We start from the raw sequence: 453605 nt of genomic DNA on the forward strand, positions 1-453605 counted from the left end.
ATTCGGTCTGTTTGGGCTGTTCAAACGTCAGCTGCTGCGGGTGGCAGCCTGGCGCAAGCCGCTGATGCGCGCGCCCAACAGCCGCGCGCAGATGCGCATCTGGGCGGTGAAGTCCGCGGCGTTGGCGGCGCAGAACTTGATGCTGGCTTTCCAGAGCCATGGCTATGCCACCTGCCCAATGGAAGGCTTTGATGAAGTACGCCTGCGCAAAACCCTGAGCATCCCGCGCCAGGCGTTACCGATCATGCTGCTGGCGGTAGGTAAGCAGGATGAGAAGGGCGTGTACAACCCGCGCCTGCGCTTTCCGCTTGAACAGCACGTAACCTGGCTATAGCCGTAGGTTGGGTTGAGGAGCAAAGCGACGAAGCCCAACGAGACATGCCAATGCCTGTTGGGCTTCGCTGCGCTCAACGCCAACCTACGTCGGCACCCGCATTAGCCAGTGTTAGAGAACACCTGCCTTTTTCCAGGCCAGATAACTGCTCACCAACTGCGGTCCCAGCTCGCTAGGCCGTGCATCGAGCACCGGCACCTTGTTGGCAATCAGGCGTTCGTGCAGGCCGGCGCGGGCGTTCAGGTAGTCCAGGGTGCCGCAGTAATCCAGGGCGCTGGAGAGGTCCTGCACCGGGGTGTGGCGCAGAGTATCCAGCACTTCCTCACGCAGGCTGGCGACCAGCACGCGGTGCTGGCGGCTCAGCCGTTTGACCGCGCCGAGTAGGGCCTGATCATCTTCATCACGCAGGTTGGTCACCAGTACCACCAGGGCGCGGCGGCGCTGATGGCTGAGCAGGTTTTCCACGGCGGCAGTGAAGTCGGCCGGTTGCTGAGTGCTGCGCAGGTCGTAGAGGGCATTGAGCAGCACATTCAGCTGCGCCTGGCCTTTGACCGGGGCGAGGAAGCGGTTCTGCTCGCCAGCAAAGGTCGACAGGCCGACCGCATCGCCCTGGCGCAGTGCCACGTAGCTCAGCAGCAGGCAAGCGTTGAGGGCGTGATCGAAGTGCGACAGCTCGCCGTCCTGGCTGCGCATGCGCCGGCCGCAGTCGAGCAGGAAGACGATCTGCTGGTCACGCTCGTCCTGATACTCGCGGGCAATCGGTGTGCGTTTGCGCGCGGTGGCCTTCCAGTCGATCTGCCGCAGGGTGTCGCCGTCGCGGAATTCGCGCAGCTGGTGGAATTCCTGACCCAGGCCGCGACGTTGCTGCTGGCGCACACCAAGCTGGCTGAGCCAGTCATCCACCGCCATCAGTTGCGCGCCGTACAGACGGGCGAAATCCGGGTAGACGCGGGTTTCACCGGCCACTGGCAGATAACGCCGGGCACGCCACAAACCCATGGGGCTGGGCAGGCTGACTTCGCATTGGGGAAAGTGAAAGTGCCCACGCAGCAGCGGGCGCACCCGGTAGCTGATCTGCGTCTGTTCGCCGGGGTGTAGGTCGACCTTGAGCGGCAGGTGCTCGAAGGCCATATCACCTGGCAGATGGTCGAACACTTCCACCTGCAGCGCACGGGTGTAGCTGTGGTGCAGATTCAGCCGCACGTCGCTCCAGCGCCCCAGCGGCAGGTTGCCGGGTAGCTGGCGCTCGATGCGCGGCGAGGGCACTTGGCGCAGCAGCAGGGCGTCGATCAGTGTCAGGCCGAGCAGCACCAGCAGCAGGCCCCAGTAAATCGGGGTGAAGCTGCGCGGCACGGCAACGCCCAGGGCGCTGCAGATACCCAGCACAATGCCGAGCACGAACAGACCGGCGAGCAGCGCTAGCAGCGCGCGCGAGGGCTTCATGCGGAGGCACCTTTCAATGCGGGCTTTTGCCAGGTACGGGTCATAGACGCGGTGCCGGAACCTGGTCGAGCAGTTGTTGCAGCACCTGATCCACCGACAGGCCTTCGATATCCAGCTCCGGCGACAGGCGCACGCGGTGGCGCAGTACCGCCAGAGCGCAGCCCTTGATGTCATCCGGCAGCACAAAATCGCCGCCGCGCAGCAGTGCACGGGCGCGGCCGCAGCGTACCAGGGCAATCGAGGCGCGCGGCCCGGCGCCAATGGCCAGGCCTGGCCAGGTGCGGGTGGCGCGGGCGATGCGCACGGCGTAGTCGAGCACTTGTTCGTCAATCGGCAGGTCGCTGGCAATTTTCTGCAGCGCGAGTACATCGCGGGCCTGCAGCAGGGTGCGCAGCGGGGTGACTTCGAGCATGTCGGCTTTGCTCGAACGCGCCACCTGGCGAACCATGTTCAGCTCTTCGCTCTGCTCGGGGTAATCCATGCGCAGCTTGAGCATAAAGCGGTCAAGCTCGGCTTCCGGCAGCGGGTAGGTGCCTTCCTGCTCAATCGGGTTCTGTGTGGCCAGCACCATAAACGGCAGCGGCACATTCAGGGCGCGACCTTCCAGGGTGACTTGGCGTTCCTGCATCACTTCCAGCAACGCGGCCTGGGTCTTGGCCGGGGCGCGGTTGATTTCGTCCGCCAGCAGCAGGTTGGTAAACACCGGGCCCTTGCGCAGTTTGAACTGCTCGCTCTGCAGGTCGTACACGGCGTGGCCGGTGACGTCGCTGGGCATCAGGTCCGGGGTGAACTGGATGCGCGCGAACTCGCCGCCAAAGCAGCGCGCCAGGGCGCGTACCAGCAGGGTCTTGCCGAGGCCGGGAACGCCTTCGACCAGCACATGGCCGCCGGCGATCAGGGCGCTGAGCACGTCATCAATCACCGCCGTCTGGCCGATCAGGGCTTTCTGCAACTCCGCGCGCAGCGCCTGAGCCAACTGGCTGGCGCGCTGGCGCTGGGCATTCGGATTGGCCGCAGCTGGTGCTGGTGCCGCAACGGGTGCCGCAGCCGGGGCCTCGGTGACGGGCTCAGTGGTTACGGCAGCGGGTTCGATTGCGCTGTCCGGCTGTTCGGGGGTGTGTTCGCTCGTCATAGGGCATTCCTGAGGGTTTGCAGGTTGGCGACCTGGCGGGTGAAGTCGGCTGCGGCCAGACGCTGCTTGGGCAGCGGCCGCATGGCTTGGCTGATAACGCTGGAAGGCTGGCGGGTCAGGCGGCTAAGCACCTGCCACTGCTCGGCCACGGCGAGGCGTTCGAAACCGGGGTGACGGTGGCGCGCGCGGCGCTGAATATCCTGCTGCAGGCCTTGTAACAGGCTGTGCTGGCCGTTGTGGCGCAACAGAAAATCGGCACTGCCGCGCAGGTGTTCCTGCAATTGGCGGCGATTGCGGCTGGCGGGCAGCAGCAGCGGGCCCTGGCGCATGCCCAGGTGCCATAAACCAAATGCCAGCAACAGCGCCAGCGCGACCAGCGCCTGGGGGAAGTGTTCGAGCAGCAGGCTGAACAGGTCATCGCGGTCGGCGCGGTAGAGCAGGGTGACCTGGCTGTCCTGGGTCATGTACCAGAGCAGCCAGGCGTTGTCGTATTCGCCGATGCCCTGGTTCTGCCAGATCCAGCTGTCGCTGACTACGCTGATCAAACCATCGCCATGGTAGAGCTGCAGCAGGTGGGTGGCGGCATCGCTGTTGGCCCAGGCGTGGGCGCGGTTTTCGGCATCGTAAAGGTGGAAATCGGTGTCGAAGTTGAAGTAGGCCGGCGCCTCTTCATTTTCCAGATACAGCTGGGTCAGTTCCGGGTAGGCGTTGCCTGAGCCTGAGCCTGAGCCTGCGCTTGCCTCTGCCGCAGCTTCCGCTTCAGCCTGCGGTTCAGCGTCGGCCGTGTCCTCAACCGAGGCATCTTCTTCCGCTGCTTCGCTGGTATCTTCGTCAAGCTCTTCGCTCTCGTATTGCTGGATGCCCAGGCTGTCGAGCAGCAGATCGCCGCTTTTGCCTTCCTCTTCATCCCACAGCCGTTCGGCGACAAATAGCAGGTGGCCGCCCTTGGCGGTCCAGGCCAGCAGGCGTTCGGCCTGTTTGGGTGTCATGCGGTTGCGATCACCGAGCAGCAGCAGGGTCTGGCCGGCGCTCGGCAGGTCCTTCATGACTTCCAGACCATCGGCGCGCTGCACCTGCAGGCCTTGCTTGCGCAGGAAGTGCTCGGCGGCGAGATAAGGGTTGGCCCGGGCCTCGGGATCGGGGCCGTGTTTGAGGGTTTCCTGATAGGGCGTGAGTTTGCCCAGCAGGTAGATACCGAGCAGGCCGAGTACCAGCAGCAGGCCCGCGCCGAGGAAAAACTGGATGCGCCGGTTCATGCCTGCGCCCCTTGTTCGAACAGGCGCCGCCAGGCCGTGCACAGGCCCTGCTTGAGCGCAGCAGGCGGTAGGCGATGGCCGTAGGCGAGGTTCTGCCAGTGGCGAGTCAGGGCCTGGCTGAAGTGGCTGAGGTCTTTCTGCTGCAGTGCCTGCACCAGTTGCAGCACTTCGGCTTCGGTGTGCGAGCTTTTCAGCGGCAGGCGCTGTTCATGCAGCATGCGGCTAAGCAGGGCACGGTAGAGCAGACCGAGGGCGGCGCGCGGCTGTTCATCCCAAAGCCGCTCAACCTCGCCGGGAATATCGGCAGGTAGGCTTTGCGGCGCCACTTCCAGGCCGAACAGCTGTTCTGGTGGTTGGTATTTGCGCGCTTGCGGCAAACGCAGGCGCCCGGCAAAGGTGCTCAACCAGTCGCGGTAACGCCACAGCAGCCAAGCGATCAGGCTGAACAGCGCGGCCCACAGCAGCACTTCGAAGAACAGCGCCACGCCATCGACGCTTTTCCAGAATTCGGTAAGTTTGAAGAATTTTTCCAGCAGTTCGATCAGCGCCTTGGCGTCTTCCTCGCTTGGTTCCTTGGGCTCTTCGCCGAGGCGCCAGCGGGTAACGGTTTCGCGGTGTTCGAAGGGCGGTTGGTCGAGCAGTTGGCCGATGCTTTCCTGCGCCTCCAGGCTGGTCAGCGGTTGTTTGAGCAGGCGTTCGGCCTCTGGCCCCATAGGGTCTTCAATCGGCAACGGGCAGCTGTTTGCGGTTGTGGCGGCCATGGCGCTGCTTGGCACTTGCATCAACAGCAGGCCGCAGCCCAGCAGCAGGGCATACGCCACGCCGGTCAGGCGCTGGCGCAAGCGGCGGAATACCAGTTCGATATCCCAGGCTTCTAGGGCGGTGCGGCGGTTCAGGTAGAGGGTGAAGCCGCAGGCGACGTAGATCGGCTCCCAGAGAATTAGCAGCAGGACGTAGGTCAGGTTGGACAGGTGCTCCAGCCACAGCCACTCGCCCGAGGCGGCATTGACCAGGCTTTCCCAGGTCCAGTTCAGCTCTATCTGCGCCGGCAGGAGCATGTAGAGCAGGCTGATGATGCCGAACCACAGCGCCATTTCCAGGTGCACGCCGACGATGGTGAGCCAGCTGGCGCCGCCGGCATCGCGCTGGCCGAGGACGATCAGGCGCTGGCTACGGGCCTTGCCGGACAGCCCTTCGAGCTGCATCACGGGCAGGTCGAAACTGCGCGTAGGGCTTAGACGGCGCCAGGTCAGGCTGGCCAGCAGTTGTGGTTTGAGCAAGCCGGGCAGGGCTTTCAGCGCTTGCTTGAGGCTCGGTGTGGCGCCGAACAGGGCGTGCGAGAGGATATACAGCGGCAGGCGCTCGTAAGCCGGTTTCAGCCACCAGAAAATCAGCAGGGCGATGCTGGGGTAATCCCACAGCAGCAGGCACAGCAGGGCAAAAATTGGCACGGTCACCAGTGCCCAGCTGGCCATTAGCAGGCCGGCGTGCTGCTTGGCCAATAACACGCCGAGGTCGACGGCCTCCCAGGCGCTGCGCGGGCGAATGGCGACGCTGGCATCAGTCAGGCGCATGCACACCTCGGCCAGCCAGCAGCAGATAGCTCAGCACCAACAGCCAGAGTGCGCCGCCGACTGCGTATTTGATCGCGGGGCTGGCCAGGTCCATGGATGACCAGTAGGCCTCGATAAAGGCCGCCAGCAGCAGAAACACGATCACCCCGCCGACCAGCCGCACGCTGCTGCCAGCCGCTACGCGCAGGGCTTCGCCGCGCGGCAGGCGCCCTGGTACCAGCAGCGCCCAGCCGAGTTTCAGGCCAGCCGCACCGGCCAGGGCAATGGCGGTGAGCTCGAATGAGCCGTGGCTGATGACGAATGACCAGAATGTTTCGCCATAGCCAATCTGCGTCAGGTGGCCGGCTACTGCGCCAATCATCAGGCCGTTGAACAGCAGGAAGAACAGGCTGCCCAGACCAAACAGCAGGCCGCTGGCAAAGGTCTGAAAGGCGATGCCGATGTTGTTCATGATGTAGTAGCCGAACATCATCCAGTCATCGCCGGAGTCGCGTTCGCTGAAGCGGCCGATGCGTCTGGCGTCGGGGTCGTACATCTTTTCCATCTCGGCCACTTGGTCGGGCGCCATCACCCCGTAGACCAGGTCGGGGAAGTAATACACCAGCGTGCCCATCAGCAGCAGGCTGCCGAAGAACAGCAGGCTGGCGGCGACGACAAAGCGCCATTCGGCGCGGACCAAGCGCGGAAAGCCGGCGAGGATAAAGCCAAGCAATTGGCCGCCCAGCGGGCTGCGGTGGCGATAGAACTGCTGATGGCCGCGCATGGCCAGCAGCTGCAACTGCTCGATCAGGTGGCTGCTGTAGCCGCGGCTCTGTGCCAGGGCCAGGTGCTGGCACAGGCTGCGGTAGTCGGCGGCAAAGGCCTTGCACTGCTGGCTGTCGGCCTTGCCGCGCTCAAGCGCTTCGAGCTGCGTATGAAAGGCTTGCCAGTCGGCCTGGTGCTGGTTTTCAAACTGGCTCTGTTTCATGTCGGCCCCAACAAACCACGGGCAATACCGTGGATCTGCTGCTCGGCCTGCTCGGCAGGTACCTGCAAAGGTTCGGCAAGAATGCTCGCCAGCTCCTGACGCCGTGCGCTGGACAGGCTCTGCGCACGCTCGGCAAAGCTGAGCAGGGCGCGTTGCTCATTCAGGCTCATGCTGAACGGTGCACGCAGGGCTTCAGCTTGCGGCAGTTCTGGGGTTGTTGGGGCGTTATCGCGATAGACCACCAGCGTGCCGGCGGCAATGTCGCCCAGGCGTTTGAACGCCGGGTGATTAAGGCAGCTGAGAATGCCCAGGGTGTAGCCAAACGGCAGGATGTCGACGAAGCGCAGCAGATTGCGCGTCAGTGAGGCGGCCCAGCCAATCGGTGTGCCGTCGTCATGGATCACCCGCAGGCCCATCATCTGCTTGCCGGGCGAGCGGCCCTGGTTGAGCACTTCAAACAGCACCATGTACCACCAGGTGACAAGAAACAGCAGGATGGTGCCCAGGCCCATGCCGAACTGGCCGAGCAACGCCAGCACAGCAAACATCGCGCCGAGCAGTGCACCGCGAATCAGCAGATCAATACTGAATGCCAGCGCGCGCGGCACTACACCCGCCGGGCGCAGGATCAGGTCGATGCCTTCCGGTGTTTCCACCTTATAGCGGGTATCCAGCAGCTGGCGAGCGGCGACTGAAGCAGGGGTTGGCGTGGGCGACATCGGCAGACTGCGTCGAGGAAAGCCCGATGCTAGCCAGCAGCAGGCAGGGAAGCAACCGGCTCAGTGATCTGAACCGGCGCAACGGGGCTATTTAGTGAGGATTATTGCGGCGCGGGCAATACGCCGAAGATGGTGCGATAGAGCACGCCCATGGCAATGACAAACAGCGGAATGGTCCAGACCAGGCCAACCCCCAGCGGGATTGCGCTGACGAGTGTGATCAGGCCGAGCAACAGGAACAGGCCAAAAACCTTGAACCAGCGCTGGGTAATCGCCTTACGCGAGGCCTCCAGGGCTTGCCATGGCGTCAGGCCGCGTTCAACCACCAGCGGAATGGCCAACATATAGGCGATGGCCAGGTACAGGCCGGGAATGATCAGCAGGAACATGCCGAGATAAATCAGCAGCATGCTGATAATCGCGGTAATCACCAGCGGTACGGTGCGGCCGAAGTGGCTGAAGATGTCATTGAAGCTGATCGGTTGGTCGGCGGCGCGACGGATACCGATCATGTTGATCCCGGCCATAAAGGGGTAGGCCAGGGCCGAGGCCAGAATGCCGATGACCAGTTCGGCCACGACCGCGAGCATCGGGCTGTCGCTGACCACGCCCAGCAGGCCGAAGAATCCGCCAATCAGGAAGGATGCCGTCAGTAGCACGGCGTAGAACACCAGAAAGCCGCCGATGATGATGCCTTTGGTGCCTTTTACTCGCTGCCAGGCTTCGCTGAGCAGGTCGCTGATGTTGAAGTCGTAGCCCCGGCTCAAGGCTTCTTCGATGCTTGGCACCTGGCTGTCGCGTGGCGCTTCCTGCAGTGCGCTGGCAGGGGCTGCGTAGGGATTGCTGGGGTTGATATCACTCATGGGGCGTCCTTGTGCAGAGTGGTTATTCGAGTTTCCCACTTTAGTCGTCGCCAGGACGCCCTACAAGGCACGGACCCCACGTGGGGCGTGCGCTGGCGCAAGGTTTGGCGCTTATCTGCGTGATGCTTGCCGGGTGGTAGACTGCCTGCGCCTCAACATCAGGACATGATAGTGACTTCCAGCCTCTTTTGGTACGACTACGAAACCACCGGTATTGACCCACGGCGCGACCGGCCGCTGCAGGTCGCGGGGATTCGCACCGATGAAGACCTCAATGAAATCGGCGAACCGCTGAATATCTACTGCCATCCCAGCGACGATATCTTGCCGCATCCGGCGGCTTGCCTGGTCACCGGGATTACCCCGAGCACGCTGGCGCAGCATGGCCTGGATGAGGCTGAATTTATGAGCCGCGTGCATGCCGAGCTGTCGCAGCCCGGCACGTGCGGGGTGGGCTACAACAGCCTGCGTTTCGATGATGAGGTGACGCGCTACAGCCTGTATCGCAACTTCTTCGATCCCTATGCCCGTGAATGGCAGGGTGGCAACAGCCGTTGGGATCTGATCGACTTGGTGCGTACGGCCTATGCACTGCGCCCGGAAGGCATCGTCTGGCCGGAAGAAGAGGGGCGGGTGACGCTCAAGCTGGAGCGCCTGACGGCTGCCAACGGCATTGAGCATGGCCAGGCCCACGATGCGCTGTCCGATGTGCGGGCCACCATCGCCCTGGCGCGATTGCTACGCAGCAAGCAGCGCAAACTCTATGACTACCTGTATCAGCTGCGCAGCAAACAGCGCGTGCAGGATCAAATACGCCTGTTGCAGCCTTTGGTGCATATCTCCGGGCGTTACGCCGGGGCGCGGCATTATCTGGCGGTGGTATTGCCGCTGGCCTGGCATCCGCGTAACCGCAATGCGTTGATCGTCTGTGACCTGCAGTCCGATATTTCGCCGCTGCTCAATGAATCCGCTGAGACATTGCGCACGCGCCTGTACACACGGCGCGATCAATTGGCTGAGGGTGAGTTGCCGGTGCCGCTGAAGTTGCTGCATATCAACCGTTGCCCGGTTGTTGCGCCGATGAATGTATTGCGCGCGGAAGATATTCAACGCCTGCAACTCGATGTGCCGGCTTATCAGGCGCAGGCCGAACAATTGCGCGTAAATCCTGGGCTGTGGCAGGACAAACTTGCCCAGGTGTATGCCGAGGAGCAGTTCGCTGCCACTCAAGATCCTGAGCAACAGTTATATGACGGTTTTATTGGTGATCGTGATCGTCGGCTGTGCGAGCAGGTGCGACGTGCCGAGCCGCAGCGTTTGGCCGAGGCAGTTTGGCCATTTGATGATGGGCGTTTACCGGAGCTGTTGTTTCGTTACCGGGCGCGCAACTTTGCCGCGAGCCTGAATGCGGAAGAGCAACAACGTTGGTGGACATTCTGCCAGCAGCGTTTGAGCCGGCCTGAATATGGTGCGCCGAACACGCTCGAACAGTTCAGTCAGGCACTTGCCGCGGCACTTCCAAATATTGGTGCGGAGCAGCAAGCGGTTTTGCTGGAATGGCGGGAATATGCAGAGCAGTTACGCCAGCGTTACGCCCTGTAATTTGTGGGGACAAATACTGAATGCGCTGCTGAAACAGCGCCCATAAAAAACGCCAGCAGCGCTGGCGTTTTTATTTAGAGCGTGTTGCTTGCGCGGCAGGCTTAGCCCAGCAGGGTGGCCCAGCCTTCAACGACGTCACCGCCCCACTTGGCTTTCCACTCTTTCAGAGTCTTGTGGTTGCCGCCTTTGGTTTCGATAACTTCACCGGTGTTCGGGTTTTTGTACTGCTTAACTTTACGTGCACGCTTGGTGCCAGTGGTTTTGGTGGCGCGGGTGGCTTTGCTGCCTTTGGCGTCCGGGTCGAGCATGGCAATGATGTCGCGCAGCGACTTCTGGTATTCACCCATCAGGGCGCGCAGTTTGCCTTCAAATTCCAGTTCTTTTTTCAGTTTGTCGTCTTGCGACAGGTTCTTCAGGCGGTCTTGCAGTTCTTTGATGGCTTCTTCGGTGGCGCGATATTCATTGATCAACGACATGTTGGGGTACCTGTATTCGGGATTGGCGATTAAGTGATAGCAATAGTAGTCAGGCACTTTTCACAAGTAAACCGCTTTATCGGTATTTTTTATGAATTGTATTGTTAAGTAACTTGTAGCAGGGCTTGTCTGTTGTACATGCCTAGTTATTCACCAGTTATCGCGGTGGTGTTTGCGCTATTTGCCTGGCAGGCACTGTTCGATCTTGCGCTATTGCTGTGCTGGCAAGCGCTGTTTGAGTACTGCAGTTTTTTCTGGCTGTGACTAGAATGGCCGACTTTATTTGAGCGCTGGAGCCGTTGATGCGTACTTTTCGATTGGTCATTGCCTGTCCGGACCGGGTCGGCATTGTGGCCAAGGTCAGTAACTTTCTGGCCACCTATAACGGTTGGATTACCGAAGCGAGCCACCACTCGGATAACCAGAGTGGTTGGTTCTTTATGCGTCACGAGATTCGCGCCGATTCGCTGCCGTTTGATCTGGATGGTTTCCGCCAGGCTTTTGCGCCGATTGCCCGTGAGTTCTCCATGGAGTGGCGGGTGACCGATTCGGCGGTGAAAAAACGCGTGGTGCTGATGGCCAGTCGCGAATCGCACTGCCTGGCCGATCTGCTGCATCGCTGGCACAGCGATGAGCTGGATTGCGATATCCCCTGCGTGATTTCCAATCACGACGACCTGCGCAGCATGGTCGAGTGGCATGCCATTCCGTACTTCCATGTACCGGTTAACCCGCAGGATAAGCAGCCAGCATTTGATGAAGTAGCGCGCCTGGTGAAAGCCCATGCGGCTGACGTGATTGTGTTGGCGCGTTATATGCAGATTCTGCCTGCGCCACTCTGTGCGGAGTTTTCCCAGCGGGTGATCAATATTCATCACAGCTTTTTGCCGTCGTTTGTTGGGGCTAAGCCCTATCACCAGGCGTCATTGCGTGGGGTCAAGCTGATTGGTGCGACCTCGCACTATGTCACCGAGGAGTTGGACGCCGGGCCGATCATCGAGCAGGACGTGGTGCGCGTCAGCCACCGCGATAGCATCGAAGAGATGGTGCGCCTGGGTAAGGATGTGGAGAAGATGGTGCTGTCGCGTGGTCTACGCTATCACTTAGAGGACCGAGTGCTGGTGCACGATAACAAGACAGTGGTGTTCGACTGAGGTGCATGTTGCGGTTCGGTTCAGTACAGAAAGAGGGATTTACTGATGCTCAAGTCAATCAAAGTACGTGATTACATGACCCGCAATCTGGTGACTTTCCGTCCTGAAATGAACCTGTTCACCGCCATCAATCGTTTGCTTGAACACCGTATCTCCGGCGCGCCGGTGGTCGATGGGCAAGGGCATCTGGTGGGCTTGTTGTCGGAAGGCGACTGCTTGCGCGGGATTCTCTCCGGCGCTTATTACGAGTCGGCGGGCGGCGATGTCAGTGCCTATATGACCACCGAGGTGGAAGTGATATCGCCCGAGGCGGACATTATCGAAATCTCCGAGCGCTTTTTGCGCGGCCGGCGCCGGCGTTTGCCGGTGGTCGAAGAGGGCCGTTTGATCGGGCAGGTCAGCCGCAGTGATGTACTGCGTGCGGTCAAGGAGTTTGCCCAGCATGATGAAGGCCACCTGGCGCTTAACTGAAGACTGGCGAAGCACGTTGGAGGTGTTATGACAGATCCGCTTGCGCGTGGAACATCCAGCGCGCCACCGGTGCTCGGCGAGGGCTGTACGCAGCGCTATGACCCCCAGGCGCTTACCCCCGAGGACGGCACCGAATTTGCCGATGCCGCCGAGCTGTGGCGGCAATTGCAGCAAGACCAACAACCGCCAGCGAATAACGACAAGCAGAAATAAAAACGGGGCGCTCAGTGAGCGCCCCGTTTGTTTGTATGGCCTGCCATCCATGGCGGCCACCCTTGCGGGCCGTCGCTACGCGACGTTAAAAATGGCTCCCAGCCTTTTTTACGCATTTGTTAAATGCGGAAGCTATCGACCAACTGCTTGAGCCGGCTGGCCTGTTGCTCCAGATCACCACAGGCACGCAGGGTGGCATTAAGGTTTTCCACGCCTTCCTGATTGAGAGTATTGATTTCGGTGATATCGACGTTGAGCGATTCGATCACCGAGGTCTGTTCCTCGGTGGCGGTTGCTACCGACTGGTTCATGCCGTCGATCTCGCCGATACGTTCGGTCACGCTGCTCAGGCGCGCGCCGGCCTGGTTGGCGATCTCCACGCTTTCTTCGCTGTAGCGCTGGCTTTCGGTCATGGTGGTGACCGACTCGCGGGAGCCGACTTGCAGCTCCTCGATCATCTTCTCGATCTCCTGCGCCGACTCCTGGGTGCGGTGGGCCAGGTTGCGGACTTCATCGGCAACCACGGCGAAACCGCGACCGGCTTCACCAGCGCGCGCGGCTTCGATGGCGGCATTGAGCGCCAGCAGGTTGGTTTGCTGGGAGATGCTTTTGATCACCTCAAGAATCTGCCCGATGTTCACCGTCTTGCTGTTGAGGGTTTCGATATTGCTGCAGGAGGCGCTGATCTTGCCGGACAGCTCATTCATCGCCTGGATGGTTTTTTCCACAACTTGGCGGCCGTCTTCAGCCAGGTGCCGTGCGTCAGAGGCTTGATTTGACGCGTCGGCAGCGTTGCGCGCGATCTCCTGAGCGGCGGCGCCCAGTTCGTTGATTGCTGCGGCGACGCTGTTGGTGCGGCTGGCCTGCTCGTCGGAGTTGATCATCGACGAGTTGGAGGCGCCGACCACCAGTTTCGCCACCTCATTGACCTGGCTGGTGGCGGATGACACTTCGCGGATCGAACTGTGGATGCGTTCGACAAACTGGTTGAACGCGCTGGCCAGGCGGCCGAACTCGTCGTTGGACTGAATGGTCAGGCGCTTGGTCAGGTCGCCCTCGCCCTGGGCGATGTCCTCCATGGCTTTACCCATGACATTCAGCGGTTGCATCAGCACGCTGATCAGCATGCTCAGCAGCAGCATGATCAGCACTACGGCGATGATGGTGGCGACGATAGCCGAGGCGCGGAACTCGCTGAGCATCGAATAGGCCTTGGCTTGGTCGATGGACAGGCCGACATGCCAGTTGACCGAGGGCAGGCCTTTGACCGGAGCGAAGGTGAGGATGCGGGGTTCGCCATTGAGCTCCGCTTCGCTGAACTCGCCGCTGATCCGTGGCGTGTTTTTCGGGTAGACCTCGCTGAGGTTCTTCATCACCAGGGATTTATCCGGGTGCACCAGGATCTTGCCGTCAGCGCTGATCAGAAAGGCATAACCCATGCCGGCAAAGTCCAGCGAGTTGATGATCTCGACCAGGGTATTGAGGCTCAGGTCGCCACCGACCACCCCGGCTGCTTTGGCAGGCGTGGCGATAGTAATGATCAGTTCGCTGGTGGCAGCGTCGACATAGGGCTCGGTGAGGGTGCTACCGCCTGCGGCCATGGCGTCCTTGTACCAGGGGCGCTGGCGTGGGTCATAGCCATCGGGCATGTCTTCGTTCGGGCGCATGGTGAAGCTGCCGTCGGCGCTGCCCAGGTAGGTGAAGGCGAACGTGGAGGCCAGCACCTTCTGTTCCAGCAGGCCGGTCAGGGCGTCGCCGGAAGAGTCGCGGGCGACCGATTGGGCGACGTTTTCCACCAGCAGGATGCGCCCCGACAGCCAGTTGGCGATGTTGCTGGCGGTGACATTACCCATTTCTTGCAGATAGCTTTCCAGATCATCGCGGATGGCGTTGCGTTGCAGGTAATCGTTGTACAGCGTGAACAGCGAGAATGCGGCAATCACCACCAACGAGGCGGCGAGCAGAATCTTGTGGCTGAACTTCAGGTTGTTGGTCATGGCTTCTTGCGTCCGGTAAGTTCTGGCATCAGTCTTGAGCTGATGTAAGGCAATGGCACCGCCGACAGTGCGGCGATGCTGACTATGTCGGCTTAGTTGCAGTAAAGCTTTAACCATGGAGATAACAAGATGGCGCAAACCGATCAGTTTGTTGTAGGGGCCGATCTTGAGGGGCTACCGGTGGGGCAGGCGTTGCGCTTGGCCAACCGTCACGGGCTGATTGCTGGCGCGACGGGCACTGGCAAAACGGTGACTCTGCAACGTTTGATCGAAACCTTCAGTGATGCCGGTGTGGCGGTGTTTGCCGCTGATGTAAAGGGCGACCTCTGTGGCCTGGGGGCTGCTGGCGCGCCGCAAGGCAAAGTGGCCGAGCGTATCGCCAGCATGCCCTGGCTTAACCATCAGCCCATGGCCTACCCGGTAACCCTGTGGGATGTGCATGGCCAGAGCGGCCATCCGCTGCGCACCACGCTCAGTGAGATGGGGCCTTTGCTGCTCGGCGCGCTGCTGGAACTGACCGACAGCCAGCAGGCCGCACTCTATGCCGCGTTCAAGGTGGCGGATCGCGAAGGTTTGTTGCTGCTTGACCTGAAAGACCTCAAGGCGCTGTTGGCTCATCTGAAAAGTCACCCCGAAGTGCTGGGCGAAGACAGCGCGTTGTTTACCTCCACCTCATCGCAGGCCTTATTGCGCAAGCTGGCCGGTTTGGAGCAGCAGGGTGCCGAGGCGCTGTTTGGTGAGCCGGCATTGCAGCTGGAAGATATTCTGCATCCGGACCGCGATGGTCGCGGGCGCATTCACCTGCTCGACGCCAGCCGCTTGGTGCATGAAGCGCCGAAGGTCTACGCGACCTTCCTGCTCTGGCTGCTGGCTGAGTTGTTCGAGCAACTGCCGGAGCGCGGTGACGCCGACAAGCCGCTGCTGGCGTTGTTCTTCGATGAGGCGCACCTGTTGTTTGCCGGAACGCCGAAGGCCTTGCAGGAACGCCTGGAGCAGGTGGTGCGGTTGATCCGCTCGAAAGGCGTGGGGGTGTACTTTGTCACCCAGTCGCCGGGCGACTTGCCGGACGATGTGCTGGCGCAGCTTGGCCTGCGTATTCAGCACGGCTTGCGCGCTTTTACCGCCAAAGAGCAGAAGTCGCTGCGCGCGGTGGCTGATGGCTTCCGGCCCAATCCGGCCATCGACACGTTGACGGTGCTCACCGAGCTGGGTATCGGCGAAGCCCTGGTCGGCACGCTGGAGGCCAAAGGCACGCCGGCCATGGTGCAGCGTGTAGCCGTTGCTCCGCCGCAATCGCGTATCGGCCCGCTGAATGATACTGAACGTGCGGCCTTGATTCAGCAATCGCCGTTGCGGGGGCGCTACGACAAGCCGATTGATCGTGAGTCCGCCTATGAATTGCTGACCGCCCGCGCTGAGCAGGCTGCGCAACAGGCAGAGCCAAGCAAATCGAGCGCTGCCGGCAAGCAGGCAGAGGCAGGCGGTGGGATTGGCGGTGCTGCGGGTGAGTTGCTCGGTGGCCTGGCCAGCCAAGTGATGAAAACAGCCATGCGCCAGGCGGCCAATCAGATTGGTCGGCAACTGGTGCGTGGTCTGTTGGGTTCGCTGATGGGCGGTAAGGGGCGCTGAGTCAGCGGCCATCCCGATCTGGGATGGCCGCCTGCTCTGACATCAAGGTTGCGGGGCGTCAGCCAGACGCCTCGTCGGCCTTGGATTGCAGCTCTTTTTCGATTTTTACCAGCTCTTTTTCAAACGCTTGGTCGAGAAGGTTAGCCTTCTTGCGCCACGGCTTGCGCTCGGGGTCCGGTTGAGCGGCGTAGGTAATCACTTCCCCGCCGTATACATCCTTGTAACGCTGCGCCTGGCGCTCGAGTTCGGCGCGCAGTTCGTCTTTCGTCACGTAGTTACCCATGGTCTTGAACAGAATATTGGCTGGATGCCAGGCATATGACCTGGGCACCTGAGACGGCCAAACAGTTTTAGCTCACGCATTTATTGAGCATGGCGAATAGTTTCAATGACTATTACCACGCTGGTTTGCCCTTTAATTGTGGATTACCTGAACGAATTGTCAGGTTTGTTAAAGGGCTAATTAGGTTGCGCCCGGCAATTATGGCGAAGCCAAGTTAAATGTCCAGCCTGCTTAATTGGCAGGTTGTAGACCGTAGCGTTGCAAAATGGTTGCAAGCTGGCCGTTATTGCGCAGCGTACCCAGCCCGCGATTGAATGCCTGAAACTGCGCAGGGCTGACTTTCTTGCGGGAAAAACCAATGCCGTATGAAATTGACGTCAAATGCCCGGCGTTGCGCAGCGCATAGAGGTATTCATGCTCAATCAAATGCCGGGCAACATCGCGGTTAAGCACCACAACACCTTGTTCACCAAAACGCCCAGCATTGAGCATCAATAACAGCCGATGGTTATTGGTCACCAGTTTAACCTCGACATCCGGTGTGTTCTTCAGGCTTTCCTGGAGTACGAATGAGGTGCCTGACGGGCCATACACGCCGACCTGGCGGCCGCGCAAATCCTCTGGTTGGCGGTAATGGAAGTTATTCGAGCGCAGGGTGTAGAAGTCGTAGCCGGAGGTCACCAGCATGGGGGTAATAAAAAACGCCTGTTGCCGCGCGGGTGATTGAATAACGGTAAAAATCCCATCCACCTCGCCATCTTCGGCTTGTTGCAACGCGCGTCGCCAGGGCAGTACTTCAATTTGGCAGCGCCACTGCAAGATCAGGCAGGTGGCGTCGACTATTTCCGGTAAGGCGCCGCTGGCAATTGCTCCGCGTGAATAACTGAAGGGTGGAAATTCTTCAGTCACAAAGTGCAGCTCTTCAGCCACCGAAGTGCTAACCCAGAGCAAACTCGCCAATGCGCACAATGCATTGCGTATCAACACGACATAATCCTTTAGTTGCGATGAATGCTTGCAGGCGCTGCATTAACTGGGGTGCGCTTAATGGCTGGCATTATTAGCCTTGGGTAAGCGTATTTGCCTAGTGCCTGTTTGCGCCACCTTAGTGTGTGATGAGTTTGGCTGACGACGCCTTGCCATTTCAACGTCGCGCCGGACTGCTCGGTAACACCTTGCAAACTCTATGCAATTGAGGAAACACCCGCGCCTCCCTACATTTGCGCACGCACCGCTGAGCCTCGCCTGGCGGTTAATCAGCCGGGTGATCAATCAATGTCGCGGCCATTGGGTCGCGGCACAACAGGCCGATAGCGGCTGTGTATGGAGAACGTGATGCGTAAGTCGATGCAAATGGCTGTGCTGGGTCTGGTGCTGATTGGCCTGGTCGGTTGCGAAGCGGCCGAACAATCGGCGCAGAAACTCGCCGAGAAAGCCGAGCAGGCGGTTGTGGACGTCGCCCGTGAGGCGGTCGATGAGACCGTGAAAGAGCTCAACAAGCAGGTGGATGAAGTGCAGCAGTCGACCAATGAGTGGCTGGGCAAACCTGCCGAAGATTCTGAACAGACTGAGCCGCAACAACCCGAGCAGCCACAGGCAGAGCCGGTTGACCAGGCTGCTACGAAGTCTATCGAGGCCTAAGTTGTTTCAGGCGTGCGTCAGGGGCTGATACTGCAAACTGAAGGACAGCTGGCTGGTTTCACCCTGCCGTAACAGGCGCAGGCCCGGTTGCCCTGGCAGATGGTGGGCGTTGACTGGGTGACTTACCGGCTCGAAGCAGAAGAAATCCTGCCCGGCTGGGGTGAAGAGGATGAAGTAGTCGGTGCCTTGGCTGCGGCATTGCAGCCGGTAGCCGGCGTCTTGCTGGATTATCTCGCAGCTGCCATCCCAGCCGGTAAAGGCGTTGTCGATCTGTTCGGTGGGCAAGGGCTGAGCTTCTGCGAAGTTCCAGCCAGCCGGCAATGGCGCCAACTCGCTGGATAGGCGCGCCTGATCGCATTGCCAGAATTGCTGCGCCTCTGCACGTAGGCGGGTGTGTGCGGTACGCGGAAAATACGGGTGCCAACCCAGGCCATGCCAGGCCGCGCGCGAGTCCAGATGGGTAACCTGTAGGTGCATCTGCAAGCAGCCGTCGTGCAGGCGAAAGCGCTGTTGCGCGCAATAGGCAAATGGCTCGCTACTGTCCAGCTGCAGGCAGACCTCGCTGGCGCTTTGTTCGATTACTTGCCACGGCTGTTGCCAGGCGCTGCCGTGGATCGGCAGCGGATCGTTGGCGCTGTTGGCGGCCAGGGCAAACCAGCCGTCCGGGCTGCTAAAGCCGCCTTGGCCGATGCGGTTGGACCAGGGCGCCAGCGGGTAACAGGCCAAACGCCGTGGGCTGCGCGCCTGCAAAGCCAGCTCATCGCTGGGGCGCAGCAGCGCATGGCCGTTGGCACGCAGGGTCCAGTTGACGATGCTGCCGCCCAGTTCCGGGGCCAGGGTCAGGCAGGTCAGTTGGTCTTCGAGGGTCAGCAGTTCGGTCGGCATGGCGGTTGCGCTCGTGCAGAAATTTCACAGTGATGGATAAATCGGTTTTTGTGCGGGAACTGCGACTCAAGGAGTGTGTCATCGTACAACTCCCTGGGCTATGATTGCGCCTTAGCCGTCAGCCGAGAAAGACCGTCGATATGGATAATCCGAACACCCCGCCACGTGCCCGCAGAAAGCACCGCAGCCTGGCCCAGGAACTGGTGACCGAGCTGTCTCAGCGCATCCGTGACGGGGTGATCAAGCGCGGTGACAAGTTGCCGACCGAGTCGGCGATCATGGAAGAGCAGGGCGTCAGCCGCACCGTGGTGCGTGAAGCCCTGTCGCGGTTGCAAGCCTCCGGTCTGGTCGAGACCCGCCATGGTATCGGCACCTTCGTGCTGGATACGCCGAGCCCCAGTGGCTTTCGTATCGATCCGGCGACCATCGTGACCCTGCGCGATGTGCTGGCGATTCTCGAGTTGCGCATCAGTCTGGAAGTCGAGTCGGCTGGTTTGGCGGCGCAGCGCCGTAGTGCCGAGCAACTGGCGGCCATGCGTGAGGTGTTGGATGTGCTGCACCAGAGCGTGTCGCAGGCGGGCGATGCGGTGGCTTCGGATTTTCAGTTCCACCTGCTGATTGCCGAGTCCACCGGCAACCGCTATTTCACCGACATAATGAGTCACCTGGGCACCAGCATCATTCCGCGCACGCGGCTGAATTCGGCGCGCATTGCCCACGATGATCAGGAGCACTACATGGCGCGCCTGAGCCGCGAGCATGAGCAGATTTTCGAAGCCATCGCCCGCCAGGATTCCGATGCCGCGCGCGCCGCCATGCGCCTGCACCTGACCAACAGCCGCGAGCGTCTGCGCCAGGCCCACGAAGCCGCCGAAGCGCAAGCTCAGCAGGCCTGAACCACGCTGGCCTGACATTGCTCAGGCCGGCCGGCGGTAGGTCAGCAGCACAATGCCGCTGACCACAATCAGCCCGCCGATAATCTGGATGCCGCCGAGCAGCTGATCGAGAATCAGCCAGCCAAACAGCAGGCCGGCCACCGGCTCCATATTCATCACCGGCGCATTGCGCGCGATGTTCAGCCGTGTGACGAAGATAAACAGGGTGGAAAACGCCGTCCCGTAGAGCAGTACCAGGCAGGCCAGGGCGATCCAGCCGACGCCGGCTGACGGCAAGCCCATACCACCCGGCAGCAAGCCACCGGCTCCGGCCATGGCGGATGCCACAAACACCACCAGCATGGTCAGCATGCTGCGCACCGTGCCCGGCATCGCGCTCAGGCGATGCTCGGTCACCCACAGGGCGCAGGCAAACACGGCCGCTGCCGTCAAACCGAACAGCACACCCTCGATCCAGTTGGCATCGATCTGCGTCTCGCCGGATAGCCGCGATGGCAGGTCGAGCACCAATACCAGGCCGAACAGAATCAGCCCCATCAGCAACGCCGCCCGCGCGGTTGGCCGCGGTCCGCCTAGGGCCCAGGTCAGCAGCGCCAGCATGATAGGCGCGAGGTTGACCACCAGCAGCGCCAGGGCCACCGGAATCCGCGCTACCGCCGAGTAGATGCAGAAGCTCTGCACCGCGATCAGCAAGCCGAGCAGCAATTGCCAGCCCCAGGTTTGCGGTTTCAGCCGCAGTGATTCGCTGCGCCACAGCACCAGTGCGATCAACGCCAGCATGGTCACGCCGGAGCGGCAGAGCATCGCCAGTAGCAGGCCGGTGTCGTGGTCGAAGGCGATACGGGCGGCGATATGCCCGCCAGCGAACGAGCAGGCCAGGGTGGCCAGAATCAGCACCGCGATGTGCCGGGGGAAGGGCGCGGCAGACATGCTATGTCCTTACAAAACAAGGAGCCGCCAGGTCGGCGGCTCCAGGGGATCGTGACGCATTGTTGAGTGTTACAGCACTACGCTCGGCAACCACAGCGAGATAGCCGGAATATAGGTCACCGCCATCAGCACCATAAACAGCGCGGCGTAGAACGGCAGCAGCGCCTTGATGGTGTTCTCGATGGTTACCTTGCCAATGGCCGCGCCGACAAACAGCACTGCGCCTACTGGCGGGGTGATCAGGCCGATGCCCAGGTTGACCAGCATGATCATGCCGAAGTGCACCGGGTCGACGCCAATATCCACCACCACCGGCAGCAGGATCGGCGTGAGGATCAGGATCAGCGGGGCCATGTCCATCAGCGTGCCGAGGGCCAGCAGCATAAAGTTGATGCACATCAGGATCACGTAGCGGTTATCCGACAGGGTCAGAAACAGCGCAGTGATCTTCGACGGAATCTGCATCAGGGTCATGATGTAGCCGAAGCTGGCAGCGAAGGCGATCAGGATCATCACGATCGACAGCGTACGCACGGTGCGGTGCAGCAGCTTGGGCAGCTCGCGCCATTTGTAGTCGCGGTAGATAAACATGGTCACGAAGAACGCCCAGACCACGGCGATGGAGGCCGACTCGGTGGCGGTAAAAATACCGGAGAGAATGCCGCCAAGGATGATCACCATGGTGAACAGGCCCCACAGCGCATCCACGCAGATTTTCAGCGCTTGCTTGAGCGGGATGACCTCGCCCTTGGGGTAATTGCGTTTGCGCGCAAAGTACAGGCACATGCCCATCATCACCGCGCTGAGCAACAGGCCTGGGCCGATGCCGGCGATAAACAGCGAGGCAATCGACACCGTGCCGCCGGCCGCCAGCGAGTACAGCACCGAGTTGTGGCTGGGCGGGGTGAGCAGCGCTTGTACCGAGCCGCTGACGGTGACTGCGGTGGAGTATTCACGCGGGTAGCCCTTCTTTTCCATTTCTGGAATCAGCACCGAGCCGACCGAGGCGGTGTCCGCCAGGGACGAGCCGGAGATCGCGCCGAAGAAGGTCGAGGCCAGAATGTTGACCAGCGACAGGCCGCCCCGCACGAAACCCACCAGCACGTTGGCGAAATTCACCAGGCGCCGCGACATGCCGCCTTCGGCCATGATCGCGCCGGCCAGGACGAAGAACGGAATGGCCAGCAGGGAGAATTTGCTCACCCCGCCGCTGATCTGAATCATGATCGCGTGGAACGGAATATCAATGTACCAGGCGCCGAGCAAGGCCGATAACCCCAGGGAATAGGCCACGGGTACGCGCAGCATAATCAGCACGAGAAAGCTGCCCAGCAGAATTAGCGCATCCATTTACACGGCCTCCTTGCTGTCTTCAAGCAGCTCGAAGTTGACCACGCGGCGGTGGCTCTGGTCGCCGAGGAACAGGCGCTCAAGGACGAAGATCAGGGTAATGAAACCGCCAACCGGAATAGGTGCGTAGCTGATGCCTACGCGCAGGGTCGGCAGGGTGCTCATAAACTGGTTCCAGGTGGCCGCGCACAGCTTGATGCCCCAGATGGTCATAAACAGGGCGATGGCCGCCATCAGCAGCTGCACCAGCAGGCTGATGCTGGGTTGCCACGCGGGTGAGAGGCGGTCGGTAAAGGTGGTCACGGCCATGTGCGCACCGGCCCTATAACTGGCGGCGGCACCGATAAAGGTGAACAGCACCATCAGCATGATCGCAATGGGCTCCGGCCAGCCGGCGCCACTGCCCAGAACGTAACGGGCGAAAATGCCCCATGGAATGATCAGCGCCATCACGACGATGGCGGTGCCAGCGACCCAGATGCAGGCCTGGTAAATCACGTCGTTGATGCGTAACAGCAAGTTTTTCATGAGGCTTCACCACGCGCGTGGCGACGACCTAAGCCGTCACCACGGGGTTCTTCAGAGATAGCGAGTTACTGGACTGCTTCGATACGCTTGATCAGGTCAGCGTAGGGCGCGCCGTATTTCGCACGAATCGGTGCGGTGGCGTCGAAGAAGGGCTTCTTGTCGACTTCGATAAACTCGACGCCGGCTTCTTTCAGCTTGGCTTCGCTGCTGGCGGACTTCTCATCCCACAGCTTGCGCTCTTCGAACTGCGCTTCCTTGGCGTACTTCTTGACGATCTCCTGCTGCTCGGGGGTGAGCTTGTTCCAGCTGGCTTTGGACATCACCAGTGGCTCCGGCAGGATCAGGTGGCCAGTCAGGCTGTAGTACTTGGCCGTGCGGTAGTGGTTGTGCTCAAGCATGGTCGGCGGGTTGTTTTCTGCACCGTCGACAACGCCGGTCTGCAAGGCGCTGAAGATTTCGCCGGTGTCCATGGCCACGCCATTGGCGCCCATGGCGTTGAAGGTTTCGATAAACAGCGGGTTGCCCATCACGCGAATCTTCATGCCCTTGAGGTCTTCAAGGTTGCGTACCGGCTTCTTCGAATAGATGTTACGGGTGCCGCCATCCATCCACGCCAGGCCGACCATGTTGAATTCGGAGTTGGTGATCTTGTCGAGAATTTCCTGGCCGATTTCACCGTCGATGATCGCGCGCATGTGCGCCGTGTCGCGGAAGATAAATGGCATGTTGAACACGTTGACGTCCGGTACCACCGGGCCAACGGTGCCCAGGCTGACGCGAGTCATTTGTACGGCGCCGATCTGCACCTGCTCGACCACTTCCTTTTCCGAACCGAGTACGCCGCCGGCGAACATCTTGAAGCTCAGCTCACCATTGGTGGCGGCTTCGATCTTCTTGCCCATGGCTTCCTGGGCGACAACGGTCGGGTAACCGGCCGGATGAATCTCGGCCATCTTCATCGTGGTGGCTTGCGCCAGGCCTGACAGGCAGAAGGCAAAGGGCAGGGCGGCGACAAGCAACTTGCGTTTGAAGGTCATGGTGAATCTCCAGTCTTGTTGTTGTTGGGAGTGCAGCGTTGCGAGGGCTAAGGCGACAGCAGGCGCGCCTCAGCCATTGAAATGAGGTTCCTCCAGGCCAGTGACACCTGGGTTGAGGGCGAATACGCCGCCCGCCAGGGGTTGATCGGCGAGGTCGATGCCATCCGGGCGAATCGAGGTGACGTAGAGGGTGTCCAGGTTGCGACCGCCAAAGGCGCACATGCTTGGCTTCTTCACTGGCACGGTGAGGGAGCGGTCCAGGCGACCATCTGGGGTGAAGCGATGGATCTGCCCAGCATCATTGCCGCAGATCCAGTAGCAGCCGTCGGCATCCACCGCTGCGCCATCCGGGCGGCCAGGATGGTCATGCATATCGACGAACAGCCGGCGGTTATGCGGCGTGCCGCTGTCGATGTCGTAATCGAAGGCCCAGATCGCCTGCACGGACGGATGCGAGTCGGACAGGTACATGGTGCGGCCATCCGGGCTGAACGCCAGGCCGTTGGGCACGATAAAGCCACTCAGTTGCGCGCTGAGCGGCTCGGCCTGGCCGGCGCTGTAGCGGTACATGGCGCCGACCGGCGCCGCGGCACTCATGTCGAGCAGCATGCTGCCGGCCCAGAAGCGGCCCTGGCGGTCACAGCGGCCGTCGTTGAAACGCATGCCCGTGCGGGCATGTTCCACCTCGCACAGCAGGCTGCTGATCAGCTGACCATCTGCCTGGGCTTGCACGTGGAACAGGCCGCTCTGCATCCCGGCGATCCAGCCGCCGTTGTGGCTGCGGGCGATGCAGGCGAGCATCTGCGGCGCCATCCAGTTCTGCGTCTGGCCGTCGGCGGCGCTCCAGCGGTGCAGGCGTTTGGCCGGGATATCGACCCAGTACAGCGCCTGTTCGGCGGCACTCCACACCGGGCTTTCACCGGTGGCATTGCGGGCGTCGAGAATCAGTTCAGCGTGCATGGCAGCTCGTTCTCTGGGTTGTTCTTGTTATGGGTGTGGCGTGTAGCTATGGCGTGATCAGTCGTCGCCGAACGGCCCGGCCGCGACAAAGGCGCCACCCTGATAAACCATCGCCGGGTCATCGGCGGCGGGCATCGGTTGTGCGTCGATCTGCGCGCGGAACACCTCGGAGCTGTCCTTGGGCTGGAAGCCCAGATGCGCGGCCAGGTGGTTGTCCCACCAGACGTTCTTGTTGGCGGACATGCCGTAGACCACGGTGTGGCCAACGTTGGGGGTGTACAGCGCGCGTTCGAGCAGCTGCGTCAGGTCGGCAAAGCTCAGCCAGGTGCTCATCATTCGGCGGTTGTGTGGTTCGGGGAACGAGGAGCCGATGCGGATGCTCACGGTCTCGATGCCGTAGCGGTCGAAGTAGAAGCTGGCCATGTCTTCGCCGTAGGACTTGGACAGACCGTAGTAGCTGTCCGGGCGGCGTGGGCAGTTGGCGTCGATGGTTTCGTCCTGCTTGTAGAAACCGATGACATGGTTGGAGCTGGCGAAGATCACCCGCTTCACGCCATGCCGGCGCGCCGCCTCATAGATATGGAACACGCCGCAGATATTGGCCCCGAGGATTTCCTCGAACGGCCGCTCCACCGATACGCCACCGAAGTGCAGGATCGCGTCGACGCCTTCGACCAGCTGGTGGACTGCGGTTTTATCGGCGAGGTCGCAGACCTGGACTTCTTCATGGGCGCCTGTAGCAGGGCTCATGGCCGCGATATCGGAGACGCGCAGGATGTTGGCATAAGGCCGCAGGCTTTCGCGCAGGACCTTGCCGAGGCCGCCTGCCGCCCCGGTGAGCAGCAGGCGATTGAAGGGTGTGTAAGGTGTGGTCATGGCAGTCTCTGCTTCTCTGCTTGTTGTTATTGGGTTGTCATCTGTTGTCGTATGACTTGCCTGGATTATCAGGAGTCTCGCTTACCTTTGTCAACGCGACTATGGTCGAAAATTCGCTCAAGTTACGTGCCGGATAGCGAGAGGAGTAGCCGGAATATCTGTGTGGAGTTGCATCTTTAATTTCCGGCTGTAACGCTCTAAATCGGTGCTTTTGATGTTGCTCTATCAGGGGCGTAAATACCTGCGCGGCGCGCGCTGACCTTAAGGCATGTTGTGGCGGACTACTGGGTTCTAAATCAATATTTAGTTGTACGACAACATATCTCTTTTGTTATGCGTTATCACGAGTGGTGGTCACGCTTAGGATGGCGCCAGGCGCGAGTGGCAATGCCGTTCACCGGTCGTGGGTGAACGGCATTGCGCCTCAGGTACGCAGAATCTCGCTGACCATGCTTTTCTTGGGGCGCAGCGAGCTGACGATCTGCCAAACGATGAACGCCAGTGCCAGGCCGAGGAACGACGCGGCGATGGGGTTGCTGAGGAACGCCCCGAAGTTGCCATCCGACAGCATCAGGCCGCGGCGCAGATTGGTCTCCGCCATGGGCCCGAGAATAAAGCCGATGATAAACGGTGCCGCCGGCATCCCTGCTTTGACAAAGGCGTAGCCGAGCAAGCCGAAGAGCAGGATCGACCAGACGTCAAACAGACGACTGGACAGGCCAAAGGCGCCGACAACACAGAGCACCAGGATGATCGGCAACAGGATGTGCTTGGGCACGTCGAGCAGCTTGATAAAGATGCGCAGGCCATAGAACTCCATAAACAGCATCAGCACGGTGGAGACGATCAGCGCGGCGAAGATGGTGTACACCAGCGGCGCCTGGCTGATAAACAGCAGCGGCCCAGGCTGGATACCGTGGATAAGAAAGCCGCCGAGCAGAATGGCGGTGACCGTGTCGCCCGGAATACCCAAGGTCATCAGCGGCAGCATGGCGCCACCGATGCCGGCGTTGTTGGCCGTCTCGCTGGCAACGATGCCGCCGATATTGCCTTTGCCGTAAGTTTCCGGATTTTTCGCGCGCTTCTTCGAAATGATGTAGGCCACCAGGTTTGAGGTGCCGGCGCCGATGCCCGGCAGAATGCCAATGGCCAGGCCGATCAGTCCGGAGCGCGAGGCATTGGGCACCTGCTCGCGGAATTCCTTGAGCGAGAAGCCGAAGCCCTTGATGTTCTTCATGCTTACCGACTGCGCCTTACCCTGGCTCGCCGTGCGGCCGCGCTCGGCCACCTTGATGATTTCGGCGACGGCAAACATGCCGATCATCACCGTCAGCATGGCGAAGCCGCCGTTCAGTTCGGTAACGCCGAAGGTAAAGCGCCGAACCGCTTCCACGGGGGCGATGCCCACGGTGGAGACTGCGAAACCCAGAGCGCCGGCGAACAGGCCTTTGGCCATGGAGCCGGCAGACAGTGTGGCGATCAGGGTCAGAGAAAATATCGCGATGGCGAAGTATTCATGCGGGCCGAAGCGCAGGGCGACCTTGGCCAGCTGCGGGGCGATAAACATCAGCGCCACAATACTGAAAATGGTGCCGAGAAAAGAGAATACGATGCCGACGCCGAGAGCCTTGACCCCATGGCCTTGCTCCATCAGCGGGCCGCCATCGAACACCGTGGCGATGGAGGAGGGCGTGCCAGGAATTTTCAGCAAAATCGCTGAAATCAGCCCACCCGAGGTCGCGCCGATAAACAACGCCACCAGCAGTGACAGGCCAGCTTGCGGCCCCATGGTGAAGGTCAGCGGCAGGCACAGGGCCACCGCCATGGTCGCCGAAAGCCCGGGCACAGCGCCGAAGACAATGCCCACGGCAACGCCCACCACCATCAAAAACAGGATGTGAAACGAAAACACGGCGCCGAAGCCTTGCTGCAATAAGTCGAGCATGGTCGATTCTCCTAAAGGCCGAGTAATCCGGATGGCAGCATCAGATCGAAGGCCTCACGGAACAGCAGGTAGATCGTCGCCGAGCTGATCAGCGCAATCACGCCGTAGGCCAGATGGTTGATCTTCTGCCCGACAGGGGTGAGGACGCAGAACTGCAGGTACAGGTAGACCACGGTCATGATCGGGAAGCCGACCGTGTTCAGCAGCGCGATATAGCCAATGATCAGCGCCAGGGTCTTGGCCACGGTTTTGATATCGATGCTGTCGGTTGTTTGTGCGTCCTCCTCGATGCCCTGCTCCGTCGCCTTGGGCGCAACAAACGCGCTGACCAGCTGGATGGCGCCAAGCAGGCACAGCATTGCCGCGAGCAGGTAGGGCACAAACGCCACGTCGATGCCGGCATGCCGCGGCAGTTTGCTGGTCATCAGCAGATAGCCGAGGCCGACGCCAAGCATGGCGACGCCGATCAGCAGCTCCTTGTTATTACGGATAGCCATCAGGGAACCTCGCATGATGGGCAAAGGCGTAGCCGGCTATGGTGGGCCGGCTGGTGTGGCGTTGCTTACTTGGCCTGGCGCAGGGCGTCTTTGTACTGCATGAAGTCGTCGCGGGTTTTGCTCAGTACGGCAACGGCTGCTGCGCTGTCGTAGTAGGCAACCGGCTGCTTGAAGGACTTCTTCAGCTCGTCGGCGTATTCAGGCAGCTCGGTGATCTGCTTCATGATGTCGGCCATTTTTTGCACGATTGCCGGGTCGGTGCCTTTCGGGAAGGCCACCACGTAAGGCTTGTCGATGGTGAAGTCGACGCCTTGTTCCTTGAAGGTTTTCACCTCGCCCAGCAGTGCGTTGCGCTCCTGGTTCGGCTGGCCGAGTGCGTACATCTGACCGCCGCTGACGTAGTCCTGCACGGAGCCATAGCTGATTGCGCCGAGGTCGATGCGCCCGCCGAGCAGCGCCACTACCTTCTCGGAAACGGTGCCGGCATCGACCATTTTCAGCTTCACGCCGGCCAGTTGTTCAAACATCAGGCCCTGAATGTGCGAGAAGCTGCCCATCTCGGTGCCGTAGCTGACGCTGTTGGGGTTGGCTTTGGCTTTTTCGATCAGCTCTTGCAGGCTTTTCACCCCTGCTTGCTCGCCGGCGACAAAGATCGCGCCTTTATCTACGCCAGCGATGCAGGCGATGTCGAAGGCCTCGAAGCTGTCTTCGGACAGGCCCGCGACTTCGTTGACGATCAGTTGGCCGGTGTGGGTGAACAGGATGGTGTTGCCATCTGGCGCGGCGCCTTTGACCTGCTCGGCTGCCAGAGTGCCACCGCCGCCGGCCATATTGGTCACCACCATGTTTTTGCCGGTGATCTGGTTGAAGTACTTGGCCATCATGCGGGCGTTGAAGTCGGTGTCGCCGCCGGCGTTGGCGATGACCACCACTTGCACTGGGCGGGTCGGCCAGTTGGGGGCGTCGGCAGCCAAGGCGCTACCGGCAGTAAAGGTCAGCATTGCCGACATCAGGGACGCGCAGAGTGTTTTTTTCATTGTAAGTCTCCGGTGGTGAGGTGTTGCTGAGGCAGCGTTGAGCGCTAGGCCGGCTGGCGGCCGAGGCTCGGTTGCTTGGGGTGGTACTGCCAGCCTGGAACCAGGTACTGCATGGCCATGGCGTCGTCGCGCGCACCGTTGGCCACTTCCTTGTAAAGCTCGTGGGCGGTCATGATTCGCTGCATATCGGGTTCGATGCCGAGGCCAGGTTTATCAGGCACTTCGACCTGGCCGCCGATAATCTGCAGCGGCTCGCGGGTCAGGCGCTCTTCGCCTTCCTGCCAGATCCAGTGGGTATCGATGGCGGTAATGCGCCCCGGTACGGCGGCTGCGGCGTGGGTGAACATGGCCAGGGAAATGTCGAAGTGGTTGTTGGAGTGCGAGCCCCAGGTCATACCGAATTCTTCGCAGACCTGGCCGAGGCGCACGGCGCCCTGCATGGTCCAGAAGTGCGGGTCGGCCAGCGGAATGTCCACGGCTTCCAGGCGCAGTGAATGGCCCATCTGCCGCCAGTCGGTGGCGACCATATTGGTGGCGGTGGGAATGCCGGTGGCGCGTTTGAATTCGGCCATGATTTCGCGACCGGAATAACCGTTCTCCGGGCCGCAAGGGTCTTCGGCGTAAGCCAGCACATGGCCCTGACCCTGGCACAGCTCGATGGCCTCATTCAGGGACCAGGCACCGTTGGGGTCGAGGGTTACGCGGGCGTCGGGGAAGCGCGCCTTGATCGCGCGAATCGCGTCCATCTCCTCCTCGCCGCGCATCACTCCGCCCTTGAGCTTGAAGTCGTTGAAGCCGTAGCGCGCATGCGCGGCTTCAGCCAGGCGGGCAATGGCCGCCGGGGTCAGCGCGGCCTGGTGGCGCAGGTGATACCAGTCGTCAGCTGCACCCTGGCCGGCCAGGTAGGGCAGGTCGGTGCGCTGGCGCTCTCCTATATAGAAGAGGTAAGCCAGCATCGGTACGCGGTCGCGTTGTTGGCCGCTGCCGAGCAGTTCGGCCACCGGCACATCGAGGTGCTGGCCGAGCAGGTCGAGCAGGGCGGCTTCCACGGCAGTGATGACGTTATCCAGGCGCAGGTTGATTTCGTGTGGCTGTTGCAGCACCCGTGCTTCGGATTCCGAAGTGACCTGATGCTGGGTGGTCTGCGGGCCATTGCCGCGGCCAGCGATGGCCTGGCGAAGGCTGTTGAGTACGCGGTTGTAACGGCCGACCGGCTGGCCGATGACCAGATCGCGGCAGCGCTCCAACGCCTGGCGAATGCCTTCGCCGCCGGGCACCTCACCGCAGCCGGTGCGTCCGGCGCTGTCAGTGAGCAGTACCAGGTTGCGGGTGAAGTACGGCGCGTGAGCACCGCACAGATTAAGCAGCATGCTATCGCGGCCTGCCACCGGGATGACCTGCATCGTCACCACTTGTGGGGTTTGGGTCGGGGCCTGTTCAAACATACGCATGGTTCTCCTGATGACAGCACAGTGCAGGGATGGGCTTAACCGTGAACGGATTTGGTGCTCGGCATTGCCGGCATGGCGCAGGGCAATGGGGGCAAACAGAAAGAGGTGTGGTGCGCTGTGCTGTCGTGTCGCCACAAGAGGCGTGGGCCGGCAGGAGGGCAGACGAAGGTCGGGCTGCGCCGCAGGTGCAATGCGTTAGGCTGGCGGACACCCAGTGAGGTTCGCGGGGTGGCGGCTGTCGGGCATGTCAACGGCGCGTGGACCTGGGTATCTGTAATCATGGCTGGGCCTGATTTTTGTTTTTAGAATTGTTATGTGTTGTCGTACAACTTGGCTGGATTATCAACAGCGTTTGCCAGGCTTGTCAACGCAAGCTGGGCTGAAAAGTGCGCTTAGCGACCACTGGTTTTAGCTGCGAACTGGGTGTGTGGGTTGTACCGCTGCCTTGCCTGGTGTTTCTGCAATGACGTAGTGGTGCGTCTAAGTCGGGGGTTAGCGCGGGTTGGCGGATGTTGCGCAGGGGAGTGGCCGGTACGTGAGGGCGGCTATCGACGATGGTCGGTAGCGTAAAGGTATGGCGTTGATGATTGTTGTACGATAACGTATCTCTACAGCTGCGGCTGACGCTTCCCTCACAACTGCTCTACAGGGTGTTCGAATAATGAATCCACAAGAACTGAAGTCCATCCTCTCTTCCGGTCTGCTGTCTTTCCCGGTGACCGACTTTGATGCTACCGGCGATTTCCGCGCCGATACCTATGCTCGCCGCCTGGAGTGGCTGGCCCCTTACGGCGCCTCTGCGCTGTTCGCCGCCGGTGGTACCGGTGAGTTTTTCTCGCTGACTGGCAAAGAGTATTCGGCGGTGATCAAGACCGCCGTCGACACCTGCGCTGGCAGTGTGCCAATTCTCGCCGGCGTCGGTGGTCCGACCCGTCAGGCCATCGAAATGGCTCAGGAAGCCGAGCGTCTCGGGGCCAAAGGTCTGCTGCTGCTGCCGCATTACCTGACCGAAGCCAGCCAGGAAGGTGTAGCCCTGCACGTTGAAGCCGTGTGCAAATCGGTGAAGATCGGCGTGGTGGTTTACAACCGCAGCGTCTGCCGCCTGAACGCGCCGTTGCTGGAGCAGGTGGCTGATCGTTGCCCGAACCTGATCGGCTACAAGGACGGCATCGGCGATATCGAGCTGATGGTCTCCATCCGCCGTCGTCTGGGTGATCGCTTGAGCTACCTCGGCGGCCTGCAGACTGCCGAAGTCTACGCCGCTGCTTATAAGGCGCTGGGCGTGCCGGTGTACTCCTCGGCGGTGTTCAACTTTATCCCGAAAACCGCGATGAATTTCTACCACGCCATGGCCCGTGACGATCACGCCACCGTTGGCAAGATCATCGACGAGTTCTTCCTGCCGTACCTGGCCATCCGCAATCGCTGCGCCGGTTATGGCGTCAGCATTATCAAAGCGGGCGCGAAGATTGTCGGCCATGACGCCGGTCCGGTGCGCACGCCGCTGACCGATCTGCTGCCGGAAGAGTACGAAATGCTCGCCGCGCTGATCGACACCCAAGGCGCGCAATAAACCCCGTCATCTGAGAGCGGTGCGTTATGCGCCGCTTCGCAACAGGAGGCTCTTGTGGCCAATCCATCGCGTTACGACAACTTTATCGGCGGCCAATGGGTCGCTGCTGCCAGCTACTCGACCAACACCAGTCCGTCGGATCTGTCCGATGTGGTCGGTGAGTACGCTCAGGCCGATGCTGCCCAGGTTAACCAGGCCATCGCTGCCGCCCGCGCTGCGTTCCCGGCCTGGTCGACCTCAGGCATCCAGGCGCGCAGCGATGCACTGGATAAAGTCGGCAGCGAAATCCTCGCCCGCCGTGAAGAACTCGGCACCCTGCTGGCCAGGGAAGAGGGCAAAACCCTGCCCGAAGCCATCGGCGAAGTCAGCCGCGCCGGCAATATCTTCAAGTTCTTCGCCGGAGAATGCCTGCGTCAGGCTGGTGAACTGCTGGCTTCGGTGCGTCCCGGTGTTTCGGTGGAAGTCACCCGCGAGCCGCTGGGCGTGATCGGCCTGATCACCCCGTGGAACTTTCCTATCGCAATCCCTGCCTGGAAAGTTGCTCCGGCGCTGGCCTACGGCAACTGCGTGGTATTGAAACCGGCCGATCTGGTACCGGGCTGCGCCTGGGCGATTGCCGAAATCATCTCCCGCGCGGGCTTCCCGGCCGGCGTATTCAACCTGGTGATGGGCAGCGGCCGAGTGGTCGGTGAAGCCATCGTGCAGAGCCCGCAGGTCGATGGCGTCAGCTTTACCGGTTCGGTCGGCGTTGGCCGCAGCATCGCCGCCAGTTGTGTGGCGCGTGGCGCCAAGGTGCAGCTGGAAATGGGTGGCAAGAACCCGCAGGTGATCCTCGATGACGCGGACCTGAAAACCGCTGTCGAGCTGTCGGTGCAGAGCGCCTTCTACTCCACCGGTCAGCGTTGCACGGCTTCCAGCCGCTTGATCGTCACTGCCGGTATCTACGACCAGTTTGTCGCGGCCATGGCCGAGCGGATGAAGTCGATCAAGGTCGGCAACGCCCTGGAAAAAGGCGTGGACATCGGCCCGGTGGTCTCCCAGGCGCAGCTTGAACAGGACCTGCGTTATATCGAAATCGGCAAGCAGGAAGGCGCACGCCTGGTCTGCGGCGGCGAGCGCGTTTCCTGCGAGCAGGACGGCTACTACCTGGCACCGACGCTGTTCGCCGACAGCACCGCCGATATGCGCATCAGCCGCGAAGAGATCTTTGGCCCGGTGGCGAATATCGTCAAAGTCGCCGACTACGACGCGGCGCTGGCCATGGCCAATGACACCGAGTTTGGTCTGTCCGCCGGTATCTGCACCACCTCGCTGAAGTACGCCAATCACTTCAAGCGGCATGCCCAGGCCGGTATGGTCATGGTCAACCTGCCCACTGCTGGGGTGGATTACCACGTGCCGTTCGGTGGCCGCAAAGGTTCGTCCTATGGCAGCCGCGAGCAGGGCAAATACGCCCAGGAGTTCTATACCACGGTGAAGACCACCTATATCGGTTAAGCCCGGTGCAGACCGTAGGGTGGATCGCGCTCCACCGATCCACCACAGCATCGTTGTGGTGGATGAAAATGCGTCATCCACCCTACGGCCTTAGGTTGTTTATTCCTTGCTGTAACCATCCCGCCTAACAATAAAAAGGGAACGGTCATGAGTACACAGAACACTGCCGGCGCCTTTGCAGGTGCCCCGATCATCACTGAGCTGCAGGTGGTTCCGGTCGCCGGCCACGACAGCATGCTGCTCAATTTGAGTGGCGCCCACGGCCCATTCTTTACCCGCAATATCCTTATTCTCAAAGACAACGCCGGGCATATCGGCGTTGGCGAAGTACCGGGCGGCGAAGCCATTCGCCAGACCCTGGAAGATGCCCGCGCGCTGCTGGTTGGTCAGTCCATCGGCAACTACAACGGCCTGCTTAACCAGGTGCGCCAGACCTTCGCCGACCGCGACTCCGGCGGCCGTGGCCTGCAGACCTTCGACCTGCGTATTACCATCCACGCGGTCACTGCCCTGGAGGCGGCGTTGCTCGATCTGCTCGGCCAGCACCTCGGTGTGCCGGTCGCAGCACTGCTTGGCGAAGGCCAGCAGCGCGATGCGGTGGAGATGCTCGGCTACCTGTTCTTTATTGCCGACAAGGGCAAGACCGACCTCGGTTACCGTGATGAACGCAATGCTGACGACGCCTGGTTCCGCGTGCGTAACGAGCAGGCGCTAAGCCCCGAGACTATCGTCCGCCAGGCCGAAGCCGCCCATGCGCGCTATGGCTTCAATGACTTCAAACTGAAAGGCGGGGTGCTGCAAGGCGCGGAAGAGGTCGAGGCGATTCGTGCCCTGGCCGCACGCTTCCCGGAGGCGCGAGTAACCCTTGACCCGAACGGCGGCTGGTCCCTGGCTGAAGCCGTGCACCTGTGCCGTGATCTGCATGGTGTGCTGGCCTATGCCGAAGACCCCTGCGGTGCGGAAAACGGCTATTCCGGCCGCGAGGTGATGGCCGAGTTCCGCCGCGCCACCGGCCTGCCGACCGCGACCAATATGATCGCCACCGACTGGCGGCAAATGGGTCACTGCATCCAGTTGCAGTCGGTGGATATTCCGCTGGCCGATCCGCACTTCTGGACCATGCAGGGTTCGGTGCGCGTGGCGCAGATGTGCAACGAATGGGGCCTGACCTGGGGCTCGCACTCCAACAACCACTTCGATATTTCCCTGGCCATGTTCACTCACGTGGCCGCCGCCGCGCCGGGCAAGGTCACGGCCATCGACACCCACTGGATCTGGCAGGACGGCCAGTACCTGACCCACAACCCGCTGCAGATCGAAGGCGGCCTGGTGCAGGTGCCGAAGACCCCAGGTCTTGGTGTGGAGCTGGATTGGGATGCCCTGGCCAAGGCTCACGAGCTGTACAAGGGCATGGGCCTGGGTGCGCGCAACGATGCGGTGGCCATGCAGTATCTGATCCCCAACTGGCAGTTCGATAACAAGCGGCCTTGCCTGGTGCGTTGAACCTAAGGTCCGGCGGCCCGGTGTCCAACGACATCGGGCCGTTCCACGCGAATTTCTCGATGAGTTGGCCAGATGCAAGCAGTCAAACCAGGCCGGGTGCGTTATTCCATTCTGCTGATGCTGTTCCTCGTCACCACGGTCACCTTTGCCGACCGCTCCAGCCTGTCGATTGCCGGTGCCGCGCTGCAGGCGGATCTGGGCATCGATGCGGTGATGCTCGGCTATATCTTTTCGGCGTTCGGCTGGGCCTATGTGATCGGGCAGATTCCCGGTGGCTGGTTGTTTGATCGCTTTGGTGCCAAGCGCGTCTATTTCATCACCCTGTTGTGCTGGTCGCTGTTCACCCTGTTGCAGGGCTTTGTCGACATGCTGCCGCTGGCCTGGGCCATCGTTACCCTGTTTGGTCTGCGCCTGGCGGTAGGCTTTGCCGGCGCGCCGTGCTTTCCGGGTAATGCGCGGATCATCGCCGCCTGGTTCCCCACCCGCGAGCGGGCCACCGCAACTGCCATGTCTACTTCGGCGCAGTATGCCGCCACTGCGGTATTCGCCCCGTTGATGGGCTGGGTGGTGCAGGACATGGGCTGGCAGTATGTGTTCTTTGTGCTCGGTGGTCTGGGCCTGCTGCTCTGTGGCGTGTGGCTCAAGCTGATGCACAGCCCGCGTGAACATCCGCATCTTGGCGCGGCCGAGTTTGCTTATATCGAAGACGGCGGCGGCCTGATCGACCTGGCCCCACGTCCGCCCGGTGCGGGCGGTTCACAGTGGCGCTACCTCAAGTTGCTGCTGACCCAGCGCACGCTGATCGGCCTGTATCTGGGCCAGTACTGCAATAACGCCATTACCTATTTCTTCCTCACCTGGTTTCCCGTGTACCTGGTGCAGGCGCGCGGTATGAGCATTCTCGCCGCCGGTTTTGCCGCTTCGCTACCGGCGATCAGCGGCTTTTTCGGCGGCGTGCTCGGCGGCCTGGTGTCGGACGGTCTGCTGCGTCGCGGCTATTCCCTGACCCTGGCGCGCAAGTTGCCCATCGTCGTCGGCATGCTGCTGGCGAGCTGCATCGTGCTGAGCATCCATGTCGAAAGTGATAGCGCAGTGATCGCTCTGATGGCTCTGGCGTTCTTCGGCAAAGGCTTCGGTTCGCTCGGCTGGACGCTGGTGGCCGACACCTCGCCACGGCAGATCGTTGGCCTGTCCGGTGGGTTGTTCAATACCTTCGGCAACCTGGCGGCGATCACCACACCGATCGTGGTCGGTTACCTGGTCAGCCACACCGGCTCATTTGACGCGGCGCTGATCTATGTCGGTGCCAACGCTGTGCTGGCGGTAATCAGTTATCTGTTTATCGTCGGTCGTATTCAACGGATCGAGTTGAACGATCCGCCAAACCTTGCGGCTGAAAGCGCCGTGGCGGCGTCCAACTTGAAATAGAGGAGAGCATGTCCATGCAGTTGATTGCCCATCAGGATTCGCCTCGCTATATCCGCCTGCACCCGGCCGACAACGTCGGCGTGGTGGTCAATGAGCAGGGTGTGGCCAAGGACGGTCGCTTTGCCGATGGCCTGGTGGCCGTCGAAGGCATTCCGCAGAGCCATAAGGTGGCGTTGCAGGATATCGCCGTGGACGGCGACGTGGTGCGCTACGGCGAGGTCATCGGTTACGCCCTGGAGCCTATCGCCGCCGGGCGCTGGGTGACCGAGGCGCAGCTGCGCATGCCGGAGCCGCCGGCGCTGGATAACCTGCCCAAGGCGACCCTGGCGGCCGCGCCGATTGAGCCGCTTAGCGGCTACACCTTCGAGGGTTTCCGTAACCCGGACGGCACGGTCGGCACCCGCAATATTCTTGGCGTCACCACCACCGTGCAGTGCGTGGTCGGCGTGCTCGATCACTGCGTCGAGCGGGTGCGCAAGGAGCTGCTGCCCAAGTACCCGCATGTCGATGACGTGGTCGCGCTATCGCACAGCTATGGCTGCGGCGTGGCGATCAATGCGCCGGACGCGGTGGTGCCGATCCGCACCCTCTACAACATCAGCCGCAACCCCAACCTTGGCGGCCAGGCGCTGGTGATCAGCCTCGGCTGCGAGAAGCTGCAGGCCAGCCAGTTGATGGATGGCGACCAGTTGACCAATGGTATGGACGAGGAGGACTGGCTATTCCGCCTGCAGGATTCCAGCAACGGCTTTGCCGGCATGGTCGAGCAGATCATGGCGATGATCGAGGCGCGCCTGCAGGTGCTGAATGAGCGTCGCCGTGAGACGGTGCCTGCATCTGAACTGTCCGTTGGTATGCAGTGTGGTGGCAGCGACGCGTTTTCCGGCATCACCGCCAACCCGGCCCTGGGTGTGGCCGCCGATCTGCTGGTGCGCGCCGGTGCCACGGTGATGTTCTCCGAGAACACCGAAGTGCGTGACGGCATCCATCTGCTCACCCCGCGCGCGGCTTCGATCGAGGTCGCCGATGCGCTGATCCGCGAGATGGACTGGTACGACCGCTATCTGCAGCGCGGCATGGCCGACCGCAGCGCCAACACCACGCCGGGCAACAAGAAGGGCGGGCTGAACAATATCGTCGAGAAGGCCATGGGCTCGATTGCCAAGTCCGGCTCCAGCCCCATCGCGGGGGTGGTTTCACCAGGTGAGCGGGTGCGCGGCAAGGGCCTGTGGTTTTGCGCCACGCCGGCCAGCGACTTTATCTGCGGAACCCTGCAGATCGCCGCCGGGATGAATCTGCATATCTTTACCACCGGCCGCGGCACGCCCTACGGCCTGGCCATGGTGCCGGTAATCAAGGTTGCCACCCGCACCCAGTTGGCTGAGCGCTGGCCGGACCTGATCGACGTCGACGCCGGGCAGATCACTTCCGGGCGCATGACCCTAGACGAGATGGGCTGGTACATCTTTCAGCTGTACCTGGATGTCGCCAGCGGCAAGCAACAGACCTGGGCCGAGAAGCACAGGCTGCACAACGACCTGACCCTGTTCAACCCTGCTCCGGTGACCTGAATGCCGCTGTGCCGCACGCACCAGCCATCACCGATATAGCGCTCAACCAAGGAGCCCCCATGAGCAAGCCCCAGGTATTGCAGATCGGCCCGCTAAGCGAGCGCTTCAATCGCACGCTGGCTGAGCAATATAAAGTCACCGCGTTATGGCAACAGGCCGATCCGCTGGCCTTTCTGTGTGAGCGGGGCGGGCAATTCGAGTTGCTGGTTTCTTCGGCGCGCTTCGGTTGCAGCGCTGAGCAGCTGGCATGCCTACCAAACCTGCGCGCCATCTGCAGCTTCGGCGTGGGTTACGACCCTTATCCGCTGGAGCTGCTACGCGAGCGCGGCATCGCCATCAGCACCACCCCGGATGTGCTCAACGACTGCGTCGCCGACCTGGCCATGGGCCTGATTATCGACACGGCGCGGCAACTGAGCGCAGCTGATCGCTTTGTCCGGCAAGGGCAGTGGCTGGCGGGCAACTACCCGCTGACGCGCAAGGTCAGCGGCAAGAAACTCGGCATCGTCGGCCTTGGCCGCATCGGTCAGGCCATCGCCCGGCGCGCTGAAGGTTTTGCTATGCCGGTGCGCTACCACAAGCGCCACCAGGACCCGAGCAGCCCTTATGGTTTTGAGGCGGATCTGCTGGCCTTGGCGCAGTGGGCGGATTTTCTGGTGCTGGCCTGCCCTGGCGGTGCGGCCACCCGTCATCTGATCGATGCGCCCGTGCTGGCGGCGCTGGGGCCGCAGGGCATTCTGGTGAATATCGCGCGCGGCAGCGTGGTCGAGCAGTCGGCGCTGGTCGCAGCGCTGCTCGATGGCTCGCTGGGTGGGGCTGGGCTGGATGTATTTGCAGACGAGCCCGAAGTACCGCATGCGCTGTTTGCCTTGCCCAATGTGGTGCTGTTGCCCCACGTCGGCAGCGGCACGCAAGAAACCCGTTTGCAGATGGAAGAGCTGGTGCTGGCCAATCTGCAGGCATTTATCGACAAGGGGGAGCTGCTGACGCCGCTCTGACCTCGGCCTGAATATGAGGGTTCGCCGCGTGGCGCACCGTCATATCCGGATCGCTGTCACAAGCGGCGATCCGGTTTCTTACGTCTGTTTTACTGACATCTTGGTTGTAGCGGCGCACCACAAGTGCGCCGTTTTTTCTGTTCAGGGCATTTCCTGCAACGCTGTGCAGCTGGCGCTGTAGTTCTGCTGGCAGGCGCTGGTGAACAGGCGGCGGGCCTGGTTGGCGTCCAACGGTACGCCTTGTTCGCCGCGCAGGTAGAGGTTGCCGAGGATGTGCTGGGCCATCGGGTTGCCGCCGGCCGCGGACTGGTTGAGGTACTTGAGCATTTGTTGCGGGTTGTTGAAATCCGGGTTGTCGCGTCCGGTATACAGGTAGGCCAGGCTGACTGCGGCCATGGCGTGGCCTTTGTCGGCGGCGAGCTTCCACCAGTATTCGGCCTGCTTGAGGTCCTTGTTCGGCTTACCGACGAAGTACAGGCTGCCGAGCTGGAACTGGCTGTCGAGATCGCCACGGTTGGCCTGGCTGCGCAGGTTGGCCTCGGCGGCGCTGTTTTCGCGGGGCGCATCGGCTTGCTGGGTGGGCTGTTCGGTCTGGCTTTGTTCCGGCTGGCTGGCACAGCCGCCCAGCAGCAGGCCTGCGCAGAGCAGCAACAACAGTGGGCGGTGGCGTAGTGGCGCAATATTCATGCGGATGGCTGCTCCCTTGAGTTGGTATTGAGCGTTAAGTCGAACCTGCGGCGGGTACTCACAAGACTACAGGCATGCTGGCAAGTTGCGCGGCGGTCGAGCTGTTGGCTACGTTGATCGTCCCTGGCAGGTTGCAGAATCCATATCAGTTTGTCGCCTGCAGCGTTTCGCCCACGCGCCAGAGCTGCGATTCTTGCTCATCTTCGCGTCTCTCCATGCATCCAGGCCTTCGAGGTATCCATGCAGATCAGCTCCAACTTCGACAGCGGCAATATTGAGGTCATCGACGCCAACAACCCGCAGCAGGTGCAGCTGGCGATTCGTCCGGACCTCAACAGTGGGCATTTCCAGTGGTTCCACTTCAAGGTTGAAGGTTTGCAGCCTGGGCAGCGTTACGGCTTTAGTCTGGGCAATGCCGGGCAGTCGTCTTACCCGAATGCCTGGAGCGGTTACCACGCCGTGGCCTCTTACGATCAGCGCGATTGGTTTCGGGTGCCCAGCCGCTTTGCAGGCGGCGCGCTGAGTTTCGATATTGAACCGCAGCACGGGCAGATCTGGTTTGCCTATTTCGAGCCCTACAGCCGCGAGCGTCATGCTCTGCTGATTGAGGATGCGCAGCGTCTGGCTGGTGCCGAGCTGTTTGCCACGGGTAAGAGCATCGAGGGCCGACCTATCGAGTTGCTGCGCATCAGCCGCAACCCGCAGGCGCAGCGCAAGATCTGGCTGATCGCCCAGCAGCATCCCGGCGAGCATATGGCCGAGTGGTTTATGCAGGGGCTGCTTGAGCGTCTGCAGCTGCGCGATGATGCCGAGCTGAATGCCCTGCTGGAAAAGGCTGATCTGTACCTGGTGCCGAATATGAATCCGGACGGTGCCTTTCGTGGCCATCTGCGCACCAACGTCGCTGGGTGTGACCTTAACCGCGCCTGGCAGTCGGCTAGTGAGGCGGATAGCCCTGAGGTGTATTTCGTCCAGCAGCAGATGCGCGTTGTGGGCGTCGATCTGTTTCTGGATATCCACGGCGACGAGGAAATTCCTCATGTGTTTGTCGCCGGCTGTGAAGGCAACCCCGGCTATAGCCCGCGCCTGCAACGTCTGGAAAACCAGTTCAAGCAGTTGCTGATCGATAACGGCGCCGAGTTCCAGACCGCCTTCGGCTACACCCCCGATCAGTTCGGTCAGGCCAACACCAGCCTGGCCTGCAACGCCGTCGGCATGGAGTTCGATTGCCTGGCCTTTACTATCGAAATGCCGTTCAAGGATCACGACGACCGTCCCAATCCGCACACTGGCTGGAGCGGTGCGCGTTCGATGCAACTGGGCAATGATGTGCTCAGCGTCGCAGCGGCGATGGTCGACGAGTTGCGCTGAGGCATACGTTTAACGTCGCGCCGCGACGACCCGCAGGGTGGTCGCCATGGATGGCCGGACATAAAAAAGCCCGTCGCAAGGACGGGCTGAAGGTTTCACACACGAGGAGTAATCGATGCCGATGTTGCGGTGGATTACAGCAGGGACAGCGGGTAGTTGAAGATCAAACGGTTTTCATGCAGATCCTGGCCAACGTCGCGGCGGACGGTGGAGTTACGCCATTTCACGTTGAGGTTCTTGAACGTGCCGCTCTGTACTGTGTAGGCCAGTTCGGATTCGCGGCCCCACTCTTCGGCGTCATCGCGGCCACCGGCCTTGATGTTGTCGCCGCTGACGTAGCGGTTCATCAAGGTCATGCCAGGAATGCCGAGGCCGGCGAAGTTGTAATCGTGGCGAACCTGCCAGGAGCGCTCTTCCGGGTTGTCGTAGGAGTTGGTGAAGCCGTCGTTGACCAGCGTGCCGCCGCTGGCGCCGTCGATGCGCATAAACTTGGTGTCGCCGTCCAGGTGCTGGTAGGCCAGGGTAAAGGCGTTGTTGCCGGTCTTGGCGGTGAAGCTGCCCTGGTAGACCTTGTTGTCTAGCTTGCCGGCCTTGGCCGCGCCTTCATCCTTGCCATCGACGTAGCCGAGATTGGTGCTCAGTACCCAGTCGCCAATCGGTTGGTTGTGGGTCAACTGGACGTAGCTCTGCTGGTAAACGTCTTCCAGGCGGGCGTGCCATGCACCGACCAGGGTGTTGTTGCCGTTGAACTTGTATTCACCGCCGCCGAAGTTGAAATCATCGCCTTCGACGCCGCTGTAGCTCATTTCTTCACGGCTGGCATCGTTACGCTGGCTGTTCTTCCAGAACTGGCCACCGTAAAGGGTCAGGCCATCAAACTCGTTGGAGGTGATCTGCGCGCCCTGAAAGGTTTGCGGCAGCGCGCGCCCGTCGTCCGCGCGGAGGATCGGCAGCACGGCGAACCATTCACCGACTTTCAACTCGGTTTTCGACAGCATGGCTTTAGCCGCGACAGCCACACGGCCGTAGCTGTCGGCCGAGTCACCGTCGTCATGTTTCGGCAGCAGACCGCTACCCGTGGAGCCGCCACCACTGTCGAGCTTGACCGCGCCCAGAACCAGTGCATCCAGGCCAAAGCCGACGGTGCCTTGGGTAAAGCCAGAGCGTGCATCGATGATCATGCTCTGCGTCCACTCGGCGGCCTGGCCCTGGTCATTGCCATTAACAGACGGGCCAGTGTGGTTAAGGAAGTTGCGATTGAAGTAGTAGTTACGCAGGCCGATGGTGACCTTGGAATCGTCGATAAAACCGGCAGCCTGGCTGCTGAGTGGCAGAGCGAGGGCCATGCTGCCTGCGGTGGTGAGCAGGGCGAGCGAGAGGGCATTGCGTACAGTCATTGTTGTTTTGCTCCCATTTTTGAACAAGCCGTTCCCTTGCCGGCCTGAGTTGCCAGCGGCGAGCGAAAGGAACGAGTGAGTTGCCCCATGCCAGGGCGACAAGCGCGCCCTTGGTCGGGGGCGCGCCTCTGCTTCAGGCTTAGCCGTCGGCGAATTCGGTTGGGCGATACGTGAGTCGCCGGCGGCTCGGCCTGTTGGGCGGCGAGGCGGGGCGTGCTGTGGCAGGACACAGGGTGACCGATGTGGCGAGTGCGACAATCGTCATGGTGAGGCCTTGATTTTTGTTTTTATGATTTGTTGTATGTTGTCATACAACATTGGCTGAATTATCAGCAGCCTCTGCCGGGTTTGTCAACGCATGCCTAGACCAAAGTTGTAGGGCTCCGGCAATGATCATTCATCGAATAGCCGTGTTTTGTTGGCTGTAATCCTTGTGGTGCAAGGAGTTATGCAATTTTAAGCGTTGGGTTAAAGCGCCGTTCGGCGCGCGGCGAACACACGCAAAGCGGCCGAACGTCGTGTAAAAGCGCTGTTTCTGCATTTTTAGTTGTGCGATAACGTATGACAAATTAAGCCGCTGGCTCGGCCCCACTCTGGAGACACCCATGCCGCATTGCCTGGTTGAAGGCTCGCAAACCCTCACGCGCTTGATCACCCCGTCCGAACTGCTTGGCGTTGTCGAGAATGCTGCGACTGCCACCCAGTTGTTCCAGTCGGGTGAGGTCAAGCTGCGCCTAAGCCTGTATGAGCACTTCAGTGTGGGCGGCACGCAGGAGGACTTCGTGCACCTGATCTTCTACATCCTCACCGGGCGCACCGATGAGCAGAAGCGCTTGCTGTCACGACAGATCGTACGGGCGCTGGTCGAGCGTTTGCCGAGCGTCAATGCCGTGTCGCTGGATGTACGCGATATCGACCGCGAGGTGTTCAGCAACCGACGCAGTTGCCTGCTGCCGGACTGAGCCGGTGACGTGCGCTGATAGTCGTACGGGATAGCCATACGAAAAGTGCTGCGCCAGCCGGGCGGCCGGCGCAGTGGGGGCGGCGTTAACCGCGGTAGTAACGCTGCGGCACAAACGGGGTTTTGGCCACTTTCATCGCCACGCGCTTGCCGCGCACCATGGCCCATACCTCGGTATCCAGGGCGACATGGCTGCTCTGCAGATAACCCATGGCTACCGGGGCGGCCAGGGTTGGGCCGAAGCCGCCGCTGCAGACGGTGCCGATCACCGTGCCATCGGCATCAACAATTTCTGCGCCTTCACGCACCGGTACACGTTCCTGCGGCAGCAGGCCGACGCGCTTGCTGGCAACGCCTTGTTGTTGCTGGGCGAAGATTCGCTCGGCACCTGGGAAGCCGCCTGCGCGTGCGCCATCGGCGCGGCGTGGTTTGGATATGGCCCACAGCAGGCTGGCTTCGATTGGCGTGGTGCTGGTGCTCATATCGTGGCCATACAGGCACAGGCCGGCCTCCAAGCGCAGCGAGTCGCGCGCGCCGAGGCCAATAGCCGCTACTTCCGGTTCGGCCAACAGGCTGCGCGCCAGGGTTTCGGCGTGGGCGGCTGGTACGGAGATTTCAAAGCCGTCTTCGCCGGTGTAGCCGGAGCGGCTGACGTAGCAGTCGACGCCCAGCAGACGCACGGGGGCGAATTGCATAAAGGTCATCTTGGCCACTTCTGGAGCCAGGCGCGTCAGTACGTCGACGGCTTTCGGGCCTTGCAGCGCCAAAAGTGCGCGTGCTTCAAACAGGCTTTCGATTTCACACTGGCTGCCAATATGCTTTTGCAGGTGGGCCAGGTCTTGGTCCTTGCAAGCGGCGTTGACCACCAGAAACAGCGTGTCGTCACCCAGGTTGGCGACCATCAGGTCGTCGAGGATGCCGCCGTTGTCATCGGTGAACATGGCATAGCGCTGCATGCCCACCGGTAGGTCGATGATGTCCACCGGCACCAGGCTTTCCAGCGCCTTGGCGGCATCTGCGCCGCGCAGGACGATCTGGCCCATGTGCGAGACATCAAACAGGCCGGCGGCTTCGCGGGTGTGCAGGTGTTCCTTCATCACCCCGAGCGGGTACTGCACCGGCATGTCGTAGCCGGCGAACGGCACCATGCGCGCGCCCAGTTCGAGATGCAGGGCGTGTAGTGGGGTTTTCGCCAGTGTTTCAGTGGTCATGCGGTTCTCCAAAACTAAGTCTGTGTGACGGATAGAGATTTATCGTAGGAGCGGAGGCGACGCCTAGTTCCATGCCCGCGATGCTTTTCGGCAGCGATTTTCGCGGGCATGGCCCGCTCCTACAGGGTTGTATGGTTGTTGGCTTTAGCACTCGACAATATTCACGGCCAGGCCGCCGCGGGCGGTTTCCTTGTATTTGTTGTTCATATCGGCACCGGTCTGGCGCATGGTGCGGATCACTTTATCCAGCGAAACGAAATGCTGACCGTCGCCGCGCAGGGCCATGCGTGCGGCGTTGATCGCCTTCACCGAGCCCATGGCGTTGCGTTCGATACAGGGCACCTGCACCAGGCCGCCGATGGGGTCGCAGGTCAGGCCGAGGTTGTGTTCCATGCCGATTTCGGCGGCGTTTTCCACCTGGTTGACGCTGCCGCCGAGCACTTCGCACAGGGCGCCAGCAGCCATCGAACAGGCCACGCCGACCTCGCCCTGGCAGCCGACTTCGGCGCCGGAGATCGAGGCGTTTTCTTTATAGAGGATGCCGATGGCCGCGGCGGTGAGCAGAAAGCGCACCACGCCGTCGTCGTTGGAACTGGGGATAAAGCGGCTGTAGTAATGCAGAACCGCCGGCACGATACCGGCCGCGCCATTGGTTGGTGCGGTGACCACGCGGCCGCCGCTAGCGTTTTCTTCATTCACCGCGAGGGCGTAGAGGTTGACCCAGTCGAGCACGCTGAGGGCATCGCGCAGGCTGGCTTCCGGGTGTTTGCACAGCTGGCGGTGCAGCGCGGCCGCGCGGCGTTTGACCTTGAGCCCGCCGGGCATGATGCCCTCGTTGCGGCAGCCGGCTTCGACGCAATCCTGCATCACCTGCCAGATATGCAGCAGGCGCGCGCGGGTTTCGGCTTCCGGACGCCAAGCGGCCTCGTTGGCCAGCATCACCTGGCTGATCGACAGGTTGTGTTCGGCGCAATGGGCCAGCAATTGTTTGCCGGTGGTAAAGGGGTATTGCAGCACGGTGCGGTCTTCGACGATGCGGTCGGCGCCTGCGGCTTGTTCATCGACCACAAAACCGCCGCCGACTGAGTAATACTCGCGGGAGCGGATCTGCAAACCGGCGGCGTCGAAGGCGCGAAAGATCATGCCGTTGGGGTGAAAGGGCAGCGGCTTGCGGATCATCGCCAGGTGTTGTTTTTCGACAAAACGGATGGCCTTTTCGCCGAGCAGCTTGAGTTCACCGCTGCTGCGAATCGCTGCCAGGCGGGCGTCGACGGTATTGGTGTCGACGCTGTCCGGCTGTTCGCCTTCCAGACCCAGCAGCACGGCTTTGTCGCTGCCGTGGCCCTTGCCGGTGGCGCCGAGGGAGCCGTAAAGCTCGATCTTGAGGTTGTCGGTGGTGGCCAGTAAATCATCACGGCGCAGGCCTTCGGCAAAGCGCAGGGCGGCCAGCATTGGGCCGACGGTGTGCGAGCTGGACGGGCCGATGCCGATCTTGAAAAGGTCAAAAACGCTAAGTGACATGCTTGCTCCGACTGCGTGTTTTGCTGCCGCCCTTGTGAGGCGGCGTTGATGCGGCGCGCTGGATAATCGCGCCGCGAGTGGCAAAATTGCGTGCTGTCTTAGTTAGCGTAGACCGGGAAGTTGGCGCATAGGTCCGCAACCTGACCACGAACGCGCTCGACCACGGCAGTGTTTTCCAGGTCGTCGAGGATGTCGCAGATCCAGCCGGCCAGGGTGCGGCACTCGCCCTGCTTGAAACCGCGGGTGGTGACGGCTGGAGTGCCGATGCGGATGCCGGAGGTGACAAACGGCGACTGCGGGTCATTCGGCACGGCGTTCTTGTTTACCGTGATATGCGCTGCGCCCAGGGCTGCGTCTGCGGCCTTGCCGGTGAGGCCTTGCTTGATCAGGCTGACCAGCATCAGGTGGTTGTCGGTGCCGCCGGAGACCACGTCATAGCCACGGGCAACAAACACTTCGGCCATGGCCTGGGCGTTGTTGATCACCTGCTGCTGATAGGTCTTGAAACCCGGTTCCAACGCTTCCTTAAAGCACACCGCCTTGGCTGCGATCACATGCATCAGCGGGCCGCCCTGGCTGCCGGGGAACACGGCCGAGTTGAGCTTCTTCTCGATCTCTTCATTGGCCTTGGCCAGGATCAAGCCACCGCGCGGGCCGCGCAGGGTTTTATGGGTGGTGGTGGTCACCACATCGGCAAAGGGCAGCGGGTTGGGATACAGGCCGGCCGCTACCAGGCCAGCCACGTGGGCCATATCCACAAACAGCAGCGCACCGACTTTGTCGGCGATGGCGCGGAAGCGGGCGAAATCCAGGGTGCGCGAATAGGCGCTGAAACCGGCGACGATCATCTTCGGTTTGTGTTCGACGGCCAGTCGCTCGACTTCGGCGTAATCAATCAGGCCTTGTTCGTCGATGCCGTACTGCACCGCGTTGTACAGCTTGCCGGAGGACGACACCTTGGCGCCGTGGGTCAGGTGACCGCCATGGGCCAGGCTCATACCGAGGATGGTATCGCCGGCATTCAGCAGCGCCAGGTACACCGCGCTGTTGGCGGAGGAACCGGAGTGCGGCTGCACGTTGGCATAATCGGCGCCGAACAACTGCTTGGCGCGTTCGATGGCCAGGGCCTCGACCTTGTCGACATGCTCGCAACCGCCGTAGTAGCGCTTGCCTGGATAGCCTTCGGCGTACTTGTTGGTTAGGCCGCTGCCCTGGGCCTGCATCACGCGCTGGCTGCAGTAGTTTTCCGAGGCAATCAGCTCGATATGGTCTTCCTGGCGCTGCTCTTCGGCGTTGATCGCGGCGAGCAGGGCGTCGTCGTAGCCTTGCAGTTGGTCGTGCTTGCTAAACATGGTGAGGCCCTCTGGTTTTTATATGAGGTGCAGCTAACCCGCCTCGGGTAGAGGTGAGTCGAAATTCTTGGGTAAACAAAACCGTAGGATGGGTGGGGCCGCCTAGGTTGAGCGCAGCGATACCCATCATCAGCACCGCGCGGCCCCTGATGGGTTACGCGGTGCGCGGAGCGAGGTGTCAGCAATGCGAGAGGCGTCCCGCACCGCTAACCCATCCTACGGGTGTAGGTTGCAGCCTTAAGCGTCCTGGTACGCCTCGATGGACGGGCAGGCGCAGATCAGGTTGCGGTCGCCGAACACGTTGTCCACACGGCCGACCGGCGGCCAGTACTTGGCCTCGATCAGGCTGGCCACTGGATACACGGCCTGCTCGCGGCTGTAGCCGTGAGTCCACTCGCCGGTCAGTTCCAGCGCGGTGTGCGGGGCATTTTTCAGCGGGTTGTCGTTGGCATCCAGCTGACCGGCTTCAACCGCACGAATCTCGTTACGGATGGCGATCATGGCGTCGCAGAAGCGGTCCAGCTCTTCTTTGGACTCGCTCTCGGTCGGCTCGATCATCAGGGTGCCGGCGACCGGGAAGGACATGGTCGGGGCGTGGAAGCCGAAGTCGATCAGGCGCTTGGCCACGTCGTCGACGCTGATGCCGCTGCTGTCCTTGATCGGGCGGATATCCAGGATGCACTCATGCGCCACCAGGCCGTTGCTGCCCGAATACAGCACGGGGTAGTGCTCTTCCAGGCGGCGGGCGATGTAGTTGGCATTCAGAATGGCCATCTGCGAGGCACGCTTGAGGCCTTCGCCGCCCATCATGCTGATATACATCCAGGTGATCGGCAGGATGCTGGCGCTGCCGAATGGCGCGGCGCTGACTGCACCTTCCTTGCGGGCCATATGACCGTGGCCGGGCAGGAACGGAATCAGGTGCTCTTTCACGCCAATCGGGCCTACGCCTGGGCCGCCACCGCCGTGCGGGATGCAGAAAGTCTTGTGCAGGTTCAGGTGGGACACGTCGCCGCCGAACTTGCCCGGAGCGCACAGGCCGACCATGGCGTTCATATTGGCGCCGTCGATATACACCTGGCCGCCGTTGTCATGAATGATCGCGCAGATTTCGCGGATGCCTTCCTCGAACACGCCGTGGGTCGAGGGGTAGGTGATCATCAGCGCCGCCAGACGGTCCTTGTGCTCTTCGGCCTTGGCCTTGAGGTCGGCGATATCGACGTTGCCGCTGCTGTCGCAGGCGGTCACCACCACGCGCATACCAGCCATGCTGGCGGTCGCCGGGTTGGTGCCGTGGGCCGATTGCGGGATCAGGCAGATATCGCGCTGATCGTCGCCACGGCTCAGGTGGTAAGCGCGGATGGCCAACAGACCGGCGTACTCACCTTGCGAGCCAGCATTCGGCTGCAGGGAGATGCCGTCGTAACCGGTGGCCGCGCAGAGCATGGCTTCCAGCTCGGTGGTCAGCTGGGTGTAACCCTGGCTCTGTTCGGCCGGGGCGAAGGGGTGCAGGTTGCCGAATTCGGCCCAGGTCACCGGGATCATTTCGCTGGCGGCGTTGAGCTTCATGGTGCAGGAGCCCAGCGGGATCATGCTGCGGTCCAGCGCCAGGTCCTTGTCGGCCAGCTTGCGCAGGTAGCGCATCAGCTCGGTTTCCGAGTGGTAGCAGTTAAATACCGGGTGGCTGAGGATTTCCGATTCGCGCAGCAGGCCTTTTGGCAGTTGGGCGATTACGCCGGCCGCCAGCTCGGCGAAGGCTGGCACCGCCTTGCCCTCGGCAAACACTGCCAGCAGCGCTTCGACGGCGGCCTGGTCGGTGGTTTCGTCGAGGGTCAGGCCCAGGCGCTCAGTGTCGATTTCACGCAGGTTGATGCTGGCAGCGCGTGCAGCGGCGTGCAGCGCCGCAGTCTTGCCACCGGTGGCCAGGCTCAGGGTGTCGAAGAAGAATTCTTGTTCAACCGTGTAGCCCAGGGCGCGTAGGCCCTTGGCCAGAATCGCGGTGAATTGGTGCACGCGCTGGGCGATCTGCGTCAGGCCTTTCGGGCCGTGGTACACGGCGTACATGCTGGCGATGTTGGCCAGCAGCACCTGGGCGGTACAGATGTTACTGGTGGCCTTCTCGCGGCGGATATGTTGCTCGCGGGTCTGCATGGCCAGGCGCAGGGCCGGCTTGCCGAAACGGTCGATCGACATGCCGACCAGGCGGCCCGGCATATCGCGTTTGAATGCGTCGCGGGTGGCAAAGTAGGCGGCGTGTGGGCCACCGAAGCCCAGCGGCACACCGAAGCGCTGCGCGCTGCCCAGGGCCACGTCGGCACCGAACTCGCCCGGCGCGGTGAGCAGGGTCAGGGCCAGCAGGTCGGCGGCGACGGCAACCAGGGCACCGGCGGCGTGGAAGCGCTCAACCAGCTCGCGGTAGTCGAAGATGTCGCCATTGCTCGCCGGGTACTGCAGCAGTGCGCCGAAATAGGCGCTGGCGTCGGTAATCGCGGCTTCGTCGCCGATCACCACCTCGATGCCCAGCGGCTCGGCACGGGTGCGCAGCACGTCGAGGGTCTGCGGGTGGCAATGCTGCGAGGCGAAGAAGGCGTTGCTGGCCTTGTTCTTCGACAGGCGCTTGCAGAAGGTCATGGCTTCGGCAGCGGCGGTGGCTTCATCCAGCAGGGAGGCGTTGGCGATCTGCATACCGGTGAGGTCGCTGATCAGGGTCTGGAAGTTCAGCAAGGACTCCAGACGGCCCTGGGAAATTTCCGGCTGATACGGGGTGTACGCGGTGTACCAGGCCGGGTTTTCCAGCAGGTTGCGTAGGATCGGGCTCGGCGTGTGGGTGCCGTGATAACCCTGACCGATATAGGTCTTGAACTGCTGGTTCTTGCCGGCGATGGTCTTGATCTTGGCCAGGGCGTCGGCTTCCGACAGACCCGGCTGAGCACCCAGCACGCTGGTGCCCTTGATGCTCTCGGGAATCACGTTGTCGGTCAGTGCGTCGATGCTGGCGTAGCCGAGCAGTTCGAGCATGGCCGCAGTATCGGCGTCACGCGGGCCGATATGGCGGGCGACAAATTCGTTCTGGGTGGTCAGCTTGGTCATTGCAATCTCTCAGGCGTCAGCATTGGCGTTGAGTAGGCGCTCGTAGGCGGCCTGGTCGAGCAGGTCGGCTACCGCGCTGGCATTGGCCGGACGGAAACGGAAGAACCAACCCTTGCCCAGGGGATCTTCGTTGACTAGCTCAGGGCTGGATTCTAGCTCGCCATTGACCTCGACCACCTCACCGTCCAGCGGCATGGCGATATTGCTCGCGGCTTTTACCGATTCCAGCACGGCCACTTCGTCACCCTCGGCGTAGCTCTGGGCTTCCGGCAGCTGAACGAATACCACGTCACCCAGGGCTTCCTGGGCATAGGCGGTGATGCCCACGGTAACCAGACCATCGGCATCCTGACGCAGCCATTCGTGCTCAACGGTAAAACGCAATTCGCTCATGTGAACTCCTCAAGGGTGGTGACTCGCCCTTTCTGCTGGGGGCGATGTGCTGGACGCGCGTGCCGGGCACGAGCGGAAGGTGGAAAGACCATAGCAAGGTAGGTGCCATTGTTATTTTTATCAATAAAAACAATAACTTAAGCTGTTTTTATGTATTCGTCTTTGCTGCTTATGTAGCGATTTCGATACGCACGTGATCGATTCATCCATAAGGCACAGCGCAAAGGCTCTGGCGTCGCGGGCTGAACGCTTTGTGTCGCTTTCATTACGGTGTATTTAAATCGATACGATGTCTTGGCGGAGCCAGTGATCAGGCCCGGCGCAGCTGCCGTAGCGCTGCCTACGTTGCAACGCCTGCAGCGGCCAATTGCCATGCTGAGCCGCCGTGGCCATTCACCCACCCTATAAAGCGCCATTGAAACGGTCCATGGGCCGGCGGGAGAGCGGCTTTCCAGAGGCGTATTCACTCTTTCGGCTGACGGGGCAAATACCTCTTTCGGGCGCTTATCCGCTGGCGGGGGGCTGGGTAGCGTGTGGGCCTCAACACGAAACCCGCTTTCCAGGAGAGCCGCATGAGAACAACAACAAGACATGCCATCTTCCAGCCCAGCGTTTTGGCGATTGCCATTGCTGTTGGCTGTGTCGCGCCTGTCCAGGCTATTACATTCAATATTGGCGAAATCGAAGGCCAGTTCGATTCGTCCTTGTCGGTCGGCGCTAGCTGGTCAACGCGTAGTGCCGATCCAGAGCTAATCGGCACGATCAATGGGGGCACTGCACAGGCTTCGACCGGTGATGACAACCGCTTGAACTTCAAGAAAGGTGAAACGTTTTCGAAGATCTTCAAGGGCATTCATGATCTGGAATTGAAGTACGGCGACACCGGCGTATTCGTGCGTGGCAAGTACTGGTATGACTTTGAGCTAAAAGATGAAAGCCGTCTGTTCAAGGACATCGACGACCACAATCGCAAGGAAGCAGCGCAGTCTTCCGGGGCACAGATTCTCGATGCCTTTATCTACCACAATTACAATATTGCCGATCTACCAGGCAGCGTGCGGGTCGGTAAGCAGGTGGTCAGCTGGGGCGAAAGCACCTTTATCGGCAACAGTATTAACTCGATCAACCCAGTGGATGCGGCGGCGTTCCGCCGTCCTGGGGCGGAGATCAAGGAAGGCCTAATCCCCGTCAATATGTTCTATGTCTCGCAAAGCTTGACCGACAATCTGTCCATGGAGGCTTTCTACCAGCTTGAGTGGGATCAGACCATTGCCGATAACTGCGGCACCTTTTTCTCTAGCTCCGATGTAGTGGCGGACGGCTGCGACAACAATCTGACCGTTCCGGGCAGCACTACTCCGCAGGGGGTTGCAGGCATTCGTGCCTTGCAACCTTTTGCCGCAGCGACGGGGGTGGGCTTCGATATAGAAAATGAAGGTGTGGTAGTTCCCCGTGGTGGCGACCGCGATGCCCGTGACAGCGGTCAGTTTGGCTTGGCACTGCGCTGGTTGGGCGATAACACTGAGTACGGCGCGTACTTTATGAACTACCACAGCCGTACACCTTTCTTTAATACCCAGACTGCTGATGCAGCGACCTTTGGTCAGTTCGCTGGGGCGCCGGCAGCGGCTGATCCAACGACTACCCTGGGGGCACTCTGCGCTGCATTTGGTGGGTTCCCTGCGTGCTTTGGCAACGCCACCTTTAACGCTTCGGTTCCTTCCTTGGCGCAAGTCACTGCGCTGGGTAATGGTCAATATTTCCTGAGCTACCCCGAAGACATTCGCCTCTATGGTCTGAGCTTCTCCACCGTGTTACCCACCGGTACATCATGGGCGGGTGAGGCGAGCTATCGGCCTAATGCTCCAATTCAGATCAACAGCACGGCGCTTAACACCGCACTGGTCAATCCGCTCACTGGCGGTACGGCTGCCCCTACGATCGAAACTACGCCTGGCGCGGAAAACGTCGGTTATCGGCGCAAGGAAATCACTCAGGTGCAAACCACCTTTACTCATTTCTTTGATCAGGTGCTGGGTGCTAGTCGCTTGACCGTTGTGGGTGAGATCGGTGCCGCCCACGTTGGCGGGCTGGAAAGAACGGCTGATTTGCATTACGGCCGCGACTCCATCTATGGCGCTTACAGCGATGCCAACGATGATGGCTTTGTCACATCCACCTCTTGGGGATACCGCGTGCGCGGCATATTGGAGTACTCAAACGTGTTCGCCGGGGTGAACCTGCGTCCGAGCGTGTCCTGGTCTCATGATGTCGATGGTTACGGCCCTAATGGTCTTTTCAATGAAGGTTCCAAGGCTGTCAGCCTGGGCTTGGATGCCGATTACAAGAACACTTACAACGCGAGCCTCAGTTACACCGACTTCTTCGGTGGTGATTACAACACGTCAATTGACCGTGACTTTGTAGCCCTGAGCTTTGGTGTGAACTTCTGATCAATGCAGCGCAAAAAGGATCCGTACATGATGATAAATACAAGAATCCTGCAAACCGGAGTGCTGGTGCTGACCTTGCTGGCCAGCAGCGTGATGGCGGCAGTCAGTGAACAGGAAGCTGCCCAACTGGGCAGCACCCTGACCCCGCTTGGGGCCGAAATGGCCGGTAATGCGGATGGCAGCATCCCTGCTTGGACCGGCGGCCTGGCGACCAATGCCGGTGCGGTAGATGGCAAGGGTTTCCTGGCTGACCCGTTTGCCAGTGAACAGCCCCTATTCACTATTACCGCCGCCAATGCTGCGCAGTATCAGGACAAACTCTCCCCAGGGCAGTTGGCCATGCTACAACGCTACTCCAGCTATAAAATCCCGGTGTATCCAACTCACCGAACTGCTGCAGTGCCGGATGCCATTTATGCTGCAGCCAAGCAGAGCGCGCTGAAAACCACCGCGATTGACGGGGGGAACGGCTTGCAGAACTTCGCGGATAGCCGTTACTACGCTTTCCCGATCCCGAAAAGTGGTGTTGAGGTTATTTGGAACCATATCACTCGCTACCGTGGCGGTAACGTACAGCGTTTAATTGCCCAGGCAACTCCGCAAACCAACGGTTCATTCAGCATTGTTAAGTTCGCTGACGAAGTGGCTGTGCCGTCGGAAATGCCTGATATCGATCCGGCCAAGGCGGCCAACGTGCTGCTGTACTTTAAGCAGCGGGTCACTGCGCCGTCGCGTCTGGCCGGTAACGTACTGCTGGTCCACGAGACTATCGACCAGGTCAAGGAGCCGCGCCTGGCGTGGATTTACAACGCGGGTCAGCGCCGCGTGCGCCGTGCTCCGCAGGTAGCCTATGACGGGCCGGGTACCGCTGCCGATGGTATGCGCACTGCGGATAACTTCGACCTGTTCTCCGGCGCACCAGACCGTTACGACTGGAAGCTGGTGGGCAAGAAGGAGATGTACATCCCCTACAACAGCTACAAGCTGGATTCGCCATCGCTCAAATACGATGACGTGCTCCAAGCAGGCCACATTAATCAGGATCTGACCCGTTATGAGTTGCACCGGGTTTGGGAAGTTGAGGCGACCTTGAAGTCGGATGAGCGCCACATCTACGCCAAGCGTCATATGTACTTCGACGAAGACACCTGGCAGTTGGCGCTGGTTGATCACTACGACGGTCGTGGTCAGTTGTGGCGTGTTGCCGAAGGGCATGCGCAGAACTACTACAACCACAAAACTCCGGGTTACACCCTCGAAGCGCTTTATGACCTAGTGGCGGGCCGTTACTTGGCACTGGGCATGAAAAACGAAGAAAAAAACGCTTACAGCTTCAACTTCAAGGCCAGTGCAGCGGATTTCACTCCAGCTGCTCTGCGTAACAGCGGCGTACGTTAAGCGCGTCGCTGAAGAAGAGTTACTCCGTGATTGGGCGGCCTTCGGGCCGCCTTTTTTATCGCCCGGCATCACCTGTGGTGATAGAGCTGTGAACCATAGGTGTTGAGGTTTAGCCTGCAATGATCCGGTTCCTGCAAGAACAATAAATCGAGCCGTCATGAACGCATTAGCGCCTTTCCCGCAAAGCGCCGCAGCGTCGTCCTGTGGCAGCGTACAGCGCCCGCCGCCTGGGCATATCTCCCGGCTATCCCTGCAACAGCGACTGCTTGCGCACGACTGTCGCCTGCGTTTGCTGGTTGGCCCGGCCGGCTTTGGCAAAACCGTGTTGTTGGCCGATTGCGCCCGCGAATGCCCGGCCAATTACCGCCTGCTCTGGCTGAACTGCGCTGCTGAAGGCCTGCATGCCGAGCAGCTGGCTCAGCAACTAGGCAAGCTGCTCGACTACCCCACAGACCTCAGCAGTGGCGAGCTGCTGGCGACCCTGGCGCAGGAGTCGCGACCGCTGTGGATCATGCTTAATGACTACCCGGCGCAGCCGAATCACGCCCTCGATGGCTTTCTCAATCAACTGCTGATGGTCACCCCGCCGGGCATCTGCTGGTGGCTGGGCAGCCGGCGGCGGCCAGTCTGCAATCTTTCGCGCCTGCTGCTGGAAGGCGAGCTGCTTGAACTGGGCGCCAGCGAACTGGCCTTTAGCGAAGCAGAAGTGTTGGCCTGGCTGCAGCAGTTGGACCCCGCCCGCAGCGCCTGGGCGCCCGATCTGCATGAGCTGACCCAGGGCTGGCCAGCGGCTTTGCGCTTGCGTCTTTTGGCGGCGCAGGCCGAGCCGGCTGCCTTGAGTGCGCCGCAGGATGGTGAGCATGATCAGCTGCTCGCCGAGTATGTCGAACGCGAAGTGCTGCAAGGGCTGCCCGATGAGCTGTTGCAGATGCTCCAGCAATTGGCCCAGCTGCCACGCTTTAACCCGGCGCTGTGTGATCACCTGTTTGGTGTGGGCGAAGGTGCGCAGTGGTTACGCGCGTTGATCGAGCGCGGCGTGTTTATCCAGGAGTTGGACGCGGCCAAGGGCTGGTATGTGCTGTTTCCGCCGCTGGCCCGGCTGCTGCAGCGACAGTCGCAACACCTGCCGTGCAGCGCCCTGCATGTGCATGCCAGCCAGTGGTTTGCCGGCCATGGCGATATTCGTGCGGCAGTGGAGCACGCCTTGCTGGCCGGGCAACCGGACGTGGCCGGCAGTTTTCTTGAGCGTTTTACCGAGGAGCAGGTGCTGCAGGGGCAGGATTTGGCGCTGATTCTGCGCTGGCGCAGCGAGCTGCCGGACAGCCTGCTGTGCAGCACGCCGCGGCTGATTCTGCTCAATGCCTGGGTGTTGCTGTTGGTCGGCCGCCTGGATGAAGCACAGGCTTGTATTAACCAGCTGGCGCGCTTTCAGCCGCGCAGTGACGGTGCGCGGACTCGCGAGCTGTTCGCTCACTGGCAGGCCATCCAGGGCATCATCGCCTACGGCCGAGTCTGTGCAGTGGATGCCCGCAGCCACCTGCATGACGCCTTGCAGGGCTTGCCGCAAAGCGCGTGGGCGCAGGCGCTGCTGTGTCGTTCGGCGTTGACCCTGGTGGCCATTGGTGAAGGTCAGCTGGAGGTGGCGCAGAAGCTGAGTTTCGAAGCCTTGAAGCAGGCTCGCCTGCATGGCAATCCAGTGTTTGAAGCCTTGTTGGAGCTGGACCATGCCCTGCTGCTGGAGACGCGTGGCGAGTTTGCCCGCGCTGAAGCGCTGCTGCAGCGGGTGCTGACGGCAACCGCGCCGACTGCCTTGCGCAATACGCCGGTGCTGGCACGCCTTGAACTGCGCCTGGGGCGTTTGCAGCTGCGCCAGGGCCGTGCGGATGCGGCGGCTACGGTGCTGCAGCGCGGGCTTGAGCATGCACTTGCCTGTGGTGATCCGGGGGCGTTTCATGGCTACCTCGGTTTGGCCGAGTTGGCGATGGGGCAGGGCGATATGGCCACAGCCTTTGCTCATCTTGGACACGCCGAACGGCAGATGCAGCGCCAGCGCGTCAGCGAAACCCTGTACCGCGGCACTTTGCTGTTGGCCAGCAGTCACCTGTGGGTTGCTCAAGGCCACCATGCGCGGGCGCGCGTTGCCGCGACGCGGGTGTTGGGTTATGAGCAGCGGGTTAAAGCGGTGCTGCCGACGCCGAATTTCCCCGAGCTGATTCCGCGTTTTCAGGCGCTGTTGCTGCAACTGGATCGTGTGCAGGGTGAAGATGTGCGCGAGCCTCTGCGGCAGTTGCTGGAGCAAGTATCAGCCCAGGGCCGGCAGGCGTTGCTCAGCGACTTGTGGCTCAGCTATGCCGAAGCCTGCGCAGCCTGTGACGATAAAGTGGGTGCCGAGCAGGCCCGACAAACCGGCCAGGCGCTGCAGCGGCGCCTGGGTTATCTGCGCCCGTGGTTTCGCGTCGCCAGCCAGGTTGATAACGCGGCGAATGCTACGCCCGCCGCCAGCGCCAATGCCCTGAGCAGCCGAGAACTGGCGGTACTCGGCTTGATCGCCCAGGGGCTGTCCAATCAGGAAGTGGCCGAGCAGCTGTTTATTTCTCTGCATACGGTGAAAACCCATGCCCGCCGGATCAACGGCAAACTGGGCGTGGCGCGGCGCACTCAGGCGGTGGCCAAGGCCAAGGCGTTGGGATTTTTTTAGGCTATGTACCCGCTATGTGTTGAGGCGTTCCGAGCAGCTATAAGTTGCACGAGGCGCGGTAATACGTCGGGTGGGTTAGGCGCGAACCGGGATCAGACAAACACCATCGACTCTCAACGCGCCGTAACCCACCCTACAAAAGCGGCTCGCAACACATAATCGGCACATAGCCTTTTCTAATGCAGCGCCGGGCTGGCGCTGAGCAGGCGTAGGCGCTGGCTGAGTTGCAGGTGCTGCGCCGGGTCATCGCTGAGCAGTAGGGCGCATTGCAGGTCGAAGCGCTCGCCCTGCGGACAATCGAGCACTTGATAAATCTCCGCGCGGGCCAGGTGGTCATGCAGCGTCGGCGTGCCGAGCAACAGCACACGCTCGGCATCGCGCAGCGCGGCCAGCGGGTCATCGTCCAGTTGATGCAATTGCCGCAGGTTGCGTGACAGGCGCTGCAGCATGCTGCGCGCATCGCAGGGCTGCAGCTGGCTGGCGCTTAATTCGGCAGTCGGGCCCAGATGGCGCTGCAGCAGCTCGCGGCATTCGCGGGTATACAGGCGCCGGCCGCTGCACGGGTCGAGCAGATGATCGGCGCCCGGTACGCGCAGCAGGAAATGCCCCGGGAAATTCACCCCCTGCAGCGGAATCCCCAGGCGTCTGGCCAGTTCCAGGGCGAGCAGGGCCAGGGAAAGTGGCTGGCCGCGACGGCGCAGCAACAGCTGATTCAGCATGGCCGCCCTGGGTCGTAGTGGGCGTTCGTCGTCTTCATGGAAGTCCAGCTCGCTCAGCCGGCGCAGCAGCGGTTGCGCCAGTTCCTGCAGCGGCAGGTTAGGCAACCCTTGACTGACCTGCTGCTGCAGACTACTGAGCCGTTGCAGCACCTCGGCCGGTTGCAGCGTGGGCTGGTGCTCCACGGCAATCCACAGCGCCGCCTCGAACAGCGCAGGCGGGTTTTGCTCCAGGCAGGCAAGGCAGGCGGCGCGTGGGGTCATAACAATCTCCCGATGTCTCTGGCTTTGTAGTCAAGCGCCGGGGCTTCGTCCAGTGGATTGTTATGCGGGCGCCGGGCCGCAACTGACCACTGGGCGGGTGCCGGCAGCGCCACTGCCTATACTGAGTGGCAAATCAGTACGGGAGCCACAGCATGTTCGCCATGATGGAAACCGCCCGGCTGGAGTCGTTGCACTTCGCCGTGGACCCGCTGACTGGCCTGCAGGCCATTATCGCCATCCACAACAGTCGCCTCGGTCCCGCGCTGGGCGGCTGTCGTTATTTACCCTACGCCGACAGCCAAAGCGCCATTGAGGATGTGCTGCGCCTGGCCAAGGGTATGAGCTACAAGGCGGCGCTGGCCGGCCTGCAACAAGGCGGCGGCAAGGCGGTGATTATTCGTCCCGCGCATGTCGACAATCGCGGCGCGCTGTTTGAAGCCTTCGGGCGATTTATCGAAACTCTTAACGGCCACTACATCACCGCCATGGACAGCGGTACCTCCAGCGTCGATATGGACTGCATTGCCCAGCACACCCAGCATGTCACCAGCACCACGGCCGAAGGCGATCCGTCGCCGCACACGGCGTTGGGGGTGTTTACCGGTATTCGCGCCACCGCCCTGGCTCGCCTCGGCAGTGACAACCTGGAAGGCTTGCGGGTGGCGATTCAGGGTTTGGGCAATGTCGGTTATGCGCTGGCCGAGCAACTGCATGCCGCTGGCGCCGAGCTGCTGGTCAGCGATCTGGACCAAGGCCGCGTGCAACTGGCGGTTGAACAACTGGGCGCGCGGCCGGTGGCCAGCGAGGCCTTGCTCGGCACTCCCTGCGACATCCTTGCGCCGTGCGGGCTGGGCGGTGTGCTGAACCACACAACAGTCGGCCAGCTACGCTGCTCGGCGGTGGCGGGGGCGGCAAACAATCAACTGGCCAGTGCCGATATCTCCGACAGCCTGCAGGCGCGGGGGATTCTCTATGCACCGGATTATGTGATCAATGCAGGCGGCCTGATCTACGTGGCGCTGAAGCATCAGGGCGAGCCGCTGCCAGCGATCACCGCGCACCTGACACAGATCAGCCGGCGCCTGACCGAAATCTTCGGCCATGCTCAGGCCGACAAGCGTTCGCCAGCGCGGGTCGCCGATGCCATTGCTGAACGTTTGCTCTATGGCTCTTGAGCACTCCCCGATCTGCTGCGCGTCGGCCCTGCTGCGTTAAAAACAGGCTCGGAATGCTCATGTACAAAAGTACACTCCGCTTCCTCGCCTATTTTTGCCTTGCATGGCTCTAGCTCGCGAGATCTCAAATACAGTCTGAGGATGTGATGCCTGTGTGGCGTTATAAATGCAAAACCCCAGTCACTGACTGGGGTTTTGTTTATCGCTGCTGGCGTTACTCGGCAGCGGGCTCGCTCAGTTCACTCAAGGCGTCTGGCTGGTTCTTGAACGCCTTGGCGAAGATGTCACGGTTCTTCGCCATATAAATCCCCAGCTCTTCACCCTGGGCTTCATTCAGCGATGGCACGGCTTTTTGCAGCACCTCGGTGAGCAACTCGGCCAGTTCGAGCATTTTGTCATGACGGTCGGCTTCGGCTTTATCCATGAATAAACGCTCCAAATCCCGGCTGCTGCGGTACACCACTTCGACGGCCATTCATCACCTCTACGCCTTCACGCTGATAGGTTGCAATAAACTGTTTATTTGTACAGTGGTTGCGAGCATAAAGAACTCGCCTGCATTTGGCCAGCAGCAATTGCCATGCCGGCTAACAACATAGCCGATTCTTCAGGATGCAACAGCCAGTCGCCAGCATGGCGCGGCGGTTGCAGGTGCTTTTTCGCCCGCAGCAAGCTTCTTCTACTGACACTGTTAGATGATGGCGCGCGGTGCTGTCGTCATTTTCGATCTTCTAGGAGCTTTTATGGGTAAGCCAAACTGGGCCGAGCTGATGCGCGAGCGCATGCATGGGCTCGCGGAATCGCTGGGCAATTTGTTGATGGAGGCGTTCCACTACCTGGCGCTGTTCGCCATCGGCGCCATCACCGCCTGGGCCGCGATCATGGCCTTTCTCGGCATGCTGGAGAAGGGCCATATAACCGTCGATGACATCCTGCTGCTGTTTATCTACCTCGAGTTGGCGGCGATGGTGGGGATCTATTTCAAGACCAACCACATGCCGATCCGCTTCATGATCTATGTGGCGATTACCGCGCTGACCCGTCTGATGATTTCCGATATCTCGCACAACCATAAACCCGATATGGGCGTGGTGATGGTCTCCGGGGCCATTCTGTTGCTGGCGCTGGCGATCTTTGTGGTGCGCTATGCCTCCTCGCGCTTCCCTGCGGTGCAGGCCGGCGGTGCGCGGAAAAAGACCAATGCGGCGGATGAAGCGGCGGAGCGTGATGATGCGCAGAGCGATGACTGAGGCGTAGGGCTGATCAGTCGCTTAGCGGGGCAAACAGCGCCTGCAGGTCATCTTCGCTGAGCTGCAGCTGGGTCTGGCTGCCGCCTTCCAGCACGCCGCGGGCCAGGTTGGCTTTGGCCTGCTGCAGCTGCTGGATCTTCTCTTCCACGCTGCCACGGGCGATCAGTTTGTAGACGAACACCGGCTTGTCCTGGCCGATGCGGTAGGCGCGGTCGCTGGCCTGGGCTTCGGCGGCGGGGTTCCACCAGGGGTCGAAGTGGATCACCGTATCGGCGGCGGTCAGGTTCAGGCCTGAGCCACCGGCTTTCAGGCTGATCAGGAAGATCGGCAGCTCGCCAGCCTGGAACTGCTGTACCGGGGTGCGGCGGTCCTGGGTGCTGCCGGTGAGCTTGGCGTAGGGAATGTTGCGCGCCTTCAGTTCGGCTTCGATCAACGCCAGCATCGAGGTGAACTGTGAGAACAGCAGCACCCGCCGGCCTTCGGCAAACAACTCTTCAAGCATTTCCAGCAGGCCGCTGAGCTTGCCGGAGTCCGCACTGGTCAGGTTGCTGTCGCCTTCCTCACCGAGTAGGCGCAGGTCGCAGCAGGCCTGGCGCAGGCGCAGTAGCGCTTCGAGAATCACGATCTGACTGCGCGCCAAACCCTGGCGGGCGATTTCCGCGCGGACCTTCTGGTCCATGGCCAGGCGCAGTGTTTCGTAGCGGTCGCGCTGCGCTGCGCTGAGTTCGACCCAGTGGGTGATTTCGGTTTTCGGCGGCAGCTCGCTGGCCACCTGTTCCTTGGTGCGGCGCAGGATAAAGGGCTTGATCCGCCCGGTCAGGTGGGTCAGGCGCTGCTGGTTAGCGTTCTTTTCAATCTGCGTGCGGTAGTCGCGGGTAAAGCTTTTGCTGTCACCCAGCCAGCCGGGCATCAGAAAGTTAAACAGCGACCACAGCTCGCCCAGGTGATTTTCCAGCGGCGTGCCGGTCAGGCACAGGCGTTGTCCGGCCTGCAGTTGCCCTGCGGCGACGGCAGCCTTGCTGCGTGGGTTCTTGATGTTCTGCGCTTCATCGAGAATCAGCAGGCGGTAGCGGTAGGCGGCCAGCGCCTTGAGATCGCGCGGCAGCAGGGCGTAGGTGGTGAGGATGATCTGGTGCTCGTCGATCTGCTTGAACAGCGCGCGGCGCTTCGGCCCGTGCAGGGCCAGAACCTTGAGCTGCGGGGTGAAGCGCGCGGCTTCATCCTGCCAGTTGGGAATCAGGCTGGTGGGCATGACGATCAGCGCCGGCTGCTGCAAACGTCCGGCGTTGAACTCGCAGAGGATATGCCCGAGGGTCTGCAGGGTTTTGCCCAGGCCCATGTCATCGGCCAGCAGGCCGCCGACTTCCAGCTCAGCCAGGCCCTGCATCCAGGCTAGGCCTTGCAGTTGGTAGGGTCGCAGTTCCGCGAGCAAGCCGGCTGGCGCTTGCAGGGTATTGCTGTCCAGTTGTTGCAGGCGTTGGGCGAACTCGCGCAACTGGTTGCCGCCTTGCCAGCTGATTGCCGGGCCTTCTTGCAGGTGATTCAGCCGCGCGGCATCCAGGCGCGATAGGCGTAGGCGCTGGCTGGACTCGCCCGGCTCGCGTACGAACAGCTCGCCTAGGGTCGCCAGCAGCGGTTTCAGTCGCGCCAGCGGCAGGGCCACACGCTTGTGGTTATGCGGCAGGCTGACCAGCAGCACCTCATCGTCATCGCGCTTGTTCAGCGCTTCGCCGTTGAGCAGCCAGGGTGCGCGGCGGATGGCCTGCAGCAGAATTGGCAGCAGGCTGATGCGCTGGCCTTCGACCTCGATACCCAGCTCCAGATCGAACCAGTTCTGCTCGGGGTCTTCCTCGACTTCGGCGTACCAGTCATCGACTGGCGTCAGGTTGAACTGGAAGTCCGGCTGCATGCGGATCTGCCAGCCTTCCTCGCGCAGCAGCGGCAATTGCTCGCGGACAAACTGCAGCCAGGCAGCTTCATTGGGTTGTTCATAGGCTTCGCCGGCGCTTTCCGGCAGGGCTTCGCTCTGCCGCAGTGCCACTTGCAGGCCGGTCTGTTCCAAGCGTTTGCGCAGCTGGGTTTCTGCGCTGATGTCACGCACGATGCGCAGGCTGTGCTGGGCGCTCTGCTTGATCAGCAGGTCCTTGCCCTGTTTGCCAGATGCCAGGTGGCCCTGGTAATCGAAGGCCAATGCGGCGCGGTGCTGGGTTTGTTCCTGCATGCGGCCTTTGCGCGCATCGAAGTGCACGCGCACCAGGCTGCCGAGGCTCAGTACCGGGCTCGGCTGCAGGTTTTCCAGGCACTCTTCGCGGGCCTGCGGGCTGCTGACGATCAGCGGCGAGAGGTCGACGCCTTGTTCCTGCTGGGCTTGCAGGGTGAGCAGGGCGCTGGCCACGTGTTTGCAGTTGAAGCCCACCGGGCAGCTGCAATGGCCGGTCACGCCCCAGCCCTGGCCGTAATGATGCAGGGTGATGCGCTGTTGATAGGTTTGCGCACCGGAGCCTCGGCAGCTGGCCAGCAGGGTGCTGTCCTTGAGGCTGAGCAAACGGCTGCGACCCTGTGCGGCATAACCCTGGCCGCGCTGCAGATCGCCCACGCCGAATTCCGCGCGCCAGTCTTCCTGGCGTAGATGCAGGATATCGAGGGCCATCAGTGGCACCGGGCTGGCGAGTGGATGAATCGTGGCATGGGCAGCTTTCTCGAAGGCAGCCGATGATTCTTGCACAGCCAGCGTGGGATTAGCAGGCTGTTTTCAGGTTCAGGGGGCGCAAGCTGCGTTGCCTGATAGGCGGGTATGCGGCGGGCTGATTCTGCTTGGCGTGGGGTCAGGGGCGTTGCAGGGCAGCGCGGTATTGCCCTGGCGTGGTGCTGAATGCCTGGCGGAAGCGATTGTTGAAGTGGCTGGCGCTGGCAAAGCCGCAGGCCAGGGCCACTTCAGCCAATGGCAGGGTGCTGTGTTGCAGCAGTTGCTGGCCATGGCGCAGGCGCTGGGCCAGCACATAACGGTGCGGTGGCAGGCCGAAGCTGAGCTGGAACATCCGGGCGAAGTGGTATTCGGAGAGCGCGCATACGCTGGCCAACTGGCCCAGGCTGAGCGCTTCACTGAGGTTGGCCTGGATAAACTCGCGTACCCGTCGGCGTTGGCTGGGCGCCAGACCGCCGCTCAGGCGCAGGCCTTCGCGGCGGCCGACCTGGGACAGCAGGGCGTGGTTGATCAGGCCATGGGCCAGGCTGCTGCTGAGCAGGCGTTCGGCCGGCTCGAACCAATCCAGCTGGCTGAGCTGGCGAAAGCGCTGGGCCTGCTGTGGGTCGTCGAGAAAGGTGCCTTCGCGCAGTTCCAGTTCCCGTGGTTCACGGTCCAGCAGATTGACGGCCGCCAGGGCGAACTGCTCCTGGCTGATATACAGATGGGCCAGCTGGATTTCACCGTTGATCACCCATTCCGACTGATGCCCGGCCGGGAGGATGCACAGCTTGTCCGGCGCGCCTTTGCTGTGCGGGCTCTCGCGGCGGAAGGTGCCGGTGCCGCCGGCCAGGTAGCAGGACAGCGTGTGATGGCTGGGCGCCTGATAGTCGCGCGCATCATGGCGGTTGCTCCACACGGCCGCCGCCAGCCCATCGCCCAGCTCGGCACTGCGGTGCAGGCGGGTGTTGGGCGAGCTGTGCATGCTCTGGAAAACCTGTAGGTGCTCAAGTTGCGACATAAATCCTCCGTCGCCCCATGCTACGCCTGGCCTGCCGGCGTGCCAGCCCCCACAGGTGGAAAAGCGCAAGATTATGCAAGGCGTGGCTATTTATAGCTGTCGAGAATTTCCAGGTAGCGCGGCTGTTGCTTGAGGGCGTTCAGGCTGTTCTGCAGACGGGTGAGCTGCACCGCGTCGGTGTCCAGACTGAAGGCGTAATACATGGCGCTTTCCTTGAGCACATGCACCGGGGTGAAGTCGTGGCTGTGCATGTCCAGGTTGCGGATAAACCAGTAGGCGGTGGTTTCGTCGTAGGCCCACAGGTCGATGCGGCTGTTGTGCAGCAGGTTGGCCAGCTGAATCGCGCTGGCAGATATCTGCAGCTGATGGTCTTTGATGCCCAGGCTGTTAAGCAGGTGATGGCCGACATCATCGCGAATCACTCCGATGCGCTGCGCGCTGAGGTCGGCCGGTTGCTTGATCTGTATCTGGCGATCGCTGCGCGCCAGCAGCACGATGCGGCTGGGCATGATCGGCCCGACCCATTTGAACTGCGGGCCGCGCTCCTCGGTGCGGGTCATGGAAAACAGCATCACCCCTGGCCCTTTGCGCGCCATTTGATAACCGCGCGCCCAGGGCAGTGAGCGAATATCCCGGCGCGCGATGGGCAGCCCGGCGCTGGCGGCCGCCTCCAGCAGAATGTCCACGGTAATGCCACGGGCGATGCCGCTTTCGGTGTAGTTATAGGGCGGGAATTCTTCGGTGATGAAGTCCAGCGACTCCCACTTGGCTTCGGCATGCAGCGTCGAGCTGAGGAAACACCAGAAAACAAACGCAAGCGCGTTGCCAAGGCGAGAAGACATGCGGCGTACCTCAGGCTACAGCTACCGGCAAGGCCGGGTGGCTCAGGCAGTGTGCGGGTGCGCATGGGTTAGCGGCACCCTGTATTGACGCTAGCCTGCCGGGCATAGGCTGTCGACTCGCCACATATACCGCTCTGTATGGTTATGTGCGGGCTTGCGAGTGAATGGCTATTAACTGCTGGATGGACGGAGCAGGTAGGCCAATCCCTTACCTGCTTTATAGGCACCTTGGCTCGCCATGGTGGGCAAAGGTGCTGCGGGTTACAGCTCAGGCGCTGAGCAGTTTTTCCACTTCGCCGACTGTCAGCACCTTGCCGACTGATACCACCTTGTCGTCAATCGCCAGGGCGGGTGTCGACATCACGCCATGGGCGGCGATTTCGGCGAAGTCGGTGACCTTGAGCACCTGAGCTTCGCGGCCCAGATTGGCCAGGGCGGCTTGGGTGTTCTCTGTCAGGGTGATGCACTTCTTGCAGCCGGAACCGAGGATTTTGATGATCATGGCGTGCTCCATTAGTCAGATAAACAGGTAGGTGAACGCGTTAAACAGATAGCCAATCAGCACAATGCCAACGGTCACGATGCCGAAGAACAAGGCCAGCAGCGGTGCCTTGACCACCTTCTTGAGCATGATCAGTGAGGGCAGCGACAGCGCGGTAACGGCCATCATAAAGGCCAGCGCCGTACCCAGGCCGATGCCCTTGGCGACCAGCGCTTCGGCAATCGGCAGGGTGCCGAAAATATCGGCATACATCGGTACGCCGACCAGGGTGGCCAGCGGCACCGACCACCAGTTGTCCTGCCCCAGCAGCGCTTCGATCCAGTCCGCTGGAATCCAGTTGTGGATGGCCGCGCCAATGCCCACGCCAATCAGTACATAGAGCCAGACCCGGCGGAAAATATCGCTGACCTGGGCCCAGGCGAACGCTGCCCGGTCACGCCGCGTCAGTTCGGCCTGGGGTATGTCGAGTACCGGGTTGTGCATGACAAAGGCTTCGACGTAGCGCTCCATCTTCGCCCGGCCAATCAGCGTCCCGCCCAGCACCGCCAGCACCAGGCCGATCAGCACGTAGGCGATGGCAATCGACCAGTTGAAGATGCTCGCCAGCAGAATCACCGAGGCCAGATCCACCAACGGCGAGGAGATCAGAAAGGCGAAGGTCACCCCCAGCGGCAGGCCGGAACTGGTAAAGCCGATAAACAGCGGAATCGACGAGCAGGAGCAAAAGGGCGTAATGGTGCCGAGCAGCGCGCCGGTGAGTTTGGCCTTGAAGCCGCTCATGTCACCGAGAATGCGCCGCGTGCGTTCGGGCGGGAAATAGCTCTGCACCCAGGAAATGCTGAAGATCAGCACGGCCAGCAGGATGAAAATCTTGATCACGTCATAGATAAAGAAGTGCAGGCTGGCACCCACGCGGCTGCTCATGTCCAGGCCGAAGCCGTCCTCCAGCAGCGCACGCACCAGCCAAGCTAGCCAGTCCATGCGCAGCAGTTGGTCATTCAGCCATTTGAACAAGTCCATATCGGTCCTTAGGTGGTCGGCTGCGCGCGCTCGTACCAGCCCTTGCTGTTATTGACCATGCGCACCAGACAGAGCATTACCGGTACCTCGATTAGCACGCCGACCACCGTGGCCAGCGCTGCCCCGGAGTTGAAACCGTACAGCGCGATAGCCACCGCCACGGCGAGTTCGAAGAAGTTCGACGCACCGATCATCGCCGCCGGCCCGGCGATATCGTGGCGCACCTTGAGCTGGCGGCACATCCAGTAACCGAGTGCCGCGATAAACAGCGTTTGCAGCAGAATCGGCACCGCCAGCATGGCGATGATCAATGGCTGCGCGACGATGGTCTGGCCCTGGAAGGAGAACAGCAGCACCAGGGTGGCGAGCAAAGCGAGGATGGAGAACGGGCCGATGCGCGCCAGCATCGCTTGCAAGGCCGCATCACTCCGGCGCAGCAGGCGCGCGCGGATAAACTGGGCAATCGCCAGGGGGATGACGATATACATCACCACCGACAGCAGCAGGGTGTCCCACGGCACCGGGATCGACGATACGCCGAGCAGCAACGCGACGATGGGGGCGAAGGCGAACACCATTACCAGGTCGTTGATCGCCACCTGGGTCAGGGTGAAGTTGGCGTTGCCCTTACACAGGTTGCTCCAGACGAAGACCATGGCGGTGCAGGGCGCGGCGCCAAGCAGAATCAGCCCGGCCACGTAGCTGTCGAGCTGCTCGGCCGGCAGCCAGTCGGCGAACACATGGCGCAGAAACAGCCAGGCCATAAAGGCCATGGTGAACGGTTTGATCAGCCAGTTGATGCTCAGGGTCACGCCCAGGCCGGCGCGTTGCTGATAGACCTCGCCGATAGCGCGAAAGTCGATCTTCATCAGCATGGGGATGATCATCACCCAGATCAGTAATCCCACCGGGATATTCACCTGAGCAACTTCCAGCGCGCCCACCGCCTGCGCTGCTTCGGGGGCGAACAGGCCGAGCAGCGTGCCGCCGACAATGCAGAGAAAGACCCAGAGCGTCAGATAACGCTCGAAAAACCCCAGAGGGGCACCTGCGGCTTGTTTGCCGATCACTTCACACTGGCTGGACATTGCGGTTTCCTTGCAGCTGAACGCCGAGTCTAGCGGCGTTCGGGGTGTTTGCTATTGATCTATATCGCCCTGCAGGGCTTCTTCTATTTCGTTGACTGTGCTGCGCGCCGTGCGGGTGACGCCGATCAGGGTGGCCGAGGCTGCGCCTGTCCAATCGCCATAACCGACCAGCCACAGCCTGGGTTGCTTGCTGGCGCGGGTACCATCGACGGCAATCTTGCCATCGGCTTCCAGCACATCCAGGCCCTGCAGATGATCCAGTGCTGGGCGAAAGCCCGTGCACCAGATCACCGCATCCACCGCCTCGCGGCGGCCATCGGCCCACTCCACACCGTCTGCGGTAAAGCGCTGGAACAGCCGCTCGGCGACCAGCACGCCGCGCTCGCGGGCTTCACGTACCGGCTCGACAATCACGATATCGCCCAGGCCGCCCACTGGCTGATCGATCACACGGCCTTCCTGCTGCGCCTTCCAGAGCTCGGTGGCGCGCTCGAACAGCACCCGGCCATCGACTTCATCGGGCAGAAAGGCTGGCGGCTCTGGAGTGATCCACAGCGTCTCGGCAACCTGCGAGACCTCGGCGAGAATCTGCGCCCCGGAGTTGCCGCCGCCCACCACCAGCACGCGCTGGCCGGCAAAGGCTTGCGGGTTGCGGTAATGCGCCGAGTGCAGCTGCTGGCCGGCAAACTCCGCTTGGCCTGGGTAAGCCGGGATAAAGGGTTTGCTCCAGGTGCCAGTGGCGCTAACCAGGGCGCGGCAACGCCATTGCTGGTTGCCGGCCTGCACCACAAAGAGTTCACCCTGACGTGTCACCGAATCGACATGCACTGGTCGCACAATCGGCAGCTGATAACGTGCCTCGTACTGGGCGAGGTAGTCGATCACCGCATCGCGGTGCGGGTAGCCGGGGGCGGGATTGGGCATCTGCCAGCCGGCAATCGAACTCCAGGTGGCCGGGGAGAACAGTCGCAGCGAATCCCAGCCATGCTGCCAGGCGCCGCCGGGTTGCGCCTGATCATCCAGCAGCAAAAACGACAGCTGGGTGCGCCGCAGAAAATAGGCGGTGGCCAGGGCGGCCTGGCCGCCACCGATAATCAGAACATCCACAGGCTCTTGCGGGGTCATGCAATCGCTCCTTGGTTACCCGCTTGTGGCGAGTGGGGGTGTCAAGATATTCGGTTTACAAGATATATGGTTTTTAATATATTCGCCAAATCGAATTTTAATGGCGCTGCTGCAATGACATCGAAAATCCGCGTGTTATTTCTCTGCGTGGCCAACTCGGCCCGTTCGCAAATGGCCGAAGCCTTGCTACGCCATACCGACCCGGAGGGCTATGAGGTGTTCAGCGCCGGCACCCTACCTGATGAGGTTGACCGGCGTGCGCGCCTGGCGCTGGAGCAGTTGGGGGTTGCTAGCGATGGCCTGCGCAGCAAGTCGCTGGATGAGTTTGCCGGTGAGCGTTTCGATTACGTCATCACCCTGTGCGACAAGTCCGCCTTCGAGTGCAGCACCTTGCCGGGTGCCGGCGAGTACCTCGCCTGGAACTTCGCCGACCCGGCCACCAGCCAGCAGGCCAATGCCTACAAGCACACGCTTCACGAGATTCACGAACGCATCAAGATGTTCGTCTTGGTCAAGAGCAAACGCGGAGCCCCCGATGCTTGAACCTATAAGCCCTCTGACTGTTTTCAAATGCCTGGCCGATGAAACCCGCGCGCGCATGACCCTGCTGATCGCCGCCGAGGGTGAACTGTGCGTGTGCGAGCTGACCACTGCATTGGAAGACAGCCAGCCGAAGATTTCCCGCCACCTGGCGCAACTGCGCAGCTGCGGCCTGTTGGAAGACCAGCGCCGTGGTCAGTGGGTGTACTACCGCCTGCACCCGCAGCTGCCTGAGTGGACGCAGCAGATGCTGCAGGTGGTTGTGCAGGCCAATCAGCCTTGGCTGGCGGTTAATAGCGAGAAGCTGCAGAGCATGCGCAATCGTCCCGAGCGGCAGAACATCTGCGGCTGAGTCCGCTATCAAGGAATGCCATGAACGTCCTGTTTCTCTGCACTGCCAACAGCTGTCGCAGCATCCTTTCCGAGGCGCTGTTCAACCACCTGGCGCCCGCCGGTATGCGCGCCTACAGCGCCGGCAGCCAGCCCAAGGGCGAGGTGCATCCGCAGGCCTTGGCGGCCTTGCGCCGCGCTGGTGTGGCCACTGCTGGGCTGAGCAGCAAAGGCACTGAAGCACACGCCGAACTGGCGCCGCAGCTGGTGATTACCGTGTGCGACAAGGCCGCTGGCGATGCCTGCCCAGTGTTCTTCGGGCCCGCGCTCAAGGGGCATTGGGGCTTGGCTGATCCATCTGAATTGACCGGCACGCCCGCGCAGATCGACGCCGCTTTCGATGCCTGCGTGACGCTTATCCAGGCTCGCCTCAAGGCCTTCTTCGCGGCCCAGCCGACCACCCTCAGTCGCGAGGCGCTGCAGGCCGAGTTGCGCCGTATCGCCAGCCTCTGACGCCAGGAGCTTCTATGTACCCCGAACTGCCGAATATCGACCCCGAGCTGCTTGATCTGCCGGATCACGAGCAACTGGCCAAACCGCCCGTCACACACAAGCCACGCATTCTGCTGCTGTATGGCTCCAACCGCGCACGCTCCTACAGCCGTCTGCTGACTGAAGAAGCCGCACGCCTGCTTGAGCAGTTCGGCGCCGAAGCGCGGATCTTCAACCCCAGCGGCCTGCCGCTGCCGGACGACGCCCCCGAGGATCACCCCAAGGTGCAGGAGCTGCGCGAGCTGGTGCTGTGGAGTGAGGGCATGGTCTGGTGCTCGCCGGAGCGCCATGGCGCGATGACCGGGGTGTTCAAAGCGCAGATCGACTGGATTCCCCTGAGCATGGGTGCTGTGCGCCCGACCCAGGGCAAGACCCTGGCGCTGATGCAGGTCAGCGGCGGCTCGCAATCTTTCAATGCGCTGAACCAGATGCGCGTGCTGGGGCGTTGGATGCGCATGTTCACCATCCCCAATCAGTCTTCGGTGGCCAAGGCCTTTCTCGAATTTGACGACGCCGGGCGGATGAAGCCTTCGGCCTATTACGACCGCGTGGTTGACGTGATGGAGGAGCTGGTCAAGTTCACCCTGCTGCTGCGCGGCCAGGCGGACTATCTGGTGGACCGCTACTCCGAGCGCAAGGAGTCGGCCGAGCAGCTGAGCAAACGGGTCAATCAGGCTTCCATTTAATTCTCAGGATTACTTCGCATGTCCCATCCTTTTGACATTCTCAGCATTGCCAATCGCCCCGGTCGGTTGATCTTCACGCCTTGCCCTGGCACCCAGGACAGCAACATCGACAGCGCCTTGAACACCCTGAAACAGGCTGGCGCCGATGCGGTACTGACCCTGATGCCCTACGCCGAACTGGCGCATAACGCCGCTAGCGATTTGCCCGCGCTGTGCGCCGCGCAAGGTTTGCTCTGGCTGCATCTGCCGGTGGCCGACGAGCAGGTGCCGCAGGCGGATTTCGACGCCGCCTGGCCGGCTGCCATGGCGCAGATTGCTGAGCTGCTGGCAGCCGACAAGGCCGTGGCCATTCACTGCAAGGGCGGCTCCGGGCGCACCGGGCTGATTGCTGCACGCATCCTGATCGAGCTGGGTATTGAGCGCAGCGAGGCCGTTAGCCTGGTGCAGGCGCTACGGCCGAAAGCCATCCAACACCCAGCCCATGCGGGCTGGATCGCCCAGTTCGGCAACTGAGGTGAGCATGCTCAACACTCTGGGCCTGTTTGCCCTGACGGCGCTGGCCGAGATCATCGGCTGCTACCTGCCGTACCTGTGGCTCAAACAGGGCAAAAGCATCTGGCTGCTGGTGCCGGCCGCCGCCGCGCTGGCGCTGTTCGCCTGGCTGCTGACCCTGCACCCGACCGCTGCCGGGCGGGTGTATGCCGCTTACGGTGGGGTGTATGTGGCGATGGCAATTATCTGGCTGTGGCTGGTGGACGGTATCCGCCCGACCCATTGGGACCTGCTGGGCGCGGCTGTGGCCATGCTCGGTATGGCGATCATTATGTTTGCGCCGCGTAGCGCCTAATCACTTTGTAGAGGGAATTGGTTTATGGCTATCAAGGTAGGTATCAACGGTTTTGGTCGTATCGGTCGCCTGGCGCTGCGCGCTGCCTGGGGTTGGCCGGAACTGGAGTTTGTGCAGATCAACGACCCGGCCGGTGATGCGCCGACTCACGCTCATTTGCTGAATTTCGACTCGGTGCATGGTCGCTGGCCGCATGAGGCGAGCAGTGAGGGCGAGTACATCCTGATCGACGGAAAACGCATTCAGGTCACGGCCAACAAGACCATCGCCGATACCGACTGGAGCGGCTGCGATCTGGTGATCGAAGCCAGCGGCAAGATGAAAACTGTCGCTGTGCTGCAGGCGTACCTCGACCAAGGCGTGAAGCGCGTGGTGGTCTGCGCGCCGGTAAAAGAGCAGGGCGCGCTGAATATCGTCATGGGCGTTAACCAGCAGCTGTTCGACCCTGCGCAGCATCGCATCGTTACGGCGGCGTCCTGCACCACCAACTGTCTGGCCCCGGTGGTCAAGGTGATCCACGAACACCTCGGCATTCGCCACGGTTCGATCACCACCATCCACGATCTGACCAATACCCAGAGCATCCTCGATACCCCGCACAAGGATCTGCGCCGGGCCCGCGCTTCGGGTATGAGCCTAATCCCCACCAGCACCGGTTCGGCCACGGCGATTGCGGAAATTTTCCCCGAGCTGCGCGGCAAGCTCAATGGCCACGCGGTGCGCGTACCACTGGCCAATGCCTCGTTGACTGACTGCGTATTCGAGGTGGAACGCGCCACTTCGGTGGAGGAGGTCAACGCACTGCTTAAAGCTGCCGCTGATGGTCCGCTCAAGGGCATTCTCGGTTATGAGGAACGGCCGCTGGTGTCCATCGATTACCGCACCGACCCGCGCTCTTCGATTATTGATGCGCTGTCGACCATAGTGGTTAACGGCACCCAGGTGAAACTCTACGCCTGGTACGACAACGAATGGGGCTACGCCAATCGTGCCGTGGAGTTGGCGCGGTTGGTCGGCGCCGCGGATTGATCCGTAGGGCGGGCATCGCCAAACCTCGTAGGGTGGATGGCGCTTTATCCATCCACCGACAGCAATGGTGGATGAAAAAGGCGTCATCTACCCTACGGGTTACCTCGCTTAAAGATCGCCCTTTGGGGAGAGGCCAAAGGCACCGCGAATGATCAGGGAATAAACTCATGCACGCCTTATCCCGCCTAGCCCCCGAAGTGCGCCAATACCTGCTGGTCACCGGCAACTACTGGGCTTTCACCCTCACCGACGGCGCTTTGCGCATGTTGGTGGTGCTGCATTTCCACAGCCTGGGTTACACGCCGCTGCAGATCGCCGCGCTGTTTCTGTTCTATGAAATCTTCGGCGTGGTGACCAACCTGGTTGGCGGCTATCTGGGCGCGAGGCTGGGGCTTAATCGCACCATGAATATCGGCCTGGGTCTGCAGGTGGCGGCCTTGCTGATGCTCACCGTGCCGGCGGCCTGGCTGACGATTCCCTGGGTGATGGGCGCGCAGGCGTTGTCTGGTATCGCCAAAGACCTGAACAAGATGAGCGCGAAAAGCTCGATCAAGCTGCTGGTGCCGGACAGCCAGCAGGGCACCTTGTACAAGTGGGTGGCGATCCTTACTGGCTCGAAAAACGCGCTCAAGGGCGTGGGCTTCTTTATGGGCGGCGCGTTGCTGGCGCTGCTCGGCTTTACCGGTGCGGTATTGGCCATGGCCGCCGTGCTGGCGCTGATCTGGCTGGCCAGCCTATTGCTGCTGAAAAAGGACTTGGGCAAGGCCAAGGCCAAGGCCAAACCGAAGTTTCGCGACATTCTGTCCAAGAGCCGGGCGATCAATATTCTCTCAGCCGCACGCTTGTTCTTATTTGGCGCCCGCGATGTGTGGTTTGTCGTCGCGCTGCCGGTGTATCTGTCTAGCGTGTTTGGTTGGGATTTCTGGATGGTCGGCGGCTTTCTCGCCGCCTGGGTGATTGGCTACGGCATCGTCCAGTCCTTCGCCCCAGCCATCACCGGCAAGGCCAGCGGCCAGTTACCCGATGGCCGCGCGGCATTCGCCTGGGCTGCCGTGCTGGCCGGGTTGCCCGCCGCAATTGCCCTGGGTCTGAGCAGCGATTTGCCGGCGCAGTGGGTATTGCTCGGCGGGCTGATGCTGTTTGGTGCGCTGTTTGCGGTGAACTCCTCGCTGCACAGTTACCTGATCGTCAGCTACGCCAAGGAAGACGGCGTGTCGCTGGATGTCGGCTTCTATTACATGTCCAACGCCCTCGGCCGATTGATCGGCACGCTGCTCTCGGGCTGGGTCTATCAGGCCTATGGCTTGGAAGCCTGCCTGTGGGTGTCCTCGGGCTTTGTGCTGCTGGCGGCGTTGATCTCCATTGGGCTGCCTCGGCATTCAAGGGAAGGTGACAGGTAGGTTGGGTTGAGGCGCGCAGCGCAGAAGCCCAACGGTGCGTGCCAATTTCTGTTGGGCTTCGCTGCGCTCAACACCAACCTACCCCGCCCATAGCGCTCAATGGGTATTGCCATTTTTAACGTCGCGCAGCGACGGCCCGTAGGGTGGCCGCCAGGGATGGCAGGCCATAAAAGCGCAAGTTTGTGCAAGAACACTAGGCCTGATCAGGCGCAGACTCTCAACCATCTACTGGGAGTCTGTTGATGAATCTGTCGCTCTATCTGCTCACCGTCCTGATCTGGGGCACCACCTGGATCGCCCTCAAGCTGCAACTGGGCGAGGTGGCGATTGCTGCGTCCATCGCCTATCGCTTTGCCCTGGCGGCTGCCGTGCTGTTCGCCGTCCTGCTGCTTAGCGGCCGCCTGCAGAAGCTCGATAAGCGCGGCCAGCTGATCTGCCTGGCGCAGGGGCTGTGTCTGTTCTGTATCAACTTTATGTGTTTCTACACCGCCAGCCAGTGGATCCCTAGCGGCTTGGTGGCGGTGATCTTTTCCACTGCAACGCTGTGGAATGCGCTCAACGCGCGGCTGTTCTTCAAACAGCAGATCGCCGCCAATGTACTGGCCGGCGGCGCGCTGGGGCTGGGCGGTCTGGCCTTGCTGTTCTGGCCTGAGCTGGCCGGGCAGGAGGCCAGTCATGAAACCCTGCTGGGCATCGGTCTGGCATTGATTGGCACCCTGTGTTTCTCCGCCGGCAATATGCTCTCCAGCCTGCAACAGAAGGCCGGCCTCAAACCGCTGACCACCAATGCCTGGGGCATGCTGTATGGCGCGTTGATGCTGGTGGCGATCTGCCTGGTCAGCGGCACGCCGTTCGGCTTCGAGTGGAACACCCGTTATGTCGGCACCTTGCTGTACCTGGCCATCCCCGGTTCGGTGATCGGCTTTACCGCCTACCTGACCCTGGTTGGGCGTATGGGCCCGGAGCGCGCGGCCTACTGCACCGTGCTGTTCCCGGTGGTGGCACTGAATATCTCGGTGTTTGCCGAGGGCTATCAATGGACGGCTCCGGCGCTGTTCGGCCTGGTGCTGGTGATGCTGGGTAACGTGCTGGTTTTTCGTAAGCCCAAAGCCATGCCGATGGCAGTGGTGCGTGAGGCGTAGGGTGGATGACGCTTTTATCATCCACCATGGGATCGCAAGCGGTGGATGGGTGAAGCGTCATCCACCTTACGAACTGCCCTGAGCGCCAAGGGTTAACTCGGCCACTTCCACGCTGGCTCATCGAGCATGCCCTGACCCTGAATCACGGTTTGCCCCAGCTGTTTTTCCAGGACGATGGCGTTGCACTCGGGGTGTTGCTCCAGGGTGGCGATCAGGCGGCTGGCGTGGGACACCACCCAGACCTGGGTATGCTGCGAGGCGGCGATAATCAGCCGGCCGAGGGCGGGCAGCAGGTCCGGGTGCAGGCTGGTTTCCGGCTCGTTCAGCACCATTAGCGATGGCGGCCGTGGGGTGAGCAGGGCGGCGACCAGCAGCAGATAACGCAGGGTGCCATCCGACAGTTCGCTGGCTGATAAGGGGCGCAAAAGCCCCTCCTGTTGCAGTTCGACGGCGAAGCGCCCACCGGCCTGTATATCGATGCGCAGACGTGCGCCGGGGAAGGCGTCGCTGATGGCCGCGTCCAGGGCGACGGGATCGCCGATTTCACGAATGGTCTGCAACGCCGCCGCCAGGTCGCGACCGTCGTGGTGCAGCACCGGGGTGCGGGTGCCCAGTTGCGGCAGGCGCGCGGGTGCTTCGGCATCGCTGCGAAAGTGATCGTAGAAGCGCCAGCGGCGGATATGTTCCCGTAGTTGGAACACTTCCGGGCAGGCTGGATCATTGCCGATCTGATCGAACAGGCTGTCGAAACTCGGCAGGTGCTGGGCCATCACCTGCCAATTGCGCCCCTCACGTATACGCACCATCGGCCCGGCGCGATCCACCAGCAGTGAGGCGGGGCGATAGCTGGCTCCGGCCCAGATGCATTCACGCTTGATCTCGGGGTCCAGGGCGAAGGCGGACAGGCTTGGCTCCGGCAACCCGAGGGAAATGGCATAGCTGAAATCATCGCCGGCAAAACCCAGGCGCAGGCGCCGGGCCTCCTTGCGTGGACCGCCCTGCACCGGCACCTCGCCACTGAGCATGCGCCGGCTGATAGTTTCCGGCCCGGCCCAGAAGGTGGAGTCCAGCCCGCCTTCACGGGCCAGGGCATTGACCACGCCGCCTTGGGCGGTTTCCGCCAGCAGGCGCAGGGCGCGATAGAGATTCGACTTGCCGCTGCCATTAGCCCCGGTCACCAGATTGAGCCGACCCAGCGGCAGCACCAAGGTGTTGATTGAGCGGTAGTTGGCGACGGCGAGGGTGTGCAGCATGGGAGTCGTCCTGACGGTTGAAGAAGAAATGTTAGCCGGGTAACCGGGTAGGGTGGATGACGCTTTTTTCATCCACCATAGAGCAGCAGTCAGCCAGGTAGCCCGGATAAGCGCAGCGCCATCCGGGAAGCCATGGTCCCGGATGGCGCCAGAGCTTATCCGGGCTACAAAAGCCGGTTAGCGCCATGTCGGCATCGACCATCGCATTTAAAACAACCCCAACTGCCCGCCGATTAGCGTCGCGAAGTCATCCTCGACAAACGGCAGGATGGCGTCGGCCACCGGCTGCAGCTGGCGGGTCAGGTAGTGGTCGTAGTCGATGGCGGCGCTGCGCGCTTCCAGCGGTTGTGGGCCGGCGGTGGTGATCACGTAGCTGATCCAGCCGCCACTTTGGTATTGCAGCGGGCGGCCATGCAGGGCGTTGTATTCGTCGGCCAGGCGCGCGGCGCGCACATGCGGCGGCACGTTGCGCTCATAGTCGCTGAGTTTGCGGCGCAGGCGTTTGCGGTAGATCAGCAGTTCGTCCAGCTCGCCATTCAGGGTGCGCTCGACATAGTCGCGCACATAGCTCTGGTGCGGCTGGTGCAGGAAGATCCGCTCGTACAGTTCGCGCTGAAACTGCTGGGCCAGCGGCGACCAGTCGCTGCGTACGGTTTCCAGGCCCTTGTAGACCATTTCATGGCTGCCGTCGGCGTGCGTGACCATCCCGGCATAGCGCTTCTTGCTGCCTTCTTCGGCACCGCGAATAGTCGGCATTAGAAAGCGGCTGTAATGGGTTTCGAACTGCAGTTCCAGGGCGCTTTCCAGGCCGTACTCATCACGCAGATGCTCACGCCACCAAGCATTGACCTTGGCCACCAGGGCGCGGCCGATCTGCGCGGCATCTTCCTGGGCATGCGGGCGCTTGAGCCAGACAAAGGTGGAGTCGGTATCGCCGTAGATCACCGCATAGCCCTCGGCCTCGATCAGCGCGCGGGTGCGGGCCATGATTTCGTGGCCGCGCAGGGTGATGGAGGAGGCCAGGCGTGTATCGAAGAAGCGGCAACCGCTGGAACCGAGTACGCCGTAGAAGGCGTTCATGATGATCTTCAGCGCCTGCGACAGCGGCGCGTTGTGCTCGCGCTTGGCCGCCTCACGGCCCTGCCAAACCCGCTCGACGATGGACGGCAGGCAGTGCTCGCTGCGCGAGAAGCGCGCACCGCGAAAGCCCAGCACCGAGTGCTCGTCATCCGACTGGCGCAGGCCCTCGATCAGCCCCACTGGGTCGATCAGAAAGCTGCGGATAATCGACGGATACAGGCTCTTGTAATCCAGTACCAACACCGATTCGTACAGCCCCGGCTGCGATTCCATCACAAAGCCGCCGGGGCTGGCCTGCGGTGGGTTGTCACCGAGGTTCGGCGCAACAAAACCGCGACGGTGCATCAGCGGCATATACAAATGCTCGAAGGCCGCCACCGAACCGCCGTTGCGGTCGGCGGGCAGGCCGGTGACCGTGGCGCGCTCAAGGAGGAAGTCGAGGATCGCGGTCTTGCCGAAGATCCGCGTAACCAGCTCGCAATCGCGTAGGTTGTAGCGCGCCAGGGCTGGCTTGTCCTCGCGGAACATGCGGTCGATTTCATCCATGCGCTGGTAGGGCGTGGAAATGTCCTTGCCTTCGCCGAGCAGGGTTTGCGCGACGTTTTCCAGGCTGAACGAGGGAAAGCTCCAGGTCGCCGAACGCAGCGTTTCGATGCCGTCGATAATCAGTCGGCCGGCCGCGTCGGCGAAAAAGTGGCCGTTGCCGCTGCCATGTTCGCGCCACTGCATCTCGCTGCCGTCGCGGCCCAGGCGCAGCGGAATGGCCAGGTTGCGTGCATGTTCGTGCAGCACGCGTAGGTCGAACTGCACCAGGTTCCAGCCGATAAGGGCGTCCGGGTCGTGCTGCGCCATCCACTGATTCAGACGTTCGAGCAACTGGCCGCGGCTGTCGCAGTACTCCAGCTGAAAATCCACATTTGGCGGCTGTTCCGGCGTGCGGCCGAGCATATACACGTTGCGCTGGCCGCAGCCCTCGATGGCAATCGAGTACAGCTCGCCGAAGGCATTGGTTTCGATATCCAGCGAGGCCAGCTTGAGGGTAGGGCGGTAGTCGCTGCAGGGCTTGATCTGTGCATCCAGCAGCAGGCCATTGCCGCTCGGGTCGGGCGTGCCGGCAAATAGCACCGGTGCGGTGATAAAGCGCTCCATCAGGTAGCGCTCCGGCGGGCGCACATCGGCCTCATACACCTCGACGCCAGCGCGGCGCAGCAGCTTGTCGATATCCATCAGCTGGCGATGCTGCTGGCAATACAGGCCCAGCACCGGGCGCTGGTGAAAATCCTTGAGGCCCAGCGGGCGCAACTCGACGCCGCGCTCGTTTTTCAGCAGCGCTTCGGCCTGCTCGCGTTGCACCGCCGGAATAAACGCCACCGAGGGCTGATAGGGCAGGCGGATATGCCGCGGGCCGTTGTCGGTGGCCAGCCAGAACTCCACCTGCGTGCCGGCCGGCGTATCACGCCAGTGCCGGGTCAGTAGAAAGCCCTGTTGTAGGTCCATCGCACCGCTCTCAAATCAATTTACGAACCTGTCTACGATCTGCTGCGCGTCGGCCCTGCTGTGTTAAAAACAGGCTCGGAATGCTCATTTACAACTCGTAAACTCCGCTTCCTTGCCTGTTTTTGCCTTGCATGGCTCTAGCTCGCGAGATCGTAAACAGGTTCTGATCGGCCAATTCTACGCGGGCTTTTGTCTGTATGCCTATACAGTGTTTGAGCGGCTGCCAAGCGGGCACAGACAAATCCAGCTTTAGGAGTAAAATGCCCGCCCTGATTGACTGCCTGATACCCAAACCATGTCCCTGCCCAAGCACCACCTCGAACTCCTGAGCCCGGCGCGCGATACCGCGATTGCCAAGGAAGCCATCCTGCACGGCGCCGATGCGGTGTATATCGGCGGGCCAGGCTTTGGGGCGCGGCACAACGCCAGCAACAGCGTGGCGGAGATTGCCGAGCTGGTGCAGTTTGCCCATCTGTTCCATGCGCGGGTGTTCGTTACCCTCAACACCATCCTGCATGAGGATGAGTTGGAGCCGGCGCGGCAGATGATCTGGCAGCTGTACGAGGCCGGCGTCGATGCGCTGATCGTGCAGGACATGGGCGTGATGGAGATGGATATTCCTCCCATCGAGATCCACGCCAGTACCCAGTGCGATATCCGCACCCTGGAAAAAGCCCGTTTCCTCGATGGCGCCGGCTTCTCCCAGTTGGTCTTGGCCCGCGAGCTGAACCTGGAAGAGATCGGCAATATCTGCCGTAACGTTGATTCGGCGGTCGAGTTCTTTATCCATGGCGCGCTGTGCGTGGCGTTCTCTGGGCAGTGCAATATCTCTCACGCGCAGACCGGGCGCAGCGCCAACCGTGGCGACTGCTCCCAGGCCTGCCGCCTGCCGTATACCTTGAAAGACGATCAGGGTCGCGTGGTGGCGTTTGATAAGCACCTGCTGTCGATGAAGGACAACAATCAGACCGACAACCTGATCTACCTGGTGGATGCCGGCGTGCGCTCGTTCAAGATCGAAGGGCGCTACAAGGACATGAGCTACGTGAAGAACATCACCGCGCACTACCGCCGCGAGCTGGATGCGATTCTCGAACAGCGTCCGCACCTGGAACGCGCCTCCAGTGGCCGTACCGAGCACTTCTTCACCCCCGATACCGACAAGACCTTCCACCGTGGCAGCACCGATTATTTTGTCACCGATCGCAAGGTGGACATCGGCGCGTTTGACTCGCCAACCTTTACCGGGCTGACCGTGGGCGTGGTGGAGAAGGTCAACAAGCGCGACCTGATCGCCGTCACCGATACGCCGCTGTCCAACGGTGATGGCCTTAACGTGCTGATCAAGCGTGAAGTGGTGGGTTTCCGCGCCAATATCGCCGAGCTGAAAGGTGAGTTCGAGGAGGAGGGCGAGAAGCGCTACCGCTACCGCGTCGAGCCGAATGAAATGCCCGAGGCCATGCACCGCGTGCGTCCGCTGCAGCCGTTGCATCGCAACCTCGACCACAACTGGCAGCAGGCCCTGCAGAAGACCTCATCCGAACGGCGCATTGCGGTCAGCTGGCAGCTCAGCCTGCGCGGCGAGCAGCTGAATGTAAGCGTCACCAGCGCTGACGGCATCAGCGCCAGCGTCAGCCTGGCCGGCCCGTTCGCTGCTGCCAAGGATGCCGAACAGGCCCGCGAACAGCTGGCCGACGGCTTGAGCAAACTGGGCACCACCATCTATTACAGCGCCGGCGCGCAGATCGACTGCGAGACCGTGCCGTTTATCCCCGGCTCGCAACTCAAGGCCCTGCGCCGCGAAGCCATCGAAGCCCTGACCCAGGCCCGTATCGCCGCCCATCCGCGTGGCGGGCGCAAGGCTGTCAGCGTACCGGCGCCGGTCTACCCCGAATCGCACCTGACCTTCCTCGCCAACGTCTACAACGACAAGGCCCGCACCTTCTACAAGCGTTACGGCGTGCAACTGATCGACGCCGCCTACGAGGCCCATGAAGAGGCGGGCGAAGTGCCGGTGATGATCACCAAGCACTGCCTGCGCTTCTCCTTCAACCTTTGCCCGAAACAGGCCAAGGGCGTCACCGGCGTGCGCACCAAAGTCTCGGATATGCAGCTGATCCATCAGGACGAAGTGCTGACCCTGAAGTTCGACTGCAAACCCTGTGAGATGCATATCATCGGCAAGATGAAGGGCCATATCCTGCATCAGCCGCAACCCGGCAGCGCCCAGAGCAAGGGCGGCGCGGTGGGCTATATCACCCCGGAAGATTTGCTGAAGACTATTAAGCGGTAGGCTGGAGCGGTACTCACTCCATCTCCACGGACTGCCCGGCGGCAAAGAAAAAGCCTAGACAGGCTTTGGTCTATATATGTACGTTATCGCGTACATGTATAGAGGGTATTTCAATGGACGCCATCAGCTACACCACCGTGCGCGCCAACCTGGCTCAGACCATGGATCGCGTATGCGAAGACCACGAGCCGCTGATCATCACCCGCAACCGGCAGCAGTCGGTGGTGATGATCTCGCTTGAGGATTACAAGGCCCTGGAGGAAACCGCCTACCTGCTGCGCGCCCCCAAGAATGCCAAGCGCCTGCTTGAGGCAGTCGCCAGTCTGGAAAGCGGCCTAGGTCAGGAGCGGAGTCTGGCGGAATGAGGCTGATCTTTGCCGAGCTGGCCTGGGAGGACTACCTCCACTGGCAGGAAACCGACAAGAAGATCCTCAAACGCATCAACGCACTAATCAAGGAAGCGGCCCGCACCCCCTTTGCCGGCACCGGCAAACCGGAGGCACTCAAGCACGCCCTGGCCGGCTATTGGTCACGTCGTATCAATGACGAGCATCGGATGGTTTATCGGGTGGAGGGCGATGCGCTGTTGATTGCGCAGCTGCGTTATCACTACTGAGTTGCGCCGGCCGCAAACAGTGCTTGGTGATGATCGGTATCACTGTGCTCAACCCATCCTACGCGCTGGCTGGGCTGGTCCGCTTTCCGGTCAGGATCACCAGCGCAATGCCGCCGAGTATGGCCAGGGATGCCAGGAGCAAGCGCAGGCTGAGGGGCTCGGCGAGCAGCACCACGCCGCCCAGGGCGGCGATTACCGGTACGCTGAGTTGCACGCTGGCGGCGGTGGTGGCTTTCAAGGCCGGCAAGGCGCTGTACCAGACGGCATAGCCGAGCCCGGATGCCAGCGCGCCCGAGGCGATGGCGTAGGCAATTCCAGCGGAGTGTTGCAGCGAGAGATCGCCGAGCATGGCGACACTCAGAATCAGGGCAATCGGCACCGCTCGGAGGAAATTGCCGGCGGTGACCTGCAGCGGATCGCCTGCGCCTTTGCCGCGTAGCGAGTAAACGCCCCAGGCTATTCCCGCACCCAGCATCAGCGCCGAAGCCAGTGGCGGCGGTGCAGAGATACCCGGCAAGAGCAACCCGACCAGCCCACCAATGGCCAGCAGCAAGCCGCCAAGCTGGGGCACGCGCAGGCGTTCGCCACGATACAGGCCGTAACCGATCATGGTGCTTTGTACCGCGCCAAACAGCAGCAGAGCGCCAGTGGCCGTCGACAGTTCGATATAGGCGAAGGAAAACCCGGCGGCGTAGGCAAACAGGGCCAGCGCCGATAGCCAGTTGCCCTTGCCAATCGTACTGCCGGCGCGGATGCGCACGATCAGCCAGAGCACCGCGGCTCCGGCGATCAGGCGAATGCTGGTAAAGCTGGCGGCATCGATGCTGCCGTCGGCAAGCGCTGCCCGGCACAGCAAGGAGTTGGCGGCGAAAGCAAATAAGGCGAGCACCGTCATGCAGACAAGGCGGGTGGATGACATAGGCGTTCCCACGGCTGCGTCTGTGGGGCGTTTGGCGAGGCCGTCACTCACTGCGCTTGCCAAAACCCTTGGCGAGAAACAGCCAGGCCATCAGCGGATAACAAAAATAGTGCAGGCCAAAGATCAGCAAGCCCATCGGGCTGGGATCGTCCTGCAGCGCCATCATTGCCAATAGACCCAGATAGAGCAGGGCCAGGATGCCGCCGTAGAGTGCGAGCAGACGGCGGCGTTCGCCTTGCAGGGGCGCGCGGCGGTTACGCCAGGAGAACCACAGGGTCATGCCGGCGGCCACCAATGCGGCGATCAGCACCGTGGTAAACAGCCCGCCGAGTTTGACGAAGGTGCGCAGCAGCAGGTTGAGCACGACAACCGCCACCACGCCGCCAAGGGCCAGGCGGGTAACCGCGACGCTGCTGGAGCTGGGCTCGCACATCTGGTGTGCTCCTACAGGCTGCGATTAAGGCCGAAGCGTTTTTTCAGCACGGCTTCGAGCAGACGTTTAGGCACCAGGGCCGCCAGCAGCGGCATGCTGCGGCTGCCATTGCCCAGGCGCAGCAGGTTGGGCCGGGGTTTGCTTTGCACGGCGGCGAGTAGGTTGCGGGCAAAGTGGCTGGTGGGCGTGGGGTTGTCCTGCGAGGCGTTGGCGCGGGCGCGGATGCCGTCGCGGATTGGCCACCAGGGCGAGGCTTCGTCGATCAGTTGTTCGGCCTGCTGGCTGGCGTTGGCGCCGAAGCTGGAGGCAATCGCGCCGGGCTGCACTTCCATCACCTCAATCGAGAAGGGCGCTAGTTCCAGACGCAGGGCATCGGTCAGGGCATGCACGGCGGCCTTGGAGGCGCAGTAGGCGCCGGCAAACGGGGTAACCAGCACGCCGGAGACGCTGCCGATATTCACCACCAGGCCCTTGTGCTGCCGTAGCAGTGGAAACAGCGCGCGGGTGACGCCGACCAAGGAGAACACGTTGGTTTCGAATTGCTTGCGCATGGCTTCGACGCCGCCATCGAGCAGCGGGCCCATGGCGCCGTAACCGGCGTTATTGATCAGCACGTCGAGGCCGCCGATCTCGGCTTTCAGGCGTTCGGCCAACTGACCCAGAGCCAGGCCATCGTTGACGTCCAGTTGCACGGCGTGAAACCCGGCGGCGCTCAGGGCCGCGAGGTCTTCGGCTTTGCGCGCCGTGGCCCAGACCTGATAACCCGCCTGCTGGAATACCTCGGCCAGGGCGCGACCAATGCCGCTGGAACATCCGGTGATCAGTACGCTGGGCTGGGTCATGCAGCTTTCCTTGTTGTTTTCATGGGGCAACGCTCAACGGCTAAAGCTGCCTTGCAGGCGCTCTGCGCGAAATTCTAATGTGCTGGCGCGGTAGCCGCTGCGCAGGGTGGGCAAGGGTAGACAGGTTTGCCAGTCGGTGTCAGGCAGTAATTCGCCGGGGCCGCTGTAGCGCGGGGTTTCATACAGGCGCTCGGCCAGGTTGACGCTGTCGCCGGGGCGGTAGGCGGCGATCTGCCAATGCAGTTCAAGCAGCGCGGCTTCGCTGCCGTTTTTCAGATTCAGGGCCAGCGGGCGATCCGCCGGGCAGCTGTCCGGGGCGTAGTCGAGGCGTAATTCGAGGTGGGCCAGGTGGCGGTTTTCGCGGCTTTCCTGCCAGAGCACCCAGCTGGCGACCAGGCCCAGGCCGATCAGCGCACCGAGGGAAATCGGCAGTGCCTTGCTCGGGTAGCGGATCAGCAGGATCAGCCAGCTGAGTACCAAGATTGCACCGAATAACATGATCAAAAACGGCCTTGTGTGGGATCAACAGGCGTTCATCCTACACAAGGCCGGGCGGCTGGGTACATGCTTTGCCCCGCCAGCCCATGCGCAGGGCTGGCGGTTTGTGTATCAACCGGCTGCGAGACTCAGCTTGGCGGTTTGGCTGCGGCCGTAGACATCATCCAGACGCTGGATGTCGTCTTCGCCCAGGTAACTGCCCGATTGCACTTCGATGATTTCCAGGGGGATCTTGCCCGGGTTGCTCAGGCGGTGCACCGAAGTCATAGGGATGTAGGTGGACTGGTTTTCGGTAAGCAGGAACACCTTGTCATCGCAGGTCACCTCGGCGGTGCCGGATACCACGATCCAGTGCTCGGCGCGGTGGTGGTGCATCTGCAGCGAAAGGGTGGCGCCGGGGTTGACCGTGATGTGCTTGACCTGGAAGCGCCCGCCCATGTCCACCGAGTCATAAGAGCCCCACGGGCGATAGACCTGGCAGTGGTTCTGGGTTTCGCTGCGGCCGTCGGCATCGAGCTGGTTGACCATGGCCTTGACGTCCTGCACGCGGTCCTTGTGCACGATCATGGTGGCGTCCTTGGTTTCCACCACCACGATGTCCTGCACGCCGATCACCGAGACCAGCTTGCCGTTGCCGTGTACCAGGCAGTTGTGGCTGTCGTGGATCACCACATCGCCGGACAGCACGTTGCCCTGGGCGTCCTTGGGGTGTACGTCCCAGATCGAGGACCAGCTGCCCACATCGTTCCAGCCGGCATCCAGCGGCACCACGCAGGCGCGGGTGGTTTTTTCCATCACCGTGTAGTCGATGGAGTTGTCCGGGCAGCAGGCGAAGGTGGCGGCATCGATGGTCACCTGGCTGCCGTCGATCTGGCTGCGCTCAAGCGCCAGCAGGCAGGTGTCATAGATGTCGGCGTCGTGCTTTTTCAGCTCTTCGAGGTAACGGCTGGCGCGGAACAGGAACATGCCGCTGTTCCAGTAGTAGTCGCCGCTGGCAACGAACTCACGGGCACGGGCCTCGTCGGGTTTTTCGACAAATTGCGCAACGCGGATGATGCCCTCGGGCAGGCCTGGGTCCGCGACGGACTTGATATAGCCATAGCCGGTTTCCGGACGGCTGGCGGGGATGCCGAATAGCACCATTTCGCCTTTCTCGGCCGCTCGGCTGGCGAGCTGCAAGGCCGTCTGGAAGGCCTGCTGATCGGTCAGTACATGGTCGGCGGGGAGGATCAGCAGCAGCTCATCGCGGCCTTCGGCGAGCAGTTGCATGGCGGCGATGGCCACGGCCGGCGCGGTGTTGCGGCCAAAGGGTTCGAGCAGAAGGGTCTGGGTTTCCAGCTGCTGGCTGTTGAGCTGTTCCTGCACGATAAAGCGGTGCTCCAGGTTGCACACCAGTACCGGCGCCTGCATGCCGGCGAAGCGCAAACGCTTGATGGTTTGCTGGAACAGCGTGTCGCTGCCGGTGAGGGCGAGAAACTGCTTGGGATACTGCTTGCGTGACAGCGGCCAGAGTCGCGAACCGCTGCCGCCGGAGAGAATTACTGGAATCATTGCATGTACTCCTAAAGCACTTTTGGTCGGGTTGGGTTTACGGCCTGCAGGCCGTGCCCTGTTGCCCAGGCTGGTGAACGGCGCTGGGGGATCACTCCAAAACGCCTGCCACTGCAGGCGCTGCTTTGCCGTGCCGGTCATTGCCAGCACTTGTACTTGTCAGGGGTTATTCCGTTTGCGCCGGGCGTTTAACCCATACGGGCGAGAGCGCCTTGCCGCTGCCGGTGATGTACAGGCACACCACTTCGCCGCGGGCCAGGGTGACGGGTTTGAGGTCGCTGACTTTGCGCTCGCCGTCGAACAGCGCCAGGCTGACCTTGACCGGATTCACTTCGCGCTGGCCGTTGGCGTCCGGTGCTACGGCGTCGACCACTGGTTTGCCGTCGGCGGTTTTCAGGCTGAGGGTGCTGTCCGAGAGGTTCTGCACCCGCAGCAGCGCCTTGCGCTTGTTATTGAAGGGCGCTTCGGCCACCAGCTTGGGCGGTTCACCGACCTGGCTGACCAGGGTGTAGAAATGCTCGGCTTCGAGTTTTACCGGCAGGCTGCTGCTGCCGACCTGAGCGCTGTAGCTACCGGCCGGGAGAAAGCTGAAGTCGCTGGAGGCCAGCGGCGCGATGTCGTTCAGCTCGGTGTTGCCGACGCTGAAGTTCTGCTCGCTGTTGCTGGCGTTGTAGCCGCGAATAAAGGTCGAGCCCTTGGGCGCGTTGGGCGCATACAGGCCGCCTTCGCCAGCGCTGGCCGTGAGGCTGGTGAGGCTCAGGGCCAGCGCGCAGGCATAGAACATTCCGAAGGTTGAGGTGGGTCTGTGCATGGGTAGAACTCCCTGTGGGTTAACAAAGTGGTACGCAGTACCGCGGTTGCGGCGGCAGGCTTTAATGCCTGTCGCTGGCGGCTAGGCGGCGGTTGCCGCTGGGTTGTTTGAGGGCGCTTAGCCACTGCGCGTCGAAGGCGCTGAGGTCGTTGCTCATGGGCAGATAACGCTCGGGAAACTCCCAGATCACCAGCTGCGGTGGGGCGTCCTGCAGTTCATCGCTTTGCAGGTACTTGAGCATCGGCACCAGCGGGCCCTGGCCGTCTTCGGCATGGTTGCTGAGGTCGCGTTGCAGGTGCTGGCGCAGCGCCCCGGCGAAATTCCAGGCGGGGTTGGCGCTGTAACTGGTGCCAACCAGGGCCACCGGCATCTCGCTGTCACTGAACAGCGCATCGGCCCCCGCCGTCTGCTCGGCGGCCTGGGTTGAGTTGCGGCGCAGCTGGTCGGGTGGTGGCAGCAGGTGGCCGAACAGCGGCTCCAGCGGCAGAAAGCGGGTGAGGTCGCCGTTGTAGGGTTTCGCCGGGCTGGCCTGGGTGACGAACACCTGCGGTTCGCCGGCCAGGGTGATGGCGCTCTTCAGCGTGCTGCTCAGTTGCTGGGCCACCAGGTCTGCGCCCTCGGGCGTCCAGTGGGTGTCGGTACGCAGGAACATGGCGCCGCTGGCTTTACCGGCCTGCAAGGTGCTGAGCAGGTCCGGCGCGGCAATATCGGCGGCGCGCACCTCGTTGAGGAAGCGTTGGTAAAGCCCCTGACGCAAGCTGCTGGTGGGGTTGTCACCGACGAACTCCGGGTACAGCCGCGACTTGCTCGGCACGATGGCCAGCAACAGCATCACGTCGTGCTGCGCCAGTTCATCGCGTACACCCTTGATCAACGCCAGGTTCTCGCGAACCTGCTGCGCGCCGTCGACTTCCGCTTTGAACTCTTCGCTTGAGTACAGCCAGCCCTGCTTGCCAATCTGCACGCCTGGGCGGCCTTCGTTAAACAGCAGGTAGTCCAGGCCGGCCCACAGGCTGGTGCCGAGGGTCTTGATCGGGAAGTGCTCGTCGTAATGGCTTTCGAAAGTCTTCGCCAGGCCACCGTCGATGATGCTGAATTGCTTGGGCAGCTGATAGCTCAGCACCCCGCGCATGGACCAGACAAACAACAGGCCCAGCATGCCGATAAACAGCGCGACATAGAGTGTGCGTAACGGGCGCGTCATGGTCGGCCTCCTCAAAACTGGAAGTACAGAAACGGCGAGTAGCTTTGCGCCGAGAGTTTGAGCAGCGAGGCGCAGAACAACAGCAGCAAGGCGCCGCGCATCAGGTAACGGGGCAGGGCGATACTCGCGCTGGCTGGTGCCAGCAGCAGGGCGCCGCTGTTGGGAAACAGTGCATCGCCAGCGCTTTGCGCGCGCTGCCGGTAGAACTGGCGCAGGCCGCAGAACGCCATCACCGCGTAGGCCAGCAGCAGGGTGGCGATCTGCAGGTCGCTGATGCTGGCGCGGTTCAGTTCACTCAGGGCCCAGCCCTGGCTGCTGAACATCGCCGGGCTGAACAGGGCGCTGTACATGCGCCAGGCCACGTCGAGGTTTTCGGCGCGGAAGATCACCCAGCCGAGCATCACCAGGAGGAAGGTGAACAGCCATTTCAGCGGGTTGATCAGCGTGGGTGCGGCGTTCACCCCCAGCGCTCGCTCGATGGCCAACCACATGCCATGCCACGCGCCCCAGAGCAGGAACGTCCAGTTGGCGCCGTGCCAGAAGCCGCCCAGTAGCATGGTCAGAAACAGGTTGCGGTAGGTGTTGAAGGTGCCGCCGCGATTACCGCCCAGCGGCACGTAGAGGTAGTCGCGCAACCAGGTGGACAGGCTGATATGCCAGCGCCGCCAGAACTCGGTGATCGACTGGCTGATATAGGGCTGGTTGAAGTTTTCCATAAAGCGGAAACCCATCATCAGACCCAGGCCGATGGCCATGTCGCTGTAACCGGAGAAGTCGAAATACAGCTGCGCGGTGTAGGCCAGCATGCCCAGCCAGGCATCCCCGGTGCTGGGGTTCTGCAGGGCGAAGATATGGTCCACCAGCGGTGCCAGGCTGTCGGCGATAAACACCTTCTTGACGAAGCCCTGCATAAAGCGCGTGGCGCCTTCGCTGAACTTGTCGAGGCTGTGGCTGCGCTCGGTGAACTGGTCGGCCAGGTCCTTGTAGCGCAGCACGGGCCCGGCGATCAGCTGCGGGAACAGGGCGATAAAGGCGGCGAAGTTGATCAGATTTTCTGTGGGCTTGGTGTCGCCGCGGTACACGTCGATCAGGTAGCTGAGCGACTGGAAGATATAAAAGGAAATGCCGATCGGCAGGATCACATGGGTCAGCAGGAACGGCTCCAGGCCGGCCGCCTCCATCACCTTGTTGATGTTCTCCATGCCGAAGTTGGCGTACTTGAAGTAACCCAGGGTCGCCAGGTTGCCGACTATCCCCCACAGCACCCAACGCTGCGCCGCCTTAGACCTAACCCCCGCCTGATAGATGCGCAGGCCGAAGATGTAATTCCACAGGGTGACGGCGACAAACAGCAGGAGGAAATCCACCCGCCACCAGGCGTAGAAGGCGTAGCTGCCGATCAGGATCAGCAGGTTGCGATAGCGATTACTGCTCAGGTAATACAAGCCGAGAAAGATCGGCAGAAACAGGAACAGGAATACGTTGGATGAAAACACCATCCGTAGATCTCCGTTGAGTAGCAACTCTTCCGGGGCTCGCAAGCCCCCCTTTCCCCCCGCGAGCAGGAGGTTTGTTTCACCCCGTCACCGGACGGGTTTACCGACGTAGCAGCGCCTGGGCTAAACGCTCAGCCCAGTGCGCGAATCAACTGCCCTTGGCGTGCTTGGGCTCGAATACCTGGCTGACGTTGCCGCCGAGGCGGAAGGTGTTGAACGGCCCCATCGTCTGCTGCAGCGCCTGGGCGTCTGCCGAGCAGGCGTAGAGCACGCAATAGGGCGCGAGCCAGGCGTACTTGTTGGGTTTTTTCAGGTCGTCCATGTCCTGTTTGTCGCCGGTCTTGCTGGCGAATGCGTCCGGGTCATCCACCCCGTTCAGTACCCGTTCGGCCAGGCGCTGCAGTGCGCCGTGGTTCTCCGCACGTAGATCGACGCCATTGGCCTGGGCGAAGGCGGCGATCATCACCAGCGGCGGCAGGCTGTAGTTGTGGTAGGCCAGGGCACGCTGGCTGCGCTTCAGCTCATTGGGCAGGTAGCCGTCGGCGTCGACCTGGTTGGCTCCGACGCGAAACTGCGCCACGGCCCAGTCGAACAGGTCGCGGCGATCGGTGGCGATGGCCGTGGCCATGACCGACCAGGCGGACCAGTAGCTGTGGTTGTTGATTTTCTTCAGCGGCAGGTCGCTCCAGTCCTGCACGGTGTGCTCGGCCAGCGTGCTGAACCAGGCTTCGATGCGCTGGGTTTGCTGCGCATAGGCCGCCAGCGGTTGTGATTCCGAAAACTTCAGGCGCAGGTAGGCCGAGGACAGGCTGCCCAGCGCCCATTTGCGCACCGATTTTCCGGTGTGGTTGTACTCGTTGCTAAGCAGGGCGTCGGCTTCTGCCCACTCGTTCAGCCACTGCAGCGCGCATTCAAGCTGCGCAGGTTGGCCATCGCGCAGGTACTGCATGATCAGCCGATTGACCCCGCGTTCCATCTCGGTGATGGCGGCGGTCCTGCTGCGAAAGGCCTTTTCCGAGTCGAGATTGAGGGTGGCGCGGGCCTTGTCAGAGCCTTCGTATTTGCTGCGAAACACCAGTTTGTCGGTGTAGGGCGGCGGCGTTGTTGGGCAGGCTTGGGCCTCTTTCTCGGTAACTGGCACGGGTGCGTAGTAGCCCGGCGGCGGCACCAGGCTGGCGGCGAACAGCGCTTGGCTGCACAGGGTCGCGCCGAGCAGGCAGGGTGCGAGGAACCAGCTGGGGCGTGGCATCAAACCTCCTGGGCGGTTCATTGCGCGCGCGCCGTAAGGGCGTTGCCGTCAGCGCTGGGGCGCTTGCACAGCGTGGCCTCGACGCTGAGATTGGCCGGCATGTTTTCTGGGCTGTGAATGTCCAGGGCGAGCAGGTTGAGGTCGGCCCAGTCGGCGTCGTTGCGCAGTTCGAAGACGTAGCGACCGTCGGTAGGGGCGCGGTCGCTCTGTTCGAGCTTGAAGTTCTCGCGCCGCCCGGTGAGGTACCAGAGGGTGGCCTGAGCCTGATGCACGCCGGGGTCGCTGAAGGTCAGGTCGATCTGGTAATCACCGCCGCGCAGGTCCTGCACGGCGCGTTTCTCGCCGTTGACCAGCACCTGGTTGGCGCCGGGCTTGAGGGTGACCTTATTCTTCATCACTGCCGGACGGCCCGCACAGCCGTTGTCCACCAGTGGCACGGCCTGGCGGTAGAAGCTTTGCTGCGCCAGGTCGTAATGGGTGGCGAATTCCCAGATCAGAACCTGCGGCGGGTTGTCGTGAAACTCCTGGCTGGTCATGTATTGCAGCAGGGCGCTGTCGAAGCCGCCGCCACTGACCGAGCGGTTAAGCACTTCGGCGCCGCTGTGTTGCTGCAGAAAACCGGCGAAGTTGTAGGCCGGGCCGCTGTTGCTGGTGCCGACCAGGGCAATCTGCGGGTCGGCTTCGTCGCCGAACAGGCTGTCGCTGTCGGCCTCACCCTGCATGGTGGTCTCGAAACGCGGCACGTACTCGGTGGCGTAGCTGGTGCCACAGAAGTGGGCAGCGGTCTTGTGCAGGGTGCCGGCCTTGGGTAACAGGCCGGTGATGCTGCTTGCAAACTGCTGTTGGGGGATTTCGTCGAACGCGGGAATCTCTTTGAGCGTCTTGGCCACCAGTTTGGCGGTGCGCTCGGCTCCGGCGGGCGTCCAGTGGTGGTCGGCCTTGAAGTAGTAGTCGGTGTCCACGCCCTGTTCGTCAAACAGCGGCGACAGGTCGGTGGTCCAGATTCCGGCCTGACGGAAGCCTGCGATGGCCTTGAGGTAATTTTGCTTGGCCAGCTCGAAATTGAACTTGGCCTTTTCCTCGGCGGTGAGCTTTTCGCGGTTTACCAGGCCGCGAGTCGGTTGATAGACGATCAGCAATTCCACGCCTTTGCGCTTGAGCGCATCGCGCAGGCGCTTGAACTCTCGGTAGCCGGCGGGCGTGGTGCCAAAGTCGGTGCGCAGGTCGTAACGGCTGCGAAACAGCCAGTCACCTTCGCCCTGCACCAGGGCGGTGAAAAAACTCAGGTACTTGCTGTTGTACTGGCTGGGGTCCTGGGCAGCGGGGCACAGCGAGCCGACCCGCTGCACCTGATAGTGCGGTTCGGCCTGCGCGCCAGCGGCGGCACCCAGCAGGGTGCAGGCGAGGGCCAGTTGGCGGAATTTGAAAGGCTGTGTGTTCACGTTGTCGTTCCTCAATCCTGGAGTTCGGCCTGGCTTTCCACGGGGTCGATCAGCACGGCCAGTTGGCGGCGCACCATCAGATCGAGGATTTCTTCCTGCTTGTCACCGAGGATGCCGCTGAAGCTGATACCGGTGCTTTTGCTCGGCGCGAGCATTTCCACGCGGTACAGCTCAACCGATAACGGCGAGTCGATGGACAGCGGGCCGGAACCGTTGGCCGCGAGGGTGCCGCCGACCACGATCATCGAGACCTCGGTGTCGAAGGGGTCGAGCTGGATATTGCGGTCGGTGTCGGAGAGGTCCTTGATATGCCCGTACACTCCGCTCAGGCCGTTGGCGGCGGCGACGTTCTCGTACAGGCGGATATTCAGGCTGTTGCGCAGGCGAATGCCGTGGCGGGCATTGTTCAGAACCTGGTTGCCCCACAGCAGGTTGTCCGAGCTTTCATAGAGGGTGATGCCGTCCGCATGGTTGCCGTACACCTGGTTGTAGGCCACCAGGTTGTTCACGCTGTTACGGTCGATAACGATGCCGGAGAGCTTGTTGTCGTAGCTCTTGTTGCTGAAGATCCAGCTGTCATCGACCTCGCGGGAGATGATGATGCCGTGCTTCTTCTGGGTGCCGTGCACGGTGTTCTCGGCGATGATCAGGCCGTGGGAACGGTCGTGCGGGTCGATGCCGTAGACGATGTTGTCGCGGTAGGTGTTGCCCTTGATCACCACGTTTTCGGCTTCATAGCAGTAGAAGCCGTACCAGTGGTCGACGAACTCCGAATCAATCAGCCAGCCAGTCGGTTCCGGGCGTTTCAGGCGGGCCTGCATGCCGGGGGTGTACTGGGTGATGCTGACGCCGTAGGACTTGCTGGTGTTGTAACCCAGGCTGGTGAATACGCTGGAGGCGATATACAGCTCGCTGCCGCCCCAGGACACCAGAAAAGGGCGGAATTCATCGGCGCTGCGAAAGCTCGCCGGGGCGTTGTCGGCCTCGCGCCAGGCGGTGAGTTTGGTTTCGGTGAAGAACAGCTGGCCGTCATTGACCATAAAGCTGCCGCGCTCCTGGGACAGGCGCAGTTCCTGGGTGCTTTTGTCGACATGCAGGGTGGCGCCCTGGGCCACCACGATGGGCAGGCGTGCCAGGTAGACGCCCGGTTCAACTTCGCTGAACTGACTGTCTGGCAGGCTGCGCGCCAGATCCTTGGGCGTCACGTAGCCGCCTTCGATAAAGATCGCATGGGGCATGCCGTTCTGCCGTGCGACCCACTCGCGTATGCGCTCGTTGCCGCCGATAAAGTCCTTCAGCGCATCCTGCTGCAGCATGCGCCGCACCACTACCTTGCCGCCTGGTGTGCGCTTGATCTTGGCTTCGACGGCAGCGCTGGTATAGCCGCTGAGGTCGGGCAGTTGCGGCGGGTCCAGGTGCAGCTCGGCGATGGGTGCGCTGGTTACCGTGTAGTTCTGCGTCGGTTTGACTTGTTTCTGCGCTTCGCCGGCCGCTGCCGTGGCTATCCAGGGCGCGGCCGGCTGCAGCGCGCCGAGCAGCATGCCGCTGCACAGCAGGGCAATGCCGATGGCGCGTTTGAGTTTGCTAGGGCGTGGCGTCATGGCGCGGGGTCCTTAGAATTTCCAGATAACATCGATAAAGGCCCGATGCATGAGCGAGTCGGTGTCGCTGCCGTAGGCATCGCCAGGCTTGAATACGCCACCACGCAAACGCACCAGGGCTGCCGGCTCATCGATGGCTTCGCTCATCGCCGCAGGCAACAGGCCTTGTTTGAAGTACTTGGTGACGACCAGATCAAGCTCCTGGCCGAGTGCCTTCTCACCGTCCACCAGGGCTACCTGTGGGGCTGGGCTGAGATCGGCGAATGGATCATCGAAACGCGCGTTGATACCGCTGCGGCCAATCTGCTGGTGCGCGTCGACGCGCCAGAAGTGGTGGTAGACCAGACTGGCGTCGTAGTCGTCGGCCAGCTGCCAGGAGCCGAATAGGGTGGCGGCCTGCAGGTTACTCAGCTCGCCGCGGAAGGCCTCGCCGAAGCGCTGCACACTGCTACGGGTGCCGGTAAAGGTGGAGCGGTTGCTGTGCAGGCCGGTCTGCCGGTAGTTGTCGTTACCACTGCCGTCGGCATCGCCGCCGCCACTGCCACGGGCGTAGGCCGCACCAATCTGCCAATTTGGATCAAGGCGCAGACGCAGCCCCAGGTCAGTGGCCCAGGCATTCAGATGGGTGCTGCTCTGGCCGCCGGCAACGCTGTCATCCAGGCTGCTGTTAAGGCTGTTGCGCTCGCCTGTCAGCGAGGTGAGGCTGGCCCAGTAGTTGAGGCGCTTCTGGTTGCGAAAGTTGTACGCATCGCTGTGCGCATGCAGGCCCAGCCAGGTGAGGTTGCCGTTGGCGCGTTTGTCCAGGGTATCGATGGGCTGATTGGGGTCGGCCAGCGAGCCGTCGTCGCGTGAGTGATGCGCGCGAAAACCGAGCCAGTGCCCTGGCTGCCACTGAGCGGCAATATCGCCGAACAGGTGCAGACGATCCTCGTCTTCCGGAGCCAGTTCATCGAGGTCGCTGCGGTACTCGCTGAAGCGCTGGGCGGCGCCCAGGCTGGCCCGCAGCAGGGTGGTGTCGAAGCGCCAGTTCAGTGCTTCGATATTGCTGTCGCGCCATTGCCCGTCGTCGTTGTGCAGGCGTTGGCGACCCAGGCGCAGGTGTTCGCCGGGGTAGTCGGTGAGGCCGGCGTAGTCGACCCAGAATTCGCGCAGTGCCAGGTAGTTCTTTTTGCGGGTGCGGCCATCGGTCTGGCCGGACTCCGGCTGGTCTGCGGACGACTCCAGGGTGTCGGTCTGGATGATGTCGCTGGCCATTACCGCCTGGCTCATGGCGAAGGCGCTCCAGTCTCCCCGTTGGGCACGCAGCCAGGGGCGCAGGTCGAGGGCGATGCCGTTGGCGTCGCCGCCATCGCGGGTGCCGAGGTCGCGGTCTTCTTCCGATTGCGCGGTGATCTTGATGTCGGCGCCAAAATGCATGGCGTCCATCTGCACGGCCCAGGCCTGGCTGCTGCATAGCATGGACAGACCAAGGCCGAGGCTGATCGGGTTGAGTTGCAGCAATGCTCGGCGCTTCATGGATGGTGCGCCTGCAGAGTGGCTTGATCCTGCCAGGCCGTGCCGCGCAGTTGGCGCTCATCGGCGAGCAATTGCGCGGCCTTGCTGCGCTCGCTGGGGCTCAGCCGCTGTTCGCTGTTGCGCGCCAGTTCGCTGGCCTGTGGGGTGTTCTTCGGCAGGGCCAACTGGCTGAAGACATAGGCGTTGACCGGGTCTGGCTGGATGCCTTTGCCCTGGGAATACATCTGCGCGAGGGCGAAGTCGGCGTTGATCTGGCCGTTGCGCGCGGCGCTGAGCAGATGATCGAGGGCCTGTTGCGGATAGATGTCGCCAAGATAGCCGCGCAGGTAGATCTGGCCGAGGAAGTAGTTGGCGCTGGGTTCGCTGGGCGCGGCCTTGCGCAGGTGTTCTTCGGCTTTCTGCGGGTCTTGCGGCAGCAGCTTGCCTTCGTAGTACAGGCGCCCGAGCAGCAGCTCGGCGCGCGGCAGGGCAGCGGCGCGGCCTTGTTCGAGGTAACCGAGCATCTGCTCGATATCACCCAGTGCTGGGTAGTCGTAAAGCAGGCGCGCCAGGCTCACCCAGGCCGCGGGATAGTTCGGCGCAATGGCTTCGAGCATGGTCTGCGCCTGGCTTTCGTCCGGCTTGCCGAGTTCGGCGTCGGCCAGCACCTGGGCCACGGCATCCACCCGTTGCGCGGGGATCGCCGCGCTGTGGTAGCCGGCCATCAGGCGTTGAATCAGGGCTTTCTGCTGTTTGCTCTTGCCTTGCTTCTGGTACACGGTGGCCAGCTCGACATAGCAGACATCGGCTTGGCTGATCAGGCCCTGGCAGATCTGTTCGATCTCATCCAGGTGCTGGTCGTAGTTGCCCTGGCTGCGGTACAGCAGGATCTGCGCCAGATCGGCCTGGGTATGGCCTTGTTGGCGCCAGGTAGTGAGGCGTTGTTGTACGTTCATGTCGGGATAATCCTGTGGGTATTGCAGGTACAGCATCACCAGCGGCAGCAGGCTGCCGGGTTCTCCCGCAGCGAAGGCCTGCTCCAGTAATTGCGCGGCTTCGCGGCGTTCGGCAGGGCTGGCGGCGGGTTTGCGGGCGAGCAATTTGCCCAGCCGTGCCTGCGCCCGTGGCGAGCCGTCGAGGGCGCTGCGGTAGGTCTGCTCGGCTTGCTCCAGGCCTTCTGCTGAGCCGCTGGCCAGTTGCAGATCGGCCAGGCCGATTTGCGCGTCGACATAGCCCAGCTCGGCCAGCTGGCGGAAATGCTGCTCGGCGGTGGCGTGGTCGCCCTGCTTCAGCGCTGCCACGGCCAGACGCTGGTCAGGCAGGTTGGCGCAGGCGCTCAGGCCCAGCGCCAGGGTGAGCGTGAGCAGTGGCGTGGCCAGCGGGCGGGCGTTGCGGTTCGACATGCGCCTGCTCCTCAGAGACCAGCCGCCAGGGCTTTGTCGATCATCCAGTCGAACGACGGACCGCGGTCGAGCAGCACTTCCACGGGTTGCCCGGCCAGGTTGCTGCTCAGGGTCTGCTCGGGTTCGATCACCACGCGGATATCCGCTGCCAGGCCACCTTCATGCAGGCTGCTGCTGACGATCTTGCCGTAGCGCGGGGTCTCTTCGCCGGCGACCATAAAGCTGGCGCGGCTACCGATGCGGGCTTGGGCAAAGTTGCGGTAAGGGAAGCTCGCCAGCACCGTGGCGCGGGTGTTTTGGGGCACCAGCTCGAAGATCACATCGCCCTTGCTGGCGAACTGGCCGTCGGCCACCAGCTGACGTGCCACCTTGCAGTCGCAGGGGCTGGTCAGGGTGCCTTTGATCTGTTTGCCGAACAGGCTTTCGATGTTCGCCGTGCTGAGCTGCTCGTCGTTCAGGTGACCTTTGAGCATCTCCAGCATGCTGGCGGAGAAGGTGGCAATCGGCGCGCCTTTGGCCACGCTGCCATCTGCGCCGATCAGGCTCTGCACCGTGCCTTCGCGCGGCATGGTGACCTGCAGACTAGGCACGTTGACCAGGGCTGACTGGGCATGCGTGACGAAGTACAGGCCGTACACCGACTTGAAGATAAAGCCGAAGGCCGCCAGGCCCACCAGGAAGATCGCCAGGCTGAACGTCACAGCCTTGAGACGGCCGAGTACGCTCATGGCGGTGCCGCCGTTGGCCTGCTTGCGCGCCTTGGTGAAATTGTCGCGTTGCAAGGTACTCAGCAGGTCGCCGGCGCTGACCAGCTCACCGCCCAGGTAGGCGCTGATCAGGTGGCGCAGGGTGGCCTGCTCGCGCGGCTTGAGGTTGTGCAGCTGGCAGCCGATGCGCTTGCTGTCGCTATCCACCGAGCGCACCTGGAATTCGATGTCGATAGCCAGGTTGAAGCTGTCGAGCTTGAATTGCAGGCGGCCTTTGTGGAAGTCACCGATCTGCATCGCCTGCTGGTTGTCGATCACGCTGAAACCACCTGCCGAGATATCGCAGAGCTGTAACTCGACACGCTCGCGGCTCTTGTTCAGGTAGTGCACCTGGGCTGGGATCTTCACCCGGGCATGCTGGCGCTGGGCTTCGGACTCATGCACCACGTTGACGTTGACGGCTGTATTCATGCTTGCAAATTCCTGTTCAAAAGGGTCGCGCTCGTCACACCAGCACCAGCAGGGTGGCGACGAATAGGCTGGCGGCAGAGAAGGTCATGGCCCGCGAGGACCAGGTGTTGAACCAGCGCTGAAAGCTCACCAGGCCGCGATCGAGCTTGGTGTTCTGGCGGGTCCAGGACTGCTGGTCGAGACGGAAGAACACGTAGATCTTCACCAGCGCGCCGACGATCTGGTTGTAATAGAGAATCAGTGGATAGGCCGGGCCGATGTGGTGCCCGGTGACGCTGAGCAGCAGGGTTAGAACCAGCCGGGTCAGGCCGATCCACAGCAGGTAGGCGAGGAAGAAACCGAGGCCGTATTTGATACTGGCGATAATCGCCACGCTCAGGCCGAGCAGGCTGGTCCACATCGACACGCGCTGGTCGAACAGCACCAGGCTGGTGAAACCGCCCAGGCGTTTCATACCCAGGCGCAGGGCGCGGGCGTTCTGCCGCAGGTTGTTGCCGTACCAGCGGAACATCAGTTTGCGGCTGGCCTTGATAAAGCTCTTTTCCGGCGGATGCTCGACCGTATTGATCGCCGCATCCGGCACGTAGAAGGTGTCGTAGCCCAGGCGCATCAGGCTGTACCAGCTGGACTTGTCATCGCCAGTGAGGAACTGGAAACGGCCCAGGCGCCAGTGGTCGAGGTGATCGCTTTCCACATCGGCGATAAACGCCGGGTCAGTCACCACTTCGGCGCGAAATACCGACATGCGCCCGGTCATGGTCAGCACGCGTTTGCTCAGGGCCATCGAGCACATGTTCAGATGGCGCTGGGCGAAGCGCAGCTTGTGCCATTCGCTCATCACATAGCTGCCGCGCACCTCGCAGAACTCATTGGTGGTGAGGCCGCCGACATTGGGGAACAACTTGAACCAGGGCACGGTTTTGCGCACCACCCCTGCGCCGAGCACGGTGTCGCCATCGATCACCGCCACTACCGCATCGGTATCCGGCATCTGCCGCGATATGGCGCGAAAGCCATAGGCCAGGCCATCCCGTTTGCCCGTGCCGGGAATGCGTACGAAGTCCAGGGAGACGTGTTCCGGTGGCTGCATTTGCGCCCAGAGGCTCTTCACCAGTAGCTCATCGGAAAGCTCAACGATGGAGCAGACCACGGTTGTCGGGTAGCCGCAGTCAATCGCTTCGCGAATCACCGAGCGGTACACCTGGGCAGTGGTCAGGGCATCGATGCGAAAGCTGGTGACCAGCAGAAACACCTGGGACGGGTCGGCGGCTTTGCCGAGCTTGGCCACCTGGCGCCGGTAGTAAGGGAACACCAGATAGAGAAACAGCATGCCGCGCACGAAATGCACGGCACCCATGGAGTAACGCCAGATGCCAACCGCGCCGATCAACAGCAGGTAGTCGCGCGACTCGGGGTCGAACACGCTCCTGGGCAATGCCAGCGCCAGCAGCATCAGCAGTGATAAGTAGAACAGCCAGCCAGCGGCCTGATTGAGGCCGCTTTTCAGCGTGTGGGTTTGCATAAACATATCCATCGTCTGTGCCAGATAGCCCTGGGTCGGCGCTTGACCGCCCAGGGCTTGCCTCAGCTCACAAGCTGCAGGGGTTACCAGCAGATGCCTTCGCTGCCGGCACGCGATGCCGTTGGCATAAAGCCAACCAGATCGACCACGTGTTTGCCGTGCAGGGCCTGCTGCGCCAGCGGGGCAAAGTGCATGTCGCTGTTGCCCAGGACGATGATGTCGGCGCCGTCCACCACGGCATCGAAGTCACTGCTCAGCAGTGAGGAGACGTGGGGGATCTTTGACTCGATGTAGTCCTTGTTCGCCCCATAGACGCGGGCGTACTCGACGTTGCGGTCGAAGATGCTCAGGTCATAACCCTTGCCGATCAGCATTTCTGCCAGCTCCACCAGCGGGCTTTCACGCAGGTCATCGGTGCCGGCTTTGAAGCTCAAACCGAGCAGGGCCACCTTGCGTTTGTCGTAGCTGGCGATGATGTCGAAGGCGTTCTGCACCTGGATGGCGTTGCTGCGCATCAGCGAGCCAATCAGCGGTGCATCGACATCCATGGTCCCGGCGCGGTAGGACAGGGCGCGCACGTCCTTGGGCAGGCACGAGCCGCCAAAGGCGAAGCCGGGTTTCATGTAGTACTTGGAGAGGTTGAGCTTGTGGTCCTGGCAGATCACGTCCATCACATCGCGGCCATCGACACCGGCAGCCTTGGCGATATTGCCGATTTCGTTGGCGAAGGTGACCTTGGTGGCGTGCCAGACGTTGCAGGTGTACTTGATCATCTCGGCGACATCGATGCTCTTGCGGATGATCGGCGCATCCAGCTCGCTGTAGATGCTTTCCAGCAGATCACCGGAGGCCTGATCCAGCTCACCGATTACCGTCATGGGCGGGAAGTCGTAATCCTTGATCGCGGTGCTCTCGCGCAGGAACTCCGGGTTTACCGCCAGGCCGAAGTCGACCCCGGCCTGCTTGCCCGAGCAGTCCTGCAGGATCGGCAGTACCACGTTTTTGGCGGTACCCGGCAGCACTGTGCTGCGCACCACCACGGTATGCCGTTCGGTTTTATCGCGCATGGCCAGACCGATTTCGCGGCACACGCCCTCGATGTAATTGAGCTCCAGATCGCCGTTCTTCTTGCTCGGCGTACCCACGCAGATAAACGACACGTCGCTGTTAAGCACCGCATCGATCACATCGGTGGTGCCGCGTAAATTCCCCGAAGCCAGCCCCTGTTGCAGCAGTTCTTCCAGGCCGGGTTCGACGATTGGCGATTTGCCATTGTTAATCAGATCAATCTTGCTGGCGGATACATCCACGCCAATCACGTGATGACCGCGTGCCGATAAGCAACCGGCACAAACTGCCCCGACATAACCTAAACCGAAGATGCTAATTCGCATCGCATTCACCTCGTCCATTTATTGCGTAATTAATTAGTGGCGATTAGCCACGGTTATTCGTTAGTTCGGCAGGCACAGCTGCGTGAACTAATACAGGCATAAAAGTTGGTTGGTAGCGTGGCGCTACCGGAGCCGGGCTTTGTATGTAGCACGCCCGTTCTATATGTCTGGCCAGTGGCGCGATAGGCTCTGTCCTGTGGCTTTCAGTGAGTCATCGAATTCTTGATAGTTCCACCTTGTATTTGTCCGTAACTTTCTTTGGGGTGAGTTTCTGCGCCGGATATAGATCCGGTATTAATCGCAGATATAGTCACGCGGAAAGTTGCATGAAGAAAAACATCGTGTCGCTATGAGTCCGATGTTTTTCTGATGGTTCCTACCGTCCGTCATCTTTTGCAATGAAATGAGAACTGCTTGGTAGTTGCACTTTGATGGCACTTTGCAACTGTCTGGCGGAGTAATTCGCGCGGTGTATATGGGCGCTGGAAAGTTCAACGGTAAAGTTGAGCTTTAATAAAGCTGACTGTTTGAATAGGTATTGAACAGCGCGGGAAATAGCGGGGAGCGGGCCGTTGGCGCGGCCCGCAGTGGAGGGCGGGGGTCAGTCCTGAGGGTGGTCGCGAAGGAAAACCAGGGTGTCGGTTTTCGAATTTTCCGCCGAGTAGCGGTAGCCCTCGTAGGTGAAGTCCTTGAGGCCGGCCGGGTTGGTCAGACGCTCCTTGATCACATAGCGCGCCATCAGACCGCGGGCTTTTTTCGCGTAGAAGCTGATGATCTTGTACTGGCCGTTCTTCAGGTCCTTGAATTCGGTGTCAATGATCTGCGCATTCAACGCCTTGCGTTTCACCGCGCTGAAGTATTCGTTGGACGCCAGATTGAGCAGCACCTCGTCGCCCTGGGCCGCCAGCGCCTCATTCAGCCAGCCGCTGATGCGTTCGCCCCAGAAGTCATAGAGGTTATTGCCGCGCGGATTAGCCAGCTTGGTGCCCATTTCCAGGCGATAGGGCTGCATCAGGTCGAGCGGGCGCAACACGCCGTACAGGCCGGAAAGCATGCGCAGGTGGGTCTGGGCGAAGTCGAAGTCGGCCTCGCTGAAATCCTCGGCGTTAAGCCCGGTGTATACGTCGCCCTTGAACGCCAGCAGCGCCTGCTTGGCATTGGACGGATTGAACGGCCGCTCCCAGCTGCCGAAGCGTGCGGCGTTAAGGCCGGCGAGCTTGTCCGATAGGTGCATCAGCTCGGCGATCTGCGCCGGAGTGAAGTCGCGCAGCTGCTGGATCAGGTCCTGGGCATGGTCGAGGTGTTCGGGCTGGGTAAAACGCGGGGTCGCAGGCGGGGTGTCGTAATCGAGGGTCTTGGCCGGGGAAATCACCATCAACATAAGCTGTGCTCCTAAAAGTCTGCGGCGATTCTAGAAGCTGCTGGCGCTTGAGACTACCTATAAGGGCGATTGAGGCGCTTGACCCGGGGGCCGCCACGGGGTTGTAGTCTGCTCAGGTCGAACTCTCAAGGAGCTGTCATGACCGCATGCAACCATTCGCGCTGGGAGCCATCCCACGACTACCGCCCACTGGAAACCACCGCCGAACGCCAGGCCTGGCGTGTTGCCGCGCTGACTGGGGCGACCATGCTGGTGGAAATTGTCGCCGGCTATGCGTTCAACTCCATGGCCTTGCTCGCCGATGGCTGGCACATGGCCTCGCATATGCTCGCCATCGGCCTGACGGCTCTGGCCTACCTGCTGGCGCGACGCTATGCCAACGACCCACGTTTTGCTTTTGGCACCTGGAAGGTTGAGGTGCTGGCGGGCTTTGCCAGCTCACTGATGTTGCTGGTGGTGGTGGCGATGCTAGCGTTCGAGTCGTTCTGGCGTTTGTTGCAGCCCCAGGTAATTGCCTTCGAGATGGCGCTGTGGGTGGCGGTGATCGGCTTGCTGGTCAACCTGGCTTCCGCCTGGCTGCTGCGCGATAGCCATGATCACGGACATGCTCATGGGCAGGGTCACAGCCACAGTCAAGTCGGCGCGCATGATCATGCCGATCACGATCACGATCACGATCACGATCACGATCACGCAGCGCCAGCGGCGGGCAAGGACCTTAATCGCCACGCCGCTTTTATCCACGTACTGGCCGATGCGTTGACCTCGGTGGCGGCTATCGTCGCCTTGCTGGGTGGCTTGCTGCTGGGCTGGGATTGGCTCGACCCGCTGATGGGCGTGATCGGTGCGGTAATTATCGCGGTGTGGGCCAAGGGCCTGCTGATCGAGACCGGCAAGGTGCTGCTCGATCGCGAGATGGACAGCCCGGTGGTCGAGCGCGTGCGCACTGCCTTGGCTCAGGAGGCAGACACCGAACTGGCGGACCTGCACCTATGGCGCGTTGGCCGGGCGCAGTTCGCCTGCATCGTCAGCGTGGTAACCCACGGCGATGGCTCGGCGGATCGCTACAAGGCGCGGCTGGCGGGGATTGCGGAGCTGGTGCATGTGACCGTGGAGGTCAATCGCTGTGCCGATGTGCACGGGGTGGAGCGGGGCTAAATGGAAAAATCTGCGCGGCTCGAAAGCCGGTGGGACTTCCGACTTTAACGGCGACCGCGCAGTGCGCCAAGCGCTATTTGTCGCTCCGACAAATAAACCTGTAAATGCTGAAAAAAACGTTTTTCTGTCATCTGAATTGGAGTAATTAAAAGGCAAGACCGCCGAACCCTGCAGACAGGTGGCGGCCATTGGCCCTCACCTTTTTGCAGCCTTCTCAGCCTCGGCACTGAGGAGTCGACGGCCCCTCCGCGGCGCAGACTCGCCCCTGCGTTGCTTGGCTACTACAAGAAGGTGACCGAGTATGGATGACCACGGACGCTCCAAGCCCACCGCCCCAACCCTGTACGCCCTCGATACCAATGTGCTGATCCACGACCCCAACGCGCTGCTGAATTTTCAGGAGCACCACGTTGCAATTCCCATGACCGTACTGGAGGAACTGGACAAGCTTAAAACCGGCAAACAGGGCGTGGCCGCCGAGTGCCGTCAAGCCATCCGTCTGATCGACAAGATTCTCGGTAGCGCCAACCCGGAGGAAGTGGAGCACGGCGTCGCCATCCAGCGCGACAAGAGCGGCCCTTGCGGCTTTCTGTCGATTCTTATGAGCAAGAGCGCCACCCCGGTCACCTGGCTGCCGGAAGACCTCAACGACAACAAGATCATCAACCAGCTGGTCGAGCTGAAGTCCCGCCGCCCCGGTCTCAATGTGGTGCTGGTGACCAAAGACATCAACATGCGCCTCAAGGCGCGCGCCTGTGGCATCGATTCCGAGGATTACCACACCGACCAACTGGTCGACGACGTGTCGCTGCTGTCGCAGGGTTACCACAACATGGACGGCTCCTTCTGGGACCGCGTGAACAAGGTAGAAACCCGTCAGGATCACGGCCGTACCTGGCACCGCGTGCAACTCACCGACAACCTGCCGGCGGTGCACGTCAACGAGTTCATCATCGACGAGCAGGGCTTTGTCGGCTGGATCAAGGGCATCAAGCACGGCGAACTGCTGATTCTCGACATGCATCAGGAACCCTTGATGCACCAGGAGGCTTGGGGCCTGCGGCCACGGGATATCTATCAGTCACTGGCGCTGTTTGCCTTGCTCGATCCGGACATCCACCTGGTCAACCTGTCCGGCGCGGCCGGTTCCGGTAAAACCATCCTGGCCCTGGCGGCGGCCATCGAACAGACCATGGTCAGCAAGCGTTATCGGCGCATTATCGCCACCCGCAGCGTGCAGGGGTTGGATCAGGAGATCGGCTTTCTCCCCGGCACCGAAGCCGAGAAGATGGAGCCTTGGCTCGGCGCGATTACCGACAACCTCGAAGCCCTGCATATGGACGACGAGAACACCCACGGCAGCGTCGATTACATCCTGCAAAAGGTCCCGCTGCAGTTCAAATCCCTCAACTACATCCGTGGCCGTAGCTTCCAGCAGAGCCTGATCCTGATCGACGAATGTCAGAACCTTACCCCGCACCAGATGAAAACCATCATCACCCGTGCCGGCAGCGGTTCCAAAGTGGTGTGCCTGGGTAACCTGGCGCAGATCGACACGCCTTACCTGTCGGCGCCCAGCTCGGGCCTGACCTACCTGACGGAGCGCTTCAAAGACTTCGAGCATGGCGTACACATCACCCTGCAGGGTGTGCCGCGCTCGATCCTTGCCGAGTACGCCGAAACCCATATGTAACACCCTCCACCTCGCTCGCCCTGCAGGCCGTTATGGCTGCAGGGCCGGGTGCGGACCTCGCCGCATAACCTCCCGTCTGAATCCCCTGGCATTCACAGGTGCCGAAACCTGACCCCTGGGTTTACAATCGCCGGACACTTGCCTGGAGCCTGTCCGTGTTAACCCATCTCGATTCCCAAGGCCGCGCCAATATGGTCGACGTCAGCGACAAAGCTCAGACCGTCCGTGAGGCCGTGGCTGAAGCCTTGGTGCGTATGCGCCCAGAAACCCTGCAGATGATTGCCCAGGGCGATCACCCCAAGGGCGATGTGTTCGCTGTGGCACGTATTGCCGGTATTCAGGCAGCGAAGAAAACCAGTGATTTGATTCCGCTGTGCCACCCGCTGATGCTTACCAGCGTCAAGGTTGAGCTGACGCCTGAGGGCGCGGACGCCGTGCGCATTACCGCGCGCTGCAAGCTGACCGGGCAGACCGGGGTGGAAATGGAAGCCCTGACCGCCGCCAGTGTTGCCGCTCTGACCATCTACGACATGTGCAAGGCAGTAGATCGCGGCATGGTGATCGAAAGCGTGCGCCTGCTGGAGAAGGTCGGCGGCAAGAGTGGGCACTTCAAGGCCGAGGACGAAGCATGATCCGTGTGCAGTATTTCGCCCGTTACCGTGAAGCCCTCGGCCTGGATGGCGAACAGCTTAGCGGCGAGTTCGTCAGCCTTGATCAGCTGCGCCAGCACCTGCTGAGTCGCGGCGGGGTGTGGGATGTGCTGGCCGAGCAGAACCTGATGTGTGCGCGCAATCAGGAACTGTGCAGCCTGGATGAGCCGTTGACTGCTGGCGATGAAGTGGCGTTTTTCCCCACTGTGACCGGCGGTTAAGCATGTTGTCGTCGCGGCTAAAGCCCCTCCCACAGAGAGCATTTGCATGAGCATCCGCGTCCAGTCGCAACCCTTCGATCCGGGCGTTGAGCTTAACGCCCTGCATGCCGCCAACCTGGGCATTGGCGCTGTGGTCAGCTTTGTTGGCTATGTGCGCGACTTCAATGAAGGCCGCGAAGTCGGCGGCATGTTTCTCGAACACTTCCCCGGCATGACCGAAAAGGCCCTTAGCAAGATCGCCGAGGAAGCCGCCCAGCGCTGGCCGTTGCTGGGGATCGAGATCATCCACCGTATCGGCCGCCTGGAACCGGGCGAGCCGATTGTGTTTGTTGGCACCAGCAGCGCTCACCGTCAAGCAGCCTTCGATGCCTGCAACTTCGTGATGGACTACCTGAAAACCCGCGCGCCGTTCTGGAAGAAGGAAGACACCGCCGACGGCCCGCGCTGGGTTGAAGGGCGTTGCTCCGATCAGGCTGCTGCCGAGCGCTGGAAACAACAACCTTAAGCACATTGTGCCTATGTCGCCTGCACTGATCCTTCGGTCGCAGCGGTGACTGTTGCCCGGTTGACGATTTGTACATATAAGTCCAGTATGGAATTTAAAGTATAAATCGAGACTGGCATATGACCCGTCCACGCGTGCTACCCAGCCATCGTTTTTCGCTCAGGTGCAAACCTGACGCGCCTTTCTTCTGTCTTGCAGCAACCGTCGTTGTCCGCTCTTCCTGCGCAGCAATGCCAGGTGGCGTGGGCCTGTCCCTCCCTCAGCAGGAATCCACAGCATGAAGAAAATCGTCCTGGCGGGCGGCATCGCCCTGAGTCTGATCGCCTCCAGTCTGTTCGCCGCAGACAAACCCTTGCGTCTGGGTATTGAGGCCGCCTATCCACCCTTTGCCTATAAAGAAGCCAGCGGGCAGATCGCCGGCTTTGATGTGGATATCGGCAATGCCCTGTGCGCGGAAATGAAGGCCGAGTGCCAATGGGTCGAGCAGGAGTTCGATGGCCTGATCCCCTCGCTCAAGGTGAAGAAGGTCGACGCCATCCTGTCGTCCATGACCATCACTGATGAGCGGCGCAAGTCGGTGGATTTCACCGGCAAGTACTACTACAGCCCGGCGCGTCTGGTGATGAAGGCCGGTAGCGAGGTTGCCGCCGATTTCAGCAACCTCAAGGGCAAGCGCATCGGCGTGCAGCGTTCGAGCACCACCGACCGTTTCGCCAGCGAAGTGCTGGCCGCGCAAGGGGTTGAAGTGGTGCGTTACAGCTCGCAGAACGAAATCTACCTGGACATGATTTCCGCGCGTCTGGACGGCACCCTGGCCGACGCCATTCCGGTGGATGAAGGCTTTCTGAAAACCGATAACGGCAAGGGCTTCGCCTTCGTCGGCCCGGCCTTTACCGACCCGAAATACTTCGGTGAAGGCGCCGGCATAGCCGTGCGCAAGGGCGACGCTGAACTGCTCGGCAAGCTGAATGCCGCCATCCAGGCGATTCGCGCCAGCGGCGAGTACCAGAAAATTCAGGCCAAGTACTTCACCTTCGATATCTACGGCGACTGAGCCGTCCGGCAATGAGGAAGCCGCGCGCTGGCGCGGTTTTCTAGCTAGGCGCAGCCACCTTCACGCGGTTACGGCCGTCTTGTTTGGCGCTGTACAGCGCGCGGTCACTGGCCACATAGAGGCTGTCGTAAGTGCCTGACTGGCCGGCGTCCAGATAGCTCATGCCGATGCTTACGGTGACTGCAACGTCTTTACCGTCCACCTCCTGTAACTGCGTCTCCACCAGCTGGCGCAGCTTCTCGGCGATCTGCAGCCCCTGCTCGCGGTCGCAGTTCACCAGCAATAACATGAACTCCTCACCACCCAGGCGTGCCAGGCTGTCGAGGCCTCGTACCTGGCTGGAAAGTAGCGCAGCGATGCGCTTGATAACGACATCGCCCAGCGGATGACCGAAGCGGTCGTTGACGGTCTTGAAATGATCGAGGTCGAGCAGCAGCAAGCACAATGGCTGTTGCGTGCGCTGACAACGCAGCAATTCACGCTCGACGATGCCATTAAACGCGCGGCGATTGAGCAGGCCGCTCAGCGGGTCATGTTCGGCAAGGTAGCTGAGCTTGTGGTTCTGCTCTTCAAGCAGCTGTGCCTGGTCTTGCAGCCGCTGTTTCTGGGTGTTGATCTGTACGAAGTTGCTCCACTGCAACCACGCCAACAGCAGGCCAATGGAGCAACTGGATAGACCATTGACTTGATTGCTCAACAAGACCGCTGGGGTGCTCTGGGTTTGTTGGATGCCAAACAGAAACAGCGCCAGGGTCAGGCTAAACAGCCAAAGGGCGGAAAGTGGGCGGTGCAAAAAAACCAGCGCCGTCAAGCTACACCCCACCAGTAGCGGGGTGATATTGCTGGTGACTAATTGGTCGATAGCGCTAATCAGAGCGGCGAAGCACAGCGTACCGAGTACCGCCACGTTGACGCTGATCTGGCGTAAGCGAACTAACTCCGGCCGGGAGGCTAAATACCAAGCCGCTAACGCCAGCGCCCCGAAGAACACCAACATGCCGGTGTGCGCGGCGAGAATGCCCTGCCGCCATAAGGCTTCATTGGCTGACTCGGGCTGTCGTTGCCAGAACAGCCAGATGTGCATCAGGTTGAGGGGTGGAATCCAGGGCGCAGCAAGCCGCAGGCGCCGTATGTTTTGCTCAAGCAACTGTGGCGCAAAGGCTCGGTTCTTTTCAGCAATGGTTTGCCAGTCAATACGCCAAGCACGCAATGCCCATAACTCCTTTAACGGTATCAGTGCAGGGCCGAGAGAGTTCGAGCCTTGTTGATAGACGTTACACAAGTTCAGCCTGCCGGGCGACTGAGTTATCCCGGCAGGCTGTGGGCACGCTAGAACAGGTTTTACAGCAGGCCCAACTCCATCGCCGTGCGATCCACCGCAAGTTTGGTTTTGCCCACCAATTCGTCCAGCTCCGTGCGCCCAGCCACCAGGGCGGGTGCCATGATCATGCGGCCCTGGGTGGAGCGGATGATCAGGCCTTCCTCGAAGCCGATGGTGCGGCAGCGCCAGGCGATGTCGCCTTCATTGGCGAAGCGCTTGCGGCTGGTTTTGTCCTCGGCGAACTGCAGGGCGGCAACCAAGCCAGTGCCCTGGATATCACCGACCAGCGGGTGATTGCTGAACACCTCACGCAGGCACTGCTGCAGGTAGGGGCCGGTGTCGTCCTTGACCTGGCTGACCACGCCTTCATCACGCAGCGCCTTGATATTGGCAAGGGCCACGGCCGCCGCGACCGGGTGGCCGGAATAGGTCAGGCCATGGGCGAATACCCCGCCTTGTTCCACCAGCGTCTCGGCGATGCGCTTGCTCAGTACCAAACCGCCCATGGGCACATAGCCCGAGGTTAGGCCCTTGGCGATGGACAGGGTGTCCGGCTGGAAGCCGAAGTGCTGGTGGGCAAACCATTCGCCGGTGCGGCCGAACCCGCCGATCACTTCATCGGCGCACAGCAGCACGTTGTACTGGCTGCAGATGCGCTGGATTTCCGGCCAGTAGCTTTCCGGCGGGAAGATCATGCCGCCGGCGCCCTGGAAAGGTTCGGCGATAAAGCCGGCGACGTTTTCCGCGCCCAGCTCAAGAATCTTCTCTTCCAGTTGCAAGGCGCAACGGCGGCCGAATTCGGCCGGGGTCAGTTCGCCGCCATTGGCGTACCAGTAGGGTTCGTCGATGTGCGCGATATCCGGCAGCATGCCGCCCATCTCGTGCATAAATTTCATCCCGCCCAGCGCGGTGCTGGCCAGGGTAGAACCGTGATAACCGTTCCAGCGGCCGATCATCACCGTCTTCTCAGGCTTGCCGAGAATCTGCCAGTAGCGGCGCACGGTGCGGATCAGCACCTCGTTGGCCTCGGAGCCAGAGTTGGTGTAGATGGCGTGGCTGTAATGGGCGGGCAGCAGGCTGAACAGGGTTTCCGACAGCTCAACCACGGCCGGGTGAGTGGTGTGGAAGAACATGTTGTAGTACGACAGCTGCTCCATCTGCTTGCTTGCAGCGGCGACCAGGTCCTTGCGGCCGTAGCCGAGGTTGGTGCACCACAGCCCGGACATGCCGTCCAGATAGCGCTTACCGTCGTTATCCCAGAGGTACAGGCCCTCGCCGCGCACCATCACGCGTGGCCCTTCGGCATTCAGCGCTTTCTGGTCAAGAAAGGCGTGGATATGGTGGGCGGCATCCAGCGCCTGGTAGTCCTGAGTCTGGCGGTTGGGGGTGTTTGGGACTGTCATTTTCAGCAACCTCGGTGATTACCTGTGGTGTTCGAGTAAGCCGGAGGCACGCCCCCGGCGGGACTTCATTTGCGTGCCAGCACCTTGTCGATGGGCTCCGGGGTGAACAGGGGTTTGCGCATCACCAGTTTGATCCACAGTACGGCGATGACCGATACCAGGCCGAGTACCGCACCGGCGCTGTAGAAGATCGAGGCGGTCATCTCCGGGGTGGGCGACACGTAGTAGATCGATACCAGCATACCGGCGATGCCCAGGATCTGCGGCAGCGGGTAGAAGGGCGTCTTGAATGGACGTGGCAGATCAGGATAGCGGCGGCGCAGGGCGATCACATCCAAGTGGCAGATGATGTAGGCCAGCAGCCAGGCCACCGCTGCAGCCAGCAGCAACAGGCCGATGGCGGCTGGGTCATCGCCCATAAACACCACTGGCAGGCCAGTAATGGCGGCCACGAACAGCACGGCGACCCAGGGTGCCTGGTACTTCTTGCTGAGCAGTTTGAACTGCGGGAAGGCCTGTCCGTTGACCGCCATGCCGTAGAGCATGCGCGGGATGGCCGCCAGCGAGGTGTTGACCGTGCTGCAGGTGGCAGTGATGGCGGCAACCACCAGGAAGATTTTCCCGGTTTCGCCGAACAGCGCGGTAGCGAACAGGTAGTGCGGCAGAGCCGAACCGGCCAGTTCGTCCTGCGGCACATAGAGCAGCGCACCGACGCAGTAGAGGGCGATGGTGATAAAGATCACCGTCACACCGAGGATCATCGACCAGGGGATATTGCGCTTTGGATTGCGCGACTCTTCCACCAGCGGGCAAACGAACTCGGCGCCGACAAAGCCCCAGATGGCCAGTGCCACCAGGGTCATCACACTGGCGCCCATGGGGTTCCAGTCACTGGTAATGGACGTGCTCAGCGCCGGCTCGCTGCCGCTGCCGGTCACCGCCGCGAGGCCCAGGGCCAGCAGCACGATGACCATGATCAGCGCCAGGGCCGATTGCAGGCGGGCGAAAATGTCGATACCCAGCAGGTTGAGCAAGGTAAACACCACCAGCACGCCATAGGCGATCAGCATGCTGGGGAAGGCGCCGGGGTAGACCTCGTTGATGATCAGGTCAAGCAGCAGCAACTCTGCCGAGAGGGCAAACATCGCCACCACCACATAACCGGAGAAGGTCGCCAGAATCGCCGGGAAATGCCCCAGGGCAACCTCGGTGTAACTGCTCAGGCTACCGGCGCGGGGAATCATCAGCGCCAGTTCGGCGAACGACAGCACATAGGTCAGGGCCAGGAGGAAGGCCAGCGCCAGGGGGATCAGAAAGCCCAGGCCGGCGATGCCCGCGCCTTGCAGCATCAACACCATCACGCCCTGTGACACCACCAGGCCGATGGCCACGGCGAGCAGGGCAGTCAGGCCCAGGCTGGGTTTGCGTGTGCGCGCGGCTGCGCTTGCTTGAGCCAGGCCAACGGGAGCCGCAAGGCTGATATCGGGGTCGTGCATGGGAGTTCTCCTGCAATCTTGTTGTTGTGTCAGGTGAGCCACACGCGGCAGGGGCCGCAGTTGTCTGCTGCGCTTTTGCGGGCGCAGCTGTCCATTGCGCCTTACAAGCAGCGCAGTTGTCTGGGGTGTTCTAGGGGCGCCGTTACCGGCTGCGCATTAGCTGCGCAGCTGGAACCAGGTGGTCTTCATCAGGCTGTACTTGTCGAAGGCATGCAGCGACAGGTCGCGGCCAAAGCCTGATTGCTTGCAGCCGCCGAACGGCACGCAGACATCCAGGGCGTCCACGGTATTCACCGACACAGTGCCGGCGCGCAGGCGTTTGGCCACGCGGTGGGCGCGGTGCAGGTTGTCGGTCCACAGCGAGGCGGCCAGGCCGTACTGGCAGTCGTTGGCCAGGCGCACGGCCTCGTCCTCGCTGTCGAAGGGGATAACTGCCAGCACCGGGCCGAATACTTCCTCGCGGGCCAGCTGCATAGTCGGGCTGACGTGGGTGAAGATGGTGGGTTGGATAAAACTATCCGAGCCGTTTAAGCTCAGGCGCTGGCCGCCACAGGCCAGCGTGGCGCCCTGGCTCTGCGCCCGGTCGATAAAGCCCATGATGCGCTCGGCCTGGCGCGCATCGACGATGGCGCCGGCACGGCTGGCTGGGTTGAGCGGGTCGCCCGGTTGCCACTGTTGGGCCTTGGCGATCAGACGTTGGACGAATTCATCGTGGATTTCACGCTGCACCAGCAGGCGCGAGTTGGCTGAGCAGACTTCGCCCTGGTTGAAGAAGATGGCGAAGGCGGCTTTTTCCGCGGCCAGGTCCAGATCCTGGCAATCGGCGAATACCAGGTTGGCGCTCTTGCCGCCGCATTCCAGCCACACCTGCTTGAGGTTGGACTGCGCCGCGTAGGCCATAAAGTACTTGCCCACCTCGGTGGAGCCGGTAAACGCCAGGCAGTCGACATCCATATGCAGGCCCAGGGCCTTGCCGGCCGTTTCGCCCAGGCCTGGCAGCACGTTCAGCACCCCGGCCGGCACGCCAGCTTCCAAAGCCAGCTGAGCCAGGCGCAGGGCGGAGAAGGGCGATTGCTCGGCAGGCTTCAATACCACCGAGTTGCCGACAGCCAGGGCCGGCGCGAGTTTCCAGGCGGCCAGGTCCAGGGGGAAGTTCCACGGCACCACAGCGCCGATCACGCCCAGCGGTTCACGGGTAATGGTGGCCAGGGCGTCGCTGGCGGTCGGCGCTACTTCGTCATAGCGCTTGTCCAGGGCTTCGGCGTACCAGCTGAAAACCTGGGCTGCGCCCGGCACGTCGATGGTGTAGGCGTCCATCACCGGCTTGCCCATATTCAGCGAGTCGAGCAGCGCCAGCTCCTCGCGGTTGGCCATGATCAGCTCGGCCAAACGCAGCAATACCTGCTTGCGCTCGCGCGGTGCCATGCGCGCCCAGGGACCGTGCTCGAAGGCCTGGCGGGCACTGGCCACGGCGGCATCGACATCGGCTGCATCACAGGCGGCTACATGGGCCAGCAACTGGTTGGTGGCCGGATTGATCGACGCGAAGGTCGCGCCGCTCTGGGCCGGGCGCAACTGGCCGTCGATCAGGGCCTGGGTGATAAAGCCTTGCGCGGCGGCGCGCTTCTGCCAATCGCTATGGTCCAACATCGCCTTTATCCTCATTCCTGGGCCGCTAGCGGCATACCGGGGCCGTAAACGGCTTCTTGTGGTTGTTGAGGTTGATGGTGGCGCAGGTCGGGCAGAAGGAAAATTAGTAAATTTATACTCGCAGCCTATTAAAAAACTGGGCAGCCCCAGTGCCGGGCCTGGGGTATGTTGGCTGCATAAAATCAGTACAAGACGGCCAGGAAGCCGCTATTAAGGAGGTACCGCATGGCCGCCTATACCCTGCGTCAGCTCAAGTATTTCGTCACCACCGTGGAGTGCGGCAGCGTCGCCGAGGCCTCGCGCAAGCTGTATATCGCCCAGCCATCGATTTCCACGGCGATCAAGGGCCTGGAGGAGAGCTTCGGCCTGCAGCTGTTTATCCGCCACCACGCCCAGGGCGTATCCCTGACCCCCGGCGGCGCGCGCTTCTACAAGAAGGCTCAAGAGCTGATCCGCATGGCCCGCGAGTTCGAGCAGAACGCCCTGGCCGATAACGACGTGGTGGCCGGGCAGATCGACATCGGCTGCTTCGAAACCGTGGCGCCGCTGTATCTGCCGCGACTGATCGCCGGCTTTAATGCGCTCTATCCGGGCGTGGAAATCCGCATCCGCGATGGCGAACAGCAGGAGCTGATCCAGGGCCTGACCGCCGGGCGCTTCGACCTGGCCATCCTCTACGACCATGACCTCGATGCCACCATCGTCAGCGAACCGCTGATGACCCCGCAGAAACCCTACGCCCTGCTGCCCGAAGGCCATCGCTTTACCGGCCAGGCCCAGGTGTCACTGCGCGATCTATGCCTGGAACCGATGATCCTGCTCGACGTGCAACCGAGTCGCACCTACTTCGTCAGCCTGTTCGAAGAGCTGGGCCTTGCGCCCAATATCGTCTTCAGCTCGCCGTCCATAGAGATGGTGCGCGGCATGGTCGGCCAGGGCTTCGGCTTCTCCCTGCTGGTGACCCGCCCGCACTCGGAATGCACTTACGACGGCAAGAAGGTGGTGACCGTGGATATCAGCGAACCGGTGGCCAGCTCCGGTTTGGCCGCCGCCTGGCTAAAACGCGCACCGCTGACCAAGCCGGCGCAGTTGTTTGTTGAGTTCTGTAAGGAGCAGTTGGCGGGGGGCGTGGCGAAATAGTGGATCGCGGGAAGGGGGCGGCCAGAAGCAATCATTCACCCAGGGCTGCTGCTTTCGCCCCACGGGGGATGCCAAGGCCCATGCGGATAAGCTATCACCACAGCCCCATTAGATAAGTATTAGTCGGCATTAAAGTACCGACTAATGGCATGGTTTGCCTTGTTTAAAGATTTATATTGCCGATTAAGTGATAGTGATCCAGGATAATCAGCATCTTAATGCCGGTTGATGGTGCTGCCATGTACGACGCGCTGACCATACAAACCTACGTAAACGGCCAATGGCACGACGCCCTCGATTTGAGTTTTGCGGATGCGCAACAGCTTGCGGGTACGCGCAGTACGGTTTCGTACAGCACGAAATATCTGTCCACCTTTTACGATGTGACAGAAAACATCTTCGAATATGCCGTCAGCGTTAACTTGCCAGTCAACTGGGCTTCTGACGATAGCAAAGGCTTTCCTGCCTTCGTTTACGACATCATTCCGGCTGGTCATGCAAAGCAATCGCTGCTCAAGCGTTTTAATGATGAAAAGCCCGATGGAATGGATATTGATCTGTTCTTGTTGGGCAGATGCACCCCGTCGCCTATCGGCAATCTGCGTGTGAAAGAGTCTGTTGAAGCCCTTGAGGACTCGGGGGCCGAGGCCTTTGCTCGCCAGGAAGTTATTGAGCGCACCAATGATTTCCTTGAGTACGCCTACGAGGCTGGCGCTGCCCTAGGCGGCGCGACAGGTGCGCAAGGTGAAGCCCCAAAGCTATTGCTGGCAGAGAGCCGTGACGGACAGTTTTATGCGGATGCCATGCTCGATGATTCGTTCGTGCAAGCACACTGGCTGGTTAAGTTCGCCCGGAACAAGGTGACTGAGAACGACAAGAACATTCTTCGCGCCGAATATCAGTACTACAAAGCGGTGTCGAGCCTAGGCCTGAATACCGTTTCGACTAATGGGTTGAGCTTGGAAGAATCCGAAAAGCCCAGCCTTTGGATGCCACGGTTTGACCGCATCGTGGATGGCGAGAGCGTCGAGCGGATCGCGGTTGAATCGGTCTACTCCTTACTGGGTAACACAGAGCCTGGATCGAGGCTCAAGCATGAAGCTGTGCTGTCGAAGCTGATTGAGTTGTGGTGCATAAGCGGGCAAGTCGATGAGGTGCCAGAGCTGATCTTTGAGTACATCCGCCGAGACCTGCTTAACCGAATCCTTGGCAACAGTGACAATCACGGTCGCAACACATCCATATTCCGCTACAGGGGAAGGTTTGATTTGGCCCCGATCTATGACCTGGCCCCGATGGTTCTGGATGCAGATGGGGTAACAAGGGCAACGAAATGGCAAGCCGAAAAGAAAGGCAGCCCGAAGTGGCGTGATATTTGTGCCTGTTTCCCGCAGTGGTATGCCCCAGATGATCTGTACGAGCGTATCCGTGATGCCGCCAAAGCATTCAGAGCACTGCCGGATTTACTCGTAGATATGCCGCTGGATATCCGCCAATCCAATGCGCTGCCAGTGAACGATCTGGATAGGCACCTTGGATATTGGGAGCTGCAATGAGGACCATGACCGGAGCACAGCGTAAGCAACTGATCGACGAGATCATTCAGCTACACACGAATGGTGAATTAACCCTAGGCATGGCTATCCGTAGGCTCCGTTTGGAGGTCACAGGTTTTGATCAGGAAACCTTTGCCCAAATGTGTGGCATGTCCACCAGAGCGCTGTACCAGCTGGAAACGGACAAAGGCAATCCGACCTTGAGCACCGTCGATTCAATATTGCGCAAATTTGGCCTGCGGATGGGGCTGATGACGGCCATTACACCCAGCAAAAGACCACCGTTGGCGGCTGCGCTGCCCTCAAACACAAGGCGTGTTACTGCGGTTAAACGCAATGGCGTAACTGCAGTCGTTAAGTCTGATGATTCAAGCCGCAAGGTCACCCATGTCATCTCAAGGGGGGCAAAGCCTAAAGGGACGGCTGAGAGCAGACCTGCCTCTGGCAAGTCGCACAAAGTCGCCAAAAATGAGCCCCCTGGGGCCGACGACTCCCGCCAAGACTGAATACACTATGCGCCAGACTATCCCGCGCCATCTCTATGGCTGCATCGAACAAGGAACTCGCCTCCATGGCCTCTCCAGACAAGCAGAAAAAGCGCGCCCAGCGGGCCAAGGTCAAAGCCAGGCAGAACCGGTCGGGCAAGGCCAAAGCCCATGTGGTGCATCCGCTGCTGGCTAATCCGCTGATCAACGAGCCGTTCGATGATGTCGAAATCGACCTGAGCACCTTCGATTTCAAAGACATCGAAGAGCACGGTTTCGACCCGGCGCACTTCGACGATCTGTTCCAAGCGATGAAGGTCGGCGAAGGCATCAGTCTGTTGGCGATGTGCCTGATATTCCTGCAATACCCGGTGTTGGAGTTGGTCGTCGCGGAGGAAGCGGAAGACGCTGCCACGGACTTTATGATGGGGTTGCTGATCGTCTATCGCGGGATCTTCCACGATGAAGACGAAGACACCGCCGTGGAGTGGATCGGTAGCGACGCTTTCCAGCATGCCTACAACGAAGCCTCGATGATCCTGCAGAAGAAGAACGCGCGCGGCACCCCGGGCGCCCGCGCATAGGTGAGGGGCTGTTTGGCCCTAAAGTCTGCAAAAAAGCCCGCTCTGCGCTTCTGCCACGCAGAGCGGGCAAGGGGTGACTCAGGTGGGCTGCTTCAACCAGTCAGCCAAACGCGCCAACAGCGCATCGCAGCCATCGAGCTGCTGCAGGCTGACAAACTCATCCGGCTTATGGCCCTGCTCCATGCTGCCGGGGCCGCAGACCACAGTCGGGATGCCGGCCTGGTGGAACAGGCCGCCTTCGGTGCCAAAGGCCACGGTGGTGTAGTCGCGGCTGCCGCTAAGTAGTGCGAGCAGTTCGGCCGCTTCGCTATGCGGATCGGTGGCCAGGCCGGGGTAGGCCGACAGCGGCTGGAAGTCGATGGTGCTGGCGCTGCTGCGTTGACGCATCTGCGGCAGCAGTTCTGTTTCGGCGTAGGCGCGCAGTTCATCGGCGACCTGTTGCGGATCATCGCTGGGCAGGGCGCGTACCTCGAAGTCGAACTGGCAGTCGGCTGGGACGATATTCAGTGCGCGCCCGCCGCTGATCAGCCCGGTTTGCACCGTGGAGTAGGGCGGATCGAAACGCGCATCCTGATGCTCGACGGCGCTCAAACGCTGGCCGATTTCACCGAGCCGGTTGATCAGTTTGGCGGCGTATTCGATGGCATTCACCCCCTGTGGCGCGTAGGCCGAATGGCAGGCCGCGCCCTGCACCTGGCAGCGCATGGCCAGTTTGCCCTTGTGGCCGAGCACCGGTTTGAGTTCGGTGGGCTCGCCAATAATGCACAGTACGGGTTTGTTGGGGCGCTGCTGCAAGTCGGCCAGCAATGAGCGCACGCCCAGACAACCGACCTCCTCGTCATAGGAAAACGCCAGATGCACCGGCAGGCGCAGAGGCTTGGCGAGAAAACGCGGCACGGCGGCCAGCACGCAGGCGATAAAACCCTTCATATCGGCGGTGCCACGGCCATACAGCTTGCCGTCGCGCTCGCTTAGCTCGAAAGGTGGCAGCGTCCAGGCCTGGCCATCCACTGGCACTACGTCGCTGTGCCCGGACAGCAGTACGCCGCCACGGTCCATCGGGCCGATGGTGGCGTACAGGTTGGCCTTGCTTCGCTGCGCGTTGTAGTCGATCTCGCAGGCCACGCCGAGGTTGTTGAGGTAGTCGCGAACGAACTCGATCAGCGCCAGGTTGGAGTCGCGGCTGACGGTGGGGAAGGCCACGAGTTCGGCGAGCAGGTCACGGCTGCTGGGCTTACTCATCGCCGGGTACGCCGTAGCTGGGGGCGCGGGTTGGATCGAGGGCGCGGATTACATAGTCCTGCATCTGCGGCCGGTAGGCCTGCCAGAGGTTGTCCAGCTGGCCAATCGGGTTGTCATCGGCCCAGTCCACACGCAGGTCGATCAGCGGCCAGGTGAGGTCGTCCACCACCTTAAGCGCCGCCGAATGCACTGGCCCGGCTTCGCCACCGGCCGCCATGGCGGCGTGCATGGCCGCGAGCAGGCGGTCGGCCAGCAGCCCTTGGCTGTGTTCGAAGGCATCAATCATGGCGGCGATCACTGCGGGCGAGGCCAGCAGGTTGCCGGCCGCCACGCATTGCTCGCCGGCCAGGGCGCTGTGCAGGCCCAGCGCTTCGCTGCCGGAAAACAGTGCGCTGCGGCCCTGGCTGTCGAGCAGCGCGACCTGGCGATACTGGCTGTAGCCGTTGCGACTGAGCGCCTGGTCCAGCGCCGCCGCTGGCTCCAGCCCGGCTTCCAAGGCATCGAGAATCTGCGGGCCGAGGGCCGGCAGGGTGATGTTCTGGCTGGCCACCGCACCAACCCCGGCGCGCAGCCAGGGACAGCGTGCTCCCACGGCAATGCTCGATGAGCTGATGGCGATGCCCAGCTGGCCGGTTTCGGCGCAGCGACCGACGATGGAAAAGGTCATTGCTTATTCCTTGTAATTGCTCGGGTGGATCGGGGCGCGTAGCTGGCGCTTTTCCCGTCCACCGTGTGGCCCATGGTGGATGGGTGAAGCGTCATCCACCCTACTTATCTCGCTTATGGCTGGTCGTCCGGGATGACCGCGATCACATCGATCTCCATCAACCACTCGGGCTGACCAAGGCCGCTGATCACCAGGCCGGTGGAGATCGGGAACACGCCTTTGAGCCACTTGCCGACTTCCTGGTAGACCGGCTCGCGGTAGCGCGGATCGGTCAGGTAGGTGGTGGTTTTGACGATATGTGACAGGTCGCTGCCGGCCTCTTCGAGCAGTTGCTTGACGTTCTTCATGGCCTGTTCGGCCTGGGCGCGGGGGTCGCCAAGGCCGACCAGCTTGCCGCTGAAGTCGGTGCCGATCTGCCCGCGTACATACACGGTGTTGCCGGCGCGCACGGCCTGGCACAGGTCGTTGTCCAGGCTCTGGTTGGGGTAGGTGTCTTTGGTGTTGAACATGCGGATGCGGGTATGAGTGGGCATCAACGGGCTTCCTTTAATCGGGCTGGTTGAACTGGCACAGCAGGTTTGTGCCAGCGGCTCGGTTGTTGCGTTCAGTCGGCGGTTTGCCGTGCTGCGCTATCGCGATAAGCGAGGTAGGTGCGCTGGGTGGCGATATGCCCAGCGACGTGTTTGGCGTCGTGCCACACGCCCCAGATAAAGCTCGAACCGCGACGCGACAGCCACGGCAGGCCGAGGAAGTACACCCCCGGCTCACTGGATACGCCGCGCTGATGCTGCGGCTTGCCCTTGGCGTCGAAGGCGTTTACCTGCAGCCAGCTGAAATCCACGGCATAGCCCGTGGCCCAGATGATTGAGGTGACGCCGGCCTTGGCCAGGTCCAGTTCCAGCAGCGGCTTGGTCACGCAGTCCGGCTCCGGATAACTGGCGCGGGCTTCCGGCTCTTCGGGCAGATCGAGACCGTTGCGGGCGATATAGGCGTCGGCGGCATCCAGCAGCGCCAGGTAGTTCTTATCGCCGTTCTTGAGGTTCTCCAGCAGGTCCTGCTGGAAGGTCACCACACCGTTGTCGAAGGCTTTGGTCAGCCCGACCAGGGTCATGCCCTGATGGGCCAAGCCACGAAAGTCCACGGTGTGGCCGCCACGGGCACCGCTGACGGCGATGGTCACGTGCTCCTTGCCCGGCTGAGCGGCTTCCGCATCCCACTCGCCGAGCACGCCAAGCCACCAGCAGAAGTCACGGTTGCGGTAGCTGCGCGGCGGCCGATCATGCGGGCCGACCGAGAGGTAGACCTTGCGCCCGGCGCGCTGCAGTTCATCGGCGATTTGCACGCCTGACGAGCCGGCACCGACCACCAGCACGGCACCGTCCGGTAGTTGCTGCGGGTTGAAGTACTGCGCGGAGTGGATCTGCGTCAGTTTCTCGTCCTTGGGCGCAATCGGCGGAATCACCGGGCGCTGGAACGGCCCGGTGGCGCAGACCACGCGGTTGGCCTGGATCACGCCGGCGGAGGTTTCAATGGTGAAGCCTGGACGGTCGCTGTTACGCACCACGTTCTTCACTTCCACGCCGGTACGGATCGGTGCGTTGAACTTCTTGGCGTAGGCCTCGAAGTAGGCGGCCATGCGTTCTTTCGGCGCGAAGGCGTCGGCGTCGAGGTCGTCGAATTCAAGACCAGGGAAGCGGTCGTGCCAGGCCGGCCCATTGGCCACCAGCGAATCCCAGCGGCCGGTGCGCCAGGCTTCGGCGATTCGGTTGCGCTCCAGCACCAGGTGCGGCACGCCGAGTTTGCTCAGGTGCTCGCTGATGGCCACACCGGCCTGACCGGCACCGACCACCAGGGTGTCGATTTCTGTTCCTTCAAGGCTCGCGCCGGTGTGCATATGCAAGGCGCTTTGATTCAGGTCGGTCATGACAGGGGTCCTCTGATTCCGATCGTTGTTGTTCTATTGCGGCTGACGGTGGGGCTTGGCCGCATTCTGTTCGGAGCCGAGGAATGGCGAAATTATGATTTTTGTCGTCGCTGGCAAGGTAAAAGCGTGCCCGCCCGCAAAGCGCCGCAGCGGCTTGGCAGAGGGCTTGGGCTATAGGTTTTTTAGCGGCAGAGGCGACAAATTAGCTGGTGTGGCGAGGGTGGTTTTTGCGCGAAAGCGCTTGTGGACGGTCGCCGATGCGTGACGTGCTCACGCCTGCGACAGACGTCCGCGTATCGCCATTGTGAGTACATCAATAAGCCACCACAGCAGCAGGCCGGGTAGCAGGGCGATTGCAAGTAGGTGCAAGTGCCCGAGAAACAGTGCGAAGAAAATCTCCGAACTCGTCCAGGTATTACCAAAAGCCTGGGCGAAAACCACGCAGCTGAAATAGGCCGCAAGCACAGCGAGCAGAGCAAAGTAGGCCGCTCGCCAGCGGCGGCTTTTCAGCACTCTGATGAGGGCGGCGTAGAGCAATATGCTGGGCAGCGAGAGCAGCAGTATTTCCAGCAGCGGGTAATCGACATCGATTAAGAATGGCCATTCCAGCGTTTGACGCGGCTCACCGGTGACGGCGCAGATAAACAGCCCCGCTATCAGCGGAATGCCCAGTGCTTGAATGGTTGCGAGGATAAAACCGAGAAAGCGTTGCATGTCTGGCACTCCTTGCCGAATGAGCGGGCTCAGGCCTCGCCCTTGATCTCTTTCAGATGCTTGTACACCGTCGCGCGGCCCATATTCAGCACGTTGGCCACATAGTTGGCGGCGCTCTTGCCTTTGAAGGCGCCTTCGGCGTGCAGGGCTTCGACCAGCTCGCGCTTGTGCTCGCGGGTCAGCAGATTAAGGCCGAGTTGGCGTTGCCGTAGCCAGCTGTGCAGGAAGGTGTTGATGCGCTCTTGCCAGTCGTCGCGGAACAGTGCGTCGGGCTGTGGCACCAGCTTGCTGGAGGAGAGAAACAGCTCCAGCGCCTGCTTGGCGGTTTCAAACATCGAGATATTCAGGTTGATGCACAGTACGGCGATGGGCGTGCCGTTGGCGTCGCGCAGTACGCTGCTGACCGAGCGGATCTTCTGGCCATCCCAGTTGAGCTTTTCATAAGGGCCGATGGTGCGTTCGTCGACTTCGCCGCTGAGCATGTCCTCTAACGCTGCGTCATCGCCGATCACGCGCTTGGAGATGTTGTTGGCGATGTAGTCGACCTTCTGCGTGCGCAGGTCGTGCAGCACCACTTCGGCGTGGGGGAAGAACAGCGTGGCGATGGCGTCGGCGATGGTGCGGTAGTTGTCCAGCTCGGGGGCAGGGCGGGGCGGCGTCATGCGGCTAACTCTTCGGGCTCAGGTGGCGTTGCGAGTGTGCCGCAAAGCGCCCGAGGCGTCATCCTCGGGCGCTGCGCGCAGCTATCGGTGCAGGCTGTTGAAAAACGTTGGCGAGGCAGCCAGCGCAAGGCAAAAACAGGCGAAAAAGCGGAGTTTACGAGCTGTAAATGAGCATTTTGAGCCTGTTTTTAACGCCGCGATGGCCACGCAGGTAGTTTTTCAACGGCCTGCCAGGCGGGCGGGCGATAGCATGGCTTCCGTCAGGCCAAACTGGCGCAAGTGCTCGGGCAATGGCTCACCACGGGCCAGGGCGGCGCAGGCCATGCCCATGGCGGCGGAAGTCTGGATGCCGTAACCGCCTTGCGCAGCGACCCAGAAGAAGCCCGCCACCTGCGGGTCGAAGCCGCCGACCAGATCGCCATCGGCGACAAAGGAGCGCAGGCCGGCCCAGGTATGCGCCGGGCGACGAATGTTCAGGCTGGTGTGTTCCTCGATCTGGTAGATGCCCAGGGCGATATCCAGCTCCTCCGGTTGCACATCGTGAGGCTCGACCGGGTCGGCGTTGGCGGGCGAGCCGAGCAGCAGGCCAGCATCGGGCTTGAAGTAGAAGGATTCATCCAGGCTGACCACGCAGGGCCAGGCATGGCAGTCGATGCCCTCGGGCCCGTTAAAGGTAAAGGCGGCGCGGCGTTTGGGGATCAACCCAATCGGCACCACGCCAGCCAGGGCGGCGATCTGGTCGCACCAGCCGCCGGCGGCGTTGATCAGTACCTTGGCGCGGTATTGCGCGCTGCCGCAATCAACCAGCCAGGCGTCGCCATCACGCTGGATGCGCAGCACTTCGCAGCTATTGTGGATTTCCCCGCCCTGCTGGCGTATGCCGCGCAGGTAGCCCTGATGCAGGGCGTCGGTGTCGATATCGGCGGCGCTGGGGTCGAGCATAGCGGCCTGCACCTTGTCGCGGCGCAGCACCGGCACCAGGGCGCAGGCTTCATCGGCGCTAAGCAGGCGCATCTCTGGCACGCTGGCTTTGCCGCTATCGAATTGACGCTGCAGCTCGGCGGCATCACCCGTGAAATCCACCACCAGTTCACCACGCGGGGTCAGCAACGGGTGTTCGGCAAAGCCGGCCGGCGGCGCATCGTAGAACGCGCGGCTGGCGGCGGTCAGGGCGCGCACCTGGGGCGTGCCGTAGGCCACGGTGTAGAGCGCGGCAGAGCGGCCGGTGGAGTGATAGCCGGGCAGCTGCTCGCGTTCTAGCAGGATGGTTTTGCCATGGGCGGCGAGAAAGTAACCGGTAGAAGCGCCAGCAATACCGGCGCCGATGATCAGGTAGTCCGCCTGGTACATCAGCAGGCCTCCTGCTTGAGCTGGTAGAGCGCGTGGGCCAGGGCAACATCTTCCAGGCCCAGGCCGATGGAGCGGAAAAATACCGAGCGGCGGTAGTCCGGGCGAGTCGCCTTACCACTGACGAGTTCGGCCAGATCACCCAGGATGTTGGCACTGTTCCAGCCCAGCTCGCTGGCCAGAAGCATTTCCCCGGCGCTGTTTGGCGTGGTGGCGCGGTAGTCGCAGTAGACATCCATATTCAGCAGGCTGGCAGGCGTGACTTCATGGGCGCGCGGCGCGTTGGTGCTGATTGAAGTGATCAGCGCCGGTTTATCCAGCTCGGTTGGGTCGAGCAACGGTTTCGCCGATGAGGTGCAGAGCATCACCACATCGGCATCGCGAATGGCGTCTGCCTGGCTGGCGCACAGCTGGATACGTGGGTCGAGTTGCTGCAGCTTGAGCAGTTGCGCGCCGGTTTTCCCGGCCAGGCCTGGCGAGTAGATGCGGATGCTCTGCCAGGGGCGCAGCTGTTTGGCGTAATGCACATGTGCCTGGGCCACGGCGCCGCTGCCGATCACCGCCAGGCGGCTGGCTTCGGGCGTGGCCAGGGCATCCACGGCCACTGCGGTGGTGGCGGCGGTGCGCGCGGTGGTCAGGCTGCCGGCGTCGCACAGCAGCAACGGCTGGCCGGTCTGCATCGACATCAGCAGCGTCCAGGCGGTAATCAGCGGGCCTTGCTCGCGGACGATATAGGGCGAGGTTTTCACCCCGTAAACACCGGCCCCGGCTAGCACACCTAGGTAGTTGATAAAGTCGCCGCCGCCATTGGGAAACTCCACCAGTTGCTGCGCCGGCTGCACCGCATTACCGGCGGCTAGCTCGCGGAACATGGTGACCATGGCCTGGTGTACATCGACCTGGGCCAGCAGCTCTTCGGCAGCGGTTTTATCCAGCACATAAGGGGTGGTCGACATGGGCGGCTCCGCAACGAATTAAACAATTAAATCCATTCTGGACTTTATGGTCTTTTTCGACAAGCGCTGGCGCGGCATCTTGATACGTTGCTGCGACGTTTAGCTTGGTTGACGCAGGCGCTTGCGAAACGCTCCAGGGCTTTCCCCGCAGAGCTGCTTGAACAGCTTGGCAAAGGTGGCGCGGTCGGCGTAACCGACCTGTTCGGCGATTTGCTCCAGTGACGCCGGGCTGCGCAGGGCGCGCTGCGCAGCGCTGATGCGTACACGCTGCAGATAATCGTTGGGTGTTAGCCCGGTGCTGGCTTTGAAACGTCGCAGCAGGGTGCGCGATGAACAGTTGGCCTGGGCGGCTAGACGATTAAGGTCGATAGCTTCGCTGTGATGGCGGTGCAGCCACTGCAACACCGGTGCGAGCTGGCAATCACTGCTGGCCGGTGGCAGCAGCGGGGCAAAGCGCGATTGCAGGCCGCGCTGGCTGTCGAAGACCAGGGCATTAGCGACCTGCTGCGCCAGGCCGTCGCCGCCATGCTGGCGGATCAGGTGCAGACACAGATCAAGCCCGGCGTGCGCCCCGCCGGAGCTGAGCAGGTGGCCGTCTTCGCACACCAGTTGCTCGATCTGCAGCTTGACCAGCGGAAAACGCTCGCGGAACTGGCTGGCCAGCGCCCAATGGGTGGTGGCACGTCGAGCGTTGAGCACGCCAGCGGCGGCCAGGAGAAAAGCGCTGCTGCACAGGCTTGCCAATTGCTGGTGCGGGGGGCGCTGCGCCAGCCAGGGCAGCAGCGCGGCGTTGTCGGCCAAGGTACTGTCGATAGCGCTGCCGCTGGCGGCGAGCAGAATCAGGTCGGCGTGTTCGGCCAGACTCAGGTCGCCATCCACCTGGATCTGCGCAAAGCCCAGATCGACCGCTTGCCCATCCAGGCTTACGCGCTGCAGCTCGAACAGTCGCTGCTCGGCCAGGCGGTTGGCCAGGACAAAAGCGTCCATGGCCATGCTCAGGCTGGAACATACGGTTTGCGGGCAGACATACAGGGCGATTTTCAGCATGGAGTGTTCAAACTTTATGAAAGTTGGCGATTATTGACACAAGTGTGTCTTTTGCGCCAATCGCGCAGTGGCGATTTAACGACAATACTGCTCGCACGTTTCCTATCGGAGTTCGCCCCATGACTCACCCCAACGCCGCGCTGATCACCCGCTTCTACCAGGCCTTCCAGCAGCTGGATGCCGAGACCATGGCCAGCTGTTACAGCGAGGACGTGCAATTCAGTGACCCGGTGTTTACCGACCTGCGCGGTGCGGCCGCCGGTGATATGTGGCGCATGCTCTGCGCCAAGGCTCAGGGTTTTTCCCTGACCTTTGACGGCGTGGCGGCGGATGATCATTCCGGGCGTGCGCGCTGGGTGGCTACTTACACCTTCAGCCAGACGGGCAATCAGGTGGTCAACCATATCGAGGCCAACTTCCGCTTTCGCGATGGCAAGATCAGCGAGCACCGCGACCACTTCGACTTGTGGCGCTGGGCCGGTCAGGCGCTGGGCCTTAAAGGTCGACTGCTGGGCTGGGCGCCGTTTGTGCAGAACGCCATTCGCCAGCAGGCAGCCAAAGGCTTAGCGGCTTTTCAGAAGAGCCGTTAAGCTCTGCGACCTTCTTTGCCTGTCTGCCGATCTTCGTGATGCCTGATGTGATCTCTGTGGAAACTCCTGCCGCCGCCAAGCCCTGGTTTGTCTACCTGGTGCGGGCGGCCAATGGCGCGTTGTACTGCGGCATCAGCGACGATCCGCACAAGCGCTTTGCCAAACACCAGAGCGGCAAGGGCGCACGCTTCTTTTATTCCAGTCCGGCCCAGGCGCTGGTGTATATCGAACCCTGTGCCGGCAAAGGCGATGCGCTGCGTCGCGAGCGGGCGATCAAGGCCTTGGCCAAAGCGGCCAAGGAGGCCCTGGTGGCGACCGCGGTTATCGTTGCGGCTGATAAAGCATCATCAGCCTAGCCGGGTAGGCCGCAGCGCTGTGCAGGGTTAAGCTGGTTCCTTTATCTGATTGCAGCGGAGCCTGTTATGCACGAGTTGATCCTGCACCACTACGATGCCTCACCCTTTGCCGAGAAGGCGCGCCTGATGCTGGGCTTCAAGCAGCTGTCCTGGCGCTCGGTGGACATTCCGCGAATCATGCCCAAGCCCGATCTGTTGGCGCTGACCGGCGGCTATCGCAAGACCCCGGTGCTGCAGGTGGGTGCCGATATCTACTGTGATACCGCGTTGATTGCACGTCGTCTGGACGCGGAGAAGGCCACCCCGTCGCTGTTTCCGGAGGGTCAGGAATTCGTCGTAGCGAGCTTTGCCCAGTGGGTTGATTCGCTGATATTCCAGCATGCGGTGAGCCTGGTGTTTCAGCCGGAGTCGGTGGCCGTGCGTTTTGGCAAGCTGCCGCCGGAGGCGATCAAGGCCTTTATCGCCGACCGTGCCGGCCTGTTCAGCGGCGGCAGCGCCACGCGTCTATCTGCTGAGGTCGCCAAGCACAACTGGCCGTCGCTGATGGCACGGGTGGAGCAGCAACTGGCGCGCGAGGAGGGCGACTTCCTGTTCGGTGAGCCGTCGATTGCTGACTTCTCTCTGGCCCATTGTCTGTGGTTCCTCAAAGGCACCCCGGTGACCGCGCCGCTGGTCGACGCCTATCCGCATGTCAGCGCCTGGCTAGGTCGCGTGCTGGGCTTTGGTCATGGCGCGTCCAGTGCGCTGAGTGCAGAAGACGCTATCGCCATCGCCCGTGCGGCGACGCCGGCGGCCCTGCCGGATGAGCAGTTTGTCGAACCCAACGGCTTCGCGGTTGGTCAGCGGGTGCAGATTGCCGCCACCGATTACGGCGTCGACCCGGTGGAGGGCGAGCTGGTATTCGCCGGTGTTGAAGAGCTGATCCTGCGCCGCGAGGATGAACGCGCCGGCACCGTGCATGTGCATTTCCCGCGTTTGGGCTTTGCCATCAAAGCGCTGTAAACACGTTTTTACGATCTGTTGCGCGCTGATGTTTCAGTACGCGGCGCGCATCGCCTGTGGGTCGTAGCCGTGAATAAGCGTGCCCTTGATATCCAGCAAGGGCACGCCGCGCCCACCCAGGGCCTTGAAGGTCGCCTGGCCGGCGGGGTCTTTCTCGATATCGATTTCTCGGTAGGCTATCTGGTCCTGCGCCAGTTGCTCGCGGGTTTTCGCGCAGTAGCCGCACCATTGCGTGGCATACAGCACTACGTCGCCCGGCCGATCGGCCAGTGGTGGTTGAAACCAGCGCTGCACAGTGTCCCAGTGTTGGAAAAGCGCTACAGCGCTCAGCAGCAGGATGACTTTCTTCATGGGCGTTCCTTTGCCTTCTTGTGTTGATGGTCTGTTGAGTCGTGGGCTAACTGCGTTGCAATTCTTCCAAACTAAACGGCGGCGGGGTATCAGGCCAGTCCAGCTGCAAGCGTTCAAGCTCGCGGGCCAGCAGGCTTGCCACCAGCCAGTCGCGCAGCCAGCGATGATCCGCCGGAATCACATACCAGGGCGCTGTGTCGCTGTGACTGGCCGTTAGCTGTTCGGCCCAGCGCTGTTGGCGTAGATCGAATTCGCGATAGGACTGCAGGTCGCTGCTGTGTAGCTTCCAGCGTTTATGCGGTTGTTCCAGACGCTCTTGCAGGCGGTGCTTTTGTTCATCTTTGGATAGCTGCAAGAAGCATTTCACTGGCTGAATCGACTGGCCGAGCAGTTGTGCCTCGAAGGCTTGAATCACCTGCTGGCGCGCGGGCAGCTCTGCGGCGCTGCACAGGCCATCCAGCGGGTCGCTTATCAGCCCTTCGTAGTAGCTGCGGTTGAATACCCCGAGCAGGCCCGGCCCCGGCAAGCGCCGCTGGTAGCGCCAGAGAAAGTCGTGGCGCTGTTCGCAGGCATCGGGTTTCTGAAAGCTGTGAATACGCAGCCCTTGGGGATCGAAGCTGCTGATCACTCGGCGAATGATGCCGTCCTTGCCGGAGCAATCGGTGCCCTGCAGGATCAGCAGCAGGGCGTTGCGCCGGTTGGCCCAGAGCATGCGCTGTTGCTGGTTGAGCCAGGGCCGCAGTTCTGCCAGAGCCAGTTTGGCCGTTTGCTTATCCAGGCCAAAATCGCGCGCCGGGTCCTGGGTAAAGGGCGCTGCCGGGTCACAGCGGCAGGCATCCAACAGGTTATCCGGCAGGCGGCTCATGGATGTGACAGGCCGTTTAAAAACGTAGGCGAGGCAGCCGAGGCAAGGCAAAAACAGGCGAAAAAGCGGAGTTTACTGGTGTAAATGAGCATTTTGAGCCTGTTTTTAACGCCGCATCGGCAACGTAGGTAGTTTTTAAGCAGTCTGTTAGTTCTTGCGGCGCTTAAGCTGATCAGTCAGCTGCGTCGGCAGGTTGCGGATCACCAGGGTGTCGGTGCCTTCGTCGTACTCGATCTTCGAACCGAGCAGGTGCGCCTCGAAGCTGATCGACAGGCCTTCGGCGCGCCCGGTAAAGCGCTGGAACTGGTTGAGGGTGCGCTTATCTGCCGGAATCTCCGGCGACAGGCCGTAGTCCTTGTTACGGATATGGTTGTAGAAGGCTTGCGGGCGTTCCTCGTCGATCAGCCCGGACAGCTCGGTCAAGGTCATCGGTTCGCCCATCTTGGCCTGGCTACTGGCGTAGCCGACCAGGGTCTTGGTCTTCTCACGGGCCTGTTCTTCCGGCAGGTCTTCGCTTTCTACGAAGTCGCTAAAGGCTTTCAGCAGGGTACGGGTTTCCCCTGGGCCATCGACGCCTTCCTGGCAGCCGATAAAGTCGCGGAAGTATTCCGAGACCTTCTTGCCGTTCTTGCCTTTGATAAAGGAGATGTACTGCTTGGAGTTGGCGTTGTTGCGCCACTCGGAGATATTGATCCGCGCCGCCAGGTGCAGCTGGCCCAGATCCAGGTGCTTGGCTGGGGTCACGTCCAGCGTCTCGTTTACCGCCACGCCTTCACTGTGGTGCAGCAGGGCGATCGACAGGTAATCGGTCATGCCTTGCTGATAATGGGCGAACAGCACATGGCCGCCGGTGGACAGGTTGGATTCTTCCATCAGCTTCTGCAGCTGCTCCACGGCCTTGCGGCTGAACGCAGCGAAGTCCTGGCCCTCGTCCAGGTAATGCTTCAACCAGCCGCTGAACGGATACGCCCCGGATTCCTCATGGAAAAAGCCCCAGGCCTTGCCCTGCTTGGCGTTATAGCTCTCGTTGAGGTCGGCGAGCATGTTCTCGATGGCTTGCGAGGCAGCCAGCTCGGTATCCCGGGCATGCAGCACGGCGGGCGTGCCATCGGGCTTCTTGTCGATCAGGTGGACGATGCAGTGGCGGATCGGCATGGGGCTAGGTCTTCAATTCAGTCGCAGGGGGATGGCTCTTGGGGCGTTGGCGAGGCCAACACGGAGCCGATCTACAAAATGTGCGCAGAGTTTACCTGAGTACAGGCCTCTCTCCATCTGCCCGCGTGCCATGCCGGGCGGTTAACGCGCCCGAAACCTGCTTCTGGAGTTCAATAAGCTAATGGCTCAATGCTGGCCAACTGCTCTCATGTTCGTCGATAAGTTCTTATTTTCAAGAAAATTGTAGATATCGATTCGCGCAGATGAATATCCACGTCTAGGTTATGTAGCGTCCACACGACGCAGTAAAGGGACCTATCGCGGCGGTGTCACAAGCGCTGCCGCACCTAAACGCTCCATATATGGATTGGAGGCAGCATGCATAACAAGATTGTGAAAAGCGGCTTAATAGTGGGAAGCCTACTGGCGGCGATCTCGGGCGAGGTGCTCGCAGAGGCGAACAAAAGTAGTAGCCAACTGTTTAATGCGTTTTGGAGCCCGACTCGCTTGGGACCTCTGGAATGTCGTTTTGGCCTGCTCAACAGCACTACATTGGGGTTGCCACGCTGTATGCAGGCGAGCAACACCGCCATTCACCTGCAGGTGTTCAAGGACATTGCCCAAGCCAATGGTGGCAATCGGGCTGCAGGCTTGCCGGGTTACCAGCGCTCAATCGACTACGTGAAATCCACCCTGGAGGGTGCCGGCTATCGCGTAGAAATTCAGCCATTCCCCTTCACCGCCTATTACCCGCAAGGGCCCGGCGAGCTGCAGGCCTTGGCGCCGACGCCAGCGGTGTTTGAGTGGGATGTGGACTTCACCTACCTGTCGCAAACCGAAGACGGTGACGTCAGTGCGCCCGTGGCGGCTGTGGATATCGCGCTGGGCGCCGGCAACCTGTCCAGCAGTGGTTGTGAGACGGAGGATTTTGTCGACTTCCCCTCCGGTTCTATCGCCTTGCTGCAGCGCGGTACCTGTAACTTCCAGGTGAAAGCAGAGAACGCTGCTGCGGCCGGTGCCTCAGGGGTGATCATCTTCAACCAGGGTGATACCGAGGACCGCAAGGGCCTGCTTAACGCGACCCTGGGCGACAGCTATGCCGGTGGTATTCCGGTGTTCTTCGCCACCTACGATGTCGGGGTTGGCCTGGCGCAGAGCACAGAGACCCAGGTGCGCATGCTGGCTGACGTGGTGCGCGAGCGCACGCAGACCTTCAACCTTATCGCCGAGAGCCGCCACGGCAATGCCAACAATGTGGTGATGGCCGGGGCTCACCTCGACTCCGTGTATGAAGGCGCGGGCATCAACGACAACGCATCAGGCAGTGCCGCGTTGCTGGAGCTGGCGTTGCAGCTGCAGAAAGTGCGGCCGAAGAACAAGCTGCGCTTCGCCTGGTGGGGTGCTGAGGAGTCAGGGCTGGTTGGCTCGACTTACTACGTCAATCAGCTACCGGCCGAGCAGAAGAGCAAGATCAAGGCGTACTTGAACTTCGACATGATCGCTTCGCCAAACTTCGCCTACTTCATCTATGACGGCGACGGTTCTGCGTTCGGTCTGCAAGGTCCCCCCGGTTCTGGTGCCATCGAGAAGCTGTTTGAGGAGTACTACAAACTGCGCGGCCTGCCTTCTGAGGGCGACGAGATCACCTTCCGCTCGGATTACGCGCAGTTCTTCCTCGATGGCATCGCCTTCGGTGGTTTGTTCACTGGGGCCGAGGTGCTGAAGACGCCAGAGCAGGCGGACCTTTATGGTGGTACTGCAGGCATTGCGCTGGACCCGTGCTACCACGCCACGTGCGATGACCTGACCAACATCGCCGAGCGTGCCCTGGAGATCAATGGCGACGCGATGGCCTTTGTGACCAGCTGGTTGTCGACCTCGACCAAAGTGGTTGATGACCAGATCGAAGCCGCCAAGGCCGAGCAGGGTGTGGCACGTAGCGCACAGAGCTACGACATCACACACTGGGGTAAACACTGGATCAAGTGATCGGCTGAAAAACAAAACCCCGCCAGGGCTCAGCTCTGGCGGGGTTTTCTTTGTCTGCAATACATGTGGACGGCGGTTTGCTCTGCGGGCTTAGCTGGCCGTTAACTGGCGCTGCTTGAGCGCATGCAGGCGCTCGATCATATAGCGCAGGTGCATATGCAGCTGATACAGCTCGCTGGAGTAGGACAGCGGCACTTCGACCCGCGCCAACTCGTCTTCCAGGCGCTCCAGGCGGACGATTTCTGCGTCCAGATCGTTGGGTAACTTGCCCTTGTACAGCTGCTGGTCGATGTCGCGCAGGTGCTTGTACCAGCGGTAGATACGCGCGCGGATACGCCACTGGTAGATCGGCCCGACCGCCTTGAACAGCGGAAACAGCAGCACCAACAGCGGAATGGCCAGAATGATATAGCGGTCAGCCAGCGAGGCGATGCGAAACGGCAGATAGCGCTGCAGGATCGGCAGGCCCTTGTCGTAGTAGTAATCGGCTTCGCCCAGGGTGTTCAGCGACAGCGGCGGTTTGGCCGGGTAGCTGCCGGCGGGATCGAGCAGGCTGCCGTTTTTTAGCACGGTTTTCGCCGCTTCGAGAATCAGCGGCGTGAGTGATGGGTGGAACTCCTCGCCGGCTACCAGGGTGGCGACCGGGCCGAGGGTGACGATGTCGCGATCCGGGGTGTTCTGCGCCATATCGAGCATACCTTCGCCCACCTGCAGCTGGCTTAGATACGGCAGGCGCGCCAGGTAGGCCTCGGTGCGCCGCAGGCTGACCAGGCGCACCTTGGGTTCCGCCGCCAGGCGCTGAATCAGCGCGTTTTCCGCCGGGCCGATAAAAAAGGCGGCATCCAGCTTGCCCGCAATCAGCGCATCGGCGGCGCTGCTGCCGCCCAACTGCTCCCAGCGCTTGGGGTACTGCGCAGGTTCAATACGATTGGCCGCAAACAATGCCCCAGTCACCGCCTGGGTGCCGCTGCCCTGGGAGCCAACCGCCAGGCGCAGTTTCATCAGATCGCTCAGACGTTCGAATTTGACTTTGTCACCGAGAAACAGCCACAGCGGCTCGCGGTACATCACGCCCAGGCCATTGAGCTTGCCGCGCGCTTCGTCGCTCAGGGTCAGTTCCTGGCCGCTCTGCACCAGCGCCAGTTCCACCTCACCGCTGCCGAGTTTGCCGAGGTTGTCCTCGGAGCCTGCGCTTTCAACCAGCTCCAGGGTAAAGCCCTGCAACTCCAGTTCAGCCTGCAGACGCTCGCCAAACGCATGGTAACCACCGCCCACAGCGCCGGTGGCCATGCGCGCATGCATCGGTGGCGGCGGCGCGGCGAAATAGAACAGCGCGCCAACCAGCCCCGCAATTACCGGCACGATCCACAGGTTGGTAAGGATCAGGATTTTCAGGTCATGAAGAATGCGGCGCATGGTCAGTCCTTGTCGTTAGCTGGGCTCAGAATAGCTGCAATAAGTGGCCAAGCTAAGAACCTGTTTATGATCTGCTGCGCGTCGGCCCTGCCGCGTTAGAACCAGGCTCGGAATGCTCATGTACAACAGTACACTCCGCTTCCTCGCCTGTTTCTGCCTTGCAGGACTCTAGCTCGCGAGATCGTAAATCAGGTTCTAAATGCCAAATACGTATCTCAGCTGCTTACGCCAGCCAGGCGCATGTTGCGTTGCTCGCGCCAGCGGTCTAGTAACCCGAGCACCAGCAGCAAGCCCAGGGCATAGCCGGCATCCATGCCCAGCATCAGCAGCACCAGGCCGCACAACAGTGCACTGAATGCGGCCAGCCAGCGCCAGATACCGCGCAGCAGCACCCAACCGGCGGCCATGCTGAGCAGGTAGATGACCACGAAGTTGCCGTTGGCGTAGCGGATCAGGTCATCCACCGTCAGGTTGAGCATGCTGGCCAGGCTGGCGCATAGGGCGCAGCTGAGGATCACCAGCAGCAGGGCGCGTGCTGGTACGCCGTGCGGGTTGCGCTGCGCCAGGCTGGCGGGGAGTTTGCCTTCGTCGGCCAGGCTCCAGATCAGCCGGGCGAAGCCCTGCATATAGACGTTCATCGAGGCGAAGCAGGCCAGGTAACCCACAGTGGCGGCGATCCAGCGGGCCTTCTCGCCCAATAGCAGATCGAGCATGCGCGGCAGGGAGGCAGCATCGGTCGTCACATCGCCGTAGGTATGCAGGCTTAGCACCGCCACCGAACAGGCCCAGTACACCAGGCCAGCCAGCAGCACGCCAAACAGCAGGGCCAGGGGGAAGTCGCGCTCGGGGTTCTTGAATTCTTCGCCCATATGGGTAAAGGCCTCGATGCCGACAAAACACCAGAACATCACCCCCAGCGCCGCCGGCAGCAGCTTCCAGGAACCGCTGATCGTAGGCAATAGCGGTTGGCTGCTGACGGGCAGGTCGCCGACCCACCAGATCAGCGCGATGGTGGCGATAATCGCCACGGCAATAGCGCCCTGAATCATTCCGCTGGCCTTGGCCGGACGCTGACCGAGCAACAGCATGGCGACGAGCGTGGCCAGCTGGATGGCCAGGGCTTGGCCGTGGCTAAGATCGAACAGCGCCTGCCAGAAGCCGCTGGCGATATTCAGCGCCGCCGGCAAACCCACCGGAAGCACGGCAAGAAAAAGAAGAGCGCTTAGGCGTTCCATCCGCGCACCAAAGGCACGGCCAATCAGATGCGGCGCGCCGCCAGCGTGGGGGAAGTGGCGGCCCAGCTGAGCAAAGGTAAAAGCCACCGGCAGCACCAGGGCGATCAGCAGCATCCAGGCCCATAAAGACGCCTCGCCAGCAGCAGTGGCGGCCAGCGCCGGGATCACGAAAATCCCGGTGCCCAGCAGCGAGGTACTCAGCAGGCCAATCCCTTGCAGCAGGCCCAATTCCTGGTTTAGACGACTCATATTGTATGCTCTGGCGTTTTGCCGGCTATGGTAGGGCGCAGCCCTGCAAAACACCGCCGTAGAAGCGTCGGCGTTAACCGGCAGAATGACGGAATTGGCCGTCAAATTGCCTCAGACCTACTCACAGGCTGCTGCGCTTCGGCTAAACGGCGTTGAAAACTGCCTCGGAATGCTCATTTACAACACGTAAACTCCGCTTCCTCGGCTTTTCGCCACCGTTTATCTCTAGCTCGCGAGCCTCTGAGCAGGTCCTTATTGTCGAGAAAGACCCGTGGACAAGTTCGATCAGCAGATACTCGCCCTGTTACGCGCCGATGCGCGCTTAGCCGTCAGCCAGATCGCCCGCGAGGTCAACCTGTCGCGTTCGGCGGTCAGCGAGCGCATTCGCCAGCTGGAACACAGCGGCGTGATCGGCGGTTACCACGCCCAGGTGGTGCTGCCGGGCGAAGCGGCGATCAAGGCCTATCTGGAGCTGTTCTACCAGGGCGGGCGCTGTGAGCACTATGTCGAGCTGATGCGCGTGTTCCCCGAGGTGCGCCGCTGCAGTGGCATCAGTGGCGAGACCGATATGCTGGTATCCATCGAGGCCGCTTCGATGCAGCGCCTGAGTGAGATACGTGGCGAGATAGAAAACTTCCCCGGTATGCAGAAAGTGAAGACCCATATGGTGGTCAAGGACTGGGTGTTCTGAGCATGCGCATTTTGCATACATCCGATTGGCACCTTGGCCAGCACTTTATGGGCAAGACTCGTCAGGCCGAGCATCAGGCGTTTTGCGCCTGGCTGATCGAGCAGGTGCGGGCGCATGCGGTGGATGCCGTGCTGATCGCCGGCGATATCTTCGACACCGGCGCGCCGCCCAGCTATGCCCGCGAGCAGTACAACCGCTTTATCGTCGAACTGCGCGCCAGCGGCTGCGAGCTGGTGGTGCTGGGCGGCAACCATGATTCGGTGGCTATGCTCGGCGAGAGCAAGACGCTGCTGGCCCAGCTCGGTACGCGGGTGATTCCTGGCGTCAGTGAACACCTTGAAGAGCAGCTGCTGGTGCTGCATAGGCGCGATGGCTCGCCTGGTGCGATCCTTTGTGGCATCCCCTTTATTCGCCCGCGCGATGTATTGCTTAGCCAGGCCGGGCAGAGCGCCCAGGACAAACAGCAGTCGCTGCAGCAGGCAATCCAGCTGCACTATCAGGATCTCTATGCCCTGGCCGAAGCCAAGCGCACTGAGCTGGGCGGCGACCTGCCGATTATCGCCACGGGGCATCTGACCACCGTGGGTGCCAGCGCCAGCGATTCGGTGCGCGAGATCTACGTTGGCAGCCTGGAGGCCTTTCCCACCAGCGCCTTTCCGCCGGTGGCCTATATCGCCCTGGGGCATATCCACCGGCCGCAGAAGGTCGGTGGCCTGGAACATATCCGCTACTGCGGCTCGCCGATTGCGCTGAGCTTCGATGAAGCCAAACAGCAGAAAGAAGTGCTACTGGTTGATCTGGATAGCAGCGGCCTGCGCCAGATCACCGCCTTGCCGGTGCCGCGTTTTCAGCCGCTGCTGTCGCTACGCGGTTCGCTAAAGGAGTTGGAAACCGCCATTCAGGAGGCGGCCAAGCAGGGCCGCGCCGAGCAGCCGGTGTGGCTGGAGGTGCTGGTTGGCACCGACGACTACCTGAGTGATCTGCAACTGCGTATCGCCGCCCTGTGCGAGGGCCTGCCGGTGGAGGTGCTGCGTATCCGCCGCGAGCGCGGCAATGCAGTGGCCGGCCTGCAAGGCCAGGCCAAGGAAACCCTGGATGAGCTAAGCGTCGAGGATGTATTCGCCCAGCGCCTAAGCAGCGAAACCCTGGACGAGGCCGAGCAGGCGCGCCTGCTGGGGCTGTATCAACAGGTGGTCAGTGAGCTGCGCGAGGGCGAGGTATGAAGATCCTCAGCCTGCGCCTGAAAAACCTTAATTCGCTCAAGGGCGAATGGAAGATCGACTTCCGCGCCGAACCTTTCAAGGACAACGGCCTGTTCGCCATCACCGGGCCGACCGGGGCGGGCAAGACCACGCTGCTCGACGCCATCTGCCTGGCGCTCTATCACCGCACGCCCCGCATGAGCACGGTATCGGCCAGCGCCAATGAATTGATGAGCCGGCACACCGCCGACTGCCTGGCCGAGGTCGAATTCGAGGTCAAAGGCGTCGCCTACCGCGCGTTTTGGAGCCAGCGCCGCGCCCGCGACAAGGCCGATGGCGCGCTGCAGGCACCCAAGGTCGAATTGGCGGCCGCCGATGGGCAGATCATCACCGACAAGATCAACGAGAAGCTGCGCGAGACCGAGCGCCTCACGGGGCTGGACTTCGAGCGCTTTACCAAATCCATGCTGCTGGCCCAGGGTGGTTTTGCCGCCTTTCTCGAAGCCAACGCCAATCAGCGCGCCGAACTGCTGGAAGAACTGACCGGCACCGATATCTACGGTCAGATTTCCCAGCGGGTCTATCAATGCACCAAGGAGGTGGAAGTCAGCCTTGGCCAGCTGCGCGCCCGTGCCGATGGCGTCGAGCTGCTTAGTGAAGAGCAGCGCACTGAGTTGCAAACCCAGGCCGAGCAGCTGGCTATTGACGAGGCCGCGCTTAGCGCACAACAAGCCGAACTGCAGCACCAGCGCCGCTGGTGTGAGGACCTGAGCAATACCCAGGCGCAGTTGCACGTCAGTCAGCAGGCCGAGCAGGCGGCGCAGCAGGCTTTACAGCAAGCCCAGCCGCAGCTGGCGCAACTGGCCGCCAGCGAGCCGGCGCTGCGTTTGCAGCCGCTGCACCATGACTGGCAGCAGGCCCGGCAGAGCCTGGCTCAGACCGAGCGGGACCTGCAACAGAATGCTGCCGAGCAGCGCCAGGTTGAACAGGCCATTGCCGAGCACAGCTGGCAGGCCCGCGAACTTAGCGCCGCGCTGCTTGCCGATTGCCAGGTGCAGCGTCAGCAGCTGGCCGAGCGCCTGCAGCAGGTGCAAGAACAACTGGCGGCGCAGCCGCAACATGGTCGTCTGGGTGAACAGCTGGGCAGCTGGGGTGAGCAGCTTAAGGCGCGTCAGCAGCTGGCTGAAGAAATCGCCCAACTGCAACTCAGTCAACAGCAGCTGCAAGAAACCATCACCGCGTCGCGGACGCAACTGAGCCAGCAGACTGAGCAACTGGGGGCCGAACAGCTTCGTCTGCAGCAGGCGCGCGAGCAGGAAAACGCCGCACAGCAACAGCGCGACGCGCTACTGGCTGGGCGCAGCGAGGCGGTTCTGCGTGAGCGCTGGCAGCAGCTGCATATCCAGGGCGGTGTGCTGACGCAGCTGGGTGAGCTGGCCGTGGCTCAGCAGCGTCTGACGGACGAGCAGACCCAGCTGACAACAACTCTGGTTGTCTTGCGTGAACAGCATCAGACCAAGGGCACTGAGGTGGCGCAATTGCGCCTGAACTACAAGGACCTGCAGCAACAGGTGCTGGCCCAGGAAAAACTGCTGGAGCAGGAGCAACGCATTCAGGCCCTGGAAGCCCATCGCGCCCAGCTGCAACCCGGCGAGGCTTGCCCGTTGTGTGGCTCCGAGTCGCATCCGGCAATCAGCGCCTACCAAGCCCTGGATGTGTCGGCGACCAAGGCGCTGCTCAGCAGCAAGCGCGCCGAGCTGGAGGCCCTGACCGAGCAAGGCCGGCAACTGGCCGGCGAGCTGGAAAAACTCGCCGCGCGCCTAGAGCAGCAACAGCAGCAGTTTGAACGGGGCCAGCAGACCCAGGCCGAGCAAGGCGAACGCTGGCAGACGCTTAATGCGCAGCTGGAACATCCGTTGACCGATGCTGTTGCCCTGGCTGAGCAACAGACGCAACAGCGCAGTGAGCTGCAACAACTGCAGCTGTGTCTTGAGCAGCTGCAACAGCTCAATACCACCCTTGAGCAGCGCCAGCAGGCGCGCCTAAATCTGCAGCAGCTCTGCAGTGAACTGGAACAGCAGCAGGCGCTTAATCGTCTGCAACTGCAGCAACGCCAGGAGCAGGCGGAGCAGGGTCAGTTACGTCTGCAGCAGCTGCAGGACGTTGCGCGTGAGCGCAGTGAAGGGCTGAGCCAGGCCCTGGCCGGCTTCGGCTATCAGCTGCCGGAGGACGCCAGCGCCTGGCTGGCCGAGCGCCAGGCCGAGTGGCAGCGCTGGCAGCGTGGTCAGCAGCAAAGCCTGGATTTACAGCGCCAACTCAGTGAGCTGGACCATGGCCTGCAGGCTGCTGTGCAACTGGCTCAGCTCTGGCAGCAACGCTGGAGCGCTCTAGACCTGGCTGATCAGTCGGTATTGGCCAAGCCCGCCGATGTCCAGGCAGCCTTGCAGCAGGCGCAGGTACAGCTGGAAGAGGCGCAGCGCCGTCAGCAGCAACTGGCTGGTAGCCGTCAGGCCCTGGCCAGCCGCTTGCAGGATGATCAGGCGCGCCTGCAACAGGCCGAGCAGCAGTGGACGGCGGCTCTGTCCGCCAGCCCCTTTAGCGATGAGGCGGGTTATCTGGCTGCCCTGCTCGATGAGGCGCAGCGCAGCGCTTTGCAGCAATTGCGTCAGCGCCTGGACAAAGCCTTGAGCGATGCCCAGGTCCTGGTCAATGCCGCCGCGCAGCAGCTTGAGGCTCTGCAGGCTAGCCCGGCTACCGCCTTCAGCCTGGCGCAGTTGGATGAACAGCTGCTCGCCCTTAACGCCCAGCTAAAAGCCCTAAGCGAACGCCAGGGCGAAATTCGCGCCCAGCTGCAGGGTGACGACGCCCGTAGGCAAGGCCAGCAAAGCCTGTTTGCCGCGATCCAGGCCAAGCAGGGCGAATACGATCTATGGCAACAGCTCAACAGCCTGATTGGCTCGGCCGACGGCGCCAAATACCGCAAGTTCGCCCAGGGCCTGACCCTGGATCATCTGGTCTACCTAGCCAATCAGCAGCTCGAACGCCTGCACGGTCGCTACCAGTTGGCGCGGCGCAGCAGTGGTGAACTGGAGCTGGAGGTGATCGACACCTGGCAGGCTGATGCGGCGCGCGACACCAAGACCCTGTCCGGCGGGGAGAGCTTTCTGGTCAGCCTGGCTCTGGCCTTGGCACTGTCCGATCTGGTCAGCCACAAGACCAGCATCGACTCGCTATTTCTCGATGAAGGTTTCGGCACATTGGACGGCGAAACCCTGGAGGTGGCGCTGGACGCCCTGGATAACCTCAACGCCAGCGGCAAGATGATCGGCGTGATCAGCCACGTCGAGGCGCTCAAGGAGCGCATCCCGGTGCAGCTGAAAGTGCACAAGGGTGTCGGTATGGGCTACAGCGGCCTGGATAAGCGCTTTGCGGTGAGTGCGCGGGACAATTGATCTGCGCCAGCGTTGCTTGGGCCATGCCTACCTATACTGAGGGTTAGCGTACAGGAAGCGATCTCTAAATCCGCCAGGAGCGGCGGTTACCTCTGCCTCGGAGCATTGCACTTGGCCAAGTTGTTGATCTGCCTGCTGTGCTGCTATTGCCTGGTTGTTGATATCCATGCAGCCCCGCGCTCGGCTGAGGCCTTGACCCTCTGTTATGAAGATCAGAACTCCTACCCCTGGGTGATGACCGACGGCAGCGGGCTCAATCTGCAGTTGCTGCGTCTGGTCGCTGATGCCTTGCCGCTGCAGTTCAGTTTTGTTGCGGTGCCCTGGAAGCGCTGCCTGTCCGGGCTTGCTCAAGGTACTTATGACGGCGCCTTTGCTTCCAGCTATAAGGCGGAACGTCTGGTGCTTGGCCGCTACCCGCAAGATGCCGATGGCCGGCTGGATGAACGCAAGCGCCTGCACACCTCGATCTATGCCTTGTACCGGCGCAAGGGCAGTCCGGTGAGCTGGAATGGCGAAGAGTTTCGCCAGTTGCACGGGCAGGTGGGGTCTCTGAGCGGCTTTTCGATTGTCGATTTTATTCGTGCCCAGGGCGCCGAGGTGGATGAAACCAGCCGCGATCCGCTTGCGCTGTTGCAGATGCTTAGCCATAAGCGCATTGAAGCGGCGGCCCTGCAGAGTCTGCGCGGCGATTTCGTGCTGCAGAGCAATCCTGAGCTGGCAGTGCGGCTGGAGAAGGTCAAGCTGCCGCTGGAGGAGAAGGCTTACTACCTGATGCTGTCCAACGCCTATGTGGCGGCCAACCCGGAGCAGGCCGCGCGTATCTGGGATGAAATCGAACGTCAGCGCGAGTCGGTGACCTATCAGCAGCAGGTGCGGGATTTTCTGGCACGCTCTCAGCCCTGAGCCGGTTAATGCTTGGTGCCTGCCAAGCGCAGGCGCATGATCGTGCTTCGCCTCGATGAGTATTACCGCATGGCCAAGCCTCCCGCCGCTCCACCGTCTGCCTCTGCGCTGGGGCGCTTTCTCACCTTGGCCGGCACGGCCACACGTATCGGCGGCAGCGTGCTGGGGCAGAGTTTGCGGCCTGGGCGCAGCGGGATTGATTGGCAGCCGGTGGGTGACTTGCTCACGGATGTGCTGGGTGAGATGAAAGGCCCGGTACTCAAACTGGGGCAAATGGCCTCGCAGTGGCAGGGGGTGTTGCCTGAGCCGGTGGCCCTGGCGCTGGCTTCTCTGCAGAACCGCGTGCCGGCCTTGCCCTTCAGTGCCCTGCGCGGGCATTTGCAGCAGGTGTATGGCGCGGACCTTGGGCAGTTCTTCCAGCAGATCGACGAGCAGCCCTTTGCCGCAGCGTCCCTCGGCCAGGTGCATCGTGCCGTGGCGGCGGATGGTCGGGCGCTGGTGCTCAAGGTGCAATACCCGGGCATCGCCGAAATCTGCCAGGCGGATCTGCGTCAACTGCGCCGTTTGCTGCCGCTGGGGCGCTTGTTCCGCGCGCCGGCTGAGCAGCTGGAGGGCCTGTATCAGGAACTGGCTGCGGTGATCGAAGCCGAGCTGGATTACCCGGCGGAGATGCGCCGCCTGCAGGACTTTCGCGCGCATTTCGCCGATTGGCCGGGCTTGCGCCTGCCACAACCGCAGGAAGACCTGTGCCGCCCCGGTGTACTGGCGCTCAGCGAGGAGGCCGGCTTGCCGTTTGCCGAGGTTAGCCAGGCCAGTGCCGAAGTGCGTGAGCGCCTGGCTCTGACTCTGGTGCGCTGGCTGAGTGCCCAGGCCTTCGAGCTGGGTCTGCTGCATGCCGATCCGCATCCGGGCAACTTCGCCTACACCGCGGCGGGTGAGCTGGTGGTGTATGACTTCGGCTGTGTGCAGGCGCTGTCCGCGCCATTGCTGGCAGCCTATGTGCAAACTTACAAGGCGTTGCAGGCCCGCGATGGTGAGCAGTTGGAACTGGCCTTCCAGGCACTTGGCACGCGCCAGCCGAAATCCACCACGCCCTATGGTTTGTACCGTCAGCTGCATGGCCTGCTCGGGCCGCTGTTGCAGCCTGGGGTGCACTGGGATTTTGCCGCCACGCCGCTGCATGAGCAGGTGCAACGGCTGTTGCCCGATGTGCTGGGCGCGCTGGGCAGCCTGCAACCGGCGCCGGCCACCTTGCTGGTCAACCGCACGCTGGAGGGGCATTACTGGAACCTCAGTCGCCTCGGCGTGGCGCTGCCGGTGGCCGATCTGTTGCAGGGGCAGCTTGCCGGGCGCTAGCGCATGCGGGTGACAGGAACAGCCTGACCCTTCTCGATACGGGTCAGGAATACCGCGCTGGAGCCCTGGTGCTGGCGTCGCGAGAACGCCACCTTGAAGCCGCCAAGGTCCGTGTTGAGGTGTTCCAGTGCATCAAGAAACGCCTCCCGCGTCGGCTCAGCGCCGGCTTTGCGCAGCGCCTGGGTAAACACTGCCGCGCCGATATAGCCTTCCAGCGAAGCGTGGTCAAAGTCGCCGGGCTGCATATCGGCCTGATAGGCGCGCACCAGCGCCCGCGAGCTGTCGTGCGGAGAGGGCACCACCTGGGAGATATACACCCCGTCGCCGTCATTGCCGGCCTCGCGGATAAAGCCCTCGGTGCCGATAAATGACACCGTCATAAACCGCGTGTTGAAGCCCAGCGCTTTCGCCTGCTTGATCGCTGCAGCCAGTTGCCTGTAAGTGCCGACAAAGAACACCGCTTCCGGTTGGCTGCGTTGCAGCGCCTTGATGGCTGCCGCCACGTCCAGTGAGTTGCGCTGGATGTGCGCCTGCGCATAAATCGTCAGATCACGCTTGAGCAGGGCGCCGTTGAGGCCGCCCTTGACCGCTTCGCCGAACGAGTCGTCCTGCATCAGGATGGCGATCTTGTTCAGCTTGAGGTCCTTGGTCACGCGCTCGACCAGGTGCTCGGTTTCCTCGATATAGGAGGCGCGAATATTGAACACCCCAGGTTTTGTCGGTGTGCGCAGAAACTCGGCCCCGGTAAAGGGGAACAGGTAAGGCACCTGCGCCTGCTGCGCCAGCGGCAGGGCGGCGCGTGAGGTGGGCGTGCCGACATAACCGAGCAGGGCGAACACCTGTTGGGTTTTCAGCAGACGGCGGGTATGTGCGGCGGTCTGGCTGGGCTCGTAGCCATCGTCCCGGCTGAGCAGGTTGATCCGCCGGCCATGTACCCCGCCTTCGGCATTGACGCGCTTGAAGTAAGCCTGGGCGCCATTGAGCATGCCCAAACCCAGGGCCGCCGCCGGGCCGCTCTGGGCGTTTACCATGCCGATCCGCACTTCATCCGTGCTCAGGCCTGGCTCCGCTGCGCTGGCAAAACCCGGCGTCAGCAGGCAGCTGAGCACCAGGCCGCGCAGCAGCTGTCGAGAGGTCATCGATAAGCTCCTTGCCATGATCGCAGGCCACTGCAGGGCCCGCTCGTCCATTTCTTCTTATTCTGGGTATGCATGTGATCCTCTAAGACACTCTAGTCAGTTGTGCATAAAAGACCGGGCTTTACTCGCTTGCCGGTGATGCTGACGGCTCCTGCTGGTACTTGCCTTGCTGTAGATCATCGAAATAACGCTGATAACGGCCGCTGTCACGGTAGAGCTGCAGACGTTTATTGAAGCGTTCGAGCAGCGCCGGGCTGCCTTCCAGGCTTTTCGGCAGCATCAGGTAGCTGAGGTTGACCAGCAGCGGTTTGGGGTGATGGGTGATCTTGGCCTGATCTTGCGCACTGAAGTGGCTGCGCAGGGCGGCGTAGCCGACGTTCATCTCCTGCGGGTAGAGCACCACACGCTCCTTGAGCAGCTTCTCGAAGTTCTGCTGGTCGTTGGAAACGCGCTCGATCTTCACCTTGTTCTCGGCGAGAAAGGCATCGAACTGCGGGCCGTAGCTGTATTCCAGGCCGCCGCCGAGGGTCATGCCGGTGAGGTCGTCAAAGGTCTGCCAGTCGAAGGGCAGGCTTTTCAGGTGGAAAAACACGAATTGTTCATCGAGCAGTGGCGCGCTGAACAGAAAATCCGCCTCGCGTTCGTCTTTGTGCATCCACACGGCGGTGCCGTCAAAGCGCCCGGCCGCCGCGGCAGAATAGGCGCGTGGCCAGGGCAGAAACTGAAAGGTGACGCGATAGCCCTCATCGGCCAGCAGGTCGCTGATCAGGTGGGCGATCACCCCGTTGTGTTGCAACTCGCTGGATAGATAGGGCGGCCAGTCGCCGACGCTGATCTTCAGTTCTGGCTGTTCGCTGGCTTGCGCGGGCAGCCCCAGCAATAGGCAGAACGCGACGAACAGGTGTTTCCACTTCATTAAAACCCCTTAGTGACAACCGGGAATAGCGCATGCGCGTGGTAATGGCCCAGTAATACCACTGCGCAGGCGCAGATAAAACGCCATTAATAGTTCATCAAAATGTCATCGCGCGAATGAAGACTGCTGCGGATTTGTTCAATCCCCACGTCTTTGCATAAGGATAGTTGCTGTGCTGCGAATCCCGACACTTTGTGCGCTGTTTGCCCTGGCTCCATTGGCTTCGGCCCTTGAGCTTAAACCCCTGGCCCTGTACGAGAGCGGCTTTGCTGCCGGCACTGAAATTGTCAGCGCGCAGGCCTCAAGCATGCGGGTGATTGTCTCCAACAGCGCCGAAGGCTTGGTGGATGTGCTGCAGCTGGACCCGGCCAAGGGCCTTAACCGCATTGCTCGGCATAAGCTGGTGGCTGAAGGTGCGGGGGAGATTACCTCGGCAATTTTCCACCCCAGCGAAGACCTGTTTGCCGTGTGCATCCGCAACAGCGATGGCTTGAAAAACGGCCGCGTCGAGTTGCGTGCGGCGGCCGATGGCAAGCTGCTTAATACTGTGGAAATCGGCATCTGGCCGGACAGCCTGGCGTTTTCGCCGAAAGGCGACTTCATCGTGGTGGCCAACGAAGGTGAAGGCTATGTGCGTGACGGCGAGGGTTTCCGCAGCGGTGAAGGCTCGATCAGCCTGATCGACCTGCGCGGCGGCGTGGCGGCGGCCAAGCACAGCCTGATCAAACTGCCGGACCTGGCCGGTGTCGAGGGTGCCACCCAGGCCGAGCATCAGCGTTTGCTGGAGCGGGTGATCGACGGTGAAGAGCTGAAAGTGCCGTTCGGCACCAGCCCCGAGCATATCGAGCCGGAATACGTGACCTTCAGCCCGGACGGCGCGCGCGCCTACGTCAGCCTGCAGGAAAACAACGCCATCGCCGTGGTGGATGTGCTGCAAGGCAAGCTGGACAAGGTATTTGGCGTCGGCACCGTGCGCCATGCGGCGGATATCGTCGATGACGGCAAGTATCAGCCGACTGCCGAGCTGTTCGCCCTGCGCGAGCCGGATGCCCTGGCGGTCAGCGCCGATGGCCGGTACCTGATCAGCGCCGATGAAGGCGATACCGATCCGAAAATCGCCAAGACTAAGGCTGGCCTGCCCAGCGGTGGTGGGCGCACGGTCAGCGTGTTCGATGCCATAAGCGGCAAGTTGCTCGGCGACACCGGCAGCCAACTCGATGATATGGCTGCCCAGGCCGGCGTTTACCCGGATGCGCGCAGCCCCAACAAGGGCAGCGAACCGGAAGGTGTGGTGAGTTTCGATGCCTTCGGCAAGCGCTTGGCGGTGGCTACCCTGGAGCGTGCGGATGCGCTGGCGCTGATTGATCTTGATCAGCCGGAGCAACCCAAGGTGCTGCAGGTCGTCGGTGCCGGCGAAGGTGCCGGTTCCGGCAAGCTGGCGCCGGAAGGCCTGGCGCATGTCGAGCACAAGGGGCGGCACTTCCTGGTCACCGGCCTGGAGAAGAGCGGCAACGTCGCGCTGTTCGAATTGCTCAAGTAACTAGGGTCTGTTGCCGTTTCGTTCGCGGCCGCGCCGGAGCCTGTTTTAGCGCGAGGCAAGGCACGAGACACGAAGTTTGGTTGTTCCAAATGAGTGTCGAGAAACGCAGTATCGCGCTAAAACAGGCCCGGCCCTGCGGGTTGCGCGCAAAATCTCGCCATGCGTTGTTGGAGGACTTGGCAAGGGAACAACCATTACCTGCGTCCTCCGCCTAGCCTGGCGAGATTTTTCGCAGCAACGCGGCTCGCGACGAAACGGCAACAGACCCTAGCCTGTTGCCGGTCAGACGCGCTGCATGCGTCTGGCCGAGTGCCAAGCAAGCCGGCCAGTGTGCCGGCTTTTTATGGCCTGTCATTCCTGGCAGCCACCTTTCGGGTCGTCGCTGCGTGAGGTTGAAAAGCGCTCCTGGCGCTTTTTTCTTTACGGCCAGTTCCCCGTCAGCCTCAGGCCCTTTAGAGTGCTGCAGCGCAATCGCGCGGGTAACAAAGGATGGCCGCGGCATGACCTTATGGGTCGTTTCAACTCTGTTTGTATTGACCTACCTGGGCATGGCTGCAGGGGGCATTCGTGGCCTGCGCGTTGATCGCAGCTGGATTGCCGGCTGCGCGGCGGTATTGCTGCTGGTCAGCGGCGCGCAATCACCTGCTGATGCGGCCAGCCACCTGGATGCCGGCGCGCTGTTGCTGCTGCTGGCGCTGATGCTGATCAGCGCGCAGTTCGACTTCTCCGGAGTGTATGCCTGGCTTAACCAGCAACTCAGTCACTATGCCGAGCAGCCAGCGCTGCTGCTGTTGGGCGTGGTGCTGCTAGGCGGCGTGCTGTCGGCGTTGTTGGTCAATGACATCGTCGCCTTCGCCCTCACCCCGCTGCTCTGTCATAGCCTGCTGGCCCGTGGCCTCGATCCGCGGCCGTTTCTCCTGGCGTTGGCGCTGTCGTGCAATGCCGGTTCATCCGCCAGCCTGATCGGTAACCCGCAGAACATTCTCATCGGCCAGGCCGGCGGCCTGGATTTCTGGTCTTACACCTTTATCGCCGGCCCGCCCGCGCTGGCCGCATTGGCCATTACCTACGCGGTGATCTGGCTGCAATGGCGCAAACGCTGGGGTACGGCCAAACCGGCAGTGCAGGAAGAAACCCCGGTTGAGCGCATCTACGGCCTGCGCAGTTACCTGAAACCGCTGCTGGCCAGCCTGGTGCTGCTCGGGCTGTTTTCCACCAGCATGCCGCGCGAAATTTCCGCGCTGCTGATTGCCGCATTGGTGATGATTTCGCGGCGGGTGGACAGCCGCGACTATGTGCAGAAGGTCGACTGGAACCTGTTGCTGCTGTTTGCCGGGTTGTTCATCGTCACCGGCGCGGCGATGAGCCTGCCGCAGGTCGCCGGTATGGCCGGCAATCTGGCCGAGCTGGGCTTGCTACCGCATGGGGTGATCACCCTGGCGAGCCTGTCCCTGTTGGCCGGCAACCTGATCGGCAATGTGCCTTACGTGATGTTGCTGCTGGGCGTGTTGCCGGATGCCAGCGAAGCCTTGTTGGTGGGCCTGGCGATCATGTCGACGCTGGCCGGCAACCTGCTGCTGATCGGCAGTGTGGTCAACCTGATCGTCGCCGAAAGCGCGCGGCGTCAGGGCGTACCGCTGAGCTTTGTCGACTTTGCCCGCAGCGGCGTGCCGGTGACCTTGCTGAGCATGGGCGTGGCTGGATTGTGGCTGGCGTTGGGCGGTTGGTTGCCCTGGTAGGCGTAAGCCGTAGCCCGGATGCAATCCGGGGCGTTTGCTGGCCGCAAGATCCGCTCCCGGATTGCATCCGGGCTACGTGCAGCGCGCTCTCACGTTGCCAGCCTACGACCAGCGGGCTGTGCGCCAGGCCTGCTGCTGTTCCGCCGTCTGAAAGGTCCAGGCAACAAAACGGCTCTGCTTCTGGCCCTGGGCCATTTCCACGGTTTGTACCTGGAGTGCGCCGGCTTTCTTCAACTCGCTGTAAACGCCCGGCAGGTTGCCGGCCTTGGAGATCAGGCTGCTAAACCACAGCACCTGCTGACCCACCGCGACACTTTCCTTGATCAGTTGGCTGACAAACGCCGCTTCGCCACCCTTGCACCACAGCTCTGCCGCCTGGCCGCCGAAGTTCAGCACCGGCAGTTTGCGTTTGGGGTCGAGTTTGCCGAGGTTGCGCCATTTGCGCTTGCTGCCGCTGCTGGCTTCTTCCGCGCTGGCGTGGAAAGGCGGGTTGCACAGGGTCAGGTCGAAGCGCTCATCGCTCTGTAGCAAGCCCTGGAAGATATGCGCGCTGTCGCGCTGCTGGCGCAGCTCGATGGCCTCGCCCAGGCTCGGGTTTGACTGGACGATGGCTTTGGCCGAGGCGATGGCACTGGCGGCGATGTCTGAGCCGAGAAACTGCCAGGCATATTCGCGGTTACCCAGCAGTGGGTAGATGCAGTTGGCGCCCACGCCAATATCCAGCGCGCGCACCTTGGCACCGCGCGGTATCTCGCCGCCATTGCTTTTGGCCAGCAGGTCGGCCAGGTAATGCAGGTAATCGGCGCGCCCCGGAATCGGCGGGCACAGGTAATCCGCCGGAATATCCCAATGACTGATGCCATAAAACTGCTTGAGCAGTGCGCGATTGAACACCTTGACCGCTGCCGGGTTGGCGAAGTCGATGCTCTCATTGCCATAAGGATTGATGATCACAAAGGCCGCCAGCTCCGGGCTGGCCTTGATCAGCGCGGGAAAGTCATAGCGCCCCTGATGACGGTTGCGTGGGTGCAACTGGCCCTTGGCTGCGTCGGGCTTACCTGCAGCAGGTTTGCCAGGCGCAGGGCGGGGTTTACGGTTGGGGCGTTTCGGCGGCAGGGACATGGCAGGCGGATCTGAGGCTCGGGGCGCGGGATTTTCCCACAGCTGGGCGCGGGTTGCTCGTTGCTAGGCGATATTCAGCCACATCGCCAGATAATCAAAGAACAGGCAATACAGAGCAATCGGCAGCGGCAGGCCGAGCAGGGTGCCAAGCAGATAGATGCGAAAGCGTACGTCAGACAAGGCTAGCGCGTAGTTCAGCGCCGGCATGGTCTGAAACAGCATGCGTAGGCTGATGATGCTGGCCAGTGGGTGGCGATCAAGACCGTTAAGCAGGCGCTGCGCCAGGGAGTTGTCTAACTCGCGCAGGGCGTTACCGCCCAGATAGCGAATGGTGATGTAGGTGACGGTGCAGGACACGCAGGCCGCTACGTAGGTGACGATGCCGCCGTAAAGCCGCCCCAGGGCCAGTACCGCAGCGGCGAGAAATACCCAGCCGGGAATCTGGATCAGATTGCCGAGGGCAAATAGCAGGATAAACAGCAGCAGTCCGACGACCGGGTGCATAAGAATCAACGTCTGCAAGGCATCCAGGCTGAACTGCGCGCGGATGCCCAGGGTTTCGAACAGCACAAACAGGCTAAGCAGAAACACAAGGACCAGCAGTAGGCGGTGGGAGCTGCGCATGGCGGCCTCGGCAGCTTAGGGGTAGCCGAGCACGGCCTTGATTTGCCCCAGATTGGCGGCAATCCACTGTGGATTGATCGCGCCCCAGTCACGAATTTCATAGTGCCCGGCGTTATTGCGTTCACCGCTTTGCTGGGCGAAGGCGCAGTCGATATCCAGCTCGGCCAGGGCGCTCAGGGTGTCCTGGGCGGTGCGCCGGGGCATGCCGGTGGCGGCCATCAGCGCTGGCACGCTGGTGGCGCCGCCGCTGTCGATCAGCCAGGCCACATACAGGCGGCGGTAGAAGCTGCTGCGGGTTTTGCTGACGTCCATAAGGGCTCCTGCGCGAGGCGGTTGCAACAACCGCCGCATTGCCTGACTTACATGGCGAAGAGTGCGATATAGCTCAGGGCCCCGGCGATATAGCCGGCAAAGGCCAGGCCGCTGATGTACTTCACGTACCAGATAAAGTTGATCTTCTCCATGCCCATGGCCGCCACGCCGGCCGCCGAGCCGATGATCAGGCAGCTACCGCCGGTGCCGGCGCAGTAAGCGAGCATTTCCCAGAAGTTGCCGTTGACCACAAAGTTGCTCAGCCAACTGCTTTCGCTACCCGCCAGGGCCAGGGTTTCAGGGCTGACCAGTGGGTACATCTTCATTGCACCGGCGACCATTGGCACGTTATCCACCACGGCGGAGAGCAGGCCGATGGACATGGCGATGGTGTAGACGTTGCCCAGGCTGTCTTTCAGGTAGGTGGCTACATCGATCAGGTGGCCTGCGGTGGACAGGCTGGACACCGCCAGCAGGATGCCGAGGAAGAACAGCACGCTGGTGACGTCGATGCGGCGCAGTACGCCGACCACCGAGAGCGGGTCCTTGTCTTCGCTGTTCTTGCTGCGGTGGATGATTTCAGTGGTGACCCAAAGCACGCCGAGGCCGAACAGGATGCCCATGTACGGCGGCAGGTGGGTGATGGTCTTGAACACTGGCACGAAGATCAACGCGCCGAGGCCCATAACAAACACCAGGTTGCGCTCGAAGGGCGTGGTCGGGTCGCGACGGCTTTCGCGGCTTTGCTTGGGCTTGGGCGGGGTGATTTCACCCTTGAGCACGAAGCTCATGATGGTCAGCGGCACCAGCAGGCAGATCAGGCTTGGGATGATCAGCTTGACCACGATGCCGCTGGCGGTGACCTGGTTACCGATCCACAGCATGGTGGTGGTCACGTCACCAATTGGCGACCAGGCGCCGCCGGCGTTGGCGGCAATCACCACGATGCCGGCATAGAACCAGCGCTCCTTCTGGTCGTCGATCAGTTTGCGCAGCAGCGAAATCATCACGATGGTGGTGGCCAGGTTATCCAGCGCCGCCGAGAGGAAGAAGGTGATTACGCCCACCAGCCACAGCAGGTGCACGCGCTTGTTGGTGCGGATGCGGTCGGTGATGACTTTGAAGCCTTCATGGGCGTCGATCAGCTCGACGATGGTCATGGCGCCCATCAGGAAGAACAGGATCTCGGAGATTTCGCCCAAATGATGGCGCAGCTCTTCGGTGACGTGATGGTCATTGCCACTGGCGCCAGCGGTGGCGGCGCCAATCAGCGGCAGAATGCTGTCCGCGCCGAGTACCAGCAGAGTCCAGCAAATTACTGCAGTCAGGATGGCCGACGCGGCTTTATCAATTTTCAGGGGGTGTTCGAGGGCGATACACAGGTAGCCGAAGACGAAGGTCAGTGCCATCAACGCGTACATGATCAGAATTCCAGATTCAGGGCTTTTTTATTGAGTTGGAGGTGCCAGAGGCATCTAGATGCGCCGACGAAGATGCCTGATTTGCGTGGAAATTGGCAGCGGATTTATCGCCAGGTCAGGCTGCGTGCTCGTTCGCGGGCTAATTATGGGCGCGCGGTTAGCCCTGGTGCGCCCAAACTACGCGGTGCTGCGCAGTTCGGGCGGGCCTGAGCTCAGGCCTGCGACAGGTCGTCGCGTTCGGCGTGGGCCGGCACAACGGGCTGCGGCGGGAAGATAAATGCCAGGCAAATCGCCAATAGCGGCATCAGCAGGTTGAAGAAGCAGTACGGCAGGTAGCTCAGGGTCGCCACGCCTAGAGTGGCGGCCATATAGGCGCCGCAGGTGTTCCACGGCACCAGCACCGAGGTCAGGGTGCCGCCGTCTTCCAGGGCGCGCGACAGGTTGACCGGGGCCAGGCCGCGTTTCTCGTACTCGGCGCGGTACATGCGGCCCGGCAGCACCAGGGCGATGTACTGGTCGGCGGTGATGATATTGGTGCCGATGCTGGTGGCAATGGTACTGGCGATCAGGCTGCTGGTGCTTTTCGCCAGGTGCAGGGTGCTTTGCAGCAGGCGTTGCAGCAGGCCGAGCTTTTCCAGCACGCCGCCAAAGCACATGGCGCAGATAATCAGCCACACGGTGGTGAGCATGCTGGCCATACCGCCCTTGGACAGCAGGCCGTCCAGCGCCGGGTTGCCGCTGCTCGATTCATAACCGGCGAACAGCGCGCTCCACACGGTCTTCAGCGGCGCCAGGCTGCCGGCAGCCGGATCGGCCAGGCGCGCCATCACCTCGGGTTGAAACACCACGGCGAACACGCCGCCGAGCAGCGCGGCGACAAACACTGCCGGGAAGGCTGCCCACTGGCGCACGGCAAGAAACAGCAGCAGGGCCACCGGCAGCAACAGGTGCCAGCCCAGGCTGAACTGAGCTTCCAGCGCCTGCAGCACTTCGGCGATACGCGCGGTGTCGTGGCTGTTGCTGGCTTGCTGGCCGAGAACGAAGAAAATCATCAGGGCAATCAACAAGGCCGGTGTCGTGGTGCGCAGCATCAGGCGGATATGCGCGAACAGATCCGCCCCGGCCGCGGCGGGCGCCAGGTTGGTGGTGTCCGACAGCGGCGAGAGCTTGTCGCCAAAGTAGGCGCCGGAAATGATCGCCCCGGCGGTAATCGCCGGGTCCAGCCCCAAACCGGCGGCCACGCCCATCAGGCCGATGCCCAGGGTGCCGGCCACCGTCCAGGAGCTGCCGATGGACAGCGCGGTGAGGGCGCAGATCAGGCAGCTGGTGACGTAGAAGTATTCCGCCGAGATCAGCTTGAGGCCGAGCCAGATCATGGTTGGCACGGTGCCGGCGAGAATCCAGGTGCCGATCAGCGCACCGACCGCCAGCAGAATCAGGTTGGCCTTCATCGCCATATGGATGCCGGCGAGGATGCCTTCCTCGATCTGCGCCCACTGCAGGCCATTCTTCAGGCCGACCAGGCCGGCGACAAAGGCCGCGCTCATCAGCGCGATCTGGTTTGGCCCGCTGGAGGAGCTGTCGCCGTACAGGTAAACGGAAAGGCCCAACAGCAGCACCAGTACGCCAATCGGCAGCAGAGCATCGAGCAGGGAAGGGGAGCGTGTATCAGTCATGGGTGTACCGGTAAATCAGGTGAACCGTGGGAGGGGCTTCAGCCGCGACTTTGCTGTTAAAGCTCGCGGCTACGACTGCATGGATGCAGGAGGTAGAGCGAAGCAGGACGCCAGAGCCGAAAGCCCCTCCTACAAAAAAAGAAACCCGCGCCGATTAGGGCGCGGGCTGCGGGTGTTGCCAGTGGATCAGAGTGCGGCGATCTTGCCGCGCTGCTCAACCATCTTGCTCAGGGCTTGCTCGGCCTCGGCCAGTTTGGCGCGCTCTTTATCGAGCACTTCGGCTGGCGCCTTGGCGACGAAGCCTTCGTTGCTCAGCTTGCCACCAACGCGCTGCACTTCACCGCTCAGACGGGCGATTTCCTTGTCCAGGCGCGCCAGCTCGGCGTCCTTATCGATCAGCCCGGCCATTGGCACCAGCACCTGCATATCGCCAACCAGGGCGGTGGCGGACATCGGAGCTTCTTCGCCCGCTTCCAGCACCCGTACCGACTCCAGCTTGGCCAGCTTGTTCAGCAGCGGCGCGTTGTCGGCCAGGCGGCGCAGGTCTTCGGCGCTGGCGTTCTGCAGGATGATATCGATGCGCTTGGCCATGGAGATTTTCATCTCGCCACGGATCTGCCGCAGGCCGAGCATCAGCTGCTTGACCCACTCGATATCGCCTTCGGCGGCGGCATCAATGCGGCTTTCATTGGCCACCGGCCAGGCTTGCAGCATGATGGTGTCGCCGCTGACGCCGGCTTGCGCCTTGATGCGCTGCCAGATTTCTTCGGTGATAAACGGCATAAACGGATGGGCCAGACGCAGTGCCACTTCCAGTACACGTATCAGTGTGCGGCGGGTGCCGCGCTGGCGTTCGATTGGCGCGGTTTCGTCCCACAGCACGGGCTTGACCAGCTCCAGGTACCAGGCGCAGTACTCGTCCCAGATAAACTCGTAGAGCGCCTGCGCGGCCAGATCGAAGCGGAAGGCGTCGAGCTGGCGGGTGACTTCGGCTTCGGTGCGCTGCAGCGACGAGATGATCCAGCGGTCCACCGAGGACAGCTCGACCGCTTCGCCGTTAATGCCGGTGTCCTGGCCTTCGGTGTTCTCGAGGACGAAGTTGGCGGCGTTCCAGATCTTGTTGCAGAAGTTGCGGTAACCCTCGACGCGGCCCATATCGAACTTGATGTCACGACCGGTGGACGCCAGCGCCAGGTTGGTAAAGCGCAGGGCGTCGGTGCCGTATGCGGCGATGCCCTCGGGGAACTCGGCGCGGGTCTGCTTGGCGATTTTCTCGGCGAGCTTGGGCTGCATCATGCCGCTGGTGCGTTTTTCCAGCAGCTCGTCCAGGGTGATGCCGTCGACGATATCCAATGGGTCAAGCACGTTGCCCTTGGACTTGGACATCTTCTGGCCCTGACCGTCGCGCACCAGGCCGTGTACGTACACGGTCTTGAACGGAATCTGCCCGGTCAGGTGGGTCGACAGCATGATCATCCGCGCAACCCAGAAGAAGATGATGTCAAAACCGGTGACCAGCACGTCGGTCGGGTGGAACGTCTTCAATTCGTCGGTCTGCTGCGGCCAGCCGAGGGTGGAGAAGGTCCACAGGCCGGAGCTGAACCAAGTGTCGAGGACGTCTTCGTCCTGGCGCAGGTTGGCGTCGCCAAGGTTGTGTTCAGCGCGCACTTCAGCTTCGTCGCGGCCGACATAGACGTTGCCGGCATCGTCGTACCAGGCCGGGATGCGGTGGCCCCACCAGAGCTGGCGGCTGATGCACCAGTCCTGGATATCGCGCATCCAGCTGAAGTACATGTTCTCGTACTGCTTGGGCACGAACTGGATTTCACCGCTCTCGACCACGGCGATGGCTTTCTCGGCCAGCGGCTTGGTGCTGACATACCACTGGTCGGTCAGCCACGGTTCGATGATGGTGCCGGAGCGGTCGCCTTTCGGCACTTTCAAGGCGTGGGCGTCGATGCTTTCCAACAGACCTGCGGCCTCGAAGGCGGCGACGATCTGCTTGCGCGCCTCGAAACGATCCAGGCCGGCGTATTCGGCCGGCAGGCTGCAATCGATCTGGCTGTTGACGCTGCCATCGACATTGAATGCCTGGACCTGTGCGAGCACGGCGGCGTTCTTGTCGAAGATATTCAGCAGCGGCAGGTTGTGGCGCTTGCCGACTTCATAGTCGTTGAAATCGTGGGCTGGGGTGATTTTCACGCAGCCGGTGCCGAACTCAGGATCGCAGTAATCGTCGGCGATGATCGGGATACGGCGGCCAACCAGCGGCAGCTCGACGAAGGTGCCGATCAGGGCTTGATAGCGTTCGTCACTCGGGTTTACCGCGACGGCGCTGTCGCCAAGCATGGTTTCCGGGCGAGTGGTGGCGACGATCAGGTAATCCTTGCCGTCTGCGGTTTTGTTGCCGTCGGCCAGCGGGTAGCGCAGGTTCCACAGGCTGCCTTTCTCGTCGTGGTTTTCCACTTCGAGGTCGGAGATCGCAGTGTGGAACTTGGTGTCCCAGTTGACCAGGCGCTTGCCGCGGTAGATCAGGCCGTCTTTGTGCAGGCGCACGAAGGCTTCTTTCACCGACTCGGACAGGCCGTCGTCCATGGTGAAGCGCTCGCGCGACCAGTCCACCGAGCTGCCCAGGCGACGGATCTGCCGGGTGATGGTGCCGCCGGACTGTTCCTTCCACTCCCAGACTTTCTCCAGGAATTTCTCGCGGCCCAGGTCGTGACGACCAATGCCGTCGGCAGCCAGCTGACGCTCAACCACCATCTGGGTGGCGATACCGGCGTGGTCGGTGCCCGGCTGCCACAGGGTGTTGCGGCCCTGCATGCGGCGGAAACGGATCAGCGCATCCATGATCGAGTTGTTGAAACCATGGCCCATGTGCAGGCTGCCGGTGACGTTCGGCGGCGGGATCATGATGGTATAGGGCTCGCCCGAACCTTGTGGGGCGAAATAGTTGTTCGCCTCCCAGTTCTGGTACAGGGCGGTTTCAATGGCGTGCGGCTGGTAGGTCTTGTCCATGCGCGGCGGGACCCTTATGACGGCTAGACGGAAAAGCCGGCAAGTATAGCGGGGATGGCACCTGTGGCGTAAGGCCGGGCGTGGAACGGCTGACTGGTGGGCGTAAGGCTTATGGAGTTACTTGTAGCCCGGTGTAATCCGAGATCACGACCTCCCGGATTGCGCTTAGGCACTACGGGCGGCTATCTGCGCGGCGGCAGCAAGCGAGTCAGGCGCGCATCCAGGCGGCGTTTTAGCTCGGCCTCGATCTGCGGTACGAAATCGTCGATCACATCCTGCAGGATCAACTGGGCGGCGGCGCGCAGTTCGCTGTCCAGGCGGTTCAGTTCGCTGTCGCGGCTAACGCTCTGGCTGACGGTTTCACGCAGGGTCTGCGCAATCTGCGGCTTGCGCGCAGGATCTTGCGCGGCGGCTACGGGTGGCGGGGTAACGATTTCCGAGAGCAGGGGGATGCTGTCCGGGTCGAGCGTATCGATCAGCAGCGGTGGTTCGAGGTTTTCATCGCCCAGCAGTTGGCGGATCGACTCCAGGTCGTTCAGCAGTTGGGCAGGTTTTTGCGGCGGTTTTGGGGTGTCCATGGTGTGCTGCTAGAGTTCGACTCGTTTGGGATCATACCCGCGCTGCCGGTAGCTGCGGAAATTCTCCCGGCAGGCGGTCAGCAGGTTGGGTTCCTGGTTGACGATTTCAATCACCCGGCTAAAGCGCTCGACCTGCGGTGAAAGGGTGCTGCCGAGGTTGATCAGCACGCCTTGAGCGCTGCTGGGTTCTTCGTCCAGGCCAATCACCACCGGTGCTTGCGCGTCATCCTGGTAGAGGCTGTGCGGCACAAAGCTTTCAGCCTTGAAGCGCCACAGCAGCTCATCCACTTCGGTGCATTGCTGCGCATCGCTGCCGCGCAGAAACACCGGCAGGCCGGCGCGCCAGGCTTTCATCGCCAACTGGCAGGCCGCGCGCAGGCGGTCGCCCGGCACGGTGGTGGAGAGTACATAGAATTCTATTCGGGGCATGGCGGCACGCTTTGGCGTTATTTGCAGGAGCGGCTTGCTGACAGGCGTGCAGCTTACCAGTCAATCGCGGTCAAGACCGCTTGTGTCTTGCCCCCACGATAAAATTGAGATGAGAGCGACGGACAGCAAGCTGAGTGGCCGGTGTGCCTAAAGCACGTGTAGGAGCTCAAGCTGCTGTCCGTCCGTCTCTGGCCTTAAGCCCGAACAGTTGAACGAGGCCCATCTCGAAATGCACAAGCGTGGGCTATGACCAGAGTGCTCTCCTTATCGAGTGTAGGAGGGTATAGAAATGACTTCATGGGTTGGTGTCGACATTTCCAAAGCCACGCTGAGCATTTCAGTTCGTCCGCAAGGCGTAGCATTTGATACGTCCAACGATGCTGAAGGTCATCAATTGCTGCTGAATTACTTGTCTGCCTGGACGGTAGAGCGGGTACTGATGGAGGCGACAGGCGGTTACGAGCGCGCGGTTAAAGCTCGACTGCAAAGGGCTGGCTACTCAGTGGTTTGCATCAATCCACGCCGAGCAAGAGCCTTCTCCACAGCGATGGGGAAACTGGCCAAAACCGATCCCATTGATGCAGCTGTCCTGGCGCATCTGGCACAGATAATCCAAGCCCCCGACAGTCAGGTTTTATCTGAAGAACAGGAGATACTGCGTGACCTGGTCCAGCGCCGTGAGCAACTAGTCCAGCAACGTGATGACGAGCGTCGGCGCAAAGCCCAGGCTCACTCGCCTAAGGTGCAGGAAAGCTTGGAGACGTGCATCAAGCACCTCAAGGAACAGATCAAATTACTCGAGAAAGAAATCGCACAAATGGTGGCCCAGGTCGATGAAGCAAAGGCCATGCGATTACAGAGGGTGACAGGTATCGGCCTGATAACGGCGGCAAGCATGCTGGCCTATCTGCCGGAACTGGGGCAGCTCAATCGTAAGGAAATCGCCGCGTTGGTAGGAATAGCGCCTTATAACTGCGACAGCGGGCAACAGAAAGGAAAGCGTCGGACGCAAGGAGGCAGAGCCTCCGTCCGGCGCATTTTGTACATGGCGACGTGGTCAGTTGTGCGTTACCAGTCCGACTTTAATGCGCGTTACTTGGCACTGCGTGAGCGAGGCAAGTGTGCAAAGGTTGCATTAGTCGCCTGTATGCGAGTGCTGGTGGTTCGATTGAATGCCATGATCCGCGATGATGCCGAGTGGCGACAAACGGCCGGTTAAGACAGTTGCTCCTACAATGCGCCTGGGGCGTAGAACCTGTTTCGGGTCTCGCGAGCTAGAGCGAGACAAGGCGCTACGTTAGTAACAGCCTTCGGCTGGTCAAAATGGCCGAGGAGCGGAGTTTACGAGCTGTAAATGAGCATTACTCGTTTCACTCGCCCTTCGGGTCGCGCTAAAGCGCGTTAGCCGCAAGCGGCTTCCAAGGCCATTTTTAACGCCGTATCGCCGACGCGCAGCAGATCCGATGCAGGTTCTCAGGCGTTGCTGCGATCCAGCAAGTACTGCGTCAGCATCGGCACTGGACGACCGGTAGCACCTTTGTCCTTGCCGCCACTGATCCAGGCGGTGCCGGCGATATCCAGGTGCGCCCAGTTATAGGCCTTGGCAAAGCGCGAGAGGAAGCAGCCAGCGGTGATGGTGCCGGCTTTTGGCCCGCCAATATTGGCAATGTCGGCGAACGGGCTGTCCAGCTGCTCCTGGTATTCGTCATACAGCGGCAACTGCCAGGCGCGGTCGTCGGCGGTGAGGCCGGCGCCGAGAATCTGCTGCACCAGTTCGTCGTTGTTGCCCATCAGGCCGGACACATTACTGCCCAGGGCCACGATGCAGGCGCCGGTGAGGGTGGCGATGTCGATCACCGCTTGCGGCTTGAAGCGCTCGGCATAGGTCAGGGTGTCGCACAGCACCAGACGGCCTTCGGCGTCGGTGTTGAGGATTTCCACGGTCTGCCCGCTCATGGTGGTGACGATGTCGCCTGGGCGAGTGGCACCGCCGCTCGGCATGTTCTCGGCACAGGCCAGCAGGCACACCAGATTGATCGGCAGTTGCAGTTCCAGCACGGCCTTGAGGGTGCCGAATACGCTGGCGGCGCCGCACATGTCGTACTTCATCTCATCCATGCCGGCAGCCGGCTTGATGCTGATGCCGCCGGTGTCGAAGGTGATGCCTTTGCCGACCAGGGCGTAGGGCTTCTCGGATTTCTTGCCGCCTTGGTAATGCATGACGATCATGCGTGGCGGCTGGTCGCTGCCCTGGGCCACGGCGAGGAAGGCGCCTGCCCCCAGTTCCTTGAGCTTCTTCTCGTCGAGAATTTCGACTTTGAGGTTCTTGTAGGCCTTGCCCAGGTTTTTGGCTTCTTCGGCGAGATAACTCGGGTGGCAGAGGTTCGGCGGCAGGTTGCCGAGGTCCTTGGTAAAGGCCATGCCAGCCGCAATCGCCTGGGCGTGCGTGCTGGCGCGCTCGGCGTCGGCCAGGTTGGCTTTGTCGGTGAGCAGGGTGAGCTTCTTCAGTGCGCCGGCGTCGGCCTTCTGGCTCTTGAAGCGGTCGAAGCAGTAGCCAGCGTCGGCCAGGCTTTCCACCATCAGGCGGGTTTTGCCGTAGGTTTCGCGGCCTTTGACCTGCAGCTCGTCGAGCGCGAGTACTGCGTCGCTGCCGCCGAGGCTCTTCAGGTTGCTGTAAACGCTGGTGATCAATTTACGCAGTTGGCGGTCAGACAGTTCGCTGTCTTTACCGGTGCCGACCAGCAGCACGCGCTCGGCTTTCAGGTTCGGCAGGTTGTGTACCAGCAGGGTCTGGCCGACCTTGCCGGCCAGGTCGCCGCGCTTGAGCAGAGCGCTGATCGCGCCAGCGCTGGCGGTGTCGATGGCCTTGGCGGTTTCGCCGAGTTTTTTGCCCTCACCAACAGGGATAACCAGGGTGGCGGTTTTTAGTGTTTCTGGGCGTGCGCTTTTAACAATAAATTCCATTACGTGGTGTCCCCAAGACAAGGCGTCGGTATTGCAGGATAATGCCGGCTATTTTTCGATGGTTCGCCAGTTGGGCGAGCCGGCAAGCAGTGCGGCTAGTTTGATCTTAGCCGCCTGAGCCTGACAACCCTGGAGTGTCTGGTTTGATCGTCTTCCGTTATCTGTCCCGTGAAGTGTTGTTGACCCTGAGTGCCGTAAGCGCGGTGCTGCTGGTCATTATTATGAGTGGCCGCTTTATACGCTACCTGGCCCAGGCGGCGCAGGGGCTGCTCGACCCTGGGGTGCTGCTGATGATCATGGCGTACCGAATTCCCGGCTTCCTCCAGCTGATTTTGCCGTTGGGGCTGTTCCTCGGCATTCTCCTGGCCTACGGGCGGATGTACCTAGACAGCGAGATGACTGTGCTGTCGGCCACCGGCATGAGCCAGCAGCGTTTGCTGACCTACAGCCTGGCGCCTGCGGCCCTGGTGGCGTTGCTGGCCGGCTGGCTGAGCCTGGGCCTGGCTCCACAAGGCGTTGAGCATGTGGCGCGGATTCTTAACCAGCAGAGCGCCATGACTGAGCTGGATACCCTGGTGCCTGGGCGTTTTCAATCGATGAAAAATGGCTCGCGGGTGACCTACACCGAGGAACTGTCCGAAGATCGCGGCTCGCTGGCCGGGGTGTTTATCTCCGAGAAGCAGCTGTCCCGCGAGGGCGACAAGGAGCGTGGTATCTCTGTGCTGGTGGCCGAATCAGGTCGCCAGGAGATTCAGGCCGATGGCAGCCGCTACCTGATTCTGGAAAATGGCTACCGCTATGACGGCAATCCGGGCCAGGCCGATTACCGCGCCATCAAATACGACACTTACGGCGTTCTGCTGCCCAAGCCAGAAGTGGCGGTGGAGGTCACCGACCGCGAGGCGATGCCGACGCGCGAGCTGATTGGCAGCGACAAACCGCGCATGCAGTCCGAGTTGCAGTGGCGCTTGTCGATCCCGGTGCTGGTTTTTGTAGTCACACTACTGGCGGTGCCGCTGTCGCGAGTCAACCCACGCCAAGGGCGCTTCCTCAAGCTGTTGCCGGCCATTCTGCTTTACATGGCTTACCTGGCGCTGCTGATTGGCGCGCGTGGCGCCTTGGATAAAGAGAAGATCCCCGCAGCACTTGGCTTGTGGTGGGTGCATGGCGTGTTCGTATTGATCGGGCTACTGCTGCTTTATTGGGAGCCGCTGCGTTTGCGCTGGGCGGCCCGTCGTGTGGCACAGGAGGTGGCCCGTGGTTAAGTTGGATCGTTACATCGGCGCACAGGTATTTGTCGCCATTCTCGCCGTGCTGGGGATCATTGTTGGCCTGGCGCTGCTGTTTGCGTTTATCGATGAGCTGGGCGATGTCGAGGACAACTACAGCCTGCTCGATGCCCTAGGCTATGTACTGCTGACGGCGCCGCGGCGCATCTATGAAATGCTGCCGATGGCGGCGCTGATCGGTTGCCTGATTGGTTTGGGTTCACTGGCGAGTAACAGCGAACTGACCATCATGCGTGCGGCCGGTGTATCGATCGGGCGGATCGTCTGGGCGGTGATGAAGCCCATGCTGGTGCTGATGCTGGTTGGCGTGCTGATCGGTGAGTACCTCGCGCCCTATAGCGAAAATCAGGCTCAGGCCAGCCGGGCCATGGCCCAGGGCGGCGGTGAAGCGCAGAGCGCCAAGCGCGGTCTGTGGCATCGCCAGGGGCAGGAATATGTGCACATCAACGCCGTGCAGCCCAATGGCGTGCTGCTCGGGGTGACCCGCTATCGCTTCGATGAGCACAAGCGCATGCAGTCATCCAGCTTCGCCCGGCGCGCCCAGTACCAGGGTGATCACTGGCAGCTGGAAGATGTTGCGACCACGCATTTTCGTGAGCGCAGCAGCGAAGTGATTGAGCAGGGCAGTGAGCGCTGGGATGTCGAGCTGACGCCACAGCTGCTTGGCACCGTGGTGTTGTCTCCAGATGCACTGTCGATGACCGGGCTGTGGAGTTATATCCACTACCTGGCCGAGCAGGGCCTGAATAACAGCCAGTACTGGTTGTCGTTCTGGACCAAGGTGCTGCAGCCGTTGGTTACGGCGGCGCTGGTGTTGATGGCGATCTCCTTTATCTTCGGCCCGCTGCGCTCGGTGACCCTCGGGCAGCGCGTATTTACCGGCGTGCTGGTGGGCTTTGTGTTCAAAATCAGCCAGGACCTGCTCGGCCCTTCGAGCCTGGTATTCGGCTTCTCGCCGTTGCTGGCGGTGTTGATTCCTGCCGGTATCTGCGCGCTGGCCGGCGTTTGGTTGCTACGCCGCGCAGGTTGATTCAGGCGTAAAAAAGCCGGGCTGCACACTGGGTGCAGCCCGGCTTTTTATTGCCTGTCATCCAGGGTGGCAACCCTTCGGGCCACCGCTGCACGACGTTAAAAATGGCTCCCGGCCATTTTTTATTGTCTGGCGTTTACTTCTTATGAATGTTCTTCGGCAGCTGAATCACCTGGCTGTCCGAGTAAATGTCATGCCAGCTGCGCTTTTCTTTATCCCAAAGCACCCAGAGAAAGCCCAGGCCTAGCAGCAGCCAGGAGCCGATGGCGACCAGAAAACGCAGCAGCGCCTGCCATAGGCTGATCGCTGTGCCGTCGGGGTTCTGGATACGCAAGCCCCAGACCTGCATGCCTAGGGTCTGGCCGTTGTGCGTCCAGAACTTGGCGAAAAAACCAAACAGGCTGAGAAACAGCACAGTCGAGAGCAAAGGGTCGCCATCCAGCGCGCCAGCGTCAGACATCTGCTTGAGCTGCGCCTCGCCGTAGAAGCCCATCAAGATCAGCTTGTAGATAAAGGTCACGACGATCAGCAGTGCGATGCACAGCAGAAAGTCATAAAACATCGCGGCAAGGCGGCGGATCAGTCCGGCGCTGGGGAATTCACCCTGCGGGCGCAGCAGGTGTTTCGGCATGGTCGGCTCTTTGTGCAGTGGGTGTGTGCGGGTGCAATCTTGCCTTAACGGGCATAAAAAAACCCCTGATGTTGCCATCAGGGGTTCTTCAATGCGGCAGGATTACTCCTGGATCTGTACTTCGTCAGCCTGCATGCCTTTCTGGCCTTGCACCGCGATAAAGCTGACTTTCTGGCCTTCTTTCAGGCTCTTGAAGCCGTTGCCTTGGATCGCGCGGAAGTGCACGAACAGATCCGGACCGCTTTCTGGAGTGATAAAACCAAAACCTTTCTCGTCGTTAAACCACTTGACGGTACCGTTCTGACGATTCGACATGGTGTATTTCCTTGAACCTAGAGTTGATGACAGCCGCTACTCGACATGAGGGACTGAATACTGGTTGCAAGGCGGTGTGCGACGTCGAGCGGGATGTAGCGGATCTGGATGATCTACTGCACCAGGTCACGATTTTCGGCGACCTATGCAAACACAGTGGGAAAACTTTACGTCAACTCCCAGTCAAATGCCAAGCCCTGCAGGGTATGCAGTTGTTGGGCTGCAGGCCGATTTTGCGGCGTGCTGCGGAGTGTTGGAGTATTCCGGGCTACCACCAGCGGATAGCAAATAGGACTGTGGCAGGCTTACCCCGATTGCGCAGATAAGCGCTGCATTGGCCAAGCGTTTGCCTACGACGCCTGCGTCTTCGGGGAGCATTCGGGCGTCCACTTTTCGCGGCTGACCCCCTGTAGGGTTCGATTTACCTCTTGACTGCATGCAGGCTGGAGACTCCAAAACAGGAGAGCTTCACCATGATCAGAATCAAATCCGATTACGAAGTCCCGCGTCGTGCTGGCGAGCATTACCTCGACGAGGTGCCTGGCCCGATCTGGATAGGGAGGCACTTTCGCAGCGATGAACTGTGGGCGTACTTCCGCGGCACTGTTCAGGGCCGGCCATGTGAGATCCGCACCGCGGCGATTCGCGATGACTTTCTATCTGGGCTGGGCAGTACGGATGGATATGGCTGTACCTGCGTCGTCTTGGTTCGAGAGACCATGCTCCGTCAGGTGGCGTGAGTTATCCGCGACAGCGTGACAAGCCAGAGGCCTTGCGGCCTCTGGTTCTTTTTTATCCGCGACACCGGTCCGCTGTGTCGCGGATGGAAAACCGCTACAGCCCAGCAATACCAGGGGTTGTAGCGTTGTTGCGGATGAAACACACCTGAGGCTTAGCCATGGCGGGTACCAGGTGAGTCTGATTCAGCTCTTTCGGTTAGGCACTGAGTTGGCATTTTGCGGGTACTGGTTTTCCGAACAGTGATGGCATAGCAGCTATATCTGTTTATGCTGGGGTAAAGCTCTAGTCAGGCGCAGTCAATCAGTCAGCCTCGGGGCTAGCCAGGACGCACGCTGCAGAAGGACACCGCAAAGCACATGACGACCATTATTCACCGTTCGATCAACGAGCCAGAGCGCACTGATCTAGACTGGCGCGCCGTATGGCAAGGTCCAGATAGTGGGCTAATCAAGTGCTGGGAAACCGGCCGCAAACTCGCTATTCAGAAGCCCGAGCTGGCTGAGTCTTGCAAAGCCGGCGAATTGCCTCCGCTCAACTGGAAAGGCGGCGTCGTTCGCGCGCTGAAGAAGAAGGACAAGATTGGTGCTCTGCACTATCTCGCTCAGTGGCAAGGTCTGCGCGGTGATGATCTTGATGTCGACCTGAATGCCGAAGTAACTCTTACCTGTACCAAGACAGTTATGGTGATCACCTTTACTGGGGATATCACCAAACTTGCCGTTCAGCAAAGCGATACTGACAACGAGGAAGGAGACTCGAATGGTCGACCTACACCAGGAGTTCCAGAACAGCCGCTTTTTTCATGAGGCTCGAATCGACAGGCGTTCAGCTGATGCGCTGGTAGGCTTGGCCGCTGGCATTACCGCAGACGGAATGATCAACCAGCAGGAGGCCGAGTTTCTTGAAAGCTGGATCTCCACCAATCTCGTCCATCTCGATGATCCGGTAGTGAACCTGCTCTATCGCAGGCTGGCTGACATGCTCGCCGACGGCGTGCTTGATGCTGACGAGTCAGCGGAGCTGCTAAGTATGCTGCGTAGCTTCACTGGCCTTAGCGTGGGGAAGCCGCTGCCCAGCGATAACGTCTTCACAGCACCCAACGATTTGCCCTTGTGCAAGCCTGCTCCGGAACTGGAGTGGAACGGCCGGCTATTTGTTTTCACTGGTGTTATGGCATACGGCCCGCGTAAGGAATGTGAAGCTCTTGTGCTTGAGCGTCAGGGGCTGATTGGCTCCGGCGTGAGTAAGAAGATCCACTACTTGGTGGTTGGCAGCATTGGAAATGACCAATGGCTACACAGTACATACGGCACCAAGATCAAGAAGGCCGTTGAGTTGCGTGAAGCTGGTGCGCTGTTAGCGATCGTAAGTGAACAACATTGGCAGAAAGCGGTTTTCGGGCAACCAGACCAATTTAAGACTGGTAACTCACAATAAACACATTGGCCTTAGCCAATTGCATGAGAGCACCGAAGGAGAAAGCAAGATGGAATGGGATTCGGTCGCGTCGATCGCTGCGATTTGCGCACTCGCTTGGTCATACGGATCAGCTGGAGAAGAGCGTAGGGCGCTATTCAGATCATGGGTCTCAGGGAATATCAAAAAGGCCAAGCCAAGCGTTTCCATAGCTCTCGCTAAGCTTGGTCTGTTGGCAGTAGCGATTGGAGCGGGCTTAGTAGCTTGGGGGTCCGGTCAGGAGGTTTACGAGTTTAAAGTTAGCTTGGAGCCAATCACCAGAGGGGAAATTCTCAGGCTCCTCGCCGTGGTCTTCAATACGTTTTCCTACTCGATTGCTTCTCTTGTGTTCGTCATTTCCGTATTCAAATTTCCCAGCCAAACCAAGGCGATTCATGCGCGCCGGCCTGGAGAAATTCTGAAGCTCAAGTTTGATCAGTCTTGCCAGTCGGATGACCTCATAGAAGCGCTAAAGCACGATGGTGTGACTCTCCGGGTGGTAAGTATCAAGCGCGGCAAGGTCCAAGTGGCGGTCGAGGGCCCTGCGGGCGTTACGATTTCCGAAGGAGTAATTGCTTAGAGCAATCTACGAGTGGCATAGGTTTAAGGGGGCTCCTCATAAACCCACGCAACACCACTCCGAAAGAAGAGGAGCGCCTTCTGGATGTGCTGGGGTAGCAGGTTGCGGCGCATTTAGAGCTCTTAGAACTTGAATGAAAGATTGCGTGAACTTTCAGCCATATAGGTAGCCATGGAATGACTGCAGAAATAGCCATCATGAATAGGCACGCTGTAGTGCTAGCCGCGGACAGTGCCACGACCGTCACCAGTTGGAAGGATGGTGCTCAGGAAAGGAGATATTTTAAAGGGGCGAATAAGCTCTTTGAGCTTTCACGAACTGAGCCCGTTGGATTGATGATCTATGGCTCCGCTGGCCTACAAGGTGTGCCTTGGGAATTGGCAATAAAAGCCTTTCGGGAGAGCTTGGGCTCAGAAACACACGATGAGCTGTCAGGCTACGCGGATCATTTTTTTGACTTCGTCGAGCATCATGACAAGCTTTTTACCGCCGAGCAGAAGACAACCTCGCTTATTACGCTAATTGGAGCCGCCTCTTGGCGCCTTCAAACGATTGTTCTTGATTTGCTCGCCACGCATGGGCACGACGCTGAGGGGGCTTCATTAGCTGACTTCCAGCAGGCGATAGACAACGCCGCAAAATCTGTTGCTGCAATGGAGCTAAACAGTCTTTTGACCGAGGCGGATGTTGCCTCAGCTGTGGCAACGCTGGCTGAGGAGTTCCATCGCTCTGTCGGGGAGCACTTACCAATTTTCCTTGGTAAGGATGAACGAGCGAATCTGATACCCGAGTTCACCAAAACTCTTGTGACGCTCGCTGTGAAACAGTTTTGTGACTACGCCGACAGAACCGGCTTGGTAATTGCCGGCTATGGCAAGGATGATTATTACCCTGTCCTAGAGGTTTTCGAATGCTACGGCTTTTTGGGGGATCGCCTGATTTTTAGCCGACAAGAAGCAACTTCTCGGAAGATGGGCCCAAATGCACCGGCAATTATTCAGCCCTTCGCCACCACAAGCATGATTGATACGTTTCGATTTGGCGTTGCTCCAGATGCTTTTGGCGCCGTTTACGAGTCAAGCGTCACTGCGCTGACTGACTTCGCTAAGCAGGTTATGAGTGAGTGCGGTGGTGCCGACAAAATCGATGACGAGAGGCTTTCCACTTTGGTGAGTGATGCGCGTCAGGCACATACTGACGTATGGTTCCAGGAAACGCGGAACCAGCATTTCACTCCGTTATCGAATGTCATACACTCGCTGCCGATTCCTGACATGGCTGGCTTGGCAAAAAGCCTAATAGAGTTAGAATCTCTTAAAGAGCGAGTTACGAAGCCAAGCGAATCAGTCTCAGGGCCAATAGATGTTGCGGTGATCAGTAAATATGATGGTTTTGTGTGGATAGATCGAAAGCATTATTTCAAGCCGGAGTTCAACCCACGTTTCATGAAGAGGCTAAAATGATGGCTCATTCAAAGGATAAGCAGGGCACCATGACTCTTTCCCTCGGAGCTGCAATCGAGCAATCCCTCCAGCTAGAGAATCAGCAGATTAAGCCTGTCAATGCTGCTAAGCCTGGTATGGACTATCGGAAAATGCTGGATATTTTAGACAAAACGCAGACTGCGAAAGAGGTTCAGGCCGCATTCTCGCCGTACTGAATAACCTTCTTTCAAAAACCCCGCGATCGCCGCGGGGTTTTTCATTTCTGGATCTATCTACTCAGCTCGTTGCCTCTGGCGTCTAGGGCATCTCAGCTTGTCAACGCGTCCTTTGACTACGTTTTCTTGCTCAAGCGACTCTAAGTGGGCGGCATACCATTGCATCATCTCGCGGCGCTGCTTCACATGGATAGCTTTGTTGCTTTCTGCGGAAACTCGTCGTGCAGAACCCGCATCGGTACATATCTATTCGCTGTCTCATCAAGCGGTCCAGTGCCCGAACAGGTCGGCGCATTTCGCCGGCTGAATACCCGCTTTTCGCCCAGGCGGGCCAGGCTGGCCGAGTAGCCGTTAAGCCTTCGCTTGATGCCCACCACGTTCCCCCGGTGCGCTGTGCATCGATCGAGTCGGCCCAGGCCTGCATAATCTCTCGGCGCTGTTCCAAGTAGGTGGCGTGGTTGTAAGTGTCGCGAATCTCATCCTGATCCCCGTGGGCGAGCTGGCGCTCGATCCAGTCGCGGTTATAGCCGCGGCCGTTCAGTTCGGTGCTCAGTAGATGGCGGAAGCCATGGCTGGTCTGGCGGTCTTTGTAGCGAATCACCTGCAATGCAGGCTTACCGTCTTTTCGCTTATTTGGCGTCTGGTGTCCTGTGTCTAGCGGGTATTTGCCGGTGATGTCGTGGCGCTTGCGAAGGATGGTTACGGCCTAGCGGGGTAGCGGTACAACGTGCGCACCCTAAGTCTTTTTTGAGCTTGGGTTCTGAGGAGGGGCTGGGCGTGCTTTGAAGTCATTACGACCAGTTTACGGCAGGCAATAAAAAAGGCCTTGAGTCTCAAGGCCTTTCTTCGAGTTTGTGGTGCCCGGGGGAGACTCGAATCAAGCGCTACAGGCTTCGTAATAGATGGTTTGTAGTGTTATGTGGTTTCTAATCTACTCACAAATCTACTCACTTTTTTGTTTGTTGCCCTGCTTTCTGGCCGTTTCCTAGGGGATGATTCCGTCGATTCTTATCCCGAGCTTTTGCATGGTAGTGACGGCATCTGCCATGGCCTTTTCTTCGATGCGTGTGAGCTTTTCGATGCGCTTGGCAAAGGTCGAGCGGTGCATGCCCTTGGGGCGGCTTATGTATTGGGCTGGGTAATCGAATGGCCCGGCATCGCAATTTAATTTATGACGCAGCGCCCAGGCTTGATTGAGTGCTCTATCACCTTTGCTGGCCTGCTGGCACGGGTAGTTCAGCCGCATGCAATAGCGGCACGCAAATACGCTGCCGCTATAGAGCTTAGCCACGCGACGGCCGCAGCACGGGCAAAGCAGCCAAGGGCGTTCCCCGCCAAGGTGGCAGGGCGTCCAGGTAATTGTCACCGGGTAATCATGCTGGGTTGGTTCGCGGCCACGGCTGCGGCTTTGATAGCGCAGGCGCATGCTGTGCAGGCTCTCAATGGCAATGCCGATGCTCGCCACCTTTTCGCCACGTCGCCACCATTCCCATTGAAAAGACGCGCCCGCCCGTAAAAGGTTTTTGCATTTTAGGGCGCTGATATTCAGCGTGCGGTAATCGCTTGTGCTGTCTTTCTCGCGTTGTCTGGCCATCGAGTCGAACCTAAATCAATTGGCAAATTTAGCCTTTAATCATCAGATGCCGCGTTTGAATGGTTGGCGCTTAACCTCGGCTTACGAGGCCGAATCGTAATCAGCGAGCCATTCTTCAACACTCTGCTCTTGTGGGGGTTTGCTTGTAGGTATTGCTTGAAGGGTTCCCGTGTTACCACGTTCCCTTATTACCGTATTACCGCAGTGATTCGCCCCCGTAGTCATAACCGGCTGTACCCCGCATGGCTGCTGGCCTTGAGCAATATCCTTGTAGGGACTGCTTGTCCGTGGCGTGTCCGTGGTCTGTCCGGTTTTTGTCGGTTGATTGTCCAGTGCCATAGCCTGCCGAATTAAAGCGCTCGGTATGTTCAATGCACGCAAACTGCCAGTAGCTAATCGTCCATCATCCCGACCTAGTGTTGGGCTGGCGCTGAATAGGACGTTACGCAACCGGCCCATGTAGTCATGCATAGCGGCTAGACGCTTGAGTGCTATCCCTGTGGACTGCCAGAACTTAGTCAGATGGCTGCCAGGGGCCGCCCTGAACTGCTCTGCCGGTAGTGGGTCGCCCTTTTTTCCGCTGGCAGTATTGCGAGTACGGGTAAGCTCAGTATTGAAAATGGCGTATGCCTCGTCATCAGTCATGACGGACTGAAATTGCAGAGTCAGTCCGGCCGATTTGCGCGGCCCGTAATGCCCTGTTTTGTGACTTTGATAGCGGTAGGCATCCTGCTCAGTGACGCCGAGGATTTGCCGAATTAGCGTTTCGCCGTTGTCGCTCAGCCAGTCAGATGGCACGGCTTTACCGCTCGCCGGAGCAATCACCAGCACGCCACGCTCAATGCTGACAGCATCCCCACGCGCCAGCAGCCACCCCAGTAGCTCGGGGCGCTGCGGCAGAGTGCCAGCGGCATAACCGATGGCGTTCTCTTTCACGTCAGTAGATCCATTGCAAAGAGGTTGGCGGCGAAGGCGCCAGGCCCAAGGCACCCTACTACCGGCCCGAATCTATAAAGCCAGGTGTAGGCTTTTTCCAAGCAAGCCGATCCCGTTGCCGCCAAGTGGCAGCGTTGAAAACTATTCATGGCTTAGTTCCCGTTCTGGGTCAGGTAATAAAGCGCGACGCCGTGGTGGGTGATGCCCTGTTCGTCTATAAGGCTAATTAGATGGCGGCGTATGTCGTGCCCGCTGTTGCGTAGCTCTTTTATTCTTGCAGCGGGCATTAGTATCGAAAGTTCACGGCGAGCGGTGATTGTATCCAGCGGCCCAAGTTGCAGGCGTGCTAACAGGCGGTTGCGTTGCGCGCGGGCGCTGGTGTTTCCGAGGTTATCTTTCATTTAAACCACCTCCCGCTGTGCGGCGAGCGCATCGCACCACTCCAGCACCTCGGCTTCGATCCAAGCCACTGACTTAGGGCCAAGTGTTATTTGTGTAGGGAAGGTGCCGGCGGCTAAACGACGGTAGATTTCGGAAGTTGAAAGACTGGTGTAGTCCTTAACTTTTGGCAGCTTGATAAAGCGGCGCGGGGTGTTGGTGGTGGTTGCCATGGTCGTGTGCCTCTCGGGCTTTGTTGAACACGATTGGCATTGAATAGATTAGCGCTTTGCTTTTGTCCTAGTAGGGTCATTCAATACCCTAATAGGGTTGCGTTATTCCTCCTGGTCTTTAGCAAAGCGAGCCGCTGCGGCTTCTAATTTTTTGGCTATCAGGCCTTTCCCGGTGGGCACTTTCGCCCCGATGGTGTCGGCGTACTGTAATATCAAATCCGCGTCGGCATACGGCTTCTCTAGCCGATACTTCGCTTCGCGCGCCAGCACGTATACCAAACGCTCGAAAGTTGTGCGTTCTCTTGAGTCTAGGGGCTTGGTCGTCGCGTCGGCTGGCGGCTTGAGTAGCTGTGCAAACTCAATCAATTGCTGACTTAGTGCTGGCAAAGCTCTAACCGCTTGCTCAAACTTTACCTCTGCCTTTGCTGTCTTTGCTTCTGCAATCTCTAGTGCCTCGGTCAGCTCGCGTCTGTGTTCTTCGCCAAGCGTGCGCTTGCGGCGCTCATCCGATGCGGCGCGCCTATGCTCTTCGCTATCGTCTATGGCTTGCTGGTGGTGGCGCTCCAGGATGGCGAGCCGGGCGCGTAGCTTGATGTTTTCCTGTTCTAGCGCCAAGGCACGCAACTCTGCGGCCTCCAGCCTCTCACCGGCACTGCTCTCACCTTGCTGGCGCTGCTGGGTTTGGTGCATTTTTAGGTAGCCTGGTTCGCTCCCGGATGGCGTTGCAGTGGGTTCTGTGATGGCGTTGGCGCTGGGCGTACTGCTGGCGGTCATGCTCAAGCCGTCCCGTCATTGGCAGCCCAAAGCAGCCCGGCAACAAATGCAGCGCGCCCTAAGGCCTCTTTGGTCACTTGGTTGATCCATCTACGCGTTATCCATACAGCTTCCGTTGGGGCGGTTCCTGTGCTGGTGAGGATTGTTTCCGGTGGGATGCCTTGGCTTATGCTTTCAAAGTGGTCGGCTAGTGCTGAGTGGGTAATCCCTCCTGAGCCGGCGAAAGGATCGAACAACACTGTGCTGGCAATGCGGAGGTCTAGCAGTTGAGTGTCTGGCAGGGTGCGCAAAACCGCCGCCACTTCCTTTGCTAAGGTGCGAGGGGATAGGTTCTGCTGCTCTGCCCATTCGTCAGCAATGTCTGTCAGGCGTATGCGGGCAAATGTTGGTGGGGATGGTGTGTCGGGCATCGCTGCCTTACCTGTTTAGATACCCAGTGGTTGCCAAATGCTAACAGCAATTCCCAGTGAGTACAGAGCGGCACAGTCATTTACAGCCGACGAACTGTAGTCGGGCACCTAAGCCTTGAGCTTGATGCTTACTACGTTGGCCCCTGAGCGCAAAGCATCTATCGAATCAGCCCACGCTTGCATCATTTCCCGGCGTTGCTCCAGGTAGGTTGCATGGTTGTAGGTATCGCGTATTTCGTCGTCATCGCCGTGGGCTAGCTGGCGCTCGATCCAATCACGGTTATAGCCGCGTCCGTTAAGCTCGGTACTTAGAAGGTGGCGGAAGCCGTGGCCGGTTTGCCTGCCTTTATAGCCGGCGTCAGCCAATGCTTTGTTGATGGTGTTTTCACTCATTGGGCGGTTGGTGTTGTTGCGCCCGGTAAATACCAAGGCATAACCCCCGGTGACTTCTTGAAGCTGGCGTAGGATGGCAACGGCCTGGCGTGGCAGTGGTACTGAGTGGTCGCGTCGAGCTTTCATCCGCTCTTTCGGGATTGTCCAGGTGGCGGCATCTAGATCGAACTCAGCCCAAGGGGCTGCGCGTAACTCACCAGGGCGCACGGCTGTCAGCACCAGCAGGCGGATAGCGTGGCGGGTCAGGGTGTTGATGTTGGCCGCTTCTACCTTGCTCAGTAGCTCGGGCAGCTCGGCAAAGGTGACGTGCGGGTGGTGCCGGGTTGCTGGTGCGTGGGCGGCGATCACGTCCAGGTCAGTTGCCGGGTTGGCTTCTACTGCTCCCTGTGCCAGGCCAAAGCGGAAAATCTGGCTTAGCCATTGGCGGGCTTTCTTGGCGACATTGTGCGCGCCGCGTGATTCGATCTTTCGGATCAGGGCCACTAGCTCGGGGCGGGTAATGGCTTTGGCCGGGCGATGGCCAAGGGCGGGCAGTAAATCCGACTCCATATAAGAGGCCGTTTTGTCGGCAGTTGACTTTGCCCAGCGTGGCGAGCGGTAGGCGTGCCACTCCCGCGCCAGCTTCTCGAATGAAAACGCCTCAAGCGCTTGCGCCTGTTTGGTGGCTTGTCGCTCTGAGCCTGGGTCAGTGCCTTCGTCCAGTAATAGGCGGGCGTCGTCACGTTTGCGGCGAGCGGTGGCCAGGGGCACGGCAGGGTATGCGCCAAGGGATAGCATTTTGGCTTTGCCGTTGAAGCGGTAGCGGTAGCGCCACAGCTTAGAGCCGGTCGGGGTTACTTCCAGGCACAGGCCGTTGCTGTCGGCCAGCCGGTATAGCTTGGCCTTGGGCTTAGCGGTGACTATCGCTTGATTGGTCAGCGGCATGGTGCCCCCGTGTGAGCCGCGCCGGGTGGCGTTTAGCGGCTCAGGTGTGAGTAGATTTCTAGACCGAACTCGATCTACTCACAAATCTACTCACAAATCAGTGGGCTTACAAGGAAACGGTAGGGAACTGCGGGCAATAAAAAACCGGCTCAAGGGCCGGTTTTCTAGGGGGTTCAGGTCGTTTCGGTACGTCCTGAGAAAATCTAATGGTGCCCCGGGGGAGACTCGAACTCCCACTTCTTTCGAAAACGGATTTTGAATCCGCCGCGTCTACCGGTTCCGCCACCGGGGCACAATGGCGGCGCAGTATAGGGATGGTGTTGGGGTTGGTCAATCCACTTGCGTGGTCAGCATGCATGATTTCCGGTAAGCTTTGCCGCCCTGCTAGACGACCCCCTGCCGACCATGCGTGTTGCCGACTTCAATTTCGAGCTGCCAGACGCTCTGATTGCCCGCCATCCCCTTGCCGAACGCCGTGCCAGCCGTTTGCTGGTGCTTGATGGGCCGGCGGGTGAGCTGGCGCATAAACAGTTCAGTGATCTGCTGGATTACCTGCGTCCTGGTGATCTGATGGTGTTTAACAACACCCGGGTGATTCCGGCGCGGCTGTTCGGCCAGAAGGCTTCCGGCGGCAAGCTGGAAATTCTGGTTGAGCGCGTGCTGGACGCTCATCGCGTATTGGCCCATGTGCGTTCGAGCAAGTCGCCGAAGCCGGGTTCGAGCATCCTGATTGACGGTGGTGGCGAGGCCGAGATGGTGGCGCGTCACGATGCGTTGTTCGAGCTGCGCTTTGCCGAAGAAGTACTGCCGCTGCTGGAGCGGGTCGGGCATATGCCGTTGCCGCCCTATATTGATCGGCCGGATGAGCAGGCGGATCGCGAGCGTTATCAGACGGTGTATGCCGACCGTGCTGGCGCTGTGGCGGCGCCGACCGCTGGGCTGCATTTTGATCAGCCGCTGCTCGCGGCGATTGCCGAAAAGGGCGTTGAGCAGGCGTTTGTCACCCTGCATGTCGGTGCAGGTACCTTTCAGCCGGTACGTGTAGAACGCATCGAAGACCACCATATGCACAGCGAGTGGCTGGAGGTCAGCCAGGATGTGGTCGACGCCGTGGCGGCCTGCCGTGCGCGTGGCGGCCGGGTTATTGCCGTCGGCACCACCAGCGTGCGTTCGCTTGAGAGCGCCGCGCGCGATGGCGTGCTCAAAGCCTTCAGCGGCGACACCGATATCTTTATCTACCCAGGTCGACCACTGCATGTGGTCGACGCGCTGGTGACCAATTTCCATTTGCCGGAATCTACCCTGCTGATGCTGGTGTCGGCGTTTGCCGGTTACCCGGAAACCATGGCGGCCTATCAGGCGGCGATTGCCGGTGAATATCGTTTTTTCAGTTACGGTGATGCCATGTTTATCACCCGCAACCCCGCACCGCGCGGGCCAGAGGAACAGCTATGACGCGCACCTGCCGCATGTCTTTCGAATTGTTGGCGACCGAGGGCAAAGCGCGCCGTGGTCGGCTGACCTTCCCCCGTGGCGTGGTGGAAACCCCTGCGTTTATGCCGGTGGGCACCTATGGCACGGTCAAGGGCATGTTGCCGCGTGATATCGAGGCGATTGGTGCGCAGATCATCCTCGGCAACACCTTCCACCTGTGGCTGCGTCCCGGCACTGAAGTGATCAAGAAGCACGGCGATCTGCACGACTTTATGCAGTGGCAGGGGCCGATCCTTACCGACTCCGGCGGCTTCCAGGTGTTCAGCCTCGGCGCCATGCGCAAGATCAAGGAGGAGGGCGTGTACTTTGCCTCGCCGGTCGACGGTGCCAAGGTGTTTATGGGGCCGGAAGAGTCGATGCAGGTACAGCGTGACCTGGGCTCGGACATCGTGATGATTTTCGACGAGTGCACCCCGTATCCGGCCGAGCTCGATGTGGCCAAGCGCTCGATGGAGTTGTCGCTGCGCTGGGCCAAGCGTTCGAAAGAGGCCCATGGCGACAGCACGGCGGCGCTGTTCGGCATCGTCCAGGGTGGTATGCATGAGGAATTGCGCAAGGTTTCCCTGGAAGGGTTGGAAGAAATCGGTTTTGACGGTTATGCCATTGGTGGTCTGTCAGTCGGTGAGCCGAAAGACGAGATGATCAAGGTGCTGGATTACCTGCCTGCGCAGCTGCCGGCGGATAAGCCGCGTTACCTGATGGGCGTCGGCAAGCCGGAGGATCTGGTTGAAGGCGTGCGCCGTGGCGTGGATATGTTCGATTGCGTGATGCCGACCCGCAACGCGCGCAACGGCCACCTGTTTGTCGATACCGGCGTGCTGAAAATCCGCAATGCCTTCCATAAGCAGGACAATTCGCCGTTGGACCCGACCTGCGACTGTTACACCTGTAAACATTTCTCCCGTGCTTATCTGCACCATCTGGATAAATGCGGCGAAATGCTGGGTAGCATGCTCAATACAATCCACAACTTACGGCATTATCAGGTGCTTATGGCTGGTTTGCGCGAGGCTATTCAACAGGGTACATTGGCCGCCTTTGTCGATGCCTTCTATGCCAAGCGCGGGCTGCCAACGCCGCCTCTGGATTGATTCCCAACTTTTTAAAGACCCTTGCAACAGGAGTGTTACATGAGCTTTTTTATCCCCGCTGCTTTCGCTGAAGGCGCCGCACCGGCTGCCGGTCCTGCTGGTAGTGGCTTTGAATGGGTATTTCTCGTCGGCTTTCTGGTCATCTTCTATCTGATGATCTGGCGTCCACAGGCCAAGCGTGCCAAAGAGCACAAAGGTCTGATCAGCGGCCTGCAGAAAGGTGATGAAGTGGTAACCAGCGGCGGTATCGCTGGCAAGGTGACGAAGGTTTCCGATGATTTCGTGGTAATCGAAGTGTCCGACACCGTCGAGCTGAAGATTCAGAAAGTGGCGATTGCCGCCTCGCTGCCTAAGGGCACGCTGAAAGCGATCTAAGCAACACACCTTTACCATTCGACGGGGCGCTTAATGCGCCCCGCGTCATAACGGGCGGCGTCATGCTCAACAAATTTCCCCTCTGGAAGTACCTGCTGATTCTGGCTGTGCTGGCAATCGGCTTCCTTTATTCCGCGCCCAATCTGTACCCGGATGATCCGGCGATCCAGATCAGTGGCAACAGCTCCGCCATGCGCGTCGAGCAGGCCGACCTGGACCGCGCCAGCCGCGCGCTGGAAGCGGCCGGTATCAGCGTAAAAGCCGTCAGCCTGGCCAATCAGGGCCGTGCCGGCTTGCTGCGTTTGAACAGCGCTGAAGACCAGCTGCCAGCCAAAGAGCTGGTGCGCAAGGCCTTGAGCGATGAGTTCGTAGTCGCCCTCAACCTGGCGCAAACCACGCCAGACTGGCTGCGTAACCTGGGCGGCAGCCCGATGAAGCTGGGCCTGGACTTGTCCGGTGGTGTGCACTTTCTGATGGAAGTGGACATGGACAAAGCCTTGGATGCGCGTCGCAAGGTTTATGAAGGCGAGGTCAAGAGCCTGCTGCGTAAAGAGCGCGTGCGTTATCGCAGCCTGCCTGAGCTTAATGGCGCGATTCAGCTGGGCTTTACCGATGAAGCCGCGCTGGAGAAGGCTGAGCGCCTGATTCGCAAGGATTTCAACGATTTCGATATGACCACTGTGCAGCGCAGCGAGCTGCAGGTGCTGCGCCTGACGCTGACTCAGGCCAAGCTGGTCGAGATTCGCGAATACTCGATCAAGCAGAACCTGACCACCGTGCGTAACCGGGTCAACGAGCTGGGTGTGGCCGAGCCGCTGGTTCAGCGTCAGGGCGCCAACCGCATCGTGGTTGAGCTGCCGGGCGTGCAGGACACCGCCGAGGCCAAGCGTATTCTCGGCAAGACCGCCAACCTGGAGTTCCGTCTGGCCGCTGAGCCGGATGCGGCCAAGGCTGCGACTGAAAGCTTCGAGTTCCGTCAGGAAGGTCGTCCGCCGGCGCAGCTGGAGCGTGATCTGATCATCACCGGTGACCAGGTCACCGATGCCCAGGCCAGTTTCGATGAGAACGGCAGCCCGCAGGTGAACATCCGCCTGGATGGTCGCGGCGGTGACCTGATGAACCGTGCGACCCGCAACAATGTCGGGCGCAGCATGGCGGTGATCTTTATCGAGCAGAAGCCGGTAACCCGCTACGTACGCCAGGTGGTTGATGGCGTCGAGAAGGAAGTCGAGCTGCAGACCTTCGTCGAAGAGAAGAAGATCATCAGCCTGGCCACCATCCAGTCGCCGCTGGGTAGCCAGTTCCGCATCACCGGTCTGGATGGTCAGGGTGAGTCGTCCGAGTTGGCCCTGCTGCTGCGTGCTGGTGGTCTGGCGGCGCCGATGTACTTCGCGGAAGAGCGCACCATCGGCCCGAGCCTGGGTGCTGACAACATTGCCAAGGGCATCAATGCCTCGCTGTGGGCGATGCTGTTTGTTTCGCTGTTTATCATCGCCATCTATCGCGCCTTTGGTGTGCTGGCGACTATTGCCCTGGGTCTGAACATGGTGCTGCTGCTGGCGCTGATGTCGCTGCTCAGTGCCACGCTGACCCTGCCGGGTATCGCCGGTATCGTGTTGACCATGGGTATGGCGGTGGACGCCAACGTGCTGATCTTCTCGCGTATTCGTGAAGAGATTGCCAATGGCATGTCGATCCAGCGCGCCATCCATGAGGGTTTTGATCGGGCTTACTCGGCGATTGTCGACGCCAACCTGACCACCCTGCTGGTCGGCGGCATCCTGTTCGCCATGGGCACCGGGCCGGTCAAAGGCTTCGCCGTGACGCTGTCGCTGGGTATTCTCACCTCGATGTTTACTGCCATTCTGGTGACGCGTTGCATGGTCAACCTGACTTGCGGCGGGCGTGACTTCAAGAAGTTGTGGATTTAAGGGGCTGTTATGAATCGTACGATCAACTTCATGGGGGTGCGCAATATTGCGTTCGCCTTCACCGTGCTGCTGACGCTGTTGGCCCTGGGTAGTCTGTTTACCAAGGGCCTGAACCTGGGCCTGGATTTCACGGGTGGTACGCAGATCGAGCTGAGCTACGAGCAGCCGGCGGATCTCAGCAATATCCGTGCGCAACTGGCCGGTGCCGGCTATGCCGACGCCGTGGTGCAGAGCTTTGGTGCGACCACCGATGTGGTGGTGCGCATGCAGGGCAATGACCCGGATTTGGGTAATAAAGTGGCCACGGCGCTGCGTCAGGCTGGCGAGCAGCTTGAGGTGAAAAAGGTCGAGTTCGTCGGTCCGCAGGTAGGCGAAGAGCTGCGCGACCAGGGCGGGCTGGGTCTGTTGCTGGCGCTGGCTGGGGTGATGCTTTACCTGGCCTTCCGCTTTCAGTGGAAGTTTGGCGCAGGGGCGATTGTTTCGCTGATCCACGACGTGATTGTCACCCTCGGTGTCCTGTCGTTCTTCCAGATCACTTTCGACCTCACCGTGCTGGCGGCGTTGCTGGCGATCATCGGCTACTCGCTGAACGACACCATCGTGGTATTCGACCGGGTGCGTGAGAACTTCCGCGTGCTGCGCAAGGCGACGTTGATTGAGAACATCAACATCTCCACCACGCAGACCCTGCTGCGTACTCTGGCGACGTCCATTTCAACCCTGATGGCGATTGCCGCGTTGCTGCTGTTTGCCGGTGACAACCTGTTTGCCTTCTCGGTAGCGCTGTTTGTTGGTGTGGCGGCGGGTACTTACTCGTCGGTTTATATCGCCAACGTGGTGCTGGTGTGGCTCGATCTGACGGTCGATGACCTGATTCCGCCGGTGGTGGAAGAAGAGGTCGATGAGCGTCCCTGAATCTGTGCGTTTTATCGCAAATGGTTGAATGAGCCGGGCAAGTGTTGAACTTGCCCGGCTTTTTTATGCTCCAAGGCAGGGAGTAAGGTGCGTTGAGCGCTAAGCAGCGGTTTCAAGGAGGCATGTATGAATAAGTCGATGTTGGTAGGCGCGGTACTGGGTGCGGTGGGCGTGACAGCGGGTGGAGCGGTGGCCACTTACAGCATCGTCAGTGCGCCGAAATATGCCGAAGTACTGGCTGTTAAGCCAATCAAGCAAACCATCAAGACCCCGCGCGAAGTCTGTAAGGACGTGGCGGTCACCCGTCAGGCGCCGGTCAAGGATGAGCACCAGATAGCCGGTACGGCGATTGGTGCGGTGGTGGGTGGCTTGCTGGGTAATCAGGTCGGTGGCGGCAACGGCAAGAAGCTGGCGACAGTTGCCGGTGCGGTTGGCGGCGGCTATGCCGGCAACAAGGCGCAGGAGCATCTGCAGAGTCGTGATACCTACACCACTACCGAAACCCGTTGCAGCACGGTGACCGATACCAGCGAGAAGCTGGTGGGCTATGACGTGAAGTACGAGCTGGACGGCAAGGTGAGCCAGGTGCGTATGGCCAGTGATCCGGGTCGGCAGATTCCGGTCAAGGATGGTCAGCTGGTATTGGTTGACCAGGCCAACTGATTGCAAGGCTTCAGCAGGTACAAAAAAGCGCCCCGTGGGGCGCTTTTTTATTGCGGCATGATCAGCGCTTCAAGGAGGCTGACAAGTGCGGCTGAATGGCCGTGAGCACGGCTTTGAAGCACTTGGTGTTGCCGGCAACGATCTGGCCTTTTTCCAGGAAGTCGTGGCCGCCGCTGAAGTCACTGACCAGGCCGCCTGCTTCCTGAATCAGCAGTGCGCCAGCGGCCATGTCCCACTCGGACAGGCCGAATTCCCAGAAGGCATCAAAGCGACCGGCGGCCACGTAGGCCAGATCCAGGCTCGCTGCGCCTGCACGGCGTACGCCAGCAGTTTGGCCGACCAGGCTGCGGAACATGCCGATGTAGTTTTCCAGGTTTTCCATCTGGCTGTCGCGGAACGGGAAGCCGGTGCCGAGCAGCGCGCCTTCCAGGCTCTTGCGATTGCCAACGCGCAGGCGGCGGCCGTTGAGGGCGGCGCCACGGCCACGGCTGGCGGTGAATTCTTCCTGGCGTACTGGGTCGATGATCACCGCGTGTTCAAGGCGGCCACGGTATTTGCAGGCAATGCTGACGGCGTAATGCGGGATGCCACGGATAAAGTTGGTGGTGCCGTCCAGTGGATCGATGATCCACAGGTAATCGGCGCCGTCGCCGCTGCCTTCGCTGAGGCCGCTTTCCTCGCCGAGGATGCCGTGGTTCGGGAAAGCTTTGCGCAGGGCCTGAATGATCAGCTGCTCGGCGGAGCGATCAACTTCAGTTACGTAGTCCTTGGCTTCTTTCTCGTCGACCGAGATGACGTCCAAGCGTTCGGTCGAGCGGAAGATCATTTCGCCGGCGCTACGGGCTGCGCGCAGCGCGATATTCAGCATGGGCTGCATGGATGTTCACCTGGGTCGTTAAAGAAAGCCGGCCATTCTAGCAGAAAAGCCCGGCGGTTGAAGTGCAACCTGCGCCTTGCGTGGCGCAAGGCGGGTGGCTTCTGTAAGATTTGCCCCTCTAAGCCTTGTCTGTGAGCGTTTGCGTTGCTGGAAAATATTCGCGTTGTGTTGGTCGGTACCAGTCATCCGGGCAATATCGGTGGCGCGGCGCGGGCCATGAAAAACATGGGACTGTCGCAGTTGGTGCTGGTTGATCCGCGCGATTTCCCGAGTGAAGAGGCGGTGGCCAGAGCGTCTGGGGCTACTGATATTCTCGATGCGGCGCAGGTAGTCGGTACACTTGAAGATGCATTGGTCGGTTGCCGCCTGGTGCTCGGCACCAGTGCGCGGGATCGGCACATTCCCTGGCCGATGCTGGAGCCACGCGAGTGTGGTGTTGCCGCGTGCGAGCAAGCGCAGCAAGGTGCGCAGGTGGCGTTGGTGTTTGGTCGTGAATATGCCGGCCTGACCAATGAGGAGCTGCAGCGCTGTCATTATCATGTGCACATTCCCTCTGATCCGACGTTCAGCTCGTTGAATCTGGCGGCGGCAGTGCAGGTGCTGGCTTACGAGGTGCGCATGGCTTGGCTGGCCACGGAGGGGCAGTCGGTTAAACAGCCTGCGGTCGTCGATCCGGATGAAGAGCCGGTTGCTGCGGATGAGCTGGAATCGTTTTATCGTCATCTGGAGCAGGCGCTGATTGAGATCAGGTTTCTTGATCCGGCCAAGCCGCGGCATTTGATGAGTCGCTTGCGCCGCTTGTATGGGCGCAGTGCGGTGAGCAAGCTGGAAATGAATATCTTGCGCGGGATCTTGACGGAAACCATCAAGGCGGCGCGTGGCGAGCACCCTAGGCAGGAGAAGGCAGATGTTTGAGCGCATGCAAGAGGATATCCAAAGCGTATTTCATCGCGACCCGGCGGCGCGTAATGCCTTTGAGGTGGTCACTTGCTATCCGGGGTTGCATGCGGTCTGGCTGCATCGCGTGGCGCATGCGCTGTGGGGCAGTGGCTGGAAGTGGCTGGCGCGTGTGGTGTCGAACTTTGGGCGCTGGATGACCGGCATCGAAATCCATCCGGGCGCGAAGATCGGTCGACGCTTCTTTATCGACCACGGTATGGGCATCGTCATTGGTGAAACCGCCGAGATCGGCAATGACGTCACCCTTTATCAGGGCGTAACCCTGGGCGGCACCAGCTGGAACAAGGGCAAGCGCCATCCAACGCTGGAAGATGGTGTGGTGGTCGGTGCTGGGGCCAAGGTGCTGGGGCCGTTCACGGTCGGTGCGGGCGCCAAGATCGGTTCCAATGCCGTGGTGACCAAAGAAGTGCCTGCGGGCGCTACTGCGGTGGGTATTCCGGGGCGGATCATCGTCAAAACCGACGATGAGCAGGAAGCCAAGCGCCAGGCGATTGCCGAGAAGCTGGGTTTCGATGCCTACGGCGTAAGTCAGGACATGCCGGACCCGGTGGCGCGTGCCATTGGTCAGTTGCTCGATCACCTGCATGCGGTGGATGGGCGCTTGGAAGGCATGTGCGGCGCGCTCAAGTCGCTGGGCAGCGATTACTGCGCCAAGGATTTGCCGCAACTGCGTGACGAGGACTTCGCTGGCGTGGTCAAAGACGCAGACAAGCCTGCGGCTTGATGGTGTGGGCGCGCGCATTTTGCTATGCTGCGCGCCCTCCATTCTGGCTAATCCCGACTAAAGCACTAGGTCTTATAGTTGACTTAAATGCTCGGGAATTGCATACTCGCGGCATATTGCGACCACGCGGTAATCCCTTATGCGACTAACCACCAAAGGCCGTTATGCCGTCACCGCCATGCTTGATCTGGCGCTGCACGCTCAACGTGGGCCGGTGTCTTTGGCTGATATCTCCGAGCGGCAGGGTATTTCCCTTTCCTATCTGGAGCAGCTGTTTGCCAAGTTGCGTCGCGGCAATCTGGTCTCCAGTGTGCGCGGCCCAGGCGGTGGTTATCAGCTGTCGCGTGATATGCAGGGCATTCAGGTGGCTGAGGTGATCGACGCAGTCAATGAGTCGGTCGATGCCACGCGCTGCCAGGGGCAGGGCGATTGCCATGCGGGTGATACCTGTCTGACCCACCATCTGTGGTGCGACCTCAGTCAACAGATACACGAATTTCTAAGTGGCATCAGTCTCGCTGACTTGGTGACCCGTCGTGAAGTGCAGGAAGTTGCCCAGCGCCAGGATCAGCGCCGCTGCAATGGCAGGACGCCGTACCTGGATAAGATTGAAACGTCCGCCGTCGATTGAGCGCAAAGCGCTGGCTAGCTGGCCTGATACCTGATTAGGAGAAAATTGATGAAGTTGCCGATTTACCTCGATTATTCCGCCACCACGCCGGTTGATCCGCGTGTTGCGCAAAAAATGAGCGAATGCCTGCTGGTCGACGGCAACTTCGGCAACCCGGCGTCGCGCTCCCATGTGTTCGGCTGGAAGGCTGAAGAGGCAGTAGAAAACGCTCGCCGCCAGGTGGCCGAGTTGGTCAATGCTGATCCGCGTGAGATTGTCTGGACCTCCGGTGCGACCGAATCCAACAACCTGGCGATCAAGGGCATCGCCGACTTCTACAAGAGCAAAGGCAAGCACCTGATCACCTCGAAGATCGAGCACAAAGCGGTGCTGGATACCATGCGCCAGCTTGAGCGCGAAGGCTTCGAGGTGACCTACATCGAGCCTGGCGAAGATGGCCTGATTACCCCAGCCATGATCGAGGCGGCGCTGCGTGAGGACACCATTCTGGTGTCGGTCATGCACGTGAATAACGAAATCGGCACCATTAACGACATCGCGGCAATCGGCGAGCTGACCCGCTCGCGCGGCGTGTTCTTGCATGTTGATGCGGCGCAGTCCACCGGCAAGGTGGCAATCGATCTGGAAGCGCTTAAGGTCGACCTGATGTCCTTCTCTGCGCACAAGACCTATGGTCCGAAAGGTGTCGGTGCACTGTTCGTACGCCGTAAGCCGCGTGTGCGTCTGGAAGCCCAGACCCATGGCGGTGGCCATGAGCGCGGCATGCGTTCCGGCACCCTGGCGACCCACCAGTGCGTTGGCATGGGTGAGGCCTTCCGTATTGCCAAGGAAGAGATGACCCAGGAAAACCAGCGCATCCTGGCCCTGCGCGAGCGTTTCTTCAAACAGGTCGACGGCCTGGAAGAGCTGTACATCAATGGCAGCATGAGCGCCCGTGTACCGCACAACCTCAACCTCAGCTTCAACTACGTTGAGGGTGAGTCGCTGATCATGGCGCTCAAGGATCTGGCGGTTTCGTCCGGTTCGGCCTGCACCTCGGCTTCTCTAGAGCCGTCCTACGTATTGCGCGCCCTGGGTCGCAATGACGAACTGGCACACAGCTCCATTCGCTTTACCTTCGGCCGCTTCACCACTGATGAAGAAGTCGATTACGCCGCGCAGAAGGTTTGCGAGGCGGTCACCAAGCTGCGCGAATTGTCGCCGCTGTGGGATATGTACAAAGACGGTGTCGACATCTCCAAGATCGAGTGGGCGGCGCACTAAGTAGTCGCCAAGCAAGAGCGACTCTCTGATGAGGAAGGAATACCAGCATGGCTTACAGTGAAAAGGTCATTGACCATTACGAAAACCCGCGCAACGTCGGCAAGATGGACGCGGAAGACCCGGACGTCGGCACCGGCATGGTCGGCGCGCCGGCCTGCGGTGACGTGATGCGTCTGCAGATCAAGGTCAACGAGCAGGGCGTGATTGAAGACGCCAAGTTCAAGACCTACGGTTGCGGTTCGGCAATTGCCTCCAGCTCCCTCGCTACCGAGTGGATGAAGGGCAAGACCCTGGACGAAGCAGAAACCATCAAGAACACCCAGCTGGCCGAGGAATTGGCTCTGCCGCCGGTGAAAATTCACTGCTCGGTACTCGCCGAAGACGCCATCAAGGCTGCTGTGCGCGATTACAAGCAGAAGAAAGGCTTGCTCTAAGGAGGTTTGTCGATGGCTATCAGCATGACCGAAGCTGCCGCTCAGCACGTGCGTCGCTCTCTTGAAGGGCGCGGCAAGGGCGAGGGTATTCGCCTGGGTGTGCGCACCACGGGCTGTTCCGGCTTGGCCTATGTGCTGGAGTTTGTCGATGAGGCCGCCAGCGAAGATCAGGTGTTCGAGAACCATGGCGTCAAGGTGATCATCGATCCCAAGAGCCTGGTCTACCTCGATGGCACCGAGCTCGACTTCGTCAAAGAAGGGTTGAACGAAGGCTTCAAGTTCAACAACCCGAACGTGCGCGGCGAGTGTGGCTGCGGCGAAAGCTTCAATATCTGAGGCGCGTGTGGGCAGTCCTTGTCACTTTGCTTTATTTGATCTGCAACCGGGTTTCCGCCTGGATCTTGACCAGCTAGCCGTGCGTTATCGCGAGCTGGCGCGCAATGTTCACCCGGATCGCTTTGCCGATGCGTCCGAGCGTGATCAGCGTTTGGCTCTCGAGCAGTCCGCCAGTCTCAACGAGGCTTACAGCACGCTCAAGAGTGCGCCGCAGCGCGCCCGCTATTTGCTGGCGCTGCGCGGCCCTGAGCTGCCGTTGGAAGTGACGGTGCAGGACCCGGATTTCCTGCTGCAGCAGATGCAGCTGCGCGAAGAGCTGGAAGATCTGCATGACAGTGCAGACCTGGCCGGTGTGGCGCAATTCAAGCGGCGTTTGAAAGTGGCTCAGGATGAGCTCAACGAAAGTTTTGCCGTTTGTTGGGATGATGCCTCGCGACGCGAAGAGGCCGAGCGCCTGATGCGTCGCATGCAGTTTCTCGACAAGCTCTCTCACGAGGTTCGCCAGCTGGAAGAGCGCCTCGACGATTAACGCCGGTGCGCCTGTGGGCGCGCCTGATAGCTTAAGCACTGATTAATCATGGCCTTACTGCAGATCGCTGAGCCCGGACAAAGCCCCCAGCCACACCAGCGCCGACTGGCGGTGGGGATTGATCTGGGTACCACCAATTCGCTGGTCGCCGCCGTGCGTAGCGGCCTTTCCGCGCCGCTGGCCGATGCGGCAGGGCAGGTTATTCTGCCGTCCGCGGTGCGCTATCACGCGGATCGGGTCGAGGTGGGTGAAGTCGCCAAGGCGGCCGCATCGGCTGATCCGCTAAATACCGTGCTGTCGGTCAAGCGCCTGATGGGGCGCGGTTTGGCCGACGTCAAACAGCTCGGCGAGCAGCTGCCGTACCGTTTTGTTGGCGGCGAATCGCATATGCCGTTTATCGAAACGGTGCAGGGGCCGAAAAGCCCGGTTGAAGTTTCCGCCGACATTCTCAAAGTGTTGCGTCAGCGCGCTGAGGCGACCCTCGGTGGTGAGCTGGTGGGTGCGGTGATCACTGTGCCGGCGTATTTCGATGATTCGCAGCGCCAGGCTACCAAGGACGCTGCGCGTCTGGCCGGCTTGAATGTGCTGCGCCTGCTCAATGAGCCGACCGCCGCTGCCGTGGCCTATGGCCTGGATCAGCACGCCGAGGGTGTGGTCGCCATTTATGACCTGGGCGGCGGCACCTTTGATATTTCCGTGCTGCGCCTGACCGGCGGCGTGTTTGAAGTGCTGGCTACGGGCGGCGACAGTGCGCTGGGCGGTGATGACTTCGATCACGCGATTGCTGGTTGGATTGTGCAGCAAGCTGGGATTTCCTCTGATCTCGATCCAACACAGCAGCGTCTGTTGTTGGAAGCGGCCTGCGCCGCTAAAGAGGCGCTGACCGATAGCGCCACGGCAAGCCTCAGCTATGCCGGCTGGGCGGGGCAATTGAGTCGCGAGCAGTTTGATGCGCTGATCGAACCCATGCTGGCGCGCAGCCTCAAGGCCTGTCGCCGTGCGGTGCGTGATGCCGGCATTGAGTTGGATGAGGTTGAAGCCGTGGTTATGGTTGGCGGCTCCACCCGTGTGCCGCGCGTGCGTCAGGCGGTCGCCGAGTTGTTCGCCCGTGAGCCGTTGACCGATATCGACCCTGATCAGGTGGTCGCCATCGGTGCGGCGATTCAGGCCGATGCCCTGGCGGGCAACAAGCGCGGCGATGGCGAAGAATTGCTGCTGCTGGATGTGATTCCCCTGTCGCTCGGTCTGGAAACCATGGGCGGGCTGATGGAGAAGGTGATTCCGCGCAATACCACCATCCCCGTGGCCCGCGCCCAGGACTTCACCACCTATAAAGATGGTCAAACGGCCATGATGGTGCATGTGCTGCAGGGTGAGCGCGAGCTGATCAGTGATTGCCGTTCGTTGGCGCGCTTTGAATTGCGTGGTATTCCGCCAATGGTCGCCGGTGCGGCGAAGATTCGCGTGACCTTCCAGGTCGATGCCGACGGTCTGCTTAGTGTCGCTGCACGTGAGCTGGCTTCGGGCGTCGAGGCGAGTATTCAGGTCAAGCCGTCCTATGGGCTGACCGATGGTGAAATCGCCCGCATGCTGCAGGACTCCTTCAAGAATGCCGGCGACGACAAGGTTGCCCGTGTGCTGCGCGAGCAACAGGTCGATGCCCAGCGTCTGCTGGAGGCCGTCGAAGCCGCATTGCTGGCCGATGGCGAGCGCTTGCTGGATGCCGATGAGCGTCTGGCAATTGATGCGCAGATAGAACAGTTGCGTGACTTGATGGCCGGCACTGATGGCCTGGCGATTGAGCAGCAAACCAAACGTTTGACCCAGGTGACTGACGCTTTTGCCGCGCGTCGCCTGGATGCCACGGTCAAGGCCGCACTGGCCGGCCGTAGTCTTGATGAGATTGAGGAATAAGCATGCCGCAGATCATTTTTCTGCCTCACGCGGTGCTGTGTCCGGAGGGTCTGGTGGTCGAGGTCGCGCCGGGTACCTCGGTGCTTGAAGTGGCGCACGAGCACCATATCGAGATCGAAAGTGCCTGTGGCGGTGTCTGCGCCTGCACCACCTGTCACTGCATTATTCGTGAGGGCTTCGACTCGCTGGCTGAGGCTGACGAGTTAGAAGAAGACATGCTCGACAAGGCTTGGGGGCTGGAAGCGCAATCGCGTTTGTCCTGCCAGGCTATTGTTGGTGATGAAGACCTGACCGTGGAAATTCCCAAGTACTCACTCAACCACGCCGCCGAAGCACCGCACTGATTCAAGGAGCTGTTATGAGTCTGAAGTGGGTTGATGTTCTGGAAATCGCCATTCAGCTGGCTGAGTCCAAGCCTGAGGTGGACCCTCGCTACGTGAATTTTGTTGATCTGCATAAGTGGATTCTGGCGTTGCCGGAGTTCAGTGACGATCCACAGCGCGGCGGCGAGAAGGTGCTTGAAGCCATTCAAGCGGCCTGGATCGAAGAGGCGGATTAATCGGCCTTTTGGCTTGGCCTACGCATTTAACCGGAACCCGCGTATAATTCGCGGGTTTAATTTTTCGCTTTAATCACTGTTTCTGGAGTTTCACATGGCTGTTCAACGCACTTTCTCCATCATCAAGCCTGATGCCGTTGCCAAGAATGTTATTGGCGAGATCACCAGCCGCTTCGAAAAAGCCGGCCTGCGCGTCGTTGCTTCGAAAATGGTTCAACTGTCCGAGCGTGAAGCTGCTGGCTTCTACGCTGAGCACAGCGAGCGCGGCTTCTTCAAGGACCTGGTTGCTTTCATGACCTCGGGTCCAGTTATCGTTCAGGTTCTGGAAGGCGAAAACGCTGTTCTGGCTAACCGTGATCTGATGGGCGCTACCAACCCTAAAGAAGCTGCTGCCGGCACCATTCGTGCTGATTTCGCCGTTTCCATCGACGAAAACGCGGTACACGGTTCCGACTCCGAAGCTTCTGCTGCTCGCGAAATCGCTTACTTCTTCGCTTCCACCGAAGTTTGCGCACGTATTCGCTAAGCGAATCGGGTGAGGGTGAAGCCATGACTGAAGCTACCGGTAAAATCAATCTGCTGGGTCTGACCCAGGCAGAGATGGAGCAATTCTTCGAAAGCATCGGGGAAAAGCGTTTCCGTGCCGGTCAGATGATGAAATGGATTCACCACTTTGGCGTCGATGATTTCGATGCCATGAGTAACGTCAGCAAGGCCTTGCGCGAAAAGCTCAAGGCCTGTGCTGAAATCCGCGGCCCGGAAGTGGTCAGCGAAGATATTTCCACTGATGGCACGCGCAAGTGGGTAGTGCGGGTGGCGTCAGGCAGTTGCGTAGAAACCGTGTATATCCCCCAGGGCACGCGTGGCACCTTGTGTGTGTCGTCGCAGGCCGGCTGTGCGCTGGATTGCAGTTTCTGCTCGACTGGTAAACAAGGTTTCAACAGCGATCTAAGCGCCGCCGAAGTGATCGGCCAGGTGTGGATCGCCAATAAGTCGTTCGGTAGCGTGCCGGCGAAGGTCGACCGTGCCATCACCAACGTGGTGATGATGGGTATGGGCGAGCCGTTGCTGAACTTCGACAACGTCGTCGCTGCCATGAAAATCATGATGGATGACCTCGGCTACGGTATCTCCAAACGTAAGGTGACGCTGTCCACCTCCGGCGTGGTGCCGATGATCGACAAGCTCGGCGAAGTGATTGACGTGTCCCTGGCGTTGTCGCTGCATGCGCCGAACGATGCACTGCGTAATCAGCTGGTGCCGATCAACAAGAAGTACCCGCTGGAAATGCTGCTGGCGGCGTGTAAGCGTTATGTCTCGCGCCTGGGCGAGAAACGCGTGCTTACAATCGAATACACCCTGCTCAAGGATGTAAACGATAAGACCGAGCACGCTGAGGAAATGATCGCACTTCTCAAAGATGTGCCTTGCAAGATCAACCTGATTCCGTTTAATCCCTTCCCCCACTCCGGGTACGAGCGGCCGAGCAACAATGCTATTCGCCGTTTTCAGGACCTGCTGCACAAAGCCGGGCACAATGTCACTGTACGCACCACGCGGGGCGAGGACATTGACGCGGCTTGTGGCCAGTTGGTCGGCCAGGTTATGGACCGTACCCGCCGTAGTGAACGCTATATTGCTGTGCGTGAATTGAGTAGCGAGGCCGAAACGCCAAGTTCCGCCGCCAATCGAACCTGAGGGGAGGATACCCATGACCTTGCGTCCCGCGTTATTGCTGTTGGCCGCCAGTCTGTTAGCCGGTTGCGTTACCACCGGTAATGTCGATCCGATGAAAACCGATAAGGGGCGCGACGAAGCGCGCGATGCTTATATACAGTTGGGTATTGGCTATCTGCAGCAGGGAGATACTGAGCGCGCAAAAGTACCTCTCAAGCAGGCGCTTGATCTTGATTCTTCCAATCCTGATGTGCATGCGATTCTTGGTGTTGTTTTTCAAGCTGAGATGGAGCCCGAGCTAGCGGATATGCACTACCGCAAGGCTCTTTCATTACGCAAAGGGGATGCGCGCCTCTTGAATAACTATGGCGGCTTCTTGTTTGAGCAGAAACGCTATTCAGAGGCCTTAGAGTTTTATCAACAGGCTTCGCAGGACACCTTGTATCAGGAGCGCTCACGGGTTTTCGAGAATCTCGGGTTGACTTCGCTGCAACTTAAGCAGCGCGAGCAGGCCAAGGTCTATTTTGAGCGCTCGCTGCGCTTAAATAGCCGACAACCGCGTGCGCTGATGGAAATGGCACAACTTTCTTACGAGGACAAACAGTATGTCCCTGCACGTAGTTACTACGAAAGTTATATAGCCCTTGCCAATCATGACGCCCGCAGCCTGCTGCTAGGCGTGCGCTTGGCGAAGATTTTCGAGGAGCGCGACAATGCCGCGAGCCTCGGTTTGCAGTTGAAGCGACTTTATCCGGGCACGCCGGAATATCAGCAATACCTGTCGGAGCAATGATGAAAGCGGCGCATCCAGAAGTGCTAGCAGTTCCCCGCATCAATCCGGGTGAGACTTTGCGCAAGGCTCGTGAGAGCCGCGGTTGGACCATTGCCGAGGTTGCTGCGCAGTTGAATTTGACCCCGCAGCGCTTGAGCCAGGTCGAGCAAGGTGCCTTCGACAAGCTGCCTGGGCATACCTTTGCTCGCGGTTATGTGCGGGCTTACGCCAAGCTGCTGGAAGTCGACCAGAACCGCCTGGTGCTGGAGTTTGATCAGTTCACCGGTAGCGACGCCGCCGGTAGCAGTGTGCACAGCCTGGGGCGCATCGAGGAGCCAGTTAGCTACTCGCAGCGCATCTTGCGCATGGTCAGTTTTGTGCTGTTGCTGGCGCTGGCTGGTTTGAGCTTTTTCTGGTGGCAGGAGCAGGCCGAACGCCGCGCCGAAGACCTGGCGTCAACCAGCCTTGAACATGTTGAAGTAGACGGCGCCGACGGCACCACGCAGATTCATCCGCTGGATGAGCCGGAAGACCAGGCGGTGGAAGCTGCCCAGCTGGAAGCAGAAGCCGCGTTGCCGTTGTTGTCCGAGGCTGCCGAGGTGGCCCCGCAACCTGAACAGCCGCAAGTTCTCAGCGAAACGCCCAGTGCTCCGGCCGCAGTTGCTACGCCGGCCAATGCCGCGCCTGCTGTTGCCGAGGCTACGCCCACGGCGCCAGTTGCCACGGCGCCAGTGCAAGCTGGCGCAGGCGAGGCAGTGGTCAGCCTGACCTTTATTGCCGATTGCTGGACGCAACTCACCGATGCCAATGGCAAGGTGTTGTTCAGCGCCCTCAAGCGCAAAGGCGATAGCCTGCAGTTGGCCGGTAAGGCTCCGCTGGAGCTGCGTCTGGGTTATGCCCGTGGTGTGCAGGTCAGCCTGAATGGCAATCCGGTCGATGTGGCGCCGTTTATCTCCGGTGAGACCGCGCGTCTGAAGTTGGGTGGGCAGTAACATGCATTGCGAGTCACCGATCAAGCGCCGTATTTCACGCAAAATCTGGGTGGGTTCCGTACCGGTAGGTGGCGATGCGCCTATCGCTGTGCAGAGCATGACCAACAGCGACACCAATGATGTAGCCGCCACCGTGGCGCAGATTCGTCGCCTGGAAGATGCCGGTGCCGATATCGTGCGGGTTTCGGTGCCGGATATGGATGCAGCCGAGGCCTTCGGCAAGATCAAGCAGCAGGTCAAAGTTCCGCTGGTGGCCGATATCCACTTCGACTACCAGATCGCCCTGCGTGTGGCTGAGCTGGGCGTCGACTGCCTGCGTATCAACCCAGGCAATATCGGCCGTGAAGACCGCGTGCGCGCGGTGGTCGAGGCGGCGCGCGACAAAGGCATTCCGATTCGTATCGGGGTAAACGCCGGTTCGTTGGAAAAAGATCTGCAGAAGAAATACGGCGAGCCTACGCCGGCTGCGCTGGTCGAGTCCGCACTGCGTCATGTCGAGCATCTGGATCGCCTGAATTTCCCCGACTTCAAGGTCAGTGTAAAAGCCTCCGACGTCTTTATGGCCGTCGAAGCCTATCGCCTGCTGGCTAAGCAGATTGAGCAGCCATTGCACTTGGGCATCACCGAAGCCGGTGGCCTGCGCTCGGGTACGGTCAAGTCGGCGGTCGGCTTGGGTATGCTGCTGGCCGAAGGCATTGGCGATACCATCCGTATCTCTCTGGCCGCCGATCCGGTGGAAGAGATCAAGGTCGGCTACGACATCCTCAAGTCGCTGCGTCTGCGTTCCCGTGGCATCAACTTTATTGCCTGCCCAAGCTGTTCGCGGCAGAACTTCGATGTGGTGAAAACCATGAACGAGCTGGAGCAGCGTGTCGAAGACCTGCTAGTGCCGCTGGATGTTGCGGTGATCGGTTGTGTGGTCAACGGCCCCGGCGAAGCCAAAGAGGCCCATATCGGCCTGACTGGCGGCTCGCCGAACCTGATCTATATCGATGGCAAGCCGGCGCTCAAGCTGGGCAATGACAACCTGGTCGATGAGTTGGAAAAACTGATCCGCCAGAAAGCGGCCGACAAGGTCGCAGCTGACGCCGCTCTGATTCTGCGCAGCTAACACCGTTAAGGAATTGAATTGAGCAAGTCCCTGCAAGCCATCCGTGGCATGAACGATATTTTGCCCGAGCAGACTCCGCTTTGGCGTTACTTTGAAGGTACCGTCGCCAGTCTGCTGGATGGCTACGGCTATCGGCAGATCCGCATGCCGATCGTTGAGTTCACCGAGCTGTTCAAGCGCTCGATTGGTGAAGTCACCGATATCGTTGAAAAAGAGATGTACACCTTCGACGACCGTAACGGCGACTCCCTGACCCTGCGTCCGGAAGGTACCGCCGCGTGCGTGCGTGCCGTGCTTGAGCACGGTCTGGCGGGTGGTGGGCAGACCCAGAAGCTCTGGTACATCGGCCCGATGTTCCGTCACGAGCGTCCGCAGAAAGGCCGTTATCGCCAGTTTCATCAGATTGGTGTGGAAGTCTTCAATATCGACGGCCCGGACATTGATGCCGAGTTGATCGTGCTCACATGGCGCCTGTGGGGCCTGCTGGGTATCCGTGATGCGGTGAAACTTGAACTCAATAGCCTCGGCACCAGCGCTGCGCGCGCGGTGTATCGCGATGCGCTGGTCGAGTTTCTGACTGCGCACGCTGATCAGCTGGATGAAGACAGCCGCCGCCGTATGGGCAGCAACCCGCTGCGTGTATTGGACAGCAAAGTGCCGGAAACTCAAGCCCTGCTGGTTAATGCACCGAAGCTGGCGGATTACCTAGACGAAGAGTCTCGCGTGCATTTCGAGGGGCTCAAGGCCCGCCTTGACGCCGCCGGTGTGCCTTACGTAATCAATCCCAAGCTGGTGCGTGGCCTGGATTACTACAGCAAGACGGTGTTCGAATGGGTAACCGATCAGCTTGGCTCCCAGGGCACGGTCTGCGCCGGTGGCCGTTACGATGGCCTAGTCGAGCAGATGGGCGGCAAGCCGACCCCGGGCGTAGGTTTTGCCATGGGCATCGAACGTTTGGTGCTGTTGCTCGAAACTCTAGGTAAAGTACCGGCTGAAATCGCCCGCACGGTCGATGTTTATCTGTGCGCTTTCGGTGAGCCTGCCGAACTGGCGGCGCTGACCTTGAGCGAGCGGCTGCGTGATCAGCTGCCGAACCTGCGTCTGCAGGTTAATGCCGGGGCTGGTAGCTTCAAGAGTCAGTTCAAGAAGGCCGACAAGAGTGGCGCGCTGTACGCCTTGATCTTGGGTGAAGACGAATTGGCCCAGCAAGTGGTAGGTTGCAAGCCGCTGCGCGGTCAGGGTGAGCAACAAAGTATTGCGTGGTCGGCATTGGCCGATCATCTGGCGACCTGCGCCGATCAGGCCTGAGCGTCTGTTGAGTGATTTAGCGAATAGGAGTGTTGGGGTGGTTTCGCGTACTGATGATGAAGAACTGGCGGTAATCAAGGACTGGTGGCAGCGCAATGGCATGCCATTGCTGACCGGTGTTGCGCTGGCGTTGGTGGTGGTGTTTGGCTGGCAGGGCTGGCAGAAGTACCAGGCTAATCAGTCCCAGGGTGCTTCGTTGGTGTATCAGCAGTTGCTTGAAGCTGCGCTGGACCCAAGCGGCAAGCCTGATGCGAGCAAAGTCGCCGAGCTGGCCAACACGCTGAAGAATGATTTCTCCGGTACCCATTACGCCCAATACGGCAGCCTGTTTGTAGCCAAAGTTGCGGTCGAAGCAGGCAAGCTGGATGACGCTGCCAGCGAGCTGCAGGCGGTTGTCGACAAGCCGGCTGATGACAGCCTGGCTGAGTTGGCTCGTCAGCGCCTGGCGCGCGTGCTGGCTGCGCAGGACAAGGCTGAAGATGCCCTGAAACTGTTGGATGCCAAGGTTGCGCCGGCGTTTGCCGCCAGCCGTGAAGAACTCAAAGGTGATCTGCTGGTGCAGCTCGGCCGTGCCGACGATGCGCACGCCGCCTACGAAAAAGCCAAGGCCGCGCTCTCTGAAGATGCCGCAGTCGGTGGTTTGCAAATGAAGCTGGATGATCTGGCAAAAGGGGATGCGTGACGTGATGCGCTGGAAGAATGCCGCACTGCTGGCCCTGGCCGTTCTGGCCGTAGGTTGCAGCAGTAATAGCAAGAAGGAACTGCCTCCGGCTGATCTGCCCAAGTTTGAGGAAGAGGTTAGCCTGCAGAAAGAATGGAGTCGTTCGATTGGCGACGGCCAGGGCGAGTCCTTCAACATGCTGGTACCGGCGATTGATGGTGAGCAGATTTATGCCGCCGACGTCGAAGGCCTGGTCGTGGCCATGGACCGCATGACCGGTAAGGTCATCTGGAAAGCTGATCTGGAGCTGCCGGTTTCCGGCGCAGTCGGCGCAGGCTATGGCCTGGTGGTGGTCGGCACGCTGAAAGGCGAGATCATTGCCCTCGACACCGCTAGCGGTGAAGAGAAGTGGCGCGCCCGTGTGACCAGTGAAGTGCTGGCTCCGCCTGCGCTGAACGGCGACGTGGTGCTGGTACAGACCCAGGATGACCGTCTGATCGCTCTGGACATGAACACTGGCGAGCAGCGCTGGATCTTTGAAAACACTCCGGCGGTACTGACCCTGCGCGGCACTGGCAGCCCAGTACTGACCAACCGTCTGGCGATTGCCGGTCTGTCCACCGGCAAGGTGATTGCGCTGGATGCTCAGCGCGGTATTCCAGTCTGGGAACAGCGTGTGGCTGTTCCGCAGGGCCGTTCCGAGCTGGATCGCGTGGTCGATATCGACGGCGGTCTGCTGCTTTCGGCGGGCACTCTCTATGCCGTTAGCTACCAGGGTCGCGTTGCCGCGCTGGATCTGGAAAGCGGTCGTATCCTCTGGCAGCGCGAAGCGTCCAGTTCGGTCGGTGTTGCCCAGGGTTACGGCAGTGTTTACGTAAGCCTGGCCAGCGGCACCGTTGAAGGTATCGACGAGCGTTCGGCTTCCGCCTTGTGGAGCAACGATGCCCTGGCTCGTCGCCAGTTGTCGGCTCCGGAAGTGTTCTCCAGCTATATCGCGTTCGGTGACCTGGAAGGTTACCTGCACCTGGTCAGCCAGGTGGACGGTCGTTTTGTCGGCCGTACGCGTATCGACAGCGACGGCCTGCGTGCCCGTCCGCTGGTTGTAGGTGATTGGCTGTATGCCTACGGCAACGGCGGCAATCTGGTGGCGCTAACCATCAAGTGATCGCTCGCTGACGCTTTGGCTATGCTGCACAGCACTTAGGGCTGCGCAGCACTGGCCAGTGCAATGAATTCCGGCCGCTGCCTCTGCAGCGGCTTTTGTATTTTCTGAAATAACGAAGTGGAGAGCCTAATGGTTCCCGTAATTGCCCTGGTGGGCCGCCCTAACGTCGGCAAGTCCACCCTGTTTAACCGCTTGACCAAGTCCCGTGACGCGATTGTCGGCGACCTGTCTGGTCTGACCCGTGATCGCCAGTACGGCGAGGCCAAGTGGCAGGGGCGAACCTATATCGTCATCGACACCGGTGGTATTTCCGGTGACGAGGAAGGCATCGACGCGAAGATGGCCGAGCAGTCGCTGCAGGCTATCGAAGAAGCTGATGCCGTACTGTTTCTGGTAGATGCGCGTGCTGGTTTGTCTGCTTCCGATCAGATGATCGGTGAGCATCTGCGGCGCCGAAACAAGCGCAGCTTTCTGGTGATCAATAAAGTCGACAATATCGATGCCGACCTGGCCCGCGCCGAGTTCTCCAGCATGGGTATGGGCGAGTCCCTGGCGATTGCCGGTGCCCATGGCCGTGGCATCACCCAGATGCTCGAAGCCGTGCTGGGCTCCTTCCCCAAGGATGCCAGCGAGCCGGAAGAGGGCGAGGAAGAGGAAATCGTTCTCGAAGGTCAGGAAGCCAAGCGCATTCCTGGCCCGAGCGAGAAGGACGGCATCAAGCTGGCGATCATCGGCCGGCCTAACGTCGGCAAGTCGACCCTGGTCAACCGCATGCTCGGTGAAGACCGGGTGATCGTCTATGACCAGCCTGGCACTACCCGCGACAGTATCTATATCCCGTTCGAGCGCGATGACGAGAAGTACACCCTGATCGACACCGCCGGCGTGCGTCGCCGCGGAAAGATCTTCGAGGCGGTGGAAAAGTTCTCGGTGGTGAAAACCCTGCAGGCGATCCAGGATTCAAACGTCGTGGTGTTCGTTATGGATGCCCGCGAAGGGGTGGTCGATCACGACCTCAACCTGCTTGGCTTTGTGCTGGAAAGCGGCCGCGCCCTGGTCATCGCCCTGAACAAATGGGACGGCATGGAGCCCAGCGAGCGCGACTATGTGAAGGTAGAGCTGCAACGCCGACTGTTCTTCGTCGACTTTGCCGATATCCACTTTATCTCGGCACTGCACGGCACTGGTGTGGGCAATCTGTACAAGTCGGTGCAGGCCTCGTTCAAGTCGGCGATCACCCGCTGGCCGACCAACCGTCTGACCACGATTCTTGAAGACGCCGTCAGCGATCATGCGCCGCCCATGGTCAACAATCGCCGCATCAAGTTGCGCTACGCCCACCTGGGTGGTGCTAACCCGCCGCTGATCGTGATTCACGGCAACCAGGTCGAGGCGGTGCCCAAGTCCTATATCCGCTACCTGGAAAATACCTACCGCCGCGTGCTTAAGTTGGTCGGTACGCCGATTCGTATCGAGTTCAAGGGCGGCGATAACCCCTATGAGGGCAACAAGAACACCCTCACGGATCGTCAGGTGAACAAGAAGCGTCGTCTGATGAGCCACCACAAGAAGGCCGAGAAGAAGCGCAAAGACAAGCGCTAAGCTTGGATTGAAACGCTCTTTAAAGGCACCTTCGGGTGCCTTTTGCGTCTCTGGGGGATCGGCTATCCTGCGCCATCACTAGCGCTCAAGCCGGATGCCGCCTCGATGATCATCAGCAAGCTGCCGAACGTCGGCACCACCATCTTTACCCGCATGTCGCAGCTCGCCGTGGAAACCGGTGCGCTCAATCTGTCCCAGGGCTTCCCCGATTTCGATGGTCCGCAGGCCTTGCGTGATGCGGTCGGCCGGCATATTGCCGCCGGGCATAATCAGTACGCGCCGATGGCCGGCTTGCCAGCGCTGCGCGAGCAGGTGGCGGCGAAGATCGCCCGCAGTTATGGCCGTATGGTCAGCGCCGATAGCGAAGTCACCATCGTTCCCGGCGCTACCCAAGGCATCTTCTGCGCTATCCAGGCGCTGATTCAGCCGGGCGATGAAGTAATCGTCTTCGATCCCAGCTACGACAGTTATGAGCCCTCGGTCGAGCTGGCCGGCGGGCGTTGCGTGCATGTGCCGCTGGCCTTGCCGGATTTCGCCATCGACTGGCAGCGTCTGCAGGATGCGCTCAGCGACAAGACTCGCCTGATTATCCTCAACAGCCCGCACAATCCTAGCGGCGCGCTGATTTCCCGCGCCGAGCTGGACCAACTGGCGGCCTTGATCCGCGAGCGTGATATCTACCTGATCAGTGACGAGGTATACGAGCATCTGGTGTTCGATGGCATTCAGCACGCCAGCGTGCTGGCCCACGAAGAGTTGTATCAGCGCGCCTTTGTGGTCAGCTCCTTTGGCAAGACCTATCACGTCACCGGCTGGAAAACCGGCTATGTGGTGGCGCCGCCGGCCTTGAGCGCCGAACTGCGCAAGGTCCATCAGTACGTCAGCTTCTGTGGCGTGACACCGCTGCAATGGGCCCTGGCTGACTATATGGCCGAGCATCCGGAGCACGTCGAAGAGCTGCCGGCGTTCTATCAGGCCAAACGCGATCTGTTCTGCGACTTGCTGGCCGGCTCGCGCTTTACCTTCACCCGCGCTGCGGGCACCTATTTCCAGCTGGTCGATTACTCGGCCATTCGCAATGATCTGGATGATGTCGCCATGGCCGAATGGCTGACTCGCGAACATGGTGTCGCGGCGATTCCGGTATCGGTGTTCTACCAGCAGCCGCCCAAGGATTTGCGCTTGGTGCGCTTTTGCTTTGCCAAGCGAGAAGAAACCCTGCGCCAGGCGGCGGATAAACTATGCGCGATCTAGGCTTGTTGCCCGATCTTGAGCTGGCGCTGATCCAGACCACTCTGGCCTGGCAGGACCCAGCCGCCAATCGCGCGCACTTTGAGTCGCTGCTGACGCAGGCGCGTGGTGCGGATCTGATCGTGCTGCCGGAGATGTTCAGCACCGGCTTTTCCATGGACTCCGCCGCCATGGCCGAGCCAGAAGATGGCACCACCAGCCAGTGGCTGCGTGAGCGTGCTCAGGCGCTGCAGGCTGTCGTCACCGGCAGTCTGATTATCCAGGCCGCCGATGGCTCCTACCGCAACCGCCTGCTCTGGGCGCGCCCGGATGGCTCTGTAGCGCATTACGACAAGCGCCATCTGTTTCGCATGGCCGGCGAGCATAAGCATTACAGCGCAGGTGAGCAGCAGGTGCTGCTGGAGGTGAAGGGTTGGCAGGTGCGTCCGCTGATCTGCTACGACCTGCGCTTTCCGGTATGGAGTCGCGATCCACAGACCACCGACCTGTTGCTCTACACCGCCAACTGGCCAGCCGCGCGGCGCAATCACTGGAATCGCCTGTTGCCAGCACGGGCTATCGAAAACCTGTGTTACGTGGCGGCGGTAAACCGCATTGGCGAGGACGGCAAAGGCCACGCCTACAGCGGCGACAGTCAGGTGCTGGATTTCCAGGGCGAGGCGCTGCTGGAGCCTGGGGCGGCGGATGGCGTATTTCGGGTAGCTCTCAAGGCCTCGGAGTTGGCCGCTTACCGTGAGCGTTTCCCGGCTTATCGCGATGCGGATGCTTTTACCCTGGTTGACTGATGGGCGGCTTCACTGCTTTAGGTAGTGGTCGTAGATCGCTTGGTAGCGGCCGCTGGCCTTGAGCTGGGCGAGGCCGGCATTGAAGTCGTCGCGGATCTGCGGGTTGCGAAATACCGGTCGGTAGTTCTGCGGGTCCTCCTCGACGAACTGGTGCATGGCAATGCTCTTGGCCTTGAACAGGGTGGTGCGTTCGAGCAGCAGTTCGAAGTAGCGATAGATGCTGCGATCACTCAGCACCAGATCGTAGCGGCCCTTGTTCAGGCCCAGCACCTGTAGTTCCTGATTGTTTTGCTCGAAGTACAAACCATCTTTCTGGCTGGCGGCCAGCCATTCGGGATAGCGTTGGGCCGCGCCCTGGAAGGCCACCACGCTAAGGCCCTTGAGGTCTTCAGGCTTCTGGATGTCGAAGCGCCGGCCTTGCAGGCTGACAAACACGTTGGAGTAGATCACCGCCGGGTTGCCGTAGTGACCACCGACTGCGGCAAGGTCCTGACCCAGGTCGGTCATGGCTGCATTCACTTCACCTTTGCGAAACGCCAGTGGCACGCGGGCTAGAGGAAAGTAGCGAGGTTCGAGTGTGTGGCCGCGAAACGCCAGGGCTTCGCCAATCACTTCCAGCTCGATACCGCTGTCGCTTTCCGGGAAACAGAAGGGCGGGATCTTTTCACCGAAGGCCATGACTACTGTGGCTGCCAGGCTATTAGCGCTGCAGGCGAGCAGCAGTGGCAGGGTGAGGGTGCACATCCAGTGTGTCAGTGAACGCATGCTCAGGTACTCCTGCAATCCATCGCTTTTAGTGTAGATGTCGCTCGTGCGCTCGCCGTGCGCTCGCCGTGCGCTTGGTCTGATAGCCGGGTTGATTTAGCGCGCCGCCAGAGTCGTCCGTATAGCCGCCTGTTCGGCAGCACTGGCTTCCAGGCGCAGCTTCTCGCTACATAGAAAGTCGCGCAGTTGCTGCAGGTCGGCAATCTTCTGTTCCACCTCGATCAGCTTGCGGCTGACCAGCGCGGCGCCCTGAGCGCAGTCCAGCTGTTGCTCGCGCCGGGCCTTGAGGATTTCGCCGATCTCGCCGAGGGAAAAGCCCATGCCCTGTGCTTGCTGGATAAACCCAAGATCATTGAGCGTTTGCTGGCTGTATTCGCGGTAATTGTTGTCGTGCCGCAGAGCGCTGATCAGCCCCAGGCTTTCGTAATAACGCAGGGTGTGGCGGCTGGCGCCGCTGCGTTTTTCCAGTTCACCAATACGCATGCAAATTCCGCTTGACTGTAGAGTGTGCTCAACAGTTTAGCCTGCTCGGGTCACTAATGACTCGGGTGGATTGAGCATGAATAAACACTGTTTGGTAACCGGTGGCAGCGGCTTTATTGGTCAGCATCTTCTGGCGTTGCTGACCCGCCAGGGCCACTCGGCGACGCTGCTGATGCGTCAGCCGCAAACCTTGCCGGCCTTGCGTACGCAGGTTGAGCAATTGGGTGGTCGCGGTGAGCTGATGACGGCTGTGGCGGGTGACCTCGGGCTGGCTGGCCTGGGGCTGGATGCTGCTGCCCGTGAGCAGGTGCGTCAGCCTGACGTGGTGTTCCACTTGGGTGCGCAGTTCGCCTGGGGGCTGGCTGCCGAGCAGGCGCGTCGGGTCAATGTCGAAGGCGCGTTGGCGGTGGCTGAACTGGCGGCGCAGCAAGGCAGCCGGCTGCTGATGGTGGGCGGCTTTATGCTGGCCAATCATGGGCATCTGCAGCGCATCGGCATTGACCTGCAACGGCCCGAACGCACTGACTGGGACAAGGTCTATCAACGCACTGGCGCCTATGAGGGCAGTAAGCTGGAAGCGCATTTCCGCGTGCGCGTGCGTATGGCTGAGCTGCAAGCGCCACTGACGATGGTGCACCCGGCCACTGTGTGCGGTCATAGCCGCAGCGGGCATATTTTGCCAGCGCAGCCGCTGGCTGGGCTGATCGGCAATCTGGCTGGCGGTTTGCTCGGGGCGATTCCGGGTTCAGCCGCACATTGGCTGCCGCTGGTCAGTGTGGATTTTCTTGCCGAGCTGATCGTGGCCGCGGCCTTTGATGGGCAGCAGGCTGGGCAGGAGATTCTCGCCCTGGATGCCGCGACGCCCAATCTGCAGGGCATGCTGCAGCAGTTGGCCCACACGCTAGGCGTCAGCGCGCCAAGTCGGCATATGCCGATTCCTTTGCTGCGGGCGTTGCTGAAGATTCCGGGTGTGCCGCGTTTGCTGCGTACCGATGCCGAGTCGCTGGATTTTATCCAGACCACTCGTTTCAACACCGCCGCAACTCAGGCCTTGGCGCAGCGCCATCAACTGCACTGGCCGGATATAGGCCAGGCCTTGCAGGCTACCGCGCGCTATCTAGCGAACGAACCGTCAGCCGTGCAGGGCTGACGGTTCACTTGGCAATCAGGCAGCTTGTTCGGCAGCCTGACCGATAGCCCTATTCAGCGCGCTAAACAGCGCGCGGAAGCTCGCGGTAGTCAGGTTTTCATCGATGCCGACGCCATGCAGCGCGCGGCCGCCGTTAACCCGCAGCTCGATATAGGCCGCCGCCTTGGCATTGGTGCCGGCGCCGATAGCGTGTTCGCTGTAGTCCATGATCTCCACGGCCACCGGCAGGCCGGCGACCAGGGCTTCCAGAGGGCCTTTGCCGATACCGCGCCAGTGCTGGGTTTCGCCAGCATTGATCACCTCGACATCGACCGCGCTGGTACCGTTTTCTTCCTGCAGGCGATGGCCTTTCAGCGCATAGGGAGCAGTGGCTTGCAGGTATTCGCGCTCCAGCAGCTGATAGATCTGCGCGGCGCTCATCTCCAGGCCGAGGCGGTCGGTTTCCTTCTGCACCACCTGGCTGAACTCGATCTGCATACGGCGCGGCAGGTTGATGCCGTATTCCTGCTCCAGCAGGAAGGTGATACCGCCCTTGCCGGACTGGCTGTTGACGCGGATTACCGCCTCGTAATCGCGGCCGATATCAGCTGGGTCGATCGGCAGATACGGCACTTCCCAGACGGCGTCGCTCTTCTGCTGGGCGAAGCCCTTGCGGATCGCGTCCTGGTGCGAGCCGGAGAAGGCGGTGTGGACCAAGTCGCCGACGTACGGATGGCGCGGGTGCACGGGGATCTGGTTGCAGTCCTCGACCACCTTGCGCACGGTGTCGATATCGGAGAAATCCAGTTGTGGGTCGACGCCCTGGGTGTAGAGGTTCAACGCCAGGGTCACCAGGCAGACGTTGCCGGTGCGCTCGCCATTGCCGAACAGGCAGCCTTCGACGCGATCCGCGCCCGCCATAACGGCCAACTCGGAGGCCGCCACGCCAGTGCCACGGTCATTGTGGGTGTGCACGCTGATCAGCACGCTGTTACGGCGGTCGATGTGACGACCGAACCACTCGATCTGGTCGGCGTAGTTGTTCGGCGTGGCGCACTCGATGGTCGCTGGCAGGTTGAGGATCAACTTGCTCGCCGGGGTCGGTTGGAACACGCCGATCACCGCGTTGCACACCTCGATGGCGAAATCGATTTCGGTGCTGCTGAACACTTCCGGCGAATACTCGAAGCCCCACTGGGTTTCCGGAGCAGCGTCGGCCAGGCGTTTGATGGTCTGGCCAGCCGCCACGGCGATGGCTTTGACGCCGGCCTTGTCCTGGTTGAAAACGATCTTGCGAAAGCTCGGCGCGCAAGCGTTGTAGTAGTGGACGATGGCCTTCTTCGCGCCTTTCAGCGACTCGAAAGTGCGCTCGATAAGGTCGTCACGGGCCTGGGTCAGCACCTGAATGGTCACGTCGTCCGGGATATGGCCGCCTTCGATCAACTCGCGGACGAAGTCGAAATCGGTCTGCGAGGCGGACGGGAAGCCCACTTCGATTTCCTTCAAACCCACTGCCAGCAGGCACTTGAAGAAGCGCATCTTCTTCTCTGCGTCCATCGGCTCGATCAGCGACTGGTTGCCGTCGCGCAGGTCGGTGGACAGCCAGATTGGCGCCTTGTCGATGATCTTGTCCGGCCAGGTCCGATCCGGAATTTGGATCTGGGTGAACGGGCGGTACTTGCTGGACGGGTCTTTAAGCATGCTCATGGGGCAATCCTTTTAGCGCGGCGGCAATCGGCGAACCGGGCGGAATTTGAAGAATAAGGCAGGGCGTGGGCGTAAGAATTAGCCACGCAGTCGCTGGCTGACCAAGCAGAGGTTGGCGTGTTGGCGCAGCAGAATAAGGGTGTGATTAGTGTGCATGGCGTCAACCCTAACTAGTGAGGGTAAAGCGTGCAAGCATTGATAAGAAAACGCTTTCTGATTGCTTGTTTAAGGTTTTTTTGGGTTTTTTTTGCGACGATGTGGCGAATATGTAGTGGCGATTGCGAGCGCTTAACCGAGCAGGCTTAGCACGGCTTGCGGCCGTTGATTGGCCTGGGCAAGTACGCTTTGCGCGGCTTGCTGAATGATCTGCCGAGAAACCAGATTGGAGGTTTCTGCCGCGAAATCGGTGTCGAGGATGCGCGAGCGGCTGGCAGCGGCGTTCTCGGCAATGCTTTGCAGATTGTTGATGGTGCTTTCCAGGCGATTCTGCAGGGCACCCATATAGCCGCGCTGGCGGTCGATATAGGCCAGGGCATCATCAATGTCCATGACGGCCAGGCCAGGTGTCTGACTGAGGTCTAGGCGACTTAGGGCCATCGCATCGACGCTGAATGCACTGAAGCCGATTTGGATCGTTTCATAGGCCTGGGCTCCGACTTGGAACTGGGTGATGGTGTTGCCGCCTACACCGTTGGCATTGAACAGCTCCGGCTCAACCAGCTTGAAGCCTTTGGAGCCTGGGAGCCCAGTCCCCTGATTGGGCAGCACATTCTCGGCGGTGAGCACATTGCCACCGTCAGCATCGAAGCCGCCAATTGCCCCGGTATCAGCGTTGCTCAGGTCTAGTCCTGCAACGTAGGTCGCCGCATCGGCATTGAACTGGGTATTGAAGTCGGCCAGGCTGCTAAAGGCTCCTTTGCTGGCGTTGGTCAAAGCCTGGTCCAGGGTCGAGCCGCTGTTCTGTTGCAGGTAGCCCATGATGTCTTTTATACCTTTGCCGCCCGCCGCTTTGATTTCCTCGTGCATATAGCGCACGGCAGCGTAGCCGCCTGAATAGCCGGCAGAGGCGCTGACATCGTCGGCGTTAAATGCAGCCAGGATGGCGGCTGTATTGGTGCCGCCTGCGGTGTCTCCAGCCAGGCGCTCGTCGGCACCCTGCAAGGCTTCTGCGCTGCCTTCAATAAACCAGCTGGGTAGCCCGGCAAAGTTCATGGTGCGGCCCATGACCGCGTGGGCCATTTCGTGGGCAATCACCCTGTCGGTGTACTGCGGTGTGCTGCCGCCGTTGGGCAGGCTGGAGGCATCGAAATAGGCCAGGTTGACATTGAGTACCTGATCAAAGATTTTCCCGCCAGCGCCGGAGGTGCCAGAAACCGAGGCCAGGGTTTGGCTGGATGAGTCATTGGTAAAGGTTATTTCCAGCTCAGCGCCATCGGCAGTCAGGCCGAAGGCATCGAATACCCGTTGCTCGCCTTCGCTGATCCAGAAGCCCTTTAAGGCATTGAGTACGGCCCGCTGGTCGAGATCCCCCAGGACCGAAAAGGTGCCTTGATCAAATACTTTGCGGCCGGCAAAGGTCGTGGTTTCGTTGACCCGGTTGATCTCCTGCAGCAACTGTTGCGCTTCCTGATCAAGCGCGGCACGTTCACTGGCACCGTTGGAACCGTTCATGGCCTGCAAGCCGAGCGAGCGAATGCGCTGCAGGGCGTCGGTGACGCTTTGCAAAGCGCCTTCCGCTACCTGCAGCAGCGATATGCCGTCGTTGGCGTTGCGCGTGGCCACGTTCAGCCCCCGCACTTGCGAGGTCAGACGGTTGGAGATTTGCAGCCCGGCGGCATCGTCCTTGGCGCTGTTGATGCGCTGTCCGGTGGACAGGCGCTGCAGCGAAGTACCGAGTGCCGTGCTGTTGCTCTCCAATTGGCGGCGCGTGAACGACGACGAGATGTTGGTGTTAACCGTCAGCATCTACGTGTGTACCCGCTCGACCGGGCGGAAAACCCGGTGTCACAGACGTAATCGGCATGTGCTGAGAAGGCTTGAGATGTTCGCGGAGCCAGGTCGACGAACGGTCAGGGCGTGAACGCGCCAATAAAAATCGCCGGATCGACGCGGGCATCATTCAGGCTGACGTTCCAGTGCAGGTGCGGCCCGGTGGCGCGGCCGGTGGCGCCGACTTTGCCGAGTAAGCCGCCGCGTGGCAGCTCATCGCCGACTTTTACGCCGATGGCCGAGAGGTGGCAGAACATGCTGATCAGGCCCTGGCCGTGGTCGATAAACACGGTTTTGCCATTGAAGAAGTAGTCGCCGATCAGAATCACTTTGCCAGCGGCCGGAGCCTTGATCGGCGTGCCGCTATTGGCGGCGAAGTCCAGTCCGGAGTGCGGGTTTCGCTCCTCGCCATTGAAGAAGCGGCGCAAGCCGAAGGGGCTCGACAGCGGGCCGTTGACCGGCCTGTCGAACAGCAGGTTGCTCGGTTGGCTCGCGCTGAACTGCTGATAGGCGCGGGTCTGCTCGGCCAGTTCGCGCTCTATGCGTTTCAGGTTGGCCGCGTTCGGGTTGACCTGCTGCTGGTTTTTGATGGTGATGCGCTGTTCGACGTAATGCTTGCTGCCCACCTGAAAGCTCAGGGTCTGGCTGCCGTTGACGCTGATCTGCTGGCTGCCCGGTTTGATGCTCAGCGGGATGCCAACGATGGCGATCCAGCGTTGCTGATCCTCGTGAATCACCAGCACCGGTTTGTTCTGATAGCGCACGCTGGGCGCGCTGCTCGCTGGCCCCAGGTCCACCACGGCCACGCCGCCGGGCACGGGTTTATTCAGCAGTCGGCTGATAAAGCCTTCGGCGTGGACGGGCAGGGCGAGGCAGAGCAGGGCGAGCAGAGTGAGCAGAGTGAGCAGGCGCATTGAGTATCCGTAGGGTGGATAACGCGAAGCTTATCCACCGCTTTAAAAGGTAAATCGAAAAGGTCAATCGAGCAGCGAGAGGGTGACCGGCTGCACATGGTTGTCTTCGACCCGCACATCCAGCTCGCCATTGCTTAGACGTGCCTTCAGGCGCTGACCGGGCTGGGTGTCTGCGGCGTTGCGGATGGCGCGGCCGCGCTCATCGAGCAGGATGCTGTAGCCACGCCCCAGGGTCGCCAGCGGGCTGACTGCGTGCAGGGTGTGCATTTGGCTTTGTAGCTGCAGGCGGCGTTGTTTAAGGCTTTCGCGCATGCTGCGTTGCAGGCGTTCGGCCAGGGTTTGCAGGCGTTGATCCAGCAGCTTGAGGTTGCGTTCCGGGTGCAGGCTGAGCAGGCGAGTTTGCAGGTGGTTCAGACGTTCGCGGCGGCTAGTCAGCTGGCGCTCGAAGGCGCGGATCAGGCGCGTCTCCAGGTCATCCACGCGCTGGGCGTGCTGGCGCAGGCGCTCGCCGGGGTGGCGCAAACGTCGCTGCAACCCTTCCAGGCGCATACGTTCACGTTCCAGGCGGTGCTGCATGCGCAGGTTTAGGCGGCGCTTGAGGTTGTGCAGGCGTTGCACCAGTTCGCTGCTGTCGGGGGCCAGCAGTTCGGCGGCGGCCGAGGGCGTTGGCGCGCGGATATCGGCGACAAAGTCGGCGATGGAAACATCGGTTTCATGGCCCACGGCGCTGACGATAGGCGTAACGCAGGCGGCAATGGCGCGGGCCACGGCTTCCTCGTTAAAGCACCAGAGGTCTTCCAGCGAACCGCCGCCACGGGCCAGGATCAGCGCATCGAAGCCCCGGGCGTCGGCCACGCCAAGGGCGCGGACGATCTGTGCGGTGGCCTCGCGGCCCTGTACGGCGGTGGGAATCAGGGTTAGTTCGACTTGCGGCGCGCGGCGGCGGAATACGCTGATGATGTCGCGGATCACCGCGCCGGTCGGTGAGCTGATAATACCGATACGTTTCGGGTGAGCCGGGAGGGCGACTTTAGCCTCGGCCGCGAACAGCCCTTCAGCGCTGAGTTTTTCCTTCAGCGCTTCGAAGGCCAGGCGCAGCGCACCATCGCCGGCGGGTTCCACGGCATCGAGAATCAGCTGGTAGTCGCCTCGCCCTTCAAACAGCGAGACCTTGCCGCGCACCTTGACCGCCAGGCCGTCGCGCAGCGCCTGGCGCACCTTGGCGGCGTTCTGCCGGAACAGCGCGCAGCGCACCTGGGCCTGGCTATCTTTAAGGGTGAAGTAGATATGCCCGGACGCTGGCTTGGCCAGGTTGGAGATTTCCCCCTCGACCCAGATGCCGCTGAATACATCTTCCAGCAGCAGGCGTGCGCGGTTATTCAGTTGGCTGACGCTGAGCACCTCGCGGTCGAGGTTCAGGCGTTGGAAGGGATCTTTGATCATGGCCGGCATAATAAAGGCTTTGCTCTGTCGGCCATAGCGGATTGGTCTTGACCGTCACCGTGAGCCCATTAAGCTGCGCGCCTTTAGCGCAAACCGAGTCCCGTTATGAGTGAGCAGCAAGCGATCATCGTGCCGCAGATTTCCAGCTTTCCCGGCCATGAGGCGCGGGCGCGGTTGATTGTGCGCTGGCTGGTCAAGCAGAACATCATCGAGGAGCAGTTGAGCACCTGTGGGCGTACCTTCAAACACATGGGCTACGGCATTGCCGAGGGCGCGCGGCGGGTGGTTGAGCGGCCCGAGCTGTTGCCGTTTGGGCAGGCAGTGCATGGCCTGGAGATTATCTACAAACGCTGCATCTATACCCCGACCAGCGGCTTTCTTGAGGAAGCTGGCTGCGCCAAGTGCCGCAAAGAGGTGGGCGAGGCGTTGTTCGACAGCCTGGAGGAATGGATGCCGGGGCATACCGATAACTTCACCTGTCCGCGCTGCGGCCATGAAGATGACATCAACGGTTTTCTGTTTCTGCAGCCCTGCGGCTTTTCCAACCTGGGTTTTATCTTCAACAACTGGGCGGATGCCGGCTTTAAGCAAAGCTTTCTCGACGAGTTTGCTGCGCGCTTGGGCTATCCGGTGTCGCTGGTGCGGGTCGATGTGTAGGGCAAAATGCCCGTTGGTAAATGTTTAGGCCGACAGGTCGATACTTTGCGTTGAGTGCAGGGGGGCGTCTGAGTATAATGGCGCGCTTCCAATTTTCCCGTCCGGGAGCCCCCGCCATGCTGCGTATCAGTCAAGAAGCTCTTACCTTCGACGACGTTCTACTTATTCCAGGTTATTCCGAAGTTCTGCCGAAGGATGTCAGCCTCAAAACGCGCCTGACCCGTGGCATTGAACTGAATATTCCGTTGCTCTCTGCTGCTATGGATACCGTGACTGAAGCCCGTCTGGCGATTGCCATGGCTCAGGAAGGCGGCATCGGCATCATCCACAAGAACATGACCGTCGAGCAGCAAGCTGCCGAAGTGCGCAAGGTCAAGCGCTACGAGGCGGGCGTGGTCAAGGACCCGATCACCATCGAAGCCGACGCCACCGTACGTGATCTGTTCGACCTGACTCGTATGCATAACATCTCTGGCGTACCGGTGCTGAGCGATGGCGACCTGGTCGGCATCGTCACCTCCCGTGACGTGCGTTTCGAGAACCGCCTGGACGCCACCGTGCGTGAAGTGATGACGCCAAAAGAGCGTCTGGTCACCGTCCCGGAAGGTGCCGACAAAGACGTGGTGCGCGAGTTGCTGCACAAGCACCGCATCGAAAAAGTCCTGATCGTCGATGGTGCCTTCCATTTGAAGGGCATGATGACCGTCAAGGACATCGAAAAAGCCAAAGCCTACCCGCTGGCCAGCAAAGACGACCAAGGTCGTCTGCGCGTTGGCGCAGCTGTCGGCACCGGTGCCGATACCGCTGACCGCGTCGCCGCACTGGCTAACGCCGGCGTTGACGTGATCATCGTTGATACCGCCCACGGTCACTCCAAAGGCGTGATCGACCGCGTGCGTTGGGTCAAGCAGAACTTCCCTGACGTTCAGGTGATCGGCGGCAACATCGCCACCGGCGAAGCCGCCAAGGCTCTGGCCGAAGCCGGCGCCGATGCGGTCAAGGTCGGCATTGGCCCTGGCTCGATCTGCACCACGCGCATCGTCGCCGGTGTCGGCGTGCCGCAAATCTCCGCCGTGGCCAACGTTGCTGCAGCGCTGGCGGGCACCGGTATTCCGCTGATCGCCGATGGCGGTATCCGCTTCTCCGGTGACCTGTCCAAGGCCATCGTGGCTGGCGCGTCCTGCGTGATGATCGGCTCGATGCTCGCCGGTACTGAAGAAGCACCGGGCGAAGTCGAGCTGTTCCAGGGTCGTTCGTACAAGGCTTACCGCGGCATGGGTTCGCTGGGCGCCATGGCGCAGGCGCAGGGCTCTTCCGATCGTTACTTCCAGGACTCCTCGGCCGGTGCCGAGAAGCTGGTGCCGGAAGGCATCGAAGGCCGTGTGCCGTACAAGGGCGCAATGGCGGCCATCGTGCACCAGCTGATGGGCGGCTTGCGTGCCTCCATGGGCTACACCGGTTGTGCAACGGTCGAAGAGATGCGCAGCAAGCCTGAGTTTGTGCGCATCACCGGTGCTGGCATGGCCGAGTCCCATGTACACGACGTGCAGATCACCAAAGAGGCACCGAACTATCGCGTCGGCTAAAAAATCGATTTGACGCTGCTGCGCTTGGCCATGCTGCGTTGAAAAGAAACTCGAAATGCTCATTGGCTTCAGCCAACTCCGCTTTCTCGATTCTTTTCGCCTTGCCTGACCTGCGCTCGCGACGCGGCAAATCGATTTTTGGAAAGATTGGGAAAGCGCGGGGCTGTTGCTGTTGAGAAAAACGGGGCAGCCCCGAGTTATTTGTGAATTTCGCTACGAGAGACGGCCATGGCTCATCAAGATATCCACGCTCACCGCATCCTGATTCTGGATTTCGGCTCCCAGTACACCCAGCTGATTGCCCGCCGCGTGCGCGAAATTGGCGTGTATTGCGAGCTGCACCCGTTCGACATGAGCGACGATGACATCCGTGCCTTCGCCCCGCGCGGCATCATCCTCGCCGGTGGCCCGGAGTCGGTGCATGAAGCCGGCAGTCCGCGTGCACCGAAAGCCGTGTTCGACCTCGGTGTACCGGTTTTCGGTATCTGCTACGGCATGCAAACCATGGCCGAGCAACTGGGCGGCAAGGTTGAAGGCTCCGAGCTGCGTGAGTTCGGTTATGCCCGCGTTGATATCGTCGGCAAAGCCCGCTTGCTCAACGGCATCGAAGATCACGTCGATGACGACGGCGTATTCGGCCTCGACGTGTGGATGAGCCACGGTGACAAAGTCACCGCCATGCCAGCCGGCTTCCATATTCTCGCCAGCACCCCGAGCTGCCCGATTGCCGCCATGGCCGACGACAGCCGCGGCTACTACGGCGTGCAGTTCCACCCGGAAGTGACCCACACCAAGCAGGGCGGTCGCATCCTCTCGCGTTTCATTCTGGAAATTTGCGGCTGTGAAGCGCTGTGGACCGCCTCCAACATTGTTGAAGACGCCATTGCCAATGTGCGCGCCCAGGTCGGCAGCGCCAACGTACTGCTCGGCCTGTCCGGCGGCGTGGATTCCTCGGTGGTTGCGGCGCTGCTGCACAAGGCCATTGGCGACCAGCTGACCTGCGTATTCGTCGACAACGGCCTGCTGCGTCTGCACGAAGGCGAGCAAGTGATGGCCATGTTCGCCGAAAACATGGGCGTCAAAGTGATCCGCGCCAACGCCGAAGAACAGTTCCTCAACAACCTGGCCGGCGAAGCCGACCCGGAGAAGAAGCGCAAGATCATCGGCCGCACCTTTATCGACGTGTTCGATGCCGAATCCTGCAAGCTGGATAACATCAAGTTCCTCGCCCAGGGCACCATCTACCCGGACGTGATCGAATCGGCTGGCGCGAAAAGCGGCAAGGCCCACGTGATCAAGTCGCACCACAACGTCGGCGGCCTGCCGGAAGAAATGAACCTGAAACTGGTCGAGCCGCTGCGCGAACTGTTCAAGGACGAAGTGCGTCGTTTGGGTCTGGAACTTGGCCTGCCGTATGACATGGTTTACCGCCACCCATTCCCGGGCCCGGGTCTGGGCGTGCGCATCCTCGGTGAAGTGAAGAAGGAATACGCCGACCTGCTGCGCCGCGCCGACCATATCTTTATCGAAGAACTGCGCAAGGCCGACTGGTACCACAAGGTCAGCCAGGCCTTCGTGGTGTTCCAGCCGGTGAAATCGGTGGGCGTGGTCGGTGACGGCCGTCGTTACGCCTGGGTCGTAGCCCTGCGCGCCGTGGAAACCATCGACTTTATGACCGCCCGCTGGGCGCACCTGCCTTACGAGCTGCTGGAAACTGTCAGTGGCCGTATCATTAACGAAATTGAAGGTATCTCCCGCGTCACCTACGACGTGTCGAGCAAGCCGCCTGCCACCATCGAGTGGGAGTAACCAGAAGGGGCCTACGGGCCCCTTTTTGCTGGCCCTGATCGGTTGCGTATGAGGTAGGCACTACGCTGGGTATCGGACAGCCGCTGTTCTCTATTGGGTTAGGGCAGGGCTGTTTTTTATTCGATCAACCCCAGGCTTGCGAGACGATCCGCAAAACCTGCAGGGCAGCGTATTTCCATGAGCACTGGGCCAGGCTGGCTGTGAGGTGCTTGTCGTGGTTATGCTCGGGCAGCGGATTGAACCAAAATCCGGGTGTCTGGCCATTTATGCAGGGAGATCAGCAATGACCGCACTATTTGTCTTGGCGAGAATGGCGCGGCGTTTTGCTGTAAGCGGGGGTAGGTCACTTGGCCATCTGCTGGGGCTGGCCCTGAGCGTTCTGTTGGTCGTCAGCTCCGCGTTGGCGCAGGACGAATCTGCTCCTGCTGCCCCCACTGCTACGACTGCTGCGGCAATTGCCTTAAACGATATTCTGCTGCGCGCGGATGATGACCAGCGTCTGGCGGACCGTGCCAAGCGCCGGGCAGCGAGTGCGGACCCGGCTGCCGCGCTTGGCGCTCTGCTTGATGACATTGCGCGGCCCGTCGATGAGAAATTGCGGGCCTTCAGCGTGGATGAACTGCGCCAGCTGCCTTTTGTGCGTCTGGAGAGTCTGGCGCGCCACTGGAGCTTCGATGCCCACCGTATTCAAGCCTGGCGTACGCAGATGCGCGCCGTCACCAAACCTTATGCCGATGACACCGCCGAGCTGTCGCTGCGCCGTGCGCGTTGGCAAGCCACGCGCGCGGCGACCCCGGCAGACAGCATGCCCGCGCCTCTGGCTCGGCAGATCGACTTGATGATCAGCGAACTGCAGGCGGCCGAGCAGGTGCTTGCCGCTCCGCTGGAGCAGCTGATTGAGTTGGGGCAACGCGCTAACGCGATCAATTCGAGCATTCAGCTTGGGCGCGAAGAAGTAGACAGGGTCATCAGCGGTGTTGATGCACGCCTGTTCAGCCGTGATGCGCTGCCGCTGTGGCAGGCGCTGCATGTGCCTGACGACCAGCAAGCCGATGCGGATTCAGTGGTGCCGGGGCTGGATATTGAAGCCCGCTTTGCCGATGCCTACAGCGCGGTGAACGCCATCAAAGTACACACGATGCAAGCACTGCTGGTGCTGCTGTTGCTTGTGTTGCTCTGGCTGGCGCGCCAGCAGCGCTTGGCGCCTCACGTGAGCCGTGATGACGATAGCCAGCGGGTAGCCGCGCGCCCGTTGTCCGCCTGGTTGCTGCTGGCCGTGATGGTCGTGCAGGTGTTCGAGTCGGATGCACCCGTGCTGACGCTGCTGGCCGTGGTGCCTGCGTTGCGCATGCTCCCGCAGCGTGCCCATGACCTGCTTGGCAGCTGGCCGCTAATGGCGGCTGGCTTGTATCTGGCAGACCGGCTGGGGGCGCTGTTATGGGGCGGTGAAGACTTTTATCGCGTGTTTCAGCTCGGACTGACGGTCGTCGCGCTGCTACTCACGCTCTGGCTTCTGCGGCAGATGCTGCGGCGAGCCGAAAGCACTGTCGGCTGGGCGCGCTCGATGGTGCGTGGAGCTGTCTGGCTGGGCGGCGGGCTGCTGCTGGCTTCGCTGCTGGCCAATCTGGGCGGTGCCGTGCTGCTGACTCAGACGCTCACCAGCGGGGTGATTGACAGCGGTTATATCGGCCTGCTGCTGTACGCCAGTATGACTGTGGTCAATGCGCTGCTGCGGATGCTGACGGAGTTGCCGGCTGTGCAGCGGGTATGGCTGTTTCGTCGACACGGCCAGGCATTGTTGAGTTGGTTGAGTCGCGCATTGCTACTGGCAGCGGCAGTCAGTTGGCTGCTGTACAGCATGGATCGCTTTCGCATGTTGTTGCCGGTGCAGGCGTTCGTCAGTCAGGTGTTGGGCTATGACGTCGAGGTCGGCGAATTGTCCATCAGCCTTGGAGATGTGCTGGTGTTTGCCCTGTCGGTGCTGATCACTATTGCTGCAGCGCGGGCGACCAAGTTGATACTGCGCGAGCAGTTGCAGGGGCATAGCCGCTTGCCACGCGGTGTGGGCAACAGCATCGCCTCGCTCACCTATTACGCGCTGCTGTTGCTGGGCTTTTTGCTGGCGTTGTCGGCGGCGGGTTTCAAGGTCAGTCAGTTGACGCTGTTGTTCGGCGCACTGGGTGTGGGTATTGGCTTTGGCTTGCAGGGGTTGGTGAGTAACTTCGTGTCGGGGCTGGTGTTGATGTTCGAACGGCCGATTCAGCCTGGCGACGTTATCGAGATCAACGGCGCCAGCGGCAGCGTCCGCGAAATTGGCCTACGCGCCACCAAGATCCGTACCTTCGATGGCGCCGACATCGTGGTGCCTAATGGCACTCTGGTTGCCAATAACCTGACCAACTGGACGCTGCAGGACCGCAATCGGCGCATTGAAGTGCCGATCGGCGTCGCATACGGCAGCGACCCTGCCCAAGTGATTGAACTACTGGCCAGCGTGGCACGCGCTGTCCCTGGAGTGGCCGCAGAGCCTGCGCCGGTCGTGTTGTTGCAGGAGTATGGTGACAGCTCGCTGAACTTCAGCGTGCGCGCCTGGGCGCAGGACTACGATCGTTGGACCACTACGCGCAGCGAGCTGATGGTGAGCATGCTGCAGGCGCTTGCGGCGGCCAATATCAGCATCCCTTACAACCAGTACGACCTTAACCTACGCGGGGTGCCTGACGAGTTGACCGAGGCGATGCGCCAGGTCGGCCAGGGCGGCCAGGGCGGCGGTAAGTTGGACGCTTCCTGATCCCCTATGCCAGCGGTGCGGCAATCAGCCTCGATTTCAGGCTCGTCTTGAGCGCTAGTTAGATGAGAAACTATTGCATCTATCGGGAGTGAGTTCTTCCTCCGATGCATGGCCATGGCATATAGCCAGGCAACCTGGAGTGGATATGTTGTTTTCCCGCAGACAAATGCTGATCGGCCTGGCTGGGCTTGGCGTCGTCGGACTTGGTGCTGGTGGCGTGCGCTACTGGCTGGGTCGTCCGGAAAATGTGGCGACCCACGACTATGAGCTGATCGCCGCGCCGCTGGATATCGAGCTGGTGCCAGGGCAAACCACCTCGGCCTGGGCCTATGGTGGGCAAGCGCCTGGGGTCGAGCTGCGCTGCCGTCAGGGCGAGCGCTTGCGCGTGCGCTTCATTAATAAGTTGGACGTGCCGACCACTATTCACTGGCATGGCATCCGTCTGCCGTTGGCGATGGACGGCGTGCCTTATGTGTCGCAGGCGCCGGTGCTGCCGGGTGAATACTTCGACTACAACTTCATCACCCCCGACGCCGGCAGCTTCTGGTATCACCCGCACGTCGCCAGCGGCGAGCAGCTGGGGCGCGGCCTGGTCGGCGCGCTGATCGTCGAAGAGCGTGAGCCGACGGGTTTCATCCACGATCACACGCTGAACCTGAAAAGCTGGCATATCGACGAGCAGGGCGCTTTTACCGATTTCAGCGTACCGCGCGAGGCGGCGCGTGGCGGCACCCCTGGGCGGCTGAGTACGGTCAATGGCAAGCATGCGCCAACCCTGGATCTACCTGCTGGGCAGGTAGTGCGTCTGCGCCTGATCAATCTGGATAACACCCTGACTTATCGCCTTAACCTGCCCGGCGCGGATGCGCGTATCTATGCGCTGGACGGCAATCCGGTCGAGCCGCGCCCGCTGGGCAAGGAGTACTGGCTGGGGCCGGGTATGCGTATCGAACTTGGGTTGAAGGTGCCTGCGGCCGGCAATGAGCTGTCGCTGCGTAACGGTCCATTGCGCTTGGCGACCTTACGCGCGCAGCCCGGCGCCGAGGGTGCGGGTGAGTGGCCGCCTGCGCTGCCAGCGAACCCGGTGGCCGAGCCTGACATGGCTAGTGCCGAAACCGTCAAATTCAACTTCGAATGGGCCGGTGCGGTGTCGGTCGGCTTGGATCAGGGCGCGGCGCATAGCTTCTGGCAGATCAATGGTCAGGCCTGGGATATCAACGACAAGACCTGCGCCGACCGGCCGATTGCTCGCCTGCAGTTGGGCAAGAGCTATATCTTCGAGCTGCGCAACCTCAGCCAGTATCAGCATCCGATCCATTTGCATGGCATGACCTTCAAGGTGCTGGCTTCGGACCGCAAGTCGATCATCCCGTATTTCACCGACACCTACCTGCTGGGCAAGAATGAGCGCGCGCGCGTTGCGCTGGTCGCCGATAATCCTGGGGTATGGATGTTCCACTGCCATGTGATCGACCATATGGAAACCGGTCTGATGGCATCAATCGAGGTCGTTTAAGCGTGCGCCACCCCCTGATCATTGATCGCAGCCAGGATCAGCACTTTATGCGCGAGGCCCTGGCCCTGGCCGCCGAAGGTGCGGCCCTAGGCGAGGTGCCGGTCGGCGCAGTGCTGGTGCAGGATGGCCAGATTGTCGGGCGCGGTTTTAACTGCCCTATCTCCACTCATGACCCCAGCGCCCACGCCGAGATGGTGGCGATTCGCGCCGCCGCCCAGGCCGTGGATAACTATCGCCTGCCGGGCAGCACCCTGTATGTGACTTTGGAACCGTGCAGCATGTGCGCCGGGCTGATCGTGCATGCGCGGGTGCAGCGTGTGGTGTATGGCGCAACCGAGCCCAAGGCTGGCGTGGCGTTGAGTCGTGGGCAGTTTTTCAGCCAGGAGTTTCTCAATCACCGTGTGTTGATTGAGGGCGGTGTGTTGGCGGAGGAGTGCGGTGCGGTGCTGAGTGCGTTCTTTAAAGCCAGGCGTGAACAGCGCTAGCGGTTTTTAAAGCGGCGGGGTCTGCTCATTGGGCTGACGTTTATCGATGCCTGGCACATGCTGATTGCTTTCAGCGATTTGCGAGCCTTCCAGCTGCGGCTGGGTTACCCAGGTGAGGATGTCGTAATAGCGGCGGATGTTGCGCACAAAATGCACCGGCTCGCCGCCGCGGGCGTAGCCATAACGGGTTTTGCTGTACCACTGCTTCTGCGACAGGCGCGGCAGAATCTTCTGCACATCCAGCCATTTATTCGGGTCCAGGCCTTCGGCTTCGGTGAGCTTGCGCGCATCTTCCAGGTGGCCGCCGCCGATGTTGTAGGAAGCCAAAGCGAACCAGGTGCGATCAGGCTCCTGAATGCTTTCCGGCAGCTGGTTCTTCACATAGACAATGTATTTGGCGCCGCCTTCGATGCTCTGCTTGGGGTTCAGGCGGTCCGATACCCCCATGGCCTGGGCGGTGCGAAGGGTCAGCATCATCAGCCCGCGTACGCCGGTTTTCGAGGTGGCGGTGGGTTGCCAAAGTGACTCCTGATAACCCATGGCAGCGAGCAGGCGCCAGTCGACCTGGTTGGCCTGGGCGGCTTCGCGAAAGTGTTTCTCGTAGCGCGGCAGGCGTTGCTGCAGGTGTTTGGCGAAGGTGTAGGCGCCGACATAACCGAGTACATCGACATGGCCGTAGTAGCGGTCTTTCAAGCGCTGCAGGCTGCCGTTCTGGTGCGCGCGCTCGATAAAGGCATTCATCTCATCAAGCAGGCTGCGGTCTTCACCGGGGGCAGTGGCCCAGGCCAGGTTTTGCGCATCGCCCAGATCAAAGGCCACGCGCACGTTGGAGAAGTACACCTGATTCATCGCCAGTTCGTTGGAGTCGACCAGGGTCAGGTCAATCTGCCCTTCATCAACCATGCGCAGCAGGTCGACCACTTCAACGGCAGCGGATTCTTCGTAAGCCAGTTCCGGTAATTGCAGTTTGAGCGCGGCCAGCTGTTCGGCATGGCTGCTGCCTTTAAGTACCAGAATGCGCTTGCCGAGCAGATCATCAGGGCGGGTTGGGCGTTGCTGACCGTTGCGGTAGATCACCTGGGGGGTGACTTCGAGGTAGGGCAGGGAGAAGCGTGCGTGCTGCTGCCGTCCGTCGCTTTCTACCAGGCCGGCGGCGGCCAATACCGGGCCGTTGGGCTTGTTCAGGCTGGCGAACAGCTCGTCGAGGTTGTCGGCGGTTTCGATTTTCAGCTCAAGACCCAGGTCGTCGGCAAAGCGCTTCACCAGCTCGTATTCGAAGCCGGTTTCGCCGTTACGGTCCTGGAAATAGGTGGCCGGGCTGTTACGGGTGATCACCCGCAGTACACCCTCCGCCTGAACGCGCTCGAGTGTGCTGGGTTCTTCAGCACAGCCGCCGAGCAGCAGGAGGATTCCGATCACCGACAGCCAGCAGGCGCAGCGCACACGGAACGCAGATTGGGCAAACATTGGCGCAGTATACGCAAAGCATGGGGCGCGCCATATCTCGACAGCGGGTGGCTTCTCTGCTAGCGCGGTCGCTGCACGCAGCGTGCCGCCACGGGTGCCGTTGGCAACGCTTTAGGCTAGAATGCACGGCCTCAAAGTACACCCCTTCCCAGAGGCTGTCCCCGATGTTGATCCTGCGCGGCGCTCCCGCCCTTTCTGCTTTCCGTCACGGCAAACTGCTTGAGCAACTGACCAGCAAGGTTCCTGCGGTCACCGGCCTGTATGCCGAGTTCGCGCATTTCGCTGAGGTTACCGGCGTTCTGACTGTCGACGAAGAGCAGGTATTGGCCCGTTTGCTGAAATACGGCCCGAGTGTGCCGGTGCAGGAGCCAAGTGGCCGCCTGTTCCTGACCATTCCGCGCTTTGGCACCATCTCTCCGTGGTCGAGCAAGGCCAGCGACATCGCTCGCAACTGCGGCCTGGCGAAGATTCAGCGCATCGAGCGCGGCCTGGCGTACTACGTCAGCGGCGAGCTGAATGCCGCCGAGGCGCAGCAGGTTGCCGACGTACTGCATGACCGGATGACCCAGCTGGTGCTAGATAACCTCGAAGGCGCCGCTGCACTGTTCAGCCACGCCCAGCCCAAGCCGCTGACTGCTGTGGACATCCTCGGTGGTGGTCGCGCTGCGCTGGAGAAGGCTAACGTCGAACTGGGCCTGGCCCTGGCCGAAGACGAAATCGATTACCTGGTGACCAGCTTCAACGGTTTGGGGCGCAACCCCCACGACATCGAACTGATGATGTTCGCCCAGGCTAACTCCGAGCACTGCCGTCACAAGATCTTCAATGCCAGCTGGGATATCGACGGCCAGAGCCAGGAAAAATCCCTGTTCGGCATGATCAAGAACACCTACCAGATGCACAGCGAAGGCGTACTGTCCGCTTATAAGGACAACGCCTCGGTGATCGTTGGTAGCGTCGCTGGGCGTTTCTTCCCGGACCCTGAAACCCGCCAGTACGGTGCGACCCAGGAGCCCGTGCATATCCTGATGAAGGTGGAAACCCACAACCACCCGACGGCTATTTCGCCGTTCTCCGGTGCGTCCACCGGTTCCGGTGGCGAGATTCGCGACGAAGGTGCCACCGGCCGTGGTGCCAAGCCGAAGGCGGGCCTCACCGGCTTTACCGTATCCAACCTGAACATCCCAGGGTTCGAGCAGCCTTGGGAAGTGCCGTACGGCAAGCCCGAGCGCATCGTTACTGCGCTGGACATCATGATTGAAGGCCCGCTGGGCGGCGCGGCGTTCAACAACGAGTTCGGCCGTCCGGCCCTGACCGGCTACTTCCGCACCTTTGAGCAGGCGATTCAGACCCCGCGCGGTGAAGAAGTGCGCGGCTACCACAAGCCGATCATGCTCGCCGGCGGCATGGGCAATATCCGTGCAGATCACGTGCAGAAGGGCGAGATCACCGTGGGTGCCAAGCTGATCGTGCTTGGCGGCCCGGCCATGCTGATCGGCCTGGGCGGCGGCGCCGCTTCGTCGGTCGCCACCGGTGCCAGCTCGGCTGATCTGGATTTCGCCTCGGTACAGCGCGAGAACCCGGAAATGGAGCGCCGCTGCCAGGAGGTTATCGACCGTTGCTGGCAGCTGGGTGACAACAACCCCATCGCCTTTATCCATGACGTTGGCGCGGGCGGTATTTCCAACGCCTTCCCGGAGCTGGTCAATGACGGTGGCCGTGGTGGCCGCTTCGAACTGCGCAACGTGCCGAATGATGAGCCAGGCATGGCGCCGCACGAGATCTGGAGCAACGAGTCCCAGGAACGTTACGTACTGGCCGTCAGTGCCGTCGATTTCGAGCGTTTCAAGGCGATCTGTGAGCGCGAGCGTTGCCCGTTTGCCGTGGTTGGTGAGGCCACTGAAGAAGCCCACCTGACCGTGACTGACAGCCATTTCGCCAACACCCCGGTGGACATGCCGCTGGAAGTGCTGCTTGGAAAGCCGCCGCGCATGCATCGCTCGGCTGCCCGCGAAGCTGAGCTGGGCGATGATTTCGATGCCAGCACCCTGGCCATCGACGAAGCCGTGACCCGCGTGCTGCATCACCCGGCCGTGGCCAGCAAGAGCTTCCTGATCACCATCGGCGACCGCACCATTACTGGCCTGGTAGCTCGCGACCAGATGGTTGGCCCGTGGCAGGTGCCGGTGGCCGATTGCGCCGTAACCGCCACCAGCTTCGACGTGTACACCGGTGAAGCCATGGCCATGGGCGAGCGCACACCGCTGGCGCTGCTGGATGCTGCGGCGTCCGGGCGTATGGCGATTGGCGAAACCCTGACCAACCTCGCCGCTTCGCGCATCGAGAAGATGTCCGATATCAAACTGTCCGCCAACTGGATGGCCGCTGCCGGTCATCCGGGTGAAGACGCGCGTCTGTACGACACCGTGAACGCGGTCGGCATGGAGCTGTGCCCGGAGCTGGGTATCACCATCCCGGTGGGCAAGGACTCGATGTCGATGAAAACCCAGTGGCGTGATGAGGGCACGGATAAGAGCGTGACTTCGCCGCTGTCGTTAGTGGTTACAGGCTTTGCGCCGGTCAGCGATATCCGCAAGACCCTGACCCCGCAACTGCGCATGGACAAGGGCGAAACCGACCTGATCCTGATCGACCTGGGCCGTGGGCAGAACCGTATGGGCGCCTCGATCCTTACCCAGGTCTACGGCAAGCTTGGCTCCCAGGCACCAGATGTGGATGACGCCGAAGACCTCAAGGCCTTCTTCGCGGTGATCCAGGGCCTGAATGCCGATGGTCATATCCTGTCCTACCACGACCGTTCCGACGGTGGCCTGCTGGTTACCGCTTTGGAAATGGCCTTTGCCGGCCACTGCGGTTTGAATCTGTTCCTCGACGCCTTGGCCGATGACAGCGCTGAGCTGGCCGCCGTGCTGTTCAACGAAGAGTTGGGCGCAGTGATTCAGGTGCATCAGGACGCCACCCCGGAAGTGCTGGCGCAGTTCAGCGCCGCCGGTCTGGGCGACTGCGTGGCGGTGATCGGTCAGCCGGTCAACAGCGACGACGTGGCAATCAGCTTCAATGGTCAGCCGGTATTCGGCGGCCAGCGCCGCTTGCTGCAGCGCCAGTGGGCGCAAACCAGCTACCAGATTCAGCGTCTGCGCGACAACGTGCAGTGCGCCGAGCAGGAATTCGACACCATCCTCGACGAGGACAATCCAGGCCTGTCGGCCAAGCTCAGCTTCGACGTCAATCAGGACATCAGCGCGCCGTATATCCGCAAGGGTGTACGTCCGCAGATCGCCGTACTGCGCGAGCAGGGCGTCAACGGCCAGGTGGAAATGGCTGCAGCCTTCGACCGCGCTGGTTTCAACGCGATCGACGTACACATGAGCGATATCCTTAGCGGTCGTGTCAGCCTGGGCGAGTTCAAGGGCCTGGTTGCCTGCGGCGGCTTCTCCTACGGCGACGTGCTGGGTGCCGGCGAGGGCTGGGCCAAGTCGATCCTGTTCAACAGCCGTGCCCGTGATGGCTTCCAGGCGTTCTTCGAGCGCAAGGACAGTTTCAGCCTCGGCGTGTGCAACGGCTGCCAGATGATGAGCAACCTGCACGAGCTGATCCCCGGCACCGAGTTCTGGCCGCACTTCGTGCGTAACCGCTCCGAGCAGTTCGAGGCGCGCGTAGCCATGGTCCAAGTGCAGGAATCGGCGTCGATCTTCCTGCGCGGCATGGCCGGTTCGCGCATGCCAATTGCCATCGCGCACGGTGAGGGGCATGCCGAGTTCGAGAACGAGGAAGCTCTGCTGGAAGCCGATCTGTCCGGCTGCGTGGCCATGCGCTTTATCGACAACCACGGCAAGGTCACCGAAACCTACCCGGCCAACCCCAACGGTTCGCCGCGCGGGATCACCGGTCTGACCAGCCGAGACGGCCGCGTGACCATCATGATGCCGCACCCGGAGCGGGTATTCCGCGCCGTGCAGAACTCCTGGAAACCAGATGACTGGCAGGAAGATGCCGGCTGGCTGCGCATGTTCCGCAACGCTCGCGTGTGGGTGGATTGATCCGGTTGGCGCAGGCTTATGTCGAGTAAGCCTGCGCCGATTCTGCCTGAGGTGCGCCAGGTCAAACCTGGCGATACCTTATTGCTGTGCCGCTGCGGGCGTTCGTCCCAGCTTCCCGATTGTGTTTCCGCCTGCCCTGATGTGCTTGAACTGCAGCCTGAGCGTGAGCAGATTCTGCTGCTTTGCCGTTGCGCTCGCTCGCAACGTCTACCTTACTGTGATGGTAGCCATAACCAGCCGGTAAGCGGCTTCAAGGCTCGCTGGCGGCGCTTCTGGCACGGCCTGTAGGTCTAGCTGATAGCGCTAATAGGTTGAACACACAGCACATTATTCGGTCATAGGGTGCAAGTGTGATGGGCTGCGCGAATACCCGATAAGGCATAATGCCATTATTGTGTGGCATCATTATCGAACTGTTTTTATCAGTCTTGCCGGCGGAGACTTCGATGTACAAGCTGTGTTTTTATGTGCCTGAAACTCATCTGGATGCCGTGAAAAACGCGGTATTCAGCGCCGGTGGTGGACGTATTGGTCATTATGATCAGTGTTGTTGGCAGACCCTGGGGCAGGGCCAGTTCCGCGCCCTGGAGGGCAGTCAGCCATTTCTCGGTCAGCCTGGGCAGGTCGAGCAGGTGGCCGAGTGGAAAGTCGAGATGGTGGTGGCCGATGAGCTGATCCATGACGCCGTCAAGGCGATGAAGAAGCAGCATCCCTACGAGACGCCAGCTTTTGAAGTGTGGCGGCTGTCGGATATCCAGTTCTAATTCATAAAAAAGGCGCCATGAAGGCGCCTTTTTTATGTCTGTTGATCAGGGTCTGATTTCGATCAGCGTGCCGTCTTTGACCAGGGCCCAGATCTCGCGCATGTCGGTGTTCTTCATGGCGATGCAGCCTTCGGTCCAGTCCAGGGTGTGGAAGAACCACTCGGGGTATTCCTCGTCAAGTGGCGTGCCGTGGATCATGATCATGCCGCCGGCCGGTACGCCCTTGGCGCGGGCTTGCGCCTGGTCGCGGGCGTTGGGGTAGGAGATGTGCATGGACAGGTTGTACTTGTCGCTGGTCTTGCGCCAGTCGATCCAGTAGAAGCCTTCCGGGGTGCGCAGGTCGCCTTCGCGTTGCTTCGCCCCTTCAGGCTGCTTGCCCAGGGATACGCGGTAGGACTTGAGCGTGTCGCCACGGCTGATCAGGTGCAGCTTGCGTTCGGATTTAACCACCAGCACTTTGTCGATGGTTTTGCCGTTCAGGGTCGGGGTGGTGCTGGCGTGGCCAGTCAGGGCAACGGTCAGGCAGAGTAGGGCGAACAACCAGCGCATCATAATTCCCATGGATCAAAAGGCTTTCTTGTAATGTGCGCGCAAGGCTTCAAGCGGCTCGTTGCGGACCGGGTAGTGCTGCTCGCGGCGGTCTGCGAAGTAGCATTCTAAGGTACGCCCGATGGTCGGGAAAGCCAGCTCTGACCAGGGGATGTCCTGTTCGTGAAATAGCTGCACCTCCAGGCTTTCTTCGCCAGGAGCAAAGTCCAGGTCGACCAGTTCGGCGCGAAACAGCATATACACCTGATTGATGTGCGGCAGGTCGAACAGGGTATAGAGGCTCAGGTTGCGCACCCGCGCGCAGGCTTCTTCATGGGTTTCGCGGGCGGCGGCCTGTTCCAGGGTTTCGCCGTTCTCCATAAAACCGGCCGGCAGGGTCCAGTAGCCACGTCGTGGCTCGATGGCGCGGCGGCACAGCAGCACCTGTTCGCCCCACACCGGCAGGCAGCCGGCGATGATTCGCGGGTTTTGATAATGCACGGTCTGGCACTGCGCGCAGACGTGGCGCAGGCGGTTGTCGCCCTGCGGGATGATGTGGCTGATCGCGCCGCCACAGTTGCTACAGAACTTCATGCCAGACCCTCGCTGCGTGTCAGCTATCTTGGCGCGCATTTCAGCTACTCGGCAAGCGGCCTGGTGGGGCGGGCTATCGAGCGCCTGAATGATTGCAGTCAGCGGCGCGGGGCTTGGGCCGTGCGCTGCTTTCGTGCCATGATCGAACGCAGAATAAAAGACTGAGAATCCCCATGCTGGATGAGTTGCTCCATCGCATGCGTGGCTATAGCCCGCACATTCTGCAGACCGACAAGCGTTACCCTGAGGCCGCAGTGCTGGTGCCCATCACCCGCAGCGACGAGCCGGAAGTGGTACTGACCTTACGCGCCAGCGGTCTGTCTACCCACGGTGGTGAAGTGGCGTTTCCCGGTGGCCGGCGTGACCCGGAAGATGCCGACCTGATCGAGACCGCCCTGCGTGAGGCGGAAGAGGAAATCGGTTTGCCGCCAGGCCTGGTCGAGGTGGTCGGGCCGCTTAGCACCCTGGTGTCGCGCCACGGTATTCAGGTCACGCCCTATGTCGGGCTGGTACCGGACTTTGTCGAGTACAAGCCTAATGACGGTGAAATAGCGGCGGTGTTTGCTGTGCCGCTGGCGTTCTTTCGCGACGACCCGCGGGAAACCACTCACCGTATCGATTACCTCGGGCGCAGTTGGTATGTGCCGAGTTACCGCTATGGCGAATATAAAATCTGGGGGCTGACGGCGATCATGCTGGTCGAGTTGGTCAACCTGGCGTTTGACGATGTGCAGATTGATATGCACCAGCCGCCCGAGCACTTTATCAAGCTCACCTGAGCCTATTGAGGAAGCATCCATGAAATATCGCCTGGGTTCGTCCCAAGTCGAGGCCCATGCCGACAGCTGGGTTGCACCGAATGCCACCCTGGTTGGCAAGGTCAAATTGGAGCCTGGGGCCAGCGTGTGGTTCAACGCCGTGCTGCGCGGCGACAACGAGCTGATTCATATCGGCGAGAACAGCAATGTGCAGGACGGCACGGTGATGCACACCGATATGGGCTTTCCACTGTCCATCGGCACCGGCGTGACCATTGGCCACAACGCCATGCTGCACGGTTGCACGGTGGGCGATTACAGCCTGATCGGCATCAATGCGGTGATCCTCAATGGCGCCAAAATCGGCAAGTACTGCATCATCGGCGCCAACAGCCTGATCGGTGAAGGCAAGGAAATTCCCGATGGCTCGCTGGTGATGGGTTCGCCCGGCAAAGTGGTGCGCGAATTGACCGAACCGCAGAAGAAGATGCTCGAAGCCAGCGCCGCCCATTACGTGCACAACGCCCAGCGCTATGCCCGTGATCTGCAGGAGCAGGACGATTGATGCAGCCGCAGGAGCGTCCGGTCGCCTCGCCCTGCGTGCATGTCTGCGCGTTGGATGATGAGGATATCTGCATCGGCTGCCAGCGCACGGTCGCCGAAATCACCCGCTGGAGCCTGATGGATAACGCCGAGCGCCGTGAGGTGCTGGTGCAGTGTCATGAGCGGGCGAAGGCTAAAGGCATTCTGCTGTAACTTTCTTGATCAGTTTGAGGATTCACCATGCCCCGTATCGGAACCCCTTTGTCGCCGAGCGCGACCCGTGTGCTGTTGTGTGGCTCAGGCGAGCTGGGCAAGGAAGTGGTGATCGAGTTGCAGCGTCTGGGCGTCGAGGTGATCGCCGTGGATCGCTACGCCAATGCGCCGGCCATGCAGGTGGCGCATCGCAGTCATGTGATCAATATGCTTGATGGCGACGCGTTGCGGGCGGTGATCGAGCTGGAACAGCCGCATTACATCGTGCCGGAAATTGAAGCCATCGCCACCGCAACCCTAGTCGAGCTGGAGAATGAAGGCTTTACCGTCATCCCCAGCGCCCGCGCCGCGCAGCTGACCATGAACCGTGAAGGCATTCGCCGCTTGGCTGCCGAAGAGCTGGGCCTGCCGACTTCGCCTTATCAGTTTGCCGACTCCTTCGAGCAGTGCCGTGCGGCGGTCGAGAGCATCGGCTTTCCCTGTCTGATCAAACCGGTCATGAGCTCTTCCGGCAAGGGCCAGTCGGTGCTGAAAAGTCTGGATGATCTGCAAGCCGCCTGGGATTACGCCCAGGCCGGTGGCCGCGCCGGCAAGGGCCGAGTGATAGTCGAGGGCTTTATCGATTTTGATTATGAAATCGCGCTGCTCACCGTGCGCCACAGTGGCGGCACTACCTTCTGTGCGCCTGTTGGCCATCGTCAGGTCAAGGGCGACTACCAGGAGTCCTGGCAGCCGCAGCCGATGAGTGCCAAAGCCCAGGCCGAAGCCGAGCGCATCGCTCTGGCGGTCACCGGATCGCTGGGCGGGCGCGGGCTGTTCGGGGTGGAGCTGTTCGTCAAAGGTGATCAGGTGTGGTTCTGCGAAATCTCGCCGCGCCCGCACGACACCGGCCTGGTCACCCTGATTTCCCAGGATCTGTCCGAATTCGCCCTGCATGCGCGGGCGATTCTCGGTTTGCCGATTCCGGCCATCCGTCAGCTCGGCCCATCGGCTTCTGCGGTGATATTGGTCGAGGGCGAGTCGCAGCAGGTCAGCTTCGCCAATCTGGCGGCGGCTCTGGCTGAACCGGATACCGCTCTGCGCCTGTTCGGCAAGCCGGAAGTCAGCGGTCAGCGGCGTATGGGTGTGGCGCTGGCTCGTGACGAGTCATTGCAAGCGGCGCGGGCCAAGGCCACGCGTGCGGCGCAGGCGGTCAAGGTCGAGCTGTGAATGCGCTGCGCGCCTATGCCTGGTGGCTAGGGCTGGCGCTGCTGGCGCCGATTGCCTTGCCATTGGCCGCGCGCACGCGGCGCAACACCCTGCGTTTACCGCCAGCGGCCGGGTTGTTGAGTGGCGTTGCAGGCGCGGACTTGCCGGGCGAGCCATTGCGCTTGCTGGTACTGGGCGAATCGACCGTGGTCGGTGTGGGTGTCGATCAGTTGCATGCCGCGCTGGTCGGTCAGCTGGCGACTGCTCTGGCGGCGCGTTGTGGTCGTCCGGTTGCCTGGCGTGCCTGCGGCGAAAACGGCATTACCGCTACGCAGGCTTATGAGCGGTTGTTGCCGCAGGTGCTCGATCAATCCTTTGATCTGGCGCTGCTGGTGTTCGGCGTCAACGACGCCACCCGTCTGACTTCACTACAGCGTTGGGAGGCTGCGCTCGGCGGCATGGCTGAAGCGTTGGCCGCACGTGGCGCTCGGGTGGCGTTTAGCAGTGTGCCGCCGCTGCAGCATTTCACTGCCTTGCCCTGGTTGTTGCGGCGTTTGCTCGGCATGCGCGCGGGCCTGCTGGATGCGCGCCTGCGCCAGTTGGCAGGTCGCTTGGGTGCGGGGCACCACGCGGTTGAGCTGGAGTTTTCCGCCGAGTACCTGGCGCGTGATGGTTATCACCCCTCAGGTCTGGGCTATCGCGTGTGGGCGCAGGGGCTGGCCGTCAGTCTTGCGCCGGCGGCTCGGCGTGCGCTTTAGGCTGGGTTTGCCAGGCGCGCACGCTTTTTACCCGGTTATCTGACGACTGCAGAATTTCCAGGCGATAAGGGCCGATTTTCAGGCACACGGCGCTGTCAGGGATGCTTTCCAGCGCCTCGGTCACCAGGCCGTTGAGGGTTTTCGGGCCATCGCAGGGCAGGTGCCAGTCCAGCGCCTTGTTGATTTCGCGGATATAGGCGGCGCCATCGATTACCTGAGTACCGTCTTCCTGGGGGTGAATATCCGGGCTGCGCAGGGTGTCCTGGTTGCTGAAGTCGCCGACGATTTCTTCGAGGATATCTTCCAGGGTGACGATGCCGATCACGTCGCCGTATTCATCGACGACGATGCCAATCCGGCGTTTCTGCTTCTGAAAGTTGATCAGCTGAGTCGACAGTGGCGTGCCTTCGGGTACGAAGTACGGCTCGTTGCAGGCGGCCAGTAGCGCTTCTTTGCTCAGCTCGTTGTGCGTCAGCAGTCGGGCAATCTGGCGCATATGCACGATGCCTTCGATCTGATTGATATCGGTACGAAACACCGGCAGGCGCGTGTGGGTGGTATTGGTCAGCAGGCTGATGATGCTTTCAATGTCGTCATCCAGGTTGATGCCGGTGACTTCGTTGCGCGGAATCATGATGTCATCCACCGTCACCCGCTCAAGGTCAAGAATGCCGAGCAGCATATTCTGGCGATTTTTCGGCATGCCGGCGCCAGATTCACGCACCACGCTGCGCAGCTCCTCGGTGGACAGGCTGTCGCTGCTTTTGCTGGTGGGGTCGATGCCCAGTAGCCTGAGCAGGCCATTGGTGATCCAGCCGAGTAGCACCACCAGTGGATAGAACAGCTTAAGCAGTACCAGCAGAGGCAGGCTGAATGGGTAGGCGACCCGCTCCGGGTGCAGGGCTGCCAGGGTCTTTGGGGTGATTTCACCGAAGATCAGCAGCGCCAGGGTCAGGCCGATTGTCGCGATGGCAATTCCGGCTTCGCCCCAGAGTTTGATGGCCAGCACCGTGGCGATGGCGGAGGCGAGAATATTGACGAAGTTGTTGCCGATCAGGATGGTGCCGAGCAGGCGATCCGGGCGGCTGAGTAGCGCGCTGACGCGCTTTGCCCCGCGGTGACCTTCTTTGGTCAGGTGCTTGAGGCGATAACGATTGAGGCTGAGGATGCCGGTTTCCGAGCTGGAAAAGAACGCTGAGCAGAGCAGCAGAAAGATCAGCAGGCCGAACAGGAAGCCGGGGTGTGCGTTTTCCACAGAAGGGGTCTCAGATATGCAGGATAAATTCGCGAACCAGCTTGCTGCCGAAGTAGGCCAGCATCAGCAGGCAGAAGCCCGCCAGGGTCCAGCGAATGGCTTTGTGGCCACGCCAGCCGAGTTGATGGCGGCCCCACAACAGCACGGCAAATACCACCCAGGCAAAGCACGAGAGGATGGTTTTATGCGCCAGGTGCTGGGCAAACAGATCGCTGATAAACAGCGCGCCAGACAGCAGAGAGAGTGACAGCAATGCCCAGCCGGCCCAGAGAAAGCCAAACAGCAGGCTTTCCATGGTTTGCAGGGGCGGGAAGTTCTTGATCAGCCCCGATGGGTGCTTGTGCTTGAGCTGATGGTCCTGCAGCAGCAGGAGCAGCGACTGGAACACCGCAATCGTCAGCATGCCGTAGGCGGTGATCGACAGCAGGATATGCGCCAGGATGCCGGGCGCTTCATCAATGGCCTGGGTGGTGCCGCTGGGCATAAATTGGGCGAGCAGCACGGTGATAAAACCCAGGGGGAACAGCAGCAACAGCAGGTTTTCCACCGGGATGCGCGTGCAGGCCAGTAGCGTCAGCAGAATTACGGCAGCAGCAATCAGGCTGGCGGCCTTGAAGAAGTCCAGCGACAAACCGCTGGCATCGAACATCTGCAGAAACAGGCTGCTGCCGTGCAGCAGCAGCGCCAGTGTGCCGAGTGCAATCAGCAGGCGCTTGTTGGATGTGCTGCGCTGTTGCAGGCGCAGGCCTTGATAGAGTGCGGCTCCGGCATAGAGGCAGGCAGCGGCGAGGCTGGGTAGCAGAGGGTGCATAAATCCTTGTCAGGCAAACCCGAAAGGCGGCCAGTGTGGCATACAACCCGTGCGCCACGAAAGCATCTGGGCAGTCGTCGGCTCAGGCTCGCTCAGCCAGCCATGACTTGGCGCAGCCGACAAAGATACGTCAACAGCGGCTTGAGTCTTGGTTATAATCCGCGACCTGTTGCAAGCCCACCCTCGGCTCGGTAGAGCCTGAAAGGAACGCGCATGTTCGAAAATCTGACTGACCGCCTCTCGCAGACCCTGCGAAATGTCACTGGCAAAGCCAAGCTGAGCGAAGACAACATCAAGGACACCTTGCGTGAAGTGCGCATGGCCTTGCTTGAGGCTGACGTTGCCCTGCCGGTGGTCAAGGACTTCGTTAATAAGGTCAAGGATCGTGCGGTCGGCACCGAAGTCTCGAAGAGCCTGACCCCGGGCCAGGCGTTCGTGAAGATCGTCCGCGCCGAGCTCGAAGAGCTGATGGGCGCGGCCAACGAAGACCTCGCGCTGAATGCTGTGCCACCTGCCGTGGTGCTGATGGCCGGTCTGCAGGGCGCGGGCAAGACCACCACCGTCGGCAAGCTGGCGCGCTTCCTTAAAGAGCGCAAGAAAAAGACCGTGATGGTGGTGTCTGCCGACGTCTACCGTCCGGCGGCGATCAAGCAGCTGGAAACCCTGGCCAATGATATTGGCGTGACCTTCTTCCCCTCCGATCTCAGCCAGAAGCCGGTGGATATCGCCGAGGCGGCGATCAAGGAAGCCAAGCTCAAGTTTATTGATGTAGTGATCGTCGATACCGCCGGTCGTCTGGCTATCGATGCCGAAATGATGGCGGAGATCCAGGCGCTGCACGCGGCGATCAAGCCAGTGGAAACCCTGTTCGTGGTCGATGCCATGACCGGTCAGGACGCCGCCAATACCGCCAAGGCCTTCAATGATGCGCTGCCGCTGACCGGTGTGGTGCTGACCAAAGTCGACGGTGATGCGCGCGGCGGTGCGGCGTTGTCGGTGCGGGCGATTACCGGCAAGCCGATCAAGTTTATCGGTATGGGTGAGAAGACCGAAGCGCTTGAGCCTTTCCACCCGGACCGGATTGCCTCGCGCATTCTCGGCATGGGCGACGTACTCAGTCTGATCGAGCAGGCCGAGCAGACCCTGGATCGCGAGAAAGCCGAGAAACTCACCAAAAAGCTGAAGAAGGGCAAGGGCTTCGACCTCGAAGACTTCCGTGATCAGTTGCAACAAATGAAGAACATGGGCGGCCTTGGCGGCCTGATGGACAAGCTGCCGCAGATGGGCGGCGTCAATCTGGCGCAGATGGGCAATGCTCAAGGCGCGGCCGAGAAGCAGTTCAAGCAGATGGAGGCGATCATCAACTCGATGACCCCTCAGGAGCGCCGCGATCCGGAAATCATCAGCGGCTCGCGCAAGCGCCGCATCGCCATGGGTTCCGGTACCCAGGTGCAGGATATTGGTCGTCTGATCAAGCAGCACAAGCAGATGCAGAAGATGATGAAGAAATTCACTGCCAAAGGCGGTATGGCCAAGATGATGCGCGGCATGGGCGGGATGATGCCGGGCGGTCTGCCGAAAATGTAAGGAATCCGCGTCGGCAGCAATGTCGGCGCAAACCCCGCTGAGTTGGCGGGTGTTTACAGTAAACCCGTCTTTCGCGGGAGCTGATTGGCCGGTTTGGACCGCGGCCCTCTGGCAAATCTTGCTTGCACGGCCTCATGCGCCTGAAAAAGCCATTTGCAAAAATCCGGATATTCCTTAGAATATGCGGCCTTTCGGGCACCCATGCCCGCTGTGCATTTAGATTTGCAGCACCGACTACAGGAACTATGTTCACATGCTAACGATTCGTCTTGCCCTTGGCGGCTCCAAAAAGCGCCCGTTCTACAAAATCAACGTGACCGACAGCCGTAACCCACGCGACGGTTCGCATAAAGAAGAAATCGGTTTCTTCAACCCGATCGCTCGTGGTCAGGAAGTTCGTCTGTCCGTGAAGCAAGATCGCCTGGCCCATTGGCTGAGCGTTGGCGCACAGCCTTCTGATCGTGTTGCTCAGTTGTTGAAGGACGCTGCTAAGGCTGCGGCCTGAGCAATATGAGCGCGACGCCTGTTTCTACCGATGATTTGATCGTTATCGGCAAGATCTACTCTGTACATGGCGTTCGCGGTGAAGTGAAGGTGTATTCCTTTACTGATCCTGTTGCAAACCTGTTGCAGTACAAGTCCTGGACGCTTAGGCGCGAAGGCAGTGTCAAACAGGTAGAGCTGGTCAGCGGACGCGGGAGTGATAAGTTCCTGGTCGCGAAGCTCAAGGGTCTTGATGATCGTGAAGAAGCGCGTCTTCTCGCCGGTTATGAGATCTGTGTGCCGCGCAACCTGTTCCCTGAATTGGCTGACGGCGAGTACTACTGGTACCAGTTGGAAGGTCTCAAGGTTATTGATCAGGCAGGGCAATTGCTCGGCAAGATTGATCACCTGCTAGAAACCGGTGCCAACGATGTGATGGTGGTCAAACCCTGCACCGACAGCCTGGATGATCGTGAGCGCCTGTTGCCCTATACCGAGCAATGCGTGTTGTCGATTGATCTGAGTGCTGGCGAAATGCGGGTCGACTGGGATGCGGACTTCTAAGCCTGATGCCAAATCTGCGCGTTGAAGTCATTACGCTGTTCCCGGAAATGTTTGCCGCTATCAGCGAATACGGCATTACCAGCCGAGCGGTGAAGCAGGGTTTGTTGCAATTGACCTGCTGGAATCCGCGTAGCTACACCACAGACCGTCACCACACCGTGGATGATCGGCCTTTTGGCGGTGGCCCAGGCATGGTGATGAAGATCAAGCCGCTTGAAGATGCTTTGCTTGAAGCGAAGCAAGCTGCAGGTGGTGCGGCCAAGGTGATTTACCTGTCGCCGCAAGGTCGCCAGCTGACGCAGTCAGCAGTACGCGAACTGGTCAATGAGGATGCGTTAATCCTGATTGCCGGCCGCTACGAAGGCATTGATGAGCGCTTTATTGAGGCGCATGTCGATGAAGAATGGTCGATTGGGGACTACGTCCTGTCCGGCGGTGAGCTGCCGGCCATGGTGCTGATCGACGCGGTAACGCGCCTTTTGCCTGGTGCATTGGGTCATGCAGATTCGGCCGAGGAAGACTCCTTTACGGATGGCTTGCTCGACTGCCCGCACTACACTCGCCCGGAGGTGTATGCGGATAAACGTGTTCCCGACGTGTTGCTTAGTGGCAACCACGAACACATCCGGCGCTGGCGTTTGCAGCAGTCCCTTGGTCGGACCTACGAACGACGCGCCGATCTTCTGGAAAGCCGCTCGCTTTCTGGAGAAGAGAAGAAGCTGCTGGAGGAATACGTCCGCCAGCGGGACGATAGTTAATGTATCGATGACCGGCCGAGGCCTGTCTTAGGAGCGCAGCATGACCAACAAGATTATTCAGCAGCTCGAAGCTGAGCAGATGGGCAAAGAGATCCCGACTTTCGCACCGGGTGACACTATTGTTGTCCAGGTTAAAGTGAAAGAAGGCGACCGTCAGCGTCTGCAGGCTTTCGAAGGCGTGGTAATCGCCAAGCGTAACCGTGGTCTGAACAGTGCTTTCACTGTTCGTAAGATCTCCAACGGTGTTGGCGTTGAGCGTACTTTCCAGACCTACAGCCCGCTGGTTGACAGCCTGGCCGTTAAGCGTCGCGGTGACGTACGTAAAGCCAAGCTGTACTACCTGCGTGACCTGTCCGGTAAGGCAGCACGTATCAAGGAAAAACTGGGCTAAGTCTCGGCTTTCCAATAAAAAAGCAGCCTTCGGGCTGCTTTTTTCGTTTCTGTGTTTCGATTATCGGGTGTGGTTAACGAAGGCTGATCTTCAGCGAGGCTTGCGACAGGTCGATGTCATGCAGGCTCAGGCTGCCCATGCTCTGGCCCTGGGGCGCGTCGGCGACGCGGATATTGTCGAAGCGCAGCTCGCCAATTGAGCTGGGCAGGCGCACGTTCACCGAGCCGTCGGCGTTGATCACTGAGGTCAATTTGCTGGTGTCGTACTGCACATCCTTCATCGAGGTTTCCGCCTCAAGGCTGCTCAGTACTGGCATCACCAGTTTGCTCAGTTGGCCGACGGTGCCCAGGCCGTCACCGCTGCCGGCTTGGAGAAACAGGCCTTGCAGCACATCATCCAGGCCTTGGGCGCTGACATTGCTCAATTCCATGTCGCTCAGGGGGCGCAGGCCGCGCGGCGTTTGTTCCTGGCTGATGGCGTTGGGCGCGTTTTTCGGGGCGTCGGCGCTGGCGATTTGGAAGGGGCTGAGCAGCGCGGCAACCAGGGTGGCGGCCAGGCGCAGGTTGTTCTGTTTGCTGAGGGCCTTTTTCAGCTGGCGTTCGGTTAGCCAGCCTTGCTCGATCAGTGTCTCGCCCAGGCGTTTGTGGTTGGTGAGTTGCAGTTGAATGGCAGCATCCAGCTGGCCGCGGTTAATCAGTCCTTTGTTGATCAGAATCTGACCAAGACGTGAATGCTGTTGGCTGGACATGCGTGGGCACCGTTGTGCTGTAGTGGCGTGATGCAATCATGGTCTGCAAATTGCGGTCTGTCACCCTCCCAAAGATAGGGTGACTGGAGCTTTCTTCGCTGGTTTAGCCGCCGTTGGTCGGAGCGCTTAGCGCTGGCCCATGGCGCTGCGCTCGTAGACACTGGCGGGCATATCGTTTGAGGTTTCTTGATGGCAGCTATCGATCATCCGCTGATTGACCGTTTTCTTGAGTCGTTGTGGTTGGAAAAGGGCCTGTCCGTGCACACCCAGGCTGCGTATCGCAGCGACCTTGCGTTGTTCAATGGATGGCTGCAGGTGCGTGATGTGCAGCTGGCGGATGCTGGGCGTGAGCTGATTCTTGATCACCTGGCCTGGCGCCTGAATGAAGGCTACAAGGCGCGCTCGACCGCGCGCCTGCTCTCAGGCTTGCGTGGCTTCTACCGGTTTCTTCTGCGTGAACAGCTGATCAGTCGTGACCCGACCCTGCAGGTGGATTTGCCGCAGCTGGGGCGGCCGCTGCCCAAGTCGCTGTCCGAAGCCGATGTCGAGGCCTTGCTGGCCGCTCCCGAGCTGGATGACCCGATTGGTCTGCGCGACCGGGCGATGCTTGAGGTGCTGTATGCCTGCGGTCTTCGCGTCAGTGAGTTGATTGGCTTGACGCTGGAGCAGGTCAATCTGCGTCAGGGTGTGCTGCGCGTCTTCGGCAAGGGCAGCAAGGAGCGCCTGGTGCCGCTGGGTGAAGAGGCGATTGCCTGGATCGAGCGGTACAGCAAGGAGGCGCGGCCGTTTCTGCTGGATGGCAAGCCCAGCGATGTGCTGTTTCCCAGCCTGCGTGGCGAGCAGATGACTCGGCAAACCTTCTGGTATCGCATCAAACACCAGGCCAAGGTGGCGGGGATTGCCAAGAGCCTGTCGCCGCATACCTTGCGCCATGCCTTTGCCACGCACCTGCTCAATCACGGCGCCGATTTGCGCGTGGTGCAGATGCTGTTGGGGCACAGCGACCTGTCGACCACGCAGATCTACACCCATGTTGCCCGCGCGCGCCTGCAGGAGTTGCATGCGCAGCACCACCCGCGAGGCTGAGAACGCCGTCCAGCCTGCGATGGTCGGTCTCTGTGGGCTTCTATGGTAGGCTGCGTGCATCTTTTGTTGGATCGTCTTCTGCCGGGAGTTTGTATGCGTTTTAACCGCATTGTTGTTGCATTGGCCTTGGGTCTGGCCAGCAGCGTGGGTGTTGCCGCCGATGCCGATCAGGCCATCCGCAATAGCCTCAAAGCTATCGATCCGGCTCTGCCGATTGAGGCAATTGCCGAAAGTCCGATGCCTGGCGTTTATCAGGTCGAGCTGGCCGGTGGTCGGCAGCTGTACACCAGCGCCGACGGCCAGTTCCTGCTGCAGGGTTACCTGTTTCAGGTCAGGGACGGCAAGCCGGTGAATCTCACCGAGGTCGCTGAGAGCAAAGGCGTGGTCAAGTTGCTGGATGCCATCCCAGCCGCGGAAATGGTGGTGTTTGCGCCCAAGCAGCCGAAAACCCATATCACCGTATTTACCGACACCGATTGCGGTTATTGCCAGAAGCTGCACAGCGAAGTGCCTGAGCTGAATCGTCTCGGCGTTGAGGTGCGTTACCTGGCCTTCCCGCGCCAGGGCCTGGAAAGTGCTGCGGCCAAAGAGCTGTCGAATGTCTGGTGTGCCAAGGACCAGCAGGACGCCATGAACCGCGCAAAAAGCCGCCAGGGCGTGGCAGATGCGCAGTGCAACAGCCCGGTTGCCAAGCAGTACGCGCTGGGGCAGATGATCGGAGTCAGCGGTACGCCGGCCATCGTCTTGGCCAACGGCAAGATCATTCCTGGCTATCAACCAGCACCGCAGCTGGCGAAAATAGCCCTGGAATCCAAGTGATCTGAGGCGCGCGCCTGATTGACTAATAAACAGCCGCTTCGTATGGTGCGGCTCTTTTTCTACGGCCGGGGCTTGCTCCGGCCGTTTTACGCAGTGCAGATGGGGAGTTCAGTGTGAAACCGGTGAAAGTAGGCATCTGTGGGCTGGGTACCGTCGGTGGCGGTACGTTGAATGTACTCAAGCGAAATGCCGAGGAAATTACCCGGCGCGCAGGGCGTGGTATTGAAGTTGCCCAGATTGCCATTCGCTCGCCCAAGCCGCAGTACGACACCACCGGTATTAGCCTGACCAGCGATGTGTTTGAGCTGGTGAACAATCCTGAGATCGATATCGTTATCGAGCTGATTGGCGGTTACACCCTGGCCAAGGAGCTGGTGCTCAAGGCCATCGAGAACGGCAAGCATGTGGTCACCGCGAACAAGGCGCTGATCGCCGTGCACGGCAATGAAATTTTCGCCAAGGCCCGCGAAAAGGGCGTGATCGTCGCCTTTGAAGCCGCTGTTGCTGGCGGTATCCCGGTGATCAAGGCGATTCGTGAAGGCCTGGCGGCCAATCGCATCAACTGGCTGGCCGGGATCATCAACGGTACTGGCAACTTTATCCTCAGTGAAATGCGCGAGAAGGGTCGCACCTTTGACGACGTGCTGGCCGAAGCGCAGACGCTGGGTTATGCCGAGGCCGATCCGACCTTCGACGTCGAAGGCATCGACGCCGCGCACAAGCTGACCATCCTGGCGTCTATCGCCTTTGGTATTCCGCTGCAGTTCGACAAGGCCTACACCGAAGGCATCACCAAGCTGACCACCGCTGACGTGAACTACGCCGAAGCACTTGGCTATCGCATCAAGCACCTCGGTGTGGCGCGCCGCACCGACGCTGGCATCGAACTGCGTGTACACCCGACGCTGATCCCGGCTGACCGCCTGATTGCCAACGTCAATGGCGTAATGAACGCGGTGATGGTCAATGGTGACGCTGCTGGCAGCACATTGTTCTACGGCGCTGGCGCCGGCATGGAGCCGACCGCATCCTCGGTCATCGCCGATCTGGTTGACGTGGTTCGCGCGCTGACAGCCGACCCGACCAACCGCGTGCCGCACCTGGCCTTCCAGCCGGACTCGCTGTCCGATCACCCGATTCTGCCGATTGAAGCCTGCGAGAGTGCCTATTACCTGCGCATCCAGGCCAAGGATCATCCGGGCGTACTGGCCCAGGTGGCGAGCATTCTGTCGGCGCGCGGGATCAATATCGAGTCGATCATGCAGAAGGAGGTCGAGGAGCAGGACGGCCTGGTGCCGATGATCCTGGTCACTCATCGCGTGGTCGAAGCGCAGATCAATGAGGCGATCAGTGCCCTTGAGGCGCTCGAAGATGTGGTTGGCAGCGTTGTGCGTATCCGCGTCGAGCAGTTGAACTAATCAGCCTCTGGCCGCAGGCAGCTGCGGCTTTTAAAGATTCAACCGAAGGTTTGCCCCTATGCGCTATATCAGTACCCGTGGCCAGGCACCGGCCCTGAATTTCGAAGATGTGCTGCTCGCTGGCCTGGCCAGCGATGGCGGCCTGTATGTGCCGGAAAACCTGCCGCGCTTTACCCAGGAAGAAATCGCCTCATGGGCTGGTCTGCCGTACCACGAGCTGGCCTTCCGGGTGATGCGCCCGTTCGTCACTGGCAGCATTCCGGATGCGGATTTCAAAAAGATTCTTGAGGAAACCTACGCGGCCGGCTCAGGTGGTGTATTCGCCCATAGCGCCGTGGCGCCACTGCGTCAGCTGAACGGCAACGAGTGGGTGCTGGAACTGTTCCACGGCCCAACCCTGGCCTTCAAGGACTTCGCCCTGCAGCTGCTTGGCCGTTTGCTCGACTACGTGCTGGCCAAGCGCAACGAGCGCGTGGTGATCATGGGCGCGACTTCCGGTGATACCGGCTCGGCGGCCATCGAGGGCTGCAAGGCCTGCGATAACGTCGACATCTTTATCATGCACCCACACAACCGTGTGTCCGAGGTGCAGCGCCGGCAGATGACCACCATCCTCGGCGACAACATCCATAACATCGCCATCGAAGGCAACTTCGATGACTGCCAGGAAATGGTCAAGGACAGCTTCGCTGACCAGGGCTTCCTCAAGGGCACGCGCTTGGTGGCGGTCAATTCGATCAACTGGGCGCGGATCATGGCCCAGATCGTTTACTACTTCCACGCGGCCCTGCAGCTCGGCGGCCCGGCGCGCTCCATCGCGTTCTCGGTGCCGACCGGCAACTTCGGCGATATTTTCGCTGGTTACCTGGCGCGCAATATGGGCCTGCCGATCAGCCAGCTGATCGTCGCGACCAACCGCAACGACATCCTGCACCGCTTTATGAGCGGTAATCAGTACGTGAAGGACACCCTGCACCCGACCCTGTCGCCGTCCATGGACATCATGGTCTCGTCGAACTTCGAGCGCCTGCTGTTTGACCTGCACGGTCGCAACGGCGCGGCGATTGCCGAGTTGATGGCCACCTTCAAGCAGGGCGGCGGCTTCAGCGTTGATCAGGATCGTTGGACCGAAGCACGCAAGCTGTTCGACTCCCTCGCCGTGGATGATGCGCAGACCTGCGAAACCATCACCGAGGTGTTCAACGAGTGCGGTGAGCTGCTCGACCCGCATACCGCGATTGGCGTGCGTGCCGCCCGTGAATGCCGTCGTAGCCTGGCGACGCCGATGGTGATTCTCGGCACCGCGCACCCGGTGAAATTCCCGGAAGCCGTTGAGAAGGCAGGTGTTGGTCAGGCGCCTGCCTTGCCGGCGCACCTGGCGGATCTGTTCGAGCGTGAAGAGCGCTGCACGGTACTGGCCAATGATCTGAAAACCGTGCAGAGCTTTGTGGCTCAGCACGGCAATCGCGGCAAGCCGCTGTAAGACTGGCGCTGGTCAATAAAGCCGGTACCCGCAAGGGGCCGGCTTTTTTTGTGGCTATGCTCTGGGAAGGTTGCTGGAGCGGGGTGTGTGATGGCTGAGTTTGATCAGGATTTACCAGTGGAGGTGGTGGCGGCACTTGAGCGCGGGCAGAAAATCGAGGCGATCAAACTGCTGCGTGAGCTCAGGGGGATGGGTTTGAAAGAGGCCAAGGATGCCGTGGATGGTTACACATCTGAGCGACGGGCGGGTGGTGTATCGGTGGTGCAGTCTGGTGGGCATGGCGGTATCTTCTGGTTGTTGGGTTTGCTCGTGCTGGGTGCTGCAGTTGCCTGGTGGTTTGGCGCGTTTTAGCGGCAGTGTGTTGTGCAGTAGAGGTAGTCGGGTGAAGTGGTTGATCAAGGTGGTTGTGTTGCTGTGCGGTGTCCATTTCCAGGCCGGCGTTTATGCCGCCACCTTTGAAGTTGGTTTTTATAACTACCCGCCGATGATGATCGAGCAGGGTAAGACCGGTATCTATCAGGATATCTTCGATGAGCTGGGTAAGCTGACGGGCGACACCTTCAGCGTGCAGTACTACCCCTATCCACGCCTTGGTCTGCTGTTCAATGGCGGGCAGCTGGATATCGAGCCGGGTGTTTATCCGGGGTGGGTGCAGGGGCAGTCGACGCCTGGGGTGTTTTCGGTGCCGTTTGGCAAGGTTGTCGATGTCATGGTGTTTGCTCCGGGCAAGGCTTTCCCGGTGTCGCGGCCTGAGGATTTGCGCGGCAAGTCAGTGGGGTTGGTGCGAGGCTATGCCTACCCTGGCCTGCGTGCGTTGATCGAGGCGGGGCAGCTTGATCGGCGCAATGCGCTGAATGAAGCGCAGCTGCTGGAAATGTTGGCGAAATCGCGGTTCGATCAAATTGTGGTCAACAAGGCGATTGCCCAATACAGCCTGGCGAAAATCCCGGAGTACCGTCACCTCGAAATCGGCGACGTGATGAGCTCTTTCGATGTAAGTATGCGTATTCATCCACGCCACGAAGCCTGGTTGGATAAGCTCGATGCGGCCATTCTGATGCTCAAGCGGCGCGGGGTTATTGAGGGGATCTACGCCAAATATGGCGTTCACCTTTAGCGGAGTGGTTGATCAGATGGCGCCATCGCTACGCAATTGGGCAATCTGCTCACGGCTATAACCCAGTTCGCTCAGCACCTGTTCATTGTGTTCGCCCAGCTCCGGGCCGACCCAATTTACCTCCCCCGGTGTATCGCTGAGTTTGGGCACGATGCCGGGCATCTTGAAGGCTTTGCCGTCTGGTAGTTTGGCCGACAGAAGCATTTCTCGGGCGAGAAATTGCGGGTCGTGGAACATGTCCTCGGCGCTGAAAATGCGGCTGGCCGGCACTTCGGCTTGGTTCAGCGTAGTCAGCACCTGCTGCAGCGGCAGTGAGCCGACCCAGCGATCAATCACGCCATAGATTTCATCGCGCCGCGCATCGCGTCCGTCATTGCTGGCCAAGGTCGCGTCGTCGGCCAGGTCCTGGCGGCCGATGGCCTGCATAAAGCGCTTGAAGATCGCATCGCCGTTGGCGCCGATCTGAATATGCTTGCCGTCGCTGCTGGTGTGAATCGAGGAGGGGGTGATGCCGGGCATGATGTTGCCAGTGCGCTCGCGGATAAAGCCGAACACATCGAACTCCGGCACCATGGACTCCATCATGGCGAAGATCGCCTCATACAGCGCCACGTCCACCACCTGGCCGCTGCCGCCGTTGACCTCACGATGACGCAGCGCCATCAGCGCACCGATCACGCCCCACAGCGCGGCAATTGAGTCGCCAATGCTGATGCCGGTGCGCACCGGCGGGCGGTCTTTGAAACCGGTGATGTAGCGCAACCCGCCCATGGATTCGCCCACGGCGCCGAAGCCCGGCTGATCCTTCATGGGGCCTGTTTGACCGAAGCCGGACAGGCGCACCATCACCAATTTAGGGTTCAGGGCGTGCAGCACGTCCCAGCCCAGGCCAAGTTTCTCCAGCACGCCGGGGCGGAAGTTCTCAATAAGGATGTCGGCCTCGCTGAGCAGCTTCTTCAGCACCTCGCGCCCGGCCTCGTGCTTGAGGTTAAGGGTGATCGACTGCTTGTTGCGCGCCTGCACAAACCACCACAGCGAAGTGCCCTCATACAACTTGCGCCACTTGCGCAGCGGGTCGCCGCCATCCGGTGACTCGACCTTGATCACCTCGGCGCCAAACTCGGCGCAGATGCGCGAGGCAAACGGGCCGGCGATCAGGGTGCCGAGCTCGATCACTTTCAGGCCGGCGAGGGGTTTGTTGGCTGTGCTCATAAGGGCTTCCGTTGGGCGTTAGGCTGGCCAAGGCTATTCGATTGTGGGGTGCTGCGTCATATTTCAATGCTCGCTATCGGCCGCTGTGGCTGCGATGGGGTTGGCAGATTTAGCTGTTTAGTTGGCGGCTGATATGGCGTTAAATTGCTGCCACGAACGGATGCTCGGTATTGCTGGCCCTGGATGGTTCCCCTCCTGCGACTTTTCCCTATGTGGTCTCCGTGGCGCTGCTTTTGAGCGGCTCGCTTTTGCTTGCCTGAAAATCAACAAACATGCGTTTTAAAATATTACATGTGATGTGTTGATTCATTACATGTGTAGGTCTAGTCTGCGTTCATGGAAAGCAAATCATCAGCCCATTACCAGCGTCTTTTCCGCCAACGTCTGCGCGAGCAGGGATTGGTGAAAAAAGAGGTCTGGATACTGCCAGAGCATGCCCCGCTGCTTATGGCATTCGAGCGGAAACTTCGCCAGCCGCACTCAGTAAAGCTGGCTTCAATGGAAAAGGAGGAGGGTATGAGCATGCCGCAGGTTTGGACTGCACAGGCTTTATACGATGCACTGTCGGCTGTTGAGCTATTCAAGGGTGGGCAGGCGAGCATCGAGCTGATTCAGAGCTCGGATGCCAGCTTGCACGTGACCATGCACGACTATGGCGATCTACCGTTGTTTGTCGCCGTATTTGGCGAGCAGATCGTGGTCGAGGGCCTGCTGTGGCCTGCCGCCGATGTGCGCGACAGTGCGGCGTTCAACGAGCAGGTGCTGCGTACCCACAAGCTGTTTCCACTGTCGTCTATCGGTCTGGAAACCCTGCCGGACGGTCAGCCTTGCTACACCATGTTTGGTGCGCTGAGCTCGGCGTCGACATTGACCGATGTGGTGTTCGAGATCGAATTGCTGGCCGACAACGTGATCAAGGCCACCGAAGCCTATGAAGGCTTCCTCAAGGCTGACGCTAAGGAGTGATGCTATGAACGTCTGGAGCAAATTGCTGACGGCGCTGCGTGGCGGCGCCAATGAAGTGGGTGAGGCCGTGGTGGATGGTCAGGCGCTGCGTATTCTCGATCAGGAGATTCGCGATGCTGATCTAGAGCTGCGCAAGTCCAAGGAAGCCTTGGCCGAAATTATGGCCAAACAGAAACTGGCCAGTGATCGACTGGGCAAGAGCACGGCGAAGATCGCCGAGTATGAGCAGTACGCGCTCAAGGCTCTGGATGCAGGCAATGAAACCCTGGCCAAGGAAGTTGCCGAGAAGATCGCCAACCTGGAAGCCGAACAGGCCAGCGACCGCGAACAGGCCGATGGTTTCGCAGCCAGCGTGGCGCAGTTGCGCAAGGCCGTGACCCAGGCGGAAGGGCATATCAAGCGCCTGAAGCAACAGGTTGATACGGTCAAGGCCACGGAAAGCGTGCAAAAAGCGCAGATGGCAGTGGCGCAGCGCTATGGCGGTTCGCAGGCCAAGTTGCATACCGCCGTCGAGTCGCTGGAGCGCATCAAGCTCAAGCAGGCCGAGCGTGCAGCCATGATGGAAGCCAATGCAGAGCTGGCCGCCACCAGCGCGCCGGATGACGCCCTGGAGGTCAAACTGCGGGCTGCCGGCATCGTGCCGGATAACGCCAGTGCTGACAGCGTGCTGGCGCGGCTGAAGAGTAAGGCTACGTCCTAACTTGCTCTACTTGCCAATAAGCTGGTGAGGCCGAGAGGCCTCACCTAGGTTCTCTCAGGGATAGGAAAGCCATGGATATCTTCCTGCAGAATGCCCTTGCGTTTCCCACGTTGATTTTCAGTTTTCTGCTTAGCCTGATGATGGTCTATTGGTTCTTTGCTGCTTTAGGCACAGTTGAAATCGATGTGCTGGATATCGAAGGCGATTCCGCACTGGAAGGGGACGGGTTGCAAGCGGAGGGGCTTGCCGGTCTTCTGCTCAAACTCGGTCTCGGCGGTGTGCCGATTACCATCGTGTTGACCCTGGTGGCGATGTTCAGCTGGATCATCAGTTACCTCATCGAATCATTGCTGCTCAGCTATCTGCCCTTGGGTTGGTTGCGTTACCCCCTGGGGCTGGTTGTGGTGGTGGGGGCGTTGGTAGTGGCTGTCCCTCCGGCAGCTGCGTTGTGCAAGCCCTTGCGCAGACTATTCCAAAAGTTTGAGGCATCGGCCTCGCGGTCATTTCTGGGGCAGACTGCAATAGTACGCAGCTCCCGAGTGACCCTGAGCCATGGTGAAGCAACTCTGGAGGATGGCGGTGCAGGTCTGATTCTGAAGGTGCGGGCAGACGAATCGAAGGGTTTCAAGCGCGGTGATCATGTGGTGCTGCTGGAGTATCTGGAGGCCGAAAACGCCTACCGGGTGCTCAGTGAGGAAGAGTTCAACGGCATTTAATCAGTAATCAAAGGAGCTGAGTTTTCAATGAATGACATTCTGATAATGGGCGCACTTATATTGGGTTGCGTCGTCCTTTTTGTATTTGGATTGCTGCTGCTATTCAAGGCCTTCTATATCAAGGTACCTCAGGGCACTGCACTGATCGTCAACGATATGTCCGCCACGCCCAAGGTGCATTTCACTGGTTCCCTGGTGTACCCGGTGATCCACCTCAAGGAATTTATGAAGATTTCCTTGATCACCCTGGAGGTGGATCGCCGCGCCAAGGACGGGCTGATCTGTCGCGATAATATGCGCGCCGATATCACCGTGGCCTTCTACCTGCGAGTCAACGAAACCCAGGAAGACGTACTCAAGGTGGCCAAGGCCATCGGGGTTGAGCGTGCCTCGGATCGCAGCGCGGTGAACGAGCTGTTCAACGCCAAGTTTTCTGAAGCGTTGAAAACCGTGGGCAAGCAGTTCGATTTCGTCCAGCTATTCGAGAACCGTCAGGAGTTCCGTGATCGCATCGTCGAGGTGATCGGTAACGACCTCAACGGCTATGTGCTGGAGGACGTGGCTATCGACTACCTGGAACAGACCGCCAAGCATTCCCTGGATCCGAGCAACATCCTCGACGCCGAGGGTATCCGCAAGATCACCGAGCTGACCGCCGCGCAGAACGTTATCACCAACGAACTGGAGCGCAACGAAGAGCTGGCGATCAAGAAAAAGAACGTTGAAACCCGTGAGGCCACGCTGTCCCTGGAACGCCAGGAAGCCGATGCGGTGGCTCGGCAGAAGCGCGAGATCGAAACCATCCGCGCCCGCGAGCAGGCCGAAACCCTCAAGGTGCAGGAAGAAGAGCGCCTGAAGTCCGAGCAGGCCCGCATCCACACCCAGCAGGAGCTGGATATTCGCGCCGAGAACCATCAGCGCGAAGTCGAAGTGGCGCAGCAGAACCGCCAGCGTGCGGTGGTGATCGAGGTGGAAAAAGTCACCCGCGCCAAGGACCTGGAAATCGTTTCCCGCGAGCGTGAAGTCGAGCTGCAGCGCATCGAGAAAGAGAAAGCCCTGGAAGTTGAACGCAAGAATATTGCCGGGGTGATCCGCGAGCGCGTAGCGGTCGAGAAGACCGTGGCCCAGGAAGAAGAACGCATCAAGGAAGTGCGTGAGGTGTCCGAAGCCGACCGCGCCAAGCAGGTCATGGTGCTCAATGCCCAGGCCGAAGCCGAGCAGGAGCTGGTGCGCCAGGTCAAGCAGGCCGAAGCCGACGAAACCCGCTCCCAGCACAAAGCGGTGGAAATCAACAACCTGGCTCAGGCCGAGTTGGAAGCCGCGGCCAAGCAGGCCGAAGCCAAGAAGAAAATGGCCGAAGGTATCGAGGCCGAGCGCGCCGCGCCTGGTCTGGCCGATGCGCGGGTGCGTGAAGTCACCGCCGCCGCCAAGGAGAAGGAAGGCCTGGCCGAAGCCCGCGTGCATGCTGAGCAGCTGATTGCCGAAGCCAAGGGCGACCAGGAGAAAGGTCTGGCCGAGGCGCGGGTGACCGAAGCCAAAGCAGCGGCCAAAGAGAAAGACGGCCTGGCCGACGCCAAGGTGCTGGAAGAGAAGCTCGGCGCTCAGGCGCGCGGCGAAGAACAGCTTGGCGCGGCCAAGGCCAAAGCCACCCAGGATCTGGGTATGGCCGAAGCCCATGTGCTGCTGGAACGTTTGAATGCCGAGGCCGAAGGTCTGGGCAAGAAGTTCGGTGCGCTCGATGCGCTCAGCGACAACGCGCGTCAGCACGAGGAGTTCCGCATGCAGTTGGAGGCGAACTTCGACGAGGCCATGGCCGCCATCGCTGCCAACAAGGAAATCGCCAAGGATCAGGCCGAAGTGCTCTCGGCGGCGCTGTCCAAGGCGAAGATCGAAATCGTCGGCGGCGAAGGCGATTTCTTCAACTCCTTCGCTAAGTCGCTGTCGGTGGGCAAAGCCATCGAAGGCGTGGTTGGCAAGAGCCCGGTGGTGCAGGACGTGTTGGCCCGTCTGCTGAATGGTCGTGTCGGCGAAAGCAAAACGCCGGCGGCAGTGGATAGCAGCGAGAGCTAAGTGCTTGCCGGTAACGGCTGAAAGCTAGCGTCTTCGCAATAAGTTGGATGTTCTCTTGGGGTTGGCGAAAGCCAACTCCTTGAATGGCCCGTTTATCTCTAATTAGGAAGTCTTATGTCGGAACCACGGGATTATCTGGAAATGTCGTTTCGCTCGATCCAGTGCTTCGCCAATGACGGCCGCCTGGATGTGCAGGAACTGGGTGCGCTGCTGGCTGTTGCTGAGCGTGATGGGGTGATTGATGACAATGAAATTCGCGTGCTGAAGAAGATCATTGCTCAGATCAAACCCGAAGAACTCGATCAGGCGATGCGCGACAAACTTGCCGAAATTGCCCAAAAGATTGGTGCCTAAACCAAGGGTAGATTCGCCTTTGGGGCCGGCTGAAGTCGGCCCCTCGCTTTATCCCACCTTGCTAGCAGACAGCGCAGATTCAGGAAGACCACGATGTCGGATGCTCCAGCCGTAGCCCAACCACAGGATGTATTGGACAAGGCCGTCGCCGAAGGCGGTGCCTACGAGGTGCTGCACAAGCGCCTGCAGGAGCAAGGCCTGCGCCTGCGCCAGACCACCGAGGCGCTGAACGCTCAGCGCTTGCAGGCGTTCGGCAGCAGCCAGATGGAAGTGGTTGGGCGGGTGCGTATCCGCACCGAGAACAACTGCACGGCCCGCGATATCGTTCAGGTCGGCGAGAACCTGCTGTTCGGCTACAACGTGTTCCTCGGCCTGAAAAAGGAAACCCGCGTCGAGGACGTGTTCTCCCTGTATCGCCTGAGCGAGCAGGACGAAGGCTATGAAGCCGAGAGCGTGGCGCTGGCCGACAGCTTTCTCGGTCAGAGCAGCTTCGTTAACGACTTCAACGAGCTCTACACCTATTACAAGAACACCCGCTTGCTGCAACTGCTGGTGCGCGACGGCAAGCTGCTGGCCAGCTTCCAGATCGGTGAGCGGATCAGTGATATCCGGGTGTTCCGCTGGTCGATCTCCCTCGACGGCAAAGAAGTTCGCTATATCGATAACCGCGGCGAGCGCGATATAGCGCTGCCTGAGCCGTTCGATTTCGAATGGCAAAAGACTTCCCGCGAGATGGTGGTTAACGGCCGCCATCCGCATATGAATATCCTCGACACCATCTTTGTCGAGACCATCGGCGGCGACCTTACGGTCAAGGTCGAGAACAACACCGAGGACGGCCTGGGCATCTACCGCGAGGCGGTGCTGGACAAGACCCAGTCGCTGGACGATGCGCAGATCGAATACGCCAAGCTCGGCAGCCTGATCCTGCTGAAAGTGCTGCCGTATCGCGAAGAGCAGTGGCGCTACCTGGTATTTAACAGCCTGACACGCAAGGTCGAGCGTATCGACGCCATCGGCCTGGCCTGCGTGCAGCTGCCGGAAGACCACGGCATCATTTTTCCGGGTGGCTATTACCTGCAGAACGGCGAGTCCAAGGCCTTCGAGCAGCCCATGGCCGGCATGCGCTTCAAGCGCGCGGTGCGTTCGCCCAATGGCGAGGACGTGCAGTACATCTTCTACCACCCGGAAGAAGGCCGCTCGGCGCTGTTCACCTACAACATGATCAATCGTCAGCTGCACAACCCGATCTTCGGCCACGGCTACGCGCGCCTGGAAGATGGGCGCATGGTGATCTTTGCCGCCGAAGGCACGGAGCCGACCCGTATCCATCCGATGCAAATCTGGCAGACGCCATTTTGCAGTGATGATTTCGCCGCTCGCCAACCGGTGCGCGGCGGCTTCTTCGGGCGCATTGGCAATGCCGAGCTGGTGCGCGGCGTTTCCGACCTGCTGGGCCTCAGTCGCGAGATCGAAACCCCGGAAGTCTCGGTGCAGCGCTATACCCAGCTGTGCCAGAACACTCGCCGCCTGTTCGACGTCTACCACTGGCTGGGCGATGCCCAGTGCCAGGGCATGGCGCCGCTGCTGCGCGAAATCGCCGCCACCGGCGAGCTGGTGCTCGACGAGTTCGAGAAGGTCGAGAGCATTCGTCAGCAATCGGCCCGCGCCATGGCCGAAGCGGAAACCCGCCAACAGGCGCTGCTCTCCGGCCTGCTGATCGACAGTTGGGACGAAGTGCAGCACTTCGTCGACGCGCTCAATGGCATCAATGCCCTGCGCGGCCAACTGCTGACTATTCGTGATTACCGCTATATCGATGTGGCGCGTATCGACGCCATGGAAACCGAGCTGCTTGCCGCCCAGGAGCAAGTCGCGGCCGCCACCTCGGGTTTTTTGGCCAGCAAGGCCGCGCTGGAACCCTATGTGCTGCAGCTGGCCCAGCTCGACGCCCAGGCGCAGAAGGCCGAGAGCGTCAGCCAACTCAACGAACCGCTGGTAGCGTTGCAGGCCATGGCCGGCAACCTGGATATGTTGTCCAGCCTGATGGCCTCGCTGCCGATCGACGATGCCACCCAGCGCACCGCAATCGTCGAGTCGATTTCCGAAGTCTACGCCCGTCTTAACCAGGCCAAGGCCCGTGCCGAACAACGGCGCAAGGGCCTGGGCTCGGCAGAAACCGTGGCGCAGTTCGGCGCCCAGTTCAAACTGTTCAGCCAGGGCATCACCAACGCGCTGGCCATGGCCCAGGACCCGGAGCGCTGCGACGAACAGCTGTCGCGCCTGCTGGTGCAGCTGGAAGAGCTGGAGAGTCAGTTCGGCGATCAGGAGCAGTTCCTCGGCGATATTCTGGCCAAGCGCGAAGAGCTGCTGGAAACCTTCGAGGCGCACAAACAGGCGCTGCTTGATGAGCGTCAGCGCAAGGCCCAGGGACTGCTCGATGCCGCGCGGCGCATCCTGGAAAGCCTCGGTCGGCGTACCGCGCGCCTGACCCAGCCGGATGAGCTGAACGCCTTCTTCGCTGCCGATCCGTTGATTCTCAAGCTGCGCGAACTGGCCGAGCGCCTGCGTGAGCTGAAGGACAGCGTCAAGGCCGAGGATGTCGAGTCGCGCCTCAAGGCCGCCCGCGATCAGGCGGTGCGCAGCCTGCGCGACAAGAGCGAGCTGTTTGAAGAGGGCGGCAACGTCATCAAGCTCGGCCCGCGCCACCGCTTTAGCGTCAACACCCAGGAGCTGGACCTGACCCTGATGCCGCGCGGCGATCAGCTCTATCTGCACCTGACCGGCACCGAATTTCTCGAGCCGCTACAAAACGCCGAGCTGGAAGCGCTACGCGACTATTGGCAGGTATCTCTGGAGTCTGAATCCGCCACGCTGTACCGCGCCGAATACCTGGCCGGCGAAGTGCTGGCGGCCGCCGATGCCGGACGCGATGGCCTCAGCCTGGACCTGCTCAAACAGCAGCTGGCGCAACCGGAGGCGCTGGTCAAAAGCATTCGCGACTTCGCCGCACCGCGCTACAAGGAAGGCTACGAGAAGGGCATCCACGACCACGATGCGGCGCTGATCCTCGCCCAGTTGCTGCCGCTGCGCGACAGCGCCGGCCTGCTCAGCTACGGTGCCTTGCCGCGTGGTTTCGCCAGCTTCTTTTGGAGCCAGGTGCAGCGTCGTGACGAGGCCAAACAATGGCCACAGCGCGCGCGCAGCGCCCGGCATATCCAGCAGCTGTTCGGTCAGCGCGACAGCCTGCTGCAGTTGCAAGCGGAAATCGCCGCGGCCATGGCCGGCTATACCGCCCAGCAGGACATAAGCCTGGGCCAAACAACGCTGGCCGAGGCAGCGGAATATCTGGTGCAGGAACTGGCCGCCGAGCGCATCGAATTCGTCTTCAGCAAATACGCCCGCGAGCTGCTGGCCGGTTTGCAGGCGCGTTTGCAGACGGCGCATATGTGGGATGTGTATCAGCAAACCCTGACGCAACTGCACGAGCGCCCAGCGGCGCAATGGGCTTTGGTGGAAAACTGGCTACGTGGCCTCTGCGCGGCAGACGAGTTCGCCGCGCTTAGCGCCTATGTGCCTGAGGCCGTGGCCTTGAGCCTGCTCGCCGAGGACGTGCCCAAGCGCATTACTGAGGTTGATCTGCGTTTCACCGTCAAGGAGCTGATGGGTGAACACCCACGGATCGGCGAGCGGCAACTGGTGCTGGCGGTGGACGACTTCTTCGCCCGTCTGCGCGTACACCGCGAACAGTTTCTGCCCGGCTTGCAGCGCTACCAGGCATTGCGCCAGGACGTGGTTGCGCGCGAGCGCGAGGCACTGCGCCTCAATGAGTTCAAGCCAAAGCCGCTCAGCTCCTTCGTGCGCAACAAGCTGATCAACGATGTTTACTTGGGCGTGATCGGCGACAACCTGGCCAAGCAGATGGGCACCGCCGGGGAGAACCGCCGTTCGGATTTGTCCGGTTTGTTGATGCTGATTTCACCGCCCGGTTACGGCAAGACCACCCTGATGGAATACGTTGCCCACCGCCTGGGGCTGATCTTTATGAAGATCAACGGCCCGGCCTTGGGCCACGAAGTGCGCTCGCTGGACCCGGCCCAGGCGCCGGACGCCACTTCACGCCAGGAGCTGGAAAAGCTCAACCTGGCGCTGGAGATGGGCAACAACGTGATGCTCTATCTCGACGATATCCAGCACACTCATCCGGAGTTTCTGCAGAAATTTATCTCGCTCTGTGACGGTACACGGCGTATCGAAGGCGTGTGGAAGGGCCGCACCCGCACCTACGACATGCGTGGGCGCAAGTTCTGCGTGATCATGTCCGGTAACCCCTATACCGAGTCCGGCGACGTGTTCAAGATCCCGGATATGCTGGCTAACCGCGCCGATATCTATAACCTCGGCGACACCCTGGGCGGTATGCAGGAAGCCTTCGCCCTGAGCTATATCGAGAACGGCCTGACCTCCAACCCGGTGCTGGCTCCACTGGCCACCCGTGAGATGGCCGATGTCTACCGCTTTGTCGCCAAGGCCGAGGGTAAGCCGTTCTCTGCCAACGAGCTGAGCCACAGCTACAGCGGTGCGGAGATCAATGAAATCGTCACTACCTTGCAGCGTTTGATGCAGGTGCGTGATGTGGTCGGCCGGGTCAACCAGCAGTACATCGCCAGCGCCGCCCAGGCCGATCAGTACCGCACCGAGCCGCCGTTCAAGTTGCAGGGCAGCTACCGCAATATGAACAAGATGGCGGAGAAGATCAGCTCGGTGATGAACGATAGCGAAGTACTGCAACTGATCGCCGATCATTACCAGGGCGAATCCCAGTTACTCACCACCGGCGCCGAGGAAAACCTGCTCAAGCTCGCCGAACTGCGCGGCAATATGACCGACGTACAAGCCGAGCGCTGGGCGCAGATCAAGCGCGACTTTATGCGCAACAAGGCCATGGGCGGCAGCGACACCGATGTCGGTGGGCGGGTGGTGGCGCAGCTTAATGATCTGGTCGAGGGTGTGCGCGGCCTGGCCAAGCTGGCGCCGGGCGAACACCCCGCCGCGCCGACTATTCCTTGGGCCGAGCTGCTCGCCGGCTTGGATAACCTGGGCAAGCTGCGCCCGCAGGTGGAGGTGATCACACCGCCACAACCTGCCGTGCAGAAGGTGTTGGAAAGCCTGGCCGACAGCCTGCAGAACAGCTTTCTGCCGTTGATCAACGCCATGGACAAGAAGATCGATATCGACCTGCGCACCCACAACCGCATGCTGGAAATCTCTACCCAACTGCGTGATCTGGGCGAGCAACTGGGCCATGAGCAGCGCCTGGGTGGCGACAGCGCAAGCGAAACGCCATGAAGGCCAGGCTGTTGCCACGCGTGCAGCTGTTGCTGGGCATTGCCGCATTGATGCTGGTGCTGCAGCTGGGCAACAGCCTGAGTGGTTACAGCCTGAATCTCTGGGGCGTAATACCGCGCCGGCTCGAGTCATTGCCGGGCGTGCTGTTTGCGCCTTGGCTGCATGGTGGTTGGATGCATTTGCTGAGCAACCTCAGCGGCCTGCTGGTGCTGGGCTTGCTGGCCCTGCTCGAATCGCGGCGCGACTTTATCCAGGCCAGCCTGTTTATCATCCTCGGCAGTGGGCTGTTGGTCTGGCTGTTCGGTCGCGAGGGTATCCATGTCGGCGCCAGCGGCTGGTTGTTCGGGCTGTGGGCGCTGCTGCTGGCGCGCGCCTGGTTCCGCCGTAGCTGGCTCGACCTGCTGTTGGCGGTGTTGGTGTTCTTTCTGCACGGCGGCTGGGTCTTCGGTCTGCTGCCGCAGCAGGGCGTCTCATTCGAATATCATCTGGCCGGCGCGCTCTGCGGCGGTCTTTATGCTGCCTGGCGCTACACGCCGCGCGCACGACACGGAGGTTAAATGGATTTCAATCGTCTCGACCAACAGCTGCGTGACAGCCTGGCCGATCTGCGCCTGAGCAATGAGGAGCGTGATGAGCTGCGCCAGCTGGGCAGTAACCTGGGCCAGGATCAGGTGCGCTACCTGCGTAACCGCGCCTTTGCCCTGGTGCGTGAGTTGGTGCAGGCCGATTTGAACAATAGCGAGCCAGCGCTGAAATGGCTGGAGCAGGTGGTCAAGACCCTCGATGCCAGCAGCAGCCCACCGCGTCCGGCTCTGGCCAGCGCGCACTTCAGTCCCGGCGATGATTGTTTGCGCAAGATTCGCGAGCTGTGCCGGCAGGTGCGTACATCGCTGGATATCTGCGTGTACACCATCTCCGATGACCGCCTCAGCGAAGAAATTATCGCCTGCCATCGCCGCGGCGTTGCCGTGCGGGTGATCAGCGACAATGAAAAGCAGTTCGACGAAGGCAGTGATATCCAGCATCTGATCGCCCAGGGCGTGCCGCTGCGCATCGACGATAGCCCATATCACATGCACCACAAGTTCGCGGTGTTCGACGCTAACCTGTTGCTTAACGGCAGCTTCAACTGGACCCGCAGCGCCACCACCAGCAACGAGGAAAACCTGCTGGTAACCGATCACGCGCTGCTGGTCGCCAGCTACCGCAGTGAGTTCGACAAGCTCTGGGCGCGCTACGCCCGCTGAGCGTTCCGGTTCGTGATGGGGCAGCCTTTGCGGTAGACTTGCCGGCTTATTCGATCAGTCAAGAAGCCCCGTCCATGGCCCTGCCGTCTACCACTTACAAAATCGAGCTGAACCTCACCGACATGGACCGCAGTGTCTATGAAAACCTGCGTTTCACCGTGGCCAAGCACCCTTCGGAAACCGAAGAGCGCTTGGCGGCGCGCTTGGTTGCCTATTGCCTGTTCTATCACGAGCACCTGGCGTTCGGTCGCGGCCTGTCGGATGTGGATGAGCCTGCCTTGTGGGAAAAGAGCCTGGACGACCGTGTGCTGCACTGGATCGAAGTCGGCCAGCCAGATAGCGACCGCATCACCTGGTGTTCGCGGCGTACCGAGAAGTTCAGCTTGGTGGCCTACGGCAACCTGCGCGTATGGCAGACCAAGGCGCTTGATCCGGTGCGCAGCCTGAAAAATATCAACGTCGTCGCCCTCGACCAGGAAGCCCTGGCCAAGCTGGCGCTGGATATGCCGCGCTCGCTGAACTGGAGCGTGATGATCAGCGACGGCGAACTGTTCGTCACCGATGAGCGCGGCCAGCATGAGCTGCCGATCGAGTGGTTGGCAGGCGAACGCTAAGAACCTATTTGCGATCTGCTGCGCGTTGGCCCTGCTGCGTTAACAACAGGCTCGGCAAGCCGCTTGCGGCTAACGCGCTTTAGCGCGGCTCGAAGGGCGAGCGAAGCGAGTAGTGCTCATTGATAGTCTGTGACGCACTGCATAAGACCGTAGCGCGGGTGCAACCCGCAAACCCCTAGCGGCGGGTTGCCCCCGCCCTACAGATAAGAATGACTATGCGTATTGAATCCCGCCCGCTGCCTGAAACCCTGCCTGATTTGGGCGCTTTGCCGCCGTTGTTGACTCGCCTGTACGCCGCTCGCGGCGTGCAGTCCGCTGCCGAGTTGGATAAAGGCCTGGCGCGCTTGATTCCGTATCAGCAACTCAAGGGCATGGACGCGGCGGTCGATTTGCTGGTGCAGGGGTTGCAGCAAGGCCAGCGCATGCTGATCGTCGGCGACTTCGATGCCGATGGCGCCACCGCCAGCACGGTTGGCGTATTGGGTCTGCGTATGCTTGGTGCGGCGCATGTCGATTATCTGGTGCCCAATCGTTTCGAATACGGCTACGGCCTGACCCCGGAAATCGTCGCGGTGGCGCTGGAGCGCGAGCCGCAATTGCTGATCACCGTGGATAACGGCATCTCCAGCGTTGAGGGCGTAGCGGCGGCCAAGGCGGCCGGGTTGACCGTGCTGGTCACCGATCACCATCTACCCGGTGCTGAGTTGCCGGCAGCGGACGCCATCGTCAATCCTAACCAGCCGGGCTGCGAGTTCCCCAGCAAGGCGCTGGCTGGGGTTGGGGTGATGTTTTACGTGCTGCTGGCGTTACGTGCGCGCTTGCGTGAAATGGGCTGGTTTACTGCGCAGCGTCCGGAGCCGAATCTCGGTGAGCTGCTTGATCTGGTGGCCCTGGGTAGCGTGGCCGACGTGGTGCCGCTGGATGCCAATAACCGCATCCTGGTGCATCAGGGCCTGGCGCGGATTCGTGCCGGGCGGGCGCGACCGGGCTTGCGCGCGATTCTCGAGGTGGCGGGGCGCGATCATCGACGCATCACCTCCACGGATCTGGGTTTTATCCTCGGCCCACGGCTGAATGCGGCCGGTCGTTTGGACGACATGGCGCTGGGCATCGAGTGCCTGCTCTGTGAAGACGAAGCCCTGGCCCGTGATATGGCCGTGCAGCTGGATCAGCTCAATCAGGACCGCAAGGCCATCGAGCAGGGTATGCAGCGCGAGGCCTTGGCCCAACTCAAGGACCTGCCGCTGGAAGACATGCCCTTTGGTCTGTGCCTGTTTGAGGCGGATTGGCACCAGGGGGTTATCGGTATCCTCGCCTCGCGGATGAAAGAGCGTTATCACCGCCCGACCATTGCCTTCGCCGATGCCGGCGATGGTGTGCTGAAAGGCTCGGCGCGTTCAGTGCCGGGGTTTCATATCCGCGATGCGTTGGATGCGGTAGCCGCCAAACACCCGCAGCTGATCAGTAAGTTCGGCGGGCATGCCATGGCCGCCGGACTGTCACTGCCGCAGGAGAATTTCGCCGCCTTTGCCGCCGCCTTCGACGCCGAAGTACGCCGCCAGCTGTGTGAGGATGATCTGACTGGGCGGTTGCTGTCTGATGGCGCCTTGTCCATTGAAGAGTTCCACCTGCCGTTAGCCAAGGAGCTGCGCAATGCCGGGCCCTGGGGTCAGCACTTCCCCGAGCCGTTGTTTCATGGCGTATTTCAGCTGGTGCAGCAGCGCGTGGTCGGCGAGCGGCATCTGAAAGTGGTGCTGAAAAGCGAATGCGGCAGCGTGCAGCTCGATGGCATCGCCTTTGGTGTGGATCGCGAAATCTGGCCAAACCCAACCGTGCGTTGGGTCGAGCTGGCCTACAAGCTGGACGTCAATGAGTACCGTGGGCAGGAAAGTGTGCAGCTGCTGATCGCCCATATTCAACCGCGTTAGGCACTACCAATGCTTTCGGTCGCCCGGATAAGCCCTGGCGCAATCCGGGATTAGGCTACCCGGATTGCGCTGCGCTTATCCAGGCTACGGGGTTGCGCTCTCCGCTAGCCCGGATGAAATCCGGGAAATAAGAAGGTATTAGCTCTGCGGTGCGGGGGCGGCCGAGCCATCAGCCAGGGCCCGTTCGCTCAGCTCACTCCAGCGCGCAAGAAACTCCGGTGGCTGGCTGACACGCTGCGGCGACTTGGCGAGAAACACGCCGTGGTTATTGAAGGAATACACCGGCAGCAGATCGCCACGCTCACTGGCTGGGCGGATGCGTGGGTCGAGGTTGTCGAGAATCAGCGGTTGCTCGCTGGCGCTGGGGTAATAGGCCAGCACCATATGCGCCTGGTTCTGCTTGAGCGCCTTGACGAAAGTCAGGCGCAGTTTCTCGCTCGGTACACCTATACGCACCAGGCTGAAGTATTTGGCGATGGCGAAATCTTCGCAGTCACCTTTGCCCAGGCTGAGTGTTTGCGCTGGCGTTGCCCAATAATCGTCGGCTCCCCAGGCTTGCTGGTCACTGACAAAGCTAACTGAACGGTTGATGAAGTGGTTGACCCGCTCCAACTGGGCGCGCTCGTCGTCGCCGGTTGAGTTGTCGAGCAGGTTGAGCCAGCTGGCCAGGCGCGTATCGCTGAGCGCCGTAGCCAGGGCGCTGTGTTGGGTAGTCGGAGCATCGGCCACCAGCGCCGGGCTGAATAGCCAGCAACTGGCAAGCAGGCTGCGCAGCAGGCGGTGAGCGGGGCGATTGGCGCGTGGTGGCATGGCGCGAAGTCTCCGGCGTCGGCTCTTGATAGCCTTTTGCCGTTGCGGGTTTTATGTCCGTCATCCTATCGGCGTCAAATATAGATCGACTATCAGCAGAATGTGATGGTGACCACTATTTGACATATTTGCAGGCGGATAACCGACGAATAGCCGGTTTTCGTGGCTTTCACGTCTGTTGGCAATCTTTCGAAGCACTCTGGCGTTAGGTGGCGAGAAACCTCCGTCCCTAGAATCAGTCTGTGTGCCTGCACAACTATTTTTAGGGAGAGCGCTTGATGATTACCCGTGGCTTGCTTGATCAGTTGTTGAAATCCGGTCAGGACCTGATGCAGCAGAAATCCGCCGGCAGTTCCGCTGGTGGCTCGGCCGGTGGCCTAGGCGGCGCTCTGGGCGGTTTGCTCGGCGGCGCCGGTAAAGGTGGCCAGGGCGGTGATCTGGGTACGCTGCTCAAGGGGGCAGGTGGTGGCGCGCTGGCAGCCGGTGCGCTGGGCATGCTGCTGGGCAACAAGAGTGCGCGCAAGATGGGCGGCAAGGCGCTGACCTATGGTGGCCTGGCCGCGCTTGGCGTGGTTGCCTACAAGGCCTACAGCAACTGGCAGGCGCAACAGGCCAGTGCACCACAGGCGGAGCCGCAAACCCTGGACCGCTTGCCGGCACCGCAGGCCGAGCTGCATAGCCAGGCGATTCTCAAGGCACTGGTCGGCGCGGCCAAAGCCGATGGCCATGTCGATGCCCGCGAGCGGCAGTTGATCGAAGGCGAGCTGGTCAAACTCACCACTGACGCCGAATTGCAGCATTGGCTGCAGGCCGAACTGAACAAACCGCTGGACCCCGCCGAAATCGCCCGCGCGGCCAGCACCCCGGAAATGGCCGCTGAAATGTATATCGCCAGCGTGCTGATGGTCGATGAAGAGCACTTTATGGAGCGCGCCTACCTGGAAGAGCTGGCTCGTCAGCTTAAGCTCGATCCAGCGCTAAAGGCCGAGCTTGAGGCCCAGGTGCGTCAGGAATTGGTGGTTGGCTAATAGCGCGTAGCGGCCATCTGCCAAGGGTTCTGGCCGCTAGCCGGCGGCCTGCCTATAATCGGCGCCTTTCCTCGCTATGGATGGACGCCCGATGCGCCGTACCTACACGAATTGCCTGCTGAGTCTGGCGCTGGTTCTTTTCAGTGCAATCGCGCAGTCCGCGCCTGACGTAGCCTTGACTCAGGTACAGCACGCGCAGGTACAGGTGTTTCGCGCCAGTACCGATCTGTTTATCCATCGTGGTGAAGGTGGACATGCCGAACTGGCAGCCAAGGTGCAGGCTGACCTAGGCAAACTACGTGAAAGCATGGCGACCTTGCAGGCGCAGCCGCTGACCGATTCGGCGCGCTTGGCGATGGAGCAATTACAGCCGTCATTGGCCGTTTTTACCGTGCTAGTCGAGCAGACGCTGGCCTACAACCCCAGTGAGCCGGACCTGCCGTGGGAGTTCAACTTCCAGTACAGCAAGGCCCAGCGTGAGTTGGTAGCGGCCCTGGAGGCACTTGAGCAACAACTGCTTAAAGGCCTGGCGCAGCCATTGTCAGCGGCAGATATGCGCTTGCAGAGCCTGCCGGCCAAGGTGCAATACCTGGCGGCGCGTTACACCGCTCGGGCTTACGTTGGTGATATCGAGACCCTGCCCGAGCAACAGCAGCATTACCTGAATCAGGATATCGACGTGCTGGCCAAGCAGGTCGATGCCGAACTCGCCAGTTTGGCTACTGAGTTGACCGGCGAGCAGCAACAGCGTTTGCAGCGGGCGCAGACGCGCTGGAAATTTATCTACTCGCGCCTGGTCGGCTACAACGACAACCTGGTGCCGTTGGTGGTCGAGCGGCATGCGGCCGAGATGGCGGACCAGTTGCTGCGTCTGCGCGCTAAATAGTCCTTAGTTTTTGTGGGCTGAGTGGAACACCGCGCAGTTTTTGCCAGCATGTTTCGCTCGGTACAGAGCCTGGTCGGCCAGTTCCAGCGCCTCGGCCAGGTTGCTACTGTCCAGTGGCCAGAGCGCGCCGCCGATGCTGCAGCCGACCATGACCTGATTGTTACCCAAATCGACCGGCGCACTCAGCGCCGCCAGGGTGCGTTCGGCCACCAGTTGCGCTTGCCCCAGGGCTTCGCCGCTGGGTACTTGCAGCACCATCAGAAATTCGTCACCGCCCAGGCGCGCGACCAGATCGCCTTCGCGTAGGCAGCTGCGCAGACGCACCGCCACTTCACGTAGCAGCTGATCGCCCGCGGCATGGCCGAACTGGTCGTTGATCGGTTTGAAACCGTCCAGATCCAGATAAAACAATGCCAGGCAATTGCTGTTGGCCTGGCTGCGTTGTTGCGCGCGCGGCAGGTAGCTTTCCAGGGCGACGCGGTTGGGCAGACCGGTGAGTGCGTCGTGGTGGGCAAGATTTTCCATGACGCCGAGGGCGTTTTGCTGGTGGGTCAGGCTTTCCACCAGGTGGCGAATCGAGTTGCTCAGAATTTCGATCTCGCGGGTGCTTTTCAGCTCGGGAATCACGCTGATTTCACCGGCGCTGAGGCGGTCCGCTGCCTCGGCAATCTGCCGCAGAGGGCGGGTGAAATAGCCGGTCACCAGCCAGCCGAGCAGGGCGAACAGCAGCGCCAGGCCGCTACCCCACAGCAGGATATAGCGCGTGGTCTCGCGCGCCGGGGCATAGGCCTCATCCAGCGGCTGACGGGCGATCACCGTCCAGCCCAGGCCTTTGTAGTCCATATGGCCCTGGCTAAGCGCCAGGCCAGTGAGGTACTGCTTGCCGTTTGGCCATTCCTGTACAGCCCAGAGATCCTTGTGTTGCGTTACTTCGTTGAGGGCGGGCAGGTGCAGGCGCTGGCCGATCATTTCCTTGGGTGCCAGAAGGATCGTGCGGTCCTGGCCAATCACGAAGAACTCGACATTGCGGCGCTTCTGGATCGGCTCAAGGATAGCCAGACGCACTTCGTCAGCCCATGACCAGGACAGGTGCGAGGCCAGCACGCCCACCAGGCTGCCATCCGCGGCAAACACCGGCAGGCTGATATCGACGAATTTCATCGCCTCACCCGTTGGGTTGGGCAGCAGTTTGGCCAGCAGCACAGCTTCATGCACATCGCCGATAAACACATGCTTCTGCGCTTCCAGGAACACCGGGCGCTGGGCGATGCTGGCACCTTCCAGTACGCCATCGCTGGAGGCCAGCACTGTGCCTTTGGCGTCGGTAAAACCGATCCAGGCGATGCTGGGGAATTCGCTCTGCAGGCGGTCGAGCAGTACGCGAACCTCGACGATATCGTCCGGCTGACTGAGCGCGCGCAGTTTGCCGATCACCTGCAGCATGGCGGCGCGGCTCTGCATGTCGCGATCCAGGCGGTCAACCATCATAAAGGAGACTTCGGCCAGGTCGCGGCCGACTTCCTCGCGGATGCGCTGGCTGGCGTCATTGCCAATCAGGGTGCCGAGCAACCAGCTCAGGCTGGCAACCAGCAGGGCGATCAAAATTGCAAAACGACTACGCAGGCTGTGCGATGAACTCATAGCACGATGGCTCCTGAGGGCAGGCAATGTACAGGTGCGCCTGAGTATAGTGCGCCGTTGGTCTGCCTTGCTGTGTGCCAGCGCCAATTGCCGGCTGCAAGGGCTGATTTGATTGGGCTATACTCGCCGGCTTTTCCGAAAGTTTGACCTACGAGTGCTGCCAGCCATGGAAATCAACCCGATCCTTAATAGCATCAAGGACCTGTCCGAGCGCACCCAGACCATTCGGGGGTATCTTTGACTACGATCACAAACATGATCGTCTGGTCGAAGTAAACCGCGAACTCGAAGACCCCAACGTCTGGAACAAGCCCGAATATGCCCAGAGCCTGGGCCGTGAGCGCGCCACACTGGCGCTGATCGTCGAAACCATCGACGATCTGACCGGCAGCCTGGCCGATTCGCGTGACTTGCTCGATATGGCCGTCGAAGAAGACGATCAGGGCGCGGTCGACGACGTCGCCGCCGAAATCGAACGCCTGCGCGACATTCTCGAGAAGCTGGAATTTCGCCGCATGTTCAGCCACGAGATGGACCCGAACAACTGCTACCTGGATATCCAGGCCGGCTCTGGCGGCACCGAGGCGCAAGACTGGGCCAACATCCTGCTGCGCATGTACCTGCGCTGGGCCGACAAACGCGGCTTCAGTGCCGAGATCGTCGAGCTGTCCGAAGGTGAAGTCGCCGGGATCAAGGGCGCCACTGTGCATATCAAGGGCGAGTACGCCTTTGGTTGGCTGCGCACCGAAATCGGCGTGCATCGGCTGGTGCGCAAGAGCCCGTTCGACTCAGGCGCTCGCCGCCACACCTCGTTCTCGGCGGTATTCGTGTCGCCCGAGATCGATGACAAGGTCGAGATCGAGATCAACCCGTCTGACCTGCGCATCGACACCTACCGCTCCTCCGGCGCCGGTGGTCAGCACGTCAACACCACCGACTCGGCGGTACGTATCACTCACGTACCGACCAACACCGTGGTGGCGTGTCAGAACGAGCGCTCGCAGCACGCCAACAAGGACACCGCGATGAAAATGCTGCGGGCCAAGTTGTACGAGCTGGAAATGATGAAGCGCAACGCTGCGTCTCAAGCTCTGGAAGACTCCAAGTCCGACATTGGCTGGGGCCATCAGATCCGCTCCTACGTGCTTGATGACTCGCGCATCAAGGATCTACGGACCGGCGTCGAGCGTAGCGATTGCCAGAAGGTCCTCGATGGCGACCTCGACCAGTACCTTGAGGCCAGCCTCAAGCAAGGCCTGTAATACCTTTCGATTCCGCCTTCCTGAGAGGGCGGCAACGACCCCGTGATGGAAACCGATGACCATGAGCGACCAACAACTCGACCCACAAGCCCTTTCCCACGAAGACCAGCAGCAGGAAGAAAACAAGCTGGTTGCCCAGCGTAAGGAAAAGCTTGCTGCTATCCGTGAGCAGGGCAACGCCTTCCCGAATGACTTCCGCCGCGACAACTACTGCGCTGATCTGCAGAAACAGTACGCCGAGAAGACCAAGGAAGAGCTGGCCGAGGCTGCCATTCCGGTCAAGGTGGCTGGGCGCATCATGCTCAACCGTGGCTCGTTCATGGTGATTCAGGACATGACCGGGCGCATCCAGGTCTACGTCAACCGCAAGACCCTGTCGGAAGAAACCCTGGCCGCGGTGAAAACCTGGGACATGGGCGACATCATCTCCGCCGTTGGCACCCTGGCCCGTTCCGGCAAGGGCGACCTGTACGTGGAAATGACCGACGTGCGCCTGCTGACCAAGTCGCTGCGCCCGTTGCCGGACAAGCACCATGGTCTGAGTGACACCGAACAGCGCTACCGTCAGCGCTACGTTGACCTGATCGTCAACGAAGACGTGCGCCAGACGTTCCGCGTGCGTTCGCAGGTCATTGCGCATATCCGCAGCTTTCTGATGAAGCGCGACTTCCTCGAAGTGGAAACGCCGATGCTGCAGACCATCCCAGGCGGCGCTGCGGCCAAGCCGTTTGAGACCCACCACAACGCCCTGGATATGCAGATGTTCCTGCGTATCGCCCCGGAGCTGTACCTCAAGCGTCTGGTGGTTGGCGGCTTTGAGAAGGTCTTCGAGATCAACCGCAACTTCCGTAACGAAGGCGTCTCGACTCGGCATAACCCTGAATTCACCATGTTGGAGTTCTACCAGGCTTACGCCGACTACGAAGACAACATGGACCTGACCGAGGAGCTGTTCCGCGAGTTGGCCCAGCTGGTCCTCGGCACTACCGACGTGCCCTACGGTGACAAGGTGTTCCACTTCGGCGAGCCGTTTGTGCGCCTGTCGGTGTTCGACTCGATTCTCAAGTACAACCCTGAGCTGACCGCCGCTGACCTGACGGACATCGACAAGGCCCGCGCCATCGCCAAGAAGGCCGGCGCCAAGGTGCTGGGCTTCGAAGGCCTGGGCAAGCTGCAGGTGATGATTTTCGAAGAGCTGGTCGAGCACAAGCTGGAGCAGCCGCACTTCATTACCCGCTACCCGTTTGAAGTCTCGCCGCTGGCCCGTCGCAGCGACGATGATCCGAGCGTTACCGACCGCTTCGAGCTGTTTATCGGTGGCCGCGAAATCGCCAACGCCTACTCCGAGCTTAACGATGCCGAAGACCAGGCCGCGCGCTTTATGCAGCAGGTTGCCGACAAGGACGCCGGCGACGACGAAGCCATGCACTTCGACGCCGACTTCGTCCGCGCCCTGGAGTACGGCATGCCGCCGACCGCCGGTGAGGGTATTGGTATCGACCGCCTGGTGATGCTGCTGACCAACTCACCGTCGATTCGCGACGTGATCCTGTTCCCCCACATGCGCCCGCAAGCCTGATGTTGCTAAGCCGCCTCCGGGCGGCTTTTTATTACCTGGTTTTTCTAGCCTGCCAGTCATGGCAGTTATTTTTTATTAGCGCCCAGTGGATTAATTTTGCGATTTACTGACTAAGTCATTATTAATCGTGAATAAACGACAGAGGATCGTCTTGCTGTGACAGCCAAGCCCGCCCAAGAAAGCGCCACCCTGGTGGCCAACGCCGTCGCTGAGAGCGTGCAGTACCACGGCCGCAAAGCCAGCCGACAGGGCAGTGAACAGCGCCGCCAGGCCATTCTCGATGCCGCCATGCGCATTATCGTGCGTGAAGGCGTGCGCGCCGTGCGCCACCGCGCGGTAGCCGCCGAGGCCGAAGTGCCGCTGTCGGCGACTACTTATTACTTCAAAGACATCAACGACCTGATCACCGATACCTTCGCTCAGTTCGTTGAGCGCAGCGCGGCGCATATGGGCCAGTTCTGGAGCAGTACCGAAGGCTTGCTGCGTGAGCAGGTCAGCCGCCTGGATGGCAGCGCCGAGGCGCGCCGGCGTTTGGCCAATGAGATTGCCCGCTTGGCGGTGGAGTACGTGCGCCAGCAATTGCTGACCCGCCGTGAGCACCTGCTGGCCGAGCAGGCCTTTCAGCAGGAGGCCCTGCTTAACCCGCGCCTGCACGGCTTGTTACGCGCCCATCGGCAGATTCTGCTGCAGGGTGTGACGCACTTCTTCGAGGTGCTGGGTTCGCAGCAGGCCGAGCAGGATGCCAAGCTCTTGACGGCGATTATTGTGCGCATGGAGTATCAGGGCCTGCTCGATGGTGTCGATCATCTGGACAGTGAAGAGATGTTGGCCATGCTAAAACGCTATATGCATCTGGTACTGGGCCTATGACAGGCCGTTGAAAAACTACCTGCGTTGGCAATACTGCGTTAAAAACAGGCTCGGAATGCTCATTTACAACCCGTAAACTCCGCTTCCTCGCCTGTTTTTGCCTTGTCTTGCCTGCCTCGGCTACGTTTTTCAAAGGCCTGTTAACCCGGTCAATCCGTTCACAAGGAGAGCTGAATGAAAGCCTGGCGCGCGCTGCTTGCCGTGTCCTTCCTGTTGCTTGGTGGCTGTCTGGTGACCTTCAAGGACCCGATTCCCGCCAATGAAGCAGCCCCGATTCCCTTGCTTGGCGAATGGTCGCGCAAGAACGAATGGGGCGAGCAGCTGTATCTGCAGATCACCCGTGCCGGCTCCAACGTCTACAAGGCGCGGGCCTATGTCGACAGCCTGGATAACCTCGACAGTGTTGAGGAATACGGCTTTACCGTGGCCCACCATGGCCGTCGCTGGTACCTCTCGGCGGGCTTGCCGAAAAGCCTGGGGGCGAACTTCGCCATCGCCGGTTTCGAGCTGACCACCAGCAATGAGCTGGTGATCTACAACCTGGATGTCGACCGGATTCTTCAGGAGCTGGAGCAGGGCGCCTTGCAGGGCGAGGTGATTGACGGCGCCGAAGGCGATGGCGTGCTGATCAGCAGCCCGCTGGAGCAGGTGTTCAACTACCTCGACGATCAGGCCAATTCGGATGTATTTATTGAAGTCGCGCGTTATCAGCGGGCGGGTGACTAGCAGGTTGTGGTGAGGAAAGCATGAACAGTCATACCGGGTTGGACGACTATCAGTTGATCGTGCGCGCGCTGTCCGACCGTCTGGTCGACGCGCAAACGCCGATTCGCGTGCTGGATGCGGTGAAGTGGGATGACTCGATCCGCAGCGAGTTTCTCAAGCACAAAGGCAAGAAGCTGCCCGCCGTTGACCGTGGTTACTACGCCAACCGGCCGCTGCCCTTTGATGCGGCGGCGAAGAAGTTGGAGTTCCAGAATATCGAGCGCGATATCACTCGCCAGCTCGGCCAGTTCAACCCGGTGGGCAAGATCATGCGCCGCATGTGCCGCGAGTACCGCATGGTCATCCGCATGCTTGAAGCACGCGGCACCGAAGACTTCGGCCTTATCAGCCAGGAACTCTACGGCGCGGCGTCTGATGCCTTCCATGCCGGCGACCCGACCCTGGCCGACCTGGGCCTGATGTTTTCTGATTTCCTCAATAACATCGACAAGCGCGGCGACCTCAAGGACGAAGCCAAGACCCTAAGCGCTAAAGAGGCGGTCAACCTGCTGCAACAGCGCCTGAACAAGGTGTTTGGCGAGGAGGAAGGCACCATTCGGGTGTTCGAGTCCGACGGCATTCTTGCCGACGCTGCCGCTGGCGCCGACTACATCAAGATCCGCGCCGATGCGATGTTCAATGAGCGCGATGTAAAAGCCCTGGAAGTGCATGAGGGCCTGGTGCATGTGGCCACTACCCTGAACGGGCTGAACCAGCCGATCTGCACCTTTCTGGCCAAGGGCCCGCCCTCGTCCACGGTGACTCAGGAAGGCCTGGCGATCCTGATGGAGGTGATCACCTTCGCCTCTTATCCAACGCGTTTACGCAAGCTGACTAACCGCACCCGTGCCATTCATATGGCCGAAGAGGGCGCGGATTTTCTGCAGGTCTTCGACTTCTACCGCGAGCAGGGCTTCAGCCAGGAAGACAGCTACAGCAACGCCAACCGGGTGTTCCGTGGCTCCACCCCCAATGGTCTGCCTTTCACCAAGGACCTGTCCTACCTGAAAGGCTTCATCATGATTTACAACTACATCCAGCTCGCCGTGCGCAAAGGCAAGCTGGAGCAGATTCCGCTGCTGTTCTGCGGCAAAACCACCCTGGAAGATATGCGCACCCTGCGCCAGCTGGTGGATGAGGGGTTGGTCGTCGCGCCCAAGTACCTGCCACCGCAGTTCAGCGACCTCAACTCGTTGTCGGCCTGGATGTGCTTCTCCAACTTCCTCAATCACCTGAGTTTGGATCGGATCGAAGCCGACTACGCCAATATCCTCTGAAAGCTGCTGCGCTTGATCATGCGGCGTTGAAGATGAGACCGGAAATGCTCATTTACAGCAGTAAACTCCGCTTTCCGGCCTCATCTTCGCCTTGCCTGCTCTTCGCTCGCGACGCTTTCATCCAATGCAGTCAGGTCGTTTTGTAGTTTCGTAGCCCGGATGAAATCCGGGGAGCCTTCACCGAATCCTCGTCTAATTGCCAGGAGCCCTGCATGCCCAGCCACCAACTCGACTACGAAATCCTCGGCGCCTCTGCGCAGAGCGTGGAGATCATTCTCGATCCGCGCGAAACGGTGATCGCCGAGGCCGGGGTGATGAATTACATGACCGACGGCATCCGCTTTGAAACGCGTATGGGCGATGGTGCGGCCACGGGTGTGCTGGGTAAGTTGTGGAGTGCTGGCAAGCGCATGCTCACGGGTGAGTCGCTGTTTATGACGCACTTCTCCAATGCCGGCAAAACCCCGGCGCGCGTAGCCTTTGCCGCGCCGTACCCCGGCACCGTGGTGCCGATTCAGCTGGCTGAGCATGGCGGTACGCTGATCTGCCAGAAGGACGCCTTTCTCTGCGCGGCCTACGGCACGGCGGTCGGCATCAGCTTTAACAAGCGCCTAGGCGCCGGGTTCTTCGGTGGCGAGGGCTTTATCCTGCAAAAGCTCGAAGGCGACGGCCTGGCCTTTGTGCATGCCGGCGGCACGGTGATTCGTAAGCAGTTGAACAACGAAACCCTGCGCCTGGACACCGGTTGCCTGGTGGCCTTTACCAGCGGCATCGATTACGACATCGCCCTGGCCGGCGGCCTGAAAAGCATGCTGTTCGGCGGCGAGGGCATTCTTCTGGCCACGCTCAAGGGCACCGGTACCGTGTGGGTGCAGAGCCTACCGTTCTCGCGCCTGGCCGAGCGTGTGTATGAAGCGACCTTCAAGGCCCGCGAGGAAGTACGCGCTGGCGGTAAATGATGCGGCAATCTGGGCCTTTGCAGGCGCGAGTGTTTGCTGCAAGCTGCGGCGCCTGTGCTTAGCCCGCTAACTGTGAGTTTTGAGAGTCTGTTATGAGTGAAGTAAACCCCATCCCGCTGATCCTCACCGGTATCGGCAGTATCTGCGCCACGGTGGCTGTGCTCGGCTATTACGGCTACCTGCATATCGCCAAGCCGGAAGATGCCCTGCTGCTGTCCGAGTTCACCATGCTCAAGACGGTGCCCGGTGAGGATTACAAAGTCTCACTCAAACCCGCCAGCCAGGTCGCCCAGTGCATCGATGGCGTGCTAGTGCTGTTTGATCTGGAGCAGAAGGGCCTGAGCGGCGTGCTGGTCGATCAGCGCAAGCAAGCCGTGCGTTGCAGCGAAGGCCAATAGTCTTAGCCAGCCTGCTTCTGCTGTTCGCTAAGGCGCTGCAAGTGCCGGCGTGACAGGGCGAGGAAGCGCGGTGTCAGGCCGATGTCTTCATACAGCGGGTCGCCCTGTTCATCGCTGGCCACCACCTTGCTGCCCTGAACGTAGGGCAGGCTGGCTTCCAGCTCATCGAGCGCCGCGCCGAGCAATTCGCCCAGCAGCTCTTCAACGTGGTGCTTGGGGTACATCTCCTGCAGTGCCGCCAGGCGCGCGGCGGCTTCCAGATCAAGCCTTATCTGATAAGGCGTTACGCTCAGCCGCCCCTGGGCATTTTCCTGCCAGTGCTGAACAAGCTCGCGAATCTTCATGATTGCCTCGTGTCTGTTCTATGCCCGCCGTTTGTTAGCCAGGCTGCATAGTTAAGACTAGTGCTTAGGCCGATAAGTGCGGCCTGTGCGTCGCGCACTTGTAAGAAGTTGGCGCGCTGGGCACTCTGGAGGCAGGATCAGCGGAGGCAATACTCATGGCAGAAATCGACGCGCGTCTGCGCGAGGACGTCCACCAGCTCGGCGAACTACTGGGTAACACCATCAGCGTGCAGCATGGCGCTGCCTTTCTCGACAAGATTGAGCGCATTCGCAAGGGCGCCAAGGCCTCGCGCCGTGGCTCGCAGGAGGGCGCAGAGCAACTCAGTGCAACCCTGAACCAACTGGATGATGACGAACTTCTGCCGGTGGCGCGGGCGTTCAACCAGTTTCTCAACCTGGCCAATATCGCCGAGCAGTACCACCGCGTACGCCGCCGCGCGCAGGGTGAAGCGCAGCCGTTTGAAGACAATATCCTCGCTGATCTGCTGCAGCGGTTGTCCAGCAACGGGCACAAGGGTGAGGCCCTGGCCCGTCAGTTCGGCCGCCTGGATATCGAACTGGTGCTGACCGCGCACCCCACCGAAGTGGCGCGGCGCACTCTGATCCAGAAATACGATGCGATGGCCGAACAGCTGGCGGCTGGCGATCACAGCGATCTCTCGGCGGCCGAGCGTGAGCAGGTCAAACAGCGCCTGCAGCGGCTGATTGCCGAGGCCTGGCACACCGAGGAAATCCGCCGCAGCCGGCCAAGCCCGGTGGATGAAGCCAAATGGGGCTTTGCGGTGATCGAGCATTCGCTCTGGCATGCCATCCCCAACGTGCTGCGCAAGGCCGATCAGGTGCTGCACAGCGCCACCGGGTTGCACCTGCCGCTGGACGCTGCACCGATCCGCTTCGCCTCCTGGATGGGCGGCGACCGTGACGGCAACCCCAATGTCACCGCAAGCATTACCCGCGAAGTGCTGCTGCTGGCGCGCTGGATGGCGGCGGACCTGTACCTGCGTGATGTCGATAACCTGGCTGCCGAACTGTCCATGCAGCAGGCCAGCCCGGCGCTGCTGGCGCGGGTGGGGGCGAGTGCCGAACCCTATCGCAGCCTGCTCAAGCAACTGCGTGAGCGTTTGCGCGCTACCCGCAGCTGGGCTCAGGCCGCGCTGCATGAGCAGATTCCAGCGCCCGCAGCCGTGCTGCAGGACAACCGCGAGCTGCTGGAGCCGCTGACCCTGTGCTACCAGTCGCTGCATGAATGCGGCATGGGCGTGATCGCCGATGGCCCGCTGCTCGATTGTCTGCGCCGCGCGGCGACCTTTGGGCTGTTTCTGGTGCGTCTGGATGTGCGTCAGGACTCCAGTCGCCACGCCGCCGCCATGAGTGAAATCACCGATTACCTCGGCCTGGGCCGTTACGCCGAATGGGATGAGGAGGCGCGCCTGGCGTTCTTGCTAAAAGAGCTGGAAAACCGCCGGCCGCTGTTGCCGGGGCACTTCAAGCCCAGCGGCGAAACCGAGGAGGTGCTGGCCACCTGCCGTGAAGTCGCTGGCGCGCCCGCTGCATCCTTGGGTTCTTACGTGATCTCCATGGCCGGTGCGGCCTCCGATGTGCTGGCGGTGCAACTGCTGCTCAAGGAAGCCGGGTTGCAACGGCCGATGCGCGTGGTGCCGTTGTTTGAAACCCTGGCCGATCTGGACAACGCTGGCCCGGTGATCAGCCGGCTGCTGGCGCTGCATGGCTACCGCGCGCGCTTGCATGGGCCGCAGGAAGTGATGATCGGTTACTCCGACTCGGCCAAGGACGCCGGCACCACGGCGGCGGCCTGGGCGCAGTACCGCGCCCAGGAAACCCTGGTGCAGGTGTGCCGTGAACAGGATGTCGAGCTGCTGCTGTTTCACGGTCGCGGCGGCACGGTAGGGCGTGGCGGTGGCCCGGCGCATGCGGCGATTCTGTCGCAGCCGCCGGGTTCGGTGACGGGGCGTTTCCGCACCACCGAGCAGGGTGAAATGATTCGTTTCAAATTCGGCCTGCCAGATATCGCCGAACAGAACCTCAATCTCTACCTGGCAGCAGTGCTGGAAGCCACCTTGTTGCCGCCGCCTAGTCCGGAGCCGGCCTGGCGTGAGTTGATGGACAAACTGGCCAGCGATGGCGTCAGCGCCTACCGCGCGGTGGTGCGCGAGCATCCGCAATTCGTCGACTATTTCCGTCAGGCCACGCCGGAGCAGGAGCTGGGTCGCTTGCCCCTGGGCAGCCGTCCGGCCAAGCGCCGCGAGGGTGGCGTCGAGAGCCTGCGTGCGATTCCGTGGATTTTCGCCTGGACCCAGACCCGCCTGATGCTGCCGGCCTGGCTGGGCTGGGAAGCGGCGCTGGATAACGCTTTTCAGCGCGGAGAAGGCGAGTTGCTTGGGCAGATGCGCGAGCACTGGCCGTTCTTCCGCACGCGTATCGACATGCTGGAGATGGTGCTGGCCAAGGCCGACGAGTCCATCGCCCAGTTGTATGACGAGCGTTTGGTCGAGCCAGCCCTGCGTCCGCTGGGCGAGCATCTACGCGGCCTATTGTCGCAGGCAGTGGTCGCAGTGCTGGGTTTGACCGGTCAGTCGCAGCTCTTGGCGCATAGCCCGGAAACCCTGGAGTCGATCAGCGTGCGCAACACCTACCTGGACCCGCTGCACCTGCTCCAGGCCGAGCTGCTGGCCCGCTCCCGGCTGCGCGACAATCAGGCTGACAGCCCTCTGGAACAGGCATTACTGGTCAGTGTGGCGGGCATTGCGGCCGGTTTGCGCAATACCGGCTAGGTGGATTGATAAGGGCAGTCGTGCTTTCGGCGGTGCAGATGTAGTGCGCGGCATAAAGCACTACCTGCTAGAAGTGGTCGCAGGTGTATCCGACTTTCGGTGGCTTGTGCGCTATGGGTGCGCTGTGTATCTTGAGCGGCCTTTCGGCACTCTGGCCCAGTTTGGCAGCGCTGCTTGAACAATTCTGAGATTGGCCCCACGAGGCGAGTCCGACGATTTTTACTTAAATCTTGAGGAGCACATCGATGCGTGTGATTTTGCTGGGGGCGCCCGGTGCCGGTAAAGGTACCCAAGCTGGTTTCATCACCAAGAAATTTGGTATTCCGCAAATCTCCACCGGTGACATGCTGCGTGCTGCGGTCAAGGCCGGCACAGAACTGGGCCTGGTTGCCAAAAGCGTAATGGACAGCGGTGGTTTGGTTTCCGATGACCTGATCATCAATCTGGTTAAAGAGCGCATCGCCCAAGCTGATTGCGCCAATGGTTTCCTCTTTGATGGCTTCCCGCGCACCATTCCTCAGGCTGAAGCCCTGAAGGAAGCCGGCGTGATCATCGACAACGTGGTCGAAATTGCCGTTGATGACGAAGAAATCGTCGGCCGTATTGCCGGTCGCCGCGTGCACCCGGCATCGGGCCGCGTCTACCACACCGAACACAATCCGCCGAAAGTTGCCGGTATTGACGACGAAACCGGTGACGAGCTGATTCAGCGCGAAGACGACAAAGAAGAAACCGTGCGTCATCGCCTGTCGGTCTACCACTCGCAGACCAAGCCGCTGGTGGACTTCTACCAGAAGCTCGCCGCCGCTGACGGCACGCCGAAGTACAGCGCCATCGCCGGCGTTGGCTCGGTCGACGAGATCACTGCCAAGGTGCTCGCTGCGCTCAGCTAAGCCTTGCTGCAGTCAGCCAACGGCCCGCTTTTGCGGGCCGTTGTCGTTTCTGCGGTTGGCGCGCTGGACTCGCTGAACGTCGTTCATAGAACAGTAACCTTGCGCGCCTAGGCTAGCATCGCTTCTGGTCTATACCACGATGAGAGGGTCGTAGACTTCAAGCCTTAACCCATACTAAGGAAGAGAGCGCATTCAATGACCGAGAAAACAGCAAAGAGTGCCATCTGGTTGGGCCTTGCGTTAGCGCTGGTGGGGAGCCCTGCGGCTTTTGCCGATAGCGCAGTGAAGCCAAAGGCCGACTGCAGCGTTGCCGAGTTCACCATGGGCCTGCGTTTCCAGCAGCAATCGGCGGAAGTTCAGGCCCTGCAGCTGCAGGCCTACAACATCGCCACCCTGAAACTGGATGCGGCAGTGGCTGCGGCGAAAGACCCGTCCAAGCTGGCCATCGTCACCGATCTGGATGAAACCGTTATCGATAACAGCGCGCTGCTGGCACGCGACCTGGCCAACTGTCACACCTATGACGCCTGGGACACCTGGCTGCCTTGGGAGCGCGACGGCACCCCAGTACTGATTCCAGGGGCGAAGCAGTTCCTTGAGCACGCTGACAAGCTTGGCGTGACCATTCGCTATATCTCTGACCGTGCCGACGAGCAGAAGCCACACACCCTGGCCACCCTGAGCAAACTCGGATTGCCGCAGATCTCTGAACAAAGCGTGCTGCTGCTAGGCCCGCCCAAGGTCGAGCGCCGCGCCATCGTCAGTGCCGATCATCAGATCGTGCTGCTGCTGGGCGATACGCTGCATGACTTCGATGGGCGCTTCCGCAAGACACCACTGGCCGATCAGCGCGCCACCGTCGCCGCCGAATCAAGCAAATGGGGCACCGAGTGGATCGTCTTCCCTAATGCCACTTATGGCACCTGGTCGAAAGCGCCTCTGCAAGGTTGGGACGCCAAGACCGTTATCGAGCCCTGGTAAGCGCTTTACTCTGGCAGCAGCGGAGCTGTTCGGGCCCGCTGCGTGCCTGTAGTTCTTCGAGTCCGCTCGTGTGACAGCCCCTAATGATTGCGCTGGAAAAAAAAGCCCCAAGCCGTTCTAATGCCGATCCATTTCGTCACCTGTCCGAATGCAATGACCACTCTCCTGGCCCTGGATACCGCCACCGAAGCCTGCTCCGTTGCCCTGCTGCATAACGGCCAGGTGCTCAGCCATTACGAAGTGATTCCGCGCCTGCATGCCCAGCGTCTGTTGCCGATGATCAAGCAGCTGCTGGCCGATGCTGGGGTGCCGTTGTCGGCGCTCGATGCGATTGCCTTTGGCCGTGGCCCGGGTGCTTTTACCGGTGTGCGAATTGCCATCGGTGTGGTGCAGGGGCTGGCCTTTGCCCTGGAGCGTCCGGTGCTGCCGGTGTCCAACCTCGCCGTGCTGGCTCAGCGCAGCTTTCGCGAACACGGCGCGCAGCAGGTGGCAGCGGCCATCGATGCACGTATGGATGAGGTCTATTGGGGTTGCTACCGCGCCGAGCAGGGCGAGATGCGTCTGGCCGGCGTCGAGGCTGTATTGCCTCCGGAGCGTGCCAGCCTGCCGGGTGATGCCAGCGGTGACTGGTTTGCTGCCGGCACCGGTTGGGGCACCTTTGCCGCGCGTATTCCGGTTGCGGTCAGCGGACAGGATGTCGCCATGCTGCCGCACGCCGAAGACCTGCTCAGCCTGGCGCGCTTTGCCTGGGCTCGTGGTGAGGCGGTGGTGGCTGACCTGGCGCAACCGGTTTATCTACGTGATCAAGTGGCCACGCCCAAGGCTCCGATTTAAACCGCCGATACCGGCGCACCTTCTGTCGCGCATATTGCCGCGTTGCACCGCGCTTGATTGCCAAGCCGGTCTACGGGGGCTAAATTGCCATCACTTGTGTCCATCGTTGGCTAAGCAAGCCGAGCAGTAACTGATGCGTATCGACGGTTTTACTTCCTCTTATTCGCCAGACCGCAGTGCCCGCCCGGGCTCTGCGGTTACGCCATTTCGCGAAGCGCAGCGCGAGATTGAGGAACGTCGTGAGCAGCCCGCATCCCCAGCCAGCACCCAGGGTTTCGAACAAGTCGCTCAGGCGCGCAAGGTCGAAGCCAGTAATGCCAGCAGCGACAGCCTGCCATCGCGTCTGCAAGACCAGCTCTACCAGCCCCCACTAAACAACCGCGCCGCCCAGGCGTTGGCCAGCTACAGCTCAACCGCCAGTTTCGCCAGCGAGACGGATGCCCAGCAGGTGCTCGGCCTCGATCTTTACGCCTAATTAATGTTGCCTTACTACCTCGGTTGCCCGTCATGGAGCGAGCCCGCCTGGCGCGGCTCGTTGTATCCAGGCGGCTGTCGCAATGCCGATTTTCTGCCGCTGTATGCCCAGGTGTTCAACGCCGTTGAGGGCAACACCACCTTCTATGCACAGCCTTCTGTTGAGACTGTGGCGCGCTGGGCCGAGCGCATGCCGGCGCATCTGCGCTTTTGCGCCAAGTTGCCGCGCGAGATCAGCCATAACGGCGATCTGCGTGACCAGCTAAGCGCCACCGAGGATTTCCGCCGCTTGCTGGCGCCGCTGGGTAAGCGGGTGGCGCCGTTCTGGTTACAGCTGCCGGCGAGCTTTGGCCCGCAGCGTCTGGCGGAGCTGAGCGCGTTTATCGAGCCCTGGCAGGCCGAGGAACTGGCCGTCGAGGTGCGTCATTCGGCGTTCTTTGCCAAGGGCGAGGAGGAGCGCAGCCTTAATCGCCTGCTGCATGGTCGTGGTATTGAGCGTATCTGTCTGGATTCGCGGGCGCTGTTCAGCTGTGTCTCCAGCGCACCGGCGGTATTGCATGCGCAGGCGAAGAAACCGCGCTTGCCGCTGCGGCCCACGGCCTTTAGCCAGGCGCCGCAGCTGCGCTTTATTGGCCACCCCGAGTTGTTGGCCAATGATCCGTTTATGGCGCCCTGGCTGGACAAGGTGGCGGGCTGGATCGAAGAAGGGCGCACGCCTTATGTCTTTCTGCACACCTCGGACAACCGCCTGGCGCCGCAACTGGCGCAGCGCTTCCATCAGCAGTTGATGTTGCGTCTGCCTGGGTTGGCGGCCTTGCCGCAGGTGCAGGCCGAAGATCAGGTCGAGCAGTTAGGTTTGCTCTGATAGGCTGCGCCGCATGAGCTTCTTTCGTGCCTTTCTTATTCTTTGTGTAGTGCTCGCCGGCCTGTTGCTGGCGACCTGGCGTGGCTGGCTGGAGGTGCCGCCGCGCTGGAATCCCTGGGCGGTGCTGGATATTCGCGAGGCGCCGAACCTGCTGACCAGCTTTAAGCTCTGGCGGCTGCAGGATGATTCGGCACTCTGTCAGCAGGCCTTGAATACCTCCTCACTGCGCTTTACCCCGCAGGCCGACAGTAGCCCTGAGGCGGCCTGTCCGCTGAACAACACCCTGCGTGTACACAGCGCAGGTGTTGCGTTTAGCAGCAGCTTTATCGCCAGCTGCCCGCTGGCGGCGGCCTTTGCCCTGTTCGAACAGCATGATCTGCAGCCAGCTGCCCAGGCTGTTTTCGGCCAGCGGGTGGCGCGGGTTGAGCATGTCGGCAGCTTCGCCTGCCGCACCATTGCCGGCAGTCAACGGCGCAGCCAGCATGCCTCGGCCAATGCACTGGATATTGTCGGGTTTCGTTTGGCCGATGGTCGGCGCATCAGCGTGCTGCAGGATTGGCCCAAGCAGGGCAAAAACGCCGAGTTTCTGCGTCAGGTGCAGCAGGCTGCCTGCAAGCGCTTCAACACCACCCTGGGGCCGGAGTACAACGCCGCGCACCGTGACCATTTTCATGTGGATATGGGGCTGTGGCGGATGTGCCGCTAGCAGGTTGTTGATGGTGTTGGGCTTCGTGCCTCAGCGCCAACCTACAACTGCCTCATGCCTGCTGTCGTGCTAACGCTGCGCCAACAATAGATCAGCTGCCTGACCGCTGCGGCCGTCGGCGAATTCGAAGCGGCCGAGTTGGGCGATTTCGTCATAGGCGCCCAGGGCAATCTTTACGTCGCGTGCTTGCAGGTCGATGGCGCTGACCCCGGCCTGACTCAGTGACTGGCTGGATTGCCGGCCCTGGGCGTCGAAGCGCAGCAGGCTCAGGCGCTCGAAGATCGCATCCTGGCTGTCGATGCGGCCGTCGCCGTTGTCATCGTACTTGCGCAGTTCGGCAAAGCCGTTGGCCGCGCCATTCTGGTCGCCGAACAGCTCGCGGCCATCATCAATGCGGCCGTTGCCGTTGCGGTCATAGGCAAGCAGGGCGTCGTCACCGGTGGGCACGCTGATCTGGTCGAGCTTGCCGTCGGCATCCAGGTCAAAACGTACCGAACGGTTCAGGCCGCTGGTGCTGAAGCCGTTGCCGGCCAGGTCGAGCACCAGGGGATCGGTTTTCTTCGGTTCGGCGTTGATATTGACGTTCAGCTCCAGCTCGCGCTGGGCGGCCAGCTCCTGAAAATCGCTGGCCTGAGCGGTGACGGCGGGTGGCTCGCTGGGCGTTTCTGGCGGGCTGGCGGGCGCCTTGGGTTCGGCTTCATCGGGCATCAGGGTGCGCCGCAGGATTTGATAATCCAGGGATGCGCGCTTGCCTTCCTCCAGTGTTTCGCTGATCGAGCTGGTGTTGGCGGCCGACGGGGCGGCGCTGCGTGGGGCAGAAATCACATCAAACATGGCGAACTCGGTGCGGCTGGAAGCTGCCGGGTCTGGCAAAATGCCGCTCGGGTAGGTTATCGGCTGCTTTTGCAGTCAATTGAGTGATTTTTGAGCACATTTTCTGATGAGTGATGAGCGGCTAATAGCCAGAATTCGTATGCAAGCCCTGGCTTCCCATCTGCAGGCGACGGCTGAAGCCTGGGCCGCGCGCCTGGGTTTACCGCTGGAGGGCGACAGCGAGTTTGCCCTGCAACTGGGCGAGGGCGGCTTGCAACTGGTGGAGCTGGGACCGCAGGCACCAGGGCCGGTGAAAGTGGATTTTGTCGAGGGCGCGGTGGCGCATCGGCGGCTGTTCGGTGGCGGCAGTGGGCAGATGATTGCCAAGGCGGTTGGGGTGCAGGCTGGGGTACGCCCGACTGTGCTGGATGCCACGGCCGGCCTGGGCCGCGATGCCTTTGTGCTGGCCAGCCTGGGTTGCCGGATGACCTTGATTGAGCGCCAGCCGCTGATTGCCGCGCTGCTGGAAGATGGTTTGGCCCGTGCCGCGCTGGACCGCGACGTCGCGCCAATTGCCGCGCAAATGCAACTGCTTAATGGCAATGCCATCGAGCTGATGCGCGCCTGGCAGGGCGAGCCGCCGCAGGTGATCTACCTCGACCCGATGTTCCCGCACCGCGACAAGAGCGCGCTGGTGAAAAAAGAAATGCGCCTGTTTCGGCCGTTTGTCGGCGATGACTTGGACGCGCCGGCGCTGCTGGAGGCGGCGCTAAACCTGGCCAGCCACCGGGTGGTGGTCAAGCGCCCGCGCAAGGCCCCGCTGATTGACGGCGCCAAGCCGGGTTATGCCCTGGAAGGTAAATCCAGCCGCTACGACATCTACCCGAAGAAGAAGCTGCAAGCCGCCAGCGAGTAAGGCTGGCGAGGCCTGGCGCTACTCGGCGCGGAAGGCGCGCAGAAACACTTCAACCGCATCGCGCACATGGGCTTCGGCCTCGGCGCCCTGCAGGGCTTCGCCGCAGCCGATCAGCAGGCGGAAGTTGGCGCCGCCCTTGATCAGGCAGAAAAACTGGTCCGCCGCGCTTAGCGGGTCGGGTACGCGCAGCTTGCCGCTCTGGTCGGCCTGGCGCAGCAGCTCTTCCATGCCGTGCAGCACGCGCTGCGGGCCGGCCTCATAGAACATCCGCGAGAGCTTGGAGTCCTGCGCTGCCAGGCTCACCATCACCCGGTGCAGCTCCACCGACTCACGGCTGTTGATCAGCTCATTGAAGCCCCGGCCGATATTCAGCAGCAGTTGTGCCACCGGCACTTCGTCGTTCAGCTCGAACAGCAGCTCCGGCAGTTGCTCCTCGCATTTGGACTGCACCGCCGCGGCAAACAGCTTCTCCTTGTCGGTGAAGTGGCTGTACACCGTGAGCTTGGAAACCCCGGCTTCCGCGGCAATCGCATCCATACTGCTACCGTCATAACCATTACTGAGGAACAGGGTCTTCGCCGCTTCCAGAATGGCTTTGCGCTTGGCCAGGTCTTTTGGGCGACCGGGGCCGCTGGTTGGCAACACTTTGTTTGGCATTGGTCGTTTTTAATACTGGACTAGTGAGTTTGCTATTTTTACTATACCTGTCAGTTTAATTATTCAAAAGCCTCCACAAAGGTTAGTCATCATGTTTCGTCATGCACTGTCTGTTGCGTTGCCTGTCAGTCTTACCCTGTTGCTCGGCGCTTGCGGTAATGGCGAACCCGCCAAGGTTGCCGTGCGCCCGGCCATGGTGGTGCAGCCACAGCTGGCTGGCGACCTGATGGATGCCTACCCCGGTGAGGTGCGCGCGCGCCTGGAGCCGGAGCTGGCGTTCCGCATCGGTGGCAAGGTGGCCAAGCGTCTGGTCGATGTCGGCGCGCGGGTGAAGAAGGATCAGCCCCTGGCTGAACTCGACCCGCAGGACGTGCGTCTGCAGCTGGAAGCCATCCGCGCCCAGGTGGCAGCGGCCGAGGCTAACCTGCAGCTGGTACGCGCCGAACGTGATCGCTACAAGACCCTGCTGGCGCGCAACCTGGTCAGCCGTTCGCAATACGACAATGCCGAAAACACCTACCGCTCCGGTGAGGCGCGGGTGAAGCAGGTGCGCGCCGAATTCAACGTGGCCAACAACCAGGCCGGTTACGCCGTGCTGCGCGCCTCGCAGGATGGTGTTGTGGCGCAGCGCATGGTCGAAGTTGGCCAGGTGGTGGCCGCTGGGCAAACCGTGTTCACCCTGGCTGCGGACGGCGAGCGTGAAGTGCTGATCAACCTGCCGGAGCAAGCCTTCGAGCGCTTCAAGGTCGGTCAGGATGTCGCAGTTGAACTGTGGTCGCAGCCGGACCAGCGCTTCCCCGGGCGCATCCGCGAGATGTCGCCATCGGCCGACCCACAATCGCGCACCTTCGCCGCCCGCGTCGCCTTCGTGGAAGGCAAGGTGCCGGCCGAGCTGGGCCAAAGCGCCCGCGTGTTTATCGCCCACAACGGTGATGTGCCGCTGGCCGTGCCGCTGTCGGCGCTGACGGCGGAGAAGGGCCAGCCCTATGTCTGGGTGGTCGATCCGAAGGATTCCACCCTCAAGCGCACCGATGTACGTATCGGCGCTTACGGTGAGAAGACCGTGCCGGTGCTCGAAGGTCTGAGCGCTTCCGATTGGGTAGTCGCAGCCGGTGGTCAGGTGCTGCGTGAAGGCCAGCAGGTGCGTCCGGTTGACCGCGACAATCGTGCTGTGCAGCTGACGGCTCAGGCCAGCCCGACGGTCGAGGAGTAAGCCCGATGGATTTCAACCTATCCGCCTGGGCGCTGCGCAACCGCCAGATCGTCCTGTATCTCATGCTGCTGCTGGCTGTGGTCGGGGCTATTTCCTACACCAAGCTGGGCCAGAGCGAAGACCCGCCCTTTACCTTCAAGGCCATGGTGGTGCGCACCAACTGGCCAGGGGCGAGCGCCGAAGAGGTGTCGCGCCAGGTTACCGAGCGCATCGAAAAGAAGCTGATGGAGACTGGCGACTACGACAAGATCGTCTCGTTCTCGCGCCCGGGTGAATCCCAGGTGACCTTTATCGCCCGTGATTCGATGCACTCTGCGGACATTCCCGACCTGTTCTATCAGGTGCGCAAGAAGGTCAGCGATATTCGCCACACCTTGCCCCAGGGCATTCAGGGGCCGTTCTACAACGACGAATTCGGCACCACCTTCGGCAATATCTATGCGCTGACCGGTGAAGGCTTCGACTACGCCGTGCTCAAGGATTACGCCGACCGCGTCCAGCTGCAGCTGCAGCGGGTCAAGGACGTCGGCAAGGTCGACCTGCTCGGTCTGCAGGACGAGAAGGTGTGGATCGAGCTGTCCAACACCAAGCTGGCCACCCTCGGCCTGCCGCTGGCGGCCGTGCAACAGGCGCTGGAAGAACAGAACGCCGTGGCCGCCGCCGGCTTCTTCGAAACCGCTTCCGACCGCGTGCAACTGCGCGTCACCGGGCGTTTTGAAACGGTCGATGAAATCCGCAATTTCCCGATTCGCGTGGCCGACCGCACCTTCCGCATCGCCGATGTGGCCGAGGTTAAGCGCGGCTTCAACGATCCACCCGCACCGCGTATGCGTTATATGGGCGAAGACGCCATTGGCCTGGCCGTATCGATGAAAGCCGGTGGCGACATTCTGGTGCTGGGCAAGGCCCTGGAAGGCGAGTTCGCCCGCCTGCAGGAAACCCTGCCGGCCGGCATGCAGCTGAGCAAGGTTTCCGATCAGCCGGCTGCGGTGAAAACCGGCGTCGGCGAGTTCGTCCGCGTGCTCACCGAAGCGGTGATCATCGTGCTGCTGGTGAGCTTCTTCTCCCTCGGCCTGCGCACCGGTCTGGTGGTAGCGCTGTCGATTCCGCTGGTGCTGGCGATGACCTTTGCCGCCATGTACTACCTCGGCATCGGCCTGCACAAGATTTCCCTCGGTGCGCTGGTGCTGGCGCTGGGCTTGATGGTGGATGACGCGATCATTGCCGTGGAGATGATGGCGATCAAGATGGAGCAGGGCTATGACCGCATCAAAGCGGCCAGTTATGCCTGGACCAGCACCGCCTTCCCGATGCTCACCGGCACCCTGATCACCGCCGCCGGCTTCCTGCCAATTGCCACCGCGCAGTCCGGCACCGGCGAATACACCCGCTCGATCTTCCAGGTGGTGGCGATTGCCCTGCTGGTGTCGTGGATCGCCGCCGTGGTGTTTGTGCCGTACCTGGGCGCCAAACTGCTGCCGGACCTGGCCAAGCTGCACGCGGCCAAGCACGGCGGCAGCGCCGACGGTCACGATCCCTACGGCACGCCGTTCTACCGGCGCGTGCGTACGGCGGTGGAATGGTGCGTACGTCGGCGTAAAACCGTGATCGTGCTGACTATTGCGTTGTTTGTCGGCTCGATCCTGTTGTTCCGCTTTGTCCCGCAGCAGTTCTTCCCGGCGTCTGGCCGTCTGGAACTGATGGTCGACCTCAAACTCAGCGAAGGCGCCTCCCTGGCCGCCACCGAAGAGCAGGCCAAGCGTCTGGAAAAATTGCTCAGTGGCCATGAAGGCATCGACAACTTCGTCGCCTACGTCGGCACCGGTTCGCCGCGCTTCTACCTGCCGCTGGACCAGCAACTGCCGGCCGCCAGCTTTGCCCAGTTTGTGGTGCTGGCGAAAAGCATCGAAGACCGCGAGAAGATCCGCACCTGGCTGATCGAGGTGCTCAACGACGAGTTCCCGACCCTGCGCACGCGCATCTCGCGTCTGGAAAACGGCCCGCCCGTGGGTTACCCGGTACAGTTCCGCGTCTCCGGTGAGCATATCGACGAAGTGCGCCAACTGGCCCGTCAGGTCGCCGACAAGGTGCGCGAGAACAGCCATGTGAGCAACGTGCACCTGGACTGGGAAGAACCGAGCAAAGTCGTGCGCCTGAACATCGACCAGGAACGCGCCCGCGCCCTGGGCGTCAGCACCGCCGACCTGTCACGCTTCCTGCAAAGCTCGCTGACCGGCTCGCCCGTCAGCCAGTACCGCGAAGGCAACGAGCTGATCGAAATCCTCCTGCGCGGCACCCTGAGTGAGCGTCAGGAACTCGGCCTGCTGCCAAGCCTGGCGGTGCCCACCGACAATGGCCGCAGCGTGCCGTTGTCGCAGATCGCCACCCTGGAGTACGGCTTCGAGGAAGGCATCATCTGGCACCGCAACCGCCTGCCGACCGTCACCGTGCGTGCCGATGTGTATGGCAAGGAACAGCCAGCCAGCCTGATCAAGCAGATCCTGCCGACTCTGGAGCCCGTGCGTGCGCAACTGCCGGACGGCTACCAGCTGGACGTCGGCGGCACCGTGGAAGACTCCAGCCGTGGTCAGGCTTCGGTCAACGCCGGTATCCCGCTGTTTATCGTGGTGGTGCTGACCCTGCTGATGCTGCAGCTGAAGAGCTTCTCGCGCTCGGCCATGGTGTTCCTCACCGCGCCGCTGGGGCTGATTGGCGTAACGCTGTTCCTGCTGATCTTCCGCCAGCCGTTCGGTTTCGTCGCCATGCTCGGCACCATCGCCCTGTCGGGGATGATCATGCGTAATTCGGTGATTCTGGTCGACCAGATCGAGCAGGACATCGCCGCCGGCATGGACCGTTGGCACGCGATTATCGAAGCCACCGTGCGGCGTTTCCGCCCCATCGTGCTGACCGCCCTGGCGGCGGTATTGGCGATGATCCCGTTGTCGCGCAGCGTGTTCTTCGGGCCAATGGCCGTGGCCATCATGGGCGGCCTGATCGTCGCCACCGCGCTGACCCTACTGTTCCTGCCGGCCTTGTATGCGGCTTGGTTCCGGGTCAAGGAAGTGGAAGCGAAACCAGCCTGAGTCGGCGCTTGCTGATGTGAAAAAGCCAGGCCCAGCGGGTCTGGCTTTTTTATTGCGCCGGTTAAAAAACTGCAGCATCTGAGCGTCGTTAACTGCACAGGTAGCTGCGTTGAGGCGTCTATCTCGGGCGTCCTAGGCGTTTGCGTGATAACAAAAAATTACATTTCTTGTTGCGATTGATTTTCATTGGGGCGATCATCCCTGGCCTTTCGGTGCCCGTGGCGCCGTTTTACAGAGGCGTTTATGCAATGTTTTTCGTTCTACCGGCCACTGCTTGGTATCAGTCTGATTGCGCTTACGCACAGCGTTTCGGCTGCGCTCCAACCTTTGGCCGAAGCACCGCTGGCCAGTGATATTGATATGCACTGCCACTTCAGTCGTGATGTCAGCACAGACTGCACAACCACCTATCGCTACACCATTCTCAAACCGCTGGGCCGCGAAATGCTCTCGCGAATCGATTTCAGCTATGTCGAAACTGACGAGTTTGAGGTGATCAACGCCGAGTATGTGCAACCCGGCGGCCAGCCGACGCCTCTGCATGAAACGCAGATCGATACACGTACGGCGCCCAATCCCGATCAGGGTTTCTCCCGCGAGAAACAGACATCGCTGGCTTTTCCGGCGCTGCGTGTCGGGACTCAAGTTCGCTATACCGTGCGTGAGCGCAGTGCTGCGCAGCCTCTGCTCAGCGAGTTCCATTACAGCCTGCGGTTTGCCCCCAACGCCGTTCGCCGGGACCGGTTCAAGGCGCGCTTCACCGCCGAGCAGCCAATTCAGTGGCGCAGCGAGTTGATGGACGATTTCACCATCTCCGCTTCGGCCGACGGCAAGGCGCTGGATATCGAACAACGAGCGCCGGTGTTTAGCAGCTACATCAATGAGTCGAACAATGCCTATATACGCCGTATTCCGCGGATAGAGCTTGGCAGTACTGTGCAAGTGCAGCGCTACTTCGGCGGTTTAGCCCAGCGCTACAGCCAAATACTCAGCGCCGATCTACCGCCGGACAGCGCCATAGCGGTCGCCGCGGTGAAAGGGCTTGAACCCGCCCAACAAGTAGCCGAACTGATGCAGCATCTAAATGCGCATTACCGCTACCTGGGTGATTGGCGGGCTTCTGAGCGCGGCTATGTGCCATTCAATCTGCAGGAAATCGAGCAGCGCGGTTATGGTGACTGTAAGGACCTTGCCACACTGCTGACCGCCATGCTCAGGGCGAGCGGCATTAGCGCCGAAATCGCCTGGGTCAGCCGGGGCGATGTGGTGGAGTCATTGTTGATCCCAGGTACCAGTGCACCAAACCATGCAATCGTGCGCGCCCAAGTGGCTGACCAGGTCTGGTGGCTGGACCCCACCAATCCGGTGTTTGCCCCTGGCCAGACAATGTCTGACATCCAGGATCGTTGGGCTTTGGTAAGCGACGTGCAAGGGCAGGTGCGTGAAGAGCACATTGCGCTGGCGCGTCCTGAAGTCAGCATTCGCCTCGATAAGCAGGCACATTTTGATAAGACCGGGGGCGCAGCTACTCAGGCTACGGTCGCATTCGCCCGTCAGCCGTTGATGCAGTTGAGCCTGGCCGATAGCTATCAAGGCGCCACCGCTTCGGATCAGAATCTCTGCGACAACTTCGGGATGGCAATCAGCGACTGCAAAGTTCGTCGCGAAAGCTTGGGGTTTTTAGTGCCCGAGCGTTACAGCATCAAGGTGTCAATGACCAACCAGCGGGCACTTGAGAAGCTCGACGGTGGTTACTTCTACAGCGACGCCTATCTCAACGATAAATGGAGCGACCTGCTCAACTATCGGCGTAACGATCAACGTGCCGACCTCTACGTAGGCGATCCGGATACGGTTGATTACACCGTTACCTTGTCCGGTGCGCAGATGGACAAGCCGATCCAGCGCTGCGAAGTCCGCTCGCCTTGGTACGACCTCGACCTGGATGGGGAAAAGATCAGCGGTGGCATTCGCTATCACTACCGCCTGACCCAGAAAGTGAGTTGGCTGGGCCACGATGAGCTTGTGAGTGCACCGTTTGGCACGATGCTCAGCCAAGCCCGCAGCTGCGCAGAGCAGTTGGAGCAAATGGTAAAGCTCTAACCACTTGTGTATGGCGCGGGTACGCGGCAGCGTTTTTCGGCAATCAGCGCCGAAACGCTAGCGAACAACACGGCCCTCGCAGCCCCTCGTAATGATGCCGCTACTTGCTGCGCTCGCCCTGCGGGCGTTACTGCACTCGGCTACGCAGCAGCCTGCTGTTGGGGGGGGCGACATTGCGGATTGGCAACCAGCACCTGTGATGGCGATGGCGGGTAACGGAGGATTTGAGCATACCGGTGGACAAGCTTCGCGTTGTCCACCCTACGGGGCGGCCCATTGGTGATTCTGGCGTAGGGTGGATGACGCGTTTTCATCCACCGTTGCTGCCGTTGTCCGTGCTACTCGCTGGTTCCTGGTCAAGCAAACGGAGTCAAAGCCAGCCTGAAGCGGCGGTTGCTGATGTGAAAAAGCCAGGCCCAGTGCCTGGCTTCTTTATGCCTGGCGATTAGAGCGTTTGCTGGGCTGCTGTCAAAAATATGCAACTGCCCGAGCTGGGCTGTATGCGGCTTTTACAGCGATTACAGTCTGTTACAGAGGCATGCAGGGCGTTTTGCTGAATTATCTGCTTACGTTTCGTCGTTTTTGTTTGACATATTTTACGTATTTGCCAGACTGCGCGACCTTGGACGGGCGCGTGCAGCACCCCGTCGAGAATGGTCATAACAAAAACCTGTAGCCCATCGATCCGTCCCGCGCAGCCTGCGCGGGCCATGCATGCGGTGGGCTGACGTCTGTGGAACGGGAAAGCATGCTGATCTGGTTCGTTGCGCTCTATTTGCTGGTGACTGTCGCCATCGGTTTCTACGCCTCCACCCGGGTGCACAACACCCGCGATTTCGCCTCCGGTGGTCGTAGCATGGGCTTCCCCATCGTCGCCGCCATGGTGTTTGCCACCTGGTTTGGCAGCGAAGCGGTACTGGGCATCCCCGCTACCTTCCTCGAAGAAGGCTTTGCCGGCATCGTCGAAGACCCGTTTGGCTCCTTCGGCTGCCTGTTCCTGGTCGGCCTGATCATCGCCCGGCCGCTGTACCGGATGAACCTGCTGACCATCGGCGACTACTTCAAAAAGCGCTTCGGCCCGCAGGTCGAGTTGATCATCAGCCTGGTCATCGTCATGTCCTACCTGGGCTGGATCGCCGCGCAGCTGATTGCGCTGGGCCTGGTGTTCAACGTCATCTCCGACGGCAGCATCAGCACCACCCAGGGTATGTTCCTCGGCACTTTTATCGTGTTGCTGTACACCCTGTTCGGCGGTATGTGGTCGATTGCCCTGACCGACTTCTTCCAGATGATCATCATCGTCGTCGGCCTGATTTATCTGGTCTGGCTGTTCAGCGACATGGCTGGCGGCGCCGACCTGGTGATCAGTAAGGCGGCCAGCGAAGGCAAGTTCACCTTTATGCACGCCTTCGAGCCCAAGGACATCGTCGCCTTTATCGGCGCGGCGGTGACTATGATGCTCGGCTCTATCCCGCAGCAGGACGTGTACCAGCGCGTGATGTCGGCCAAGAGCGAGAACATCGCCGCCCGCGCTTCGATGACCGGTGCGGTGTTCTACCTCGGCTTCTGCATGCTGCCGGTGTTTCTGGTGTACGCGGCCTCGATGATCGACCCGGCGCTGGTCGATAAGTGGCTGGCCGAAGATTCGCAGATGATTCTGCCGCTGATGATTCTGGAAAAGACCCCGCTGTTTGCCCAGATCATGTTCTTCGGTGCGCTGCTCTCGGCGATCATGTCCACCGCCTCCGGCACCCTGCTGGCGCCGTCGGTGACTCTGACCGAGAACGTTCTCAAGCGCTTTTTGCCGGTGCTCAACGACAAGCAGTTCCTGCTGCTGATGCGCGTCACCATCGTGGTCTGCGCCGTGGCCACTCTGAGCTTTGCCCTGTACTCGGATGCGAGCATCTACGAGATGGTCGGCAACGCCTACAAGGTGACCCTGGTCGCGGCCGTGGTGCCGTTGTTTGCCGGGTTGTTCTGGAAGCGCGCGACCACCCAGGGCGCGCTGGTGGCCATCGCCTTTGGTCTGGTGTCGTGGATCTATCTGGAATACACCTGGAGCGAAGCCGCCTTCTGGCCGCCACAGCTGGCGGGCTTGCTGTTCAGCATGGCCGGTATGTTGATTGGGACGCTGCTGCCGCAGTGGAGCCGTAACCAGAATGATGTGCTGGTGGCGCAGGCGGAATAAGCCTGGCGCCTGACTGACAGAACCCCGCTGATTGGCGGGGTTTTGTTTTTGCGCCTTGTAAAGGCGGGGAGCGCATTCAGCCCGTGGGAGGGGCTTTAGCCGCGAGCTTTGCTGTTTTTTAGGGGCTTTGTTTGCGCCGCTTATGCGTTGGCTGGGCTAACGGTTCCGCCCTTACGGCGGGTCACTTCTGGCAAACGCCCCAGAAGTAACCAAGAGGTCTTGCCCCTTGCATCCGGCCCGACTGCGTCGGGTTCCCTCGCTCCATCATTGCTCCAGGGGCCCGCCGCGAAGGGCCATCCCTGGCCCATCGCGGCTCTCGCGGCATCCATGCCGCTCAACCCCTTGCGCAACGATTCCACTCGGCCTTCTGATGGGGCGTTTCGCGTCGTCTGCGAGATTGTGGGCAAATGACAAAAAGGCCAAACCAGCGCTGCGTAGGATGGGTTGAGCGCAGCGGTACCCATCAATTAATCGCATGGGTATCGCGTTGCTCAACCCATCCTACGAATGTCCGCCGAACCTGTAGGAGCGGGCTTGCCCGCGATGCTTTTGCTTCGGCTTTTACGCTCTGCCATCCACAAATTGCATAGGCAACGCGATCCCCGAATCCCGTCAGGAGGCCGAGCGCAGGTGCTGTGGAGAGGGGCGTTTGGCATGGATGCCAAACGAGGAACGATGGGCCAGGGATGGCCCACCGTGACGACCCTCGGAACAGCACCGGAGTGAGGGGAGTTGAGCGAAGCGAAACCCGGATGCCGGGCGCGCTTTCTCTTTGGTTACTTTCTCTTTGCGCGCGCAAAGAGAAAGTGACTCGCCGTAAGGGCGAAATGGTGACTCTCAGGCGATGAAGATGCGGCGTGTATTAGAGGCTTGATGGGTATCTCTGTACTCGGCCCATCCAGCGAGCTTCATGTGTCGTGAAAGCATTTTACGTAGAGGCAAGAAATAGTGGCATGGCATGATGATCTATCGTTTTTGGAGGAATGGCAGTGGATCAAGATTTTCGGCTGTTCAAGTATTTTCCACCTGCAAGGACTGATGTGCTGCGCACTGGAAAAATTTGTTTCTCGTCGCCGTTAAACCTAAACGACCCATTCGAACTGAAGCCGCCAATGCAATTGTTTGAATCCGATAGGGAGATGGCCGAAGCAGTCTTAGAGAAACTTTATTTTGAGCTGGTGAAAAACCCACCAGAGCTGCCAGCAGAGCTCGAAGGAAAGCTTACCCAAGACGAATATATCGAACGGATGAAGCAAGTTATTCAGCAGAAGCTTCCTGATTTAATGGTACGGCTAACACCGGGAATCGAAGTAGGTTATTCACGCTTTTACTCGGTTGCAGAAGAACGAATGGGCATGCTTTGCCTGACCGAATCACCGGATGACCTACTAATGTGGGCTCATTACGCAGCAGCCCATACTGGTTTTGTAATCGAGTTTGATCCGTCACACGCTTTCTTCAATCAAAGGCGCAGCGAGGCTGACGAGCTCCGGTATCTCCGTCGCGTTGTCTATTCGCCTGAAAGACCAATGCTGACTTTGATAACTGCTAAGGATCTGAGTGCTTTATTAACAAAAAGTAATGATTGGGAGTACGAGAAGGAGTGGAGAATGATGGTTGATCTCAAGGATTCGTCTGAAATCAAGATGGTTGGAGGCAGCCAATACCACCTCTTCGATTTTCCTAGGGCAAGCATAAAATCGGTAATTCTTGGATGTCGGGTTAGTGAAGAAACCAAGCTGGAAATACAGCTTGCTCTGCGCGAATTCGATGGCAGTCAGCCTGAACTATTTCAGTGCGAAGTTGATAAACGGCTGTTCAAACTTAATCAAATTCGAATCTGAAAAGCAGATGTGTGTAGCCACTTGAAGACGCTAGCAGTTGCACATCAAAGCTGAGGAGAGAGGTTTTTTAGCTGAGCCAGCAGCTGGAGGGTCAAAAAAGCCAGACCTCACGGTCTGGCTTTTCCACACCTGCCTAACTCGTCTTACAACGCCCCAAACACCTTCTTAGCCAAACTGGTCGCCGCACCAGCCGGGTTCTGGCGGATGCTGGCTTCCTGCTCGGCGATCATGGTGAACAGGCCGTCGAGCGCCTGCTCGGTCACATAGTTCTCGATATTCGCGCTTTTCGCGTCGATCACGCCGAAGCTCGCGGCTTGGCCGGCGAAGCTGTTGTATTGCTTGGCCAGGCCGACCTGGTCGGTGGCTTGCTTGACGATAGGCAGGAACTTGGCGCGGATCTGTTCACGGCTGGTCTTGTTCAGGTACTGGGTGGCGGAATCGTCCGAGCCTGCGAGGATGCTTTTGGCGTCCTGCACGGTCATCTTTTTCACCGAGTCCACCAGCAGCGCCTGGGCTTGCGGTACGGCGGCTTCGGCGGCTTTGTTCATGCTCGCTTCGAGCTGATCAACCTGTGCGCCCATGCCCATCATCTTCATGGTTTTTGCCGCTTTGCCGAGGTTGCCCGGCAGTTCGATGCGCACGTCCGGGTTGTTGCTGAAACCGCCGGGTTTGCCCAGTTGCTGCACGGCTACTTTGGCGCCTTGGGTGAGGGCGTCCTTGAGGCCGCCGCTGGCGTCGCTTTGCGAGAGGTCGGCCAGCGACAGGGCGAAGGCGCTGCTGGAGAGGGCGAGGCCGGCGGCCAGGGAAAGCAAACGAAGCATGGTGGGCATCCTTGTGCGATGGAGGGGCAGTTGCTGGAGCTTAACGGACTGGCGCGCACAGGCAAATCGGCATCTGTGCTCGCCTGGCGCAGCTGCAGGCTGTGGGCCAGTATTTAGCCGCAGAGTGAGGCAACGGCTTAGGCGGAGAGCGGCCATGCGTGGTTATCGGATGATGGGCGGGTGTGTGCTGGCTGCGCTGTGGCTGTGCGTGGCCAGCCCTGTGGCGCAGGCCGGGCTGTTTGACTGGATGTCGACGCAGCTCAATGAGGCCGAAGAAGCCGAGGTGGATAGCCTGGTGCTGCCGGTGCCGGAGGATTGGATCGGCGACTTCGATGGCATGCGTGAGCGGCGTTTGGTGCGGGTGCTGGTGCCGTACAGCAAGACCTTCTTTATGGTCGATCGCGGCCGCCAGCAGGGCATCAGCTATGAGCTGGGCAAGGCGCTGGAGGCGTGGCTCAACGCCCGGCACCCGTATGCGCAGAAGTCGTTGCGCTGGCAGGTGATGTTTATTCCGGTGGCGCGCAATGAGCTGATGCCCCGGTTGCTCAGCGGCGGTGGGGATATCGCCGCCGGTGGCCTGACGATTACCGAGGGGCGGCTGCAGACCGTGGATTTTGCCGCACCGTTCTCCAGCAATATCCGTGAGGCGGTGATTACCGGGCCGTCCAGTGCCGCGCTGAGCACGCTGGAGGATCTCGCCGGGCAGGAGGTCACGGTGCGCGCTTCAAGCAGCTATTTCGAGCACCTGGTCGGCATCAATCGGCAGTTCAAAGCGCGCGGCTTGAAGCCGATCAAGATCATCGCGGCGGATGAGAACCTGGAGTCCGAAGACCTGCTGGAAATGCTCAACGCCGGGCTGCTTAATGCCGTCGTGGTCGACCGCTATATCGTCGAGGCCTGGAGCCCGCTGTATAGCCAGCTGCAGATTCATGATGAGTTCTATATCCATGAGGGCGCGGAGTTTGCCTGGGCGATCCGCAAGAGCAGCCCGCTGCTCAAGCAGGAGCTGGCGGCCTTTGTGGACAAGCACAAGGCCGGCACGGCGTTTGGCAACAGCCTGCGCAACAAGTACGTGAAGAACAGCAAGCGCGTGCTGAATGCCGCCAGCGAGGCGGAGCTGAAGAAATTCAACGAGTTGGTCGGTTTGTTTGAGAAGCACGCCGGCACCTATGAGTTCGACTACCTGATGCTGATGGCGCAGGGGTATCAGGAGTCGCAGCTCAACCAGGCGGCGCGCAGCCCGCGTGGGGCGGTGGGCATCATGCAGTTGCTGCCGACCACGGCGGCGGACCCGGTAGTGGGCATCAGGGGTATCGACAAGAGCGCCGACAAGAATATTGAGGCGGGCAGCAAGTACATGCGCGTGCTGGCCGACAAGTACCTGGACGACCCCGAACTGACGCCGATGAACAAGACCCTGCTGAGCTTTGCCGCCTACAACGCCGGGCCCGGCAACCTGCGCAAGTTTCGCCGCCTGGCGGAGAAGTCAGGGCTGGATCAGAACGTCTGGTTCGGCAATGTCGAGCACTCGGCGGCGCGGGTGGTCGGCCGCGAGACGGTCGATTACGTCGGCAATATCTACAAGTACTACGTGGCCTACAAACTGGCCGAGACGAAAAACCGCACGCGGCGCGGGCTGACGCACAAGGCTGAGCACTAGCCGAGCGGCCATGGCGCACGTTAAGTGCTACGGCCCGGCGCTTATTCATCTATAACTCACTGCATGCGTCTGACGTATTCGGCGTCAGCGCGCGTACGCAAATTGCATAGGCAACGCTGTATTTGCAGTACCTGATCTTGCTGGTGGAACTAGGAGCGGTTCGTAAGCAGTTCTGGTAGTCCCTCTGAGCGTCCTTTCCAAGCAGGAGTAATGGCATGGCTTTTGTCCCCGTTCGGCTGTCGCAGCGTTTGACCCTGGGTTGCATCGTCCTTCTGATTCTGACCGCGCTGGCGGTGTTTGCCGTGATGGCCCTGCGTGGTCAGCCGCGTGTGGTGGCGGCCAGTGGCGAGCTGATCGAGCAGACCGGCAGCGCCATCGTGCGTCAGCTGGCGTTGCAGTTGGCGCGCATTGAAGGGGTGACGGCCAGCCTGGCGCACCTGGCCGAGGTGCTGCCGCGTGAAGAGCCGCTGTACCTCAACAGCCTGCCCAATCTGATCGACAGCCAGGGTGATAAAGCGATTGCCGGCGGCGGTGTCTGGCCCGAGCCAAATGCCTTCAGCGAGGGCACGGCGCGCCGCAGTTTCTTCTGGGCGCGCGGCGCGGATGGCCGCCTGGCCTATTCCGATGATTACAACGCCGCCGATGGCCCCGGTTACCACAACGATGGCTGGTATACCGGCGCGCGCAGCAGCCCGGCCGGCCAGTGCCTGTGGTCGGAGGCTTATAAAGATGTGTTTACCGGCGTGCCGATGGTGACCTGCAGCGTGCCTTATCAGCTTGAGGGGCGCTTTGCCGGTGTCGCCACCCTGGACCTGCTACTGGACGATCTGGCGCGCTTTCTCACCGAGCAGGGCAAGGTCACCGATGGCTACGCCTTCGCCCTCGATCAGGCCGGTAACGTGCTGCATTTCCCTGGCATGACCGGGGGTAAAGGCGGCGACATGCTCAAGTTCGCCGACCTGGCGCAGCAGCACGGTTGGCTCAAACCGGTGCAGGCGGCGCTGACCAGCAGCAATTCTGGGGCGATTCGCAACCTTGATCTGCAACACGATGAACAGCTCAAACAGGCCAGCCGCGTCAGCCTGTTTGTGATGCCCGGCACCGGCTGGGTAATTGGCCTGGCGACCCCACAGGAGCGGGTCACCGGTCTGGCTAGGGCGCTGACCTGGGAGATTCTGCTGTTCCTGCTGCCGCTGTTGGCGGTGTTGCTGGCGCTGGCCTGGTTGGCTGGGCGCAAGCTGATCGGCCAACTGGAAGAAACCACCGCGCAGATCGACTCTCTGGGCCGTGGTTCGACCAGCCGCGATGTCGAGTTGAGCGTAGAACGCGAGGACGAAATCGGCGCGCTGCGTCACGCGGTCAATCGCTATGCCGGGCAGTTGCGCACCATGCTTCAGCGCATTGCCGAGGAGGCCGATCATCTGCAGGCCGAAGCCGCGCAACTGGGTGGCCTGAGCAGCACCCTGGCCGGGCGTGCCGAGCAGCAGCGCCAAGAGAACACTCAGTTGGCGGCGGCGATTACCGAGATGTCGTCGAGTGCCCAGGAAGTGGCGCAGAACACCAACGACTGCGCCAATACCGCGCAAAGTTCGCTGCTGGTGGTGCAGCAGGGGCAGCAGAAGGTCGCCTCCAACAGCTCGGCAATTCAGGCGCTGTCGGCGGAAATGGCCGGTGCTGCCATGGTGATCAGCCGGCTGGAGAAAGACAGCCAGCAGGTCGGCGCGGTGCTGGATGTGATCAAGGCGATTTCCGAACAGACCAACCTGCTGGCGCTGAATGCCGCCATCGAGGCCGCACGGGCCGGTGAGCAGGGCCGTGGTTTTGCCGTGGTGGCCGATGAGGTGCGCACCCTGGCGGGTAAAACCCAGGCCTCGGCCAACGAGATCAGCACCATGATCAGCGCGCTGCAGCAGGCCTCACGCCAGGCGGTGCAGGCGATGCAAGCCGGCGAGGCGCGTACCGAACACGCGGTGGTCGAGGCCGAAGGCGCGGCGACGGCGCTGTCCAGTACGGTGCAGAGCTTCGATGATATTTCCCAGCGCGCCCAGCAGATCGCCGTGGCGGCGCAGCAGCAAAGTCATGTGACTCAGGAGATCAACGAACTGGCGGTGCGCATCCACAGCATCAGCGAAGAAAACGCCCGCGACGCCCAGGCGCTGGATCAGGTCAGCAGCGCCATGCAGGCGTTGTCGTCACGCTTGACCGGGTTAAGCCGCGGCTAGCAGCCAGCTTCGTAGCCCGGATGCAATCCGGGAGCGGACATGCAGGGCGCTAGGCTTCCCCGGATTGCATCCGGGCTACAGGTCGTTAGGCGTTTAAGCGCTGCAGCTCGCGGCGCACCATCTGTGCGTAGGCGGCGGGTTTTAAGGCGTACAACTCGGCAGCAACCCAGCTGAGCCAACGCCCACCCAGCTCGGCCTTGGCCGCCAACAGGCGCTGCGCTTCAGCTTCAGCGCGGGCCTGGTTGGCCTGGTGAAACTCGGCGCGGGAGGGTTTGCTGGTGGGGTCGTTGTCTGGGGGCATGGCGTTCGCAGGACTTGGGGCTGTGTGGGGTGGATCGGGGCGCGTAGCTGACGCTTTATCCATCCACCAATATCGGTCGCAATGGTGGATGAAAAGAGCGTCATCCACCCTACGTGTGCGGTCAGGCCGGTTTACACCGGCTCGGCGATATCCTCGTTGCGATCCATGGCCACCTGGCGAATCGACAGGCGCAGCTCTGCCGGCAGTACGCGCTTGGCGGCGCCTTCGGCCAGTTCGCTGAGCAGCGGGTGATGGCTGAGCTTGCCGGCTTCATCCTGACGCAGCACGCCATGCTCCAGCAGGCTCTGGATAAAGTGGCGGAACAGGCTCTTGTCGAAGAACTCCGGGGCGTTGAGGCCATGCAGGATCGACAGGCGCTGGGCCATCACGGTGCAGAGGTCTTCCAGCTCTTCGGCGCTGATGGCGTTCTGCCCGGCATTTAGCAGCAGTGCAGTGGCCATATAGAAGCGCTGCAGGGTCTGCACGATGGCGCGGGCCAGCAGGGTGAGCAGGACGAACTCGCGCGAGCTTGGCGCCGGGCGCACGTACATATCGCCATCGAGCTTGAGCAGGCCTTGTTCAACGAAAGCGGCCAGCCATTGATCGACCACGCCGTCCAGCTCATCCAGATTCCAGCGGATAAACAGCTCAGCCTGCAGGTAGGGGTAGAGCGCGCGGGTGTAGCGCAGGATCTGCTCGCGGCTCATCCGTGAACTGCTCTGGAAGAAGCTCGCCAACAGCGCCGGCAGGGCGAAGATGTGCAGCACGTTGTTGCGGTAGTAGGTCATCAGGACGGCGTTCTGCTCGTCCAGATAGAGAATCTTGCCGAGGGCGTCCTTCTGTTCGGCGAGCAGGTTCATCTTCTGCACGTATTCGATCAGCGCCTGGCCGTTGCCGTCCGGCAGGGTGGTGTGCGGCGAGTAAGGCACGCTGCGCAGCAGGGCCAGGTAGAGGTCGAGCACCCGCGACAGGGCGCGTTCATCCAGGGCCAGCTTGCTGGTGGACAGCAGCGCCAGGGCTACCAGGTTGACCGGGTTGATCGCTGCCGCCTCGTTGAGGTGCTGGGCCACGCGCTCACCGAGGTTGTTGGTGGCTTCATTCAGCCAGGCCGGGCGGTACTGCGTGCCATAGTCTTGCGTACGCCAGTCCGGCTGCTCACTGTCGAGGAATTCCGCCAGCTTGATCGGCTCGCCGAAGTTGACCCAGACATGGCCGAAGCGCTGCTTGAGTGCGCCGATGACCTTGAAGATGTCGAAGATCGACTCCTTCTTCTTGCTCGCGCCGCGCAGCTCGCCCAGGTAGGTGCGGCCTTCCAGCACACGCTCGTAGCCGATATACACCGGCACGAACACCACCGGCAGGCGGTTGCTGCGCAGGAAGCTGCGCATGGTGATCGCCAGCATGCCGGTTTTCGGTTGCAGCATGCGCCCGGTGCGCGAGCGGCCGCCCTCGACGAAGTACTCGACCGGGAAGCCCTTGCTGAACAGGGTGTGCAGGTATTCGTTGAATACGGCGGTGTACAGCGGGTTGCCCTTGAAGGTACGGCGCATAAAGAAGGCGCCGCCACGGCGTAGCAGGCTGCCGATGACCGGCATATTCAGGTTGATGCCGGCGGCGATATGCGGCGGCGTCAGGCCATTGCGGAACAGCAGGTAGGACAGCAGCAGGTAGTCGATATGGCTGCGGTGGCAGGGCACATAGATCACCTCATGGCCCTGGGCGACTTCCTGCACGCCCTCGATATGGTTGACCTTGATGCCGTCGTAGATCTTGTTCCAGAACCAGCTCAGCACCAGTTCGAGGAAGCGAATGGCGGTGTAGGTGTAGTCCGAAGCGATTTCGTTGCCATAGCGCAGGGCCTGGCTTTCGGCCTTCTCCAGGCTGATGTTCTCGCGTTCGGCTTCTTCGATGATCGCCTGGCGCACCTGCGGGCCGTGCACCAGGCCTTTGACCAGGTTACGCCGGTGCGACACGTCCGGGCCGATCACCGCGGCTTTCTGGTTGCGGAAGTGCACGCGCAGGATGCGCTGGACCATGCGCAGGGTGCGCTCGTGGCCTTTGTCCTGCTCGACCAGCTCGCGCATATGAATAGGTGTGGAGAACTGCACGCGGGTCTTGCGGCCGAGAATCAGGATGCTCACCAGCCGGCGCAGACGCCCGGTTACCGCCCAGCTGTCGGCGAACAGCAGTTTCCACGGGCTGGTTTCGCGGTCCGGCGACTGGCCCCAGAACACGCTGACTGGAATGATCTGCGCATCGTCCACCGCATGCTGGCTCAGCGCGCTGACCAGGCGTTGCAGGGTGGGCGAGATGCCGCGTTTGTCCTGCCGGCCGAGCCAATCGGGCTCTGGGGTCAGGTAGAAGAAGGCGGCAGGCTCCAGCAGCTCACCCACGGCCACCGGTAGCACCGGACGCGGCAGGCCGGCCTTGCGGCATTCCGTATCGACCACCGCCAGGTCACTCAACGACGGCTGCTGCAGCACGTAAAACACCGGCTTGCTGCGGTCGAGCTTGAGGGTAAAGGCGGACTGGTTAATGGTTTCCGAGCGCACCCAGAGGTACAGCACGCGGCGCAGGGTGCCAAAAACGAGACGGCGGAGCGGAGATCGGGTCATACGGAGTCTGCAGGCTGAAAACGAGCATTTGCTCGGGGGGGGTAGTGTGCCGGATCGCTTGGCTGGCGGCAAAAATCTTCTAGGGTTTAGCCAGCGCAGAATTCTTTTTACGGGTTGTCTGTAACAGCCGCGTGTCTGCCGCGTCTATTGGGCCGAGGCAGCCAATCGGCCGCCACTGTAAACCACCATTGGAGCGTTGCCATGAACCATCTGAACACTGTTGTTGCATCCCTGGGCGCCGTGCTGCTGAGCAGCGCTGCATTTAGCGTGCAGGCCGCGAGCAACCCGTTTGCCGCGCAGGAATTGAGCAGCGGCTACAGCCTGGCTGCTGGCGAGAAATCCGCTGAAGGCAGCTGCGGTGAAGGCAAATGCGGCGGCGAAATGAAGAAAGCCGAAGGCGAAGGCAAGTGTGGCGAGGGTAAATGCGGTGGTGAAGCCAAGGCCGAAGGCGAAGGTAAATGCGGTGAAGGCAAGTGCGGCGGCGAGCAGAAAACCGAGTAACGGACTGAGTGCAGGGGCAGAACATGCAGATGGATTTCGTTAACGGTGCCGGGCTGGGCTTGCGTCGCGGCCTGCTTGGCGCGCTGCAGGACTGCAGCGCAGGCGAGGTGGATTTCCTCGAACTGGCGCCGGAGAACTGGATCGGTGTCGGTGGGCGCCTGGGCAAGCAGCTGCGTGCCCTGAGTGAGCGCCTGCCGCTGCTCTGCCATGGTCTGTCCCTCAACCTCGGTGGTTTTGCGCCGCTGGATATCGAACTGCTCAAGGCCATCAAGGGCTTTCTCGACCTGCATGGCGTGCGCGGTTATAGCGAGCACCTGTCGGCCTGCGCCGATCATGGCCAGCTGTATGACCTGATGCCGCTGCCGTTTTCCGAGGAGTCGGTGCTGCGCATTGCCGAACGGGTGCGCATCGTGCAGGACGTGCTGGAGCGGCCGTTGATCATCGAAAACGTCTCGGCCTACGCGCAGTTGCCGGGCGAGCTGGATGAAGCGGCGTTTGTCCGCGCAGTGCTGGAGCAGGCTGACTGCCAGCTGTTGCTCGATGTGAACAACGTCTTCGTTAACAGCATCAATTTCAACTTCGTTGCGCCGGCCTATATCGCTAGCTTGCCCAGTGCACGCATCGCCTATCTGCATGTGGCCGGGCATTACGATGAGGCCTGTGATCTGAAAATCGACACCCACGGCGCCCCGGTGATCGACCCGGTGTGGGCGCTTCTGGAACAGGCCTACGCCGTGCACGGCGTGCGCCCGACCTTGCTGGAACGCGACTTCAACTTCCCGCCGATTGCCGAGCTGTATGCCGAGGTGGCGCAGATTCGTCAGCTGCAAGCGGCGGCGACATCGGTTGCCGCTCCGTTTAGAGGCTACGGAACATGAGCGGCGTTGACGCACAACGCGCGTTTGCTGCACGTATTCGCCAGCCGGCAGAGCAGTCATTGCTTGAGGGTGTTACGGCCGAGCGGATGGCGGTGTATGAAGCGTTGTTCTTCAACAATATCGAAGGCTTTATCAGCGGTGCCTTCCCGGTGTTGCACCGGCTGATCGAGGCTGAGCGCTGGCAGCGCCTGGTGCGCAGTTTTATTGCCGAGCATCAGGCGCGCACGCCGTATTTCTTGCAGATCAGCCAGGAGTTTCTTGCTTGGTTGCAGCAGGGCTATGTCGCCGAAGCGGGCGATCCGCCGTTTATGTTGGAGCTGGCGCATTACGAGTGGGTCGAGCTGGCGCTGGATGTCAGCGAAGCCGAGCTGCCTGTGCAGGGCTGGTCGCCATTGGCCTGGCCGCTGGCCTATCAGTGGCCGGTGCAGCGTATCAGTGCCGACTTCCAACCCTCTGAGCCTCCCGCCGAGCCGACCTGCCTGCTGGTCTGGCGCGATGGGCAGGACAAGGTGCGCTTTATGCAGCTCAGCCCGTTCGCCTATCAGTTGGCGGCGCGGCTGCAGTCTGGTGAAGCTGCCGAGCCGGCTTTGCTGGAGCTGGCGCAGCAGCACGGTCTAAACGCCGATAACGCCTATTTCAACAACGCCAAAACTCTGCTGGAGGAGTGGCATAAGCAGGGCATCTGGCGCCCTTAACCCCTCGCAGTACCTGACCCTCGGCGCCAAGCGCCGGCTTGTGGAGATTTATCATGCTGAGCTTTTTCAATCGTCTCCAGGACGCCCTGGATGCTTCGCGTCGCCTGGACTTTATTGGCCCGCTGTTGTTGCGCCTGTATCTGGTGCCGGTGTTCTGGATGGCTGGCATGCACAAGCTGGCCGATATCGACGCCACCGCCGCCTGGTTCGGCAACCCGGATTGGGGGCTGGGCCTACCATTTCCCGAACTGCTGGCCTGGGCGGCGGCGCTGACCGAGGCGGGCGGGGCGCTGCTGCTGTTGTTCGGTCTGGCGGTGCGCTGGGTGAGTATTCCGCTGATCGTCACCATGCTGGTGGCAATCTTCGCCGTGCACCTGCCCTATGGCTGGCAGGCGATTGCCGATGCTAGCGCACCGTTCGCCAATGAGCGGGTAATGGAGTCGGTGGGCAAGCTCGAACGCGCCCGCGAGCTGCTTAAAGAACACGGCAATTACGACTGGCTGACCAGCAGCGGCAAGCTGGTGGTGCTGAACAACGGCATCGAGTTTGCCGCCACCTATCTGGTGATGCTGGTGGCGCTGTTTTTCAGTGGGGCCGGACGTTGGTTAAGCCTGGATTACTGGCTGAACCGGACATTACGTCAGCAGCCCTGAGCCAAACATGGCCCGCCGCCGCAGGGGGCGGTGGGCCGCTGGCAGTGCCGGTCTAGAGCGCTTTTCACTGCTTATAGGCAAAGGAAGTAAAAAGTTCCGTTGTAATCAAATATTTATATATCAGCAACTGCCCTGAAATATCCCGCCGCCAAGATTCCCTCCAGCACGAACGAGCCCCAGCGCTCGGGTGTTTTCAACACTTAAAAGTCCATTTAGAGGAATCTTCGATGATCCGTAAGCACAGCTTTCGTGGAGTAATGGCCGGCTTCGCAACCAGCGCTCTGGCCCTGGCCGTTTCCGCCCAGGCTTTCGCCGGTACCGTCACCACTGACGGCGCCGATCTCGTGATCAAGACCAAGGGTGGCCTGGAAGTCGCCACTACCGACAAAGAATTCAGCTTCAAACTGGGCGGCAAGCTGCAGTGGGATGCCACCAACTTTGACGGCCTGATGGCCGCAGGTGAGAAGGATCGCTTTGACGACACTTTCAACACCTTCATTCGCCGTGGTGAGATATCTATCGAAGGCGTGGCCTACAAGGACTGGGGCTACGGCACCCGTTTCACCTACGACAAAGGCAACACCAAATTTGACCGCGCGTTCATTACCTATGCCGGCTTGGGTTTTGCTGACATCACCGTGGGTAAGTATGGTGTGGACTACGGTCTTGAAAACACCACCAGCTCGTCCTGGATCACCGGCATCGAACGTCCGTTCATGTACGATTTCCTCAATGGTGATGAAGATACCGAGTTCGGTGTCAACGTCATGCACACTGGTGATAATTACGGTCTGATGGCTCAGGTCGGCAACTACGCCACTAACACCGACGGCGGTGACAAAGGTGGCGATGATAACGATGAAGTGTTTGGTTATACCTTGCGCGCCAACTGGGCTCCTTACCTGAACGGCACTGATGTTGTGCATCTGGGTGCCAACTACCACAGCAGCCGTCCTGACGATAACCGTGCCCGTGCTCGCAGCCGTCTGGGTATCCGCAGTGATGCCGATGCTCGCCTGACCTTTGCCAACGTTGCTGAGGCAGACAAGGACAATGAGTGGGTACTGGAGGCTGGTGCGCAGTTTGGTTCCTTCCGTGCGCAGGCTGAATACTTCCAGCGTGACATCTCTGGCAAAGCTGCCAACACCGATGCCGATATTGATGGCTACTACGCGCAGGTTTCCTACATGTTCGGTGGCGCCCGTGGTTACAAGGCTGGCGCTGGCAAGTGGGATAAGCCGACTGATATGAAAGGTACCTTCGAGCTGTTCGCTCGCTATGAAAGCACCAATGTCGATGCCAATGCAGGCGCCATCCCGGCTCAGCTGAATGACAAGATCAACGGTGTAGTAGCTGCCAATCCGAACAGTGATTTCACTGCTGATGCCATGGTGGTGGGTGTCAACTACTTCGCTACTCCAGCTGTCCGTATGAGCCTGAACTACGTTGACTACGAAGTCGACAACGTCAACACCACTGCTGTTGCTGGCGGCGACAACAAGAATGTTGATGACGGTAAAGCCATCATCGGCCGTCTGCAGTACGTATTCTAAGTAACACCGCTTAACCGCTGCTCCTATCTTTGAGCCCCGCCTAGTGCGGGGCTTTTTTTCGAGTTTTTTGTGTGAGGAAAAGTCTGATGCGCATCTGTGCTGTGTTGTTACTGATGGCGGGTTTAAGCGCTGCGGCCGTGGCTGAGGATTATCGCGCGGCCAAGCCGGGTGATTTGTTGCAGGTGCGCCTTGAGCAGTTGCACCCGACTCAGGTCGTGGTGGGGTATGACCAGATTTATTACAAGCTCGGGCGTTTTAGCAAAGAGCCGAACAAGCTCTTTGATGAGTATTGCGAGGCCAATGGCCAGGGTGAAAGCCGTGAGGTGCCGAAGGGCGCCAAGCTGCATCAGCCGGACAGCTTCAGTTGCCAGGGCGCAGTGGCTGCAAACAGCAGTGAAATGAAAACCGTGGTGGTCGGTCCCGAGGGCCAGCTGTACCTGACCGATGGTCACCATACCTTCACCACCCTGTGGGAGCAGCCCGAAGGCGGCGCAACGCTGGCGATGTGGGTCAAGGTGACCGACAACTTCAGCGACAGCCCGGACCTGCCCAGTTTCTGGCAGCGCATGCAGGCCGCGCGCAAGGTCTGGCTCAGGGATGGCCAGGGCAACGCGATCACCCCGGAGCAGATTCCGGCGCAGCTTGGCCTGGCCAATCTGGGTGATGATCCCTACCGCGCGCTGGTGTATTTCACCCGTGAGGTGGCCTACGACAAACCGCGCTCGGGCGATGTGGCTCCGGAGTTTCTGGAGTTCTACTGGGGCAACTGGCTGCGCGACCAGCTTAACCTGAGCGAGTACGACCTGCGCGACAAGGGCGATTACCGCGATGCGATTGCTGCTGCGGCCAAGCTGATGGTCGCTCTGGAGGCCGATAGCACTGTGGGCGACAGCGGTTTCAAGGCGGCTGAGCTGGGCGGCTATTCCTCCGTCGACCGCAAGGAAATGGGCAAGATGGCCAGTAAGAAGCTGCCATATATGGTTGCTTACAAAGCCACTCGCTGACACGGTCATATCGCGCCAGGCAAGGTGTCTGGCGCCGGGCTTGGCGCTATAGTGCGGCCTTGTCTGATTCGCCGAGTCGTCGATGTTGCTGAGCCAACTGAACTCCATCCATGAAATTGCCGCCAGTCAGTGGGATGCTCTGCTGACTGATGCGCAGCCTTTCTTGCGCCACGCTTTTCTCTCGGCTCTGGAGGACAGTGGCAGTGTGGGCGGCCGCACTGGCTGGCAGCCTGCTCACGCCGCGTTGCTGGGCGCGCAGGGCCAGCTGCTGGCGGCCATGCCGGGTTATGTGAAAAGCCATTCCTATGGTGAGTACGTGTTCGACCATGGTTGGGCGGATGCCTGTCACCGCGCCGGCATCGACTATTACCCCAAGCTGCTCGGCGCAATTCCCTTCTCCCCGGTTACCGGTCAGCGCCTGCTGGGCGCACCGCAGGCGGCCGGGCAATTGCTTGATGAGCTAAGCGCTGGGCTGGAGCAGCAGGGCCTGTCGAGCCTGCATATCAACTTCACCACCGAGGCCGAAAATGCCCTGCTGCAGGGCCGTGACGGCTGGTTGCAGCGCTTGGGTTGTCAGTTCCACTGGCGCAACCGCGGTTACCGGGATTTTCAGGATTTTCTCGACGCGCTCAGTTCGCGCAAGCGCAAGCAGATGCGCAAAGAGCGCGAGCAGGTGGCGGGGCAGGGCATCGAGTTTGACTGGCGAGAAGGCCATCAGCTTAGTGAGCTGGAGTGGGATTTCGTCTACCTGTGTTACGCCAACACCTACCGCGTGCGCGGCCAATCCCCCTACCTGACGCGCGCTTTCTTCAGCCTGCTGGCCGAGCGCATGCCGGAGATGATCCGCGTGGTGCTCGCTCATCAGGCCGGCAGGCCGGTGGCCATGGCCTTTAGCCTGGTTGGTGGCGATAGCCTGTATGGCCGTTACTGGGGTTGCCTGGCCGAGTTCGATCGGCTGCATTTCGAGACCTGTTTCTACCAGGGTATGGACCATGCCATCGCCGCTGGCCTGCAACGCTTCGACGCAGGCGCCCAGGGCGAACACAAACTGATTCGCGGCTTCGAGCCGGTGATCACCCACTCCTGGCACTACCTCTGTCACCCCGGCCTGCGCAATGCCGTGGCGAACTTTCTCGCTGAAGAACAGCACGGCGTACGCGGTTATGCCGAGCAGGCACGCGAGCTGCTGCCTTACCGCCAATAGCGCGCCAGCTCGCGCAGTTTGCCGGGGCGGCAACTACGCTCAGAGCATGTCCGCAGCTTTGCGAGGTGTGTTGTGAGTGCATTTGCCCTGGTCGATGAGTTCTGGCTGCTGCCGGGCGTGGCGGTCAATCTGACTCTGTTTATGAATATGCTCGGCGCGCTGCTGCTTGGCCTGCTGGTCGGTTATGAGCGCTCTTACCATGGCCGGGCGGCGGGCATGCGTACCTATGGCATGGTTTGCATGGCCTCCTGTGCGCTGACAGTGTTGTGCGTATACCCGCAGCACTGGCTGGGCGATCACTCCTTGGCCAGTGTTGACCCAACGCGAGTGATTCAGGGCGTGGTTACCGGTATTGGTTTTCTCGGCGCCGGGCTGATCATGAAGGACGGCATGAGCATCAGCGGCCTGACCACGGCGGCGTCGATCTGGGCCTCTTCGGCGATTGGCGTGTTGGTGGGCGTCGGCTTCTATGGCGCGGCGGTGCTGCTGAGCCTGATTTCCGCCGGGTTGATGATGTGGGGCGCCAAGCTGGAAGCACGGCTGCCATCGCGCCCGGCGCTGGCTATTGTGCTGCGTTTCGCCCCTGGGTTTGTCCGCCCGCATGAGGCGCGTTTGCGTGAGATTGCCCGCGAGCGTGGCTATGTGATTGCCGGTGGCTCGTTCACCGTAAGTTTCGACCAAGGCCAGCTGGAGTGGCGCTTTGTCGCTGTGGCGGTGGACGGGCAGAAGAGTGCGCGGATCAGTGATATGGCCGACGAGCTGGCGCAACTGGAAGGGGTGGCTAAGTTTCAGATGGCCCATGCGCGCAACTGAGCTTCGCCAAGTGTCAGCTCACCCTCAGTCCACGCCAACAAAGCCGCCAGTCTGATGCTGCCAAAGCCGCGCGTAGAGGCCGCCTGCGGCGATCAGTTCACTGTGACTACCGGTCTCGACAATGCGCCCCTGATCGATCACCACCAGGCGGTCCATGCGCGCAATGGTCGACAGGCGGTGGGCGATGGCGATCACCGTTTTGCCCTGCATCAGGGTATCCAGGCTTTCCTGAATCGCCGCTTCGATTTCCGAGTCCAGTGCCGAGGTGGCTTCGTCCAGCACCAGAATCGGCGCGTCCTTGAGCAGCACGCGGGCGATGGCGATGCGCTGGCGCTGGCCTCCGGAGAGTTTTACTCCGCGTTCGCCGATCTGCGCGTCGAAACCATGGCCGCCCATGCCGTCGTCCAGTAGCGGGATAAAGCTGTCGGCGCGAGCCTTGCGTACGGCATCGAGCAGCTGTGCTTCGCTGGCTTCGGGTTTGCCGTAGAGCAGGTTGTCGCGGATCGAACGATGCAGCAGCGAGGTGTCCTGGGTGACCATACCGATCTGCGCACGCAGGCTTTCCTGGGCCACCTCGGCGATGTTCTGGCCGTCAATCAGGATGCGTCCGCTCTCCAGGTCGTAGAGGCGTAGCAGCAGGTTGACCAGGGTCGATTTGCCGGCGCCGGACGGGCCGACCAGGCCGATCTTCTCGCCGGGCGCCACCGTCAGGCTCAGGCCGGCGATCACGCCGTTACGCTTGCCGTAATGAAAGTGGATGTTGTCGAACTGCACGGCACCCTGGCTGACGTGCAGTGGTTTGGCTTGCGCTTGGTCGAGTACCTGGCGCGGCTGGACGATGGTTTTCATGCCGTCCTGCACGGTGCCGACGTTTTCGAAAATGCCATTGACCACCCACATGATCCATTCGGCCATGCCGTTGATGCGGATCACCAGGCCCAGCGCCAGGGCGATAGCGCCAGTGCTGATCAGTTGCTGATCCCACAACCACAGGGCCAGCGCGCCGGTGCCGACGATCAGCATGCCGTTGAGGCAGGTGATCAGGAAATCCAGGGTGGTGATGATGCGCGACTGCAGGCGCACCTTGCCGAGCAACTCCTGCATGGCTTCGCGGGCGTAGTGTTCCTCGACCTGGGTGTGGGCAAACAGCTTGAGGGTGGTGACGTTGCTGTAGCCGTCGACCACCCGGCCCATGACTTTCGAGCGCGCCGCAGAGGCCGCCGCAGAGCGCGCTTTGATGCGCGGCACGAAGTACCAGAGCGCCGCGCAGTAGCCGACTATCCACAGCAGCAGCGGGGCAATCAGGCGCAGGTCGGCGGCGGCAAACAGGTACAGCGCGCTGGCGGCGTACACCAGCACATGCCAGAGCGCATCAACCACCTGCATCGCCGAGTCGCGCAGTGAAGGGCCGGTTTGCATGATGCGCTGGGCGATGCGCCCGGCGAAATCGTTCTGGAAGAAACTCAGGCTCTGCTTGAGCACATAGCGGTGGTTCTGCCAGCGGATCAGGTTGGTCAGGCCGGGGTTGATGGTCTGGTGCGTCAGCAGGTTGTGCAGGCCGAACACCAGCGGGCGGATGACCAGCGCCACCAGCAGCATCCACAACAGGGTGCCTTGATGTTGCTCGAAGAACTCGCCACTCGGGGTGTTCTGTGTCATGTCGATCAGCTGACCGAGGAAGCTGAACAGCGCCACTTCGATCAGAGCGGCGACAAAGCCGACCACCAGCACGGCGATCATCAACGGCCAGACCTGGCGCAAATAGTAGGCATAAAACGCCAGCATGCCGGCCGGTGGCTCGACATCCGGGCTGGCTTTGAAAACGTCGATAAGGCTTTCGAAACGGCGAAACAACATGTCAGGCATCCTGCCTAAATCAGGTAATAGCACCCGATTCTAACGAGTTTGCCCAGGTGGATGTTGCGCAGAAAAAGCAGGAGGGAAACGCGCGGGGTGAGCAGGCTCACCCCGCGCGGGGTTATCAGAGACGCTTGGCGGCGGTGATCAGCACCGGCTCACGTGGGACGTTCTGATGGCCGCCACGGTTGGCGGTCGGCACCTGGGCGATCTTGTCGACTACGTCCATGCCCTTCACCACCTTGCCGAATACGGCGTAACCGAAGTCGCGTGAGCCGTGATCGAGGAAGGCGTTGTCCTTGTGGTTGATGAAGAACTGGCTGGTGGCGGAGTCGCGTACCTGTGTACGGGCCATGGCCAGGGTGCCGCGCACGTTGTGCAGGCCGTTGTCAGCTTCGTTCTTGATCGGCGCCTGGGTGTTTTTCTGCTGCATGTCGGCATCGAAACCGCCGCCTTGCACCATAAAGCCCGGAATTACCCGGTGGAACTGGGTGCCGGCGTAGTAGCCGCTGTCGACGTAGGCGAGGAAGTTGGCGGTGCTGATCGGCGCCTTCTCGGCATCCAGTTCGATCTCGATTTCACCGAGGCTGGTGGTCAGCAGCACTTTCGGGTTTTCGGCGGCCAGCAGGCTGCCGGCAAACAGGATGGAGCAGGCGGCGAGGGTGAGGGTCTTGAACATGCGTAGTAGTCCTTATTGTGGCTTGGCAGTGGAGGCGGCCTGTTCGACTTCGGCAAGGAAGGCTAGCAGGCTGCTGTTGAATTGTTCGGGTTGATCCAGCGGTGTGGCGTGGCGCGAATCTTCAATCACCAGCAGGCGCGCATTGACCATTTCATCGACGTAGGCCTGCTTCTGCGCCACCGGGGTGTAATCGCGGTCGGCCGTGATCACCAGGGTCGGACAGCTGATTCGCGCCAGGCGTTCCCGCACGCCCCAGCCGATAATCGCATCCAGGCTGGCAAGGTAAGCACGCTTGTTGTTCTGCGGCCAGCGTTGCAGGATTTTCTGCCGCAGCTCTTCCTGCTCCGGCTTGGGGAATAGCAGCCTGCCCAGGGCCTTGGCAATGGTGTCGAGGCTGAGCAGGCGCGACAGGCTCCAGCGTTTGGCAATTTCGATGTAGTCGCGCGGGCTTTTCGCCTTCACTTCCGGACCGCTGTTGACGATGCACAGGCTCTTCAGCAGCTCGGGGCGATCTACGCCGAGCTGAAAGCCGATCATGCCGCCCATGGAGATGCCCACCAGATGCACCTGCGGCAGCTGCAGGTGCTCGATCAGCGCTGCCACATCCTCGGCAAAACCCTGAATGCTGTAGCGCTCGCGGGGTTTGTCCGAGCGGCCGTGGCCGCGTACATCGAGGGCGATGACCCGGTAGTGACGGGCCAGCTCGGGGATCTGGTATTCCCAGTCGCGGGTGCTAGAGCCGAGGCCGTGAACCAGCAGCACCGGCGCACCATGGCCGTATTCCTCGTAGTGCAACTGGCAGTCGTCGTTAGTGAAATAGGACATCTGCTGGACTCCTTAATCAGGCCGAGGGCAGGGGCGCAGCAAAGGCTGCATTCAAAGGGGCGGCATCGAAGCGTTGGATCAGCTCGACGAGAATCTGCGTGGCCGGGCCCAGGGGCTTGTCCTTGTTCGAGTAGAGGAAGAACAGCGGATTACGGCTGCCGCCCTGATCCAGCGGCAGCGGTTTGAGCAGGCCATCCTTGAGTTCGCGCTCGATCAGGTGGCGCGGCAACCAGGCAAAGCCCAGGCCGTTGCTGACAAAGGTAGCGGCGGTGGCCAGGCTGCCGACCGTCCAGCGATGCTCCGCGCCAAGCCAGCCGACATCGCGCGGCTGCTGGCGACCGGAGTCGCGGATCACCACCTGCATCTGGCTTTCCAGATCCTGAAAGGTCACCACCCGCTGCAGGCGGTGCAGTGCATGCTCGGGGTGAGCCACGGCGACAAACTCCACGGTGCTCATTTCCGCGCCGAGAAAGCCGGGAATATTCAGCGCGCTGATGGCCAGGTCGGCGATGCCGTCCTTGAGCACTTCTTCCACCCCGGACAGCACTTCCTCGCGCAGGCGCACGCGGCAGCCACGGCTTTGCGGCATAAACGCGGTCAGCGCACGGACCAGGCGCGCATTGGGATAGGCGGCGTCGACCACCAGGCGCACTTCGGCTTCCCAACCCTGTTCCATATGGTGAGCGAGGTCTTCCAGTTGGCTGGCCTGTTTGACCAATTGTCGCGAGCGGCGCAGCAGCACGTCACCGGCTTCGGTCAGCACCGCCTTGCGTCCATCGATACGCAGCAGCGGCACGCCGAGCTGTTCCTGCATACGCGCCACGGTATAGCTGACCGAGGATTGCGAGCGGTGCAGCACCTCGGCCGCCTGGGCAAAGCCGCCATGGTCGACCACCGCCTGCAGGGTGCGCCATTGATCGAGGGTTACGCGGGGGGCTTTCATAGTGTTTTCCCGTCTACAGGTTCTAGGGTGCAAATGCTGACGCAATCAACCTAAACTGGCCGTCTTTTGCTGGAGACTGCCCTGATGAAAAAGCTTTGTTGTGCGCTGCTGGCCTGCTTGCCGCTGACTGTCATGGCCTACCCGATTGAGGTGGAGAAACAGCTCAATGGCGCTGAAGTCTCGGCCACCACCCAGGAAATCGACCACAACATGGGCGGTTTGCAGCTGTACAACTATGGCCGCAGCGCCGCCAAGTGCACGGCGCTGTTCCGCAATGGCCCGGAAGCGCCGCGCACCCGCAAGGTCAGCCTGGCTGCCGGTGAAAGCAGCAACCTGGCGGTGAAGTTCAGCCGCAGCATTATCAAACTACGGGTCAAACTGACCTGTGAACTCAGCTAACAAGAGCAGGCTGCAACAGCCCAGAGACTAAGCCTGGGCTGGCTATAAATCAAATTATTAGATTGTTTGGTGCAGATATTTGCGCTTTTTAATCGGATTGCACGCTACTATTCTTTGCCCATCGACGTTCAACAACCCTTCGATGGAGCAAACAACATGGCAAACGTCCTGGTAATTGAAAGCAGCGCCCGTCAGCAAGGTTCGGTTTCGCGTCAGCTGACTGCACAATTTATCGCCAACTGGCAGGCTGCCAATCCGGCGGATCAGATCAAGGTGCGTGACCTGGCGGTTGATCAGGTGCCGCATCTGGACGCCAACCTGCTGGGCGGCTGGATGACGCCGGCCGGGCAGCAGAGTGAAGCCGAGCAGGCTGCGCTGGCGCTGTCCAACCTGCTCACCGATGAGCTGCTGGCCGCTGATGTGCTGGTGCTGGCCGCGCCGATGTACAACTTCGCCATCCCCAGCACCCTGAAGGCTTGGCTCGATCACGTGCTGCGCGCCGGGGTGACCTTCAAGTACACCGAAACCGGCCCGCAAGGCCTGCTCAGTGGCAAGCGCGCTTTCGTCCTGACCGCCCGTGGCGGCATCTACGCCGGCGGTACTCAGGACCATCAGGAACCCTACCTGCGTCAGGCGCTGGCCTTTGTCGGTATTCACGATGTCAGCTTTATCCACGCCGAAGGCCTCAACCTGGGCGGCGACTTTATGGAAAAGGGCCTGAACCAGGCCAAGGCGCAACTGGCCCAGGCCATCTAGTTTTCCGCTGCTACCTGCTCTCCTGGCGTCCGGTGCTCCTGGACGTCTCTGCCCGCTCTGCTGATGCCGTGCGGGCTTTTTTATGTCCTGCGTTTTTGCGCTGTACGGCTGTTTAAGTACCTAGCTGTGTCGCTTTGTGGCTGTGGTCTTAACTACAAGCCAGGCAAGATGCTGGGGTCTGATTGAGCAGGGTGATGTGATGCAGCTGTCTGGGCGCGGTGTGGCGCTGTCGATTATTGCTTCGGTGTTGTTTGCCGTGGTGCCCGGCTATGTGCGCCTGCTGGCACCACTGGATGGCTTGCAGGTATTTGCCCAGCGAGTGCTCTGGTCGATGCCGGCGGTGTTGCTGCTGATTACCCTGTCGCGGCAATGGCCGGTGCTGCTGGCTGCCTGTGGCCGTGTGCGGCGCGAGCCTTTGCTGCTGGCCAGCCTGCCGCTGGCGGCGCTGTTGATGGGCATTCAGTGGGCGCTGTTTGTCTGGGCACCGCTGGCCGGGCGCATGCTGGAAGTGTCGCTGGGCTATTTTCTTCTGCCGTTGGCCATGGTGCTGGCCGGGCGGGTGTTTTATGGCGAGCGGCTGCGGCCGTTGCAGCGTCTGGCGGTGTTCTGCGCCTTGCTCGGCGTGGCCCATGAACTGTGGCTGACCCAGGCGTTCTCCTGGGTGGTGATGGTCACGGTGCTGGGCTACCCGCCGTATTTTATGCTGCGCCGCTGGATGCGCCTGGACGCCTTGTCCGGCTTTGCCTTCGAGATGCTGTTTATGGCGCCGGTGGCAATCTGGCTGGTGCTGCAGTGGAGCCCGCCGCAGCTGTTTAGCCAGGCGCCGCAGCTGTGGTGGCTGCTGCCGGGGCTGGCGATCCTCAGTTCCCTGGCGTTTGCCGCGATGATGGCTGCCAGCCGGCTGCTGCCGATGGGGCTGTTCGGCATTCTCAGTTATGTCGAGCCGGTGCTGCTGTTTCTGGTGGCGCTGCTGTTTCTCGGCGAGCAGTTCAACAGCGCGCAGTGGCTGACCTATCTGCCGATCTGGCTGGCGGTGCTTTTGGTCGGCTGGGACAGTGCGCGGTTGCTGCTCAAGCAGGCTCGGCAAGGGTTATAGAACGACATCCGCAGGGTTTTCCGGCAGCACCTGATAGTGCAGCTGCACCACGCCGCTGCTGAAACTGCGTTGTTCGTGCAGCCTCAGGCTGCGCTCCAGACCGCTGGAAAACATCGGAATACCGGCACCCAGCAGATAGGGCTCCAGGCTCACCACTAGCTCATCGAGCAGGCCGGCGGCGAAGCAGTTGCCCGCCAGCGAGCCGCCACCTACCAGCCAGATACGTTGATGGCCCTGGGTGGCCAGCTCAGTCAGGGCTTCGCTTGGCGTGCAGTGGCGCATGCTTACGCCCGGCGGCAAGTGCTGGTGGGGGTAGCGGGTCAATACCAGGCAGGGTTTGTTGGGGTAGGGCCAGGCCCCTTCGCAGTCCATCAGTGCATCGAAAGTCATGCGGCCCATCAGCAAGGCGTCGATGCCGTCATAAAAGGCGTGGTAACCGTGGTCGTCGCCAGAGGTCTGGATGGCTTCCAGCCAATCGACTCGGCCATCCGGGCGAGCGATATAGCCGTCCAGACTGGCGGCTACGTAGTAGATCAAGGTGGGTTTCATGCTAAGCCCCCAAACGCAGACGAAGGGCTCGGCTGAAGCCCCTGGTCAGTGGAGTGGCAATAGGGGACAAAGTTTCCTGGCAGGCTCAGTCCAGCACGTTCTGCAAAATCTCGTAGATCAGCCCCGTAGCCAGGGTGACGAGCACCACGTCGGTGCCCACTTGCTGCCATTCGTAGCCTTCGTAGCGCGGCAGTTGGCCGAGCAGGCGATTGTCGAAGCGCTTGGCAATACCCGGCGGCAGCGGCTTGCCGCGCGCCAGGTTCTTGCGGATGCCCGGTGGCAGAGACTGGGCTGGGCCGATCAGGTCGCGGTTATCGCCAAGGATGATGCGCACCTGGCCAATGTCGATGCTCGGGCCACGGATGTCGACGCGCACATCGCTGTCATCGCCATGTTTGTGGGCTTTGTCATGTTTGGGCGCGGCTTCGGCGTTGGCGAGTGTTAGCGCCAGGCCAAGGCCGGCGAATAACAGGGGTAGCGAACGGGACATGGCAGAACTCCGTAGCGGGGTATGAGCTTTGGAGGTCGGCCTGACGCTAAGGTTCCTCAGGCCGTCTTCGCCCTGGTGGCGGTCATGACGCGGAGTATGGCATTGAGCAACATGCCGTAGAGCGGCACGAACAGCAGCAGGCTGACCACCAGCTTGACCCCGTAATCGACCGTGGCGATTTCCACCCAGTGTTCGGCCATAAACGGGTTGCTGCTGTTCCAGAACGCCACCGAGAAGAACGCGTAGGTGTCCAGCAGGTTGCCGAAGATGGTTGATACGGTTGGCGCTACCCACCACAGCGACAGCTGGCGCAGGCGGTCAAATACCTGAATATCGAGGAACTGCCCCAGCACGTAGGCGAGGAAGCTGGCGATGGAGATGCGCAGCACGAACTCGTTGAACTCCAGCAGTGCGCCGAAGCCGCGAAAGCTGGCTTCCTGAAACAATACCGAGACGATGTAAGAAATCAGCAGCGCCGGCAGCATTACCCGGGCGATCACCAGGCGCGCCGTACGTTTGCCGAGCAGGCGCACGGTCAGGTCGGTGGCCAGGAAAATAAACGGGAAGCTGAACGCGCCCCAAGTGGTGTGCCAGCCGAACAGGGTGATTGGCAGCTGCACCAAGTAGTTGCTGGCGATGATGATCAGGATATGGAACAGCACCAGGGCCATAAGCGCATTGCGCAGGCGCTGAGGGGCGGTAATGAGCATGACGGAACCTTTTTGCTGAATGGGGTTAGGGAACCCATGCCATCCGGAATTGAATGGCGGCGCGCATTCTACCGGCGCGACGCGGCGCTTGCGTAGTGGCCTGACGGGAGGCCTCGTTCTGCGCCCTTTTAGTGTCCTGCTGCCGGGCTGCAAACTAGGCTACAGACGCCGTTGGCCAGGCCGTTCGGGCTTTTAGCCGACAGAACCGGTAATCTATGCTGCTGTTTTGCTGATTTTTTGTCGAGGTATACCCGTGTTTTCCCAATTCGCCCTGCATGAACGCCTGCTCAAAGCCGTGGCCGAGCTGAAATTTGTCGAGCCCACCCCGGTGCAGTTGGCGGCCATTCCGCTGGCGCTACAAGGGAAAGACTTGCGGGTTACCGCGCAAACCGGCAGCGGCAAGACCGCGGCCTTTGTGCTGCCGATGCTCAATCGTCTGCTCGGTGATGGCGCCTCCTCGCCGCGCATGAGCGTACGCGCGATGATTCTGCTGCCGACCCGCGAGCTGGCGCAGCAGACCCTGAAAGAGGTCGAGCGCTTCGCTCAGTTCACCTTCCTCAAGGGCGGGCTGATCACCGGTGGGGAAGACTTCAAGGTGCAAGCCGCCATGCTGCGCAAGGTCGATATTCTGATCGGCACGCCTGGCCGCCTGATCGAACACGCCAATGCCGGCAACCTGCTGCTCGATGAAGTCGAAGTGCTGGTGCTCGATGAAGCCGACCGCATGCTCGACATGGGTTTTGCCGAGGACGTGCAGCGTTTGTCTGAGCTGTGCAACGCCGACCGTCAGACCCTGCTGTTCTCCGCCACCAGTGGCGGCGCAGTGCTGCGCGAAGTGGTTGGCAAGGTGCTGAAAGAGCCTGAGCACCTGCAGCTCAACCGCGTCAGCCAGCTCAATGAGGGCACCCGTCAGCAGATCATCACCGCTGACCACAACCATCACAAAGAGCGTCTGGTCGAGTGGTTGCTGAAGAACGAGACCTACGACAAGGCGATCATCTTCACCAATACCCGGGTTCAAGCCGACCGCCTGTATGGCAAGTTGGTTGCCCACGACTTCAAGACCTTTGTGTTGCACGGCGAGAAGGACCAGAAGGATCGCAAGCTGGCCATCGACCGCCTCAAGCAAGGCGCGGTGAAGATTCTGGTGGCCACCGATGTGGCGGCCCGTGGCCTGGATGTCGACGGCCTGGATCTGGTGATCAACTTCGATATGCCGCGCTCCGGCGACGAATACGTGCACCGCATCGGCCGCACTGGCCGTGCGGGGGCCGAAGGTCTGGCGATCTCGCTGATCTGTCATAACGACTGGGCGCTGATGTCGAGCATCGAGCGCTATCTCAAGCAGCGTTTCGAGCGCCGCAATATCAAGGACCTCAAGGGCATCTACCAGGGCCCGAAAAACCTCAAGGCGTCGGGCAAAGCGGTTGGTCCGAAGAAGAAAAAGATCGACCCGAAAACCGGCAAGAAGCTCGCCACGAAAAAGCCGGCCGCCAAGGCACCGAAGCGCAACACCATCAACCGGCCGAAACCCGATGCGCCGGTGCTGGTCAGCCAGGACGGCCTGGCGCCGCTGAAGCGCCGTACGCCAGCTGCCGAGTAACGTCGTGGGCCGCTGGGTCTGCTGGCTTGCTGCACTGTTAATCACCGCGCAGGCGCAGGGCGCGGTGCACAAATGCCTGCAGCCTGACGGTGTGGTGCTCTACAGCGATCAGCCCTGCAGCATCGCCCACAGCAACCTGGCCTTGAGTGTCAGCAATTACGCCAGCTACCCGCCGCTGCTGCAGGGGGTGGCGCAGCTCTGGCACGAACGGCTGCAGCCGCTGCTGGTCGGGGTTGATGTGCTGGCCGTGCTGGCGCTGGTTTACGGGCTGATGAGCCTGATCTGCTTTATCGCCTACTACCGCGACAAACAATTCGCCATCAAGGGTCAGCAGCGTACGCCCGAGGTGCGCCTGCATCTGTATGAATTGTTGGGTGGCTGGCCGGGCGGGTTGCTGGCGCAGCGGCTGATTCGGCATAAGAACCGCAAGCTGAGTTATCAGCTGCTGTTCTGGTTGATCGTCTTGCTGCACCTGGCCGTGGCGGGGTTGGTGCTGTGGTTGAGCAATACGCCTGCAGGCGGCTGAAGACGGCGGGTTAGCCGCCGTCTTCAGGTTAGCTGCTACTTCGGTACGATCAGAATTTTGCCGTCACGCTCGCCACTGGCGGCGGCCGCCACGGCCTGCTTGATCTCGCTGACGTCATAGGTGGCGGCCACCCGTGTGTGCAACTTGCCGCTGGCGATCAGCTGCACCAGCTCGCCAAATACCTTCATCTGCTCGGCCTGGCTGGCGTTCTGGAACCATTTGGCCAACCAGAAGCCGCGCAGGCTGACATCGCGAAACACAAACGACGCGGGCGATACCTGGCACGGCTGGCGGCTCATCATCCCGTAGTTAACCAGCACGCCGCCTTCGCAGAGGCTGGCAGCCAGGTGATCGGTCGACTCGCCGCCTACAGCATCGATACCCAAACGCACGCCTGCACCGCCAGTGGCTGCGCGCACGCGCTTGGCCAGGTCCGGGCCATCGACCAGCACCACATCACCGCCTTCGGCCTCAACGCCGGCTACCGCTGATTCGCGGCGCACCACGTTGATGGTCTTGAAGCCGCGCAGCTTGGCCAGCTGGATCAGGTAGCTGCCGACGCCCGAGTTGGCGGCGTTCTGGATCACCCAATCACCGGGCTTGAGGTCGACGAACTCACTGAGCATCAGGGAGGCGGTCGGCGGGTTGACCGTGAGCATCGCCAGTTGCTGTGGGTCGGCTTCCGGCAGGGGAATAAGTTTATTGGCCGGCGCATTCAAATGGCTGACCCAGGTACCGCAGCCCACTGGCAACAGCACCATCTGGCCGACTTTCAGGTTGCCGACCTCGGCGCCCAGGGCTTCCACCCGGCCAACCCCTTCGTTGCCGCCAATCGCTGGCAGCGGCGGCAGCATGCCGTATTCGCCGGTGAGGGTCAGCACATCGGATGGGTTGATTGGTGCAGCCAGCACCTTGATGCGCACCTGGCCGGCGCCAGGCTCTGGCAGTTGCAGTGCTACGGCGGCAATCACTTCGTGAGGTTGCGGGCCGCGTTGTTGGTATTCGGCTTTAAGCATGAAGGTTCTCCAGTGGGCAGCGACTGACTCGGGTGGCAAGAGTCTAGTCCTGTATGTGCCCTGGGCGACTAATTCGGATTAATCGATCTCAGTGATAGAACAATGCAGAGTCAGGTCATAGCCGGCTATGCTGGGCCCTGGTTCAACTCGAGTATCGCCATGAAGTGGGTGTGGGTCTGTTGTTTGTTGTCGTGCAGCCTGAACGTGTCGGCGCAAGCCTTGCGCGTGGGCTTTGGCACGCACAAACCGCCGTATATCTTCGAGAATGAAGCCCGTGGCCTGGAGCACGATATTGTGATGACTGCCGCGCAACGCGGCGGGCTGGAGCCGGTGGCGTACTACGCGCCGATGGAGCGCTTGAACCTGATGCTGAGCAAGGGCCAGATCGACGTTATTGCCACCACCAACGAGCGCAGCGGCGGCTCTATTTTTTATTCGGATGCCTATATCCGCTACCAGAACGTTGCGGTGGCCTTGCGCTCGCGCAACCTGGATATCCAGCGTATCAGCGACCTGGTGGGTTACTCGGTGAATGCCTTCCAGCGCGCGCGTTTTCTGCTCGGCAGCGAGTTTCAGGCCATGGCTGAAAACAACCCGCGCTACCGCGAAGAGGCCTTTCAGATTGCCCGCAATCGCATGCTCTACAGTGGCCGGGTGGATGTGGTGGTGACGGACATGCGCATCCTGCGTTACTTCAACCGCGAGGTGTACACCCAGGTTGATGTGACCCAGCCGCTGACCCTGTATCCGATTTTTGCGGCCACCGACTACAAGCTGGGGTGCCGCCTACAGGCTGATTGCGAGCGTTTCAATCAGGGCTTGGCGGCGATTCGGGAAAGTGGCGAGTACACCACCATCGAACGCCGTTACGCCATGCACTGACACGCCGGTACATCGGCGGCTTATGGGGCGATCTCGTCGAGGCCCTCTTGTGCGGCCAGCAGTTCTTCCTCGGTTTGCAACGGCGTGCTGCTGACGCTGAAATCGACAATCTCGATAGCGCCCTGACCCTGACCCAACAGATGGAAGGAGAACGCCTTGCGTGCGTGCGGGTTGTCGAAGGTGAAGCTGACTTCGACAGGCTTGTCACGGGTCAGCAGCGGCAGCTCGGGGATCGCCAAGTCGACGTTGCGGTCGTATTCCTTGGTTTTCAATTGCAGCGTGGCGCCCTGTTTATCCAAGCGTAGGGCGCGGATTTTCAGGGTTACTGTGGTCTGTGTGTCCTTGCCCAGGGTCAGGTACTGCGCGCCCACCAGGTTGTCTGCCCAGTCATCACTGGCGTTGGGTTTGAGCTTGATGGGCTGCAGGTTGGCGAACTGGTAGCGCTGTTCGGCCTGGTCGCCGTGGCTCAGTGATTGGTCAAGCAGGGCCGCTTGCTGGCTGATCAGGCGCGCCGGTTTGCCGCTGAAACGGCCCAGGTAGCGTGCGCTGTCGGCAATAAAACCAGGGCTGGCGTAGCGCCGGCAGACATTCTGGAAATCGCATTCGGTCAGCGTGCCCTGGCCGTCATGCCGGCGCAGCAGGCCATTGGTGTAGGAGATGATCTCGCGGCCCGTGGCGTAGTCACGCAGCAATGAGCGTCCGGCGATATTGCTAGGCACCGGGAAGGCGAAGTAGTCGAGCACCGAAGCGGTCAGGTCGACATGGCCATACACGCCTTGCTTGAGCGCCGGCAGCTGCGCCTGTTCGGGAGCCAGCAGCAGGTTGAAGCCCCAGGCCGAGGCCAGGCGTACGTTCTCCACACCGTGGGATTCATCCGAGGTGACGATCACCAGGGTGTCTTTCATCACCCCCTGTTTTTCCAAGGCGTTGAGGAAGTCGGCGATGGCGTCATCCAAGTAGGCAATCGCCGCCAGCTTGGCGTTGGGGTGACGGTCGAGGTAGTCCTGCGGAGCGGAGTAGGGTTGGTGAGTGCCCACGGTCAGCAGGGTTAGCATCCAGGGTTGGCGTTTTTTGCGCAGTTGCTGCACGTAACCCAGGGCGCCTTCGAAGTAGGCTTTGTCGTCCATGCCCCAGGGGAATTCGATGTAGGGTTTGTTCTTGAACCAGTCGCGGCCCAGGGTCTTGTCGAAACCCATCTGCGGCATGATCTGGTCCTTGGCCATAAAGCGCAGCCCGGCACCTTGCAGAAAGTGCGTGCTCAGGCCGCGTTCGCGCAGCTGTGCGGGCAGGCATTGCTCGCTGCGCGCCGGGTTGTTGAGCAGCTCAACGCCTTTCGGGGTGCCGGAGTCGAGTTTGTTGTAATCGCCGCAGAGCATGGCGTAGAGGCCGCGGATGGTTTGATGGCCATGCAGCACATAGTCAGTGGTGAGCATGCCGCGCTCGGCCCACTGGCTCAGACGTGGCATCGGGTCCTGCGCATAGCTGCTGCCGATGGCTTGGCGACTGGCTTGCAGATAAGCGCCGGTGACGCCTTCGAGGGTGATAATCAGCACGTTGCGGGCGCTGCCGGCTTGCTTGAGCAGCGGCGTGCCATGCAGGTCGAGTTGGTTCAGGCCGCTGATATCGGGTGGGCTGCTTGGCTCGTTACCAGCCAGCCAGTCGGCCAGGTGTTGCTGGCCGCTATTGCTACTTTCCGCCAGCAGCTTGTGCGGCAGGTTGAACTGCAGCCATTGGGCCGCTTCGCTGGGTTTGAGTTGCTGGCCAACTGTGTGTACGGCAAACAGGGCCAGCGGTAGCAGCAGCCAGGTGCGCGATAGCGCGGCGGCGCGGCGGGGTGTTTGTAAGCTGCGTAGCCCCAGGTAAAGCGCCACCAGTACGGCCATGGCCAAGGCCAGTAGCGGTTGGCTCAAGCCACTGCCCTGGGTTGAATGGCTGACGAATTGTGCGTCGCCCAGGTATTGCAGGTCGGCCGGCTCCGGCATGCGCCCCACGGCATTAACCAGCTCGGCGGTGCTCAGGGTAAAGATGCACCAGACCAACAACAGAGGAATGCTCAGCAGCCAGGAGCGTTGGTACAAAAGCACCACCAGCAAGCTGCCGACTGCCAGGTCAGACAGGTAGCCATAGGCGTGCGACCAGCCCAGCGTGTAGCGGCTGAGCAACGGCAGGGCGAGTAATAACAAACCGAGGGTAAGCAGGGTGCTGGAAGGCTGTCGCAGCCAATTGCAGGTAACGCGCACGGGTACTCCTGGGGCGATTGCCATCGTTCAGCAGTGGCAATGCCGAAACAGCCGCAAGACGCGGGCTGACATGATTCTGAAACAAGGTTGTGCTAAGCGCCAGAGGCTGGGGCGCAAAAGGGCAAAACAACTGATGTCGGGATGGGAAAAGACGCGGGGGATGGGGAGGGGTTATGCACTGGCCAGCGCCTTGTCATTGCGAGCAAAGCGCTGCATGGCCAGAAAGCGTTACTTTTTACCGATGGTGATCTGCTTGGTGGTGCCGTACACCTGGCCGCTGACGCCTTTGGCAATTTGCTGAATTTCCCCGCCGGATTTCAGGAAGGCTTCGATCTGTGCGTCGATCGAGGCGCTGGTTTCCACGGCTGGAGCCGGCTTGGGTTTGCTGTTGGATGCTTTTACGCGCATGACGGCCATTAACCTACTCAAAAATTAATTTGGCCGCGCATAATACTCGAAATGCTTGACAATTGCTTGATAAATAAAGCCCGGATGTGGCGATATGCAGAGAGATTATTCTGTAAATAGTCCGGGTAATTAGCGGATATACCAGTAAGTGGTTGTTTTAATACGAATAGATAATTCGTGTTGAGGCGGCATCTCGCGACCTGGGCCATCGGTCGGATTGCCCCGCAAGGTCATCCGGCTGGCACCGTGCGATGGCCGGTAGGCCGAGAAATTAACAGGCGAGTCGGCTAGAATGCCGGCCTGGTAATGAGGGTAGGGCATCATGGCGGTAATTGGACGAATGAATAGTTTGCAGGTCGTGAAGCACACCGACTTCGGCCTGTATCTGGATGGCGGCGCGGATGGCGAGATTCTATTGCCCAAACGCTATATCCCGAGCGATACCCCAAGTGAAGTGGAAGACTGGTTGAACGTCTTTATTTACTTGGACAGTGAAGACAAATTGATTGCCACCACGGAAAAGCCAAAAGTTCAGGTGGGCGAATTTGCCAGTTTGAAAGTTGTGGATATAAACCGGGTGGGCTTATTCCTTAATTGGGGTTTGCCGAAAGATTTATTGCTGCCGCACTCCGAAGAAAAACGCCCCTTGCAGATTGGTGATTACTGCGTGGTGCATGTGTTTCTCGACAAGCGCAGCAAACGCATCACTGCCACCGCACGCCTGGATCGTTACCTGGACAATGTGCCGGCCAACTACACGGCGGGCGAGGAAGTCGACCTGTTGGTGGCCGAATCCACTGATATGGGCTTCAAGGCCATTATCAATGGCAAGCATTGGGGCCTGATCCACAAGAACGAGCTGTTCAAGTTCGTGCGCAGCGGCATGCAGGAAAAAGGCTTTATCAAGGAAGTGCGCGCTGACGGCAAGATCAGCCTGAGCCTGCAGCCGGTTGGTCAGGAAGCCGCCAGCAGCCTGGGTGAGCAGATTCTGGCCAAGCTGCGCGAGCACGATGGCGTGCTCAAGGTGAATGATAAAAGCTCGCCTGAAGAAATTGCCGGGCTGTTTCGGGTCAGCAAGGGCAACTTCAAGAAAGCCATCGGCGGCTTGTACAAGCAGGGTCGCATCGTGATCCACGAAGACCGTATCGAACTGCCGAGCAAGTAAGCAGCGCTCTGCGTTTGCGGTTCACTGCATTGCACCAGCAGTGAACCGTACGTGCTGCAATTGGCTTGCTAGGCTTGAGTGACAGCTTGAGTCGCGTTGCTGCTGGTGTGCTGCGCGACTTAAGCAATATCTTGCCGGTGTAGCTCAGTCGGTAGAGCAGCGCACTCGTAACGCGAAGGTCGTAGGTTCAATTCCTATCACCGGCACCATCTAAGCCAATCCGTTAACCGCCACCAAACTGGGAGAACGACGCCGTTCGACTGGGCTTGGTTTTTTGCGGTGCGGCAATTTTGCCGGCGTAGCGCCAGTCCCAGGGCGCGACTATGTCTTCGGCCGGAAGCTGCCAGAGGCCTTTGCCCATGTTTCTGGCCAGGGTCTCGGCATCTTTGAGCCGGTGGTCTTTCAGCTGTTTGGTATAGGCCCAGGCGGCGCCCTGGGCGACCAGGGTGTGATTCACATCAAGGCTGCCGACATAGGCCCGAGCCAGCGTTCTGCCGTAGCGATCCACCTCTTGCACATGCAGGACCACCTGCTTTTCCAATACCAGATCAGACAGGGCTTGCTTGGCTTCGGCGCCATAGGGCTGCTTTCTTTCCGGTGCGTCGATTTCTGCAAGGCGCACACGCAGCCGTTTGTTTTCCGTGGTCAGGCAGCTGAAGGTGTCGCCTTCGCTGATGGTCATCACCCGGCAGATGAATTGCTCAGCAAGCGCCAAACTGGGCAGGCAGGCGAGAAGCAGTAGCGCGATACGAATAGTCATCTGATTGGCAATGCTCAGGCGAATGCATAGCCGTTGATAGTAATAAATGCTCAGCAGATTAAGCGGGACGGGTATCGCGAAACAGCACTGCGGGTTGTGCGAAGTGCTTAGCCTGCGTTGAACGCTGGGGTTGCTTGTGCTTTCCCACAAACCGAGGATGATTGCTCATTATTTGAGCGATCAAGCCGTATGCGGATGCTCTGTCTGGATCAATGGTCGGAACCGCAGGCGTGCTGGTGTTGCCAAACCTTCAGGTTCGTTGCGCGCCGATGGCGCAGAGGTTGTGATGACGATGTGCAGATATGTGCTCGGTCTGGTGGGGGTGCTGCTGGTGACGCCGTTGTATGCCGAGCAGCAGGCGCCACAGACGCTGCGGGTCATTCCGAAAACCTATATCAGCCCCGGTGCCAGTGGCAGCATCGGCAGCTCGCAGACTATCGAAAGCCATAACCTCTATGGCGGGCAGCGCCTACCCGACGGCCTGCAGCGTCATGAGCAGCGCTACGGCAGCCAGTCGATAGAAAACCGCGGAACGATCAAGCAAACCATTGAATACCCCAATGGCTACCGGGTGCAGCAGTATCCTGGGCAAAGCACTGAATACTATGAGCGCAGTCGCTAGCTCAGGCCGCTATCACCAAGCCCCAGCGCAAGCCTAGAAACGCCAGCAAACCCAACGGGCCGAACATCAGGGTCAGCACATAGCAGGGCAGCAGTGCCCAGTGGCTGATGCCGGCGATGGCGCCTTCGTGGCGGATATACAGCCCGACCATCAGATCGAACGCCAGGATATGCACCCAAGCCGCCAGCGCGGCGGTGGGTTGGCGCAGTAGCGAGAGCACCCCACCAAGGCTGAAGAAACCGGGTCTGCCGCTACCCGGTTCGGGGCGTTGGCGCATCGCGACAAACAGCAGCCAGCTGTAGACGATGGCCAGTAGAACCACGCTAAGGCCCAGCACCAGTTCATCGGTATAGGACCAGAGCGGCAGGCAGACCAGCATCAGCCAGCCGCCCAGGGCGATTAGCGAGGTGAGTTTGAACAGCGGTTTCAACGGGGCCATGGCGTGCTCACTGGGCAAGGTGTGGGCTCAACCATAGCGGATACGGCGGTTGCCGCATCCAGGTATCAGCGGCTGAATACAACGTCATCAGCTGGCGCGAGGGCCAGCTGATGGGCGCGGTTTACTGCTTTTTGCCCCAGAGTTTTTCCAGGCGTTGATCACGACCGCAGCCGTTGCGGTAGTAGTTGTAGCGCAGCGGATTACGTTGGTAGTAGTCCTGGTGATAGTCCTCGGCGGGGTAGAAGGTGCTGGCGGCGAGGATTTCCGTAACCACCGGCGCAGGCAAACGCGCGGATTTCTCCAGGGCGGCCTTGGAGGCTTCAGCCAGTTGCTGTTCTTCTGCGTTGCTGTAGAAAATCGCGCTGCGGTACTGCGGGCCGCGGTCGCAGAACTGGGCGTTGGCGGTGATCGGGTCAATGGTGGGCCAGAAGGCTTCCAGCAGCTTGGCGTAGCTGGTCTTGCTCGGGTCGAAGCGCACCCGTACTGCTTCGATATGCCCGCTGCTGCCGGCTGAGACCTGTTCGTAGGTGGGGTTGTCGACATGCCCGCCGATATAGCCTGAGGTGGTTTCAATCACGCCAGGCACCTTGTCGAAATCCGACTCGGTGCACCAGAAGCAGCCGCCGGCAAAGATCGCCACGCCAGGGTTTTCCACCGTTGGCGTACTGCCTTGCGGCTGCGGCGCCTGGGCGGCGCTGGGTTCACAGGCGGCCAGTAGACCGCCCAGAACGAGGATGCTGCTGGCCAGCAGACGGCGGCGCCAGGTCGAGGTGATAGCAGTCATGTTCAGCTCCGCAGCTCAGGTAAGGCTTCGCCTTGGGGGATAAAGCGCAGGGCCACGCCGTTGTTGCACCAACGTTCGCCGCGCGGTTTCGGGCCGTCATCGAAGACATGACCCTGATGCCCGCCACAGCGTGCGCAGTGGTATTCGGTGCGCGGGAAGAACAGCTTGAAGTCGCGCTTGGTGCCCATATGGCCGGCAATCGGCTGGGTAAAGCTGGGCCAGCCGGTACCGCTTTCATATTTGTCCTGGCTGGCGAACAGCGGCAGGTAGCAGGCGGCGCAGAGGTAGGTGCCGTCGCGTTTTTCCTGATTCAGCGGGCTGCTACCGGGGGCTTCGGTGTCTTCTTCAAAGAGCACGGCATAGGCTTCGGGCGTCAGTAGTGCACGCCAGGCGTCATGGGGTTTATCCAGCGGTGTCACGCTGCTGGCGATGGCTTGCGCCAGGCTGAGTGGGGCGTGACCGAGCAGGGGCAGGGCTGGCAACAGGGCCATTCCCTTGAGCAGGGAGCGTCTTTTCATGGCAGTGCTCTGTGTGAGGTGTGGCCAATAGACAGAGACAAAGCCGAGTTGTTACAGCCTTGCCGGCAGCGCGCGAGAATTTTCCCGCGCAAGTTGTAAGCAAAGATAAACCCGAGGGTCTGTTGCCGTTTCGTTCGCGGCCGCGCCGGAGCCTGTTTTAGCGCGAGGCAAGGCACGAGACACGAAGTTTGGTTGTTCCAAATGAGTGTCGAGAAACGCAGTATCGCGCTAAAACAGGCCCGGCCCTTCGGGTTGCGCGCAAAATCTCGCCATGCGGTGTTGGAGGACTTGGCAAGGGAACAACCATTACCTGCGTCCTCCGCCTAGCCTGGCGAGATTTTTCGCAGCAACGCGGTTCGCGACGAAACGGCATCAGACCCTTTGCTCAGGTGATAGGCAGGCTGCTGGTTTTATCGACGCCGTCATCGATGACAATGCAGTCCCGCCCGGCGTTCTTGGCGCGATACAGGCGTTCATCGGCGCGCTGCAGCATGTTTTCCCAGTGCTCGTCGCGGCGCAGGATGGCCCCGCCGACTGACATGGTCACCGCTCCGCCGGGGCCGCGCAGGTGCTGCGCCACTTGTTGCTGCAGGTGTTGCGCGGCCGCCAGCAGGCCGGCGCGTTCGGTGTTGGGCAGCAGCAGGAGGAACTCTTCGCCGCCGAAGCGGAACAACCGGTCTTCCTTGCGCGATGAGCTTTTGATCAGTTCGACAAAGTCCACCAGCACCTGGTCGCCGGCTTGGTGGCCGTGGCTGTCGTTGATCCGTTTGAAATGGTCCAGGTCCATCACCAGTACGCCGTAGCTGTTGCCGTGGCGGCGGTAAATGGAGGCGGCGATCTTCAACTCTTCATTCATTGCCCGGCGGTTGCGCGCACCGGTCAGCGGGTCGTGGATGGCCAGTTGTTGCAGCTGGTCACGCTGGCTGCTGGTGCGGTAGGCAAACACGAAGCTGAGGGTGCTGGCCATCATGCTGGTGACCAGAAATGAAACCATCTGGTAGTCGCTTTCAAACACCGAGCCGGGCTTTAACTGGCCGTAACCAACCAATGTGGTGAGCACCAAAATAGTGGCCAGCAAGGCCTTGGCGGGCGACACCATAAAGAAGTTGAAGAGGATCAGCGGGTAGATCCAGAACAGGCCGTTGACGCCCAGGTTGATGGCGATCAGCGTTGCGCCGGCAGAGAAGATGGTGGCCAAGTAAATGCCGGGTTTGATCGTGTCACCGGTGCGCCAGGCGTAAAGCACCGCGAGCACGGTGGAAACCACAATCACGGTGTCGGCGGAGCCTACCAGGTAGTTACCGGTGGCTAGCCGGTAGACGGCATAGGGGGTAATGCCAATCACGCCAAACAGGCCCATCAAGGTAATGATGGACAACTGGAAGTCGTTACGCAGGCGCCTGAGCAACCGCGATATGCGCATAGGTAAAGGCCATTGTTGTCGTTGTTATGAGCTAAGCATGCAGAGCTTGCCCTGGCGATGGCAATAGTAAAATCCAGCAAAGTGCCAGCATGGGCCACTATCTGCCGAATGGTGTTGGTGTTATCTGGTACTAAGGTTCCAACCCTTGTGCCGTAAGGCCTGCGCAAGATATGCGGGAAAATGCCAGCAGGCTTTTAGTGCGCTGATAGCGGCTCAGGCGTTCAGCCAACGGCTGAGGCAGGTCGGTGCAGGGGGCAAAGCCCAGGCGCAGGTAGAAGTCGCTGAGCTGCGGATGGCAGAACAGCCAGACCGGTGTGGCGCAATCGGCCAACGCGGTTTCGATCAACTGGCGCGCGATGCCTTGCTCGCGCCGTGCGCTATCGACCAGCAGGCTGGTTAGCCAGTGGCCGTGCGCGACCTGATGCAGACAGAGCGCGGCGACGATTTGCCGGTCTTCTGCCACCCACAGCTGGGCGCCGGTAGTGGCGCGCATGGCTGAGCGTTGGCTGCGGTAAAACTTGTCGGCAAGTGGTTTGAGCGGGGCGGGGAGTAGGCGGTAGTGCATTGCAGGTACTGTTGCGACGGTGAGTGGATGCCTGAGCGCAAGCGGGCTGCTCGCCTCAGGCCGGTGGCTCAGACGCTGGCGGCGTGGCTGCCGAGCAGGGTTTTGGCACCTTGCTTGTCTTTTTTGTCCAGACGCTTTTCGCTGGCGGTTTTCAGCGGCTTTTTCTTCACTTGTTTCTTCGAGTCCATACCTTTGCTCATGATCTTCACCTCTGACAATGTCGTGGTTGAATGTTCTGGAGCGGGCCATCCCCTCGCGGTGAGGCGAGGCTGGTGATTCGAGTCTACGCCCATGCTGGGCGAATAGCTGGGGCGTTATCCGACTAGCCAGGTAGCAGACCTGGGTTCGACTGGTTAACAGTTCACCGGCAAAATCGGCGGCTGGCGGTGACAGCCTGAGTTTGCCGCCGCATCATGCGGTGTATTACGCCGCGTGCAGCCTACTTGCTGTGCGACTGTTGAACCCTAGGTCGAGACGTTGATGGAACAAGCGCTGATTTATGCCGGCCAGAGCGTGCCTGGGCGGGTGCGTGGGCACAATGAAGATGCTCTGTTGTGTTGCCCACAGCTGAATCTGTGGGCGATTGCCGACGGCATGGGTGGCCATCAATGCGGCGAAGTGGCCAGCGCCCTGGCCTTGCAGACGCTGCAGGCGGCCTGCGCCTCAGGCGCGGAGTTGCTCGAAGCGGTGCATGCAGCCAATCGGGAGATTCTCAGCGTGGCGCGTGCCGATGAGCAGCGCGGCATGGGCACGACCCTGGTGGCCGTACGCTTTGCCGGCGCTGCATTCAGCATTGCCTGGGTCGGCGACAGCCGGGCTTATCGGGTCAGTGCCGGGCATATCGAGCGCCTGACCCACGACCACAGCTGGGTGCAGACGATGATCGATGCCGGGCAGATGAGCGCCGAGGCGGCGCGCAGCCATCCGCAGCGCAATGTCATTCTGCAGTGTCTGGGCCGTGATGATCAGCCGTTGCAGGTGGGTTTGCAGCAGGGCGTACTCGGTGAGCATGAGTTGCTGCTGCTGTGCAGCGACGGCCTGACTGGCGAGCTGGACGACGCGCAAATCCAGCAGCTGTGCAGCAACGCCCAGACCCTCGATGAGTTGGTGGAACAGCTGCTGGTGCAGGCCAACGAAACGGGCGGTAAGGATAATATCTCCTGTATCGTGCTCGGCCTTGATGCGGCTACGCCCAGCGCCCCGGCCAAACCGCGCGGTTTGCTCAGCCGCCTGTTTACCTCCCGCAAGCCCTAATTCGCCGGTGTGCACTGACTCCCATGACTGAACAATTGCTCGAGATTCCCGGTTATCAGGTGCATGGCCGCCTGGGTAAAGGCGGCATGGCCGAGGTGTACCTGGCCACCCAGACGTCGCTGCAGCGCAAGGTGGCGATCAAGGTATTGTTGAGCGCGGATGATCAGGCATTCAGCCAACGCTTTCTCAAGGAAGGCCACATCGTGGCGTCCCTGCATCACCCCTCGATCATCACCATCTATGACATCGACCAACTGGCCGATGGGCGCCACTACCTGACCATGGAATTCGTCCCCGGTGGCGATCTGGCGCAGCACAAGGGCGAGGTGTTCGACCTGCCGCGTGCGTTGCGCATCGTTCAGCAGGTGGCCAGCGGTCTGGCCGTGGTGCATGACAAAGGCCTGGTACACCGCGATATCAAACCGGCCAATATCCTCTTTCGCAGCGACGGCACGGCGGTGATCACCGATTTCGGCGTGGCCAAGGAAGTCGAGCTGGACCATGACCTGACCCAGTTCGGCATCGCCGTTGGCAGCCCGTCCTACAGCAGCCCTGAGCAGGCGCAGTGCCAGGCGCTGGATGCGCGCAGTGATATCTACAGCCTGGGGGTGATCCTGCTGGAGATGCTCACTGGCGCCAATCCTTATCGCGCCGCCAACTACACCCAGACCGTGATGAACCACCTGCAGATGGACGTGCCGCAACTGCCGGCGCATTTGCAGAGCTACCAGTGGCTGCTTGAGCGCATGCTGGCAAAAGATCCGGATGAGCGATTTGCCGACTGCAAGGTGCTGCTGGCGAGCCTCGATGAACTGACCCGTGATGACCCGGACAGCACGCGCATCGCCCCGGCGCTGAGCCTGGGCAAACCGGCCAGAAGCCAATCCGCGCGCAGTGCGCTGTGGGTCTGGCTGCTGGCCGGCGTCTTGCTGCTGTCCGTTGCGGCCGGCGGCGGTTATCACCTGTATCAGCAGAAGCAGATCAGCGACTACCTGGCGCGCGCCGAGCTGCGCCTGGAAAACGGCAACCTGCTGGAGCCGCCGCAGGACAACGCCGACTACCTGTTCCGCCAGGTGCTGGCGCTCGATGCTGACAACCCGGCGGCTCTGGATGGCCTGGCGCGGGTGCTGCAGGCGCGGATCAATCAGTACCTGCAGCTGGCCGAACAGCGTCTGGCCGATCAGCAGTTGCTGCTGCCGGAAGATGACAGTGCCACCCACTACTTCCGCCAAGTGCTGGCCTGGGAGCCCGATAATCTGCTGGCGCTGGCCGGGATCAACCGGGTGGCGCAGCGCTATATCGAGCAAAGCGAAGCCGCCTACAAGCGCCGCGAGTTTGCCCTGGCTTTGGCGCTGGTGCAGCAGGGTCTGGAAGTGGAGCCGGCCAACGAGCAGTTGCTGCAGTTGCTCGATGGCCACGAACAGCGCGTGCGCCTGGCCCAGACGCCTCGGCGCCGGCCGACAGCTGCAGAGCCGCCGGCACCGGTTAACCCGGTCAAGCGGCTGTGGAACAACCTATTTGATTAAGTCGCGGTGCTGGCGTATTGCTACTGGCCTGATTGGCAGGCAGCATGCGCGCCTTGCCCATGGTGCCGGTTATTGATGGCAAGGTGCGGCGGGTTACTGATGGCTGTTTAACGGATGTTGGCGGAGTGCGCAGATGCTCAAAATTCACTTCAGTGATAATCGTCAGGCGCCGATCTGGCTGGTCGACGAGCGTTTCACCATTGGCCAGGACAGCCGCAACAGCCTGGTGCTGGTAGACCCGAGTATCGCTCCGTTTCACGCGGAAATTCGCCAGGACCATGGTTTCTACTACCTGACCGATGTCGGCAGCCCGAGCGGCTCGTTCGTCAATGACGAGCGCATCAATACGCGCTTCCAGCTGCGCGCCGACGACCGTGTGCGCCTGGGTTCGGTGGAGCTGCTGCTGGTCGACCCGGCGCGCAGCAAGACCAAGGCCGAGCAGGCTGCACGCTGGTATCTGCAGGTGATTCAGGGCGAGCACGAAGGCAAGAAATTCCATATCAATGGTTCCATGACCTTTGGCCGCTCGGTGAAGTGCGAGCTGTGCTTCAGCGACCAGGAATTGTCGCGTCGGCACTGCGAGTTTTATCTCAAGGATGACGTGCTGGAGGTCAAGGATCTGGCCTCGGCCAATGGCCTGCTGGTCAATCAACAGAAGGTCAGCACCGCAGTGCTGCAGCCGGGCGACCAGCTGAAAATGGGCTCGGTCAGCCTGCTGGTGATCGGCCCGAAAAGCACCGTGGCGCCCAGCGAAGATGAAGATGCCACGCTGTTTATGCGCGCCGTGGACCTACCCAAGCCGCTCAAGCCGGCGCCTCTGTCCAGCTCGCCGAGCAGCCAGGCCAACCCGCTGCGTACGGCTGCGCAGGCCAATCCGATGCGCGCTGCGGCCGCGCCTGCCAGTGCATCCAGCGGCCTGAATAAGCCCTTGCTGGCACTGGGGTTGTTGCTGGTGACTGGATTGCTGGTGGCGGCTGCGCTGTTTGCGCTTTAGCTCAATCTGGCTGGGCAGGCAGCGTGCTGCTCGATTAGTGAATGGACTGACTTGATACGACAGTGCCAGATGGCGGCTTTGGCGTTAGGCTACGCCTCTTTGCCCTGCCATCCGTTGTCGGAGTCTCCGTGAAGCCATTGCTCCTGTTGCTATCTGCCTGTTGCCTGGCGTGTCAGCCGTTAAGCGCGCTGGCCTGGTCCAATCATTCGCTGGGCAGCCAGTTGGCATTGCAGGCCGTACCGGAGCTGCAGCGCACCTTGCGCTACGAGCCGCTGGAGGCGTTTCTCGATGCTCAGGCCCCGGCCATCGAGCAATTGTTGGATCAGCAGGAAGCCTTTGCCCGCGCGCATTTTGCCGATTACCCGGCGCGTCCGGATGCCTTGCGTTTCAGTGCTGCGACCACAACTGCGGCTGACAGACGCGGTGCATTTTTGCAGGCGCTGCGGGTCAATCCGCAGATTCGTCTGGCTGGCTTTGTGCAGCAGTTGCCGGGGCAGGCCGATGACGGCCGGCCGCGTCTGGCCGCTGAGCAGGTGCTGGTGTTTCGCAAGATCGGCCCCTGGAGCCACTGGCGTTATCTGGCCCTGCAGCCCGGTGAGTCGGTGAATGCGGTGCAGGTGCTCAGCAGTGCGGCCGATGAGCCGGACTATGGCCACGACATCAACCTGTTCAGCGACAACCCTGGCGAAGTCGGCGGGCAGTACAACTTCGGCGCGCAGCCCTTTGGCGATGCGCGCTTCGAGTATTCCTCCCAGGCGCCGTTCCATATCGGCTACTACCACGAGCCGGCGCTGGTGTTGCAGGCCGCGCCCTATCTACGTCGCACCTTGCCGCACTGGCGCATTTACCAGTACAGCGGTCTGGCACGGCTGGCCCTGGAAAGCGGCCACGATTACTGGGGTTACCGTTTTCTTGGCTGGGCGCTGCACTATATGCAAGACCTGACTCAGCCCTACCACGCCAAGACCGTGCCGGGTTTTGCCACGGCCGAGCTGATGTTGATCGCTCTCAAAGGTGCCGCTGGCTATCCCGAAGATCGTCTGGCGGCGATTGCCCGCGTCGCGGATCGACACACGGCCATCGAGGAATATCAGCTGCAGCGCATGCAGCAGCTGATGGCCGAACAGGCGGAGTCGCCCCTGTTGCAGGCCTATAGGCAGAACCCGCAGGACAGCTACCCGGCCTATTCGGTGGACTACGCGCAGCAGGTGGTGGCGGCCGAGTCCTATGCCAGTGCCGATGCCTTTGATGAGTTGATTGGCCAGTGGCTGGCGCGCAAGCCGGTGGCGGCTCCGGGTTTTAGCGGTGGTAATCAGCTGGCCCAGGCGCAAGCCGATCCACTGCTGGAGCAGTTGCTGATAGAGCTGTTCAAGCGCTTCGGTGCGCACACCCGCAACGTGGTGCAAACCACCCTGGCGCAACCTGCGCCTAGCGTACCGACGGCGCCGTGAACCACAGCTCGCGCCGCTGCAAGGGCGTGGCGCTGGGCAACAGTGGGTTATGCAGCTCGATCAACTGACGCTGGTCGAGTTGCGCGCGCTGCAGGCTGGCGGCGAAGTGCTGCTGAAACAGCCGCTCGAAGGAGCCATCGGCAATCGCCTTCTCCATGCCGATGCGCACGGTTTCCGCCAGCTCCGGGCGTTTGCGCGAGAAGAAGAAATACATCGCCGTGGGGTAGTGCAGCAGCACATGCGGATCGGCGACCAGTTGTTTGCCGCGCGGGTGCTCCAGCTCATCCCATATCTCGATCACCGAGCGCGGAAAGTAGTCGAAGCGCTGCGCCTGCAGCATGCGAAACAGGCTGCCGTAACTGGATGAAACCCTGACCGGCAAACCCTGGGCGCGGAGGATTTCCCTGTCCGGCCAATCGTGGCCCTGGCCTGCGGAAAACTGGCGCAGGTCAGCCAGGTTGCGCACATCCTTGAGCAGCTGCGCGCGGTCTTTTGGCAGCAGGGCGATACGCCAGCCAAACAGCCCCTTCTCCAGCGGAATACGCACTGGCAGCAGGCGTTGTTCGCGCTCAACGCTGGTCATGCTCCAGGCTATGTCGAGGTGTGCGTTGTGCTCCAGGTTAACCAGGGCGCGCTCCTGCTCCATGCTGTAGTGCGAAGGCTCCAGCCGCAGCGAGCTGCCGGCTTTATCCAGCGCCAGTTGCAGCTGCGCCAGGGCATAGATGGAGCGAAATTCATCGCCATCGGCCCTGCGGGGGTAGCGCAGGGTGCCGCTGTCATCGGCCTGCAGTGGTGGGGTTAGCAGGCTCACTAGCAGCAGGCCGCAAAGCCAGCGCCAGGCCGCCTGCCAAAGTGTGCGGGGCATTTCGGTTAGAGTCCTTTCAATACCGGCCCGGCGTTTCGTTGCCGGGCTGTGCGGCGCGCATTATGCCAGCCTGGCGCGCCGCCGTTATGCCGTAGGTCGCATGCCCTGCAACTGAGCTAGGCGTTGCTGCGGAGAAACTGCCCGTAGCCGCGCGCATGCCCCAGGTCGCTGGCAAACTCGCCGTGCTGAAAGGCGATGCGTCCGTTGATCAGCACGGCATCCACCGCCGCGCCACGGTTGACCATGCGCTGCAGGCCGCCGAAGGCCTCCATCGGCGCTTCCTGATAGCTGGCCAGGGATTCATCCAGCGCCATCGGGTCGATGATCACCAGGTCGGCTCGCGCGCCTTCATACAGCCGACCGGCATCGATATCGAACCATTCACCCAGCTCGCCGGTCAGGCGCCAGATAGCGGTTTCAATCGGCATCACCGGTTGGCCGCGCAGCTCGGCGTCGTGCACCAGTTTGAGCAGGCGCACACCGAAGTTGTAGAAGGCCATATTGCGGATATGCGCGCCGGAGTCGGCAAAGCCGATCAGCGTGCTCGGCTCGCACACCAGTTTCTCCACCACCTCGGGTCGATGGTTGGCGATCAGCGTGCGCCAGCGCAGACGCGGGCCGTGGGCCACCAGCAGGTCGAGGAATAGATCGGCCGGGTGCTCGTCGCGGGCCTTGGCCAGTTCGCCGACGCTTTTGCCGACCACGCTGGCGTCCGGGCAGTCGACGATCCAGGCGTCGTCAAAGTCGCGGTGCCAGACCCGTGGGCCGAATTTCTTCTCCACGTCCTGGCGAAAGCGCAGGCGGTAGGCTGGGTCCTGAAACAGCTGGCTGCGCATGTCGTGGTTAGCCAGGTGCAGGGCGGCCTGGCCGGCGGGAAATTCCTCGAAGACCACGAACTCCATGCCGTCGGCATAGGTTTCGAACGGCACCGGGAGGGTTTGCCAGCGGAAGTCGGCGTGGGTCAGGCGATTGATCCAGCGCGTCAGTGGGCCGAGAATCGGCGCCAGCCAAGGGTCGGCTTTGACGTCCATCAGGGTGATCAGGGTGGTCTTCAGCGGCTTGCGCCACCAACCGCCGATGCTGTCCCAGAGAAAGGCCAGCACATTGAGCTTGGTCACCAGATTTGGCGCGCCCTGATGAATGCGCCCGCGCCGCCGCAGGATCTTGTTCAGCCGTGCGTACTCGGCCCAGGGTGCATAGACCGAGGGCAGGGATTTCGAGCGCTGGCGGTCGCCATCGAGTTTGTCCCAGGGATTGGTCATGCTCGACAAGCCGAGCAGGCCGGCGTCCAGTGCATCTTCCAGCAAGCGTTCCATCTGCTGCAGTTCGTTTTCGCTGGGGCGTACCTTGGCGTCTACCGCACGTTCCAGGCCAAGCACGGCAACGCGTAAATCAGAGTGGCCGAGGAAGGAGCAGATGTTCGGCCCCAGCGGATGCTGATCGAGAAAGGCGGCGAATTCGCCGGCGCTGTTCCAGGTCTTGCGCGCCTGCAGCAGCGGCAGGACATGCTCGCGCGGTACCGATTCGACGCGGGTAAACAGGTCCGAGCAATCCTCGGGGCTGGACAACACCATGCTGATCGAGCAGCTGCCGATCATTACCGTGGTTACGCCATGGCGCACCGATTCCTTGAGCGCAGGGGCGGCCACCAGTTCGGCGTCGTAATGGGTATGCATGTCGATAAAACCGGGTGTCACCCAGCGGTTTTGTGCATCAATCACCTGGCCGCAGCCATTTTCATCTAGGGCGCTGGCGCTGATGCAGGCCAGCTTGCCGTCACGGATGCCAAGGTGACGCACGACGCCGGGCACGCCGCTGCCATCGAAAAACAGCGCGTTTTTGATCAGCACATCGAACATCGGCAAGCTCCTTGGCGAGTGATTCTGACTCGTCGAGCTTAGTCTGCCGTGCGCCGTTGTTGTGAGGGTGTAAGTGAACAACCCTCGGTCAATTCGGCCACCTCGCCAAGCTGCTCAGGCGTTAAGGCGACGGCGTTCGGCGCTGATCTCCGGCATATCGGTACGCCGCATATAGACCCGCAGCGGCTCGCTGATAGCCAGGCGGTCATCGATATTCTGTTCCAGCAGCAGTTGCAGGCGTGCGCGGTCGAGGTTCATCAGCTCGCCGTCAAAGGCGCGCCAGACAAATTCGCAGGTGGGGGTAATGCTATGTTCGAGCACGTCGAGGCCGAAGGAGTCTTCAGAAAAACGCACAATATAGCGCCCGGTCTTGGCATTGAAACCGACAAAACCCTGCAGTTGGTCGGCCGCCGCGCAGATGCTGGCAGAGGTGATGCTCATGGAAACCTCGTCGATGGCAGTGGAAGTCATCGACATAGGCTAAGGCGCCAGGGGCAGAGCATCTTGCGATGGATCAATAAGTGGGCGGATGGGCTGTTTGCAACCACGACCATTGCGGCCGTGGTTCCGGGTGCTGTGTGACTAGATCAACTTCTGTCGTGCGGCTTCTTCCAAGCTGCTCTGGGTCAGCTGGTCGAGGATTGGGTCGACCGACTCGTTGAACGGCAGGGCGAATATCAGCAGCAGCTGCATCCAGGTGGTAATGGTTTCACTCTTCTCGATACGTCCCAATACCTTGCCGGAACCGTCCTTGAAGGTGGTTTCCATGCTCAGCTCATTGCTGAACTTGCCCGGTATGACAAACAGCGTGGCACCCGTGATGACTGCGCTGGCAATACTGCCGCGCTCATGGTTGCTCACTCGCACGCTGATATACAGGTCGGAGTTTTGCTTGGCCGTGGTGACGTTGCTGAAACGCTTGCTGTCCTGATACTGCTTGACGATCAGTTTCTCCAGGTTTGCCTGGTTGAAACCGCCGGCGCGGGTTTGGTCATTGAACAGGTATTGGCTATCAACCTTGAGGTAGGCCGACTGCGTAGGTTGCTCGGCCGCTGTCAGTGGCCACTGCTCAACTTGGGCCAGATCCTTGTGCGAGTAGGACAGGCAGCCCGTTAGTGAGAGGAGGGCGGTGGCGAGTAGAGCTGCAAACAATGCTTTCATGTGTAACGTCCTTGTTAGGGGCGAGCGAGTTGACGGGTGCTGTCTTGCAGCAGTTGTTCGACCAGTTGGTTGAGCTGGTCTGAGCCGAGCGACATGTTGAAGTAGTCGTTGTCCCAGAGGCCGGTGTTCTGGTCGAGCTTGACCTGCTGGCGGCTGCTGGCGAGCAACTTGCCCTGGACATCGGTAATCGACAGCTCGCCGGCCAGGTCATATTTGTCGACATAGATGGGACCGTTGACCCAGATCCACATGGTCAGTGTCAGCAGGGCACCGGGAAAATAAGCCGGGTGAGGTGTGCGCTTGCCTTTGAGCGAGGTGAGGTTGAGCTTGAGCGTTACATCCTGCTCGCCGAGGGTGGCCGGGAAGCTGATGACTTTCGCGAAGTACTCCCCGCGTTCGATGCGGTTACTCAGCTGTTCGGTGAACTGGCTGCTCAGGGTTTTGCGCAGGTTGTCGTTGAGCTTGCTGTCGGAGATCTGCACGTCATCGACCATGACTGCGCGGGGCTGGGTGTAACTGGCGCGCTGTTTAGGGTCGCCAATCGGGCCGGCCGGGGTGAAAGATACACAGCCGGTCAGGCTCAGGCTGAACAGTGCGGCTACAAGGTAATGCAGAGTTTTCATGGCTCATCCTTGATCAGGTGTTGCACAGAGATACGACACGCCAGGTACCTTGAGATGGGGACCTGGCGTGGCGAGGGAAGCGGGATGTTGAGTTGTCGAGTGTGCTGAATAGTTACTTGGTGCGAGTGCTGGAAAATGCGCTGATCTTGCCGAACGGTGCGCTTTGCATGTCTACCTTGACTGCCATCAGCGGCGAGTTGTTGACCCAGACATCGTCGATCACGATGGTTTCGCCGATGTCGTCGTTGTCGGCGGCCACCAGCAGGTAGTAGGTGCCGTCTTCGGCGGCTTCACCATCCCAGCTCAGGCTGATCTGCCCGACCACGGCTTCGGCACGCGAAGGCTTGTCAGCAATCACCGCGCCGTAAGCGTCCAGCAGCATGGCGCGTGGTTTCAGGGCGTACTTGCTGACGCCCATGCAAGGCTCGTTGCACAGTGAATGCACGTTGAGGGTGTAACGCTCGCCCTTTTTCAGCTGCAGGGAAAAGATCCGGTAGTTGGAGATCGAGCTGCCGAAGTCCAGGCGCGGCTCATCGGCGCTGATCGGCCATTGCGGCGCCAGCAGGCCGGTATCGAGCGGCAGCGGGATGGCCTGGGTGTTGTGGATGGCCTCAAGGGCGCTCTTGGCCATTGGGCTTTTGCCCGCCTTGACCTCTTGCTGGTAGGTCGTCTGCGGGTTGCTGGCGCAGGCGCCGAGCAGCAGGCTGGCGGCCAGAATCAGAAACTTGTGCACGGTAAAACTCCTGTGTGACAACGTCCTTGTGTACACGCCGGGCACTGGTGGCGCGGCGGGCGGCGATTCTACCCGCTTTGTGAGGCGCGGGCAGTGGTTAATCGGCCGATTCGACGAACTGCGCACATTGATGGGGGCAGTTGGTGGGCCCGCGGCGCATCCTACGCGGCGGGCCTGGTCAGCCTCTGTTTAGCCGGAAAGCCCGACATAGACGTTCTGCACGTCATCGTGAGCGTCGAGCGCTTCGAGGAAGGCTTCGACTTCTTCCAGTTGCTCGGCAGTCAGGCTGCTCACCGGGTTTTTCGGGATATAGCCGATCTTCGCCGAGTTGACGCTGAAACCCTGCTCCGGCAGCGCGCGGCACACGGCATCCAGGTCGGTCGGCTCGGTGATAAATAGGGTGTTGCCGTCTTCGGCTGGCTCGAAATCCTGGGCGCCGGCTTCGATGGCGGCCATTTCCGGGTCGGCATCACTTTCGGTGCTGGCTTCGATCATGCCCACGTGGTCGAAATCCCAGGTCACCGAACCGGAGGCACCCATCTGGCCCTTACGGAACAGCACGCGGACTTCGGCCACGGTGCGGTTGATGTTGTCGGTCAGGCACTCGATGATCACTGGCACCTGATGCGGGGCGAAACCCTCGTAGGTGGCGGAGTGGAAGGTCACGGTGTCGCCTAACAGGCCGGCGCCTTTCTTGATCGCCCGGTCGAGGGTTTCCTTGGGCATCGAGGCTTTTTTCGCCTGATGAATCGCCAGACGCAGCTTGGGGTTCAGGTCCGGGTCGGCGCCGTTGCGAGCGGCGATCATGATTTCCTTGACCAAGCGGCCGAAGATCTTGCCTCTGGCGTTGGCCGCGGCTTCTTTAGGTTTGGCTTTCCACTGGGCGCCCATGGGGTATCTCGTCGTTGCGGGTTAATAGGTGGGTCTCGGACCTGCTGCGTGTCGGCGCTACCGCGATAAAAATGGCCTCGTTCGAGCTGCGCAAGATCCGAAACAAATTCTAAGGGCTGCGATTCTAGCCCTTCGAGACGTTTGCGGCACCTGTGGCACTGCAATCTGCCGATCAGTGATGCGCTGTACGGCTTATTTGCCGGGCTTCTGTATGGGCGTTATGGCGCGGCTAGCCGCTTTAATAGGCGTTGATTGATTAATCTGGAGCGCCCATGCACCCCAAGGATTTACTGCTGGCCCTGGTGGTAATCATCGTTTGGGGCATGAACTTTGTGGTGATCAAGATCGGCCTGCACGAGATGCCGCCGATGCTTTTGGGCGCGTTACGTTTTCTGCTGGCAGCCTTTCCTGCGGTGCTGTTTATTAAGCGCCCGCAAATTCCGCTGCGTTGGCTGTTGGCCTATGGCTTGACCATCTCGCTGGGGCAGTTCGCTTTTCTCTTTTCTGCCATGTCCGTTGGTATGCCGGCCGGGCTGGCATCGCTGGTGCTGCAATCGCAGGCGCTGTTTACCCTGCTGTTTGCTGTGCTGTTGCTGGGTGAGCGTTTTCGCCTGGCCAATCTGTTCGGCCTGCTGGTGGCGGCCGGTGGGTTGCTGCTGATTGGCTCGCAGGGTAATGGCCTGATGACCCTGGCCGGTTTTCTACTGACCTTATGCGCTGCCGCCATGTGGGCGCTGGGCAATATCGTCACGCGCAAGCTGGGCAAGGTGAATCTGGTGGGCTTGGTGGTGTGGGGCAGCCTGGTGCCGCCGCTGCCGTTTTTTGCGCTGTCCTGGCTGCTGGAAGGCCCCGAAGTGATCGAGTCGGCGCTGCGTGGATTCAGCCTGGATACGCTGCTGGTGCTGGTCTACCTGGCATTCGGCGCGACCATTCTTGGCTATGGCCTGTGGAGCCGCTTACTGTCGCGCTACCCAGCCAGCCAGGTGGCGCCGTTCTCGCTGCTGGTGCCAGTGGTCGGACTGACCTCATCGGCATTGCTGCTCGATGAACGCCTGAGCAGCCTGCAGCTAGTCGGTGCGCTGTTGGTGATGCTCGGCTTGCTGCTGAATTTCTGCGGCGGCTGGTTGCAGGAGCGTTTGCGCGCGCGTTGGGCCTAGGTTTTTAGCGTTTGCCCATGGCACGGCGAGTACCGCTTGGCGCTGGACCGATCTTCTTTTCGTGGCTCGACTTGTTGCCCTTCTGGTGCCAAGGCTGGTCGTCCTGTTTGCCAGAGGCAGCCTTGGCGGCGCCGAATAGCGAGGCAAAGCCACTGGCTTTCGCTGCGCGGGTGCTGGTGTTCTCGCTAGCGGACGGTGCGGCGCTGTCTGCAGGCTGAACGGCGAGGGTGGGTTCAGCGGCTGGAGTCTGGGTCATGGCGAGGTCCGCGGGTGCGAGAAGAAAAGGCCGGCGAGTATACCTGGCTATTGCCCGAGGTTTTGCACTGTTGGTCAGTGGCGTAGTGCCCGATGGCGCTGCGCGAAAAAATTGGATTCGCCGGGCCTGGGCGGCCCAGCGAACAGGCAGGATCAGTCCTGGCGGCTGGTCACTTCCAGCAGGTGATAACCGAACTGGGTCTTCACCGGGCCTTGCACCACGTTGATCGGGGCGCTGAATACTACGGTGTCGAATTCCTTGACCATCTGGCCTGGGCCGAACGAGCCAAGGTCACCGCCGCTGCGGCTGGACGGGCAGCTGGAGTTGTCTTTGGCGACTTGGGCGAAGTCGGCACCGCCTTCGATTGCGGCTTTCAGTTCGTTGCACTTGTCTTCGCTGGCAACCAGGATGTGACGGGCAGTGGCGCGGGCCATGGGAGTTACTCCTTATAAAGAAGCGGCAAAGCCTACCGGAATCGTTGGGCTATTCAAACGCTGGGCGTGCGACGTTTATCGGTTGAGTCATAAAAAACTGCCTGGAGTGCTGATCCGCAGGTAGCTGCCAGAAGTGGCGTGCATAAAAAAGGCTTACCCATGGGTAAGCCTTTTCGTGTTTCGGCAGGTGCTTAGCCGCGTTGTTCGGCCTGGCAAGCGGCGGCGGTGAACAGCACGTCTGTGGAGGAGTTCAGCGCGGTTTCCGCCGAGTCCTGGACGATGCCGATGATAAAGCCGACGGCGACCACCTGCATGGCCACATCATTGGGAATGCCGAACAGGCTGCACGCCAGCGGAATCAGCAGCAGCGAGCCACCGGCTACGCCCGACGCGCCGCAGGCGCTGATCGAGGCGAGCAGGCTGAGCAGCAAGGCTGTCGGCAGATCGACGGCGATGCCCAGGGTGTGTACCGCGGCCAGGGTCAGCACGGTGATGGTGATCGCCGCGCCGGCCATGTTGATGGTCGCGCCCAGTGGGATCGACACCGAGTAGGTTTCTTCATGCAGGCCCAGACGCTGGCAGAGCTGCAGGTTGACCGGGATATTGGCTGCCGAACTACGGGTGAAGAACGCCGTCAGGCCACTTTCGCGCAGGCAGGTCAGCACCAGCGGGTAGGGGTTGCGACGGGTCTTGAAGTAGACAATCGCCGGGTTGCTCACCAGGGCGACAAACAGCATGCAACCCACCAGCACCAGCAGCAGGTGCAGGTAATCGAGCAGGGCGGACATGCCCGACTCCGCCAGCGTGGCCGCAACCAGGCCGAAAACCCCCAGTGGCGCCAGGCGGATTACTAGTTTGACGATGCTGGTGACTGCGCCGGAGAGGTCGGCGAGCATTTGCTTGCTGCTCGGGCTGGCGTGGCGAAAGGCAAAGCCCAGGGCGATGGCCCAGGCCAGGATGCCGATAAAGTTGCCTTTGAGCAGGGCATTGACCGGGTTATCCACCACATTCAGCAGCAGGGTTTTCAGCACTTCGCTGATACCGCCGGGTGGCGACAGCTCGGCGCTGTTGCTCACCAGGGTCAGGCTGGATGGGAAGGCAAAGCTGGCGGCTACCGCGATCAGCGCCGCGCTGAAGGTGCCGATCAGGTACAGCAGCAGAATCGGTTTGATATGGGTCTGCTGGCCTTGCTGATGGTTGGCAATCGACGCCGCCACCAGTACGAATACCAGCACCGGTGCCACGGCCTTCAGCGCCGATACAAACACCGTGCCGAGGAAGCTGACGCTCGCCGCAGCTTCAGGCAGGAACAGCGCCAGGGCAATACCGGCCACCAGGCCGATGGCAATTTGCAGCACCAGGCTGGTGCGGTTGAGCAGTTGGACAAGCGGGTGTTGGGCAGTGGTCATGACATGCATCTCTACTTGGCGGGCAGGCCTGCGATCTCTTCCTATTGCCTGCCGGGCTTGGTGCGCCGGGGGGGCTGGATGCATGGCTGCGGTGCGCGTTATGAGGCTTTTCGCGGGGGATAAAACAAGGCCACGCTGAAAAATAGCGCGCGACTCTATCACAGTGACCCGCTGTTACGCGCTGGCGCAGTGCGAGCCCCGCCCAGCGGCGCTTATGCCTATCAACCGACCGTCAGGCGGGCTAGGCTAGGGCCTTTGCGAGGCCATGAGGTGGTTATGTCCAACGAAGATACGAGCGCACCGACGCTTGAAATCCTGACGATTATCGAGGCGCGGGTGCTGGGTTGCCTGATTGAAAAGCAGCTGACCACACCGGAAGCCTACCCCCTGACGCTGAATGCCCTGGTGCTGGCCTGCAATCAGAAAACCAGCCGCGAGCCGGTGCTCAACCTGACGGCCGGTCAGGTCGGTCAGGCCCTGCGCAGCCTGGAAGGGCGTGAAATGGCGCGCCTGGTGATGGGCAGCCGGGCGGATCGCTGGGAGCACCGTGCCGACAAAGCGCTGGAGCTGGTGGCAGCGCAGGTGGTGTTGCTGGGTCTGTTGCTGCTGCGCGGCCCGCAGACCATCAACGAGCTGCTGACGCGCAGCAGTCGCATGCATGATTTTGATGATGCCGAGCAGGTGCAGCATCACCTTGAGCGGCTGATCAGCCGCGAACTAGCCTGCTTGTTGCCGCGTCAGTCCGGACAGCGTGAAGACCGTTATATGCACCTGCTGGGTGACCCGGCGGATTTGCAGGCGGCATTGGCGGCCAGGGCCCGCGAGCCGCGCGCGACGGCGGGCGGTCAGCAGGATGAGCGCCTGGACGCTCTGGAGGCGCGCATTGCCGCGCTGGAAGAGCGCTTGGCGCAGTTGGAATCGCCTGCGCAATAAACAAAAAAGGTGCTCGATTGAGCACCTTTTTGTATTGCCTATTAGCTGTGATCAGCTAAAGCGCAGGCCTGGTGTACGTTCAGCACCACCTTCAGCGACGCGGTTCGCGCCAGTGCGGTCGGCACCGTCTTCGGCTACACGCAGACGCTCTTGCAGACGATCAGCACCACCTTCAGCGACGCGGTTAGCGCCAGTACGGTCGGCGCCGTCTTCGGCTACACGCAGACGCTCTTGCAGACGATCAGCGCCACCTTCAGTTTGCAGGTTGCTACCAAAACCCATCAGGGTTTTGACGCTGCTGTCCTGCTTTTCACCCAGCAATGGCTGCGGGTTGTTCTGTGGCAGGGCAAAGGCGCTGATGGACAGGCTGCTCAGGATCAGGGCGGTAAGAATTTGCTTTTTCATGTTCAGGCTCCTCGTAAGGGCGGGTAGTAAGTGAGTACGGAGCCAATGATACGGATGAAAATTTGATGAAGAAGTGCAGGCTGGGCATGGTAATCATCGATGCTATCGATAGTCGGATTAATTATTTATAAATCATGTAGTTATTTTATTTTTTTGACGCTTTAAGGATGGTTTTTGGAGCAATTGTGCATGATCATTAATATCTAATTTATCGATGTATTTAACGCTATAGCCTGCGCTTTAAGTGTCAGATGTGGCTTTGCTTGAAATATCGAACGGCTGGTGCGTATTTTGTACGCCTCGCCGTTCGACTACGGCCTCTTGCATCAATAAGGACAACAGCAAATGAGTACCCTCGACCGCACCGCCCTGGCTGAACTGCTGCGTGGTGTTGATGAAATCGAATGCGTGACGCCCGATCTCAATGGCGTGCCACGTGGCAAGGTGATGACGGCTGAGGGGTTTCTCGAGGGGCGGCGCTTGCAGTTGGCGCGCGGGGTGTTGCTGCAATGCATCATGGGTGGCTATCCGGCGCCGTGTTATTACGGCAGTGATGATGGTGACCTGGCCTTGAATGCCGAGCCGACGCAGATTCATCGCCTGCCCTGGAGTGAAACGCCGCGCGCGCTGGCCATCTGTGATGCCGATGAGTTCGATGGACGCAGCTCCGGGTTGTCGACCCGCGGCCTGCTCAAGCAGGTGCTTGCGCGTTACGCCAGCCATGGCTGGCAGCCGGTGGTGGCAACCGAGCTGGAGTTTTTCGTGTTTGCCCGCAATGCCGACCCATTGCAGCCGTTTCAGCCGCCGCTGGGCCTGGATGGCCGGCGTGAAGACGGCGGTTCGGCCTTTAGCGTGAGTTCCAACAACGGCCTGCGCCCGTTCTTCCAAGAGGTCTATCAGTGCATGGCGGCCCTGGGCTTGCCGCGCGATACCTTTATGCATGAGATGGGCGTCAGCCAGTTCGAGATCAATCTGCTGCACGGTGATCCGCTGCTGCTGGCCGATCAGACTTTTCTGTTCAAGCACCTGCTCAAGGAAGTTGCGCTCAAGCATGGGCTTACTGTGGTATGCATGGCCAAACCATTGGCGCATACGCCGGGTAGCTCTATGCATATTCATCAGAGCGTGGTGGAGCAGGGCAGTGGGCAGAATATCTTCAGCGCGGCCGATGGCCAGGCAACGCCGGCGTTCTATCAGTTTATTGCCGGTCAGCAGGCGGCCATGGCCGACTTCACCCTGCTGTTTGCTCCGCATGTGAATTCCTACCAGCGCCTTTGCCATCCTTATGCGTCGCCGAACAATGCCTGCTGGTCGGAGGATAACCGCGCCGCTGGCCTGCGTATTCCGGCCAGTGCGCCGGTTGCGCGGCGGGTGGAAAATCGCCTGCCAGGCGCCGACGCCAACCCTTATCTGGCGTTGGCGGCCAGCCTTGCGGCAGGTCTGTATGGGATTGAGCAGCAGCTGCAGCCCAGCGCGCCGATCCAGGGTGAGTTCGAAGTGCCGGATGAATTGGCGCTACCCTGTACCATGCATGCCGCGATTGAGCGTCTCAAGCACAGTACGTTGGCGCTGGAACTGTTCGGCAAAGAGTTCATCGAAGGCTACATTGCCAGCAAGACGTTGGAGCTCACCAGCTTCTTTGACGAAATTACCCCGTGGGAGCGCCGCGTGTTGGCGGCCCACGCTTAGAGTCTTACCGCCGAGCATGCGTTCGGCGGCCTTTATGGAGCCATGCGCCGCCCCATGTCTGTGATCCTCAAGTCATTCAGTTCGTTGTATTTCGCCACCCTGTTGATGCTGTTGGGCTCGGGTTTGTTGAGTACTTACCTGGCGTTGCGGCTGGCGCAAACGGCTGATGGGCTGTGGGTCGGCGCGCTGATGGCGGCCAATTACCTGGGGCTGGTGCTGGGCGGCAAGATTGGCCATCGACTGATTGCCCGAGTCGGCCATATCCGCGCTTATGTCGCTTGCGCCGGGGTGGTCACCGCTGCGGTGCTTGGCCATGGCTTGAGCGATTGGCTGCCCAGCTGGTTGCTGCTGCGGATGCTGGTCGGCCTGGGCATGATGTGCCAGTACATGGTGATTGAAAGCTGGCTCAATGAGCAGGCGGAAACCAGCCAGCGTGGCCAGGTGTTTGCCGGCTATATGGGCGCTTCCTACCTCGGCTTGATTCTCGGTCAGCTGGTGCTGGTGGTGCATCCGACGCTCGGTCTTGAGCTGCTGATGCTGGTGGCGCTGTGCTTTGCCCTGTGTCTGGTGCCGGTGGCCTTGACCCGCAAGCTGCACCCGGCGCCCTTGCATCCTGCGCCGCTGGAAATGCGCTTCTTTATCGACCGCGTGCCGTTGTCGCTGACCACTATCTTGGTCGCAGGGCTGCTGATTGGTTCGTTCTACGGCCTGGCGCCGCTGTATGGCACGCGCATGGGCTTGTCCACCGAGCAGATTGGTCTGTTTATGGGGTGCTGCATCATCGCCGGCCTGGTGGTGCAGTGGCCGTTGGGCTGGTTGTCTGATCGGCATGACCGCGTGCAACTGATTCGTGGTTGCGCCGCGTTGCTGGCACTGGCTGCGCTGCCCCTGGCGATTCTGTCGCAAGCCAGTTTGCCGCTGTTGTTTGCCGGCGGTTTTGCCGTGTGCGCCTTGCAATTCAGTCTCTATCCGCTGGCAGTGGCGCTGGCCAATGACCATGTCGAAGCCGAGCGGCGGGTATCGCTGACGGCCATGCTGCTGGTGACCTTTGGTGTCGGCGCCAGTATCGGGCCGTTGCTGGCGGGCGTGCTGATGCGTTTTCTCGGCGCCAGCATGCTCTACGCCTTCGTCTGCGCCTGCGCCTTGATTCTGGTGCTGCGTATCCGGCCGGAGCGCGTTACCCATCTGCATCAGGTCGACGATGCGCCGTTGCACCACATCCCCATGCCCGACAGCACCACCAGTTCGCCACTGACGGCCGCCCTCGATCCGCGTGTCGATGAACAGGTGGTGCATGAGCAGATGCACGACAACAGCACAGTGCAGGAGCCGAGCGCCGAACCTGCAGCGGAGCCGCCTGCTCAGTCAGAGTCGCGCGGATGACGCCGCTGCTTAGCGTGGTGATCCCGGTTCGCAATGAGGCCCAGGCGTTGCCGGACTTGTTGGATGATCTGACGGATTTGCGCGCCATCGGTGCCGAGTTGATCCTGGTCGACGGCGGCAGCAGTGATGGCACCTGCGAGCTGGCGCTGGGGCGGGTTGATCAGTTGCTGAGAACGGCCCCTGGCCGTGCATTGCAGATGAACGCGGGTGCGGCGGTGGCCCGTGGCGAGTACCTGTGGTTTGTGCATGCCGATACGCGGATCAGTACCGAGTCCCTCACCAGTCTGCAACAGGCGTTAAGCCAGCGACCGCTATGGGGGCGTTTTGATGTGCGTCTGTCCGGCCCTGGCCTGGCATTCCGAGTGATAGGCGCGATGATCAACCTGCGTTCACGCCTCAGCGGTGTCGCATCGGGTGATCAGGGGGTTTTTGTTGCTCGCCAGCATTTTGAGGCCATGGGCGGTTATGCGCAGATGCCGTTAATGGAGGATTTGCAGCTGTGCCGGCGGCTTAAGGCACTGGCTCGCCCGCGTTGCTTACGCCCGCCATTGTCGACCTCCAGTCGGCGCTGGGAGCAGCACGGAATCTGGCGTACCGTGGTGCTGATGTGTTGTCTGCGGCTGGCCTATTACTGTGGCGCCAGCCCGGAAAAACTGGCTCGTCAGTACCGGCGAGGGTCGCTGTTATGAACCTGTCGATCTCATTGCATCTGCTTGCTCGCGCCCCGGTGGCGGGGCGGGTAAAAACGCGCCTGATCCCGGCGCTGGGCGCTCAGGGTGCCTGTGATTTACAGCAGCTGCTGCTGGAGCGTGCGCTGCAGTTGCCGGCCCATGGCTTTGGCGAGCGCTTTCTGTGGCTGGACGATTTACCCGATGCAGGCCTGCAGGCGTTGGCGCAGCGCCTTGGCTGGACCTTGGTCGAGCAGCCAGCGGGCGATCTGGGCGAGCGCATGCGCCGTATTGCCACCCTCGGGCTGGCGGAAAGCGATGCGGTGATTCTGATCGGCAATGACTGCCCGGCGCTCGACGGAGCTTATCTGCAGGCGGCATGCCATGCGTTGCAGGAGCAGCCCGTGGTGATCGGCCCGGCAGAGGATGGTGGTTATGTGCTGCTGGGGTTACGCCGCGTGGACGCCGCCTTGTTCAGCGATATGCCGTGGGGCACCGAACGGGTCTTCGAGATGACCCTGCAACGCCTGCAGCAGCTGGACTGGCGTCCGGCACTGCTGCCCGCGTTGTGGGATGTTGATCGGCCTGAGGATTTATCGCGCCTGGCGGCACTGGATATCTTGATCTAGAACAGTCCGTCACTCTCGAAGCGGCGTGCTTCACGCTGCAACTGGTAGACGAAACGTTCGACCAGACGCTGCTCCTGACCATTGATGCGGTGGAAGCGTGCACCGACAAAGGTGGTGTCGACCTTCTCTTCGTACTGCACATGACGCATTTCAATGGCGGTGGTCATGGCGCCGAAAGGAAAGCGTGCAGTAAAGCGCTCATAGACCTGACCGGCCTGCAGGCTGCTGCTGATATTGCCGGGAAAGCGCAATTTGCAGCCGGTGGCAGAGATATCCAGCAAATGCCCAGGTATGGCTGTGCGTAGTTTATCGCCGGCCAGTTCGACTTTGATCAGTTCAGTCTGCTTGAGCGGGGCGCGGAAGGCGCTGCGCCGTTGATGGTAGGTCACCTCAAGTGGCATCGGGCTGAAGTAACAGCGCGCGCCTTCGTGCTCGGTGATGCGCACATTCTGTTCGCATTTCCAGGCTACGCGCACACCTTCATGGAAGGCTTCGACATTGAACGCCTCGCCGTTGGCCAGGTAGCGTTCACCATCGTTTGGCACCAACTCATCGAGAATCAACAGGTTCTTGTCGCGATCAACCTCGATCACGTAGCTCTGAAAGCGTTGGTTGCGTTCGTGGAAGGTGATGATCAGCGGGTCATGGTTTTGTTGCAGTTGGCGCAGGTTGGCAACTATTTCCACCGGTGCCTTGAGCACCTTGGGTGGCTGCGGGCCATCTTCCTGGCTAAAAGGACTGGACACGGTCCATAACTCTCCGAGCAAATGCTATGGCACTAGCATACTGGCAATGTGACAGTATGTCCCCTGTGCCTTTTATAGGTTTCAGGCCTGGCTGAGCGGGCGCTGCTGGCCGATTCTAGCGGCACTGCCGCGGCTGTCATAGAGGCTCGGCGTCTCGTTGCCACGCAGAATGCCGAGCATGCTGTTGGCCGAGGCCTGGCTGGAGCGAATCAGCCGGCCATTACGCAGGTTGGCCGTTTGGCAGCGTTCCAGCAGGGCGTTGAGTTGATCGCCGCGCTCAAGCAGCAGTTCGCCTTGGGTGGACTGTGCGGCAAGCGCTTGCAGGCCGGTGCGGTCGGGGCTGAGGTTGAGGTTGGTAAGCAGTTGGCTGCGCTCTTTGCCGTGCTGGTCGAGCAGGGTTAGTAGCGGCAGTTTTTCCGTCAGGATGCTTTGCAGGCGGGGGAGGTCGCGGTCACTGAGGGCTTGGAATTCGGTGTCGATCAATTCAAGCAACTGCTCGGCGGTGCCGATATCGTTGGTGAACAGTTCAAGCAGGCTGGTGTCGTGCATTGCGGGCTCTTCGGGGTAACAGACGCTGCAGGGTGTGCGTGCAGTGTCTATTGGGCGGCCAATTACCCCAGCGTAGCCCGGTGACTAGCGCTGGGATTCGAAATTAAGCAGTTTGCTGGCAACGCGCTGGCTATCGACTTGATAACTGCCGTCTTCGATCGCCTGCTTGAGCTGGGCGACGCGTTCTTTATTGACGGTCGGCTGATCGCGCAGCTTTTCGCTGACTTTTTGCAACTGTTGGGCCTCGCGGCTCAGCTGTACCGACTCGCCGCTTTTGCCGGCTTGCTGCGCCTGCTCGGCGGGGCTGGGTACGTTGCCAGGTTGTTTACCGCCGATGGCTTCGTTCTGGCCACCTGCCTGCGCACTGCCGGCCCGCCCCGAATTGGCTGGCGATGCGGCATTGTTGAGCCGGTTGATGTCAATGACCATGATGCAAAACCTCGAACAGTGTTTGGACGCTTGCCTAGCTTGTCGGCATTGCCCTGAAAAACTTTAGGGCAAAAAAGTGTGCGTCAGGTAACAGTCTAAACACAGTGTGGATAATCGTCAGCTCACCAAGTGCACAAAGTTAAAACAAGAATCATGCCTACATCGCCACTTCAACCTGTCCAGGCCCAACTACACGAGCCCGGATCACCCGATTGGAGCGTTGGTTACGCACGCTGATCTGCTTGCCAATCGTGCCGTCCGACAAGGCTTCGCCCGGCATACGCACGCTAATACCACCGCTGCGGGCGCTGATCACTACCTGATCACCTTTGCGTATGGCCTCGGCCGCTTGCACATGAATCGGCGCAAGCACCTGATCGGGCAACAGTGGTCGCGTCAATTTTTTACCGATTGCCTGCTTAAGGGCTGTGAGATACCCCTGATTGAGCAGGCCAACATCCCGTTCGGCTAACACCACATCCATGTCCGTCAGCAGATTGTCGCGTTTCAGCGGGCGACTGGCGATCACCACTTCGCGGTACAGGCGCACTTGCCCAGGCACAAAAACTGTCCAGGGTGCATCACCGTCACAGCGTACGCGCAGGGTCACACGGCCAATCGGCTCGGCAGGGCTTTCCAGGGTGGTAGTCAACGGCTGCGGGCACAGCGGCAGGCGCAGGCGGGGGTCGAGTCGGTTGATTTGAATCTCATGGCGGCCAGCGATGTTGCTACGCTGTAAATAATCGCTCACCGCTTGCTCAAGAAAAACTTCGCCAGCGCCGATAAGTTGTTCAGGCCGCGTGGCGTTGGCTGTTGCCAAGGCGCTATAGCCGAGTGCCAGCAAAGCGGGTACAACTGCCAGCCAGTAGCGGCATTTTGCCAGTGAGTGTCGGTTAGTTGTCGTTTCAGTGTTCATATGGGTTGGATAGCAAGGCGCGTGCCGCCTGCTACGCTGACAGCAATCTGTTACTCAAATAAGGAGTTTGGGTATGGCCGGTGTGATGGATTCGGTTAACCAGCGAACTCAGTTGGTTGGACAGAATCGTTTGGAGTTGTTGCTGTTTCGTCTGAACAGCAACCAGCTGTATGGGATTAACGTATTCAAGGTGAAAGAGGTGCTGCAATGCCCGAAGCTCACCATCATGCCGAAATCCAGTCCGGTCGTTCGCGGTGTCGCCAATATCCGTGGCGGTACTATCCCGATTCTCGATTTGTCCATGGCTACCGGCAGCGCGCCGCTGGCTAATATCGACAACAGCTTCGTCATCATCACTGAATACAACACCAAGGTTCAGGGCTTTCTGGTGCACTCGGTCGAGCGCATCGTCAACATGAACTGGGAGTCGATTCATCCGCCACCCAAGGGCACCGGGCGTGACCATTACCTGACGGCGGTCACCCACCTGGACGACAAGATGGTCGAGATCATCGATGTCGAGAAAATTCTGGCCGAGGTGGCGCCAACATCGGAAGTTATTTCTGAAGGCGTACTGAATGCCGAGACCCAGGCGCGTGCGGTAAGCAAACGTGTGCTGACCTGCGACGATTCATCGGTGGCGCGTAAGCAGGTAACCCGTTGCCTGGAGACTGTCGGCGTGGAGGTGGTGGCGCTGAATGATGGGCGTCAGGCACTGGATTATCTGAAGGCGATGGTCGAAGAAGGCAAAAATCCTGCCGAGGAGTTTTTGATGCTGATTTCCGACATCGAAATGCCGGAAATGGATGGTTATACGTTGACCGCTGAGATCCGCGCCGATCCGCGCATGCAAAAGCTGCACATCATCCTGCATACTTCGTTATCTGGCGTGTTCAACCAGGCCATGGTGAAGAAGGTGGGTGCGGATGATTTTCTCGCCAAGTTTCGCCCGGATGACCTGGCGGCACGAGTAGCTGACCGCATCAATATCGCGGCAGGGGACTGAGGGCCTGGCCCTCAGTGAATCATATGTTTGTCGAGGCCTCGCGAGTGTCTACAGGTAATTTGGATTTCGAGCAGTTCCGGACTTTCCTGGAAAAAGCCTGCGGCATCCTGCTTGGCACCAACAAGCAGTATCTGGTTTCCAGTCGGCTCAACAAGTTGATGGAGCAGAACAGCATCAAGACTCTGGGTGAGCTGGTGCAGCGCATGCAGAGTCAGCCACGCAGTGGTTTGCGCGAGCAGGTGGTCGATGCCATGACCACCAACGAAACCCTGTGGTTTCGCGACACCTATCCGTTCGAGGTGCTGAAAAACCGCGTGCTGCCGGAGATGATCAAGGCCAGCCCGGGTCAGCGTCTGCGCATCTGGTCGGCCGCTTGCTCCTCCGGGCAGGAACCCTACTCGCTGTCGATGACCATCGATGAGTTCGAGAAGACCAATATCGGTCAGCTCAAGGGCGGTTTGCAGATTGTTGCCACCGACCTCTCGCCGACCATGCTGATCAATTGCAAATCCGGTGAGTACGACAGTCTGGCGATGGGCCGCGGGCTTTCCCAGGAGCGTCTGCAGCGCTATTTCGACCCCAAGGGACCGGGGCGCTGGGTGGTCAAACCGGCGATTCGTAGCCGCATTGAGTTCCGCCCGCTAAACCTGCTGGACAGTTATGCCAGCCTGGGCAAATTCGATGTGGTGTTCTGCCGTAACGTGCTGATCTACTTCTCGGCTGAAGTGAAGAAGGACATCCTCACGCGCATTCATGCGATGTTGAAGCCGGGCGGCTATTTGTTCCTCGGCGCTTCTGAAGCGCTCAATGGCCTGCCTAACCACTACCAGATGGTGCAGTGCAGCCCAGGGATCATCTACAAGGCCAAGTAATAGTCGCAGGGTTGAAAAAACGGGAGGCCACAGGCCTCCCGTTTTTATTGCGGGCAGTTTTTATTTCGACCCTACAAGGTTCTGGCCTGAACCGCAGGCGTAGGCGGCAGACATTGGCTGTGGGTATCCGGCTCAAGGTAGGGCAGCAGAATCGGCGCCATGCCTTTGAGTACCTGCACCGGCAGCGCTGAGGTGAAACGGAAGCTTTCTGCGGCGCGGCCAGGGACGAAAGCGGTAAGGGTGCCGTAGTGGCGTGGGCCGAGGTAGAAGACAAAGGTTGCGGTGCGGTTCATCGCCCGCGAGCTGAGTACCCGGCCACCGGCGCCGACGGTTTCGATGCGGTTATCGCCGGTGCCGGTTTTGCCGCCGACCTTGAGCGGTTGGCCGTCAGCCTGGGTAAAGCTGCCCAGCAAGCGCCGCGCGGTGCCGGCCTCAACCACATCGGCGAGGGCACTGCGCAGCGCCGCTGCGACTTCCGAGGCCATCACCCGCTTGCCCTCGGTATGTTCGCGTACCACCAGGGTGTCGTAGGGCGTATCGGCGGCAAAATGCAGACTGTCGATGCGTGCGGTGGGTTGCCGAATACCGTCGTTCTGGATAATTCCGACCAGCTCGGCCAGCGCCGCAGGGCGATCACCGGAGCTGCCAATGGCGGTGGCCAGCGACGGCACCAGATGGGCGAAGGGATAGCCGAGGTTTTGCCAGCGCCGGTGAATATCGAGGAAGGCCTCCACCTCCAGCATGATGCGGATGCGGCTGTCGCGGGCGCTCTTGTGCCTGCTGCGGAACAGCCAGCCGTAGACTTCCTGACGTTCGTCCTGGCTGGCGGCCACCGCATTGCTGAAGGTGGCTTGTGGTTGTTCGATCAGGTAGCCCAACAGCCACAGTTCAAGCGGATGGACGCGGGCGATATAGCCCTGATCCGGCAGGTTGTAGGCGCCGGGACCGTAGTTTTTATACAGCTCGCTAATGCGTTTATCGCTGAGTTTTTCCTGGGGCAGGTATTTGCGCAGGAAGGCGGCGAAGCTGGCTTCATCGCTATGTGGCATCAGGTAGCGGTGCACGGCGGCAAGGCGCACCGAGGTGTGGCGCAAACCGTTGAGGAAGGTGTCCAGGCGCTGTTGTTCGGGCTGGCCCTGGTATTTACGCCAGAAACGCAGCAGAAAGGTGGTGCCTTCGCGGTCGGCGAAGTCTTGCAGATAGGCTTGGCGGCGCGGGTCCTTGTCGTCCTTGAGCAGCTCGGCGCTGTTGTTTGGGCCCTGATAAGTGCTGTAGCGCACCAGGTCGCGCATCAGGCGGATAAACGGCAGATTCAGCGACTCGCGCAGGGCTTCTCGCATGCTGGCAATGCGCTGGTTATCTTCACGGCGGAAGTTGTTGAAGGTGTGAATGCCGCCGCCGGTGAAGAAACGCTCGCCAGGGCTGGCGGAATATTTGCGCTCCAGCGCGGCATCCAGCATGGCCGACAGGCTGGCGTTGGGGGTGCTCTGCAGGTAACCGATGGCCCAGCGGGTGAGGTTGTCCTCGGCGCTGACTGCGCGCAATTCGCTGGGGCTCTGCCCCGCGTGGCGCTGGTGCAGTTCGGCGATGATTTCCAGATAGGTGGCCAGCACCCTGAGCTTGGCGGTGGAGCCCAGTTCCAGCTTGCTGCCTTCGTTGATGTCAAACGGCTGGTCGGTGCTATCGGTCTGCACCCGCACCACGCTGCCGTTACTGGTGCGCTCGAACAGGGTGAAGCTGTAGCGCACGTCGGCGGTTTTTTCCGGCGACAGCAAGCGTTCGCCAAACAGACCGATCTGCCCGGCGAACTCCGGATCGGCCAATTGCTGCAAGTAGTGGCTGGCGGCTTGCTGCAGCTCGTTGTTCAGCGTGCTGGTGGCGCTCAGGTCGAGGCGATCCAGGTCATACAGCGGCATATTGAGCATGGCTGACAGTCGCGCTCGCGAGACGCTGATGCCCTTGTTGCTGTCCACCGGCTGCAGATTGGGCTCCAGGGCCCAGTCGCGGTAGCTGAGTTGTTGGTTTAGCGCCGCATCACGCAGCGCAGCGTCAATCAGGCCGCCGCCAGCCAGCAGGCGGATATGGCTATCGGTCAGTTCAGCCAGGTCATTGCGACCCTGGGCCAGGTAATAGGACGGGCGCCGCTGGGCAATCATCAGGGCCAGCACCTGACGCAGCGCCAAGCCGCGCTCGGCCAGGCTGGCATCTGGCGAGCGCGCTGGGTCGAGCAGCAGATTGACCCGGGCGAAGTCCGCGCCGAACCAGATGCGCAGACCATCGGCCAGGCCATGCACCTCGCCATGCCCGGGGGCGGCGGAGAGCGGCACGCTGTTGAGGTAGTCGCGCACGATATTTTCCCGCGCGGCCAATGTCTGCGGCCCGCTCTGGTAGGCGCGCACACTGGCGGAGAGCATCTGCCGCAGTTTCTCCGTACCCGATAACGTCAGGCCGTCCGGGGAGTGGCGGTATTTCTCCAGCTGGGTGGCCAGGGTGCTGCCGCCTGCAGACTGGTCTTGCATATCCAGCAGCTTGCCGACCTGGGAAATGGCCGCCATGACAAAGCGTGGCCAGTCCACTGCCGGGTTGGCCAGGGGGTGTTCAGGATCAAGCAACTTGCGGTTTTCGATAAACAGCAGGCTGCCGGCCACCAGCGGCGGGATGGTGTTGAAGCTTGGGTAGCGCTGTTGTGGGTAGCGGAACTCATAGAAGGGCGTACCGCTGCAGTCACTGATGCGCAGGCCGCTCTGGATCTTCTCCGGGTAGGGTACAAACAGGCCGCGCTGAGCGTAGTCGAGCAGGGCGGGGGAGAACTGCGCCTGTTGCTGCACGGTAAAGCCGCGTTGATCGAGGCGCTCCAGCATCAAGGGCAGGTAGGTGTAGCCCTGGCGTTTATCGAAGGGCCCTTCCTTGGGGTAGATGATCGACGGGCTGGGGCCTGGCTTGACCCGGTAACTGAGGGTTTGCGCGTAGCGGCTGAGTTCCTGGGCCTGAAAGCGCGAGGTGCGTGCTTCCTCGACAAGCCAAAAGCCGGCGGCGATGCCCAGCAATAGCACAAGCAGCCAGAAGGTGACCTTCAATTTACTGGTGCGCTTGCGGGGGCTGGGTTGTTCGCCGGCCGGCAGGGTGGTGATGTCGAGTTGCCAAGGTGCGCCCATATTCATTTAGCCTGATGTACTCATCCATAGGTTTGACAGGTTGCTGAATAACATCAGCGGGCTTGAACACTGAGTTCCTCTCAGCTGGCCACTGTCTGCAGTTTAGCCGCTGGTACATGGGGCAGGCAGGGATGGGCTTGGCAGACAGAGGATTTTTTGCTGATTTTTACGCGCTGGCGCGCTGATTAAGTGATCAGCGGCAACACAGATATGCGCTAACTGGCGCAGGATTGCCCCTGGCACTGCGTGTGTAGGCAGATTGCTAGAATTGAGCCGTGACGGAACAGGCGACGAGTGAGCTATGCAACGCGACCATCGGGAGCAACTCAACCTCAGCTGGCAGGCTAATGCCGATGCCTGGACGGCGGCGGTGCGCGAGCAGCGCATTGAAAGCCGCCGGCTGGTGACTGATGCCGCCATCGTTCAGGCGATTCTCGCCCTGGCGCCCACGCGGGTGCTGGATCTGGGCTGCGGTGAGGGCTGGTTGTGCCGCGGGCTGGTCGAGCATGGCATCGAGGCGGTCGGTGTGGATGCCTCCGCGCCGCTGATTGCTGTGGCGCAACAGGCGGCCGGTGGCGCATCGCAGTACCGCGTGTGCGGTTATGCCGAATTGGAAGCGCAGGCCGCGCAGCTGGGGCGTTTCGATACGCTGGTGGGTAATTTCGCTCTGCTGGAAGAGCCCCTGGCGCCAACCTTGAATGCCTTGCATGGCCTGCTGGCAGCAGATGGCCGGCTGCTGATTCAGACTCTGCACCCCTGGCGCGCCTGCAATGACGTGGGTTACCGCGACGGCTGGCGGGTGGAAACCTTTGCTGGCTTCGGCGAAGGCTTTGCTCAGCCGATGCCTTGGTTTTTCCGCACGCTGGAGTCCTGGCTGGGCCTGTTCAGCGAAACCGGCTGGCGCCTGCAGTGGCTGCAGGAACCGTTGCACCCGGAGAGCGAACAGCCGGTGTCGCTGTTGATGCTGCTAAGTTCCGAGCGCAACTGATCCGGCCTGAAAACGCCTTCAGTCGACGATAAACAGCCGTGCCCCGCTGGTGGTGGATGAGCGATGCGCTTCGGCCTGATCGGCGACCTGATAGCTCATGCCGGCCGTCATCACAAAGCGCCGACCATCTTCCAGCTCGGTGTGCAGTTCGCCTTCCAGGCACAGCAGGATGTGGCCCTTCTGGCACCAGTGATCGGCCAGGTAGCCGGCGCTGTACTCGACCATGCGCACGCGGATGCTGCCAAACACCTGGGTGCGCCAGTAGGCCATGCCGGTTTCGCCGGCATGTTCGCTGCGCTCAATCTGGTTCCAGTCGGTGACGCCGAAGGGGATGTCGCTGATGTTCATGCTGTGGGTCCTTTAGTCAAACAACTCAGCTGCGGCGCTGACGGTCTTCGGCATAGCGGCGCAGTACCCACTGGCCTGCCGGATGGGCGTGCAGTTCATCGAGAAAGGCCTGGGTCTTGGCATCGTGCCCGGCGATACCGGCCCACGGCGTGCCGGCGGGGGTGAACAACGGGGCGAACAGCGCGGCGGCGCTGATGTCGGCCAGGGTCAGTTGTTCGCCGACCAGATAACGTGACGGGTCGCCGTGGATGCGCGACTCGATCAGCGCCAGGCCTTCGAGCAATTCGGCCTGGGATTTCGCCACCCGCGGCGGGGTCACGCCATACAGGCGCTGCACACCGTTGATCAGCACCGGCTTCATCAGGTCGCGCAGGCCCAGCAGCGGGCGATAGACCTTGAGCATGGCGTGCATCACCGAGTCCCACTGCTTGATCTGGCCGTATAGCCAACGGCGCACGTGTACGCCCAGGCGGTCGAACTGTTCTTCCAGCTCCAGTACCTCGGCGCGTTGCGCGGCGTCGGCTGGGAGTAGCGGCTTGTCCGGATAGCGCTGTTCCAGATAGAGGGCGATTTGCGTGGAGTCGCCAATCACCTGCTCGCCATCCTTGAGAATCGGCAGGGTGACGATGTCCGCCAGGCGCTTGCTTTTTAACCGGTGCAGGCCGGGGAAGAGGTTGTCGACCTGAAAGTCGAGGCCCTTGTGGTCCAGGTGCCAGCGGGTTTTTTCGCAGTAGTGGGAAATCGGAAACTGATAAAGCGTGCGCATGGTCGGCCCTCGGCAATGATGCGCCGAGTGTACGGGCTGGCGGCCCGACTACCCAGTCGCAATCGGCAGTCCAGGCTTTCGTTGGGGGAGGGCGTGCGCCCAGGCCATTGCTGACCTGGGCGAACGGCTTATGGCGTGCGTTGCAGCTCGACTTTGCCCGTGGCACTGGCCAGCAGATGCTCCGGCAGGTCGAGCAGGTCGTCGTCGAAGGTTTCCAGCGGCGGCGGGCGACGTTCAAAGCGCGAGCCGAGTACCAGCAGGCAAGGCGTCAGCAGCAGGGTCAGCACGGTGGCGAAGCTCAGGCCGCCGGCAATCGCGCTGGACAGCTGGGTCCACCACTGGGTCGACGGTGCGCCAATGCCCAGGCTCGGGGTGAGCAGGTCGACGTTGACCCCGATCACCATCGGCACCAGGCCGAGCACCGTGGTCACGGCGGTGAGCAGCACCGGGCGCAGGCGCAGGCTACCGGTTTCCAGCGCCGCTTCACGCGGTTCCAGGCCCTGGCGGCGTAGCTGGTTGTAGGTGTCGATGAGGATGATGTTGTTGTTCACCACGATGCCAGCCAGGGCAATCAGGCCCATGCCGACCATGACGATACCGAACGACTGGCCGTTGACCAGCAGGCCCATCAGCACCCCAGCGGTGGACAGCACGATGGCCGAGAGCACCAGCAGCGACTGATAGATGCTGTTGAACTGGGTCACCAGGATGATAAACATCAGGAAGATCGCCACCGCAAAGGCCGTGCCGAGGAAGGTCGCCGCCTCGCGCTGGTCGGCATCCTCGCCAGCGAACTTCACCTGCACATCACTGGACACCTCGCCCATGGCCTCACGCAGGGCTTGCAGACGTTCGTCCAGGCGCGCGCCTTCGGCGATGTCGGCCAGCAGGGTGATGGTGCGGTTGCCGTCGACCCGGCGCAGGGTGCCGACCTTGGGCGCCTGTTGCAGGGAGACGAAGTTGCTCAGCGGAATCTGCCCGGCCGGGGTGTTCAGGGTCAGCCGGCCGAGCTGGTCGAGGGAGCGCCAGTTGGCTGGCAGGCGCACGCGGATATCCACTTCATCGGTGGCGTCTTCCGGGCGATAGGTGGCCAGTTTCAGGCCGTTGGTGACCATCTGCACGGCATTGCCCACGCTCAGCACATCTGCGCCGAAACGCGCGGCCGACTCGCGGTCGACCTTGACCCGCCATTCGATGCCCGGCAGGGCGCGGTCATCCTCGATGTCCTTGAAGCCGCCCAGGCGCTGCATATTGGCGCGTACCTGTTCGACCCACTGATCGGCCTTGGCCGGGTCCAGCGAGCTGACCTGCAGCTTCACCGGTTTGCCGCTGCTCGGGCCTTCCTCCTGCTTGCGGAACTCCAGAACAATGCCGGGGATATCCGCCGTGCGTGTGCTCATGTCGGCGAGAATCTTGCCGGCCGAACGCCGCTCGTGCCATTCGACGAACTGGAACTGCAGGGTGCCGATCACGTCCGCACCGAGCTGGCCGTCCGGCTGCGCCAGGGAGCGGGCATACAGTGCCTTGACCTCGCTCATGCCGAGCAGGCGTTTTTCCACCTGCTGCAGCAGGGCGTCCTTTTCCTGCACCGACAAATCGCCACGGGCGCGCAGCCAGATCTGCGCGTTCTCCGGTTCGACTTCGGGGAAGAACTCCACGCCATGGTTGAAGCGGCCGTAGGCGGTGTAGATCAGCGCGATCAGCGCGAGCATGCCCAGCAGCGTCAGCCCGGGGCGCTTCAACAAGGTGCCGAGCAGGCGGCGATAACCGACGGCGCCACGGCCAGGCTGGGTGGCTTGCGGCAGCGGTTGGCCGCCGGTGACTGCGCCGAGCACCGGCAGAAACACCAGGGCCATGGCCAGCGAAGCGAGCAGGCAGACAATTACCGTGGCCGGCAGGTACTTCATAAATTGCCCGACCACCCCTGGCCAGAACAGCAACGGCAGAAACACCACCAGGGTGGTGGCGGTGGAGGCGATCACCGGCCAGGCCATGCGCGTGGCGGCATTGGCCCAGGCCTGGCGCGGGGTCTGCCCTTGGTGCAGATAACGGTCGGCCAGCTCAGACACCACGATGGCGCCGTCCACCAGCATGCCGGCCACCAGAATCAGGCTGAATAGCACGACGATATTCAGGGTGAAACCGAGCATCCAAATCAGCAGGATGCCGGTGAGAAAGGCCCCCGGAATGGTCAGCCCGACCAGTAGTGCAGAGCGCATGCCCATGCTCGCCACCACCAGAATCAGCACCAGCACGATGGCGGTCATCACGTTGTTGAGCAGGTCGCTGAGCATGCTCTGCACCTGCTGCGACTGATCCATGATGTAGCTGACCTTGAGGCCTTCGGGCAGCAGTGGCTGGGCTTTGACCATCAGCGCTTTGACCTGCTCGATGGTGTCGATGATGTTGGCGCCGCTGCGCTTGGAGACTTCCAGTACCACCGCCGGCTGGCCGTTGATCCGCGCGTAGCCGGTGGGGTCCTTGAAGGTGCGGTGAATGGTCGCGACATCGCCGAAGGTCACCACGCTGTTGCCCACCACCTTGATCGGCATGGACAGCACGTCTTCGAGGTTTTCGATCACCCCGGGCACTTTCATGCTCATGCGCCCGGCGCCGGTATCCAGGCTGCCGGCGGCGACCAGGCGGTTGTTGCGGCTGACCAGGTTGAACAGTTCGTTGTAATCGATGCCGTAGCTGTCGAGCACCTGCGGGTCGACGACGATTTCCAGCAGGTCTTCGCGGTCGCCGCCGATTTCCACCGAGAGCACCTCGGCGATGCCTTCGACGTTCTCTTTCAGGCGGCGAGCGATGTACACCAATTCGGTTTCGGCAATCGGCCCGGACAGGCCAATCGACAGCACCGGAAACAGCGCCACGTTGACTTCATTGACCGTGGGCTCCTCGGCCTCTTCCGGCAGTTTGCTGCGCGCGGTATCGACCTTCTCGCGCACATCGGCAAGGGCCAGCTTGGCATTGAAGCCGGCATCGAACTCCAAGGTCACCGAGGCATGGCCTTCGCTGGCCATGGAGCGCATTTCCTTGACCCCTTCGAGGCTGCGCAGCTCCTGCTCCAGGGGCCGTACCAGCAGGCGTTCGGCGTCTTCCGGGCTGATGCCTTCGAGGGTCACCGAGACATAGATGATCGGGATGCTGACATCCGGGTTGGCTTCCTTGGGGATGGCGAAATACGCCGTCAGCCCGCCGAGCATAAGAAACAGCAGCAACAACAGGCTGGTGCGGCTGCGATCCAGCGCCGCAGCGATCAGGCCGGGCATATCAGCTACCCCCTTTGGCCAGCTGGCTGATCACCTGCTGGCCCGGCTCGACAAAGCCCTGGCCGAGGGTGATCAAGGCGACCTTGTTGGGCAGGCCGCTGACCCAGGCGCCCTGGTTGTCGACGCTGATCAGCTGCACGGGCGTGAACTGCACCTGTTGCTGCTCGTTGACCCACTTGACGCCATGCCGGCCGGCTTTATCCAGGCTCAGCAGGGCAGGCGAGAGGCGGTGGGCCAGGGCTTCACCGGTCTGTACATGCAGGGTCGCGCTGGCACCGGCCAGGCGCAGGGCCTGCGGGTTAGCGACCTTGACCTCGATGCGGAAGCTGCGTGAGCCAGGGTCGGCGGCGGCGGCGATAAAGTGCAGCTCGCCCTGTAATTCGCGGCCGTCGAGCAACTCGACGCGCACGCTTTGGCCCAATGTCAGCTGGGTGACTTCCTGCTGGGCAATCTGTGCGCTGACCTTGAGCTGGCTGATGTCCACCAGGGTCAGCAGGCTTTGTCCGGGCTGGACGAAATCGCCCAGCTCGACCATGCGCTCGTCATACACCCCGGCAAAGGGCGCACTGATCTGCGTGTTGCTCAGTTGAATGCGCGCCAGGTCGAGTTCGGCGCGGGCCTTGGCCAGTTCGCTCTGCAGACGGATCAGTTCGTTGGTGGAAACCAGGTTGCGCTCGCGCAAGCGTTCGGCGGCGCTGGCATCGGCAGCGCGCTGGCGTACATCGGCCTCACCCTTGGCCACCTGGGCCGGGCGGTTGTCGGTGGACAGGCTGAGCAGTAGCTGACCTTGTTTGACCGGGTTGCCTTTGTCCTGATCCAGGCGCGTCACCGTGCCGCTGATCTGCGAGCGCAGCTCGACCCGGCGCCAGGCTTCGATCTGCCCCTGCACCACGTGCTGGCGCTGCATCGGGCTGGCTTCCAGCCACTGCACTTCAACCTTGGTCAGGCCCTGTTTCTCTGTCGGCGCATCGGCCGTGGCGGTTTCCTGCGCCTTGAAACTCGAACCGCTGATCAGCCAGAGCACGAGCAGCAGACTGATGGCGATGGCGATCAACCAGGGGCGTTTGGACAACTGACTGAACATGGTGGCTACTCGTGGCAATGGGGTTGAGCAAGCAGTTCGGCGGCCTGGGTACGCAGGCCGGCAATGATGAAATCGGTGACGCGGGCGAAATACTCATCCAGGGCAATTGGCTCGGCCCAGTGGGCAAAGCCACCAGAGGCGATACGTGCCATCACCCCGTTGACGCAGGCTTCGACGCCCCACAGCAGGTTTTGGCAGTCGGCCTGGCTCAGCGCCTGGTTGTTCAGGGCTACGCCGAGCATGTCGCTGAAGAACAGTTGGAATTCGTGCTCCATATCGAGGAACTGCTGACGGTATGGGGTTTCCAGGCGCTCCTGAAATTCCGGGCGGTCACAGTGCAAACACAGCTGCGCCTGGATCGGGTTGGCCAGCATCTGCTCAAAGGCGCGGTGGATCACCCGGCGCATGGCGTCCTGCGCGGGGCTGGCGGCATGCAGCTGGCGCAGTTCCAGCAGGTTGGCGCGGCTCATATCGAGCACTAGGCGCGCATACAGCGCTTCCTTGCTGGGGAAGTGCTTGTACACCGTGCCTTTGCCGATACCGGCGGCAATCGCCACTTCGGCAATGGTCACGCGGTCCCAGGGCTGCTCGGCAAACAGCTGGCGGGCGGCGTCGAGGAGGGCGTTCTCGCGTTGTTCGAAGAGTTGATCTTGGTAGCGCATGGGTATTTATCGGAAGTCGTGACCGGTGGTCATGCTATGACTGTTGGTCACGCTGGAGCAAGCCGGCAGTTGTAACAGGCTTTGCCGTGGCGTGGTGCGAAAGGGCGATCAGGGGGCGGCGTGGGCGTTGAACTGCTGCCAAATTTGCGCGTAACGGCCGCTGTCCTTGAGTTCCCGCAGGCCCTGATCGAACAGTTGCTGCAGGCGTTCACTCTCGGGTAACTGGCGGGAGAAGATCAGGTGGTAGTCCCAGGTTTCATAGGCTGGCGTGGTGGTTAGGCGCGCCCGTTCCTTGGCGCTGAGCTGGTTGAGCACATAGCTGCCTGAGCCTTTGACGATATCCACTGCATCGATGCGCCCGGCGGCCAGCTTGCGCAGGTTGATCAGTTCATCACCGCTGGCTTCGTACTGCACCCAGTCGCGCTGCTCGGCTTGTTCCAGCACGGGCATCTTCGCCGAGCCGAGCGGAATGCCGATGCGTAGGCCGTTGAGCTGCTCGGCCCCGGTCAGGCTACCGTCCCAGTTGATGGGCTTGTCGCGGCGGTAGAACAGCACCACCTCATCGCTGTACACCACAGCAGAGAACAGGCAATCGGCCTCGCGTTCCGGCGTGCGGCCCCAGATGGCCGAGGCCTGCCAGCGCCCTTGCTTGACCTCCGTGTAGGCGCGCTTCCAGGGGAAGAAGCCGTATTCCACGCTGACGCCCTGGGTGGCGAACGCTTCGTTGAGCAGCTGCGGCACCACGCCATAGTGCGGCAGCGCCTCACCGATAAAGGGTGGCCATTCGCCGATGGCGATGCGGATCTGTTCCTGACTCTGTGCGGGCTGGCAGAAGCCGGCACAGAGCAGCAGGGCGGTGAGCAAACGGCGCATGCAGTGCTCGATATTCAGGCGGCGGGTTATCCAAGCTTAGCCGCGTGCCACGCTGACGCCTTCCAGATTGGCGAAGGAGGTGTCCTTGGCGGTCAGCAGGAAGTCGCGCATAAAGGGCGCATCCAGCATATCGGTGCGGATGCCGGCGTACAGGGTGGCGAACAGGCCCTTGTCGCCCAGGCGCTTGGCGGTCACGTAGCCGCGCGAGCTGTACTCATGCAGCGCCCAGTTGGGCAGGCCGCACACGCCACGGCCGCTGGCCACCAGTTGCATCATCATCACCGTCAGCTCTGAGGTGCGTACCTGGGCCGGCTCGACATCCGCCGGTTCGAGAAAACGGGTGAAGATATCCAGGCGGTCGCGTTCTACCGGGTAGGTGATCAGGGTTTCCGTGGCCAGGTCCTGCGGCTTGATGCACGGTTTGCTGGCCAGCGGATGCTGGTTGGCTACAGCGAGCATGGCTTCGTAGGTAAACAGCGGCACATAGGTGATGCCGGCCAGCTCCAATGGATCGCTGGTTACCACCAGGTCCAGATCACCGCGCGCCAGCGCCGGCAGCGGGGCGAAGGAGAAGCCCGAGGCCAGGTCCAGCTCCACTTCCGGCCAGGCATCGCGGAACTGGTCGATGGTCGGCATCAGCCACTGGAAGCAGCTGTGGCATTCGATGGCCATATGCAGGCGTCCGGCGGTGCCGCCGGCCAGGCGCGCCAGGTCGCGTTCTGCACCGCGCAGCAGCGGCAATACCGTGTCGGACAGCTGCAGCAGGCGCAGGCCGGCGCTGGTAAAGCGCACCGGCTTGGTCTTGCGCACGAATAGCGGCATGCCCAGGCGCTCTTCCAGCTCCTTGAACTGATGCGACAGCGCCGATTGGGTCAGGTGCAGGCGCTCGGCGGCGTCCACCAGGCTTTCACTTTCGCGCAGGGCGTGCAGGGTTTTCAGGTGGCGCAATTCGAGCATGGCGGGCCTCGGCGGGAGGGTAGGGTGGATGACGCTGTTTTCATCCACCATTGGCAAACACGGGCGGTGGTGGATGGATAAAGCGTCATCCACCCTACATGAATAAAACTATAGTTCAAGGCGAATAGATTGAGTTTGTCTCACTTAGGCAGGGTGCCGAGAATAGCCAGCATCTTATTGATCTACTGGAGCGTTCTGACATGGCCCTGTCCCATTCCCTTGGTTTTCCGCGTATCGGTCGCGACCGTGAACTGAAAAAAGCCCTGGAGGCCTACTGGAAAGGCGAGCTGGACGAGGCCGGTCTGCAGGCTGTGGGTCGTGAACTGCGCGCCGCTCACTGGCAACTACAGAAGGACGCCGGCATTGATCTGCTACCCGTCGGTGACTTCGCCTGGTACGACCAGGTGCTGACGCACTCGCTGAGCTTCGGCGTGATCCCCGAGCGCTTTCGCCCGGCAGATGGCAAATCGACCCTGGATACCCTGTTTGGCATGGCGCGCGGCGTCAGTAATAGCTGCTGCGGCGGTGCCCATGCCCAGGAGATGACCAAATGGTTCGACACCAACTACCACTACCTGGTCCCTGAATTTACCGCTGATCAGCAGTTCCAGTTGAGCTGGGAGCAACTGTTCGAGGAAGTCGAAGAAGCCCACGCCCTGGGCCACCGGGTCAAACCGGTGCTGATCGGCCCGCTGACCTATCTGTGGCTGGGCAAAGCCAAGGGCAGCGAGTTTGATCGTCTCGACCTGCTGGAGCGGCTGCTGCCGGTCTACGGCGAAATCCTCCAGCGCCTGGCCGCTCAGGGCGTGGAATGGGTGCAGATTGATGAGCCGATTCTGGTGCTGGACCTGCCGCAAGCCTGGAAGAACGCTTTCGAACGTGCCTACAACCTGCTGCAGCGTGAGCCGGGCAAGAAGTTGATCGCCACCTATTTCGCCGGCCTGGAAGACAACCTCGGTCTGGCCGCCAGCCTGCCGGTGGATGGCCTGCATATCGATCTGGTGCGTGCGCCCGAGCAGTTCCCCACCATCCTCGACCGTTTGCCGGCCTACAAGGTGTTGTCGCTGGGTGTGGTCAACGGCCGTAACGTCTGGCGCACTGACCTGCAGCCGGTTCTGCAGATTCTGCAGCAGGCTCAAGACCGCTTGGGCGAGCGCCTGTGGGTAGCGCCAAGCTGCTCGCTGTTGCACAGCCCGGTCGACCTGAACCGGGAAGACCAGCTGGATGCCGAGCTGAAAAGCTGGCTGGCCTTTGCCGTGCAGAAGTGCGAGGAAGTCGCACTGCTGACCACTGCCCTGAATGCCCCGCAGAACGCCCAGGTGCAGGCCGCACTGGCGGCAAGCCAAGCCGTGCAGGCCAGCCGCGCGCAATCACCACGCATCCATAAACCGGCGGTGCAGGCGCGTCTGGCGGCCATTAGCGCTGCCGACAGCCAGCGTCAGTCGCCGTTTGCTACGCGCATCGAGCAGCAGCGTGCGCGTCTGCAGTTGCCTGCGTTCCCGACCACGACCATCGGCTCGTTTCCGCAGACTGCGTCGATCCGCCTGGCACGCCAGGCATTCAAGGCCGGCAAACTGTCGGCGAGTGACTACACCGAGGCCATGCACAGCGAGATTCGCCACGCCGTCGAGGTGCAGGAAAACCTCGGCCTGGATGTGCTGGTGCACGGTGAGGCCGAGCGCAACGACATGGTCGAGTATTTTGCCGAGCAGCTCGATGGCTATGCCTTTACCCGTTTCGGCTGGGTGCAGAGCTACGGTTCGCGTTGCGTAAAACCGGCAGTGATCTATGGCGACCTGAGTCGGCCCAAGGCCATGACTGTGGCCTGGATTGGTTATGCGCAGACCCTTACCCGCAAGGTGATGAAGGGCATGCTGACCGGCCCGGTGACCATGCTGATGTGGTCTTTCCCACGTGACGATATTTCCCGTGAACAGCAGGCGCGCCAGCTGGCGCTGGCCATTCGTGACGAAGTGGTGGACCTGGAAACGGCCGGGATCAAGATCATCCAGATCGACGAGGCCGCCTTCCGTGAAGGTCTGCCGCTGCGTCAGGCGCAGTGGCAGGGCTACCTGAACTGGGCCACCGAGGCGTTCCGCTTGTGCGCCTCGGGCGTGCGCGACGAAACGCAGATCCACACCCATATGTGCTACAGCGAGTTCAACGATGTGATCGAGTCCATCGCCGCCATGGATGCCGATGTGATCACCATCGAAACCTCGCGCTCGGACATGGAGTTGCTGGAAGCATTCGAACGCTTCGACTACCCCAACGACATTGGTCCCGGCGTGTATGACATCCATTCGCCACGGGTGCCGGACAGTGGCGAAATGGTCAAATTGCTGCGCAAGGCCGCCCAGCGTATTCCCGCCGAACGCCTGTGGGTCAACCCGGACTGCGGCCTGAAAACCCGCGCCTGGCCCGAGACTGAGGCGGCGTTGATCAATATGGTGTCTGCCGCACGGCAGTTGCGCACCGAGCTGGCCTGATAGCGTTCTGTCGCGGCTAAAGCCCCTCCCTCGGTTCTGATCAGCTGTGGCAGGGGCTTTAGTTGGCGCTTCTTGTCGTGATAGGGAGACCGCTCGTCTCCCTTCATCAAACTGTCACGCTTGTGTGGCAGCGCGCTCGTACAAACATCACCACACTCGCGTCTTAATGGGGTGCTGCGTTCTGCTGTCCCGGGTCTGGGTGATGTTATGCGTGGGTTGATTCTTCTCGCTGCACTGTTGTGCGGCCTGCCGGTTTTTGCGGCGCAGCGTTGTGATATTCAAGTGCCGACGCACACGGCGGATGTGGGCGAAGTGCGTCTGGCGTACCAGAGCATTGGCCGCGACAGCGATCCGGCGCTGCTGCTGGTGATGGGCCTGGGCGGACAGCTGATCCACTGGCCGGATGAAGTGGTGCTGCGCCTGTGTCAGCAGGGCTTTCGGGTAATCCGCTTTGATAACCGCGATGTCGGCCTGAGCACTTGGGCCGGCACGGCGCCGGCAATCAATCTGACCTACGAAGCGCTGCGCTATCGGCTCGGCCTGTCGGTGGCCGCGCCCTATGGCCTGCGTGATATGGCGCAGGACGCCCTGGGCCTGCTGGATGCCCTGGCGGTGGATCAGGTGCATGTGCTGGGCGCGAGCATGGGCGGGATGATTGCCCAGCATATGGCCGACCTTGCACCTGAGCGGGTGCAGAGCCTGACCTTGATCATGACCAGCTCCGGTGCTCAGGGTTTACCGGCGCCAAGCAGCGCGCTGCTGAGTCTGCTGGCCAAACGTGAAGCGCCTAACCGCGCGATAGCCCTGGAGCAGCAGGCCGACCTATTGGCGGCGCTGGGCAGCCCGACGGTCAGCGATGACCGGCAGTTACTGCTGCAACAGGCGCAGATTGCCTACGACCGGGCGTTCAACCCGGAAGGCGTGCAACGGCAGTTGTTGGCGATTCTGGCGGAACCGAGCCGGGTCGAGTTGCTTAACCGTCTGCGCGTGCCAACCCTGGTGGTGCATGGCACGGCCGATCCGCTGCTGCCGGTGATGCACGGCGTACATGTGGCGGCGCATATCAAAAACAGCGAATTGAGACTGATCCCTGGCCTGGCCCACCGCTTTCAGGAAGCGTTCAAAGAACCCTTGCTGGCGGCGGTGTTGCCGCACCTGCAGGCCCATCGGGGCGATGGGCAGTGGGCGCGGCTTTAAGGCGCAGAGTTACTTAACGAGTACCGAGAAAATCACGCTTACCGATGCTCACGCCGTTATGGCGCAGGATGGCGTAGGCGGTGGTGAGGTGGAAATAGAAGTTCGGCAGCACGTGATCGAGCAGGAAGGCTTGGCCCTGGAAATGGGTTTCCTTGTCGCGGCGCTTGAGGGTGACGGTGCGTGCTTCGCTGCCGTCGATCTGCGCGGCGCTCAGGCCTTGCAGAAAGCTTAAGGTTTTGGCGATACGCGCTTGCAGTTCGGCGAAGCTGGTTTCGTCGTCGGCATGGCTCGGTGCTTCTACTTCAGCCAGCAGCGCAGCGCCAGCTTTGGCGCCGTCGCAGGCGATCTGCACCTGGCGGCTCAGGGGGAACATATCGGGTGCCAGGCGCGCATTGAGAAATACGCTCTGCTCGATCTTCTTGTCTTCGGCGTGGGCTGCGGCGATGCCGAGGATGGTCGACAGGTTGTTCAGCTGACGGGTGAAGACCGGGATGGATGCTTGGTACATGGACAGGGACATGGGTATCTCCAGAAGCGCCGAACCGGATTGCCCGGGCGCGATTGTGTAGAAGGGCAGTGCGCCGCCGCAGGCAGCGGCCTGAGGCAGCAAGCTTAGAACTTGTTTCGGATCTCGCGAGCTAGAGTCCTGCAAGGCAAAAACAGGCGAGAAAGCGGAGTGTACTTTTGTACATGAGCATTTCGAGCCTGTTTTTAACGCAGCAGGGCCGACGCGCAGCCGATCCGAAGTAGGTTCTTAGCCGATGGTGATCGGCGGCAACTTAGTCAGCTCAACGGTCTGTGCCTTGCGCGGGGCGAGGATTTCCGCTTCGCCATCGACCACCAGCTCATCGTTCTGGTTGAACACGCGGGTAGCTACACGCACGCGGAATTTCGGCAGCTTTTCCAGAATTTCCAGGCGCACGGTGAGGGTGTCGCCGAGTTTTACCGGTGCGGTAAAGCGCATGCTCTGGCCGATATAGATGGTGCCCGGGCCAGGCAGCTCGCAGGCCACGGCGGCGCTGATCAGTGCACCGCTGAACATGCCGTGAGCGATACGCTCCTTGAACATGGTGGTAGCGGCGTATTCAGCATCCAGGTGCACCGGGTTGTGGTCGCCGGAGACTTCGGCAAACAGCTGGATATCGCGTTCGCTGACGGTTTTGCTGTAGCTGGCGGTCTGGCCGACTTCAAGAACGTCGTAGGGCGTGTTGCTGCTCTGGCTCATGGGTGACTCTCTTGGCTCTGTAGGTGGCGCTGGCGCGGTTGGCTAAGGGCCTGTTGCAACCAGTCGATGATGTAGGCGGTCACGTCGTCGCGGTTGCTCTCGTTGAGCAACTCGTGACGGGCGTCCGGATAGATTTGTATCTGCACATGGGGGTTGCCGGCGGCTTGCAGGGCGTTGCCCAGGTCTTGCTGACGATGGCCGTCGCTGACCGGGTCACAGGCGCCGCCAATCACCAGCAGCGGCAGGCTGTTGTCGATCTGCGCGAGGTTGTGCAATGGGGTGATCTGCTGCAGGCCGCCGAGCAGGTCGACCCACAGTTGGTTGCTGCAGCGGAAGCCGCACAGCGGGTCATTGATGTACTTGTCGACTTCCAGCGGGTCGCGGCTCAGCCAGTCGAAGGCGGTGCGGTTGGGCTTGAAGGCTTTGTTAAATGAGCCGAACGAGGCGAATTCGAGCAGGGCACTGCGCCCCTGCGGGCCTTGTCGCCAGCGCTCGAAGCGGGCCAGCAACTGGCCGACGCGGTACAACGCCACGGGCTGGTAGTTGGAGCCAGAAAGAATCGCGCCCTGCAGGCTGCAGCTGTGCTGCATCAGGTAGGCCTGGGCAATGTAGCTGCCCATGCTGTGGCCAAGCAGGAAAATCGGCGTTTGCGGATGGGTCTGGCGCATATGGTGGTTGAGGTTGGCCAGGTCATTGACCACCAGTTCCCAGCCCTTGCTGTCGGCATAGTGGCCAAGCAGGCCATGTTCGGCGGTTTTGCCATGCCCGCGCTGGTCGTGCGCATACACCTCGAAGCCTTGCGCCACCAGCGCTTCCGCCAGGCGTGCATAACGCCCGCTGTGTTCGGCCATGCCGTGAGCCACCATCAGCAACGCCCTGGGCGGCTGTTCGGCATACCAGCGGTTGACAAAGAGGGGCGCTGCATCGGTGCTGTTGAGCCAGAACGCTTGGTGGAGCATGGCGAATCCCTTAAGCCTGCAGAAGCTGCGCATTGTGCACCCCGCACGGCACGGCGCAAAGTCCGCACGGGTTCAACGATTATGCTCGCGCAGTATCTGCATATATTCGCCGCGGCTGTGCAGGTCGCGCAGGCCCTGTTCAAACACGGCGCTCCAGTCCGGCTCGCCAGCCGTTGTCGGGACAAAGCCGACCAGCAGCGGGATGCGCTCGAGCACATTGCCGTGCCAGCTGAGCTTGCCGCGCAGCTGCTCATCGTTGGCGATCAGGTGGTTACCGACGATACGTTCGAGCAGCACCATGTCGAAACGTCGGGCATTGAGTTTGCGCAGGTTGCTGATGTCGTCCACGGCGTCTTCGAGGGTCAACCCGGCGTCGAGAATATGCTGCGGGTAACCGTAACCGCGCACGATGCCCAGGGTTTTGCCGCGCAGTTCCTGCAGCTGGTTGAACTGCAGCGGATAGCCGTCGCGGATAAACAACCCAAGTTCGCTGTAGAACAGCGGGCGCGAGGGCTGCAGGCCTTCCTCATTGATCTCCTTGGGCCACAGCGCCAGCGCGCCCTGGTAGTTGCCGTTGCCCAACTCCACGCGCACCCGCGCCCAGGGCAAAAAGTCGATCTGTACCTGATAGCCGCGCACTGCAAAGGCGCGGCGCGTCAGGGCGACGATGCTGCCGCCATCCGCCAGGTGTTCGGAGCTGTAGGGCGGGTATTCCAGAGTGGCCATGCGCAGCTGTGGTTCGGCCTGCGCCGATTGCGCGAAGAGAAACAGCAATGTTGCAGCGAATAGAACGATAGGCATGGGAAGCCGTCAGCGCAGGGTGCAGATTGGTTATAGGCGGCGCGGCAGGATAGTTCCACACGGAGCGGCAAGATTCAGTGCGTCAATGACGCTGCCCGGCTATTTGCCTGTTTGGCGTTAGCTGTTAACTTCCAGCCAACTCCGCAGCGCGGATCAGACCATCTCAGGGCAAGAGGATAAAAATAATGCAGCCTGATTTCTGGAGCGACAAACGCCCGGCCGGCGTACCCAATGACATCGACCTGGGGACTTATAAGTCGGTGATTGAGGTGTTCGAGCGCTCGTGCAAGAAGTTCGCCGACCGGCCCGCCTTCAGCAACCTGGGTGTAACCCTGACCTATGCCGAGCTGGATCGGCTCTCGGCGGCCTTTGCCGCCTACCTGCAAAAGCACACTGACCTGCAGCCGGGCGAGCGCATCGCCGTGCAGATGCCCAACGTGCTGCAGTACCCGATTGCCGTGTTCGGCGCCATGCGCGCCGGGCTGATTGTGGTCAACACCAACCCGCTGTACACCGCCCGAGAGATGCGCCACCAGTTCAAGGATGCCGGCGTGCGCGCGCTGGTGTACCTGAATATGTTCGGCAAGCTGGTGCAGGACGTGCTGCCGGATACCGAGATCGACTACCTGATCGAAGCCAAGATGGGTGACATGCTGCCGAGCCTGAAAGGCTGGCTGGTCAACACCGTGGTCAAGAAAGTCAAGAAGATGGTGTCTGACTACCACCTGCCGCAGGCGGTGGGCTTCAAGGATGCGCTCAAGCAGGGCCATGGCCACGCGCTGAAGCCGGTCAAGGTCGGTCAGGAAGACATCGCTGTGCTGCAATACACCGGCGGCACCACTGGCGTGGCCAAGGGCGCGATGCTCACCCACGGCAACCTGGTGGCCAATATGCTGCAGGTCGATGCCTGCCTGTCGCAGTTGGGCAACGATGGCACCCCGCTGATGAAGCAGGGTCAGGAAATCATGATCGCGCCGCTGCCGCTCTACCATATCTATGCCTTCACCGCGAACTGCATGTGCATGATGGTCAACGGTAACCACAACGTGCTGATCACCAACCCGCGTGATATCCCAGGCTTCGTCAAGGAGCTGGGCAAGTGGCAGTTCTCTGCGTTGCTGGGTCTCAATACGCTGTTTGTCGCGCTGATGGATAATCCCGAGTTCCAGAAACTGGATTTCTCCAAACTCAAGGTCACCAACTCCGGCGGCACCGCGCTGGTCAAGGCCACGGCCGAGCGCTGGCAGGCGATGACTGGCTGCACCGTGGTCGAAGGCTATGGCCTGACCGAAACCTCTCCGGTAGCCAGTACCAATCCCTATGGCGACAAGGCGCGTCTGGGTACTGTGGGTATTCCGGTGCCGGGCACGGCGTTCAAGGTCATCGATGATGATGGCGTCGAGCAGCCGCTGGGCGAGCGCGGCGAGCTGTGCATCAAGGGCCCGCAGGTGATGAAGGGCTACTGGAACCGCGAAGAAGCCACCGCCGAGGTGCTGGACGCCGAGGGTTGGTTCAAGAGTGGTGACGTGGCGGTGATCGACCCGGATGGCTTTGTGCGCATCGTCGACCGCAAGAAGGACATGATCATCGTCTCCGGTTTCAACGTGTACCCCAACGAGATTGAAGACGTGGTTATGGCCCACCCGAAAGTCGCCAGCTGCGCGGCCATCGGTGTGCCGGACGAGAGGTCCGGGGAAGCAGTCAAGCTGTTCGTGGTGGCCCGCGACAGCAGCCTCAGCGCCGATGAGCTGAAGGCCTACTGCAAGGAGAATTTCACCGGTTACAAGGTGCCCAAGCAGATCGTCTTCCGTGACTCGCTGCCGATGACCCCCGTCGGCAAGATATTGCGTCGCGAGCTGCGCGATATCGCCTGATCGATTGAAGGCAGTGACTGTTTCAGCGCATACCGCAGCTTTAACTGCGGATGCGCTGAAATCCCTTCCGTTACTGCGCAACGCCTATAGCTCGCCGGTTTCAGCGAAATTATGGAAATGACCAAGTGTTGATGCTTGGTCACTTTTGTGACTGCTGCGGCGCTTATTGGTGCTAGTCGCTGTTTGGCAAAGCTGCTACTCTCGGGCGGCTTTTTTGTGATCCGCCATCCACGGCGACCAGCCTTTCTGGGCCGTCGCTGTGCGACGTCAAAAATTGCTCCCGGCAATTTTTTTGCCGTTTAAGTCGCAGAAAACACGCAAATCTACAATAAACAACCGTCTACGCGCGGTGAAGATCAAGCTGTTGCTGAGGAGTGGGCTTCCATGACCGAAAACTTTTGGAAGGATAAGTATCCCGTTGGGATTGCTGCCGAAATCAATCCTGACCAGTACCCGAACATCCAGGCGGTACTGAAAGAGTCCTGCCAACGCTTCGCCGACAAGCCAGCTTTCAGCAATATGGGTAAAACCATTACCTACGGTGAGCTGTACGAGTTGTCTGGCATCTTTGCCGCCTACCTACAGCAGAACACCGACCTGCAGCCCGGCGACCGTATCGCCGTACAACTGCCCAACGTGCTGCAGTACCCGGTTGTCGTCTTCGGTGCCCTGCGCGCCGGCCTGGTGGTGGTCAACACCAACCCGCTGTACACCGCGCGGGAAATGGAACACCAATTCAACGATTCCGGCGCCAAGGCCCTGGTCAGCCTGGCCAATATGGCCCATTTGGTTGAGCAAGTACTGCCGAAAACCGGGATCAAGACGGTCATCATCACCGAAGTCGGTGACATGCTCTCGCCGCTCAAGCGCCTGCTGGTCAATACGGTCGTCAAGCACGTGAAGAAGATGGTGCCGGCCTACAACCTGCCGCAAGCCGTCAAGTTCACCGCTGCCATGGCCAAGGGCCGTGGCCAGTCGGTCAAGGAAGCCGCGCCGAGCAATGGCGAAATCGCCGTGCTGCAATACACCGGCGGCACCACTGGCGTGGCCAAGGGCGCGATGCTGACCCATCGTAACCTGATCGCCAACATGCTCCAGGTCAAGGCGCTGATGGGCTCGGAAATGAGCGAAGGCAGCGAAGTGCTGATCGCGCCATTGCCGCTGTACCACATCTACGCCTTCACCTTCCATTGCATGGCAATGATGCTGATTGGTGGGCACAACGTGCTGATCACCAACCCGCGTGATCTGCCGGCGATGACCAAGGACCTGGCCAAGTACAAGTTCACCGGTTTTGTCGGCCTCAATACCCTGTTTGTTGCCCTGTGCAACAACGACGACTTCCGCAAGCTGGACTTCTCCACCCTGAAGGCCACCTTCTCCGGCGGTATGGCGCTGCAACTGGCCACCGCCGAGCGTTGGAAGCAGGTGACCGGTTGCTCGATCTGCGAAGGCTTCGGCATGACCGAAACCAGCCCGGTGGCCTCGGTCAACCCGTTTAGCAATATCCAGATCGGTACCATCGGTATTCCGGTGCCATCGACTGTGTGCAAGGTAATCGACGACGAAGGCGTTGAGCAGCCGCTGGGGTCGATTGGCGAGCTGTGCGTCAAAGGTCCGCAGGTGATGAAGGGCTACTGGCAGCGCCAGGAAGCCACCGACGAAATCCTCGACGCCGAAGGCTGGTTGAAGACCGGCGACATCGCGGTGATCCAAGAAGACGGTTACATGCGCATCGTCGACCGCAAGAAGGACATGATTCTGGTGTCCGGCTTTAACGTCTATCCGAACGAGCTGGAAGACGTGCTCGCCACCCTGCCAGGCGTACTGCAGTGCGCAGCCATTGGTGTGCCGGATGAGAAGTCGGGCGAAGCGATCAAGATCTTCGTGGTGGTCAAGCCGGGTGAAACCCTGACCAAAGAGCAGGTCATGGAACACATGCGCGCCAACGTCACCGGCTACAAGGTGCCAAAGGCCGTGGAATTCCGCGACGTGCTGCCAACCACCAACGTCGGCAAGATCCTGCGCCGCGAACTGCGTGACGAAGAGCTGAAGAAACTGGGTAAGAAGTAACCACCCGGTTAAACAAAACCCCGCCTAGGCGGGGTTTTTTGTGTCTGCTAATAAACTGGCCGAATAGCCGAGCGCATTAGTTTTCAGCGGTCGGTCAGCCGGTGCGCCAGGTGATCTCTTCAACCCCATCGGCGCTGATGCGCATCCAGCGGTCGGCTTGCTCGTCGCTTTCTTCTTCCTGCCAGCCGCCCGGTGCGCAGCGCACTTCCACATTCAGCGCGGCGAAGGCGGCCTGGGCGCAGGCCAGGTCGTCGGCCCAGGGGGTGGTTTCGCTTTCCAGGAACAGGCTGTTCCATTTGCCGACGGCCTTGGGCAGCCAGGTGACGGGTACGTCACCGGCCATGCATTTGTAAGTCTGGCCTTTCTGCTGCCAGGGTGTGCAGCTGCCCAGTGCGCTGTTCAGCCACTCGCCGATGGCGGTGTGGTCGGCGTCTTTCAGGTAAATCTCGATATCCGGTTGGCGCATGGTCATAGTCTCTCGATCCAGTCGTAGCGGATGGCGACAGTCACGTCGCAGGGTTCGGCGATCACCGCCGCGCGCTTCTCGGCGCTGGCGCGCCAGCCGTGCGGGGTCATGGCCAGCAGGTCGGCGCGGGCTTCGCTGCTTGGCAGGTGCAGATTAAAGGTCAGGGTTTCGCTGTGGGCCAGGCGCATGCCATCGGGGATCAGCTCCAGGTGTTTCTGATCATCGTAGTCGCGCACTTCGTCATACAGCTTCTGCCGCAATTCCATCAGGTGTTCACGGGTCGGCCCCATGCGCAGCAGGCCGCCACCGGGGGCGAGCAGGCGTTTGGCCTCCTGCCAGTCGAGCGGGCTGAAGACGCTGGCGAGCAGTTGGCAGCTGGTGTCACTCAGCGGCACGCGGGCCATGCTCGCCACCAGCCAGTTGAGCTGGGGCGCGCGTTTGCAGCCGCGTTTGATCGCCTCGCGGGAGATGTCCAGGGCGTAGCCGTCGGCGTGCGGCAGGGCGTCGGCGATCTGTGCGGTGTAGTAACCCTCGCCGCAACCGATATCCAGCCAGCGCGCCGGGCTATAACCGGCCGCCAGTTCGGCCAGGCGCTTGGCTAATGGCGCGTAATGACCTCCGTCGAGAAAGCGTCGCCGCGCCTCGACCATGGCGGCGTTGTCGCCCGGGTCGCGGCTGTTCTTGTGCTGCACCGGCAGCAGATTCAGGTAACCCTGGCGTGCACGGTCAAAGCGGTGGTTGGCCGGGCAGGTGACACCGTTGTCGAGCGTCTGCAGCGGCGCCTGGCAGATGGGGCAGATCAGCATGCGAGCAGATTGACCAAGGTTTGATAGTAAATTTCGGTCAGCACATCCAGATCACTGGCCAGTACGCGTTCGTCGACCTGGTGGATGGTGGCGTTGACCGGGCCGAGTTCGACCACTTGGGTGCCGAGGGTGGCGATAAAGCGTCCGTCGGAGGTGCCGCCGCTGGTCGAGGGTTTGGTGTCGCGACCGGTGACAGCCTTGATGCTGGCGGCCACGGCGTCGAGCAGGGCACCCGGCTCAGTGAGGAACGGCAGGCCGGAGAGGGCCCAGTCCAGGTGATAGTCCAGGCCGTGCTTGGCGAGGATTGCCTCGACGCGCTGCTGCAGGCCTTCGACCGTGGATTCGGTGGAGAAGCGGAAGTTGAATACCGCCGTCAGCTCGCCAGGGATCACGTTGGTCGCGCCGGTGCCTGCGTTGAGGTTAGAAATCTGGAAGCTGGTGGGCGGGAAGAAGGCGTTGCCGTCATCCCAGTGCTCGGCAGCCAGTTCGGCCAGGGCCGGCGCGGCCAGGTGAATCGGGTTGCGCGCCAGGTGCGGGTAGGCCACGTGGCCTTGTTTGCCGCGTACGCTGAGGGTGCAGCCGAGCGAACCACGGCGGCCGTTTTTTACCACGTCGCCAACCAGGGTGGTGCTCGACGGCTCGCCAACAATGCACCAGTCCAGGCGCTCGTTACGTGCGCGCAGGCGTTCAACCACGGCCTTGGTGCCGTGGTGCGCCGGGCCTTCTTCGTCACTGGTGATCAGAAAGGCGATACGGCCTTTATGGCCCGGGTATTCCGCAACAAAGCGTTCAACGGCGATGATCATCGATGCCAGGCTGCCTTTCATGTCCGCCGCGCCACGGCCACAGAGCATGCCGTCTTCATCAATCAGCGCATCGAATGGCTGGTGCTGCCACTTCTGCATCGGGCCGGTGGGCACCACATCGGTGTGCCCGGCAAAGCACAGCACAGGACCCTCTTGGCTGCCGTGGCTGGCCCAGAAATTGTCCACTTCCTCGATCCGCATCGGTTCGATGGTAAAGCCGCAGGCAGCCAGACGACGTGTCATCTGTTCCTGACAGCCTTCATCAAGCGGCGTGACGGACGGGCGACGAATCAGCTCGCAGGCAAGCTCCAGCGTCGGGGAGAGGGGCGTGGCGTTGGCGGTCATTGCGGCTCCGGGCGGCATCAAGCGGAAAGGCCGCCATCTTAAAGCAAAACGGCGGCCATTGGCCGCCGTCTGGCATTCAAGCGCGGCAGTAGTCAGCTGGCAGCAGCGGTTTCCTGCGAGCTGGCCTGCGGCGCCGGCAGCGACGACAGCAGGGCCATGATCAGCGCCGCCAGGTAGGGCAGTGATTGCACCAGCAGCATGGCCACCCAGAACTTCACATCGGCGCTAGGCAGGCCCTGGACGATGCTGATGCCGATGGCCGAACCCCACAGCAGCAGCATGATAAACACTTCCTCGCGGGCCTCGGCCAGGGCCACCAGAATGCCGTGGTTGCTGGCCATCTTCGGTGTGCGGAAGAACGGGATGGTCTTGGTAAAGGTGCCGTAGAGCACCGCCTTGGCAATCGTGTGCGACAGCGCCAGGCCCGCCAGCGCCGCCTGGAATGAGCGCACCAGATCGACGCCCATGGCCTTGCGATAGAGGAACAGGATCTTGCCCAGCTTGAAGAAGAACAGCGCCAACGGCGGGATGGCGAAGATCATCAGCGGCGGGTCGACCCGCTGCGGCACGATAATCATCGCCGCCGACCAGAGCAGCGCACCGACGGTGAAGAAGATATTCAGGCCGTCGGCGATCCACGGCAGCCAGCCGGCGACAAAGTGGTAGCGCTGACCGGTTTTCAGTTCGGAATCCTTGCCGAGGAACAGACTGCGCGCATGGCCCTTCATGATCTGAATGGCGCCGTAGGCCCAACGGAAGCGCTGCTTCTTGTAGTCGATAAAGGTGTCCGGCATCAGCCCCTGGCCAAAGCTCTGGTGGGCATAGGCGGCGGAGTAGCCTTTCTCGAATACGCGCAGGCCCAGTTCGGCGTCTTCGCAGATGGTCCAGTCGGCCCACTTCAGTTCGTCCATCACCGTGCGGCGGATCATGGTCATGGTGCCGTGCTGGATGATCGCGTCGCGGTCGTTGCGCGTCACCATGCCGATATGGAAGAAACCTTTGTATTCGGCGTAGCAGAGCTTCTTGAAGATATTCTCGTTGCCGTCGCGGTAATCCTGTGGCGACTGCACCACGGCAATCTGCGGATCACTGAAGTGCGGCACCATGTACTTGAGCCAGTTCTTGTCGACACAATAGTCGGCGTCGATCACCGCCACCACTTCGGCATCTGGCGCGGTATGCGGCAGGATGTAGTTCAGCGCGCCGCCCTTGAAGCCGGCAATCGGCGCGACGTGGAAGAAGCGAAAGCGCGGCCCTAGGACTTTGCAATAGGCCTCTACCGGCTCCCACACGGCCGGGTCCTTGGTGTTGTTGTCGATGATGATGACTTCGTAATCCGGGTAATCCAGCGCGGCCAGGGCGTCGAGGGTCTGTTTGACCATCTCCGGCGGCTCGTTGTAGCAGGGCACGTGGACCGAGACCTTGGGCCGGTAGGCACTGTCGGCTAGCACTGGCTGGAACGGCCGGCGGCGCGTACGGGTCCAGGCGGTTTCGGCCAGCTCGTGGGCCTCGGTGAGCAGCACGATAAACACGCCGAAGGCACCGATACCCAGCAACAGGCCGACCAGGGTGCTGAACCAGGTGCTGTATTGCTGGCTGTAGTCGTAGCCGATCCACACCAGGGCCGAGCCGCCGGCGAAGGCAACAATGGTCAGGAAGGTGCGGCCGCGCTGGCGCAGGGCGCTGCCGTCGATCAGCATCAGCGCCAGGCTGAGCAGGGCCAGCACCACCGAGCCGATGGCCAGCAAGCGCCACTGCGGAATTGCTACCACGGGGCCTTCGAAGGCGAACTTGGCCTGGCGATCCAGGTCGTACACGCCCCAGTAGGCACCGACCGAACCTTCATCGCTGGCCTTCCACGGCTGGTCGAAGGCTTCGATCACGAAGTAGTTGTAGCCCTTGGCGTTCAGCGCGTTGACCAGGGTGCGCAGGTAGATGGCCTGATCCGCCTGGGAAGCATCGGCGCCGCCGCGCATGCGTCCGTTACTCGGCCAGCCGACCTCGGAGAGCAACAGGGGCTTTTTCGGGAAGAGTTTTTTCAGGTCCTTGGCGCGCTCCAGCACGAAGTCGGTGGCGTCTTCCATCGGCACGAACTCCCAGTAGGGCAGTACGTGGGCCGCGACCAGGTCGGTGTGTTGTGCCAGTTCCGGGTATTCCTGCCAGATGTGCCACTGCTCGGAGGTGGTCACCGGTACCTTGACTGCTGCGCGCACGCGGTCGATGTAAGCAATCAGGTTCTCTGGGGTTACTTCGCTGCGGAACAGCGCTTCGTTACCGACCACCACGCGCACCACGCTGCGCGAGTTATTGGCAATCTCGATGGCCTTGGCGATTTCCCGCTCGTTACGCGCCAGATCCGGGCTGATCCAGATGCCCAGGGTCACGCGTAGGCCGAACTCTTCGGCCAGCAGCGGGATATTGCCCAGCGGGCCGTCTACCGAGTAGGTGCGGATGTTGTCGGTCTGGGTGCTCAGCAACTCCAGGTCGGCACGCATCTGCGCATCGCTGGGGTAGCTGTCCTGCTGCGGGTTCTGCCCGGCGCGGAAGGGCGAGAAGGAATACCCGGAGATCTGTTCCGGCCAGTCCGGTGCGCTTACCGGGCGGTTGTACAGCGCCCAGATACCGGTAAACACGGCGGCAATTGCCAGGAACATGACCAGGTTCAGTCCAAACTTACGCGAAGGCATAGTGTGCAGGTCCAGCGAAGGGGCAATAAAAAGCGACGAGCGTCGGGTGGCGCATGCTACGCCGCCGCCATTGGGCTGTATAGCTGGCAGGCCGGCATATTGCTGGGACGATAGCAGGCGTTGAAGGTTCCGCTGATGGCGATGTGCTACTGCTGTTCATCGGTTAGCTCGGTCTAGACCAAGACAGTGCTTGGGTGCAGCTCGCCGGCTACCTATAATGCGCGCCGCCTGTGGCTTGCGAGAGAGAAGAATGCCTGTGGATGAACAACGCTTTGCCGGGATCGCCCGTCTGTATGGCCGCGAGGGTGCCGAACGGCTGGCGGCTGCGCATGTGGCGGTGGTCGGGATTGGCGGTGTGGGTTCCTGGGCAGCCGAGGCGCTGGCCCGCTCCGGGGTGGGCGAAATCTCCCTGTTTGATCTGGACGATGTCTGCGTCAGCAACAGCAACCGCCAGCTGCACGCCCTCGACAGCACGGTCGGCCAGCCCAAGGTCGAGGTGATGGCGGCGCGTATTCGCGCAATCAATCCGGCCTGCGTGGTGCATGCGGTGGCGGATTTTGTGACCCGCGAGACCATGGCCGAGTACATCACCGAGCAGCTGGATGCGGTGATCGACTGCATCGACAGTGTCAACGCCAAGGCCGCGCTGATTTCCTGGTGCAAGCGGCGCAAGATTCAGGTGATCACCACCGGCGGCGCAGGCGGGCAGATCGACCCGACGCAGATTCAGGTCGGCGACCTGAACAAGACCTGGAACGATCCGCTGGCCTCCAAGGTGCGCTCCACCCTGCGCCGCGACTACGGTTTCTCGCGCACGCCAGGGCGCAACTACAGCGTGCCGTGCGTGTATTCCAGCGAGCAGCTGCGCTATCCCAAGCCCGACGGCACGGTGTGTCAGTACAAGGGCTTTGTCGGCGAAGGGGTCAAGCTCGACTGCGCCGGCGGGTTTGGCGCGGTGATGATGGTGACCGCCACCTTCGGCATGGTGGCCGCTGCGCGCATCGTCGATAAATTGGTCGCCGGTACGCGGCGACCGGCGGAGCGGCGGCCCGCAAATGATGATGTTGGCTAAGATGTAAAGAATGACCGGTTGCGGTCGATGTTCAGCAGGGATGTGCTGGTAGTTCTCTTTTGAGGTGTGCTGTGTTGTCCCTGTTGCGTCATGTGTTACGTCATATCCCGCGATCTGTGCTGCTGTTTGCAGCGCTTTCTGTCTGCCTGAGCGCCCATGCCAACCCGGTTGTGCGGATTGGCACCGGTGACTGGGTGCCTTACGTCGATCAGCAGCGCGAAGATGGCGGCGCCCTGTCGCGACTGGTGCGCGATATTTTCAAGGCGGCCGGTTATCAGGTCGAGTTGGTCTATTACCCCTGGGATCGCAACCTGCTGATGCTCGAACAGGGCGGCCTGGATGCGGTGATGCCGTATATCTGCAGCAAAAGTCGTCAACGTTTCAGTGAATGCAGCGATGCAGTAGTGGCGGGGGACGTGGTGTTATTCCAGCGCCGCGATCAGCAGCTTGTTTGGACCCATTTCGACGATCTTAAGACGTTTCGCATCGCCACGACGCTCGGCTATTCCTATGGCTCGGAGTTTGATGCGGCGTTCGATGCTGGGCAGTTGCAAGTGCAGCAACACGGTAAAGAAGACACAGGTTTCCGTTTGCTGAGCCTGGGGCGGGTTGACTTCCACCCTCAGGATAGAGCGGTCGGTTACGCCATGCTGCGTCGTCTGTTCTCGGAGCAAGAGCGAGTGTTGATCACCCATAATCCGCATATCTTGCATACCGAGCCGCTGCACCTGCTGTTTCGCAAAGGCGATGCTAAAGCCGATCAGCTGCGCAAGGTATTCAATAGCGGTTTGCGCCGCTTGGCGCAGAACGGTGAGTTGGAGCGTTTGCAGCAGGCCTTGTATTCCGGCAATGCCGATCAGTGGCGCGCTGCGCCCTGATCGGCCGCATCCAGCAAGTGCTGCATCCGCGTCAGCACGGCCTGCAGGCCATTGCTACGCGAGGGCGAGAGGTGGCGGGCCAGGCCGAGCTGAGTAAACCAGTCCGGCAGATCCAGCTGCACCAGTTCGGTCTGGGTTAAGCCATTGACCCGCGCCAGCAGCAGCGCGAGCAGGCCGCGCAGCAACCGTGCATCACTGCTGGCGCGAAACTGCCACTGCCCGCCGTCGCGTTCGGCCAGCAACCACACCTGACTTTCGCAGCCCTGCACCCGGTTGGCTTCACAGCGTTCGGCGTCACTCAGTGGCGCGAGCTGGTCGCCCCATTGCATCAGCAGGCGCGCGCGTTGTTCCCAACCGGGGCAGGCGCTAAAGGCCTGCAACGCAGTTTGTGCGCTGGCGGGCAGGCTCATTGCAACAGCTCCAGGGCCTGATCCAGGGCGCTAAAGAAGCGCTGCAGATCGCTGCCATCGTTATACAGCCCCAGGGATACGCGAATCGCCCCGCTCAGGCCGAGACCCTGCAGCAGCGGCATGGCGCAGTGATGGCCGGCGCGCACGGCAATCCCCTGTTCGGTCAGCAAGTGAGCGAGGTCGGCGTTATGCACGCCGTCGACCACAAAGCTGGCCAGGGCGACAGTGGGCGCACCGAGCAGGCGCACGCCCTGACGCTGTCGCAGCCCAGCGATCAGCTCTGCATGCAGCGCTGTTTCGTGGGCGCTAACGGCATTGGTGTCGAGGCTGCTCAGGTAATCCAGGCTGGCGCCCAGGGCGATCACCGAGGCAATCGGTGGCGTACCGGCCTCAAAGCCCAGCGGCGCGGGGCGAAAGCTGGCGTTGCTGTAGTCGGTGTGCAGCAGCATTTCACCGCCAAACTGCCAATGCGCCAGCTGCTCCAATGCGTGCGTGCGGCCATAGAGCAGGCCGACGCCATCCGGGCCATACAGCTTATGGCTGGAGCAGATATAGAAGTCGCAGCCCAGTGCCTGTACATCCTGGCGACCGTGCACCACGCCCTGTGTGCCATCGACCACCGTCAGCGCGCCTTGCGCCTGTGCCAGAGCCAGTAACGGCTCAAGTGGCTGCCAGCAACCGAGCACGTTGGACAGCTGGCTGACCGCCAACAGGCGGGTGCGCGGGCCGATCAGCTGCGCGGCTTGGGTGAGATCGATCAACCCATGTTGATCCAGTGGCAACACCACCAGTTGGAGCTGTTGGCGCCGCGCCAGTTGCTGCCAGGGCAGCAGATTGGCGTGGTGTTCCAGGGCGCTGATGACAATTTCATCGCCCGGCTGGAACTGCTGTTCCAGGCCATAAGCCAGCAGATTGAACGCCTCGGTGGCGCTGCGGGTGAAGATGATCTGCTGCGCGTCGGGCGCATTTAACCAGCGTGCAGCTTTTCCCCGCGTGGCTTCGAAGGCGCGGGTGGCGCGCTCGCCCGGCAGGTGCTGGGCACGATGCACATTGGCTGCGCCACTGGCGTAATAGCCGAGCAGGGCATCGAGCATGGCCTGGGGTTTTTGCGCGGTGGCGGCGCTGTCCAGATAGGTCTGGCCTTCGGCCGCAAGGGCCTGAATACCAGGGAAGTCAGCGCGCCAGGGGGAATGGATAGACATGGGCAGGCAATCGAGACCGTAGGATGGGTTGAGCGCAGCGATACCCATAATGAGCGTGATGGGTATCGCGATGCTCAACCCATCCTACAAAACTGCAAGCCTTTGGCTTGCAGTTTGTCGTCAGGGTCAATTGTGTGCGTGCAGGGCTTCGTTCAGCTCGATAGCCGACTTGTGGGTTTTGCACTCCACAGCGCCGGTTTGCGAGTTGCGACGGAACAGCAGGTCCGGCTGGCCAGCCAGGTCACGGGCCTTGAGCACCTTGACCAGCTTGTTGTCGGCATCGAGCAGCGCCACCTTGGTGCCGGCGGTGATGTATAGGCCGGATTCCACGGTATTGCGGTCGCCCAGCGGGATGCCGATACCGGCGTTGGCGCCAATCAGGCAGCCTTCGCCCACGGAAATGACGATATTGCCGCCACCGGACAGGGTGCCCATGGTCGAGCAGCCGCCGCCCAGGTCCGAGCCCTTGCCGACGAATACACCCGCAGACACGCGGCCTTCGATCATGCCTGGGCCGGCGGTGCCGGCGTTGAAGTTGACGAAGCCTTCGTGCATCACGGTGGTGCCTTCGCCCACGTAGGCGCCCAGGCGGATACGCGCGCTGTCAGCGATACGCACGCCAGCCGGCACTACGTAGTCGGTCATTTTCGGGAACTTGTCCACCGAGAAAACCTCCAGCAGGTCGCCTTTCAGGCGCGCTTCCAGCTGACGCTCAGCCAGTTCGCCGAGGTCAACTGCACCCTGGCTGGTCCAGGCCACGTTCGGCAGCAGCGGGAAGATCCCGGTGAGATTCAGGCCGTGCGGCTTGACCAGGCGGTGCGACAGCAGGTGCAGCTTGAGGTAGGCCTCAGGTGTGCTGGTCAGCGCGGCGTCTTCGGCGAGCAGGGTGACCACCAGCGGCTTCTGGCTTTCGGCCAGGCGGGTGAGCAGGGCGGACTGCTGGCTGTCGACATTTTTCAGTGCTTCGGCCAGATCGCCAGCCTGGCTGTTGTTGATCGCAATGGCCTGGTTGCCGCCTTGGTAAGCGAGTTTTTCCACCACTTTGGCGACCAGTTCGCTGCTCGGGTTGAGCAGTGGCTGGGCGTAGAAGACTTCCAGCCAGGTGCCCTGACGGTTCTGGGTGCCAACGCCGAAGGCCAGGCTGAAGAGGGTTGTGCTCATGCTGTTTTCCTTACCGCAAATTCGTGTGGGCCGGCTGGTTCAAACCAGTTCGGCGGCATAACGGTCGGCTTTGAAGCCAACCAGGGTCTTGTTGCCGAGATCCAGCACCGGGCGTTTGATCATCGACGGTTGGGCGAGCATCAGTTCGATCGCCTTGTGCTGATCGAGGTCGCTTTTCTGCGCCTCGTCCAGCTTGCGGAAGGTGGTGCCTGCACGGTTCAGGATGGTTTCCCAACCATGCTCATTGCACCACTTTTCCAGGTTGCCACGGTCTATGCCGCAGGCTTTGTAATCATGAAAGGCGTAGCTTACCTCGTGCTCATCGAGCCAGGTGCGAGCTTTTTTCATGGTGTCGCAGGCTTTTATGCCAAACAGGGTCTTGCTCATCAGAGGCTCTTCACAAAGTCGCGGATACGTTCGGCGGCTGCCACACACTCGGCCAGCGGCGCGACCAGGGCCATGCGCACACGGCCGGCGCCTGGGTTGCTGCCGTCCACTGCGCGCGACATGTACGAGCCGGGCACCACGGTGACATGCTCGCGGGCAAACAGCTCGCGGGTAAATGTTTCATCGTCTATCGGGGTTTTCGCCCACAGGTAGAAGCCGCCATCCGGGCGCTGCACATCCAACACGCCATCAAGAATCGCCAGCACCGCGTCGAACTTCTCGCGGTACAGGTCGCGGTTGGCTTTGACGTGGGCTTCGTCGTTCCAGGCAGCGACGCTGGCCAGCTGGGTTTGTACCGGCATGGCGCAGCCGTGGTAGGTACGGTACAGCAGGAATGATTTCAGAATGTCGGCGTCGCCTGCGACGAAGCCCGAGCGCAGGCCCGGCAGGTTGGAGCGCTTGGACAGGCTGTGGAACACCACGCAGCGTTTGAAATCGTGGCGGCCCAATTCGCCGCACGCGGTCAGCAAGCCGGCCGGTGGGTTGGCTTCATCGAAATACAGTTCGCTGTAGCACTCGTCGGCGGCGATCACGAAGTCGAATGTATCGGCCAGGGCAATCAGCTTTTTCAGCGTTGCCAGCGGAATCAGCGCGCCAGTGGGGTTGCCGGGCGAGCAGAGAAAGAGGATCTGGCAGCGCTGCCAGACTTCGTCGCTGACCGCGTCGAAGTCCGGGTTGAAGCCATGCTCTTCCAGGCACGGCAGGTAATGCGGCTGCGCACCGGCGAGAAAGGCCGCGCCTTCGTAGATTTGATAGAAGGGGTTGGGGCTGACCACCAAGCCCGGCCCTTGAGGTGAAGAGGCGTCACGCTTAACCACTGCCTGAGTAAACGCAAACAAGGCCTCGCGGGTGCCATTGACCGGCAGCACATGGCGCGCCGGATCAAGCACGCCGCTCGGCAGGCCAAAACGGCGGCTGCACCATTGAGCAATGGCTTCACGCAGCTCCGGAATGCCCAGGGTGGTCGGGTAGACCGCAAGCTGGTCGAGGTTGGCGCGCAGCGCCTCGGCGACAAACTCTGGCGAGCGGTGCTTGGGTTCGCCAATCGACAGGGCAATCGGGCTCTTGTCGGCGGGAGCCTGCACAGCGCCCAGCAGGGCGCGGAGCTTTTCGAACGGGTAGGGCTGCAGCTGGTTTAACGCGTCGTTCATTGTTGCTTCCTGAGGTCTGCCAGCGCCTGCATCGGGGATGTCAGGCGGCTCAAGGGTAATAAGGCTAAGTGGTTTAAATAGTGATTCGACTCGGTTCGACCTGCGGCCCCGGTGCGTCGGAGAGCTGCGCGACCATGGTTTCCTGCAAGCGTGTGCACAGCTCGGGGTCGGACAGCGGCTGGTTGTGCGCATCGGTGACGAAGAACACGTCTTCCACCCGCTCGCCCAGGGTGGCGATCTTGGCGTTCTGTAGCGACAGGTCGAAGTCGAGGAAGATCCGCCCGATCCGTGCCAGCAAGCCGGGGCGGTCGGGTGCGGTGACTTCGAGGATGGTCACCGGGCGGTGCGCATCGTTGTGAATGGTCACTTGCGGCGCAAAAGCAAAGTGCTTGAGCTGGCGCGGTACACGGCGTTGGATAATGGCCGGGTAGTCGTCCGGGTTCTTCAATGCGTCGACCAAGCCTTGGCGAATTTCTTTGATCCGCACTGGGTTCTCGCCAATTGAGCCGCCTTCACCTTCGAGCACGATATAGGTGTCGAGGGTGAACTGGCTGGTGGAAGTGAGAATCCGTGCGTCATGGATGTTCAGGTTGAGCTGGGCCATGGCCGCCACGGTCACGGCAAAGAAGTCGTGCTGATCCTGGGCGTAGATAAATATCTGTGTGCCGCCCTCGAACTCGCGCTGGGTGGTTTCCTTGATCAGCACCAGCGGCTCGCTGTTGTTGGCGTGCTGCAGGATCGCCTCGCTGTGCCAGGCCACGTCGGATGCTGTGTGGCGCAGGAAGTAGTCGTCGCCCAGTTGCGACCAGAGCTGCTCAGCGTCGTCCGGGTCGGTGCCGCCGCGCACCAGGATGTCCAGGGCGGCGATCTGCGTCAGGCGAATCTGCTCTTCGCGGTCCAGCGGGTTTTCCAGGCCACGGCGCAGCGCGCGTTTGGTCTCGGTGTAGAGCTGGCGCAGCAGGCTGGCGCGCCAGGAGTTCCACAGGCTGGGGTTGGTGGCGTTGATGTCGGCCACGGTCAGCACGTAGAGGTAATCCAGGCGGGTTTGGTCGCCGACCAGGCGAGCGAAATCGAAGATCACCTGCGGGTCTGACAAGTCCTTGCGCTGCGCGGTGGTGGACATCACCAGGTGGTGTTGTACCAGCCAGACGATCAGCTTGGAGTCCCAGTTCGGCAGCTGGTGGCGTACACAGAAGGCCTCCGCGTCTACCGCGCCGAGCTCCGAATGGTCGCCGCCACGGCCTTTGCCGATGTCGTGGTACAGCCCAGCCATATAGATCAGCTCGGGCTTGGGCAACTTGTCGATCAGCTTGCTGGCCAGGGGGAATTTTTCCGCCAGCTCGGTCCACTTGAACTTTCGTAGGTGCTTGATCAGGTTCAGGGTGTGCGCATCGACCGTATAGATGTGGAACAGGTCGTGCTGCATCTGCCCGACGATATGACCGAACTCCGGCAGGTAAAGGCCGAGGATGCCGTAACGGTTCATCCTCCGCAGGTTGCGGTGAATGCCCTGCGGGCTTTTGAACAGTTCGACAAACAGGCTGGTGTTGCGGATGTCGCGGCGGAAATCATCGTCGATCAGGTGACGGTGTTCGCGCAGCAGGCGAATGCTGTTGGCGCACACGCCTTTGATATCCGGGTGCTGCGCCATCAGCACGAAGATTTCCATAATGGCGAACGGCGTGCGCTTGAACACATTGGGGTGCGCGACTTCGATATAGCCATCACGCAGCAGGAAGCGGCTGTTGAGCGGCGTGGCCGGGCCGATTTCGCCGGCATTGAGGATCTGCTCTTCGAAGTGCTGGACGATCAGGTCGCTGAGTTCGGCAATTGCCATCACCACGCGGTAGTACTTCTGCATAAAGCGTTCGATGGCGCGCTTGCTGTCGCTGTCTTCATAGCCGAGCAGGGCGGCAACCCGGCTCTGGTGGTCGAACAGCAGGCGGTCTTCGGCGCGGCCGGCGAGCATGTGCAGGGCGTAGCGCACCTTCCAGAGGAATTCCTGGCTGGAGGCGAGCAGGGCGTATTCGCTTTCCAGCAAAAAGCCCTGGCCGACCATGGCGTGCAGGTTCAGCGTGCCGAAATGCCGGCGCGCCACCCAGAGAATGGTCTGGATGTCGCGCAGGCCACCGGGCGAGCCTTTGACGTTGGGCTCCAGGTTGTATTCGGTGTCGTTGTATTTGCCGTGCCGGGCACGCTGCTCTTTGTGCTTGGCCAGGAAGAACTGCTTGCTCGGCCACATCTGCTCGGTGCTGGTAACCGCCTGCATACGCTGACGCAGGCGTTCGGGGCCAGCGATGGTGCGGCTTTCCATCAGGTTGGTGATTACCGTCAGGTCGGCGCGCGCCTCTTCGGCGCACTCATCCACGCTGCGCACGCTTTGCCCGACTTCCAGGCCGATGTCCCACAGCAGGGTAAGGAAGCGTTCGATGGGCTCGCGGAAGGTCTCGTGGTCGGCATTGTCGAGCAGGATCAGCAGGTCGATGTCGGAGAAGGGGTGCAGCTCGCCGCGGCCATAGCCGCCGACGGCCAGCAGGGCAATATCGGCGTCTTCACTCCAGGACAGGCGGTCCCAGGCTTCGCGCAGGATCTGGTCGACAAACCAGGCTCGGTCCTCGACCAGTCGGCGTACGTCGCGGCCACTGGTGAAGCGCCCGTCGAGCACTTCACGGGCGTGGCGGATGGCCTTCTTGAATGCCGCAATAGGGCTGGCCTTGAGGGCCAGTTCCGCCTGGAACTGGCCGCGGTCGAACAGCTCGGGATCTACCTGCGGCATTGCGGCCTTCCTTCTATATATTCAGGTTCAGAACCTGTTCAAAGTCGCGCGAGCTAAAGTCATGCAAGGCGCTACGTTAGTAACAGCTTTTGGCTGGTCAAAACAGGCGAGGAAGCGGAGTTTACTGGTGTAAATGAGCATTCCGAGCCTGTTTTTAACGCAGCAGGGCCGACGCGCAGCAGACTTTGAGTAGGTTCTCAGGCTGAGGTGCGGGCGATGGTGTCGTCGTTGCGCAGGGTAAAGATCTCGTAGCCGTCAGCAGTCACCAGAATGGTGTGCTCCCACTGGGCTGAGAGCTTGCGGTCCTTGGTGATCGCGGTCCAGCCGTCACCCAGGGTGCGGGTTTCCGGGCGGCCCTGGTTGATCATCGGCTCGATGGTGAAGGTCATGCCTTCCTTCAGTTCCATGCCGGTGCCGGCGCGGCCGTAGTGCAGCACTTGCGGCTCTTCATGGAACACTGCGCCAATGCCGTGGCCGCAGTATTCGCGTACCACGGAGAAACCGTTTTTCTCGGCATGCTTCTGGATCACTTCGCCGATGTCGCCCAGGCGTGTGCCGGGTTTGACCAGCTCGATGCCTTTATACATGCACTCTTGGGTGATCTTGGCCAGGCGCTCGGCCCACTCAGGCACTTTGCCAACCATAAACATCTTGCTGGTATCACCGTGGTAGCCATCTTTAATCACGGTGATGTCGATGTTGATCACGTCGCCTTCTTTCAGCGGCTTGTCATTCGGGATGCCGTGGCAGACCACGTGGTTGACCGAAGTGCAGATCGACTTGGGGAAACCTTTGTAATTGAGCGGCGCTGGGATGGCCTGCTGCACGTTGACAATATAGTCATGGCAAATACGGTCGAGCGCTTCGGTGGTGACGCCGGGCTTGACGTGCTCGCCAATCATTTCCAGAACTTCGGCAGCCAGGCGACCGGCTACGCGCATTTTCTCGATTTCGTCGGGCGTTTTGATGGTGACGGTCATGTGCGGCTCTCGAACGCGAACAGAAAGGGCGTCATCTTAACAGCTACAAGCCGCCAGCCATAAGCGTCACGTGAAAACCTGCCGCTGAGTCGGCTGCATATGTTGCGCTCTGCGAGTAGCTTGCCCCTGACTTTTATGGTATAAAACGCGCCGCTTTACGGGCTGTGTGCCCGAAAGCTTAAACCCACACACGTATCGACACGGTTTCCTGGGTGCCTTGCGACAAGTTCGCCGGGTTGGAGATCGGGATACGTGGAGGCCTAACCCGACTTATCAAGGAACTATCATGTCCCAAGTCAATATGCGCGATATGCTGAAGGCCGGTGTGCACTTCGGCCACCAGACCCGTTACTGGAACCCGAAAATGGGCAAGTACATTTTCGGCGCGCGCAACAAGATCCACATCATCAACCTTGAAAAAACCCTGCCAATGTTCAACGAAGCGCTGTCCTTCGTTGAGAAGCTGGCTTCGGGCAAAAACAAGATTCTGTTCGTGGGCACCAAGCGTTCCGCTGGCAAGATCGTTGCTGAAGAAGCAGCACGTTGCGGTTCGCCGTACGTCGATCATCGCTGGTTGGGCGGCATGCTGACCAACTACAAAACCATCCGCGCCTCGATCAAGCGTCTGCGTGATCTGGAAGTTCAGTCCCAGGACGGCACTTTCACCAAGCTGACCAAGAAAGAAGCCCTGATGCGCACCCGTGATCTGGAAAAACTGGATCGCAGCCTGGGTGGTATCAAGGACATGGGCGGTCTGCCAGACGCTCTGTTCGTGATCGACGTTGACCACGAGCGCATTGCTATCACCGAAGCCAACAAGCTGGGCATCCCAGTTATCGGCATCGTCGATACCAACAGCAGCCCAGAAGGCGTTGACTACATCATCCCAGGTAACGATGACGCCATTCGCGCCATCCAGCTGTACATGGGTGCAATGGCTGACTCGGTAATCCGTGGTCGCACCAACGCTAACGGCGGCACCGACGAATTTGTCGAGCAAGCCCCGGCTGCAGAAGCTGCTGAAGGCTAAGTAAAACGCGTATAGCGTTTGCTTAGTTCGCAAAAAGGGGGCTTGGCCCCCTTTTTGCCACCTTGAAAACCATCGCTGACGTGCAGTTGCAATCGTTTCTGATCATTGTCGGCAATGCGTTACGAATTGAGCGCCCGTTTTTGGCGGGTGGAATGGTTAACAACCTATCCAGAGGATTTTGAAATGGCAGAAATTACTGCAGCGTTGGTTAAAGAACTGCGTGAGCGTACTGGCGAAGGCATGATGGATTGCAAGAAGGCCTTGACCAAGGCCGGCGGCGACATCGAAAAAGCCATCGACGACATGCGTGCTTCCGGCGCGATCAAAGCTGCCAAGAAAGCTGGCAACGTGGCCGCCGAAGGCGCCATCAGCATCAAGGAAGACGGCAAGACTGCCGTTATTCTCGAAGTCAACTCGCAGACCGACTTCCTGGCTCTGCAGGACGATTTCAAGAGCTTCGTGGCTGCCAGCGTCGAGAAAGCCTTCGCTGACAAGCTGTCTGACGTTGAGCCGCTGATCGCTGCTCAAGAAGAAGCACGTCTGGCCCTGGTTGCCAAGTGCGGCGAGAACGTCAATATCCGTCGTCTGGCGCGTATTGAAGGTGACGTTCTGGGTTCTTACCTGCACGGCAACAAGATCGGTGTTGTGGTTGTGCTCAAGGGCGGCACCGTCGACCTGGCCAAAGACATCGCCATGCACGTAGCTGCAAGCAACCCTGAATTCCTGCTGCCTTCGGAAGTTTCCGCTGAAGCCATCGAACGCGAGAAAGCCGTGTTCGTCAGCCTCAACGAAGACAAGATCAAGGGCAAGCCGGCCGAAATCGTCGAGAAGATGGTTGCCGGTCGTATCCAGAAGTTCCTTGCTGAAGCCAGCCTGGTTGAGCAAGCCTTCGTTAAGGACCCAGAAATCAAGGTCGGTGCTCTGGCCAAGAAAGCCGGTGCTGAAATCGTTTCCTTCACCTACTTCAAAGTTGGCGAAGGCATCGAGAAGCCGGTCGACAACTTTGCTGAAGAAGTTGCTGCGCAAGTAGCTGCTGCCAGCAAGCAGTAAGACGGCTTACCGCTGTTGCCCCGAAGAGGCTGCCCGCTAACGCGCGCGGCCTCTTTGTCAAATTGAGGGCACAGCTAAGCTGTGGAGTGGTTGGGGCTTGGGCACCAATGACTCGGGGCGCTGTCGAAGCGCTCGATAAAAGCGAACCGAAGGTTTGCACAGAATTCAAACGCCGCAGGAGAGACTCGCAATGGCTCAGCAGATGAGTGGTCGTCAACCGCGCTACAAGCGCATTCTGCTCAAACTTAGCGGCGAGGCCCTGATGGGGTCGGAAGATTTCGGCATCGATCCCAAGGTGCTTGACCGTATGGCGCTGGAAGTCGGCCAGCTGGTCGGTATCGGCGTACAGGTCGGTTTGGTGATCGGTGGTGGCAACCTATTCCGTGGTGCAGCGCTGAGCGCGGCGGGTATGGATCGGGTCACTGGCGACCACATGGGCATGCTGGCTACTGTGATGAACGCCTTGGCCATGCGCGACGCGCTGGAGCGTTCGAATATTCCGGCCATCGTCATGTCGGCCATCTCCATGGTTGGGGTGACCGATCACTACGACCGGCGCAAAGCGCTGCGTCATCTGAAAACCGGTGAGGTGGTGATTTTCGCCGCTGGCACTGGTAATCCGTTCTTCACCACCGACTCGGCCGCTTGCCTGCGCGCCATCGAAATCGATGCCGACGTGGTGCTCAAGGCGACCAAGGTGGATGGTGTGTACACTGCCGATCCATTCAAAGACCCGCATGCCGAGAAGTTCGATCGCCTGACCTACGATGAGGTGCTCGACCGCAAGCTGGGCGTAATGGACCTGACGGCCATCTGCCTGTGCCGCGACCATAATATGCCGCTGCGTGTTTTCAATATGAACAAGCCTGGTGCGCTGCTAAACGTTGTAGTGGGTGGCGCTGAAGGCACTCTGATTGAGGAAGATAAACATGATCAATGAGATCAAGAAAGACGCCCAAGTGCGTATGCAAAAGAGCCTGGAGTCGCTGGTTCATGCCTTCAGCCGAATCCGTACCGGTCAGGCCCACCCAAGTATCCTCGGTGGCGTGATGGTGCCTTACTACGGCTCCGACACCCCGCTGAACCAAGTAGCTAACGTCACCGTCAAGGACGCCCGTACCCTGCAGGTTGTGGCCTTCGAGCGCAATATGCTGGCGGCTGTTGACAAGGCGATCCAGAGCTCCGGCCTGGGCTTCAACCCGACCAATCTGGGTGAGCTGCTGCTGATCTCCATGCCGGCGCTGACCGAAGAGACCCGTAAGGGCTTCACCAAGCAGGCGCGTGATGCGGCTGAAGATGGTCGTGTGGCGGTGCGCAATATTCGTCGTGACGCCCTGAGCCAGTTGAAAGACCTGGTTAAAGAGAAAGAAATCAGCGAAGACGAAGAGCGCCGTGCAGCCGACGAAATCCAGAAGCTGACCGACAAGTTTGTCGCGGAAATCGAAGTGGCAGTGAAGCAGAAAGAAGCGGATCTGATGGCCGTTTAACGGCCAGGATATCGTCATGGAAAAGACCAAAGACGGTAGTCCGTTCGCCGTGCCACGGCATGTGGCGATCATCATGGACGGTAATAATCGCTGGGCGAAGAAGCGTCTGCTGCCCGGCGTAGCCGGTCATAAAGCCGGTGTCGATGCGGTGCGTGCGGTGATCGAGGTGTGCGCCGAGGCGGGCGTCGAGGTGCTGACGCTGTTCGCCTTTTCCAGTGAAAACTGGCAGCGCCCGGCCGAGGAAGTCAGTGCGCTGATGGAGCTGTTCCTCAGTGCGCTGCGTCGCGAGGCGAAGAAGCTAAATGCCAATGACATAAGCCTGCGCATTATCGGTGATCGTTCGCGCTTTCACCCGGAGCTGCAGGCCGCGATGCGTGAGGCTGAAGCGCAGACTGCCGGCGACAAGCGCTTTGTCCTGCAGGTGGCGGCCAACTATGGCGGTCAGTGGGATATTGCTCAGGCGGCGCAGCGTTTGGCCCGTGAAGTTCAAGGCGGTCATTTGCGTGCCGAGGACATCACGCCCGAATTGCTGCAGGGTTGCCTGGTAACCGGCGATTTGCCGCTGCCGGATCTGTGCATTCGCACCGGTGGCGAACACCGCATCAGTAATTTCCTGCTCTGGCAGCTGGCTTACACCGAGCTGTATTTCTCCGACCTGTTTTGGCCGGATTTCAAACACGACGCCATGCGCAAAGCCTTGGCCGATTTTGCTAGCCGCCAGCGTCGCTTTGGGAAAACCAGCGATCAGGTGGCTGCTGAGGCCCGTAGCTGATGCTCAAACAACGAATTATCACGGCGCTGGTGCTGTTGCCATTCGCCCTGGGTGGCTTCTTTCTGCTCAATGGCGCGCTGTTTGCGCTGTTTATCGGCGCAGTGGTCAGCCTGGGCGCCTGGGAGTGGGCGCGTCTGGCAGGGTTTACTGCCCAGGTGCAGCGTGTTGCCTACGCCGCGTTGGTGGCGGCGTTGCTGTTCGGCTTGTACCTGCTGCCCGCGCTGGCGCCTTGGGTGCTGTTGCTTGGGGTTGTCTGGTGGGCGGCGGCGACCTTTCTGGTCTTGGGTTATCCCGCCAGCAGCCGTTATTGGACGCAGGCTCCGGTCAGATTGCTGATTGGCTTGCTGATTCTGTTGCCGGCCTGGCAGGGCCTGGTGCTGTTCAAGCAGTGGCCTGAAGCAAACTGGCTGATCCTGGCGGTGATGGTGTTGGTGTGGGGCGCGGATATCGGCGCCTATTTTGCTGGCCGGCGCTTCGGCAAGCGCAAGCTGGCCCCGCAGGTCAGTCCCGGTAAAAGCTGGGAAGGGGTGTTCGGCGGCCTGCTGGCGACCCTGCTGATCTGCCTGGGCGTAGCGATTTACCGTGACTGGTCGTTTGCCGGTTTGTTACTGGGCTTGCTTGGCACCGCCGTGGTGGTGCTGATTTCGGTGGTCGGCGATCTAACCGAAAGCATGTTCAAGCGCCAGTCGGGGGTTAAGGACAGCAGTAATCTGCTGCCGGGCCATGGCGGCGTGCTGGATCGTATCGACAGCCTGACGGCGGCGATCCCGGTGTTCGCCGCGTTGCTGTGGCTGGCGGGCTGGGGCGCGCTGTGAGTCACCCGCAGCAGATTACCGTGCTGGGGGCGACCGGTTCGATCGGTCTAAGCACCCTCGATGTCATTGCGCGCCATCCTGAGCGTTATCAAGTATTCGCGTTGTCCGGCTTCAGTCGTCTGACTGAACTGGAAGCGCTGTGCATGATCTATCGCCCGCGCTTCGCTGTGGTGCCGCAGGCTCTAGCGGCTCGTCACTTGCAGGAAGGTTTGCGCGCTGCCGGTCTGGCCACTCAGGTGCTGCATGGCCCTGAAGGTTTGTGTGAGGTGGCAGCGCATCCTGAAGTGGATGCGGTGATGGCCGCCATCGTTGGTGCGGCAGGCTTGCCGCCGACCCTGGCGGCGGTCGAAGCCGGCAAGAAGGTGCTGCTGGCCAACAAAGAAGCCCTGGTGATGTCAGGTGCGCTATTTATGCAGGCTGTGCGTAAAAGCGGCGCCGTACTGCTGCCGATCGACAGTGAGCACAACGCGATTTTTCAGTGCCTGCCGGGTGACTACGCCCGCGGCCTGCCGCAAGTTGGGGTGCGGCGTATTCTGCTGACCGCCTCGGGCGGGCCGTTTCGCGAAATGCCGCTGGAGCAGTTGCATGCGGTCACTCCCGAGCAGGCGTGCGCGCATCCCAATTGGTCGATGGGGCGCAAGATTTCGGTTGATTCGGCGAGCATGATGAACAAAGGCCTGGAGCTGATCGAGGCCTGCTGGTTGTTTGATGCCAAACCTGCTCAGGTTGAAGTGGTGGTGCATCCGCAGAGCGTGATCCATTCGCTGGTCGATTATGTCGACGGTTCGGTGCTGGCCCAGCTGGGCAATCCGGATATGCGCACGCCGATCAGTCATGCCCTGGCCTGGCCGGAGCGGATTGACTCGGGTGTGGCGCCGCTGGATCTGTTTGCCATCGCGCGGCTGGACTTCCAGGCGCCGGACGAGCAGCGCTTTCCTTGTTTGCGTCTGGCGCGTGAGGCAGCGCAGGCCGGCGGGACGGCGCCGGCCATGCTCAATGCAGCCAACGAGGTAGCGGTTGCGGCGTTCCTGGAGCGGCGCATCCGCTTTCCCGAGATCGCGAGTATGATCGAAGACGTTCTGCATACTGAACCCGCCCTGGCGGTTGAGAGTCTGGATACGGTGCTGGCCGCTGATGGTCGGGCCCGTGATCTGGCTGAGCAATGGCTGAGTCGGCGCTGATCGCCGACGCGGAGATGTTTGATGAGTGCGCTTTATATGCTGGTCGGCACCCTGGTTGCACTGGGTGTGCTGGTAACCATCCACGAGTACGGGCACTTCTGGGTCGCCCGCCGTTGCGGGGTCAAGGTGCTGCGGTTTTCCGTCGGCTTTGGCAGCCCGTTGCTGCGTTGGCATGACCGTCAGGGCACTGAGTTTTTAGTGGCCGCCATCCCGCTGGGTGGCTACGTGAAAATGCTCGATGAGCGCGAAGGCGATGTGCCGCCGGAGCTGCTTGATCAGTCGTTCAATCGCAAGTCGGTCCAGCAGCGTATTGCCATTGTGGCGGCCGGCCCCGTAGCCAATTTCCTGCTTGCGCTGCTGTTCTTCTGGGTTGTGGCGATGCTGGGCAGCCAGCAGGTTCGCCCGGTTATCGGTGCGGTCGAGGCGGGCAGTCTGGCCGATGTCGCTGGCCTACAGGCCGGCCAGGAGATCATTGCAATTGATGGTAAGCCCACCACTGGTTGGGCTGCGGTGAATCTGCAGCTGGTCAGTCGCTTGGGTGAAAGCGGTCGTCTGGATCTGGCGGTGCGCGAGCCAGGTTCGTCGGTCGACAGTCCGCGGCAGATCGTGCTGGATAACTGGCTGCGTGGCGCCGATGAGCCTAACCCTATCGCCTCTTTGGGCATTCGCCCTTGGCGTCCCGCGCTGCCGCCGGTGCTGGCGCAGCTTGATCCTGAAGGCCCGGCATTTGCGGCGGGCTTGCAGGTCGGTGATCGTCTGCTGGCGTTGGATGGTCAGCCGCTGGCTGATTGGCAGCAGTTGGTGGATCAGGTCCGTGGCTTGCCGGGTAAAAAGATTGGTTTGCTGGTGGAGCGTCAAGGTCAACAACTGGATGTTCCGCTCACCCTGGCTGCGCGCGGTGAGGGCGAGTCGCTCAGTGGCTATCTGGGTGCTGGCGTTGCGGGTGGCGAATGGCCGCCTGAGATGCTGCGTGAAGTCAGTTACGGTCCACTGGAAGCCATCGCCGAAGGTGCCAAAAACACCTGGGCAATGAGCGTTCTGACCCTTAATTCCTTGAAGAAAATGCTGTTTGGCGAGCTCTCGGTAAAAAACTTGAGCGGGCCGATAACCATTGCTAAAGTGGCGGGCGCTTCTGCTGAGTCAGGTTTGAGTGATTTTCTTAAATTTCTCGCCTACTTGAGCATTAGTCTGGGGGTTCTTAATTTGTTGCCTATCCCCGTGCTGGATGGGGGGCATCTGCTTTTTTATCTGGTCGAGTGGGTGCGTGGTCGCCCGCTGTCCGAACGGATACAGGGTTGGGGGATGCAGATCGGTATCAGTTTGGTCATCGGGGTGATGTTGCTGGCCCTGGTAAACGACTTGGGCCGCCTGTAGCCGCTGCTGAATTACGCTCTCGGTACGAACAAGACGTGTCGCACTAAGCGGCAGATTTTTTATTGTCAGTTGGAATAAGAAAGGACTTCATGAAACGTCTGCTGCTACCTGCGGTGCTTGCCGCACTGATGATCACCGAAGTTCACGCCGAGTCCTTCACCATCTCCGATATCCGGGTCACCGGTCTGCAGCGCGTTTCCGCGGGCAGCGTATTCGGTGCCTTGCCCCTCAATGTGGGCGCGCAAGCTGATGACCGGTCGCTGGTTGAGGCGACCCGCGAACTGTTCAAGACCGGTTTCTTCCAGGACATCCAGCTTGGTCGCGATGGCGATGTGCTGGTTGTTACTGTGGTTGAGCGCCCGTCGATCTCCAGTATCGAGATTGAAGGCAACAAGGCCATCAGCAGTGAAGACCTGCTTAAAGGCCTGAATCAGTCGGGTCTGGCCGAAGGCGAGATCTTCCAGCGGGCAACTCTTGAAGGCGTGCGCAACGAGTTGCAGCGCCAGTACGTTGCCCAGGGCCGTTACTCCGCCGAAATCGAAGCCGAAGTGATTCCGCAGCCACGTAACCGCGTGGCGCTGAAGATCAATATCAATGAAGGTTCGGTTGCCGCGATTCAGCACATCAACGTGGTGGGTAACTCGGTCTTTTCCGATGAAGACCTGATCGACCTGTTCGAGCTGAAGACCACCAACTGGCTGTCCTTCTTCAAGAATGATGACAAGTACGCCCGTGAGAAGCTCTCCGGCGACTTGGAGCGCCTGCGTTCCTATTACCTAGATCGCGGCTATATCAATATGGATATCAGCTCCACTCAGGTATCCATTACCCCAGACAAGAAGCACGTCTATGTCACGGTCAACGTCGACGAAGGCGCGAAGTACACCGTGCGTGAGGTCAAACTCAGCGGTGAGCTGAAGGTGCCAGAAGAAGAAGTCCGCGCGTTGCTGCTGGTTCAGGAAGGCCAGGTGTTCTCGCGTAAAGTGATGACCACCACCTCCGAGCTGATTACCCGTCGCCTGGGTAACGAAGGTTATACCTTCGCCAACGTCAACGGCGTGCCGGAAGCCCATGACGACGGCACCGTGTCGATTACCTTTGTCGTTGACCCGGGCAAGCGTGCTTACGTTAACCGCATCAACTTCCGTGGCAACACCAAGTCGGAAGACGAAGTGCTGCGCCGTGAAATGCGCCAGATGGAAGGTGGTTGGGCTTCGACTTACCTGATCGACCAATCCAAGACCCGTCTGGAACGTCTGGGGTACTTCAAAGAAGTCAACGTCGAAACCCCGCAGGTACCAGGCACCGACGACCAGATCGACGTCAATTACAGCGTTGAAGAGCAGGCTTCTGGTTCTATCACCGCAAGTATCGGCTTCGCTCAAAACGCCGGTCTGATTCTCGGTGGCTCGATTACCCAGAACAACTTCCTGGGTACCGGTAACAAGGTCAGCGTCGGCCTGACCCGTAGTGAATACCAGAGCAACTATAACTTCGGTTTTGTGGACCCCTACTGGACGCCGGACGGCGTCAGCCTGGGCTATAACGCCTTCTTCCGTGAAACCGATTACGACGAGCTAAATACCAGCGTTTCCAGCTATTCGGTGGACAGCTATGGTGCGGGTGTCAGCATTGGTTATCCAATCAGCGATACCTCGCGCCTGACCTATGGCCTGACTATCCAGAACGACAGTATCGGCACGGGCATATACACCGTTGACGAAATTTTCGACTTTATTCAGGAAGAGGGCGACAGCTACCTGAACCTTAAGGCCTCGATTGGCTGGTCTGAGTCGACCCTTAACCGTGGTGTGCTGGCGAACCGCGGTCACTCGCAAAGTCTGGTGTTCGAGACCACAGTGCCGGGTAGCGATCTGTCGTTCTTCAAAGTTGATTACCGTGGCCAGGTATTCAAGCCACTGAACGATACCTACACCATGCGCTTCCATACCCAGCTGGGCTTTGGTGAAAGCTATGGTTCCACCTCGGATCTGCCGTTCTACGAGCATTACTACGCCGGTGGTTTCAACTCGGTGCGCGGTTTCAAGGACAGCAGCCTGGGGCCGCGTAGTACGCCGAGTAAGGGTACCAACCCGGGTACAGCCTTTGATCCGGATCAAGATCCACTGCCATTTGGTGGCAACGTTCTGGTACAAGGCGGCGTCGAGCTCTTGTTCCCAATGCCGTTCGTGAAAGATCAGCGTTCGCTGCGTACCGCACTGTTCTGGGACGTGGGTAATGTGTTTGACACCAATTGCGGTAAGACCCAGAAGGACTGCAACAATATCGATCCAGGCCAACTGGCCAGCTCGGTGGGTGTTGGTTTGACCTGGATCACCGCGCTAGGTCCGCTGAGCTTCAGTTTGGCCATGCCAATCGTCAAACCGGATGATGCCGATACGCAGATTTTCCAGTTCTCTCTCGGTCAGACGTTCTAAACGTCGGATTTTTGAATACCAACAGTTTTGCAGGAGTTGCACCGTGCGTAAGTTGACTCAACTGGTTTTGTTAAGCGTTGCCTTGCTGGCAACCCCGGCGTTTGCCGAGATGAAAGTAGCGGTATTGAACTATCAAATGGCGTTGCTGGAATCTGACGCTGCCAAGCGCTACGCCGTGGATGCCGAGAAGAAATTCGGTCCGCAGCTGAACAAGCTGAAAACCCTGGAAAGCGACGCCAAGCGCATTCAGGACCGTCTGGTCAAAGACGGTGAAAAAATGCAGACCGCTGAGCGTGAGCGCCTGGAGCTTGAATTCAAGCAAAAAGCCCGTGATTTCCAGTTCCAGTCCAAGGAGCTGAACGAGTCCAAAGCTGTAGCGGATCGTGAAATGCTGAAAAAGCTCAAGCCGAACCTAGACAAGGCCGTGGAAGAAGTGATCAAGACTGGTAACTTCGACCTGGTGCTGGAGCGCGGTGCGGTGATTGATGTCAAACCTCAGTTCGACATCACCCGCCAGGTTATCGAGCGCATGAATCAGCTGCGCTGATCATGAGTGCAACGGTTTATACCCTTGGCCAGTTGGCCGAGCGTCTGGGCGCCACCTTGCGTGGTGTCACGGACAAGCCGATCAGCGGCTTGGCGACCTTGCAGGAAGCGGGCGCTGATCAGCTGAGCTTTCTCGCCAATGCGCAGTACCGTAAGTTTCTCTCGGGCTGCCAGGCTGGCGCGGTGCTGTTGACTGCCGCTGATGCCGAAGGCTATGCCGGCAATGCACTTGTCGTCGGCAACCCTTATCTGGCGTATGCCGAACTCTCCCATCTGTTTGACCGCAAGCCTCGTGCATTGCCTGGCGTGCATCCCACCGCTGTGGTGGCGGCAGATGCGCAGATCGATGCGACTGCCAGTGTTGGCGCCTATGCGGTGATCGAGAGTGGCGCGCAGATTGCGGCTGGCGTAACCGTTGGCGCGCAGTGTGTTGTTGGCGCGCGTTCGGTGATCGGTGAGGGCGGCTGGTTGGCTCCGCGAGTGACGCTGTATCACGACGTGCGGATCGGCAAGCGCGTGGTTATTCAGTCCGGCGCGGTGATCGGTGGTGAGGGCTTCGGCTTTGCCAACGAGAAGGGCGTCTGGCAAAAGATTGCGCAGATCGGTGGGGTGACTATCGGTGATGACGTCGAGATCGGCGCCAATACCACCGTCGACCGTGGTGCGCTGTCGGATACGCTGATTGGTAATGGGGTCAAGCTGGATAACCAGATCATGATCGCGCACAACGTGCAGATCGGCGACAACACGGCCATGGCCGGTTGCGCGGGTATTTCCGGCAGCACCAAGATCGGCAAGAACTGCATGATTGCTGGTGGCGTGGGCATGGTTGGGCATATCGAGGTATGCGACAACGTGTTCGTCACCGGCATGACCATGGTCACCCGCTCGATCACCGAGCCGGGCTCCTATTCCTCGGGTACTGCCATGCAGCCGGCGGCTGAATGGCGCAAGAGCGCGGCACGGATTCGGCAATTAGATGATATGGCGCGACGCCTGCAACAGTTGGAAAAGCAGCTGGCCGCCGTGACCCCAGCTGCCGACACTTCATCTGATGCCTGAGCCGGTATTTACCGGCTTCTCTTTTTTCTCTTACAGGCTTCTCTGCACATGATGGACATTAACCAGATTCGCGAATACTTGCCGCACCGCTATCCGTTCCTTTTGGTGGACCGGGTGGCTGAGCTGGATATTGAAGGCAAGCGAATTCGCGCCTACAAGAATGTCAGCATCAATGAGCCGTTCTTCAACGGGCATTTTCCTGAGCACCCGATCATGCCGGGCGTTCTGATCATCGAAGCCATGGCTCAGGCTGCCGGCATTCTGGGTTTCAAGATGATGGATCTGAAGCCCTCCGATGGCACCCTGTATTACTTTGTCGGCTCCGACAAGCTACGCTTTCGCCAGCCAGTGGTGCCGGGTGATCAGCTGATCCTCGAAGCCCGCTACCTGAGCAGCAAGCGCAGCATCTGGAAGTTCGAGTGCAAGGCCAGCGTCGACGGCAAGGAAGTCTGCTCGGCAGAAATCATCTGTGCGGAACGCAAACTATGAGTTTGATTGACCCTCGCGCCATCATCGACCCCAGCGCCAAGCTGGCTGACGACGTAGTCGTCGGCCCTTGGTCGATAGTCGGGGCTGATGTAGAAATTGGCGAGGGTACAGTGATCGGCCCCCATGTGATCCTCAAGGGGCCGACGCGGATCGGTAAACATAACCGCATCTATCAGTTCTCCTCGGTGGGTGAAGACACCCCCGATCTCAAGTACCAGGGCGAGGCGACTCGGCTGGTAATTGGCGACCACAACGTGATCCGCGAGGGTGTCACCATCCACCGCGGCACCGTGCAGGATCGCAGCGAAACCACCCTGGGTAATCACAACCTGATCATGGCCTATGCCCACATTGGTCATGACAGCGTGATCGGTAACCATTGCATCCTGGTCAACAACACCGCGTTGGCCGGGCATGTGTGGGTCGATGACTGGGCGATTCTCTCCGGCTACACCCTGGTGCATCAGTTCTGTCGTATCGGTGCGCACAGCTTCTCCGGTATGGGTACGGCGATTGGCAAAGATGTTCCGGCATTTGTTACCGTGTTCGGTAACCCGGCCGAAGCGCGCAGCATGAACTTCGAGGGCATGCGCCGTCGTGGTTTCAGCGCTGAGGCGATTGCCGCCTTGCGCCGTGCCTACAAAATCGTCTACCGCCAGGGCCTTACGGTTGAGCAGGCGATGGCCGAACTGGCCGAGTCATCCGCAGAATTTCCCGAAGTCGCGATTTTCCGCGATTCCATTCAGGCTTCAAGCCGCGGTATTACCCGATAATTTATGACTGACCTGATGCGTGTCGCGCTGGTCGCCGGCGAGGCGTCTGGCGATATTCTCGGTGCGGGCCTGATGCAGGCCCTCAAAGCCCAATACCCACAGATCGAATTTATCGGTGTCGGTGGCCCGCTGATGCAGGCCCAGGGGCTGAACTCCTATTTCCCGATGGAGCGTCTGTCGGTGATGGGCTTGGTCGAAGTACTTGGCCGCCTTCCCGAACTGCTGTCACGGCGCAAGCGACTGATCAACAGCTTGATCGCGGCCAAGCCGGACGTGTTTATCGGTATCGATGCGCCAGATTTCAACCTGACCCTGGAGCTCAAGCTGCGTCAGGCGGGTATCAAGACCGTGCATTACGTCAGCCCGTCCGTATGGGCTTGGCGGCAGAAGCGCGTGCTGAAGATTCGCGAAGCCTGCGACCTGATGCTGACCCTGTTCCCGTTCGAGGCGCAGTTCTACCAGGATCATCAGGTGCCGGTGCGTTTCGTCGGCCACCCGCTGGCCGATACCATTCCGCAGCAGGCGGATCGCGCTGCGGCCCGTGAGGCGCTGAATTTGGCGCAGGATCAGCCGGTGGTGGCCCTGATGCCGGGCAGCCGTGGCGGCGAAGTGTCGCGCCTGGGCAGCCTGTTTCTCGATGCTGCCGTGCGTTTGCGCACTTTGCGCCCCGGTATTCAGTTTGTCTTGCCATGCTCCAGCCCGGAGCGTCGTGCCCAGCTTGAGCAGATGCTGGTGGGCCGTGATCTGCCGTTGACCTTGCTCAATGGTCGCTCCCATGAGGCGTTGGCGGCCTGTGATGCGGTGCTGATCGCCTCCGGCACGGCGACTCTTGAGGCCCTGCTCTACAAACGGCCGATGGTGGTGGCTTATAAGGTTGCGCCGTTGACCTATCGCATTCTCAAGCGCCTGGTTACCAGCGCTTATATTTCCCTGCCGAATCTACTGGCCGAGCGTTTGCTGGTGCCTGAGATGATTCAGGACGCTGCCACACCCGAGGCATTGGCTCAGTTGCTGGCGCCATTGCTGGATGGCGGCGAGGTGCAGACCGAAGGCTTTGATGTGATTCACCGCGCGCTGCGGCGTGATGCTTCGGTGCAGGCCGCCCAGGCTGTGCTGCAGCTGACAGGGCGCGGTTGATGCAGCTCGGGCTGGATTTCACCCTGGTGCAGGAACTGGTGGCCGGCGTCGATGAAGTCGGCCGTGGCCCGCTTTGTGGTGCAGTGGTGACGGCGGCGGTGATCCTCGATCCGGCGCGGCCGATTCTCGGCCTGAACGATTCGAAAAAGCTCACCGAGGCGCGTCGGGAAAAACTTTTCGACGAGATTCGTGAAAAAGCCCTGGCCTGGTGCATCGCCCGTGCCGAGGTCGAAGAAATCGATCAGTTGAATATCCTGCAGGCCACCATGCTGGCCATGCAGCGCGCGGTCGAGGGCTTGAGCGTCACGCCCAAGCTGGCGCTGATCGATGGCAATCGCTGCCCGAAACTGCAGGTGCCCAGCGCTGCGGTGATCAAGGGCGATAGCCAGGTGCCGGCGATTGCCGCGGCATCGATCCTGGCCAAGGTCAGTCGTGATCGCGAGATGCAGTTACTGGATCAGCGATACCCCGGTTACGGTATCGCCGGGCACAAAGGATATCCCACCCCGGTACACCTGGAAGCGTTACGGCGCCTGGGGCCGACCCCGATTCACCGGCGCTCTTTTGGCCCGGTACGTGCGTTGTTGGACGACTGACACAACGCTGGCGAAATTCCCTCGTTATCCTGTGCCCGGTAGCGCTTGTCGCGCGCTGCTGCGGTTGTACAATCCCTGCCTTGTCGTTTTTGCGTTTTGTATAGGACTGCCATGACCGCTTCGTTCGTCCACCTGCGTTTGCACACCGAGTTTTCCCTGGTTGATGGGCTGGTGCGGGTCAAACCACTGATCAAATCGGTGGCGGCAGCCGGAATGCCAGCGGTAGCGGTCACCGATATGAGCAACATGTGCTCGTTGGTGAAGTTCTATAAGGCGGCCATGGGCGGCGGCATCAAGCCGATCTGCGGCGCCGACATCTGGTTGGCCAGTGCCGATGAAGATGGTCCGCTCAGCCGCATGACCCTGCTGGCGATGAATGCCAAGGGTTACCGCAACCTCACCGAACTGGTCTCGCGCGGCTGGAGCGAAGGGCAGAGTAACGACCTGGTGATTATCCAGCGTGATTGGGTCAAGGAAGCGGCCGAGGGTCTGATTGCCTTGTCTGGCGCGAAGGAAGGCGAGGTCGGTCACGCTTTGCTCGATGGCGAACCGGAAGAAGCCGAGGCCGTGCTGCGCGAATGGCTGGCCGTGTTCCCTGAGCGTTTCTACCTGGAAGTGCAGCGCACCAATCGGGTTAACGACGAGGAGCATCTGCACGCTGCGGTGGCCCTGGCCGATAAGGTCGGCGCGCCACTGGTGGCGACCAATGATGTGCGCTTTATCAAGCAAGACGATTTCGCCGCCCACGAAACCCGCGTGTGCATCGGCGAAGGCCGTAGCCTGGATGACCCGCGTCGTCTGCGCACCTATTCCGATCAGCAGTACCTGAAAAGTCCGGAGGAAATGGCCGAGCTGTTCAGTGACCTGCCGGAAGCGCTGGAAAATACCATCGAGATTGCCAAGCGCTGCAATATCGAAGTGCAGCTGGGCAAATACTTCTTGCCGGATTTCCCGGTGCCCGCTGGCCTGACCATGGACGAATACTTTCGCCAGGTTTCGTTTGAGGGCTTGGAGGAACGCCTGGCGGTGCTCTGGCCAAAGGAAACCACGCCCAATTACGAAGAGAAGCGTCAGGTCTATATTGATCGGCTGAATTTCGAGCTGGATATCATCATCCAGATGGGCTTCCCCGGTTACTTCTTGATCGTTATGGACTTTATCAAGTGGGCGAAGAACAACGGCGTCCCGGTGGGTCCGGGCCGTGGGTCGGGTGCTGGTTCACTGGTGGCTTACGTGCAGAAGATCACCGACCTCGACCCGTTGGCCTATGACCTGCTGTTCGAACGTTTCCTCAACCCGGAACGGGTCTCCATGCCCGACTTCGACGTCGACTTCTGCATGGATGGTCGCGACCGGGTGATCGATTACGTGGCCGAGAAATACGGCCGCAATGCGGTGAGCCAGATCATCACCTTCGGCACCATGGCGGCCAAGGCGGTGGTGCGCGACGTGGCGCGGGCGCAGGGTAAGTCCTACGGTCTGGCCGATCGTCTGTCGAAGATGATTCCTTTCGAAGTCGGCATGACCTTGGAAAAAGCCTACGAGATGGAAGAGCCGCTGCGCGACTTCCTCAAGGTCGACGAAGACGCCCGGGAAATCTGGGAAATGTCGCTCAAGCTCGAAGGCATCTGCCGCGGTACTGGTAAGCATGCCGGCGGCGTGGTTATCGCGCCAACCAAGCTTACCGACTTCTCGCCGATTGCCTGTGATGATGAAGGCGGCGGCCTGGTAACCCAGTTCGATAAGGACGATGTGGAATCCGCCGGCCTGGTGAAGTTCGACTTCCTCGGCCTGCGTACCCTGACGATCATCAAGTGGGCGATGGAGACCATCAACCGCGAGCAGGCCAAGAAGGGCCTGCCGGATCTGAATATCGACTTTATCCCGCTGGACGACAAACCGACGTTCAGCATGCTGCAGAAAGCCGAGACCACCGCGGTGTTCCAGCTTGAATCGCGCGGCATGAAGGAACTGATCAAAAAGCTCAAGCCCGACTGCCTGGAAGACATGATCGCTCTGGTGGCGCTGTTCCGTCCGGGGCCGCTGCAGTCGGGCATGGTGGACGACTTTATCAACCGTAAGCACGGTCGCGAGCCGATTTCCTACCCGCATCAGGACTATCAGTACGCAGGCCTGGAGCCGGTGCTGAAACCGACCTACGGCATCATCCTGTACCAGGAACAGGTGATGCAGATCGCCCAAGTCATGGCCGGCTACACCCTGGGTGGTGCGGATATGCTGCGCCGCGCCATGGGTAAGAAAAAGCCCGAGGAGATGGCCAAGCAGCGCGGCGGCTTTATTGAAGGCTGCGCGAGCAACGGGATCGATGCGAACCTGGCGGGCAACATCTTCGATCTGGTGGAGAAGTTCGCCGGTTACGGCTTCAACAAATCCCACTCCGCTGCCTATGGCTTGCTCTCGTATCAGACGGCCTGGCTCAAGGCGCACCACTCGGCGGCCTTTATGGCGGCGGTGTTGTCGGCGGATATGCACAACACCGACAAGGTGGTCACCCTGATCGAGGAATGCCGCAGCATGAAACTGCGCCTCGATGCGCCGGATGTGAACATCTCCGAGTTCAAGTTCACGGTTAACAATGAGGGCTGGATCGTCTACGGCCTGGGCGCAATTAAGGGCGTCGGCGAGGGGCCAGTGGAGGCCATCGTCGAGGCGCGTCAGGACGGACCGTTCAAGGACCTGTTCGACTTCTGCTCGCGGGTCGACCTCAAGCGCATCAACAAGCGCACCCTCGAAGCGCTGATTCGCAGCGGTGCGCTGGATCGCCTAGGGCCGCACTTCCATGAAGAGCTGAAAGCCTACAAGGCCAATATCGACCGTAACCGCGCGGTATTGCTAGGTGCGATGGAGGAGGCTGTGCAGGCCGCCGAACAGACCGCACGCAGTGCCGAGAGCGGGCATATGGACCTGTTCGGCGGGGTGTTTGCCGATGCCGAGGCGGATGTCTATCTCAACCATCTGCGCGCCCGTGAACTGACGCTGAAGGAACGCCTCAAGGGTGAGAAAGACACCCTGGGCCTGTACCTGACCGGGCACCCGATTGATGAGTACGAAGGCGAAGTGCGGCGTTTTGCCCGCCAGCGCATCGTCGACCTGAAAGCCGCCCGCGGCGATCAGACGATTGCCGGCCTGGTGGTCAACCTGCGGGTGATGAAGAACAAGAAGGGCGACAAGATGGGCTTTATCACCCTCGACGACCGCTCTGGGCGGATCGAGGCCTCCCTGTTTGCCGAAGCGTTCAACAGTGCTCAGGCCCTGTTGCAAACCGACGCCCTGGTTGTGGTCGAGGGCGAGGTGAGCAATGACGACTTCTCCGGTGGCCTGCGCTTGCGCGCCAAGCGCGTGATGAGCCTGGAGGAAGCGCGTACCGGCCTGGCCGACAGCCTGCGTCTGAAGGTCGCCAGCAGTGCCTTGCAGGGTGATCGTCTGCGTTGGCTGGCTGATTTGTGCGGCCGTCATCGCGGCGCGTGCCCGATCACCGTCGACTACAGCGGCAACGATGCCAAGGCGCAATTGCAGTTTGGCGAAGGCTGGCGCATTGAGCCGGCTGACAGTCTGATTCAGGCATTGCGTGACCAGTTCGGCCGCGACAACGTCTTTTTGCACTACCGCTGATTTGCGAGGCTCAGGCTTCGCCGGTCGGTCGTGATACCCAGCGGGTTCTGTATTGAAGGCTTTCGTGCAGAACCGGGTGTCGACCTGAATGCGCCTGCTGCTATAAGGTAGGGCGCGATAACGGATACAGCTCCCGGCCACTTGGCCGTCGACGCAAGACGGATGACTATGAACCCGAATTTTCTCGATTTCGAACAGCCGATCGCCGACCTGCAAGCCAAGATCGAAGAGCTTCGCCTGGTCGGTAACGACAACTCGTTGAACATCAACGATGAAATCGCCCGCCTGCAGGACAAGAGCAGCTCGTTGACCGAAACCATTTTCGGCAACCTGAGCAGCTGGCAGATCGCTCAGCTGGCGCGCCACCCACGCCGTCCTTACACCTTGGATTACCTGCAGCACATCTTTACCGAGTTCGATGAGCTGCATGGCGACCGTCACTTCTCCGACGACGCCGCCCTGGTCGGCGGTGTAGCTCGCCTGGACGATCAACCGGTAATGGTCATCGGTCACCAGAAAGGCCGCGAAATTCGCGAAAAAGTACGCCGCAACTTCGGCATGCCGCGCCCGGAGGGCTACCGCAAGGCCTGCCGCCTGATGGAAATGGCCGAGCGCTTCAAAATGCCGATCCTGACCTTTATCGACACCCCGGGTGCCTACCCAGGCATTGACGCCGAAGAGCGCAACCAGAGCGAAGCTATCGCCTGGAACCTGCGTGTGATGGCGCGCCTGAAAACCCCAATCATCGCCACCGTAATCGGTGAGGGTGGTTCCGGCGGCGCCCTGGCGATTGGCGTATGCGATCAGCTGAACATGCTGCAGTACTCCACCTACTCGGTGATCTCGCCGGAAGGTTGTGCCTCGATTCTGTGGAAAACTGCAGAAAAGGCCCCTGATGCCGCCGAGGCTATGGGTATCACTGCCGAGCGCCTGAAAGGCCTGGGCATTGTTGACCAGGTGATTGGTGAGCCGCTCGGTGGTGCGCACAGCGACCCGGCTGCTGCGGCCGAATCGGTGCGTCAGGCTTTACTGACGCAGCTGGCAATGCTCAAGACCTTCGATACCGACGCGCTGCTCAAGCGTCGTTATGAGCGTCTGATGAGCTACGGGATTGCCTGATTGCTTGGCAGTTGCGCATACAACGGGCCTTCGGGCCCGTTGTTGTTTTAAGCTTGGCCGATGACTCCTGTGCATATTTGTTTGCGTGATGCCCTGCAGCCTTGGCGTAGTGCCTCGGGCTGGTGTGTGGCCCTGTCCGGCGGGCTGGATTCCACGGTGCTGCTGCACCTGCTGGCCAGCCTCGCGCAAGGCGAGGCATTGCCGCCTCTTTCCGCCATTCATATTCATCACGGTCTGCAGGCTGCGGCTGATGCCTGGCCGGCTCATTGCCGTGAGCTGTGCACAGCTTTGTCTGTGCCATTGCAGGTTGAATATGTCCAGGTAGCTCCCGGTGCCAGCCTTGAGCGTGCGGCGCGTGAGGCCCGTTACGCGGCTTTTGCTGCCTGTCTTGGCGCAGATGAACTGCTGCTGACAGCGCAGCATCGCGATGACCAGGCTGAAACTCTGTTGTTTCGCCTGTTGCGCGGTGCCGGCGTGCAGGGTTTGTCGGCCATGCCGGTGAGTCGTACATTGGGAGCGGGGCAGCTGGTTCGGCCGCTACTCAACTGCTCGCGCGATGAGCTGTTGGCTTATGCACGTGAGCACAAGTTGTCCTGGATCGAAGATCCGTCAAATACCGATGAGCGCTTCTCGCGCAATTACCTGCGTCGTCAGGTGTTGCCTGCGCTGCTTGGTCGCTGGCCGCAGGCCTCAGCCAATATGGCCCGTAGCGCCGCGCACTTGAGCGAGGCCGCGCAGTTGCTCGATGAATTGGCGCAGCAGGATATAGCTGCCGCGCAGGTGTCAGCCGAGTTTGCCTGGCTGCCGTTACCAAATCTGGCACTGCATACGCTGCGCGATCTGAGTGAGCCGCGCCAGCGCAATGCCCTGCGTTATTGGTTGAGGCCGCTCACGGCGATGCCCGATAGCGAGCATTGGGCCGGCTGGCAGGCGCTGCGCGATGCCGCGCCGGATGCTGCGCCAATCTGGAAACTGGCGACGGGGGAGCTGCGCCGCAGTGATGAGTGTCTATGGTGGTTGGCGGGTGATTGGCTAATTTCGCCATCGCCGTTCAGCGCAGTGGTTCAAGGCAATCAGCAACTGGCATTGCCAGCTAATGGCACTGTGCGAATTGAAGGTCAGTTACCTGCGGGTAACTGGCAGCTGGGTTACCGCCAGGGCGGCGATCAGCTTCTTTTACCGGGGCGTGGGCATCGCGATCTCAAGCGCTTGTTCAATGAGCTGCGCGTACCGGCTTTTGTCCGTGATCGCCTGCCGTTGCTGCGTCTGGATAACCAGGTTGTGGCGATTGCCAACCTGCCAGGTCTGCAGGGCGCCGCCGATGGCAGTTGGCAATTGCATTGGCAGCCACCGACGAATGATCAAGGTTTGAGCTGATAAGCCCTTTCCGGTAGACTACGCTCCCGTCTTACTACAGCTTTTGTTGACTCCCCTTGGGGATCGGCAGGGCTAGCTCATTGCAGTGCATCGCAGAGAGCCGCTTCGGTATTCCTTCGCTTTCCCCGGCGGCATTGACCGCTTAAACGCAGACTTCTAGGGTTTTTCATGACGCGCTACATATTCGTCACGGGTGGTGTTGTTTCTTCATTGGGGAAAGGCATCGCCTCGGCTTCATTGGCGGCTATCCTGGAGGCGCGGGGCCTGAAGGTCACCATGCTCAAGCTGGATCCCTATATCAACGTCGATCCGGGCACCATGAGCCCGTTCCAGCACGGTGAGGTGTTCGTCACCCACGACGGCGCTGAGACCGACCTTGACCTGGGCCACTATGAGCGGTTTATCCGCACCACCATGACCCAGAACAACAACTTCACCACTGGCCGCGTCTACGAAGACGTGCTGCGCCGCGAGCGCCGTGGTGATTACCTGGGCGCGACCATTCAGGTCATCCCGCACATCACCGACGAAATCAAACGCCGCATCATCAAGGGTGCTGGCGACGCTGACGTGGCCATGGTTGAAATCGGCGGCACGGTCGGCGACATCGAGTCGCAGCCGTTCCTTGAGGCGATTCGCCAGCTGCGTGTGGAAGTAGGTGCCAAGCGCGCCATGCTGATGCACCTGACTCTGGTGCCGTATATCGCCACCGCTGGCGAAACCAAGACCAAGCCGACTCAGCATTCGGTTAAAGAGCTTCGCTCTATCGGCCTGCAGCCGGACGTGCTGATCTGCCGTTCCGACCACCCGATCGATATCTCCTCGCGTCGCAAGATCGCGCTGTTCACCAACGTTGAAGAGCGTGCGGTGATTTCCCTGGAAGACGTCGACACCATCTACAAGATTCCTGGCGTACTGCATGCCCAGGGGCTGGATGACTTCGTCGTCGAGCGCTTCGGCCTGGAATGCAACGGTGCCGATCTGTCCGAGTGGGACCGTGTCGTCGATGCCAAGCTGAATCCAGAGCACGAAGTCACCATCGCCATGGTTGGCAAGTACATGGAGCTGCTGGACGCCTACAAATCGCTGATCGAAGCGATGAGCCATGCCGGTATCCAGAACCGCACCAAGGTCAATCTGCGTTATATCGACTCCGAAGACATCGAGAACAAAGGCACCGCGCTGCTCGAAGGCGTTGACGCCATTTTGGTGCCAGGTGGCTTCGGTCTGCGTGGCGTGGAAGGCAAGATCAAGACCGTGCAGTACGCCCGTGAGAACAAGATTCCCTACCTGGGTATCTGCCTCGGCATGCAGGTCGCGGTTATCGAGTTCGCCCGCAATGTGCTGGGCTGGAGCGATGCCAACTCCACCGAGTTCGACACCGCAAGCCAGCATCCAGTGGTCGGCCTGATCACCGAATGGCAGGACGCCACCGGCGTCACCGAGCAGCGTACTGACGCTTCCGACCTGGGCGGCACCATGCGCCTGGGTGCGCAGGACTGCCAGCTGCAGGCCGGTTCGCAAGTGCATGCCTGCTACGGCAAGGATGTGATCGTCGAGCGTCATCGTCATCGCTATGAAGTGAACAACAACCTGTTGCCGCAGCTCACCTCCGCCGGCCTCAAGGTCACCGGTCGCTCGGGCGACGGCGCCCTGGTTGAAGTGGTAGAAGCACCGGATCATCCATGGTTCGTCGCTTGCCAGTTCCACCCCGAGTTCACCTCGACTCCGCGCGATGGCCATCCGCTGTTCAGTGGCTTTGTCACTGCCGCGTTGGCGCAGAAAGCCAAGAAGGCCTAGGGATATGACGCAGAAAATTATCAAGGTTGGCGGCATCGAAATCGCTAACGATAAGCCGTTCGTGCTGTTCGGCGGGATCAACGTAATTGAGTCCCGCGATCTGGCCATGCGCGCCTGTGAAGAGTACGTGCGAGTGACCGACAAGCTCGGCATTCCCTACGTATTCAAGGCCAGCTTCGACAAGGCCAACCGCTCGTCCGTAACTTCATTCCGTGGCCCAGGTCTGGAAGAGGGCATGAAGGTCTTTGAGGAAATCAAAAAGACCTTCGGCGTGCCGGTGATCACTGATGTGCATGAGCCTGAGCAAGCGGCTCCAGTGGCTGCGGTCTGCGACATTATCCAGTTGCCGGCGTTTCTTTCGCGGCAGACCGACCTGGTCGTGGCCATGGCCAAGACCGGCGCGGTGATCAACATCAAGAAAGCCCAGTTCCTCGCGCCCCAGGAGATGAAGCACATCCTGGCCAAGTGCGAAGAGGCCGGTAATGACCAGTTGATCCTCTGCGAGCGTGGCTCCAGCTTCGGCTACAACAACCTGGTGGTGGACATGCTCGGCTTCGGCATCATGAAGCAGATGAACTACCCGGTGTTCTTCGACGTGACCCACGCCCTGCAAATGCCGGGCGGTCGCGCCGATTCTGCCGGTGGTCGCCGCGCCCAGGTTACCGACCTGGCCAAGGCGGGCATGAGCCAGGGCCTGGCCGGTCTGTTTCTCGAAGCCCACCCGGACCCGGACAATGCCAAATGCGACGGCCCTTGCGCCCTGCGTCTGGACAAGCTGGAGCCGTTCCTCACCCAGCTCAAGCAGCTGGATGATTTGATCAAGAGTTTTGCGCCGATTGAGACTGCCTGAAACGGCAAATCTCCGGTAAAGTGCCATTTGTATACAATCTGACTAAATAGTCAGTACATGTTGTGCGCTGGGTTAACCTTCGGTGCGCAATGAGTGTGCAACTCGGTACTACCCTTTTCGTCAACTTTTTGGAGTGCTACACGCAATGGCAAAGATCGTCGACATCAAAGGCCGTGAGGTTCTCGATTCCCGTGGTAACCCAACTGTGGAAGCCGATGTAATTCTCGACGGCGGCATCATCGGCAGCGCCTGCGCGCCGTCCGGTGCCTCCACCGGTTCGCGTGAAGCGTTGGAATTGCGTGATGGCGACAAGAGCCGTTACCTGGGCAAGGGCGTGCTGAAGGCCGTGGCCAACATCAATGGCCCGATCCGCGACCTGCTGTTGGGCAAAGATGCCACCGACCAGAAAGCCCTCGACCTGGCGATGATTGCCCTCGACGGTACCGAGAACAAAGCCACCCTGGGCGCCAACGCCATCCTTGCCGTGTCCCTGGCCGCTGCCAAGGCTGCTGCTCAGGCCAAGGGCGTGCCGCTGTACGCGCACATCGCCGATCTGAATGGCACTCCGGGCGTCTACTCGATGCCGGTACCGATGATGAACATCATCAACGGCGGCGAGCATGCCGATAACAACGTTGATATCCAGGAATTCATGGTTCAGCCGGTTGGCGCCAAGACTTTCGCCGACGCGCTGCGCATGGGTACCGAGATTTTCCACCACCTTAAAGCCGTGCTGAAGGCCCGTGGCCTGAGCACCTCCGTCGGTGACGAAGGTGGCTTTGCGCCGAACCTGGCGTCCAACGAAGACGCGCTGGCGGCCATTGCTGAAGCCGTTGCCAATGCCGGTTACACCCTGGGCGACGATGTCACCCTGGCCCTGGACTGCGCCTCCAGCGAATTCTTCAAAGACGGCAAGTACGACCTGGCTGGCGAAGGCAAAGTCTTCAGTGCTGAAGGTTTCGCCGACTACCTGGCCGGTCTGTCCGAGCGTTACCCGATCATCTCCATCGAAGACGGCATGGATGAGTCCGACTGGGCTGGCTGGAAAGTGCTGACTGACAAGATCGGCAGCAAAGTGCAGCTGGTGGGCGACGACCTGTTTGTAACCAACACCAAGATCCTCAAGCGCGGCATCGACGAGTCGATTGGCAACTCGATCCTGATCAAGTTCAACCAGATCGGCACCTTGACCGAGACGCTGGAAGCCATCCAAATGGCCAAGGCCGCCGGTTACACTGCCGTGATCTCGCACCGCTCGGGTGAAACCGAAGACAGCACCATCGCCGATCTGGCTGTTGGTACTGCTGCTGGCCAGATCAAGACCGGTTCGCTGTGCCGTTCGGACCGCGTGTCCAAGTACAACCAATTGCTGCGTATCGAAGAGCAGTTGGCGGGTAAAGCTCCGTACAAAGGCCGCGCCGAGTTCCGTGGCTGAAAACCGCTGCGCTCGACTATGCGGCGTTACAACGCAGCGAAGCGAAGTAACAGCCGCAGGCTGGCCCGTAGGGCGAGCAAAGCGAGTCAATCAGGCTCGGCATGCTCATTTACTGCAGTAAACTCCGCTGCCTCGCCTGATTTTGCCTTGCCTAGTCTTCGCTCGCGATGTTTTCAGTGACCACTCAATGCGTGGTAAAAGAGGGGCGGCGCGAGTCGCCCCTTTTTCGTTCGGAAGCTTCTTACGCTATGCGCAATAATTTTTACTGGGTATTTATCGTACTGATTGCCGTATTGGCAGGTCTGCAGTATCGCCTGTGGGTCGGCGATGGCAGCCTGGCGCAGGTGGCCCAGTTGCAGCAGCAGATCGCCGATCAACAGGGCGAAAACCAGCAGCTGCAGGAGCGTAACCGGATTCTCGAAGCCGAGGTTCTGGAGTTGAAAAGCGGGATGGAAACCGTCGAAGAGCGTGCGCGCCACGAGCTGGGCATGCTTAAAGAGGGCGAAACCCTCTATCAGTTGGCTGAATGAATACCTCTGAGTTACCCCCTTTCTGGGCGCTGATCCCGGCTGCTGGCATTGGCAGCCGGATGCGCGCCGAGCGGCCCAAGCAGTACCTGCAGCTGGCCGGCAAAAGCATTATCGAACACACCTTGGCGTGCTTTCTTGAGCATCCGCAGCTGCGTGCGGTGGTGGTCAGCCTGGCGGCGGATGATCCCTACTGGCCGACCTTAGGCTGTGCCAGTGATCCGCGTATCCAGCGTGCCGATGGTGGTACCGAGCGTGCCGACTCGGTACTCAGCGGTTTGCTGCGTCTGAGTGAGCTGGGTGCCCAGGAGCAGGATTGGGTGCTGGTACATGACGCCGCGCGGCCCAATCTGGCGCGTAGTGATCTGGATCTGTTGCTTGGCGAGCTGGCCGATGATCCGGTGGGCGGCCTGTTGGCCGTGCCGGCGCGCGATACGCTCAAGCGTGCTGGCGCTGATGGTCGGGTGCAGGCTACGGTGGATCGTTCGACTATCTGGCAGGCCTTTACCCCGCAGATGTTCCGTCTTGGCGAATTGCAGCGTGCTTTGAGCGCCGCTTTGGCCGCAGGCGCGGCCATCACTGATGAGGCTTCGGCCATTGAGTGGGTTGGGTATGCCCCCCGTTTGATCGAGGGGCGCGGGGATAATCTCAAGGTTACCCGGCCAGAAGATCTGAAGTTGCTCGCGGGGCTCTGGCAAGACTAATCCGGCGGCCTGGGCCGCCGGATTGTTTGGCTAATTGACGCGGGTCTTGCTGATATCGCGCTCAAGTACTGTGGTCAGCTTGCTGATGGCGCCCTCGATGGCCTGCTCGAGATGGTCGGCATTATGCGATACGGAAATCGGGTCGCGGCCCTTGGGGCGGGCTTCGATCAGGCAGCGCTTATCATTGCCGCCGGCTTTGTGAGCGTTCTCATCACGCAGATGGACTTCGACGCGGGTGAGATGATCTTCGAAGCGTTTGATCTTGTCTCCCACGCGTGTGCCAACGTTGGTTATAAATTCCTGCGACGCATCAATGTGGTTGTCGCTGTTTACCAGTACTTGCATAACGCTCTCCTTAATTGAGGCAGTGTCTGCTGTGGATCAAGTGCAGGCTGTCTACATACCTACTTTTAGGATAGGCGCTTAACGGCTAGGTTCCGGGGCGGCTGTGACACGATGTTGCCGGTCCTGATGGTATTCCGGCCGCGCGGCCAACCCCTGCTTAAGAAAATCCACCAGTTGCCGCACTTTGGGTGACAGGTGGCGCTGCTGTGGATACAGCGCCCACACGGCGGTATCCGGCGGTTGTTGGTTGTCCAACAGTGACACCAGCGCGCCGCTGCGCAGATGCTCCAGCACGTAGTAATCCGGCAGCTGACACAGGCCAAGGCCGCGCAGTGCCGCTTCTAACACCGCCTGGCCACTGTTGCAGCGCCAGTTGCCCTGTACCCGCAGGCTGGAATCGCGGCCGCTGGCCTGAAAACTCCAGAGATCCGAACTGCCGATCAGGCAGTTGTGCCGCGCCAATTCTGACAGCGAATGCGGGCGCCCGTAGCGCTGCAGGTACTCGGGGGCGGCGCACAGGTACATCTGCCGCGGTGCCAGGCGCGTAGCCACCAGGCGCGAGTCCTGCAGGCGGCCCAGGCGAATGGCCAGGTCGAGGCCGTCATGCAGCAGGTCGAGGGTGCGGTTGCTTAGCTCTATATCCACCCGCAATTGCGAATGCTGCAGCATAAAGTCGGTCACCAGCGGCACGATAAAGCGCTCGCCGTAGGCCACCGCGCAGGTCATACGCAGCAGGCCCTTGGGTTCGCTGCCTAGATCGCCTACGGCGCGCAGGGCTTCTTCGCGAGCGTCCTGCAGGCGCTGGCAATGTTGCAGAAAGGTCTGCCCAGCTTCAGTCAGCGCCACCCGCCGTGTGCTGCGGTAGAACAGGCGGGTTTGCAGGCGCTCTTCCAGGCGGGCAATCTGCCGGCTGACCTGGGATGACGACAGGCTCAGGCGTTCGGCGGCGGCGGTGAACTGGCCGCATTCGGCAACGGCGACAAATTCATCGAGGCCTTCCCAGCGATTCATGGCGGATGTCCTTGGTGTGAATTAATTATCCCTGTATAGCAAGAATGTTTTGTTTTTTGGCTGATTATCTATCTGCATCACTGATCTACACTCTGCGCCACCGTTGAGTCCGCTGGAGAGCGATCATGATCAAGTCCCGTGCTGCCGTAGCCTTTGCCCCCAATCAGCCGCTGCAAATCGTCGAAGTCGACGTAGCGCCGCCCAAGGCCGGGGAAGTGCTGGTGCGCATTGTCGCCACTGGCGTGTGCCACACCGATGCCTACACCCTGTCCGGTGAGGATTCCGAAGGGGTATTCCCGGCGATTCTCGGCCATGAAGGCGGCGGTATCGTCGAGGCCATCGGCGAGGGCGTGACCTCGGTGCAGGTCGGCGACCACGTGATTCCGCTGTACACCGCCGAATGCCGCACCTGCAAGTTCTGCACATCCGGCAAAACCAACCTGTGCAGCTCGGTGCGCGCCACCCAGGGCAAGGGCCTGATGCCCGATGGTACCAGCCGCTTCAGCTACAACGGCGAGCCGATCTACCACTACATGGGTTGCTCGACCTTCTCCGAATACACCGTGCTGCCGGAAGTCTCCCTGGCGGTGATCCCCAAGGATGCGCCGCTGGAGAAGGTCTGCCTGCTTGGCTGCGGCGTGACCACCGGCATCGGTGCCGTGCTCAACACCGCCAAGGTGGAAGAGGGCGCGACTGTGGCGATTTTCGGTCTTGGTGGCATCGGCCTGGCGGCGATTATTGGCGCGAAGATGGCCAAGGCCTCGCGCATCATCGCCATCGATATCAACCCGGCCAAGTTCGAGGTGGCCCGTGAGCTGGGTGCGACTGACTTCGTTAACCCTAAGGATTTCGCCAAGCCGATTCAGGATGTCATCGTCGAGATGACCGACGGCGGCGTGGACTATTCCTTCGAATGCGTCGGCAATGTGCAGCTGATGCGCGCGGCGCTGGAATGCGCACACAAGGGCTGGGGTGAGTCGGTGATTATCGGCGTGGCCGGTGCCGGTCAGGAAATCAGCACACGTCCGTTCCAGCTGGTGACCGGGCGCGTCTGGCGCGGTTCGGCGTTCGGCGGCGTCAAAGGCCGTACCGAGCTGCCGAGCTATGTGGAAAAGGCGCAGAAGGGCGAAATCCCGCTGGATACCTTTATCACCCACAACATGCCGCTGGAAGATATCAACAAGGCCTTTGACCTGATGCATGAAGGCAAGAGCATCCGCACCGTTATCCACTTCTGATTGCGCTGGGCGGCTGTAATGGCCGCCCACTGGAGGCCCCATGACCTTGGAAAATATTTCCTGCCAGAAGAGTGCCGGCGGTTGGCATAAGCGTTACAGCCATCGTTCGGCGGTGCTGGGCTGCGACATGGTGTTTGCCGTGTACCTGCCGCCGCAGGCCGAGCAGGGCGGTACGTTGCCGGTGCTGTACTGGCTGAGCGGGCTGACCTGCACCGATGAGAACTTTATGCAGAAGGCCGGCGCGCACAAGCTGGCGGCCGAGCTGGGGATGATCATCGTTGCGCCGGATACCAGCCCGCGCGGCGCCGAGGTGCCGGACGACCCGGACAAGGCCTGGGACTTCGGCCTGGGCGCGGGCTTCTATCTGAACGCCACGCAGGAGCCCTGGGCGCGGCATTACCGCATGTACGACTATGTGGTGCAGGAGTTGCCGGCGCTGATCGAGGCGAACTTCCCGGTATCCGACAAGCGCGGCATCAGCGGCCACTCCATGGGCGGGCATGGTGCGCTGGTCTGTGCGTTGCGCAACCCAGGGCGCTATCAGTCGCTGTCGGCTTTTGCGCCGATCAGCAACCCAAGCAACTGCCCCTGGGGCGAGAAGGCATTCTCGCGCTACCTCGGCGATGAGCGTTCGCGCTGGCGCGAATGGGATGCCTGCGCCTTGCTGGCCGAGGCGACGGAGAAACTGCCGATTCTGGTGGATCAGGGGGATCGTGATGACTTCCTGGATAACCAGCTTAAGCCCGATGCCCTCAAGGCCGCGGCGCAGGCTGCAGGCCATCCGCTGACCCTGCGCCTGCAGCCGGGCTACGACCACAGCTACTACTTTATCGCCAGCTTTATCGATGACCATCTGCGTCATCACGCCAAGGCGCTGCTGAGCTGAACCGGCGCTGGCGGGCGACGTTCGGTTCGCCAGCTAGCCGGCTCCTATAGGCAGCTTTCAGTTAGAATCACGCCCTGACTTTTTCAGGGCGTTGTTTCTTATGCGTATTGGCCACGGCTACGATGTGCACCGCTTTACCGAGGGCTCCTTTATCACCTTGGGCGGCGTGCAGATTTCCCATAAGTTCGGCCTGCTGGCCCATTCCGATGGCGACGTGCTGCTGCATGCCTTGAGTGATGCCTTGCTCGGCGCGGCCGCGCTGGGCGATATCGGCAAACATTTCCCCGATACCGATCCGACCTTCAAGGGCGCGGACAGCCGTGTGCTGCTGCGCCATGTGCTCGGCCTTATTCACGGCAAAGGCTGGCAGGTCGGTAACGTCGACGCCACCATCGTCGCTCAGGCGCCGAAGATGGCGCCGCATATCGAGACCATGCGCGGGCGGATTGCCGAAGACCTGCAGCTGAGCCTGGATCAGGTCAACGTCAAAGCCACCACCACCGAGAAGCTCGGCTTTGCCGGGCGTGAAGAAGGCATCGCCGTGCATGCTGTCGCGCTGTTGGTCGCCCGATGAACGAACTCGAACTGCTGGGCCCGCGCGCCCATGGCGCGCCCTGCGGTACGGCGGTGCTCAAGGCCGTGGCGGAAGATTTTCAGGTCGATGAAGTGCTGGATATCCCCCTGGCCGGCGAGGGCGAACACCTCTGGCTGTGGGTGGAAAAGCGCGAGCTGAACACCGAGGAAGCGGCCAAACGCATCGCCCGCGCTGCCGGTGTGCCGCTGCGGTTGATCAGCTATGCCGGCCTCAAGGATCGCCAGGCCCTGACCCGTCAGTGGTTCAGCCTGCACCTGCCGGGCAAAGTCGATCCCGATTTGAGCGCAGCCGAAGATGCCAGCCTGAGCATCCTCAAGCAGGTGCGGCATAGCCGCAAACTGCAGCGCGGCGCCCATGCGGCCAACGGCTTTACCCTGCGCCTGACTCAGCTGGCGGCGGATCGCGCGGCGCTGGATCAGCGCCTGACGCAAATCGCCGCCCAGGGCATTCCCAACTATTACGGCTTGCAGCGCTTCGGCCATGAAGGCGGCAATGTCGCCCATGCCCGGCATTTTGCGGCGAACAAGAGTCTGCCGGAGAAGCGCAATGTGCGTTCGCGGGTGCTCTCGGCGGCGCGCAGTTACCTGTTCAATCAGGTGTTGGCCGAGCGGGTAGCTGCCGGCACCTGGAATCAGGCGCTGCTCGGTGATCTACTGGCCTTTACCGACAGCCGCAGCTTCTTTGCTGCCGGCGAGGCGGAGTGCAGCGATCCGCGCCTGGCGATTCTTGATCTGCATCCGACGGGCCCGTTGTGGGGCGCAGGTGTCTCTAGCGCCGGCGGCGTGGCGCAGGCGCTGGAGCAGGATCTGGCCGCACGCGAAAGCGTTCTGGTCGACTGGTTGGCAGAAGCGGACATGACGCACGAACGGCGTATCCTGCGCCTCCCCATTGGCGGCCTGTCGTGGCATTATCCCGAGTCTGACATTCTGCAACTGGAATTCGTCCTGCCGGCTGGATGCTTCGCCACCGTCTTGGTGCGTGAGCTCGTCGATCTGTTGCCTGCAGGGCAGACGGACAACCCATGCGTATTCTGATTTCCAATGATGACGGCGTTGCTGCGCCAGGCCTTGCTGCGCTGCATGCGGCGCTGGCTGACTATGCCGAGTGCACGGTGATTGCCCCTGATCAGGACAAGAGCGGCGCGAGCAGCTCGCTGACTCTCGACCGCCCGCTGCACCCGACCACCTTGCCCAATGGCTATATCAGCCTCAATGGCACACCGACCGATTGCGTACACCTGGGCCTTAACGGCCTGTTGCCGCACGTGGCGGACCTGGTGGTATCGGGCATCAACCTTGGCGCCAATCTCGGCGATGACGTGCTGTATTCCGGCACCGTCGCAGCGGCTCTGGAAGGGCGTTTTCTGGCCCGTCCGGCGTTTGCTTTCTCCCTGCTTTCCCGCATGCCGGATAACCTGGCCACCGCGGCCTATTTCGCCCGCAAGCTGGTCGAAGCGCACGAGCAGCTCGATCTGCCGCCGCGCACCGTACTCAACGTGAATATTCCCAATCTGCCGCTGGAGCATATCCGCGGCATTCAGCTCACTCGCCTGGGCCATCGCGCCCGCGCTGCGGCGCCGGTAAAGGTGGTCAACCCGCGTGGTAAAGAGGGTTACTGGATCTCGGTGGCCGGTGATGCGGAAGACGGTGGCCCGGGCACGGATTTCCATGCAGTGATGCAGGGTTATGTCTCGGTCACCCCGCTGCAGCTGGATCGCACCTTTATGGACGGTTTCAACAGCCTGCAACCCTGGCTGGAGGGTTTGCTGTGATCCGCCGTGAACAGGACGAATTGCACCACCGCGGTATAGGTATGACCTCGCAGCGTACCCGCGAGCGGCTGATTCAGCGTCTTTACGAGGAAGGCCTATCCAACGCCCATGTGCTGGAAGCCATCCGTCGCACGCCGCGTCATCTGTTTGTCGATGAGGCCCTGGCCCATCGCGCCTATGAAGACACGGCGCTGCCGATTGGCAACAACCAGACCATCTCGCAGCCCTATATGGTCGCGCGCATGAGCGAGCTGCTGCTGGCGGCAGGTCCGCTGGACAAGGTGCTGGAAATTGGCACCGGCTCGGGTTATCAGACTGCGATTCTGGCTCAGCTGGTGGAGCGGGTGTTTAGCGTCGAGCGGATCCAGAGCCTGCAGGAAAAAGCCAAGGAGCGTCTGACCCAGCTCAATCTGCGCAATGTGGTATTTCGCTGGGGTGACGGCTGGGAAGGCTGGAATGCTCTGGGCCCATACAACGGCATCATCGTTACCGCAGCAGCGGCCAACGTGCCGCAGGCGTTGCTCGATCAGCTGGCTCCGGGCGGGCGTCTGGTGATTCCGGTCGGGGCGGGTGATGTGCAGGAATTGCTGCTGATCGTCCGTGAAGAAGACGGCTTCTCCCGACATGTGCTGGATGCGGTGCGCTTTGTGCCCTTGCTTAATGGGCCTCTGGCCTGACTCGATTGTTTACGGATGAACTCATGAAGAAGTATTTCCTGCTCTACGCCAAAGGCATTGCCATGGGCGCAGCCGACGTAGTGCCCGGCGTATCCGGCGGCACTGTGGCTTTTATTACCGGTATCTATGACGAGCTGTTGCGCTCGATTGCCAGCGTGCCGGTAGCGCTAGGGCTGTTTCTGCGCGGGCGTATCGTCGAGGCCTGGAAGGCCGCCAATGCGACGTTTCTGCTGGTGCTGCTGCTGGGCATCATGACCAGCGTGCTCAGCCTGGCGCGGCTGATCACCTACCTGCTGGATGAGCAGCCGATTCCGGTCTGGTCGTTCTTCTTCGGTTTGATTCTGGTTTCCACGCACCTGGTGGTACGCGAAGTCCAGCGTTGGAACTGGACGCGGGTTGTCAGCCTGGTGCTGGGGGCGGCATTCGCCTACTGGATTACCGTGGCGTCGCCGCTGCAGTTGGGGCATGACCCGCTGAGTCTGTTCTTTGCCGGCGCTATTGCCATTTGCGCGATGATTCTGCCGGGTATCTCCGGCAGCTTTATTCTGGTGCTGCTGGGTCTCTACAGCTTTGTGCTGACGGCGGTGAAGGGGCTGGATATTAGTGTGCTGCTGATTTTTGCCAGTGGTTGTCTGGTGGGGATTGTCAGCTTTGCCGGGATTCTGCGTTGGCTGCTGGCGCGTTGGCGTGACCTGACGCTGGCGTTTCTGACCGGGCTGATGGTCGGTTCGCTGAATAAGATCTGGCCCTGGAAGGAAACCCTGACCTGGCGTGCCGATAGCCGTGGTGAGCAGGTGCCACTGTTGCAAGCCAATCTCTGGCCTGCGCAATTTGCCGAAATCAGCGGCCAGGACCCGCAGTTGCTGTTGGCCGTTGCCCTGGCGATTGCCGGCATTCTGCTGGTGCTGGGTCTAGAGTGGCTGGCCGGGCGCAATCCGCAAAGCGCTGGTGATAACCCATAATTGCGGCACAATGCACGCCAGTTAGATGTAAGCAGTTTTGCCCGAGGGAGATGCAGGTGAGTTTCACAGCCATTCAATTGCCGATTCGCGCCAGCAGTGCTCGTACCCTGTTGAGTGGCCTTGTCTTCGGTGCGCTGCTCAGCGCCTGTGCAAGCCCGCCTCCGGGTGGCGTCAAGGTGGTTGACCGTACCCAGGGCGGCGCCACTCAGGCACCGCAGCGCCAGCCGGTCAGCAGTGGCCAGTATCAAGTGCAACGTGGCGATACGCTGTACTCGATTGCCTTTCGCTTCGGCTGGGATTGGAAGGCGCTGGCTGCCCGCAATGGCATTGCGCCGCCTTACCTGATCCGCGTTGGCCAAATCATCCGCTTTGATGGGCAGTCTGCCAGTCGCCCGCCCGTGGTAGCGACGGCTCCTGTGGTTAGCACGCCGCCGCCCGGCCGTCCTAGCACACCCATTCAAACCAAGCCCGCACAAACCCAACCGCCAGCGCCGGTGAAAACCACGCCAAGCGTCACCGCGTTACCGCCGACGCAGCGCTCTGCATCGGGTTGGCTGTGGCCGTCCAATGGGCCGGTTATCGGGCGTTTTTCCTCAAACGGCAGTTTGAATAAAGGCATTGATATCGGCGGAGAATTGGGCCAGCCTGTTTTAGCTGCGTCTGATGGTTCAGTGGTCTACGCCGGGAGTGGTTTACGGGGCTACGGCGAATTAGTGATCATCAAACATAGCGATACCTACGTAAGCGCCTACGGTCACAACCGCAGGTTGTTGGTGCAGGAGGGGCAACAGGTCAAAGCCGGGCAGAAAATTGCCGAAATGGGTTCCACAGGAACCGACCGGGTGAAACTTCACTTTGAAGTGCGCCGCCAAGGTAAACCTGTCGACCCGTTGCAATACCTGCCGCGACGTTGATCTTGCGCTAGCCTGTCTCCACCACGTGGGAGGGACAGGCTTTGGTGTAACCAGGGATTTGGTCTCGCCAGGGCTTGCTGTCGAACTCAGCAAGGAATAACAAAAATGGCTCTCAATAAAAAAGAAGCGCCGGAGTTTGACGTCGATGATGAAGTGCTCCTGATGGAGCCTGCTATTGTCCTTGACGATGATTCAGACGAAGAAGCGCAACCGCCACTTTCCCGCAGCAAAACCAAAGCATCCGCGACCAGCAGCAAACAGCATAAGTACATCGATTACACCCGCGCGCTCGACGCCACTCAGCTGTACCTCAACGAAATCGGCTTTTCCCCTCTACTGACTCCTGAAGAAGAAGTGTTCTTTGCGCGCCTGGCGCAGAAGGGCGACCCTGCCGGCCGCAAGCGCATGATTGAAAGCAATCTGCGCCTGGTGGTGAAGATCGCTCGGCGTTACGTCAATCGTGGTTTGTCTCTGCTGGATCTGATTGAAGAGGGCAACCTCGGTCTGATTCGCGCGGTGGAGAAATTCGACCCTGAGCGCGGTTTCCGTTTTTCGACCTATGCCACCTGGTGGATCCGCCAGACCATCGAACGGGCGATCATGAATCAGACCCGTACCATTCGCCTCCCCATTCATGTGGTGAAAGAGCTCAACGTCTACCTGCGCGCAGCTCGCGAATTGACCCAGAAGCTCGACCATGAGCCTTCTGCAGAAGAAATTGCCAACCTGCTGGAAAAACCGGTGGGCGAAGTCAAACGCATGCTCGGCTTGAATGAGCGTGTTTCCTCGGTGGATGTCTCACTGGGCCAGGACTCGGACAAAACCCTGCTCGATACCCTGACCGATGATCGTCCGACCGATCCCTGCGAGTTGCTGCAGGATGATGATCTGTCACAGAGCATCGATCAGTGGCTGTCCGAGCTGACCGACAAGCAGCGTGAGGTGGTGATTCGCCGCTTTGGTCTGCGCGGCCATGAAAGCTGCACCCTGGAAGAAGTTGGCCAGGAAATCGGCCTGACCCGTGAGCGCGTTCGGCAGATTCAGGTCGAAGCCCTCAAGCGTTTGCGGGAGATTCTGGAAAAGAATGGCCTGTCGAGCGACTCACTGTTCCAGTGAGCTTGATGCGTTAACACTCAACCCGGCCCTGGCCGGGTTTTTTGTGCCTGTGTTCCATGGCCGCCACTCTCTAGTGAGCGTCATAGATGTCACCAGAAGATATTGCTGGCGAGTTTTGTGAGTGCTTGTGTAAGCCATTGCTTACAGAGTGCGTAAGCCATTGGTGCGCAAGGCGGCCGGCGAAGTGCTCTGTGTTGTTTTAAGTTATTGTTTTAAAACAATATTTAATTTTACTGGCGAAGGCTAAAGACCATTTGAATGGAGTTTTCAGCGCTTGTTAGGAAGGCGGAAATCGTTAGTATTACACCTGTGCTCAGGGACAAGCACAGGTTGTCAGGAAGACAATCAGGACATCGCAAGAGGCGATTCATCAGGAAGATGAGCTGGGAAATACAGGGACTAGGGACAAAAGAGTGGGCGACGCGAGTCGCCCCTTTTTTTGTCTGCGTTTTATGTGTCTGGTATTTGTTGGTCGCTCTGTAAGCCTTGTTCTAGAAGGTTCTGACCCTGCAGAAAAGTAAAAACCCGCGCAAGGCGGGTTTTTGTGCGGCCAGCGCAGCTAAGTACTAGCGCGCCAGATACTGCAGCTTGTCCTTCACGCCATCCCACTCTTCAGCGTCCGGCAGGGACTCTTTCTTCTCGGTGATGTTCGGCCAGACTTCGGCCAGATCAGCGTTCAGTTCGATGTATTCCTGCTGATCTTCCGGCACCTCATCTTCGGAGAAGATGGCTTGTGCAGGGCACTCAGGCTCGCAGAGTGCGCAGTCGATGCACTCGTCCGGGTGGATCACCAGGAAGTTCGGGCCTTCGTAGAAGCAGTCCACCGGGCAGACTTCTACGCAGTCGGTGTATTTGCATTTGACGCAGTTGTCGGTAACGACGAAGGTCATTTCTGATTCTCTCCTCGGGCGCCAGCCTGCCCCGTTCTATGCGGGTTTCAGCAGGCTAGGGGTAATGGCCACGGCTCAGGCTTTAAGTCGGGCAGTCATAAAAATGCGCGCGATTCTAACAGTTCGCACGCAATAACGTTAGAAGCGTGTCTTCCATGTATATAACAGTTCCAGCGCTTTACGCGGAGTCAGATCATCCGGGTTGATCTTGCGTAATTCTTCCTGCAACGGGTGCGGCAGGCTGGCGAACATATCGCTTTGCATCGGAGCCGCCGTCTGACCTGGCTGCGTCGGCGGCAGTTCATGGGGCAGGCTGGTGGTTTCCAGGCGCGCCAGGTGCTCGCGGGCACGCAGGATCACCTCATTCGGTACACCCGCCAGTTGCGCTACCGCCAAACCATAGCTTTGACTGGCAGGGCCAGGCAGCACGTGATGGAGGAAGACGATGCGTTCATTGTGCTCGGTGGCATTCAGGTGCACGTTGGCCACGATGGGCTGGCTTTCTGGTAGCACGGTCAGCTCGAAATAATGCGTGGCGAACAGGGTGTAGGCACGCAGCTTGGCCAGCTGCTCGGCGGCGGCCCAGGCCAGCGACAGGCCGTCAAAGGTGCTGGTGCCGCGGCCGACTTCATCCATCAGCACCAGGCTGCGCTCTGTGGCGTTGTGCAGGATGTTGGCGGTTTCGCTCATCTCCACCATAAAGGTCGAGCGGCCACCGGCCAGGTCGTCGCTTGAGCCGATACGGGTAAAGATGCGGTCAACCAGTGACAGCTCACAGCTTTTCGCCGGGACGAAGCTGCCGATATGCGCCAGCAGTACGATCAGCGCGGTCTGGCGCATATAGGTGGATTTACCACCCATGTTCGGCCCTGTGATGATCAGCATGCGCGTGTCATCGTCCAGGCTCAGGTCGTTGGCCACAAACGGCGTGGTCAACACCTGCTCAACCACCGGGTGGCGCCCCTGATCGATGCGCATGCACGGCTCATCGACAAAGCGTGGGCGATTGAGGTCCAGGTTCAGCGCGCGTTCAGCCAGATTGCTCAGCACGTCCAGTTCCGCCAGGGCGGCAGCGCTGTCCTGCAGCGGGCCGAGGTGGCCGATCAGAAGTTCCAGCAGTTCGTCATAGAGCATCTTCTCGCGGGCCAGAGCGCGGCTCTTGGCTGACAGCGCCTTGTCTTCGAACTCCTTGAGCTCGGGAGTGATAAAGCGCTCGGCGCCTTTCAGGGTCTGCCGGCGGATATAGTCGGCCGGGGCCGATTCGGCCTGCTTGCTCGGCAGCTCGATAAAGTAGCCGTGCACGCGGTTGTAGCCGACCTTGAGGTTGGCCAGGCCGGTGCGGGCCTTTTCACGGGTTTCCAGGTCCATCAGGTACTGGCCGGCGTTTTCGCTGAGCGATTGCAGCTCGTCCAGTTCGGCGTCGTAGCCGGTCTTGAGCACACCGCCATCGCGGATCACCGCCGGTGGGTTGTCGATAATCGCCCGGGCCAGCAGCTCGGCCAGTTCCGGGTAGGTGCTGACCACGCCCGCCAGCTCGCTCAGGTGCGGCGCTTCCAGATTGGCCATGGCCATCTGCAGTGTGGGCAGCGCGGCGAGGGCGTCGCGCAGGCGCGCCAGGTCACGCGGGCGCGCATTGCGCAGGCCGATACGCGCGAGGATGCGTTCCAGATCGCCGATTTCCTTGAGCTGCGGCTGCAGGGTTTCGAAGCGGTAGCGCTCCAGCAGGCAGGCAATCGATTCCTGGCGTGCTTCGAGAATGCTGCGATCACGCAGTGGGCGGTTCAGCCAGCGGCTCAGCAGGCGGCTGCCCATGGCGGTCTGGCAGCGGTCAACCACCGATTGCAGGGTGTTCTCGCGCCCGCCCGCCAGGTTGATGTCCAGCTCCAGATTGCGGCGGCTGGCGCCGTCGAGAATCACCGTGTCGTCCAGGCGTTCGTGGCGCAGGCTGCGCAGGTGCGGCAGGGCGGTGCGCTGGGTTTCCTTGGCGTAGGCCAGCAGGCAGCCGGCGGCGCCGATGGCCAGGGTCAGGTTCTCGCAGCCGAAGCCTTTCAGGTCCTGGGTAGCAAACTGTTGGCACAGACTCTTATGAGCTGTGTCGCGCTCGAAGTCCCAGGGCGCGCGGCGGCGCACGCCACGACGCTTCTCTGCGGGCAAGCCCTGCGGCCAGTCATCGGGAATCAGCAGTTCAACTGGATTCAGGCGTTCCAGCTCGGCCAGCAGATTTTCCCAGCCGTTGATCTCCAGCACGCTGAAGCGGCCGCTGGTGATATCCAGCACGGCCAGGCCGAACAGGCGCTCGTCACCCAGCACTGCCGCCAGCAGGTTGTCGCGGCGCTCATCGAGCAGCGCCTCGTCGCTAACAGTGCCGGGGGTGATGATGCGCACCACCTGACGTTCCACCGGGCCTTTGCTGGTGGCCGGGTCGCCGATCTGCTCGCAGATCACCACCGATTCGCCAAGCTTGACCAGCTTGGCCAGGTAGCCTTCCAGCGAGTGGTAGGGAATCCCGCACATGGGAATCGCTTGGCCGGCGGATTGGCCACGGGCGGTCAGGGTGATGTCCAGCAGCTTGGCGGCCTTTTTCGCGTCCTCGTAGAAGATCTCGTAGAAGTCGCCCATGCGGTAAAACATCAGCTGTTCCGGGTGCTGATTTTTCAGCTTCCAGTACTGTTGCATCATCGGCGTGTGAGAACTGAGGTCGCTTTGGCTCATCGTTTTAACTGTCCGGCTGAATCGCAAAAGCGCCTAGTGTACGGTATCGGCCTGGCTGGCTTTAACCCCGGAGTGCAGATGACTGCTAATGAAAATGCCTTGACCCAACTGGCTGCCGAGCTGGGCGCACAATTGCTTGCCGCCAAGGCCCAGGTGACCACCGCCGAATCCTGCACCGGCGGCGGTATTGCCGAGGCGATAACGCGGATTCCCGGTAGCTCTGCCTGGTTTGAAGCCGGTTATGTCACTTACTCCAATGCGCAGAAAACCAAACAGCTGAGCGTGCCCGAGACGCTGTTCGCTACGGTTGGGGCGGTTAGCCAGGAGGTGGTCGAGGCCATGGTGCGAGGGGCGCAGGTTAATAGTGGAGCGCGCTTTGCGGTGGCGGTCAGCGGTGTGGCGGGGCCTGATGGTGGTTCGCCGGAGAAACCGGTGGGCACGGTCTGGCTGGCTTGGGGCGATGGTGAGCAGTTATTCAGCGTGCGTCGGCAGTTTGCCGGGGACCGCAACGAAGTTCGCCGACAAACGGTCGAGGCCGCACTGGCTGGGCTGTTGCGCCTGCTTGCGCAAGAAAATCCAAACGCGGGGTAGGCGGGCGACTTGCCCTGTGGAATAATACTGTCTACTTATACAGTTGTTGGTGGCCGCTAGCTGGCCCTTCTTGATTACGTGAGGACTTAAATGGACGAGAATAAGAAGCGCGCCTTGGCGGCAGCCCTGGGCCAGATTGAAAAGCAATTCGGCAAGGGTGCGGTCATGCGCATGGGCGATCATGATCGTCAGGCGATCCCTGCTATCTCCACCGGCTCGCTGGGTCTGGACATCGCACTGGGCATTGGCGGTCTGCCGAAAGGCCGTATCGTTGAAATCTACGGCCCTGAGTCTTCCGGTAAAACCACCCTGACTCTGTCGGTGATCGCCGAAGCACAGAAGCTCGGCGCCACCTGCGCCTTCGTCGATGCCGAGCATGCGCTCGATCCTGAATACGCTGGCAAGCTGGGCGTCAATGTCGACGACCTGCTGGTTTCGCAGCCGGATACCGGCGAGCAGGCCCTGGAAATCACCGACATGCTGGTGCGCTCCAACGCCATCGATGTAATCGTGATCGACTCCGTGGCGGCCCTGGTGCCGAAGGCGGAAATCGAAGGCGAAATGGGCGATATGCACGTTGGCCTGCAGGCCCGCCTGATGAGCCAGGCGCTGCGCAAAATCACCGGCAACATCAAGAACGCCAACTGCCTGGTTATTTTCATCAACCAGATCCGCATGAAGATCGGCGTGATGTTCGGCAGCCCGGAAACCACCACCGGTGGTAACGCGCTGAAGTTCTACGCCTCGGTTCGTCTGGACATCCGCCGTACTGGCGCGGTGAAGGAAGGCGACGAAGTGGTGGGCAGCGAAACCCGCGTCAAGGTCGTGAAGAACAAAGTCGCGCCGCCGTTCCGTCAGGCCGAGTTCCAGATTCTTTACGGCAAGGGCATCTACCGTAACGGCGAGATCATTGACCTGGGCGTGCAGCTCGGTCTGCTGGAAAAATCCGGTGCCTGGTACAGCTACCAGGGCAACAAGATCGGTCAGGGCAAGGCCAACTCGGCCAAGTACCTGGAAGACAACCCGGAAGTGGCACGCACCATTGAAGGCTTGATCCGTGAGAAGTTGCTGGTGGTCAGTCCGACGGTCAAGGCCAACTCTACGGCCGATGACCTGGCTGACGCCGACGCCTGATTTACCTGCCTATGTCCATTGCTCTGGATAACCCCGTCGCGGTGCGGCGGGCGGCCATGGATCTGCTGGCACGGCGCGAACATGGCCGGGTCGAACTGACCCGCAAGTTGCGCAGTCGTGGGGCGGCGGATGAGTTGATCGAAGCCGCTCTTGATCGTCTGGCAGAAGAAGGGCTGTTGTCTGAGGCGCGTTATCTGGAGGCTTTTGTCAGCTACCGCGCGCGTGCAGGCTATGGGCCGTTGCGTATTCGTGAAGAGCTGACCCAGCGCGGCTTGGCGCGTGTCGATGTTGAGCAGGCCTTGCGCGACAGTGGTATTGACTGGCGTGAACATCTGCAGGAAACCTGGCAACGCAAGTTTGCCGGTGAGCTACCCCGTGATGCCCGCGAGCGTGCCCAGCAGGGGCGCTTTCTCAGTTATAGGGGTTATCCGCCTGAGCTGATCGGGCGCCTGTTACGCGGTGCGTTGGACGATTAAGCCGAAGCTGGCTGTTGTTCGGGCTGCCTGTATCAGTCCTTCCGTTTACCCATTACTTACTTCCACATGCCGATGCTGCTGCAGTACGGGAAGCCAATGCTTTCCGTACTGAAATGCGTGTGGCTGACCTTTTCCGTCAGCCAGCTGAGCCGCAATTACCGATAGCCCGCAAGCAGGCTATCGGCTGGGCGACAGGTCAGGCGTTTTCCGCCCAGTTGTGCGACTGATTGACCAGGTCGAGCAGTTCGCGCAAGCGGCCGTGGTTGCGTCCATTAAAGGCGAAAGCCAGGCGCGTCATATGGCACAGCTCCGGCTCGTCCTGTTCGGAGTCGCAGCGCGCTTGCTGCTGAAAGTCGCCGTGCGTGCACAGGTCGTGGAACTCATTATTTAGCTGCTGCATGGCCGCCGCGTTCAGCGCATGGTTGAGGCGGATCACGTAGCGCTCCTTGAGCCAGCGGCTGGAGTGGTAGTTGCGGTAGAACTGGGCGATTTCCTCGGCGGCCTCTTCGGCGCTGTGTACCAGGCGCATCAGGCGCATATCGCTGGGCAGGATATAGCCGTTGTCTTGCAGCTGTTCCTGCAAAAACGTCAGGGCGCTGGTCCAGAAAGTACCGCCAGGCTGGTCGAGCAGCACTACGGGTACCAGTGGGCTTTTCCCGGTCTGGATCAGGGTCAGCACTTCCAACGCTTCGTCCAGGGTGCCGAAACCACCTGGGCAGAGCACCAGGCCGTCGGCTTCCTTGACGAAGAACAGTTTGCGCAGAAAGAAGAAGTGGAATGACAGCAGGTTGTTACTGCCTTGCACGGTGGCATTGGCGCCTTGCTCGAAGGGCAGGGTGATATTGAAACCCAGGCTGTTTTCCAACCCGGCACCTTCATGGGCGGCCGCCATAATGCCACCACCGGCACCAGTAATGACCATCAGGTTGTGTTTGGCCAGGGTCGCACCGAGCTCGCGGGCCAGGCGGTAAACCGGGTGGCTGGCCGGGGTGCGTGCCGAGCCGAAGACGGTGACCTTGCGCCGCCGTTTGAACTGCTCCAGCGTGCTGAAGGCATGCTCCATTTCGCGCAGGGTTTGCAGCATGATCTTGGCATCCCAGCGGTTGCGGTCGGCTTGCGCCATGCGCACAACCGTGTCGAGCATGGCCTGGTAGAGCTTGGTGTTGGGGCTGTCGGGCGGTGCGGCGAGGATGCCCAGTTCTTCCACTTTGCGAGTCAGATCGACGCCGCTGGTTTGAAAATGCCGAGACAGAAAATCGTCCGATTCATCGGGCATACAACTTCTCCTTCTGGTTGCCGACCGAGCAGGCTATTGCCGCGTCGGCCTTGTCCTGAGTATGGCTGCTGGCTGTCGGATTGTGCGGCGCATAATGGCGGGCAGTTACCGCCAGCCTATGCCAGGACTGCATCAGAGGGCGATTTGTTCGCCAGGTTCAGGAATATTGGCGATCCAGTTCAGGCGCTCGCGCAAGGCCAGTTGCAGGGCCTGCATCTTCTCCAGTTCGCCATGCACCAGGTACAGCTCGGGGTGGTGCTCGAAGTGGCTGACCCAGTCGAGCAGCTGCGCTTGCCCGGCATGCGCGGAGAAGCCGCCGAGGGTGTGCACCTTGGCTTTCACGGCGATGCGCTGGTGAAGGATTTTCACGTTCTGCGCGCCATCAACAATGCTGCGTCCGAGCGTGCCTTTGGCCTGGAAGCCCGGAAAGATCAGGTGGCAATTCTCGCGCCAGAGGTTGTGCTTGAAGTGATGGACGATGCGTCCGCCGGTGCACATGCCGCTGCCGGCGATGATGATCGCGCCGCTCTTGATCCGGTTGATCGCCATCGACTCTTCCGCGCTGGGTGTACAGCGCAGGATCGGTAGCCAGTCTTCGATGCGCTTGACCTTTTTGGCTGCCAGCGCCGCGCGGTCTTCGGCAGCGAACTGGTTCTGAAAGCGTGAATAGATAGCGTTGGCGCGGATCGCCATTGGGCTGTCGAGAAACACCGCCTGTTGCGGCAAACGGCCTTGCTGATAGAAGCGCCCGAGGTAGTAGATCAGATCCTGGGTGCGGCCGACGGCGAAGGCAGGGATCAGCACGTTGCCGCCGTCGCGATGGGCCTGCTGCAGAACCTCCAGCAGTTCGTCCAGGGTGTCCTCGCTGCAGCGGTGATCGCGGTCGCCATAGGTCGACTCCAGCAGCACCACATCGGCTTTGCTCAGCGTGCTGGGGTCTTGCATCAAGGGCGAGCAGGTATTGCCCAGGTCGCCGGAGAACACCAGGCGGCGGGTCAGGTGATGGTCCTGCACGACGAGTTCAACAATCGCCGAGCCGAGGATATGCCCGGCCTCGTGAAAGGTGACCTGCACACCTTTGGCCACTTCGCGGCTTTCGCCATAAATCATTGGCCGGCGTTGGCTCAGCGCCTGTTCGGCGTCGGTGGTGGTGTACAGCGGGCTGATTGGCGCCTTGCCCATCCGCGCGCGCCATTTGTTTTCCCACTCGGCGTCTTTTTCCTGAAGAAACGCGGCGTCGAGCAGCATCAACTCCATCAACTCACAAGTCGCATCGGTGGCGAAGATCGGCCCGCGATAGCCGGCCGCCGTGAGCTTGGGCAGCAGGCCGGTGTGGTCAATATGCGCGTGGGAAATCACCACGGCGTCCAGGCTGTGCGGGTCAAAGGTAAACGGCGCGCGGTTGCCGTCTTCCTCTTCGCGGCGGCCCTGACGCATGCCGCAGTCGAGCAATACCCGTGCGCCATCACGGCTTTCGATCAGGTAACAGGAACCGGTGACTTGTTGAATCGCGCCGAGGAAATTGAGCAGGGCCATGGCTAATCCTTGAACACGTTGAATGGGTGGAGCTTAAGGCTGTCCTATCAAGCAACCGGGGGTTTTGATACAGGTCAGCATCTGCCTGTATCCCGCGCTCTAAGCTGTCTCAAACTATCGGAGCCGCATATGACCCAGTTATTCCCCAGCGCCAGCGAGTTGGCCGAGCATGCCCGCCTTGAGCCAACCTTCGCCGCCTGGCAGCGCGGCTATGGCCCTTTGCAACACAGTCCGCAGACCTGCGCAGCGGTCTACCGTATGGCCCACCAGCTGGTGCAGGCCGGCGTGCAGGCGGATCTGCCGAGTGTCTACCGTCACTTTCACGCGCTGGATCGACTGACAGCTGCAGGGCTGTGGCTGGTAGTGCATATGACCTATGCCCAGCGCGTGCGCCTCGACGGCGTGGCGTTGGCTGCAGAGGACTTCAAGGCCTCACCTGAAGGGCATACCGGTGGCGCGCTGAATATGGTGCCGGCCTATGCCGGTTACCTGGCGTTGAATAACCTGACCGGGGAAACCCGTGGCTGGCTGATGGGCCAGGGCCACTGTGTGGCAGCCATTGAGGCGCTCAACCTGCTGACGGCCAATCAGCACCCGGAACAGGCCGAGCGTTACCCCTGTGACGAGGCGGGGATGAGCCAACTGGTGGCGGATTTCTACAGCTATGTACAGAACGCGGCTGGCCAGGTCAGCGCGCCGCTGGGCAGCCACGTCAACCCGCACACGGCTGGCGGCATTGCCGAAGGCGGTTATCTGGGCTTTGCCGAGCTGCAATATGCCCATCTGCCGCTACCCGGCGAGAAGCTGGTGGCGTTTCTCTCCGATGGCGCGGCCGAGGAGCAACGCGGCAGTGACTGGATGCCGCGCTGGTGGCGTGCCGAAGACTGCGGCGTGGCGTTGCCATTGATGATCGCCAACGGCCGGCGCATCGAGCAGCGTACCGAACTGGCGACGCCCGCCGGGCTGGCGAATTTTCGCGAGCATCTGCGTCATTGCGGTTTTGACCCGGTGAGTTTCGATGGCCGCGATCCGGCCGCCTTTGTTTGCGCGCTGTGGGACATGGAGCAGCGCCTGGGCCGGCGCGTGCAGGAGCTGCGTGATGGCGTGCTGAGCTATCCGCTGCCGATGCCCTATGGCATTGCCGAAACGCTTAAGGGCTTCGGCTTCTATGGCGCTGGCAGCAATGCGGCGCACAACCTGCCGTTACCGGCCAATCCGCATACCGATAGCGGCGCCCGCGAGCTGTTCAATCAGCATGCGGCGCAGCTCTGGGTCGCTCCGGATGAGCTGCGCGCCGCCTGCACGCTGTTTGCGGATCGAGGTTCCCGCGCGCTGGAGCGCGATAACCCGCTGGCGCTGCGTCACCCAGCGCTGCCGCAATTGCCCGCATTGCAGTATCAGGACGGTGCCTGCTCGCCGATGCTGGCCCTGGATCGCTTCTTTGTCGATATGGTGCAGGCCAACCCGCAGTTGCGTCCGCGGGTCGGTAACCCCGATGAACTGGCCAGCAATCGCCTGGGCGGCGTCCTCAAGGCGCTCAAGCACCGGGTGACCGCGCCGGAGAGCGAACAGGAAGCGCTGGATGGCGCCATCATCACTGCGCTCAATGAAGAAGCCGTGGTGTCTGCCTGCCTGGCCAACCAGGGTGGCCTGAATCTGGTGGCCAGCTATGAGGCCTTCTGCGTGAAGATGCTCGGCGCGGTGCGCCAGCGGATCATTTTTGCTCGGCAGCAAAAAGAGGCGGGGCGCGCTGCAGGTTGGCTCGGCTGGCCGCTAGTGGCCACCTCGCACACCTGGGAGAACGGCAAGAATCAGCAATCGCACCAGGACACTACCTTCTGTGAGGCCTTGCTCGGTGAGATGAGCGATATGGTGCGGGTGGTATTTCCAGCCGACCACAATTCGGTATTGGCGCTGCTGCCAGGCATCTACCAGGCGCGTGGTCAGATCGCTTGCATGGTGATTGCCAAACGTGAGCGGCCTTGTGCATTCACTCGCGAACAGGCCGAGCAGCTGGCGCAGGATGGCGCTGTTGTGCTGGCTGAGAAGCAAGGCGAGCAGCCTTTGCTGCTGATCGCCACCGGCAGTTATCAGTTGGCGGAAATGCAGCGCGCGGCCGTTCGTCTGAGCGCGGCCGGGTGCGCCTGGCGTCTGGTTTACTTGCAAGAACCGGGGCGTTTTCGTGCGGCTCGCGATACCTGGGAACAGGCGGTGATTGTTGATGCCGAGCGGGTTGAGCGGTTATTCCCGGCTGCCAGCATAAAGCGTGTGCTGCTCACCCATATGCGCCCGGAAGTTGCCCGTGGGCATCTGTGGCCGCTGCTGGGTGAGGCTCGACACAGCCGTGTGCTGGGCTACCGTAATCGAGGTGGCACCCTGGATGAAGCCGGCATGTTGTTCGCCAACCAGGCGAGCTGGGCGCATGTGCTGGAGGCCGCTGCCGCGTTGCTGGAAAAACCGCTTGGCGATTTGCTCAGTGCCGAGGAGCAAGCTGCCGTGCAAGGGCGGGGAGAACCACACTGTCTGCTTTAGTGCAGGCCAGTGGGTGCGGGAAAAGGAGGGGCAGGTATGCCTAAATTGACTTTGGATCTTGATGCGGATTTGTACCGCTTGTTAGAGCAGGCAGCACAGCAGAACCAGATAAGCCTGGAAGAAGAGTGTTTGCATCGTCTTGAGGGCGGCGTTAGGCGTTCGCGCTATATGCATGCCTTGTTAGCCGATCTGCGCGCCGATGATGAGCAGCGGCGCGCGGAGCAAACGGATAGCTGAGGCTTACAGGCCGCAGTCGGCTTTGCTGAAACGCTCGGTGGTCACTGGTCGGTTGCTTTTGTATTCGCTGAATTCATAACGCAGCGCAGCGCCTCGGGCCAATAACTGGCGATAACCGGTGTTGCGGCACACGCTGTTAGCCAGTTGTGCGCGAACCACATCCGGGTTGCCACGCATTTGTGCCGCATGCTCGCTGCGTACGCTGAGGTGGTTGACCAGCTCACTGCCATCAACGGTATAACCTTGATCAAGAATGTCTTCATTGATTGCCCGTGGCGTGCCTACGCTGCTCTCGCGCGCGACTTTTTCCAGGGTTTTGCTCAGCTCAAAGTCTTTCAGGGTAGCGGCATGGGCAAACAGGGGCAGACTCACTGCCAGGGTCAGGCTGATAAAACGCAGCATGGGGTTCTCCAAAGTCGATTCGCACCTTCTGACCGGCATTGCCGGGCAGAGGTTCAGTGGCGCCTATCTTACTCGTCTGTCGACACTTACGCAGTTACCACGGTAGGCCACGTAAGACGCACGGTTGAATACGCCTGAGCGGGCTTTGATAGACTGCCGTGCTTGCTGACCCCAGGATGACTCATGCCGTTTCTTCTTATCTGTCAGGTGTACGCCTGATGAGCCACGCTGTCTCGCGTTTACGCGCTGCGCGGATTGCCCGCAGTGCTAAACCTTTTTTGGCCCGTGGTAGCCGCTCAGTGCGTTGTGACGAGTGCCGTTTGGTGATGACCCATTGCCTTTGTGCCTGGCGTCCGCGCATTGCCGCTACGTCAGCGGTGTGTCTGTTGATGCACGATGTCGAGGCGCTCAAGCCGAGCAATACCGGCTGGCTGATTGCCGATGTACTGGCTGATACGTCGGCATTCGGCTGGTCACGTGTCGAGGTTGATGCCGAGTTGCCGGCGTTGCTGAACGATCCGCAGTGGCAGCCTTATCTGGTCTTTCCGGGTGAATACGTGGCCGCCGAACGGGTGGTCAGCGAAGTTCAACCCGCGCCCGGTAAGCGGCCTTTGTTTGTGCTGCTGGATGCCACTTGGAGCGAGGCGCGCAAGATGTTTCGCAAAAGCCCCTACCTCGACAGCCTACCCGTACTTAGCCTGCAGGCTGAGCAGCTGTCACGCTACAAGCTGCGCCGCTCCAAGCGCGATGACCATTTCTGCACGGCCGAGGTCGCGGCACTGTGCCTAGAGTTGGCAGGCGACCAACGCGCGGCGGATGGTTTGAATGCTTACCTGGATGTTTTTAGTCAGCACTACCTGGCTGCCAAGGCACCGCGTGCGGTGCCATTGGATGATCCGTTGCACGAACGCCTGCGCGCGTTTCTCTAGCGGCTAGTGGGCCAGCTTCTTGGGCCACAACTGCGCCAACAGCATGCCGGCAAACATCAGTGCGCAGCCGAAGTAGCCGCGCAGTTCCAGTGATTCACCGAGTAGCCAGGCCCCTGCGATGGCGGCGAATACCGCCTCAAGTGAGAGGATGATGGCCGCATGCGAGGCGATGGCATCTTTCTGCGCCACCACCTGTAAGGTAAAACCAATGGCCACGCCGAAGATGCCGCCATAGAGAATCGCCGGTCCAGCGGCGATGATCGCGTCCAGCTGAATTTCCTCGAAGATTACTGCCAGCACCAGGCTGATTACCGCGCAGGTGATGAACTGCACCAGCGCCAGGCGCAGCGGGTCATGGCGCCCGGCAAAGAAGCCCACCAGCAGCACATGCACACCCCAGACGAAGGCGCCGGCCAGTTGCAACCAATCGCCGGAGGCCACGGTAAAGCCCTCGCCAACGCTGAGCAGGAACATGCCGACCACCGCCAGGCAGGCGCCCAGCCAGATGCCCAGGCCGGTCTTATGGCCGATAAACAGCCCCAGCAACGGCACGATGATCACGTATAGCCCGGTGATAAAGCCGGAGTTGGTTACGCTGGTAAACAGCAGACCAACCTGTTGCAGGTTGATCCCCAGGGCCAGCGCCAGGCCCATCAGCACACCGCCACGTAACAGTTGGCGGTTAAGTGGTGCGACTGTCGCGCTGCTGCTGCGACCTTCCAGCAGGCGTAGCACTGGCAGCAGAATCAGTGCTGCCAAGCCAAAACGCAGGCCGCTGTAGAGAAACGGGCCTACGGAGTCCATGCCCAGGCGCTGAGCAACAAACGCCGAGCCCCAGATCATGGCAGTCAGCAGCATTAACAGGTCGGCGCGCAGGGCGTGGCTTCGCATTTCAGGCTCTCGTCGGCAAAGCTGCGAACTGTGCCGCAAAGCGTCGTGCTTGACCACCCCGTCAGTGCTGGGCATGCTTGGTCGCTTTTCTGCGTTTTCAGGCTTGGTTGCGCGGCAACCCTGCGGCCTGCACGCACTGTTCACCGTGCCCTGGACAGTACCCCTGGCGGGTATCCACATAACAAAAACAGGATTCACCATGGCCGCTTTTGAAATCCTTATTGCTGATGATCACCCCCTGTTTCGCAGTGCCTTGCAACAGGCGCTGACCCTGGGGTTGGGGCCGGATGTGCGGCTGGTCGAAGCGGCCAGCATCGCCGAGCTGGAAGCCTGCCTGGCGCAGAAGACCGATTGGGATCTGGTCCTGCTCGACCTGAATATGCCCGGCGCTTACGGCTTCTCCGGCCTGGTGCTGCTGCGCGGGCAATACCCGCATATTCCAGTGGTGATGATTTCCGCTCAGGAAGAGCCGTCCATCGTCGCGCGTTCGCGGGAGTTCGGTGCCAGCGGCTTTATCCCCAAATCCAGCCCGCTGGAAACCATTCAGCAGGCAGTGCGCCTGGTGCTCGATGGCGAAGTCTGGTGGCCGCAGCAGACTCAGGAGGCGATTGCCCTGTCGGCTGAAGCCAAGGCCGCCAGCGCCGGCCTGGCCAGCCTGACGCCGCAGCAGTTCCGCGTGCTGACCATGGTCTGCGACGGCTTGCTGAACAAGCAGATTGCTTATGAGTTGAGCGTCTCAGAGGCCACGGTAAAGGCCCATGTCACGGCGATTTTTCGCAAGCTCGGGGTGCGCACTCGCACGCAGGCGGCGCTGCTGTTGCAGCAGCTGGAATCGATTCCGTCTAACTGAAGTGCTTTTCTCCCGGGCTTGGCGTAGCCTGCCGGGCTTTCTCGCATATGGTTGTAATGATGTCGCCATTCAAAGGCCAGACCGGCCTTAAACGTATTCTCAATGCCACCGGTTATTCCCTGGCCGGCCTGCGCGCCGCCTTTACCGGTGAAGCCGCCTTTCGTCAGCTGCTGCTGATCAACCTGGTGCTGGTGCCTTTGGCGTTCTTCCTGGATGTCAGCCGCGTCGAGCGCGCCTTGATGGTCGCGGTGTGTCTGCTGGCGCTAATCGTCGAGTTGCTCAATTCGGCGGTGGAGGCGGCCATCGACCGCATCTCGCTGGAGCTGCATCCGCTGTCGAAGAATGCCAAGGACATGGGCAGCGCCGCGCAGTTCACCGCTCTCAGCCTGATTGCTCTGGTGTGGGCGATTATCCTGCTCGGTTAGTCCGCAGTTTCAGGCGATAGTCGGTAGCACGATCTGATCGCTGCGCGTCACGCCGGCGGTCAGGGCGCGGCACAGTTCGATAAATTCACGCATGGCGGCGGTCTGGTACTTCTGCTTGTGCCAGATAAAGTAGAACTGCCGACGCAGATCCAGCTCGGGGGTTTCCACCGCCACCAGGCTGCCGCGGCGAAAGGCATCGCGCAGCGCCAGGCGGGAAATGCAGCCAATCCCCAGGCCTGACTCCACCGCGCGTTTGATCGCTTCGGTGTGCTCCAGCTCCAGGCGGATATTCAGGCTGCTGGGGTGGTGACGCATGGCCTGGTCGAAGGTCAGACGCGTGCCGGAGCCTTGCTCACGCAGAATCCACGCCTCACGCGTCAGCTCTTCCAGGCTCGCCTCACCGCGCTGCGCCAATGCATGTTGCGGCGCGCAGAACACCACCAGCTCATCTTCAACCCAGGGCTGCACTTCGATATCCGGGTGCTGGCAGTCGCCTTCGATCATGCCCATATCCAGCTCGTAGTGGGCGATCTGCTGCACCACGTAGGCGGTGTTGTGCACCTGCAATTTGACCCGGCATTCCGGGTGGCGCTGCATAAAACTGCCGATCAGCAGGGTCGCCAGGTAGTTGCCTACCGTCAGGGTGGCGCCGACATTCAGCGAGCCGTAGCCGCTTTTACCGCCCAGCAGGCGTTCGATTTCCTTGGCCTGGTCGAGCAACGCCACCGCTTGTGGCAACAACTGCAGGCCAAGGGCGTTAAGGCACAGGCGTTTACCGGCGCGGTCGAACAACTGGCAATCGGACTGACGCTCCAGTTCGCTGAGCGAAGTACTGGTGGCCGATTGCGACAGGGCCAGGGAATCGGCCGCGCGCGACACGCTTTCATGCTGGGCCACGGCGACAAAGACTTGCAGTTGTCTGAGGGTAAATCGCATATCTATATAACCGATAACCTATATCTTGATAATCAAGTTAACAGATATTCTGCTGCTCATTACAATGCCGTGCAAATACGCACAGGCGCGTAGCTGATATTCCATTCTTCGGAGCCCCCGGCACATGAGCAACCTTAACTCCGAGCGCATTCTCAGCGTTCATCACTGGAACGACACGCTGTTCAGCTTCAAGTGCACCCGTGACCCGGGTCTGCGCTTCGAGAATGGCCAGTTCGTGATGATCGGCCTGCAGCAGGAGACTGGCCGCCCACTGATGCGCGCCTACTCGATCGCCAGCCCGAACTGGGAAGAGCATCTGGAGTTCTTCAGCATCAAGGTGCCGGATGGCCCGCTGACCTCGCAGCTGCAGCACCTCAAGGAAGGCGACGAGGTGATCATCAGCAAGAAGCCCACCGGCACCCTGGTGCTGGATGACCTCAACCCTGGTAAGCACCTGTACCTGCTCAGCACCGGCACTGGCCTGGCGCCGTTTATGAGCGTGATTCAGGACCCGGAAACCTACGAGCGTTTCGAGAAGGTGATTCTGGTTCACGGCGTGCGCTATGTGAACGAAGTGGCCTACCGCGAATTTATCACCGAGCACCTGCCGAAGAATGAGTTCTTCGGCGATGCGCTGAAGAACAAGCTGATCTACTACCCGACGGTGACCCGCGAGCCGTTCGAGAACCAAGGCCGTCTGACTGACCTGATGCGCAGCGGCAAGCTGTTCGAGGATATCGGCCTGCCGCCGATCAATCCGCAGGACGACCGCGCGATGATCTGCGGCAGCCCGAGCATGCTCGATGAAACCAGCGAAGTGCTCAACGAGTTCGGCCTGAAGATCTCCCCGCGTATGCGTGAGCCCGGTGATTACCTGATCGAGCGCGCCTTCGTCGAGAAGTAAGCCTGCTGCAGTGAAAAACCCGCCGACTGGCGGGTTTTTTATGCGCGTTTATTCCAGTTCAAGGGCACTGTGCGCGCGGTTGCCGCCTTTCTGCTTGGCGCGGTACATAGCGTTGTCGGCATGCTGCAGCAACTGCTGGGCATCCTGGGCGTGCTGTGGATACAGGGCGATACCGATGCTCGGCAGAATGGTCTGGCTCTGCCCGCACAGCTCGAAGGGCTGATTGAGACTCTGGCGAATTTTTTCCGCCACCACGCTGGCGTGGTCGGCCGAGTGGAAGTCTTCCAGCAGCACAACGAATTCATCACCGGCAAAGCGCGCCACGGTATCGGCCTCGCGCAGGCACAGCTGGATACGCTGGGCGACGCCTTGCAGCAGCTGATCGCCAGCGGCGTGGCCGAGGTTGTCATTGACCTGCTTGAACTTGTCCAGATCGAGAAACAGCAGCGCCACCTGCGATTGCTCGCGGCGCGCGCGGGCCAGGGCCGTGTGTAGGCGGTCGCGCAGCAGTTCGCGGTTGGGCAGCTGGGTGAGCTGGTCGTACTGCGCCATAAACTGCAGGCGGCTGAGCATCTGCTGACGCTCGATGGCGGTGGCCACCTGGGTCGAGACAAATTGCAACAACTCCTGATCACGCTCGCTGTAGCGCGTGGAGGCGCTGCTTTGCACCAGCAGCGCGCCGATAATTCCACGGTGCGAGCGCAGCGGTACGCCGAGCCAGCTATGTGGCGTTGCAGTTTGTGCCTGGCCGGCGTTGGGCAGCAGCAGGGTGTTGCCGCTGCGAATCACCTGGGCACTCAGCGTGGCGGCATTCAGTGGCGTATCGGCAGTCGTTGCCGGCGGTTGTTCGGCGGGGTAGGGGAAGCTCAGCTCGTCGTTCTGTTCATCGTACAGCGCCACGGAAAAGCTGATGGTCGGCAACAGTTCGCCAATGATCTGGTGCACCTGCTGAAACAGCCCGAGCAGGTCCTTGGCCGAATGGGCCGCTTCGGAAATGCCGTATAACGCGGTCTGCAGGGCTTCGCTGCGTTTGCGCTCGGTGATGTCGTGGGCGACGGCGATGCGCACCTGATCATCCTCGGACCAGCGCGCGGACCAGAGGATATGCACGGTGCTGCCATCCTTGCGCAGGTAGCGGTTCTCGAAGTTCGGTTTATGCTCGCCGGCCATCACTTCCTTGGCGGCCTGCAGGGTTTTCGCGCGGTCTTCGGGATGCACCATTTCGATCATCACTTGGCCGATCATCTCGTCTGCGCTGTAGCCGAAAATCCGCTGGCAGGCGGCGCTGACAAAAACGAAGCGTCCGCGTTTGTCGACCACGCAGATGGCGTCGAGCAGCAGATCGACAAGGTTTTCGGTCGGCGCGTAGGTGCTGGCTTTCATGCGCTCACAGTGTGTCGATACGTGATGACGGTTTATCGGGCCGCCTACTGGCGATTTGGCAGTATGGCCCTGCACTCACCATACCCCAAGGCGTCGAACAGTGAACGCCTGTTTACCGTCAGCAGGGCTCTGCCGAGCACTGCTGACGGTATTTACTCAGTGTAGAACGCCGTTTCGACGCAGTAGTGCCCGTTATTGCACGTGACTGAAGCGCTGTCCGGAGACGGCCGGATGGTAGATCGGCTGCACCTTGTTGCCGGCGGGGTCGAGTAGGTGGAAGCTGTGCGCGCCGTCGCCATGGGCAAACGGGCGGTCGAGCAGGGTCACGCCTTGTGCCTTGAAGTAGGCATGCCAGGCGTGCAGCTCGTCGATGCTGTCGACGATAAAACCATAGTGGTCCACCGCCTGCTCGCCGCTGCTGGGTACAGAAGCGCGACCGAGGGACAGGTTGTCGTTACCGCAAGTCAGGTAGACCAGATCTTCATTGGCGCGGTGCAGCACCTGCATGCCGAGAATATCCACATAGAAGCGTTCGCAGGCTTCCAGGTTAGGGACCAGCAGGGCGATATGGCGTAAACCGTTGAGGCGACCGGGGCGTTCGAGCATGGTGAGCGTCCTATTTTGTATACATTTACCTGGTAAATATAAGACAAAATTGCTGCTCAGCCTATCTGCGCGAACGGGGTGAAGCGAACTAGATCAGCCGGCGGGCACGACTTCCAGCACGCAAATGCTGCCGGGCTGCGGGTAGTGCCAGTGCACCTCGACATCCCAGAAACGCACGCCATAACGGCGCTCGGGACTGGGTTGCTGGTAGGCCGGGCGGGGGTCCTGGGCCAAACATTGTTCGATCAACTCGACCAGCGGTTCATTCAGGCGCAGCCCATGTTCGTTTGCCTGGATCAGTGCGCTGTCCTGCCAGGTCACTTCGATCAGCGCCGGCGCGCTGTCGGCAATGCGGTTGTAGGCGCCGACGACGCTGTCGGCATAGGGCACGTAGGGTTTGATATCCAGCACCGGAGTGCCGTCGAGTAGGTCGATGCCGGACAGCCACAGTTTGCCGGCTTCGACCTTGTCCAGCTTGACCACCGACTGGCCAATGCCATTGGGCCGGTGGGTGGCGCGGGTGCTGAATACGCCGACCGACTGATTGCCGCCCAGGCGCGGCGGGCGCACCTTAAGTCGTGGTTTGTCTTCCAGCGCCTGGTGAAACAGAAACAGCAGCCAGACATGGCTGACTTGCTCCAACCCCTGCACCGCATCGCCGTTATCGAAGGGCGCGATCAGCTCCAGTACGCCACGGGCCGCCGGGGCCAATTGCGGCTGACGGGGAATGGCGAACTTCTCCTTGAAGCAGGAGCGGACAAAGCCGATGGGGGAAACGGAGTAGGACATGGCGGCGTGATCGAGTGAAAACGCCGCCATAGTACCTGACTCGTGCCGCGTCACAGACCGTTTGCCGCCGTTGTGTAGGAGCCGGCCATGCCGGCGATTCGCACGCATGGCGTGCTCCTACAGGTGCGTGACAGTTGCGGCCAGGTGCCCCTAGAGGTGAAAACCGCCGTCTATGGGGATGATGGTGCCGGTCATATAAGCGCCGGCGGTGCTCGCCAGGCTAATCGCCAGGGCGGCCATTTCTTCTTCACGGCCCCAGCGCTGCATCGGGATCAGCGCGCAGTCTTCGGCCATGGCGGCCGCGTCCTGGGCGATAAACTGGGTCATCTTGCTCGGGAAGCGCCCCGGCGCGATCACGTTGACGTTGATATGTTGGCCGACCAGTTCACGGGCGAGCATGCGCGACAGCTGATGCAGCGCCGCCTTGCTCGGGCCATAGGCATAGGCGTCTTCGCCGTGGGAGGTGATGCCGGCGACCGAGCCGATATTGATCACCCGCGCCGGGTTCGCCGCATTGCCGGCCTTGCGCAGCAGCGGCAGCAATTGCTGGATGCAGCTGAACACCGAGGTCACGTTGAGTTGCATGACCTTTTCCCAGCCCTTGGCCGGATAGCTTTCCAGCGGCGCGCCCCAGGTGGTGCCGGCGTTATTGACCAGAATATCCAGGCTGTCGATCGTGCCGGCCAGCTGCTCGGCCAATACCTGCACGCCTTCTTCGCTGGCCAGGTTGGCAGCGATGCCGTGGCAGCTGCCAAAGGCCGATAGTTCGGCCGCAGTTTGCGCGCAGGCTTCGTCATTACGGGCGCACACGTAGACCGTGGCGCCAGCTTCGACAAAGGCTTTGGCGATCATCTTGCCGATGCCGCGGGTGCCGCCGGTAACCAGTGCGGTGCGGCCTTGCAGGCTGAAGTAAGGGTGCATGGCGAGTCCTTTTAACGGATGAGTGCCACTACCCTAATCATCTGACCGCGCCATGGCAGTCATCATTGCCTGTGGAAATAGGCTGCCATGCGGGCAGGCATGGCAGCGCGGACTTAGAATCTGTTTACGATCTCGCGAGCTAGAGCCAGACAAGGCAAAAACAGCCGAGGAAGCGGAGTTTACGAACTGTAAATGAGCATTCCGAGGCTGTTTTTAACGCCGGATGGCCGACGCGCAGCAGATCGTAAATAGGTTCTTAGCCGCGAACGCGCAAGGTCAGACCCTTGAGGAAGTTGCGCAGAAACTGATCGCCGCAGGTGCGGTAGTTGCTGTGGCCGAATTTGCGGAACAGCGCACTCATCTCCGGCTTGGACACCGGGCAGTCAACGCTCTGCATGATCGCGTGCATATCGTCTTCCTTCAGCTCGAAGGCCACGCGCAGTTTCTTCAGCACCATGTTGTTGGTGATCGGCAGCTCGAACGGCTGAGCCGGGCGGCTGTCGTCCTTGCCGCGCTTGAAGTACACCAGGCCATCGAGAAAATGCGCCATCAGCTCGTCGTCGCAGGGTGTAAAGCCTTCTTCGTCTTCCTTCTTGAGCATGGCGGCGAGGTCGTCGAGGGCGACCTGCTTGCCGCTGAGCTGGATGATTTCGGCAATCTGCGCGTCGCTGATGTCGAGGGTGTAGCGCAGGCTGCGCAGTACGTCGTTATTAAGCATGGGGTGGTCCTGAAATGGGCTGATGCACAATACGCATCAGCTAAAAAATTAGAAGCGTTCTTTGCCGGCCAGGTAGCGCCACTGGCCTGCGGGGACCTTGGCCATGGGCACGCCGCCGATGCGGATGCGCTTCATGCCCAGCACCTTGAGGTCGACGCTGTTGCACATAAACACGATCTGTCCGGGCAGCGGGTTCTTCAGGGCAAAGCGCAGGCGGGTTTCGTTCTGCCAGCTGACCTTGCAGGGTGGCAATGCCACGCCGTTGAAGGTCAGGCCTTGAGCCAGGCGTTTGAGCTGGCTGGCACTCAAGGTGCCGACGACTTCGACCACATATTCCTGTTCCAGTTTGCTCAGGTCTTCCTTGAGCTTGCGCTCGATGCGCCAATCCTGGGTCAGTACATGCAGGCCATCGGCACCGGCTTGCAGCGGTGCACAGCTGATCAGTCGAGCGAAATGGCCTTTCAGCGGGCGAATTCCTGAGCCGTCTTCCGGCCAGTGGCTGGCTGAGCTGATGCCTTCCACTGCGCGTTCAGGGTTGTGGCCGTTGGGTACATTGAGCAGCAGAGTGACCGGCTCGATCGGGGCCAGGACTGCATTGGGCAGCAGCTCCACGCGCTGTTCGGCGACCTTGAACTGCGGCTCTTCTACGACCACGCCATCCACTGTGACCCAGCCGCCTTCGATATAGAGTTCGGCCTCGCGGCGCGAACAGCCAATCACTTCGATCAGGCGTTTGGACAGGCGAATGGGGTCGGTCATAAAAACGGTCATCGGTAAAAAAAGGGCCGCCATTGTAACCGGACAGGCCTCCGCTGCACGGAACATCGGGCGAGCGGTGTTGATAAAAGTATCTGTCGGCTGTGCAGCGGGGCGTAGGATGGGTGGTAACCCATCAATCGCAGCGATGGGTTATCACCCATCCTACTTTTCAGCGGATTATAAAAAACCGCTCCGAAGAGCGGTTTTTTCAGCGAGGTAGCGCTTAGCCGCCGAGGTAGGCGTCGCGCACCTTTGGATCGTTCAGCAGTTGTTCACCGCTGCCTTGCATGACGATCCGGCCGTTCTCCAGTACATAGCCACGATCGGCCAGCTTGAGCGCCTGGTTGGCGTTCTGCTCGACCAGGAACACCGTCACGCCGTCCTTGCGCAGCTGTTCGATGATGTCGAAGATCTGCTGGATGATGATCGGCGCCAGGCCCAGCGAAGGCTCGTCGAGCAGCAGCAGCTTGGGCTTGCTCATCAGCGCGCGGCCGATGGCGAGCATCTGCTGCTCACCGCCGGACATAGTGCCGGCGCGCTGGGCAAAGCGTTCCTTGAGGCGCGGGAACAGGTGCAGGACCTTGTCCAGCTGCTCCTGATTGTCGGCTTTGCTGCCGAAGAAGCCGCCCATCACCAGGTTTTCTTCCACGGTTAGGCGGGAGAACACCCGACGACCTTCCGGCACCACAGCAATGCTCTTGCGCATGATGCTCGGGGTGTCCTGACCGATCAGCTCTTCACCCTGGTAGCGGATGCTGCCGCTGCTCGCCTGAGGCGAGCCGCAGAGGGTCATCAGCAGGGTCGATTTACCGGCACCGTTGGCGCCGATCAGGGTGACGATCTCACCCTGACGGACTTCGACGTTGACGTCATGCAGCGCCTGGATCTTGCCGTAGAAGGTGGAAACGTTCTCGAAATACAGCATCACGCTTCCCCCAGGTAGGCTTTGATCACGTCCGGGTTGGCGCGGATCTGCTCCGGCGTACCGTCCGCCAGGGGCGTGCCCTGGTTGATCACATAGATGTGGTCGGAAATGCTCATGACCAGTTTCATGTCGTGCTCGATCAGCAGCACGGTGACATTGTGCTGGTCACTGAGTACGCGGATCAGCGCCTTGAGGTCATCGGTTTCGCGTGGGTTGAGGCCGGCGGCTGGCTCGTCGAGCATCAGGATGCTCGGGCGGGTCATCATGCAGCGGGCGATTTCCAGGCGGCGTTGCTGACCGTAGGCCAGGGTGCCGGCCGTGCGGTTGGCGAACTCGGTCAGGTTGACCTGATCCAGCCAGTGCGCGGCGAATTCCATGGCTTCGCGTTCGCTTTTGCGAAACGCCGGGGTCTTCAGCAGGCCCGCCAGGTAGTTGGTATTGAGGTGGCGGTGCTGAGCCACCAGCAGGTTTTCCACCGCGGTCATGTCTTTGAACAGGCGCACGTTCTGGAACGTGCGCACCACGCCTTTGCGCGCGATCTTGTGGCCAGGCAGGCCTTCGATCTGTTCACCGTTGAGGCGGATGCTGCCGCTGGTGGGCTGATAGAAGCCGGTCAGGCAGTTGAATACGGTGGTCTTGCCGGCGCCGTTCGGGCCGATCATCGACACCACTTGTTTTTCCGCGACCTGCAGGTTCACCCCGTTGACGGCCAGCAGGCCGCCGAAGCGCATGGACAGGCCGCTTACTTCTAGAATCGGGCGGCTCATTGCTTCAGCTCCAGGTGCGGACGTTGCATGGGCAGCAGGCCCTGCGGACGCCAGATCATCATCAATACCATCAGGGCGCCGAACATCAGCATGCGGTATTCGTTGAATTCACGCGCCAGCTCCGGCAGCAGAATCATCACGATGGCCGCCAGAATGATGCCCAGCTGCGAGCCCATACCGCCCAGTACCACGATGGCGAGGATGATCGCCGACTCGATAAAGGTGAACGACTGTGGGCTGACCAAGCCTTGGCGCGCGGCAAAGAAGCTGCCAGCGAAACCGGCGAAGCAGGCGCCGATGGTAAAGGCCGAGAGCTTGATCGCGGTTGGGTTCATGCCCAGGGCGCGGCAGGCAATTTCGTCTTCACGCAGCGCTTCCCACGCACGGCCGATTGGCATGCGCAGCAGGCGGTTGATCACGAACAGGGTCAACAGCACCAGCAGCAGGGCGATCAGGTAAAGGAAAATCACCTTGTTGATCGAGTTGTAAGCCACCCCGAAGTACTCGTGGAAGGTCTGCATGCCTTCGGCGGCCTTGCGGTCGAACGACAGGCCGAACAGCGTTGGCTTGGGGATCGAGCCGATGCCGTTGGGGCCACCGGTCAGCCAGGTCATGTTGTTCAGCAGGATGCGGATGATCTCGCCAAAACCCAGGGTGACGATGGCCAGGTAGTCGCCGCGCAAACGCAGCACCGGGAAACCCAGGATAAAGCCGAAGAACGCCGCCATCAGGCCGGCAATCGGCAGGCAGATCCAGAAGCTCAGGCCGAAGTAGAACGACAGCAGCGCGTAGCTGTAAGCGCCTACGGCGTAGAAGGCCACGTAGCCGAGGTCGAGCAGGCCGGCCAGACCGACCACGATGTTCAGGCCGAGGCCGAGCATCACGTAGATCAGGATCAGCGTGGCGATATCCACCGCACCGCGCGAGCCGAAGAACGGCCAGGCCAGCGCAACGACGATCAGGCCAAGAACAATCCAGCGCTGGGTCGAAGGCAGGGTGAGGAACTCGCTGGCTTTGCCCGGCATGCTCGGCAGCTTGGGCGCGTGGCTCCAGGCGGCGCTCAGGTGGTTGCGGAACAGTTGCCAGAAGAACATGGCAATCGAGCAGCCGAAGATGGTCCACAGTACGGCCGGGCTGGCGCCTTGCACTTCGAGCTTGATGCCGACCGTGGAGAGTTTGAGGCCCAGCACCGGGTAGGCCACGGCCAACACCAACAGGGCGCTGAAGATCGCGGTCTTGAGGTTTTTGCTGATGGAGGTACTCATACTTTTTCAACCTCCGGACGGCCAAGGATACCGGTCGGGCGGAACAGCAGCACCAGTACCAACAGGCTGAAGGCCACCACGTCCTTGTATTGGTCGCCGAAGATATCGGCGCCAAAGGCTTCGGCCACGCCTAACAGCAGGCCACCGAGTACCGCGCCGGGGATACTGCCGATACCGCCGAGTACCGCTGCGGTGAAGGCCTTGATCCCGGCGAGGAAGCCCAGGTGCGGGTTGATCACACCGTATTGCATGCCCAGCAGCACAGCCGCTACGGCCGCCAGCGCAGCGCCGATGACGAAGGTCAGGGCGATGATGTTGTTGGTGTTGATGCCCAGCAGGTTGGCCATCTTCAGGTCTTCGGCGCAGGCGCGGCAGGCGCGGCCCAGGCGAGAGCGGGAGATAAACAGCGTCAGGCCGACCATGACAAAGAAGGTGACGACGAAAATCAGCACCTGCATGTAGGAAATCACCACGCCATTCATGGCGCTTTCACCAAAGATGAAGTTGCCTGGCAGCAGGTTGGGAATCGATTTGTCTTTAGAGTCCTGGGAGAGGAGTACCCAGTTTTGCAGGAAGATCGACATGCCGATGGCGGAAATCAGCGGGATCAGACGGTTGCCGCCGCGCAGAGGGCGGTAGGCGACCCGTTCGATGCTGTAGCCATAGGCACTGGCGACAATGATGCTGGCAGCAAAAGCCGCAATCATCACGATGGGTAAACTGTCCAGGCCATACATGGCCAAGCCGGCGACCACGATGAAGGCTACGTACGAGCCAATCATGTAAACCTCGCCATGGGCGAAGTTGATCATGCCGATAATGCCGTAAACCATGGTGTAGCCGATGGCAATCAAGGCATAGGTGCTGCCAACGGTCAGGCCGTTAACCAGCTGTTGCAGGTAGTGATAAAGATCAGGCATTGCCTAACTCCTGGGTTGTCACGCAAGGCAGCGCTTATGGCGCAGCGTGCAGCCGGAATTCTTCTAATAAACAAAACCCACTGCCGAAGCAGTGGGTTTTGGGTTCAGGCTAAGAGCTTACTTGGCTTCGGACTTGGTGCCGTCCTGGTGCCATTCGTAGACGACGAAGCTGAAGTCTTTCAGGTCGCCCTTCTCGTCGAAGGCCAGGTTGCCAGTTGGGGTGTCGAAGCTGTTGGCACGCAGGGCTGCGGCCACTTTAGCGGTGTCGGTACCGCCAGCCTTGGTGATGCCTTCGGCGATCACTTGTACCGCGGCGTAAGCCGGGAACACGAACGGACCGCTGGAGTCTTCATTTTTGGCTTTGAACGCATCAACCAGTGCCTGGTTGCGTGGGTCCTGGTCGAACGACTTCGGCAGGGTAACCAGCAGGCCTTCGGAAGCTGGACCGGCGATAGCCGAGATTTCCTTGTTGCCTACGCCTTCAGGGCCCATGAACTTGGCGCTCAGACCTTTTTCAGCCGACTGACGCAGCAGCAGGCCCAGCTCTGGGTGGTAGCCACCGTAGTAGATGAAGTCCACACCGGCTTGCTTGAGCTTGGCGATCATCGCGGAGAAGTCCTTGTCGCCGGCGTTAATGCCTTCGAACATCACCACTTTGGTGCCTTTGCTTTCCAGGGTCTGCTTGACCGCGGTAGCAATGCCTTCACCGTACTGCTGCTTGTCGTGGATCACGGCAACGGCTTTCGGCTTGACGTGGTCAGCGATAAAGTTGCCGGCGGTTGGGCCTTGCAGGCTGTCCAGACCGATGGTGCGGAACACCAGCTCGTAACCGCGAGCGGTGATGTCAGGGCTGGTGGACGCTGCGGTGACCATCAGGATGCCTTCGTCTTCGTAGATGTCGGACGCTGGCTGAGTGGAGCTGGAGCAGAGGTGGCCAACCACGAACTTAACTTCGTCGTTGACGATCTTGTTGGCTACGGCAACGGCTTGCTTCGGATCGCAGGCGTCGTCATACACCACGCCTTCGAGCATTGCGCCGTTCACCCCGCCGGCCTTGTTGATCTGCTCGATAGCCATCTTGGCACCGATGAACTGCATTTCACCGTATTGCGCGACGGCGCCGGTGACTGGGCCTGCCAGGCCAATTTTGATGGTGTCAGCCGCTACCGAGTAGCTGGCAACGCCAGCCATGGCCATGGCGGCAAACAGTTTGGAAATCTGCTTAGTAGCCTTGTTCATAGTGCTCCACTCTTATTGGTTTTGATTGTTGTAGTTCTGGCGGCCAAAGCTGCAGAACCGGGTTGTTTCCCCGGTCATCCCCCCGGCAACTGTACCGGTGCAGTGTAGAGCGCGGCTTTGCGGCTTGAAAAGCGGCTTGCTGGGGGCAAAACCCTGGGGTGTCGCTTTAACGCAATAAACGTATAGAAAAACGGCGTGTCTTGATCGCCGTTGGCAACGTCGCGAACAGCGTTGCGAATTTGCCAGCGGGCTGGGCGACGCTATCATGGCGGCCGATTAAAAAAGCGGCCATCCATGACAGGGCAATCCATGACAGAACAACCTAGCACCCTCTATGCCAAGCTGCTTGGTGAAACTGCAGCTATTACCTGGCAGGAGCTGCAACCTTTCTTCGCCCGTGGCGCCTTGCTGCTGGTCGACGGCACCCAGGATCTGATCGAAGTGGCGCAGGCCGTGGCGCAGAACGACCAGGACAAAGTCGCTGCCTGGCTGGCTGCCGGGCTCTTGAGCAAGGCTGACGACAGCCGCGCCGAAGACCTGCTAAACCGCGATCCAGAGCTGTGGGCGGTGGTTGTAGCGCCCTGGGTGCTGGCGCAGGAACGCACTGTGCGCGCGCCGCTGCACTGATCTGGCGCGTGCACCGTGGGCCATCCTGAGTAACTATGCTGGCAGCATCACAGACTGATTGCAGGAGCTGCCAGCATGTTTCAACCCGGACATTTGCATCGCGCCAATACCTTGGCCACGGCCGAGGCGCCGCTGTTCAGCGTCGACCTCCATTACGAAGTACGCCAGGACCCGACCGAAGGCCCGATGTTGCATATGCGTATGCAAGGGCAGGTGGACGGCAAGGCGTTTGAAGAGGTCTTCGAGCTGCACCGCGATACCGCCTACAACTTCGCCAGTGTGGCCACGCGCCTGGCACACAAGCATGGCCTGCCGACCAACAGCAGCCTGATCATGCGCAGCCATGCCGAGTACGACCTGATGTTCGAAGATATTCGCGCCAAGCTCGGCGCGCACAGCGGCGAGCCGGTCAATCTCGATCATCTGGAAAAAGACGGTCTGTAGGTCTGGCGTTCGGGCGTTGACTGGCGGGACAGGTTCTGCTGCCGCTAGGTTAAGATGGCGGCCATCAATGAGTCGGAGTCTGCCTATGTCCACCTCCCTTCCTGCTTTGGCCTTTGCTGGTATTGGCCTGATGGGGCTGCCCATGACCCAGCGCCTGTTGGCCGCTGGCTATCCGCTGAGCGTATGGAATCGCTCCCCTGATAAGTGCGCGCCACTGCAGGCGTTGGGTGCGCAAGCGGTGGCCAGCCCGGCGCAGCTCTGTGCTCAGGCCGATATCGTCATGCTTTGCCTGGCCAACACCGAGGTCGTGCGCGAAGTGGTGTTTGGCCCTGGCGGGATTGTGGAAACGGGCAAACCTGGCCAACTGCTGGTGGATTTCTCCAGCCTGGAGCCGGCCGCTACCCGCGATATGGCTGCTGAGTTGCACGCCCGCTGCGGCATGCACTGGGTCGATGCGCCGGTCTCCGGCGGTACACCGGGCGCGGCCAATGGAACATTGGCGATCATGGCCGGTGGCCGGGTTGAGGATGTCGAACGGGTTAGGCCGATTCTTGCCCATCTGGGGCAACGCCTGACGCGTATGGGCGATGTCGGCGCGGGTCAGGTAACCAAGGTGTGCAACCAGATGATCGTCGCCTGTAACGCTTTGGTAATCGCCGAAGTGGTGGCGCTGGCCGAGCAGGCCGGGGTTGATGCCAGCCTGATCGCGCCAGCGCTGGCCGGCGGTTTCGCCGACTCCAAGCCGCTGCAGATTCTTGCGCCGCAGATGGCCGAGAGCCAGTTTGAACCGGTCAAATGGCATGTGCGCACCCTGCTCAAGGATCTCGATACGGCAGTCAAACTGTCGCAGCAAGTCGGCTCGGCCACGCCGCTCAGTGGCCTGGCCGCGCAACTGATGCGTCAGCATGGCAGCCAGGGCAATCAGGAGCGGGACCCGGCGACCCTGGTGCAGCTGTACCGGGCGCCACAGTCTCAAGAGTCACAGCTATGAAGATCGCGGCCAACCTGTCGTTGTTGTTTACCGAGTTACCGCTACGTGAGCGGGTAGTGGCTGCCGCCGCTGCCGGTTTTGATGGCGTGGAAATCCAGTTTCCCTACGAGCTGCCGGCCATTGCCCTGAAAGAGGCGCTGGACGCTGCCGGGATGCCGCTGCGCCTGATCAACCTGCCAGCCGGTGACTTGATGAGTGGCGGCGCCGGCCTGGCCGCCGTGCCTGCGCGGCAGGGCGAGTTTGCTGCCGCGCTGCAGCAGACGTTGAGCTATGCCGCCATGGTGCGGCCAGCGCTGGTCAATGTGCTGCCGGGGCGCTTGGCCGAGGGTGTAGAGCCTGAACAGGCAATGGCCTGTTTGATCGACAACCTACGCAAGACCGCCGAGGCCTTTCAGTTATTGGGTATCGGTGTGGTGGTGGAGGCGATCAACCCGCTGGATATGCCAGACTTTCTGATCAACACCCCGACGCAACTGGATGCGCTACTCAAAGCCGTGGCCCACCCCAATCTGACTGCGCAGTACGACCTCTACCATATGGCGCGGCAGGGCCTGGATATGCCGGCCGGTATCGCCTTGTTGGCCGGGCTTATCGGCCATGTGCAGTTTGCCGATTACCCTGGGCGCGGCGCGCCAGGCACAGGCGAGCTGCAGTTTGCGCCGCTGCTGACGGCTTTGCGTGACAGTGGTTATCAGGGCTGGCTGGCGGCGGAATACCGACCAGGAGAGGCGGGCACCCAGGCCAGCCTGGGCTGGCTGAGTGAGTGGCGCGGGGTCTGAGGCGCCAGCTGCAACCCGATTGACCTCGGGTTGCAGCTGGCAGTGGCTTACTCGGGCTTGTCTTCGGCGTACTTGTTGAGCGAGATAACCCGGGTCTTGCCGATTCGGTGCCGGTAGATCTCGCGCAGGTACTTGATCGCCTTTTTCACGCTTTCACGGGACAGGCGGATGTCGTTGATCGAGACGAACTTGTCCTGATCGTGGATCAGCTCGCGGTACTTCTTCTCGTACATCGGTTTGATCGCATACCAGTTGGTGTCGAGGATCTTCGCCGGGTTTTCGTATTCGTTGAGCATGGCGTCGACCCGCACTTCGTCGAACTCGTCGCTCATGATGAAATCGAGAATGGCGTTGTCCAGGCTTTCATCGAAGCGGTGCGGGTCGCGGGCGAAGCAGCGCTTGATAAAGGCCACGATCAGCGTCAGGAAGTCGTCCGACAGGCACGGGCTTTTGGCGATCAGGGTGGTCAGCGACAGGTTAGCCGAGGCGCCGATCACCAGGGCATAGCGCTTCAGTGTGGTGTTGGGGAACAGGCTGTTGAGGTGGGTCTTCAGCCGGTTCAGGTCCATATAGGACAGCTTGTAGTCTTTCGGCAGCGAGACGATCGACACCACCGAGGAGCAGTTCTTGAAGAAGTGCAGGTCGCTGAGTTTGGCGGCGTTGTAGTCGGACTTCTTGTACTCATCCAGCGCTTCGCGATAACGCTTGGACTCTATGGGCAGCAGGCTGATGCCCTCAATGGCCTGGGTGACCTTGTTGAAGTGCGGCAGGTCGATGGAGCGGAAGAACAGGTCGTCGATATTCAGCCGCGACGGCTCCTTGTCCAGCACGCGGAACTTGTCCAGCGCTGCGGCGCTTTGCTCAGGCACCACCGATTCGGCATACGCCACGGCCACCGGGCCGGCCAGGCTCATAAACAGGTCGTTGGCGTCCAGGCGGATGGTTTCGCCAATGTCGATGCCGGCGCGGCGGAAGTAGTTCTGGTCGTAGTCGGTGGTCACCGCCTGGGCGGTGAGGATGTTGAAGATCTGCTGTGAGATGTACTGGTTGGCGTGGCGCTCCATGGCGTTGACGTCGATGTTCTGGATATTGCCGTCATCGCTTTCTTCGGCGTAACGCATGATGTCGTTGGAGATCAGCATCATCGCGTTCCATGGGCGGATGCGGCGCATCACGCTTTCTTCGCTGTTCTCTTCATTATCGAAGTTGTAGGAGAAGTCCCATTCCTCGGCGAGGTACTTGCACAGCAGGCGGCCGGCGTTGATATGCAGGGCCTCGGACATCTCGCTGCGCTGGTCGGAGATGTTCGGCAGGATGCAGATACCGCTGGTGAAAATCGGCTCGAAGACGAAGCTGTGGTCG

421 protein-coding genes, 2 tRNA genes and 3 pseudogenes (2 of these 426 cut by a window edge) are annotated in these 453605 nt (G+C 60.9%); 231 read left to right on the forward strand and 195 right to left on the reverse strand.

Going from position 1 to position 453605, the window contains the following annotated elements; all coding sequences use genetic code 11:
- On the forward strand, window positions 1-334 hold the end of the coding sequence (locus tag P3C18_RS05565) for a nitroreductase family protein (RefSeq protein ID WP_275960858.1). Its footprint begins 404 nt before the window's first position; the window shows 334 of its 738 coding nt (coding positions 405-738); its start codon lies beyond the left edge, outside the window; the stop codon is at window positions 332-334.
- A 111-nt stretch (window positions 335-445) separates the two neighbouring features.
- On the opposite strand, the gene P3C18_RS05570 is transcribed toward P3C18_RS05565, so the two are convergent.
- The 7 genes from P3C18_RS05570 to P3C18_RS05600 form a co-directional block, all read right to left on the reverse strand.
- On the reverse strand, window positions 446-1777 hold the full coding sequence (locus P3C18_RS05570) for a DUF58 domain-containing protein (RefSeq protein ID WP_275960859.1): 1332 nt from the start codon (window positions 1775-1777) through the stop codon (window positions 446-448).
- Window positions 1778-1817: 40 nt separating this feature from the next.
- On the reverse strand, window positions 1818-2909 hold the full coding sequence (locus tag P3C18_RS05575) for a MoxR family ATPase (protein ID WP_275960860.1): 1092 nt from the start codon (window positions 2907-2909) through the stop codon (window positions 1818-1820).
- Window positions 2906-4165, reverse strand: coding sequence for a DUF4350 domain-containing protein (locus P3C18_RS05580; protein ID WP_275960861.1), 1260 nt, complete (start codon window positions 4163-4165; stop codon window positions 2906-2908). The genes P3C18_RS05575 and P3C18_RS05580 overlap by 4 nt, the downstream gene beginning before the upstream one ends.
- The gene (locus P3C18_RS05585) at window positions 4162-5739 is read right to left on the reverse strand and encodes a DUF4129 domain-containing protein (protein ID WP_275960862.1); all 1578 of its coding nucleotides are present in this window, start codon (window positions 5737-5739) and stop codon (window positions 4162-4164) included. The genes P3C18_RS05580 and P3C18_RS05585 overlap by 4 nt, the downstream gene beginning before the upstream one ends.
- A complete protein-coding gene (locus P3C18_RS05590) occupies window positions 5726-6706 on the reverse strand; it encodes a stage II sporulation protein M (RefSeq protein WP_275960863.1) in 981 nt (326 codons plus the stop codon). Before P3C18_RS05590 ends, P3C18_RS05585 begins: the two co-directional genes overlap by 14 nt.
- Window positions 6703-7425 carry an RDD family protein gene (locus P3C18_RS05595; protein ID WP_275960865.1) on the reverse strand — a complete coding sequence of 241 codons (723 nt, stop codon included), beginning with the start codon at window positions 7423-7425 and terminating at the stop codon, window positions 6703-6705. The genes P3C18_RS05590 and P3C18_RS05595 overlap by 4 nt, the downstream gene beginning before the upstream one ends.
- A gap of 101 nt (window positions 7426-7526) precedes the next feature.
- Window positions 7527-8288 carry a hypothetical protein gene (locus tag P3C18_RS05600; RefSeq protein WP_275960866.1) on the reverse strand — a complete coding sequence of 254 codons (762 nt, stop codon included), beginning with the start codon at window positions 8286-8288 and terminating at the stop codon, window positions 7527-7529.
- A 171-nt stretch (window positions 8289-8459) separates the two neighbouring features.
- On the opposite strand from P3C18_RS05600, the gene sbcB reads away from it, so the two are divergent.
- The gene (gene sbcB / locus P3C18_RS05605) at window positions 8460-9890 is read left to right on the forward strand and encodes an exodeoxyribonuclease I (protein WP_275960867.1); all 1431 of its coding nucleotides are present in this window, start codon (window positions 8460-8462) and stop codon (window positions 9888-9890) included.
- 101 nt (window positions 9891-9991) lie between these two features.
- Here the strand turns inward: sbcB and mvaT are convergent, their stop codons facing one another.
- A complete protein-coding gene (gene mvaT, locus P3C18_RS05610; protein WP_275960868.1) occupies window positions 9992-10366 on the reverse strand; it encodes a histone-like nucleoid-structuring protein MvaT in 375 nt (124 codons plus the stop codon).
- A gap of 302 nt (window positions 10367-10668) precedes the next feature.
- Between mvaT and purU the strand changes: the two genes are divergently transcribed.
- From purU to P3C18_RS05625, 3 genes are read left to right on the forward strand one after another with little or no spacing between them, the layout of a single operon-like run.
- On the forward strand, window positions 10669-11520 hold the full coding sequence (gene purU / locus P3C18_RS05615) for a formyltetrahydrofolate deformylase (RefSeq protein ID WP_275960869.1): 852 nt from the start codon (window positions 10669-10671) through the stop codon (window positions 11518-11520).
- A 45-nt stretch (window positions 11521-11565) separates the two neighbouring features.
- Window positions 11566-11991 carry a CBS domain-containing protein gene (locus P3C18_RS05620; protein WP_160013327.1) on the forward strand — a complete coding sequence of 142 codons (426 nt, stop codon included), beginning with the start codon at window positions 11566-11568 and terminating at the stop codon, window positions 11989-11991.
- Window positions 11992-12018: 27 nt separating this feature from the next.
- Window positions 12019-12204: a hypothetical protein gene (locus P3C18_RS05625; RefSeq protein ID WP_275960870.1), complete on the forward strand. Its 186-nt coding sequence runs from the start codon at window positions 12019-12021 to the stop codon at window positions 12202-12204.
- Window positions 12205-12323: 119 nt separating this feature from the next.
- Here P3C18_RS05625 and P3C18_RS05630 read toward each other — a convergent pair whose 3' ends face one another.
- The gene (locus tag P3C18_RS05630) at window positions 12324-14201 is read right to left on the reverse strand and encodes a methyl-accepting chemotaxis protein (protein ID WP_275960871.1); all 1878 of its coding nucleotides are present in this window, start codon (window positions 14199-14201) and stop codon (window positions 12324-12326) included.
- A 129-nt stretch (window positions 14202-14330) separates the two neighbouring features.
- Between P3C18_RS05630 and P3C18_RS05635 the strand changes: the two genes are divergently transcribed.
- Window positions 14331-15830: a helicase HerA-like domain-containing protein gene (locus P3C18_RS05635; RefSeq protein ID WP_275960872.1), complete on the forward strand. Its 1500-nt coding sequence runs from the start codon at window positions 14331-14333 to the stop codon at window positions 15828-15830.
- 58 nt (window positions 15831-15888) lie between these two features.
- Here P3C18_RS05635 and P3C18_RS05640 read toward each other — a convergent pair whose 3' ends face one another.
- Window positions 15889-16101 carry a hypothetical protein gene (locus P3C18_RS05640; protein WP_275961591.1) on the reverse strand — a complete coding sequence of 71 codons (213 nt, stop codon included), beginning with the start codon at window positions 16099-16101 and terminating at the stop codon, window positions 15889-15891.
- A 243-nt stretch (window positions 16102-16344) separates the two neighbouring features.
- Window positions 16345-17100, reverse strand: a complete 756-nt coding sequence (locus P3C18_RS05645) for a transporter substrate-binding domain-containing protein (RefSeq protein WP_275960873.1) — start codon at window positions 17098-17100, stop codon at window positions 16345-16347.
- Between the two features lie 348 nt (window positions 17101-17448).
- Between P3C18_RS05645 and P3C18_RS05650 the strand changes: the two genes are divergently transcribed.
- Window positions 17449-17754: a hypothetical protein gene (locus tag P3C18_RS05650; protein WP_275960874.1), complete on the forward strand. Its 306-nt coding sequence runs from the start codon at window positions 17449-17451 to the stop codon at window positions 17752-17754.
- Between the two features lie 6 nt (window positions 17755-17760).
- Here the strand turns inward: P3C18_RS05650 and P3C18_RS05655 are convergent, their stop codons facing one another.
- Window positions 17761-18639 carry an aldose 1-epimerase gene (locus tag P3C18_RS05655; protein ID WP_275960875.1) on the reverse strand — a complete coding sequence of 293 codons (879 nt, stop codon included), beginning with the start codon at window positions 18637-18639 and terminating at the stop codon, window positions 17761-17763.
- Between the two features lie 140 nt (window positions 18640-18779).
- Here P3C18_RS05655 and P3C18_RS05660 point away from each other — a divergent pair, with 140 nt between their 5' ends.
- On the forward strand, window positions 18780-19535 hold the full coding sequence (locus tag P3C18_RS05660) for a FadR/GntR family transcriptional regulator (protein ID WP_275960877.1): 756 nt from the start codon (window positions 18780-18782) through the stop codon (window positions 19533-19535).
- A gap of 21 nt (window positions 19536-19556) precedes the next feature.
- Here P3C18_RS05660 and P3C18_RS05665 read toward each other — a convergent pair whose 3' ends face one another.
- The 10 genes from P3C18_RS05665 to P3C18_RS05710 form a co-directional block, all read right to left on the reverse strand.
- Window positions 19557-20465: a DMT family transporter gene (locus tag P3C18_RS05665; RefSeq protein ID WP_275960878.1), complete on the reverse strand. Its 909-nt coding sequence runs from the start codon at window positions 20463-20465 to the stop codon at window positions 19557-19559.
- Window positions 20466-20534: 69 nt separating this feature from the next.
- Window positions 20535-21815, reverse strand: a complete 1281-nt coding sequence (locus P3C18_RS05670) for a TRAP transporter large permease (protein ID WP_275960879.1) — start codon at window positions 21813-21815, stop codon at window positions 20535-20537.
- On the reverse strand, window positions 21816-22343 hold the full coding sequence (locus tag P3C18_RS05675) for a TRAP transporter small permease (RefSeq protein WP_275960880.1): 528 nt from the start codon (window positions 22341-22343) through the stop codon (window positions 21816-21818).
- A 65-nt stretch (window positions 22344-22408) separates the two neighbouring features.
- Complete coding sequence (locus tag P3C18_RS05680) at window positions 22409-23380, reverse strand: TRAP transporter substrate-binding protein (RefSeq protein ID WP_275960881.1); 972 nt, start codon at window positions 23378-23380, stop codon at window positions 22409-22411.
- A gap of 69 nt (window positions 23381-23449) precedes the next feature.
- Window positions 23450-24340, reverse strand: coding sequence for an SMP-30/gluconolactonase/LRE family protein (locus P3C18_RS05685; protein WP_275960882.1), 891 nt, complete (start codon window positions 24338-24340; stop codon window positions 23450-23452).
- A gap of 57 nt (window positions 24341-24397) precedes the next feature.
- Entirely contained in the window at window positions 24398-25216 is an 819-nt protein-coding gene (locus P3C18_RS05690) for an NAD(P)-dependent oxidoreductase (protein WP_275960883.1), read from the reverse strand.
- A 424-nt stretch (window positions 25217-25640) separates the two neighbouring features.
- Window positions 25641-27161, reverse strand: a complete 1521-nt coding sequence (locus P3C18_RS05695; protein WP_275960884.1) for a tripartite tricarboxylate transporter permease — start codon at window positions 27159-27161, stop codon at window positions 25641-25643.
- Between the two features lie 11 nt (window positions 27162-27172).
- Window positions 27173-27658: a tripartite tricarboxylate transporter TctB family protein gene (locus P3C18_RS05700; protein ID WP_275960885.1), complete on the reverse strand. Its 486-nt coding sequence runs from the start codon at window positions 27656-27658 to the stop codon at window positions 27173-27175.
- A gap of 65 nt (window positions 27659-27723) precedes the next feature.
- Complete coding sequence (locus P3C18_RS05705) at window positions 27724-28695, reverse strand: tripartite tricarboxylate transporter substrate binding protein (RefSeq protein WP_275960886.1); 972 nt, start codon at window positions 28693-28695, stop codon at window positions 27724-27726.
- A 44-nt stretch (window positions 28696-28739) separates the two neighbouring features.
- Window positions 28740-30140 carry an enolase C-terminal domain-like protein gene (locus P3C18_RS05710; RefSeq protein ID WP_275961592.1) on the reverse strand — a complete coding sequence of 467 codons (1401 nt, stop codon included), beginning with the start codon at window positions 30138-30140 and terminating at the stop codon, window positions 28740-28742.
- 667 nt (window positions 30141-30807) lie between these two features.
- On the opposite strand from P3C18_RS05710, the gene kdgD reads away from it, so the two are divergent.
- The 6 genes from kdgD to P3C18_RS05740 all read left to right on the forward strand — a co-directional run bounded on the left by kdgD (window position 30808) and on the right by P3C18_RS05740 (window position 38716).
- A complete protein-coding gene (gene kdgD, locus P3C18_RS05715; RefSeq protein WP_275960887.1) occupies window positions 30808-31719 on the forward strand; it encodes a 5-dehydro-4-deoxyglucarate dehydratase in 912 nt (303 codons plus the stop codon).
- Window positions 31720-31773: 54 nt separating this feature from the next.
- Window positions 31774-33216, forward strand: coding sequence for an aldehyde dehydrogenase family protein (locus P3C18_RS05720; protein ID WP_275960888.1), 1443 nt, complete (start codon window positions 31774-31776; stop codon window positions 33214-33216).
- Between the two features lie 147 nt (window positions 33217-33363).
- The gene (gudD, locus tag P3C18_RS05725; RefSeq protein WP_275960889.1) at window positions 33364-34719 is read left to right on the forward strand and encodes a glucarate dehydratase; all 1356 of its coding nucleotides are present in this window, start codon (window positions 33364-33366) and stop codon (window positions 34717-34719) included.
- 72 nt (window positions 34720-34791) lie between these two features.
- Complete coding sequence (locus P3C18_RS05730; protein ID WP_275960890.1) at window positions 34792-36147, forward strand: MFS transporter; 1356 nt, start codon at window positions 34792-34794, stop codon at window positions 36145-36147.
- Between the two features lie 14 nt (window positions 36148-36161).
- Entirely contained in the window at window positions 36162-37718 is a 1557-nt protein-coding gene (gene garD / locus P3C18_RS05735; RefSeq protein WP_275961593.1) for a galactarate dehydratase, read from the forward strand.
- 59 nt (window positions 37719-37777) lie between these two features.
- Window positions 37778-38716, forward strand: a complete 939-nt coding sequence (locus P3C18_RS05740) for a 2-hydroxyacid dehydrogenase (RefSeq protein WP_275960891.1) — start codon at window positions 37778-37780, stop codon at window positions 38714-38716.
- Window positions 38717-38857: 141 nt separating this feature from the next.
- Here P3C18_RS05740 and P3C18_RS05745 read toward each other — a convergent pair whose 3' ends face one another.
- Window positions 38858-39403: a tetratricopeptide repeat protein gene (locus tag P3C18_RS05745; RefSeq protein ID WP_275960892.1), complete on the reverse strand. Its 546-nt coding sequence runs from the start codon at window positions 39401-39403 to the stop codon at window positions 38858-38860.
- A gap of 240 nt (window positions 39404-39643) precedes the next feature.
- On the opposite strand from P3C18_RS05745, the gene P3C18_RS05750 reads away from it, so the two are divergent.
- A complete protein-coding gene (locus P3C18_RS05750; RefSeq protein WP_275960893.1) occupies window positions 39644-40774 on the forward strand; it encodes a M14-type cytosolic carboxypeptidase in 1131 nt (376 codons plus the stop codon).
- Between the two features lie 134 nt (window positions 40775-40908).
- Here the strand turns inward: P3C18_RS05750 and P3C18_RS05755 are convergent, their stop codons facing one another.
- Window positions 40909-42171: an OprD family porin gene (locus P3C18_RS05755; RefSeq protein WP_275960894.1), complete on the reverse strand. Its 1263-nt coding sequence runs from the start codon at window positions 42169-42171 to the stop codon at window positions 40909-40911.
- A gap of 605 nt (window positions 42172-42776) precedes the next feature.
- On the opposite strand from P3C18_RS05755, the gene P3C18_RS05760 reads away from it, so the two are divergent.
- Window positions 42777-43133, forward strand: a complete 357-nt coding sequence (locus P3C18_RS05760) for a 5-carboxymethyl-2-hydroxymuconate isomerase (protein ID WP_275960895.1) — start codon at window positions 42777-42779, stop codon at window positions 43131-43133.
- Window positions 43134-43218: 85 nt separating this feature from the next.
- Here P3C18_RS05760 and gcvT read toward each other — a convergent pair whose 3' ends face one another.
- The 5 genes from gcvT to gcvH all read right to left on the reverse strand — a co-directional run bounded on the left by gcvT (window position 43219) and on the right by gcvH (window position 50699).
- Window positions 43219-44343, reverse strand: a complete 1125-nt coding sequence (gcvT, locus tag P3C18_RS05765) for a glycine cleavage system aminomethyltransferase GcvT (protein ID WP_275960896.1) — start codon at window positions 44341-44343, stop codon at window positions 43219-43221.
- A gap of 144 nt (window positions 44344-44487) precedes the next feature.
- Window positions 44488-45864: an L-serine ammonia-lyase gene (locus P3C18_RS05770; protein WP_275960897.1), complete on the reverse strand. Its 1377-nt coding sequence runs from the start codon at window positions 45862-45864 to the stop codon at window positions 44488-44490.
- A 98-nt stretch (window positions 45865-45962) separates the two neighbouring features.
- The gene (gene glyA, locus P3C18_RS05775; RefSeq protein WP_275960898.1) at window positions 45963-47216 is read right to left on the reverse strand and encodes a serine hydroxymethyltransferase; all 1254 of its coding nucleotides are present in this window, start codon (window positions 47214-47216) and stop codon (window positions 45963-45965) included.
- A gap of 237 nt (window positions 47217-47453) precedes the next feature.
- Window positions 47454-50306: an aminomethyl-transferring glycine dehydrogenase gene (gene gcvP, locus P3C18_RS05780; protein ID WP_275960899.1), complete on the reverse strand. Its 2853-nt coding sequence runs from the start codon at window positions 50304-50306 to the stop codon at window positions 47454-47456.
- A gap of 9 nt (window positions 50307-50315) precedes the next feature.
- On the reverse strand, window positions 50316-50699 hold the full coding sequence (gene gcvH / locus P3C18_RS05785) for a glycine cleavage system protein GcvH (protein WP_090248917.1): 384 nt from the start codon (window positions 50697-50699) through the stop codon (window positions 50316-50318).
- 572 nt (window positions 50700-51271) lie between these two features.
- Between gcvH and P3C18_RS05790 the strand changes: the two genes are divergently transcribed.
- From P3C18_RS05790 to P3C18_RS05800, 3 genes are all read left to right on the forward strand, one after another.
- Window positions 51272-53152 carry a DUF1302 domain-containing protein gene (locus tag P3C18_RS05790; RefSeq protein WP_275960900.1) on the forward strand — a complete coding sequence of 627 codons (1881 nt, stop codon included), beginning with the start codon at window positions 51272-51274 and terminating at the stop codon, window positions 53150-53152.
- Window positions 53153-53185: 33 nt separating this feature from the next.
- Window positions 53186-54550, forward strand: a complete 1365-nt coding sequence (locus P3C18_RS05795; RefSeq protein WP_275961594.1) for a DUF1329 domain-containing protein — start codon at window positions 53186-53188, stop codon at window positions 54548-54550.
- A 157-nt stretch (window positions 54551-54707) separates the two neighbouring features.
- On the forward strand, window positions 54708-57248 hold the full coding sequence (locus P3C18_RS05800) for a LuxR C-terminal-related transcriptional regulator (protein WP_275960901.1): 2541 nt from the start codon (window positions 54708-54710) through the stop codon (window positions 57246-57248).
- A gap of 176 nt (window positions 57249-57424) precedes the next feature.
- Here the strand turns inward: P3C18_RS05800 and P3C18_RS05805 are convergent, their stop codons facing one another.
- Entirely contained in the window at window positions 57425-58228 is an 804-nt protein-coding gene (locus tag P3C18_RS05805) for a transglutaminase family protein (protein WP_275960903.1), read from the reverse strand.
- Window positions 58229-58380: 152 nt separating this feature from the next.
- Between P3C18_RS05805 and P3C18_RS05810 the strand changes: the two genes are divergently transcribed.
- Window positions 58381-59403 (forward strand): Glu/Leu/Phe/Val dehydrogenase dimerization domain-containing protein, encoded by a 1023-nt coding sequence (locus tag P3C18_RS05810; protein WP_275960905.1) that lies wholly within the window; start codon window positions 58381-58383, stop codon window positions 59401-59403.
- A gap of 214 nt (window positions 59404-59617) precedes the next feature.
- Here P3C18_RS05810 and P3C18_RS05815 read toward each other — a convergent pair whose 3' ends face one another.
- Complete coding sequence (locus P3C18_RS05815) at window positions 59618-59878, reverse strand: YebG family protein (protein ID WP_275960906.1); 261 nt, start codon at window positions 59876-59878, stop codon at window positions 59618-59620.
- 268 nt (window positions 59879-60146) lie between these two features.
- Here P3C18_RS05815 and P3C18_RS05820 point away from each other — a divergent pair, with 268 nt between their 5' ends.
- Window positions 60147-60653, forward strand: coding sequence for a phosphate-starvation-inducible protein PsiE (locus P3C18_RS05820; RefSeq protein WP_275960907.1), 507 nt, complete (start codon window positions 60147-60149; stop codon window positions 60651-60653).
- Between the two features lie 13 nt (window positions 60654-60666).
- Here P3C18_RS05820 and P3C18_RS05825 read toward each other — a convergent pair whose 3' ends face one another.
- The 7 genes from P3C18_RS05825 to P3C18_RS05855 form a co-directional block, all read right to left on the reverse strand.
- On the reverse strand, window positions 60667-63303 hold the full coding sequence (locus P3C18_RS05825; RefSeq protein ID WP_275960909.1) for a DEAD/DEAH box helicase: 2637 nt from the start codon (window positions 63301-63303) through the stop codon (window positions 60667-60669).
- Window positions 63304-63478: 175 nt separating this feature from the next.
- Window positions 63479-64357, reverse strand: a complete 879-nt coding sequence (locus P3C18_RS05830) for an AraC family transcriptional regulator (protein WP_275960910.1) — start codon at window positions 64355-64357, stop codon at window positions 63479-63481.
- Between the two features lie 86 nt (window positions 64358-64443).
- Window positions 64444-65199: a transporter substrate-binding domain-containing protein gene (locus P3C18_RS05835; RefSeq protein ID WP_275960911.1), complete on the reverse strand. Its 756-nt coding sequence runs from the start codon at window positions 65197-65199 to the stop codon at window positions 64444-64446.
- Between the two features lie 268 nt (window positions 65200-65467).
- The gene (locus P3C18_RS05840; protein WP_275960912.1) at window positions 65468-65701 is read right to left on the reverse strand and encodes a thioredoxin family protein; all 234 of its coding nucleotides are present in this window, start codon (window positions 65699-65701) and stop codon (window positions 65468-65470) included.
- A 15-nt stretch (window positions 65702-65716) separates the two neighbouring features.
- Window positions 65717-66721 (reverse strand): permease, encoded by a 1005-nt coding sequence (locus P3C18_RS05845; RefSeq protein WP_275960913.1) that lies wholly within the window; start codon window positions 66719-66721, stop codon window positions 65717-65719.
- 8 nt (window positions 66722-66729) lie between these two features.
- Window positions 66730-67809 carry an ACR3 family arsenite efflux transporter gene (gene arsB, locus P3C18_RS05850; RefSeq protein ID WP_275960914.1) on the reverse strand — a complete coding sequence of 360 codons (1080 nt, stop codon included), beginning with the start codon at window positions 67807-67809 and terminating at the stop codon, window positions 66730-66732.
- 51 nt (window positions 67810-67860) lie between these two features.
- Window positions 67861-68934, reverse strand: coding sequence for an ArsO family NAD(P)H-dependent flavin-containing monooxygenase (locus tag P3C18_RS05855; protein WP_275960915.1), 1074 nt, complete (start codon window positions 68932-68934; stop codon window positions 67861-67863).
- Window positions 68935-69048: 114 nt separating this feature from the next.
- On the opposite strand from P3C18_RS05855, the gene P3C18_RS05860 reads away from it, so the two are divergent.
- The 9 genes from P3C18_RS05860 (at window position 69049) to P3C18_RS05900 (ending at window position 75460) form a co-directional block, all read left to right on the forward strand.
- The gene (locus P3C18_RS05860; protein WP_275960916.1) at window positions 69049-69477 is read left to right on the forward strand and encodes an arsenate reductase ArsC; all 429 of its coding nucleotides are present in this window, start codon (window positions 69049-69051) and stop codon (window positions 69475-69477) included.
- Window positions 69470-69826 (forward strand): metalloregulator ArsR/SmtB family transcription factor, encoded by a 357-nt coding sequence (locus P3C18_RS05865; RefSeq protein WP_275960917.1) that lies wholly within the window; start codon window positions 69470-69472, stop codon window positions 69824-69826. Before P3C18_RS05860 ends, P3C18_RS05865 begins: the two co-directional genes overlap by 8 nt.
- Before the next feature lie 20 nt (window positions 69827-69846).
- Entirely contained in the window at window positions 69847-70317 is a 471-nt protein-coding gene (locus P3C18_RS05870) for an arsenate reductase ArsC (RefSeq protein ID WP_275960918.1), read from the forward strand.
- 14 nt (window positions 70318-70331) lie between these two features.
- Window positions 70332-71042, forward strand: coding sequence for an arsenical resistance protein ArsH (gene arsH / locus P3C18_RS05875; RefSeq protein WP_275960919.1), 711 nt, complete (start codon window positions 70332-70334; stop codon window positions 71040-71042).
- A gap of 18 nt (window positions 71043-71060) precedes the next feature.
- Window positions 71061-71555, forward strand: a complete 495-nt coding sequence (locus P3C18_RS05880; protein WP_275960920.1) for a cyclin-dependent kinase inhibitor 3 family protein — start codon at window positions 71061-71063, stop codon at window positions 71553-71555.
- Between the two features lies 1 nt (window position 71556).
- Window positions 71557-71889, forward strand: coding sequence for a YnfA family protein (locus P3C18_RS05885; RefSeq protein WP_211287190.1), 333 nt, complete (start codon window positions 71557-71559; stop codon window positions 71887-71889).
- Between the two features lie 24 nt (window positions 71890-71913).
- Window positions 71914-72918 (forward strand): ArsJ-associated glyceraldehyde-3-phosphate dehydrogenase, encoded by a 1005-nt coding sequence (locus tag P3C18_RS05890; RefSeq protein WP_275960921.1) that lies wholly within the window; start codon window positions 71914-71916, stop codon window positions 72916-72918.
- Window positions 72919-73085: 167 nt separating this feature from the next.
- Window positions 73086-74318 (forward strand): organoarsenical effux MFS transporter ArsJ, encoded by a 1233-nt coding sequence (gene arsJ / locus P3C18_RS05895; RefSeq protein WP_275960922.1) that lies wholly within the window; start codon window positions 73086-73088, stop codon window positions 74316-74318.
- 242 nt (window positions 74319-74560) lie between these two features.
- Entirely contained in the window at window positions 74561-75460 is a 900-nt protein-coding gene (locus P3C18_RS05900) for a DMT family transporter (RefSeq protein ID WP_275960923.1), read from the forward strand.
- A gap of 92 nt (window positions 75461-75552) precedes the next feature.
- Here the strand turns inward: P3C18_RS05900 and P3C18_RS05905 are convergent, their stop codons facing one another.
- On the reverse strand, window positions 75553-76713 hold the full coding sequence (locus P3C18_RS05905) for an AAA family ATPase (protein ID WP_275960924.1): 1161 nt from the start codon (window positions 76711-76713) through the stop codon (window positions 75553-75555).
- Window positions 76714-76920: 207 nt separating this feature from the next.
- Window positions 76921-79290: a DNA polymerase II gene (locus tag P3C18_RS05910; RefSeq protein ID WP_275960925.1), complete on the reverse strand. Its 2370-nt coding sequence runs from the start codon at window positions 79288-79290 to the stop codon at window positions 76921-76923.
- Between the two features lie 295 nt (window positions 79291-79585).
- Between P3C18_RS05910 and P3C18_RS05915 the strand changes: the two genes are divergently transcribed.
- The 3 genes from P3C18_RS05915 (at window position 79586) to P3C18_RS05925 (ending at window position 82199) form a co-directional block, all read left to right on the forward strand.
- Window positions 79586-81583, forward strand: a complete 1998-nt coding sequence (locus P3C18_RS05915) for a U32 family peptidase (protein ID WP_275960926.1) — start codon at window positions 79586-79588, stop codon at window positions 81581-81583.
- Between the two features lie 113 nt (window positions 81584-81696).
- Complete coding sequence (locus tag P3C18_RS05920) at window positions 81697-81948, forward strand: type II toxin-antitoxin system prevent-host-death family antitoxin (RefSeq protein WP_275960927.1); 252 nt, start codon at window positions 81697-81699, stop codon at window positions 81946-81948.
- The gene (locus tag P3C18_RS05925; RefSeq protein ID WP_275960928.1) at window positions 81945-82199 is read left to right on the forward strand and encodes a Txe/YoeB family addiction module toxin; all 255 of its coding nucleotides are present in this window, start codon (window positions 81945-81947) and stop codon (window positions 82197-82199) included. Before P3C18_RS05920 ends, P3C18_RS05925 begins: the two co-directional genes overlap by 4 nt.
- Window positions 82200-82257: 58 nt before the next feature.
- On the opposite strand, the gene P3C18_RS05930 is transcribed toward P3C18_RS05925, so the two are convergent.
- The 17 genes from P3C18_RS05930 to yaaA all read right to left on the reverse strand — a co-directional run bounded on the left by P3C18_RS05930 (window position 82258) and on the right by yaaA (window position 102617).
- Complete coding sequence (locus tag P3C18_RS05930; protein WP_275960929.1) at window positions 82258-83118, reverse strand: DMT family transporter; 861 nt, start codon at window positions 83116-83118, stop codon at window positions 82258-82260.
- Between the two features lie 43 nt (window positions 83119-83161).
- On the reverse strand, window positions 83162-83551 hold the full coding sequence (locus P3C18_RS05935; protein WP_275960930.1) for a hypothetical protein: 390 nt from the start codon (window positions 83549-83551) through the stop codon (window positions 83162-83164).
- Window positions 83552-83562: 11 nt separating this feature from the next.
- Window positions 83563-84393, reverse strand: coding sequence for an SDR family oxidoreductase (locus P3C18_RS05940; RefSeq protein WP_275960931.1), 831 nt, complete (start codon window positions 84391-84393; stop codon window positions 83563-83565).
- A gap of 33 nt (window positions 84394-84426) precedes the next feature.
- The gene (locus P3C18_RS05945) at window positions 84427-84891 is read right to left on the reverse strand and encodes a multidrug transporter (protein ID WP_275960932.1); all 465 of its coding nucleotides are present in this window, start codon (window positions 84889-84891) and stop codon (window positions 84427-84429) included.
- 111 nt (window positions 84892-85002) lie between these two features.
- Window positions 85003-86442, reverse strand: a complete 1440-nt coding sequence (locus tag P3C18_RS05950) for a mannose-1-phosphate guanylyltransferase/mannose-6-phosphate isomerase (protein ID WP_275960933.1) — start codon at window positions 86440-86442, stop codon at window positions 85003-85005.
- 166 nt (window positions 86443-86608) lie between these two features.
- A complete protein-coding gene (locus P3C18_RS05955) occupies window positions 86609-87253 on the reverse strand; it encodes an alginate O-acetyltransferase AlgF (protein WP_275960934.1) in 645 nt (214 codons plus the stop codon).
- Between the two features lie 61 nt (window positions 87254-87314).
- Window positions 87315-88457: an alginate O-acetyltransferase gene (locus tag P3C18_RS05960; protein WP_275960935.1), complete on the reverse strand. Its 1143-nt coding sequence runs from the start codon at window positions 88455-88457 to the stop codon at window positions 87315-87317.
- A gap of 11 nt (window positions 88458-88468) precedes the next feature.
- Window positions 88469-89956, reverse strand: a complete 1488-nt coding sequence (locus P3C18_RS05965; protein WP_275960936.1) for an MBOAT family protein — start codon at window positions 89954-89956, stop codon at window positions 88469-88471.
- Window positions 89957-90101: 145 nt separating this feature from the next.
- Entirely contained in the window at window positions 90102-91202 is a 1101-nt protein-coding gene (locus P3C18_RS05970) for a mannuronate-specific alginate lyase (RefSeq protein ID WP_275960937.1), read from the reverse strand.
- Between the two features lie 17 nt (window positions 91203-91219).
- Window positions 91220-92644, reverse strand: a complete 1425-nt coding sequence (locus tag P3C18_RS05975) for an alginate O-acetyltransferase (protein WP_275960938.1) — start codon at window positions 92642-92644, stop codon at window positions 91220-91222.
- Between the two features lie 11 nt (window positions 92645-92655).
- Window positions 92656-94245: a mannuronan 5-epimerase AlgG gene (gene algG, locus P3C18_RS05980; protein WP_275960939.1), complete on the reverse strand. Its 1590-nt coding sequence runs from the start codon at window positions 94243-94245 to the stop codon at window positions 92656-92658.
- Window positions 94246-94257: 12 nt separating this feature from the next.
- Window positions 94258-95742 (reverse strand): alginate export family protein, encoded by a 1485-nt coding sequence (locus P3C18_RS05985; RefSeq protein ID WP_275961595.1) that lies wholly within the window; start codon window positions 95740-95742, stop codon window positions 94258-94260.
- A gap of 14 nt (window positions 95743-95756) precedes the next feature.
- The gene (gene algK, locus P3C18_RS05990; protein ID WP_275960940.1) at window positions 95757-97142 is read right to left on the reverse strand and encodes an alginate biosynthesis TPR repeat lipoprotein AlgK; all 1386 of its coding nucleotides are present in this window, start codon (window positions 97140-97142) and stop codon (window positions 95757-95759) included.
- Window positions 97143-97153: 11 nt separating this feature from the next.
- Window positions 97154-98320, reverse strand: coding sequence for a PilZ domain-containing protein (locus P3C18_RS05995; RefSeq protein ID WP_275960941.1), 1167 nt, complete (start codon window positions 98318-98320; stop codon window positions 97154-97156).
- Between the two features lie 34 nt (window positions 98321-98354).
- On the reverse strand, window positions 98355-99842 hold the full coding sequence (gene alg8, locus P3C18_RS06000) for a mannuronan synthase (protein WP_275960942.1): 1488 nt from the start codon (window positions 99840-99842) through the stop codon (window positions 98355-98357).
- Between the two features lie 83 nt (window positions 99843-99925).
- Complete coding sequence (locus tag P3C18_RS06005; RefSeq protein WP_275960943.1) at window positions 99926-101236, reverse strand: UDP-glucose/GDP-mannose dehydrogenase family protein; 1311 nt, start codon at window positions 101234-101236, stop codon at window positions 99926-99928.
- Between the two features lie 601 nt (window positions 101237-101837).
- Entirely contained in the window at window positions 101838-102617 is a 780-nt protein-coding gene (yaaA, locus tag P3C18_RS06010; RefSeq protein WP_275960944.1) for a peroxide stress protein YaaA, read from the reverse strand.
- A 138-nt stretch (window positions 102618-102755) separates the two neighbouring features.
- Between yaaA and dmeF the strand changes: the two genes are divergently transcribed.
- The 6 genes from dmeF to P3C18_RS06040 all read left to right on the forward strand — a co-directional run bounded on the left by dmeF (window position 102756) and on the right by P3C18_RS06040 (window position 107898).
- Window positions 102756-103775, forward strand: a complete 1020-nt coding sequence (gene dmeF / locus P3C18_RS06015) for a CDF family Co(II)/Ni(II) efflux transporter DmeF (protein WP_275960945.1) — start codon at window positions 102756-102758, stop codon at window positions 103773-103775.
- A 301-nt stretch (window positions 103776-104076) separates the two neighbouring features.
- The gene (locus tag P3C18_RS06020) at window positions 104077-105468 is read left to right on the forward strand and encodes a PhoH family protein (protein ID WP_275960946.1); all 1392 of its coding nucleotides are present in this window, start codon (window positions 104077-104079) and stop codon (window positions 105466-105468) included.
- Window positions 105469-105623: 155 nt separating this feature from the next.
- Window positions 105624-106100, forward strand: coding sequence for a cyclic pyranopterin monophosphate synthase MoaC (gene moaC / locus P3C18_RS06025; protein WP_275960947.1), 477 nt, complete (start codon window positions 105624-105626; stop codon window positions 106098-106100).
- Window positions 106097-106339, forward strand: coding sequence for a MoaD/ThiS family protein (locus tag P3C18_RS06030; protein WP_275960948.1), 243 nt, complete (start codon window positions 106097-106099; stop codon window positions 106337-106339). Before moaC ends, P3C18_RS06030 begins: the two co-directional genes overlap by 4 nt.
- 46 nt (window positions 106340-106385) lie before the next feature.
- Complete coding sequence (gene moaE, locus P3C18_RS06035) at window positions 106386-106844, forward strand: molybdopterin synthase catalytic subunit MoaE (RefSeq protein ID WP_275960949.1); 459 nt, start codon at window positions 106386-106388, stop codon at window positions 106842-106844.
- 277 nt (window positions 106845-107121) lie between these two features.
- Window positions 107122-107898 (forward strand): ABC transporter substrate-binding protein, encoded by a 777-nt coding sequence (locus P3C18_RS06040; protein WP_275960950.1) that lies wholly within the window; start codon window positions 107122-107124, stop codon window positions 107896-107898.
- 40 nt (window positions 107899-107938) lie between these two features.
- Here the strand turns inward: P3C18_RS06040 and P3C18_RS06045 are convergent, their stop codons facing one another.
- The 4 genes from P3C18_RS06045 to P3C18_RS06060 all read right to left on the reverse strand — a co-directional run bounded on the left by P3C18_RS06045 (window position 107939) and on the right by P3C18_RS06060 (window position 113768).
- Window positions 107939-109108, reverse strand: a complete 1170-nt coding sequence (locus P3C18_RS06045; RefSeq protein WP_275960951.1) for a GGDEF domain-containing protein — start codon at window positions 109106-109108, stop codon at window positions 107939-107941.
- Between the two features lie 131 nt (window positions 109109-109239).
- Complete coding sequence (locus tag P3C18_RS06050; RefSeq protein ID WP_275960952.1) at window positions 109240-110622, reverse strand: aspartate aminotransferase family protein; 1383 nt, start codon at window positions 110620-110622, stop codon at window positions 109240-109242.
- Window positions 110623-110687: 65 nt separating this feature from the next.
- Window positions 110688-112118: an APC family permease gene (locus P3C18_RS06055; RefSeq protein ID WP_275960953.1), complete on the reverse strand. Its 1431-nt coding sequence runs from the start codon at window positions 112116-112118 to the stop codon at window positions 110688-110690.
- Between the two features lie 156 nt (window positions 112119-112274).
- Entirely contained in the window at window positions 112275-113768 is a 1494-nt protein-coding gene (locus P3C18_RS06060) for an aldehyde dehydrogenase (RefSeq protein WP_275960954.1), read from the reverse strand.
- 225 nt (window positions 113769-113993) lie between these two features.
- On the opposite strand from P3C18_RS06060, the gene P3C18_RS06065 reads away from it, so the two are divergent.
- From P3C18_RS06065 to P3C18_RS06080, 4 genes are all read left to right on the forward strand, one after another.
- The gene (locus P3C18_RS06065) at window positions 113994-114908 is read left to right on the forward strand and encodes a LysR family transcriptional regulator (protein WP_275960955.1); all 915 of its coding nucleotides are present in this window, start codon (window positions 113994-113996) and stop codon (window positions 114906-114908) included.
- Window positions 114909-115147: 239 nt separating this feature from the next.
- The gene (locus P3C18_RS06070) at window positions 115148-116464 is read left to right on the forward strand and encodes a HipA domain-containing protein (protein ID WP_275960956.1); all 1317 of its coding nucleotides are present in this window, start codon (window positions 115148-115150) and stop codon (window positions 116462-116464) included.
- Window positions 116465-116469: 5 nt separating this feature from the next.
- Window positions 116470-116970: a helix-turn-helix transcriptional regulator gene (locus tag P3C18_RS06075; protein ID WP_275960957.1), complete on the forward strand. Its 501-nt coding sequence runs from the start codon at window positions 116470-116472 to the stop codon at window positions 116968-116970.
- Window positions 116971-117035: 65 nt separating this feature from the next.
- A complete protein-coding gene (locus P3C18_RS06080; protein ID WP_275960958.1) occupies window positions 117036-117533 on the forward strand; it encodes a hypothetical protein in 498 nt (165 codons plus the stop codon).
- Window positions 117534-117611: 78 nt separating this feature from the next.
- Here P3C18_RS06080 and argE read toward each other — a convergent pair whose 3' ends face one another.
- From argE to P3C18_RS06125, 9 genes are all read right to left on the reverse strand, one after another.
- The gene (argE, locus tag P3C18_RS06085; protein WP_275960959.1) at window positions 117612-118775 is read right to left on the reverse strand and encodes an acetylornithine deacetylase; all 1164 of its coding nucleotides are present in this window, start codon (window positions 118773-118775) and stop codon (window positions 117612-117614) included.
- Window positions 118768-119442, reverse strand: coding sequence for a DUF1028 domain-containing protein (locus P3C18_RS06090; protein WP_275960960.1), 675 nt, complete (start codon window positions 119440-119442; stop codon window positions 118768-118770). The genes argE and P3C18_RS06090 overlap by 8 nt, the downstream gene beginning before the upstream one ends.
- Window positions 119443-119555: 113 nt before the next feature.
- The gene (locus P3C18_RS06095) at window positions 119556-119975 is read right to left on the reverse strand and encodes a RidA family protein (RefSeq protein ID WP_275960961.1); all 420 of its coding nucleotides are present in this window, start codon (window positions 119973-119975) and stop codon (window positions 119556-119558) included.
- Between the two features lie 71 nt (window positions 119976-120046).
- Complete coding sequence (locus tag P3C18_RS06100; RefSeq protein WP_275960962.1) at window positions 120047-121366, reverse strand: NAD(P)/FAD-dependent oxidoreductase; 1320 nt, start codon at window positions 121364-121366, stop codon at window positions 120047-120049.
- A 270-nt stretch (window positions 121367-121636) separates the two neighbouring features.
- Window positions 121637-122080: a hypothetical protein gene (locus P3C18_RS06105; RefSeq protein ID WP_275960963.1), complete on the reverse strand. Its 444-nt coding sequence runs from the start codon at window positions 122078-122080 to the stop codon at window positions 121637-121639.
- A 29-nt stretch (window positions 122081-122109) separates the two neighbouring features.
- On the reverse strand, window positions 122110-122742 hold the full coding sequence (locus P3C18_RS06110) for a PAS domain-containing protein (RefSeq protein WP_275960964.1): 633 nt from the start codon (window positions 122740-122742) through the stop codon (window positions 122110-122112).
- A 219-nt stretch (window positions 122743-122961) separates the two neighbouring features.
- Window positions 122962-124092 carry an FAD-binding oxidoreductase gene (locus tag P3C18_RS06115; protein WP_275960965.1) on the reverse strand — a complete coding sequence of 377 codons (1131 nt, stop codon included), beginning with the start codon at window positions 124090-124092 and terminating at the stop codon, window positions 122962-122964.
- Window positions 124092-125045, reverse strand: coding sequence for an ornithine cyclodeaminase family protein (locus P3C18_RS06120; RefSeq protein WP_275960966.1), 954 nt, complete (start codon window positions 125043-125045; stop codon window positions 124092-124094). The genes P3C18_RS06115 and P3C18_RS06120 overlap by 1 nt, the downstream gene beginning before the upstream one ends.
- A 99-nt stretch (window positions 125046-125144) precedes the next feature.
- Window positions 125145-126092, reverse strand: a complete 948-nt coding sequence (locus P3C18_RS06125; RefSeq protein WP_275960967.1) for a helix-turn-helix domain-containing protein — start codon at window positions 126090-126092, stop codon at window positions 125145-125147.
- Window positions 126093-126211: 119 nt separating this feature from the next.
- Here P3C18_RS06125 and P3C18_RS06130 point away from each other — a divergent pair, with 119 nt between their 5' ends.
- From P3C18_RS06130 to P3C18_RS06140, 3 genes are all read left to right on the forward strand, one after another.
- Window positions 126212-126682, forward strand: a complete 471-nt coding sequence (locus P3C18_RS06130; RefSeq protein ID WP_275960968.1) for a nuclear transport factor 2 family protein — start codon at window positions 126212-126214, stop codon at window positions 126680-126682.
- Between the two features lie 38 nt (window positions 126683-126720).
- Window positions 126721-127038, forward strand: coding sequence for a GIY-YIG nuclease family protein (locus tag P3C18_RS06135; protein WP_275960969.1), 318 nt, complete (start codon window positions 126721-126723; stop codon window positions 127036-127038).
- A 66-nt stretch (window positions 127039-127104) separates the two neighbouring features.
- Window positions 127105-128040 carry a glutathione S-transferase family protein gene (locus tag P3C18_RS06140; RefSeq protein ID WP_275960970.1) on the forward strand — a complete coding sequence of 312 codons (936 nt, stop codon included), beginning with the start codon at window positions 127105-127107 and terminating at the stop codon, window positions 128038-128040.
- A gap of 33 nt (window positions 128041-128073) precedes the next feature.
- Here the strand turns inward: P3C18_RS06140 and P3C18_RS06145 are convergent, their stop codons facing one another.
- From P3C18_RS06145 to yejK, 3 genes are all read right to left on the reverse strand, one after another.
- On the reverse strand, window positions 128074-128391 hold the full coding sequence (locus tag P3C18_RS06145; protein ID WP_275960971.1) for a glutaredoxin domain-containing protein: 318 nt from the start codon (window positions 128389-128391) through the stop codon (window positions 128074-128076).
- 46 nt (window positions 128392-128437) lie between these two features.
- Entirely contained in the window at window positions 128438-129256 is an 819-nt protein-coding gene (locus P3C18_RS06150) for a PPK2 family polyphosphate kinase (RefSeq protein WP_275960972.1), read from the reverse strand.
- A 147-nt stretch (window positions 129257-129403) separates the two neighbouring features.
- A complete protein-coding gene (gene yejK / locus P3C18_RS06155) occupies window positions 129404-130411 on the reverse strand; it encodes a nucleoid-associated protein YejK (RefSeq protein ID WP_275960973.1) in 1008 nt (335 codons plus the stop codon).
- Window positions 130412-130789: 378 nt separating this feature from the next.
- Between yejK and P3C18_RS06160 the strand changes: the two genes are divergently transcribed.
- Window positions 130790-132400 carry a M28 family metallopeptidase gene (locus tag P3C18_RS06160; protein ID WP_275960974.1) on the forward strand — a complete coding sequence of 537 codons (1611 nt, stop codon included), beginning with the start codon at window positions 130790-130792 and terminating at the stop codon, window positions 132398-132400.
- A gap of 90 nt (window positions 132401-132490) precedes the next feature.
- Here P3C18_RS06160 and P3C18_RS06165 read toward each other — a convergent pair whose 3' ends face one another.
- Window positions 132491-133816: a TAXI family TRAP transporter solute-binding subunit gene (locus P3C18_RS06165; RefSeq protein WP_275960975.1), complete on the reverse strand. Its 1326-nt coding sequence runs from the start codon at window positions 133814-133816 to the stop codon at window positions 132491-132493.
- Window positions 133817-134031: 215 nt separating this feature from the next.
- Entirely contained in the window at window positions 134032-135300 is a 1269-nt protein-coding gene (yjeH, locus tag P3C18_RS06170) for an L-methionine/branched-chain amino acid transporter (protein WP_275960976.1), read from the reverse strand.
- A 271-nt stretch (window positions 135301-135571) separates the two neighbouring features.
- Here yjeH and P3C18_RS06175 point away from each other — a divergent pair, with 271 nt between their 5' ends.
- From P3C18_RS06175 to P3C18_RS06195, 5 genes are all read left to right on the forward strand, one after another.
- On the forward strand, window positions 135572-135991 hold the full coding sequence (locus P3C18_RS06175) for an Lrp/AsnC family transcriptional regulator (protein ID WP_275960977.1): 420 nt from the start codon (window positions 135572-135574) through the stop codon (window positions 135989-135991).
- Window positions 135992-135993: 2 nt separating this feature from the next.
- A complete protein-coding gene (sbcD, locus tag P3C18_RS06180; RefSeq protein WP_275960978.1) occupies window positions 135994-137214 on the forward strand; it encodes an exonuclease subunit SbcD in 1221 nt (406 codons plus the stop codon).
- On the forward strand, window positions 137211-140645 hold the full coding sequence (locus P3C18_RS06185; protein WP_275960979.1) for an AAA family ATPase: 3435 nt from the start codon (window positions 137211-137213) through the stop codon (window positions 140643-140645). Before sbcD ends, P3C18_RS06185 begins: the two co-directional genes overlap by 4 nt.
- A gap of 111 nt (window positions 140646-140756) precedes the next feature.
- Window positions 140757-141548 carry a transporter substrate-binding domain-containing protein gene (locus P3C18_RS06190; protein WP_275960980.1) on the forward strand — a complete coding sequence of 264 codons (792 nt, stop codon included), beginning with the start codon at window positions 140757-140759 and terminating at the stop codon, window positions 141546-141548.
- A 36-nt stretch (window positions 141549-141584) separates the two neighbouring features.
- Entirely contained in the window at window positions 141585-142904 is a 1320-nt protein-coding gene (locus P3C18_RS06195; RefSeq protein WP_275960981.1) for an AarF/ABC1/UbiB kinase family protein, read from the forward strand.
- Here P3C18_RS06195 and P3C18_RS06200 read toward each other — a convergent pair.
- Window positions 142901-144043, reverse strand: coding sequence for an ABC transporter substrate-binding protein (locus P3C18_RS06200; protein WP_275960982.1), 1143 nt, complete (start codon window positions 144041-144043; stop codon window positions 142901-142903). The two genes, P3C18_RS06195 and P3C18_RS06200, sit on opposite strands and share 4 nt — an antisense overlap.
- Window positions 144044-144164: 121 nt before the next feature.
- Window positions 144165-144959, reverse strand: coding sequence for a transporter substrate-binding domain-containing protein (locus P3C18_RS06205; protein ID WP_275960983.1), 795 nt, complete (start codon window positions 144957-144959; stop codon window positions 144165-144167).
- 172 nt (window positions 144960-145131) lie between these two features.
- Between P3C18_RS06205 and P3C18_RS06210 the strand changes: the two genes are divergently transcribed.
- Window positions 145132-146499, forward strand: a complete 1368-nt coding sequence (locus tag P3C18_RS06210) for a hypothetical protein (protein ID WP_275960984.1) — start codon at window positions 145132-145134, stop codon at window positions 146497-146499.
- 500 nt (window positions 146500-146999) lie between these two features.
- Window positions 147000-148238 carry an SLC13 family permease gene (locus P3C18_RS06215; RefSeq protein WP_275960985.1) on the forward strand — a complete coding sequence of 413 codons (1239 nt, stop codon included), beginning with the start codon at window positions 147000-147002 and terminating at the stop codon, window positions 148236-148238.
- Between the two features lie 102 nt (window positions 148239-148340).
- On the opposite strand, the gene rlmF is transcribed toward P3C18_RS06215, so the two are convergent.
- From rlmF to P3C18_RS06255, 8 genes are all read right to left on the reverse strand, one after another.
- Window positions 148341-149360: a 23S rRNA (adenine(1618)-N(6))-methyltransferase RlmF gene (gene rlmF / locus P3C18_RS06220; protein WP_275960986.1), complete on the reverse strand. Its 1020-nt coding sequence runs from the start codon at window positions 149358-149360 to the stop codon at window positions 148341-148343.
- A 63-nt stretch (window positions 149361-149423) separates the two neighbouring features.
- Window positions 149424-149984, reverse strand: a complete 561-nt coding sequence (locus tag P3C18_RS06225; protein WP_275960987.1) for a VTT domain-containing protein — start codon at window positions 149982-149984, stop codon at window positions 149424-149426.
- A 15-nt stretch (window positions 149985-149999) separates the two neighbouring features.
- A complete protein-coding gene (locus P3C18_RS06230) occupies window positions 150000-150296 on the reverse strand; it encodes a winged helix-turn-helix domain-containing protein (RefSeq protein WP_275960988.1) in 297 nt (98 codons plus the stop codon).
- Window positions 150297-150343: 47 nt separating this feature from the next.
- Window positions 150344-151717 carry a sodium:proton antiporter NhaD gene (nhaD, locus tag P3C18_RS06235; protein ID WP_275960989.1) on the reverse strand — a complete coding sequence of 458 codons (1374 nt, stop codon included), beginning with the start codon at window positions 151715-151717 and terminating at the stop codon, window positions 150344-150346.
- 212 nt (window positions 151718-151929) lie between these two features.
- Window positions 151930-153393, reverse strand: coding sequence for a Na+/H+ antiporter NhaC (gene nhaC, locus P3C18_RS06240; protein WP_275960990.1), 1464 nt, complete (start codon window positions 153391-153393; stop codon window positions 151930-151932).
- 186 nt (window positions 153394-153579) lie between these two features.
- Entirely contained in the window at window positions 153580-156411 is a 2832-nt protein-coding gene (locus P3C18_RS06245; protein WP_275960991.1) for a valine--tRNA ligase, read from the reverse strand.
- Between the two features lie 182 nt (window positions 156412-156593).
- Window positions 156594-156989, reverse strand: a complete 396-nt coding sequence (locus P3C18_RS06250) for a DNA polymerase III subunit chi (protein ID WP_275960992.1) — start codon at window positions 156987-156989, stop codon at window positions 156594-156596.
- A 9-nt stretch (window positions 156990-156998) separates the two neighbouring features.
- Window positions 156999-157418: a DNA polymerase III subunit chi gene (locus tag P3C18_RS06255; RefSeq protein WP_275960993.1), complete on the reverse strand. Its 420-nt coding sequence runs from the start codon at window positions 157416-157418 to the stop codon at window positions 156999-157001.
- A 289-nt stretch (window positions 157419-157707) separates the two neighbouring features.
- Between P3C18_RS06255 and P3C18_RS06260 the strand changes: the two genes are divergently transcribed.
- Complete coding sequence (locus P3C18_RS06260) at window positions 157708-158637, forward strand: transposase (RefSeq protein WP_275960994.1); 930 nt, start codon at window positions 157708-157710, stop codon at window positions 158635-158637.
- Window positions 158638-158891: 254 nt separating this feature from the next.
- Here P3C18_RS06260 and P3C18_RS06265 read toward each other — a convergent pair whose 3' ends face one another.
- Window positions 158892-160382 carry a leucyl aminopeptidase gene (locus tag P3C18_RS06265; protein ID WP_275960995.1) on the reverse strand — a complete coding sequence of 497 codons (1491 nt, stop codon included), beginning with the start codon at window positions 160380-160382 and terminating at the stop codon, window positions 158892-158894.
- 143 nt (window positions 160383-160525) lie between these two features.
- Here P3C18_RS06265 and lptF point away from each other — a divergent pair, with 143 nt between their 5' ends.
- Both lptF and lptG read left to right on the forward strand, forming a co-directional pair.
- Window positions 160526-161647, forward strand: a complete 1122-nt coding sequence (lptF, locus tag P3C18_RS06270; RefSeq protein WP_275960996.1) for an LPS export ABC transporter permease LptF — start codon at window positions 160526-160528, stop codon at window positions 161645-161647.
- Window positions 161640-162701 (forward strand): LPS export ABC transporter permease LptG, encoded by a 1062-nt coding sequence (gene lptG, locus P3C18_RS06275; RefSeq protein ID WP_275960997.1) that lies wholly within the window; start codon window positions 161640-161642, stop codon window positions 162699-162701. Before lptF ends, lptG begins: the two co-directional genes overlap by 8 nt.
- A 136-nt stretch (window positions 162702-162837) precedes the next feature.
- On the opposite strand, the gene P3C18_RS06280 is transcribed toward lptG, so the two are convergent.
- Both P3C18_RS06280 and P3C18_RS06285 read right to left on the reverse strand, forming a co-directional pair.
- Window positions 162838-163332, reverse strand: coding sequence for an RDD family protein (locus P3C18_RS06280; RefSeq protein ID WP_275960998.1), 495 nt, complete (start codon window positions 163330-163332; stop codon window positions 162838-162840).
- Window positions 163333-163434: 102 nt separating this feature from the next.
- A complete protein-coding gene (locus P3C18_RS06285; protein WP_090248782.1) occupies window positions 163435-163647 on the reverse strand; it encodes a cold-shock protein in 213 nt (70 codons plus the stop codon).
- A 473-nt stretch (window positions 163648-164120) separates the two neighbouring features.
- Between P3C18_RS06285 and P3C18_RS06290 the strand changes: the two genes are divergently transcribed.
- From P3C18_RS06290 to P3C18_RS06315, 6 genes are all read left to right on the forward strand, one after another.
- Window positions 164121-164387, forward strand: coding sequence for a hypothetical protein (locus tag P3C18_RS06290; RefSeq protein WP_275960999.1), 267 nt, complete (start codon window positions 164121-164123; stop codon window positions 164385-164387).
- Between the two features lie 357 nt (window positions 164388-164744).
- The gene (locus P3C18_RS06295; protein ID WP_275961000.1) at window positions 164745-165194 is read left to right on the forward strand and encodes a hypothetical protein; all 450 of its coding nucleotides are present in this window, start codon (window positions 164745-164747) and stop codon (window positions 165192-165194) included.
- Window positions 165148-165825 carry a BRCT domain-containing protein gene (locus P3C18_RS06300; RefSeq protein ID WP_275961001.1) on the forward strand — a complete coding sequence of 226 codons (678 nt, stop codon included), beginning with the start codon at window positions 165148-165150 and terminating at the stop codon, window positions 165823-165825. Before P3C18_RS06295 ends, P3C18_RS06300 begins: the two co-directional genes overlap by 47 nt.
- Window positions 165826-165874: 49 nt before the next feature.
- Window positions 165875-166423 carry a hypothetical protein gene (locus P3C18_RS06305; RefSeq protein ID WP_275961002.1) on the forward strand — a complete coding sequence of 183 codons (549 nt, stop codon included), beginning with the start codon at window positions 165875-165877 and terminating at the stop codon, window positions 166421-166423.
- 176 nt (window positions 166424-166599) lie between these two features.
- A complete protein-coding gene (locus tag P3C18_RS06310; RefSeq protein WP_275961003.1) occupies window positions 166600-167886 on the forward strand; it encodes a hypothetical protein in 1287 nt (428 codons plus the stop codon).
- Between the two features lie 29 nt (window positions 167887-167915).
- Entirely contained in the window at window positions 167916-168083 is a 168-nt protein-coding gene (locus P3C18_RS06315) for a hypothetical protein (protein WP_275961004.1), read from the forward strand.
- Window positions 168084-168477: 394 nt separating this feature from the next.
- Here the strand turns inward: P3C18_RS06315 and P3C18_RS06320 are convergent.
- The 9 genes and pseudogenes from P3C18_RS06320 to P3C18_RS06360 form a co-directional block, all read right to left on the reverse strand.
- Window positions 168478-168813: pseudogene (locus tag P3C18_RS06320) on the reverse strand (tyrosine-type recombinase/integrase); the annotation flags it as partial.
- 255 nt (window positions 168814-169068) lie between these two features.
- Window positions 169069-169677 (reverse strand): hypothetical protein, encoded by a 609-nt coding sequence (locus tag P3C18_RS06325; RefSeq protein ID WP_275961005.1) that lies wholly within the window; start codon window positions 169675-169677, stop codon window positions 169069-169071.
- A gap of 81 nt (window positions 169678-169758) precedes the next feature.
- Window positions 169759-170613 carry a hypothetical protein gene (locus P3C18_RS06330; RefSeq protein ID WP_275961006.1) on the reverse strand — a complete coding sequence of 285 codons (855 nt, stop codon included), beginning with the start codon at window positions 170611-170613 and terminating at the stop codon, window positions 169759-169761.
- Between the two features lie 152 nt (window positions 170614-170765).
- Window positions 170766-171014 carry a helix-turn-helix domain-containing protein gene (locus P3C18_RS06335; protein WP_275961007.1) on the reverse strand — a complete coding sequence of 83 codons (249 nt, stop codon included), beginning with the start codon at window positions 171012-171014 and terminating at the stop codon, window positions 170766-170768.
- On the reverse strand, window positions 171015-171224 hold the full coding sequence (locus P3C18_RS06340; protein WP_275961008.1) for an AlpA family transcriptional regulator: 210 nt from the start codon (window positions 171222-171224) through the stop codon (window positions 171015-171017).
- Between the two features lie 102 nt (window positions 171225-171326).
- The gene (locus tag P3C18_RS06345) at window positions 171327-171998 is read right to left on the reverse strand and encodes a hypothetical protein (RefSeq protein ID WP_275961009.1); all 672 of its coding nucleotides are present in this window, start codon (window positions 171996-171998) and stop codon (window positions 171327-171329) included.
- A 2-nt stretch (window positions 171999-172000) separates the two neighbouring features.
- Window positions 172001-172408, reverse strand: a complete 408-nt coding sequence (locus P3C18_RS06350; protein ID WP_275961010.1) for a hypothetical protein — start codon at window positions 172406-172408, stop codon at window positions 172001-172003.
- A 108-nt stretch (window positions 172409-172516) separates the two neighbouring features.
- Window positions 172517-173725: an integrase arm-type DNA-binding domain-containing protein gene (locus P3C18_RS06355; RefSeq protein WP_275961011.1), complete on the reverse strand. Its 1209-nt coding sequence runs from the start codon at window positions 173723-173725 to the stop codon at window positions 172517-172519.
- 207 nt (window positions 173726-173932) lie between these two features.
- Window positions 173933-174017 (reverse strand) — tRNA-Leu (locus P3C18_RS06360).
- 113 nt (window positions 174018-174130) lie between these two features.
- Here P3C18_RS06360 and queA point away from each other — a divergent pair.
- From queA to P3C18_RS06390, 6 genes are all read left to right on the forward strand, one after another.
- The gene (gene queA, locus P3C18_RS06365) at window positions 174131-175180 is read left to right on the forward strand and encodes a tRNA preQ1(34) S-adenosylmethionine ribosyltransferase-isomerase QueA (protein WP_275961012.1); all 1050 of its coding nucleotides are present in this window, start codon (window positions 174131-174133) and stop codon (window positions 175178-175180) included.
- A 14-nt stretch (window positions 175181-175194) separates the two neighbouring features.
- Complete coding sequence (gene tgt, locus P3C18_RS06370; RefSeq protein ID WP_275961596.1) at window positions 175195-176310, forward strand: tRNA guanosine(34) transglycosylase Tgt; 1116 nt, start codon at window positions 175195-175197, stop codon at window positions 176308-176310.
- A 39-nt stretch (window positions 176311-176349) separates the two neighbouring features.
- A complete protein-coding gene (yajC, locus tag P3C18_RS06375) occupies window positions 176350-176685 on the forward strand; it encodes a preprotein translocase subunit YajC (protein ID WP_275961013.1) in 336 nt (111 codons plus the stop codon).
- Window positions 176686-176747: 62 nt separating this feature from the next.
- The gene (gene secD / locus P3C18_RS06380) at window positions 176748-178616 is read left to right on the forward strand and encodes a protein translocase subunit SecD (protein WP_275961014.1); all 1869 of its coding nucleotides are present in this window, start codon (window positions 176748-176750) and stop codon (window positions 178614-178616) included.
- A 9-nt stretch (window positions 178617-178625) separates the two neighbouring features.
- Window positions 178626-179531, forward strand: coding sequence for a protein translocase subunit SecF (gene secF, locus P3C18_RS06385; protein WP_275961015.1), 906 nt, complete (start codon window positions 178626-178628; stop codon window positions 179529-179531).
- Window positions 179532-179657: 126 nt separating this feature from the next.
- Window positions 179658-180194, forward strand: a complete 537-nt coding sequence (locus P3C18_RS06390; protein WP_275961016.1) for a glycine zipper 2TM domain-containing protein — start codon at window positions 179658-179660, stop codon at window positions 180192-180194.
- Window positions 180195-180255: 61 nt separating this feature from the next.
- Here P3C18_RS06390 and suhB read toward each other — a convergent pair whose 3' ends face one another.
- On the reverse strand, window positions 180256-181071 hold the full coding sequence (suhB, locus tag P3C18_RS06395) for an inositol-phosphate phosphatase (protein WP_275961017.1): 816 nt from the start codon (window positions 181069-181071) through the stop codon (window positions 180256-180258).
- Between the two features lie 144 nt (window positions 181072-181215).
- Between suhB and trmJ the strand changes: the two genes are divergently transcribed.
- The 21 genes from trmJ to P3C18_RS06500 all read left to right on the forward strand — a co-directional run bounded on the left by trmJ (window position 181216) and on the right by P3C18_RS06500 (window position 199745).
- A complete protein-coding gene (trmJ, locus tag P3C18_RS06400; RefSeq protein ID WP_275961018.1) occupies window positions 181216-181986 on the forward strand; it encodes a tRNA (cytosine(32)/uridine(32)-2'-O)-methyltransferase TrmJ in 771 nt (256 codons plus the stop codon).
- Window positions 181979-182755, forward strand: coding sequence for a serine O-acetyltransferase (gene cysE / locus P3C18_RS06405; protein WP_269380303.1), 777 nt, complete (start codon window positions 181979-181981; stop codon window positions 182753-182755). The genes trmJ and cysE overlap by 8 nt, the downstream gene beginning before the upstream one ends.
- 139 nt (window positions 182756-182894) lie before the next feature.
- Entirely contained in the window at window positions 182895-183386 is a 492-nt protein-coding gene (gene iscR, locus P3C18_RS06410) for a Fe-S cluster assembly transcriptional regulator IscR (protein WP_090248642.1), read from the forward strand.
- Between the two features lie 48 nt (window positions 183387-183434).
- Entirely contained in the window at window positions 183435-184649 is a 1215-nt protein-coding gene (locus tag P3C18_RS06415; RefSeq protein WP_275961019.1) for an IscS subfamily cysteine desulfurase, read from the forward strand.
- 47 nt (window positions 184650-184696) lie between these two features.
- A complete protein-coding gene (iscU, locus tag P3C18_RS06420; protein WP_040261926.1) occupies window positions 184697-185083 on the forward strand; it encodes a Fe-S cluster assembly scaffold IscU in 387 nt (128 codons plus the stop codon).
- A gap of 12 nt (window positions 185084-185095) precedes the next feature.
- A complete protein-coding gene (gene iscA / locus P3C18_RS06425) occupies window positions 185096-185419 on the forward strand; it encodes an iron-sulfur cluster assembly protein IscA (protein ID WP_090248639.1) in 324 nt (107 codons plus the stop codon).
- Window positions 185420-185426: 7 nt separating this feature from the next.
- Window positions 185427-185948, forward strand: a complete 522-nt coding sequence (gene hscB, locus P3C18_RS06430; RefSeq protein WP_275961020.1) for a co-chaperone HscB — start codon at window positions 185427-185429, stop codon at window positions 185946-185948.
- A 48-nt stretch (window positions 185949-185996) separates the two neighbouring features.
- Complete coding sequence (hscA, locus tag P3C18_RS06435) at window positions 185997-187862, forward strand: Fe-S protein assembly chaperone HscA (protein ID WP_275961021.1); 1866 nt, start codon at window positions 185997-185999, stop codon at window positions 187860-187862.
- 2 nt (window positions 187863-187864) lie between these two features.
- Complete coding sequence (fdx, locus tag P3C18_RS06440; RefSeq protein ID WP_160085290.1) at window positions 187865-188206, forward strand: ISC system 2Fe-2S type ferredoxin; 342 nt, start codon at window positions 187865-187867, stop codon at window positions 188204-188206.
- 14 nt (window positions 188207-188220) lie between these two features.
- Entirely contained in the window at window positions 188221-188421 is a 201-nt protein-coding gene (iscX, locus tag P3C18_RS06445; protein ID WP_275961022.1) for a Fe-S cluster assembly protein IscX, read from the forward strand.
- Window positions 188422-188515: 94 nt separating this feature from the next.
- Window positions 188516-188947, forward strand: a complete 432-nt coding sequence (gene ndk / locus P3C18_RS06450) for a nucleoside-diphosphate kinase (protein WP_275961023.1) — start codon at window positions 188516-188518, stop codon at window positions 188945-188947.
- 23 nt (window positions 188948-188970) lie between these two features.
- Window positions 188971-190119, forward strand: coding sequence for a 23S rRNA (adenine(2503)-C(2))-methyltransferase RlmN (gene rlmN / locus P3C18_RS06455; RefSeq protein ID WP_275961024.1), 1149 nt, complete (start codon window positions 188971-188973; stop codon window positions 190117-190119).
- A 13-nt stretch (window positions 190120-190132) separates the two neighbouring features.
- Window positions 190133-190891 (forward strand): type IV pilus biogenesis/stability protein PilW, encoded by a 759-nt coding sequence (pilW, locus tag P3C18_RS06460; RefSeq protein ID WP_275961025.1) that lies wholly within the window; start codon window positions 190133-190135, stop codon window positions 190889-190891.
- Window positions 190891-191862: a RodZ family helix-turn-helix domain-containing protein gene (locus tag P3C18_RS06465; protein ID WP_275961026.1), complete on the forward strand. Its 972-nt coding sequence runs from the start codon at window positions 190891-190893 to the stop codon at window positions 191860-191862. Before pilW ends, P3C18_RS06465 begins: the two co-directional genes overlap by 1 nt.
- A gap of 1 nt (window position 191863) precedes the next feature.
- Complete coding sequence (gene ispG, locus P3C18_RS06470) at window positions 191864-192973, forward strand: flavodoxin-dependent (E)-4-hydroxy-3-methylbut-2-enyl-diphosphate synthase (protein WP_275961027.1); 1110 nt, start codon at window positions 191864-191866, stop codon at window positions 192971-192973.
- 18 nt (window positions 192974-192991) lie between these two features.
- Window positions 192992-194281: a histidine--tRNA ligase gene (gene hisS / locus P3C18_RS06475; protein ID WP_275961028.1), complete on the forward strand. Its 1290-nt coding sequence runs from the start codon at window positions 192992-192994 to the stop codon at window positions 194279-194281.
- A 100-nt stretch (window positions 194282-194381) separates the two neighbouring features.
- The gene (locus tag P3C18_RS06480) at window positions 194382-194963 is read left to right on the forward strand and encodes a tetratricopeptide repeat protein (RefSeq protein WP_275961597.1); all 582 of its coding nucleotides are present in this window, start codon (window positions 194382-194384) and stop codon (window positions 194961-194963) included.
- The gene (gene bamB, locus P3C18_RS06485; protein ID WP_160016427.1) at window positions 194956-196107 is read left to right on the forward strand and encodes an outer membrane protein assembly factor BamB; all 1152 of its coding nucleotides are present in this window, start codon (window positions 194956-194958) and stop codon (window positions 196105-196107) included. The genes P3C18_RS06480 and bamB overlap by 8 nt, the downstream gene beginning before the upstream one ends.
- A gap of 129 nt (window positions 196108-196236) precedes the next feature.
- Window positions 196237-197709, forward strand: coding sequence for a ribosome biogenesis GTPase Der (der, locus tag P3C18_RS06490; RefSeq protein ID WP_275961029.1), 1473 nt, complete (start codon window positions 196237-196239; stop codon window positions 197707-197709).
- Window positions 197710-197814: 105 nt separating this feature from the next.
- Window positions 197815-198963: a pyridoxal phosphate-dependent aminotransferase gene (locus tag P3C18_RS06495; protein ID WP_275961030.1), complete on the forward strand. Its 1149-nt coding sequence runs from the start codon at window positions 197815-197817 to the stop codon at window positions 198961-198963.
- Complete coding sequence (locus P3C18_RS06500; RefSeq protein WP_275961031.1) at window positions 198951-199745, forward strand: amidohydrolase; 795 nt, start codon at window positions 198951-198953, stop codon at window positions 199743-199745. The genes P3C18_RS06495 and P3C18_RS06500 overlap by 13 nt, the downstream gene beginning before the upstream one ends.
- A 9-nt stretch (window positions 199746-199754) precedes the next feature.
- On the opposite strand, the gene P3C18_RS06505 is transcribed toward P3C18_RS06500, so the two are convergent.
- Window positions 199755-200510: an ABC transporter substrate-binding protein gene (locus tag P3C18_RS06505; protein ID WP_275961032.1), complete on the reverse strand. Its 756-nt coding sequence runs from the start codon at window positions 200508-200510 to the stop codon at window positions 199755-199757.
- A gap of 96 nt (window positions 200511-200606) precedes the next feature.
- The gene (locus tag P3C18_RS06510; RefSeq protein WP_275961033.1) at window positions 200607-200993 is read right to left on the reverse strand and encodes a MerR family transcriptional regulator; all 387 of its coding nucleotides are present in this window, start codon (window positions 200991-200993) and stop codon (window positions 200607-200609) included.
- A gap of 76 nt (window positions 200994-201069) precedes the next feature.
- Between P3C18_RS06510 and P3C18_RS06515 the strand changes: the two genes are divergently transcribed.
- Complete coding sequence (locus P3C18_RS06515; RefSeq protein ID WP_275961034.1) at window positions 201070-202143, forward strand: SDR family oxidoreductase; 1074 nt, start codon at window positions 201070-201072, stop codon at window positions 202141-202143.
- Between the two features lie 15 nt (window positions 202144-202158).
- On the opposite strand, the gene leuA is transcribed toward P3C18_RS06515, so the two are convergent.
- The 4 genes from leuA to xseA all read right to left on the reverse strand — a co-directional run bounded on the left by leuA (window position 202159) and on the right by xseA (window position 208175).
- Window positions 202159-203829, reverse strand: a complete 1671-nt coding sequence (gene leuA, locus P3C18_RS06520; protein WP_275961035.1) for a 2-isopropylmalate synthase — start codon at window positions 203827-203829, stop codon at window positions 202159-202161.
- Between the two features lie 288 nt (window positions 203830-204117).
- Window positions 204118-205794: a flagellinolysin gene (locus tag P3C18_RS06525; protein ID WP_275961036.1), complete on the reverse strand. Its 1677-nt coding sequence runs from the start codon at window positions 205792-205794 to the stop codon at window positions 204118-204120.
- Between the two features lie 104 nt (window positions 205795-205898).
- Window positions 205899-206732: a peptidoglycan DD-metalloendopeptidase family protein gene (locus tag P3C18_RS06530; protein ID WP_275961037.1), complete on the reverse strand. Its 834-nt coding sequence runs from the start codon at window positions 206730-206732 to the stop codon at window positions 205899-205901.
- Window positions 206733-206795: 63 nt separating this feature from the next.
- Window positions 206796-208175 (reverse strand): exodeoxyribonuclease VII large subunit, encoded by a 1380-nt coding sequence (gene xseA, locus P3C18_RS06535; RefSeq protein ID WP_275961038.1) that lies wholly within the window; start codon window positions 208173-208175, stop codon window positions 206796-206798.
- Between the two features lie 105 nt (window positions 208176-208280).
- Here xseA and P3C18_RS06540 point away from each other — a divergent pair, with 105 nt between their 5' ends.
- The 6 genes from P3C18_RS06540 (at window position 208281) to tadA (ending at window position 217019) form a co-directional block, all read left to right on the forward strand.
- Window positions 208281-208832, forward strand: coding sequence for a sugar ABC transporter ATPase (locus tag P3C18_RS06540; RefSeq protein ID WP_275961039.1), 552 nt, complete (start codon window positions 208281-208283; stop codon window positions 208830-208832).
- A gap of 116 nt (window positions 208833-208948) precedes the next feature.
- The gene (gene guaB / locus P3C18_RS06545; RefSeq protein WP_275961040.1) at window positions 208949-210418 is read left to right on the forward strand and encodes an IMP dehydrogenase; all 1470 of its coding nucleotides are present in this window, start codon (window positions 208949-208951) and stop codon (window positions 210416-210418) included.
- A 228-nt stretch (window positions 210419-210646) separates the two neighbouring features.
- Complete coding sequence (gene guaA, locus P3C18_RS06550) at window positions 210647-212227, forward strand: glutamine-hydrolyzing GMP synthase (protein WP_275961041.1); 1581 nt, start codon at window positions 210647-210649, stop codon at window positions 212225-212227.
- Window positions 212228-212510: 283 nt separating this feature from the next.
- Window positions 212511-215018, forward strand: coding sequence for a mechanosensitive ion channel domain-containing protein (locus P3C18_RS06555; protein ID WP_275961042.1), 2508 nt, complete (start codon window positions 212511-212513; stop codon window positions 215016-215018).
- A gap of 145 nt (window positions 215019-215163) precedes the next feature.
- Window positions 215164-216534 carry a multicopper oxidase family protein gene (locus tag P3C18_RS06560; protein WP_275961043.1) on the forward strand — a complete coding sequence of 457 codons (1371 nt, stop codon included), beginning with the start codon at window positions 215164-215166 and terminating at the stop codon, window positions 216532-216534.
- 2 nt (window positions 216535-216536) lie between these two features.
- Complete coding sequence (tadA, locus tag P3C18_RS06565; RefSeq protein WP_275961044.1) at window positions 216537-217019, forward strand: tRNA adenosine(34) deaminase TadA; 483 nt, start codon at window positions 216537-216539, stop codon at window positions 217017-217019.
- 6 nt (window positions 217020-217025) lie between these two features.
- Here the strand turns inward: tadA and mltF are convergent, their stop codons facing one another.
- Window positions 217026-218486 carry a membrane-bound lytic murein transglycosylase MltF gene (mltF, locus tag P3C18_RS06570; RefSeq protein ID WP_275961045.1) on the reverse strand — a complete coding sequence of 487 codons (1461 nt, stop codon included), beginning with the start codon at window positions 218484-218486 and terminating at the stop codon, window positions 217026-217028.
- A 164-nt stretch (window positions 218487-218650) separates the two neighbouring features.
- Between mltF and purL the strand changes: the two genes are divergently transcribed.
- From purL to P3C18_RS06585, 3 genes are all read left to right on the forward strand, one after another.
- The gene (purL, locus tag P3C18_RS06575) at window positions 218651-222547 is read left to right on the forward strand and encodes a phosphoribosylformylglycinamidine synthase (protein WP_275961046.1); all 3897 of its coding nucleotides are present in this window, start codon (window positions 218651-218653) and stop codon (window positions 222545-222547) included.
- 18 nt (window positions 222548-222565) lie between these two features.
- Complete coding sequence (locus P3C18_RS06580) at window positions 222566-222835, forward strand: CDGSH iron-sulfur domain-containing protein (protein WP_275961047.1); 270 nt, start codon at window positions 222566-222568, stop codon at window positions 222833-222835.
- 158 nt (window positions 222836-222993) lie between these two features.
- Window positions 222994-223311, forward strand: a complete 318-nt coding sequence (locus tag P3C18_RS06585) for a YqfO family protein (protein ID WP_090248588.1) — start codon at window positions 222994-222996, stop codon at window positions 223309-223311.
- Window positions 223312-223356: 45 nt separating this feature from the next.
- Here P3C18_RS06585 and P3C18_RS06590 read toward each other — a convergent pair whose 3' ends face one another.
- Together P3C18_RS06590 and P3C18_RS06595 are read right to left on the reverse strand one after the other, a co-directional pair.
- Complete coding sequence (locus P3C18_RS06590) at window positions 223357-223860, reverse strand: L,D-transpeptidase family protein (RefSeq protein ID WP_275961048.1); 504 nt, start codon at window positions 223858-223860, stop codon at window positions 223357-223359.
- Between the two features lie 15 nt (window positions 223861-223875).
- Window positions 223876-224433: an NUDIX hydrolase gene (locus tag P3C18_RS06595; protein WP_275961049.1), complete on the reverse strand. Its 558-nt coding sequence runs from the start codon at window positions 224431-224433 to the stop codon at window positions 223876-223878.
- 173 nt (window positions 224434-224606) lie between these two features.
- Between P3C18_RS06595 and P3C18_RS06600 the strand changes: the two genes are divergently transcribed.
- Genes P3C18_RS06600 through P3C18_RS06620 form a run of 5 tightly spaced genes read left to right on the forward strand, consistent with a single transcriptional unit; the run spans window position 224607 to window position 227893 of the window.
- Entirely contained in the window at window positions 224607-225212 is a 606-nt protein-coding gene (locus tag P3C18_RS06600; RefSeq protein ID WP_275961050.1) for a CoA pyrophosphatase, read from the forward strand.
- Between the two features lie 19 nt (window positions 225213-225231).
- Entirely contained in the window at window positions 225232-225756 is a 525-nt protein-coding gene (locus tag P3C18_RS06605; protein ID WP_275961051.1) for a gamma carbonic anhydrase family protein, read from the forward strand.
- Window positions 225756-225947, forward strand: a complete 192-nt coding sequence (locus P3C18_RS06610) for a DUF1289 domain-containing protein (RefSeq protein WP_275961052.1) — start codon at window positions 225756-225758, stop codon at window positions 225945-225947. Before P3C18_RS06605 ends, P3C18_RS06610 begins: the two co-directional genes overlap by 1 nt.
- A 27-nt stretch (window positions 225948-225974) precedes the next feature.
- A complete protein-coding gene (purT, locus tag P3C18_RS06615; protein WP_275961053.1) occupies window positions 225975-227156 on the forward strand; it encodes a formate-dependent phosphoribosylglycinamide formyltransferase in 1182 nt (393 codons plus the stop codon).
- Window positions 227153-227893 carry an SGNH/GDSL hydrolase family protein gene (locus P3C18_RS06620; RefSeq protein ID WP_275961054.1) on the forward strand — a complete coding sequence of 247 codons (741 nt, stop codon included), beginning with the start codon at window positions 227153-227155 and terminating at the stop codon, window positions 227891-227893. Before purT ends, P3C18_RS06620 begins: the two co-directional genes overlap by 4 nt.
- Here P3C18_RS06620 and P3C18_RS06625 read toward each other — a convergent pair.
- Entirely contained in the window at window positions 227859-229148 is a 1290-nt protein-coding gene (locus P3C18_RS06625) for an HlyC/CorC family transporter (RefSeq protein ID WP_275961055.1), read from the reverse strand. The two genes, P3C18_RS06620 and P3C18_RS06625, sit on opposite strands and share 35 nt — an antisense overlap.
- Before the next feature lie 10 nt (window positions 229149-229158).
- Entirely contained in the window at window positions 229159-229959 is an 801-nt protein-coding gene (gene ccsA / locus P3C18_RS06630; RefSeq protein ID WP_269380382.1) for a cytochrome c biogenesis protein CcsA, read from the reverse strand.
- A 213-nt stretch (window positions 229960-230172) separates the two neighbouring features.
- Between ccsA and ffh the strand changes: the two genes are divergently transcribed.
- The 5 genes from ffh to rplS all read left to right on the forward strand — a co-directional run bounded on the left by ffh (window position 230173) and on the right by rplS (window position 233742).
- Window positions 230173-231546: a signal recognition particle protein gene (gene ffh / locus P3C18_RS06635; protein ID WP_275961056.1), complete on the forward strand. Its 1374-nt coding sequence runs from the start codon at window positions 230173-230175 to the stop codon at window positions 231544-231546.
- A 253-nt stretch (window positions 231547-231799) separates the two neighbouring features.
- On the forward strand, window positions 231800-232051 hold the full coding sequence (gene rpsP / locus P3C18_RS06640) for a 30S ribosomal protein S16 (RefSeq protein ID WP_090239277.1): 252 nt from the start codon (window positions 231800-231802) through the stop codon (window positions 232049-232051).
- 5 nt (window positions 232052-232056) lie between these two features.
- Window positions 232057-232593, forward strand: coding sequence for a ribosome maturation factor RimM (gene rimM / locus P3C18_RS06645; RefSeq protein ID WP_275961057.1), 537 nt, complete (start codon window positions 232057-232059; stop codon window positions 232591-232593).
- 5 nt (window positions 232594-232598) lie between these two features.
- Entirely contained in the window at window positions 232599-233351 is a 753-nt protein-coding gene (trmD, locus tag P3C18_RS06650) for a tRNA (guanosine(37)-N1)-methyltransferase TrmD (protein WP_275961058.1), read from the forward strand.
- Between the two features lie 40 nt (window positions 233352-233391).
- Window positions 233392-233742, forward strand: a complete 351-nt coding sequence (gene rplS / locus P3C18_RS06655) for a 50S ribosomal protein L19 (protein ID WP_090248568.1) — start codon at window positions 233392-233394, stop codon at window positions 233740-233742.
- Between the two features lie 73 nt (window positions 233743-233815).
- On the opposite strand, the gene P3C18_RS06660 is transcribed toward rplS, so the two are convergent.
- Window positions 233816-234490, reverse strand: a complete 675-nt coding sequence (locus tag P3C18_RS06660) for a hypothetical protein (protein WP_275961059.1) — start codon at window positions 234488-234490, stop codon at window positions 233816-233818.
- Window positions 234491-234679: 189 nt separating this feature from the next.
- Between P3C18_RS06660 and xerD the strand changes: the two genes are divergently transcribed.
- The 6 genes from xerD (at window position 234680) to P3C18_RS06690 (ending at window position 240413) form a co-directional block, all read left to right on the forward strand.
- Window positions 234680-235576, forward strand: coding sequence for a site-specific tyrosine recombinase XerD (xerD, locus tag P3C18_RS06665; RefSeq protein ID WP_275961060.1), 897 nt, complete (start codon window positions 234680-234682; stop codon window positions 235574-235576).
- Window positions 235577-235669: 93 nt separating this feature from the next.
- Window positions 235670-236395 (forward strand): thioredoxin fold domain-containing protein, encoded by a 726-nt coding sequence (locus P3C18_RS06670; RefSeq protein WP_275961061.1) that lies wholly within the window; start codon window positions 235670-235672, stop codon window positions 236393-236395.
- 113 nt (window positions 236396-236508) lie between these two features.
- Window positions 236509-237813 (forward strand): homoserine dehydrogenase, encoded by a 1305-nt coding sequence (locus P3C18_RS06675; protein WP_275961062.1) that lies wholly within the window; start codon window positions 236509-236511, stop codon window positions 237811-237813.
- 58 nt (window positions 237814-237871) lie between these two features.
- Window positions 237872-239296 (forward strand): threonine synthase, encoded by a 1425-nt coding sequence (thrC, locus tag P3C18_RS06680; RefSeq protein WP_275961063.1) that lies wholly within the window; start codon window positions 237872-237874, stop codon window positions 239294-239296.
- Window positions 239297-239386: 90 nt separating this feature from the next.
- A complete protein-coding gene (locus tag P3C18_RS20645) occupies window positions 239387-239647 on the forward strand; it encodes a ribosomal protein L7/L12 (RefSeq protein ID WP_346015622.1) in 261 nt (86 codons plus the stop codon).
- Window positions 239648-239678: 31 nt separating this feature from the next.
- Entirely contained in the window at window positions 239679-240413 is a 735-nt protein-coding gene (locus tag P3C18_RS06690) for a transporter substrate-binding domain-containing protein (protein WP_275961064.1), read from the forward strand.
- Window positions 240414-240425: 12 nt separating this feature from the next.
- On the opposite strand, the pseudogene P3C18_RS06695 reads toward P3C18_RS06690, so the two are convergent.
- A pseudogene (locus P3C18_RS06695) lies at window positions 240426-241656 on the reverse strand (CaiB/BaiF CoA-transferase family protein).
- 305 nt (window positions 241657-241961) lie between these two features.
- Here P3C18_RS06695 and P3C18_RS06700 point away from each other — a divergent pair.
- The 10 genes from P3C18_RS06700 to recJ all read left to right on the forward strand — a co-directional run bounded on the left by P3C18_RS06700 (window position 241962) and on the right by recJ (window position 255569).
- Window positions 241962-242591: a YjfI family protein gene (locus tag P3C18_RS06700; RefSeq protein WP_275961065.1), complete on the forward strand. Its 630-nt coding sequence runs from the start codon at window positions 241962-241964 to the stop codon at window positions 242589-242591.
- A gap of 4 nt (window positions 242592-242595) precedes the next feature.
- Window positions 242596-243291, forward strand: coding sequence for a PspA/IM30 family protein (locus P3C18_RS06705; protein WP_275961066.1), 696 nt, complete (start codon window positions 242596-242598; stop codon window positions 243289-243291).
- A 71-nt stretch (window positions 243292-243362) separates the two neighbouring features.
- Window positions 243363-244007 (forward strand): OB-fold-containig protein, encoded by a 645-nt coding sequence (locus tag P3C18_RS06710; RefSeq protein WP_275961067.1) that lies wholly within the window; start codon window positions 243363-243365, stop codon window positions 244005-244007.
- 27 nt (window positions 244008-244034) lie between these two features.
- Window positions 244035-246077 (forward strand): flotillin family protein, encoded by a 2043-nt coding sequence (locus P3C18_RS06715; RefSeq protein ID WP_275961068.1) that lies wholly within the window; start codon window positions 244035-244037, stop codon window positions 246075-246077.
- 114 nt (window positions 246078-246191) lie between these two features.
- Window positions 246192-246431 (forward strand): hypothetical protein, encoded by a 240-nt coding sequence (locus tag P3C18_RS06720; protein ID WP_275961069.1) that lies wholly within the window; start codon window positions 246192-246194, stop codon window positions 246429-246431.
- Between the two features lie 93 nt (window positions 246432-246524).
- On the forward strand, window positions 246525-251780 hold the full coding sequence (locus P3C18_RS06725) for a DNA repair ATPase (protein ID WP_275961070.1): 5256 nt from the start codon (window positions 246525-246527) through the stop codon (window positions 251778-251780).
- Complete coding sequence (locus P3C18_RS06730) at window positions 251777-252337, forward strand: rhomboid family intramembrane serine protease (protein ID WP_275961071.1); 561 nt, start codon at window positions 251777-251779, stop codon at window positions 252335-252337. The genes P3C18_RS06725 and P3C18_RS06730 overlap by 4 nt, the downstream gene beginning before the upstream one ends.
- The gene (locus P3C18_RS06735) at window positions 252338-253027 is read left to right on the forward strand and encodes a phospholipase D-like domain-containing protein (protein ID WP_275961072.1); all 690 of its coding nucleotides are present in this window, start codon (window positions 252338-252340) and stop codon (window positions 253025-253027) included.
- 74 nt (window positions 253028-253101) lie between these two features.
- Window positions 253102-253641: a YaeQ family protein gene (locus tag P3C18_RS06740; RefSeq protein WP_275961073.1), complete on the forward strand. Its 540-nt coding sequence runs from the start codon at window positions 253102-253104 to the stop codon at window positions 253639-253641.
- Between the two features lie 215 nt (window positions 253642-253856).
- Window positions 253857-255569 (forward strand): single-stranded-DNA-specific exonuclease RecJ, encoded by a 1713-nt coding sequence (recJ, locus tag P3C18_RS06745; RefSeq protein WP_275961074.1) that lies wholly within the window; start codon window positions 253857-253859, stop codon window positions 255567-255569.
- A gap of 138 nt (window positions 255570-255707) precedes the next feature.
- Here recJ and P3C18_RS06750 read toward each other — a convergent pair whose 3' ends face one another.
- Window positions 255708-256379: a transglutaminase-like cysteine peptidase gene (locus tag P3C18_RS06750; RefSeq protein WP_275961075.1), complete on the reverse strand. Its 672-nt coding sequence runs from the start codon at window positions 256377-256379 to the stop codon at window positions 255708-255710.
- Window positions 256380-256657: 278 nt separating this feature from the next.
- On the opposite strand from P3C18_RS06750, the gene P3C18_RS06755 reads away from it, so the two are divergent.
- Both P3C18_RS06755 and P3C18_RS06760 read left to right on the forward strand, forming a co-directional pair.
- Window positions 256658-257407 carry a tellurite resistance TerB family protein gene (locus P3C18_RS06755; RefSeq protein ID WP_275961598.1) on the forward strand — a complete coding sequence of 250 codons (750 nt, stop codon included), beginning with the start codon at window positions 256658-256660 and terminating at the stop codon, window positions 257405-257407.
- Window positions 257408-257498: 91 nt separating this feature from the next.
- Window positions 257499-258293, forward strand: a complete 795-nt coding sequence (locus P3C18_RS06760) for a hypothetical protein (RefSeq protein ID WP_275961076.1) — start codon at window positions 257499-257501, stop codon at window positions 258291-258293.
- 3 nt (window positions 258294-258296) lie between these two features.
- Here the strand turns inward: P3C18_RS06760 and P3C18_RS06765 are convergent, their stop codons facing one another.
- The gene (locus P3C18_RS06765; protein ID WP_275961077.1) at window positions 258297-259934 is read right to left on the reverse strand and encodes a diguanylate cyclase; all 1638 of its coding nucleotides are present in this window, start codon (window positions 259932-259934) and stop codon (window positions 258297-258299) included.
- A 166-nt stretch (window positions 259935-260100) separates the two neighbouring features.
- On the opposite strand from P3C18_RS06765, the gene prfB reads away from it, so the two are divergent.
- The 7 genes from prfB (at window position 260101) to P3C18_RS06800 (ending at window position 267044) form a co-directional block, all read left to right on the forward strand.
- Window positions 260101-261196, forward strand: a protein-coding gene (gene prfB / locus P3C18_RS06770) for a peptide chain release factor 2 (protein WP_275961078.1) whose coding sequence is annotated in 2 segments (ribosomal slippage) — window positions 260101-260172 and window positions 260174-261196 — 1095 coding nt in all. Because the reading frame shifts where the segments join, the coding sequence is not laid out codon by codon here.
- Window positions 261197-261257: 61 nt separating this feature from the next.
- Entirely contained in the window at window positions 261258-262775 is a 1518-nt protein-coding gene (lysS, locus tag P3C18_RS06775; protein WP_275961079.1) for a lysine--tRNA ligase, read from the forward strand.
- 156 nt (window positions 262776-262931) lie between these two features.
- Window positions 262932-263645: a TetR family transcriptional regulator gene (locus tag P3C18_RS06780; protein ID WP_090387928.1), complete on the forward strand. Its 714-nt coding sequence runs from the start codon at window positions 262932-262934 to the stop codon at window positions 263643-263645.
- A 174-nt stretch (window positions 263646-263819) separates the two neighbouring features.
- Window positions 263820-264371, forward strand: coding sequence for a hypothetical protein (locus P3C18_RS06785; RefSeq protein ID WP_275961080.1), 552 nt, complete (start codon window positions 263820-263822; stop codon window positions 264369-264371).
- A gap of 20 nt (window positions 264372-264391) precedes the next feature.
- A complete protein-coding gene (locus tag P3C18_RS06790; RefSeq protein WP_275961081.1) occupies window positions 264392-265687 on the forward strand; it encodes a flavohemoglobin expression-modulating QEGLA motif protein in 1296 nt (431 codons plus the stop codon).
- Window positions 265688-265899: 212 nt separating this feature from the next.
- Window positions 265900-266646, forward strand: coding sequence for a TIGR00266 family protein (locus P3C18_RS06795; protein WP_275961082.1), 747 nt, complete (start codon window positions 265900-265902; stop codon window positions 266644-266646).
- 92 nt (window positions 266647-266738) lie between these two features.
- The gene (locus P3C18_RS06800) at window positions 266739-267044 is read left to right on the forward strand and encodes a hypothetical protein (protein WP_090387930.1); all 306 of its coding nucleotides are present in this window, start codon (window positions 266739-266741) and stop codon (window positions 267042-267044) included.
- A 2-nt stretch (window positions 267045-267046) separates the two neighbouring features.
- Here P3C18_RS06800 and P3C18_RS06805 read toward each other — a convergent pair whose 3' ends face one another.
- Entirely contained in the window at window positions 267047-267388 is a 342-nt protein-coding gene (locus P3C18_RS06805; RefSeq protein WP_275961083.1) for a pilin assembly protein, read from the reverse strand.
- Window positions 267389-267543: 155 nt separating this feature from the next.
- On the opposite strand from P3C18_RS06805, the gene ppc reads away from it, so the two are divergent.
- From ppc to P3C18_RS06840, 7 genes are all read left to right on the forward strand, one after another.
- Window positions 267544-270180, forward strand: a complete 2637-nt coding sequence (gene ppc / locus P3C18_RS06810) for a phosphoenolpyruvate carboxylase (RefSeq protein WP_275961084.1) — start codon at window positions 267544-267546, stop codon at window positions 270178-270180.
- A gap of 245 nt (window positions 270181-270425) precedes the next feature.
- Entirely contained in the window at window positions 270426-271073 is a 648-nt protein-coding gene (adk, locus tag P3C18_RS06815; RefSeq protein ID WP_275961085.1) for an adenylate kinase, read from the forward strand.
- A 195-nt stretch (window positions 271074-271268) separates the two neighbouring features.
- A complete protein-coding gene (locus tag P3C18_RS06820; RefSeq protein ID WP_346015623.1) occupies window positions 271269-272054 on the forward strand; it encodes an HAD family acid phosphatase in 786 nt (261 codons plus the stop codon).
- Between the two features lie 153 nt (window positions 272055-272207).
- The gene (tsaB, locus tag P3C18_RS06825) at window positions 272208-272888 is read left to right on the forward strand and encodes a tRNA (adenosine(37)-N6)-threonylcarbamoyltransferase complex dimerization subunit type 1 TsaB (RefSeq protein ID WP_275961087.1); all 681 of its coding nucleotides are present in this window, start codon (window positions 272208-272210) and stop codon (window positions 272886-272888) included.
- 133 nt (window positions 272889-273021) lie between these two features.
- A complete protein-coding gene (locus P3C18_RS06830) occupies window positions 273022-273363 on the forward strand; it encodes a hypothetical protein (RefSeq protein WP_090387935.1) in 342 nt (113 codons plus the stop codon).
- A gap of 3 nt (window positions 273364-273366) precedes the next feature.
- Window positions 273367-274227 (forward strand): DUF72 domain-containing protein, encoded by an 861-nt coding sequence (locus P3C18_RS06835; protein WP_275961088.1) that lies wholly within the window; start codon window positions 273367-273369, stop codon window positions 274225-274227.
- Window positions 274228-274240: 13 nt separating this feature from the next.
- Window positions 274241-274933 carry an extensin family protein gene (locus tag P3C18_RS06840; protein ID WP_275961089.1) on the forward strand — a complete coding sequence of 231 codons (693 nt, stop codon included), beginning with the start codon at window positions 274241-274243 and terminating at the stop codon, window positions 274931-274933.
- A gap of 69 nt (window positions 274934-275002) precedes the next feature.
- Here the strand turns inward: P3C18_RS06840 and P3C18_RS06845 are convergent, their stop codons facing one another.
- Entirely contained in the window at window positions 275003-275767 is a 765-nt protein-coding gene (locus P3C18_RS06845; RefSeq protein WP_275961090.1) for a hypothetical protein, read from the reverse strand.
- Between the two features lie 106 nt (window positions 275768-275873).
- Here P3C18_RS06845 and P3C18_RS06850 point away from each other — a divergent pair, with 106 nt between their 5' ends.
- On the forward strand, window positions 275874-276662 hold the full coding sequence (locus P3C18_RS06850) for a class I SAM-dependent methyltransferase (protein WP_275961091.1): 789 nt from the start codon (window positions 275874-275876) through the stop codon (window positions 276660-276662).
- 18 nt (window positions 276663-276680) lie between these two features.
- Here the strand turns inward: P3C18_RS06850 and P3C18_RS06855 are convergent, their stop codons facing one another.
- Complete coding sequence (locus P3C18_RS06855; protein WP_275961092.1) at window positions 276681-277319, reverse strand: TetR/AcrR family transcriptional regulator; 639 nt, start codon at window positions 277317-277319, stop codon at window positions 276681-276683.
- Between the two features lie 91 nt (window positions 277320-277410).
- Between P3C18_RS06855 and P3C18_RS06860 the strand changes: the two genes are divergently transcribed.
- From P3C18_RS06860 to P3C18_RS06880, 5 genes are all read left to right on the forward strand, one after another.
- Entirely contained in the window at window positions 277411-278532 is a 1122-nt protein-coding gene (locus P3C18_RS06860) for an efflux RND transporter periplasmic adaptor subunit (protein WP_275961093.1), read from the forward strand.
- Window positions 278533-278537: 5 nt separating this feature from the next.
- Window positions 278538-281618, forward strand: coding sequence for an efflux RND transporter permease subunit (locus tag P3C18_RS06865; RefSeq protein ID WP_275961094.1), 3081 nt, complete (start codon window positions 278538-278540; stop codon window positions 281616-281618).
- Between the two features lie 243 nt (window positions 281619-281861).
- Window positions 281862-283721, forward strand: coding sequence for a DUF3857 domain-containing transglutaminase family protein (locus P3C18_RS06870; RefSeq protein WP_275961095.1), 1860 nt, complete (start codon window positions 281862-281864; stop codon window positions 283719-283721).
- A 748-nt stretch (window positions 283722-284469) separates the two neighbouring features.
- Entirely contained in the window at window positions 284470-285909 is a 1440-nt protein-coding gene (locus tag P3C18_RS06875) for a sodium:solute symporter family protein (RefSeq protein WP_275961096.1), read from the forward strand.
- A gap of 989 nt (window positions 285910-286898) precedes the next feature.
- Entirely contained in the window at window positions 286899-287753 is an 855-nt protein-coding gene (locus P3C18_RS06880; protein ID WP_275961097.1) for a DUF2971 domain-containing protein, read from the forward strand.
- 143 nt (window positions 287754-287896) lie between these two features.
- Here P3C18_RS06880 and P3C18_RS06885 read toward each other — a convergent pair whose 3' ends face one another.
- Entirely contained in the window at window positions 287897-288574 is a 678-nt protein-coding gene (locus P3C18_RS06885; RefSeq protein ID WP_275961098.1) for a DUF4197 domain-containing protein, read from the reverse strand.
- Between the two features lie 154 nt (window positions 288575-288728).
- On the opposite strand from P3C18_RS06885, the gene P3C18_RS06890 reads away from it, so the two are divergent.
- Complete coding sequence (locus tag P3C18_RS06890; protein ID WP_275961099.1) at window positions 288729-290234, forward strand: lytic transglycosylase F; 1506 nt, start codon at window positions 288729-288731, stop codon at window positions 290232-290234.
- Window positions 290235-290449: 215 nt separating this feature from the next.
- Window positions 290450-292456: a methyl-accepting chemotaxis protein gene (locus P3C18_RS06895; RefSeq protein ID WP_275961100.1), complete on the forward strand. Its 2007-nt coding sequence runs from the start codon at window positions 290450-290452 to the stop codon at window positions 292454-292456.
- 85 nt (window positions 292457-292541) lie between these two features.
- Here the strand turns inward: P3C18_RS06895 and P3C18_RS06900 are convergent, their stop codons facing one another.
- Together P3C18_RS06900 and plsB are read right to left on the reverse strand one after the other, a co-directional pair.
- Window positions 292542-292757: a hypothetical protein gene (locus tag P3C18_RS06900; RefSeq protein ID WP_275961101.1), complete on the reverse strand. Its 216-nt coding sequence runs from the start codon at window positions 292755-292757 to the stop codon at window positions 292542-292544.
- Window positions 292758-292888: 131 nt separating this feature from the next.
- Entirely contained in the window at window positions 292889-295372 is a 2484-nt protein-coding gene (plsB, locus tag P3C18_RS06905) for a glycerol-3-phosphate 1-O-acyltransferase PlsB (protein WP_275961102.1), read from the reverse strand.
- 201 nt (window positions 295373-295573) lie between these two features.
- Here plsB and P3C18_RS06910 point away from each other — a divergent pair, with 201 nt between their 5' ends.
- From P3C18_RS06910 to P3C18_RS06945, 8 genes are all read left to right on the forward strand, one after another.
- Window positions 295574-295873 carry a hypothetical protein gene (locus tag P3C18_RS06910; RefSeq protein ID WP_275961103.1) on the forward strand — a complete coding sequence of 100 codons (300 nt, stop codon included), beginning with the start codon at window positions 295574-295576 and terminating at the stop codon, window positions 295871-295873.
- 23 nt (window positions 295874-295896) lie between these two features.
- The gene (locus P3C18_RS06915; protein ID WP_275961104.1) at window positions 295897-296751 is read left to right on the forward strand and encodes a DUF692 domain-containing protein; all 855 of its coding nucleotides are present in this window, start codon (window positions 295897-295899) and stop codon (window positions 296749-296751) included.
- Complete coding sequence (locus tag P3C18_RS06920; protein ID WP_275961105.1) at window positions 296748-297446, forward strand: putative DNA-binding domain-containing protein; 699 nt, start codon at window positions 296748-296750, stop codon at window positions 297444-297446. Before P3C18_RS06915 ends, P3C18_RS06920 begins: the two co-directional genes overlap by 4 nt.
- Before the next feature lie 53 nt (window positions 297447-297499).
- On the forward strand, window positions 297500-298099 hold the full coding sequence (locus tag P3C18_RS06925) for a DoxX family protein (RefSeq protein ID WP_275961106.1): 600 nt from the start codon (window positions 297500-297502) through the stop codon (window positions 298097-298099).
- Window positions 298100-298326: 227 nt separating this feature from the next.
- On the forward strand, window positions 298327-299652 hold the full coding sequence (locus P3C18_RS06930) for a porin (RefSeq protein ID WP_275961107.1): 1326 nt from the start codon (window positions 298327-298329) through the stop codon (window positions 299650-299652).
- Window positions 299653-299738: 86 nt separating this feature from the next.
- The gene (locus tag P3C18_RS06935; protein WP_275961108.1) at window positions 299739-300656 is read left to right on the forward strand and encodes a ParB/Srx family N-terminal domain-containing protein; all 918 of its coding nucleotides are present in this window, start codon (window positions 299739-299741) and stop codon (window positions 300654-300656) included.
- A gap of 82 nt (window positions 300657-300738) precedes the next feature.
- Window positions 300739-301860: a GNAT family N-acetyltransferase gene (locus tag P3C18_RS06940; RefSeq protein WP_275961109.1), complete on the forward strand. Its 1122-nt coding sequence runs from the start codon at window positions 300739-300741 to the stop codon at window positions 301858-301860.
- 72 nt (window positions 301861-301932) lie between these two features.
- Window positions 301933-302673, forward strand: a complete 741-nt coding sequence (locus tag P3C18_RS06945) for an MgtC/SapB family protein (RefSeq protein ID WP_275961110.1) — start codon at window positions 301933-301935, stop codon at window positions 302671-302673.
- A gap of 24 nt (window positions 302674-302697) precedes the next feature.
- Here P3C18_RS06945 and P3C18_RS06950 read toward each other — a convergent pair whose 3' ends face one another.
- The 4 genes from P3C18_RS06950 to P3C18_RS06965 all read right to left on the reverse strand — a co-directional run bounded on the left by P3C18_RS06950 (window position 302698) and on the right by P3C18_RS06965 (window position 306977).
- Window positions 302698-304530 (reverse strand): ABC transporter ATP-binding protein, encoded by a 1833-nt coding sequence (locus tag P3C18_RS06950; protein WP_275961111.1) that lies wholly within the window; start codon window positions 304528-304530, stop codon window positions 302698-302700.
- Window positions 304531-304654: 124 nt separating this feature from the next.
- Window positions 304655-305209: a peptidylprolyl isomerase gene (locus tag P3C18_RS06955; RefSeq protein ID WP_275961112.1), complete on the reverse strand. Its 555-nt coding sequence runs from the start codon at window positions 305207-305209 to the stop codon at window positions 304655-304657.
- Between the two features lie 12 nt (window positions 305210-305221).
- The gene (locus P3C18_RS06960) at window positions 305222-306034 is read right to left on the reverse strand and encodes an alpha/beta hydrolase (RefSeq protein ID WP_275961113.1); all 813 of its coding nucleotides are present in this window, start codon (window positions 306032-306034) and stop codon (window positions 305222-305224) included.
- 16 nt (window positions 306035-306050) lie between these two features.
- Window positions 306051-306977 carry a LysR family transcriptional regulator gene (locus P3C18_RS06965; protein ID WP_275961114.1) on the reverse strand — a complete coding sequence of 309 codons (927 nt, stop codon included), beginning with the start codon at window positions 306975-306977 and terminating at the stop codon, window positions 306051-306053.
- Window positions 306978-307061: 84 nt separating this feature from the next.
- Here P3C18_RS06965 and P3C18_RS06970 point away from each other — a divergent pair, with 84 nt between their 5' ends.
- From P3C18_RS06970 to rarD, 3 genes are all read left to right on the forward strand, one after another.
- On the forward strand, window positions 307062-307376 hold the full coding sequence (locus P3C18_RS06970) for a 3-phosphoglycerate kinase (RefSeq protein ID WP_275961115.1): 315 nt from the start codon (window positions 307062-307064) through the stop codon (window positions 307374-307376).
- A gap of 156 nt (window positions 307377-307532) precedes the next feature.
- Window positions 307533-308132, forward strand: a complete 600-nt coding sequence (locus P3C18_RS06975) for an FMN-dependent NADH-azoreductase (protein ID WP_275961116.1) — start codon at window positions 307533-307535, stop codon at window positions 308130-308132.
- Window positions 308133-308331: 199 nt separating this feature from the next.
- Window positions 308332-309228 carry an EamA family transporter RarD gene (gene rarD, locus P3C18_RS06980; protein WP_275961117.1) on the forward strand — a complete coding sequence of 299 codons (897 nt, stop codon included), beginning with the start codon at window positions 308332-308334 and terminating at the stop codon, window positions 309226-309228.
- On the opposite strand, the gene P3C18_RS06985 is transcribed toward rarD, so the two are convergent.
- The 3 genes from P3C18_RS06985 to P3C18_RS06995 all read right to left on the reverse strand — a co-directional run bounded on the left by P3C18_RS06985 (window position 309223) and on the right by P3C18_RS06995 (window position 310977).
- On the reverse strand, window positions 309223-309777 hold the full coding sequence (locus P3C18_RS06985) for a dihydrofolate reductase family protein (RefSeq protein WP_275961118.1): 555 nt from the start codon (window positions 309775-309777) through the stop codon (window positions 309223-309225). The two genes, rarD and P3C18_RS06985, sit on opposite strands and share 6 nt — an antisense overlap.
- A gap of 85 nt (window positions 309778-309862) precedes the next feature.
- Complete coding sequence (locus P3C18_RS06990) at window positions 309863-310267, reverse strand: anti-virulence regulator CigR family protein (protein ID WP_275961119.1); 405 nt, start codon at window positions 310265-310267, stop codon at window positions 309863-309865.
- Window positions 310268-310323: 56 nt separating this feature from the next.
- Window positions 310324-310977, reverse strand: coding sequence for a 7-cyano-7-deazaguanine/7-aminomethyl-7-deazaguanine transporter (locus P3C18_RS06995; RefSeq protein ID WP_275961120.1), 654 nt, complete (start codon window positions 310975-310977; stop codon window positions 310324-310326).
- A gap of 253 nt (window positions 310978-311230) precedes the next feature.
- Here P3C18_RS06995 and P3C18_RS07000 point away from each other — a divergent pair, with 253 nt between their 5' ends.
- Together P3C18_RS07000 and P3C18_RS07005 are read left to right on the forward strand one after the other, a co-directional pair.
- Window positions 311231-312580 carry a DEAD/DEAH box helicase gene (locus P3C18_RS07000; protein WP_275961121.1) on the forward strand — a complete coding sequence of 450 codons (1350 nt, stop codon included), beginning with the start codon at window positions 311231-311233 and terminating at the stop codon, window positions 312578-312580.
- Between the two features lie 256 nt (window positions 312581-312836).
- A pseudogene (locus P3C18_RS07005) lies at window positions 312837-313052 on the forward strand (DUF1294 domain-containing protein); the annotation flags it as partial.
- Window positions 313053-313141: 89 nt separating this feature from the next.
- Here P3C18_RS07005 and P3C18_RS07010 read toward each other — a convergent pair.
- Window positions 313142-314122: a zinc-dependent alcohol dehydrogenase family protein gene (locus tag P3C18_RS07010; protein WP_275961122.1), complete on the reverse strand. Its 981-nt coding sequence runs from the start codon at window positions 314120-314122 to the stop codon at window positions 313142-313144.
- A gap of 159 nt (window positions 314123-314281) precedes the next feature.
- Between P3C18_RS07010 and P3C18_RS07015 the strand changes: the two genes are divergently transcribed.
- Window positions 314282-315004, forward strand: a complete 723-nt coding sequence (locus tag P3C18_RS07015) for a transporter substrate-binding domain-containing protein (RefSeq protein ID WP_275961123.1) — start codon at window positions 314282-314284, stop codon at window positions 315002-315004.
- A 20-nt stretch (window positions 315005-315024) separates the two neighbouring features.
- On the opposite strand, the gene P3C18_RS07020 is transcribed toward P3C18_RS07015, so the two are convergent.
- Entirely contained in the window at window positions 315025-317244 is a 2220-nt protein-coding gene (locus P3C18_RS07020; protein WP_275961124.1) for an LTA synthase family protein, read from the reverse strand.
- Window positions 317245-317472: 228 nt separating this feature from the next.
- Window positions 317473-317661 carry a hypothetical protein gene (locus tag P3C18_RS07025; RefSeq protein WP_169852821.1) on the reverse strand — a complete coding sequence of 63 codons (189 nt, stop codon included), beginning with the start codon at window positions 317659-317661 and terminating at the stop codon, window positions 317473-317475.
- A gap of 313 nt (window positions 317662-317974) precedes the next feature.
- Here P3C18_RS07025 and P3C18_RS07030 point away from each other — a divergent pair, with 313 nt between their 5' ends.
- Together P3C18_RS07030 and P3C18_RS07035 are read left to right on the forward strand one after the other, a co-directional pair.
- Window positions 317975-318817: a S1-like domain-containing RNA-binding protein gene (locus tag P3C18_RS07030; protein WP_275961125.1), complete on the forward strand. Its 843-nt coding sequence runs from the start codon at window positions 317975-317977 to the stop codon at window positions 318815-318817.
- 133 nt (window positions 318818-318950) lie between these two features.
- Window positions 318951-319026: transfer RNA gene (locus P3C18_RS07035), tRNA-Thr, on the forward strand.
- 14 nt (window positions 319027-319040) lie between these two features.
- On the opposite strand, the gene P3C18_RS07040 is transcribed toward P3C18_RS07035, so the two are convergent.
- Window positions 319041-319577 (reverse strand): thermonuclease family protein, encoded by a 537-nt coding sequence (locus tag P3C18_RS07040; protein ID WP_275961126.1) that lies wholly within the window; start codon window positions 319575-319577, stop codon window positions 319041-319043.
- 286 nt (window positions 319578-319863) lie between these two features.
- Between P3C18_RS07040 and P3C18_RS07045 the strand changes: the two genes are divergently transcribed.
- The gene (locus P3C18_RS07045; protein ID WP_275961127.1) at window positions 319864-320199 is read left to right on the forward strand and encodes a hypothetical protein; all 336 of its coding nucleotides are present in this window, start codon (window positions 319864-319866) and stop codon (window positions 320197-320199) included.
- Window position 320200: 1 nt separating this feature from the next.
- On the opposite strand, the gene P3C18_RS07050 is transcribed toward P3C18_RS07045, so the two are convergent.
- From P3C18_RS07050 to P3C18_RS07075, 6 genes are all read right to left on the reverse strand, one after another.
- A complete protein-coding gene (locus P3C18_RS07050; protein ID WP_275961128.1) occupies window positions 320201-320638 on the reverse strand; it encodes an ABA4-like family protein in 438 nt (145 codons plus the stop codon).
- Window positions 320639-320759: 121 nt separating this feature from the next.
- Window positions 320760-321422: a peptide-methionine (S)-S-oxide reductase MsrA gene (gene msrA / locus P3C18_RS07055; protein WP_275961129.1), complete on the reverse strand. Its 663-nt coding sequence runs from the start codon at window positions 321420-321422 to the stop codon at window positions 320760-320762.
- A 2-nt stretch (window positions 321423-321424) separates the two neighbouring features.
- Window positions 321425-321940, reverse strand: a complete 516-nt coding sequence (msrB, locus tag P3C18_RS07060; protein ID WP_275961130.1) for a peptide-methionine (R)-S-oxide reductase MsrB — start codon at window positions 321938-321940, stop codon at window positions 321425-321427.
- Window positions 321941-322325: 385 nt separating this feature from the next.
- Window positions 322326-323363 (reverse strand): GGDEF domain-containing protein, encoded by a 1038-nt coding sequence (locus P3C18_RS07065; RefSeq protein WP_346015624.1) that lies wholly within the window; start codon window positions 323361-323363, stop codon window positions 322326-322328.
- A gap of 130 nt (window positions 323364-323493) precedes the next feature.
- A complete protein-coding gene (locus P3C18_RS07070) occupies window positions 323494-323928 on the reverse strand; it encodes a GNAT family N-acetyltransferase (RefSeq protein ID WP_275961132.1) in 435 nt (144 codons plus the stop codon).
- A 68-nt stretch (window positions 323929-323996) separates the two neighbouring features.
- Entirely contained in the window at window positions 323997-324128 is a 132-nt protein-coding gene (locus P3C18_RS07075) for a hypothetical protein (protein ID WP_275961133.1), read from the reverse strand.
- Between the two features lie 280 nt (window positions 324129-324408).
- On the opposite strand from P3C18_RS07075, the gene P3C18_RS07080 reads away from it, so the two are divergent.
- The 4 genes from P3C18_RS07080 (at window position 324409) to P3C18_RS07095 (ending at window position 329153) form a co-directional block, all read left to right on the forward strand.
- Complete coding sequence (locus P3C18_RS07080; RefSeq protein ID WP_275961134.1) at window positions 324409-325182, forward strand: protein phosphatase 2C domain-containing protein; 774 nt, start codon at window positions 324409-324411, stop codon at window positions 325180-325182.
- A 23-nt stretch (window positions 325183-325205) separates the two neighbouring features.
- Window positions 325206-326708 (forward strand): serine/threonine-protein kinase, encoded by a 1503-nt coding sequence (locus tag P3C18_RS07085; protein ID WP_275961135.1) that lies wholly within the window; start codon window positions 325206-325208, stop codon window positions 326706-326708.
- A gap of 133 nt (window positions 326709-326841) precedes the next feature.
- Window positions 326842-327702, forward strand: coding sequence for an FHA domain-containing protein (locus P3C18_RS07090; protein WP_275961136.1), 861 nt, complete (start codon window positions 326842-326844; stop codon window positions 327700-327702).
- A gap of 137 nt (window positions 327703-327839) precedes the next feature.
- Window positions 327840-329153 carry a phospholipase gene (locus P3C18_RS07095; RefSeq protein WP_275961599.1) on the forward strand — a complete coding sequence of 438 codons (1314 nt, stop codon included), beginning with the start codon at window positions 327840-327842 and terminating at the stop codon, window positions 329151-329153.
- On the opposite strand, the gene P3C18_RS07100 is transcribed toward P3C18_RS07095, so the two are convergent.
- The 7 genes from P3C18_RS07100 to P3C18_RS07130 form a co-directional block, all read right to left on the reverse strand.
- Window positions 329131-330018, reverse strand: a complete 888-nt coding sequence (locus tag P3C18_RS07100; RefSeq protein ID WP_275961137.1) for a hypothetical protein — start codon at window positions 330016-330018, stop codon at window positions 329131-329133. The two genes, P3C18_RS07095 and P3C18_RS07100, sit on opposite strands and share 23 nt — an antisense overlap.
- A 116-nt stretch (window positions 330019-330134) precedes the next feature.
- Window positions 330135-331877 carry an amidohydrolase family protein gene (locus P3C18_RS07105; RefSeq protein WP_275961138.1) on the reverse strand — a complete coding sequence of 581 codons (1743 nt, stop codon included), beginning with the start codon at window positions 331875-331877 and terminating at the stop codon, window positions 330135-330137.
- 114 nt (window positions 331878-331991) lie between these two features.
- Window positions 331992-332318, reverse strand: a complete 327-nt coding sequence (locus P3C18_RS07110; RefSeq protein WP_275961600.1) for a DUF2025 family protein — start codon at window positions 332316-332318, stop codon at window positions 331992-331994.
- A 141-nt stretch (window positions 332319-332459) separates the two neighbouring features.
- Window positions 332460-333038 carry a hypothetical protein gene (locus P3C18_RS07115; RefSeq protein WP_275961139.1) on the reverse strand — a complete coding sequence of 193 codons (579 nt, stop codon included), beginning with the start codon at window positions 333036-333038 and terminating at the stop codon, window positions 332460-332462.
- Window positions 333039-333052: 14 nt separating this feature from the next.
- Window positions 333053-333661 (reverse strand): hypothetical protein, encoded by a 609-nt coding sequence (locus P3C18_RS07120; RefSeq protein WP_275961140.1) that lies wholly within the window; start codon window positions 333659-333661, stop codon window positions 333053-333055.
- Window positions 333662-333773: 112 nt separating this feature from the next.
- Window positions 333774-334394, reverse strand: a complete 621-nt coding sequence (locus P3C18_RS07125; RefSeq protein WP_275961141.1) for a hypothetical protein — start codon at window positions 334392-334394, stop codon at window positions 333774-333776.
- Window positions 334395-334583: 189 nt separating this feature from the next.
- Entirely contained in the window at window positions 334584-335285 is a 702-nt protein-coding gene (locus tag P3C18_RS07130; RefSeq protein WP_275961142.1) for a YebC/PmpR family DNA-binding transcriptional regulator, read from the reverse strand.
- Window positions 335286-335557: 272 nt separating this feature from the next.
- Between P3C18_RS07130 and P3C18_RS07135 the strand changes: the two genes are divergently transcribed.
- Window positions 335558-336442 carry an EamA family transporter gene (locus P3C18_RS07135; RefSeq protein ID WP_275961143.1) on the forward strand — a complete coding sequence of 295 codons (885 nt, stop codon included), beginning with the start codon at window positions 335558-335560 and terminating at the stop codon, window positions 336440-336442.
- Window positions 336443-336446: 4 nt separating this feature from the next.
- Here the strand turns inward: P3C18_RS07135 and P3C18_RS07140 are convergent, their stop codons facing one another.
- The 3 genes from P3C18_RS07140 to sstT all read right to left on the reverse strand — a co-directional run bounded on the left by P3C18_RS07140 (window position 336447) and on the right by sstT (window position 338541).
- On the reverse strand, window positions 336447-336698 hold the full coding sequence (locus P3C18_RS07140) for a hypothetical protein (protein ID WP_275961144.1): 252 nt from the start codon (window positions 336696-336698) through the stop codon (window positions 336447-336449).
- Between the two features lie 152 nt (window positions 336699-336850).
- Complete coding sequence (locus P3C18_RS07145; RefSeq protein ID WP_090248458.1) at window positions 336851-337132, reverse strand: peptidylprolyl isomerase; 282 nt, start codon at window positions 337130-337132, stop codon at window positions 336851-336853.
- A gap of 191 nt (window positions 337133-337323) precedes the next feature.
- Window positions 337324-338541 (reverse strand): serine/threonine transporter SstT, encoded by a 1218-nt coding sequence (gene sstT / locus P3C18_RS07150; protein WP_275961145.1) that lies wholly within the window; start codon window positions 338539-338541, stop codon window positions 337324-337326.
- A 276-nt stretch (window positions 338542-338817) separates the two neighbouring features.
- Here sstT and P3C18_RS07155 point away from each other — a divergent pair, with 276 nt between their 5' ends.
- Window positions 338818-339474 (forward strand): DUF480 domain-containing protein, encoded by a 657-nt coding sequence (locus P3C18_RS07155; RefSeq protein WP_275961146.1) that lies wholly within the window; start codon window positions 338818-338820, stop codon window positions 339472-339474.
- A gap of 51 nt (window positions 339475-339525) precedes the next feature.
- On the opposite strand, the gene P3C18_RS07160 is transcribed toward P3C18_RS07155, so the two are convergent.
- Window positions 339526-339879, reverse strand: coding sequence for a phage infection protein (locus P3C18_RS07160; RefSeq protein ID WP_275961147.1), 354 nt, complete (start codon window positions 339877-339879; stop codon window positions 339526-339528).
- Between the two features lie 447 nt (window positions 339880-340326).
- Here P3C18_RS07160 and P3C18_RS07165 point away from each other — a divergent pair, with 447 nt between their 5' ends.
- The 4 genes from P3C18_RS07165 to P3C18_RS07180 are packed head-to-tail and all read left to right on the forward strand — an operon-like array spanning window position 340327 to window position 344248.
- Window positions 340327-341568 carry a glutamine synthetase family protein gene (locus P3C18_RS07165; protein ID WP_275961601.1) on the forward strand — a complete coding sequence of 414 codons (1242 nt, stop codon included), beginning with the start codon at window positions 340327-340329 and terminating at the stop codon, window positions 341566-341568.
- 54 nt (window positions 341569-341622) lie between these two features.
- Window positions 341623-342951, forward strand: a complete 1329-nt coding sequence (locus P3C18_RS07170) for an MFS transporter (protein WP_275961148.1) — start codon at window positions 341623-341625, stop codon at window positions 342949-342951.
- On the forward strand, window positions 342948-343640 hold the full coding sequence (locus P3C18_RS07175) for a TIGR04283 family arsenosugar biosynthesis glycosyltransferase (RefSeq protein ID WP_275961149.1): 693 nt from the start codon (window positions 342948-342950) through the stop codon (window positions 343638-343640). The genes P3C18_RS07170 and P3C18_RS07175 overlap by 4 nt, the downstream gene beginning before the upstream one ends.
- Window positions 343637-344248, forward strand: coding sequence for a TIGR04282 family arsenosugar biosynthesis glycosyltransferase (locus P3C18_RS07180; RefSeq protein ID WP_275961150.1), 612 nt, complete (start codon window positions 343637-343639; stop codon window positions 344246-344248). The genes P3C18_RS07175 and P3C18_RS07180 overlap by 4 nt, the downstream gene beginning before the upstream one ends.
- On the opposite strand, the gene P3C18_RS07185 is transcribed toward P3C18_RS07180, so the two are convergent.
- The 4 genes from P3C18_RS07185 to flgA form a co-directional block, all read right to left on the reverse strand.
- Entirely contained in the window at window positions 344245-344994 is a 750-nt protein-coding gene (locus P3C18_RS07185; RefSeq protein ID WP_275961151.1) for a flagellar brake protein, read from the reverse strand. The genes P3C18_RS07180 and P3C18_RS07185 overlap by 4 nt on opposite strands.
- Window positions 344995-345075: 81 nt before the next feature.
- Complete coding sequence (gene flgN / locus P3C18_RS07190; RefSeq protein ID WP_275961152.1) at window positions 345076-345543, reverse strand: flagellar export chaperone FlgN; 468 nt, start codon at window positions 345541-345543, stop codon at window positions 345076-345078.
- Between the two features lie 84 nt (window positions 345544-345627).
- Window positions 345628-345972: a flagellar biosynthesis anti-sigma factor FlgM gene (flgM, locus tag P3C18_RS07195; protein ID WP_275961153.1), complete on the reverse strand. Its 345-nt coding sequence runs from the start codon at window positions 345970-345972 to the stop codon at window positions 345628-345630.
- Window positions 345973-346129: 157 nt separating this feature from the next.
- Complete coding sequence (gene flgA, locus P3C18_RS07200; protein WP_275961154.1) at window positions 346130-346888, reverse strand: flagellar basal body P-ring formation chaperone FlgA; 759 nt, start codon at window positions 346886-346888, stop codon at window positions 346130-346132.
- A 73-nt stretch (window positions 346889-346961) separates the two neighbouring features.
- Here flgA and P3C18_RS07205 point away from each other — a divergent pair, with 73 nt between their 5' ends.
- The gene (locus P3C18_RS07205) at window positions 346962-347894 is read left to right on the forward strand and encodes a chemotaxis protein CheV (RefSeq protein WP_269380457.1); all 933 of its coding nucleotides are present in this window, start codon (window positions 346962-346964) and stop codon (window positions 347892-347894) included.
- 44 nt (window positions 347895-347938) lie between these two features.
- Window positions 347939-348766, forward strand: a complete 828-nt coding sequence (cheR, locus tag P3C18_RS07210) for a protein-glutamate O-methyltransferase CheR (RefSeq protein WP_160015726.1) — start codon at window positions 347939-347941, stop codon at window positions 348764-348766.
- Window positions 348767-348837: 71 nt separating this feature from the next.
- On the opposite strand, the gene P3C18_RS07215 is transcribed toward cheR, so the two are convergent.
- Complete coding sequence (locus tag P3C18_RS07215) at window positions 348838-351921, reverse strand: transglycosylase domain-containing protein (protein ID WP_275961155.1); 3084 nt, start codon at window positions 351919-351921, stop codon at window positions 348838-348840.
- Window positions 351922-352222: 301 nt separating this feature from the next.
- Between P3C18_RS07215 and P3C18_RS07220 the strand changes: the two genes are divergently transcribed.
- Window positions 352223-352909: a methyltransferase domain-containing protein gene (locus P3C18_RS07220; protein WP_275961156.1), complete on the forward strand. Its 687-nt coding sequence runs from the start codon at window positions 352223-352225 to the stop codon at window positions 352907-352909.
- An 18-nt stretch (window positions 352910-352927) separates the two neighbouring features.
- Here the strand turns inward: P3C18_RS07220 and P3C18_RS07225 are convergent, their stop codons facing one another.
- From P3C18_RS07225 to metR, 7 genes are all read right to left on the reverse strand, one after another.
- Complete coding sequence (locus tag P3C18_RS07225; protein WP_275961157.1) at window positions 352928-353257, reverse strand: DHCW motif cupin fold protein; 330 nt, start codon at window positions 353255-353257, stop codon at window positions 352928-352930.
- 25 nt (window positions 353258-353282) lie between these two features.
- The gene (locus tag P3C18_RS07230) at window positions 353283-354023 is read right to left on the reverse strand and encodes a glutathione S-transferase family protein (protein WP_275961158.1); all 741 of its coding nucleotides are present in this window, start codon (window positions 354021-354023) and stop codon (window positions 353283-353285) included.
- A 128-nt stretch (window positions 354024-354151) separates the two neighbouring features.
- Window positions 354152-357298 carry an efflux RND transporter permease subunit gene (locus P3C18_RS07235; RefSeq protein ID WP_275961159.1) on the reverse strand — a complete coding sequence of 1049 codons (3147 nt, stop codon included), beginning with the start codon at window positions 357296-357298 and terminating at the stop codon, window positions 354152-354154.
- A gap of 1 nt (window position 357299) precedes the next feature.
- Window positions 357300-358382, reverse strand: coding sequence for an efflux RND transporter periplasmic adaptor subunit (locus P3C18_RS07240; protein ID WP_275961160.1), 1083 nt, complete (start codon window positions 358380-358382; stop codon window positions 357300-357302).
- 5 nt (window positions 358383-358387) lie between these two features.
- Complete coding sequence (locus P3C18_RS07245) at window positions 358388-359044, reverse strand: TetR/AcrR family transcriptional regulator (RefSeq protein WP_275961161.1); 657 nt, start codon at window positions 359042-359044, stop codon at window positions 358388-358390.
- Between the two features lie 108 nt (window positions 359045-359152).
- On the reverse strand, window positions 359153-359917 hold the full coding sequence (locus P3C18_RS07250; RefSeq protein WP_275961162.1) for a transporter substrate-binding domain-containing protein: 765 nt from the start codon (window positions 359915-359917) through the stop codon (window positions 359153-359155).
- Window positions 359918-359953: 36 nt separating this feature from the next.
- Complete coding sequence (metR, locus tag P3C18_RS07255) at window positions 359954-360874, reverse strand: transcriptional regulator MetR (protein ID WP_108487605.1); 921 nt, start codon at window positions 360872-360874, stop codon at window positions 359954-359956.
- Window positions 360875-361074: 200 nt separating this feature from the next.
- Here metR and metE point away from each other — a divergent pair, with 200 nt between their 5' ends.
- Window positions 361075-363363, forward strand: coding sequence for a 5-methyltetrahydropteroyltriglutamate--homocysteine S-methyltransferase (gene metE, locus P3C18_RS07260; protein WP_275961163.1), 2289 nt, complete (start codon window positions 361075-361077; stop codon window positions 363361-363363).
- Between the two features lie 207 nt (window positions 363364-363570).
- A complete protein-coding gene (locus tag P3C18_RS07265) occupies window positions 363571-364560 on the forward strand; it encodes an alpha/beta hydrolase (RefSeq protein ID WP_275961164.1) in 990 nt (329 codons plus the stop codon).
- 13 nt (window positions 364561-364573) lie between these two features.
- Here P3C18_RS07265 and P3C18_RS07270 read toward each other — a convergent pair whose 3' ends face one another.
- The 4 genes from P3C18_RS07270 to P3C18_RS07285 form a co-directional block, all read right to left on the reverse strand.
- Window positions 364574-365080, reverse strand: a complete 507-nt coding sequence (locus P3C18_RS07270) for a DUF1993 domain-containing protein (RefSeq protein ID WP_275961165.1) — start codon at window positions 365078-365080, stop codon at window positions 364574-364576.
- A gap of 234 nt (window positions 365081-365314) precedes the next feature.
- Window positions 365315-365785 carry a MaoC family dehydratase gene (locus tag P3C18_RS07275; RefSeq protein WP_275961166.1) on the reverse strand — a complete coding sequence of 157 codons (471 nt, stop codon included), beginning with the start codon at window positions 365783-365785 and terminating at the stop codon, window positions 365315-365317.
- Entirely contained in the window at window positions 365782-366744 is a 963-nt protein-coding gene (locus P3C18_RS07280) for an alpha/beta hydrolase (protein ID WP_275961167.1), read from the reverse strand. Before P3C18_RS07280 ends, P3C18_RS07275 begins: the two co-directional genes overlap by 4 nt.
- Window positions 366745-366816: 72 nt before the next feature.
- Window positions 366817-367545, reverse strand: a complete 729-nt coding sequence (locus P3C18_RS07285; RefSeq protein ID WP_275961168.1) for a transporter substrate-binding domain-containing protein — start codon at window positions 367543-367545, stop codon at window positions 366817-366819.
- 185 nt (window positions 367546-367730) lie between these two features.
- Here P3C18_RS07285 and fadD2 point away from each other — a divergent pair, with 185 nt between their 5' ends.
- Both fadD2 and fadD1 read left to right on the forward strand, forming a co-directional pair.
- Window positions 367731-369419: a long-chain-fatty-acid--CoA ligase FadD2 gene (fadD2, locus tag P3C18_RS07290; protein WP_275961169.1), complete on the forward strand. Its 1689-nt coding sequence runs from the start codon at window positions 367731-367733 to the stop codon at window positions 369417-369419.
- 384 nt (window positions 369420-369803) lie between these two features.
- Window positions 369804-371492 (forward strand): long-chain-fatty-acid--CoA ligase FadD1, encoded by a 1689-nt coding sequence (gene fadD1 / locus P3C18_RS07295; protein WP_275961170.1) that lies wholly within the window; start codon window positions 369804-369806, stop codon window positions 371490-371492.
- 94 nt (window positions 371493-371586) lie between these two features.
- On the opposite strand, the gene P3C18_RS07300 is transcribed toward fadD1, so the two are convergent.
- From P3C18_RS07300 to P3C18_RS07315, 4 genes are all read right to left on the reverse strand, one after another.
- Window positions 371587-371958 (reverse strand): hypothetical protein, encoded by a 372-nt coding sequence (locus P3C18_RS07300; RefSeq protein ID WP_275961602.1) that lies wholly within the window; start codon window positions 371956-371958, stop codon window positions 371587-371589.
- Window positions 371959-371960: 2 nt separating this feature from the next.
- Window positions 371961-372764, reverse strand: a complete 804-nt coding sequence (locus P3C18_RS07305) for a putative RNA methyltransferase (protein ID WP_275961171.1) — start codon at window positions 372762-372764, stop codon at window positions 371961-371963.
- Window positions 372758-373915: a succinyl-diaminopimelate desuccinylase gene (gene dapE / locus P3C18_RS07310; protein WP_275961172.1), complete on the reverse strand. Its 1158-nt coding sequence runs from the start codon at window positions 373913-373915 to the stop codon at window positions 372758-372760. Before dapE ends, P3C18_RS07305 begins: the two co-directional genes overlap by 7 nt.
- Window positions 373916-374007: 92 nt before the next feature.
- Complete coding sequence (locus P3C18_RS07315; RefSeq protein ID WP_275961173.1) at window positions 374008-376602, reverse strand: glycosyltransferase; 2595 nt, start codon at window positions 376600-376602, stop codon at window positions 374008-374010.
- A 250-nt stretch (window positions 376603-376852) separates the two neighbouring features.
- Here P3C18_RS07315 and tcdA point away from each other — a divergent pair, with 250 nt between their 5' ends.
- Together tcdA and P3C18_RS07325 are read left to right on the forward strand one after the other, a co-directional pair.
- Window positions 376853-377674 carry a tRNA cyclic N6-threonylcarbamoyladenosine(37) synthase TcdA gene (gene tcdA, locus P3C18_RS07320; protein WP_275961174.1) on the forward strand — a complete coding sequence of 274 codons (822 nt, stop codon included), beginning with the start codon at window positions 376853-376855 and terminating at the stop codon, window positions 377672-377674.
- A 74-nt stretch (window positions 377675-377748) separates the two neighbouring features.
- On the forward strand, window positions 377749-378552 hold the full coding sequence (locus P3C18_RS07325; protein WP_275961175.1) for a transporter substrate-binding domain-containing protein: 804 nt from the start codon (window positions 377749-377751) through the stop codon (window positions 378550-378552).
- Here P3C18_RS07325 and P3C18_RS07330 read toward each other — a convergent pair.
- The 7 genes from P3C18_RS07330 to map all read right to left on the reverse strand — a co-directional run bounded on the left by P3C18_RS07330 (window position 378531) and on the right by map (window position 386679).
- The gene (locus P3C18_RS07330) at window positions 378531-378962 is read right to left on the reverse strand and encodes a SufE family protein (protein WP_275961176.1); all 432 of its coding nucleotides are present in this window, start codon (window positions 378960-378962) and stop codon (window positions 378531-378533) included. The genes P3C18_RS07325 and P3C18_RS07330 overlap by 22 nt on opposite strands.
- Window positions 378959-380164, reverse strand: coding sequence for a cysteine desulfurase (locus P3C18_RS07335; protein ID WP_275961177.1), 1206 nt, complete (start codon window positions 380162-380164; stop codon window positions 378959-378961). The genes P3C18_RS07330 and P3C18_RS07335 overlap by 4 nt, the downstream gene beginning before the upstream one ends.
- A 126-nt stretch (window positions 380165-380290) precedes the next feature.
- Window positions 380291-381325 carry a 2,3,4,5-tetrahydropyridine-2,6-dicarboxylate N-succinyltransferase gene (gene dapD, locus P3C18_RS07340; protein ID WP_275961178.1) on the reverse strand — a complete coding sequence of 345 codons (1035 nt, stop codon included), beginning with the start codon at window positions 381323-381325 and terminating at the stop codon, window positions 380291-380293.
- Between the two features lie 39 nt (window positions 381326-381364).
- Entirely contained in the window at window positions 381365-381712 is a 348-nt protein-coding gene (locus tag P3C18_RS07345) for an ArsC family reductase (protein ID WP_275961179.1), read from the reverse strand.
- Entirely contained in the window at window positions 381712-382923 is a 1212-nt protein-coding gene (gene dapC / locus P3C18_RS07350) for a succinyldiaminopimelate transaminase (RefSeq protein ID WP_275961180.1), read from the reverse strand. Before dapC ends, P3C18_RS07345 begins: the two co-directional genes overlap by 1 nt.
- A 73-nt stretch (window positions 382924-382996) precedes the next feature.
- A complete protein-coding gene (locus P3C18_RS07355; RefSeq protein WP_275961181.1) occupies window positions 382997-385699 on the reverse strand; it encodes a [protein-PII] uridylyltransferase in 2703 nt (900 codons plus the stop codon).
- Window positions 385700-385896: 197 nt separating this feature from the next.
- On the reverse strand, window positions 385897-386679 hold the full coding sequence (gene map / locus P3C18_RS07360; protein WP_275961182.1) for a type I methionyl aminopeptidase: 783 nt from the start codon (window positions 386677-386679) through the stop codon (window positions 385897-385899).
- A 286-nt stretch (window positions 386680-386965) separates the two neighbouring features.
- On the opposite strand from map, the gene rpsB reads away from it, so the two are divergent.
- The 23 genes from rpsB (at window position 386966) to ispD (ending at window position 412874) form a co-directional block, all read left to right on the forward strand.
- The gene (gene rpsB, locus P3C18_RS07365) at window positions 386966-387709 is read left to right on the forward strand and encodes a 30S ribosomal protein S2 (RefSeq protein WP_275961183.1); all 744 of its coding nucleotides are present in this window, start codon (window positions 386966-386968) and stop codon (window positions 387707-387709) included.
- A 183-nt stretch (window positions 387710-387892) separates the two neighbouring features.
- The gene (gene tsf, locus P3C18_RS07370) at window positions 387893-388759 is read left to right on the forward strand and encodes a translation elongation factor Ts (RefSeq protein WP_275961184.1); all 867 of its coding nucleotides are present in this window, start codon (window positions 387893-387895) and stop codon (window positions 388757-388759) included.
- 190 nt (window positions 388760-388949) lie between these two features.
- Entirely contained in the window at window positions 388950-389699 is a 750-nt protein-coding gene (gene pyrH, locus P3C18_RS07375; RefSeq protein ID WP_090248393.1) for a UMP kinase, read from the forward strand.
- Entirely contained in the window at window positions 389689-390246 is a 558-nt protein-coding gene (gene frr / locus P3C18_RS07380; protein WP_090248391.1) for a ribosome recycling factor, read from the forward strand. Before pyrH ends, frr begins: the two co-directional genes overlap by 11 nt.
- Before the next feature lie 16 nt (window positions 390247-390262).
- A complete protein-coding gene (gene uppS, locus P3C18_RS07385; RefSeq protein WP_275961185.1) occupies window positions 390263-391018 on the forward strand; it encodes a polyprenyl diphosphate synthase in 756 nt (251 codons plus the stop codon).
- Window positions 391018-391833 carry a phosphatidate cytidylyltransferase gene (locus tag P3C18_RS07390; protein ID WP_275961186.1) on the forward strand — a complete coding sequence of 272 codons (816 nt, stop codon included), beginning with the start codon at window positions 391018-391020 and terminating at the stop codon, window positions 391831-391833. The genes uppS and P3C18_RS07390 overlap by 1 nt, the downstream gene beginning before the upstream one ends.
- The gene (gene ispC / locus P3C18_RS07395) at window positions 391830-393014 is read left to right on the forward strand and encodes a 1-deoxy-D-xylulose-5-phosphate reductoisomerase (protein WP_275961187.1); all 1185 of its coding nucleotides are present in this window, start codon (window positions 391830-391832) and stop codon (window positions 393012-393014) included. Before P3C18_RS07390 ends, ispC begins: the two co-directional genes overlap by 4 nt.
- A gap of 21 nt (window positions 393015-393035) precedes the next feature.
- Entirely contained in the window at window positions 393036-394388 is a 1353-nt protein-coding gene (gene rseP, locus P3C18_RS07400; RefSeq protein WP_275961188.1) for a sigma E protease regulator RseP, read from the forward strand.
- A gap of 89 nt (window positions 394389-394477) precedes the next feature.
- The gene (gene bamA, locus P3C18_RS07405; protein WP_275961189.1) at window positions 394478-396826 is read left to right on the forward strand and encodes an outer membrane protein assembly factor BamA; all 2349 of its coding nucleotides are present in this window, start codon (window positions 394478-394480) and stop codon (window positions 396824-396826) included.
- A 43-nt stretch (window positions 396827-396869) separates the two neighbouring features.
- A complete protein-coding gene (locus P3C18_RS07410; RefSeq protein ID WP_090248384.1) occupies window positions 396870-397373 on the forward strand; it encodes an OmpH family outer membrane protein in 504 nt (167 codons plus the stop codon).
- Window positions 397373-398434 carry a UDP-3-O-(3-hydroxymyristoyl)glucosamine N-acyltransferase gene (gene lpxD, locus P3C18_RS07415; protein ID WP_275961603.1) on the forward strand — a complete coding sequence of 354 codons (1062 nt, stop codon included), beginning with the start codon at window positions 397373-397375 and terminating at the stop codon, window positions 398432-398434. Before P3C18_RS07410 ends, lpxD begins: the two co-directional genes overlap by 1 nt.
- 48 nt (window positions 398435-398482) lie before the next feature.
- On the forward strand, window positions 398483-398923 hold the full coding sequence (gene fabZ / locus P3C18_RS07420) for a 3-hydroxyacyl-ACP dehydratase FabZ (protein ID WP_160015687.1): 441 nt from the start codon (window positions 398483-398485) through the stop codon (window positions 398921-398923).
- Window positions 398920-399696, forward strand: a complete 777-nt coding sequence (gene lpxA / locus P3C18_RS07425) for an acyl-ACP--UDP-N-acetylglucosamine O-acyltransferase (RefSeq protein ID WP_275961190.1) — start codon at window positions 398920-398922, stop codon at window positions 399694-399696. Before fabZ ends, lpxA begins: the two co-directional genes overlap by 4 nt.
- A gap of 3 nt (window positions 399697-399699) precedes the next feature.
- A complete protein-coding gene (gene lpxB / locus P3C18_RS07430) occupies window positions 399700-400833 on the forward strand; it encodes a lipid-A-disaccharide synthase (RefSeq protein ID WP_275961191.1) in 1134 nt (377 codons plus the stop codon).
- Entirely contained in the window at window positions 400833-401429 is a 597-nt protein-coding gene (gene rnhB, locus P3C18_RS07435) for a ribonuclease HII (protein WP_275961192.1), read from the forward strand. Before lpxB ends, rnhB begins: the two co-directional genes overlap by 1 nt.
- A 111-nt stretch (window positions 401430-401540) precedes the next feature.
- Complete coding sequence (gene dnaE / locus P3C18_RS07440) at window positions 401541-405062, forward strand: DNA polymerase III subunit alpha (protein ID WP_275961193.1); 3522 nt, start codon at window positions 401541-401543, stop codon at window positions 405060-405062.
- A 168-nt stretch (window positions 405063-405230) separates the two neighbouring features.
- Window positions 405231-406181: an acetyl-CoA carboxylase carboxyltransferase subunit alpha gene (locus P3C18_RS07445; RefSeq protein WP_275961194.1), complete on the forward strand. Its 951-nt coding sequence runs from the start codon at window positions 405231-405233 to the stop codon at window positions 406179-406181.
- A 60-nt stretch (window positions 406182-406241) separates the two neighbouring features.
- Complete coding sequence (gene tilS / locus P3C18_RS07450) at window positions 406242-407558, forward strand: tRNA lysidine(34) synthetase TilS (protein WP_275961195.1); 1317 nt, start codon at window positions 406242-406244, stop codon at window positions 407556-407558.
- A 168-nt stretch (window positions 407559-407726) separates the two neighbouring features.
- Window positions 407727-409358 (forward strand): CTP synthase, encoded by a 1632-nt coding sequence (locus P3C18_RS07455; protein ID WP_275961196.1) that lies wholly within the window; start codon window positions 407727-407729, stop codon window positions 409356-409358.
- Between the two features lie 4 nt (window positions 409359-409362).
- Window positions 409363-410208, forward strand: a complete 846-nt coding sequence (gene kdsA, locus P3C18_RS07460) for a 3-deoxy-8-phosphooctulonate synthase (RefSeq protein WP_275961197.1) — start codon at window positions 409363-409365, stop codon at window positions 410206-410208.
- Between the two features lie 145 nt (window positions 410209-410353).
- Window positions 410354-411643, forward strand: coding sequence for a phosphopyruvate hydratase (gene eno / locus P3C18_RS07465; protein ID WP_275961198.1), 1290 nt, complete (start codon window positions 410354-410356; stop codon window positions 411641-411643).
- 248 nt (window positions 411644-411891) lie between these two features.
- Window positions 411892-412173, forward strand: a complete 282-nt coding sequence (ftsB, locus tag P3C18_RS07470; protein WP_090248365.1) for a cell division protein FtsB — start codon at window positions 411892-411894, stop codon at window positions 412171-412173.
- Window positions 412170-412874 carry a 2-C-methyl-D-erythritol 4-phosphate cytidylyltransferase gene (gene ispD, locus P3C18_RS07475; RefSeq protein ID WP_275961199.1) on the forward strand — a complete coding sequence of 235 codons (705 nt, stop codon included), beginning with the start codon at window positions 412170-412172 and terminating at the stop codon, window positions 412872-412874. Before ftsB ends, ispD begins: the two co-directional genes overlap by 4 nt.
- Window positions 412875-412904: 30 nt before the next feature.
- Here ispD and P3C18_RS07480 read toward each other — a convergent pair whose 3' ends face one another.
- Together P3C18_RS07480 and P3C18_RS07485 are read right to left on the reverse strand one after the other, a co-directional pair.
- Window positions 412905-413219 (reverse strand): HPF/RaiA family ribosome-associated protein, encoded by a 315-nt coding sequence (locus tag P3C18_RS07480; protein ID WP_275961200.1) that lies wholly within the window; start codon window positions 413217-413219, stop codon window positions 412905-412907.
- Window positions 413220-413297: 78 nt separating this feature from the next.
- Entirely contained in the window at window positions 413298-414230 is a 933-nt protein-coding gene (locus P3C18_RS07485) for a LysR family transcriptional regulator (RefSeq protein WP_275961201.1), read from the reverse strand.
- Between the two features lie 125 nt (window positions 414231-414355).
- Here P3C18_RS07485 and P3C18_RS07490 point away from each other — a divergent pair, with 125 nt between their 5' ends.
- The 9 genes from P3C18_RS07490 to rpoS all read left to right on the forward strand — a co-directional run bounded on the left by P3C18_RS07490 (window position 414356) and on the right by rpoS (window position 422389).
- Window positions 414356-415468 (forward strand): S-(hydroxymethyl)glutathione dehydrogenase/class III alcohol dehydrogenase, encoded by a 1113-nt coding sequence (locus P3C18_RS07490; protein WP_275961202.1) that lies wholly within the window; start codon window positions 414356-414358, stop codon window positions 415466-415468.
- A 40-nt stretch (window positions 415469-415508) separates the two neighbouring features.
- Window positions 415509-416354 carry an S-formylglutathione hydrolase gene (fghA, locus tag P3C18_RS07495; RefSeq protein ID WP_275961203.1) on the forward strand — a complete coding sequence of 282 codons (846 nt, stop codon included), beginning with the start codon at window positions 415509-415511 and terminating at the stop codon, window positions 416352-416354.
- A gap of 100 nt (window positions 416355-416454) precedes the next feature.
- Window positions 416455-416928, forward strand: coding sequence for a 2-C-methyl-D-erythritol 2,4-cyclodiphosphate synthase (gene ispF / locus P3C18_RS07500; RefSeq protein ID WP_275961204.1), 474 nt, complete (start codon window positions 416455-416457; stop codon window positions 416926-416928).
- Window positions 416925-417983 (forward strand): tRNA pseudouridine(13) synthase TruD, encoded by a 1059-nt coding sequence (gene truD / locus P3C18_RS07505; protein ID WP_275961205.1) that lies wholly within the window; start codon window positions 416925-416927, stop codon window positions 417981-417983. The genes ispF and truD overlap by 4 nt, the downstream gene beginning before the upstream one ends.
- Window positions 417971-418720: a 5'/3'-nucleotidase SurE gene (gene surE / locus P3C18_RS07510; protein ID WP_275961206.1), complete on the forward strand. Its 750-nt coding sequence runs from the start codon at window positions 417971-417973 to the stop codon at window positions 418718-418720. The genes truD and surE overlap by 13 nt, the downstream gene beginning before the upstream one ends.
- A 41-nt stretch (window positions 418721-418761) precedes the next feature.
- A complete protein-coding gene (locus tag P3C18_RS07515) occupies window positions 418762-419397 on the forward strand; it encodes a protein-L-isoaspartate(D-aspartate) O-methyltransferase (RefSeq protein ID WP_275961604.1) in 636 nt (211 codons plus the stop codon).
- 23 nt (window positions 419398-419420) lie between these two features.
- A complete protein-coding gene (locus P3C18_RS07520) occupies window positions 419421-420359 on the forward strand; it encodes a DUF368 domain-containing protein (RefSeq protein ID WP_275961207.1) in 939 nt (312 codons plus the stop codon).
- 50 nt (window positions 420360-420409) lie between these two features.
- On the forward strand, window positions 420410-421273 hold the full coding sequence (locus tag P3C18_RS07525) for a peptidoglycan DD-metalloendopeptidase family protein (RefSeq protein ID WP_275961208.1): 864 nt from the start codon (window positions 420410-420412) through the stop codon (window positions 421271-421273).
- Window positions 421274-421378: 105 nt separating this feature from the next.
- Entirely contained in the window at window positions 421379-422389 is a 1011-nt protein-coding gene (rpoS, locus tag P3C18_RS07530) for an RNA polymerase sigma factor RpoS (RefSeq protein ID WP_275961209.1), read from the forward strand.
- 566 nt (window positions 422390-422955) lie between these two features.
- Here rpoS and fdxA read toward each other — a convergent pair.
- Both fdxA and mutS read right to left on the reverse strand, forming a co-directional pair.
- Window positions 422956-423279 (reverse strand): ferredoxin FdxA, encoded by a 324-nt coding sequence (gene fdxA, locus P3C18_RS07535; protein ID WP_275961210.1) that lies wholly within the window; start codon window positions 423277-423279, stop codon window positions 422956-422958.
- Between the two features lie 138 nt (window positions 423280-423417).
- Window positions 423418-425991, reverse strand: a complete 2574-nt coding sequence (gene mutS, locus P3C18_RS07540) for a DNA mismatch repair protein MutS (protein ID WP_275961211.1) — start codon at window positions 425989-425991, stop codon at window positions 423418-423420.
- A gap of 78 nt (window positions 425992-426069) precedes the next feature.
- Between mutS and P3C18_RS07545 the strand changes: the two genes are divergently transcribed.
- The 3 genes from P3C18_RS07545 to recX all read left to right on the forward strand — a co-directional run bounded on the left by P3C18_RS07545 (window position 426070) and on the right by recX (window position 428192).
- Window positions 426070-426582 carry a CinA family protein gene (locus tag P3C18_RS07545; RefSeq protein ID WP_275961212.1) on the forward strand — a complete coding sequence of 171 codons (513 nt, stop codon included), beginning with the start codon at window positions 426070-426072 and terminating at the stop codon, window positions 426580-426582.
- Between the two features lie 90 nt (window positions 426583-426672).
- On the forward strand, window positions 426673-427716 hold the full coding sequence (recA, locus tag P3C18_RS07550; protein WP_090248343.1) for a recombinase RecA: 1044 nt from the start codon (window positions 426673-426675) through the stop codon (window positions 427714-427716).
- Window positions 427717-427727: 11 nt separating this feature from the next.
- A complete protein-coding gene (gene recX / locus P3C18_RS07555; RefSeq protein ID WP_275961213.1) occupies window positions 427728-428192 on the forward strand; it encodes a recombination regulator RecX in 465 nt (154 codons plus the stop codon).
- A gap of 196 nt (window positions 428193-428388) precedes the next feature.
- On the opposite strand, the gene P3C18_RS07560 is transcribed toward recX, so the two are convergent.
- Both P3C18_RS07560 and P3C18_RS07565 read right to left on the reverse strand, forming a co-directional pair.
- Window positions 428389-429468, reverse strand: a complete 1080-nt coding sequence (locus tag P3C18_RS07560) for an LOG family protein (protein WP_275961214.1) — start codon at window positions 429466-429468, stop codon at window positions 428389-428391.
- A gap of 132 nt (window positions 429469-429600) precedes the next feature.
- On the reverse strand, window positions 429601-431004 hold the full coding sequence (locus P3C18_RS07565; RefSeq protein ID WP_275961215.1) for an MBL fold metallo-hydrolase: 1404 nt from the start codon (window positions 431002-431004) through the stop codon (window positions 429601-429603).
- Between the two features lie 129 nt (window positions 431005-431133).
- On the opposite strand from P3C18_RS07565, the gene P3C18_RS07570 reads away from it, so the two are divergent.
- Together P3C18_RS07570 and P3C18_RS07575 are read left to right on the forward strand one after the other, a co-directional pair.
- Window positions 431134-433536, forward strand: coding sequence for a xylulose 5-phosphate 3-epimerase (locus P3C18_RS07570; RefSeq protein WP_275961216.1), 2403 nt, complete (start codon window positions 431134-431136; stop codon window positions 433534-433536).
- Window positions 433537-433572: 36 nt separating this feature from the next.
- On the forward strand, window positions 433573-433773 hold the full coding sequence (locus P3C18_RS07575) for a hypothetical protein (RefSeq protein WP_160085108.1): 201 nt from the start codon (window positions 433573-433575) through the stop codon (window positions 433771-433773).
- Window positions 433774-433776: 3 nt separating this feature from the next.
- Here P3C18_RS07575 and P3C18_RS07580 read toward each other — a convergent pair whose 3' ends face one another.
- Window positions 433777-434175 carry a quorum-sensing-regulated virulence factor family protein gene (locus P3C18_RS07580; protein WP_275961217.1) on the reverse strand — a complete coding sequence of 133 codons (399 nt, stop codon included), beginning with the start codon at window positions 434173-434175 and terminating at the stop codon, window positions 433777-433779.
- Window positions 434176-434393: 218 nt separating this feature from the next.
- Here P3C18_RS07580 and P3C18_RS07585 point away from each other — a divergent pair, with 218 nt between their 5' ends.
- The gene (locus P3C18_RS07585) at window positions 434394-435104 is read left to right on the forward strand and encodes a tRNA-uridine aminocarboxypropyltransferase (RefSeq protein WP_090248332.1); all 711 of its coding nucleotides are present in this window, start codon (window positions 434394-434396) and stop codon (window positions 435102-435104) included.
- Window positions 435105-435107: 3 nt separating this feature from the next.
- Here the strand turns inward: P3C18_RS07585 and P3C18_RS07590 are convergent, their stop codons facing one another.
- Window positions 435108-435995, reverse strand: a complete 888-nt coding sequence (locus P3C18_RS07590; RefSeq protein ID WP_275961218.1) for a DMT family transporter — start codon at window positions 435993-435995, stop codon at window positions 435108-435110.
- Window positions 435996-436194: 199 nt separating this feature from the next.
- On the opposite strand from P3C18_RS07590, the gene erdR reads away from it, so the two are divergent.
- Window positions 436195-436845: a response regulator transcription factor ErdR gene (gene erdR, locus P3C18_RS07595; RefSeq protein WP_275961219.1), complete on the forward strand. Its 651-nt coding sequence runs from the start codon at window positions 436195-436197 to the stop codon at window positions 436843-436845.
- A gap of 59 nt (window positions 436846-436904) precedes the next feature.
- Window positions 436905-437270, forward strand: coding sequence for a diacylglycerol kinase (locus P3C18_RS07600; protein ID WP_275961220.1), 366 nt, complete (start codon window positions 436905-436907; stop codon window positions 437268-437270).
- Between the two features lie 9 nt (window positions 437271-437279).
- Here the strand turns inward: P3C18_RS07600 and P3C18_RS07605 are convergent, their stop codons facing one another.
- Window positions 437280-438206: a LysR family transcriptional regulator gene (locus P3C18_RS07605; protein ID WP_275961221.1), complete on the reverse strand. Its 927-nt coding sequence runs from the start codon at window positions 438204-438206 to the stop codon at window positions 437280-437282.
- Between the two features lie 124 nt (window positions 438207-438330).
- On the opposite strand from P3C18_RS07605, the gene fpr reads away from it, so the two are divergent.
- Entirely contained in the window at window positions 438331-439110 is a 780-nt protein-coding gene (gene fpr, locus P3C18_RS07610; RefSeq protein ID WP_275961222.1) for a ferredoxin-NADP reductase, read from the forward strand.
- A 48-nt stretch (window positions 439111-439158) separates the two neighbouring features.
- On the opposite strand, the gene P3C18_RS07615 is transcribed toward fpr, so the two are convergent.
- From P3C18_RS07615 to P3C18_RS07665, 11 genes are all read right to left on the reverse strand, one after another.
- Entirely contained in the window at window positions 439159-440493 is a 1335-nt protein-coding gene (locus tag P3C18_RS07615; RefSeq protein WP_275961223.1) for a GGDEF domain-containing protein, read from the reverse strand.
- A gap of 192 nt (window positions 440494-440685) precedes the next feature.
- Window positions 440686-441099, reverse strand: a complete 414-nt coding sequence (locus tag P3C18_RS07620; protein WP_275961224.1) for a VOC family protein — start codon at window positions 441097-441099, stop codon at window positions 440686-440688.
- 93 nt (window positions 441100-441192) lie between these two features.
- Window positions 441193-441888 (reverse strand): tRNA (N6-threonylcarbamoyladenosine(37)-N6)-methyltransferase TrmO, encoded by a 696-nt coding sequence (gene tsaA, locus P3C18_RS07625; RefSeq protein WP_275961605.1) that lies wholly within the window; start codon window positions 441886-441888, stop codon window positions 441193-441195.
- A gap of 150 nt (window positions 441889-442038) precedes the next feature.
- The gene (locus tag P3C18_RS07630; RefSeq protein WP_275961225.1) at window positions 442039-442809 is read right to left on the reverse strand and encodes an SDR family oxidoreductase; all 771 of its coding nucleotides are present in this window, start codon (window positions 442807-442809) and stop codon (window positions 442039-442041) included.
- Window positions 442810-443065: 256 nt separating this feature from the next.
- A complete protein-coding gene (locus P3C18_RS07635; protein ID WP_275961226.1) occupies window positions 443066-443527 on the reverse strand; it encodes a DUF1456 family protein in 462 nt (153 codons plus the stop codon).
- Window positions 443528-443575: 48 nt separating this feature from the next.
- The gene (locus P3C18_RS07640) at window positions 443576-444286 is read right to left on the reverse strand and encodes an rRNA pseudouridine synthase (RefSeq protein ID WP_275961227.1); all 711 of its coding nucleotides are present in this window, start codon (window positions 444284-444286) and stop codon (window positions 443576-443578) included.
- Between the two features lie 223 nt (window positions 444287-444509).
- On the reverse strand, window positions 444510-445211 hold the full coding sequence (locus P3C18_RS07645) for an ABC transporter ATP-binding protein (protein ID WP_090248318.1): 702 nt from the start codon (window positions 445209-445211) through the stop codon (window positions 444510-444512).
- Window positions 445211-445978 (reverse strand): high-affinity branched-chain amino acid ABC transporter ATP-binding protein LivG, encoded by a 768-nt coding sequence (livG, locus tag P3C18_RS07650; protein WP_275961228.1) that lies wholly within the window; start codon window positions 445976-445978, stop codon window positions 445211-445213. The genes P3C18_RS07645 and livG overlap by 1 nt, the downstream gene beginning before the upstream one ends.
- Window positions 445975-447231, reverse strand: coding sequence for a high-affinity branched-chain amino acid ABC transporter permease LivM (locus P3C18_RS07655; RefSeq protein ID WP_275961606.1), 1257 nt, complete (start codon window positions 447229-447231; stop codon window positions 445975-445977). The genes livG and P3C18_RS07655 overlap by 4 nt, the downstream gene beginning before the upstream one ends.
- An 8-nt stretch (window positions 447232-447239) precedes the next feature.
- Window positions 447240-448163, reverse strand: a complete 924-nt coding sequence (gene livH, locus P3C18_RS07660) for a high-affinity branched-chain amino acid ABC transporter permease LivH (RefSeq protein ID WP_275961229.1) — start codon at window positions 448161-448163, stop codon at window positions 447240-447242.
- A gap of 117 nt (window positions 448164-448280) precedes the next feature.
- Complete coding sequence (locus P3C18_RS07665; protein WP_275961230.1) at window positions 448281-449402, reverse strand: branched-chain amino acid ABC transporter substrate-binding protein; 1122 nt, start codon at window positions 449400-449402, stop codon at window positions 448281-448283.
- A 309-nt stretch (window positions 449403-449711) separates the two neighbouring features.
- On the opposite strand from P3C18_RS07665, the gene P3C18_RS07670 reads away from it, so the two are divergent.
- The 4 genes from P3C18_RS07670 to P3C18_RS07685 all read left to right on the forward strand — a co-directional run bounded on the left by P3C18_RS07670 (window position 449712) and on the right by P3C18_RS07685 (window position 452243).
- On the forward strand, window positions 449712-450029 hold the full coding sequence (locus tag P3C18_RS07670) for a DUF2288 domain-containing protein (protein ID WP_275961231.1): 318 nt from the start codon (window positions 449712-449714) through the stop codon (window positions 450027-450029).
- A gap of 75 nt (window positions 450030-450104) precedes the next feature.
- A complete protein-coding gene (locus P3C18_RS07675) occupies window positions 450105-450473 on the forward strand; it encodes a DUF5064 family protein (RefSeq protein WP_275961232.1) in 369 nt (122 codons plus the stop codon).
- Between the two features lie 85 nt (window positions 450474-450558).
- Window positions 450559-451464: an NAD(P)-dependent oxidoreductase gene (locus P3C18_RS07680; RefSeq protein ID WP_275961233.1), complete on the forward strand. Its 906-nt coding sequence runs from the start codon at window positions 450559-450561 to the stop codon at window positions 451462-451464.
- Window positions 451461-452243, forward strand: a complete 783-nt coding sequence (locus tag P3C18_RS07685; RefSeq protein ID WP_275961234.1) for a TIM barrel protein — start codon at window positions 451461-451463, stop codon at window positions 452241-452243. Before P3C18_RS07680 ends, P3C18_RS07685 begins: the two co-directional genes overlap by 4 nt.
- Before the next feature lie 47 nt (window positions 452244-452290).
- Here P3C18_RS07685 and P3C18_RS07690 read toward each other — a convergent pair whose 3' ends face one another.
- Window positions 452291-453605, reverse strand: the 3' portion of a protein-coding gene (locus P3C18_RS07690) for a hypothetical protein (protein ID WP_275961607.1). 773 nt of this gene lie beyond the right edge of the window; only the last 1315 of its 2088 coding nucleotides appear in the window; its start codon lies off the right edge, out of view; its stop codon occupies window positions 452291-452293.

The sequence above is a fragment of the Pseudomonas sp. 1928-m genome, from assembly GCF_029269135.1.
Taxonomy (GTDB): domain Bacteria; phylum Pseudomonadota; class Gammaproteobacteria; order Pseudomonadales; family Pseudomonadaceae; genus Aquipseudomonas.

Excerpts from the sequence above, each read along its gene's own strand:
- P3C18_RS06660 (WP_275961059.1), bottom strand. The coding sequence starts at position 234,490 with ATGTCCAGCCAACAGCATTCACGTCTTGGTCAGATTCTGATCAACAAA.
- P3C18_RS07120 (WP_275961140.1), bottom strand. The coding sequence starts at position 333,661 with ATGAAAACTCTGCATTACCTTGTAGCCGCACTGTTCAGCCTGAGCCTG.
- tsaB (WP_275961087.1), top strand. The coding sequence starts at position 272,208 with ATGACCACTCTCCTGGCCCTGGATACCGCCACCGAAGCCTGCTCCGTT.
- dmeF (WP_275960945.1), top strand. The coding sequence starts at position 102,756 with ATGACCGCATGCAACCATTCGCGCTGGGAGCCATCCCACGACTACCGC.
- P3C18_RS06915 (WP_275961104.1), top strand. The coding sequence starts at position 295,897 with ATGCAGATGGATTTCGTTAACGGTGCCGGGCTGGGCTTGCGTCGCGGC.
- fabZ (WP_160015687.1), top strand. The coding sequence starts at position 398,483 with ATGATGGACATTAACCAGATTCGCGAATACTTGCCGCACCGCTATCCG.
- P3C18_RS07225 (WP_275961157.1), bottom strand. The coding sequence starts at position 353,257 with ATGAACATCAGCGACATCCCCTTCGGCGTCACCGACTGGAACCAGATT.
- rpsP (WP_090239277.1), top strand. The coding sequence starts at position 231,800 with ATGCTAACGATTCGTCTTGCCCTTGGCGGCTCCAAAAAGCGCCCGTTC.
- mltF (WP_275961045.1), bottom strand. The coding sequence starts at position 218,486 with ATGTTTGCCCAATCTGCGTTCCGTGTGCGCTGCGCCTGCTGGCTGTCG.
- P3C18_RS07235 (WP_275961159.1), bottom strand. The coding sequence starts at position 357,298 with ATGCCCGGCCTGATCGCTGCGGCGCTGGATCGCAGCCGCACCAGCCTG.
- lpxA (WP_275961190.1), top strand. The coding sequence starts at position 398,920 with ATGAGTTTGATTGACCCTCGCGCCATCATCGACCCCAGCGCCAAGCTG.
- P3C18_RS05700 (WP_275960885.1), bottom strand. The coding sequence starts at position 27,658 with ATGGCTATCCGTAATAACAAGGAGCTGCTGATCGGCGTCGCCATGCTT.
- P3C18_RS06390 (WP_275961016.1), top strand. The coding sequence starts at position 179,658 with ATGAATAAGTCGATGTTGGTAGGCGCGGTACTGGGTGCGGTGGGCGTG.
- adk (WP_275961085.1), top strand. The coding sequence starts at position 270,426 with ATGCGTGTGATTTTGCTGGGGGCGCCCGGTGCCGGTAAAGGTACCCAA.
- P3C18_RS07115 (WP_275961139.1), bottom strand. The coding sequence starts at position 333,038 with ATGAAAGCATTGTTTGCAGCTCTACTCGCCACCGCCCTCCTCTCACTA.
- P3C18_RS06515 (WP_275961034.1), top strand. The coding sequence starts at position 201,070 with ATGAATAAACACTGTTTGGTAACCGGTGGCAGCGGCTTTATTGGTCAG.
- P3C18_RS06350 (WP_275961010.1), bottom strand. The coding sequence starts at position 172,408 with ATGCCCGACACACCATCCCCACCAACATTTGCCCGCATACGCCTGACA.
- P3C18_RS05970 (WP_275960937.1), bottom strand. The coding sequence starts at position 91,202 with ATGCCACGCCCCAGCTGGTTCCTCGCACCCTGCCTGCTCGGCGCGACC.
- P3C18_RS06200 (WP_275960982.1), bottom strand. The coding sequence starts at position 144,043 with ATGACCTCTCGACAGCTGCTGCGCGGCCTGGTGCTCAGCTGCCTGCTG.
- P3C18_RS06990 (WP_275961119.1), bottom strand. The coding sequence starts at position 310,267 with ATGTCCCGTTCGCTACCCCTGTTATTCGCCGGCCTTGGCCTGGCGCTA.
- P3C18_RS06590 (WP_275961048.1), bottom strand. The coding sequence starts at position 223,860 with ATGCGCTGGTTGTTCGCCCTACTCTGCCTGACCGTTGCCCTGACTGGC.
- P3C18_RS07025 (WP_169852821.1), bottom strand. The coding sequence starts at position 317,661 with ATGGCCGTCATGCGCGTAAAAGCATCCAACAGCAAACCCAAGCCGGCT.
- P3C18_RS07525 (WP_275961208.1), top strand. The coding sequence starts at position 420,410 with ATGCAGGTGAGTTTCACAGCCATTCAATTGCCGATTCGCGCCAGCAGT.
- P3C18_RS06700 (WP_275961065.1), top strand. The coding sequence starts at position 241,962 with ATGGAAAGCAAATCATCAGCCCATTACCAGCGTCTTTTCCGCCAACGT.
- P3C18_RS06840 (WP_275961089.1), top strand. The coding sequence starts at position 274,241 with ATGAGCTTCTTTCGTGCCTTTCTTATTCTTTGTGTAGTGCTCGCCGGC.
- livH (WP_275961229.1), bottom strand. The coding sequence starts at position 448,163 with ATGCCTGATCTTTATCACTACCTGCAACAGCTGGTTAACGGCCTGACC.
- uppS (WP_275961185.1), top strand. The coding sequence starts at position 390,263 with ATGGAAAAGACCAAAGACGGTAGTCCGTTCGCCGTGCCACGGCATGTG.
- ispF (WP_275961204.1), top strand. The coding sequence starts at position 416,455 with ATGCGTATTGGCCACGGCTACGATGTGCACCGCTTTACCGAGGGCTCC.
- P3C18_RS06495 (WP_275961030.1), top strand. The coding sequence starts at position 197,815 with ATGATCATCAGCAAGCTGCCGAACGTCGGCACCACCATCTTTACCCGC.
- kdgD (WP_275960887.1), top strand. The coding sequence starts at position 30,808 with ATGAATCCACAAGAACTGAAGTCCATCCTCTCTTCCGGTCTGCTGTCT.
- P3C18_RS05915 (WP_275960926.1), top strand. The coding sequence starts at position 79,586 with ATGTCCCTGCCCAAGCACCACCTCGAACTCCTGAGCCCGGCGCGCGAT.
- P3C18_RS06555 (WP_275961042.1), top strand. The coding sequence starts at position 212,511 with ATGACCGCACTATTTGTCTTGGCGAGAATGGCGCGGCGTTTTGCTGTA.
- P3C18_RS06890 (WP_275961099.1), top strand. The coding sequence starts at position 288,729 with ATGCGTGGTTATCGGATGATGGGCGGGTGTGTGCTGGCTGCGCTGTGG.
- fdx (WP_160085290.1), top strand. The coding sequence starts at position 187,865 with ATGCCGCAGATCATTTTTCTGCCTCACGCGGTGCTGTGTCCGGAGGGT.
- rlmF (WP_275960986.1), bottom strand. The coding sequence starts at position 149,360 with ATGTCCCTGCCGCCGAAACGCCCCAACCGTAAACCCCGCCCTGCGCCT.
- P3C18_RS06875 (WP_275961096.1), top strand. The coding sequence starts at position 284,470 with ATGCTGATCTGGTTCGTTGCGCTCTATTTGCTGGTGACTGTCGCCATC.
- P3C18_RS06860 (WP_275961093.1), top strand. The coding sequence starts at position 277,411 with ATGTTTCGTCATGCACTGTCTGTTGCGTTGCCTGTCAGTCTTACCCTG.
- P3C18_RS05810 (WP_275960905.1), top strand. The coding sequence starts at position 58,381 with ATGTTCGCCATGATGGAAACCGCCCGGCTGGAGTCGTTGCACTTCGCC.
- rimM (WP_275961057.1), top strand. The coding sequence starts at position 232,057 with ATGAGCGCGACGCCTGTTTCTACCGATGATTTGATCGTTATCGGCAAG.
- P3C18_RS06310 (WP_275961003.1), top strand. The coding sequence starts at position 166,600 with ATGACTGCAGAAATAGCCATCATGAATAGGCACGCTGTAGTGCTAGCC.
- P3C18_RS06305 (WP_275961002.1), top strand. The coding sequence starts at position 165,875 with ATGGAATGGGATTCGGTCGCGTCGATCGCTGCGATTTGCGCACTCGCT.
- P3C18_RS06260 (WP_275960994.1), top strand. The coding sequence starts at position 157,708 with ATGACTTCATGGGTTGGTGTCGACATTTCCAAAGCCACGCTGAGCATT.
- yaaA (WP_275960944.1), bottom strand. The coding sequence starts at position 102,617 with ATGTTGATGGTGATTTCCCCGGCCAAGACCCTCGATTACGACACCCCG.
- P3C18_RS07080 (WP_275961134.1), top strand. The coding sequence starts at position 324,409 with ATGGAACAAGCGCTGATTTATGCCGGCCAGAGCGTGCCTGGGCGGGTG.
- P3C18_RS05945 (WP_275960932.1), bottom strand. The coding sequence starts at position 84,891 with ATGTTATTCGGTGCAATCTTGGTACTCAGCTGGCTGATCCTGCTGATC.
- der (WP_275961029.1), top strand. The coding sequence starts at position 196,237 with ATGGTTCCCGTAATTGCCCTGGTGGGCCGCCCTAACGTCGGCAAGTCC.
- gudD (WP_275960889.1), top strand. The coding sequence starts at position 33,364 with ATGAGTACACAGAACACTGCCGGCGCCTTTGCAGGTGCCCCGATCATC.
- P3C18_RS05860 (WP_275960916.1), top strand. The coding sequence starts at position 69,049 with ATGACATCGAAAATCCGCGTGTTATTTCTCTGCGTGGCCAACTCGGCC.
- P3C18_RS06020 (WP_275960946.1), top strand. The coding sequence starts at position 104,077 with ATGGATGACCACGGACGCTCCAAGCCCACCGCCCCAACCCTGTACGCC.
- P3C18_RS07170 (WP_275961148.1), top strand. The coding sequence starts at position 341,623 with ATGTCTGTGATCCTCAAGTCATTCAGTTCGTTGTATTTCGCCACCCTG.
- P3C18_RS05745 (WP_275960892.1), bottom strand. The coding sequence starts at position 39,403 with ATGAATATTGCGCCACTACGCCACCGCCCACTGTTGTTGCTGCTCTGC.
- P3C18_RS06345 (WP_275961009.1), bottom strand. The coding sequence starts at position 171,998 with ATGACCGCCAGCAGTACGCCCAGCGCCAACGCCATCACAGAACCCACT.
- tilS (WP_275961195.1), top strand. The coding sequence starts at position 406,242 with ATGACTCCTGTGCATATTTGTTTGCGTGATGCCCTGCAGCCTTGGCGT.
- P3C18_RS06800 (WP_090387930.1), top strand. The coding sequence starts at position 266,739 with ATGAGTGAAGTAAACCCCATCCCGCTGATCCTCACCGGTATCGGCAGT.
- P3C18_RS06940 (WP_275961109.1), top strand. The coding sequence starts at position 300,739 with ATGTTGCTGAGCCAACTGAACTCCATCCATGAAATTGCCGCCAGTCAG.
- P3C18_RS06285 (WP_090248782.1), bottom strand. The coding sequence starts at position 163,647 with ATGTCGAATCGTCAGAACGGTACCGTCAAGTGGTTTAACGACGAGAAA.
- P3C18_RS07570 (WP_275961216.1), top strand. The coding sequence starts at position 431,134 with ATGACCCAGTTATTCCCCAGCGCCAGCGAGTTGGCCGAGCATGCCCGC.
- plsB (WP_275961102.1), bottom strand. The coding sequence starts at position 295,372 with ATGACCCGATCTCCGCTCCGCCGTCTCGTTTTTGGCACCCTGCGCCGC.
- P3C18_RS06070 (WP_275960956.1), top strand. The coding sequence starts at position 115,148 with ATGTACGACGCGCTGACCATACAAACCTACGTAAACGGCCAATGGCAC.
- P3C18_RS07490 (WP_275961202.1), top strand. The coding sequence starts at position 414,356 with ATGATCAAGTCCCGTGCTGCCGTAGCCTTTGCCCCCAATCAGCCGCTG.
- guaB (WP_275961040.1), top strand. The coding sequence starts at position 208,949 with ATGCTGCGTATCAGTCAAGAAGCTCTTACCTTCGACGACGTTCTACTT.
- garD (WP_275961593.1), top strand. The coding sequence starts at position 36,162 with ATGCAGTTGATTGCCCATCAGGATTCGCCTCGCTATATCCGCCTGCAC.
- P3C18_RS06325 (WP_275961005.1), bottom strand. The coding sequence starts at position 169,677 with ATGGCCAGACAACGCGAGAAAGACAGCACAAGCGATTACCGCACGCTG.
- P3C18_RS20645 (WP_346015622.1), top strand. The coding sequence starts at position 239,387 with ATGGCTGAGTTTGATCAGGATTTACCAGTGGAGGTGGTGGCGGCACTT.
- P3C18_RS07240 (WP_275961160.1), bottom strand. The coding sequence starts at position 358,382 with ATGTTCAGTCAGTTGTCCAAACGCCCCTGGTTGATCGCCATCGCCATC.
- flgA (WP_275961154.1), bottom strand. The coding sequence starts at position 346,888 with ATGAACACTGAAACGACAACTAACCGACACTCACTGGCAAAATGCCGC.
- P3C18_RS05665 (WP_275960878.1), bottom strand. The coding sequence starts at position 20,465 with ATGTCTGCCGCGCCCTTCCCCCGGCACATCGCGGTGCTGATTCTGGCC.
- P3C18_RS05960 (WP_275960935.1), bottom strand. The coding sequence starts at position 88,457 with ATGACGCGCCCGTTACGCACACTCTATGTCGCGCTGTTTATCGGCATG.
- msrA (WP_275961129.1), bottom strand. The coding sequence starts at position 321,422 with ATGACTGCTATCACCTCGACCTGGCGCCGCCGTCTGCTGGCCAGCAGC.
- leuA (WP_275961035.1), bottom strand. The coding sequence starts at position 203,829 with ATGAGCATGCTTAAAGACCCGTCCAGCAAGTACCGCCCGTTCACCCAG.
- lpxB (WP_275961191.1), top strand. The coding sequence starts at position 399,700 with ATGACTGACCTGATGCGTGTCGCGCTGGTCGCCGGCGAGGCGTCTGGC.
- P3C18_RS07030 (WP_275961125.1), top strand. The coding sequence starts at position 317,975 with ATGGCGGTAATTGGACGAATGAATAGTTTGCAGGTCGTGAAGCACACC.
- P3C18_RS05865 (WP_275960917.1), top strand. The coding sequence starts at position 69,470 with ATGCTTGAACCTATAAGCCCTCTGACTGTTTTCAAATGCCTGGCCGAT.
- P3C18_RS06300 (WP_275961001.1), top strand. The coding sequence starts at position 165,148 with ATGGTCGACCTACACCAGGAGTTCCAGAACAGCCGCTTTTTTCATGAG.
- msrB (WP_275961130.1), bottom strand. The coding sequence starts at position 321,940 with ATGAAAAGACGCTCCCTGCTCAAGGGAATGGCCCTGTTGCCAGCCCTG.
- thrC (WP_275961063.1), top strand. The coding sequence starts at position 237,872 with ATGCGCTATATCAGTACCCGTGGCCAGGCACCGGCCCTGAATTTCGAA.
- P3C18_RS06785 (WP_275961080.1), top strand. The coding sequence starts at position 263,820 with ATGAAAGCCTGGCGCGCGCTGCTTGCCGTGTCCTTCCTGTTGCTTGGT.
- P3C18_RS06065 (WP_275960955.1), top strand. The coding sequence starts at position 113,994 with ATGGCCGCCTATACCCTGCGTCAGCTCAAGTATTTCGTCACCACCGTG.
- rnhB (WP_275961192.1), top strand. The coding sequence starts at position 400,833 with ATGCAGCTCGGGCTGGATTTCACCCTGGTGCAGGAACTGGTGGCCGGC.
- P3C18_RS06995 (WP_275961120.1), bottom strand. The coding sequence starts at position 310,977 with ATGCTCATTACCGCCCCTCAGCGCCTGCGCAATGCGCTTATGGCCCTG.
- P3C18_RS06415 (WP_275961019.1), top strand. The coding sequence starts at position 183,435 with ATGAAGTTGCCGATTTACCTCGATTATTCCGCCACCACGCCGGTTGAT.
- P3C18_RS06525 (WP_275961036.1), bottom strand. The coding sequence starts at position 205,794 with ATGCTGACGGTTAACACCAACATCTCGTCGTCGTTCACGCGCCGCCAA.
- secF (WP_275961015.1), top strand. The coding sequence starts at position 178,626 with ATGAATCGTACGATCAACTTCATGGGGGTGCGCAATATTGCGTTCGCC.
- iscA (WP_090248639.1), top strand. The coding sequence starts at position 185,096 with ATGGCTATCAGCATGACCGAAGCTGCCGCTCAGCACGTGCGTCGCTCT.
- P3C18_RS06315 (WP_275961004.1), top strand. The coding sequence starts at position 167,916 with ATGACTCTTTCCCTCGGAGCTGCAATCGAGCAATCCCTCCAGCTAGAG.
- P3C18_RS06610 (WP_275961052.1), top strand. The coding sequence starts at position 225,756 with ATGCAGCCGCAGGAGCGTCCGGTCGCCTCGCCCTGCGTGCATGTCTGC.
- P3C18_RS07445 (WP_275961194.1), top strand. The coding sequence starts at position 405,231 with ATGAACCCGAATTTTCTCGATTTCGAACAGCCGATCGCCGACCTGCAA.
- P3C18_RS06465 (WP_275961026.1), top strand. The coding sequence starts at position 190,891 with ATGAAAGCGGCGCATCCAGAAGTGCTAGCAGTTCCCCGCATCAATCCG.
- P3C18_RS06185 (WP_275960979.1), top strand. The coding sequence starts at position 137,211 with ATGAAGATCCTCAGCCTGCGCCTGAAAAACCTTAATTCGCTCAAGGGC.
- P3C18_RS05585 (WP_275960862.1), bottom strand. The coding sequence starts at position 5,739 with ATGCGCCTGACTGATGCCAGCGTCGCCATTCGCCCGCGCAGCGCCTGG.
- P3C18_RS07045 (WP_275961127.1), top strand. The coding sequence starts at position 319,864 with ATGACGATGTGCAGATATGTGCTCGGTCTGGTGGGGGTGCTGCTGGTG.
- tsaA (WP_275961605.1), bottom strand. The coding sequence starts at position 441,888 with ATGTCCTACTCCGTTTCCCCCATCGGCTTTGTCCGCTCCTGCTTCAAG.
- P3C18_RS05625 (WP_275960870.1), top strand. The coding sequence starts at position 12,019 with ATGACAGATCCGCTTGCGCGTGGAACATCCAGCGCGCCACCGGTGCTC.
- P3C18_RS06870 (WP_275961095.1), top strand. The coding sequence starts at position 281,862 with ATGCAATGTTTTTCGTTCTACCGGCCACTGCTTGGTATCAGTCTGATT.
- P3C18_RS05880 (WP_275960920.1), top strand. The coding sequence starts at position 71,061 with ATGTCCCATCCTTTTGACATTCTCAGCATTGCCAATCGCCCCGGTCGG.
- P3C18_RS07300 (WP_275961602.1), bottom strand. The coding sequence starts at position 371,958 with ATGCGCCAACCGGATATCGAGATTTACCTGAAAGACGCCGACCACACC.
- P3C18_RS06595 (WP_275961049.1), bottom strand. The coding sequence starts at position 224,433 with ATGAAGTTCTGTAGCAACTGTGGCGGCGCGATCAGCCACATCATCCCG.
- P3C18_RS05870 (WP_275960918.1), top strand. The coding sequence starts at position 69,847 with ATGAACGTCCTGTTTCTCTGCACTGCCAACAGCTGTCGCAGCATCCTT.
- guaA (WP_275961041.1), top strand. The coding sequence starts at position 210,647 with ATGGCTCATCAAGATATCCACGCTCACCGCATCCTGATTCTGGATTTC.
- dnaE (WP_275961193.1), top strand. The coding sequence starts at position 401,541 with ATGACCGCTTCGTTCGTCCACCTGCGTTTGCACACCGAGTTTTCCCTG.
- P3C18_RS07335 (WP_275961177.1), bottom strand. The coding sequence starts at position 380,164 with ATGTCTATCCATTCCCCCTGGCGCGCTGACTTCCCTGGTATTCAGGCC.
- pyrH (WP_090248393.1), top strand. The coding sequence starts at position 388,950 with ATGGCTCAGCAGATGAGTGGTCGTCAACCGCGCTACAAGCGCATTCTG.
- P3C18_RS06820 (WP_346015623.1), top strand. The coding sequence starts at position 271,269 with ATGACCGAGAAAACAGCAAAGAGTGCCATCTGGTTGGGCCTTGCGTTA.
- P3C18_RS06760 (WP_275961076.1), top strand. The coding sequence starts at position 257,499 with ATGCGCCGTACCTACACGAATTGCCTGCTGAGTCTGGCGCTGGTTCTT.
- P3C18_RS05695 (WP_275960884.1), bottom strand. The coding sequence starts at position 27,161 with ATGCTCGACTTATTGCAGCAAGGCTTCGGCGCCGTGTTTTCGTTTCAC.
- rplS (WP_090248568.1), top strand. The coding sequence starts at position 233,392 with ATGACCAACAAGATTATTCAGCAGCTCGAAGCTGAGCAGATGGGCAAA.
- P3C18_RS06895 (WP_275961100.1), top strand. The coding sequence starts at position 290,450 with ATGGCTTTTGTCCCCGTTCGGCTGTCGCAGCGTTTGACCCTGGGTTGC.
- P3C18_RS05650 (WP_275960874.1), top strand. The coding sequence starts at position 17,449 with ATGCGTAAGTCGATGCAAATGGCTGTGCTGGGTCTGGTGCTGATTGGC.
- P3C18_RS07015 (WP_275961123.1), top strand. The coding sequence starts at position 314,282 with ATGAAGTGGGTGTGGGTCTGTTGTTTGTTGTCGTGCAGCCTGAACGTG.
- P3C18_RS07685 (WP_275961234.1), top strand. The coding sequence starts at position 451,461 with ATGAAGATCGCGGCCAACCTGTCGTTGTTGTTTACCGAGTTACCGCTA.
- ispD (WP_275961199.1), top strand. The coding sequence starts at position 412,170 with ATGAATACCTCTGAGTTACCCCCTTTCTGGGCGCTGATCCCGGCTGCT.
- P3C18_RS07605 (WP_275961221.1), bottom strand. The coding sequence starts at position 438,206 with ATGCGATTTACCCTCAGACAACTGCAAGTCTTTGTCGCCGTGGCCCAG.
- purL (WP_275961046.1), top strand. The coding sequence starts at position 218,651 with ATGTTGATCCTGCGCGGCGCTCCCGCCCTTTCTGCTTTCCGTCACGGC.
- kdsA (WP_275961197.1), top strand. The coding sequence starts at position 409,363 with ATGACGCAGAAAATTATCAAGGTTGGCGGCATCGAAATCGCTAACGAT.
- map (WP_275961182.1), bottom strand. The coding sequence starts at position 386,679 with ATGACCGTCACCATCAAAACGCCCGACGAAATCGAGAAAATGCGCGTA.
- P3C18_RS05770 (WP_275960897.1), bottom strand. The coding sequence starts at position 45,864 with ATGTCACTTAGCGTTTTTGACCTTTTCAAGATCGGCATCGGCCCGTCC.
- P3C18_RS06125 (WP_275960967.1), bottom strand. The coding sequence starts at position 126,092 with ATGCTGAAAATCGCCCTGTATGTCTGCCCGCAAACCGTATGTTCCAGC.
- P3C18_RS06105 (WP_275960963.1), bottom strand. The coding sequence starts at position 122,080 with ATGCAACGCTTTCTCGGTTTTATCCTCGCAACCATTCAAGCACTGGGC.
- P3C18_RS06095 (WP_275960961.1), bottom strand. The coding sequence starts at position 119,975 with ATGCCCACTCATACCCGCATCCGCATGTTCAACACCAAAGACACCTAC.
- P3C18_RS06055 (WP_275960953.1), bottom strand. The coding sequence starts at position 112,118 with ATGCACGACCCCGATATCAGCCTTGCGGCTCCCGTTGGCCTGGCTCAA.
- P3C18_RS05940 (WP_275960931.1), bottom strand. The coding sequence starts at position 84,393 with ATGACCCAGCCCAGCGTACTGATCACCGGATGTTCCAGCGGCATTGGT.
- P3C18_RS05820 (WP_275960907.1), top strand. The coding sequence starts at position 60,147 with ATGGGTAAGCCAAACTGGGCCGAGCTGATGCGCGAGCGCATGCATGGG.
- P3C18_RS07645 (WP_090248318.1), bottom strand. The coding sequence starts at position 445,211 with ATGCTGTATTTCGAGAACGTTTCCACCTTCTACGGCAAGATCCAGGCG.
- P3C18_RS07040 (WP_275961126.1), bottom strand. The coding sequence starts at position 319,577 with ATGACTATTCGTATCGCGCTACTGCTTCTCGCCTGCCTGCCCAGTTTG.
- P3C18_RS07455 (WP_275961196.1), top strand. The coding sequence starts at position 407,727 with ATGACGCGCTACATATTCGTCACGGGTGGTGTTGTTTCTTCATTGGGG.
- iscR (WP_090248642.1), top strand. The coding sequence starts at position 182,895 with ATGCGACTAACCACCAAAGGCCGTTATGCCGTCACCGCCATGCTTGAT.
- P3C18_RS05800 (WP_275960901.1), top strand. The coding sequence starts at position 54,708 with ATGAACGCATTAGCGCCTTTCCCGCAAAGCGCCGCAGCGTCGTCCTGT.
- P3C18_RS05680 (WP_275960881.1), bottom strand. The coding sequence starts at position 23,380 with ATGACCTTCAAACGCAAGTTGCTTGTCGCCGCCCTGCCCTTTGCCTTC.
- eno (WP_275961198.1), top strand. The coding sequence starts at position 410,354 with ATGGCAAAGATCGTCGACATCAAAGGCCGTGAGGTTCTCGATTCCCGT.
- P3C18_RS05910 (WP_275960925.1), bottom strand. The coding sequence starts at position 79,290 with ATGGACCTACAACAGGGCTTTCTACTGACCCGGCACTGGCGTGATACG.
- P3C18_RS07065 (WP_346015624.1), bottom strand. The coding sequence starts at position 323,363 with ATGCGCATATCGCGGTTGCTCAGGCGCCTGCGTAACGACTTCCAGTTG.
- P3C18_RS07165 (WP_275961601.1), top strand. The coding sequence starts at position 340,327 with ATGACGGCTGAGGGGTTTCTCGAGGGGCGGCGCTTGCAGTTGGCGCGC.
- P3C18_RS07675 (WP_275961232.1), top strand. The coding sequence starts at position 450,105 with ATGTTTCAACCCGGACATTTGCATCGCGCCAATACCTTGGCCACGGCC.
- P3C18_RS06835 (WP_275961088.1), top strand. The coding sequence starts at position 273,367 with ATGTTGCCTTACTACCTCGGTTGCCCGTCATGGAGCGAGCCCGCCTGG.
- P3C18_RS06850 (WP_275961091.1), top strand. The coding sequence starts at position 275,874 with ATGAGTGATGAGCGGCTAATAGCCAGAATTCGTATGCAAGCCCTGGCT.
- P3C18_RS07285 (WP_275961168.1), bottom strand. The coding sequence starts at position 367,545 with ATGCCTATCGTTCTATTCGCTGCAACATTGCTGTTTCTCTTCGCGCAA.
- recA (WP_090248343.1), top strand. The coding sequence starts at position 426,673 with ATGGACGAGAATAAGAAGCGCGCCTTGGCGGCAGCCCTGGGCCAGATT.
- P3C18_RS06255 (WP_275960993.1), bottom strand. The coding sequence starts at position 157,418 with ATGCCCCGAATAGAATTCTATGTACTCTCCACCACCGTGCCGGGCGAC.
- P3C18_RS06280 (WP_275960998.1), bottom strand. The coding sequence starts at position 163,332 with ATGCCGAAACACCTGCTGCGCCCGCAGGGTGAATTCCCCAGCGCCGGA.
- surE (WP_275961206.1), top strand. The coding sequence starts at position 417,971 with ATGCGTATTCTGATTTCCAATGATGACGGCGTTGCTGCGCCAGGCCTT.
- P3C18_RS06795 (WP_275961082.1), top strand. The coding sequence starts at position 265,900 with ATGCCCAGCCACCAACTCGACTACGAAATCCTCGGCGCCTCTGCGCAG.
- P3C18_RS06965 (WP_275961114.1), bottom strand. The coding sequence starts at position 306,977 with ATGAAAGCCCCCCGCGTAACCCTCGATCAATGGCGCACCCTGCAGGCG.
- P3C18_RS07485 (WP_275961201.1), bottom strand. The coding sequence starts at position 414,230 with ATGAATCGCTGGGAAGGCCTCGATGAATTTGTCGCCGTTGCCGAATGC.
- P3C18_RS06340 (WP_275961008.1), bottom strand. The coding sequence starts at position 171,224 with ATGGCAACCACCACCAACACCCCGCGCCGCTTTATCAAGCTGCCAAAA.
- tcdA (WP_275961174.1), top strand. The coding sequence starts at position 376,853 with ATGCCTGTGGATGAACAACGCTTTGCCGGGATCGCCCGTCTGTATGGC.
- P3C18_RS07480 (WP_275961200.1), bottom strand. The coding sequence starts at position 413,219 with ATGCAAGTACTGGTAAACAGCGACAACCACATTGATGCGTCGCAGGAA.
- P3C18_RS06910 (WP_275961103.1), top strand. The coding sequence starts at position 295,574 with ATGAACCATCTGAACACTGTTGTTGCATCCCTGGGCGCCGTGCTGCTG.
- P3C18_RS06765 (WP_275961077.1), bottom strand. The coding sequence starts at position 259,934 with ATGAGTTCATCGCACAGCCTGCGTAGTCGTTTTGCAATTTTGATCGCC.
- P3C18_RS07280 (WP_275961167.1), bottom strand. The coding sequence starts at position 366,744 with ATGCTCCACCAAGCGTTCTGGCTCAACAGCACCGATGCAGCGCCCCTC.
- P3C18_RS06830 (WP_090387935.1), top strand. The coding sequence starts at position 273,022 with ATGCGTATCGACGGTTTTACTTCCTCTTATTCGCCAGACCGCAGTGCC.
- P3C18_RS05600 (WP_275960866.1), bottom strand. The coding sequence starts at position 8,288 with ATGAGTGATATCAACCCCAGCAATCCCTACGCAGCCCCTGCCAGCGCA.
- P3C18_RS06130 (WP_275960968.1), top strand. The coding sequence starts at position 126,212 with ATGACTCACCCCAACGCCGCGCTGATCACCCGCTTCTACCAGGCCTTC.
- P3C18_RS05890 (WP_275960921.1), top strand. The coding sequence starts at position 71,914 with ATGGCTATCAAGGTAGGTATCAACGGTTTTGGTCGTATCGGTCGCCTG.
- tgt (WP_275961596.1), top strand. The coding sequence starts at position 175,195 with ATGTCTTTCGAATTGTTGGCGACCGAGGGCAAAGCGCGCCGTGGTCGG.
- P3C18_RS06150 (WP_275960972.1), bottom strand. The coding sequence starts at position 129,256 with ATGAGCCGCCTGCCGGATAACCTGTTGGATGCCTGCCGCTGTGACCCG.
- arsB (WP_275960914.1), bottom strand. The coding sequence starts at position 67,809 with ATGTCCAGCCAGTGTGAAGTGATCGGCAAACAAGCCGCAGGTGCCCCT.
- P3C18_RS05655 (WP_275960875.1), bottom strand. The coding sequence starts at position 18,639 with ATGCCGACCGAACTGCTGACCCTCGAAGACCAACTGACCTGCCTGACC.
- P3C18_RS06540 (WP_275961039.1), top strand. The coding sequence starts at position 208,281 with ATGAGTGAGCAGCAAGCGATCATCGTGCCGCAGATTTCCAGCTTTCCC.
- P3C18_RS07275 (WP_275961166.1), bottom strand. The coding sequence starts at position 365,785 with ATGAGCCAGAGCAGCAACACGCCCTACGACGTTCTTGAAGTCGGCCAG.
- P3C18_RS07105 (WP_275961138.1), bottom strand. The coding sequence starts at position 331,877 with ATGTTCGATGTGCTGATCAAAAACGCGCTGTTTTTCGATGGCAGCGGC.
- P3C18_RS06165 (WP_275960975.1), bottom strand. The coding sequence starts at position 133,816 with ATGCGCCGCATTCTTCATGACCTGAAAATCCTGATCCTTACCAACCTG.
- P3C18_RS07145 (WP_090248458.1), bottom strand. The coding sequence starts at position 337,132 with ATGGCCCGCGCCACTGCCCGTCACATCCTGGTTGCCAGCGAAGACAAG.
- erdR (WP_275961219.1), top strand. The coding sequence starts at position 436,195 with ATGGCCGCTTTTGAAATCCTTATTGCTGATGATCACCCCCTGTTTCGC.
- P3C18_RS06750 (WP_275961075.1), bottom strand. The coding sequence starts at position 256,379 with ATGCCACCACGCGCCAATCGCCCCGCTCACCGCCTGCTGCGCAGCCTG.
- recJ (WP_275961074.1), top strand. The coding sequence starts at position 253,857 with ATGCGTATTGAATCCCGCCCGCTGCCTGAAACCCTGCCTGATTTGGGC.
- recX (WP_275961213.1), top strand. The coding sequence starts at position 427,728 with ATGTCCATTGCTCTGGATAACCCCGTCGCGGTGCGGCGGGCGGCCATG.
- P3C18_RS07680 (WP_275961233.1), top strand. The coding sequence starts at position 450,559 with ATGTCCACCTCCCTTCCTGCTTTGGCCTTTGCTGGTATTGGCCTGATG.
- P3C18_RS06115 (WP_275960965.1), bottom strand. The coding sequence starts at position 124,092 with ATGTACCAGGCGGACTACCTGATCATCGGCGCCGGTATTGCTGGCGCT.
- P3C18_RS06955 (WP_275961112.1), bottom strand. The coding sequence starts at position 305,209 with ATGTTCAAGACCCTCACCCTCGCCGCCTGCTCCATCCTGTTTGCCGGC.
- P3C18_RS06480 (WP_275961597.1), top strand. The coding sequence starts at position 194,382 with ATGCCATTGCTGACCGGTGTTGCGCTGGCGTTGGTGGTGGTGTTTGGC.
- P3C18_RS06580 (WP_275961047.1), top strand. The coding sequence starts at position 222,566 with ATGTCGAGTAAGCCTGCGCCGATTCTGCCTGAGGTGCGCCAGGTCAAA.
- P3C18_RS05815 (WP_275960906.1), bottom strand. The coding sequence starts at position 59,878 with ATGGCCGTCGAAGTGGTGTACCGCAGCAGCCGGGATTTGGAGCGTTTA.
- P3C18_RS06730 (WP_275961071.1), top strand. The coding sequence starts at position 251,777 with ATGAAGGCCAGGCTGTTGCCACGCGTGCAGCTGTTGCTGGGCATTGCC.
- P3C18_RS06925 (WP_275961106.1), top strand. The coding sequence starts at position 297,500 with ATGCTGAGCTTTTTCAATCGTCTCCAGGACGCCCTGGATGCTTCGCGT.
- P3C18_RS05660 (WP_275960877.1), top strand. The coding sequence starts at position 18,780 with ATGGATAATCCGAACACCCCGCCACGTGCCCGCAGAAAGCACCGCAGC.
- fadD2 (WP_275961169.1), top strand. The coding sequence starts at position 367,731 with ATGCAGCCTGATTTCTGGAGCGACAAACGCCCGGCCGGCGTACCCAAT.
- P3C18_RS06335 (WP_275961007.1), bottom strand. The coding sequence starts at position 171,014 with ATGAAAGATAACCTCGGAAACACCAGCGCCCGCGCGCAACGCAACCGC.
- P3C18_RS07640 (WP_275961227.1), bottom strand. The coding sequence starts at position 444,286 with ATGACCGACCCCATTCGCCTGTCCAAACGCCTGATCGAAGTGATTGGC.
- P3C18_RS06135 (WP_275960969.1), top strand. The coding sequence starts at position 126,721 with ATGCCTGATGTGATCTCTGTGGAAACTCCTGCCGCCGCCAAGCCCTGG.
- gcvP (WP_275960899.1), bottom strand. The coding sequence starts at position 50,306 with ATGACCAAGCTGACCACCCAGAACGAATTTGTCGCCCGCCATATCGGC.
- P3C18_RS06225 (WP_275960987.1), bottom strand. The coding sequence starts at position 149,984 with ATGCGCAGCTCCCACCGCCTACTGCTGGTCCTTGTGTTTCTGCTTAGC.
- iscX (WP_275961022.1), top strand. The coding sequence starts at position 188,221 with ATGAGTCTGAAGTGGGTTGATGTTCTGGAAATCGCCATTCAGCTGGCT.
- P3C18_RS07390 (WP_275961186.1), top strand. The coding sequence starts at position 391,018 with ATGCTCAAACAACGAATTATCACGGCGCTGGTGCTGTTGCCATTCGCC.
- rlmN (WP_275961024.1), top strand. The coding sequence starts at position 188,971 with ATGACTGAAGCTACCGGTAAAATCAATCTGCTGGGTCTGACCCAGGCA.
- P3C18_RS07590 (WP_275961218.1), bottom strand. The coding sequence starts at position 435,995 with ATGCGAAGCCACGCCCTGCGCGCCGACCTGTTAATGCTGCTGACTGCC.
- P3C18_RS06505 (WP_275961032.1), bottom strand. The coding sequence starts at position 200,510 with ATGCGTTCACTGACACACTGGATGTGCACCCTCACCCTGCCACTGCTG.
- P3C18_RS05905 (WP_275960924.1), bottom strand. The coding sequence starts at position 76,713 with ATGCTGCACACCCTCGCCGTCGCCAACTACCGCTCAATCAACACCTTG.
- rpoS (WP_275961209.1), top strand. The coding sequence starts at position 421,379 with ATGGCTCTCAATAAAAAAGAAGCGCCGGAGTTTGACGTCGATGATGAA.
- dapC (WP_275961180.1), bottom strand. The coding sequence starts at position 382,923 with ATGAACGACGCGTTAAACCAGCTGCAGCCCTACCCGTTCGAAAAGCTC.
- P3C18_RS06030 (WP_275960948.1), top strand. The coding sequence starts at position 106,097 with ATGATCCGTGTGCAGTATTTCGCCCGTTACCGTGAAGCCCTCGGCCTG.
- P3C18_RS06885 (WP_275961098.1), bottom strand. The coding sequence starts at position 288,574 with ATGCTTCGTTTGCTTTCCCTGGCCGCCGGCCTCGCCCTCTCCAGCAGC.
- P3C18_RS06930 (WP_275961107.1), top strand. The coding sequence starts at position 298,327 with ATGATCCGTAAGCACAGCTTTCGTGGAGTAATGGCCGGCTTCGCAACC.
- P3C18_RS05965 (WP_275960936.1), bottom strand. The coding sequence starts at position 89,956 with ATGGTGTTTTCATCCAACGTATTCCTGTTCCTGTTTCTGCCGATCTTT.
- P3C18_RS07130 (WP_275961142.1), bottom strand. The coding sequence starts at position 335,285 with ATGGGCGCCCAGTGGAAAGCCAAACCTAAAGAAGCCGCGGCCAACGCC.
- truD (WP_275961205.1), top strand. The coding sequence starts at position 416,925 with ATGAACGAACTCGAACTGCTGGGCCCGCGCGCCCATGGCGCGCCCTGC.
- P3C18_RS07155 (WP_275961146.1), top strand. The coding sequence starts at position 338,818 with ATGTCCAACGAAGATACGAGCGCACCGACGCTTGAAATCCTGACGATT.
- fdxA (WP_275961210.1), bottom strand. The coding sequence starts at position 423,279 with ATGACCTTCGTCGTTACCGACAACTGCGTCAAATGCAAATACACCGAC.
- P3C18_RS07050 (WP_275961128.1), bottom strand. The coding sequence starts at position 320,638 with ATGGCCCCGTTGAAACCGCTGTTCAAACTCACCTCGCTAATCGCCCTG.
- P3C18_RS07585 (WP_090248332.1), top strand. The coding sequence starts at position 434,394 with ATGAGCCACGCTGTCTCGCGTTTACGCGCTGCGCGGATTGCCCGCAGT.
- P3C18_RS05675 (WP_275960880.1), bottom strand. The coding sequence starts at position 22,343 with ATGAAAAACTTGCTGTTACGCATCAACGACGTGATTTACCAGGCCTGC.
- P3C18_RS05835 (WP_275960911.1), bottom strand. The coding sequence starts at position 65,199 with ATGTCTTCTCGCCTTGGCAACGCGCTTGCGTTTGTTTTCTGGTGTTTC.
- P3C18_RS05790 (WP_275960900.1), top strand. The coding sequence starts at position 51,272 with ATGAGAACAACAACAAGACATGCCATCTTCCAGCCCAGCGTTTTGGCG.
- P3C18_RS06755 (WP_275961598.1), top strand. The coding sequence starts at position 256,658 with ATGATTACCCGTGGCTTGCTTGATCAGTTGTTGAAATCCGGTCAGGAC.
- P3C18_RS07315 (WP_275961173.1), bottom strand. The coding sequence starts at position 376,602 with ATGCCTTCGCGTAAGTTTGGACTGAACCTGGTCATGTTCCTGGCAATT.
- arsJ (WP_275960922.1), top strand. The coding sequence starts at position 73,086 with ATGCACGCCTTATCCCGCCTAGCCCCCGAAGTGCGCCAATACCTGCTG.
- P3C18_RS05740 (WP_275960891.1), top strand. The coding sequence starts at position 37,778 with ATGAGCAAGCCCCAGGTATTGCAGATCGGCCCGCTAAGCGAGCGCTTC.
- P3C18_RS07520 (WP_275961207.1), top strand. The coding sequence starts at position 419,421 with ATGAAGAAGTATTTCCTGCTCTACGCCAAAGGCATTGCCATGGGCGCA.
- P3C18_RS05590 (WP_275960863.1), bottom strand. The coding sequence starts at position 6,706 with ATGAAACAGAGCCAGTTTGAAAACCAGCACCAGGCCGACTGGCAAGCC.
- P3C18_RS07545 (WP_275961212.1), top strand. The coding sequence starts at position 426,070 with ATGACTGCTAATGAAAATGCCTTGACCCAACTGGCTGCCGAGCTGGGC.
- P3C18_RS07265 (WP_275961164.1), top strand. The coding sequence starts at position 363,571 with ATGCGTGGGTTGATTCTTCTCGCTGCACTGTTGTGCGGCCTGCCGGTT.
- P3C18_RS06005 (WP_275960943.1), bottom strand. The coding sequence starts at position 101,236 with ATGCGAATTAGCATCTTCGGTTTAGGTTATGTCGGGGCAGTTTGTGCC.
- P3C18_RS06960 (WP_275961113.1), bottom strand. The coding sequence starts at position 306,034 with ATGTCCTATTTCACTAACGACGACTGCCAGTTGCACTACGAGGAATAC.
- tsf (WP_275961184.1), top strand. The coding sequence starts at position 387,893 with ATGGCAGAAATTACTGCAGCGTTGGTTAAAGAACTGCGTGAGCGTACT.
- purT (WP_275961053.1), top strand. The coding sequence starts at position 225,975 with ATGCCCCGTATCGGAACCCCTTTGTCGCCGAGCGCGACCCGTGTGCTG.
- purU (WP_275960869.1), top strand. The coding sequence starts at position 10,669 with ATGCGTACTTTTCGATTGGTCATTGCCTGTCCGGACCGGGTCGGCATT.
- P3C18_RS07345 (WP_275961179.1), bottom strand. The coding sequence starts at position 381,712 with ATGAGCAAGACCCTGTTTGGCATAAAAGCCTGCGACACCATGAAAAAA.
- P3C18_RS06120 (WP_275960966.1), bottom strand. The coding sequence starts at position 125,045 with ATGTCGACCACCCCTTATGTGCTGGATAAAACCGCTGCCGAAGAGCTG.
- P3C18_RS06985 (WP_275961118.1), bottom strand. The coding sequence starts at position 309,777 with ATGAAACCCACCTTGATCTACTACGTAGCCGCCAGTCTGGACGGCTAT.
- P3C18_RS06710 (WP_275961067.1), top strand. The coding sequence starts at position 243,363 with ATGGATATCTTCCTGCAGAATGCCCTTGCGTTTCCCACGTTGATTTTC.
- P3C18_RS05595 (WP_275960865.1), bottom strand. The coding sequence starts at position 7,425 with ATGTCGCCCACGCCAACCCCTGCTTCAGTCGCCGCTCGCCAGCTGCTG.
- P3C18_RS06845 (WP_275961090.1), bottom strand. The coding sequence starts at position 275,767 with ATGTTTGATGTGATTTCTGCCCCACGCAGCGCCGCCCCGTCGGCCGCC.
- yejK (WP_275960973.1), bottom strand. The coding sequence starts at position 130,411 with ATGCCGATCCGCCACTGCATCGTCCACCTGATCGACAAGAAGCCCGAT.
- fpr (WP_275961222.1), top strand. The coding sequence starts at position 438,331 with ATGAGCAACCTTAACTCCGAGCGCATTCTCAGCGTTCATCACTGGAAC.
- P3C18_RS07090 (WP_275961136.1), top strand. The coding sequence starts at position 326,842 with ATGCTCAAAATTCACTTCAGTGATAATCGTCAGGCGCCGATCTGGCTG.
- arsH (WP_275960919.1), top strand. The coding sequence starts at position 70,332 with ATGTACCCCGAACTGCCGAATATCGACCCCGAGCTGCTTGATCTGCCG.
- P3C18_RS05710 (WP_275961592.1), bottom strand. The coding sequence starts at position 30,140 with ATGTTTGAACAGGCCCCGACCCAAACCCCACAAGTGGTGACGATGCAG.
- P3C18_RS07615 (WP_275961223.1), bottom strand. The coding sequence starts at position 440,493 with ATGAAAGCCAGCACCTACGCGCCGACCGAAAACCTTGTCGATCTGCTG.
- sstT (WP_275961145.1), bottom strand. The coding sequence starts at position 338,541 with ATGACCACTGCCCAACACCCGCTTGTCCAACTGCTCAACCGCACCAGC.
- P3C18_RS06230 (WP_275960988.1), bottom strand. The coding sequence starts at position 150,296 with ATGGACGTCAGCAAAACCCGCAGCAGCTTCTACCGCCGCCTGTATGTG.
- P3C18_RS05950 (WP_275960933.1), bottom strand. The coding sequence starts at position 86,442 with ATGATTCCAGTAATTCTCTCCGGCGGCAGCGGTTCGCGACTCTGGCCG.
- mutS (WP_275961211.1), bottom strand. The coding sequence starts at position 425,991 with ATGAGCCAAAGCGACCTCAGTTCTCACACGCCGATGATGCAACAGTAC.
- P3C18_RS07075 (WP_275961133.1), bottom strand. The coding sequence starts at position 324,128 with ATGAGCAAAGGTATGGACTCGAAGAAACAAGTGAAGAAAAAGCCGCTG.
- P3C18_RS06215 (WP_275960985.1), top strand. The coding sequence starts at position 147,000 with ATGACCTTATGGGTCGTTTCAACTCTGTTTGTATTGACCTACCTGGGC.
- P3C18_RS06715 (WP_275961068.1), top strand. The coding sequence starts at position 244,035 with ATGAATGACATTCTGATAATGGGCGCACTTATATTGGGTTGCGTCGTC.
- P3C18_RS07215 (WP_275961155.1), bottom strand. The coding sequence starts at position 351,921 with ATGGGCGCACCTTGGCAACTCGACATCACCACCCTGCCGGCCGGCGAA.
- P3C18_RS05825 (WP_275960909.1), bottom strand. The coding sequence starts at position 63,303 with ATGGCCCTCGATATCCTGCATCTACGCCAGGAAGACTGGCGCGCGGAA.
- P3C18_RS05925 (WP_275960928.1), top strand. The coding sequence starts at position 81,945 with ATGAGGCTGATCTTTGCCGAGCTGGCCTGGGAGGACTACCTCCACTGG.
- moaE (WP_275960949.1), top strand. The coding sequence starts at position 106,386 with ATGAGCATCCGCGTCCAGTCGCAACCCTTCGATCCGGGCGTTGAGCTT.
- algK (WP_275960940.1), bottom strand. The coding sequence starts at position 97,142 with ATGTCGAACCGCAACGCCCGCCCGCTGGCCACGCCACTGCTCACGCTC.
- P3C18_RS05705 (WP_275960886.1), bottom strand. The coding sequence starts at position 28,695 with ATGAAAAAAACACTCTGCGCGTCCCTGATGTCGGCAATGCTGACCTTT.
- rarD (WP_275961117.1), top strand. The coding sequence starts at position 308,332 with ATGCAGCTGTCTGGGCGCGGTGTGGCGCTGTCGATTATTGCTTCGGTG.
- P3C18_RS05580 (WP_275960861.1), bottom strand. The coding sequence starts at position 4,165 with ATGAACCGGCGCATCCAGTTTTTCCTCGGCGCGGGCCTGCTGCTGGTA.
- P3C18_RS06100 (WP_275960962.1), bottom strand. The coding sequence starts at position 121,366 with ATGACCGACCTGAATCAAAGCGCCTTGCATATGCACACCGGCGCGAGC.
- xseA (WP_275961038.1), bottom strand. The coding sequence starts at position 208,175 with ATGATCAAAGATCCCTTCCAACGCCTGAACCTCGACCGCGAGGTGCTC.
- algG (WP_275960939.1), bottom strand. The coding sequence starts at position 94,245 with ATGACGCCACGCCCTAGCAAACTCAAACGCGCCATCGGCATTGCCCTG.
- P3C18_RS06970 (WP_275961115.1), top strand. The coding sequence starts at position 307,062 with ATGAAAAAGCTTTGTTGTGCGCTGCTGGCCTGCTTGCCGCTGACTGTC.
- P3C18_RS06160 (WP_275960974.1), top strand. The coding sequence starts at position 130,790 with ATGCATAACAAGATTGTGAAAAGCGGCTTAATAGTGGGAAGCCTACTG.
- sbcD (WP_275960978.1), top strand. The coding sequence starts at position 135,994 with ATGCGCATTTTGCATACATCCGATTGGCACCTTGGCCAGCACTTTATG.
- P3C18_RS05955 (WP_275960934.1), bottom strand. The coding sequence starts at position 87,253 with ATGCACAGACCCACCTCAACCTTCGGAATGTTCTATGCCTGCGCGCTG.
- P3C18_RS06720 (WP_275961069.1), top strand. The coding sequence starts at position 246,192 with ATGTCGGAACCACGGGATTATCTGGAAATGTCGTTTCGCTCGATCCAG.
- cysE (WP_269380303.1), top strand. The coding sequence starts at position 181,979 with ATGTTTGAGCGCATGCAAGAGGATATCCAAAGCGTATTTCATCGCGAC.
- P3C18_RS06865 (WP_275961094.1), top strand. The coding sequence starts at position 278,538 with ATGGATTTCAACCTATCCGCCTGGGCGCTGCGCAACCGCCAGATCGTC.
- P3C18_RS06050 (WP_275960952.1), bottom strand. The coding sequence starts at position 110,622 with ATGACAGTCCCAAACACCCCCAACCGCCAGACTCAGGACTACCAGGCG.
- P3C18_RS06040 (WP_275960950.1), top strand. The coding sequence starts at position 107,122 with ATGAAGAAAATCGTCCTGGCGGGCGGCATCGCCCTGAGTCTGATCGCC.
- queA (WP_275961012.1), top strand. The coding sequence starts at position 174,131 with ATGCGTGTTGCCGACTTCAATTTCGAGCTGCCAGACGCTCTGATTGCC.
- P3C18_RS07580 (WP_275961217.1), bottom strand. The coding sequence starts at position 434,175 with ATGCTGCGTTTTATCAGCCTGACCCTGGCAGTGAGTCTGCCCCTGTTT.
- P3C18_RS07355 (WP_275961181.1), bottom strand. The coding sequence starts at position 385,699 with ATGCCGCAGGTAGATCCCGAGCTGTTCGACCGCGGCCAGTTCCAGGCG.
- P3C18_RS06245 (WP_275960991.1), bottom strand. The coding sequence starts at position 156,411 with ATGGACAAGACCTACCAGCCGCACGCCATTGAAACCGCCCTGTACCAG.
- P3C18_RS05900 (WP_275960923.1), top strand. The coding sequence starts at position 74,561 with ATGAATCTGTCGCTCTATCTGCTCACCGTCCTGATCTGGGGCACCACC.
- P3C18_RS07010 (WP_275961122.1), bottom strand. The coding sequence starts at position 314,122 with ATGCTTAAAGCCGAATACCAACAACGCGGCCCGCAACCTCACGAAGTG.
- P3C18_RS07630 (WP_275961225.1), bottom strand. The coding sequence starts at position 442,809 with ATGCACCCTTACTTCAGCCTGCAAGGCCGCACCGCACTGGTTACCGGC.
- rseP (WP_275961188.1), top strand. The coding sequence starts at position 393,036 with ATGAGTGCGCTTTATATGCTGGTCGGCACCCTGGTTGCACTGGGTGTG.
- P3C18_RS06075 (WP_275960957.1), top strand. The coding sequence starts at position 116,470 with ATGACCGGAGCACAGCGTAAGCAACTGATCGACGAGATCATTCAGCTA.
- ispG (WP_275961027.1), top strand. The coding sequence starts at position 191,864 with ATGCATTGCGAGTCACCGATCAAGCGCCGTATTTCACGCAAAATCTGG.
- flgN (WP_275961152.1), bottom strand. The coding sequence starts at position 345,543 with ATGCACGACACCAGCCTGCTTGAACTGTTCACCAACGATATCGGCACC.
- P3C18_RS07100 (WP_275961137.1), bottom strand. The coding sequence starts at position 330,018 with ATGCCCCGCACACTTTGGCAGGCGGCCTGGCGCTGGCTTTGCGGCCTG.
- ccsA (WP_269380382.1), bottom strand. The coding sequence starts at position 229,959 with ATGCACCCTCTGCTACCCAGCCTCGCCGCTGCCTGCCTCTATGCCGGA.
- P3C18_RS05995 (WP_275960941.1), bottom strand. The coding sequence starts at position 98,320 with ATGAATACAGCCGTCAACGTCAACGTGGTGCATGAGTCCGAAGCCCAG.
- P3C18_RS07565 (WP_275961215.1), bottom strand. The coding sequence starts at position 431,004 with ATGGCCCTGCTCAATTTCCTCGGCGCGATTCAACAAGTCACCGGTTCC.
- P3C18_RS07670 (WP_275961231.1), top strand. The coding sequence starts at position 449,712 with ATGACAGAACAACCTAGCACCCTCTATGCCAAGCTGCTTGGTGAAACT.
- P3C18_RS06740 (WP_275961073.1), top strand. The coding sequence starts at position 253,102 with ATGGCCCTGCCGTCTACCACTTACAAAATCGAGCTGAACCTCACCGAC.
- P3C18_RS06560 (WP_275961043.1), top strand. The coding sequence starts at position 215,164 with ATGTTGTTTTCCCGCAGACAAATGCTGATCGGCCTGGCTGGGCTTGGC.
- metE (WP_275961163.1), top strand. The coding sequence starts at position 361,075 with ATGGCCCTGTCCCATTCCCTTGGTTTTCCGCGTATCGGTCGCGACCGT.
- P3C18_RS06585 (WP_090248588.1), top strand. The coding sequence starts at position 222,994 with ATGTACAAGCTGTGTTTTTATGTGCCTGAAACTCATCTGGATGCCGTG.
- P3C18_RS06900 (WP_275961101.1), bottom strand. The coding sequence starts at position 292,757 with ATGCCCCCAGACAACGACCCCACCAGCAAACCCTCCCGCGCCGAGTTT.
- P3C18_RS06935 (WP_275961108.1), top strand. The coding sequence starts at position 299,739 with ATGCGCATCTGTGCTGTGTTGTTACTGATGGCGGGTTTAAGCGCTGCG.
- P3C18_RS07230 (WP_275961158.1), bottom strand. The coding sequence starts at position 354,023 with ATGCGCACGCTTTATCAGTTTCCGATTTCCCACTACTGCGAAAAAACC.
- P3C18_RS06250 (WP_275960992.1), bottom strand. The coding sequence starts at position 156,989 with ATGGACACCCCAAAACCGCCGCAAAAACCTGCCCAACTGCTGAACGAC.
- P3C18_RS07160 (WP_275961147.1), bottom strand. The coding sequence starts at position 339,879 with ATGAAAAAGCAAATTCTTACCGCCCTGATCCTGAGCAGCCTGTCCATC.
- ndk (WP_275961023.1), top strand. The coding sequence starts at position 188,516 with ATGGCTGTTCAACGCACTTTCTCCATCATCAAGCCTGATGCCGTTGCC.
- P3C18_RS07205 (WP_269380457.1), top strand. The coding sequence starts at position 346,962 with ATGGCCGGTGTGATGGATTCGGTTAACCAGCGAACTCAGTTGGTTGGA.
- P3C18_RS07665 (WP_275961230.1), bottom strand. The coding sequence starts at position 449,402 with ATGAACAAGGCTACTAAGCAGATTTCCAAACTGTTTGCCGCCATGGCC.
- P3C18_RS06090 (WP_275960960.1), bottom strand. The coding sequence starts at position 119,442 with ATGACCTTTTCCATCGTCGGTCGCTGCGCCGAAACCGGCCAGCTGGGC.
- P3C18_RS05690 (WP_275960883.1), bottom strand. The coding sequence starts at position 25,216 with ATGACCACACCTTACACACCCTTCAATCGCCTGCTGCTCACCGGGGCG.
- lysS (WP_275961079.1), top strand. The coding sequence starts at position 261,258 with ATGAGCGACCAACAACTCGACCCACAAGCCCTTTCCCACGAAGACCAG.
- P3C18_RS05630 (WP_275960871.1), bottom strand. The coding sequence starts at position 14,201 with ATGACCAACAACCTGAAGTTCAGCCACAAGATTCTGCTCGCCGCCTCG.
- P3C18_RS05670 (WP_275960879.1), bottom strand. The coding sequence starts at position 21,815 with ATGGATGCGCTAATTCTGCTGGGCAGCTTTCTCGTGCTGATTATGCTG.
- P3C18_RS05930 (WP_275960929.1), bottom strand. The coding sequence starts at position 83,118 with ATGTCATCCACCCGCCTTGTCTGCATGACGGTGCTCGCCTTATTTGCT.
- P3C18_RS07135 (WP_275961143.1), top strand. The coding sequence starts at position 335,558 with ATGCACCCCAAGGATTTACTGCTGGCCCTGGTGGTAATCATCGTTTGG.
- P3C18_RS06920 (WP_275961105.1), top strand. The coding sequence starts at position 296,748 with ATGAGCGGCGTTGACGCACAACGCGCGTTTGCTGCACGTATTCGCCAG.
- P3C18_RS05730 (WP_275960890.1), top strand. The coding sequence starts at position 34,792 with ATGCAAGCAGTCAAACCAGGCCGGGTGCGTTATTCCATTCTGCTGATG.
- P3C18_RS05570 (WP_275960859.1), bottom strand. The coding sequence starts at position 1,777 with ATGAAGCCCTCGCGCGCGCTGCTAGCGCTGCTCGCCGGTCTGTTCGTG.
- P3C18_RS06500 (WP_275961031.1), top strand. The coding sequence starts at position 198,951 with ATGCGCGATCTAGGCTTGTTGCCCGATCTTGAGCTGGCGCTGATCCAG.
- P3C18_RS06205 (WP_275960983.1), bottom strand. The coding sequence starts at position 144,959 with ATGAAGTGGAAACACCTGTTCGTCGCGTTCTGCCTATTGCTGGGGCTG.
- yjeH (WP_275960976.1), bottom strand. The coding sequence starts at position 135,300 with ATGAGTCGTCTAAACCAGGAATTGGGCCTGCTGCAAGGGATTGGCCTG.
- P3C18_RS07575 (WP_160085108.1), top strand. The coding sequence starts at position 433,573 with ATGCCTAAATTGACTTTGGATCTTGATGCGGATTTGTACCGCTTGTTA.
- P3C18_RS07620 (WP_275961224.1), bottom strand. The coding sequence starts at position 441,099 with ATGCTCGAACGCCCCGGTCGCCTCAACGGTTTACGCCATATCGCCCTG.
- P3C18_RS07305 (WP_275961171.1), bottom strand. The coding sequence starts at position 372,764 with ATGCTGATCTGCCCCATCTGCCAGGCGCCGCTGCAGACGCTCGACAAC.
- P3C18_RS06195 (WP_275960981.1), top strand. The coding sequence starts at position 141,585 with ATGATCGTGCTTCGCCTCGATGAGTATTACCGCATGGCCAAGCCTCCC.
- P3C18_RS07220 (WP_275961156.1), top strand. The coding sequence starts at position 352,223 with ATGCAACGCGACCATCGGGAGCAACTCAACCTCAGCTGGCAGGCTAAT.
- P3C18_RS07245 (WP_275961161.1), bottom strand. The coding sequence starts at position 359,044 with ATGCGCTACCAAGATCAACTCTTCGAACAACGCGAGAACGCCCTCCTC.
- ppc (WP_275961084.1), top strand. The coding sequence starts at position 267,544 with ATGGCAGAAATCGACGCGCGTCTGCGCGAGGACGTCCACCAGCTCGGC.
- P3C18_RS05855 (WP_275960915.1), bottom strand. The coding sequence starts at position 68,934 with ATGACCCCGCAAGAGCCTGTGGATGTTCTGATTATCGGTGGCGGCCAG.
- P3C18_RS07140 (WP_275961144.1), bottom strand. The coding sequence starts at position 336,698 with ATGACCCAGACTCCAGCCGCTGAACCCACCCTCGCCGTTCAGCCTGCA.
- P3C18_RS07070 (WP_275961132.1), bottom strand. The coding sequence starts at position 323,928 with ATGCACTACCGCCTACTCCCCGCCCCGCTCAAACCACTTGCCGACAAG.
- P3C18_RS06670 (WP_275961061.1), top strand. The coding sequence starts at position 235,670 with ATGCGTTTTAACCGCATTGTTGTTGCATTGGCCTTGGGTCTGGCCAGC.
- P3C18_RS06530 (WP_275961037.1), bottom strand. The coding sequence starts at position 206,732 with ATGCGCCTGCTCACTCTGCTCACTCTGCTCGCCCTGCTCTGCCTCGCC.
- xerD (WP_275961060.1), top strand. The coding sequence starts at position 234,680 with ATGGCAGCTATCGATCATCCGCTGATTGACCGTTTTCTTGAGTCGTTG.
- ffh (WP_275961056.1), top strand. The coding sequence starts at position 230,173 with ATGTTCGAAAATCTGACTGACCGCCTCTCGCAGACCCTGCGAAATGTC.
- alg8 (WP_275960942.1), bottom strand. The coding sequence starts at position 99,842 with ATGCAAACCCACACGCTGAAAAGCGGCCTCAATCAGGCCGCTGGCTGG.
- P3C18_RS06080 (WP_275960958.1), top strand. The coding sequence starts at position 117,036 with ATGGCCTCTCCAGACAAGCAGAAAAAGCGCGCCCAGCGGGCCAAGGTC.
- fadD1 (WP_275961170.1), top strand. The coding sequence starts at position 369,804 with ATGACCGAAAACTTTTGGAAGGATAAGTATCCCGTTGGGATTGCTGCC.
- P3C18_RS07110 (WP_275961600.1), bottom strand. The coding sequence starts at position 332,318 with ATGAGCATCACCTCTGCCAGCATCTGCGCGGCGGCCGACCAACTGCAG.
- P3C18_RS05920 (WP_275960927.1), top strand. The coding sequence starts at position 81,697 with ATGGACGCCATCAGCTACACCACCGTGCGCGCCAACCTGGCTCAGACC.
- P3C18_RS06950 (WP_275961111.1), bottom strand. The coding sequence starts at position 304,530 with ATGTTGTTTCGCCGTTTCGAAAGCCTTATCGACGTTTTCAAAGCCAGC.
- gcvH (WP_090248917.1), bottom strand. The coding sequence starts at position 50,699 with ATGAGCGAATTGCGTTTTACCGTTGAGCACGAATGGCTGCGTCAGGAT.
- P3C18_RS05575 (WP_275960860.1), bottom strand. The coding sequence starts at position 2,909 with ATGACGAGCGAACACACCCCCGAACAGCCGGACAGCGCAATCGAACCC.
- P3C18_RS06725 (WP_275961070.1), top strand. The coding sequence starts at position 246,525 with ATGTCGGATGCTCCAGCCGTAGCCCAACCACAGGATGTATTGGACAAG.
- P3C18_RS06060 (WP_275960954.1), bottom strand. The coding sequence starts at position 113,768 with ATGTTGGACCATAGCGATTGGCAGAAGCGCGCCGCCGCGCAAGGCTTT.
- hscA (WP_275961021.1), top strand. The coding sequence starts at position 185,997 with ATGGCCTTACTGCAGATCGCTGAGCCCGGACAAAGCCCCCAGCCACAC.
- metR (WP_108487605.1), bottom strand. The coding sequence starts at position 360,874 with ATGCTCGAATTGCGCCACCTGAAAACCCTGCACGCCCTGCGCGAAAGT.
- dapE (WP_275961172.1), bottom strand. The coding sequence starts at position 373,915 with ATGACCGCCAACGCCACGCCCCTCTCCCCGACGCTGGAGCTTGCCTGC.
- P3C18_RS07330 (WP_275961176.1), bottom strand. The coding sequence starts at position 378,962 with ATGAGCCTGCCCGCCAGCGCACAAACTGCGTTGCAGGCCTTTAGCGCC.
- bamA (WP_275961189.1), top strand. The coding sequence starts at position 394,478 with ATGAAACGTCTGCTGCTACCTGCGGTGCTTGCCGCACTGATGATCACC.
- P3C18_RS06790 (WP_275961081.1), top strand. The coding sequence starts at position 264,392 with ATGAACAGTCATACCGGGTTGGACGACTATCAGTTGATCGTGCGCGCG.
- P3C18_RS05685 (WP_275960882.1), bottom strand. The coding sequence starts at position 24,340 with ATGCACGCTGAACTGATTCTCGACGCCCGCAATGCCACCGGTGAAAGC.
- P3C18_RS06355 (WP_275961011.1), bottom strand. The coding sequence starts at position 173,725 with ATGCCGCTGACCAATCAAGCGATAGTCACCGCTAAGCCCAAGGCCAAG.
- P3C18_RS07560 (WP_275961214.1), bottom strand. The coding sequence starts at position 429,468 with ATGCCCGATGAATCGGACGATTTTCTGTCTCGGCATTTTCAAACCAGC.
- P3C18_RS06975 (WP_275961116.1), top strand. The coding sequence starts at position 307,533 with ATGGCAAACGTCCTGGTAATTGAAAGCAGCGCCCGTCAGCAAGGTTCG.
- ftsB (WP_090248365.1), top strand. The coding sequence starts at position 411,892 with ATGCGCAATAATTTTTACTGGGTATTTATCGTACTGATTGCCGTATTG.
- P3C18_RS06605 (WP_275961051.1), top strand. The coding sequence starts at position 225,232 with ATGAAATATCGCCTGGGTTCGTCCCAAGTCGAGGCCCATGCCGACAGC.
- P3C18_RS05755 (WP_275960894.1), bottom strand. The coding sequence starts at position 42,171 with ATGACTGTACGCAATGCCCTCTCGCTCGCCCTGCTCACCACCGCAGGC.
- P3C18_RS06805 (WP_275961083.1), bottom strand. The coding sequence starts at position 267,388 with ATGAAGATTCGCGAGCTTGTTCAGCACTGGCAGGAAAATGCCCAGGGG.
- P3C18_RS07085 (WP_275961135.1), top strand. The coding sequence starts at position 325,206 with ATGACTGAACAATTGCTCGAGATTCCCGGTTATCAGGTGCATGGCCGC.
- P3C18_RS07270 (WP_275961165.1), bottom strand. The coding sequence starts at position 365,080 with ATGTCCCTGTCCATGTACCAAGCATCCATCCCGGTCTTCACCCGTCAG.
- iscU (WP_040261926.1), top strand. The coding sequence starts at position 184,697 with ATGGCTTACAGTGAAAAGGTCATTGACCATTACGAAAACCCGCGCAAC.
- secD (WP_275961014.1), top strand. The coding sequence starts at position 176,748 with ATGCTCAACAAATTTCCCCTCTGGAAGTACCTGCTGATTCTGGCTGTG.
- P3C18_RS07600 (WP_275961220.1), top strand. The coding sequence starts at position 436,905 with ATGTCGCCATTCAAAGGCCAGACCGGCCTTAAACGTATTCTCAATGCC.
- nhaD (WP_275960989.1), bottom strand. The coding sequence starts at position 151,717 with ATGTACGCGTTGATGGCACTGACCTTCGTCTTCGGCTACCTGTGTATC.
- livG (WP_275961228.1), bottom strand. The coding sequence starts at position 445,978 with ATGAGCCGCCCGATTCTAGAAGTAAGCGGCCTGTCCATGCGCTTCGGC.
- gcvT (WP_275960896.1), bottom strand. The coding sequence starts at position 44,343 with ATGACCACTGAAACACTGGCGAAAACCCCACTACACGCCCTGCATCTC.
- P3C18_RS06295 (WP_275961000.1), top strand. The coding sequence starts at position 164,745 with ATGACGACCATTATTCACCGTTCGATCAACGAGCCAGAGCGCACTGAT.
- P3C18_RS06855 (WP_275961092.1), bottom strand. The coding sequence starts at position 277,319 with ATGCCAAACAAAGTGTTGCCAACCAGCGGCCCCGGTCGCCCAAAAGAC.
- P3C18_RS07250 (WP_275961162.1), bottom strand. The coding sequence starts at position 359,917 with ATGCGCCGTTTGCTCACCGCCCTGCTGCTCTGTGCCGGCTTCTGCCAG.
- P3C18_RS06145 (WP_275960971.1), bottom strand. The coding sequence starts at position 128,391 with ATGAAGAAAGTCATCCTGCTGCTGAGCGCTGTAGCGCTTTTCCAACAC.
- rpsB (WP_275961183.1), top strand. The coding sequence starts at position 386,966 with ATGTCCCAAGTCAATATGCGCGATATGCTGAAGGCCGGTGTGCACTTC.
- trmD (WP_275961058.1), top strand. The coding sequence starts at position 232,599 with ATGCCAAATCTGCGCGTTGAAGTCATTACGCTGTTCCCGGAAATGTTT.
- P3C18_RS07175 (WP_275961149.1), top strand. The coding sequence starts at position 342,948 with ATGACGCCGCTGCTTAGCGTGGTGATCCCGGTTCGCAATGAGGCCCAG.
- P3C18_RS05805 (WP_275960903.1), bottom strand. The coding sequence starts at position 58,228 with ATGACCCCACGCGCCGCCTGCCTTGCCTGCCTGGAGCAAAACCCGCCT.
- P3C18_RS05760 (WP_275960895.1), top strand. The coding sequence starts at position 42,777 with ATGCCGCATTGCCTGGTTGAAGGCTCGCAAACCCTCACGCGCTTGATC.
- flgM (WP_275961153.1), bottom strand. The coding sequence starts at position 345,972 with ATGGTCATTGACATCAACCGGCTCAACAATGCCGCATCGCCAGCCAAT.
- P3C18_RS05750 (WP_275960893.1), top strand. The coding sequence starts at position 39,644 with ATGCAGATCAGCTCCAACTTCGACAGCGGCAATATTGAGGTCATCGAC.
- yajC (WP_275961013.1), top strand. The coding sequence starts at position 176,350 with ATGAGCTTTTTTATCCCCGCTGCTTTCGCTGAAGGCGCCGCACCGGCT.
- P3C18_RS05830 (WP_275960910.1), bottom strand. The coding sequence starts at position 64,357 with ATGTCGCAACTTGAGCACCTACAGGTTTTCCAGAGCATGCACAGCTCG.
- argE (WP_275960959.1), bottom strand. The coding sequence starts at position 118,775 with ATGAGTAAGCCCAGCAGCCGTGACCTGCTCGCCGAACTCGTGGCCTTC.
- frr (WP_090248391.1), top strand. The coding sequence starts at position 389,689 with ATGATCAATGAGATCAAGAAAGACGCCCAAGTGCGTATGCAAAAGAGC.
- suhB (WP_275961017.1), bottom strand. The coding sequence starts at position 181,071 with ATGCAGCCCATGCTGAATATCGCGCTGCGCGCAGCCCGTAGCGCCGGC.
- P3C18_RS05635 (WP_275960872.1), top strand. The coding sequence starts at position 14,331 with ATGGCGCAAACCGATCAGTTTGTTGTAGGGGCCGATCTTGAGGGGCTA.
- mvaT (WP_275960868.1), bottom strand. The coding sequence starts at position 10,366 with ATGTCGTTGATCAATGAATATCGCGCCACCGAAGAAGCCATCAAAGAA.
- P3C18_RS06705 (WP_275961066.1), top strand. The coding sequence starts at position 242,596 with ATGAACGTCTGGAGCAAATTGCTGACGGCGCTGCGTGGCGGCGCCAAT.
- bamB (WP_160016427.1), top strand. The coding sequence starts at position 194,956 with ATGCGTGACGTGATGCGCTGGAAGAATGCCGCACTGCTGGCCCTGGCC.
- P3C18_RS05620 (WP_160013327.1), top strand. The coding sequence starts at position 11,566 with ATGCTCAAGTCAATCAAAGTACGTGATTACATGACCCGCAATCTGGTG.
- P3C18_RS06290 (WP_275960999.1), top strand. The coding sequence starts at position 164,121 with ATGATCAGAATCAAATCCGATTACGAAGTCCCGCGTCGTGCTGGCGAG.
- P3C18_RS07635 (WP_275961226.1), bottom strand. The coding sequence starts at position 443,527 with ATGCTTAATAACGACGTACTGCGCAGCCTGCGCTACACCCTCGACATC.
- P3C18_RS06265 (WP_275960995.1), bottom strand. The coding sequence starts at position 160,382 with ATGGAATTTATTGTTAAAAGCGCACGCCCAGAAACACTAAAAACCGCC.
- P3C18_RS05935 (WP_275960930.1), bottom strand. The coding sequence starts at position 83,551 with ATGTGCGAGCCCAGCTCCAGCAGCGTCGCGGTTACCCGCCTGGCCCTT.
- P3C18_RS07515 (WP_275961604.1), top strand. The coding sequence starts at position 418,762 with ATGACCTCGCAGCGTACCCGCGAGCGGCTGATTCAGCGTCTTTACGAG.
- glyA (WP_275960898.1), bottom strand. The coding sequence starts at position 47,216 with ATGTTTAGCAAGCACGACCAACTGCAAGGCTACGACGACGCCCTGCTC.
- P3C18_RS05840 (WP_275960912.1), bottom strand. The coding sequence starts at position 65,701 with ATGATCATCAAAATCCTCGGTTCCGGCTGCAAGAAGTGCATCACCCTG.
- dapD (WP_275961178.1), bottom strand. The coding sequence starts at position 381,325 with ATGAGCACAACCCTCTTCAGCCTGGCCTTCGGCGTTGGCACCCAGAAC.
- P3C18_RS06110 (WP_275960964.1), bottom strand. The coding sequence starts at position 122,742 with ATGACGCCGCCCCGCCCTGCCCCCGAGCTGGACAACTACCGCACCATC.
- P3C18_RS05845 (WP_275960913.1), bottom strand. The coding sequence starts at position 66,721 with ATGGACTTGTTCAAATGGCTGAATGACCAACTGCTGCGCATGGACTGG.
- pilW (WP_275961025.1), top strand. The coding sequence starts at position 190,133 with ATGACCTTGCGTCCCGCGTTATTGCTGTTGGCCGCCAGTCTGTTAGCC.
- fghA (WP_275961203.1), top strand. The coding sequence starts at position 415,509 with ATGACCTTGGAAAATATTTCCTGCCAGAAGAGTGCCGGCGGTTGGCAT.
- P3C18_RS07180 (WP_275961150.1), top strand. The coding sequence starts at position 343,637 with ATGAACCTGTCGATCTCATTGCATCTGCTTGCTCGCGCCCCGGTGGCG.
- P3C18_RS06735 (WP_275961072.1), top strand. The coding sequence starts at position 252,338 with ATGGATTTCAATCGTCTCGACCAACAGCTGCGTGACAGCCTGGCCGAT.
- P3C18_RS06600 (WP_275961050.1), top strand. The coding sequence starts at position 224,607 with ATGCTGGATGAGTTGCTCCATCGCATGCGTGGCTATAGCCCGCACATT.
- nhaC (WP_275960990.1), bottom strand. The coding sequence starts at position 153,393 with ATGACTGATACACGCTCCCCTTCCCTGCTCGATGCTCTGCTGCCGATT.
- P3C18_RS06140 (WP_275960970.1), top strand. The coding sequence starts at position 127,105 with ATGCACGAGTTGATCCTGCACCACTACGATGCCTCACCCTTTGCCGAG.
- P3C18_RS06510 (WP_275961033.1), bottom strand. The coding sequence starts at position 200,993 with ATGCGTATTGGTGAACTGGAAAAACGCAGCGGCGCCAGCCGCCACACC.